We start from the raw sequence: 461,373 nt of genomic DNA, 5'->3' as shown, positions 1-461,373 counted from the left end.
CCGCGACCGCACATGCCAGGGAACAGTGCCGCTGGTTCGGTGGCATGGTCGGCAATCACGTCGCCGATATCGTGGCGAAATACGGTACCGACGGTGATATACCGGCCGCGCTCACCGACTACATCGCGGGCCGTCAGGGCTACGACTACAACGAGCACGGCCGCGCGGGCAATACGCACGCCGAATTCGTGCCGGATGCGATCGTGGACCGCTTCTGCCTGATCGGTACGCCCGACGAGCAGCTTGTCCGGCTGCACGAACTGGAGAAGCTCGGCGTCGACCAGTTCGCGGTCTACCTCCAGCACGACGCCAAGACGGCCACGCTGGAGGCATACGGGGAGTCGGTGCTGCCGCGGTTGGCGCATCCGGTCACGGCGACGGCGGGTGCCGAGTGATCGCCACGGTGGCGGCGGCGCTCGCGCTCGCGGCGGCCTGCTGTGAGCTGGTCGGGAGGCGTCTCGCGGAGTCCGAGGCGGAGCCGGTTCCGGTGTCGGCGGGTGATCGATGAGAGCGGGAGTGTTGCGGGCGCGGCAGGTCGGCTACGCGGCCGGTGTGTTGGTGCTGGTGGTCGCGGTGTGGGAGCTCGTCAAGTATTTCGTACCCGAGCACGGGGCCAGTATCGGTGACACCCGGATTTTGCCGCGCACGAGTGATGCGGCGCTGCCGCATGTTTGGTCGGTCATCACCGTGCTCGGTGACAAGGACGGCACAAGCACCGTCGGCGCGACACTGCTGCGCACAGCCGGATTTACTTTCGGACTTGCCCTGCTGGCATTGGCGATCGGCACCGTCGTCGGCGTGGCGCTCGCGGTGGTGATGCAGCGCTTCGCCTTCGTCGAGCGCGGATTGCTGCCCTATATCGTTGTCTCGCAGACGGTTCCGCTGATTGCCTTGGCGCCGCTCGTTGCCGGATGGGGCGGCAAGATCGTCATCGCCGGGCAGCCGTGGCAGCCGTGGATGAGTATCGCGGTCATCGCGTCGTATCTGGCCTTCTTCCCGGTCGCGGTCGGAATGTTGCGCGGCTTGCAGGCGCCGTCGAAGGCATCGGTGGAATTGCTGCACAGCTACTCGGCCAATTGGTGGGAGACATTGGTGCACTTGCGCTTTCCCGCCGCGGTGCCGCATTTTCTGCCTGCCTTGCGTCTGGCCGCGGCGGCATCGGTGATCGGTGCGGTGGTCGCGGAGATCTCGACCGGCACCGCGGGTGGTATCGGCCGCCAGATCATCGTCTTTTCCCAGCAGGCCACCGGCGATGCGGCCCGGCTCTACGCGGCCGTTCTCGCCGCGGCATTGCTCGGTGTCGCCGTGACCGCCGTCGTCGGCCTGGCCGAAGTGGCACTGCGTCGTTACAGCCGTCCCGCCGGGGCGCGCGGTTCGTCAGGAGGTACCCGTTGACCGGGAAAGTGGAATCGGCCACCACGGACACCGACGAGCGGATCGAGGCAACTGATCCGGCTCCCGTCGGGGACAAGCCCGAAGACGTCGCGGCGGTCGAACTCATGGAGGTCGGCAAGATCTTCGACGCGGGCTCGGTGACCGCACTGTCGGATGTGACTCTGAAAGTCCTTGCCGGGGAGTTCGTTTCGCTGATCGGCCCGTCGGGCTGCGGCAAATCCACCTTGTTGCGGATCATCGCCGATCTGGAACGGCCGAGCAGCGGCAGCGTGACCGTACACGGCAAGTCCGCCAGGCAGGCCAGAGTCGATCAGGACTATGGCATCGCCTTCCAACAGGCGGGACTCCTTGACTGGCGGTCTGTACAGGCAAACGTCGAATTACCGCTGGAGTTACACAAGGTTCCGAAGGCCGAAAGACGCGCTCGCAGTGCCGAACTGCTCGACATGGCCGGTCTCACCGATTTCGCGCGCCGCTATCCAGCGGAACTGTCCGGCGGCATGCAACAGCGCGTGGCGATCGCCAGAGCATTGGCACGCAAACCCTCGCTGCTGCTCATGGACGAACCGTTCGGCGCGCTGGACGAGATGACCCGCGAACGCATGCAGGGCGAGTTGTTGCGCATCGCCGCGGAGACCGGTGCCGCGGTGGTTTTCGTGACGCACTCCATTCCGGAGGCGGTGTTCCTGTCCGACCGCGTGGTGGTCATGTCGCCGCGGCCCGGCCGCATCACCGAGATCGTGCCGACCGGCGGCTGGGGTCGCGAGGCGGGGGTCAGCGGTGACGATATCCGTTCCAGCGAGGCCTTTTTCGAGGCCGTCGCCGCGGTCCGCACCGCGCTGCGCGGCGGACACGAGACCGCGGACATCATCGTGGCGGGACCGGAGCTGCGATGAAGACGTGGCTACCACCGGTGGTATTCGGCGTCGGCGGATTGGCGCTGTGGCAGGTGCTGACCGTCGCCGCGGGTGTGCCGTCTTTCCTGCTGCCCGCACCGACCGCGATCGCGAAACAGTTCACCGAGAACTTCGATCGCATTGTCGATGCCGCCACCGCGACCGGTACGAACGCCCTGATCGGCCTGCTGATCGGTGCTGTCCTCGGCATTGTGGCGGCCATGGTCGCGGTGCGGTTCCGACTGGTCGAGGGGCTGTTGACGCCGCTGGCCGCCGCGGCCGCCGCGGTGCCGATCGTCGCGCTCGCCCCGCTGCTGAATTCGATGTACTCGACCACCACCGACACCCCACGCCGGATGGTCGTTGCCATCGTGGTGTTCTTCCCGATGTTCGTCAGCACCGCCCGTGGCCTGCGTCAGGTGCCACAGGTGCACGCCGATCTGATGACCTCGTATGCGGCGGGCGGCTGGCAGGTCACCCGCACGGTGCGACTGCCCGCGGCACTGCCCTACCTGTTCACCGGTCTGCGCATCGCGGCGCCGGGCGCGGTGATCGCGGCCATTATCGCCGAGTATTTCGGCGGCCTGCAGAACGGCCTCGGCAGCCGAATCACCTCCGCAGCGGCGAATACGGCTTATCCGCGCGCGTGGGCCTATGTGGTCGGCGCAATGATCGTCGGCCTGCTCTTCCTCGCCGTCGTCCTGATTCTCGAACTACTGACCCGCCGACCCCGGACCATCCTGATCCGCGACATTTTTGGGAGATCGAAATGAGAACTGCTACAGGGCGTTTACGCGCTTGTCTCGCGCTGGCGGCGTTGGCGGCGGCCGCGCTGACCGGCTGCAGCACCACCGACAACGGCTCCGGAACCACCGCGGACGGCCTGACCAAGGTCCGCCTGCAGTTGCAGTGGTTCAAACAGGGGCAGTTCGCCGGTTATCTGGCCGCCGTGGACCAGGGCTTCTACAAGGAGCAGGGACTGTCCGTCGAAATCCTCGATGGCGGAACCGATATCGTGCCGCAGACGGTACTGGCCCAGGGGCAGGCCGACTACGCTATCGCCTGGGTTCCGAAGGCGCTGGCGTCCCGTGAGGCCGGGGCGGGTATCACCGATGTGGCGCAGGTGTTCCAGCGCTCGGGCACAAAGCAAGTCTCGTTCAAGTCCGACAACATCACCGGCCCGGCCGCACTGCGCGGTAAGACCGTCGGAAACTGGGGCTACGGCAATGAATTCGAGCTGTTCGCGGGCATGACCAAGGCCGGTATCGACCCGTCGCGGGATGTCAAGCTGGTCCAGCAGCAGTTCGATATGAACGCCTTCCTCGCCAAGGACATCACGGCCGCCCAGGCCATGTCCTACAACGAATACGCCCAGCTGCTGGAGACGAAGAATCCGGCCACCGGAAAGCTCTACACCGCAGACGATTTCGCCACCATCGACTGGAACGACGAGGGCGTGGCCATGCTGCAGGATGCGATCTGGGCGAATTCGGAGAAGCTGAAGGATGCGAAATATCAGGACCAGACCGTGAAATTCATCGCGGCCTCGCTGAAGGGTTGGGCGTTCTGCCGCGACAATGTCGACAAATGCCGCGATATCACCGTCGCCGCGGGCAGCACGCTCGGCGCCAGCCATCAGCAGTGGCAGATCAACGAGGTCAACAAGCTGATCTGGCCCTCGCCCAACGGTATCGGCATGATCGACAAGTCGGCATGGGACCGCACCGTGAAGATCGCCAAGGAGACCAAGAACCAGGAGGGGGTCACGGTGCTGAAGCAGGATCCCGATGCGGGCGCGTTCAGCAACGAATACGTCACGAAGGCGCTGGACCTACTGAAATCCGGTGGAACCGACGTCACCGGAACGGGATTCGCACCGCAGCAGGTGACACTGACCGAAGGCGGTAAATAGGTGGTCGATCACGTCTTCTATCCATGGAGCGCCCAGGCGACCCTGAATCCGGTGCCGATCGTCGGTGCGTCGGGCTCGTGGTTCTGGGAGGAGAGCGGCAAACGGTACCTCGACTTCTCCTCTCAACTGGTGAATGTCAATATCGGCCACCAGCATCCGGATATCGTCGCGGCCATTATCGATCAGGCACAGAAACTCGCGACCATCTCGCCGACTGTCGGCAACGAGGCGCGCAGCGAACTGGCCAGGTTGATCGTGGAACGCGCGCCGGGCGAGCTGAACCGGATTCTGTTCACCACCGGCGGTGCGGAGGCTGTCGAACATGCGGTGCGGCTGGCGCGCAGCTATACCGGCCGCACCAAGATGCTCGCCGCCTATCGCTCCTATCACGGCGGGACCGGCGTCGCGATCGGGCTCACCGGTGAGCCGCGCCGCTGGGGTGCCGAGCCGACCAATGTCGACGTCGTCCGCTTCTTCGGGCCGTATCCCTACCGATCACCCTGGGGCTCCGGCACTCCCGAGGAAGAGACGACAGCGGCGCTGCGACACCTGCGCCAGGTCATCGAATTGGAAGGACCGCAACACATTGCGGGCCTGATCCTGGAGACGGTGGTCGGCACCAATGGTGTGCTCGTGCCGCCGCCGGGCTATCTGGCCGGTGTCCGGGAACTGTGCGACGAATTCGGCATCGTCTACATTGCCGATGAGGTGATGGTCGGATTCGGTCGGGTCGGTGAGTGGTTCGCGGTCCAGGCCTTCGATGTCGCACCCGATATCATCACCTTCGCCAAGGGCGTGAACTCCGGCTATGTTCCGCTCGGCGGCGTACTGATGGCCGAGCGGATCGCACAACGCTACGACAACACGGTGTATCCCGGCGGACTCACCTATGCCGGACATCCCCTCGCCTGTGCCGCGGGCATCGCCTCGATCAATGTCTTCGAACGCGATGGCATTCTCGACCATGTGCGGACCGTCGGCGCGGACGTACTCGGAAAAGGTTTGGCGGAGTTGGCGTCTCGGCATCCGAGCGTCGGCGAGGCGCGCGGGCTCGGCTTCTTCTGGGCACTGGAGTTGGTGCGCGATCCACACACCCGCGAGCCACTGATCCCGTTCGCGGCCGCGGGTCCCGCCGCCGAACCGATGAACCGGGTCACCGCTGCCGCCAAGGAGCGCGGGCTGTGGCCGTTCAATGCGGGCAACCGCTTCCAGATCGCGCCGCCGCTGACCACCTCGGCCGACGAACTGCGCACAGGGCTGGAGATCGTCGACGAGGTGTTGGAGGTCGCCGACGAATACGTGGGGTGAATCGCCCGCTGGCTGGCGGGGCAGACGGCATTCGACCGATTTCGAGCACGTCGAACCAATTGCCAAGGTGGACAGTCGAATCGGGTATCCGGGCAACACCCGGAACGTCACCGTGTGGAAATGCACCGGCCTGCGTCACCCCTGGTCCCAGGTGTGGCCGGCCTGGATGCACCTGTAGGTACGCTGCGACCATGACATCTGGGCAGACCGAGATCTGGCACAACCCGCAGTGCAGCAAGAGCCGCACTGCCACCACGCACCTGGACGAGGCGGGCGTCGAGTACAAGATCCGGCGCTACCTCGACGATCCGCCGACCGCGGCGGAATTGCGAACGGTGCTGGAGCGGCTGGGCGCCGAGCCGTGGGATATCACCCGCACCGGTGAACAGATCGCCAAGGACCTGGGCATATCCAGCTGGGGACGCACCGCGGCCGACCGGGAGCGCTGGATCGAGGCTTTGGCGGCGAATCCGAAACTGATTCAGCGGCCGATCGTGCTCACTCCCGACGGCGGTGCGGTTGTCGCGCGCGATGCGAAGACCCTGGAATCGCTGGACCCTTCGTAGCCGAAATAGCCGGTAGGGTCGGCATTTATGAAGGTACAACTGCGTCATAGTCCGGCCTCCGCGGTCGCGCGGTGCTTGCTGGCCGGGGGCGAGCCGATGCGGGTCGAGAGCGGTGCCATGGTCGCGCATTCGGCGGGAGTTTCGTTGCAGGCCAAGGCCGAAGGCGGCATTCTCGCCGGGCTGAAGCGTTCGGTGCTGGCGGGCGAATCATTCTTCGTCTCGACCTTCACCGCACCACCGCAGGGCGGCTGGGTGGACGTTGCGCCGGCACTGCCCGGCGACATGCTGAACCTGCAGATCACCCCCGATCGGCCGTTCTTCATCAGCCGCGGCGGGTGGATCGCGAACTCGCACGGCGTGCAGGTGGAGGGCAAGTGGGGCGGTTTCGCGAATCTGTTCGGCGGCGAGGGCGGCTTCGGGTTGCGCGCACACGGCGAGGGGGAGGTGGTCGTCGGTGTATTCGGCGCGATCGATGTGATCGATCTGCAGCCGGGTGAGCCGATCACCATCGATACCGGCCATGTGGTGGCCTATGACCTGGCCATGAACTTCACCATCCGGCGCGCGGTATCCGGGCGGTCCATCCAATCGCTGAAGTCGGGCGAGGGCTTCGTCTTCGACTTCACCGGACCCGGCCGGGTGCTGCTACAGACCCGCAACCCGGGCGCCTTCGCGGCCTGGGCGGGCTCGGCCGCGTCCTCGGGCTAGTCACCCGTTTTCACGACCCTCTTACCTGCTGGACACCTAACCCGTGCAGAATGCAAATTTCATATCGGGTCCAGCAAGGGAATGTACATGGAGCTCCTCGAAGTCGTCGCGAACCTCTTCACCCAGGTCATGGGTGCTATGAGCGGTAGCGCCGCCTGACAGATCGCAGGCTGATCGGCCCATCAGGTCCTCGACCTGGTGGGCCGATGGCGTTTCAGACCAGCAGCTGGTCGGTGAGGATGCGGGTGTCCGGGACGAACGGCCAGGTCGGGTCGGCCAGATGTGCGCGCAGTTCGGCATCGGTCCACCACCAGCCGTCCACGATTTCCTCCGGCTGATGGCGGATGGGCCCGTCGTAGCGCAGCTCGTAGGCGAAAATATGACAGCGCATCGGTGCGCCCTGCCAGCTGCCGTCCCATGACGCGCTGGCCCGCAGGGGCAGCGGTGCCGCATCGGCGGGCAGGACGATGCCGAGTTCCTCGGCGAGTTCCCGGACCGCGGTCTGCGCCGGGGTCTCGCCGGGATCGACGACACCACCGGCCAGGCAGTCGTGCATACCGGCGAAGACCATCTTGGTATCGGTGCGGCGGTGCACATAGACGCGCTCACCGTCGCCGGAGCGGACGAGTACGCCCGCACTGGCATGCCAGATGCCGTCGCGATAGACGGTGGCGCGGTCGGCCGCACCGATTTCGCGGCCCGCGGCGTCATAGACCGCGATCATCTCCGACTGAGGGTGCACGGACACCGGTCGAGGGTAACCTGTTCTCCGCACGCCACCCTGAGAGAGGACCGCCCCAGATGGTGCTTCCGCGCACACTGGCGAAATTGAACCGGCACGTGACGAATCCGATCCTCGGCCGGTTGGCCGGGAAAGTGCCCCCGATGAGCATGGTCGTCCATAAAGGACGAAAATCCGGGCGGCCCTACAGAACTCCGGTGTGGGCATTCGAATCCGAAGGTGTGTACCGGATCGCGCTCACGTACGGTCGTGATGTGGACTGGGTCAAGAACATAACTGCCGCAGGCGGTTTCGAGCTCGAGACCAAGGGCACCGTGGTGCTGCTGGTCGATCCGGTGGTGGTGCACGATGCCTCGGCGGCATGGGCGCCGGTCGGTGTCCGGCAGGCGCTGAAGGTGATGTCGGCGACGGATTACCTGCAGGCGCGTGCGGCCTAGCAGTCCGCATTTTCAATGCTGAAACCCCTTGTCCGCGTGGACAAAGGGGTTCGGCTCATGCGCGTTCGCGTATCGTGTGCTCACTGTTACCGATCGGAATAGTTGAGGAGAACCGATATGGGACGAGTTGTCCCTCGTTCGTTGACTGCCGCGGTGTGTGTGGGATTGGGCGGTATCGGTGTGGCCGGTCTCGCGCCGACCGCCGCGGCCGCGCCCTCGATCTACGAACCGAGCATCACCCCGTGCAGTCACCTGTTCACGCCCCCGCTCGCGCCCGGCCGCCCGGGTGCGAGCACCTATTGGAGCCCGTTCGGCACCGCCGACATCGTCTGCTATGACGACGGTTTGTCGCCGGTGAGTTACTACCAGCGCGATCCAGCGGGGCAGTGGCACGCGATGAACCAACTGGTCCCGGGCAACTACTTCATCAACATTTTCGGCTACGGCCACTTGCCCGCATAACGGCGAACATCACGCGGCCCAGGATGACGGCATCTCGGTCGAGATGCCGTCTATGCCAACGGGATTGGGGAAACCGCGGGTCGATCCTACTTGCCATCGGGGTGGCCGACGTCGACCAGGGCCGTGGTCCAGTCGGCGGCTATGGCGTTCTGGGCGTCGGTCAAGGCGACCTTGCCGGAACATATCAGCGCATGCAACGTGTTCTCGACGGCGTCCTTCGGATTGTTCGGCCCCGCGCCCGGCTTGTGATCGGGCGAAGGTGGCTCCACCCACAGGTTGCGCGGATCGTTCGGGTCGCCGCCGAGCTCCAGCGACACCAGGTGGTCGTACTCGGCGTCACGCAATGGGCCGGTGTAGTCGTAGGACTTCGCGGCGGCGTCCTTTTCCCGGTTGGTGATATTGGCCGGCGGGCGGATCGAGGAGGTATATCCGCGCTTGCAGATGGTGTCGCCGAGGTTGTCCGCGGCCACCTTCGGATTGACCGCTCCCGGGGTGCACGCGGGATCGGGCAGGGGCTGGCCGTCGCCCGAGTTGCGATAGTGGCAGCTGCCCGGACCCGGTTGCGCCTGTACCGTGTACGTGCCGGAGGGGCCGGGACCGACCGGCACATGCAAGGTCTGTCTCGCGGCAGGGGATTGAATCACCGCCTGCGCAATGCTTTTCGAGCCCTCATGGGCGCAGCCGGCGAACGACAACGGTGCCAGTATCGAAACCAGCAGCGTTTTGCGAATATTCATGACTTACCTCTGCCCGAACCTTCATCCGTGTCCAATTGTGCGACACAGCAGGCATACCGCTGGCATGCGGCACGAAAACATCTGCGCCTCATCCGTTGCCGAAGATACGATCCGGGACGACGAGAACGACCGCGCGGCGCTCGGTAGCCATCACCCAGTCATATTCGTCCGACAACCGTCATCCGCGCCCGAACACGTAGATTGCGATGCAAAGGCCACCACCGCCGGCGATCAGCCGAGCGAGCCCGCGATATCAGTCACGGCCGAAGTCCTTGGCTCGAAGAGCGTCGACAACACCCCAGTCGGTGTTCGCCGCGTCGGGCCGTGACCATTGCCGGACGTGGCGAAGTCGGGATTGCGCGAGGACACTGAAGGCGTAACGCCGAATCCGACTCCAGGAGCAATGTGATGGCACCCGACAGGCCTTTCGGGTTCGATCCGGAAGAATTCGAACGTGCGTTGCGAGAGGCAGGGATCGAATTCCGTGATCTGCTCGGAAAGGCCAGCGCGTACATTGATCGCACAAGCGTGAACACGTTGGCGTCGATGCTGGGTCAGTTCGTTCAGCCGGAGCGCACGCGACCACCGAAATCGGAGGGCGAGACCACCGGCGAGACCGGCAGTGGTGTGTGGGTCGTCTACAGCATCGATGACGTCGGCGAGGCCAGGGTCGAGCAGGTTTTTCCGAGCGAGCTCGAGGCCTTACGTGCGCATCGCGACAATACCGACACCCGCCGTCGCGTACGGTTCCTGCCCTACGGTGTCCCCGCGACCGTGCTGGACGTCCAAGTGCAGAGCTCTGATTGAGGTCCGCGCAATAGGGGCGCAGTCGTGTCGGTGATGCCGCCAGCGGATATCGCTGATAAGCCCGGCAGGCTCGGACGTCGTCGGTGTGTCGGCACAGTGGTCAGCGCTTGTGCTCGAGGTTGCCCGAGAGGGTGCGCTGGAATGCGCGCAGGTCATCCTCGAGTTTTCGATGTAGCCAATAGTTGCCGACGAAGCCGAACACGCCCGCGATGGCGAGCCAGCGGATCGAATCGGTGACCAGGGCGACCTCTTCCGGCTCCAGGAACATCAGACCGTGGACGACGCCGATCAATGGAATCGATGCGGCGACCGCGAGATAGCGGGTGCTGCGGCGGCTGAGTGCGCGCAGGTTGTCGTGGTCCTCGGGTGTGGCGCCGTGTAGGAGAAGACGGGGGTAGATGGTGCGGACGACGAACAGGGTGACGAGAAAGAACGGGTAGGCGACAGCGACGGCGCCGCAGACGAGCAGTGAGGCGGACAAGTGCACCACCTGGCCGAGGGACAGGTCGGTGTCGTTGTGCAGTGCCAATGTGGTCACGATCGCGCTGACGCTCCATCCGGCGAATGCGACCCAGGCGACTCGGTCACCGACCGACAACGTATCCCTTCGCGCCAGCGCCAGCATCTCAGGGGTGAACGTCCTGCCCTTTCTCAGTCCGCGCCACACCACCAGGAAAACCCTGCGGCACAGATAGTTCGTCACGATGAGGACCAACAGGGGGACGATCAGCTCGAGTACCGGGTTGATGGCCCGCAAGGACTGTCGCCGGTCGTCCGGAATCCACGCCTCGATCAACGGTCTGTTGTGCACGTTGCCATACAGCACGCCGAGGAAGCCTCCGGTCGTGCTGGCCAGGGTGACGATCGCCGCCAGCGACCAGGGACCGACCTTCGAACGCAGACTGCTTCCTTGCGGGTCTACCAGATCGCGGGCGCGACGGTCCAGGCACAGCTCGAACTGCTGTGCCAGCTCGGCGCCGTTGGACCAACGGTTGTCCCGTTGTGGCGCAAGGCATTTCAACAACACTCGGCGCAGGGTCGGCGGGCAGTCCGGCGGCAGCTCGGACAGATACCGTTGTTCGATGTCTTGCTGCCGCAGCTCCAGCATGCGTGCCAGCGAGGTTTCGGATTCACCTGCCAGTGGTTCGTCGTCGAAGGGCCTGCGCCCGGTCAGCAGTTCCCACAGCATGACGCCGAGCGCATAGATATCGCTGCGTAGGTCGAGATCTTCGGCGGTGGTCGGCAACTCCGGATGGCAGGCGGCGAGTTGTTCGGGGGACATGTAGGCCAGCGACCCACCGAAATACGCCATCGGATTGGTCCCGGCCACGTGGTTGCTGAAGCTGACATTGAAATCGGCGAGCTTCGGAACGCCTTCCGCGGTCAGCAGCACATTGGCGGGCTTGATATCGCGATGCAACACCCCGCGGCGCGAGGCGTAGTCGAGCGCTTCGGCGAGCCGGCTGCCGAGCCAAGCCACCGTTTCCGGCCAGGAATATCCGGTGATAACGCCGCGGATACCGGTCTCAGTCGGGACGATGCCGCCCCGATCCTGAATGGCGCGATCGACGGCGTCGAGCAGCAGGGCACCGCTACGCTGATCCGGTGTTCGGGCGCGCACCAGCTTCAGCACCCCGAGCAGCGTGCCGCCCGGAAGGTACTGCATGTACATCAATTTGAGCTCGCCGTTCTCGATCAGCCGATGATCGAAGACCCGCACGATGTACTCGTGATCCAGCTGAGCCAGCGTCTCCGGCTCGGTGCCGCGGTTGTACGAGATCTTCACCGCGACCAGCCGTTGCATCGACCGTTGCCGCGCCAGGAATACCCGCGCGAAGGCGCCGCTGCCCAATGCGACGAGCAGGTCGAAATCGTCCACACTCGCACCGGCGCTGATGCCGTTGAGCGATTCCAGAGAGCGCGGCGGGGCGATCAGCGTGCTGCGGTAGTTGATCTCGGACCCGGTCGGCGCAGTGGTAGGCACTTCGGTCGGCTGGGTGCCGGGATCCTGGTCGCGGCCGGACCGGCGCCGCACATGGAATTCCTCGTAGGCCAGATCGGGTGGCGGCCCGGTGCGCAGTTCGGCGTATTCGGCGCAGTACTCGGCGAGCCGCTTCGGATGGTCGTAGCGCAGCCACCGGTACTCCAGATCGACCTTGATCAGCTCGATCAGGCACATCCGCCGCAATCCCGGCGCATCCGGCAGATACTCCGCGAGGTCTGGCGGCGCACCGGTCTGATCCCAGGTGTCGGCGAACCGCCTGACCGCCGATGCCAGCACGGTGCGAGTTCGGTGGACAGCATCCGACTCATCCGTCGTCGGTTCCAAGTCCGCTCCGGTCCTTCCCAGAAGGCATCCCAACAAGGTGCAGTCTGTCATGGCGGCAGGGCCGCGAACAGGGATTTCCCGCCGGGACATAGCAGGCGGCGGGTCTGGGAATTCATGTCGCGACCAGGGGCCGACCCCGTTCGGGGGTCGGCCGTTCCTTACTGGTTCACGACGCTCTTGGCGCCCACCATGCGCACCATGCTGAGGATCGGGAGCCCGATCACCAAATGTTCGATCGCGGTGGAGATACCGACCCAGAGGTGGCTCGACAGTGCCAGGGGAATGATCACCGCCGCGGCGGTGAGGATTCCGACGATCCAGTTGAAGAACAATTCCGGTGACGGAGTGCCAAGGCGCAGCAAATACCAGAGCACCCCGGCCAGCAGCGTGCAGATGAAGGCCACGGCCGCGAACCAGTACGCGTCCTGGGCCATCGGGTTCCACACCCCGAAATTGCCGCTCTCGGTCACCCGGGTGGCGATGATCTCGATAATCCAGGCGCACAGCCAGGCCGCGAGCGCGGTCACCACCGCCGCCGCGAACACACCACCGACGAACATGCCGATGTTGACGTCCGGCCCCTGCGGTGGTCGAGACTGCCGGTCCGGATAATCGGACTGCTGATATGTGCTGTATCCGTGGTCTTCGCTGTACCCGTGATCCTGGCTATAAGCGGGGTCACGGTAGTTCCCCGGCTGATAACCGGCTTCGTAACGCGCAGTGTGCTGGTCGCGCGGATCCCTGGGGTTCAACCGCCGATCACCTCCGTCGAGAGCATCCATGTGCGTCGAGTGTAGGGTGGCCGCGAACAGGCTGCTGCTCGCTTGTCGATTCCGGCACTCCGTTCGGGTCGATTCGACCCAATCGGAAGACACACGGGCCCTTGATGATTCATCATGTCGCAGCTTGTGCGTGCCGGCGGGTAGGCGACGGCTATCAGATCGGTCGAGCCTCGATCTCATCGGCGAGCGGTGCCAGGGCGACCAAAGGAATCGTTCGGGTCGTCATTTCTTGATAGTCGGCGTAGCCGGGGTGGGCTGCGATGACGTCGGGCCAGAGTTTGTCCCGCTCGGCCGGTGACAGGATGCGAGCCGTCATCGGCCGATTCGGGCCATGCTCGAGTGAAACCCGGACTTCGGGGTTCGCGCGCAGGTTGTGCAGCCATGCCGGGTTGGTGGGATCACCGCCGCGGGACGCGACGATGATGATCGTGTCGCCGTCGATGATCGGTGCGGTGAGGACGACGGTGTGGGGTCGGCCGGATTTGCGGCCGATGGTGGTCAGTATCAGCGTCGGCATGCCTTTGAAGGTTGTGCCGAGGATGCCGCCGCTGAGCGTTATTACCGTGCGGTGGATGGTGTTCAGGGTCTTGAGCTGTCGGTCGGTCGGCATGGTGGCGCTCCTTCTGCTGGCTGATGCGTGATCTGCTACCCAGCTTCCTGGCCCGACTAGTAGTCGACTTGTAAACCGATGCGGTTGTGCACGGTGGTGATCCACTCTCGGCATCCGCAGCGGCGGGCGAGGCGTGCCGCTGCGGCGTAGTGCTCGGCCGCCCGGTCGGGTTTGCCGAGCAGCGCCGCGAGGTCCCCGAGCACGGTGTCCACCGGTCCCACGGTGTGTGCGCCGGTGTCCGCGCCGGCGATCTGACCGGTATAGGTGCGCAGTTGCTGGTACACCTGCGCTGCTTCGGCGCGTTGTTCGAGAGCCGCGACGGCCATGCCGCGCACGGTGAGGAACAGCGAGCGAAAGAAGTCGTTGCGCAGCGGGCGGCGAGCCTGCGTTGCCGCTCGCGCGCCGCGCCGGTCACCGGTTGCCAGCAGTGCCAACGCAAGCGGGTCGACGACGAGGTCGTTGTCCGAAGTTCCGAGTTGGTCGAACATTTCGGTCAACAGCGGTGCGAATTCGCCGATCTGGCCTTGCGTGAGACGGAGGGCGAAGAGGGCGATCAGCAGGTTGCCGTCCGAATCGAATACTTTGTGGCGCGTGAAGAATTCGTGTGCCTGCTGATAATGCTGTTCCGCCGCTTCGAGATTCCCCGTCAGATGGGCCATCATCGCGCGGCCCATGGTGTTCGCGGCTTGGGCCTGACGCCACTGATAGCGGTCGGCCAGCAGCGTCGCGGCCGCGAGTTCCGCATTCGCGCGGTCTACGTCGCCGCGGGCCGCGGCAACTTGGAATGCGGCATTACGTCCGATCAGCGCGAAGGCGGGAAGATCGTTGTCCTCACCGAGACGGATCAACTCGGTGGCGAGCCGTTCACGATCGGCGAGCGGAATCGATGTGTCGTAAACAGAGGTCCGCGCCTGCAATGCCAACCCGAGCAGTCCAGGATCGCTCAGTCCACGTGCCAGCGCTTCGGCTTCCTCGGCCGCTTCGCGTGCTCGTTCGTGCAGCTCGCCGCCGATCTCGCGGACGAGCGCGACGAGCAGCCGACAGCGTGCCTGCGGCGTCAGCCCGGGTGTCCGCAGGGCCTCGTCGATGGCGGCAACCGCCCGCTGGTCGACGGACCCGTATGCGCGGTTCAGCCAGGGCGTCGGCGTGTCCCACGCGGTGAGCGCCTCGATCAGCAATTCAGGCGTGTCGGCCACCGACACCGCGCGGTCGCGTGCATCGCGAGCCGGCAGTCCGGCCCCGGCGGCGAGGTGACTTCTGCTCATCCGCGAGAGCGCGGTGACCAGCTCGGCCGTCGTGTCCGCGCCGGTGATCCGTTCCAGCGCGATGACGGCGCGACCGTAGCTTTCGGCCGCGACATCGTGGGCGAATCGGCGTTCGGCCTGTTCACCCGCCGCGCGAGCGTAGTCGGCGGCCCGGCGTGCCGTCGCCGCGGTGAGCGCTTCCCCGAAATGGTGCGCGAGCGCCGACAGGTCGCCCGGGCGGGCCCGCTCGATCGATTCGGCGATGCGCAGATGCCAGCGGCGTCGCCGTATGCGGGACAGGTCGCCGAGCAAGGTGTCGCGGACGAGCGCGTGCGTGAAGCGAGCGTGGTCGGGACCTGGTTCCTCGAGCAGCCCGGCGAGCACGCCCGCCTCCAGGGCGTCGAGGACCTCGTCCTCGTCGATTTCAGCCGCGCCGATCAGTACCTCGATGTCGAATGCACGCCCGATCACCGCGGCGAGGCGCAGCACCGACACGCTGACCTCGGGTAGCCGTGCGAAGCGCCGGCGCAGTACGTCGCGGACGCCTTCCGGTACCTCCGAAGTCGCCACGAGCGCGCCCTCACTGGCGAGGAGACGAGCACTTTCGGTGAGGTAGAAGGGATTTCCGTCGGTGCGTTCGGTCAGTGCCTCGATCGTCGCCCGATCGGGATCCTGTCCCGACACCGACCGGATGAGAACCGCCGCATCGTCGAAACCCAGGCCGCGCAGGCGTATCCGCGCTGCGGTCGCGGTGGCGAGCGAGGCGAGCGCGTCTTCGAGAGGCATCCCGATCTCGTCGGGACGGTAGGTGATCACGATCAGGATCGAGGCCGATTTCGCCACGCTGCCGAGCAGGGTAAGCGTCTCGGAGTCGCCGCGGTGCAGGTCGTCGAGAAATACCGCGAGCGGTTGCTGCCGTGCCGACTCGTCCAGGTACGCACCGACCGCGCGATGCAGCAGGAATCGCCCGACCGAGGCATCGGTGCCGAACTCGCGGTGCCGGTCGGCGAGCAATGGCTCCAGCGGTTCGGCGTATCGGCCGGGATCGGCCGTGCTCGCGAGCTCGCGCAGGGCTTCCACCCAGGCCCACGCCGGTGGTGCGCCGTCCTCCTCGGGACAGCGGCCCGTGACCACGCGCCAGCCGTCGGCCGCCAGCTCGGCCCGAAACCGTTGCAGCAAGAGCGATTTGCCACTGCCGGCCTCCCCGATCACGGCCGCGACACGTGGTGTGCCGTCCGCCCGTGCCGCCCGGCGCAGCTCATCGAGTTCCCTTGTCCGGCCGACGAATTCGCACCGCACCGCAGCGAGCTCGGCGGTGGGCGACGGAAACGTAACCGGTGCGGGTAGGGCGACGGGGATGCGTTGCGCCAGCAAATCGGCTTCGAGTCGGACCAGGGCAGGGCCTGGGTCGATGCCGAGTTGGTCCGCGAGTACGTCGCGGGCGGCGCGCAGCGCGGCGAGCGCGTCCGCTTGTCGCCCCGCATGGAAACGCGCCAGCGCCGAAATACGCCACGCCTCCTCGCGCAGCGGATGCGTACTCGTCAACGCATCCGCTTCCGCGGCGGCGGCGGTCGGGTCACCCAATTCGACCAGTGTCGCGGCCAGTCGCTCGCGCGCGGCCAGGCGTAGTTCCTCGAGTCGGTTCGCTTCGGGCTGTGCCCACGATTCGTCGCTGAACTCGGCGAATGCCGGGCCGTGCCATCGGCTGAGCGCCTGTTCGAGACTGCGTCGTCGTCCTGCGGGATCCGTTGGCGCGCTGCGTAGTTCGGCCTCGAACTGCCAGGCGTCCACCGCCTCCGGGGAAAGCCGCAACGCGTATCCCGGCGCCTGGCTCACCAGCACGGTGGCCGGCGAGCGGGGCAGCCGATCCGGCTCGAGGAGCTTGCGCAAGTGCGAAATGTAGGCCTGCAACGCGCCGAGTGCGCGCGGCGGTGGCTCCCCGCGCCAGAGATCGTCGATCAGGCGGTCGATCGGCACGACCGCGCCGCGGGCCACCACCAGAAGGGCGAGCACGCCGCGCTGGCGTGGACCGCCGAGATCGACGCTGCCGCGCTCGGTCCGCGCGGCCAGCGAGCCGAGCACCTGAATACGCACCATGACCGGCCAAGTCTATTGCAAGTGCGCTACAAGAGGATCGACACACAGTACGAACCATGAACACCGCCACCCGGACCACCGAATGCCCCGATACCACTGACATGGTGCTCGTCCACCGCGCCTTCCGCCGCCATTTCGACGCGCTGCCCAGCCTCGTCGGCGGTGTCGCCGATGGTGACACCGCCCGCGCGCGCCGCATCGTCGAGTTCCTCACCGAACTCGATACCGGCCTGCATCACCACCACTCCGCCGAGGACGAGCTGATGTGGCCACTGCTGCTCGAGCGGGCGAAGACCGATGGCGCACTGATTCTGCGGATGGAGGAACAGCATGAGCGGATCGCCGAACTGATCGCCCGCGCGGACCGGCAGGCCGAGAAATTCACTGCATCCGCGGATCCCGAGGCGCGCGGGCATCTCGTGGCCACGCTGACGTCGCTGGCCGCCGCTCTCGACGAGCATATGGCTGAGGAGGAGGCAATCATCCTGCCGCTCGTCGGACGCGTCATGACCGCCAGCGAATGGGCGGCGCTCGGCGAACGGGGGCGCGCCGCCGTGCCCAAGGACCGGCAGTTGGTCTTCCTCGGCTTCATCCTGCAAGGTGTACCGCACGCCGAACGCCGAAAGTTCCTCGCCGACATGCCGTTCGCCGCCAGGCTCGCCTGGCGCTTGCTCGGCCGCCGCGCCTTCGCCAAGGAGTACCGCTCGATCTACGGGACAGAGCCCGAATAGATTTTCGCGCAGACTGGGATTCTGCGGGGTCCAGATCAAAAATTCTCGCCATGATCTATCCGTAGTCGAATTGCCTCGAACGAATTACATCCTCGCGATTTCTCCGGCTTCGGGCAGCGGTCGCGCCGGTGTGCCTGTCGCGCGTTCACAGCGCGCCGTCCGGGCGGGCACTCGTCGAACTCATCGATTCGCGTCGAGTGCGAGACATCAAAGCCGGGGTTCAGTAGCATCAACTGGATACAGTGCAGCGGGGTATCCAAATGCCGCGGCCGCGATAGTAGCTATGCCGCGATAGTTCCTACGCGGCGCGGGTATTTTGTGAGCATGTTGTCTTTTCGATCGAACGAAGGGGCAGAACAATGTTCGAAGCCGCGGTCGACCGGGCCGACCTCGGGATGGCATCCCGAACTGAGGTGGAGCGCGGAGATCGACCATTTCGACAACGCGAATCACATTTGAATCCGGACATGACTTACATAGTTCGACAGGTCGGGCGGGTCCGCAGCGACCCCGTGCGAGCTGGGGTTTCCGGTCTGTAACTCGTGTGCGGCGGCACATTGTCGTGCCGCCGTCACAACGAGTTTGTTGCAGAGTTGTTCGGCAGGGTCGGGGGGACAGGGGGTCGAAATAACATTTAGCGGGCGACGATGCCCGAAGGCCGCTTCCATCGGGATCGGTCGGGTTTTCGTGCTGCCATTCTCGTCGTAGGTGAAGTGTATATGTAAGTACATCCGTAAGCCGCAATGCAGGTTAGGGAAATGCCGGGTGCGGGCGGAATTTTGTCGTGCGCTGCTCTCGTGTCCCGGAATTCGAGGAGAGGTTAGACGATGAGTCCGAATTCAGCCGCGCCCGTCGACCGAGATCCGGATCTGATTCCGCTTTCGAGGGCGCAGTACGGAATGTGGCTCGCGAACAACCTACCGGGCGGCCCGAACGTAAATATCGCGCACTACGTCGAGATCGAGGGACCGATAGACTATGCCGCGTTCACCAAGGCGGTCAACGATGCCGGTCACGAGACCGAGTCGCTCGTGGTCCGTGTGGTCGAATCCGGCGGTCATCCCTATCAATTCGTCGATCGCAGCATCGGCTACGAGGAACCGCTGCTGGATCTCAGCGCCGAAGACGATCCGTACGCGGCGGCGATGGAATGGATGCGTCGGGACTACAACACCAAGGCCGTCGATCTGGCCCGGGAGCGACTCGCCGCGACGCGGCTGATCCGGCTCGGTGAGGACCGGTATCTGTGGTACGCGCGCGCGCATCATCTGGTGATCGATGGTTATGGCGCGTTCAACGTCTTGAACCGGGTGGCCGAGCACTACAACGCGCTGCTCGAGGGCAGGCCGCCCGCCCGGCTGGTGGCGGCCCGGCTGGCCGACATCATCGCGGCGGAGCAGGAGTATCGCGCCGGGCCTCGATTCGGCAAGGACAAGGCGTACTGGCTCGACAAGGTCGCCGATCTGCCGCCGACGGCGAGTCTGGCCGGTCGCACCGCCAAATGGAGTGAGGACGACCGCTTCGCCGGCCGGCGGCTACCGTCGCGACTGACCGCCGGGCTCGACCGTTTCGCGGAGGATCTGGACGCCTCGCCCGCACAAGTGCTCGGGGCCGCCTTCGCCGCGTTCCTCGGCCGCATGACCGACACCGACGACGTCGTCTTGTCGCTTACGGTGACCGGACGGGTGACGATGCGCCTGCGCAACGCCGCCGCGATGTTGGCGAATATGGTGCCGATCCGATTCGCCGTGGACGCGACGACCACCGTGGAAGGGCTGATTCGCGCGTCAGTGTCCGAGCTCGTCCTGGCGATGCGGCATCAGCTCTACCGGTTCGAGGACCTGCGCCGCGATTCCGACGCGTTGGACCCGGCCGCGACCTCGTTCGGTCCGATCGTCAACATCCTGTTCTTCGATTCCGAGATCCGCCTCGGTTCGGCGGTGGGCCGCTACCGCGCTCTGACGTCCGGGGCCCTGGACGATCTGCAGCTGAACCTGTACCGCTCCGGGGCGGACGCGCCGCTGCTCATCGAATTGCACGGCAACGCCAATCTGTACAGCCAAGACGAACTCGACATGCATACCGGTCGATTCGTCGATTTCCTGCAGCGCATGATTGCCGCGCCCTTCGGCACCCGGGTGGTCGACATCCCGCTCGCCGACCCCGCAGAGCAGCAGCGCATCCTCGGTGAACTCGTCGGCCGCGACGGAGTGGCGACCGCCGCGACGCTCGTCGATATGCTGACCAGGCAGGCCGCGGCCACCCCGTCCGCCGTCGCCGTCACCGCGGGCCCGACCGCCCTCACCTACCACGAGCTGGACGAGCGTTCGAACCGGTTCGCCCGCAGGCTCATCGCTCGCGGCGCGGGGCCGGAATCGCTGGTGGCCATCGCGATGCCCCGCGATGCCGATCTGATCGTCGTGGCGCTGGCTGTGTTGAAGTCGGGCGCTGGATATCTGCCGCTGGATCTGGCACACCCCGTCGATCGTCTCGACTACGTACTGCACGACGCCGATCCGATCGCGGTCGTGACGAAACGAAGTCTGCGCGATCAGGTGCCCGGAGAGCCGGGCCGAGTGGTGCTGTTCGACGACGAACGGGAAGTCGAGACCGCGCATCCGGTCACCGATGCCGATCGCACGCGTCCGCTGCGCCCCGGCAATATCGCCTACGTTATCTACACCTCCGGATCGACGGGGCGGCCGAAAGGGGTGCCGATCACCCATCGCGCGGTGGCCACCTACCTGACGAACGCCTGCGCCGACATCGGAATCCGCGCCGACGACGTCTGGACGCTGTTCCATTCGTTCGCGTTCGACTATTCGGTGTGGGAGATTTTCGGCGCGCTGGTCACCGGTGGTCGGGTGGTCGTGGTGGACAGTGCAACCACGCGTTCGCCGGATGACGTGGTGCGGCTGCTGACACGCGAGCGGGTGAGCGTATTCAGCCAAACGCCCTCCGCCTTCGATCAATTCGTGACCGCTCGAGGCCGCTATGCGGACGCGGGCGAGCCCGACGGTGAGCTTGCGCTTCGGCTGGTCGTTCTCTCCGGCGAAGCGCTCGATCCGGCCGGTTTGGCGGCCTGGTACCGGCACAATCCGAACCTGCCCGTGCTGGCCAACAGCTACGGCATCACCGAAACCACCGTCTTCGTCACCTATCTGGAGCTGACCCCGGATATTGCCGTGCCGGGTGCGCCGAGCGCGATCGGGCAGCCGTTGCCGGGGTTGCGCGTCCACATCCTGGACGGGCACTTGCGGCCGGTGCCGCTGGGAGCCTGGGGTCAGATCTACGTCGCGGGCGGCCAACTGGCCCGCGGCTACCTCGACCGCCCTGGATTGACCGCGGGACGGTTCGTCGCCGATCCGTTCGGCGCGCCGGGCGCGCGGCTGTATCGCAGCGGCGATATCGCTCGCCGAAACACCGAGGGCGAGTTGGAATATCGCGGCCGCGCCGACCAACAGGTGCAGCTGCGCGGTTTCCGGATCGAGCTGGACGAGATCCGTAGCGCGCTGCTGAGCCACAGCTCGGTCGCGGCGGCGGTAGTCATCGTGTACCTGCCGGGGACGCAAGCGGCCCGACTGGTCGCCTATGTCGTGCCCGCCGACGACGCGGTCTGTGAACCCGAGGCGCTGCGCGCGCACGTCGGGTCGCTGCTGCCGGAGTACATGGTCCCGGCACATATCGTCGTTTTGACGGCGTTGCCGTTGACCGTCAACGGCAAAGTGGACTATCGGGCGCTGCCCGAGCCCGCCATCGATTCGGCGGCGGCGTATGTCGCGCCGAGCACCGTCATCGAGAAGACCATCGCCGACGTCTTCGCCGAGGTTCTCGGTCTCCCGCGGGTCGGTGTGCTGGACGACTTCTTCGAGCTGGGCGGCAATTCGCTCACCGCGACCAGCGCCGCGGTACGGATCGCCGAGCTGACGCGCTGCGAGGTGTCGGTGCGCGACCTGTTCGGCGAGCCGACCATCGCTCGGCTCGCCGCCCATATCGGCGACGGGCAGCGCTACAACCGCCCCGCCCTACGGCCACAGCCACGCGTCGAGCCCATCCCGCTGGCACCGGCGCAGAGCCGGATCTGGCTGATCAATCAGGTGGATCCGACCTCGGCGGCCTACAACATTCCGCTGGTGTTACAGCTGACCGGACACCTCGACATCACGGCGCTGCGTTCGGCGCTGACCGACCTGCTCCACCGACACGAATCCGTGCGCACCGTGTATCCGGCCGTGAATGGTCAAGGGACACAGGTGATTCTGCCCGCCGAGCAGGTCGCCGCCGATCTCGATCCGACCCCGCGACCCACCGATCCCGACGAGCTCGAGCACCGAATCCGGGAGTTGGCCTCGACCGGCATCGATGTGCGCCGACGTCCGCCGATCCGGGTCGCGCTGTTCGCATCCGCCGACCATAGACGACATACCTTGGTCGTCGTTCTGCATCACATCTGCTGCGACGGATCGTCGCTGCCACCGCTCGCGGCCGATTTCGCGGCCGCCTACCGAGCACGATCGCAGGGACATGCGCCGGACTGGCAACCGCTGAGCGTGCAGTACGCCGACTTCAGCATCTGGCATCGCAGCGTGCTCGGCGACGAAAGCGATCCGGACTCGCTCGCGGCACGCCAATTGCGGTACTGGACAACACAGTTGGCGGGGATGGCGCGGGTGCTCGACCTGCCCGCCGACCACCGGCGCCCGGCTCGCCGGTCCATGCTGGCCGACGTCGTCGACACCGTGATCCCCGCCGAGACACGCGCCGGGATCGACCGGGTGGCACGCGCGGCGAATGTCACCAGCTTCATGGTCGTGCACGCCGCGCTGGCCGTCCTGCTCGCCCGGCTGTCGGGCTCGGCGGACATCACTATCGGGACGCCGGTCGCAGGCCGCGGTGAGCGCGCGCTGGAACCGCTGGTCGGCATGTTCGTCAACACGGTGCCGCTGCGCACCCGGATGCGCGGCGAGGAATCGTTCGCCGAGTTTCTGATCCGGGTCAAAGACACCGATATCGATGCCTTCGCCAACAGCGACCTGCCGTACGAACGCGTCGTGGAGGTAGTCGATGCGATGCCGTCGGCGGCGCGCGACCCGCTGTGCCCGGTGTACCTCGCCTTCGAGAATATGGACCGCCCGAGCCAGGAGCTGTCCGAGCTCACCGTCGAGGTGCTGGATCCGGGACCGCAACCGGCGAAGGTCGATCTCATCGTCACCGTCGCCGAGAACGTCAGCGCCGCAGGCGATCTCGGCCTGCGGATCAACTACGCCACGGACCTGTTCGATCGGCCGACGGTCGAGGATTTCGCCGGGCGGTTGAATCGGATCCTCGCATCAGTCGTATCGAATCCGCGGCAGCGCATCGGTGTGGTCGATGTGCTGTCGGCGAGTGAGCGAGCCGCGCTGGTGCCCGCGTCGGGCGGCGCTGCCGAGCCGCCGCAGGTGCTGGCGGAATTGCTGACGGTCGAGAATCCGGACGCCGTGGCGATCGTGTCCGCGGAACGCACGGTCTCGTATGGGGACTTGGATATCTGGTCGAATCAGCTCGCCCGGTTGTTGATCGAGTGGGAAATAGGTCCGGACGACCAGGTCGCGCTCGTGCTGGGGCGGTCGGTGGAACTGGTGGTCGGGATGTGGGCGACGGCGAAGGCCGGTGCGGCATTCGTCCCGGTGGATCCGCGTAATCCCGCCGAACGGATCGCGCTCATGGTCGCGCCTGCCCAGGTGACGCTGACAATGGAAGCCAGCCAAGACTTGCTGCCGCCCGCGGCGCCGCGGTTGCTGCTCGACGATCCGGGCTCCGAGGTCTGCATTGCCTCGCGATCCCCGGCCGCGGTGACCGATAACGATCGGATCAGGCCCTGCCGGATCTCGAACTCGGCGTACGTGGTGTACACGTCGGGGTCGACGGGCGAGCCGAAGGGCGTCACTGTGACGCATGCGGGATTGGCGAATTTCGCCGCTGAACAACGAGAACGGTATCGGATCGACAGTTCCGCACGGGTGTTGCAGGTCGCGGCTCCTGGCTTCGACGCACTGGTCCTGGAGTTGCTGATGGCACATCCGAACGGTGCGGCGCTCGTGGTGTCGCCGCCGGATGTCTTCGCCGGGGAGCGGTTGGCGGAATTGATTCGTACCCAACGGGTTTCGCATGCATTCAGCACACCCAGCGTGCTGTCGACCATATCGCCCGACGGTGTGGACTCGCTACAGGATCTGGTGGCCGGCGGCGAGGCCGTGTCAGCGGACACAGCTGCGGTGTGGAGTCCGGGCCGGCGGTTGTTCAATGGGTACGGGCCGACCGAGACCACCATCATGGTCGCGATCAGCGACCCGCTGCGCGCCGATGCCCGCGTCACGATCGGCGGCCCGATTCGCGGTGTCGAGGCCCTGGTATTGGACGAGAACCTGCAGCCGGTGCCAGTCGGGGTGACGGGACAGTTGTACATCTGCGGCATTCACCTCGCTCGCGGATACTTCGATCGGCCCGCGGATACCGCGTCGGCATTCCTGGCCGATCCGTTCGGTACGCCGGGTGCCCGTATGTACCGCACCGGCGACCTTGCCCGCTGGACGCCCGAGCACACCCTGGAATACGTCGGACGCACCGACTTCCAGGTGAAGATCCGCGGGCAGCGGATCGAACTCGGTGAAATCGAAGCCGTTCTCACCGGGCACCCCACGGTGGCGGCCGCGGTGGCGGTCTGCGTGGCGACGGAGAGCGGACCGAGACTTGCCGCCTATGTCACGCCCGCGATCGATGCCGTCGACGTCGCGGAGCTGCGGGCCCACGCCGCGCAACGCCTGCCGCCGCATATGGTTCCGGACGCGGTGACGGTGCTCGACGCGCTGCCGCTGACCTCGGTGGGCAAGGCCGACCGCACGGCATTGCCCGCGCCGGTGTTCGCCGCCGAGACCGAATTCGTGGCGCCTCGCGACGCGGCAGAGCAGATCGTCGCCGACGTGTGCGGCGCTGTGCTCGGCATCGATCGCGTCGGCGTGCTCGACAACTTCTTCGACCTCGGCGGCAACTCGCTGTCGGCGACGCGGCTGGCGGCGCGGCTGAGCGCCGTATTCGGCGTCGACGTCCCGCTGCACACCGTCTTCGATGCGCCGACCCTCGCGGCATTCGCGCAGACTCTGAAGGCCATCGAGGCCCCCGGGCGGGAACCGCTGGTTCCGCAACAGCGGCCGACACGGATTCCGCTCTCGCCCGCTCAAGCCCGGATGTGGTTCCTCAATCAGTTCGACACGAGCTCGGCGCTGTACAACATCGCCTTGGTCGTGGGCTTGTCCGGACCACTCGACGTCGCCGCCCTGCGCGCGGCGATCGCCGACGTGCTCGAACGCCACGAAGCGCTGCGCACCGTCTATCCGGACAGCGACAGTGGACCACACCAGCTGATCATGCCGGTGCGGTCGGCACTGCCCACGCTGGAGCCGATCGAGGTGGCCGCCGACGACGTCGAGGCGCACGTCGCCGCGGCCGCCGCGGCCGGATTCGACGTCACCCGCGAAGTGCCGTTCCGAATCACGTTGCTGCGCAGCGCCTGTGAGCAGCACACCCTGGTCCTTATCGTCCATCACATCAGCTTCGACGGTTCCTCGCTCGCACCGCTGGCCGCGGACCTGGTGACCGCCTACAACGCCCGTGCGCGGCAGCAGGCGCCGCAGTTGCCGCCGTTACCGCTGCAGTACGTCGATTACGCGCTGTGGGAACGGAAATGGCTCGGTACCGAGGATGAGCCGAACTCACCGGCCGCCACCCAGATCGAGTATTGGCGGACGGCACTGGCCGATCTGCCCGAAGTGCTCGACCTGCCGACCGATCGCCAGCGGCCGGCCCGGCAATCATTCCGCGGTGCGACGGTATCGACGATGCTGCCCGCCGACCTCGGCCGCGAAATCGTCGCGCTGGCCCGCCGTCACGACGTGACGGTCTTCATGGTGCTGCACGCCGCGTATGCCGCACTGCTGGCCCGGCTTTCCGGAACCGGCGACATCGCGGTCGGGACACCGATCGCCGGTCGCGGCGAACCGGGACTCGAGCGTCTGATCGGCATGTTCGTCAACACTCTGGTGCTGCGCACCCACGTCGAGCCCGGCGCGTCCTTCCTACAGATCCTGGAGCAGGTGCGGGCGACCGATCTGGCCGCCTTCGACCACGCCGACATTCCATTCGAGCGAATTGTGGAGGTGCTGAATCCGCCTCGCACGACGGCGCATGCGCCGTTGACACAGGTCGGATTCTCGTTCCACAACATCGAAATTCCCACCGTGGAATTCGAGGGCCTGACGGTGTCGGCGCGGGCCGCGGATCCGAGCGTGGCCAAATACGATCTGCATCTCAATCTCGTCGACACCGCGGTGCGCGAGGGTGAATCGGGCGAGATGGCTGTCGAATTCGGTTACGCGACAGATCTTTTCGATGAGGCAACGATCACCTCCATGTTCGAACGATTCGTGCTGCTGCTGCGGGCGATGGTCGCCGATCCCGCCACGGCGGTCGGGGACGTCGAGCTGCTGACCGCGCAGGAAGCGCGCGAGCTGGCCGTGCGCGAGACCGGGGGGACGATTCCACTGCCGTCGACGACGGTCGTGGACCTGTTCGCCGCCCAGGCGGCGGCGACGCCGGACAGCACCGCGGTGCTCGACGCCGAAGACGGCGCCCGGCTCAGCTACCGCGAATTCGCGGCGCGGGTGAATATGTTGGCCCGCGCCTTGATCGGACGCGGTGTCGGCCCGGGAACCGTTGTGGCCGTGGCAATGCGGCGCTCGGTCGACCTGCTGACCACGCTGTATGCCATCCACGCGGCTGGCGCGGCTTATCTGCCCCTGGACCAGGACTATCCGCGCGACCGCATGCGCGCCGTGCTGACCGCCGCGCGGCCGAGGGCGGTGCTCACCCGTCCCGGCGAGGACGCGAATCTGCCCGGCGATGTTCCGGCATGGAGACTCGCGGATCTCGACGCCGAGCACGAGGATCCGTCGCCGGTGACCGACGCGGACCGGCTCGGGCCGTTGTATCCGGAGAATCTGGCCTATGTCATCTATACCTCTGGCTCGACCGGGGTACCGAAGGGGGTGGCGATATCGCATGCAGCGGTCGTCAATCAGCTGCTCTGGATGCGTGATCACTACCACCTCGGTGACGACGTCATGCTGTTGCGGACGCCGGTCACCTTCGACCTGTCGGTCTGGGAGTTGTTCTGCCCCTTGATATCCGGAGCGGCATTGGTTGTCGCGGGTCCCAACGGGAGCGGCGATCCGCACGCGGTGGCCCGGCTGATCGCCGAACATCACGTGACGACAGCGGATTTCGTGCCGTCGCTGCTGTCGGTGTTCCAGGAGACGGCCGTCGGCCACGAATTCCCGGATCTGCGATGGGTGCTGTGCATCGGCGAAACGCTGCCCGCCGAAACCGTCCGGCGATTCCGGGATGTCAGCAATGCGGGCATCGACAACCTGTACGGGCCGACCGAGGCCGCGGTCAGTGTCACCGCGTACCACGTCGACGGGGTCGACGGCCCCGCGGTGCCGATCGGCGTTCCCGAGCCGAATGTGATTGTGCACGTATTGGATTCGCGACTGCATCCGGTTCCGCCCGGGGTGACCGGTGAGCTGTATCTCGGCGGCGTCCAGCTGGCTCGCGGATACCATCACCGCCCGGGTCTGACGGCGGCGACGTTCGTCGCCGACCCACTCGGTGGCGCGCACGGAACCCGCCTCTACCGGACCGGCGACCTGGTTCACTGGGACAAGGGCGGCACCCTGCAATATGTCGGCCGCGCCGATGACCAGGTGAAGATTCGCGGACTGCGAATCGAACTGGGCGATATCGAGGCTGCCTTGCTGGCGCACGACCAGGTGACAGCAGCTGTCGCCCGGATGCACCCCGGCCGTGACGAGCAACGCCTGGTCGCCTACGTGGTAACCCAGGAAGCCCCGGACGCCAAGCAGATTCGACGTTTCTTGCTGGAGCGACTTCCGGCCTACATGGTGCCGTCGGCGATCGTCGGGATCGACGCCGTGCCACTGACGGCCAACGGCAAGGTCGACTACCGGGCCTTGCCCGAACCGGAGCCCAGCAACCACGAGGCCGACTACCGGGCACCGCGCGGGCTGGTGGAGCAGGCCGTGGCCGAGGTCTTCGCCGAACTGCTCGGCCGGCCCACGGTCGGCGCGAACGACGACTTCTTCGACCTGGGTGGGAATTCGCTGGTCGCCACGCGTGCGCTGAGCCGGATCGGCGCCGTCGTGGATGCGACCGTCCCGGTGCGGATGATCTTCGAGGCCCCCACCGTCGCCGAGTTGGCCGAACGCATCGCGCAGCTGCGCGGGGCGCCCGGTCTGCCCGCCCCGACACCGAAGCCGAGACCGCGCCGCCTGCCGTTGTCGGCGGCGCAGGCCCGGATGTGGTTTCTCAACCAGTTCGATACCGCGTCGCCCGGTTACGTTGTGCCGCTGGCGATTCGGCTCGAGGGTGTGCTCGATGTCGAGGCGCTCGCGGCGGCCGTCGGTGACGTCGTCGCCCGGCATGAGAGCTTGCGGACCATGTATCCGGCGGTCGACGGCACGCCCACGCAGGTGGTGTTGGACGCGACCGATGTCGTCGCGGACTGGGACCTCACCCCTCAGCGGATCGAGGAGCGCGAACTGGCCCACCGGCTCGCCACGGTCTCGAACACCCGCTTCGATGTGTCGAAGGGTGTGCCGGTACGGGTAGCGCTGTATCAGCTGTCGGATATGGTTTGGGTGGTCGCCGTGGCGGTGCACCACATCAGTTGTGACGGCTATTCGGTGGCACCGCTGGCTGCCGATATCGTGACCGCCTATCGGGCGCGGACCAGTGGAAACCTTCCGGATTGGGCGCCGCTCACCGTCCAATTCGCCGATTACGCCCTGTGGCAGCGCGAGGTGCTCGGCTCGCCCGACGCCCCCGACTCGCCCGTGTCCCGCGATATCGCCTACTGGCGGACCCGACTGGCGGGCATCCCCGAACTGCTCGAGCTGCCGACCGATCGGCCGCGCCCGGTCGAGCAGACCCACCGCGGCGCGGTGCTGGAGGTCGAGATTCCGGCCGAGCTGCAGTGCCGGGTGGAGGCATTGGCCAAGCGAGCCGGGGCCACGTCGTTCATGGTGGTGCACACCGCATTCGCGGTGCTGCTGTCACGGCTGTCCGGCAGCGACGACATCACGATCGGTGTGCCGCACGCGGGTCGTGGTCACCGAGCGCTCGACCACCTCGTCGGGATGTTCGTCAACACCTTGGTGCTGCGCACCCGCATCAGGCTCGAGCAGACCTTTACCGAACTGCTGGATGCGGTGCGGCACAACGACATCGAGGCCTTCGACCATGCCACCGTGCCATTCGAGCAGCTGGTGGAGGCGCTGAATCCGGCACGGTCGACGGCACACACGCCGTTGTTCCAGGTGATGCTCGCCTACCAGAACATGGAGCGGGCTCGCGTCGAACTTCCCGGTCTCACCGTCGAGACTGTGGATCCGGGCGACCATGCCGCGATCTACGACCTGCTGATCATGATGGCCGAGGAGCACGGGCCCGATAACGAGCCGACCGGCCTGACGCTGCGCCTGACCTACGCCACCGACCTATTCGATGCCGGCACTGTGGCGCAGTTCGCCCAGCGGTTCCATCGGATGCTCGACCTCATCGCCGACGCACCGGATCGGCCTGTCGGTGACATCCCGCTGGCGGACGCTGCCGAGGCCCTGCGGGAACTGCACGGCTGGAACGCCACGGCACACGAGATCGGTTCCGGCGCAACAATGGTCGATCTCTTCGAGGCGCAGGCGAAGGCCACCCCGGACACGGTCGCGCTCGTCGACCGAGAGGCCGAACAAACGCTGACCTACGGCGAGCTCGCTGCCCGGATACACCGGCTGGCGCGGCATCTGGTCTGTGTCGGGGTCGGCCCGGAAACCCTGGTGGCCTTGGGTTTGCGCCGCTCGCTGGACCTGGTGGTCGCCGCATACGCGGTGCAGGCGGCCGGTGGTGGTTATGTGCCGCTGGATCTGGACCAGCCTGCCGAGCGCGTCGGGCAGGTGCTGGAAACCGCGAATCCGGTATGTCTGCTGACTACTTCGCGCGACGTGACCGATGCCGCGACCGGCGACGGCGATACCGATGTCGTCCGGATCGACGAGCTGGATCTTTCGGCCTACTCGGATACTCAGCTCACCGACGCCGACCGGCGGGCGCCACTGCGGCCCTCGAATCCCGCCTACGTCGTCTTCACTTCGGGGTCGACCGGCCGTCCGAAGGGTGTGACGGTGTCGCATGCCTCGGTGGTCAACCAGATCCGCTGGATCACCACCGAATTCGACATCGGCCCGGACGACGTGGTGCTGTTCAAGACTCCGGCCACCTTCGACGTGTCGGTGTGGGAGTTGTTCGGCCCGCTGTCGGTCGGCGCCCGCCTGGTTGTCGCCGCTCCGGACGGGCACCGGGACCCGCAATACCTGGCGGATGTGATTGCCGCCGAACGAGTCACGATGACCTCGTTCGTGCCGTCGATGCTGATCGTGTTCGCGGAGCAGGTCGAGCCCGCCGCCGTCGCGTCGCTGCGGGCGCTGATTGTGAGCGGTGAAGCATTGACCTCCGACACCGTGGCGGCATTGCGCCGGGTCTGTGCTGCCGATCTGCACAACCTGTACGGCCCCACCGAGTTCACCGTGCATGCCACGTACGCGCCGGTCGCCGCGGACGTGGCCGGTGCGGTCCCGATCGGGCTGCCGGTCTGGAACGCCCAGGCGTACGTGCTGGACGCGCGGCTGCGGCCGGTTCCGCCGGGCGTCGCGGGTGAGTTGTATCTGGCCGGTGATCAGTTGGCGCGCGGCTACTGCGGCCGGTCCGACCTGACCGCCGACCGGTTCGTGGCCAATCCGTTCGGGGACAACGGTTCGCGCATGTACCGCACCGGCGACCGGGTGCGCCGCATGACGCGCTCCGCAGGTTCGGCACACCCAGCACTCATCGGGTACGGACATCTCGAATTTCTCGGCCGCACCGATTTCCAGGTGAAGCTGCGTGGTGTGCGCATCGAGCTGGGCGAGATCGAGGCCGCGCTCGCCGCGCACGACTCCGTTGCGCAGGCGGTGGTGGTGGTCCGGTCGGACGCCCGCACCGGCGATCAGCTCGTCGGCTATGTCGTCGGAGCGAGGGGCATCGGCTCGAGCGGCGACGGCTCGAGTGGAGCGGTCGATGTGGACGCGCTGCGGGCCCACCTGTCCGCGCACCTGCCGTCGTCCATGGTTCCGGCCGCGATCGTGGTGCTCGATGCCATGCCGGTCGGCCCGACCGGTAAGCTCGACCGCCGCGCATTGCCCGAACCGGTCTTCCAGGCGCAGGAATTCGTATCGCCTCGAACTGATCTCGAGATGGCACTTGCCAAGGTTGTCGCCCAGAGAACGGGGTCGAACCGGGTGAGCGTGACGGCGAATGTGTTCGAGATCGGTGTCAACTCACTCTCGGCCGCCCAGATCGCGGCGCGGGCCGAGGTTGCTCTCGGCATCGAGGTCGGCATCCGCGATATTTTCGACGCGCCGACGATTGCCGGATTGGCTGATCGGCTCGCGAAGCGGACTGGTTCTACTGTGATTCCGCTCGTCCCGCGGGCACGCCCGGCAGTGGTTCCATTGGCGGCGGCACAACGACGGATGTGGTTCCTCAACCAGTTCGACACCGACTCGGCGGCATACAACATCGGTTTCGCGGCCCGGCTTACCGGCCCGCTGGACGTCGATGCGTTGCGGGCGGCATTTCTCGACGTGATGGTCAGGCATGAGCCATTGCGGACGGTGTATCCCGCCGTCGACGGCGAACCGTGCCAGGTGCCGCGGGATGTCGCGGACGCGGCCGGTGACCTGGTGTTGGAGCCGGTGTCGGTCGTCGACGAGGCGGAACTGGCCGACCGGATCCAGCAGGCCGTCGGAACGGGATTCGACATCACCGAATCGGTGCCGGTGCGGGCGCGGCTGTATCGCACCGGCACCGACGAGCACGTTATCGTGCTCGTCGTCCATCACATTGCTGCCGACGGCTCGTCGATGGCGCCGTTGGCGGGCGACCTGTTCGCCGCGTACAGCGCGCGGGTGAACGGCCGAGCGCCGCAATGGAAACCGTTGCAAGTCCAGTACGCCGACTATGCGCTGTGGCAGCGGGAGATGCTCGGTGCCGAGGACGATCCGGCGTCGGTGATCGCGCGACAGGTCGCCTACTGGACCGAGGTTCTCGGTGATGCTCCGGAGCTGCTCGACCTGCCGACCGATCGGCCTCGGCCCGCTGTCATGTCGATGGCCGGCAGCAGCATTCGCTTCGGCATACCGCAGCGGCTGCACGATGATGTCGTGCGGCTGGCACGCCGAGAGGGCGTCACGGTATTCGTCGTACTGCATGCGGCACTGGCAATCGTGTTGGCACGTACCGCGCACACCGAAGACGTATCGGTCGGCACGCCGGTCGCGGGCCGGGGCACCCCGGCGCTGGACGATCTGGTCGGCATGTTCGTCAACACCGTGGTTTTGCGCACGCAGGTCCGCGACGACAGGTCGTTCCAGCAGCTGGTGGCCCAGGTGCGCGACGTCGACCTCGAGGCGCTCACGCACGCGGATCTGCCCTACGAACGGCTGGTCGATGTTCTCGACCGACCCCGCTCGACGGCGTATACGCCGCTGTATCAGGTGCTGTTGGGGTTGCAGAACACCACCGATGCCCGGTTCCAGCTGCCCGAGGTCGACGTCGAACTGCTCGATCCCGGTGTCGCCCAGGCCAAGACCGACCTCATGGTGTTGCTGACCGAATCCTTCGACGGTGCTCGACCGGCCGGGATCGAGGGTGAAATCGTCTATGCGACAGATCTTTTCGTCGAATCGTCGGTGGCAGCGCTGGCCGGGCGGTTCCGTCGCGTCCTCGAAGCTGTCGTCGCCGACCCGACCAAGCCGGTGGGTGACATCTCGCTGATCGGCGCCGAGGAGGCCGAACGGCTGCTCCCGGCGCGCGGCGGCGACGCCCCCGCGCCGCAGCTGCTGCCCGATCTGCTGGCTTCGGCGGTGGCAACGACTCCCGAGGCGATCGCCCTGATCGACGGCGCCAGTACGCTGAGCTACGGCGAGCTCGACCGTCGCGCCAATCGGCTTGCGGCGCAGCTGCTTTCCTCGGGCGCGCGGCCCGGGATCTGTGCCGCGCTCGTCGTGCCGCGCTCGGTCGACTATCACGTCGCCATGTGGGCGATCATCAAGACCGGGGCCACGTTCGTGCCGGTGGATCTGCGTTATCCACCGGAGCGGATCGCCTATCTGCTGCATGATTCGGGTGCCGAGGTCGGCGTCACGGTCGCGGCCGCGCGGCCGTCCCTGCCGGATGGCGTCCGCTGGGTGGTGCTCGACGATCCGGACACAACCGCCGAGATCGCCGCGCGTCCCTGCCATGCCGTGTCGGACGCGAATCGCCCCCGCGCCCTTCGGATTCAGGATGCGGCATATGTGATCTACACGTCGGGTTCGACCGGCATGCCGAAGGGGGTGGTGGTCACCCATGAGGGGCTGGCGGCCTTCGCGGCCGAACAGCGCGAGCGCTACCGAGTCGAGGCCACCTCGCGCGTGCTGCAAGCCGCGGCACCCGCCTTCGACGCGGTGCTGCTCGAAGCCTTGCTGGCGCATGCGGCCGGTGCGGCGTTGGTGGTGTCCCCACCGGAGGTGCTCGGCGGCGCGGCCATGGCCGAACTGATCCGGACACATCAGGTGACACATGCGTTCCTGACACCGAGTGTGCTGGCGACGATGTCGCCCGGCGAGCTGGATTCGGTGCGGGTACTGGCGGTTGGCGGGGAAAAGGTAGCGGAGGATCTGATCGCCGCCTGGGCGGCCAGGCGGCGGCTGCATCACATCTACGGCCCGACCGAGACGACGATCGTGATCACGATCAGCGACCCGGTGCGGCCGGGGGAGGTGCTCACCATCGGCGCACCGATCCGCGGTGCCGAGGCGGTGGTGCTGGATGCGCGGCTGCGGCCGGTGCCGGTCGGAGTGCCCGGGGAGCTGTACTTCTCCGGCGTCGCGCTGGCCCGCGGTTATCTGAATCGTCCTGGGACAACGGCACGTTCGTTCGTGGCGAACCCGTACGGTTCGCCGGGGTCGAGGTTGTATCGCACCGGCGACATCGTCCGCTGGACCGTGCAGGGGACGCTGCAGTACATCGGCCGCCTCGATTTCCAGATCAAGATTCGCGGCCAGCGCGTCGAACTGGGCGAGATCGACGCCGCACTGCTGACCCATCCGGCGGTCGCGACCGCGGTCACCGTGAGTCGCCAAGGCCCCGGCGGGAACCCGGTGCTCACCGCGTATGTCACGGCCGAATCCGCAACGGTCGTCGAACCGAGCGCGGTGCTCGATCACGTTGCTGCCGCCCTGCCCGCACACATGGTGCCCGCGACCATCACCGTGCTCGACCACCTGCCGCTCACCTCGTCCGGCAAGGTGGACCGAGAAGCATTGCCGGAGCCGGTTTTCGAGACCACCGAAGACGCCGCCGTCGCGGCATCGACCGACCTGGAACGCACCATCGCCGCCGCCTTCGCCGACGTACTCGGCCGCACCACAGTGGGCGCGACGACCTCCTTCTTCGCACTCGGCGGCGACTCCGTCATGTCGATTCAGCTGGCCGCGCGCCTGAAGTCGGCGGGCGTCGCGGTGACGGCCCGAGACATCTTCGAGCACAAGACTGTTCGCGGACTGGCCCAGGTCGCGCGGACCGCCGAACGGGAGATGCTTGCCGAGCTGCCCGGCGGTGGTGTGGGCGAGATTCCGTACACGCCGATCGTGTCCTGGTTCGTCGAGCGACTGGGGGCGCCCGCTCGGTTCGCGCAGTCGATGCTGGTGCGTTTGCCGCGTGATGCGCGCGTCGACGACGTGGTCTCGACGGTGCAAGCGATCGTCGAACACCACGACGTGCTGCGCTCGCGACTGGACGGGCAGCGCTGGGAGGTGTTGCCGCCGAGCGCCGTCGACACCACTGGTTCGGTCTCCGGGCGGACCTTCGGCGCCGACGAGACTCCGGGCAGCGCCGGTTTCACCGCCGTGGTGGAAGCGGCGTCCGCCGCGGCGTACGACCGGCTCGATCCGGCGGCGGGCAGGCTGGTGCATGTCGTGTGCCTGCTGCCCGAATCCGGTGTGGATGCCGAGGGCCGGGCACTGATCGTGATCCATCACTTGGCCGTCGATGCGGTGTCGTGGCGAATCCTGGTGCCGGACTTCGTGACTGCCTGGCAGCAGATCATCCGGGGCCGGGCGGTAGAGCTGGCCGCACCGGGTACCTCCATGCGTCGGTGGGCGCATGCGTTGATCGCCGCGGCGGCCGATCGCGCTGGGGAAGCCGAACTGTGGCAGCGGATCGGTTCGGCACCGGATCCGTTGCTCGGGCGTGCGGAGCTGGATCCGGTGCGGGACACCCAGGCCACTGTGCGTGCGCTGACCGTATCGCTCCCGGCCGAGGTGACCTCCGTGTTGCTCGACGAGGTACCCCAGGCCGTGCGCGGCAGTGTCGACGATGTGCTGCTGGCCGCGCTCACCGTGGCGCTGACTCGCTGGCGCATGCGCCGCGGCGCCGCGCCCGCGGGCATGAAGGTCCTGCTGGAAGGGCACGGCCGCGAGGAGCAGATCGCCGCGGGCGCCGACATTTCCCGGACCGTCGGCTGGTTCACCAACCGCTATCCGACAGTGCTCGATCTGAGCGGCATCGATCCAGCGGACCTGCGCGCGGTGGTGAAATCGGTCAAGGATCAGCTGCGCGCCATCCCGGACAAGGGCATCGGCTACGGCCTGCTGCGTTATCTGAACCCCGGCACTGCCGACCGGCTCGCCGCGCTGCCCGAGCCGCAGATCAGTGTCAACTACCTCGGTCGGGTGGGGGTCGATCTCGCGACACTGTCGGATCTGCCGTGGGTGCCCACCGGCGAACCATTCGACAGCCGGGCCGCCTTCGATCCGGAAATCCCGGCGGCTGGGGTTCTCACGATCGATGTGAACGTCCTCGACACCCCGGCTGGACCGCGGCTCTCGGCCTATGTCGGCTACGCCTCGCGGCTGCTCGACCACGACGACGTAGCCGAACTCGCCGATGAATGGGTCGATGCCCTGACCGCGATCGCGGCCCTCGCGACCGAGGACTGGGGGCTGTCCCGGGCCGATGTTCCGCTCGTCGACCTCACCCAGCGCGATCTGGACGAGTTCGCCGACCGGTACGGACCGCTGAGCGAGGTGTGGCCGTTGGCACCGCTGCAGGCGGGCCTGCTGTTCCACGCGGAGGTCGCCGCGGGCGGGCTCGACGTCTACCTCGCGCAATCGGCGCTCACCTTGACCGGCGTGGTCGACCAGAACCGGCTCGAACGCGCCGCGCGGGCACTGCTCGCCCGCCATCCCAACTTGCGGGCGGCCTTTACCCGAACCGCGGAAGGCGTTGCAGTGCAGGTGATTCCAACCGAAACCGCGGTGCCTTTGCGCAGCATCGAGCTGTCCGGCGACACATCGGACCTCGACGAGGTGATCGACGCGGAGCGGGCGACCGGATTCGATCCGGCCGATCCGCCACTGCTGCGGCTGCTCTTGATCGCGGTGGGACCGCAGGAGTTCCGGCTGCTGGTGACCGCGCATCACCTGCTGCTCGACGGCTGGTCGTTGCCGCTGCTGTGGCGTGAGCTCATCGGGTTGTACGCCGCGGACGCGCAGCCGCAGTCGCTGCCCGCTGCCGTGTCCTACCGCGACTACCTGGAATGGCTCGAGCGCCGTGACCGCACCGCCAGCGTCGAGGTGTGGCGAGACGCGCTGCGCGGTGTCACCGAGCCGACACTGATCGCCGGTGCGCACACCGAGACGACCGCGACCATCCCGATCGATTCGGCGATCGATCTCGACCGCGATACAACCGCGGAGTTGGTGGCCTTCGCGCGCGCACACGGGGTCACGATGTCGACGATCGTCCAGTTCGCCTGGGCGGTGGTCCTGAGCAACCTGCTCGGCACCGACTCCGTGGTGTTCGGCAGCACAGTGTCCGGTCGTCCCGCCGACGTGTCCGGGGTCGAGTCGATGATCGGCCTGTTCATCAACACGATTCCGGTCGCAGCCGACGTGCGCCGGGACCAGACCATCGCCGACACGCTGACGCGACTGCAGGCCGACAACACCCGGATGCTGGACCACCACTACCTCGAACTGCCGCAGATCCTGGCGGCAGTGGACGTCGTTGCCCTTTTCGACACGCTCGTCGTGTTCGAGTCCTACCCGGTGGACAGCAGCGGACTCGGCGAGGCCGACATCGACGGGATGCGCGTGATCGCGGCGGACGGTCGCGACGCCGCGCACTACCCGATCACGGTGCAGGCCCACCACACCGACGCGCTGCACGTCCGCCTGCGCTATCAGCCGGACCACATAGACGACGAGACGGCATCCGGCCTCGCCGCCCGGCTCGACATCGTGCTGCGCGCGATCGCGACCGATCCGTTCGCGCGGCTCGATTCGGTGGATCTGCTGACCGCGGCCGAACGGCGGGAGTTGGTGCCCGCAACGGGCGGCACTCCGGTGGCGCCGCAGCTGGTGGCCGAATTGCTGGCTGTCGGCGTGGACGTCGATCCCGGTGCGGCAGCGCTGCTTTCGGGTCAGCGCACGGTGTCCTATGCCGAGTTGGATGCCAGGTCGAACCAGCTGGCGCGGCAATTGATCGAGTGGGGTGTCGGCCCCGGCGATCAGGTCGCGCTGGCGATGGCGCGGTCGGTGGAGTTCGTTGTCGGTCTGTGGGCGGTGACCAAGGCGGGCGCGGCGTTCGTACCGGTCGATCCACGCAATCCGGCCGAGCGCGTGGCACACATGGTCGCGGATTCCGACGTGCGGGTCGCGGTCACCGTCGAGGCTGCACGGGATCTGCTTCCCGAAACGGTGCGTCCGCTGGTACTCGACGATCCGGACGTCGTATCCGGTATCGCGGCGAAGTCCGTGGCCGCCGTCACCGACGCCGTTCGCATACATACGCCACAGGTCCGGGATGTGGCATACGTGATCTACACCTCGGGGTCGACCGGGCTCCCGAAGGGCGTTGCGGTCACCCACGAGGGGCTGGCCAACTTCGCCGCGGTAGAGCGTGACCGCTTCGACGTGGACGCTGGGGCGCGAGTACTGCAGGCGGCAGGCCCCGGCTTCGATGCGATGGTTCTCGAAGTACTGCTGGCCCACACGAACGGCGCGCTGCTGGTGGTGCCGGAACCGGATGTGTTCGCTGGCGACGAGCTGGCGGATTTGATTCGGACGCAACGGGTGTCGCATGCGTTCCTCACGCCGAGTGTGCTGGCCACCATGTCGCCGACCGGTCTGGATTCGCTGCGGACGCTGGTCGTCGGCGGAGAGGCGGTGTCACCGGAAACGGTCTCGATGTGGGCGCCCGGCAGGCAGCTGTTGAACGGATACGGACCGACCGAAACCACGATTTTGACCGGGATAAGCGCTTCGCTGCGCCCCGGCGAGGTGGTGACGATCGGCGGACCGAACCGTGGCGTCGAGGCCGTCGTGCTGGATGGATCGCTGCGGCCGGTGCCAGTCGGGGTGGTGGGGGAGCTGTACCTCGCGGGCGTACAGCTGGCACGCGGGTATGCGAACCGGCCCACGGCCACAGCGGGTGCGTTCGTGGCGAACCCCTTCGGCGCGGCGGGCTCGCGAATGTATCGCACCGGTGATCTGGTCCGCTGGACATCGGAACACACCGTGGAGTACCTCGGACGCCGCGATTTTCAGGTCAAGATCCGCGGTCAACGCGTCGAACTCGGTGAGATCGAAAACGTGCTGGCCGAGCACCCTGGGATCGACCGCGCGGTTGTCGTGCTGCGGAAAGACGAGCGTGGCACCGACCGTCTCGTCGGCTACCTGGTCGGCGACGGGCGTACAGATCCGAGCGCCGTCCGGGCTGCCGCCCGGCACCGCCTGCCAGCGCACATGGTGCCCGACATGCTGATGCCGCTCGCCGAACTCCCGCTCACCACGACCGGCAAGCTCGATCGGGCGGCGCTACCCGCGCCGGAATTCACCGACGATCGGGAATGGGTCGCCCCGCGAACCGAGGCCGAACTGCGGGTGGCGGAGGTGTTCGGCGACGTCTTGGACGTCGGCAGCGTGGGCGCAACGGACAGCTTCTTCGACCTCGGTGGCAATTCGCTGTCGGCAACACGGGTGGTCGCGCGATTGCGCACCGCACTCGGAGTGAGCGTGGGTATCCAGGACCTGTTCGAAGCATCGACTGTCGCCGAACTGGCCGCGCGTTCGGCTACGGCCGACCGGACCGGCCGGGTGCCGCTGGCACCGCGAACCCGCCCGGCTCTCGTCCCGGTTTCACCGGCCCAACAGCGGATGTGGTTCCTGAACCAGTTCGACACTTCGGTCGGCGCCTACAACATTCCCCTGGTGATCCGGCTGCGAGGCGAACTCGACATCGTTGCGCTGCGCCGGGCGTGTGCGCTGGTCATCGACCGGCACGAGTCGTTGCGCACCACATTCCCGATGATCAACGCAATGCCCTGTCAGGTCATCCTGGACGCCGACGAGGTGGCACCGGCGCTGACCCCGATCCGGGTCGACGAACAGCAGGTGCTCGAGCGGGCGGCGGCGGTGGTCTTCGCGGGCTTCGACGTGACCCAGGCACCGCCGGTGCGAGCCGAATTGTTCGCCCTCGACGAGCGCGATCACGTGCTGGTGATCTGCGTGCACCACATCTGCGCCGATGGGCAGTCGATGATGCCGCTCGCACGGGATGTGGCGCTGGCGTACGAGGCGAGTCTGCAAGGGAGCCAACCGAACTGGCCACTGCTGCGGATCCAGTACGCCGACTACGCGCTGTGGCAGCGCGAGGTGCTCGGTGACGAGCACGATCCGGATTCGCTGGTCTCCCAGCAGCTGCGTTTCTGGACCGACACCCTCGCCGGGCTGCCCGAACTGCTCGAGGTGCCGACCGATCTGCCCCGGCCGCCGGTGGCGTCGATGCGCGGGCGCACGGTCGATTTCGAGCTGCCCGCCGAATTGCATGCCCGCATCGACGCACTCGCCCGCGCGGCCAACGCCACGGTTTTCATGGTCCTGCACACTGCGTTGAACGTACTGCTGGCACGGCTGGCCGGTGTGGATGATGTGGCGGTCGGCACCCCGATTGCCGGTCGTGGCGATCGTGAACTCGACGATTTGATCGGCATGTTTGTCAACACGCTGGTGTTGCGGTCGCGGGTGTCGTCCCGGCAGCCGTTCGATGCGTTGCTCGCCGCCACTCGCGAGACGGATCTGGCCGCGTTCGCGCACGCCGACGTGCCGTTCGAGCAGGTCGTGGAGGCATTGAATCCGCGCCGGTCGACCGCGCACATGCCGCTGTATCAGGTGACCCTAGACGTCCAGAATCTCAGCGCGGCCACGTTGGAGTTGGCGGGGCTCACCGTCGAGCCGATCGAAGCAGGCTTCGATCAGGCCCGCGCGGATCTGAATGTGAAGCTCGTCGAACAGTTCGGCGCCGGGGGCGCGCCGAGCGGCATGGTCGGCCGCTTGACCTTCGCGGCCGATCTGTTCGTCGAGCAGACGATGTCTCGCTTCGCGCGCGCGTTCACCCGAATCCTGGAACAGGTGACCACGAATCCGGCCGTCGCCGTAGGCGATATCGACATCATGGACCCCAGCCAGCGCCGCGAAGTGCTGGATGCCGCCGGAGTCGACGGTGCCACGGTCGCCGAGGTGACCCTGGACGACTTGTTCACCGCCCGGGTCTGTGCCCAGCCCGATGCGGTCGCGGTCGCCGACGGTGTTTCGCGGTTGAGCTATGCGGAGCTCGATCAGCGCGTGACCCAGCTCGCGGTTCGGCTCGCCGAGCACGGTGTGGGCACGGAAACCCTGGTCGCGGTGGCGTTGCCGCGTTCGGTCGACCTGGTCGTCGGACTGCTCGCGGTGGTGCGTGCGGGCGCGGGATATCTGCCGCTGGATATGGCGAACCCGCCGCGTCGGCTGCGCTTCATCCTCGACGACGCGCGTCCGGCCGCGGTGCTGACCTCGACCGGCATCGCAACGGACGTACCGGAATACGCGGCACCGACGGTCCTGATCGAAGAATCCAGGGACGTTCTGGCGGATTGTGCGATGCCCGCGGCCGCACGGCCGGACAACCTCGCCTACACGATCTACACCTCCGGGTCCACGGGCACCCCGAAGGGAGTTGCCGTCAGCCACCGCGAAGCCGTCACCTTGTTCACCCACGTCGCCGAGCGATTCGACCTGCGCTCCGACGACGTGTGGACGCTGTTCCATTCGTACGCCTTCGATTTCGCGGTATGGGAGATGTGGGGCGCGCTGCTGAGCGGCGCCCGGGTGGTCGTCGTCGATTACCCCACTTCCCGGTCACCGGAGGCGTTGGTGGAACTGGTGGCGCGCGAGCGGGTCACGGTGTTGAGCCAAACGCCGTCGGCGTTCTACGGATTCGTCGACGCCGAGCGCGAGTACCGCGAATCCGGGTGCCGCTGCGGCGATCTCGCGCTGCGGTATGTCGTCTTCGGCGGGGAGGCATTGGATGCGACGCGGCTGACCGGATGGTTCGCCGCGCACCAACCCGGATCGCCGCGATTGATCAACATGTACGGGATCACCGAGACGACCGTGCACGTGACCTTCGCCGAGGTCGACGGCGTGGGCGCCGCCGGCATCGGCGCACCGCTGCCGGGGCTGCGGGTGTATGTGCTCGACGACCGGCTGCAGCCAGTGCCGATCGGGGTACGCGGCGAAATCTATGTCGCTGGAAGGCAACTCGCGCGCGGCTACCTGCGGGCGCCCGCGTCGACCGCCAGCCGCTTCGTGGCGAACCCGTTCGATCCGTGCGGCGGCCGGTTGTATCGCACCGGCGATGTCGGATGCTGGCGCGAGACCGTCGATGGGCTCGAACTGATCTATCTCGGCCGGGCCGACGCGCAGGTGCAGTTGCGTGGGTACCGGATCGAGCTGGGCGAGGTGGAGTCGGCGTTGCTGCGGCATCCGGCGGTGTCGCGAGCCGCCGCGGCGGTGCACCGCCACGAGCGTGAGGTGGATCAGCTGATCGGCTACGTGGTGGGCGGCGACGGACAGCGGATCGATCCGGGCCAGGTCCGGGCGGCCGCCGCCGAAGTGCTGACCAGTTACATGGTGCCGTCGGTGGTCATGGTCCTGCCCGATCTGCCGCTGACGGTCAACGGCAAACTCGATCGGAAAGCGTTGCCCGCGCCCGATTTCGAAGGAGCTGTCCAGCGGTTCGTCGCGCCGCGCACGCACACCGAGAAGGTGCTCACCGACGTATATGCGCGGGTCCTTGGAGCTCCGCGGGTCGGGGCGACCGATGGGTTCTTCGATTTGGGCGGCAATTCGCTGCTGGCCACCATGGCGGTGACCGAGTTGCACGCTCGTGGTGTGCGGATCGAGTTGCCCTGGATGTTCGAGGACGCGACACCGAAAGCGTTGGCACGCCGGGCCGATGACGCGGAAGGCGACTCCGGGCTGAAGGTGCTGCTCGCGCTGCGCGCGAGCGGATCCGGACCGGCGGTCTTCGCCGTGCATCCGGCGGGCGGTCTGGCGTGGTTCTACGGCGGCCTCGTCGAACATCTGCATCCGGATCGCCCGGTGTTCGGTTTGCAGGACCCGCACGTCGTGTCCGGCGAACCGGATGCGCGGTCCATCGACGAACTGGCCGACCGCTATGTGACCGAGATTCGCCGCGTGCAACCGACGGGTCCGTACCACCTGCTCGGCTGGTCGTTGGGCGGGCAGATCGCGCACGCCATGGCGGTCCGGCTACAGCGCGACGGTGACCGGGTCGGCATGCTGGCCCTGCTCGACTGCGCCGCGGAGGCACCGCCCCAATCGGCTCGCGGCGACCAGCCCGCACCGGGACAGCTGATGGTCGATCTGCTCGGCGGCTGGCGGGAGCTGTTCGATCTCGGCGACGAGTTGCAGGCGAGCAGCCATGAACAAGCCTGGAACGTCATCCGCGACCAGGTGGTCGCGACCGGCCTGTTCTCCGCCGAACAAACCGATCGGGTGATGGACAGCTTCCGTACCGCGAGCGATATCTCCGCCGCGCACCGGCCACACGTTTTCGACGGCGACCTGGTGTTCTTCACCGCAGGGAAGGACCACGCGGACCCCGACACGCTTGCCCGCACATGGCGGTCCTACGTCAGCGGCGAAGTGCACAACGTCGTCATCGACGCCCGCCACCTCGAGTTGAGCCATCCGCATGCGCTGGCCATCGTCGGCCCTGTCCTGGAAAGGTTCATGGAACAATGCTGACCACTTTGCAGCAGTTGCGTCTGGACGACGCCAGAACGGTGACCTGCACAAGTCCGGCCGAGGCCCGCATGTTGTGGGGCGAGACGACCTCGACACGCGGGTTCTACCGGCGGGCCACCGAAGGTCTTCGGCCCGGCGACATCGTCCTCGATATCGGCGCGAACATCGGCCTGACCGCGATGATGTTCGCCGACACCAGCCCCGGGATACAGGTCATCGCCGCCGAGCCCGTGCCGATGACCTTTCGTTGCCTGGAGCGCAACATCGCGGCGTATGTCCCGGACGGGATCTGTCTGCAGATCGCGGTCGGCGCGACGCCGGGCACCATGCCGTTCACCTGGTACCCGCGCGCCACGGCGAACTCGGGTTTGTTCGCCGACCGTGAAGCGGACGACGAAGCCACTCGGATCTATCTGCGCAATTGCGGCCTGGACGACAAGGCCATCGCGCTCATCACCACCGGTCTGCACGACGGCGTGCCCTTGGAGGTCGATGTCACCACCGTCTCCGCGATACTCGACGAACACTGCCGCGACAGGGAGATCGGCTTGCTCAAAGTCGATGTCGAGCGGGCGGAGTTGGAGGTCTTGCACGGCATAGCCGACGCGGACTGGCCACGTATTCACGCCGTCGTCGCCGAAGTCCACGACCTCGATGGCCGTCTGCAAGAAGTCCGCGAACTGCTGGATCGGCACGGCATGTCGGCGCAAACCCAGCAGGATCCACGTTTGATCGGAACCGAGATTCACGAGGTGTTCGCGACCAGGCCCCGCGGCGACTGATGCCGGTCGCGTGAGGCCGGTGGGGTGTTCGAGCGGTGGCGGCCGGGCTCGAGCACTCGATCGCGTCGCCGTTACCCTGACAGCGGCCGTGCGGCCGGGTTAGTCTCCGTGAGGGATCCGATTCGGGATTCGCAGTCACCCGGGAGCATCCGATGATGAAGGCTCTGGTTACCGACGGGGCATCCACCTCGCCACGTTCCGTGCGCTATGTCTCCGGGTCGCCCGGTGAATTGCGTTGGGAGGGCACGGCATTGCTGCGCGCGGGCGTACTCGCCTTCGGCGGTAGCATCGGCCCGACCACATTGCACGCCCATCACGCCGTCCAAGTGGTCTCCGCGTCGACGCCGGTGGTTGTGGTGGATGCGAGCGGGATTCGGCATCGCGGGACGCATGTCATCGTGCCCGCCGACGCACCGCATCGCATTGCCACCGGCGCAGAGCGCGGCACTGCGATCTACCTCGATCCGGAATCCGTCGCGGGCGCGGCCGCCGACCGCAGAGCCCACACCTACGGGTGGGCCGACTGCGAACATTCCCTGCCCATCGATCCGAAGCGGGAACCACTCGCCGATCTGGTCGCCGAGGTCGTCGACGATCTCGAACGCGACAATTCACACAGCATCGAGGACGAGCGTCACGATGCGGTGACCGAGGTGCTGCGATTGCTGCCGTCCATCGTCGGCGACGGACCGATCCGCGGCGCGGATGTCGCGCGCCGGGTCGGCATTTCCGCGACCCGACTGACCCATCTGTTCACCGAACAGGTCGGAATTCCGTTGCGGCCCTATATTCTCTGGCTCCGACTACATGTGGCGATCACCCGCGTCCGCTCCGGCGACGATCTCACCGCCGCCGCCCACGCCGCCGGTTTCGCCGATAGTTCGCACCTGACCCGCACCTGCCGCCGCACCTTCGGACTGCCGCCCTCGGCGCTGAGTCGCCGCGTCGATTGGGATCTCGGCGACGCCTCCTAGCCTCCAGCGGACGAACGATGGCCAGCGGGTCGGGTCGGGGGCGACGCGGTCAGGGAGCGAAGGCGGCGGATTCGAGGCGGCGGGCGAGTCGGGCCGCGGACAGGGTCATGGCGTCGGCAGGGCGATGCGGGTCCAGGCCGGTGAGTTCGTGTACGCGGGACAGGCGATAGGTGACCGTATTGCGATGCACATTGAGTTGGCGTGCCGTCGCCAATTGGTTGAAACCGCTGTCTACGAATACCTCGAGGGTTTCCGCGAGCATCGGCTGCGTATCGAGGGGCGTGAGCACCGACGCCAGTCCGGGCCGTGCCGCATCGCTGACCGCCACCGTGTATTCGAACTGCAAATCCGTTCTGCGGCAGAGAATTTCGCGACGTGTCAGGCACCGGCCCAGTTCGGCAAGCACCCGTGCCTCGGCGAAGATCGCCGGGATTTCCGCTCGGCTCGTCGCCGCACCGACACCGATCCAGTAGGGCGGCGCCTGGTCGGGGCGATGTGCCGGTAGCCGCGCGGTGAGACCGGTGATCGCGGCCGCGCCATCGTCGCCGGGTTGCAGCGGGATCAATGCGGTCCACCCGCCCGCGTCCAGTCGCAGAAAGACCCCCGGAATAGCCTCGACCCGGTGCCGCAGCGCCGATGCGCCGCGCGTGCCGCACAGGCGAAATACCGCGACGAGGAAGGCGTCCGTGACCGGAATGACCGGATCATTGGCCCACTCCACCGGATCGCGCCCGGTGAGCAGCGCGTCGGCGATGCCGCGGCGGCGTTCCAGCAGTTCCCAGCGTGGATCGTGGGAGCGCTGGGTGGCCGCGCCCGCGATGCGGGTCATGACCAGCGTGATGTACTTCAGCAGCACCAGCGAGGCGTCCAGCAGCAGTTCCTGCTCGGCGGCGGTGGCCGATTCACGCAGCCGCTCCCAGATGAAGGCCGAGCCGAGCCGATATCGGTCCAGCACCTCGGGCAGTGGCGTGCCGTCGCGGATTCGGTCCATGGCCAACTCGACGAGTTCTCGGGTGTCCTCCTCGGATGGATCGGTGCCGCGACGGAGATATTCGAAGAACAGGTCGACATTGAGTTTCGTGCCGCGCGCGAAGTCGGTCTCCACCAGGGACTGCGGTATCCGCGGATACGGCGGCAGGCTCCGGTAGAAGCCGTCGACCAGCGATGCGGCTCTTCGGTGCAGATCTTCCACGACCCGGGTCCGCGTTGGCGTCATCGACTTCTCCGTCCCGGACTTACGCGTACAAGCTTTCGATCGTGTCGGCGTAGCGAATGGCGATCGGGGTGCGCTCGAGTTTGCCGGTCGCCGTCAGAACTTCGCTTCCGGGTTCCCACACCTCGGGTAGCACGATGTACTTCTTGATCTGCTCCACCCGGGAGAGTTTGCCATTGGCAGCGGCCACACCTTGCTCGATTGCGGCCAAGACCTCTGGATTCTTCGCGAATTCGGCGACTGTGGTCGCGGTGAGCCGGTTGCGCTGCGCGAAAGTCCGCACCAGGTCGGGATCGAGGCAGATCAGCGCGGTTGGTCATCATCAACGCCACCGTGTCGCCGGGTAGCAAACCTACGGCGGCCAGGCCGGTCGCGATCGCGCGCACCCGGTCTGTGTCGCCCGCGCAGACACGCCGGGTCGGTCCGTTTCTCGCCCGAATTCGGGTCCGCCATTGATGTCCAAGTCGTATCGTGAGACTCGGCGAGGGGGACCTGCCGTGACCCCATCGACGGGGTCCGGTCGTCAGGGGATGGTCGCCTCGCCAGCCGCGGATAGTCCCTGCGCCGCCAAAGCGAGGAGCAAGCCGTGTCGAACGAGCGCGCAGCCTTGACTGCCACCACCGACGGAATTCTGGAATACATCTGCGCCGAGGAAGTCGAATACGTCGATATTCGATTCTGCGACGTTCCCGGTGTGCAACAACACTTTTCGATACCGGCCGTCGCATTCGGCGCGGATCTGGTCGATAACGGCATCGCCTTCGACGGTTCGTCGGTGCGCGGATTCCAGTCGATCCACGAATCGGATATGTTGCTGCTCCCGGATCTGCGCACCGCGAAATTGGACCCCTTCCGTGCCGCGAAGACGTTGAATCTGAACTGCTTCGTGCACGATCCGCATACGCACGAGGCCTATAGCCGCGATCCGCGCAATGTCGCACGCAAGGCCGAGGAGTATCTGAAGAGCACTGGCATCGCCGATACCGCCTACTTCGGACCCGAAGCGGAGTTCTACATCTTCGACTCCGTGCGCTACGACACCAAGATGAACGGCGCCTTCTACGAGGTGGACTCGTCCTCCGCCGACTGGAACACCGGTGTCGAATACAATCCGGATGGCACGATGAACCGCGGGTACAAGGTGCGTGCGAAGGGCGGCTATTTCCCGGTGGCGCCGTACGACGCCGATGTCGATGTGCGCGACCGTATGTGCACGAACCTGCAGAACGCCGGGTTCGAACTGGAGAAGGGCCACCACGAGGTCGGTACGGCGGGCCAAGCCGAGATCAACTACAAATTCGATACCTTACTGGCCGCCGCCGATGATCTGCAGCTGTACAAGTACATCATCAAGAACACCGCGTGGGCCGAGGGCAAAACCGTCACTTTCATGCCCAAACCGCTGTTCGGGGATAACGGCTCCGGTATGCACGTGCACCAGTCCCTGTGGTTGAACGGCACACCGCTGTTCTACGACGAATCCGGATACGCGGGACTGTCCGATCTGGGCCGGCACTATATCGGCGGACTGCTACTGCACGCGTCCTCGTTGCTGGCATTCACCAATCCCACCGTGAACTCGTACAAGCGCCTGGTTCCCGGCTTCGAGGCCCCGGTCAACCTGGTCTACAGTCAGCGCAATCGCTCAGCGGCCGTGCGCATTCCGGTCACCGGTGCGAATCCGAAGGCCAAGCGTCTGGAATTCCGCTGCCCCGACTCCTCGGGCAATCCGTACCTGGCCTTCGCCGCCATGATGATGGCCGGTCTGGACGGCATTCGCCGCAAGATCGAACCGCCCGTCCCGATCGACAAGGACCTCTACGAGCTGACCCCGGAGGAGTCCGCCGAGGTCACCCAAACGCCACCCAGCCTGGAAAGCGTGATCGACCGACTGGAAGCCGATAACGGCTACCTGACCGAAGGCAATGTCTTCACCGACGATCTACTCGAAACCTGGATCCGGCTCAAGCGCGATACCGAGATCTCCGAAATCAACGTCCGCCCGCATCCTTACGAATTCGAGCTCTATTTCGACGTATAGGTCAATCGATGTGGAGTTCGCCATTGATGGTGAGGAACGCGGTGGGGGTGAGACCGAACATCGCCCGGAAGGTATCGCTGAAATGTGAAGGAGAGGCGAAGCCCGCGTCGACGGCGGCGCGGGTGAGGTCGTGGCCCGCGGCGTAGGCCTTACCGACGCGCAGCATCCGCGCCCATTGCACGTAACGGCGGAAACTGGTGCCGGTCTGTTCGGCGAAGGTGCGCAGGAAGTAGGAGGTCGATAGTCCTGCGGCACTTGCCTTTTCGGCGGCGCGCTGCTGCTGGGTCGGGTCGGCGCGGATGGCCGTCGCGACGGCGGCGATGCGCGGATCGCGGATGGTGGGGACCGGGATGCTGGCGAGCTCGAGGAGACGGTCGATATCCGGCGCCGGGTCGGCGCACATCGCGATCAACTCCTCCTCGTTGCGGTGCTCGGCGCTGTATCCGTTGACGGTGCGTCGCATACCGCCGAGGCAGCGGGCCATATTTTCCGAGGTCGGGTCGAAGAAGCAGAAGAGCTTGGGCACATCGGTGTCCAGGATGTGGTGCGTGACGCGCGCGCGGAACAGGAAGCTGCGGGCGGTGATATCCGGCGCATCGGCGACCCGAACCCGAAACGGGCCGTCGAGTCCGACCCCGAGACCGGCGATCGCGGTGGAGTGCGCGCCGAGGGCCATCCCGGGCCCGATATAGATCGCGTGTCCGAGGCGCAGCCAGAGCCGGGCGGAGGTGACCGCCGTTTCGGGAGCGCACGTTTCTGGAAGTGCCGACCGCGCCATATCCGCGACGATACAGAGAGTCGCAGGACAGACGGGAGATCAGGGATGAAGCTGGATGGGCAGGCGGAATCGACCTTCGAGCTGCGGGAGGTGACGGTCGACGGCGCACGGTTGCGCTATGCCGATGTCGGGCAGGGTGATCCGCTGGTGCTGCTGCACGGCTGGCCGGAGAGCCATGCCGCATGGCGGCACCAGATCGGGCCGCTCGCGTTATCGCGGCGGGTCATCGCACCGGACTGGCTCGGGTGGGGTGCTTCCGATCGGGATATGGCGCTGAGTTGTGACTACGACAGCGAGGTCGAACGGATCGGCCGGATGTTGGATGCGCTCGGCTTGGAGCGCGTGGATCTGGCGTGTCACGACTACGGCGGATTCCTCGGATTGGGGTTTGTGCAGCGTCATCCGGAGCGGGTGCGCCGCTTCGCGATCCTGAATTCGCGGGCCCAGGGCATTTTCACGCCGCCGTACTACGTGCTGTTCGGCTTGCTGACCGTGCTGGCACGGATCGCACCGCTGCGCCCGCTGATCACCGCGCGGGCCATCCACTGGGTGCATCGCGTCGGTCTCGCACCGTACGTGCGCAACGGATCCTTCGACAGCGAACAGCTGCGCCGATACCTCGCCGTACTGGACACCGCGTCGGGTCGCCGCTGGAACGCTCACTTCTGGTCCGGTTATCGCGTCCGAATTCGCCCGGAATTGGCTGCCGGACTGGGTTCGATCAGCTGCCCGACGACCGTCATCTGGGGCGACCGCGACCCCGCCATCCCGTTCCGCACCGCCCAGGAACTGGCCGCGGGAATCCCCTACACCACGCTGGTCCGTATCGACGGCGGCAATCATTTCATTATGGAAGAACGCCCCGATGAGGTCACCGAGGCGTTGCGCGCGTGGCTCCTGCGCCCGGCCGTTCAGTAGTCGAGGGACTAAAATTGTTGTCTAACTGCACCCGCCCGCCCACGACCTACTCGAATCGCAGACCCCGCGTCGACACCGCTGGTAGCCACGTCACGGCACAGTCCGAGGACGCTATCCGTCGCAGCAGATACAGGTGCATGAAACTGGCTGCACCCATACCGGATTCGGAGCCTGCTGACCCGAACATGGCTGGTGCCGTTCGCACTGATTCATAGCGGGCCAATGGCTTTCGCGACACGCTCATGGGTCGCGCAGTAGGTCGAGGAGCTTGCGGTGGGCGTGGGTGATCCCGGACGGGGTGTAATGGGCGACCACCACCCCCTGGTCCGCGGCGCGGCCGTCGAGGTGAGCACGCAGATAGTTGTATTCGTCGGGCAGGAAATGGGTCGGGGTGCCCAGGGTGTGGACCGCGTAGTTCAGGGCGGACTGATCCTCGATCGGAAGCGGTCGCGCGTTGTCGCGCCACAGCGTTGTCGCGAGATCGAAGACGGGGCGATGGGCGCGGCGATTCACGATGAACATGCCGGAGTTGAAGTACGTCGGGCGCGGGATGTCGGCGTCGTAGTCCGGGTAGAGCTCGATGAACTGGTCGCGGACACAGATGAACTCGGCTCGGTCCGATAGTGCGCCGGGCCGCCAGTCGCGCAACACGACCGCGTCGGCGTCCAGATAGCAGATGTGGTCGGCGGCCACCAGATCGAACAGCGACAGTTTGGCGTATCCGAGGAAGGCATCAGGCGGGAAGTTCCGCGGCAGTTGTTCGATGACAACGAATTCCAGCCCCGTCATGCGCTGTGCCCGGGCGGCGCTCAGCCGCGCGGTATCGCGATAGGAGCCGAGTCCGAGCATCACTCCGATCATGGGTCAAAGATAGTGCGCCGCAAGAGAGCACCGGTACCGTTGCACCATGAGCGAACTCTTGCGTTTCCGTACCGGCGACGGTGGCGTGATCGTGGTCGAGGGGGATCCGTCCGATTCCGGTGTGCAGCGGGTCGGTCGCGGTGGTGTGGTGGAGGTGAATCGCCGCTTCGAGGATGCGCTTGCTGACGTCCAGCGGGCCGCGGCGGCCGCGTTGGCGGTGTTCCGGGACGGCAGCCTGAAGCCGGACGCGGTCGATCTGGAGTTCGGTATCAAGCTCAACGCCGAGGCCGGCGCGGTGATTGCCAAGACGTCGGTCGAGGGCCATCTGACGGTGAAGCTGTCGTGGAAGCCGGGGGCATGAGGCTCACTCTTCGCGCAACGTGAGGATGTGTACGGCGCCCGCCGCCTCACCGCATGCCACTCCACCGTCGGGCAAGGGCGCGATCGCGGTGATACGGCCGTCGCCGCTGAAACAGGCCACCTCGCTTCCGGATTCGAGGTCGTAGACAGCCAGCAGGTCACCGGCGCCAACGGCTATGCGCCGCCCCCCGTGCAATGCTGCGATGGCGCGCACGGGTGCACCGAGTTCGGCGAGCACGCCGATCAGCGCTCCGTCGGTAAGTCGCCACAACCGGATCGCACCGTCGCCGCCACCGGTCACGACTCGGTTCCCGATGATCAGAATGCCGGTCAGCAGCGAATCATGCGCCTGCTGCTCCCAAACCAGTTCCGGGGATCCGAGTCGCCAGGCCGACAGCACCCCGGAGACGCAGCCCGACAGGACCTGGTCGGCCGTCGTCGCCAGGCTGATGATCGGGCCGCCCCGTCCCCGATAGGTCTGGATCTGGTGGCGGGTCGTGACGTCCCACACGCTGACTTGCCCCCGGATGCCGCCGGCCACGATGTGGCGCTTATCGGCTTCGACGACCAGCATTCGTGGTGGCTCCGCCAGCTCGGCGTCGATCGCTCCCAGGTCGAGGTCCCGGATCGAATCGGCGGGGCCGAAGAACCGCATCCCGGTGGTCGAGGCCACCACCAGGCATCCGTCCGGGGCGACGGCTCCCCGCACCGCGTCCAACGCGACTGCGCGGCGCACCACTTGCCCGGGAATGGGTTCGCCCGTCGCATCGAACTGGATCTCCGAGCCGATGTCGGCCTGATTCGAGATACCACCCAAGGCGTCACCGGGCAGCCTTATTGCGGCACCCAGCTGGTCCAACACCATCCACCCGAGATTCGCCACCTCGACGACGGCGACCGCGGTGGCCGTCATCGAAATAGCTGTCGATCGCCGTCCGGTTGCCATGTCCCAGAACGAGACCGATCCGTCATCCGCAGCGGCCGCAACCGTGTGGTCGTCTACCACGGTGATCGTCCCGATCCACGCGGCATGCATCGGAGCGCCCCGCTGAGTCGGCGAAACGGTCAGATCCCACACCCGCAAGCTGGATTCGTTCGCGGCAGATACCACGCGTGTTCCGTCGGAGCTGAACGCGGCCACTGCGATCCACCCCGTATGGCCACGCAGCGTCCGTGCCGATTCATCCCCGATACGGCGATCGCGCAACCGTAGGATGCCGTCGTCGGCGCCCGACAGCACCTGATATCCATCCGGAGCCACCGCCACCATCTCGACCCACCCGCTGTGCAGACCGACTTCGACTGCCGGGGAACTGGTTGCGAGGTCCAGTAACAGCACCTCCCCTGACGCACAGCCGACCACCGCATGTCCGCCGTCGGGTGTCGCCGCGACGGACCACACCTGACCACGGCCGGGATCCCGATCGATCCATACGGCCGATCCGTCACGGTGATCCCAGCAGTACACGGTGCCGTCGTCGCCTGCGAACAGCGCGTGCCGATCGGTCAACGCCATCGCGCGCGACTGGACACCGCGCTGACCTGTGTCGAAACACCATGTCTGCGTGCAAGTTCCGAGATCCCAGATCCGGAGCGTGCCGTCCTCGGACTTCGATGCGATCGTCCGTCCGCCACGCGTCGCGAGTACCGTGTACGCGATACCTGTATGTCCGTGTAGCACCCCGACTTCCCGGCCGAGGGACCAATCCCATACGCGCACTGTCGTATCGACCGATGCCGACACCAGCAATGTGCTGCCCGGAACGAGCGCGATCGACCACACTGCGGCCTGGTGACCGCGCAGTACATGCCGGGAACTCCCGTCGGCGAGATCCCACACGCGAATGGTGCCGTCGGCTGATCCGGACATCGCATAGCGGCCGTCGTCGGATACCGCAAGCTTCCACACACCCCCCGAATGCCCTTGCAGCACATAGCGTTCACGGCCGTCGTCCGCAAGGTCCCAGACGCGGACCGCGCCATCCCAGCCGCCGGACAGCGCATACCGATCATCGGGTGTGAGCACGACATCACGGATCGGACTGGTATGCCCGACCAGCGTGAACAGCAGGGGCCCGCCCGGGGCCGTCAAACTTGCGGCCCGCGGTCGAAGCCAGGGTTCGCCGCACCAGTCGTACGCTGCGGCAACGAGTTCACGAACTCGAGGCCACTCCGACTCACCGAGACGCCCGACCATCTGGGCGGGCAGCTGCGCCCTACCGCGAGCCAGCGCATGGCTGCTCAGCCGCAACGCGTCGCCGACGGTGGCGACCGGATCCGACTGCGGCAGTAGCCGATAGGCGGCGATCAGCTCCGTCGCGTCGGTGGCCCACAGCATCGTCTGCAACCACGCCAGATGCGACAGCAGCGCGCGCAGCTCTTCGCCCGCGCCGGCCGCGGCAAGGTGATGCGGCAGGTTGCGATAGAAGTAGCCGTCATCCGGGCCATGCTGCCAACCGCCCGGCGCTTGCTCTCGATATGCCTCGACCAGTCGCCGATGCAGATGCGACGGCTCTGAAACCTGGTGGCGCACGTAGTCCATTTGCAGATCATGGATCCCGAAGCGGCCGTCGCTCCCGAGATGGATCAGCGATCGGTCGGCGAGGCGGTCGAGCAGCTCCGGCACGTCCAGGTCGTCGAGTCCAGTCTGCTGCCAAAGCGTCTGTGCCGCACCGATGGTCGGATGTCTGCCGTCGAATACCGCGAGTTCGAGATAGCGGGCGCGATCGACAGGATCAAGGGCATCGACGCTGACGCTGATTGCGCGCAAAAGATCTGGGTATGGATAGTTGCTGAACGGTTGGGCGATCTTGGCAAGATCGGCCTGGCGTAATCGGCGCAGCACTCCAGGCCAGCGCTCCGGGCGGCCAGCGATCATGGCGCCCGCCATCGCCATCGCCAGTGCAAGATAGCCACATTCGGCCGCGATCTCCAGCGCTTCCCGCGGTAGTTCCTCAACCGCGAGCCGCGCCCACCGCGCCAATAACCTCAGCGATTCCCGGATGCTCAGACCGGTGACCTCGAAGCAGGTCGCGCCCACCCCTCGCGCGATGGCGGCATCCCGGGTGGTGAACAATAGCCGTCCAGGCGCCTCGACAACATCGAGATCGCCGAGATCCTGTGCCGCCCAGACATTGTCGACGACCAGCAGACAACGCCGCCCCGCCAGCAACTGCGTGAGAAGCGCCTTACCCTGCTGAGCGTCGGCGAAGACCACACCTTGCTGCCCGAAGGCCGCCGCCACCTGCGCTTGTCTGGTCGGCGTCACTGGATTCGGGCCCAGCTCCACCCAGACTATGCCGTCCGGAAAAGCGGTCCGTACCCGCTCGTCGCGGCAGACGGCCGCTGCGAGAACAGATTTCCCGACACCACCCATGCCTACCGCAGCGACCCGCGCGCCGTCCTCGGCCGACGCCAGGAGCGCGGCGCGGACCTCCGATGTCCCGGACCGCATGACGAACTGAGTGGGTATGGGCGGCACATTGGACAGCAGACCCATCGCCGATCCGGCCGACCCGAGCTCGACGCCGAACTGCGCCACTACGGGAGCGATGAGCGCCGCGGGCAGCATGAAGCCGATCTTGCGGGCCGCGGCACGGTCGCGAGCGACCACCATGCCGACCACACCATCGGCCAGGTCGTCGCACACCGCGCCACCGCTGAAGCCGCCTTCGATCGCCGAACCGGGCACCTTGACATCCTCGAGCTGATACCAGCCACCACCCACCCGATCCCGGATCACACCGGTCGCCCACAGCCCTTCGTCGTGGCCATCCGGGAATCCGTAGACGCGAAAGGAATGCCCCCACAACGTTGTCGAATCCGAGTCCAGGAGGCGGATCGGGGCGGCGGGCGGGGCGCTCGCAAGCCGCAACACCGCGATATCACCGGTGTGTACATCATCGACCGGCGACCAGGCCGCCACCGTTGCCTCGATCGGTTCACCGCCAGGCACCTGTGTGAACTCCACCAGCACCTGTTCGGTTGGCATCGCGTCGGCCGCAGCATCCGCTCCGGTGGCATCGCCGATGACGTGGGCGCAGGTCAGTACATGCCGCTCGGTAATGAGGAATCCGGCGCCGTAGGTCGCACCATCGGCGGACTGGATCGCGACCAATGCGCGCCGCCACTCAGGCGTTGGCATTCCACTGCTCCCCGTTCCACTGCTCCCCGTTCACCTCGCACCGACCGGTGCGCAATTCGCCCGCCGCCGTACGGACGAAAAGTTCCAGCCGATCCGATCGACTCGAACACACCGCGGGGCGGCCGACCGAGCCGATTCCATCGTCGAGCACGCGGTGGCGTACCGAGGAATCGCCCGTGTCGGTGGTGAGCCAGCCAACCGTTCCCGCGGACACCCCGAAGAACACATCGACGCGGCGGGGTCGGGCGGAGACCGCCACGGGATCCGAGGTCACCGCCGACACAGCCAGTACGCGATTACCGCGACCGGTCTGCCAGTCGGGCCCGGGTTCGAATTGGACAAGCCGATCCTCTTGCCGCGCAAAGGCAACCAGACGGTTCTCGACCGCACCGATGCCCCGGCACCACACCAGGGTCGGATCACCGGTACAGCGCAGCGATTCCCCCGTCGAGGGCGCGACATCGGGACCGACCTCGAAGGTGGTGCGGCCGGGCAGCATCGGTGTCGAGGTCCACTCGTGTGTTCGCTCCTCGGGGACGTGATACTGGCGGCGCAACACTCCGTCGAAGCTGTCGCGCGCGACGATTTCCAGCCCATACAAGCTCGTAACCACCACGGCGGGCTGTCCGACCACAGGACGAGCCAGGCTCTCCGGTCCCATCAGACCGATCGGCTGCTGATACCAATAGTGTTCGAGCACGCCGTCCGCGCCCGTGCTGAAGACATCGAAGCGGCCGCGGCTCCAACTGACGAAGCTCGCATCCGATACCGCCCCTGCGGATCTCGCCAGCCGAGGCGGCCCCCAGCGACCGTCGAATTCGTAATGCCACAACCGCGTCTCGACATCACGGACGAACACATCCAACCGATCGGGGCCCCAAGACCCGATGGTCGGGCGGCCAACGGACCGGGCGGGCAGTTCCATCCGCTCGACGTTCCTTGCCGTATCACCGGCTATGACGAGATGGCAGAGCCGGTTTCGGTCATCGATCGCGACAACATCCACGCACTCCGGTGTGCGTGCGACAGCCACGGGGTCGGTCACGATGCCGTCAGCGAGCACACGGAACCTCGGTACCCGCAGCACGGCGCATTCGTCCACAGCTCCTCATGATCCTATGGCGCGGGTGAATGCGCTGTGCCGTCGATGAATTCGAGCGCTCCAACCGGTTGCTCGACTGGACCATGGCGCAGGTCGCCGAGGCTGCCGGCGGTAATGTCGAGGTGTGGACTGCGGTTGGGCTACCGACGGCCAGTGCCGGTAGCCGTGTATACAGGCAGTACTGCATGACCACAGCCCGATAGAGCTTGATAGATCTCCGCCAGCCATCGGGCCAGTGTGACGCCGCGCCGGGTTCGGCAGCGCGAGGCACACCGTGTTGACGAGCCTTGGCTGGTATACGGATATTTCGGCCCGGTATGGCGGATGTTTCGATACATACAACGCCATAGCATCCGGTATGGAGGCCGAAGCTCGATACGCCACGGGCCGAAACCCCTGCACCCACACTGAATCCCGCCAGAGCTTTGGGGCCGCATGATCACAACTCCGCCCACTGGTCCGAAACCGTCCGGCCATACCGCGGGTGGCGGGCCGTTCGGTTTGGAAAGTCCGAAGGCGCGGCCCGGCGCGCGGGTGGTGAGATCCGGCAGGCCCGCGCGCACAAGGCGTGGGCCCTTCCGTGACGCCGTCTCGATAGTGATCCGGCCCGCTCCGACCGGAATTGCCCATCACCACGCTTCAGCCGTCGAATTCGATGAACGGTCGGCACCCTATCGGTGCGCCCGCGCGACGTCATCGGTTGGTTCGCGATAGTCTATCGAATTCGCGCTGGGGCCAGAAATAGGTATTTCGTATAAGTTTCAGAGTGCTGTCTCGGCAGCTGCGTGAATGGTCTTGCCGGTTATCTGTCAGGTTGCTGCGATAGCAAAACGGAATTGCGGATTTGGAATGATGGAAGATCGGTTCTGTCATCTTATGGTTACAATTCCAGAGTGGTGTGTTTTGTTCGTAAATATCACGTACATCGGTAGAAGCCGTTCGCTCCGCAGCATTACATTCGACTATCCAGGCGCTGGGTCTGGACGTTCATGCGCTCCGCGGAAACGGCTGGACGCAATGGGTAGCAAGAAGGACGTGATCTCGATTCGATGGATAATGCATAGTGGCAGGGACGCGTTGGGCGGATCGCTGACTTCTTCGTGACCGAGTGACGCTTGGGCGCACATTTGTAGAGCGACGATTGGCGGTGATACCGCATTTGCATCGACGGCGCTGATGTCCGGTATGGAACGCGATGCTGTTTCCAGCATGACTGCGACGAGTTTTCGGCCTGCCCAACGCCCGTCTGGACACCGTATATAGCCGATCGAAGAAGTGTCAGCAAAAGATCGCCCATCGGTTGCGGGGATCTGACCGTGTTGTCCGTGTGTAGAGCGGTATCTGGCATGTGTAGATCCCGTAATCTATTCCCAATGTTGGGAACGGCTGATACTCAGGTCGTATCGCGGTGCGTGGCCGATTTCTGCTGAATGAGGCTTCGAATTAACGGCCATTGATGGACCGGAGCGGCGATGTCAAAAGGGTATGAACGGTGGCAGTCGGCGACATTGTTGTGAGTCGGCTGGCGTCGGGAGTGTGAGAGGTGTGTCGATGAGGGACATAGCGATGGCGGCACTGTGTGCCGGAAAAAAGCAAACGTCCAGTTCGTGTCGATCGGCCTCGGCGAGCGTTCGCACGTCATGGAGCGTCCGGGAATCGGTGCCCGTTTGCTCGGACGGGGACCGGTACCGCAGGCGGTCCGCGGGCGGATCGGTCGCTTCGCCCCCGCCCAACGTTGCCGAGGGCAGTCACGACGGCTGGATTCAGCCGTAACGCCACCGGCCGTCTGCCGCCGATTCGCCGAATCACCGCTCCGCCACTCGAAGCTCGAGGACGGCGTCGGTATCCCCTGGCCGATAGCGCCGGAATTCTTCCGGCGTCTTCGGCAACCCCGATCTACCCCTGGATGTGAACGTGGACACGAACACTGGTGACTCGTCCGACCGGATGTTGGAGTACCTCAAAAAGGTCACCGTGGAGCTTATGTCGAGTCGCGACGAGCTCACCCGACTGCGGGAGCAGAGCGTCGAGCCCATCGCGATCGTGGGCATGAGTTGCCGGTATCCGGGCGGTGTGGAGTCACCGCAGCAACTATGGGATCTGGTCGCCTCCGGCTCGGACGCGATCGGGGAATTCCCGGCCGACCGGGGCTGGGATGTGGCGGGATTGTTCGATCCCGATCCGGACCGGTTCGGGAAGGTGTATACGCGCGAGGGCGGGTTCCTTTCCGGCGCCGGTGATTTCGATGCGGGGTTTTTCGGCATCGGCCCGCGTGAGGCGGCGGCGATGGATCCGCAGCAGCGTTTGTTTCTGGAGGCCTCGTGGGAAGCCCTGGAAGACGCCGGTATCGACCCGACCTCGCTGCGAGGCAGCGACACCGGCGTGATCGCCGGAGTGATGTACACCGACTACGAGCACACGGCCAAGGCCGCCGGCCCGGCAGCGGAGGGGCACGCGGGCACCGGATCGGTGAGCAGTGTGGTGTCGGGGCGAGTGGCCTACACGCTCGGGCTGGAAGGTGCGGCGCTGACGGTCGACACGGCGTGCTCGTCGTCGCTGGTGGCGATCCATCTGGCCGCCCAGGCACTGCGCCGCCGGGAGATGTCCCTGGTGCTGGCCGGCGGTGTGACCGTGATGTCGACACCGTCGCTGTTCGTGGAGTTTTCGCGGCAGCGGGGCTTGTCGCGTGATGGGCGATGCAAGTCGTTCTCGGCCGCCGCGGACGGGGTGGGCTGGTCCGAGGGCGTGGGCGTGCTGGTGCTGGAACGGTTGTCGGACGCGCGGCGATCCGGGCACGAAATTCTGGCCGTCATTCGCGGATCGGCGGTGAATCAGGATGGTGCGAGCAATGGTTTGACCGCGCCGAACGGTCCGTCGCAGGAGCGGGTGATCGCGTCCGCGCTGGCAGCTGCCGGACTCGAGCCGACGGATGTGGATGTGGTGGAGGCGCACGGGACGGGAACGCCGCTGGGTGATCCGATCGAGTCACAGGCGTTGATCTCCGCATACGGACAGCGTCGCGGCGCGCCATTGCGGCTCGGGTCGCTGAAGTCGAATATCGGGCATTCGCAAGCGGCCGCGGGCGTCGGCGGGGTGATCAAGGTCGTGCAGGCGTTGCGGCACGGAATGCTGCCCAGGACGCTGCACGTGGGTGAGCCGTCGCCGCATGTGGATTGGTCGGCGGGATCGGCGCGATTGCTGACCGAGGCGGAGCCCTGGCTCGCGGGTGAGCGGGTGCGGCGGGCCGGGGTGTCCTCGTTCGGGATCAGCGGCACCAACGCTCATTTGATCGTGGAGGAAGCGCCCGCTTCCGTCCCTTCGCCAGTCGAGGAGACCGCCGCGACCCCCGCTGCCGCGGCGGATGTGCTGCCGTTGCTGGTATCGGCCAAGTCCGATGCGGCGCTGCGCGCCCAGGCGGATCGGTTGCGGCAGTGGCTGCTCGACAATCCGGATGCGGACCTGTGGAGTGTGGCGTCGTCGCTGATCGAGAACAGGACGCAATGGGACCGGCGCGCCGTGGTGGTGGGTCGCGATCGCGACCAGCTGGCGTCGGAGTTGGCCGACCTGGCGTCGGGGTCCTCGGCGGCCGGTGCGTCCGTCGCGGGTGGGACGGCATTTCTGTTCACGGGGCAGGGAGCTCAGCGGGTGGGGATGGGGGCGGAGCTCTATGCGGCCTTCCCGGTTTTCGCGACGGCGTTGGACGAGGTCTGCGCCGAGTTCGATCCCCATCTCGGCGGGTCGTTGCGGGAGGTGATGTTCTCCGGCAGCGCTGCGGCACTGCCGCCGGGGGGCGGCGCGGCCGATGTCGCACTGGATCGGACGGAGTGGACGCAGCCCGCGTTGTTCGCGTTCGAGGTGGCGTTGTTCCGGTTGATGGCATCGTTCGGCGTGACCGCGGATATGCTGGCCGGACATTCGATCGGCGAGGTGACGGCCGCCTACGTCGCGGGGGTGTGGTCGCTGGCGGACGCGTGTGCGCTGGTGGCGGCGCGGGGCCGCTTGATGGGTGCGTTGCCGGTGGGCGGCGCGATGCTCGCGGCCGCCCTGACCGAAAAGGAAGCGCTCGAACTCGTTGCGGTACACGGTGATCGGTTATCGGTCGCGGCTGTGAACGGCCCTTCGTCGGTGGTGCTGTCCGGCGCTGCCGACCTCGTCGAAGCGGCGGAGCGCGAGCTGTCCGACGCGGGCGTGCGGACATCGCGATTGCGGGTCGGTCACGCGTTCCATTCGGCGTTGATGGAGCCGATGCTCGACGAATTCCGTTCCGTGGCAGCGGGTCTGACATATCGATCGCCGACCGTTCCGGTGCTGTCGAACATCTCCGGCGGTGTCGCCGGTGCCGAGGTGACCGATCCGGAGTACTGGGTGCAGCAGGTACGCGGCTGCGTGCGATTCGCGCCCGGCGTCGATGCCCTCGTCGCGGCCGGGGTGCGGCGATTCGTGGAGGTGGGCCCGGATGCGGTGCTGGCATCCATGACTCGCCAGTGCCTGGCCGAATATCCGGAGGTCGAGGCGGGGGCGATGGTTGCCGCCGGGGCGCGGCGTTCGGTCGACGAAGTGACGCAGTGCGTGACGATGCTGGGGCAGCTGCACGCCTGCGGCGCCGAGGTGGATTGGCAGCCGATCTTCGCGGGCCGTCCGCTGCACCGGGTGTCGTTGCCCACGTACGCATTTCAGCGCCAGCGGTTCTGGTTGGAGCCGCTCGCCGCCGATGCCTCCGCGGCGTCGTCGGATCATCCGATCCTGACCGGCGTCGTCTCCGTGGCGGGCAGGGACGAATGGCTGTTCACCGGACGGATGTCGTTGCGGACCCACCTGTGGCTCGCCGATCACGCGGTCTTCGGCTCGGTGTTGCTGCCCGGGACCGGATTCGTGGAACTGGCGTTGACCGCCGGCACTCGGCTCGGCGCCGAGGTCGTCGAGGAACTGGTGCTGGAAGCGCCGCTGCTGCTGCCGGACGACACCGCGGTCGATATTCAGCTCGGTGTCGAGCCCGCCGATGGCGCGGGCAGGCGTCGGTTCGCCGTGCACTCCAGGGTGTCCGGTGAGCATTCCGACGGCGCGGAGTGGGTCGCGCACGCGACAGGGGTGCTGGCGCCCGTGGCCGGCGCGGCGAACGCGGTGTGGGACGGACGGGTGTGGCCGCCCGCGGGCGCCGAACCGGTGGACTCGGCGCGGCTGTACGAGCGGTTGGCGGACATGGGTTTCGGGTACGGCCCGACATTCCGGGGTGTGCGCGCCGCCTGGATGCGCGGTGCCGAGGTGTTCGCTGAGCTGTCGTTGCCCGAGAACGCGGACGCGCGGCGGTTCCGGGTGCACCCGGCCTTGCTGGACGCCGCTTTCCACACCGCGATCGACCGTCTCGCCGATACCGGTGACGGCAAGGTGCCCTTGCCGTTCTCGTTCGCCGGAGTGCGCGTCTACCGGGAGGAAGCCACGGCCCTGCGGGTGCGTGTCGCCCGCACAGACGACACCATCCGAGTAGATGCCGCCGACACGCACGGTCTACCCGTAGCGGCCGTCGACACCCTCGTCGCGCGCCCGGTCGATGCCCGCACCCTGCGCCGTGATCGCGCAACCTCGCACCCGCTCTACACCCTCCGGTGGACTCCGGCATCCACCTCGGACTCCGTGAATCGTTGTGCTGTAGCGGTATTGGGCTCCACGACGATGCCGGGCGCCGAGGCACACACGGATCTGGACGCTCTGCTCGCAATGCCGTCCGTACCCGAGATCGTCGTCTGGCACTGTGACGACGTCCCCGCGACGGGTGAAGCCGCCCAGGTGGCCCGGCTGCGAGTCGATGCGGCGCTGACGATGGTCCGGGACTGGATCGCCGACGAACGATCCGAGAAATCCACGCTGGTCGTCGTGACCCGCAACGCCGCGGAAATACCGGGCGAATTATGTGATCCCGCGGCAGCGGCGGTATCCGGTCTGATCGCGAGTGCGCAGTCGGAACATCCCGGCCGGGTCGTCCAGATCGACCACGACGACGCCACCGCGGTGACATCCGACACGGTGGCGCGAGCCGCGGATCTCGGTGAGCCGCAGGTGGCAGCGCGTGACAACACGCTATTGGTACCGAGGCTGATACGGGCCGCCGCGCCGGATGCGGCACCGGTCTCATTCGGCGGCGGGACGGTTCTGATCACCGGTGGCACCGGAGGTCTGGGTGCGCTGACGGCGCGACATCTGGTTGCGGCACACGGCGTTCGGAGCCTGCTGCTGGTTTCCCGGCGGGGACCGGATGCCCCGGGCGCCGCGGATCTGGTCGGCGATCTCGAGGCTGCGGGTGCGCAGGTCCGGGTGGCCGCCTGCGACGTCGCCGACCGAGATGCGCTGCGAGATCTGCTGCGGACCATCCCGGAGCAGCACCCGCTGACCGCCGTGATCCACACCGCCGGCGTACTCGACGACGGCACCGTCGAGACGCTGACCACCGAGCAGATCGACCGCGTTATGCGGCCGAAAGTCGATGCGGCACTGCATCTGCACGAACTCACTCGGGATCACGACCTGTCGGCGTTCGTGCTGTTTTCCTCCGCCGCCCCGCTACTCGGTGGTCAGGGCCAGGGCAACTACGCGGCCGCGAACCGTTTCCTCGACGCACTCGCGCATCGTCGTCGTGAAACCGGCCTGCCCGCGCACTCGCTGGCGTGGGGGCTGTGGACGCTCGGTATGGCAGGCGTGCTCGATCGGGAAGATACCGAGGACATAGCTCGCCGTATTCGCACCCGGCTCGGGCTGCTACCCATCACCCCCGGGCCGGGATTGGCGATGTTCGACAAGGCGCTGGCCACCGGCCACTCGCTGCTGATGACCGCGTCGCTCGATAGGGACGCGCTCGCATCGCTCGCTCGCTCCGGCGTGCTGCCGCCGGTGCTGCGCGAGATCGTGCGCGCGCCCGTGGCAGCGCAGCCGGGCAGCGAACGCGGCTCGCTGGCACAGCGTTTGGAGATGCTGCCTGAGGACGATCACTACGAGGTCATCCTCCAGGAGATACGCTCGCTGGCCGCCGTCGTCCTCGGACACAAGTCGGCCGCCGCGGTGGCCGCGGATGTGCCGTTCGCCGAACTCGGATTCGACTCGTTGGGCGGCGTCGAGTTCCGGAACAGGCTCGTCGCCATCACGGGTCTGTCTCTGCCGTCGACGCTGGTATTCGAGCATCCGACCGCCGCCGCGGTCGCGCAGCTGCTCCGGTCGCGGATGGGGGCCGTCGAGGTTCGGCACGAGCCGCCGCCCGCCGCATCGGGAGTACGTGGCCGGTTGACGGAGCTGGTGATGGCGGCGCATCGGCGCGGGGACGCGACCGAGGCGATGCCGCTGTTGATCGAAAGTGCCAGACTGAGCGTCGCTTTCGATGAGCCGGCCGCCGCGCATGGCCCCCCGGCGCCCATGCTGCTGTCGCGCGCCGGCGCCGGACCCAACCTGATCTGCATCCCGTCGTTTCTGGTCGGCAACGGACCGCACCAGTTCGGCCGCTTGGCGCGCGAACTCGGCGCCGAATTCGGTGTGTCCGCGTTGCGACTGCCGGGGACCCGAGTCGGTGAACCGATGCCGCCGACCTGGGACGCGCTGCTCGACCACCTTGCCTTTGTCACCGAAAACGCCACGGGCGAGCATCCGTTCGTACTCGTCGGCTACTCGATCGGCGGAGCGGTCGCGCACGCGCTCGCCGAGCGGCTCGACGAGCGTGGTCGTGGCCCGGTCGGTGTCGCGATGCTCGACACCTATTCGCCGGATGGTGAAGACCTCATCGGCACGGTTTTCGCCGGCGCGCTCGGCCTGGTGCTCGATCGCGGTCACGAACTGATCGATATCGACGACCACGCACTGGTCGCCATGGGCAATTATGTGCGGATCTTCGGCGAGCGCGGCACGCGGTCCATTGCCGTGCCCACGCTGAATCTGCGAGCCACTGTCGGGCTACCGGGCCTCGATATTGCTGCGCCGGTGCCGGATTGGCAGCACCGCGGCGACACGATTCACATATCCGCCGACCACTTCTCCCTCATCGAAGACGCGGCACCGGCCGCGGCAGAGGGGATTCGGCGATGGCTCCACTCGATTACGAGCGACGTCGTGAGCAACCGATGAACCGCGTGATCGCGAAAAACACATGCTTGGAATCGAATAAGGCGAGATAGAGGAATCATGGTCGACGCGAATGAGATCGCCATTGTCGGAATGTCGTGCCGGATGCCCGGCGCTTCCGATCTCGAGAGCTTCTGGCGGTTGCTGCGCGATGGGCGCGAGGCTATCGGCTCCGCTCCCGCAGACCGCCCGCGAATCGAGGAGAAGGCCGGATTCCTGGCTTCGGCATCGGAATTCGACGCCGACTTCTTCGGGGTGGCGCCGAATGAGGCGCGTGCGATCGATCCGCAGCAGCTGCTCGGTCTCGAGCTGAGCTGGGAGGCCATCGAAGACGCGGGCTACCGCGATCGCGACGGTGCCCGCGCGGGAGTGTTCCTGGGCAGCACCGGAACCGATTTCGCCGAAATCGAGGCGTCGAGGGGTAAGCCCGGCGTCGGCAGGCATTCGTTGTCGGGCGTCGGCCGCGGCGTCGCCGCCAACCGGATTTCGAATTACTACGGGTTCACCGGTCCGAGCATCGTGGTGGACAGCGGGCAGTCCTCGTCGCTGGTCGCGGTGCACCTGGCGTGTGAATCGTTACGCGGCGGCGAGTGTGATGTGGCCTTGGCGGGCGGGCTGAATCTCATCCTGTCGCCGCTGGGTGGTGAGCGCTACGAGCAGTTCGGCGCGCACTCACCGTCGGGACGGTGCTACACCTTCGATGAACGTGCGGACGGCACGGTTCGCGGCGAAGGCGGCGGCATCGTCGTACTCAAGCCGCTGGCGCGCGCGGTCGCCGATGGTGACCGGATCTACGCGGTGATCCGCGGCAGTGCTATCAACAGCGGCAATGAGCGTCAAGTGCTGAGTGCGCCCAGTGTGTCCGCGCAGACCGCGGTGATCAGGGCCGCGCTGGCGGCCGCCGATGTGGAACCCGCGTCGGTGGATTATGTGGAGCTGCACGGAACCGGTACACCCGCGGGCGATCCGGTGGAAGCGCGGGCCCTCGGCGAGATCTATGGCGCCGGGCGGTCCGGGAGCGCACCGCTGGCCGTCGGTTCGGTCAAGACGAATATCGGGCATCTGGAGGGTGCCGCCGGGATCGCCGGCCTGATCAAGACCGTGCTGAGCCTGCGGCATCGGGAACTGACGCCCAGCTTGAACTTTCACACCGCCAATCCGCAGATTCCACTCGACGCGCTGCGATTGCGGGTGCAGACCGCGACGGAGCACTGGCCGGGCGCGGCACAGCGCCGGGCGGGCGTGTCGTCGTTCGGAATGGGTGGCACGAACGCACATGTGATTCTGGAGGAGGCGCCGGCGCCGGTCGCGGGTGATGCGAGTGTGGCCGCCGCCGACCGCCCGGTGACCTGGGTGTTGTCCGGGCAGAGCCCGGAAGCGTTGCGGCAGCAGGCTGTTCGATTGCAGGAGTGGCTGACCGGACATCCGGCCGGTGATGCCGCCGATGTGGCGTATTCGCTCATCCATTCGCGCACGGCGTTGGACTGGCGGGGCGCGGTGATCGGACACGACGCCGACGCGATGGGTGTCGCGCTGGCCGCGCTGGCGGATCCGGTGGCGCAGGCCTCGGAGGGGGCTGCTGTGGTGTCGGGTCGTGTGGTGCCGCGTCGGGTGGCGTTTGTTTTTCCGGGGCAGGGGAGTCAGTGGGTGGGGATGGGTGTGGGGTTGTTGGCTGGGGGTGGGGTGTTTGCGGAGTCGGTGGCGGAGTGTGAGGCGGCGTTGGCGCCGTTTGTGGGTTGGTCTTTGTCCGCGGTGTTGCGGGGTGAGGCTGGGGCTGGGTCGTTGGATCGGGTGGATGTTGTTCAGCCGGTGTTGTTTGCGGTGATGGTGTCGTTGGCGCGGGTGTGGCGTGCGGCGGGTGTGGAGCCGTCGGTGGTGGTGGGGCATTCGCAGGGTGAGATCGCGGCGGCTGTGGTCGCGGGTGGGTTGTCGCTGTCGGATGGCGCGCGCATCGTGGCGGTGCGGTCGCGTGCCGTCGCCGAGGTGCTGGCGGGTTCGGGTGGTATGGCGTCGATCGGTTCTACGGCGGAGGTGGTTGCCGAGCGGTTGTCGGGTTTCGGGGGCCGGTTGTCGGTCGCGGCGATCAATGGTCCCGGCCAGGTTGTGGTGTCGGGTGAGGCCGCGGCGTTGGACGAGTTTCTGGCGGGGTGTGCGGCCGATGGTGTGTGGGCCAAGCGGATTCCGGTGGATTACGCCTCGCATTCGGCGGCGGTGGAGGCCGTTCGGGACCGGGTGCTGGCGGAGCTGGAATCGGTTGTGCCGGTATCGGGTTCGGTGCCGTTCTTCTCGACTGTGACAGCGGATTTGATGGACACCGCCGAGCTGGACGCCGGGTACTGGTACCGGGGGCTGCGTGAGCAGGTGCGCTTCGCCGACGCGATCGAGACGTTACTGGACTCGGGGACGAATGCGTTCGTGGAGACGAGCCCGCATCCTGTGGTGTCGACGGCGATCGAGCTGACGGCGGATTCGATGGGGCTGGCGGACCGGGTCGCGGTCGTCGGCACGCTGCGGCGCGACCACGGCGGCCGACAGCAGTTCGCCGCGGCCTTGGCACATGCCTACTGCGTGGGTATCGATGTAGCACCGGAACTGCTGGCCCCACCGGCACAGCGGGTGGAACTGCCGACGTATGCGTTCCAGCGGCGGCAGTGCTGGACGCTGGATGGCGTGGAGCCGCTTCCGGTTTCGCAGCGCACCGCGTCCCCGGTTCGAAGCAGGCGTGCCGTGGTGGAGGGCCCGCTGGCGCCGCGGTTGTTCGCCGCGGCCGAGCGTGACCGCGACGCGCTCGTGCTCGAGGTCGTGGCCGAACAGGTCGCGGCGGTGCTCGGCCATGATTCGGCCGATGCCGTCGCACCCGATCTGCCGTTCACCGCCGCCGGGTTCGATTCGGTGAGCGGACAACAGCTTCGGAGCAACCTGGCATCGGCCACCGGTGTGCCGTTGCCTACGACCCTGATCTTCGACCACCCGACGCCGATGGCGGTGGCGCGGCTGGTGCGTGCACATCTGGAAGGGATCGATCCCGATGTGCCACGAGTGACTCACCGGGCCGTCTCCGATGAGCCGATCGCCATCGTCGGTATCGGCTGCCGTTTCCCGGGTGGTGTCGGATCGGCCGAGGATCTCTGGGAACTCGTCGCCGCGGGACGGGACGTGATCACACCGTTCCCATCGGATCGGGGCTGGGATCTGGAGCGGTTGTTCGATACGGACCCGGATAAGCCGGGGACCGTGTACACCCGGGAGGGCGGCTTCCTCGATGACGCCGGCGGTTTCGATGCGAGCTTCTTCGGCGTGGGTCCGCGCGAGGCGGCGGCGATGGATCCGCAGCAGCGGCTGATGCTGGAGGTCTCCTGGGAGGCGCTCGAGGACGCGGGTATCGACCCCGCGTCGCTGCGCGGCAGCGATACCGGCGTCTACGTCGGCGCCTGCTCGTCGGGGTACTCGCCCGGGGTCGTCGGTGAATACGAAGGTTTCCGGCTGACCGGGACATCAAACAGCGTGGTATCCGGCCGTGTCTCTTATGTTTTCGGTCTGGAAGGCCCGGCGGTCACGGTCGATACCGCGTGTTCGTCGTCGCTGGTCGCATTGCACCTGGCGTGCCAGGCGTTGCGTCAGGGGGAAGCATCGCTGGCGCTGGCGGGCGGTGTGAGTGTGTCGGCGAGTCCGAGTCTGTACGTGGATTTCGCGCGACAGCGGGGGCTGGCGCCGGATGGGCGATCCAAGGCGTTCGCCGCCGCGGCCGACGGCGTGACGTGGTCCGAGGGCGTCGGGGTGCTCGTGGTCGAGCGGCTGTCGGACGCACAGCGGCTGGGGCACGACATTCTCGGCGTGGTGCGCGGCAGCGCGATCAACCAGGACGGTGCGAGCAATGGCCTGACCGCGCCGAACGGTCCATCGCAGGAGCGTGTGATCGCGCAGGCGCTGGCCAATGCCGGGCTCCGGGCATCGGATGTGGACGCGGTCGAAGCCCATGGCACCGGAACGGCATTGGGTGATCCGATCGAGGCGCAGGCATTGATCGCCACCTACGGGCAGGACCGGTCGGAGCCCTTGCGGATCGGGTCGGTGAAGTCGAATATCGGTCACGCGGTCGCCGCGGCCGGTATCGGTGGTGTCATCAAGATGGTGGCCGCCCTGCGGCACGAAACTCTGCCGCGAACGCTGCATGTGGATGCGCCGACGCCGCACGTGCATTGGTCGGCAGGGTCGGTGCGATTGCTGACCGAGGCCGAGCCCTGGCCTGCCTCCGAACGGGTGCGGCGTGCGGGTGTGTCGTCGTTCGGGATCAGCGGCACCAACGCGCATGTGATTCTCGAGGAAGCGCCGCCGGTCGTACCGTCGCCGGACGAAGACGCCGCCGCGGTCGCGACCGATGTGGTTCCGGTGCTGGTGTCGGCCAAGTCCGACGAGGCGTTGCGCGCACAGGCGGATCGGCTGCGGCAGTGGATGATCGACCGGCCCGATGCCGGTGTCGCCGATATCGCGTATTCCTCGGTCGAGACACGCGGACACTTCGATCGGCGGGGCGCGGTCGTGGGCCGCGACCGGGAACAGGTGCTGGCCGGTCTCGCCGCTCTCGCCTCGGGCGAGGCGGCGTCGTCGGTCCTCGAGGGGCAGGTCATCCCGGGGAAGACGGCGTTCCTGTTCACCGGTCAGGGTGCGCAGCGAGCCGGGATGGGCGCGCAGTTGTACGGCGCGTTTCCGGTGTTCGCGTCGGCATTGGACCAGGTGTGCGCCCAGATCGATCCGCTGCTCGGCCGGTCGCTGAAAGACCTGATGTTCGATGAGGAGAACGCGGCACTGCTGGACCTCACGGAGTTCACCCAGCCCGCGCTGTTCGCCTTCGAGGTGGCGCTGTTCCGGTTGGTGGAGTCCTTCGGTATGGCGCCGGATGTGCTGATCGGGCATTCGATCGGCGAGTTGGTGGCCGCCTTTGTGACGGGGGTGTGGTCGCTGGCGGATGCGTGCGCCCTGGTAGTGGCACGCGGGCGGCTGATGGGCGCGCTGCCCGAGGGCGGGGCGATGCTCGCGGTGGCGGTACCCGAGGATCGGGCAGCCGGGATGCTGACCGAGTTCCAGGGCCGGGTATCGATGGGCGCGGTGAACGGTCCGTCGTCGGTGGTGCTGTCCGGTGACGCCGCGGCGATAGCCGAGATCGAGGACAACCTCGCCGGCGAGGGAGTCAAGACCACCCGGTTGCGGGTCAGTCATGCGTTCCACTCGGCGTTGATCGAGCCGATGCTCGATGAATTCCGCAGTGTGGCAATGGGATTGACCTATCACGAGCCGGCCGTTCCGATCGTGTCGAATGTGTCGGGTGTCCTGGCCGGCGCCGAGGTGACCGATCCGGGTTACTGGGTCGACCAGGTGCGTGGCTGTGTCCGGTTCGCACCGGGTATCGAGACCGCGGTAGCGGCCGGGGTGCGGCGCTTCGTCGAGATCGGCCCCGATGCCGTGTTGTCCGCGATGACTCGACAGTGCCTGGCCGAGATCCCGGATGTGGAGGCCACATCGACGGTGGTCGCCGTGGCCCGGCGTGCGGCCGACGAGCCGACGCAATTCGTGTCCGCGCTGGCACAGGCCCATGTGGCAGGTATGGGTGTGGACTTGCGCCCGCTGTCGGCCGGTCGCGGTGCACAGCGGGTTTCGTTGCCCAGCTACGCCTTCCAGCATCGGCGGTACTGGCTGCAGCCTGTCGAAGCGGCAGCAGGCGACTCTGGAGGTCATCCGATTCTGACGGGTGTGACCGAGCTCGCCGATACCGACGAATGGTTGTTCACCGGCCGGTTCTCGTTGCGCACGCATCCATGGATCGCCGACCACATGGCCTACGGCGTCGTGGTGGTGCCGGGCGTGCTGTTGCTCGAGTTCCTGCTCGCCGCCGGTCGCGGGATCGGCTGCGAGGTGGTCGAGGAAGTCATGGTGCAGGCGCCGATCCGGCCCGGCGCGGACACGGTCGATGTGCAGGTGCTGGTGCAGTCGGCCGATGAGTCCGGGCGGCGTTCGTTCGAATTCTTCTATCGGAATGCCTCCGATGAGGCGTGGGTGCGCAACGCCACGGGCGTGTTCGCGGCGGAGCCGGCCGACGATTCGGCGTTGGTGTCGCAGCTGCGGGACCAGGAGTGGCCACCGGCCGATGCCGAACGCGTGGACGTGGATCGGCTGACGCTTCCGGCGCAGATCACCGAGGACACCGGACTCGAGTACGGTCCGGCGTTCATCGGTGTGCCGGCGGTATGGCAACGTGGCGACACGGTCTTCTCGGAGGTCGTGCTGGACACCGACGCGGCACCGGAGTCCGGGCACGGTGTGCATCCGGCCTTGATGGAGCTGGTCGTGCATGCCGGGCTGTCCCGCTTGGTTTTCCGGGCCGCGGAGCCCGACCCCGATTCCGGGTGGTTGCTGTTCCAGTGGGGCGGTGCGCGTTTTCACGCGCCGGTGCCCACGGAGGTGACGGAGTTGCGGGTCATGGCGGTGAAAGCCGGAGTGAACACCATCGCCGTCGCGGCCGTCGATACGAACGGCAATCCGATCCTGTCGGTCGACGCGGTCATGATGCGTCGCAACGACGCCAAGGAATTCCGGCGCGGCTTGTCCGAGGACGCGGCCGCTCTGTACCAGGTGCACTGGGAGCCTGCCACGGCAGCGTCGGCCGGATCGCCGGCGCCGTCGATGGCCGTGCTCGCGGATTCGGCGGTACCGGGGATCGGCGTGTCATTCGCTTCCGTCGCCGAACTCGTTGCGGCGGAACAGCTTCCGGAAGTCGTGGTGTGGCGCGTCTCGGAACAGGCGGCGGATGGCCCGGCAGTGGTGCGGGCCGGGGTGCACAGCACGCTGGCCACGGTGAAATCCTGGCTTGCCGAGGAGCGACTGTCCGATGTCCGGATGGTGCTGCTCACCACCGGTGGGGCGGGGCTGCCCGGCGAGGTGCCGGATGTGGTGGCCGCCGCGGCGTGGGGGTTGGTCCGCAGTGCGCAGTCGGAGAATCCGGGGCGGTTCGTTCTCCTCGACGAGGATCCGGCCGAGCGGTCGGGCGCCGACCGGATCGCGGCGGTGCTGGCCTCGGGTGAGCCGCAGGCCGCGGTGCGGGGTGCGGGAGTTCTGGTTCCCAGGCTCACCCGGACATCGAAGGCCGACGCGGTGCGCGACACCGGCGCGGCGCCGGCTTTCGGCGACGGCGCGGTCTTGATCACCGGTGGTACTGGTGGTCTCGGTGCGTTGTTCGCCCGGCACCTGGTCGCCGAGCACGGCGTGCGCAGGTTGGTGCTGTCGTCGCGGCGGGGTCCCGAGGCGCCGGGGGCGTCCGAGCTCGTCGCCGAACTGGGCCGGGCGGGCGCCGATGCCCGGGTGGTCGCGTGTGATGTCGGCGACCGTGACGCGGTGCGAAACCTGTTGGACGCCATGGATTCCGACGGCGGTGTGACCGCTGTGGTGCATACGGCGGGTGTTATAGACGACGGCACCGTGGAGTCGCTGACCAGTGAACAGGTGGACCGGGTGCTGGCGCCGAAGGTGTACGGGGCGTGGTATCTGGACGAGCTGACTCGTGACCGCGATATGTCGGCGTTCGTGGTCTTCTCATCGATGGCGGGGGTGCTGGGTTCGGCCGGGCAGGGCAATTACGCCGCGGCCAACGCTTTCCTGGACGGTCTGGTGCAGCGCCGCCGCGCGGCGGGATCGGCCGCGGTGTCGCTGGCATGGGGGCCGTGGAACTCCGGCAGCGGCATGACCGGGGAACTGGACAGCACCGCACTCGCACGATGGGAGCGGCTGGGGCTGGGCCGGCTCGGTGATGCCGAGGGCCTGCGGTTGTTCGACGAAGCGGTCGCCGGCTCGCAGGAGCGTCCGGCCGCGATCCGGTTCGACCCGAGCGTCCTGCGGCGCGTGTCGGATCCCGATGCGGTTCCGGCCGTTTTGCGTGGTTTCGTACCGCGTTCGACGCGCCCGGCGAAGGCTGCGGGAAAGCCCGCGGCCGGTGCGCTGGCCGAGCGGTTGGCCCAGGTGCCCGAGGCTCGGCGTGCCGACATGGTGTCGGAGGTGGTGCTGGCGCAGGCGGCGGCGGTGCTGGGACATGATTCGGCGGCCGATATCCGGCCCGATCGGCGCTTCGACGAGATCGGTTTCGATTCGCTGGGTGGCGTGGAATTCCGGAACCGGCTGAACAAGGCCACCGGTATTCAGCTGCCGTCGACTCTGGTGTTCGATTATCCGACCCCCGCGGCGGTGGCGAAACTGGTGTTGTCGAAGGTGGAGCCGAAAGCCGCGAGCGAACCGGTCAAGAAGGTGGCCCGCCGGACCCGGACCGACGAGCCGATTGCCATCGTGGGGATGGGCTGCCGGTTCCCCGGCGGTGTGACGTCGCCGGATGAGTTGTGGGACCTTCTCGCCGGGGGAATCGACGCGACCAGTGAGTACCCGTCGGATCGCGGATGGGATCTGGAGCGGCTGTTCGACGAGGACCCGGACAAGCCGGGCACCGTGTACAGCCGTCGTGCCGGATTCCTCGACGGCGCCGGTGATTTCGATGCCGGCTTCTTCGGAATCAGTCCGCGCGAGGCGTCGGCGATGGACCCGCAGCAGCGTCATTTGCTCGAATCGTCCTGGGAGGCATTGGAAAACGCGGGAATCGACCCGGTCGCGTTGCGCGGCACCGATGCCGGCGTGTTCGTAGGGGCGTGCTACTCGGGCTATTTCAACCGGGTCACCCCAGAGTTCGAGGGCCATCGGCTCACCGGCACGCAGGGCAGTGTGACGTCGGGACGGCTGTCGTATGTCTTCGGCATCGAAGGACCTTCGGTCACCGTGGACACCGCGTGCTCCTCGTCGCTGGTCGCCTTGCATCTGGCCTGTCAGGCGCTGCGACAGGGAGAGACCTCGCTGGCCTTGACGGGCGGTGCGACCATCTACGCCGATCCCTATCTCTCCATCGATTTCGCAAGGCAGCGCGGCATATCGCGTGAGGGTCGTTGCAAGTCGTTCGCTGCCACGGCAGATGGCACGGCATTCTCCGAGGGCGTCGGCATGCTCGTGCTCGAGCGCCTGTCGGACGCGCAGCGCGCGGGTCACCCCGTGCTGGCGGTGGTCCGGGGCAGCGCGATCAACCAGGACGGGGCGAGTAACGGTTTGTCGGCGCCGAATGGTCCTTCGCAGGAGCGGGTGATCACCACGGCGTTGGCGAACGCGGGGCTGGAGCCGACCGATATCGACGCGGTGGAGGCACACGGGACGGGAACGCCGCTGGGTGATCCGATCGAGGCGCAGGCCCTGATCGGAACCTACGGGCAGGGGCGATCGAGTGGGCCGCTGTGGCTCGGGTCGTTGAAGTCGAATATCGGGCACACCACGGCCGCGGCGGGTGTGGGCGGTGTCATGAAGATGGTGCTGGCGTTGCGGCACGAGACGCTGCCGAAAACCCTGCACGTGGACGAGCCGAGCCCGAAGGTGGACTGGTCGGCCGGCGAGGTGGAGTTGCTGACCGAGTCGCGGCCGTGGCCGCGCAACGGGCGTGCTCGTCGCGCGGGCGTGTCGTCGTTCGGTGTCAGCGGCACCAACGCCCACGCCATCCTGGAGGAGGCGCCGCTCCCGACTCGCGCCGAATCTCCCATTGCCGCACAAGATTCGGGTCCAGCCGATTCGGATGCCATGTCGTGGATGTTGTCGGCGGTGAGTCCGGAGGCATTGCGGCAGCAGGCTGTTCGGCTCGAGCAGTGGTTGCGCACGCACCCGGATACCGACGCGGTGGATGTGGCGCACTCATTGCTGCGTCACCGGTCGCAGTTGGACTGGCGCGGTGCGGTTGTCGGTCGCGATCGCGACGGATTGATAGCGGGCCTGGCCGCGCTGGCCGATCCGGTGGCGCAGGCCTCGGAAGGGGCTGCTGTGGTGTCGGGTCGTGTGGTGCCGCGTCGGGTGGCGTTTGTTTTTCCGGGGCAGGGGAGTCAGTGGGTGGGGATGGGTGTGGGGTTGTTGGCTGGGGGTGGGGTGTTTGCGGAGTCGGTGGCGGAGTGTGAGGCGGCGTTGGCGCCGTTTGTGGGTTGGTCTTTGTCCGCGGTGTTGCGGGGTGAGGCTGGGGCTGGGTCGTTGGATCGGGTGGATGTTGTTCAGCCGGTGTTGTTTGCGGTGATGGTGTCGTTGGCGCGGGTGTGGCGTGCGGCGGGTGTGGAGCCGTCGGTGGTGGTGGGGCATTCGCAGGGTGAGATCGCGGCGGCTGTGGTCGCGGGTGGGTTGTCGCTGTCGGATGGCGCGCGCATCGTGGCGCTTCGTTCTCTCGTTGTGGCACAAGACCTTGCGGGTCACGGCGGTATGGCCTCGGTGAGCGCGGCCGCCGAGGTGGTTGCCGAGCGGTTGTCGGGTTTCGGGGGTCGGTTGTCGGTGGCAGCGGTCAACGGTCCGGGCCAGAGCGTGGTTTCCGGTGAAGTGGCGGCTCTCGAGGAATTCCTGGCGGGGTGTGCGGCCGATGGTGTGTGGGCCAAGCGGATTCCGGTGGATTACGCCTCGCATTCGGCGGCGGTGGAGGCCGTTCGCGACCGGGTGCTGGCGGAGCTGGAATCGGTTGAGCCGGTATCGGGTTCGGTGCCGTTCTTCTCGACGGTATCCGGCGATTACGTGGACACGGCGACCTTGGATGCCGGGTACTGGTACCGGGGGCTGCGTGAACAGGTCAGGTTCGCGGAGTCGGTGGCGGCGTTGCAGCGTGCGGGGACGAATGCCTTTATCGAGGTGAGCCCGCATCCGGTGCTGACGATGGGGATCGAGGCGACGGCGGGAGAGCTGGGTCTGGCCGATCGGGTGGCCGTGCTGAGCACGTTGAAGCGTGATCAGGGCGATCCGCTGCAGATCACCACCGCGTTGGCGCAGGCCTACTGTGCCGGCGTCGACGTGGCGGCCGACGCGTTGGCTCCGGTCGTGACACGGGCGCTCGGTATGCTCCGACCCGTCGCTCGGGTGGATCTGCCGACGTACGCCTTCCAGCACAAGCGGTACTGGTTGCAGCCGAGCGCCGCCCAGGATGTGTACCAGTCGGGGCTGGGTGAGGCGAAGCATCCGCTGCTGGGTGCGGCGGTCTGGATGCCGGACTCCGAAGCGGTGGTGTTGACCGGGCGCCTGTCGCTGGCGGATCACCCGTGGCTGGCCGATCACGCGATCAACGGAGCGGCCCTGCTGCCGGGGACGGCCTTCGTCGAATTGGCGTTGCATGCCGGGACGATGGTCGGCTGTCCCCGGCTGGCCGAGCTGGTCGTGGCCGCGCCGCTGGTCCTACCGACCGATGGCGCCGTTGAACTGCGGGTGATGGCGGCCGCACCCGATGATGCGGGAGCACGAGCCGTATCGGTGTATTCGCGCCCGCAGAGCGACGGCGAATCGGACCAGGACGGCCCGGGATCGTCTGGCGCACCGCGCTCGGAATGGGTACGCCATGCCACGGGAACCGTTGTCGCCTCGCCGCTTTCAGCTCCCGAACCGATCGGGGCCGATGCGGCGAGCTGGCCGCCCGTCGGAGCGCTGCCGGTACACATCGGCGACGCGTACGCCGAGTTGGCCGAGCGCGGCTACGACTACGGGGCGATGTTCCAGGGGCTGACCGCTTTGTGGCGCCGTGGCGACGAACTCTTCGCGGAGGTCGCGCTGCCGGAGCAGGCACAGTCGGCGGATCGGTTCGGGGTGCATCCGGCACTGCTGGACGCGGCACTGCACACGATCGGCCTCGGTGGGATGAGTGCGCCTGCCGCGCCCGGTGAGATCCTCGTACCCTATTCGTGGGAGAACGTGACCGTGGACGCGGTCGGTGCCGCGTCGGCCCGGGTTCGAGTGGCGCCGGCCGGCACCGACCCGCAGGACCAGCGAATCACCCTCACGCTCACCGACTCTCAGGGCGCACCGATCGCCGAGATCGCGGCGTTGACCCTGCGTCCGATCCAGATCGGCGCGGTGGGCGCGGCGGCGCCGGACGGCACCTACCGTCTGCGCTGGGTTCCGTTGCCCGCGCCGAATCCAGACGACGTGGCCGCGGCCACGCGGTGGGCGAGCGCGGACGACGGCGAGACGGTGACCGTGGACGGCCGGCCCGCGACCGTGATTCGACTCGATGGTCTCGTGAGCGGCGCCACCGCGGCAGCGGACACGGACGTGCCGGATGCGGTGCAGAGTCGGCTGGCCGAGGTCGTGGCGCGCGGCAAGGAGCTGCTGGCCCAGGATCAGCGCATCGTCGTGGTCACCCGAGGTGCGGTCGCGACGGCCGCGGGCGAGCCCGTGGATCTCGTCGGCGCGGCGGTCTGGGGCCTGCTGCGTAGCGGACAGAACGAGCATCCCGACCGGATCACCGTTGTGGACGTGGACCGCTGGGACGACTGTCGCGATGCCGTTGCCACGGCCTTGGCATCGGCGGACGAGCCCCAGGTCGCGGTGCGCGCCGGCGTTCCGTACGTGCCGCGGCTGACATCCGACCGCGGCGACGTGGTGGGAGGCGGTGACGCGCTGCGGGCCCCGGCGTGGGCCTTGCGTCAGCTCGGCAAGGGCTCCTTGACCGGTGACAACTTCGCCCTGGTCGAAACCCGCACTGCCGTGCAGGAGCTCGGGCCCGGTCAGGTTCGGGTGGGTCTGCGCGCCTCGGGCGTCAACTTCCGGGACGCACTGATCACCTTGGGTATGTATCCGAACCCGGACGCCACCATCGGCATGGAGGGTGCGGGCGTGGTGCTGGAGGTGGCGCCGGACGTCACCGAATTCGCCATCGGCGACCGGGTTTTCGGGATGATCGAAGGCATCGGTTCGGTCGTTGTGACCGACAGCAGGCGGCTGGCTCCGATACCGCGGGGATGGTCGTTCGCCCAGGCGGCCGCCGTGCCCGTGGTGTTCATTACCGCGTACTACAGCCTCGTCGATCTCGCCGACGCCCGGCCGGGGGAGACGTTGCTGTTGCATGTCGCCACCGGCGGTGTCGGCACGGCCGCTGTGCAACTGGCCCGTCATCTCGGTTTGCGGCTGCTGGTCACCGCCGACCGTTCCAAATGGGATGTGCTGCGCGGCATGGGATTCGACGATGCGGTCATCGGTGACTCGCGCACCCTCGACTTCGAGCGGAAGTTCCTCGAGGTCACCGGCGGCAGTGGTGCAGACATCGTGCTCGATTCGCTGGAAGGCGAATTCGTCGACGCCTCACTGAGATTGCTGCCGCGCGGTGGCCGCTTCCTCGAGATGGTGGCGACCGATCGGCGCGATCCCGGCGAGGTCGCCGAGCAGCACCCGGGCGTGCACTATCGCTACTTCCATCTCGACGAGATCGGGCTCGATCGATTGCGCGAGATCATGAGTGCCCTGGTCGAATTGATCGATACGGGGGTACTGGCACCGCCTCCGATCACCGGATGGGATCTGCGGCAGGCGCCGGAGGCGTTCCGGTTCGTGGGCGAGGGCAAGCATATCGGCCGCAACGTGCTCACCATTCCGACCCCGCTGCGCCCCGACGGCACCGTGCTGATCACCGGCGGTACCGGTGTTCTGGGTGCGATGGCGGCCCGCCATCTCGTCGTCGAGCACGGTGTGCGGCGGCTGGTGCTCGCGAGCAGGCGCGGCCCCGCCGCCGACGGTGCCGCCGGCCTGGCGGAGGAATTGACGGCGCTGGGCGCACAGGTGGACGTGGTCGCCTGCGATGTGGCCGACCGGGAGGCGCTCGACAAGCTGCTGGCGAGTATTGCACCGGAGCACCCGCTCACCGGCGTCGTCCACACGGCGGGTGCGCTGGCCGACGGTCTGCTCGCCGATATGACACCGCAGCAGCTCGCGACGACGCTGCGCCCGAAGGTCGACGCGGCATGGAATCTGCACGAGGCGACCGAGGATCTGGATCTGTCGCAGTTCGTGCTCTATTCCTCGGTCGCGGGCGTGATCGGCACTCGGGGACAAGCGAATTACGCCGCCGCCAACGTCTTCCTCGATGCGCTGGCACACCACCGGCACCTGAGCGGTCTGCCCGCGACATCGGTGGCATGGGGTCTGTGGCAACAGCGCAGCGGGCTGACCGATGCTCTCGGCGAGGCCGACCTGGCCCGGTTGCGGCGGGAGGGAATCGTCGCGCTGGGCGAACAGGACGGGCTGGCGCTGTTCGACGCGGCACTGGTGGATCAGGAGTCCGCGCTGGTTGCCGCGCGGTTCGACCGGACCGCGCTGCCCGAACCGGTCCCCGCGATATTGCGGGGTCTGGTGCGACATTCGGAGCGGAATACGGTGAGCGACAAGCGCTCGCGCGGCTTGGAGCTGGGCCTGATACCGGAAGCCGAACGGGAGCAGGCCGTCGTGGACTTCGTTCTCGAACAGGTGGCGGCCGTACTGGGCTACTCGTCGGCCGCAGATATCGAGCCAGACAAGGGATTCGACGAGATCGGGCTCGACTCGCTGTCGGGTGTGGAGCTTCGCAACCGGCTGTCGAAAGCCACCGGCCTCCATATTCCGGTGACGCTTGTCTTCGACTACCCGACCGCCCCCGAACTGGCCGGTTATCTGTACGAGCGATTGGCCCCGGCGGTGGCCGTCCCGCCGGCTGCGGCCGGCACCACATCCGACGACATCGCCCATCTGGCGGCGATGGTCGATCGGGTCCTGGCCGCGGCGGGAGACGACGACGCCACGGTCACCGCACTGCTCGGTATCGGCGACCGGCTTCGGTCCCACCTGGGCGGGAGGTGGCGCGGCGATGAGGACGAATACGCCGACCTCGCCACACATTCCCCCGACGAGCTGTTCGATCTGATTGATGAGGAGTTCGGTCGCTCATGAGCAACGAGGAAAAGCTCACCCGGTATCTGCGCAAAGTCACCGGGGACCTGCGAACCGCCAACAAGCGCATCCAGGAACTGGAAGAGGGTGCGCGCGAGCCGATCGCGATCGTCGGGATGAGCTGCCGCTTTCCCGGCGGCGTGGAATCCCCTGCGCAGTTGTGGGATCTGGTGGCCTCCGGTGCCGACGCGGTCGGCGGCTTTCCCGTCGACCGGGGGTGGGATCTGGACACACTCTTCGACCCCGATCCCGGTGTGCCCGGGACGATCTATACGCGTGAGGGCGGGTTCATCCATTCGGCGCCCGAATTCGATGCGGGCTTCTTCGGGATCGGCCCACGCGAGGCCGCCTCGATGGATCCACAACAGCGTCTGACGCTGGAGGCTTCCTGGGAAGCTCTCGAGGATGCGGGCATCGACCCGAAGTCGTTGCGAGGCAGCGACACCGGCGTCTTCGCCGGTGTCTTCCACCAGAACTACGGCCCTCGCATCGGCTCCCCGGCGCTGACAGCGGAGGCCGAAGGTCATGCCGTTCTGGGCGTGTCGAGCTGTGTGCTGTCCGGCCGGGTCTCCTACCTGTTCGGTTTCAAGGGCCCCACGTTGTCCGTGGACACCGCGTGCTCGTCGTCGCTGGTGGCATTGCATCTGGCGTGCCAGGCGCTGCGGCGGGGCGAGACGTCGCTGGCTCTGGTGAGCGGTGTGACCGTGATGTCGGACCCGTCCCATCTGATCGCCTTCGCGCGTCAGCGAGCGCTGTCGGCGGATGCGCGGTGCAAGGCGTTCGCGGCAGCCGCGGACGGGACCGGTCTCTCGGAGGGGCTCGGGATCCTGGTCGTCGAACGGCTCTCGGACGCACGGCGATTGGGCCACGACGTGCTCGCGCTGGTGCGCGGGACGGCGATCAACCAGGATGGTGCGAGCAAGGGGCTGACCGCGCCGAACGGTCCGGCGCAGGAACGGGTGATCGCGGCGGCGCTGGCGAATGCGGGCCTCGCACCGTCGGATGTGGACGTGGTGGAGGCGCACGGGACGGGCACCAAGCTGGGTGATCCGATCGAGGCGGGTGCGCTGATGTCGGTCTACGGTGCGCGGGGTGAGCGTGGGCCGCTGCGTTTGGGGTCGCTCAAGTCGAATATCGGTCATACCAATGCCGCCGCGGGTGTCGCCGGTGTGATCAAGATGGTCGAAGCGATGCGCCACGGTGTGCTGCCGAAGACGCTGCATGTGGATGCGCCCACGCCGCACGTGGATTGGTCCGCGGGCACGATGCGGTTGCTGACGGAGGCCGAGCCGTGGCCCGCGACCGGGCAGGTGCGGCGTGCGGGTGTGTCGTCGTTCGGAATCAGCGGCACCAACGCTCACGTGATCCTGGAGGAAGCCCCCGCCGATCCGGAGGCCGCCGAGTCGGCAGGCGAACCCGCGCAGGTCGTCACGGCCGAGCCCGTGGCATCGGATGTCGTCGCGCTGATGATCTCGGCCAAATCCGAGGCAGCGCTGCGAACCCAGGCGAACCGGCTGCGACAGTGGTTGCTCGACGACCCCGATGCGGATGCCTGGGATGTGGCGCATTCGCTGGCGACCTCCCGTGCGCTGCTGGACTGGCGCGGTGTGGCGGTGGGGCGTGACCGGGAGGAACTGCTCGCCGGTCTGGCCGATCTCGCGGCCGGTTCGCCCGGCGCGATCGAAGACCGCACGGGTGCGGGCACAACCGCTTTCCTGTTCACCGGCCAGGGCGCTCAGCGCGCGGGTATGGGCAAGAGCCTGTACACGGCCTTTCCGGTGTTCGCGGCGGCATTGGACGAGGTGTGCGCACAGTTCGACCTCGCGTCGGGACAGCGGCTGAAAGACCTGATGTTCGGCGACTCCGCCGAGGTGCTGGCGCGCACCGAAAACACCCAACCGGCGTTGTTCGCCTTCGAGGTGGCGATGTTCCGGCTGCTCGAATCCTTCGGTATCGCCCCGGATGTGCTGCTCGGGCATTCGATCGGTGAACTGGTCGCCGCGTATGTGGCCGGGGTGTGGTCGTTGCAGGACGCCTGCGCTCTGGTCGCCGCGCGCGGCAGGTTGATGGGCGCGCTGCCCGAAGGCGGAGCGATGCTGGCCGTCGCCGTCGGGGAGGAGCGGGCCGCCGAACTGATCGCCGAGCACGCCGGAAGAGTCTCGATCGCGGCCGTGAACGCCCCCTCCTCGACAGTGTTGTCCGGAGACCTGGAGGCCATCGAGGCGATCGAGTCCGCGTTGTCGGGTACCGGCGTCAAGACCAACCGGCTCGACGTTTCCCACGCTTTCCACTCCGCCCTCATGGAGCCGATGCTGGCCGAATTCCGTTCGGTGGCACGAAGTATCGCGTATCGATCGCCACGCCTCGCGATCGTGTCGAACGAAACCGGGGAGCTCGCCGGGGACGCGGTGACCGATCCGGAGTATTGGGTTCGGCAGGTGCGGGGGTGTGTGCGGTTCGCTCCGGGAGTGGACACCCTCGTCTCGGCGGGTGCGCGGCGATTCGTGGAGGTGGGCCCGGATGCGGTGCTGGCGGCGATGACGCGTGCGACCGTGGCCGAGAATGCCGAGGTCGAATCGGTGTCGCGGATCGTGGCGGCGGCGCGCCGATCCGTCGACGAGGTGTCGCAGTTCGTCACCGCACTGGCGCAGATCCACGTCGCGGGTGCGCGGGTGGAATGGGCGTCGCTGTTCGCGGGGCGAGCGGTGCGCCGGGTCGCTTTGCCGACCTACGGATTTCAGCGTCGCCGGTTCTGGTTGCAGCCCAGTGCCGATGCGGCGGCGTCGGCGGATCATCCGATCCTGACCGGTGTGGTCGGCGTGGCCGGGACCGACGAGTGGCTGTTCACCGGCCGATTCTCCGTGCGTACGCATCCGTGGATCGCCGATCATATGGCCCATGGTGTCGTGGTGGTTCCGGGCGTGTTGCTGCTCGAATTTCTGCTCGCCGCCGGCGGGCGGATCGATTGCGAGGTGGTCGAGGAGATCATCGTGCAGGCGCCGATCCGTCCCGGTGACGACGAGATCGAAGTGCAGGTCCTGGTCGCGGCTGCGGACGAGTCCGGGCGGCGTTCGTTCGAGTTCTTCTACCGCAGGCCGTCCGGCGACGAATGGGTGCGCAATGCGACCGGTTTCCTCGCGCCACGGTGGAATGGCGACTCGGACTTGGTATCCCGGCTCGGTGAGCAGGTGTGGCCGCCGGCCGATGCCGAACTCGTCGATGTCGACCGGGTGGCACTTGCCGAGCAGATAGCGAAAGATACCGGGCTCCACTACGGTCCGGCGTTCATCGGCGTGAATGCGGTGTGGCAGCGTGGCGACACGGTCTTTTCCGAGGCGACGCTGAATACCGACGCGGTATCGGAATCCGGTCGCCACGACCTGCATCCGGCGCTGTTGGAGCTGGTGATGCATGCAGGACTCTCGCAATCCATATTCCGTTTCGCGGAGTCCGATCCGAATACCGGTTGGCTGCTGTTCCGGTGGGGCGGTGCGCGTCTCCACCGGCCGATGCCCGCGGAAGTGACAGCCCTGCGGATCATCTCGGAGAAGACCGCCGCGGCTACGGTGTCGGTCGCGGCAGTCGATCCGGAGGGCAGGCCGATCGTATCGGTTGATTCGGTGCTGCTGCGTCCGTACGACGTCGAGGAGTTCCGGCGCGGTCTGTCCGATGATCAGGACGCCGGTCTATATCGGGTGGGCTGGAAGACCACGGCCCCGCCTCCGGTCCCAGGCTCTATGCCGGCGTCGGCCGTCCTCGCGGACACGGTGGTGCCGGGAATCGCGGCATCACACAGGTCCATTGCCGATATCGTCGCCGCGGAACATGTTCCGGAGATCGTCGTCTGGCGTCCGGCGATCGCCGGAGAGGTTGTCGACGATCCGGGTGTGGTGCGGGCACGGGTGCACAGCACACTGGCCGTGCTCGGGACATGGCTCGCCGAAGAACGCCTGTCGGATGCCTCGCTGGTAGTGGTGACCACGGGTGGTGTCGGTCTTCCCGGCGAGGACGCTGCCGTGGATGTGGCAGCCGCAGCGGTGTGGGGGTTGGTCCGCAGCGCACAGACGGAGAATCCGGGGCGGTTCATACTCCTCGACGAAGACCCGGCCGAAGCGGTGGACGCCGATCGGATCGCGGTCGTGCTGGCCTCGGGTGAGCCGCAGGTCGCGGTGCGCGACACCAGGATTCTGGTTCCCCGGCTGACCCGCACCGGCACCGAGGTTCGGAAAGACAATCCCCTGTCGCCGTGGTCGGGTGCGGGGACGGTGCTGATCACCGGTGGTACAGGTGGTCTGGGCGCGGAGTTCGCCAGGCACCTGGTCACCGAGCACGGTGTGCGCAGGCTGGTGCTGACCTCCCGGCGCGGCCCGCAGGCGCCGGGCGCGGACGAGCTGGTCGCCGAATTGGCGCGGGCCGACGCCGACGCGCGCGTCGTGGCCTGCGACGTCACCGATCGTGACGCGGTGCGGAACCTGTTGGACGCCATGGACTCCGATGGTGGGGTGACCGCCGTGGTGCATATGGCCGGGGTTGTCGACGATGGCACCCTCCAATCGCTGACCGCCGAGCAGGTGGATCGGGTGCTGGCGCCGAAGGTCGACGGAGCGTGGTACCTGGACGAGTGGACACGCGGCCGAGATCTGTCGGCATTCGTGGTGTTCTCCTCGATCGCGGGAGTGCTGGGTTCGGCCGGACAGGGCAATTACGCCGCGGCGAACGGATTCCTGGATGGCCTGGTCCGCCTGCGTCGAGCCGCGGGGTTGCCCGCCATATCGCTGGCGTGGGGACCGTGGCACTCCGGCAGCGGGATGGCCGGCGAGGTGGACGGTGCGGCGTTGGCGCGGTTGGGCCGGTGGGGGCTCGGGCAACTCGAGAATGCCAACGGTGTGCGCCTTTTCGATGCCGCTGTCGCGGTCGCGAGCGACGATGGGCGGCTGGCTCCACTGCGGTTCGACCCGAGTGTGCTGCGGCGCGTCTCGGATCCGGTGGGGATCCCCGCGGTGCTGAGCGGGTTCGTGCGGCGTCCGCTGCCGGCCGCGAGCCGGGCGGAGGCGAGTTTCGCGGCGGGTTCGGTGGGTGAGCGGTTGGCGCGGGTGCCGCACGCGCAGCGCGGCGACGTGGTGCTGGAGATGGTGTTGGGGCAGGCCGCGGCCGTGCTGGGACACGATTCGGCGGCCGATATCCGGCCCGATCAACCTTTCGACGAGATCGGTTTCGATTCGCTGGGTGCGGTGGAGTTCCGCAACCGATTGGCCAAGGTCACGGGGTTGCGGTTGGCGTCGACCCTGGTGTTCGATTATCCGACTCCCGCCGCGGTGGCGAAACACGTGCTGTCGAGGCACGAGCCGAAGACGACGGGCGGACCGGGCAAGAAGGTCGCGCGCCGAACACCGGCGGATGAGCCGATCGCGATCGTGGGCATGGGATGCCGGTTCCCGGGTGGGGTGAAATCGCCGGACGAACTGTGGGATCTGGTGGCCTCGGGGATCGATGCGACCAGTGCGTACCCATCGGACCGCGGCTGGGATCTGGACCGTTTGTTCGACGAGGATCCGGACAAACCCGGGACCGTATACGCCCGCCGCGCCGGATTCCTCGACGACGCAGCGGATTTCGACGCCGGATTCTTCGGGATCGGCCCGCGGGAAGCGACGGCGATGGACCCGCAGCAGCGGCAGTTGCTCGAGGCATCGTGGGAGGCCCTGGAGCATGCCGGGATCGATCCGGTTTCGCTGCGTGGCACCGATGCGGGGGTATTCGTGGGTGCCTGCTTCTCGGGTTATTTCAACCGGGTGACTCCCGAGTTCGAGGGCTACCGGCTCACCGGAGCCCAGGGCAGCGTGATCTCGGGCCGGCTGTCGTATGTGTTCGGCCTGGAAGGGCCGTCGGTCACCGTGGATACGGCGTGTTCGTCGTCGTTGGTGTCGCTGCATCTGGCCTGTCAGGCGCTGCGGCAGGGTGAGGCATCGCTGGCGTTGTCGGGCGGCGCGACGATCTACGCCGATCCCTATCTCTCCGTCGATTTCGCTCGGCAGCGTGGTCTATCCCCGGACGGGCGGTGCAAATCGTTTTCCGCCGCGGCCGATGGTGTCGCGTTCTCCGAGGGTGTCGGAATGCTGGTGCTGGAACGGCTGTCGGATGCCCGCCGCCTGGGGCACAACGTTCTTGCCGTGGTGCGGGGGACGGCGATCAATCAGGACGGCGCGTCGAACGGTCTGTCCGCGCCGAATGGACCGTCGCAGGAGCGGGTGATCGCGGCGGCCCTGGCCAACGCCGGGTTGCGGCCCGCCGACATCGATGCGGTGGAGGCGCACGGCACCGGGACGACACTGGGTGATCCGATGGAGGCGCAGGCATTGATCGCCGCCTACGGTCAGGATCGGCCGGGAGCGCCGCTGCGGATCGGCTCGCTGAAGTCGAATATCGGGCACACCTCGGCCGCCGCAGGCGTGGCGGGAGTGATCAAGATGGTGCAGGCGTTGCGGAACGAGACTCTGCCGATGACGTTGCACGTGGATGTGCCCAGCCCGCATGTGGATTGGTCGGCCGGCGGTGTGGAGTTGCTGACCGAGCCGCAGCTGTGGCCGCGCAACGGGCGTGTTCGCCGCGCGGGCGTGTCGTCGTTCGGTGTCAGCGGCACCAATGCGCATGCGATCCTGGAGGAAGCGCCGCCGCAACGAATCCCGGTGGCACCCAACGGAACTCCGGCAGACCTGCCGTTGCCGCTGCTGGTATCGGCCAAATCCGAGGCAGGGTTGCGGGCGCAGGCGGATCGGCTCCTGCAGTGGTTGGTGGCCGGACCCGAGCGAGAGATTGCCGATGTCGCGTACTCGCTGAGCGCCTTCCGCTCCCATATGGAATTCCGGGGCGCGGTCGTCGGGACGGGGCGCGACGAGATCCTTTCCGGTCTGGCGGATCTGGCGGCGGGCAAGGTGCCTTCCGGTGCCGTCGAGGGCGTCGCGGCGATGGGGAAGACCGCGTGGCTGTTCACGGGACAGGGTGCGCAGCGTGCGGGGATGGGTAAGGACCTCTATGCGGCGTTCCCGGTGTTCGCTCAGGTTCTGGACGAGGTGTGTGCCCAGTTCGATGCTCTCCTGACGCGTGATCCGGGAGCGGATTCCGCGCCCGGGCTGCTCGCGGTGATGTTCGATGACACCGAGGGACTGCTGCACCGCACCGAATTCACCCAGCCCGCATTGTTCGCGTTCGAGGTGGCGCTGTCGCGGTTGCTGGAGTCGTTCGGTATCGCCGCGGACATGCTCATCGGGCACTCGATCGGTGAGCTGGCCGCCGCGTATGTGGCGGGGGTGTGGTCGCTGCCCGATGCCTGCCGGCTGGTGGCTGCCCGCGGTCGGTTGATGGGAGCTCTGCCCGAGGGCGGAGCGATGCTGGCAGTGGCCATCACGGAGACCGACGCGACGGATATCGTCGCCGAATACGGCAGCAGGGTCTCGATCGCGGCGGTCAACGGCCCGTCGTCGGTGGTGCTGTCCGGAGACGCGGACGCCATCGACGCGATCGAGCGTGTACTCACCGGACGCAAGACCAACCGGTTGCGGGTGAGCCACGCATTCCATTCGGCGCGAATGGATCCCGTGCTCGCCGAGTTCCGGCTGGTGGCCGACAGTGTGACCTACCACCCGCCGAGGATCCCGATCGTGTCGAACATCAGCGGCGCCGTGGCCGGTGCCGAGGTGACCGATCCGGGTTACTGGGTCGAGCAGGTGCGCGGTTGTGTGCGGTTCGCGCCCGGGATCGCCACCGTGGCCGAGGCCGGGGTGCGGCGGTTCGTGGAGATCGGGCCGGATGCCGTGTTGTCCGCGATGGCCCGGCAGTGTCTCGCCGAGACTCCGGACGTGGAGGCCGCATCGACGGTGGTCGCGGTTGCCCGGCGTTCGGTCGGCGAGCCGTTGCAATTCGTGTCCGCATTGGCACAAGCGCATGTGGCGGGTGCCGGTGTGGATTGGACGCCGCTGTATGCGGATCGTCCGGTATCGCGGGTGCCGTTGCCCACCTATGCATTCCAGCATCGGCGGTACTGGCTGCAACCGGTTGCCGGTGCGGCGTCGCCGGGAATATCGGGTCACCCGGTGCTGACCGGTGTGGTGCAGGTCGCGGGCAAGGACGAATGGATGCTCACCGGGCGGCTCTCGCGCCGGACCCATCCGTGGCTCGCGGATCACGTGAGCTACGGCGTGATGGTCGTGTCGAGTACGACGCTGGTGGAGATGTTGTGTGCGGCGGGACCGCGGTTCGGCTGCGCCGGGGTGGACGAGCTCACGCTGGAGGCCCCGATCTTCCCGCCCGAGGACGGCGCCGACATCGATCTGCAGGTGCTTGTCGAGCAGGCCGACGAGACGGGCCGCAGGCACTGCACGGTGCACTACCGCGTCGGTGAGGGAGAGTGGGTACGCAACGCCAGCGGCGTTATGACCGGTGACCGGCCGGCGGCGGAGCCGCTGCTGGAACGTCTTCGGGCGCAGCCGTGGCCGCCGTCGGATGCGGACCCGATCGACCCGGAATGGGTGCCCGCGCATATCGAAGCCGTGTCGGGACTCGAATACGGTCCCTCCTTCCGCGGCATCGAACGCGCGTGGCAGCGTGGCGACGCCGTGTTCAGCGAGGTTGCGCTGGATCCGGCCGTCGAATCGGACGGTTTCCTGCTGCATCCGGGCCTGATCGACGTCATCGCGCATGCGGGGATGGCCCGTCTGGTGTGGCCGGAGCCCAGCTCCGACCCGAGCCGCGGCATGCTGCTGTTCCGGTGGGGCGGCGCCCGATTCCACGATGTCCGCAGGCCGGGTCCGTTGCGGGTGATCGCCGTGGCGAAAGGTGAGGACGTGCTCGCCGTGGCGGCGGTGGACGGCGACGGCAACCCGGTGGTCTCCTTCGACGAGATCGTGATGCGGCCCTATGACGTCACCCAGTTCCGCCGCCCGCTCGCCGGTGACGCCGGGGTGTACGAAATGGAATGGGCGGAGGTTCACCCCGCACCCGACGTGCCGGCGCCCGACGAGGTCATCGCACTGGGGTCGGCGTCGATTGCCGGTGTGCGGGAACGCTATCCGGACCTCGACAGTCTGACATCGGATCGTGCGATGCCCGCTGTGCTGGTGTGGTCGGACGCGGCAGCGCGAAACGACGATGTCACCGTCGCCGCACATGAGCGGGCCCGGTCGGCACTACACCTGATGCAGGGGTGGCTGGACAAGGATCCGTCGGAGCGGTCGCGGTTGGTCGTCGTCACCCACAACGGCCTCGGGCTGCCCGGCGAGGCACCGGATCTCGCGGCGGCCACGGTGGCGGGCCTGGTTCGCAGTGCGCAGTCCGAGTATCCCGGCCGGATCGTCTTGCTCGACCGGCAGTCCACGTCCGTTCCGCTGTCGGTCGACACCGTGTTGTCGGCACTGGCGGCCGATGAGCCGCAGGTGGCCGTTCGCGCGGACAGGATGCTGGTGCCGCGGCTGCGGCACTCGGAGGTGATCGCCGGCGCGAGACCGGCATTCGGCTCCGGCACCGTGCTGATCACCGGGGGTACCGGTGGTCTGGGCGCGATGGTGGCCCGTCACCTGGTTGCCGAGCACGGTGTCCGGCACCTGCTCCTGGTGTCCCGCAGTGGCGAGCGAGCCACAGGCGCAACGGAATTGGCTGCGCACCTGTGCGAGCTCGGAGCGAACGCGCGCATCGCGGCCTGCGATGTCGCGGACCGGTCCGCGTTGCGGGCACTGCTCGAATCGATACCGGCCGAACAGCCGTTGACGGCCGTGGTTCATACCGCGGGTGTGCTCGACGATGCGACGATCGCGACGCTCACCGTCGAACAGCTGGACCGCGTGCTCGCGCCGAAGGTCGACGCGGCATGGAATCTGCACGAGTCGACGCGGAACGCTGATCTCTCGGCCTTCGTGCTGTTCTCGTCGATGGCCGCTGTCATCGGCGCTGCGGGACAGGCCAATTATGTTGCCGCCAACAGCTTCCTGGACGCGTTGGCCGCGCGGCGCAGCGCCGAAGGGCTGCCCGCTGTGGCGCTGGCCTGGGGTCTGTGGGAGCCCACCGCGGCCGGATCGGGCGGTATGGGCGGCACCCTGGATCACGTGGGTGCCGCACGCATGGCCCGCCTCGGCGTGCATCCGCTGGCGACGGCGGACGGCCTTCGGCTGTTCGATACCGCCGTGGGGATCGGATCGACCCCGGCGGGCGTATCCGCGCTCATGCCGTTCCGTCTCGACGTCAATGCCCTTCGGCGGGAAGCACATATGGCAACGGTTCCCCCGGTCCTGCGAAAAATCGCCCTGCCTTCTCGGTCCGCCGCCGCGGAGGAAAGGCCATCGCAGGGTCTGGCACTGGATCGGCTACCGGAGGCCAAGCGGGGTCGCGCGGTTCTGGACCTGGTCCTCGAGCAGGCGGCCGCGGTACTGGGGCATTCCTCGGCGGGGGATATTCGGGCCGACAAGGGATTCGACGAGCTCGGCTTCGATTCGCTGGCCGGTGTGGATATGCGCAACCGGTTGTCGAAGAGCACCGGTCTGCGGTTGTCCTCGACGGTGGTGTTCGACTACCCGACCCCGGTCGAACTGTCCCGATATCTGCACGAACAGCTGATCTCGGCGTCACCTGCGGCCCCACCGGCCGCCGTTTCCGCACCCGTCGATATCGCCCGGCTGGAGGCGATGGTCGAACAGGCTCTCGCTGCGGCCGGTGACGACCCCGCTGCCGCTACCGCACTGCTCGGTATCGGCGACCGCCTCCGGTCGCACTTCGGCGATCGATGGCAGGACGAGGAATTCGACGATGACCTTGCCGAGCATTCCGGCAGCGAACTATTGGATCTGCTTGACGAGGAGTTCGGTCGATCATGAGCAATGAGGAACGGCTCACCCAGTCCCTGCGGCGATTCGCCAGGGACCTGCGCGCCGCCAACAAGCGCATCCAGGACCTCGAGGAGCGTGCGCGGGAACCGATCGCGATCGTCGGGATGAGCTGCCGCTATCCCGGCGGCGTCGAATCGCCCGCGCAACTGTGGGACCTGGTGGCCTCCGGCGTCGACGCCATCGGCGAGTTCCCGACCGACCGGGGCTGGGATCTGGAGAAACTCTACAATCCGGATCCGGACGTTCCCGGCACGACCAATACCCGTGAAGGCGGATTCCTGTACTCGGCAGGCGATTTCGACGCGGGATTCTTCGGGATCGGCCCGCGGGAAGCCGCGATGATGGATCCCCAGCAGCGCTTGGCGCTGGAGGCATCCTGGGAAGCGCTGGAGTACGCGGGCCTCGACCCGATGTCGCTGCGCGGCAGCGATACCGGTGTCTTCACCGGCGTTTTCCACCAGTACTACGGACCTCGGGTCGGCTCCCCGACACTGACCGCCGAGGCGGAAGGCCACGCCTATCTCGGTGCGGGAAATTCCGTCGTATCCGGCCGGGTCGCTTACACATTCGGCTTCAAGGGGCCCACGATGTCGATCGACACCGTGTGCTCGTCGTCGCTGGTGGCCCTGCATCTCGCGTGCCAGGCGCTGCGCAACGGCGAAACATCGCTGGCCCTGGCGGGCGGTGTCACGGTGATGTCGGATCCGTCCCATCTGATCGCATTCGCCCGCCAGCACGGGCTCGCCACCGATGCCCGGTGCAAGGCATTCGCGGCCGCCGCGGACGGGACCGGATTTTCCGAAGGTATCGGCATGCTGGTCGTCGAACGCCTGTCGGATGCGCAACGCCTGGGGCACAACGTCTTGGCGGTCATTCGCGGCAGCGCGCTCAATCAGGACGGCGCGAGTAAGGGGCTGACCGCACCGAACGGCCCGTCGCAGGAGCGTGTCATCGCACAGGCATTGGCCAATGCCGGACTGGAACCCGGCGACATCGACGCGGTGGAGGCGCACGGGACCGGCACGATGCTCGGGGATCCGATCGAAGCGCGCGCGCTGATCGGCGTCTACGGCGCGCGGCGTGAACACGAGCCGTTATATGTGGGTTCGCTCAAGTCGAATATCGGTCACACGTCCGCCGCGGCGGGGGTGGGCGGTGTGATCAAGATGGTTCAGGCGATGCGGCACGAGATGTTGCCGATGACATTGCATGTGGATGCGCCTACGCCACACGTGGATTGGTCGGCGGGCACTGTGCGCCTGCTGACCGAGGCGCAGCCGTGGCCCGCGGGTGAGCGGGTGCGCCGTGCGGGTGTCTCGTCCTTCGGGGCCAGCGGCACCAACGCGCACGTGATCATCGAGGAGGCTCCCGCCGAACCGGTCGCCGGGGCTGCTCCGGAACAGGTAGCGGCCGAAACGACTACGCCGAATACGAACTCCGATGTCGTCGCGTGGCTCCTGTCGGCGACATCCGAACCCGGCCTGCGCGCGCAGGCGGATCGGCTGTGGCAGTGGTTAATCGGTGAACCCGATGCGGATGTATGGGATGTGGCCCATTCGCTGATCACGTCGCGGGCGCTGTTGGACCGGCGCGGAGCGATCGTGGGCCGTGACCGGGAGGCACTGCTGGCGGGACTTGCGGCCCTTGCCGACGGTGCCTCGTCGGAGGGCGTGGTCGATGGCGTCGTGGGCGCGGGACGCACGGCGTTCCTGTTCACCGGCCAGGGCGCGCAGCAACCCGGAATGGGCCGGGAACTGTATGCGGCGTTCCCCGTGTTCGCGGCCGCGCTGGACGAGGTATGCGCCGAACTCGACCCGTTGCTGGGACGAGCGCTGAAGGACGTGATGTTCGCCGCCGACGGTGATGCCGGTGCGGCCCTGCTGAATCGGACGGAATTCACTCAGCCCGCGTTGTTCGCGTACGAGGTGGCGGCCTACCGGCTGGTCGAATCGTTCGGTGTGACACCGGATGTGCTGCTGGGGCACTCCATCGGCGAGCTGGTGGCGGCGTATGTGGCGGGGGTGTGGTCGCTGGCGGACGCGTGCGCGCTGGTGGCGGCGCGGGGGCGACTGATGGGCGCCCTGCCCGGCGGCGGTGCGATGCTGGCGGCGGCTGTCACCGAAGATGAGGCGATCGAGCTGGTGGCCGGATACGCCGATCGGCTGTCGGTCGCCGCGGTGAATGGACCGGCGGCCGTGGTGCTGTCCGGCGACGCGGAGGCGGTCGACGACGTCCAACGGCTGCTCGCCGAGCGGGGTCGCCAGACCAGCAGGCTGCGGGTCAGCCACGCCTTCCATTCCGCCCGGATGGATCCGATGCTCGACGAATTCCGCTCGGTGGCAGCTGGATTGACCTATCATCAGCCGACCGTTCCGGTGGTGGCGAACGTGACCGGCGCTGTGGTGGAGCGGGAGCTGACCGATCCGGAGTATTGGGTGCGCCAGGTCCGTGCGGCCGTGCGGTTCGAGCCCGGCGTGCACGCGCTGGCCGCGACCGGGGCCCGTCGGTTCCTGGAGGTCGGCCCGGACGCCGTCCTGGCCGCGATGACACGGCAATGCCTTGCCGAGGAACCCGGGACCGAGGGACGGACCGTGGTGGCCGCTGCCGCCCGGCGTGGTTGTGCGGAAGTCGCGCAGTTCACCACATTCCTGGCCGCCGCGCACGCCGCGGGACTGGACGTGGACTGGAGCCCCTTGTTCGCGGGCCGGCGATCGCGTCGAATTCCCTTGCCGACCTATGCATTCCAGCATCAGCGCCATTGGATCGCACCCACCGCCGTGCGGGGCGATGTCGGCCGCGCCGGTGTGACGGTGGTCGACCACCCCATGCTCGGCGGGTCGATCGTGGTGGCGGGCAGGGACGAATGGCTGTTCACCGGTCGGCTGTCGGTGCCGTCGCATCCGTGGATCGCCGATCACACCGTCTTCGGCGAGATTCTGCTCCCGGGAACAGGTTTCGTGGAGCTGGCCTTGGCGGTCGGCGCTCGGCTGGGTGTCGAGGTCGTCGACGAGCTGGTGCTGGAGGCGCCGCTGCGTTTCGGCGAGCGGACCGAGGTCGACGTGCAGATCGCGGTCGAAGAACCCGATAACGAGGGGCGCAGGCGATTCGTCGTGGCGTCCCGGATCGTCGGCGAACAATCGGCGGGCGCGAGTGGAACAACCCATGCGCGTGGCATTCTCGCCCCCGGCGGGGAAATACAGGGTCCGGCCTACGAGGTCGACGACAACCCGGAGGACGACGCGATCCCCGGCGACGTCCTCTACGACGGGCTGGCCGCGCGCGGATTCGATTATGGCTCCGCATTCCAGGGGGCGCGCCGCGTCTGGCGCGATGGCGGCGGTGCCATGGTGGCCGATGTGCGGTTGCCCGCCGAAGTCGGCGTGGACGGTGGCCGATTCGGGATCCATCCCGCGCTGCTCGACGCCGCGTTGCATGCCGGGGTGCAGGATCTGGCCGCGGATCTGCCGCCCGGACAGGTGCCGCTGCCGTTCTCGTTCGGCGGCGTCCGGTTGTATCGCCCGGGGGCGACCGCCGCACAGGTACGCATCCGTCGCGTCGGCGACAGTATGCGGCTGGAACTGGGTGACGACACGGGCGCTCCGGTACTGACCGTCGAATCGCTGCGGGCGCGCCCGGTGAACAGCCAGGCGCTGCGCGGTGATCGATCGATTGCCGACCGCGGGCTCTACGACGTGCAATGGAGTCGAGTCGGCACCGGCGATGCGTCCCATGAAGTGGACGGCCTGTTGATCGCCGGGGTGGCCCTGCCCGGATTCGCACGGACCTACCCGGACCTGGCTGCCGAGACCGGCGACACCGGCGACGCTCCGGATGTGCTGGTGTGGTTCGCCGATGGTCCCGACCGCCGCGCTGCGGACAGCGAGGTCGGTTCCCGGTCGGCGGCGGCCATCGTGCGAGATCGCGTGCATGCGGTGCTGGCCTCGGTGCGCTCCTGGCTGCGCCTGCCCACTGCCGACGCCCGACTCGTTGTGGTGACGCGCAATGGTGCGGGGTTGCCCGGCGAAGACCCTGATTTGGCCGCCGCCGCCGTCTGGGGTCTGCTCCGGAGCGCGCAGTCGGAGAATCCCGGCCGGATCGTGCTGCTGGACATCGACGATGACAGCGCGGTGACCCCGGAACTGATCTCGGCGGCCATGGCCACCGACGAGAAGCAGCTGGCGCTGCGCGCGGGTGCGCTGCTGGCGCCGCGGCTGACCCGCCGCGATCAGGCCGCCGCGCGGACCATCGATCTCGGCCCGGGTGCGGTGCTGATCACCGGTGGCACCGGCGGGCTGGGCGCGCTGGTGGCGCGGCATCTGGCCGGCAGGCACGGGGTGCGCGAACTGGTGCTGGTGTCGCGGCGCGGCGAGCGGGCCGAGGGTGTCGCCGAACTGGTAGCCGAACTGGCCGAACTCGGGGCCCGGACCCGGGTGGCGGCCTGTGATGTGAGCGATCGCGCCGCCGTGGCAGCGCTGCTCGACGACATCTCCGACGGCCCCGCGCCGACCGCGATCATCCACGCCGCCGGCGTGCTGGCCGACGGCACCGTCGACACCCTCACCGCCGAGCAGGTCGACCGCGTGCTCGCACCGAAAGTCGATGCGGCACTGCATCTGCACGAGCTCACCTCCGGTCTGTCGGCGTTCGTCCTGTTCTCCTCCGTTGCCGCGGTGGTCGGATCGTCGGGACAAGGCAACTATGCGGCGGCCAATTCGGTACTGGACGCATTGGCGCTCCGCCGCGTCAATGCGGGCCTGCCGGCGGTGTCGGTGGCCTGGGGGCCATGGGGCGGGCGCAGCGGAATGGCGGCCGAGCTGACCGATGCGGACCGGGATCGGTTGTCGCGCATGGGTTCTCGCCCGCTGTCGGAATCCGACGGTCTCGAATTGTTCGATCTGGCCGGTGGCGCCGGCGCTCCGTTCGTCGCCGCGGTCGACCTGGACACGGCGGCATTGGCCGTCGCTGCCGGGTCGGGCATGCTGCCATCGATGTTGCGGTCGCTGGTACCGTCCGCGCGCCGCGCGGCCGGAGGTGGCGACCTGGCGCGGCGGCTGGCGTCGCTGGCACCGGATGCTCGCGACGCGGCGGTACTCGAATTCGTCCGTGGCCAGGTCGCCGCAGTGCTGGGATACGCCGCGGGTGATCTGGTCGATATCGAGAAGCCTTTCAGCGCAATGGGTATCGATTCGCTGGGCGCGGTCGAGTTCCGCAACCGGCTCACCACGACCACCGGCCTGCGGTTGCCGTCCACCCTCGTCTTCGATCACCCCACCACCCGGGCGGTGGCCGCCTTCATCGGGTCCCGGATGGGGGACTCGTCCACGCCGAAGCAGCGCAAGACCACGCGCCGGGTGCGAGCCGACGAGCCGATCGCGATCGTCGGAATGGCGTGCCGCTATCCCGGCGGCGTCGAATCCGCGGACGACCTGTGGGATCTGGTGTTCTCCGGCGCGGACGCCATCAGCGAGTTTCCGCCGGATCGCGGTTGGGACACGGCCCAGTTGTTCCATCCGGACCCCGACCATCCCGGCACGTCCTACGCCCGTGAGGGCGGCTTCCTGATGAACGCGGCCGAATTCGACGCGGGCTTCTTCGGAATCGGCCCGCGTGAGGCGATCGCGATGGATCCCCAGCAGCGGTTGCTGCTCGAGGTGTCGTGGGAGGCATTGGAACATGCGGGGATCGCCCCGACCTCGTTGCGGGGCAGCGACACCGGTGTCTACACCGGCGTGATGTACCAGGACTACGACGCCCTGACCCGCCTGGGTGGGCCTGAGGTGGAAGGCTATGTCGCCACCGGCGCCGCGAGCAGTGTGGTGTCCGGCCGGGTCGCCTATTCGCTGGGGCTGGAAGGTCCGGCGATGACGGTGGATACGGCGTGCTCGTCATCGCTGGTGGCACTGCATCTGGCGTGCCGGGCTCTGCGCGAGGGGGAAAGCTCCCTCGCGCTGGTGGGCGGTGCCACGGTGATGGCCACTCCGACGGTGTTCGTGGAGTTCTCCCGGCAGCGCGGTCTGGCTCCCGATGGCCGGTCCAAAGCGTTCTCGGCAGCCGCCGATGGTGTGGCCTGGTCGGAGGGCGCGGGCGTGCTGGTGCTGGAACGACTGTCGGATGCGCGGCGGCTGGGGCACAACATCCTCGCGGTGGTCCGTGGCAGCGCTGTCAATCAGGACGGCGCGAGCAATGGCCTGACAGCGCCGAGCGGTCCGTCGCAGGAGCGCGTGATCGCGGCGGCGCTGGCCGATGCCGGTGTGCGTGCGCAGGACGTGGACGTGGTGGAGGCGCACGGGACGGGGACGGCATTGGGCGACCCCATCGAGGCACAGGCATTGATCGCCGCCTACGGACAGGAGCGGTCGGACCGGCCGTTGCGTATCGGCGCACTCAAGTCGAATATCGGCCATACACAGGCGGCCGCGGGTGTGGGCGGTGTGATCAAGGTGGTGCAGGCGCTGCGGCATCAGGTGTTGCCGAAGACACTGCATGTGGACGCCTTGTCGCCGCATGTGGATTGGTCGGCTGGGTCGGTGCGGGTGTTGACCGAGCCCGAGCCGTGGCTGACCGGCGACCGGGTGCGGCGCGCGGGCGTCTCGTCGTTCGGGATCAGCGGAACCAACGCACATGTCATTGTCGAGGAAGCGCCGGATGCGCCGTCACCGGCCGGCCTATCGGAGCACGGCGGTGATCCCGATGTGCGGCAAAGCCCTTCGGTCGCCGATGTTTCCGTGGTGCCGCTGATGCTGTCGGCGAAGTCGGAGCAGGGACTGCGGGGACAGGCGGACCGGTTGCGGACATGGTTGGCCGACCGCCCGGATATCGATCTGTGGTCGGTAGCACGCTCGTTGGTGGACACGCGCGCACGGCTCGAGCGGCGTGGCGCCGTTGTCGGGCGCGATCGGGAGGAGTTGCTCGCGGGCCTGGCCGCGCTGGCATCGGGTTCGCCGCTGCCGGGGGTGGTCGACGGCATGGCGGGTTCGGGGAGAACCGCATTCCTGTTCACCGGTCAGGGAGCGCAGCGGACAGGGATGGGTTCGGGCCTGTATCAGGCGTTTCCGATGTTCGCGGCCGCGCTGGACGAGGTGTGCGCCGAGTTCGACAGCCGGCTCGGTGGGTCGCTGAAGGACGTCATGTTCGCCGATCCGGGGCAGATGCTGGATCGGACGGAGTTCACCCAACCGGCGTTGTTCGCGTTCGAGGTGGCCATGTTCCGGCTGCTGGAATCGTTCGACCTGTCGCCGGATGTCGTTGCGGGACATTCGATCGGTGAACTGGCGGCGGCGTTCGTGGCGGGCGTGTGGTCGCTCGAGGACGCATGCGCGCTGGTGGCGGCGCGGGGCCGGTTGATGGGTGCGTTGCCGGCCGACGGGGCGATGCTGGCGGTGGCCGTGCCGGAGGACGAGGCGATGCGCGTGCTCGGCGAATTCGGCGACCACGTGTCGCTGGCGGCCGTGAATGGTCCGGAATCGGTGGTGCTGTCAGGGGACGCGGATGTGATCGAGGAGATCGCGCGGCGGCTGTCGGAAGAGGGGAGAAAGACCACTCGGTTGCGGGTCTCGCATGCGTTCCATTCGGCGTCGATGGAGCCCATGCTGGACGAATTCCGTGCTGTGGCACAGGGTTTGACGTATCGGGAGCCGTTGTTGCCGATCGTGTCGAATGTGTCGGGCACGCAGGTGAGTGCGCAGGTGTGCGATCCGGAGTACTGGGTCGCGCAGGTTCGTGGTTGCGTGCGATTCGCTCCCGGTGTGGACACCCTGGTCGGTGCCGGTGTGCGCAGGTTCGTGGAGGTCGGCCCGGACGCGGTGCTCGTTGCGATGACCGCCGAGTGTTTGGCCGAGCATCCGCGAGCGGAGACGAAGTCGATGCTGGTGGCGGCGTCGTCGCGTCGGACGATCGACGAGACGGTCGGGTTCGTCACTCTCCTCGCGCAAGCGCACGCGGCGGGGCTGGAGCCGGATATGCCGCTGGTGTTCGCCGGGCGTGGCATGGATCGGGTGGCATTGCCGACCTACGCGTTCCAGCATCGGCGCTATTGGGTGCAGCCACAGGCAGGAGTCATGACCGGAACATTCGGGCATCCGCTGTTGGCGAATGCGGTGCCGGTAGCGGGCAGGGACGAGTGGTTGTACACCGGGCGGTTGTCGCTGCGGACGCATCCGTGGATCGCCGACCACACGGTATTCGGTTCGGTGTTGTTGCCTGGGACGGCGTTCGCGGAATTGGCGTTGAGCGCGGGCGTACGACTACGGGTGGACGTCATCGAGGAACTGCTACTCGAATCCCCACTGGTACTGGCCGACGGTATCGAGGTCGATCTGCAGTTGAGTGTCGCCGCACCCGATGAGGAGGGACGGCGCGCCTTCGCGATCTACTCCCGCCCCGCCGCCGAGGGGGACTCGGCCGCGGAGCATCCGTGGGTGCTGCACGCGAGGGGTGTGCTGACCGCTGCCGCCGGCGTCGCCCCGGTGTGGGACGAGCGGAGCTGGCCCCCGGCCGGTGCGGTGCCGTCGAGCGATGCGTCCTTCTACGATCGATTGGCGCAGCGCGGTTTCGAGTACGGCCCGGTATTCCAGGGTGTGACCGCGGTGTGGGCTCGCGGCGAGCAGACCTTCGCCGAAGTCTCACTCGACGACTCGGTGAGCGGTTCGGCCTCGGCGTTCGCCGTGCATCCGGCATTGCTCGACGCCTGTCTGCACGTGGCGATCGACGGCCTGTCCGACGACCTGGCCGCCGGGCAGGTGCCGTTGCCGTTCTCGTTCGCGGGAGTGCGGCTGTGGCGTTCCGGTGCCGGGGCGGTGCGTGTGCGGGTGGTCCGCGACGGCAGCGGGCAGATCGGAATGGTCGTCGTCGACGACACCGGTTCGGTCGTGCTGACAATCGATGCCGTGACCGCGCGCCCGGTCGATGTCCGGGCCTTGACCGCGAGCTCGGCTCGTCGTGCGGCGCCGCTGCACCTGCGATGGGTTCGCGCGGATCGGGCTGCCGCCACCACCGCCGCCGTCATGGCTACAGTCGGGTCGGGGAGGGTGTCCGGGATCGACCGGCATTATCGTGACATCGCGGAATTGGCTGCGGCCGAGGAGATTCCGGATCTGGCCGTCTACTCGCTCGCCGACGGGGTCGCTACCGCGTCCTCCGGCGCACGTGCCGCCGAGGTGCGGGCTTCGGTTCACACGGTCTGGACGATGCTGCGGTCGTGGTTATCGAACGAGCGGCTGGCCGACGCTCGTCTGGTGGTGGTGACCCGCGGTGCGACGGCCGTGGCGGACGAGCCGGTCGATGTGGCCGCCGCCGCGGTGGCAGGCATGGTCCGCACCGCACAGTCCGAACATCCCGGCCGGATCGCGCTACTCGATCACGACGGCATGGTGGACGCCGATGTCGTGCGCACTGCCGTCGAATCGGGTCGGGGGCAGACAACGGTCCGCGACTCGCAGATGTTCGTACCGCGACTGTCCGGCGGTGCGGTCACCGACGAACCGCAGTCGCTCGACCGGGGTGCGATGTTCGGGCACGGCACGGTATTGATCACCGGCGGCACCAGTGGTCTGGGTGCGGTCCTGGCCAGGCATCTGGTGGTGACGCACGGTGTCGAGCACCTGCTGCTGGTGTCGCGCCGGGGTGAAGCGGCCCCGGGCGTCGCGGACCTGGTGGCCGAATTGACCGCCCTGGGAGCCGAAACGCGTGTTGCCGCATGCGATGTCGGTGATCGCGCCGATGTCGCTGCGGTGCTCGATTCGATCGCGCCCGAACATCGATTGACGGCGGTGATTCATTCCGCGGGTGTGGTCGACGACGCCACGCTCGAGAAACTGACCGCCGGGCAGATCGACCGTGTACTCGCGCCCAAGGTCGACGGTGCCCTGCACCTGGACGAGCTGACCCGGGGACACGACCTGTCGGCCTTCATCATGTTCTCCTCCGTCGCATCGACATTCGGTGCACCCGGACAGGGCAACTACGCGGCGGCGAACTCGTTCCTCGACGGACTCGCACTCGCCCGCCGCGCCCAGATGCTGCCCGCGCTCTCGCTGGCGTGGGGACCGTGGAACCAAGACGTCGGTATGACCGGCGCGATGGACCGAGCCGCGCTGACGCGGTGGGAACGACTGGGCATCAAGGTGCTCGGTATCGACGACGGGACCGCACTGTTCGACGCCGCGATCGCCTCGAACGAACCGGTGGCCGCCTGTGTCGAATTCGACAGGGCGGCACTGGCGGCGCATGCCCGGACCGGGCTGTTGCCCGAGGTGCTCGAGAGCCTGGTACCCGCTCGAGCGCGTCGAGTACCGGGCGGCAGCACCGGCGGGTTCGCCGCACGGGTGGCCGCCACGCCGGAGGATCAGCGAGATGAGCTGATACTCGAATTCGTGCGGGAACTCGCCGCGGCGGTTCTCGGACATCCGTCGGCCGCGGCCGTCGATCCCGAAATCCCGTTCAACGAACTGGGATTCGATTCGCTCGGGGGTGTCGAGCTGCGGAACCGGCTCGCCGAGGAGACAGCGATGAAACTACCGTCGACCCTGGTGTTCGATTACCCGACCGCCGCCGCGGTAGCGAAGCTGCTGTGGTCGCGGTGGGCGGCCACATCGACCACATCGGCGGTCGACGACCAGATCGACTCGCTGCAATCGCTGTTCGCGACCATGACGTCGGATCGGGACAAGGCACGTCTGGCCGAGCGGATCCGCTCGCTGCTGGCCGAAGCACTCCACGACGGCGAATCCTCGGCCGGAAGCGATCGCGCCGCCGTCGAGGCGGCCAGTGCCGACGAACTCTTCGCACTCATCGACCAGCAGATTTCGACTCAGTGAGGAATGCCGTGACACGTAATGAGGTGATTGCAACCGCCGATCACGACGCAACGTCCCGTGGTCGGTGGTGGATCCTGGCCGTGGTGTGCATCGGCCCGATGATGGCCTTCGTCAACGTCTCCTCCACGCTCGGAGGGCTCGCCACCATCCAGGCCGATCTGCACCCCTCGTCGTCGATGGCCGTCTGGGTCGCCAGTGCCTACAGCCTGGTCGTGGCCAGTCTGGTGCTCGGCTGCGGGACCGTCGGGGATCTCATCGGCCGGCGGCTGATCTTCGCCACCGGCGCGGCCGTCTTCGCCGCGGGCAGTGCTGTGGCATCCGCCGCGCACAACACGGTCGTATTGATTGCCGCCCAGGCCATCATGGGAATCGGCGGCGCGATGGTGTTGCCCACCAGCCTGGCCATCATCAGCCACACCTTCACCGATATTCGCGAACGCACCGAGGCCGTTAGTATCTGGGCCGGGAGTTCCGGAATCGGCCTGGCGATCGGTCCGCTGGGAGCGGGGGTGCTGGTGGGTGCGTTCTCCTGGCATGCGATCTACCTGATCAATGTCGTACTCGGTGTGGTTGCCCTTCTCGGCGCGGTGACACTGATTCGTGAGAGCAGACTCCCCACCCGGGCACTCGATCCCGTCGGGATGGTGCTGGGCACCCTCGCCATCGCGGCACTGACCTATGCGGTGATCGAAGGCGGCTCACTGGGATACACCGAGGTCCGCATCCTGTGTGCCTACGCTGTGCTGGCCGTGTCACTGGTGGCGTTCATCCGGTACGAAGCCCGCCATCCCGATCCCATGCTGGACGTGAAGCTCTTCCGGTCCGGATCCTTCAGCGCCGTGATGGGTACGGCCGCTGTCACCCTGCTGGGATTCACCGGCACCGCGCTGGTCACCGTGCTCTACCTGCAGCACGTGCAGGGAACCACGGTCCTCGCCGCTGCCGTGCGGCTCCTGGTGATGTTCGGCCCCTTCGTCCTCATCAGCGCCGTCGCCGCCCGTATCGTGCATCGCATCGGGTTCACGACGATGCTCACACTCGGCCTCGTCGTCATGGCCGCCGGCATCTTCGCGCTCCTCGCCAGTCCACCCGGTACCGGGTTCGGCCGGATCTGGCCCGGACTACTGCTCGCCGGTATCGGCAGCGGCATGCTCATCGCACCCGCTACCGCGGCGGCGGTCAACAGCGTCGCACCACACCAGGCAGGTATGGCCAGCGCCACGGTCAACTTGTTCCGCCAGGTCGGCAATGTACTGGGTGCCAGCGTTCTGGGCACCATCCTGACGACGCGGTTCGCCGACAACCTCCGCGACGAACTCCGTGCTGCCGACCTGCCTCGGCCGCTCACCGACGCCGTCGTGTCCGCCGCCGCAGGGGGTGAGCACAGCTCTGCCCTCCCGCCCGCCGTCGCCGGACCGGTCCGCAACGCCATCCAGCACGCGTTCACCGACGCCACCCATCTCGCCCTCACCGTCGCCGGCGTCGCGCTGCTGATCACCGCGGTCCCGGTCGCGATATTCGTCCGCCGGCAACCCGGCACATTCGAGACCGCCACGGCCCCAACGACTTCGGAACTCGACACCGCATAGGACGGACGTGCCGGTCGATCGGGCGTCACTCGTCGGATGTGCTCACCGGAAGCGGGTCGGTCCAATACACCGCGTGGCGTCGAATTATTGGGAGATCCGACCTAGCGGCGCACCTTGAAACACAGGTGTAGCACCCGGTCTCCTTGGATGACCACGTGCGGATCCTCCAGCAGACACTGCCCATCGATGCTGCCGAAGTAGCGTTTGCCCGACCCGAAAACCACCGGCACCACATCCATCGCCACCTCGTCCACGAGTCCGGCCGCGAGAATCTGGCTGCCGACTTCGCCAGCGTTCACACTGACGATTCGTTCTCCGGCCAGCTCCTGGGCTTTGTCGATAGCCGCCTTCACATCGTCGACGAAATGGTATGAGGCCTCTGGATGCCAGCCCTCGGGCTTGGGCCGGTGCGACACCACGACCACATGCTCGCCTGCGGGCGGCCGACCCTCCCAACCGTTCACCAGATCGAACAGGCGGCGGCCCATGACGATCGCACCGATCGACGCCCACATCGGCCGGACGTACGCCGCCGATGCCCGCGAGACCCGGAAGCCGCGTCCGACTCCGGAATGATCGAACAGCTGATCATCACCTTCGGTGATCGGGGTGTCCCCGCTGAAGTACCACTCATGAAGTGGTCCGACATCGTCGTCCTCGTCGGCGATGAAACCGTCCACCGACACCACGTTGTGCATGAGCACCGTGCCCACAGATCCTCCTCGACTCTTCTTGCGGATTCGCCCCGATCTTTCCAATCCGTGCGGGACCGGTCTTGTAAAAAATCACTCGGCGGGCATCGGACCGTTGTCCGGCGGAAATCCCTGCTCGGCGGGGAGCCGGCGCCGCAGGGCCAGGTACTCCGTCGGGGTGTGGCCGGTGAAATCCTTGAACTCCCTGCCGAAGTGGGCCTGGTCGAAATAGCCTGCGGTGTGGGCGAATTCCGACCAGTCGACCGGGCGTAGCGTGTCCACCGACAGGATCACCCGCGCGAAGCGGTAGATACGGGCCACCCGCTTCGGGGTGACCCCGACATGCGATTTGAACTGGGTGGCCAGATGGTTGACGCTCACCCCGGCCGCATCGATCAGCGCACCGACCGGGACCGAACCGTGCGAGGTCGCCAAATGCCCGCCGGTGTGCTGAACCAGTTCGAGCCCGCGTGACGTTGCCCGGGTAAGTCGCGATCGCAGCTCCTCCTCCACGGCCCGCAGTGCCTCGCTGGCTGACGCCATGTCGCCGACCTGATTGCGAATCCGGTCCGAGAACCCTTGCCACACGGCATCAGCCGACACCCATCGGTCTCGCAGCTCGATCGCCGGGATGTCGACGAAGGGTGAAAGCCCCCAGGGCTTGAAGTGCACCCCGACCATCCGCACCCACGTGGGGTACTCGACGAGGAAACGCCTGGTCCATACACCCATGAACCAGCTATCGGTCAACAGCGCCGACGGCACCGAAGGAACGGAATCCCAAACGCGGACAGGTCCGGCCAGGTTGACGAACAGATGTGCCGACGGCATCGGCGGGACGTTCATCCGGCGGTGCCGTGGTGCCCCGGTCAGGCAGTAGATGTCGTCGATGAACTGGTCGAGTGGCGGAGCGGGCACCTGGGCGACGTAGCGCATGGACCAAGTGTCGCCGACGAGGGTTCGTCATCGAAGCCGCTCGGCAAGTCAGGGCGAAAGGGGCGCCGGCTCGGCGCTTATCCACGGTGCGGCTTTCGGTGGACGGTAACGCGGCCACCCTGCTACCGGGCGAGGCGATAATCTGCATCCCATGATCACGTAACCAGAGTGCGGAGCCAGCCAAGACGGAGACCATGAATGCCCGAGACCATCAGCCCGTTTCGTATCGACATCCCCCAAAGTCAACTCGACGACCTGCGCCTGCGCTTGACACGAACTCGGTGGCCGGAGCGGCAACCGGTTCCGGACTGGTCCCAGGGCATTCCGCTGGACGCTATGACCGACCTGTGCCGACATTGGCAGGAAGAATACGACTGGCGTACCACCGAACGGCGACTCAACAATATCCCCCAATTCCGTACCACCATCGACGGCCTGCCGATCCACTTCTTACACGTACGCTCTTCCCGTTCCGAAGCCACGCCGGTGGTGCTCACCCACGGCTGGCCCGGTTCCTTCCTGGAATTCGAGAAAGTCATTCCGCTGCTCACCGAACCACCCAACGGCGGTTCGGCGTTCCACGTCGTCATCCCGTCGTTGCCCGGATACGCTTTCAGCGGTAAGCCCACAGCCTCCGGCTGGGGCATCGAGCGCATTGCCCGAGCCTGGTGCGAATTGATGGCTCGTTTGGGCTATCCGCGCTTCCTCGCCGCCGGCAGCGATTGGGGCACCAGCATTTCCACTACGATCGCACTTCAGCAACCAAACCGGTTGATCGGCCTGCACCTCGTACCGCCGCTCGCTCCACCCGATCACAACGCGACCCCCACCGACGCCGAACGAGTGTCACTCGCAGATCTGGAAGAACGCACCAGCACCGGGTCTGGTTACTCGGCCATGCACAGCACCCGACCACAAACAGTGGGGTACGGGCTGACCGACTCACCGGCCGGCCTCGCCGCATGGATCGCCGAAAAGCTATGCACATGGACCGACGATCCCGGCCTGACCCGCGACCAGATACTCGACAATGTCACTCTCTACTGGCTCACCGGCACCAGTACATCCTCGATTCGGTTGTACTGGGAGAGTATCGCCGAAGTCAGCCGGTGGTTCACCGAATCTGTCGGCGACACGATCGGCGTGCCAACCGGCTGCAGCGTCTACCCCAAAGAGGTGCCTCGCCCTTCACGCCGCTGGGCGGCCCGTCGATTCACCAACATTGTGCATTGGAGCGAACCCGCCCACGCCGGCCACTTCGCCGCATGGGAACGACCCGAACTTTTCGTCAGGGACCTACGCGCAACCGGCGACGCCATCCGCGCCGCCGAGGGACGCCACACGATGAGCATCTGACCCAAAGGGAGCTACCCGGTCACAGAAACGCGGCCACAAAGACCGCCGCAAACGGCCCAAGATCAGAACGCCGGCGGCATGATGAATCATCAAGCAGCAGTTGGTAATCCAGAGCGCCGCAGCATCTTTCGAATGGAGATCCGACCTAGCGACGCACCTTCGCGTTCGCTGTGCGCGTCGACAATACCGATGTTTGTGCTCTACCTATTCGATGAAGATCAGGTTGTCGGTCTAACCATTGGTCGATGAAGTCGGGGCTGGAGACTTCAGCGCAATGCCGCTCGGGGATTTCACTGCGATTCCGAACGCTGAAAATGCCTGCTGTGCCAGCCGCTACTTCCATCATGTGCCCTGAATCGAAAGGACAAAACGTCATATGGTCGGACGCAGAACAGTTCGAGGGTTTGTCGTCGCATCATCGGCCGCAGCGGCCATCATCGCCGTCCCCGCGCTGGCCGAGGCCACCATCATTCCGCCCAGCAGCGCAACCCTGACGATCGCGGGCGACACGGTAACCGCGACATTGCGCCAGATCAGTACCGATCTCGCCGACGGCACGGTGCAGTGCACTCTGATGATCGACGGTGACCCACAGCAGAATTCGCTGTCGACGCGCGAGCCCGCCCCAGCGGACTTCAGGCTCAACCGAGCTGTCACCGCGGGCGACCATCTCGCCATCACCTATTGCGCCGACTTCCCTGCAGGCTCCGATACGCCCAGCTCGTACCCAACGCTGGCCTGCGCCAAAGTCACCGTCCCCGCCGGAACAGTCGAATCCCTGCCGAACGACCGCTGCTTCCTGCCCAACTGACGACCACCGCGCATCGACCCGAAACCCTTTCCGGACGAAGGGGTTTCGGGCCGTCGAAGAACCGACTCTGGGCGTCACCGTGAGATATCGCCCGCCGGGCGGTCATCGTCTCCGATCTGTGTCGGCCCACCGACCGGCCCGCTGCGGATCTGCTTGCCGAGCTGGCTCCTCGATGCGCTCGACTATTACGCCGACCTCTATCGGTCGCAGAGTGAAGCTCTGGCACAACGACTTTCCGACCTCGAGGCAATTCTGTCCGATTGCCGGATCGTCGAGGTGACCCGGCGATTCGTGCGCTTCCACCAAACCCTTTACTCGCACAGATACGACGATCTGGCCGGTGGCTATGCGATCTGAAACGATTGAGCGCCGGGCCGACGTCCCGACCGCGCCCGGCCGGGTGCCCGTGCTCGGACACTTACCCGCTGTGTCGCGGCGGCCGCTGGTCTTCGTCCGGGAATGCGGCGCGCTCGCACCGATGACGCGGGTGTACCTGGGTCCCCTGGCTGCATATCTGGTGAGCAACCGGATCTCGTTCGCGCGGTGACGGTTTCGGAAACCTCGGCCTTCGTCAAGGGCGTGCACTACGTGAAACTCGCCGGACTCCTCGGGGATTCGCTATCCACGCTCAGCGGTCCGATACACCGGGAGCGCAGACGCCCCGTGCAGGCGGCATTTCAGCACCGGCTGGTCGACCGGCAGGGCGCCATGATGCAGCAAGCGACGCAGCGGCTGATCGCCGACTGGCGCCCGGGGGATCTGATCGATGCACCCGTGGAGCGACTGAACTCATCACTCGTCGACAGTAAGTGAGATCGACTTCTCAGAGGAAGCTTCCGCCGCCGTTCACCGCTACCGTCTGACCGGTGAGGAAACCGTTGCCGATCATCATCAGGACCGCCTGACCGATCTCGTCGGGTGTGCCGATGCGGCCGACCGGCAGCCGGTCGGCGACACCCGATTCCTTCAGTGGCACAGCCATTTCCGTGTCGATGAGCCCAGGTTCGATGGCATTGACCGTGATCCCGTCGGCGGCAAGGCGCGCCGCGTAGCCGCGTGTCAGCCCTTCCAGACCCGCTTTGGACGCGTTGTAATGCACACCGATGCCGCCCGCACCCCGAGCCGCTATGGACGAGACGTTCACAATCCGTCCCCAGCCTCGTTTCCGCATCCCGGGGAGTACGGCTTGGGTGCACAGGAACGCTGACTTCAAATTGACCGCCAGCGTCTGGTCGAAGTCCTCTTCGGTGATGTCGTCCACGCCGCGGATAGTGGCGATACCGGCATTGTTCACCAGTACGTCGACAGGACCGAGCTCGGACTCCACCCGCTCGGTCATCGCCTCCACCTCGGCCCGCACGGCAACATCGGCCCGCACCGCGATCGCTGCGCCTCCAGCCCGTTCGATTTCGGCGACCGTTGCGGCTGCCTCGTCCTGTCGATTGCGATAGTTGACGGCAACCGCCGCTCCAGCACCGGCCAGTGCCTGCGCGACGGCCCGACCGATGCCGCGGGATCCGCCGGTGACCAGAGCTACACGGTTGACGAGTACGTTGCGTTCGTCCATGACAGCGAACATAAGCCTTGGAGTGCGCTCTAGGTCAAGGGTTCGGAACCTGTTCGCTCTGACGGCGCGTGACGGTGGCGTTCGCCGGTCCCGGGGGTCGGTCAGCCTGTGCGGTCGTAGACCAAGGCGATCTCGCCGAGGTCCCCTGTATCCTGTTGTGCGAGATGCCATTTCGAGGCGGGGAGACCGTCGTCGAAGAGGCGTTGTCCGCCTCCGGTGATTTCGGGGCAGATGATGAGATAGAGCCGGTCCAGCAGGTCCGCCGCAAGGAGCGGTTTGGAGCCATTTCGCGTAGCCACGGTCATGTGGATCGGCATTCTCGTCCTGAGCGACCGTCGGCCAGAATCCAAGGAGTCCTTGGGCATTCAGTCGGCCGAGCAAGGCCGTGGTCGCGTTCTCCCAGATCCGGCTCACGTGGTTTCGTGCCACGTCGCCGCTCATGGCCTCGGCGGATGGGTGATCGGAGGTCGGCCCAACTAACGTCCGGCGAGTTCGGCGACGACCGGTGCGAACCTTTCGGCGAAGTCGGCGCCGAAGACGAAGTAGGAGAAGCCGATCTCCTCGCGTCGCCGCTGGATTTCCTCCGCGGCTGCTGCTGGGTCGTCCGGGAGGACGGTCACCGCATCCGCAGCGCGCAGTGCGGCGGGGTCGGTGTCGGGAGGTGCCATGTGCGGTGCGACGGAGTCGCCGATTACCGGTACGGCGAGTGCGAGTTCGACATCCCCGCGGGCGCGGACGTCCTCGGCAAGCCGTGTGACCTCAGCCCGGGGCTGGGCTCCCAGCGCGAAGGTGACCGTGTCCGCGACTTCGGCCGCCAGTGCCCGCGCCTTCGGTCCCTGTACGGCAATCGCGACGGGCGTATGACGATCGGGGCCGTCGAAGCCGCGCAGCTTCTCGACGGTCTCGCGCACCTGGGCCAGGCGCTCCTTCGGTGGCACGACGGGCATGCCCTTGTCGCGCAGCTCATCTTCGATTCCCGGCCTGCCGGTACCGATGCCCATCTCGAAACGGCCGTCGGTCAGTAGCGAAAGCGAATGCGACTCCCACGCCGTCAACCAGGCCGGACGCAACGGAGAAGCGTACACCCAGGTGCCCACGCGCAGGTCGGTCATGGTCGCGACGGCGGCCAGCATGGGAGCGGGCGCCGGTTGCGTGAGCGGGAAGTCGGGCACCAGAAATGTCGAGTACCCGCTGTCGGCGATGCGGTGCACGCGATCTCGCCACGTCGGCAGGTCGGTTCTGAGCGGGGCAACGACCCCGAATCGAAAAGGTCTCGTCATGGCTGAGCTCCTGTCTGTCGGCCTATCCAGACGAATCGACGACGGATCTCCCCGAAATTCATCGGTGCAACCGAAATCGTGGATGTGCTGAGTACGGTCTGGAGATCATTTCGTCATAGGTAGTTGCGGCGCATCGGTGTTTCCTGTGCGCCTTCCGGCTGGCGCAGTCGATGGCGTCCAGGCATCGCAGAGACCTACGGGCTACCGATGCCATCGACCTACTTACACGATGATGCTTGTGCTGATCGGCTGGAGGTCGAGCATCGGCGCTCGTCCGGGAACTGTCCGAAGTACCACCGCGACGAGCAGCGCGGACCGGGCTGGCCCCCCGAAAGGCTTGCCCGAGCCCCGCTGCCGAACTCGCACGCATGCTCAGTAGCCAGAAATGAAGCCAGCAGTTTTGACATCCAGGGAGAGGGATGGTGACGGGTCCTATTCCACACCACCAATCGCCGGTCGATCCCGACGATCGACGGGTTGCGTTGTTCAGTCCGGAATTCGCCGCGGATCCACACGAATTCTACCGGCAGATGCGCCGGCGCTATGGTGCGCTGGTACCTGTCTATCTGGCTCCCGGGGTGCCCGCCACCCTGGTGATCGGGTATCGCACCGCGATACGAATCCTGCACGACCCGGAGCGCTTTCCGGCCGATCCCCGAGCTTGGCAGAAAACGATCCCAGCCGAGTGTCCGGTGCTTCCGGTCCTGGAATGGCGGCCGAACGCGTTGCGCAGCAGCGGAATGGAGCATGCGCGTTACCGACAGGCCAATACGGCGAGCATCGACGAACTCGATCTACACGCACTGCACGCCACGGTTGAGCGCCTCGCCGCCCCGCTTATCGACAGTTTCCCCGATACAGGCACGGTCGAATTGGTCGACGAGTACGCCTTTCCGCTCGCCTTCGCGGTCGTCAACGCAATGATCGGCTGCCCGCCCGAGATCGGGCACGAGGTGGCGGCCGGTATCGCGGCGCTGTTCGACGGTATCGACGCCGAACAGGGCAATGTGATACTTGCCGAGGCCCTTTCGCGGTTGATCGAACTCAAGCGAGCCGAACCGGGTGACGACATCGCCACTCGATTACTCCACCATCCCAGCAAGCTCGACGATGTGGAGTTGATCCACCAGCTCGTGGTTCTCTATGGCGCGGGGATCGAGCCGCAGCAGAATCTGATCGTCAATACGTTGCTCCTGATGCTCACCGACGACCGATTCGGCGGCGATATACTGAGCGGCAGCCTGTCCACCCGCGATGCGCTCGACGAAGTCTTGTTCACCGATCCGCCGATGGCGAACTTCTGCGTCACCTACCCGCGCCAGCCGATTCTGATCGATGACGTCTGGCTTCCCGCCCATCAACCGGTCGTGATCAGCATGGCCGGTTGCAATAATGATCCCGCGATCAGCGCCGGTGAACACACCGGCAACCGTTCACATTTGGCGTGGAGCGCCGGACCACACTCCTGCCCCGCCCGCACCGCGGCCTACCTGATCGCCCAAGACGCTATCGACCAACTCCTCGACGCCCTGCCCGGAATGCGGCTGGCTGTTCCGGCCGAAAAGCTGACCTGGCGACCGGGTCCCTTCCATCGAGCGTTGTCGGCTCTACCGGTCGTTTTTCCTAGGTAGGTGTGGCACCGGACGCACCTCGATGGCGCTGCGGCTACCGAGTTCGACGGTGATTCGAGCATGTCCGCTCGCGTCGGCGGTCACCTCCGACTCCATCGCACCGTGGGTCAGATAGCGGCCACGGGGCGTGAGCTGATCAAGCAGCAGTGTGAAGCGGCCCGATCCATGACCGGGGTGCAGGACCGCGTCCAGCCCATATCCGTCCGAAACTGCCTTTGCCACAAGGACATTCGGATGTGGTAGGTCGAAGATGCGGGGACCGGCGGACCATTGTGGTGGTCGTGGGCGCGACATCATATCGGTCAATGCGTACGCACGGCCGAGTCCGCCGAGACCCAACATGCCATTGGCGTGCAGGGAGGCGGCGTCGAAGCTCCACACGCCTGCCTGGTTCTCGTCTTCGACGAATCTCAGCTGCTCGGTGGCCGCGCTCCAGAGTTCGGCGCACCAATCGGATTCGCCGCATTCCTGTGCGAGCAGCATTGCCGCGGCGAATGATTCGGCATTGGTCGGTGCCTGCGAGCCCCAGTCCGCGACGATCGGAGATTCGGCTCCGCCGGATCCGAGCTGACGGAAACGGTCGGTGGTCAGCCACTCGCGCAGCAGTATTTCCCATGCGCGCCATGCGAGATCGGGCAGCAGCGGTGCGACGAATGCCGCGACCGACGCGGTGGTCGCGGGTCCTCGGAATGCGCGTGCGGTGAAGCCGAGTCCGGAGGCGATGAATGCGACGATATCGCCGTCCGCGGCGGTGAATTCGGCATCGAGACCGTGTTGGAAGCGGCGGGCGATATCGGCGGCATGGCCGGTTCCGGCCAGCGCGTCGACTATGGCGACGCCCGCCGTGCTCACCGCGTTGCAGTACGGGAATATCAGTCCATGCTTACGGCCGCGACCCACCGGAAGCGGTTCGCACGGCCATAGGCACAGCTCACCGCCGAAGTTTCGAATCACGATGTCGTTGACGGTTCGGTGGTCGTAGGCGAATTGTTCGGTGGGTGACCAGGAAAAGTTCAGTGAGTCAGGCGTGTCGAAGCGAGGGTCACCGGTCGCCTGCCGGAACATGGCCAGCTGCAGATTGAGGTAGCCGGTGAACATGATGTTCTGCGGCACGTCGATCGGATTCGCGCGTCGCGCGCGAAAATCCCAGTTGCCCAACAGATTCTGGTGAAACCAGTATCCCCAGACAGCCTTGTCCTGCATTCGTGTGAGCACGTCGAGTTGCGCGCGGTGCAGCGGTCCACGCAATGCGGGCGCGTGTGCGTAACCGTACATCGCCAGCGCCCAGCCGAGGGCGTTGAGCTGATAGCGGTACTGCTGCAATGGGCCCGCACCCTCGGCGTCGAAACTGTCCCAGCTGTCGAGCGGTTGCGTGGCGATGCTCATCAGATAGCGCAGCAATCGCAGCTGATCGGCGTCGGCCTCGGTCACCTCAGGAGTGCCCGTCCGGTGGTCGAGTGGCATCGGATTCGTCCGTGCCGGACGCCTCCGCTCGGCCAGGTAGTTTTCCCGTTCGATCCCGAGTCGACGGGCGGCGCGGTGGCGGATGCGCTCGCGAATCAATACGAACGCCGAAAGTCCCACGGCGACAACGGGAGCACCCCACCACACCCAGGTCATCGGTCCCGGCATGTCATCGTGGACCTGCGCCAGTGCCGCGGAAGCCGCAGCGGCGCCGAGCACGATCGCGGGTAGGGTCACATGGTCCGACCGCGCCACCGAGCGGAAGGCGAACGCCCAGCCCGCTGCTGCCAGGACGCCGATGAACGCGGCTATATGACCAGCCGCCACCACGACCGTCGGCACGGCGACGACCGCGATGGCCAACAACGGCGCGACTACCCCTGCGATCAGCAGGCCGCGGCCGCGCCGTACCGCCGAACCCGCGAGTGCGATCTCGGCCCAGATCACCACGGCATGGCCGACGACGACCGTGGTGGCGAAGGAGTGGTCCAGCGGCGGCATCGCATACAGCAAACCGGCGCCCGGGATGATGAGTCCGGCGCCGAAGGCCCGCCACGCATCGGATAGTCCGAGGGTCTGGGGAATAGCCGCCGCGGCACCCCAGATGAGCGCGGTGACTGCGAGCGTGCACCGCAACCATCGGGTGGTCGCGGGCCCGCGTAGGCGGATATTCGATGCGGACTCCCGAACCGGTGCGGCTGTGCTCATGACAACTCCTGTGTTGTGTGCGCCGCCGATGACCGGGTGGGCACGAAAGGGACTGTCGTATCCGATGACTCGACAAGATGACCGGAAACGGCAACTTCGAGGGGGTGACGATTCGGCCGTCGGACTCGACGACGGGCCCGAAGGGAGTGATAGATACGCACACCGCGCGGCCCGAACACCACGAGCCCGGCGAGTAGGACACAGCACACCATGGCTCGTCGACCTCCAATCCGCGGAACTCCAGAATCGGCGAATAAGTAGGCTGGCGGCATCGGTGATCAGGTGGATACCGGCGTTTTTGTTTCCTAGTGACGAAATGGAAGTTATCTAGGTAGCGTTTGCTAATAGGTAGTCGCGAGCATCGACCACCTATGCAGTGATATCCGCAATGCGGAATTCTATGGTTTCCGTCGGGGTGTGGATTGTGGCGAATACGGGGGCCGGTTCGATACGGCATTCTCGCGCGACCGGCACAGCTGAGCGCCTAGCCTGATCGCGGCGGAGCCGATCAGGCTACCGCTGTCTTCGCTGCTGAGGTCGGCGGGCCGCCGCCTGCGCGACCTGTTCCCGGGTATCGGTGGGAACGAGGGTGATGATATCGGCTCGGGAGTTTATCATCAGTTTGCCGAAGATCGAAGCGATTTGGGCGTCGACGGTTTTGAACGAGCTGCCGCGGCTGGCCGCGATCGCGGTGTTGGTCCAGCCCGCCGCGGCGAGTACGGCGACTTCGCGTTCGGCGGTTGACAACTCGCTCCATTTGGACGGGCGGTGTTGTCGCACCGGGTGGTCGACTGCCAGCTTGTTCAATGACAAGGCGCCCAGAGCCAGTCGAGCCACCTCATCGAATTCGGGGCGAAGCATCGAGCCTTCTTGCTCCGCGGCGGCGAAAGCCTTGTGTCCGAGCACATCTCGTGCGGTCGCGATCGCATTGTCGGTTTCGGTCGCGAATGGTCCGAGGTTGGCGATGTTCACGCCGAGGCGCTGGCGAAACGTGCGGACACCACCGATGAGGTTGGCTATCTCGGTCGCCGAGCTGAGTACCGAATCGGGTTGGGTGGCGTGCTCGACGCGCGCGTCGGCGATCAATCGTGCCAGCGTCCACGTCCGGATATGTACCGACCAGATCGCTCCCCACTGGTCCCGCATCGACAGTTGGCTGGTCAGCGCGGTGCGTCCGACGGCCAATGCCTCGTGGGGATCACCGTGTTTGGTCAGCGCGATCGCCCAGGCGAGTTCGGCCCAGGACTGTGCCCATCGGGCGCCCGATCGGGTGGCAAGGTCGAGATAGGCCTGTGCGATCTGCAATGCCTGTGCGGCCGTGCCGAGCAGTCCGGCCGCCAGGGCCTGGAACAACTCACTCATGGCAGCGGCGCCGCGATCGCCGAAGTCGAGGAATCGTTCGCGTGCGCGTGCCAGCACCGCCACCGAGCGTGGATCGCTGGCGAAGAGCAGTTCGGTGCCCCGAGCGAAGTCGACAGGTGCCGGTAGTCCGAGATCGGTCGTCGGATCATTTCGCCAATTCGCGCCGACTTCCGCGTCCGGGATGCAGGCGGCGACGCATTCGTCGAGTATCCGTGCGGCATCGTCGTGTACGCCCTGGCACATGGTGACCCATGCGGTCAGCGCCATCGAGGAGGTTTGCAGTTCGATCGGTTGCGGATCGAGACTTCGGGTGGCGTCCAGGGTGCGCATGGCCCAGCGACGGGACTCGCGCAGGGAACCCATGAAGAACGGAAGCCGCAGGGCGATCAACCCGGTCGCGATCTCCAGTCCGATCGCGGACTCCCCGGGTGTGGTGAGGCTGCTGTCCATCGCGGTGAGCAGGTTGTCCCATGCCGCGCGCGCCCAGTCCAGCAGTTCTTGCTCGGCCGGACCGAACCAATCCGCCCCGGCGTGAACGGCCTTGTCCCGGTAGTAGCGACGGTGCCTGGCCGACAACCGTTCCCACTCCGCACCCGCCGACCGCTCGCGTAGCCGCCGCTGCGCGAAGACCCGCAGGCTCTCCAATAGTGAATACCGGACGGTGTTCGGCGTCAGGTGCATCGTGACCAGCGATTGGTCCACCAGGCGTTCCAACAGGCCCTCGATCTCCTCGCGAGCGATGCCCGCGCCGTCATCGTCGGCGCACACTGCCTCGATCGCTTCGAGTTCGGCGCCCACATCGCGCGCGGATGGGCCGTGGACGTCGTCGGGATTGGTGTCATAGCCGGCGGCGAAGACCGACATCCGCTCGAAAAGCAGCCGTTCGTCGTCCTGGCAGAGGTTGTACGACCAGGCGATGACATCGTGGATGCGCCAATGCCTTTGGTCGGCGCCGACCCTTGGACCATGCGACCAGCGCAGCCGCCGGTCCCCGTCCTGGCCGCTGAGATCGCGCAGGATCATCGGCAATGGTTGGCGCATCAGCCGGGCCGCGGCGAGCCTGATGTAGAGAGGATGGTTGTGCACGTGCCAGCAGATCGAACCGGCGATCGCGGCATCGTCATCGCCCGCGATGGGGTGGCCGGTCAGCTCCGCTCGTGCGCGGAACAAGGCGAGCGCCTGTTCGTGTGACAGCGCTGGGACGGGCACCAATTGCTCGTCGACCCAGCCGATCGCCTCGCGGCTGGTGGCAAGCACGGTCAACCCGGGTACCGCGTCCAGCAAGGCGGCGATCACCTGACCGACGCCGTCCAGGACGTGCTCGCAATTGTCCATCACCAGAATCGTCTGCAGGTTACGGCTGGCGCCGTCGGTTCTGGTGAACGTATCGATGAGGGCATCCCAGGTCGATCGGTTCGAGAAGTCGACGTCGATGATCGAGTGCGCGAGTTCGTCCTCGACCGCCGTCGCGTCCGAACCCGCCGGGAGTCGGGCCAGCCGCACGCAGTGGATCGGCACCCGACGAGCCTTGTGATAGCGGTGGACGGCCTCGGTCGCCAACCGCGTCTTACCGATTCCGCCCGTCCCGATCAAGGTGATCAACCGCGTCGATGACAGGAACAGCGACGCGATCCTTTCCAGCTCGCGTTCTCGTCCTACGAAATCACTGGTCGTCGCTGGAAGGGAACCGATGCTGGGAGGACGTGGTGCTGACACATCGAGCAGGGTAGTCGGCCAATCGGTGATGTGGCGATTGAATTGCCTACCTACCGAGAGTCTGCCGATGCGCGAAATCTACCTATTCGTCGATGATTGCCATACCCGGAGATGAATCGCCCTCGGATGGATTCGGCGTGCGCCGAGCACATATTTCGGAATGACGGATGTCCATGAGAATTGATGTCGCAATTTCGCAATATCTGTCTTCAACCTGCCGCGGATGGCGACCATCGCCTCCGCGAGACTCGGCCAACCATGCACTCCGATACGGTAATCCGATTCTGGACGACCAGGCGAAGTGTGTGCGAACGTTCCCGATGATTCGGACCCAAGTCCGAGAGATGGTTCGCGACTTCGAGGAAGGTGGAGATCAGACAGTGGCGAGCGGATAGGGCGGGGTGCCGATACCGACGATGCGGAGGTTGCCCCAAGGGTCGCGCTCCTGGAGCCGACCCGCGGTCGGCTCGCCGCCGGGCAGTGTGAGGAGCACTTCGGCACGTCCGGGATCAGGTAACTCGTGGCCATCGCTCGCGGCGACGCGTCCGTACCAGTGGTAGTGGCCGTCGATCGGATCCGGATGCCCGCTGAGGGTGACCTCGACCGGGACCTCCACACCTGGAGCATCGAGCAGCGCGGGACCCGAATACTCATGTGCCGGTTCACGATCCGCTGACGTGGTCAGATCGTAGTGGCCGGGATCGGGTCGGCGCATGGTGCGCCAGTAGGAGACGCTCGAACCCGGCCATGCAGCCCGATTCACCCCGTGCTCGTCCAGGTACCAGCTCTGGCAACCACCCGAATTCCAGACGGTGCCAGCGAGTTTCGACTGCAACCGCCGGTTGAATTCGTGTTGGGTGGCGGCGCGGACCTCGATCCGGCTGTTGCAGGTTTTGCGGAGCAGCTCGAGGCATTGGCGGATATAGCGAGCCTGCGCCTCGATCATGAAGACGATGGACTGATTTCCGCCGCCGGAATTCGGTCCCATGATGAGGAACAGGTTCGGGAAACCGTGCACGGCGACGCCGAGGAAGCCCGCCATCCCAGTGCGCCAAGCCTTTTGGAGAGTGAGCCCATTCGCTCCGACGATGTGCTGATCGGCGAACCGATCGGAGATCTTGAACCCGGTCCCGTACACGATGGCGTCGAATTTCTGCTCGATGCCATCGGCGGTGACGATCCCTGACGCGGTGATCGAGGCGATCGGCGAGGTCACGAGCGCGACATTCTCCCGCTGCAGGGCCGGATAGTAGTTGTTGGACACCAGGATTCGCTTGCATCCGAGCCGGTAGTCCGGCGTGAGGTTGCGACGTAACTCGGGGTCGGCCACCTGACGACGCAGGTGGGCCCGCGCCACCGCCTCCGCGCGCCGCATCAGGTCAGGATTCATGAACGCCGGTGTCAACGACTCGTAACCCCAATAGATCGCCCAGCGATAGAGCCGTTGCGCCCCTGGGAGATACCGGAACATCCGATGCTCCACCGGCGACAGCGGCCGATCCGGCTTCGGCACGATCCAGTGCGGTGTCCGCTGGAACACCGTCACCTGCTCGGCCTGCTTCGCGATCTGCGGCACGAATTGCACAGCACTGGCACCCGTTCCGATGACAGCGATCCGCTTGCCGGTCATGTCGAAATCGTGATCCCACTGCGCCGAATGAAAACTGTGTCCCCGGAACGCATCCCGGCCGGGAAAGTCCGGCACGCTCGGTTCGTGCAGCGGCCCCGGTGCCATCACCACCGCGCGGGGCTGGAAGTGCTGCCCATCCGACGTGCGCACGTGCCAGCGGTCCGTCTCGTCATCGAAGTCGAGTGCGACGACTTGCTTGCGGATATCGAATTTGTCCACGGTGCGGCGCAGATACTCCAGTATCTCCGGCTGCCTGGCGAACATGCGGGTCCACCGCTGATTCGGCTCGAACGAGTAGGAATACATCAGCGACATGACATCGCAGCCGCAACCGGGGTAGGTGTTCGCCTGCCAGGTGCCGCCGATCTCGTCGGCCTTCTCCAGTACGACGAAGTCGTGGAACCCGGCCCTGCGCAACTCGATGGCCATACCGACACCACCGAACCCGGCCCCGACAATGACGATTTCGGGTTCGGTCATGCGTAAAGCCCTCGCCAGCGCCAGATTCGCTTACCCATCGGACCGATCAAGCCCTGCTTGTCCAGGAACGCACCGAGATTGGCGGCACCGGTACCGAGCGCCTTCTTGGCATACGGGTTCTTCGTCGCGACCCGTCGAGCCGCGCGACCGTCCAGCCCCGCCCGGTCGTACATGTGCCGATTGGTCATCAGGTAGACGAACAGGGGTGCGGCCACCGCGACACATAAACGGGTGTAGGCCAATTCGGCCTGCGACATGGTCGGCACCCGCCGTGCCAGTGCGTCGCGGGCGAATCCGATATGACGTGCCTCCTCGGTGACATGGATCCGCATCGCCCGAGAAACCAAGGGCTGCAACTCCGGATCGTCGAGGGTACGTCGCTGGATGGCGTCGAAGATCTCCTCGCCGACGAGTGCGCCCACCCAGGTCATCGATCCGCGGAGGAACAGCGGGAGAACTCCGATGGCGAGTCGGCCGGGCAGCCGCGGCCAATACGGACGGGCTTCGATCCGGTCGATGAGCTTGCCGAACATCATCATGTGCCGACATTCGTCGCCCATTTCGGTGAGGGTGTAGTGCGAATGCCGGGTGGTCGGATCATCGCGCATCAGTTCCCGCAGCAGCAGGCGGTTGAGCAGATTCTCGAACCAGATGCCGACGGAGAGTACGTTGGCCAGTTCCTGGCGCGACAGTTCCCTGCGCTGCTGCGGGGTCATCGACTCCCATAGTGCGGTGCCGTAGAGCGAAACCACCTCCGGCGGCAAGAACAGTTTGTCCGGGTCCAGCGGTGCGTCCCAGTCCATATCGACGGCAGGTTCGTACGACTTCTTCACCGAACCGGTCAGCAAACGCTGTGCGAAGGATTCCTGTGGGATGACTGCGGCCTCGTTGCCCATGTCGGCTCCAACTCTCGAATACCTGATACAGTCTGTAACACTCAGATTAGTGAGACATACTGTCACGGTCAATAGCATTCCGGGTATCGTGAGTTGGTGAGCGGTACCAGCGGAAAGCGCGACTCCGCCGGGTCGGATGGTCGCAGCACCCGATGGCACGGCCACAAGGCCCGCCGTCGCGCGGATGTCATCGATGCGGCGATCACGGTGATCGAAGAGCAGGGTGTCGAGGTGTCCGTGCAGGCGATCGCGGACCGGCTGCATCTGCCGCGTCCGGTGGTGTACCGGCATTTCGACGGGCGCGCCGATCTCGATGAGCAGATTCGTCGGGAGATCCTGAATTCGCTACTGACCGCGCTGATGCCGACCCTGCAGCCGGACGGAACCCTGCGCGATGCCGTGCGGGGGGCGATCGGTACCTATGTCGGCTGGGTCGAGCGTCATCCGAATCTGCACCGATTTCTGGGTGATGCCGCGCCGCAAGGGGATTCGTCACAGGCGCTGACCGGTGCGCGCGATCGCATCGGTGGTCGGCTCGCCGATATGTTCGCAATATCGTTGGCGCGCTTCGGAATCGATCCGAAACGCGCCCGCCCGATGGCCTTCGGCATCATCGGCTTCGTCGACGGTTTCGTGAACAACTGGCGCGCCGATGCCGCGACAACACTGACCTCCGATCAGGTCGAGGGCATCCTGACCGAATCGGTGCTGGCGCTGTTCGAGGGCAATGCGCGCAGTCTCGGAGTTCCGCTGGAACGCGACACTATCGTCAAAGACCTGCTGAGCCGCGCGGAACCCGTACGGTCCCAATAGAACCTGTCACCGCATCAGCCACCCCGCACATCGGCGGGTGAGCAATGGCATGACGACCCAAACCATGGCCGCGACGGCGATCGGCACGATAGCCGCAAGCCGCAGCGGCGGTGCCAGCGGTTCGAGTAGTGGCCCTGAGATCGTCACCAGGACCGTGAGCAGTGGATAGATGCCGATGACCGTCAACAGCCACAGCTTCCACTTGACCGGACCAGCGGGTTGCGCGGCAGGTCTGCGGCTTTCGGCTGGCTGTTGCTGAATCACCGTGTGGCCGCCTGGATTTCACCGACCAACCGAACGGCCTCGGGCAGATCGATGTGATCGTCGGGGAAATTGCCCAGATGGCTTCCGGTCGCAGTGAGCACGGCGGTTGCCTCCAGGCCGCGCACCAGCAGACCGACGTGTTCGACCGGATCGGGCACGTTGACCGGATCGTCGGCGGCCGCCAACACCCGGAACTCGCGCGCCGCGCCACGAATTCGTGCCCAGTCGAACGGTTCGGCGAAGAATTCCGCCAAGAGGTCATAGCCCACCTCATGTGCTGCGGTGGACACCAGAAGCGCTCCGGCGAATTGCCCGGCCGCGGCGACGTTGTGCTGCTCGAGCATGCGCAGCACATTGACCCCGCCGATGCTGTGGCCGACAAGCACGGTATCGCCGGCCGGTCCGGCCGCGGCCACCGCTGCCGCGAAGGTCTTGCGCCACGGATCCAGCCGCGGTGCGTCCGGATCGGGCAGGTTCGGGATCGTCACGGTATGGCCGAGCGCGGTCAGCTCCGCCGTGAAATAGGGAAACCAGACGCTGTCTGCGCGGGCTCCGAGCCCGTGGTTCACGACGATTGCACTCACTATCACTCATCTCCTAAATCGAAACGCTGCGTAGCGTTTCGCAAAACGATATCAGACGAATACACTGACCGCCATGGCTACGGGAAGTGCCGCGGCACCACGCTCCGGCGGTCGGATCCGCAGCGAATCCGCACGCGACGCGGTACTGCGTGCGACGGCCGAACTGCTGGAGGAGCAGGGCTTCGGCAAGGTGACGATCGAAGGCGTCGCGGCACGCTCGCGCGTCGCCAAGAGCACTATCTACCGCTGGTGGAGATCGAAGGCGGTCCTCGTCATGGACGCCCAAGGCGTGCTGGTCACCCAGCGCATGCCGGATCCGGATACCGGATCGGCCGAACAGGACCTGACCATCTTCCTGGAGGCGCTCTACGGTGTGGTCGAATATCCGTTGCGGGTCAAGGCATTACGCGGGTTGATGGCCGAGGCCCAGCTGGACCCGGACTTCGCCGGACCGTTCCGGGACTGGGTGCAAACTCGGCGAGACGTGGTGGCGCGCATAGTGACCCGCGGTGTGGCGCGCGGTGAACTCGCCGCCGACCTGGATATCGAGTACGCGACCGATCTGATCTTCGGACCGTTCTGGTATCGCTTGCTTGTCGAACACGCACCGCTGCGACCGGAGCAGGCGCCGGTCGATATCGCGCGACTGCTCATCGGATTCCGTACGCCCCTCGGCTGATCAGCCCTGGTGGAATTCGATTGCGAAGGTGAGTAATTCGGGCATGTAATCGCCATCGGTACGCGACAGGCGCGTTGCGCGCTCGGGTGCGAAGGCGCGGACCTCGAGAATATTCTCCGCATCCTCGGGATTGGTCGGCGCGGATTCGAGCACCACATCCGCCGTGCACCACAGCCACGCCCTGTGCGGGTGTGGCTGCCAAGGATAGTGCGGCGCAGGGCGATCGGTCGTCGCGTGGTGCGCGCCGAACGGCCGCACCGCCCCGACCGGGCGGGCACCGGCCTCCTCCATGAGTTCGCGGCGTACGCAGGCGTCGATCGTTTCGCCCGCTTCCCGGGTGCCGCCGGGCACGAGCCAGATATCGCGATCGTCGCGGCACAGCACGATATCGGCGCCCACGAAGCAGATGACGTGGATATTGGTGACGAGTTCGTCGGGTGGCAGCTCGGTGGAGAACTGGACGTCCAGACCGCCCCATTCCCAGCGGGTCGGCTTGTGCAGCAAGGGATATCGATCGGCAAGCGTCACACCGACGACGCTAGTGCACCTACTCGGTCCCGGACTTGCCGATCTGGAAGTGGATATGATCGATATGGGCCGCGCGGCCGGTGGTGGCGGGTAGCGGGTGGTCGTCCGGATGGTCGGGATGCAGGATGAAACTCGGATCGCCGATACCGGAGATGGCAGTGGCGGGATCGGGACTGTCCGAGCAGTCCTGCCATTCACCCGCCGCGAAATCGTAGACGCTGCGGAAGAAGTCGGCGACGAACAGATCGCCGTCCGGATCGCCGAGCGGGCTCGCATCGGGTTCGTCGAGCCGGTAGCACACCCGAGATCCGGTGCCGCGCGGCCACGTTCCGCCGGGTGTGACCGCGGTCTCGACCGTGCCCCAATGCGCTGCCACGGTGATCCTGCGCGATACATCGCCCACCGGCATGGTGACCCCGGCGAAATCCAGGGCGCGGCCTTGGCCGTGGCAGTCCTCGGAATGCGTTCCGCGGCCGTCGATTCCGAGCGTGTGCAGCTCGGTTACGCCGAAATTCGCGGCTAGGAATCGGCAGAATCGCACCAGTGCCAACGCATTTCGCGGATCGAGGTGTCGCGGCGCCACCGGTGTGGCGCCATGACGGATGACCACCCCGGCCAGATTGCCCGGTAGCGGCCGGCCGGACTGTGGGTCGAAACCTGCGAATCCGACCAGGGCCGGTGACGCGGGCTCGTCGAAGCGGATCAGGTCATCGTCCGCGAGCCGTTCGAGTTCGGCGAACGCGTGCTCCTTACTCATTGCTCGGGCCGGTTCCGACACTACGCACCTCCTGTGCATCTGAAATCGATACGTCGACGCAGTTCGGTGACGTCGCGTCAGCATCCGGCACCGGCACGAAAAGAACACGAGTAGTGCCCTACTCGTGTTCTCCTCGTCATCGTTGGGCCGATCCTTGTCGCGTTCGCCCCTGTTTCGGGTGTTGAACTGCGGCGATGCACGCCAGCGCTGCGGTGACTCAGCGTTCGCGGGCCAGTGCCCGGTAGCTGAGATTCCACAACCACTCGACCGGGCCACGCTCGAACCAGCGCAACCACAGGTGCGCGACGGTCACGATGATCAGCGCGACCAACAGGTAGATGCCAACCGTGAACGGCACCCGAGCGTCCGGGGCGACGCGCGCGGCAAGCCCGAAACCCCACCCGTAGCACAGCGCCGAGGCGACCAGATTCTGCAGGATGTAGCAGCTCAGCGCCATCCGCCCGACCTCGGTGAGCCGCCTGCCGACGAATCCGACCCGCGGACGACGCAAGTAGAACTCCGCGACCAGCGCGAGCAGGCCGAAGGCTACGAACGGGGCGGTGCCGTACCTGGTCAGCAAGACCAGATCGCCGCCGAGCACACCGACCGCCAGGTCGATCGGTGCGGCAACAGCGAATCCGATGATCATGAGCCGTCGACGTATCCGCGCACCCTCCGGTCGGAACACTCCGGCCCGGAACAACTGCGCACCCGCTAGGAACAGCGCGATCGACATCGGGAAGACGAAGATCGGCTCGAACCGGAACATGCCCGCGTTCTCCAGTCGGAACAGCACCAGATCCCAGAACGAACCGTCCGCATAGGGATTCGGATCCAGCGGCTCGCGCGGCGTCGAATCCTGTTGGTTCGCAAAGGCCATCGCGGCGCCGATGACTGTCAGCATGGCGATATGGAATCCGGCCGCGATGGTCAGCCAACGACGTTGCGCGCGTCCACTTGTCGCGAGAATGAAGGCGACGACCAATCCGGTGACGGCATAACCCATCAGCACATCGAATTCCGCGACGAACACGAAGTTCAGCACACCGTCGAGGAGTAGCAGCCCGGCCCGCCACGGATAGCTGCCCGGCCACCGTCGACCGGCCCGCACCGCCGAACCCTGCTGGATGGCCAGGCCGATGCCGAACATGATGGTCAGCAGCCCCAGGAACTTGCCCTGTGCGAGCTGCTGCAGCACTCGCTCCGACCACATCCAGCCGGTCGCCGGGCTGCCCAATTCGTCGATGTACCCGACGATGCCCTCGGGGTGGGTGAGTATCCAGATATTGGTGCCGAGCGTGCCGAGGATGGCTATGCCGCGCAATACGTCCAGGGCGACCAACCGCGCGGGGGTCTTCGGCGGGGTGACGGTGCTCGGCTCATCCGACTTGCGCTGGCGCCCGGTGATTTCGGCGATCGACTCGGTCATGTTCCGAATATCCCGGCCGCCGCGGCCTGCCCGTATCCTCCGGAAGTACCACCGTCGGTATGACATCGCGGTCACCCGAGATCGCCGATGCCGCCGGTCGCGATCGACGGCAGCCACGCGTCGCCTAGGCTCGACGGTATGCAGCGCATCATCGGTATCGAGGTCGAATACGGCATCTCCACCCCCACCGAGCCGTCGGCCAACCCGATTCTGACCTCCACCCAAGCGGTTCTCGCCTATGCCGCAGCGGAGGGGGTGCCGCGCGCGAAGCGCACGCGCTGGGACTACGAGGTGGAATCGCCGCTGCGCGACGCCCGCGGATTCGACCTGAGCCGGATGAACGGCCCGGCCCCGGTAATCGACGCCGACGAGGTCGGCGCGGCGAACATGATCCTCACCAACGGCGCCCGGCTCTACGTCGACCACGCCCATCCGGAGTACTCCGCGCCCGAGGTCACCGACCCGTTGGACGCGGTCATCTGGGACAAGGCGGGCGAACGGGTGATGGAGGCGGCCGCACGGCACGCGTCGAGCGTTCCGGGTGCCCCGCGACTGCAGCTGTACAAGAACAATGTCGACGGCAAGGGCGCCTCCTACGGCACCCATGAGAACTACCTGATGAGCCGGGACACCCCGTTCAACCAGATCATCGTCGGGCTCACCCCGTTCTTCGTCTCACGCCAGGTGATCTGCGGTTCCGGCCGGGTCGGCATCGGCCAGTCCGGTGATCACGCCGGATTCCAGCTGTCTCAGCGTGCCGACTACATCGAGGTCGAGGTCGGCCTGGAGACCACGCTCAAGCGCGGCATCATCAACACTCGCGACGAACCGCACGCCGATGCGGACAAATACCGCCGCCTGCACGTCATCATCGGCGATGCCAACCTCGCCGAAATGTCGACCTACCTCAAGGTCGGCACCACCGCGCTGGTGCTGGACCTGATCGAGGCGGGCGAGGACCTGTCGGATCTGCAGCTGGCTCGCCCGGTCACCGCTGTCCACCAGATCAGCCATGACCCGACCCTGCGCGCCACGGTGGCGCTCACCGACGGCCGCGAACTCACCGGCCTCGCGCTGCAGCGCATCTACCTGGACCGGGTGGAGAAGTTCGTGGCCCGCAGCGGCAACGACGACGCGCGCGTCAAGGACATCCTGGAGAACTGGGCCAACGTGCTGGATCTGCTGGAGCGCGATCCGATGGAATGCGCCAACATACTGGACTGGCCCGCCAAGCTGCGCCTGCTCGAGGGGATGCGCAAGCGTGAGGGCCTGAGCTGGGCCGCGCCCAAACTGCACCTGATGGACCTGCAGTACTCCGACGTCCGCCTGGACAAGGGCCTCTACAACCGCCTGGTCGCACGCGGCTCGATGAAACGCCTGGTCAACGAGCAGCAGGTGCTCGATGCGATGACCAAGCCGCCGACCGACACCCGTGCCTACTTCCGCGGCGAATGTCTGCGTCGATTCGGTGCCGATATCGCGGCGGCCAGCTGGGATTCTGTGATCTTCGACCTGGGCGGCGACTCGCTCGTTCGCATCCCGACCCTGGAACCGCGCCGCGGCACCAGGGCGCATGTCGGCAAGCTGCTCGACGGCGTGAATACCGCCGCCGAGTTGGTCGAACAGCTGACCACCTAGCAAGTCGCGCGAATAAGCCCAGGTAGCAACGATTATCGCGATCGTAACCACGACGGAGCGAGTCTTACGAGCGACCCGTTCGCGGCCAGTCTCGCGTCCGAGCCGTCGAAGCGCATGCGACGCAGTCGCGAGTCTCGACGGCTCGGACGCGAGACATCAGGGGGCCGCGAACACGCCGCGGCCACGCGGCCGATAACACAGCACGTTGTCAGGGTGGCTGGGTAGTGTTGATGTACGGGCACGGACATTGCTCATGATCAGGGTCGTGCTCAGAATGGAGCCCTGGTCATGATGAGGACAGAGGAGGTCGGCTGCCATGGCACAAGAGCAGACCAAGCGCGCCGGGGGCGGCGACGAGGACGAGGGTCCGGAGGGCGTTGACGCCGCCGGTCAGGAGCGCCGCGAAAAACTGGCGGAGGACACCGACGACCTGCTCGACGAGATCGATGATGTGCTCGAGGAGAACGCGGAAGACTTCGTTCGCGCGTATGTGCAGAAGGGCGGCCAGTGACAGCAGGTGACCCCTTGCGTCTCCACCCGGGGCACGCCCTCTCGTCATTCACCGAGCACCTGCGCATGCACGCACCGGAGCTGTTGCCTGGCAACAGATTTGGCGTGATCGAGGGTGCCACCGGAATCTCCGGTGGCACCGCCGCGAAGGAGCTGGCTCCGCACGGAACCACCATCGTGGCGGTCTCGTACCGCGGTGGTGTGCTGATCGCCGGTGACCGGCGGGCCACCCAGGGAAACCTGTTGGCCAGCAGGGATATCGAGAAGGTGTACATCACCGACACCTATTCGGCGGCCGGTATCGCGGGCACCGCGGGCATGGCCATCGAGATGGTGCGATTGTTCGCCGTCGAGCTGGAGTACTACGAGAAGATCGAGGGTGTCTCGCTGACCTTCGACGGCAAGGCGAACAAGCTGTCGAAGATGGTGCGCGACAACCTTCCTGCCGCCCTGCAGGGGCTGGCGGTGGTTCCGGTGCTGGTCGGCTACGACCAGCACGCCACCGATCCGGACAAGGCCGGTCGCATCGTGTCCTACGACGTGGTCGGCGGGCGCAGTGAGGAGCGGTTCGGTTACACCGCGGTCGGTTCGGGTTCGATGTTCGCGAAGTCGTCGTTGAAAAAGCTGTACGCCAAGGGAATCGATGAGGACCGCGCATTGCGGATCGCCGTCGAATCGCTCTTCGACGCGGCCGACGACGACACCGCCACCGGCGGACCGGATCTGGTGCGCGGCATCTACCCGACGGCGATCGTCATCAACGACGAGGGCGCCGACGAGGTGACCGAATCGCGGTTGGAGCAGATCACGCGGGCGATCGTCGCCGATCGCGAGGCCGCGGAAGAGGGGAGTGCCTCAGCATGACACTGCCGTATTACGCGTCGGCCGAACAGATCATGCGCGACAAGACCGAGCTCGCGCGCAAGGGCATCGCTCGCGGTCGCAGTGTGATCGTGCTGACCTACGACAAGGGTGTGCTGTTCGTCGCGGAGAATCCCTCCGCGACATTGCACAAGGTGAGCGAGCTGTACGACCGCGTCGGGTTCGCGGCCGTCGGCAAATACAACGAATTCGAGGCACTGCGCCGCGGTGGCATCCTGCAGGCCGACCTGAAGGGCTACCAGTACGACCGGCGCGATGTCAGCGGTCGTGGTCTGGCCAATGCCTACGCGCAGACCCTTGGCACGATCTTCACCGATCAGCTCAAGCCCTATGAGGTGGAGATCTGCGTGGCCGAGGTCGGCTACCCGGAACAGTCACCGGAATCGGTGCTGTACCGGATCACCTTCGACGGTTCGATAGTGGACGAGCGCGAATACGTGGTGATGGGCGGCACGACCGAGCCGATCCTGACCGCCTTGAAGAGCTCCTACCAGCCCGGACTCGACCTGGCCGGTGCGGTCGGGGTAGCCGTCAAGGCCCTGAAGGCCGGGGTGCCCGAGGGTGCCGCGGACAAGGACAAGCGGGTGCTCGGGGTGGGTTCGCTCGAGGTCGCCACCCTCGAACAGGCGCGACCGCGGCGGGCGTTCCGCCGGGTCGCGGGCGCGGCCCTCGACCAGTTGCTGAACGGCGGTACGTCGGCGAGCAAGGCCGAGGCGGCGCCCGCCGAGGAGAAGTCCGAGGATGCTCCCGAGTCGGAGTAGTCCACCACGATAGTTCGACTGCGAAGGCCCTCCCGATTTTTCGGGAGGGCCTTCGTTTTGGCCGGTAGTTTTCCGCCGAACATTTCGCTCACGTGCGAAATCGTTGTGAAGACGTATGCACCGGGGTTGTCCGCAGCCCCACGCGAGCACATGACATGGCTGTAATGTCGATAGTGTGCAGCGACGAATCATGGGGATCGAGACCGAATTCGGTGTGACGTGCACCTTCCACGGACACCGTCGGCTCAGCCCTGACGAGGTGGCCCGGTATCTTTTCCGCCGGGTAGTTTCCTGGGGCCGTAGCTCTAACGTGTTCCTCCGCAACGGTGCTCGGCTCTACCTCGATGTCGGGTCGCATCCGGAGTACGCCACCGCAGAGTGCGACAACTTGGCGCAGCTGGTCACGCATGACCGGGCTGGTGAGCGCGTGCTGGAGGAGTTGCTGATCGACGCCGAACAGCGCCTCGCGGAGGAAGGCATCGGCGGCGATATCTACCTGTTCAAGAACAACACCGATTCCGCGGGCAACTCCTACGGCTGTCACGAGAACTTCCTCGTGGTGCGGGCCGGTGAGTTCTCCCGGATCTCGGATGTGCTGCTGCCATTCCTGGTCACCCGTCAGCTGATCTGCGGTGCGGGCAAGGTGCTGCAGACGCCGAAGGCGGCCACGTTCTGCCTGTCCCAGCGTGCCGAGCACATCTGGGAGGGCGTTTCCTCGGCGACCACTCGCTCGCGCCCGATCATCAACACCCGCGACGAGCCGCACGCCGATGCGGAGAAGTACCGGCGCCTGCATGTGATCGTCGGCGACTCGAATATGTCCGAGACCACCACCATGCTCAAGGTCGGCACGGCGGCACTGGTGCTGGAGATGATCGAGGCGGGCGTCTCGTTCCGCGATTTCGCCCTGGACAATCCGATCCGCGCCATCCGCGAGGTCAGCCACGACCTGACGGGCCGTCGTCCGGTCCGGCTCGCCGGTGGACGCCAGGCCAGTGCGCTCGACATCCAGCGCGAGTACTACGCCCGCGCCGTCGAGCACCTGCGCAACCGCGACCGCGACCCCAATATCGACCAAGTCGTCGATCTGTGGGGTCGCACCCTGGACGCGGTCGAGGCGCAGGATTTCGCCAAGGTGGACACCGAGGTCGACTGGGTGATCAAGCGCAAGCTCTTCCAGCGCTACCAGGACCGCTACGGCATGGAGCTGTCCGATCCCAAGATCGCCCAACTCGATCTGGCCTACCACGACATCAAGCGCGGCCGCGGCGTCTTCGACCTGCTGCAGCGCAAAGGTCTGGCCAAGCGCGTCACCGAGGACGAGGCCGTCGACGCGGCCGTGGACACCCCGCCGCAGACCACCCGCGCCAAACTGCGCGGCGATTTCATCACCGCCGCCCAGGAAGCGGGTCGCGACTTCACTGTCGACTGGGTCCACCTCAAGCTCAACGACCAAGCCCAGCGCACGGTCTTGTGCAAGGACCCGTTCCGCTCCGTCGACGAGCGCGTGGATCGGCTGATCGCCTCGATGTAAGCGCTTCGCCCGTCCGAGGGGGCAGCAATCGAAGTGAGCGCGCCTCCGTCGCCTGTGTCCTCGGAGACTTAGTGAGCGCGTCGCCGCGGATGTGACTTGTGCGAGGGTGGCCGAAGGTCTGTGACGCCGAAGGTAGGCGTGCCTCGGGCTCAGTGCTCGGGCGCGGTAGTCGAGGGCAGGCCTGTGCTTGTGTCCACGCAGATCTTGTGAGCGCCTCGCAGGGGTTGTGACTTCTGTGGGGGAGGCCGAAGGTCTGTGAGGGCGAACGTGAGCGTGGCTGACCGTCAGTTCTCGGCGAGATAGCGCTCGACGGTCTCGACCTTCGAGGTCATGGCATCGGTGACGCCTGGGCGGATATCGGCCTTCAGGACCAGGCTGCAGCGGGGTGCGGCCGCGAGTACGGCATCCGTGGCTTCCTTGACCACGGCCATGACCTCGTCCCATTCGCCCTCGATCGTGGTGAACATGGCGTCGGTGCGATTGGGCAGGCCGCTGGCTCGCACGATTCGGACGGCTTCGGCGACGGCTCGGCCGACGTCGACGCCCTCGCCCAGCGGTGTCACGGAGAACGCGATGATCATGGTTCCATAATGGCTGCGCGCGAACCGGTATGCGGTGAATCGCGCGCCGACGCGCGGGTGCGCCGGGCGGCCGATTACCCTGTGTCGAGTGGCGATATCCAAGGTCGAGCGGCTGATGAATCTGGTCATCGCGCTGCTGTCGACCCGGCAATTCCTGACCGCGGAGCGGATTAGGGACAGCGTCGCGGGGTACGAGGATTCGGCCAGCGACGAGGCGTTCAGTCGAATGTTCGAGCGCGATAAGAACGAGCTGCGTGACCTGGGAATTCCCTTGGAGGTCGGGCAGGTCAGCCGGTTTTCGACGGTGGAGGGCTATCGGATCAACCGCGACGCCTACGAACTACCCGATATCGATCTGACCAGTGAGGAAGCGGCGGCGGTCGCGGTCGCGGTGCAGATGTGGGAGTCGCCGGAGCTGGCGGCCGCGGCCGAGGGCGCGCTGTTGAAGTTGCGCGCGGCCGGAATCCATGTCGAGACCGATTCCGCGGTAGCCTCGGTGCCCGCCGTTCCGGCGCGCACCCGCGGCTCGGATGCGGTGCTCGGCAAGCTGCTCGCCGCGATCGATGCGGGTCAGGCGGTGCGGTTCGAACATCGGGGCGCGATCAACGAGCCGTATGTCATGCGCGATGTGGAGCCCTGGGGTGTGGTCACGCACAACGGCCGCTGGTATCTGGTCGGGCATGACCGGAACCGAGCAGCGGTTCGTAGCTTCCGGCTATCGCGCATCGGCGACGATGTGACCGCCTACGGCCCACCCAATTCGGTCGGTAAACCCGACGGCGTGGATCTGCGTGAGATCGTCGGCACCGTCACCGGCAGCGCTCCGGTGACCGGTACCGCGACGGTGTGGGTGGCCGAAGGTCACGGCCGCGAGATCCGCCGACTCGGGCCCGTGCTGGAAGAGCGCACGATCGGCGAACGCCGTGGCGTGGTCGTCGAATTGCCGATCCGATCCCGAGATTGGTTGGCGCGCTTGATCACCGGACTCGGCCCCGATGCCGTGGTGCTCGCACCGGAGGAACTGCGCGCGGATGTGGTGGCGCGATTGCGTTCGGTCTTCGATCATACGGAGGTCACGGCATGAGCGAGCGAACGTTAGGCGCAGCTGAGCACCGCTCGGTCATGACGGAGCCGAGCGCCAGCGAGGCACGGTCATGAGTGAGCGCAGTCGGCTTTCGGTTCGGCTCTCGCGGCTGCTCAACATGATTCCGTACTTCATCGCGAATCCGGGGATCAGCGCCGCCGAGGCCGCCGCCGATCTCGGTGTGACGACCAAGCAGTTGATGAGTGATCTGAACCAGCTGTGGATGTGCGGCCTGCCCGGTTACGGGCCGGGCGATCTGATCGACCTGTCGTTCTCCGAGGAGAGCATCGAGGTCACCTTCTCGGCGGGCATCGATCGGCCGCTGCGGCTGACCTCCACCGAGGCGACCGCATTGCTGGTGGCGCTGCGTTCGATCGTGGATATGCCGGGCATGGTCGATCCGACCGCGGCGCATGCGGCGATCGCCAAACTGGAATCGGCCATCGTCGGCGGCAAGGCCGTCGACAACGCCCGCGAGCAATTGCCGACCGAGGCGCCGGGGGTCTCGACGGTACGTTCCGCGCTGGCCCGCCAGCGCGCGCTCCGACTGGTCTACTACTCGGCGAGTCGCGATGTGGTATCAGAACGTGTCGTCGATCCGATCCGTATTGTCTTGGTGGACAACAACAGTTATCTGCAGGCCTGGTGCCGCGAGGCCGAAGGGGTGCGGCTGTTCCGCTTCGATCGGATCGAGGCCGCCACCGAACTCGACGAGCCCGCGCGGCCGCCGAGCCACGCGACCGAGGAGGCCGCCGCGCTCGACCTGTTCCAGGACGATCCCGCGGTTCCGTTGGCGCGCTTGCGCATTCGCGGCGATTACGGTTGGGTGCTCGATCAATACCCGATGCACCGGATGGCCGTGCACCCGGACGGCAGCATCGAGGCGACCATGCGCTTCGCCACCATGGACTGGATGGCGCGGCTGCTGCTCGGCTTCGGTTCCGGCGTCACGGTGCTCGGTCCACCCGAATTGATCACCGCGGTGCGGGAACGTTCGAATGCCGCACTGGCCGCCTACGAGGCGGCCGGTTTCCTGGAGACCAGATGAATCGCACGGAGGCTGGAACGGCGTGAGTGAGGTGATGGCACCCGCTCGGGTGCTGGTCCTGGGCGCCGGGAGCATCGGTTCCTTCGTCGGTGGAAAGCTGGCGGCGGCCGGAGCCGATGTCACATTCGTCGGTCGGCAGCGGGTATTGGACGAGATCAGCGCGTCCGGGCTGCGGCTGACCGACCTCGACGGCGGTGACGTATCGGTGGCGGGGGATGCGGTGCGGGTGTCGACCACGCCGGAGGATGTCGGGTCCGCCGATCTGGTGCTGGTCACGGTGAAGTCGGCGGCGACCGCGGCGGCTGTACGCGATCTCGACGGCAAGATCCGTGCCGGCACCGTGGTGCTGAGCCTGCAGAACGGGATCGGCAACGACAAGGTGATCCGCGAAGTCCTGCCCACCTGCGTGGTGCTGGCGGGGATGGTGATGTTCAACGTCGTGCACCATCCCGACGGCCGGTTCCATCGCGGCACCGAGGGTGGGCTCGCGGTGCAGGACGATCCGGTGCTCGCACAGTTCACCGCGTTGTTCGCGCGGGCGGGTCTGGCCCTGCGGCGGTATCCGGACCTGCTGCCGGTGCAGTGGGCGAAGCTGCTGCTGAACCTCAACAACCCGATCAACGCGCTGTCCGGTCGGCCGTTGCGCGAGGAACTGTCCGACCGTGACTTCCGGCGCTGCCTGGCCCTCACCCAGCGCGAGGCGCTCGCGGCAATGAACCGAGCGCGCATTCGCCCCGCCCGGCTGACGCCGCTGCCGCCGGAATGGATGGCCCGGCTGCTGACCGTCCCGGACGGGATCTTCCGCCGGGTCGCCGCGGCGGTACTTGCCGTCGATCCGGAGGCACGCTCGTCCATGGCCGACGACCTCGAACTCGGTCGCAAAACCGAAATCTCCTGGTTATGCGGGGAGATCGTGAGCCTCGGCGCGATGGTGGGGCTGCCGACACCGGTCAATCAGCGACTCATCGAACTGATCGTGGCCGCCGAGCACGGCGACCGCCGCAACTGGACCGGGCCGGAGCTATTGGAGCAACTGCGAACGGCGGCTGACACATAGGACGACTGATTTCGTGAGTACATGGGTAACTCCATGTGCTCACATCGAACTTGGGTGCGGTCCCGCTGTTGCTGGTGGATCTGTTGTTCCTGGCAGCCAACCTGACCAAGCTCGCGCACGGCGCATGGCTGCCGCTGCTGATCGGTGTCACCGCCTACACCGTCATGACCACCTGGCAGCGCGGCCGCAAGATCGTCACCACCGAACGGGAACGCCGGGAAGGATCACTACGCGAGTTCATCGACGACATCCAAAGCGGGAAACCAGGATTGCTGACGGTGCCCGGCACAGCCATCTTCCTGAACCGTGGCAAGCAGACCACACCGTTGGCCATGCGCGCCAACGTCGAGCACAACCACGTCCGGCACGAACACGTAGTCATCGCGGCGATCCAGACCGAACCGGTACCCCGCATAGCGGCCGCGGAATGCGTCACCGTCGATCACCTCGGCTACGCCGACGACGGCATCATTCACGTCACCGCCCGATTCGGGTACATGCAGACACCCGACGTGCCACGAGCGCTGGCCGGAATCGACCCCGCTGAGACCGAGGGACGGTTGGACCTGGACCAGGCGTCGTACTTTTTGTCGAAGATCGAACTGCGACGCGGCACCGCGCCCACCATGGCGACGTGGCGGAAACGATTGTTCATCGCGACCTCCTACATCACCGCCGACGCCGCTGAATACTTCGGCCTGCCCCGCGACCGCACCGTCATCATGGGCTCCCACATCGAGGTATAGCACCGCAGAGCGTTGGACACCTATCCGTCCTGGCGGCAGTGGCCAGGAGGTCGAGAGGTGCGCAGGTCTGATGGTCCTGTCGGTGAATTCGTTTGTGGCGGTATCGGTTTCAGCGAGGATCGCAGGTACCGGTACTCGGCAGGGCAAGCAAGACATGGGCAACTGAAAAACGCCTGGTCATCGCGGGTACGTATCCCGTCTGAGGGATCGTGCGGCCCTGCGGAATCGGGCCCAACTTTATGGCGCCTGGGCGGGGCATGTCGAACATGAGAACGGGGACGGCCTGTGGTTTTCGGGTGGGCGGCTGGTTATCGAAGCGGATTACCGTGCGCGCGGGCGAGGTCGGCCGTTTGCTGCAGGGAGTCAGTGCGGGCGCGATCACCTTCCTCACCGTTCCCACCGCCAAGGGCAGCGGCGCATGTGCCGCGGCCGATCCAGCGGTGAGGGCGAGGGTGGCCGCGGTGACGGCGAGCAGAACGCGCATACGCAGCAGCCAGCCGGTACGCACTGCCGCAGACGGGTCGGCCGGTGAGCGTCAAAGACATTCTGGTTTCGGTGCTCCCGGACTTCGACCCGGCGCGGAAAGCGGCGATGGATTTTCTCGGTTTTCGTGGTGTAGTAGTGGGACAGGGACCAGGCAAGTCCGCGCGCATCAGGTGTATCGGCCTTTCATGAAGCCGAGATGAAGACGGGAGCGGGCCGCCATGCGTGTGCTGGTTGTCGAGGACGAACCGAAAATGGCCGAATTGCTGCGGCGCGGTTTGGTCGAAGAGGGGTATGCCGTCGATGTCGCCGTGGACGGTCCGGATGGATATGGGGTAGTCGCGCGTATGACGCGATTGTGCTGGATGTGATGCTGCCCGGCTGTAGCGGGTTCGAGGTGTGCGAGCGGTTGCGGGGTGAGGGGGTCTGGGTTCCGGTGTTGATGTTGACCGCGCGGGGCGCGGTGGGGGATCGGGTCGCCGGGCTGGACGGTGGTGCGGATGACTATCTGACCAAGCCGTTTCATCTCGATGAGTTGTTCGCCCGGCTGCGGGCGCTGATCCGGCGTGGTCCGGTTCCGCGTCCGACTCTGCTGGTGGTGGGGGATCTGCGGATGGATACCGCCGCGCGTCGCTGCTGGCGTGGTGATGACGAAATCGTCTTGACCGCAAAGGAATACGCTCTGCTGGAGATGTTCCTCACGCAGCCGGGAACGGTGCTCACCCGCGAGGTGTTGACCGAGCACTGCTGGGACTTCGCCTACGAAGCGAGGTCCAATGTGGTCGATGTTCATGTGCGTGGGTTGCGGGACAAGATCGACCGGCCGTTCGCAGTGAGTTCGCTGGAAACAGTGCGTGGCGCGGGCTACCGGCTGCGCAGAGACGGCGGACGGATCGAAGGCCGGTCGCGATGATCGGCCGTTGGCCTATTCGGATACGGCTCACCGTCGCCTTCACGGTGATGATGGCGGTGGTCCTGGCGGTGGTCGGCTACGCCACCGTCGCGCACATGCGTTCGTTCCTGGATGAGTCGGTCACCGAGTCACTGACCTATCAGCTCACCGAGCTGCGTCCGATCGCGGCCGCCATCGAACCCACGTTGCCGGGCCCCAATCAGGACACCGCGGTGCAGGTTCTCACCGCCGATGGACAGGTTGTCGCGTCGACCGCGGAATTGGCTGGACCGTCGGTCCTTTCGAGCACTGAATTGGCTGCCGCCCGGTACGGCACGGTGATTGCCGATCATCCGGCCGCGGGGGACCTGCCCAAGCCGGTCAGGCTCGCCGCGACCAGCGCACCGGAGAACCGAATTGTGGTCGTCGTCGTCAGCCTGGCCGATCGTGACGCCGCCGTCGCCGACCTTTCTCGTGAGCTGGCGACCGCGTTTCCCCTGGTTCTCCTGATCGCGGCTCTGGGCGCCTACGCGCTGGCCATTGCCGCGTTGCGCCCGGTGGAACGCATGCGGGCCCGCGCTGCGGGTATCACCGACACCGATCCGGCTGCACGTCTGCCGATTCCGGCTGCCGATGATGAGATATCGAGGCTGGGAACCACTTTCAACGACCTCCTGACGCGATTGCACGAGGCCCTCGACCGGGAACGACAATTCGTCGCCGACGCCGGCCACGAACTACGCACCCCACTGGGGCTGCTCACCACCGAGCTCGAGCTGGCCCTGCGTCGACCGCGCAGCAATGCCGAGCTCATCGATGCGTTGCGTTCGGCGCTCGACGAAACCGAGCGTCTGTCCAGGTTGGCCCGAAACATGCTCTCGGCCACCGCGGTCAAGTCCCGCGATCCCGAGACTGCGCTGCCGACAATCGAACTGCGGCCGCTGCTCGAGGCGGTGATCGAACGCCACGGTGGCGCAGCGCGCGACATTGCTATCGATTGCCCGTCCGAGCTGCAAGTGAATGCCGACCCCGACGACCTGGATCGCATCCTCACCAATCTGCTCGACAACGCCCTAGATCATGGCCGCCCGCCTGTCGACATCCGCGCCGCCAGCACGGGAGACACGGCGGTGATGATCACCGTCCGCGACCATGGGCCCGGCATCGATCCGGAGTTCCTACCGCATGCTTTCGAGCGGTTCACCCGCGCCGATACCGCGCGCACCTCCGGCGGGAGCGGACTCGGCCTGGCCATCGTGAGGACGCTCGCGCTCCACAACCACGCGAGCGTGACCGCTGGAAATCATCCAGACGGTGGACTGGTCATTACCCTGTCGCTGGGTGCGTCCGACGCGTGATTGCCCAGCGAGTTGGCAGTCGGGACCGGGCTCCAAAGAAGTAACCAAGGCCGCGGTGCGCGGTTCGACGCCAGTGCGGATGGTTTGGCGCAGGTGCACGGTCGCGTCGTATTTGGCCTGTATCCGGCTACCTGAATCGGCAGGCGGTCCGCTTACGCAGGTGATTCGCCCTGATTCAGCAGCATGCCCAGGGTCATTGCGGCAATGCCTTCTTCGAGGTGCCGTCGATCGGGCATGACCGCGGTCCGAAATGGGTGCGCGGACATGAATGACAGCACCATCCAGGCGGCGGCGTCGGGGTCGAGATCGGCGCGCAGTTCCCCGTCGCGTTGTCCGCGTGCGATGACTTCGGTGAGCACGTCGGCCAGTTCGCGGACATGCTGGCGGACGGCTGTTTCGATCGCGGGTTCGGCGGTCAGGGTCATGGCGTCGGCGAAGATGACGCCGAGGGAGCCGGGTGCGTGCAGTTCGTCGATGTGGTCGGGGCTCAGCAATTGCCTCAGCAGACCGGCGAGCGAGTCGCTGTGTTCGGCGAGTTCGCGCATCATGGTGGCCATGTGGCCGGTGGCGTGTGCCACGACGGCGGCGTAGAGGCCGGTTTTCGAGCCGAAATTCTGGAACAGCACGGGTTCGGTGACACCAAGGCGGGTGGCGATCTGGGCCATGGTGGCGCGCTGGTAGCCCGACTCCGCGAACACCTGAGTGGCCGCGTCGATGATCGATGCGCGCCGGTCGGCGGCGCTGAGGCGCGTGCGGGGCCGATCGGGAGGAGTCGAGGAACGGGTGCGGGCCATGTCGTCATGGTATCTACCCTTGCACAAATAACTTAGTCGCGACTAAGTTATCGTATATTAGTCGTCACTAAGTTAAGGAGTGGGCTATGGGCCTCGGACATCTCTTGCACAACAATCCCGATCCCGGCACCGACGGGCTCACCATCGATCACGGCGCCGGTTACGACGTCTTCGGTGTGGTGTTCTTCGGCGGACGACGTGGCCGCGTGTACCGGCGATTGGCCGAACTCAGCGGTGCGCGCGAGGGCGATCGTGTCCTCGATATCGGTTGCGGCACCGGATATTTGACGCGTCGACTGGCCGCTGTCGTCGGCGCCGGGTCGGTGGCGGGGCTGGATCCTTCGGCGAAGGTGCTGGAGCGGGCCCGCGCGATCACCAAGGAAGTCAACTGCACCTACACCGTCGGGGTCGCCGAATCACTGGCCGCCGCCGATGAATCCTTCGATGTCGTGGCGAATTGCCTCATGCTGCACCATCTTCCGGAAGACATGCGTGCTCGTGCGGTGCGCGAGATGTGGCGGGTGCTGCGCCCGGGTGGGCGGCTGCTGATCGGCGAGTTCCGGCCACCGGCAAACCATCTCGGCAATCACCTCATCGAGGCATTGACCGGTCCGGCCATGGCCAACAATCCGCTGCACCTGCTCGAGCCGATGGTCGCCGACGCCGGATTCGAGCGAATCAGCTCTGGCGACCTGCATCCATGGATTCGCTACGTCACCGCCACCAAGCCCGGGGCGGGCAGGTGAGCCACGGTAATCCGTTGCGGGGTCGCTCTGGTGTAGTGCGGTGGGCGGCACTGCTGCTGATCGGGATCGGTGTCGGTCTGCATCTGCTGCTGGGCGCGATGATCTGGCTCGCGGTCGCGGGTGCGGGCCTGGCCATAGCTGTCGCGGGAATCGCCGTCCATGTGCTGTTCGCCGGATTCGGTATTCGATGGGCTCGACGGCGGGCCAGTGAAAGCTCGTCAGCTGAATCCCCGCCAAGCCATCGTTATTGAGCTCCTGTGGCCGGACCCGCGTTCGGCCGCCGGGGTGTCATTTCGCGGGTGCGAGGTTGGTCGCGTCGAGTGCTGGGCGCAGCGCTTTGGCTAGGGTGACGGCGTCGTTGACGGCCCAGTAGTGCAGGTAGAACAGGTGTGGGTCGTCGGTGAGCATGTGGTTGTGCAGTTCGACCACGTTGATGCCGCCGGTGCGCAGTGCCTCGATGACCTTGTTGACTTCGGTGCCGGTCATGACGAAGTCGCCGTTGATGGCGGCTTTTCCGTCACCGACGGGCTGGAAGTTGATCACCGTGGTGACGCCGTAGGTTGGCGGCAGTACATGCCCGTTGTCGCTGATGGTGTCGGCGCGCGCGAGGTTGTACTTGTACAGGCCGCCGTCAGCGGTTCCCTTGCGGCCCAACGCCGCATCCACACCGGCGGTGTCGATATCGACCGGCGGCTGCTGAGCCGGAGGAGCCGCAGCAGGGGCAATAGAGGTGGCATCCAGGACGGCTTTGAGGGCCTTGCCGAGCTTCGCCGGGTCACCCATGCCCGCGATGTGGGTCCACCAGATCTGCGGGGACTGTTCGAGCAGGTGCTTGTGCAGAGCGGTCTGCTGTAAACCGTTGGCGTGCAAGGCGTCGGTGACCTTCGGCAGTTCCTCTTCGGTGATGACCAGGTCGCCCATCACCATGGCGGTGTCGTCGTATTTGCCGAACGCGGCGTAGCCGCCGAGGGACAGGCCGGGTTTGATCGCGACGCCTTGGGATTGCACTTGCAGGTCCGAGCGGACCAGGGGGATGCGGTAGACGGTGTTGTTGTCGCCGAATTTGCCGGTGCGGCCGAGGGCGTCGGTGACCGGTTTCCAGTCGGCGTCGCTGGTGGTGACCGGTTTGTGGGTGCCGCCCATCGGCATGTTCATCGTTGAGGTGTTGGAGGTTGTGCTGCTGCTGTTGTTGGAGCAGCCCGCCGCCACCGTGATGGCCAGCGATGCCGTCAGGACCGCCACGCATCGGACGGATCGACGAGCAGATCTGCGCATGAGAGTTCCTGTCGTCGGAGGAGGCAGTCTGCTCGGGGGGAGACGGGCTGCACGGCTAGGTCTATCGGCAGTTCATGAAGCCGAGATGAAGTGGTGTCTCGGCTATGTGGTGGGTTCGAATTCCCATAGCGCGGGAGCGCCGTCGGCGGTGCCCTTGGGGATCGGGAAGTAGCTGTGGTGGGTGGCCGGGTCGACGGCGAGGGTGTGTGCGCCGTCGGCGAGGTGTTTGGCCCCGGCGGCCGTCGTGTGGCCGTCGCGGCGGTCGAATACGGAGACCCAGCCGCTTTCGGCGGCTACGTAGAGCCGTTGCACGGCTGCGTCATAGACGAGCACATCGGGTGTCTGCCCGACCCTGTTGTGATCCAGGACCGAGCGTTCGGCCAAGTCGATGGTCACCATGGTGGCGTTGCCCTCGCAGCCGACGAACATCCGCTGCCCGGCCGGGTCGAGGGCCTGTCCGTGTGGGGCATCGCAGCCGGGGATGGGGATCCGATCGGTGATGGTGTAGGTGTCGGGTGCGACGACGGCGAGATCGCCGCGGCCTTGTACGGCCACGACCATCGTGTCGGTGGTGGGGTTGTAGACGACGTTGCCGACCTCGCCGCCCATTGGCACTGTGGCTCGGACGTTTCCGGTATCGGCATCGATGACGGTCTCGGTGCCCGCGTGTTCGTTGGTGGTCCACACCGCGTTGCGGACCGGGTCGTAGGCCAGCCCGTCGGGATAGGTGCCGGTCGGGGCGGTGAACAGCACTGCGCCGGTGTCTTCATCGAAGGCAGCCAGCTGGTTGCGGCCGGTCGCCGTGGCATACACGCGGTGTTTGTCGGGGACCACGAGCACACCGTGCACGTCCGGAGTATCGGGGATTGTGCGCACCACGGTGTGTGAGCCGATATCGACCTCGATCACCTGCCCGGCTCCCATATGCGCGAGGAACAGCAGCCCGCGTCCGGCATCGAGGCTGGTGTAGTCGAACCGGACCGGGCCGCCGGTCAACGCGGTCTCGCCGACTTTGCGCAGCGGGAGATCGCCCCCGGTCTGTGATGGGGCCTGCGACGAAGAGCATCCGGCCACGACCGCGATACCGATCAGCATCGGCAGTATTCGCATCGATCGCACTCTGGCCCACCTCTCCCCGAGAAATGTAACCGCGGTTGCCAGACTACGATATGACTTCACCGCTTCTGTGGCGACACCCCGGGAGGTTTGATGCTCGACAGACGGCCCGCCGTGCCGGGTGAGTGGGTGCTGCTGTCCTACCGCGTTCCCCGTGAACCCTCGACCCGGCGGATCGCGATCTGGCGCAAACTCAAGGCGCTCGGGGTCGGGCAGATCTCCGATGGGCTGGTCGCGCTGCCCGCCGACGCGCGCACCCGTGAGCAGTTGGAGTGGATCGCCGAGGAAGTCCTCGAGGCGGGCGGGTCGGCCTCGATGTGGATCGCCCGGCCCACGACCCTTGCCGCCGAGCGCGAGCTTGCCGCCGGGATGGCCCAAGCGCGAGCCGCCGAATACGCCGCGATCACCGCCGAGGCCGCCACCACACCGGCCTCGGCGGCGGCACGGCAGTCGCTGGCGCGACGTCTGCGGACCGAGCTGCGGCGCATCCAACGTCGCGACTACTTCCCGCCCGCTGAACGAGAGAGGGCCGTGGCCGCTGTCGAAGCTCTTGCCGCACTGGAGGTTTCCCGCACGAAGCGAGTGTCGTCGTGAAGTGGGCGACCCGCGCGGGCATCCACATCGACCGGGCCGCCTGCGCCTGGCTGATCCGCCGCCACGTCGACCCCGACGCCGAGTTCGTGTTCATCGGCGATCCCAGCGAGTTGCCCGCCGACGCGACCGGCTTCGATATGCGCGGAGTGGACCTATCCCATCACGGCGGCGACTGCAGCTTCGAAACCATCCTGCGCCGCTACGACCTCGACGACCCGGTGCTGTGGAAGCTGGCCGCCATCGTCCACGAAGCCGACCTCGACGACGAACGCTACGACGCCCCCGAGGCTCCCGGCCTGGACACCGTGCTGCGTGGTCTGTCGATGATCTGCAGCGACGAACGCATCCTCGAACTCAGCGGCCCCATGTTCGACGGACTCTACGAATTCCATCGCCGCGCGACCCTATTGGGTCGCGAACCAGACTGACCGCACCCGCCGACACCGCCACCTCGCAGCTATGACGGCTCTCTTCATCATGACTTCATCTGCTACTCGTACCGTGAACTTGGAAACCACGGTTACGTCCTGAAAGGGAGGCCCGATGAACGTCAAGCAGAAGATCAGCATTGGCGTCGCCACCGCTGCCGTGCTGGCCGCAGTGGGCACCGGCGTCGGATTCGCCCTCGGCGGAGACGATGACAACGATATCGTGACCGGCCCGGACGCCGACCAGGCTCGCGCCGCAGCACTGACGGTCGTCCCCGGCACCGCCGGGGAGGTCGAAAAGGAAACCAACGAAGGAAACGCTGTTTACGGCGTTGACGTCACCAAATCCGACGGCACCAAGCTGGAGGTCCATCTGGACAAGGACTTCCATTACCTAGGCACCGAACCCCCGGACAGCGACGACGACTGAACGCCATTGCTCCCACCGAGCCGATGAAGACCCGTCATACACAGGGCCGTCAGCGTGAGCGGGCGGCCCCTGTCTTTCTGCCCGAGGTGAAGGATCTCATATCGAATAATCGATGCAACCATGGTTACATTTCATGAATGAGTGAAGCTGGATCGCCCGCCGAGCCCGAGGGAATCATCGAGCCCGCGACGGCAGACGAGGTCGGATTCGGCCGTGTACTGGCCTATTTCGTGAAACTGGGAGCCCTCGGGTTCGGTGGCCCCATCGCCGTGGTCGGCTATATGCAGCGGGATCTGGTCGAGAAACGCGGCTGGGTGGATCGTCAGGATTTCCTGGACGGCGTCGCGCTCGGGCAGACCATGCCTGGCCCGCTCGCTGCCCAAGTCGCCATGTGGGTCGGCTTCATGCGCCGCGGCGCGCTCGGTGCTGCGGCGGTCGCTGGCGCTTTCGTAGCACCGTCGTTCGCGCTGGTTGTCGCCGTCGGCGCGATCTATGCCCGCTACTCCGGGCTGTCGGTGGTGCAATCGCTGTTCTACGGCATCGCACCTGCGGTCATGGCCATCATCACTCTCGCCGCGATCAACCTCGTCAAACTCACCGACCGCAAGGACTGGCGGCTATGGGCAATCAGCGCATTGATTTTCGCACTTACCGCGATCACCGGAACTGAACCGATTCTCGTGATCATCGGCGCGGGCCTGCTGATGATCGCGCTCGACGCCCGCCCCGACATCAAGGCAATACGTCGCCGTCGCAACACTCCCACCATCGAGGGCGATCCCGAATCCGCCATCGAGGACCAGCCCGAGCACAGGCAATCCCGCCCCATGCCGATGTGGATCGGCCTCGGTGCACTGGCTAGTGGCGGCACGCTGACCGCTTTGGGCCTGTTCTTTTTCAAGACCGGAGCGGTGGTCTTCGGATCGGGCCTGGCGATCGTGCCGTTCCTGCGCGACGGCGTTGTCCACCAGCATCATTGGCTCACCGACGGCCAATTCCTCGACGCCGTCGCCATGGGCCTGATCACCCCCGGCCCGGTCGTCATCACCGCCGGATTCATCGGCTACCTCGTTGCCGGTCTCCCCGGTGCCATCGTTTCCACCGTCGCCATCTTCATCCCGATCTACCTCGGTGTCGTCGTTCCCGGCCGCTGGTTCGTCCGGCACCGCGACAACCCGCAGATCCGCGCATTCGTCACCGGTGCTACAGCGGCTGCGGCGGGCGCACTGTCGGGAGCCGTCGTCGTGCTCACCCGTCAAGCCGTCACCGACTGGATCACTGCCACCATCGCACTCGCAACCCTGGCTCTGCTCTGGCGATTCAAGATCAAGGAGCCCTATGTGGTCGTCGCCGCTGGCGCCTTGGGCCTGCTGCTGCACTAATGGGCGAGCAAATGGCGAGGCCTGTCGAACAGGGCTCTGACCCGATTTCTGATGAAGCTCCGAATTGGTGGCGCAGATTCTGCGGCTGCAGTTCGCATCAAGTATTCGAGCACCTTGGCCGCTAGCTGTATGAGGTCCTGACGTTCGTGACGCTGGTGGGCAGACGACTGGCTGGCGGCCGGTTCCCGGTGGCCGAATGGGGTCGATGATAGTTGTAGTGGATGTTCCAAATCCCGAGGGCTTGGGTGCGGTGGGTTTCGCTTGTCCATTCGGGGGCGTAGAGGAATTCCTCGGCCAGGATCCGGTTATAGCGTTCGACTTTGCCGTTGTGGCGCGGGGTGTAGGGAGTGATCCGCTGGTGGCGTGCACCGAGTAGCACTTTCGCGAAATCTTTTGCCCGGTAAAAAGATCCGTTGTCCGTGACGATTCGTTCGATTCGATCGATGCCGTGTGCGGCGAAGAACGCCCGCGCTCGGAAGACGAAACCGATGGCTGTGGTGGCTTTTTCGTCGGGCAGCGCTTCGGTGTAGGCGAGGCGTGAGTAGCCGTCGACCGCGGTGTGCAGGAACACGTATCCGGTGCGGGTGCCGCGGGTTTTGGCGCGGGCGACGGCCTTGGCGTGGTCGGATCCTCTGCCGTGGGTTCGCCAGGCGCCGCCGTCGGGGATGCGGCCGACTTTCTTGATGTCCACGTGAACCATGTGCCCGGGTCGGCGAGCGATGATGCGGCGTGGGGCTCGGTTGGTTTCACCGCCGGGGTCGAGGAACCGGCGCCGGTTCAGCCCGAGCCGGGCCAAATGCCGACTCACGGTGCGCACCGACACAGACTGGCCTTCGACGGCCAGTTCGGAGGCGATACGCCGCGCCGACCATTTGCGTTCCCGCCGCAACTGCTCGATCCGCACGAGGACTTCCGCGGCGGTCGCGGTGGGCTGGCGACGCGGCACCGAGGACCGATCCAGTAAACCGAGTTCCCCATACCGGTGAAATCGGTTGACCCACTTGCTTGCACACTGGCGCGAGATCCCCATCTCGGCGGCGACGTGAGCGATCGGGCGGCCCTGGCACCGCTGGACCAGTCGTCGCCGACCTTCCACCGACAACGGAGCGTTAGCGTGCATCGGCGCGCACCTGCTCGACCGTGCTCATCACGCGCCGACGCCGGCCCATCACAGCGGCACCCACCGCCGCGGTGGTGAAGGCGGCGCTGCACCACAGCGCCGTGGTCGGGTGATCGCTGTAGTCGACGAGCAGACCAGCGGTGACAGGGCCGAGAGCGGCACCGATGTTGAAGGCGGTGGTCGCCAACGCGCCCGCGATCCGCGGTGCAACCGGTGTGGTGGTCTGCACGATCGTCGCGATCAGCGTCGAACCGACACCGAACGCGACCGCACCCGCCACCACCGACATGACCAACACCCCGATCAACGCCTGCGCGGTCACCGCGGCCAGCAGCCAAACTCCGGCGAGTACGACCGTTCCGACGACGATGATCCGCCGCTGATGACGGTCGCTGTAACGACCGGTGACGATCACGCCGAGAAACGAGCCGACACCGAACAGGGCCAGCACCATCGGAACCCACCGATCACCCGCGGCGATGCCGGTCGTGATGGTGCCGAGATAGGTGAACCCGGCGAAGGTCGCCGCGTTGACCAGGACCCCGGCCACGACGGCGATCAGAACCGGTCGCTGCCGCAGCACCAGCCATTCGCGCCGCATCGACCGTGCCTGCCCGTCCGGCGTATCGCCGTCGCGCACGTCACGACCGAGCATCACCCACACCGGCACGAGTGCTGCCGCACTGAGGACGGCGACGGCCCAGAACGCCGAACGCCAACCCCAGACCTGCCCCAGCAGCGTGCCCGCGGGAACACCGGCAACGCAGGCCACCGTCACACCGGACACCACCACCGAGGTTGCGCGCCCGAGCACCGCCGCACCCACCAACCTCGGCAACGCGGACAGCACGATCGCCAAGAACCCGGCATCCGCGAGCGCCGCGACAACACGAGTCACCAGCAGCACCGCGAACCCGGGCGTCGCGGCACCGACGACATGCGCGACACAGAACAACCCCAAAAACGCTGTCACCGAATACCTGACGGGCAACCGGCCCGCCGCCATCGCCATCACCGGCGCCCCCAACACCATGCCAGCCGCGAATAACGAGGTCAGCAAGCCAGCAGCACCGAGCGAGACCCCGACATCGGCCGCGATCTGCCCCAGCAGTCCCGACACCATGAACTCGGACGTGCCCTGCGCGAAAACCGCAACAGCCAGCACAAATACCACAACGGGCATAAGAGAGAACTCCCCGGATACAGAGCGCCGCAGTCATATCCACGGCACCCGAGATGAGTTGCAGAATCGGGCGAACCAGCCACCCGACAGCAAGAAACCGACATCATCCGGCGCTGCGAGATACCCGAACCGCACCAGTCGCTCAGCGACCAGTGGGAACCACGCTCACAACGCCGCCCAGCCCACAGGCCGCGCGGCTACCTTCTGGATGCCTCCGGAGAACTCACCCCGACACCCTAACAACCCGCCCGCATCAAATCGAAGCAACGACTACAACGTCATGACCCGCAACAGCTAGCTGCTATCGGTGTCATCGGATTCGTGGGCAAACCAGCTCGTCGCGGACAGTGACGAGGGGTGATCCGCATCCAGCGGGCGGGCGCTCGGCGACGGGCCTCAGCGTTGTGGCTCCAGCTTTCAATGTCTGTACATGTTCGCAACTGCGCACCTATTGGCGTATGGTGTGGTGGTTCTTTGGAGGCGAGTCGGGCCGGAGGTTCGTGTGATCGAGGTGTTGGGGCATCCCCAGTTCCGTCGACTGTTCACCGCCCAGGTGGTGGCGCTGGTCGGCACCGGACTATTGACGGTGGCGTTGGGCCTGCTCGCCTACGACATCGCGGGCAGCGACGCGGGCGCGGTCCTGGGTACCGCGCTGGCGATCAAGATGGTCGCGTATGTCGCTGTGGCACCGGTGATCTCGGCTCTCACCGACCGGGTGCCGCGCCGCGCACTGCTGGTGTCGGCCGATGTCATCCGCATGGTGATCGCGTTCACGCTGCCGTTCGTCACGCACGTCTGGCAGATCTACGTGCTGATCTTCATCCTGCAATCGGCGTCGGCGACGTTCACCCCAGCCTTCCAGGCGGTGATCCCGTCCGTGCTGGTCGATGAGCAGGACTACACCCGCGGCCTGTCGCTGTCGAGGCTGGCCTACGATCTCGAATCATTGCTGAGCCCGGTGCTGGCCGCCGCGCTCCTCACGGTCATGAGCTACAACTTGCTGTTCCTCGGTACCGCGGCCGGATTCGTCGTCTCGGCGATCATGGTCCTCGGCACCCGGCTCCCGCGTCTGGTGGCTGCCGACCGCGCCATCCCACTGGTGCAACGCATTACGCGTGGGGCCCGGATCATGCTGTCGCGTCCAGTGCTGCGCGGTCTGCTGGCCATGAACCTCGCGGTGGCCGCCGCCACGGCGCTGGTCGTGGTGAATACCGTTGTGTACGTGCGGGATCTGCTCGACGGTCCGGCTGCTGCGGTCGCGCTGGCGCTGGGCTGCTATGGCGGAGGTTCGATGGTCGTGGCCGTGGCGGTCCCGCGTCTACTCGCCACCGTGCCCGACCGCCGATTGATGCTCACCGGCTCCGCGATGCTGCCGCTCGGCCTGCTGCCAGCCGCGCTCATCGCCGGACTCACACCATCGCCGGGACCGGGCTGGGCGCTGCTGGCGATCGCCTGGATCACCCTCGGTGCGGGGACCTCGCTGATCAACACCCCGTCGGCGCGTCTGCTGCGCGCACAATCCGACACCGACACGCGCACAGCGGTATTCACTGCTCAGTTCTCCCTCTCACACGCGTGTTTCCTGCTCACCTACCCGATCGCGGGTTGGGTAGGCGCGGGTGTCGGACAGCTCGCCGCCGCGTTATCGCTGGCCATCGTCGCTACACTTGCCGCAGCGACGGCCGCACGGGTGTGGCCGATCGGTACCCCCTCGGGAGCCGAGAAGGTGATGGCAGGAAGTCGGTGACCCATGAGCAGGACGGACAGGTCCACAGCGACCGAACCCGCCCCGAGCCTCGAACACCCGGTCGTTGCCGACCCGGCCCACCTCGAGGCCGCGACGGCGACCTTCCGCATGCTGTCCGACCCCACCCGCCTGCACATCCTGTGGCTGCTGGCCGACGGTGAAGCCGATGTCACAGCCCTCATCGAAGCATGCGGCGCCTCCCGCACCGCCGTCAGCCAGCACCTGGCCAAACTCCGCTTCACCGGCATGGTCGAAACCCGCCGCGAGGGCCGCCACGTCATCTATCGCATCCGCGACGGCCACCTCGCCCGCCTAGTCCGCGAGGGCCTCAACCACGCCGACCACATCGTCACCGGCGAACCACCACACGCCTGATCGGACGCAGACCGCCCTGTCCGCCCTTAGTCTCGACCAAGGAGTCGAACGGGCGACGTTCTGCACGAGGCCACCTGCTGATCAGCAGCCTGCCAGTGTGTCCTGACGGCAGCGGGCAGGAAGTCGACAAGAGGCGAGAGTGTCCCGGCCTGGTCAATGAATTCCGTTGTCTTGGTGCAGGTTTCAGTTGAGTCGCATGTACCGCTGCTCGACAGGGCTGTTATCCGATGGTGGGGCTTCGGTGTTCGATGAGCAGGACGTCGCTCCAGCGGTCGTGGTGGCGGCCGATGCGTTCGCGGGTGCCGATGGTCCGGAATCCGGCTTTGGTGTGTAGGGCGATGCTGGCGGTGTTTTCGGGGAAGATGCCGGATTGAACGGTCCAAATGCCTGCCGTGGTGGTGGATTCGAGGAGGGCGTTCAGCAAGGTGAGGCCGACGCCTCGGCTGCGCGCGGTGGGGTGGACGTAGACGGAGTGTTCGACCACTCCGGCGTAGGCGCAGCGGTCGGAGACCGGTACGACAGCGATCCAGCCGAGCACTCGGTCGTCCGGGTCGAGGGCGACGAAGCGATGGTCGGGCAGTTTGGAGTTGTCGAACTTGGCCCATGTGGGGGCGGTGGTTTCGAAGGTGGCGTCACCGTCGTCGATGCCGAGCTGGTAGATGGCGAGTGCCTGGTCGGCTTGCTCGGGTCGCATCGGCTCGATACGGAGATCCGGGGTGGTGTTCATGATCGTGCGGGGATACCGAGGTCATCGAGTAGGCCGCGGACGCGTTGTTCGATCTCGTCGCGGATGGGGCGGACGGCGTCGATGCCTTGACCGGCGGGGTCGTCGAGTTTCCAGTCGAGGTATTGCTTGCCGGGGAAGTAGGGGCAGGCGTCGCCGCATCCCATGGTGATGACCACGTCGCAGGCGTGCACGGCGTCGGCGGTGAGCACTTTGGGGCTCTCGGCGGAGATGTCGATCCCGACCTCAGCCATAGCTTGCACCGCGACCGGGTTGACCTGGTCAGCGGGTGCGGACCCGGCGGAGCGCACTTCGACGCGGTCTGGGGCGAGGTGGGTCAGGAATGCGGCGGCCATTTGGGAGCGTCCGGCGTTGTGGACGCAGACGAACAGCACGCTGGGGTTGGATGTCATTGGCGGGCAGAGTCTTTCAGAGAGTGGGAATGTCGAGTTCGGTCAGCAGGGTGTGGACGCGGGTTTCGATCTGGTCGCGGATGCAGCGCACAATGTCGATGGGTTGGCCGTCGGGGTCGGGCAGCTCCTAGTTCTCGTAGCGGCGGCCTGGATAGATGGGGCAGGCGTCCCCGCAGCCCATGGTGATGATGACGTCGGCGGCGCGCAGGATTTCCTCGGTCCAGGGTTTGGGGTATTCGCGCGCGATGTCGATGCCGATCTCGGCCATGGCCTCGATCGCGACCGGGCTGATCGTCTCGCCGGGTTCGGAGCCACCGGACCAGGCCACCGCCGCGTCCCCGGCGAGGTGGGCGAAGTGGCCGAGGGCCATTTGGGAACGGCCCGCGTTGTGGGTGCACAGGAACGGCACGGTGGGCTTGCCGGACACGGCTTTGCCTTCAACCTTTGCCAGCGCTTGGAGGCGTTGGCGGGCGAACCGTTCGGCCAGCAGCGGCAGGAAGTTGAGAACGGTGGCGCGGGAGGCGAATTGGTCGTAGGAGGAGTACAGGAACTTCTCGATAGTCTCGGTGCCGAAGGTGTCGGCGAACTCGGTGTGTAGCCGGGTGGCGGCGGTTTTGAGGGCGAGCTGCTGATCGATGGTCAGAGCGTCAACGGCGAGGCCGGTGAGGGTATGTGGGTGCTCGGTCATGGGGTGCTCCGGGGCTCGGTGCGCGGGCGTTCTGGATGGGGTGTGACGACGTTCTCGGCCGGTGCCGGGTCGGGGTAGACCATCCCGATGAGAGCGAACCCGGCCGGCACCAACGATTTGGGTGGCGATGAAGGCGGGCACCGACGCTGGGGCGATCCCGGCGAAGGTGTCGGAGAAGACGCGCCCGATGGTGACGGCGGGGTTGGCGAAGCTGGTGGAGCTGGTGAACCAGTAGGCGGCACCGATATAGGCGGCCACGGCTGCGGCTGAGAGGGCAGCACGACCGGTACGGGCGAGGGCGAAGATGACCGCGATCAGCCCGGCGGTAGCGACGAGTTCACCAACCAGGTGCCCGGTGGTGACGCGGTGGTGGGTGGAGATCTGGGCGGCGTGTTGGTCGAACATGATGTTGGCCAGCACTGCCCCGGCGATACCGCCGGGGACCTGGGCGCCGATATAGGCGGCTAGCTCGCTGAGGGTGAGGCCGGTGCGGTCACGTCGGTCAGCGGAAGCTCTTGATTCGACACGCATCGATATTGATGGTCATCGAATCCGACGGCAAGCGAACATCGGGTGAACGAGACCTCCGCGGGCGGGTTTCAGCCGCAGCTGGACGCGCCGGAGGCCACCGCGTCCTTCTTCGCGGTGCTGCCACAGCAGGCGCCTTCGGCGGCGGCTTCCTCGGCGGTTCCGCAGCATACCGACATCGCCTGCTCGTCGCTGGCGGTCTCGCCGGAGGCGAGTTGTGGTGCGGTGCCGAAGGTTTCGCTGTCGGCGAGCACGGTGTAGACCTCCCAGCGTTCGGTATCGGGTGCGGTGACCCACACCTTGTCCTGGGTGGCGAAGCAACAGGTGGTTGCCATCTGCTCCTCGGTGAACATCCCCGCCGTCGACAGCCGCGCGATCTCGGTGTGAACCTGGTCGCTGGATTCGACTTCGACGCCGAGGTGGTTGAGGCTGCCGCCGTGGCCGGGGTTCTCGATCAGCACGAGCTTGAGCGGTGGTTCGGTGATGGCGAAGTTGGCGTAGCCGGGCTTGCGCTTGGCGGGCTCGACCTTGAACAGGGTCGAGTAGAACTGCACCGCTTGGTCGATGTCGTCGACGTTGAGGGCGAGCTGGATACGGGACATGAGACGATACCTCCACTTGTGAGACATATATCGAAAGCCTGACGAAGCCAAGTCTGCTCCATCTTTTCGACATATGCCAAGAAGGTAGGTAGAGTTGATCGCATGCCCAAAGCACTACCCGTGATCGACATGTCCGCCCCGGTCTGTTGCGCGCCCGTGGCCGCGGGACCGGTCGACGACGCCGCCGCTCTGGAGATCGCGTTGCGGCTCAAGGCCATCGCCGACCCGGTGCGCGTGAAACTGCTGTCGCTGCTGCTGACCAGCCCTGCCGGCGAGGAGAACACCGGAGACCTCGCCGGGATCGTGGAGCTGGCCGAGTCCACTGTGAGCCATCATCTCGGTCAATTGAAGAAGGCGGGCCTGATCGAGTCCGAACGACGTGGCATGAACATCTACCATCGCGCCCTGCGTGATGCGCTGGCTGCACTGTGTCTCGTACTCGACCCGAACTGCTGCCGCTGAACTTCCTGCGCCGCAGTTCGCCGATGACGTCGGAATTCATTGGCTAGCTATAAAACTCTGACAACAACTGACAACTGACGCGGCAAACATGCACGTCAGAATCGTTGGGGCCAGATAACGCGCGGCCACCGGCTCGGGCCGTGGCGGGTGCTGGTCGGCTGGCAATCGTGCCAAACCATCGGCGGGCACCGCACACACCCTCTGTGTCAAGTAGGCGGAATTGCATCTGCTGCAACAGTTCTGCGCGATAGTCCCGGGCGGCTGATCAGTATAACTGCCTAGGTTTGGGCCGATCCTTTTTCGGTCTGATACCAGCAACCTGTACGGAAATCCGACGCAACGATGATGCATCTGTTTCAACATTGGGGTGGCCGATCTCGAAGCGGGTCCGGCAAGTGCGGCTGCGGCATTGTCGCTGGCCCCCAACGTGGTTCATCTCGACCCGGAATCGGCGGTGTTCGAATCGATGATCGCGGGCTGGGAGGATCAGCAGCGTGCCCGTTTCCTGCGGCGGCAGACGATCGAGGCGCGCGTCTTGATGGTTCGTCGGTTCGCAGTGTTCAGTGGGCAGTACCCGTGGCAGTGGACTCCTGCCGAGGTCGATGCGTTTTCGCGGCTATGGGCTCTGGGGTGCAGCCGAAGATGTTCTCGACGGTTCGCGGCTACCAGCTGGGGCTGCGCATGTTCTGCGACTATCTCATCGACGACCGCTACGGGTGGGTATCGTTGTGCGCCAATCGGTTCGGTGCGATCCCGACGCAGGTTCTGCATGAGTGGAACTCGGTCAGCCATGTCTCGGAATTCGAGGGTCGCCCGGGGCGGCGGGCGTTGACCTACGACGAGGTGGCCGAGTGTTTCTACGGTCCCAGCGAAAGCCTGGGGTTCCTCGACGATCTGCACGCGGACGGGATGACCCGCCAGTACGCGCACGAGCAGTGGGCCGGTGACCGAGGACCCCGGTCGAAGGTAACCATCACACCGGCCTACGCTGTAGAGCGCCAAATATAAGGCTCCGGACGCCGAGTGAAACAACTCCGGGGAATTCGGCGTGACCGGGATTCCGTCGATCAGTGCGCGATGAGAATCACTGATCAGCGGGCTCCGGCAATCGGCCGGACTTCTTCACCACTCGGTCGCCGTCGTGCAGTGATCGCCATACTTTCCTGCTCACGCGAACGTCGTGTGATGTGCCGTCCGCGAGCCGAACGGTGATGCGGTGGTACATGTTCGATCCATCGAACACGCCGCGTGACCTGGAGGTGACGATGCCCTCCCAAGAACTCGGATCGGCACGCGCTCGCCGTGCGAAGAACACAGTTTCTCCTCTCGGAATTGATTCCGTGGGACATATGCGTACACCGCAGGATTATTTCGTTCTGCGGTCGACGAACATAAAACTATCCGCTAGTTGCCAACTTGGCAAGTAGTTTTCGATGTGGCACACGACCGATTTTGTTGCTAGCCTCGCAGACGTGGATGACGGTGCTACGGCCGACGCGGCCCGACTCGACTTGGCCCGGGTAGCGGCCATCGGCGAAGGCGTGCGTACGGGGGCGCTGTGGCTTCCTGGATACTTCGCGGCTCTCGGCATCGGCTCACTGATCGCGGTTCCCGTACTGGGAACCCTCGACACGGGGATCGGTTCGATCGTGGCGAATTCGGTGTGGACCGCGTTCGTCGGCGGTTGTGCCGCATACGGATTCCGCCGCCGCGCGTTCCCGTACGGAGCGCGGCGCCGCTACGTGAGGACGACCCTGATCTGGGCGGCGCTGTGGCTCTCGGCCGTCGTGCTCGGCGGGGCGTGGTCGTTGCCGGGGCTGATAATGGCCGGAGTGCTGGTGAGTCTGCCGATGCTCACGGCCGCCCATATGGAGGCGGCGCGTTGAGCACGGCAGGCGAACGTACGAAGGACCATCCCCGGCATCGCCTCGACACGATCATTCATTCACCTGTTCGGCTCTCGGTGATGGCATGCCTGGCCGCGTGCGACAAAGCCGAATTCAAATACGTTCGAGACCTGGTGGAGGTCACCGACGCGCACCTGTCCAAAGAAGTCGCGACGCTCTACGAATGCGGATATGTGGAGGTCACGAAGGGGTATGTCGGAAAGCGGCCCCGCACCTGGCTGGCGCTTTCGCAACCGGGCAGACGCGCGCTCGCCGAACATCTCGAAGCGCTGGCCGCCATCGCGCACACACCCGGGATAGCGGCGCAGATCTGAGTTGACCTTTCCGCGCAGCCGCCGACTCCGGGGCGGGGTCTGTCACCACAGCCGCGCGGGATGGCCCGCGCTAGCCACGGAATCGGCCCATTCGCCGACGGCCCGGTACGCCGCGCGAACTGCTGCGCTTCGAGCGCGGTGGTGAACCGTTGCAGCAGTTGGGATTCGGTATCCGTCCTCGAATCCGTAAGCGGCGCTCTCACGTTGGCGTGAACCAGTCCGGAATCGAGGCCGCAGCCTGGCCAGATATTCGATGAGTTCTGTGTTCGCGACCTCGACATGACGGGCCGGGTCGTCGAGTGTCCGATCGACGAGGGTGAGCAGCGTGCCCCGGTAGCCGGTGGTGAGGGTGTGCGGGTACAGCCCCGAGATGTAGGTGACGGGTCACCCGCATTTCCAGCAATCCCGCACGAATCCAACAATGCGGCGGAGTGAGACCGTCGTGCAGCACGGCGGCACAGCATTGAGGCGAGCCAGGGCCGAGGGATTGTTGTGATCATCGAGGTCTGTTGTCGTCGGGCGGCGGTGGATCATTGGCCCGCGCGGGATCGGTCAGGTATTCCAGATCACGCAGCCGCAGGACCACGGCCCAGCCGACATCGCCTGGCATATACCGGAGTCCGGGAGTCTGCAGCACCTCGAGTACCTTCTCAACCTGCTCTCGCGACGGCGGATGGACAATCTCGGCGCACACGGTGCGATACACCTCGTCGGCGGTGAGGTCGGCTCGCGGCGGAATCGCGTCGACGACCACGGTGATCAGTTTTTCGGTGGCGGCATCCACTGCACCGTTCCTCTCGCGCAAGTGCATTCGGCGTCGCGGTCGGGCGTGTAAACCACAGCACCGCAGACTGGCGGCCAGCCATATTCGGACCCTGCGGTATTCCGGGGCAGGGATGTCCCTCATGCCGATGTGGGGATATCCATGAGCCGCTGCCTTTGCGGCGGAGGCGGCGACAGTTCGTGATTGCTCGGTTGTATCCGACGGCTCAGCAGTTGTGCTGCCAGGGAAATGGTGTCAGGTCGGGTTCGACCCATCCGGTCCTGGCCACGGGGTCGGCCAGCGTGGTGGTGCGATAGAACCTAGTGAGCAGCCTCTTGTCCAGCAATCCCGGGTAGTGGTCGATGAAGGTGTCGAAATCGGCTGCGTCGGTGTCGATCACGTGGTGGCCGACCAGTTCGACCCAGGCTCGGCTGACGGTGGCATGGTATTTCTGCGGCGCGCCCTGGTAGCGCGCGGTGCGCTGGATGCCGTCGCTGACCAGTTCGATCGCTCGGGAGGTGCCGTAGCGGCGTACGGCCAGGTAGGTGAGGTGTAGGTGTTGGCGGTGACCGAACCGGCCGGTATCTGCCGTCACCTCCGTGAGCAGGTCGGCATAGGGCCCGGATTCCTTGGACGGATCCTGGCCTGGGTGCGGTGCACTGTTGTGCGTAGTCATCGGTTTTTCTCGATCAGGGCATCCAGGACGGTGTAGAAGCCGACGACGGCTTCAGGCGGCAGGTCGCCGAGTGTGCGGGATTCGAGGTCGGCGAAGGTCCGGCGGATGGCGGCGGCGGTGGCGCGGCCGGAGTCGGTCAATTCGATCAGGACCGAGCGCCGGTCGCCCGCGCGGGCGACCCGGGTGATCAGTCCGCGCTTGTCTAATCGGTCGAGCACGCTGGTCATGGTGGTGGGGCGTGCTCCTATCAGGGCGGCGACCTGGGAGACGGTCCGACTCTGCCCGTCGGCGAGGTTGCCCAGGGCGTTGATCTCGGAGGCGGTCATGTCGAGGTCGACCAGCTCGGTGGCAATCCTGTGGAGCGTGGCGTGCGTGGCGCGCTGCAGGCTCAGCAGTGCCGATCGCTCTGAAGAGACGAAATCGTATTTCACGATTTAGGATAGTACCAAATCGCATTTATTTTGCGTCCTGGTTCGGCGTTCGACGGGTCCGCGCCGAGTGGATTCGTCGCGGTGCCGACCATCCGGAAATGCCGCTGGTCGCGCTGACCGAACCGGCCAGCACGGGCGGGACGAAGGTCAACGGGCCGAGCTGATCCGGCGTCGGCCGAACGCACCATATTGCCGATTCCAAATCGTTGGGTCAGAGCTGTAGTTCGGTGAGCAGGGCGCGGACCTGGCGTTCGATTTCGTCGCGGATGGGGTGGACGCAGACGAACAACACGCTCGGGCGGACCGATGTCATTGCGGGACGCTGCCTTTCAGCGAGTGGTGCCGGAGTGGGGGACGACGATGTCGTCGGGCACCGCCGACACCGTCGAGTCCTCGACCATCGTGATCACCATGGGCTGCGAAGATAGCTGCCCCTACTTCCCCGGCGTCTCCTACCGCGACTGGAAACTCGACGACCCCGCTGGCCAAAAGCAATGCCGGAGCCGACGACGACCGCGACCAGGGCGGCGCTGCCGGTGGCTTCGGCGGCCAGCCGCCGTGTCAGCGGCGCCATGGTGTCGTTCATGCCGGTGTCGAAACGGTCAGCCCAGCTGGAGCGAGGATGTCGGAAAGTCGTTGCAGCGCTTGCGGAACAACGCGGTAGTAGACCCAGGTCGCGCGGCGTTGCGAGGTCAGCAACCCGGCCTCGCGCAGAACTTTCAGGTGGTGGGAGATCGTGGGCTGGGAGAGGTCGAAGACGGGGGTGAGCTCGCAAACACAGACCTCTTCCCCGCCCGCGGCCGCGATCAACGACAACAGCCGCAGCCGGACCGGATCCCCCAGGGTCTTGAAGGTGGCCGCTAGGTCGACGGCGGTCTCCGCGTCCAGTGGAGTGGTGAGGGTGGTGGTGCAGCAGCCGGTCGAGGCGATCACCGGCAAATCTTGTTTCGACACTCGTCAATATTGACAGATGTCGATTCAGCGCGCCAGACTTGTATCGACAGTCATCAATATAGCCCGGTCAGTGGAGTAGAAGCCTCCGGTTTCGGGTGTTTCGAGAGGGAGTGATTCCCATGTCAGAACAGGCCAACGAACTGCGTGAGACCGTGCGTGAGCGCTATGCCGCCGCGGCGGTCGCCGTCGCCAGTGGCGGGACGGCCGAGGATTGCTGCGGGGGCAGCGACTGCTACGCGACCGGGGTGATCGAGGTCGATGAGAACTTCGGGGCCAGCCTTTACGGCGCCGGCGACCGCGACGCGCTGCCGATCCAGGCCGTCGCGGCGTCGCTGGGCTGCGGCAACCCGACCGCCGTTGCCGACCTGCGCGAAGGCGAAACCGTCCTGGACCTCGGTTCCGGGGGAGGCATCGACGTGCTGCTCTCGGCGCGGCGGGTCGGGGCGACCGGGAAGGCGTTCGGGGTCGACATGACCGACGAGATGCTGGCCCTGGCCCGGGAGAACGCGGCCAAGGCCGGAGTCGCCAACGTCGAATTCGTGAAGGGGACGATCGAGGAAATTCCGTTGCCCGACAACGCGATTGATGTGGTGATCTCCAACTGCGTGATCAACCTCTCGACCGACAAGCCCGCGGTGTTCGCCGAGATCGCGCGCGTGCTCGTGCCGGGCGGACGAATCGGGATCGCCGACGTCGTCGCCGACGACGCGCTCTCGGTCACGCAGCGGGGCGAGCGTGGGGACTATGTCGGGTGCATCGCGGGCGCGTTGTCGTTCAGCGAGTATCGGAACCTGTTGGAAGCGGCCGGGTTCGAGCAGATCGAGATCGAATCGACTCACGAGGTGGCCGACGGAATGGTCTCCGCGATCGTGAAAGCGGTCAAACCCGCTGCGGTGGAGAAGACCTGCTGCGGAACCGACTGCTGCTCCTAACCCACTCTGCCCATATCTCCCCTTGCCCCGAGCGCGGACCGAACCGGCCAGCGCGAGGCAAGGGGAGATTGACCGCCGTGGTGATCCGAGTTTCGGAATATCCGCTATTGCCGCTGACCGCGCTGACCGAGCCGGTCAGCGCGGTCAGCGGAAGACCAACTGGCCGTACCGATCCGACGTCGGCCGAAAGCCCGCACCGCATATCGCGCGCGATGGGTCAGTCGTTGGTCTTGGCCGCGGGCACGCGGCCGAGATCGCGGTCTTTGAGCCGATAGCTGTCGCCCTTGAGGGAGATGACTTCGGCGTAATCGACCCGCGCAGGACATGGACGCAAGCTGTCACCGCTCGCTCAAACGTCAGCTGAGTCGACGCACTTACCCCAGCAGGGATCTCCGACTGCGACCGTGGCGACGGCACCCACTGGCCAGAGAACCCCGAGTGACCCTGCAGGAAAAGTGTTATAGCTCTGCGCGGGCTTGCGACCACTGGCGCTCGAATTGCTCTTGGGATATATCTTCTGCGTCGAATTCGGGTTGCTCTGTTATCTCTTCGATTGGCGCGATTGGTATCTCCGCGACCCCGGCGGTAGCGGTTTCGTGGGTTTCGTCGGCCCATTCCAGATGTCCGTCGCGGTAAACCTGAATTCTGCGTGTTTCCCAGTTGTCGTCGCCGACTTCGTGGAAGTATTCGACGGGCTCGTCCTCGAAATCATGGTGCCAGGTGACTTTCACGTATCGCATGTTCAGTTCCTTCCTGACCGAATGATTCGTCCTGCAAGGTCTAGGGGTCCAGTATTCGGTATCACGAATACTCCAGGTCGTCCCTGCGCAACTGTGAGGCCAGTGACGTCGATCTCGGTGAAATGGGTGAACTTCTGGCCCGCACAGGGGACACGCAGGAAAGCCGCTGACAGCTGGCCCAGTGTTCGGGTTCCGGGCTCGATATCGGTCAAGTACTGGCCGTCGCCGTCGCGAGCATCTTTGGGGTTCTGCTCGCGTAGGGAAGGGTGCAGTACGACGTCACCGACGGCAACCCCAACGGAGACCCCGACGCAGCGGGGACACCACGCACCGACCCCGAAACTATGCAGGGCCTGGTCACCGACGTGGCCATCAAACGTAAGATCCGGAACATGGTGACTCTGTTCGGAGAAGCCAAGCCCGGCAACGACATCTATGTCGAAGCTGGCATATCGCTCAACTCCCAGCACGAACGCGCCTACGAGGCACTGGGCCTGCCCGACGGCAAGGACTCCGAGGGATCGCGCAACGATGGATGTGCCAGACCTTCTTCGACGTCCGCATGTTCGGCGCGGTCATGTCCACCGGGAAAAAGCCCGCCGGACGAGTGCAAGGCCCTGTGCAACTCACCTTCTCGCGCAGCATCGACCCCGTCCTCCCGCACGAACACGGCATCACCCGCGCCACCCGCACCAGAGAAGACGACACGAAAAAGACCGAAATGGGCACCAAACACACTGTGCCGTACGGCCTCTACCGAGGTATCGGACATTTCAGCGCCCCCTGGCCAAGCGCACCGGTGTCACCTCCGAGGACCTGGCGATGTTGTGGCGGAGCATGGAATGGATGTTCGAGCACGACCATTCCTCCTCGCGTGCGGAGATGGCACTGCGCGGCCTGTATGTGTTCACCCACTCCGATGCCTTCGGCACCGCACCGGCTCACGTGCTCACCGATACGGTCAAGATCGAGCGCACGATCGAGTCCGACAATATGATTGCGCCACCGATCATCACCGCGAAGTCCGCCGGGCGCAAGGTCTTCGGCCTCACCACCGCAGACGTCCGTCTCGCTTGACCTCTTGCGCGTCAGTCCGGCAGCCAGTGCAGCTCGTGCGCCAGGGTTTTGGCGACGGCACGGATGCGGCAGTGTACTGGCGACTGCTCGCGCGGGAGGACCAGGTGGAGCGTCAGGCTGGGCGCGCCCCGCAGCGGTCGCCAGGTGAGGCCGACCGGTTGTGTCGTGACCGCGGCTTCTCCGGCCGGAGCGAGGGTGAGCCCGTCGCGTAGGTCGCGCTGAGACATGTCGAAAGAGACTGCGGGCGTGTGGAATCGGGGGGATGGTCGGGTGTCGCGGAACAGTGCGGACAGCTGATCGTGGATCACCGGGTTGGCCGCACGGTCCGGGAGCCGCAGCGGATACGCGGCCGCGTCGGCGATCTCGATCTCCGGGTGTTCGGCCAGCGGATGATGCTGCGCCAGCTGGACCCCGACGCGCTGACGCCGCAGCAGGAACCGGCGCACGCCACGGCCCGGCTGTTCACCGCGGGTGATCCCCGCATCGATGCGGCCGTCGGCGACCGCGGGGGAGATCTCCGGTGTCGCCATCGGGACCGCGCCGACCTCGAGTCCCGGGCTGCTGCGAATGAGCCTGTCCACCAGGGCCGGTACCGTCTCGGCCCCGGTGCTGAGGCTGTATCCGATGCGCAGCGTGCCCAGTTCACCGGCCCCGGCATTCCGGGCGGTGTCCCATGCTCGGTCCAGGGCCGCCAGCGCGGGTGGCGCGGACTCCGCCAAAGCCGCACCGGCCGTGGTCAATACGACGCTACGCGTGTTGCGAACCAGCAGGGCCGTACCGAGTTCCGCCTCCAATCGGCGCATCCGGGCACTGAGTGCGGGCTGCGCGATCCCGATCCGTGCGGCCGCCCGGGTGAAGTTCAACTCCTGCGCCAGCACCAGGAAATACCGCAGGCTCACCGTATCCGGCGTCACGCACCCTCCCTGCCGATTGATAACGATCCGTTCTGAGTCTATCGCGCACCGGTCTTTCCCTCGACCACACATCAAGCCCTAACCTGCGCATATGACGATTCAACCGACGCAATACCCGTCGGCGGGATCGATCGATCCGAGTGTCAATTCGAAGTCGGACGTGTCCGGCCGAACACAGGAGGTTTCCATGGCCAAGGGCTACTGGGTCAGTGTCTACCCCGTAATTTCCGACCCTGAGAGCCTGACTGCCTACAACAAGCTGGCCCGTCGGGCTGTCCAGGCTGGGGGCGGGCGCGTCCTGTCCCGTGGCGGTCGAGTCGTCGCCCACGAGGCCGGAATCACGCAACGCGTCGTTCTGATCGAGTTCGACAGCTTTGAACAGGCCGTCGCGGCATACGAGAGCGAGGCATACCAGAAGGCGCTGGTGGCCTTTCCCGACGGCGTCGAGCGCGACTTCCGCATCGTCGAAGGCATCGACTGACCGGCGGGACCAGCCATCGCTGAGCATCCGTCACCTGATACGCAGACGGATAAACGCGCCGAGATCATCTCGGTCACGGCATCGCACTGCACTGCACTGCCGATGACCGGATGCCAGCTCCGTCTTCCGGCCAGATCGCTGACGGCCGGTTGCTAAAGGCCGAGCTTCAGCAGCAGTTCGCTGAGTTCGGCTGGCATGGTGATCATGCAGTCGTGGCCGGTCGGCAACTCCCATACCTGCGCAGCGGAACCGTTGGGCTGTATCGCGGGAATGGCTCGCCGGGTGATGCCCGCCGGAGTGGCACCGACGCAGTGGATGTGCGTGCGAGGGATCGCGTTCACGGCCGGATTGTCCAAGCGGACCGGTTGCTGCAGGCAACGCACCGGCTGATCCGAGAGGATCGTGCGCAGCCAGGCGATGTCCGCCGGGTCGGTGACCCCGAACAGGCCGAAAGGCGCCGGCTGCTCGGGCAGCGGGGGAATGCGCCAGTCGCTGCCCGAGCTTACGGCGAGGTCGATCAGGTGCTGGCTCATCGGTTGGACATCGACCGCGGTCTCGCCGTCCTCGGGGACCATCGCGTCGAGGTACACCAGGTGCGCGATGCGGTCCGGAATCTCGTTGGCCGCCGAGGAGATGACCAATCCCGCGTAGCTGTGCCCCACGAGGACCACGTTCGTGAGGTCCTTGTCTTTGATCAGCTCGATGACATCGGCGACGTGGGTGTCGAGCCCCACGTCGGGGCCGAGAAGATGCGCCTTGTCGCCGTAGCCGGTCAGCGATGGCGCGTGCACCTGATGCCCGGCCGATTCCAGCAGCGGTACCACTCGCTGCCAGCAGCGGCCACTGTGCCAGGCGCCGTGGACCAGCAGAAAAATTGACATGATCGTCCTTTTCGACGTGCGGTAGGTGCACCGACGCTGACTGGTTACTTTTCATACCTCGGTACACTTTGGGAACCACGATCAGTGTGGTGCGCTCGACATGGATCGGGCAATAAGGCACATTTCGGTGCCCCGGTTCCCTGGAGATAACCATGACCGCAACAGAGGGCGAGCCGCCGCAGAGCCAGGGCGACGCGTGCCGGACACGAGAAGTGCTCGATATCGTCGGGGACAAGTGGTCGCTGCTGGTCGTGCGACACCTCAGCCAGGGGCCACGCCGGTTCAGCGAACTCAAGCGCGGCATCGATGGCATAAGCCAGCGCATGCTCACCGTCACCCTGCGCGCCCTGGAACGCGACGGCATCCTGACCCGGACCGTGCGCAACGTCATGCCACCCCACGTCAGCTACGAACTCACCCCGATGGGCACGAGTCTGCGCGCAGCGGCCCTACCCCTGCTGGAGTGGAGCATTACGCACCTGGAGCACATCGACGCCGCCCGCGCGGAATACGACACACGCGCCGACGCCACGTCCACCTAGTGCGGAATCCGCCCCGAGTGTTCCGATGCCTGTGCTGACGGACAATATGTCCACGTCACCGCAGGCCGAACATCCGCTATTGCCGCTGGGCGCGTGATCGGTGGCGGTCGAGAGCGCAGGTGAGTAGAACCCCGTCGCGGCTCAATGTTGTTGTTTTGTAACAAGTTCGGTGAATCGGGGCATCCTTGATCGAAAGGGGCGGGGTGTGACGCGCTCATGTCGGTCAGCTCTGTGGCTCGACAGGTTCGGTTGCGCCGCGCGGTATGCGGGCGAGTATCTCTATCAGCTGGTTTGCGAGGAAGGACACGCTCGGACACTCGGTAATGCCGAATCGAGTCTGTTCAAGCGGCGTCCGGGCTCTGATCTCGTTCGCGGGGTTTCGCCGCTGAGGTTCATCGTCGGCTGTTCGAGTTCGGCGCCCTCACTTGGTTCGATTGGCTTCGGACCGACTGGCAGGATTGTCGGAGATGCCATCAGCCAGCGCGGCAGTCGTCAGGGTGAGGTGCCGAGTCAGCGTGGCGGTGTCGGGGTCACGGGCCAGCGCTGCCTGCTCCAGCCGACGGTGTTCGTCGATGCCGTCCCGCCCGGGATCGCGGTGCGCTGACCAGCGGCGGGCCAATTCGCTTGCGACCCACATCCTGTCGAACGTTTCCAGCAACACAGGATTGTCGCACCCCTGCAGCAGCGTGCGATGGAATACGCGATGGGCCCCCGCCCATTCCTCGTAGTACTCGCCGCCCTCCGGCGTGAACACTGGTGTGCGAGCAAGGCGGTGGTGGGTGGCTCGAACGTCGCCCTCCCAGGCGATATCGCCACGTTCGATCGACATCCGCAGCACGATCGGCTCGATGGTCCGGCGGGCCTCACCGATCTGCTGCCAGCGGTGATCGGAGAAGGCCGGGACCGCGAAGCCGCGATTGGTCAGCCGTTCGGCCAAACCCTCACCGACCAGCCGCACCAACGCCTCCCGCACGACAGCCAAGCTCACACCGTAGTGCCTGGACAGATTGTGTTCTTTGTCGAACGCACTACATTGCCGCTGCGCGGGCGTTGGTCGGCCGTCTGGATTCGTTGGCTGGCACGGCTTTCCAACGCATGCGAATTCTATGCCGGTGAGCGTGTGTCGTCAGCGCCCGGCATCAACGGGTACGGATGGGTTGCTGCCGGTTTGGAGCCGTGTTCCGGTCTCGGCGGATCTGCGTATAGCGTCGAGCAGACGGTGCATGTGCAGGCCGGTCTCGAAACTCGGGACTGTCCGCTCGCCGGTACGCAGATCCACCGACAGCCGCGAGTAGAGCGCTGCGACGTTGCGGGATTCCGTGGGCAGGTCGATCGCGAATTTCGCGTGCGGTTCGGTGAGGTCCTGCCAAGTACCCCCTGGACCACGTGAGCCGAGCAACCGCAGATCGCTGATCTGAATCCCACCCGGACCGGATGGTCTCTCGGAGACGAGGGCGAGATCGCCTTCGGTACCAGAGATTTCGATGCGCGTGCGGCCGTCGGTCAGTTTCGCGTCGTGCACGTGCACCGAGATCACCGCACCGCCCTGCGCTACACCGCTGAGCAGTAGGTGATCAGGGCTGGTGACCCGAACCCGCTCCCGTGTTTCCGCGATGATGTTGTGCGGGTTGCGGATTGCGAGGTCGGCGGAGAACTCGGCGATATCGCCCAGCAGGTACTCGAGCGGGTCGAGTGTGTGCCCGCCGGCAACCTCCAACAGGCCCGCGCCATTGTCGATATCGAGGGTGTAGGCCGCCCACTCCGGAATCCGTCCACCCGCTCCCTTGCCCCGCGCAGAGTACACCGTGGCCGAAATTACCTCCCCCACATAGCCTTCCGCGAGGAGCGTGCGCGCCTGCTCGACGGCAGGTGAGAACCGCGCCTGCAGCCCGACAACGTGATGCCGGTCCGAATTCACCGACAACTCCACCAACTCCTCGGCCTCCGTGGTCGTCCGGGTCAGTGGCCACTCCGAGTAGACATGCTTGCCCGCCGCGTTCGCCATCCTGATCAACTCCGCGTGCGCCGGGACCTTCACGGTGATCACCACCAGATCGACCTCCGGATGCTCGGCCAACTGCCGCGCATCGCTGAACGCATGGGCGGCTCCGAATGCCCGCGCGGCTTGCTCCGCGCTCTCGCGCCGACTGGTTCCCACGGCAGTGAGCTCGAAGTCCGGCAATGCCCGCAACGCCGGGATATGCGCCCGTGAGGCCCATCCCCGCTCCGGGCTCGCACCTATGACGCCTACACGAATCCGGTCCGACATCTTCATCACCCTTTCATTAAACGGACCCGCTGGGTCCGGTTATGAAGCATAGATAAGCGGACCGCCCGGGTCCACTTTGCTAAGGTTCCCTACATGAGCGCTGTCGACCGCCTGTTGTCCGAGGCATCCGGCACCCCGCGAGCCGACGCCCGCCGCAACCTCGAACGCCTCATCACAGCCGCCCGCGCCGCGATCGCCGACACCGGTGTCACTGTCACCGCTCGAGAGATCGCGCGACGCGCCGGTGTCGGCAAGGGAACCTTCTACCGCCGCGTCCCCTCCCTCGACGCGCTGCTCGAGGCCGTACTCGAGGAGGTCCTCGACGAGGCGAGGGCTGCCGCCGACCACGCCCTCGCCGATCCGGACCCGTGGCACGGGTTCACCGAGTTCGCCACCGTCTACGTCCGGCTGCGTGCGGAAAGCTGCGGCGTCAACGACGCTCTGGGCGGTGCGGGATCCTGCGATCTCGGCGACACCATCACCGAACTCGGCGACAGTCTGTGCCGCCTCGTCGACCGCGCACAGCAAGCGGGAGCCATGCGCGACGACATCACCTGGTGCGACGTCGCTTTCGCGCTCGCGGGAGTCGCGACGCAGCCACGCACCATCGGCCTGCAAGCCGCGCCGGACCAGTGGACCCGAAACCTGCGCATCGTGCTCGACGGACTCGAGTCCCGACGCTGAGCCGTCGCCTATCGGGCGACGGGAGCGGTGCTGGCGGATCAGCTGGCGGTTGTTTCGATCTGCTGCGCCCGGGCCATGTGAGCTTGTGCGCAGGCGGCATCGAAGTCATCCGAGGCGGTAGGTTCGGCCTTCGACACCCACTCGCCGAATTCCGGGACGGCACCGCGATCCATGGCGCGGGTCGCCATACCCATGGCCTCGGGCGCGATCGTCAGTGCTGTGGGATCTGGTGGATCGAACGTTTCGACAAGGCACCTTCAACTGTGTGCGGGTCGGCCCTGCTCGGCGACCCAGGCGGCGATTTGGGCACGCGAGGTGAATCCGAGTTTCCTCAGGATGTGTTCGACGTGTCCCTGAGCGGTGCGCAGGGAGATCACCAGGCGGGCGGCGACGGCCCTGTTGGTCAGGCCTTCGGCGACGAGGTCGGCCACCTCCCGCTCGCGTCTGGTCAGCACCGCCGGACCGGGAGCCGCGGCGCTTGGTTGCTCTCCCAGGGCGTAGGCGGTCGCGGCCTCGAGATCCAGTGCGGCGCCTTCGTGGTAGGCGGTGTCGAAGGATCGCCTGCCGAGCGTGTGACGGGCGGCTCGCTCGCAGTCCTCATGGTGGACCGCTAGGTCCGGGAACAGTACGGCGGAGCCGCCGATCGCCTGAGTCAGTGCGTGCGCGGCGCCCATCAAGATGGTGGCGCGCCGCGCGCTGCCCTGGGCTCCCACAATCCAGGCCAGTGTTTCCAGGGCTACTGCGGCCATGAGCGGGTCTTTTTGTCGCTTGGCCAGCTGCAGCTCCTGCTGCAGCAGCGCTAGCGCACGGTCGCGATCACCTTGGCGCCACGCGGCAACCGCAGCCCCCCACAAGGCATATGACCGATGGACGGATTCGCCATGGGGTTCGATGATCGCGAGGGCCTTTTCGAAGTACGGGAGAGCTGCTGAGCTGTCCTCCCGCAATGCGTGCACCCATCCGAGCCCGATCTGGGCCAAGACCTGCCCGTAGACGTCGCCCTGCGCAACGAAGGTCTCGAGGGCGGCCTCCATGGGGGCACGGGCACGCGGACAGTCGCCGCTGCGGATCGCGTGCAGACCTTGGGTGAGATCAGCGAACGCGTGGACGATCGGATTCTCGGTCTGTTCGGCCAGCGCCTGCGCCTGCATGACCGGCGTGGATGCCGCGGGGAGATAATCCTGGGATTTGGTCACCATGCTGGCGCGCCACAACGCCTTGGCGCGTGCTGGCGTGGCAGTAGCGGGCCCGCTGGCGATGGCGCGGTCGAGCCAGTGCCGAGCCTCACCGAGCTGGCCTCGGGAGAACCAGAACAATTGCATCGCTGCCGCGAGGGACAACGCGGCGTCGGATCCCGCTCGGGTGTCGGTCAGGCAGAATTCCAATGCCTCGCGCAGGTTCGGTTGTTCGCGGTCGAGGCGTGCGATCCAGCCGAGTTGGCGGGGGCTGATCCAGTCGGCCTCGGCGTCCTCGGCCAGCTGCCGATACCAATTCGAATGTCGGCGCCGCAGTTCCGTGTATTCGCCGGCTTGGTCGAGTTTGTCGCGGCCGTAGTCACGCACCGTCTCGAGCAGCCGGAACCGCACCACCGAGTCCGACTCCTCGCGGATCAGGATGGACTTGTCGACCAGGGCGGTGAGCACATCGAGCAGATCCTCCGGTCCGAGGTCGTCTCGGCACACCTGCTCAGCGGCGTCGATTTCGAAACCGCCGGCGAACACCGACAACTGTGCCCACACCTGCTGTTCGGCCGAGGTGCACAGCGAGTAACTCCAGTCGATGCACAACCGCAAGGTTCGCTGACGGCTCGGCGCGCCGCGGCTGCCGCGGGTCAGCAGTGCGTATCGGTCGGTGAGCCGCGCCAGGATCTGCTCCGGTGACAGCGCCCGCAGCCGAGCTGCGGCCAACTCGATCGCCAACGGCAGTCCGTCGAGGTGGCGGCAGATCTCGGCCACCGGGGCGAGGTTGCCCTCGGTGAGCACAAAGCCGGGCACGGCAGCGGCGGCCCGTTCGACGAACAGCGTGACCGCGTCGTAGCGAGGCGCAACCCGCAGCGACAGTTCCCGATGCGGAACGGCCAGCGGCCGCACCCGCAGTACCGATTCCCCGCCGATGCCCAGCGGCTCGCGGCTGGTGGCGAGGATCCGCAGTTCCGGGCACGCCCGCAGCAAATTCTCGACAACCTTCGCTGCCGCATCCACGATTTGTTCGCAATTGTCGAGCACGAGCAGCAACCGCCGTGACGCCAAGTATTCGATCAGCACATCGAGCACCGCCTGTCCGCGTGGGCGCAATCCCACAGCGGCGGCGATCACCCCCGGCAGCAGTGCGCCGTCGTGCAGTTCGCCGAGCTCGACCAACCACACCCCGTCAGCGAAGTCGCGTTGCGCATCGGTCGCGACCCGCAACGCCAGTCGGGTCTTGCCTACCCCACCGATCCCGGTCAACGTCGCCAGCCGCGAGCTCGCCAGCAGACTCTTGGCCTCGGTCAATTCCGTGCGGCGGCCGACGAAGCTTGTCAGCTCCAGGGGAAGAGACGCCGGTGCGCTGGCCGAAGAACCGGACGGCACGGGCCCCCGTACCGGTGTGGGGCCGGTGGTCAATGGAACTGGGGCGCTCTCTTGCTGCTCGGCACCCGCGGCGGCCCGCACCGCCATCTCGTCGACCGGCCACCCGTGCCCGACCTGCAGCTGCTGCAGCTGTTCGCCTAAGTCCGCCATGGCCGGCCGCTGCTCGGGCGTGCTGGCCATGGCATGTTCGATCACCTGCGAGAGGTCCTCGTCGATGTCGTGCTCGCCCAGATTCGGCGTCGGCTGGGTGGTGATCCGCAGAAACTGGGCCACCACCTGTTCGCCGCTGCGTTGCTCGTACGCCGCATGCCCGGTCGACGCGGCGAACAAGGTAGCGCCCAGACCATAGACGTCGGCCGCCGCAGTCGGCTCCGCACCCGCCAGCACCTCCGGTGCGGTGAATGCCGGCGAACCGGTAATCGTGCCAGTGGCGGTGCGAAATCCGTCGGCGATACGGGCGATACCGAAATCGGTCAGCGCTGGCTCACCGTAATCGGTGATCAGGATGTTGCTGGGTTTGACGTCCCGGTGCAGGATGCCGAGCCGTTGCGCCGCCTCCAGCGCCCCGGCAACCTTCACACCCACTCGCAGCGTCTCCTCCACCGATAGCGGACCATGCCGACGGATTCGGGCGTGGAGGGAATCTTGCGGATAGAACGGCATCACCAGATAGGGCAGACCGGATGCGGTGGTGCCCACCTGCAGCACTGCCACGATGTTCGGATGCCCGGTCAGCCGCCCCATCGCCCGCTGTTCCCGAATAAACCGTTCCCGGTTGCCCTCCGCGAGGTCGGCGGTCAGAACCTTTACCGCCACAGTCCGATCCAAGGCCGTCTGCGTGCACCGATACACCACGCCGAATCCACCGCGACCGATCTCCTCGGCATCGGCGAATCCAGCTTCGGCAAGCTCCGCCGTGACCGTGGCGACCACGTCGCGCTGAGTTTTGAACGAGTCGATTTCGCCCATACGCAGGTCCGGCTTGGTGGTGTACCTCAGAATACAGCCCGGACCAGTGCCGTGGCCTGGTCCTTTGGCGCGTATCCGCGGTCACGTGATCCGCGTCGGAAAACGCGGACGGCGGCGTGCGAGCAGTGACCTGCCGCACCCAGTTCAGGGGCTCACCAGTTCGGCCAGGTGACGAAGCATCCGGCTCGCGTCCGGTGTCAGACCGGTGAACAGGCGCATCGCCTCCGCGGCTTGGTGGACGACCATGCGGCCGCCGCTGAGGTGCCGCGCGCCGACGGCGCGGGCGTTGCGGAGGAGTTCGGTTTCCATCGGCATGTAGACGATCTCGGCGACCCACAGGTCCGGGCGGAGCAGGCGCGCGTCGAGTGGCAGTCCGGGGTGTGCCGCCATGCCGGTCGGGGTCGCGTGTACCAGGCCGTCCGCCGAACGGAGGCGTTCGGCGACGTCACGCGAGTGGCCCGCCACGGCTCGTCCGTTCCCGAAGCGCGCAATGAGCGCGGCGGCGAGATCATCCGCCTTGCCCGGATCGACGTCGAGCACGTCGAGGCGGGATGTGCCGAGCGAAAGGAGGGCATGCGCGGCAGCCGCACCCGCACCACCGGCGCCGAGAAGCACGACGTGCTCGCAGGCGACCTCCGGGAGGCCCTCGAGGAAACCCGCGCGGAAGCCTTGCCAGTCGGTGTTGTGTCCGGTCATCCCAGTGTCGTCGAGGACGACGGTGTTCACCGCGCCGATGGCCTGGGCGTCGGGCGAGAGCCGGTCGAGGTGCGGGATCACGAGCTGTTTGCACGGGTGAGTGATGTTGAGCCCGCGATACCCCTCGTCGCGGGCACGCTGGAGCAGCTTCGCGATGTCTTCGGGAGCAATGCCGAGGACATCGAGGTCCCAGAGCCGGTACCGATAGGAGATGCCGAGGGCGGCGGCCTCGCGTTCGTGGAGTGCGGGGGAAAAGGACGGTCCGATGCCGGCGCCGATCAGGCCGACTTGCAGCGGGTCGTTCACACCGCGCTCCTTCGTTCGTGGAGCTGGAGCGCCCGGTCGAGGCATTCGATCCCATACACATAGCCCCGGATTCCCGCCCCGACGATCACGGCTTCGGCGATGTCGGAGACATAGGAACGGTGCCGGAACTCCTCGCGCTTGTGCACGTTGCTGATGTGCACCTCGACGACCGGCAGTTCAGCGGCGAGTAGCGCGTCCCGCAGCGCCACCGAGGTGTGTGTGAACGCTGCGGGGTTGAGGACGACGCCGTCGGTGCTGCCACGCGCCTCGTGCAGCCGGTCGATCAGTGCGCCCTCCGAGTTGCTCTGGAAGAAGTCGGCCTTGTACCCGAGTTCCTCGGCCCTGCCACCGGCGATCCGCTCGACGTCGGCGAGGGTGTCGGTGCCGTAGAGCTCGGGCTGCCGGGTACCGAGCAGGTTGAGGTTCGGACCGTTCATGATCAGGAGGCGACCGTGCCGCATGTTGGTTCCTTTCAAAGGGATTCAGAAGGCGCTGGGCGCGGCCTCGGCCCGCTCGGGCATGGTCGGGCCGTCGGCCCGGGAAGGATGCCCGAGCTCGCGCAGCGGAACGTGCGCTGTCTCCCGGCCGGCGAACGCGGCCGCGGCGGCGATCAGGCAGAGCGTGGAGAGCAGCACCGCGATCGACAGCCAGCCGAAGCTTCCGGTGCCGATCAGGATCGCGGCGATCGTCGGCAGGAAACCGAGGGCGAGGTTGGCGAACTGGGTCGAGACGGCCAGGCCGGTGTAGCGAACCCTGGCGTCGAACATCTCCGCGTACATGGCAGGCCAGACGGCGTTCGGCGCCGCGTAGCAGATCGAGATGAGCAGCACCGACGCCACGGCGACCAGCATCCAGTTCGCCGTGGTGATCGCAATGAAGTAGGCGAAGACCGACACCGCGCAGCCCACCGCTCCGACCGCGAACACCGGGCGGCGCCCGACCCGGTCGGACAGCTTCGCCCACATCGGGATCGTCGCGACCTGGACGAGGTTGGCGATCACGATCGTCCACAGCATCGACGAACGCGCGATGTGCCACTCGTTCACCGCGTAGGCGAGCCCGAACACGGTCACGGCGGTGGAGATGGTGCCGTAGAGGTGGCAGAGCACGATCCGCAGGAACGACCGCCAGTAGGACCGGATGAAGACTCCCAGCGGAAATCTGACGATCTCCTGCTCCTGCTTGAGCTGCTCGAAAGCCGGTGGTTCGTCGAGGGTCCGGCGTACGAGCATCGCGGCGAACACCGCGATCGCGCTGGCCCAGAACGGAATTCGCCAGCCCCAGCTGTAGAGGGCGGACTCGGGCAGCGCGGCGACCGGGATGAACACGAGTGTGGCGACGACCAGACCGGCCTGTGTGCCGGAGAGGGTGAAGCTGGTGAAGAACGCCCTCCTGCCTTCGGGCGAGTGCTCCAGCGTCATCGAGCTCGCGCCGCTCTGCTCGCCGGCGGCGGACAGCCCCTGTGCGATCCGCAGAACCACGAGCAGGATCGGCGCGGCCACGCCGATGGTGTCGTAACCGGGCACGCAGCCGATGGCGAAGGTCGAGCCACCCATCAGCGCGAGGGTGAAGATCAGGACTCGTTTGCGGCCGATCCGGTCGCCGAAGTGACCGAGGAAGAACGATCCGATCGGGCGGGCGACGTAGGCCACGGCGAAGGTCGCGAGTGCGGCCAGCGTACCTGCCGCGGTGCTGGCGCGGGGGAAGAAGACGTGGCCGAACACCAGCGCAGAGGCCGACCCGTAGATGAAGAAGTCATAGTACTCGACAAGGCTGCCGAGGAAGGACGCCAGCGCGGCCTTACCCGGTGTCTGTCTTGGTGTTCCGGTCTTCTGGGTATGCGACACGAGACACTCCTTTGTGTTCGAGGTGACGGGGTTGGGGACGCCGCTCAGCGGTCGTTGAGGATTGCGATCGAGGTGTCGTAGGCCGCGCGCGCGGCCTCCTCGACGGGCAGCTCCCGGAATCCGGGATAGTTGACCTCCACCGAGTACGGGCCCGAGTAGCCCGCCGTGTGGAGGGCGCCGACCAGCTCTCGCACCGGAAGCTCGCCCGCGCCGGGCAGCCACCGGGTGGTGCGGGCCCGGTGCAGTATTTCGGGATCATCCGGGCGCGTCCGGGGACCGTCGTTGAGCTGGACGCCGGCGATTTCGTGCGGGTCGACATCGCGGAGCAGCGCGACCTGCGCGCCGGTGGCGAACCAGTGCCAGACATCGATCATGAGCCCGGCATTGGCGGCACCGCTGCGCCGCACGATCTCCAGCGCCGTCGGATAGTCGGGGATCGCGCCCCAGGCGAAGGCCTCGACGGCAAGGGTGATGCCGTGCGGCGCAAGCCTGTTCGCGAGCGCCGCGAGAGCGTCCGCCGCGCGGCCCGGATCGGCGGGCCCGGCCGCGAATTCCCCGGACGTGACCCGCAACGGCCCCGCGACCCGGGCGACCTCGATCAGTAGCTCCTCCGACGGCGACGGCACACCCGGGTCCTCGGCGAAAACCCAGCCGCCGAGGAACTCGGCCTCGGTGACGGCCACGGCCGGATCACCGATCACGGCGGCGCCACCGGTGGCTGCGAGATCCGCGAGCTGCACGCCGATCCCGGTGAACCCGGCTTTCGCGGCCGCGGCCGCACGATCGGCGAACGAGGTGCGGGCGGGATCGGTGAACCCGCCCCCGTGCAGGGTGACGTAACTTGCCGTCAGCCCGGTCACGCCGGCACCTCGGCACCGGCCGTCACGTACGGGGGTGTGGCGTGGTGGTGGAAGGACTCGGGCACCGGCATTCCCCACGCGGTCCCCCGGCCCTGTGACTCCGTCTCCCAGGTGACGGTCTCGAAATCCGGCGAGAAGATGTGGATGCCTCCGGTGAAGACCTCGACGCGGTTGCCGCCCGGCTCGTAGACGTAGAGGAAGAAGCCCTGGGTGCGCGAGTGCTTGGCGGGGCCGAACTCGATGAAGACGTCGTTCTCGAGGAAAACGTCCGCCGCGCGGATCACGTCCGAGGTCTCCGGGACCGCGTAGGCGAGGTGGTGCAGGCGGCCCTGCGTGGGCGCGGGCTCCTTGGTCAGGGCCAGGTCGTGGGCCTTGGTCATGACCGACAGCCAGGCGCCGACCTCGTCCCGGCCCGCCGGGGTGAGCCGCTCGCGCAGTTTGAACCCGAGTGTCTCCTGCTGGAAGCGAGACGCCGCGGCGACGTCGGGTACCAGCAGGTTGATGTGGTCGATGTGAGCGGCCGCGGCACCGCGCGGGTCGAACTTCTGCGGCTGGTTGGGCAGCGCCGGCGTGGTTTCCGGGGTCGGCACGTACTTCTCGGTGTCGAAGTAGACCTCCTGGACATGCCCACCGACGCCCACGAACCGGTACGCCGCACCGTGCCCGAAGTCGCCGTCGTGCCACCAGCCCCGCACACCGTGTTCCTCCAGCGCCGCGACCCGTCGGCGCAGCGCATGCGGGCTTGTCGCCCGCCAGCCGAGGTGGCCCAGACCGGGTTCGTCGTGGGCGGTGAGGGTCAGCGAGGACAGCACGTCGTCGTTCCAGGCCCGCAGATGCGCGGCCCCGGATGTCTCGCCGACGAGAGTGAGCCCGTAGATCTCGGTGAAGAACGCGACCGATGCCTCGAGGTCGGGGGTGCGGATCTCGGCATGCCCGAGCTGCGCGATGTCGTAGACCGGTTCCGGGTGGTCGATCACCGGATCGCCCCCTCCTCGGCCGCCGCCTTGGTCTCCAGCTCCGCGACGCCGTCGAGGATCGCCGGTGCGTGGTTCGCGATCGACACGCCACCGAACAGGTAGGCGAGGTCGATCGCCGCTTGCAGCTCCTCCCAGCTCGCACCGGCCCGCCGCGCGGCGTGGCCGTGGATCTTCGCCGCGTCCCGCAACTGGACCGAGAGCACAGCGAACAGGATGAGCTGCACCGTTTTCTGGTCCAGCGCGTCGGTGTAGGTGACCAGGTTCCGGACCTTCTCCTGCGCTAGCAGGAGTTCCGGGTTCGTCCGGGCCAGCCGATCGAACCGGGCCTGGATCCGGGGCGGGACAAACCCCGCCATCTCGCGGTAGGTCCCCAGGTAACGGTCGATCTCCGCCTGCTGTTCCGCCGAGGCCCCAGGGGTGACAGTGCTTGTCATCGCTGACCTTTCCCATCGTTGGTGTGGCTACTGTCACAGCCGACACCGTTCCGGGAAAAGGCCGCGTTCCCGTTGAACGGGAACGCGGCTCATCTTCACCCGTGCCGGCCGACCTGCCGGTCACGCAGAGCCCGCGAGATGGAGATGGCCGCGGTCCGGACCGCGAGTGCCAGCCGGTCGGGGCGCCCGCCCGCGGTGTGCAGCACGACATCCAGTGCGGCCACGACCTCACCCGAGGCGTCGCGGATGGGTGCGGCTACCGACAGCGAACCGACCGTGAGCTCCTCATAGGCGAACGCGATACCGGTGTTCCGGACTTCGTCGAGCATGCGGGCGACGCGGCCGGGCTCGACGATGGTGTGCCGGGTGTACCGGGGCAATTCCCCGGCCAGCACCCGGGCGCGCAGCTCTTCCGGTGCGTAGGCGAGCAGCACCTTGCCGACACCGGTGGCGTGCAAGGGAAGCCGGCCGCCGCGCCGGGACTTGACCGGGAGTGCGGCGGGGCCGTGAATCTTGTCGAGGTAGAGCGCCTGGGTGTCCTGCCGCACCGCGAGATGCACGTTCTCCTTGGTGCCCTCGTAGAGGTCCTGCATCACAGGAAGCGCGACATCACGCAGTGACTCGCCGCGCGGAGCGAGCGAGCCGATCTCCCACATCCGCAGCCCGATCCGGTATCCGGCCCCCTCGCACCGTTCGAGCCCGCCCCACTCCACCAGTTCGGTGACCAACCGGTGCGCGGTCGACAGCGGCATCCCCGTCCGCGCGCTGAGCTCGTTGAGGGTCAGCCGCGGCGAGGCCGGGCCGAACGCGTCGAAGATAGCGACCACCTTGCTGGTCACCGAACGTGCGTGTGCCCGCCCTTCCACCATCGCGCTCCTCCGGTCGGGTCAGGTCGCAAACATCAAACCACCGTGTTGCGCGCCCAGGCCAGAGAGTGCTGCCCTGGCCAGGACCACCACGGCAGCGGGAACGACAGGCCGGGTCCCGTGATCGAGGCCCTCTCAGGCGGCGGTGACGAAAACCGAGCCGAGGCTGGTGAACTCCGCGCCGATCTGGTCGCCGGCGTGGACGAACACCGCGTCGGTCAGGCCGCCGGTCAGCACGAGCTGCCCGGCTTCGATCACCTCGCCGCGTGCGGCCAGCGCGTTGGCCGCCAGTGCGAGCGCCTCCGCTGGGTGGCCCTGCACGGCCGCGCCCGTGGCGCTGTCGACGACGGTGCCGTTGACGGTGAGCACGCAGGCCTCGAGCGCGAGGTCGAGGTTCTTGGGGGACAGCGCCTTCCCACCGACCAGGAAGCGCGCCGAGGACGCGTTGTCCGCCACGACATCGGGCAGGGTGAACTTGAAGTCGATGTACCGGGAATCGATGATCTCGAGTCCGGCATGGACACTCTCGACGGCGTCGAGCGCGGTGGCCGCCGTGATGCCAGGCCCTTCGAGGCGCTTGCCCATGACGAACACGATCTCCGGCTCCACCCGCGGGTGGATGAGTTCGTCGAGCGGGATGGGGACATCGGCTGCAAGGACGTAGCCGTCTGTGAGCACCGCGGTCAGCGGCGAGGTGATGCCCATCCGCTCCTGCTTGGCGCGGGAGGTGAGACCCAGCTTGACGCCGACGACCTTCTCGCCCGCCTCGATCTTCTTCTCGATCAGCCGCTTCTGCACGCGGTAAGCGGTGTCGAGGTCGAGCTCCGGCCACTCGGCGGTTAGGGGGCCGCGGTCCCGCCGTTGCCGCTCCGCCTCGAGCAGTACGGCCGCGGCGGTGTCGATGTCCCAGGTCATGCCTTCTCCTTGATGCCGAGCTCGTCCCGCAGCCCGATCGCCACGTCGATGATCATGTCCTCCTGCCCGCCGACGTAACCACGCTCGCCGACCCGCCTGAGGATCTGGTACGCGGGCACACCGTACCGCTCGGCCGCATTCTCGGCATGCAGCAGGAACGAGTTGTAGACGCCGTAGCGGCCCTGCACGATGGCGGCACGATCGGCGACGGGCATCCGCGGGACGATCGGCGCGAGCACCTCTTCCGCGGCGGCGAGGATCAGCTCACTGTCCACACCGGTGTGCACGCCGAGCGCGTCGAACGCGGGAACCAGGATTTCGGTGGGCGAGTTGCCCGCGCCGGCGCCGAGCGCGCGCAGCGTCCCGTCGATCCGGCGGGCGCCGGCCTGGTACGCGGCGATCGAATTCGCCACCCCCAGGGACAGGTTCTGGTGGCCGTGGAAGCCGACCTGCGCGTCGTCGCCGAGTTCCCGCACCAGTGCGGTGACGCGGTCGGTGACACCGTCGGGGAGCAGGGCGCCGGCGGAGTCGACCACGTAGACGCACTGGCAGCCCGCGTCGGCCATGATCCGGGCCTGCCCGGCGAGGCCCTCCGGTGAGTTCCGGTGCGACAGCATCAGGAACCCGACGGTCTCCAGGCCCAGTTCCCGGGCCGCGCCGAAGTGTTGGACGCTGACGTCGGCCTCGGTGCAGTGCGTCGCGATGCGGGCGACCTTCGCACCGGCGTCGACGGCCGCGCGCAGGTGCGCCACCGTCCCGACCCCGGGCAGCAGCAGGACGGCGATCTTCGCGCGGGTGACCTCGGCGGCCGCGGCGGCGACCAGTTCGATGTCGGGCACTTTGGAGAACCCGTAGTTGAACGAGGACCCGGCGAGCCCGTCTCCGTGGGTCACCTCGATGGTCTCGATCCCGGCCCGGTCGAGCGCCCCGGCGATCGCGCGGACCTGGGGAATCGTGAACTGATGGCGGACGGCGTGACTGCCGTCGCGCAGGGTGGTGTCGGTGAGGCTCACGGCGGTCATCGAGGCATCGCTTCCTTCGGCTGGGCCGCGCCGGTGGCGAGCAGCTCGCCCGCCCTGGCCGCGGCGGCGGTCATGATGTCGAGGTTGCCTGCCCACGGCGGGAGGTAGTCGCCGTTTCCCTCGACCTCGAGGAGCACCGCGACCCGGGCCCGGCCGTGCCACAGCTCCCGGGCGTCGTCGAACTGCGGGTCGGACTTGAGGCGGTAGCCGGGCACGTAGGACTGAACCTCGGCGACCATCCGGTGGATGGACTCGGTGATCGCGTTCCGGTCCGCGTCCGGCGAGATCGCGCAGAACACCGTGTCCCGCATGACGAGTGGTGGCTCGACCGGGTTCAGGATGATGATCGCCTTGCCCTCGGCCGCTCCGCCGACGGACTCGATGGCGTGCGAGGTGGTCTCGGTGAATTCGTCGATGTTCGCGCGGGTGCCCGGCCCGGCCGAGCGGGAGGAGATCGACGCGACGATCTCGGCGTAAGGCACCTCGGTGACCCGGGCGACCGCGTGCACGATGGGAATCGTGGCCTGGCCGCCGCAGGTGATCATGTTGATGTTCGGCGCGTCGGCATGCGCGCCGAGATTGACCGCGGGGCACACGAACGGCCCCACGGCCGCCGGGGTCAGATCGATCGCTCGGATGCCCGCCTCGGCGTAGCGCGGGGCGTTGGCCAGATGCGGTTTCGCGGCTGTCGCCTCGAAGACCACGTCGGGCAGCTCCGGGCGGGCGAGTAGCCAGTCGACGCCGTCGGCGCTGGCCTCGACGCCGAGTTTGCGGGCGCGGGCCAAGCCGTCGGAGGCGGGGTCGACGCCGACCATGTACCGGACGTCGAACACCCCGCTGCGCTGGAGCTTGATCAGCAGGTCGGTGCCGATATTGCCGGGCCCGACGATCGCTGCGGTGGGTCGGGACATTCAGTCCTCCTCGGACGGTGCGGCGAACGTCGCGGTGACGCTGCCGAGCTGGGCGAAGGTGGCGGTGACGGTGTCGCCGGGCGCGACATCGACGGCGGCTGTCAGCGCGCCGGGCAGCACGACCGAACCGGCTTCGAGCCGCACGCCGAGCGCGCCGACGGTGTTGGCCAGCCAGACCAGGGCGTTGATCGGCGAGCCGAGCACCGCGCCGCCCGCGCCGGTCTGCACGATGCGGCCGTTGCGCCGCAGCACGACCCCGGTGGTACGCAGGTCGAGCCCGGCGAGCGGGACCGGCGTCGTACCGAGAACGACCCCTCCGGACGACGCGTTGTCGGCGATGGTGTCGGGCAGGGTGATCTTCCAGTCCGCGATCCGCGAGTCGATGATCTCCAGGGATGCGACCGCGTACGCGATTGCGCCGAGCGCGTCGGCGACGGTCACGCCCGGACCGGTCAGCGGCTTGCCCAGCACGAAGCCGATCTCGGGCTCGATGCGCGGGCTGAGGAAAGTGCCCGCGGTGATCGGCTGCGAATCCAGGTGGAACATGTCGGCGAACAGGTGGCCGTAATCGGGTGAGTCGACGCCGAGTTGTCGTTGGATCGCCGCGGACGTCAGCCCGACCTTGTGGCCGGCGATCGTCCGACCCGCCGCGGTCCACTCCGTGACCTGGCGAAGCTGCACGTCGTAGGCGTCCTCGACGGTCAGGCCGGGATAGGTGGCGGTCAGTGGATCGATCGGCACACCGGATTCGTAGGCCTTCAGCAGTAGGCGGGCGGCTTCGGCGCGCTCGCCGGGGCCGAGCTGTGCGCTCACGTGAGATCTCCCTGGGGACGGCTGGTGATGGGTTGACATCCTGCGGTCCTGACCTCCAGAGTTTCTAGCGTGTGTGCCAGTGAGCGGAACACCCCGCCGTCCATGATCGGGCGGGTGTCGCTGATCTTCGAGGCGTTCGGGCCGGACGACGACGCGCTCGGCGTCCGTGAACTCGCCCGCCGGACCGGGTTGGCCGCGTCGACCGTCTCGCGCATCGTCCGGGAGCTCGTCGAGTACAAGTTCCTCGAGCCCGCCGGGCAGGACGTCCGGATCGGATTGCGATTCTTCGAACTGGGCGAGCGGGCCGCCCGACCGCAGCAACTGCGCAGGCTGACCCTGGCCAGCATGTCCGACCTGCGCAGCGCGACCCGGCAGACCGTGCACCTCGCCGTGCTCGACGGGATCGACGTGGTCTACGTGACCAAGCTGCGCAGCCGCACCGCCCCGCCGCTGGGTTCGCGGGTCGGTGGCCGGCTGCCGGCGTACGCCACAGCTGTCGGCAAGGCGCTGCTGGCCTTCGCCGGCAACGAGGCCATCGACCGGGTTGTCGCGGCCGGGCTGCGGCCGCTGGGGCCGCGCACGATCACCGATGCGGGGCGGCTACGCGAGGAACTGGATGCCGTCCGCGAAACCGGAATCGCTTACGAGGCCGAGGAATCCGGGCCGGGCGTCGCCTGCGCGGCCGCGCCGGTCGCGTACCGTACCGGCAAGCCGATCGCCGGGTTATCGATCAGCACGAGGCTGGGCGAGGTGGACGTCTCCTCGCTCGGCTCGGCCGTGCGGACCGCGGCGATCGCGCTGGGCCGCCAGGCCGCCCGGATGCCGAGCCTGCCCGGGAGCGCCTGGGCGGCACTGGGGTAGGCGTTGGGCTACGAAACCATCGACGCACCCACGAACGGCAAAAGGCTCGGAGAGGCGGGGGAGCGCACCGACGGGCGAGTTCTCGCATGTCATAGTCCGGTAGCATCGGAGCTACCACATTCTTTGGAGGTTTAATCATGGGCAGTCTGAGCATCTGGCACTGGCTGATCATCGCCGCGGTCTTCGTGATGTTCTTCGGCGCGAAGCGTATGCCCGATGCCGCCCGCAGCCTGGGCCGCTCGCTGCGCATCTTCAAGAGCGAAGTCAGCCAGATGCAGAACGAGAGCAGCGCGCAGGCAAGTGCAGCACCGGCCCAGCAACCGGCCGCCGAACTGCCGCAGGCCTCGGCCGTCCAGCCGACGGTCGCGCAGCCGCAGGCCGAGCCCCAGGCACAGCCGAAGTCGCTCTGAGTCCAGCCTTTGCCGCCGGGGTGAGTAGCGAACTCGCTCCGGACGCAGTGCTGTTGCCCGCCGACCGCTGCGGGCACCGTCGACCCCAGGGGCCAACACACCACCATGCGAATCCCGTTCGATCCCCGGCGCAGTAAGCGCAGGACGAATCCCGACGGCACCATGTCGTTGGTCGAGCATCTTCAGGAACTGCGCCGTCGGCTGCTGGTCTCGATCGCCGCGGTCGTCGTCACCACGCTGTTCGGCTTCTTCTGGTACGCGCACACGATCTTCGGTGTGGAAAGCCTCGGCTCGCTGCTGACCGGACCCTACTGTTCCCTGCCCGCCTCGTCGCGAGCCGTGCTCACCACCGATGGCGCCTGCCGGCTGCTGGCGACCGCCCCCTTCGAACAGTTCATGCTGCGGTTGAAGGTCGGTATGACGGCGGGTGTGGTGCTGGCCGCCCCGGTGTGGCTTTATCAGATCTGGGCCTTCATCACGCCCGGTCTGTATGTGAAGGAACGCAAGTACGCGGTCGGATTCGTCACCTCCGGTAGCGCGCTGTTCGTGACCGGCGCCGTACTCGCGTATTGGGTTGTCGCGCACGCGTTGAGCTTCCTGCTGAACATCGGCAACAACGCGCAGATCACCGCGCTGAGCGGTTCGCAGTACTTCAGCTTCATCATCCAGCTGTTGGTCATCTTCGGTGTCAGCTTCGAAATCCCGCTGCTGGTAGTCGGATTGAATCTGGTCGGGGTGCTGCACTACGACAAGCTCGCCAAGTGGCGGCGCGGAATCGTCTTCGGGCTCTTCGTTTTCGCCGCGATCGTGACCCCACAGGATCCGTTCTCCATGCTGGCATTGGCGCTGGCACTGACGGTGCTGTTCGAAGTCGCCATCCAGATCTCCCGGATCAATGACAAGCGGCGCGCACGTCGGGAGGCCGAAGCATTGGCGGCGCTGTCGGATGAGGAAGCCTCCACGATCTCCGGACCCGAGCCGATCAACCCTGCCGATTCGATCATGGACTCCTCAGAGAAATCGGCGCGACCCGTGTCGGACTACTCCGATACCCTCTGACCGTGACGTATCACCAGTCGCAGGCGGGCGAACTGGCAAAGTTCTCCGCCGAGCTGACTTTCGGGTTGGACCCCTTCCAACGCAATGCCTGCAAAGCCCTCGAGGGCGGGCACAGCGTGCTGGTCTGTGCCCCGACCGGTGCGGGTAAGACGGTCGTCGGCGAATTCGCGGTGCACCTCGCGTTGGCAGCGGGCGGAAAGTGTTTCTACACCACGCCGATCAAGGCGCTGTCGAACCAGAAGTTCGCCGATCTGACCGAGCGATACGGGCGCGACCAGGTCGGACTGCTCACCGGCGACCAGTCGATCAATCCGGACGCGCCGGTGGTCGTGATGACCACCGAGGTGCTGCGCAATATGCTCTACGCCTCCTCGGACGCGCTGCGCGGACTGTCGTATGTGGTGATGGACGAGGTGCACTACCTCGCCGACCGCTTCCGCGGCGCGGTCTGGGAGGAGGTCATCCTGCATCTGTCGCCGGATGTGCGGCTGGTCAGCCTGTCCGCGACGGTCAGCAACGCCGAGGAATTCGGCGCCTGGATGGAGACCGTGCGCGGCGATACCGCGGTGGTCGTCGACGAGACCCGCCCGGTGCCGCTGTGGCAGCACGTCATGGTCGGGCGGCGGATGTTCGATCTGTTCGATACCGACTCCAGCGAACAGAAGGTGCTCGTCGACGAGGATCTGGTGCGCTATATCCGCCACCGCGAGGCGGCGGACCGGATGAACGGTTGGGGCGGACCGCGCGGTCGCGGTGGGAACCGCAACTTCCGGCCGTTGCCACGACCGGAGGTACTGGCCAAGCTCGATGAGGAAGGGCTGCTGCCCGCGATCACCTTCATCTTCAGCCGCGCCGGATGCGACGGGGCACTTGCCCAATGCCTGCGTTCGCGACTCGATCTCAGCCGTGACGACGAGACCGAAGAGATCGACGCGATCATCTCGAAGCACACCGGGGATCTGCCCAAGGGCGACCTCGAGGTGCTCGGCTACTGGGAGTGGCGCGAGGCGCTGCATCGCGGCCTGGCCGCGCATCACGCGGGCATGCTGCCCGCCTTCCGGCATACCGTCGAGGAATTGTTCGTGCGCGGTCTGGTGCGGGCCGTATTCGCAACGGAGACACTGGCTTTGGGCATCAATATGCCCGCGCGGACGGTGGTGCTCGAGCGGCTGGTCAAATACAACGGTGAATCGCACGCCGAGCTGACGCCGGGGGAGTACACGCAGCTCACGGGTCGGGCCGGGCGGCGCGGGATCGATGTCGAGGGCCATGCGGTGGTGTTGTGGCAGCCCGAGGTCGACACCAGTGCGGTTGCCGGTCTTGCCTCCACCCGGACCTATCCGCTGCGCAGTTCGTTCCGGCCGGGCTACAACATGTCGATCAATCTGATCGATCGGATGGGCGCGGACGAGTCGCGGGCACTGCTCGAGCGGTCTTTCGCGCAGTTCCAGGCCGACCGGTCGGTGGTGGGGCTGGTGCGCGGGATCGAGCGCAATGAGGGGCAGTTGCGCAAATTGCGCGATCAGCTCGGCGGCGAGGACGGCGGCTTCCTGGAATACATTTCTCTGCGCGAGCGCATCAAGCAGCGTGAACGTCAGATCGCGCAGCAGGGTCGGGCCGATCGGCGCGGGGCAGCGGTCGACGCGCTGGTGTCCCTGCGGCGCGGCGATGTGGTGGCCATTCCGTCCGGGCGGCGGGCCGGGCTCGCGGTGATTCTGGAGCCGGATACCACGCCGGGGGATCCGCGTCCGCTGGTGCTGACCGAGGACAAGTGGGCAGGGCGGGTATCGGTCGCCGATTTCCCGGTGCCCGCGAAGACGCTGGGTCATATGCGGCTGCCACGCAAGATCGATCACCGCACGGCACGGACTCGGCGCGATCTGGCGTCGGCGTTGCGCAGCACCGGGATCTCGGCGCCGGGCCGGTCGCGGCGCGGTGACCGTTCGCAGGCGGGCGAGGACCGCGAGCTGTCGACATTGCGGCGCAGTCTGCGTTCGCATCCGGCGCACGCCCGGCCCGATCGCGAGCAGATGAGCCGGGTCGGCGAGCGCTACAACCGGCTGCTGCGGGAGACCGAGACGATGCGCCAGAAGGTTGCCGCGACCACCAATTCGCTGGCGCGCACCTTCGACCGGATCCTCGGCCTGCTCGAGGAGCGCGGGTTCGTAGACGCGGGCGAGGTGACCTCCGACGGACGTCGCCTGGCCAGGATCTACGCCGAAAGCGATCTGCTGGTCGCCGAATGTCTGCGGCAGGGGCTGTGGCGCGGGCTGGGTCCGGCCGAATTGGCGGCGGTGGTTTCCATTCTGGTGTACGAATCCCGCCAGGAAGGGGGCTATCTCGGCGCAACCGGGCCGACCGAACCGGTTCGCCGTGCCGTCGGCGCGACCGTCGGCGTGTGGAGCGAGTTGCGCTCCGATGAGGCACGGCACAAGCTGCCGCCCACCCGCGAACCGGATCTCGGTTTCGTGACTGGTGTTTACAAATGGGCGCGCGGCGATGGGTTGGCCGAGTCGTTGCTGGCCAGCGGTGATCAGAACGCGCCACTGTCCGCGGGCGATTTCGTGCGGTGGTGCCGACAGGTGATCGATCTGCTCGATCAGATCCACGGAACCGCCGACGATGTGGAGGTCGCGGGGACCGCGGCCAAGGCCGTCCGCGCGATCCGACGGGGTGTCGTAGCCGTGGACGCCGCGTAGCCGATTCGATTGTGATTTGATTTCTTTCGCGTACCGACCGTGGCGGAGGAGTCGGACAGGATCGCACCTCATACCGGATTGGTCCTGTTGTGCGACGAGTCTCACGCGGGGGGCTACCGTGTGTATAACGATGCGAGTGGAGGCAAGCAGATGAGCGGCCCGTACGGACCGAACGACGCCCCTGGTCCCGGGGAGGGACGCAACGATCCCACCCAGCAGTGGGGCGGACAGCAGGCACCCGGTGCAGCCGGGCCGACCCAGCCGTGGAGTGGTACCCCGCAGGCGCAGCCGACCCAGCAGTGGGGCGATCCGAACGCGCAGCAGCCGCAGTGGGGCCAGCCGAATCCGCAGAGTCAGCCGAGTCAGCCGCAGTGGGGCCAGCCGAACCCGCAGAGCCAGCCGAGCCAGCCGCAGTGGGGTCAACCGCAGCCGAGTCAGCCGAGTCAGCCGCAGTGGGGCCAGCAGCCGACCCAGCAGGACTGGTCGGCGCAGCAGGGGCAACAGCCCTGGCAGCAGGGCCAGCAGCAGCCGTGGCAGCAGCAGACCCCGCAGCCGAGTAGCGGCGGCAAGAACAAGGGCCTGTTCATCGGCCTCGGTGTGCTCGCGGTCGCCGTCATCGGCGCCATCGTGGTGCTGGTGCTCGTGCTGACCAGCAAGGACGAGCTCGACCAGGCCGCCGTTCAAGACGGCGTCAAGAAGGTGCTGTCGGATTCCTACGGGATCCAGGATGTCGCCGATGTCTCCTGCCCCTCCGGTCAGAAGGTCGAGGTCGACGCGACCTTCACCTGTGACCTGAAGGTCAGCGGCGAGCAGAAGAAGGTCACCGTCAAGATCACCAAGGACGACGGAACCTACGAGGTCGGCCGCCCGAACTGACGGGTGTTCGATCGGCAGGTCGGCGAGCGGGTGTCGGTGGGGCGGCCCCGCTGCGCGTAGGCAGCCGAGCACATCGGCGCGGACGCGGCGACCAAGTTCTGCTCGGGGTGGGCATAGTTGCTGAGTCGAGCACGGCGATGCCGGGTGCCTAGTCCCGGCTCTTGCCGACTGCGCAGGTGGTTGGGGCTCGAAAAGGGCGTGCAGTGAGCGTCGCCTGTTTAACCGAGAACGCCACCTACACCAGCCTTTTGCCGAACGTCGCAGCGCGGTCTCGGTGGGCAGATGTGGCGTCAGTTCGGGTGGTTCGCCCGCGGCCTGCCACTGGCCCGCGAAATCGGCGACCACCTGGCCGATACGGCCTGAGCAGCCATCGCGCGATCCCCACCGTTTTCCGGTGGTGCCGCGCCGAGCTGGGTATTCATCGTCGGCTCACTCGATGTCGGCACCTACTAATAGGGTCGCAGAGGTAGTGAGGGCCTCGCATAAGCTGCAACCTATTCGAGGCCGTTACTGGGTATGCGGGGCCCGTACTTGTGCGGGATAACCGCTGCGGTCAACCTGAGTGCGCTGCGGTCAATGCCGTGATCAGGCGAGTGATGGGGCTTTCCGCGTTGTATGTAATGGCCAGTTCGCGGAGTCGGTCCGGGTCGGCGGGAGTCGTGGGGAGCGGGTCGGGGCGGGACAGTTCGACGTCGGCGTCGCAGACAACGCGGGTGACCGGGGCGGCGGCCTTCAAATAGGTCTCGGCGGCGCGGAGTTTGGCGCGAATGCCCTGGGCCAGATCGGCGGCGGGGTCGTCGACGGCCGCGGTCAGCGCGTCGAGCGAGCCGAAGCGGGAGATGAGCATCGCGGCGGATTTCTCGCCGATACCGGCGACGCCGGGCAGGCCGTCGGAGGAGTCGCCGCGCAGGGTCGCCATATCCGCATAGGCCGGACCCGCATTCCGCAGTGGCACACCGTATTTCGCGGACACCTCGGCGGGGCCGAACAATTCGGCCTTGGCAAGGCCGCGACCGGCGTAGAGCACGCGCACCGGCGGTGCCGGAGTGTCGCGGACGAGTTGGAGCAGGTCGCGGTCGCCGCTGACGACCACCACCGGATCGGTGCGCTCGCGGGTGGCGAGGGTGCCGAGCACGTCGTCGGCCTCGAGTCCGGCCGCGCCGCCGGTGGCGATGCCCGCCGCGGCGAGCACGTCGAGGATCATCTCGACCTGCGGGGTCAGGGTGTCCGGCACGTCCTCGGCGCCGGGTGCCGCATCGGCGGCGGTGTCGAGGCGGTGGGTCTTGTAGGTCGGCACCAGCGCCACCCGGAATGCGGGGCGCCATTCCAGGTCCAGGCAGACGACCAACCGGCTCGGCTTGTGCTTGGTGATCAGCGAGGCGACCATATCGGTGAAGCCGCGCAGCGCGTTCACCGATCGGCCGTCGGGTGCGGTGATCTTCTCCGGAATCGCGTGGAACGCGCGGAACCACAGGCTCGCGCCATCGAGCAAGAGCAGGGGCTCACCGGAAGTCGCAGTGTTCACGCCGCTGAGGCTACCTGTCCGCAACGACAACCTCGGGTGATCGGTATTCGCATTCGGGTTGATGTCGGTGGCGGGTAACGTCGGGCGGTATGAGCTCGCACACGGAGTCCCGATTCGCGGCGGATGTCTACGGTGATCGACTCGATCGGGCGGTGCAGTTGATGCGCGCCGCTCATCTGGACGCACTATTGATCACGCCGGGGCCGGATCTGCGCTATCTCATCGGCTCGGCGGCGGAATCCTTCGAGCGACTGACCTGTCTGGTGATCACGGCCGATGGCGCCACCCCCTCGGTGGTGATTCCGAAGCTCGAACTGGCCTCGCTGGAGAGTTCGGCCGCCGGTGAACTCGGTCTGCAGGTGCTGGATTGGGTCGATGGCGTCGATCCGTACCAGCTCGTGAAGTCGTCGCTGCACGTCGGCTCCCGGGTCGCGGTCACCGATGTGATGCCGGCATTGCATCTGCTGCCGCTGGCCGAATCCGTCAGCGGCCTGCCCACTTCCGCGACGCCGGTACTGCGGGAACTGCGAATGATCAAGGACCGGGCCGAAATCGAGGCACTGCGCCGCGCGGGCGCGGCCATCGACAGGGTGCATGCCCGGATGGCGGAATTCCTGCAGGTCGGGCGGACCGAGGCCGAGGTCGGCGCGGGTATCGAGGCGGCCATCGTCGAGGAGGGGCATACCGAGGCGGCGTTCGTCATCGTCGGCAGTGGACCACACGGTGCCGACCCGCACCACGGCGTCTCCGACCGTCGCATCGAAGCCGGAGATGTGGTGGTGATCGATATCGGCGGTCCGGTCGATCCCGGCTACTACTCGGACTCGACCCGCACCTACGTCCTCGGTGAACCCAAGCCCGCCGTTGCCGCGCAATTCGGGGAACTCGAGCGCGCCCAAGCCGCCGCCGTCGCCGCCGTCCGTCCCGGTGTCACCGCCGAATCCGTCGACGCCGCAGCCCGAAACCTGTTGACCGAAGCCGGTTTAGGCCCCGCCTTTGTCCACCGCACCGGCCACGGCATCGGCCTCTCGGTCCACGAGGAGCCCTATATCGTCGAAGGCAACAGCCTGGTCCTGGAACCCGGCATGGCCTTCAGTATCGAACCCGGTATCTACTTCCGCGGCGATTGGGGCGCACGCATCGAGGACATCGTCGTGGTCACCGAGAACGGCTGCGAGTCGATGAATCAGCGGCCGCATGGGTTGACAGTTCTCTGAGCTGAGATTCTTGGGCGCGCCGCGGGCGTTGAGAAGTGGCCTGGCTCGATGAATCTGGTCCCTGGGTGGGCCATATCCACTGAGTCGGGTGCAGAGGCTTGGGCTCAGTGGATCTGTCATCGCCAGGTCGGTGTTCCGGGCCCAGATCCGTTGAGCCGGGACGAATCTACGCTCGCTCGCAGGCGCTGCCGCGAGCCGGGAGTGGCGAAATACCGTGGGGTGGAATGTCTTTCCAGGTGGGATCGGCGGTGGCTTCAGGCTGGGGTATGGGCGAGGGTGCTGCTCGATAGGACACGCTGGACCTGGATGGCGATGACGACGCGGGTCGGGTTCTCGCGGGGGACTCGATAGCGGCCCGCATATCGGTCGACCGCTGCTGCGACGTTCTCCGGATCGTCGAGCACTGTGGCCGGGCCTTCCAAGGTGATCCAACGGATCCCGTCCACCTGGCTCACCGCCGCGTAGCCGGAGCGCCGCACATTGCGCACCTTGACCGAGCCGTCGTTGGTGATCACCCGTGCGATCCCGGCCTCCGGATCCCAGGTGAAACCCACCGCGACCACATGCGGTGTGCCATCGGCGCGCAGGGTGGTCAGCGTCGCGAGGTGTCGCTCGGCGACGAATTCGAGTGCGGCGGTGGACAGCTGTGCGGTGCTGGTCGGCATCCATTGACCGTAGCGGTATGTGGGCCGCCCGGCACCGGCACATACCGAGTTCCGGCACGGACTGGTCAGTTCGGTGTTTGGTGCGTGCTCGGATATTCTGAGCGCCGAGATCGACAATCGAGGGGTTCAGGCATGCAGAGCACGGATGTCCAGTTGGCCGCTCGATGGTGGCAGTGGGCCATGTCGATTCCGATCGCCAAGAATCCGGTCTGCGACGAGTCCGGAGCCTGCGCGGCCGAAGGTCAGCCCGACGATGTCTGGTTCCTCGCCGGAACGTTCGGCGGCAAGGTCAGCCGAAGCTGCACCGTGCCCCACGGTCGCCCGATCTTCTTTCCCACCTTCAATATCTTCCAGAAGGTCGAAAGGTCGTTTTTCCCATTCGGCAAGAGGCCGCCGGTGGTACCGACGGCGAGCGGTCACGCCGAGCTGAACGGCGTCGCGTTGCCGCTGCTGGAAGTGACCAACCGCGCGGCATTCCCCATCAACGCGGCAGCGGGCGGCCCGTTCCAGGTGACCGGCCGTTTCAAGGCGACGGCTTGGGGACTCTGGTGCAGGCTGGACGACCTGCCCCGCGGCGCCTACATCCTCACCTTCGGCGGTGAGTACGAGCCGGGCGGCTTCTGGGTCGAGGCTTCCTACCAGCTCGAGATCGTCTGACCTGGCGGATCGGCACAGCGGGGCGGGGTGAAAGACTGGCGGTATGGGATCGCGTGGAATTGCCGAGGGCCCGGTGCTGGTACTCGGGGGCCGCAGTGAGATCGGGCTCGAGGTGGCGCGGCGGCTGGCGCCGGGGCGTGTGGTGATACTCGCAGCGCGGCGCAGCGCGGAGCTGACGCAGGAGAGTGCGGCGGTTGCGGCAGCCGGAGCGACGGCAGTGCATACCATCGAATTCGATGCGGACGATACGGCGAGTCATCCCGCGTTGCTCGAGAAGGTCGCGGCCGAGTACGGGGGGATCGGGGTCGCGGTGGTCGCATTCGGAGTGCTGGGGGATCAGGCGCGAGCCGAACGTGATCCGGCGCATGCGATCGCGGTCGTGCACACCGATTACGTCGCGCAGATCAGCGTGCTCACCATCCTCGCGAATATGCTTCGGTCGCAGGGCAGCGGCCATCTCGTCGTCTTCAGCTCGTTCGCCGGCGCGCGGGTGCGGCGAGCCAATTACGTCTACGGTTCGGCGAAGGCGGGTCTCGACGGATTCGCCAGCGGTCTCGCGGATGCGTTGCACGGCAGCGGTATTCACCTGCTGTTGCTGCGTTGCGGGTTCGTCATCGGCCGGATGACCGAGGGGATGGACCCGGCCCCGATGTCCAGCACCCCGGATCAGGTGGCGGATGCGGTCGTGCGCGGTCTGCGTCGCCGTGCCGGTCGGGTCTGGGTTCCCGGCATTCTGCGTCCGGTCATCTTCGCGATCCGCATACTGCCCCAAACGATCTGGCGTCGGATGCCGCGGTGACGGCGGATTGGAGTGGGCCGCCGATCGCGGTGGTCGGTATCGGCGCCGACGGGTGGGACGGTCTCGGCGCGGCTGCGCGCGAAGCGGTCTCGCGGGCCGAACTGGTATTCGGGTCGGCGCGGCAACTCGAGCTGATTCCGCGGGACGTTACGGTGGCGCGGCGGGAGTGGCCCTCACCGTTGGTGCCCGCACTGCCAAGATTGTTCGCCGACAACACCGGTCGGCAGATATGCGTGCTGGCCAGCGGAGACCCGATGTTCTACGGCATCGGCGTGACCTTGGCGCGGCTGTTCGGGCCGGAGCACCTGCGCGTACTTCCGCAAGCATCGTCGGCCTCGTTGGCATGTGCTCGGCTCGGGTGGGCCATGGCGGAGACTCCGGTGGTGAGCGCGGTAGGGCGGCCGGTCGAGACGGTATTGCCCGAGTTGGCGGATCGGCGGCGGGTGCTGGTGCTCAGCGCGAACGAGCGCACACCGGGACAGCTCGCGGAACTGTTGCGGGACAATGGTTTCGGAGAGTCGACGCTGACCGTGCTCGAGCAGTTGGGCGGTCCGCGCGAACGGGTCGTGCGCGATCGCGCGGCCGAGTGGGAGCTTGCGGCCGGTGATCCGCTCAATATCGTCGCGATCGACTGCGTCGCCGATCCGAAACACCGGCGGGCGACGCGCGTGCCCGGATTACCGGATGAACTCTTCGGCGGTGACGGTCAACTCACCAAGTCCGAGGTCAGGGCATTGACACTGGCCGCGCTGGCGCCAGCGCCCGGGGAACTGCTGTGGGATGTCGGCGGAGGGTCGGGCAGTATCGCGATCGAATGGTGCCGCACGCATCCGAGCTGCCGGGCGGTCAGCTTCGAACGGCTCGAACACCGGCGGCGGCAGATCGCCGACAACGCCGCCGCCCTTGGTGTTCCATACATCGATGTGTTCGGAGAGATACGCACCGACATCGGAAAATCTACCGAATCAGCGCCTCCGGACGCAATATTTATCGGTGGCGGGCTCACTCAGGATGGCGTCCTCGAGACATGCTGGTCGCATCTACGCCAGGGCGGCCGCTTGGTGGCGAATGCCGTGACGGCGGAATCCGAAGCACTGCTACTGAAATGGGCCGCCGCGCAGGGCGGTGAACTGCGGAAGTTTCAGATTTACCGCGCCGAAGCCCTCGGGAACTTCACCACCTGGCGGCCGCAATTGCCCGTCACTCAGTTGGCAGTTGTGAAAGGCGGCTTGGTCTGAAAATCCCGCTCCGCCGGTGAAACCGACGGTAGGGTCGGTGCCCGAGATCCGGATGTTACCGCCGGATCCCTGTCATGTTGGGGAGATTTATGAAGTATAAGAAGTTCGCCGCAACCGCGATGATGGCCGTCGCCGCCACCGGTATTGCGGCGGGTACGTCCGGTGCCGCCCCCGCGGCACCCGCTCCGGCCGTGCAGAACCAGACCGCGCCCGCCGTGCAGGGTGAGGACCACGGTGTGAACTACGCGGTGCAGCTGGTCGACAAGTCGATTGTCGCGGCGGTCACCGGTGGCGCGTTCAGTCTGGACGCCGATCAGAAGTACGTCTCGGTGAAGAACGCCGAAGGCGCGGTGGTGACCTCGATTCCGCTGAAGGCGCAGATCGGCGACCAGTTGATCCCGATCGCGGCCACTATCGACGCCGCGGGGCAGAAGCTGACGCTGACACCGGAGGTAAAGCCGACCGCCGCGCTCAGCGCCGAGGCCATCTCCTCGCAGGAGTGGTTCTTCAGCGAATTGCAGCGCGCCTCGCTCGGTGCGTTGATCGGCGCCATCATCGGATTCTTCTTCTTCGGCATCGGTCTGCCGGTGGGTGCGCTGATCGGCCTGCTCATCGCTGGCGGTCCGAACCTGATCAATGCGGGCATTGCCTACTTCAGCGGGCAGCCCTGAGAACTCTGATTCTGGGCGGCACCGGGGAAGCCAGGGAAATCGCCCACATCGCTTCCGGCGAGCGAGGATTCGATATCGTCTCCTCGCTCGCCGGCCGTGTTCGGGACCCGCTGCTGCCGGAGGGGCCGGTTCGGATCGGCGGCTTCGGTGGTGTCGAAGGTCTGCGGAAGTGGTTGGCGGATAACGAGATCGCGGTCGTCATCGATGCCACACATCCGTTCGCGGGCACGATCAGTGCGAATGCGGCCGATGCCGCAACGGATCTCGGTCTACCGCTATTGCATGTGCGGCGGCCGGGCTGGTCCGAACAGCCGGGCGATCGGTGGATTCGGGTGCGCGATCTCGACGCGGCCGCGCGGGAGGTTTCGGAGCTGGGAGAGCGCGTCTTCCTGACGATCGGGCGCCAAGGTGTTGCCGCCTTCGCGGGCCTGACGCAGCAGTGGTTTCTGATCCGTGCCATCGATCCGCCTACCGGTGCGCTGCCGCCGCACCACGAATTGCTCCTCGCGCGTGGGCCTTTCTCGCCCGCGGATGAGCAGCGTCTACTGACGCGACATCGGATCGACGTGCTGGTCACCAAAAACAGCGGCGGCGATCAGACCGCCGCCAAACTCGACGCCGCTCGCTCGGCGGGCCTTCCCGTGATCGTTGTCGACCGCCCCGAGCTGCCGCCCGGCGCGAGGGTGGTGGAATCCGTCGACGCGGCGTGGAAGTGGTTGCGGGATATCGCATCCCGCTGATTCAGCGGCCGAGCAGTTCCGGCAGGCGGTCGAACCAGGCCAGTACGGTGCGCTCGTAGCCGATGCCGAATTCGAGCGTGGCGCGTTGATACGGGGACATGTCGCTGTGGTCGTCGGTGAGGTAGTGATCGAGGCGCTGCTGGTGAATTTCCTTGTTGGCGGCAATGATTCGATCGAGATGATCGGGATCGACATACTTGCCGAAGGATAGGGTCAACAGCAGCGGCACCCGAATGGTCTCCGCGCCTGGATCGCGGGCGACCCATTCGAGGAAGGCTTCGCGACCGGCATCGGTGATCCGATACGGTGTGCGCTCGCGCGCCCCGGTCTCACCTTTTTCGACAAGTCCGGCCGCGTCCATGGCGGCCAGTTCCCGGTAGACCTGGCTTTGGGTGATGGTCCAGAAGTCGCCGATCCGATCCTGGGCCTGGGTCACCAGATCCCAGCCCGACATCGGGCCGTCGTGCAGAAATCCGAGCAGCGAGGCCGCCGTGGAATTGAGCGATTTGCGTTGTGTCGAGATGTTCGCCAACGGACTGCTCCTTTCGCTGTCAATGTTCCATAGTGGAATGTTATACGACTCTCAGCGGTGGCCTCTGCAGGTGCCAGAGGTGCGTCGCTAAGATTCAACTTGTGTCTAAGACGTATTCATCTGCCGAACTCGCCTATCGCGAGGTCAAGGAACGCATCCTGACCGGCGCGTTGCCTGGTGGTGAGCTGATCAGCGAGGGTGAAATCGCCACCGACCTCGGCATGTCGCGGACGCCGGTGCGGGAGGCGTTCCTGCGACTCGAGGTGGAAGGGTGGATGCGGCTGTATCCCAAGCGGGGCGCGCTGGTGGTCCCGATTCCGCCCGCCGAGGCCGAACACGTCGTACACGCTCGCTATGTCGTGGAGACCGGTGCGGTACGTGCGGTGGTCGCCCAGGACCGATCGGCGCTGATCGCCGAATTGCACGCCTCGCTGGACCGGCAGCGCGAGCTGGCCATTGCCGCGGACTTCGAGCGATTCGCGCTGGCGGACACCGACTTTCACCGCACCTATGTGGTCGCAGCTGGCAATCCGTTGCTCACCGGATTCTACGACTCGCTGCGGGAGCGGCAGCGTCGCATGAACAGCGCTGCGCTGCATCGGGGTTCGACCGATACCGCCCGCATTATCGAACAGCACGCACTTCTGGCGGACCTGATCGAAACGGGCGACGCCGCCGGATTCGCCACCGCGCTCATCGACCACATGTCCGGCGTGCACCAGCTGGAAATGAGAGGCTTGTGATGGCAACGCTGCTCGCTGTCGACACCCGGCCGTCGGGACTACCGCAGAGCTCGCGTCGATGGTGGGGTGTCGCGGCCGCGATGTTCGCGATCGCCTGGGGCGGAAACGAATTCACGCCGCTGCTGGTGATGTACAAGGGCAACGGACTGCCGGCCACCACGGTCGATCTGCTGCTGTTCGACTACGTGCTCGGCATTGTGCCCGCCTTGCTGATCGGCGGACCGCTCTCGGACCGCTTCGGCCGTCGCCCGCTGCTTCGCCCGGCGCCATTGGTCGGCGCGGTCGGCTCGCTGCTGCTGGCCGTCGGATCGACGTCGGTGCCGTTGTTATCGGCCGGACGGGTGCTGTGCGGAGTGGCGCTCGGGTTGGCGATGGCGGTGGGAAGCAGCTGGCTGAAGGAACTTTCGCAGCCGCCGCGCGGACCGGAGCTACCCGCGGGGACCGGGGCGCGACGTTCGGCGATGAGCCTGACCGGTGGATTCGCCGTCGGTGCCGGTGTGGCGGGAGTGCTCGCGCAATGGGCTCCGCTGCCGAATTCGTCCGCGTATCTGGTCAATGTGATGCTGTGTCTGATCGCGGCCGTGTGGGTGGCTCGGGTGCCGGAAACGTCACCGTCGCAGCGGAATTCGGGGCGGTTGATCGATGATCTGAAGGTTGCGGCGGTCGCGCATCGCAGGTTCCGGTGTATTGCGCTGCCGGTCGCGCTGTGGCTGTTCACCTCTGCCGCAACGGCTTATGCGGTGCTGCCCACTCTGATGGCGCTGAAGGCGCACGGTGCACCGATCGCGTTCTCGGCATTGATCACGGTGATCACGCTGGGCTGTGGTTTCGCGATCCAATCACTGGCGCGACGGATCGATCGACCGAACACCGCCCGCGCCGCTGTTGTCGCGCTGGTGTCGGTTGTGTGCGGAATGGTTTCGGCAGCATGGGCTTCCGGCACATCAGCCGTTGTGCTCACGATCGTCACCGCTGTCGTACTGGGTGCCGGATATGGGATCGGGCTGGTCGCCGGACTGCAGGAGATCGAACGCATCGCCCGTCCCGACGATCTCGCCGGACTGACCGCGGTGTTCTACTCGGTCAGCTACCTCGGCTTCGGCGTTCCCGTGCTGCTGGCATTCCTGCACGAGTCTTTCGGCCTGGGGTACCCGCAGATGTTCGCGGCCGCCGCCGTGGGTGCGGCCGCATGCTCGGCGCTTGTCGTGCGGAATTACCGCGCCTGAGAACCATCGGGGATGCCGATCCGCATCCCCGCCGAAGCCGCGGTCAGGCGCTCTTCGGTCGATACTGCAGCTCGGTCACTTGTCGATGGCCACCTGCGGCTCGTGTTCGGGCTTGGCGGCCCAGTGCGGAATGAAGCCCTCGGCGAGTTCGGCGGTTGCCTTTCCGGATTCAACGCTGGTAGCGGCGCGAAGTGTAGACCCTGGTGCCCTGCTCGGACTCGATTACGGCGGTGGTGGAGGCGCCGATGATCAGCAGCGTGCGCATATCGACCTCGGCCGGATCCAATTCGGCGAGGGTGACCACACGGACGGATTCGGTGGGTCCGCCGACATCGCGACCGAGTACCACGGGGGTGTCGGGCTTGCGATGTTCGAGTAGCACGTCACGCATCGCCGCGACCTGCCAGGTGCGCTGACTGGAGCCTGGATTGTAGATCGCGATCGCCATATCGGCCGAGGCGACCGCCGAAAGTCGTTGCGCGACAATCTCCCACGGCTTGAGCCGGTCCGAGAGCGAAATCATCGCGTAGTCGTGGCCGAGCGGTGCGCCGACGCGGCTGGCGACCGCATTGGCCGCGGTGAGTCCGGGCAGTACCCGCACCGGCACCCCTTGCCACTGCGGATCGGCGGATTCCTCGAGCACCGCGGCCGCCATCGCGAAGACCCCGGGGTCACCGGAGGAGACGACAACCACCTTGGCGCCGTGCTTCGCGAGATCCAATGCCATGGCGGCACGTTCGGATTCCACACGGTTGTCGCTGGCATGCCTGCGCTGCCCCGGACGCGACGGCACCCGGTTGATGTAGGTCGTATAGCCGACCAGATCGGTGGCCTGGACGAGTGCGCGTTCTACCTCGGGTGTCGTCCAGTCGGGCGAGCCGGGGCCGAGACCGACGACCACGACTTCGCCGGTGCCGACGGCGTCTCTGTTGCCGACGTCGGCTGCCTCGGCGCGCGCCTGTTGTGTGTAGTGGTGCGGATCCGGTATGGGAATGCCGAGGTGCACGTCTGCGGATTCGCCGCTGGTTCCGACTGATCCGGTGTTGGTGATCGAGTTGGTCGTCGCGCGGACGGAGGAATGCCGAGTTGGTGCCGAATTCGCAAGGGGCAGTGCGGTCGTCGGCTCCGTGCGGGAGACGAGGGTGCGGTCCACCGCGGATTCTGCGCTGGCGTTCGACCCGGCGTTCGGGATCGGGGTGGTCGTCGGGTCGAGGAGGGACTGCTGATTTTTCGTCGAGTTCGCAAGGGGCAGTGTGGTTGTCGGTTGGGGGCCGGGGACGAGGGTGATCGAGAAGTACGGCACGTCCGCGTCATCGACGTCGTCGGCGGCGAGCACACGCTGACGGGTGCTGCTCGCGCGTTCGATGTAGTAGGCGTCGGCGAGGCGCCCGGAATCCGAGAGGGCTTGGCGCACATCGGGATAGGTGCGACCGAGCTTCATGATGGCGGCCGCGTCGGTGTCGCGGAGGCGGCGGGTGAGTTCGTCGGTGGGCATAGTGCCCGGCAGGACGGTGAGCACCTGCTCGCCCTCGACGAGTGGTGTACCGAGGGCGGCCGAGGCCGCGCTCACCGAGGTGATGCCGGGGATGATCTCGGCATCGAACCGGTCGGCCAGCCGACGGTGCATATGCATGTACGAGCTGTAGAACAGCGGGTCGCCCGCGGCGAGCAGCGCGACGGAACGGCCCGCCGCCAGATGGGTTGCCAGGCGTTCGGCGGCGTGCTCATAGAACTCGTCGATGGCCCCCTGATAGCCGCCGGGATGGTCGGTCGTCTCGGTGGTCACCGGGTAGATCAGGTGTTCTTCGAGTTGGCCCGCGCGCATATACGGCGCGGCGATGCCGCGTGAGATGCTGCGGCCGTGGCGTGCGCTGTGGAAGGCGATGACATCGGCATCGGCGATCACCCGCGCCGCCTTCACCGTCACCAGCTCCGGATCACCGGGGCCGAGTCCGACGCCCCACAACTTGCCGTTGCTCATTCCAGTTCGCTCGCAATCGCATTCAGTGCCGACGCGGTGATGGCGCTGCCTCCGCGCCGCCCACGCACCGTCAGATATTCGACCCCGCCGAATTCGATCAGCGCGTCCTTGGATTCGGCGGCCCCGACGAAGCCGACCGGAATGCCGAGGATGGCGGCAGGTCGCGGCGCACCGGCCTCGATCATCTCGAGGAGATGAAACAGCGCCGTCGGTGCGTTCCCGATGGCGACCACCGCGCCCGCGAGCCGATCGCGCCACAACTCCAGCGCCGCGGCCGACCGCGTATTGCCCATTGCGGCAGCCAGTTCCGGCACCCGCGGATCGCCGAGCGTGCAGATCACATCATTGTCGGCAGGCAACCGCTTGCGCGTCACCCCGGACGCGACCATCTGCGCATCACAGAGAATTGGAGCCCCCGCCCGCAGCGCGTCCCGTGCCGCCACCACCACCCCCGGCGAAAACGCCACATCCCCCGCCAGATCCACCTGCCCACACCCATGGATCATCCGCACCACGACCTGCGCCACATCCAGCGGAAACCGACCCAGATCCGCCTCCGCCCGAATCATCGCAAACGACCGCCGATAAATCTCGACCCCATCAGTGACATAACCGGACATGCCCCCAACCATATGAGCCCTCCCACCCCACCCCCGCCGCGGGTCGAGAATGCGAGGGTGGCGGGAAACGTCGAGAGGGCGCCTGCGTGAATGCATTCTCGGCGGATCAGGTTCTGGGGCGTTCGAGGATTCGGGACATGACTATGGAGCTGCGGGTGCGGCCTACTCGAGTGTTTTCGCGGATGCGTTCTACGGTGGATTCGATTTCGGCCATGTCGGTGGCCATGACGTGGACCAGGGCGTCGGCTTCGCCTGCGATGGTCCAGACGCCGACTACCTGGGGGATGGGTTCGAGGCTGCGACGCAGTTCGGCGGGGGTGATGTTGTCGCGGTAGTAGACCTCGACGTAGGCCTCGGTGGTCCAACCGAGTGCGGCCGGGTTGACCAGTGCGGTGAAGCCGGTGATCTGGCGGCTGGCGACCATCTTGTCGACGCGGCGCTTCACCGCGGGCGCGGACAATCCGACCTTCGCGCCGATCTCCTGGAACGAGGTCCGCGCGGATTTGAGCAGATGCGCCAGGATCTGCCGGTCGATGTCATCCACGTCACACCCGCTTTCGATCGACGCAATGATTCGCTGAATTCTCTCGATCATGCGCAATGAATCGTTGTTTCTGACGCAATACTAGGCGAATTACCTTCGTGTCAGTGGAATGATCCGCGCCTACCTCCGGGAGACACGTTGACCTCTGTAGCCACCCTCCGTTTCGAACCCGTGCGGCGGCCGTCGGCACGTCGGTTCGTGATGTGCCGTCCGGATCACTTCGATGTCTGCTACTCGATCAATCCGTGGATGAATCCCCAGGAACCGGTCGATCGCGCGCTGGCCCTGTCGCAATGGGAGACGCTGCGCGCGACCTTCGAGCACTACGGTCATCGCATCGATGTGGTGCCGGGCGAGCCCGGCCTTCCCGATATGGTTTTCGCCGCGAATAGTGGCCTGATCGTGGGCGATCGGGCGATGTCGGCGCGGTTCACCCATGCCGAGCGGGCCGACGAAGGTCCGGCGTATCACCGCTGGTTCGCACAGCAGGGGCTGGTGGAGTTGGTCGGGGCGCAGGAAATCAACGAGGGCGAAGGCGATTTCCTGCTCGTCGGTGAGCGCATGCTGGCCGCGACCGGATTCCGGAGTTCGATTGCCGCGCACCGTGAGGTGCAGCGGTACTTCGATCTGCCGGTGGTTTCGCTCGAACTGGTGGATCCGCGCTTCTATCATCTGGATACGGCGCTGATGGTCCTCGATGACACGAATGTCGCGTATTTCGCGCCCGCCTTCAGCGCCGCGAGTCAGCAGATATTGGCCGAGCTCTATCCGGACGCCATTCTCGCCACCGATGCCGATGCCGTGGTTCTCGGGCTGAACGGTGTTTCCGATGGGCTGAATGTTTTCATCAGCAGTCGGGCCGAGAATCTGGCTTCGGAGTTGCGTGCGCAGGAGTACAACCCCGTCGGCGTCGATCTGTCGGAGTTGTTGAAGGCAGGTGGCGGGGTGAAGTGCTGCACCTTGGAGATCCACGATGATCCGCGGAGTGCGCCGACCGCGGTTGCTTCGTAAGCGCGCGAGATACACGATCCACGGATGGACCCGCACCGGGCGGCGCCGGATCGTCGGTCCGCGGACGGCGCAATATGATGCGTCGGGATTCGCTGTGAGCGCTCGCTGGGCGGATGTCAACCGATGCGGTAACCGTTTTCGGTGGCGACGATGTCGGTGACCGAGCTGCGGGGGCGGCCGCAGCGGCGTTCGCAGCCGGACCAGTGTTGACGGCCTGCGACCGTGACATCGTCGGCGCTGTGGACTTCGATGGTCGCGCCGAGATCTGCTACCCCGCTGGTATCGCTCGCTGCGACGGGCTGGTTGGCAGCGGGCAGTACGCGACCGGATTCGACGGCGGCCGTCGCGTCCGCGCGCACATCGGTGAGGGCCTTCGCGCAGCCGGGTCGGCCCGCGCAGGCGCTGACCTGGAGCCAGGGGGAGTTGGCGTCGAAGATCAGGCCCATGGGGGCTAGTACGCGGACGATCTGTTCGGCGGGCCATTCCTCTAGATCGGTGATCACCACGCTGCGCCACGGGGTGACGAAGATGGGGCGTTCGATGGCGGCGATGAATTCGGCGATGCGTGCGGGCAGGGAGCCGAGGCGAACGGCCGCGCCGAGGCTGACCAGACCGTTGTCCTGGTCGAGCCAGCCGATCGGAATGTCACGGGAAGCACCGAATTCCAGGCGTTCCGGGCCGGGGGACAGGCCGAGGAGATCGATCACTCGCCGCGCACCGTCGTCGACTTCGTGCAGTCGCCATTGATCCGAACCGAGATCGAGGAAGGCATGCGCGGCCGCGAGCATGACTTGGACCGCGTCGGCCGCGGATACCCGGATGCCGGAATCACCACCGGCCAGCACGAGCGCGAATTCGTCTGCGTCCGTGGCGTGTACGCCGATATCGCCACCGAGCCCACTGATGTCGCCGCGACCGTCATCGAGAGTGAACAGCACGCGGCCGGGCAGTTCGGCCAACCGCGCTGCGGCGCGCAAACCCGCGTCGAGCGCCGGAACGAGCGCGTGTACATCCGCCCAGCCGCCGATCCGACCCGACAGCGGCGAGGCGACGATATTGCGCACCCGCTCATGCGTATCGCTCGGCAGAAGCCCGGCCCCCGCTAACCGCTCACTCAGCGCGGCCGCATTACGCACCTGCCGTAACTGCACATTGCCCCGCGAGGTCAGCTCGATATTGCCATCGCCGAGCTCGTCGGCCGCCTCGGCCAAAACCTGCAACTGCTCCGGCTCCAACCGCCCACCGGGCAGCCGAATGCGAGCCAACGGCCCATCGGCCGCCTGATGCAGCCGCAACACACCAGGGCAAGAGTCGGGATTCGTACGCGTCATGACCTGTCCAGCCTACGACCCCTCGGCCACCCAACCGGGGACCGGCTGCGACGCTTGGCCGCGGAGAGTGCCCCGGCCGCAGATCCGGTGATGGCGGTCTCGCGTGGCCGCCGATAGCGCACAGCCGGACAACCAGCGATGGCGGTGACGTGTGACCGCGGACAGCGCCCAATGAATCCGAATGTGCACAATCGGTGCCATGCCCGCTCGGCTGTGAATCTTCCTGGGCACCAGGGATGCATCAGCGCCCGGTCTCGGCTCGATCAGCGGCGCGCCGCATGTAGGGCCGAGATTCGGTGACAGCGGTCAGCCCCGGACGCGCGGCGGCCCGGGCGATAGCGACCGACCAGTCGGCGTCGAACCCGGCCCGCCACTAAGGTTGGCGGAATGAGTGAAATCTCCTCCGTTGCCGACCGACTCGCCATCATCGATGTCGTCACCAGGATGTTCGTCTACACCGACCAGAAGCGCTGGGATGACCTGCTCGCGGAGGTATTCACGCCGAAGGTCGACTTCGATGGTGGCTTCGGTGGCGAGGTGGCGGTGCGGCCCGCGGCCGATATCGTCGGCGATTGGCGCACGGGTCTCGCCGACCTCGACGGCGTCCATCATCAGTCCGGCAACTATCTGGTCGATCTGCAGGGCGACCACGCCGAAATCCACGCCGACGCCATCGCGGTGCACGTGAAGAACGATGCGTCCCAAGGCAAGACGCGCACCTTCGTCGGCAGTTACAGCATCGGCGCCGAACGCACCGCCGCAGGCTGGCGTGTCGACAAATTCCACTACCACCTGAAGGTGATCGACGGAAACGCCGACCTGACCTGAGCTCCGGGCACTCACCTGTCGACAAGCGGCGCGGGGTGGCGGGCTAGCATCTGGTTGCTCGGCGGGCGATGAGGAAACCGGTGGAACTCCGGTGCGGTCGCGCCACTGTCGAAAGCCAGACCCTCTCCGGCGAGCACCGTAACCGATGGGCGCGTCACCCCGAGGAAGGCTGCCACCTGTGTTTTTGCTGCTATCGACGTCCGACACCGATCTGTTGAGCGCGCGTGCGAGCGGTGCGGAATATCGGTGGGGAAATCCGGCTAGGCTGTTGGTCGACGACCTGCCCGCGCTGCTCGATGGCATCGACCTGGTGATCGTGCGGATCCTCGGTGGCAAGCGCGCCTGGGAGGACGGGCTCGCCGCGGTGCGCGCCAGCGGTGTTCCGATGGTTGCGCTCGGCGGTGAGATCGCACCCGACGCCGAGCTGATGGAATGCTCGACGGTGCCCGGTGGCGTGGCCGCCGACGCGCACAACTACCTTGCCGCCGGTGGTGCGGAAAACCTTCGGCAACTGCACAATTTCCTCTCGGATACGGTGCTGCTCACCGGCCATGGCTTCGAACCGCCCGTGCAACTGCCGAGTTGGGGCGAGTTGGAGCGCGTGCCGAGGGCAACGGCCGAGCACCTGCCGACAGTGGCGGTAATCTATTACCGCGCACAGCATCTCGCCGGAAACACCGCATATATCGATGCCCTGTGCACGGCAATCGAAAATGCGGACGCGAAAGCTCTGCCGCTGTACTGCGCGTCCCTGCGCACTGCCGAACCGGAACTCCTCGACACCTTGCGCACCGCGGACGCACTGGTGGTAACCGTGCTCGCGGCGGGCGGCACCAAGCCCGCCAACGCATCGGCCGGTGGCGACGACGAGGCCTGGGATGTCGCCGCGCTCGCCGAACTCGATGTGCCGATCCTGCAGGGCCTTTGCCTCACCAGCGGCCGCGCCCAATGGGAGGCCGACGACGACGGACTCTCCCCACTGGATGTCGCTACCCAGGTCGCCGTCCCGGAATTCGACGGCCGCATCATCACGGTTCCGTTCTCCTTCAAGGAATTCGACGCCGACGGACTGTCCAGCTACGTGCCCGATCCCGAGCGCGCGGCCCGGGTCGCAGGTATCGCGGTCCGGCACGCGCGGCTGCGCCACATCCCGGCCGAACGGCGCCGCATCGCGATCATGATGTCGGCCTACCCGACAAAGCATGCGCGCATCGGCAACGCCGTCGGCTTGGACACACCCGCAAGCGCTATCCGGCTGCTGACCGAGATGCGCTCGGCCGGTTACGATCTCGGCGATGAAGGCGAGGTCCCCGGCCTCGCGGAGCGCGACGGAGACGCGCTGATCCACGCGTTGATCGCCGCGGGCGGTCAGGATCCCGACTGGCTCACCGCCGAACAGCTCGAAGGCAACCCGATCCGCATCAGCGCCGGCCAGTACACCAGCTGGTTCGACACCCTGCCCGAGGATCTGCGCGGAGCAGTGATCGAGGCATGGGGACCGCCGCCCGGCGAACTGTACGTCGACCGTTCCGCCGACCCCGAGGGCGAAATCGTCATCGCCGCATTGCGGTTCGGCAATATCGTGCTGATGGTGCAGCCGCCGCGCGGCTTCGGCGAGAACCCGGTCGCCATCTACCACGACCCGGATCTACCGCCCAGTCATCACTACCTCGCCGCCTATCGCTGGATCGCCGCGCCGGACGGATTCGCCGCCGACGCCATGGTGCACCTCGGCAAGCACGGCAATCTGGAATGGCTGCCCGGCAAAACCCTCGGCATGTCCGCCTCCTGCGGCACCGACGCCGCCCTCGGTGAGCTCCCGCTGATCTATCCGTTCCTGGTCAACGACCCCGGCGAGGGCACCCAGGCCAAGCGCCGTGCGCACGCCACCCTCGTCGACCACCTCATCCCGCCCATGGCTCGTGCCGAAAGCTACGGTGATATCTCGCGTTTGGAGCAGTTGCTCGACGAACACGCCAATATCTCCACTCTCGACCCGGCCAAACTGCCCGCCATCCGCCAGCAGATCTGGACACTCATGCGTGCGGCGAAGATGGACCACGACCTGGGCCTGGCCGAACGCCCCGACGAGGATGTCTTCGACGATATGCTGCTGCATGTCGACGGCTGGCTGTGTGAGATCAAGGATGTGCAGATCCGCGACGGTCTGCACGTCCTCGGGCAGGCACCTGTGGGGGAGACCGAACTCGACTTGGTCCTCGCCATGCTGCGCGCGCGTCAGCTGTGGGGTGGCGAGCGGAATGTGCCGGGTCTGCGGGAAGCCTTGGGGCTGAACGAATCGGGCACCGAGGTGCGCGAACGGGTCGACGCGGTGGAGGCCCGAGCGCGTGCGTTGCTCGCCGCACTGCAAGCAGCCGACTGGTCCGTCGACGCTGTCGACGGCATTGTCGACGCACTGCACGCATCCGAGGCCGAACCTACGTTCGCCGCCGTGCGAACCGTGCTGCGCTTCGCGGCGACCGAAGTCGTGCCCCGCCTGCGCCAGACCGGCATCGAGATCGACCGGATCCTGCACGCGCTCAACGGCGGTTTCATCCCGGCGGGACCGAGCGGATCCCCATTGCGCGGCCTGATCAATGTGCTGCCGACCGGTCGGAATTTCTACTCGGTCGACCCGAAAGCGGTTCCGTCCCGTCTGGCCTGGGAGACCGGGCAGGCCATGGCGGATTCGCTGCTCGATCGGTACAAGGCCGATCACGGCGAGTATCCGCGCTCGGTGGGGTTGTCGGTGTGGGGCACCTCCGCCATGCGCACCTCCGGCGACGACATCGCGGAAGTTCTTGCGCTGCTGGGTGTCCGCCCGGTCTGGGATGAGGCGAGCCGCCGCGTCACCACCCTGGAGGTGATATCGCTTGCGGAACTGGGCCGCCCGCGCATCGACGTCACGGTCCGCATCAGCGGCTTCTTCCGTGACGCCTTCCCGCATGTGCTCGCACTGCTCGATGACGCGGTCCGCCTGGTCGCCGACCTCGACGAGCCCGCCGAGTCGAACTACGTCCGCGCCCATGCCAAGAACGACCTCGCCGAACACGGCGACAAACGTCGCGCCACCACCCGCATCTTCGGCTCCAAACCCGGCACCTACGGCGCGGGCCTGCTGCAATTGATCGACTCCAAGAGTTGGCGCACCGACGACGACCTCGCGCAGGTATACACCGCGTGGGGCGGCTTCGCCTACGGTCGCGACCTCGACGGCGCACCCGCCGCCGACGATATGCGCACCGCGTACCGGCGGATCACGGTGGCCGCCAAGAACACCGACACCCGCGAACACGATATCGCCGATTCCGACGACTACTTCCAGTACCACGGCGGCATGGTCGCCACCGTACGCGCGCTGACCGGCAAGAATCCGGAGGCCTACATCGGCGACAGCACTCGCCCCGACGCCGTGCGCACCCGCACGCTCTCGGAGGAGACCTCGCGCGTCTTCCGTGCCCGAGTGGTGAATCCGCGCTGGCTCGAGGCGATGCGCCGCCACGGCTACAAGGGCGCCTTCGAAATGGCTGCCACTGTCGACTACCTGTTCGGTTACGACGCCACCACCAATGTGGTGGCCGACTGGATGTACGAAAAGCTCGCGGAGAGTTACGTTTTCGATGACGTGAACCGCAAGTTCATGGAACAGTCGAACCCGTGGGCGCTGCACGGCATTGCCGAGCGGCTGCTGGAGGCGGCGCAACGGGAGTTGTGGGAACATCCGGAGCAGGCAACACTGGACCGATTGCGGCAGATCTACCTGGAGACCGAGGGCGAACTGGAATAGTCGGAAAATCAATACCCCAGTTCCTTGGGGTATTTCCAATTATTTGATCTTGCAACGTAATTCGATTTTCTGATTCCGGCGACGCCGAGTGTGCCGAGGGCGCATGATGATTGATGTCCGATGTCCGTTTCTCGGGAACATCGATCGAATCGGCTGGATGATTGGAAATCATAATGAAGATCAAAAAGTTGGTAGCGACAACGGTTTTGACCGTCGCCGCGACAGGCATCACCGCGGCCACCGCCTACGGCTCGCCCGAAGTATCGTCGGAAACGGTTCTCAACGGCGTTGATCACGGCATCCAATACACCGCGGCGGTGGCGACGGACCGCTCCGATGCCACCATCACGCTGGCTTCGGGCAAGTTCGTCCTGACGCCCGATGCGGGCATCACGGTGCTCGCACCCGACGGTTCCGTGGTCGCCACCGTGCCGACCACACTGCAGACGGTGGCGGGTCAGCAGGTGCAGGTCACGCCCGAAGTCGATGCCGCGGCAACGACATTGACGTTGACACCGGTCAACGCTGCGGCACCGCAATCGGCCCCGCTACAGTTCATCGGTGACGCGGGCACCACCGTCGCGGGTGTGTTGATCGGATGCGCTGTCGGCGCGCTGATCGGACTGCTGTTCTTTATCGTCGGATTCCTGCCCGGATGTGTCATCGGCGGAATCATCGGCGGTATCGCGGGCGCCAATCAGTAATGCGGCCAATAGCGCTGTTTGGCTAAGCCTCGAACGGGTACTCCCGGCCGGGCTTTTCGAAGGATTCGCCCGACCGGGGTTGCCGCTCATCGAATTTCAGGGCATATCTCATTTCAATTCTCGCCCGCCGCTTTCCGAAACCGTTCGGCAGTCGCGCGAAGGTGCGCGGCGAGCTCGGGTGCGTCCAAGACTTCGAAATCGACATCGAGCAGTCCGAGATACAACGTCAACATATGTGGTGTGTCCGAACCCACTTGGATCACACAGTGATCCGGACCATCGGATTCGATCATGACGGCGGCGGGTAGCCGCGTACGCACAGCGGTAGCCGGGGCCGCGACCCGCACCCTGGCCCGGTAGCGCCACGTCGCCGCACCGACACCGCGCTGTATCCGTTCGGCCACTTCGGTTTCAGGAACGCTGCGCGGAGTGAACCGCGCACCGTTCGGTGTGCGCGGCGTCATCCGGTCGACTCGGAAGGTGCGCCAGTCCGCGCGCCCCACATCCCACGCCACCAGATACCAGCGGCCGTTCCAATGTGCGAGCCGATGCGGTTCCACCTCGCGCCGCTGCGGCGGTCGTTGCTCGATCGCGTCCGAGTGGGTTTCATAATCGAACCGCAGCCGCTCGCTGGCCCGAATCGCCCCGGCGACGGCGGTGAGCACTGCCGCGTCCACATTCGACTGACCCGGATGCGGCACGTGCACGGTGGCGGCGGTCAGTGCCCGCACCCGGTGCCGCAGCCGCGACGGAAGCACCTGCTCCAGTTTGGCCAGCGCCCGGACCGATGTCTCCTCGATCCCGGTCACCGCCCCATTGGCCGCGGTCGTCAACCCCACCGCCACCGCGACGGCTTCTTCGTCATCCAAAAGCAATGGCGGCAGCGAAGATCCGGCCCCCAACCGATACCCACCAGCCACCCCCGGCGTCGCGTCCACCGGATACCCGAGCCTGCGCAACCGCTCGATATCCGTACGAATAGTGCGCGTCGAAACCCCGAGCCGTTCAGCCAACGCAGGCCCGGTCCAATCCCTGTGCATCTGCAGCAACGACAACAACCGCAACAACCGCGCCGAAGTCTCCAACATTGCTCGATGATGCCAGCAATCGCGGAACAAAACCTTCCGCGTTCGGGAAACAGGTATCGGGTCCGTCGACGACCGTCGACGGACCCGATACGGTGACGTACGCGCTCAGCCGGAAGGTTCTACCCGGGAACGGCTCGGCCGGGTACGGCTCCCGCTCCGGCTGCTGGCAACCGGACGGCGGCGACGGCCGTTGCCGACTCGGATATCGCTCAGGTCCACATGCGACTTGTCCGCTATGCGTTCCAGCGCCTCCCAGATCTCCTCATCGTTGACAGGCACGGGCTGGGCCATTCTCTCCGCTTCTTCGACGCGCGGCTGCGCCGCGGCCGCGTTGACACCCCAGGCCTCCAGCCATACCGACAGTGGCACCTTCGACCAGTTGATGTCGCTCGGTCCGAACGGCGAGGTGTCCTCGCGGTCGGAGTACTGATGACCGAACCAGCTGACACCGGACGGGGTCGCGGGCGGGCGGTCCGTGCCGTAATAGCGCGGCACGATGAGTTTGACCGAGCGCAACTCGATGTCGGTAATACCGACGAGCAGGTCGGGATTGGCGGTGAAGTTGGTGTAGATCGAGGCGGCGTGCTTGTTGCCGAAGTACTCTTGGCCCTTCTTGATGAAGTCCTTCACCCCCACGGTTTGATCGCCGCGAATATTCCACTTCGCCCCGCCGTCCTCGACATCGAGCATGAACGCCAGCTCCGGGAATACCCCGCCGGAAGCTTCCAGCTGGTCTTTGAAGGTGCCCCAGTTGTCGTGGCCGGGCACCCAGAAGTGATAGGCGATGATCTTCTCCAGCTTGCCGCGGGCCACCATCTCCTTGGCGATACGCATGTTCTTCAAGAATTTCTCATCGACCTGATCGGCGATGGAGGCGCGGAAGGCGATCACCTTGTACGGGTAGGAGTCGTCGACATATTCGGCCTGGTAGTGGCTGTAGTCGCCCCATTTGGTGATCGGTGCCTCATGGTCGTGGATCTTGTCCGGGTCCCAGTCCTGCGGCAGACGCCAACCGTCCTTGATCACCGCATTCCACTCACCTTCATAGATCCCGCCGTAGCCGAACAGCGGATTGGGTGGCCAGCCCTTGTCCAGCTGCAATGTGGTGGCTGCCTTGGGGGTGAGCCCATCGTTCCATTTCTTGGTGACCGGTAGGTCGAGCGCCTCCTGCCAGCGACCGAGCCCGTCCTTGGCCCACTGTGAGTCGCCCTCGTACTCTCCGGAGATCGATTCCATCGGGCCCTCCAGTGGCCCGTAGTAATACCCCGCGGGCAGTGGGAAGGCCATCGGGTCAGGCGGACCGAAGATATTCAGATACCCCGCGCGCAGCCGGTCGGCGAACTCGGCGATCTTCGGGCTCGTCGGTGGCAGTCCGATCTGGCTGTGCATCTCATCGACCCGGTTCCAGTGCCCGCCCCAGAAGACAGTGCCTTCGAACAACGCCAGTCCACGTTCCACCGCGTCGCGCTGGTGCTGCGGCATTGTGCGGCGCTGCCAGGGCAGGGCCGTGGCATCGAGGTCGATGGCGGTGCCGGACAGGTGGTTGGAGTCCCAGACGTCGTTGTCCTCGCTCCAGCCCCAGTAATCGCGCGGTTTGAAGATATCTATCGGGCGAACATTGCGGTGCCACCAGGCGGCCCAGGCGGTAAGGATCGTGGCGGCGTCACCACCGCGGATTTCGATGCGTACATCTCGAGTGCCCGGGACGAGAAGCGTCTCACAGTCCCTGCGCTCACACTCGCGCCAACCATTTTCGGTTATGCGGTTACCAGGCATGACGATGACTTCCCCTTTCACCGGTCGAACGCGGCTCTCGGCGAAGCTATCTTTTGCGGATTCACGTACCCATCGGCTGGACGCCGGGCCGCGTACTGAGACGCGGTCTCCTCGCGCCATCACCACTCTGCGACCGCGGAAACAGACCCCTGGTGGTGATGACCAGCAGCAAACTCCGTTGTCGAGTATGGAGCACCAGCTGTCGGGCCGTGCGAGTTTCGGGTTTCTCGAGGTGCGTCACTGGGCACGTATCGCCCGTCGTGGCGAGTTGGTCGCAGCGCGCTGCGGCTGCTGGCGGCGCGAGACGATGATTATCGTGTGCCGCCGTTATCCACATGTGCCACAGGATGATTGACCATGTCCTATGCTCTGCCCATGCCTTCAGCAGGGCAAGCGGCCAAGTTGCCAGGGCGCCTTGGCAATTGGGGTCTTCGCGATAGGAGTGCCATGCAGCGCAAAGCCAAGACGATGATGCAGGTGCTGGTCTTGGCCAGCCTCGTGGTGTCGGCCGGTTGTTCGCAGGATTACAACGACGAGCGCGGCAGGGGCGACGCCCCTGTGCTGGACGGTCACGGCGACAACACTCCTGCCGAGGTGTTCAACATGCCGGACGGATTCGGCAATGTCGCAACGAAGTGCGTTGGTCACGGGTACCGGGCATACGTCACCACCAATGCCACCGGTCCGTCGAACATCCAGTTGGTCGCCGACGACACCTGCAAGACGAACCGATGAAAAAGATCGCGACCGCCGCCTGCCTGCTGCTCGTGCTGACGGCCGGCTGCTCTCGCCAGCACTACGAGGAACGGGGTAAAGCGGACGCCCCCGTCAGCGGTAGGCAGGGCGAGAACTCCGCCGCCGAGGTCTACGACTTCCCCGACAGGTTCGGAAACCTCGCCACCAAGTGCGTCGGGAAGGGCAAGCGTGCCTATGTGACCACCCGCTCGGTCCAGGGCGACGACAAGGAAGTCTGGATCATCCCGGCCAATGCGGTCATCGTCGACGACGCTGAATGCTCGCGCTGACATCGTCGAGTTCCAGTCGTTCTCGAGCCGCTTCGGCCCGCATCAGATCCACTTCGAGATGATTCGGAAATGCGGAAGCAAGTCTTCCGCAATGGGGTCGAGAGTGGTTCTCATGACGAACACAGCGACCATCCGCCCCTTCCGGATCGACATTCCACAGGCCGAGCTCGATGAATTGCGAGCGCGGCTCGCGAGCGCACGGTTGCCGCATTCGGTGCCCGGCACCGAATCCGATTGGGGGCGTGGGATTGCGCCGGACTATCTGCGGGAGTTGGCCGAGTATTGGCGGGATGGGTTCGATTGGCGGGCCCAGGAGGCAAGGCTCAATGCGTATGACCAGTTCACGACCGAGATCGATGGGCAGACCATACATTTCTTCCATGTGCGTTCACCCGAGCCGGATGCGGTGCCGCTGCTGATCACGCATGGGTATCCGAGTTCGGTTGTCGAGTTCCTCGAGCTGATCGGGCCGTTGACCGATCCGCGGGCGCACGGCGGGGATTCGGCGGATGCGTTCCATGTGGTGATTCCGTCGCTGCCGGGTTTCGGTTTCTCGACGCCGCTCGCCTCGACCGGATGGGAGTTGGCGCGCACCACCGAGGCGTTCGCCGAACTCATGGCTCGGCTCGGTTACGAGAAGTTCGTCGCTCAGGGCGGTGATATCGGTGCAGGGGTGACCGGGCGTCTGGCCGCGACTCATCCGGAGCGGATCATCGCGACGCATGTGAACAGTGACCGGGGCTCGCTGGGGCTGGTGGGCGAGCAGCTGCCGATGCCCGAGGATTTGGCCGCGGACGAACTCACTGCCATCCAGGCCGCGCAGGCGAGGTGGAATCAGCAGAAGGGCTACCTGGTCCTGCAGAGCTCCCAGCCCAATGCCATTGCCGCCGCGCTGACCGATTCGCCGATCGCCCAACTGGCGTGGATCGCGGAGAAATTCCAGGTCTGGACCGATCCGGCCCGCGCAACCGGCGAAGCGGTCGACCGCGACCTGCTGCTGACCAATATCAGCATTTACTGGTTCACCCGCAGCGGCGCCTCGGCCGCGCAATTCCTCTGGGAGACAGCGCATTCGGGTATGGACTGGGTGGCGTCGTCGGGTGTGCCGCAGGGGTGGGCGGTGTTCAATACCGATCCGCTGATGCGTCGGGTGATGAATCCGGAAGGGCATATCGAGCACTTCAGCGAATACGCCGAGGGCGGTCATTTCGCCGCGCTGGAGCAGCCGCAACTCCTCGTCGAGGATATCCGGACGTTCTTCCGGGCCTATCGCGGCTGAGCGGGTGAATGGGGCGGGCGTTGGCTCGCCCCATTACGTCATCAGGCGTACGAGCGGGTCTGTCCGCATACGGATGTCGGTGCGATCGCACCGGCCTACCGTTTTCGGTATGACATGGAACGAAGTGAGCACGAGCAGTTTCGTCCTGCTGACCACCTACAAGAAGGACGGCACGCCGGTCGGCGCCCCAGTCTGGGTGGCTCCGGACGGTGACCGGATCGTGGTGTGGACCAATTCGAAGACGTGGAAGGTCAAGCGGATTCGACGCAATCCGGCGGTGACCCTGCAGATATCCGACAGTCGCGGCCGTCCGAAGAGCGAGGAGAAGCTCGCGGGCAAGGCCGAGCTGCTGGATGCGGCGGGGACCCAACGGGTGCGCGATCTGGTCTCGCGCAAATACGGGATCATCGGCACCGTGCTGATCCGGCTGCACAAGCTGTTCAAGGGCGCGGACGGATCCGTCGGGATCGCGATTACCCCCGCGTAGGTCAGGCCGATTCCGCGAGGCCCGCCGAGCGCCAGGTATCGGCGAGTTCTTGCAGCGGAATCTCCAGGGCGGCCGCGAGCGACACGATCGTGCCGAATGCGGGCGTCGGCAGCCGTCCGGTCTCGATTTTGCGCAGCGTCTCCGGTGAAATTCCGGCGGCTTGGGCGATCCGAGCCGGGTCGCGATCGGCGCGTGCGGCCCGCAGCCGGGCTCCGAGACGGCGACCGGCCTCGACCTGTGCGGGAGTCAGCGGAAGTCGGACCATGCGACCAGACTATGGACGGTATTTAAATACCGCAAGCTCAACCGTTGTACTTCACCCGGAACGGTCCGCCGACACTGTTGAACAGTAGATCCCCATTCGGGAAGAACTCGACAAGCGCGTAGGCGCCGTTACCGAGATTGCTCTGCCCGAAGATGGTGCGGTGCACCGTCTTTCCGGTTTTCCAGTCCAAGCCGGTCACCTCCCAGCCGTCGGCCTTGGTGTAACCGTTGACGAAAACCACCCCGGATTTGCTGCTCTCGGTGGGCACCATGCTCGTCGACACCACATCGGCACGCGACCACACCGATGACCAACTGTGGTTGGCCGGATCCCATTGGAACCGCTCGATACCCGACGGCGGCGCGAATACCGGCCCACCCGCGAGCACATCGACGAGCCGGTCCGGTGCGCCTTGCGGCCGGGCATTGTTGACCACGAATGCGCCATAGCCGTCCACCACGACCGACTGTTCGCTCTGGATGAATTCGGGCTGCGGATTCAGGCCGGCCGTCACCTGGATCTGGTCGGCGATCCGATTGGATTTGGTGCCCGGCTTGGGTTGGAACCCTTCGGGAATGGCGTCTCGCCAGAATGCGACCAGTTTCATCCGATCGGCGCCGTCGGTGAGTACCACCAGACGGTCGTCCTTGCCGTAGCCCATGAGTGTGGGTGTCGAGCCGGTACCGATGCCGAACTTCACCGCCGGCGGCTGCCGTCCGAAATCGTAGGGTGCGGCCCATGCGCCGTCGGTGGCGTCGGTCGAGAGTTTGGATCCGGTCCAGACGACCTTGCGCATGATCTTGTCGGAGGCGGCGTAGATCCCACCCTTGTCATCCACGGCCATCGCGTTGGAGACCACCTCGTCGGCGCCGAAATGGACCTGCTGCGGTTCGCCCTGCAGGCTGCGATCGATGATCGATAGCCCGCGGGTGCTGAGTACGGCCAACTTGCCGTCATAGGTCATATTCAGACCGACGATGGACTCGGGTTGCCCGCCGAGACCGGGACCGGTGCCGAGCCAGGGTTTGAAGTCGAGGGTGCGCAGAACCCTTACGCCCGCTTCGGGATTATTGGCATTCACCAGGCCGAACACGACGATCTGCGCGTCCTGCGTGACGTAGTAGACCCGATTGTCCTTGTCCACCAGGCTGTAGACGCCATTGACGATGCGCGTCCAATCGACGCCCCAGTCGTTGTGCACGGCGGCGTCTACCTGTCCCGCGTCGGTGAAGTTCTGGTCGAGCACCTGGTCCAACGTTTGCTGCGCCAGGGGTTTCACACCGGGTGCGTCCGTCCGGGCGATCTCGTGGAACATGCCATTGCCGACCTGGACGTAGACCACGCCCTGGGTGGAGGAGATCCACATATGGTCCGGATCGGTGGCGGCGAGCGTCATGATGTTGACCGGTCCCGAGGTGATGCGCTGCTGCTGCTTCGGGTCGATGTGGAATTCGCCCTGCGGCGTTTGGTACGGGAAGGTGTCGGACTGGCCCGGATCGATGTGGGTGAGTCCGTAGGTCGCGGCGGCGAGGTAGGGGTTGCGTGCGGGGCCTGCGATGGTGCCCGACTGGTTCTGGTTCCGCACCGAATCGCTACCGCAGGCGGGGGTGGCCACGGCCACGGCCAGCGCGACCGCGACGACGAGTGCCTTGCGGCGCGGGCTCATCGCTTGCTCCTCTACGTTCGCTGTCTGGGGTCGATCGGGCGGAACGCATGCCGCTCGGGGCGGCGAACAACGAAACAAACCAGTGCTCTTTCGCGTTCGCGAACATAACACATCGCCTGGTCACGCGGGCTGATTGGTATTTTTATACCATCCACCGCTATGCTTGGTATTAAAATACCGAGGTGGAGGTTGGGCATGGTGGAGTTGAAGTCGCCGGGGGAGATCGAATGTATGCGGGTGGCCGGCCGCTTCGTTGCCGAGATCCTGGCGGAAGTGCGTGCGACGGCGCGGGTCGGGGTGAATCTGCTCGAGCTGGAAGAGCATGTGCGGCAGCGGATTCGGGAGCGTGGCGCGGTCTCGTGCTATTGGGACTACGCGCCCTCGTTCGGCCGCGGTCCGTTCCGCAATACGATCTGCCTCTCGGTGAATGATGCTGTGCTGCACGGGCTTCCGTTCGACTATGCGCTGAGCGACGGCGATGTGCTGAGCATGGACCTGGCGCTGAGTGTCGATGGGTGGGTCGCCGACTCGGCCACCAGCATGGTCGTCGGCACCGCCGATGTAGAGGACCTGCGGCTTGTCAAGGCCACCGAGGACGCGCTGGCGGCCGCGATCGCGGTTGCGCTGCCTGGCAATCGGATCGGCGATATCTCCGCGGCCATCGCGGCAGTCGCGCGGGCGAACGGCTATCCGGTGAATACCGAATTCGGCGGACACGGGCTCGGCCGGACGATGCACGAGGATCCGCATGTGCCGAATGCGGGACGCGCCGGTCGCGGGTATCCACTGCGGCCCGGTTTGACCATTGCGATCGAGCCGTGGTTCGCGCGCACGACCGACCGGATCTATACAGATCCGGATGGTTGGACGATCCGCTCGGCGGATGGTTCACGGACCGCGCACTCCGAACATACGGTCGCGATCACCGCGGACGGGCCGCAGGTGTTGACCGCCGCCGCATAACCTGTCAGTCCGTTTCGGAGAGCCAATCCGCGAGATCGGTGGCGGCGCGCAACTCGGCCGCGACGCTCGCGCGTTCGGCTTTCGAAAGTGGTATGCCCCCGAGTTCGGCGCGCAACTTCTCGGCCCGCTCGGAATCGCCGGTGGCGACGGCCAATTCGGTCAGTGTCGCAAGTGCCCGAGCCTTATCGACGGCCGACGCTTCCGCACCGTAGCGCCGGAGACCGACCTCGAGCACCCGGATCGCGGTCGCATCGTCGTTCTTGAAATCGCGCAGGATGCGGGCGTTGTCCAAAACCCTTGCCAGGCCGTCGAGTTCGCGGGAACCGCCGTAATCGACCTCCTCGGGCTCGTCGCGCTGGATGTAGATGATGGTATTGCCCACCGGGTCGACCACGCTGAATCTGCTTTGGCCGGGCCGGAATCGGGTGATGCGTGGGCAACCCTTCGCGGGGACCTTCCCGTAGCGCTTGCGCAGCGCCGCGGTGAATGCGCCGTGCCGCTCGGCGACGTCGTCGAGCAGGATCAGGCAGCCGACCTGTTCGGTGGGGAGTTCGGCACCCGGCGGTGCGGAGGCGAAGTGGACCGCGCAGCCATTGGCTTCGATCGCGCCGTAGGCGTATGGCTTGGTCTGTTCGTGGGTCACCGTGTAGCCGAGGGTTCGATAGAAGTCGAGGGTGTCCTTCAGGTCACCGCTCCACAACACCGGAACCGCTGTATCGCTTGTCATCGCCCTGCCTTATAGCGGTAATCAATTTTGACTACCCGAGGTTAGGGGCGTGAATTGTCGGAAGTCAAATTTGAGTAGTATGGCCCTTTCGAGAGAAGGGAAGTCCGGATGTCGGCGGTGCGCCTGTTGGTCCTCGGCGTGATGCGGTTGCGTCAGCCCACCTACGGCTACGCAGTGCGTCGCGAACTGCTGTCCTGGCGTGCCGAAACCTGGACGAATGTGAAGCCCGGGTCGATCTATCACGCGCTGAAACAGCTGACGCAGGAAGGGAAATTGAGTGCGTTCGGCACCCAGGGCAGCACCGAAGGGCCGGGGCGGACCCTGTTCGAACTGACCGAGGCGGGGGAGACCGAGTTCCGCAAGCTCATGGACGAGGCGCTGGTCAGTGTCGATATGGAAGAACTCGGTGCGGGTATCGCGTTCATGGATGCGCTGCCACGCGCGCATGTCATCGAGAAGTTGCGCGAGCAGCGCCGTAATGCCGAGGCGGTTCGCGACGATCTGCTCGCCATGATTCCGACCTTCCCTGGCCGGTATGAACCGCCGCACGCGACCGATCTGCTCGAGCTGTGGAGCGGCGTTTTCGACAACCTGTCGAACTGGACCGCTGGCGTACTCGAGCGCCTGGAGACGGGTGAATACCGGATGTCGGACTGATGGCAGGCCGCGCCCGCCGGTCCGATGGCGGATAGGCTGCCCGCATGACGAACACGCTGGGTGCGGTCGGCAAGGCCGACTACGTGCTGCTGACCACCTTCCGCAAGGACGGCACACCGGTCGGCACCGCCGTCTGGGCCGCCGAGGACGACGGCAAGCTGTATGTGTGGACCGAAACCAATAGCTGGAAGGTCAAGCGGCTGCGCAACAATCCCGCCGTCACCCTCCAGCCGTGCAACCCGTCGGGCAAGCCGCGCGGTGAAGTCATCGAAGGCACCGGCCGGGTACTCGACGCCGCCGACACCGAACGGGTGCGCAAGCTGATCAAGAAGAAGTACTGGCTGCTCGGCCCGATTTTGGTGACCGCGAGCAGTATTCGCCGCGGCAAGTCCGGCACCATCGGCCTCGAGATCACCCCGACCGCGTAATCAGGTCGCCTGGCTCACCGAGGACATGTGGAAGTCCGGGATTCGCAAGGGCGGCATGGCGGTTCGGGTGAACCAGTCCTTCCATTCGCGGGGCAGCGTGGTCTCGGTGGCACCGGCTTCGGTGGTGCGGCGCAGTAGGTCGATGGGGCTTTCGTTGAAGCGGAAGTTATTGACCGCGGCGGTGACTTCGCCGTTCTCGACCAGATAGACGCCGTCGCGGGTGAGACCGGTGAGCAGCAGGGTGGCGGGATCGACCTCGCGGATGTACCAGAGCGTGGTGAGCAGCAGACCGCGCTCGGTCTTGGCGATCATCGCGTCGAGGCTCGCGCCGGAGCCACCGGTCAGCAGCAGGTTCTCACCGGGCACCGTGGTGGGAGCGTCGAATTCGGCGGCGGTGGCACGCGGGTAGACCAGCGATTCGATGACGCCGTCGCGCAGCCAGTCCACGCGCCGGGCCGGCAGACCGTTGTCGAAGACCGACAGCGATTCCGAGGACGACGAAGTCGCGACGAACGGACGATATTCGAGTCCGCCCGCGCTCGGATCGGAAAAGAGCGTCAAGGGAATATCGCTGAGCCGCTCACCGATTCGGGTGCCACCCGCCTTGGCGAAGGCGCTGTGCCCCTCGTGCGCGCCACGTCCCTCCATGGACCAGGCCAGGTAGATCATCAGGTCCGCGACCGCCGAGGGGGGCAGCAGGGTTTCGTAGCGACCCGCGGGCAGCTCGACCCGGCGCTTGGACCAATCCAATCGCCGCGACAATTCGGTGAGCAACGCGGGCACATCGACATCGGTGAAGTCGGCGGTGCCGACACCGACCCACGCACTCGCGAGATCCGCCCCCTCGCCACGCTTTCCATTGATCTCCACCGAACCGGTCGGCTGCACGAAGCGGCGGCGAATCCCGGTGGAGGTGCCCAACCAGGTCGTATGCATCTGGTGATAGGCGAAGCCGTAGAGCCGATCAGTTCCGTCGAAGCCGCCCGCCAGCTCGCGTGCGAGGTCGGTGAAGACCTCGATTCCGGTGCTGCCCGGCGGGGCCGCCCAGTCGCTCCCGGCGTCCGGCAGACCATCCGAATCCGGCGTCAGCAGCGGCATCGCATCCTTCGCCGGTTCCGCCGTGCGGGCCGCCGTCTCGCTGGCGCGGACCACCGCTTCGATCTCGGCCGGGTCGACGCTGGTGGAGCTGACGCTGCCGACGCGCGCGGAGTTCGGGCCGTCGCGGAAGATCGAAATGACCGCCCAGTCCCGAGAAATCGAGGAGCCATTGGTAGTCATCGAGTTGCCCGCCCAGCGCAGCGACGCCTCGTGCGCATCGGTCACGATGACCATCGCCTCGTCCGCATGTGAGAGCGCCAGCGCCTGCTCGACGACCGCACCTGCGGGCGACATCACCTCGATCACTGACCTGCCTCCGTCCGGGTGTTGAGAATGTTGATGCCACGCACCAGGATCGACGGGCAGCCGTGGCTTACCGCGGCGACCTGACCGGGTTGCGCCTTACCGCAGTTGAACGCGCCGCCGAGGCGCCAGGTGGACGGTCCGCCCACCGCTTCCATGGCGCCCCAGAAGTCGGTGGTGGTGGCCTGATAGGCGACATCACGCAGCTGGCCGTCGAGCTTGCCGTCGCGGATGCGGAAGAACCGCTGGCCGGTGAACTGGAAGTTGTAGCGCTGCATATCGATCGACCACGACTTGTCGCCGACGATATAGATGCCGTTCTCGACCCGGGAGATGAGTTCGGCGGTGCTGGTGTCGTTTTCGGGATCCGGTTGCAGCGAGACATTTGCCATGCGCTGGATCGGCACATGGTGTGGTGAATCCGCGTAGGAGCAGCCGTTGGAGCGTTCCAGGCCCAGGCGCGGGGCGAAGACGCGGTCGAGTTGGTAGCCGACCAGGATGCCGTCGCGTACCAGATCCCAGCGCTGTCCGGCGACGCCCTCGTCGTCGTAACCGACCGAGGCCAGCCCGTGCACCTCGGTGCGGTCCCCGGTGACGTGCATGATCGGCGTTCCGTACTTCAGTGTGCCGAGCTTGTCAGGGGTCGCGAACGAGGTACCCGCGTAGGCGGATTCATAGCCGATGGCGCGGTCGTATTCGGTGGCGTGGCCGATGGATTCGTGGATGGTCAGCCACAGGTTGGTCGGGTCGATCACCAGGTCGGTGCGGCCCGCCTCGACGCTCGGTGCCTTCACCTTCTCGGTCAGCCACCCGGGGATCTGCGCGAGTTCCGTACTCCAGTCCCAGATTCCGTCCGCACCGGTGACGTACTCCCACCCGCGTCCGGCCGGTGCGGCGAGGGTGCGCATGGTCTCGAAGACACCCGCCGCCGCGTCCACGGTGATCGCCTCGAGCTGTGGGTGCAGGCGCACGCGCTGCTGGGTGATCGCCGAGCCGGCCGTGTCGGCGTAGAAGGTCTGCTCCTTGACCTGCAGAACCGAGGCGGTGACGTGATCGACCCCGTCGGCGGCGGACAGGCGGCCCGAATAGTCCTGCAGCACAGCGACCTTATCGGCGGTCGGCACTGTGAACGGGTCGACATCGTAGGCCGAGACCCAGTGCACATTGTCGTACCGCGGCTCGTCGGCGAGTTCGACGCGCTCGCGATTGAGGGCGCGCAGGGTCGTCGCCACCGTGACGGCTCGCCGCGCCACCTCGGCCGCGGTCTCCGGGGTGATCGCGGCATGTGAGGCGAAACCCCAGGTGCCGTTGACGATCACGCGTACGGCGAAGCCGAGGTCGGTGGCATTACTGATCGCCTCGACTCGGCCGTCGCGCAGCCGGATCGACTGGGTGACCAGCCGATGCACCCGCAGATCGGCGTGCTGCGCGCCGGCCGCCCGCGCCGCGGACAGAGCGGCGTCGGCGAGCGCGTGCAGTGGTAACGCAAGGAACTCGGCGTCCACATCTTTGGAAGTCGCGATGCTCACCCGACAAACCTAGCCGGTCGCGCCGGCGAGCGCCGCTTCCGCTGCGCTGCCGCAGACCTTGCGGACATGCATAGACCGCAATGCCGCACGAAATGCCCAGCGGCGCAGTTCTAGACCATGGCCGCCGGGGTCGCGGCGACCAGGCCGCCATCGATGAGCAGGTCCTGGCCATTGATGTAGGACGCCTCGTCGGAGGCGAGAAAGGCGACCGCGGCGGCGACATCTTCCGAGGTTCCGATGCGCCCGGCAGCGACTGTAGAGATGGCGGCTGCCTGTACCGCCGGCGACGCTTCGGCATAGAACGCGGGAGTCCCGGTGTAGCCCGGACTCACCGAGTTGACCCGGATTCGCCTGGGAGCCAGTTCGGCAGCCAGTGTCCGGGCCAGGTTGTGCACCGCCGCTTTGGTCGCTGAGTAGAGCGCCGCGCCGGGCCCGCCCCGATGCAGTGCGAATGACGCGTTGATCACGATCGCGCCGCCATCGGACAACAGCGGAAGGGTCTGCTGGATGGTGAAGAACGCGGCCTTGAAATTGATATCGACGACCCGGTAGAACTCGGCCACGGTGACATCGGCGACCGCCTGGAACGCGCCGACGCCCGCATTGGCGAAAACCACGTCCAAGCGTCCGTGACGGTCCCGGATCGCGGTCGTCAATGTCTCCAGATCGGCGAGATTCGCTGCGTCGCCGGGTATTCCGAGGATGCGATCGCCGCCGTTCAGCTCGTCGATCGCGGCATCGAGACGGGACTTGTCCCGCCCGGTGATCACAACCCGCCCGCCCTCGTCGAGCAACCTGCGCGCGGTGGCCAACCCCATACCGCTGGTTCCGCCGGTGATCAACGCGATCTTGTCGTCGAATCGGGAATTGCTCGGCATGGCACGACCTCTCATACAGTTGGATAGTTCAAGAACATATGAACAGTTCGACTGTATGTCAACAATCGAGTAATCTGGTCCGCGTGATGACGCCACATCCCGACCGGGATCGGATCGAACTGGCGAATGTGTTCGCAGCACTGGGAAATCCATTGCGGCTACAGATCGTTCGCGTGCTGGCGGATGGCGCGGAGCACACCTGCGGCTCGATCGTGGATGGTGTGCCGAAATCGAATCTGACACACCACTATCGGGTGCTGCGCGATGCGGGGATCATCTGGCAGCGGCCGTCCGGACGGGAAACCTTGCAGTCGTTGCGCCGCGACGACCTCGACGCCCGGTTTCCGGGTTTGCTGGATTCGGTGATCGACGCGGCCCGCGGGGATCAATCGGACACGACTCGAATTTGATCACGGTTTGGCAGCATGGCGCGCGCGAAAGTCGTGGTTACCGTACCCAAGTCGGGTTATGCCGTACTGTGCCCGCGTGCCGCCATCCGCCCTCCGCGATCGCAAGCGAGAACGTACCCGCCGTGCCCTGCTCGAGGCCGCCGTCGAACTTTTCGAGAACAGAGGCTATGAGGAAACCACGGTGGCCGATATCGCCGCTGCGGCCGAGGTCGGCACCCGGACCTTCTTCAACTACTTTGCCAGCAAGGAAGAATTGCTCTTTCCGGAACAGGACGAACGGGTGCGTGCCGCGGTGGCGGCCATCGCGAGTCGTCGGCCCGGCGAGCGGCCGGTGGAGGTGCTGCTGCGCGCGTTGCGGGCGGCTGGCGACAATCCGGGTGAACATCTCGTCGATGATCTGAGTGCGCGCGTTGCCGCGCTGCGCGCACAGGTTTCGCGTACCGTGCCCGCGGTGAGCGGGCGCGCCGCGCATGCGCAGCTGGTCGCGCAGCGCGAGATCGCGCGGCAGTTGCATATGGCATTTCCCGCCGAATTGGACGAGGTCGGGGCCGCTGCCCTGGTCGGTGCCGTGGTCGGCGCGGTCTCCGGTGCACTGACGGTGCTGTTTCAAAGTCCGGTAGCCGGAGTGGACGGCGAGCGGCTGCACCGCCAGATCCACGAAACGACCTCACGGGTGCTGCAGCCCTGGCTTGCCTCGAATACCAAGATGCATGTCGGGCCCATGCACTGATCGGCTCAGCCGAATTGCTGCCAGCCCAAACGGATCACCATGCCGATGACGACCACCAGCAGTACCACGCGCACGAACTCCGCGCCCTTGCGCAATGCCATGTGCGAGCCGATGATCGCGCCCGCCACATTGCCGACCGCCATCGCCGCGCCCAGCGCGAACATGATGTGGCCGGTGACGCCGAAGAAGATCAGCGCACCGAAATTGGACCCGCAGTTGATCACCTTCGCCATCGCGGCCGCGCGCACGAATTCGGTGCCGAGCAGGGTGGCGAAGGTAATGATCAGGAAGGTGCCGGTGCCGGGGCCGAGCAGCCCGTCGTAGAACCCGATCAGCCCGGCGGCCAAGGCGATCACGAGGACGAACTTGCGCCGGGTCGGTGGGTGCGTGGCCAGGGTGATGCCGATCGACGGGCGCAGCGTGACGAAGACGGCGACGCCGACCAGCACCACCATCACGATCGGGATGAACAGGTCGCGATCGATGAGGGATACCGCCGCCGCGCCGGTCGCCGCGGTGACCGCCGCGATCGCCGCCGCTGGTAGCAGCGTGCGCCACTGGATGGGAACTTTGCGCGCGAATGTCATGACCGAGGCGCCGGTGCCCGTGACCGCGGCGAGCTTATTGGTGCCGAGTGCCGTCTGTGGGGCGATGCCCGGTGCGACCAGGAACAGTGTCGGGAGAATGATCAATCCGCCGCCGCCGACCACGGCATCGACCCAGCCCGCGGCGGTCGCGGCCGTTAGTAAGGCCGCCCAGTCTGCAAAATCCACCCGACCAGCCAACCAGATGGTTGGATCGTGCCGGTCCGCACCTAGGCTGATGTTCGTGCGTCGGTTCAGTCTGTGGCTTCGCGGCAAGCCCCTCATCTCGGATTCGATACTGGCCGCCGCACTGATGCTGCTCGAGATTCTCGGGGTGAGCAATTCCGATAGCAAGCTGGCATATCTGGGAATCGGCGTGCTGCTGCCGGTTCCGGTGGCGTTTCGGCGGCGGTACCCGCGGGCGATGGCGGCCGCGATGCTCGGACTCTCGATCGCCTCGACTGTGGTGAGCTACGCGTCCGACGACAACGCCGACCACATCGCGTTGTTCGGGCTCGGCATCATGCTGTACACACTGGTCGCGTATGTCGGTCGCAAGGAAGCGCTTTGGTACGCCCTCGGCCTGATCGCCGACTGCACCAGCTCATTTCTCCTGATACACAAGCCAGCCGGTTCGGATCTGATCTTCACCGCGATGTTCTACGCGCTGTGCTGGACACTGGCCGAGTTCATCGGTGCCAGGCACGCTTACGACCAAGAGGTGGAGGCGCGGCTCGCGGTCGCCGACTACGACCGGGAACGCCGCGCGCACGATGCCGTCGCCGCCGAACGCACCCGCATCGCCCGCGAACTGCACGATGTTGTCGCCCATGCGGTGAGTGTGATCATCGTGCAGGCCGACGGGGCGAAGTACGCACTGCGCCGCGATCCGGATGCAGCCGAGCGGGCGTTGACCACGATCGCGAGCACCGGTCGCGAGGCCCTGCGGGAATTGCGGCGAACCGTCGCGCTGCTGCGCATCGAACACGCCCCGGACCAGTTGCCGCAGCACGGAACCGCGGGTCTGGCGAAGGTGGTCGAGATGATGCGCGATACCGGACTCGCGGTGGAACTCGAAATGACCGGGGAGCTCGACGATATCGCCCCCGAGGTGAGTCTCGGCATGCATCGCATCGTGACGGAATCGCTGACCAACACGCTTCGGCACGCGGGCTCGCATCCGAAGGCCTGGGTGCAAGTGCAGCGCCGCGAAACCGATGTGGTCATCGAAGTCAGCGATACCGGCGGGGTTCCGGTGCATGAGCAGGCCGCGAGCCCGATCGTCGGCGGTGGTATGGGATTGGTCGGCATGCGCGAACGCATCGCCGTACTCGGTGGCACGCTGGAAGCGGGTCGCACATCCGACGGCGCGTGGCGGGTGCACGCGACCATCCCGCTGGTGCGCGGCAACGAAAGCGGTTAGCGGCAGGCCTGTTTCGGGGTCCCGCGCACAGTGCGCGAAACACGCTGGACGAGGCCGATAGATTAGGGACGTGCCGATTACCGTTCTCGTTGTCGATGATCAGGAACTCATGCGCATGGGGTTGAAGATGGTGCTCGGTGCGCATCCCGACATCGAGGTGATCGGGGAGGCCGAGAACGGGGCCGCCGCGATATCGCGGGCCAAGGAGTTGCGGCCGGATGTGGTGCTGATGGATGTGCGGATGCCGGTCGTCGACGGGGTATCGGCCACGCAGCGCATCGTCGAGGCCGGTGACGGCTGCAAGGTGCTGGTCATGACGACCTTCGATCTCGACGAACATGCCTTGGGTGCGTTGCGGGCGGGCGCGAGCGGATTCCTGTTGAAGGACACACCGCCGGAGGATTTGGTCTCGGCGATTCGGAGTGTCGCGGGCGGTGATGCGGTGGTGTCGCCGAAGGTGACCAAGCGGCTGCTGGACCGGCTCATCGCCGACGACCCGGGCGGTATGCGGGATCCGACGGTACTCGAGGTGCTGACCGCGCGGGAACGCGAGGTGCTGGAGCAGATCGCGGCGGGGCGGTCCAACGCCGAGATCGCCCAGCAGTTATACCTTTCCGAGGCCACCGTCAAGACGCACGTCGGCCGGGTGCTGACGAAACTCGGTCTGCGCGACCGGGTTCAAGCTGTCGTGCTGGCCTACGAGACCGGATTGGTGCGACCGGGCGGGTGAGATCTCAGCCAGCTATCAGGCTGGATCGGGAGAAAAATCGGGCCGCGCGACGTTGAACCGGGTAGATCGTCCGAAAGGATCGCCATGCCCGCCGTACTGTTCGTGCTCTACGTCATCGTCGAGATCGCCGCGCTGATCGGCGTCGGTCACCTCATCGGTGTGATGCCGACCATCCTGCTGCTCATCGCCGGTTCGGCCGCGGGCATGCTGCTCATCGGCTCACAAGGTCGTCGCGTCTTCGAACAGTTCCGACGCGCCGGACGCGGGGAGATCAATCCGGGCACCGCGGTCGCGGACGGCGCGCTCGTCGCCGCGGGCGGGTTCCTGATGTTCATCCCGGGCCTGGTCACCTCGTTCTTCGGGCTGCTCCTGCTGCTCCCGCCGACCCGCTTCCTGGTCCGTCCGCTGGTGGCCGCGTTCGCCGCGCGCCGGTTCAGCCGCTTGGCTGCGGCGATGCCATATCGCGGGGTGATCATCGACGGTGATGATGTGGTCGACGGGGTGGTAGTCACCGAGTGGTACGACGACCCTCGCCCCTCGACTCGCCCCGCTCTCCCGTAGGGACTGCGTGCAGGTCCGCGGCTGATCGGATTCTCGCTTCCATAAACCATGCCGACTATCACCCTCGTGCCCATTTCGTGAGACGGATCAAAGGACTAGGGTGGCCGGATGGCGACCGAAGAGCTCACCGTCACGGTGAGTGAGGAGCTGGCAGCGGCGGTGCGACAGGCCGCGGCGGCTGCGGGACAGTCGATTTCCGGATTCACGGCTGCGGCATTGCGGCTGGAACTGATCGCGGTGGAGGCCGGTATGCGGGCCGCGCCCGGCGCCGCGCTGCCAAGATATGCGGAGGTCATGGCGGTGCTCGCACAACCCGCGGACGTTTCGCCGCCGACCATTTCGAGTGACCTGCACGCAGGCGCCACGGAGCGGAGACTGTCCGACTCGACAGACTGAAACGCCCATACGGCAGACTGGTGTCTCGTGAGTACCCAGTTGCTGATCGGCGGTCGTTTCTACAGCTCGAGTTCACCCGACGCGACGGCGATGGCCGTGACCGACGGCACTGTGGTGTGGCTCGGCGCCGAGCAACCGGGGCGCGCACTGCATCCGAATGCGGAGATCATCGACCTCGACGGTGCTTTCGTGGCACCGGCGTTCGTCGATCCGCACGTGCACGTGACGGCGTTGGGCCTGAAGCTGACCGGACTCGATCTGTCGACGGCGCGTTCACTCGAACACTGCCTGGAACTGTTGCGCGCGTTCGCGGCGTCACATCCCGACGGCGTGATTCTCGGCGACGGCTGGGACGAGACCGGATGGCCGGAGGGACGGCCGCCGACGGTGGAGGAAATCGATGCGGCGGTGCGGCCGGGCCGACAGGTGTATCTGTCACGGGTGGACGCGCATTCGGCGGTGGTGTCGTCGGCGTTGTTGACTGCGGCAGTCACCGCCGCGGCGGGATTCACCCGCGGTGCGCCCCTGCGCGCCGACGCGCACCATCTGGTGCGCACCGCGGTTCTCTCGGATTTGGATCGCGCACAACGGGATCGGGCGCGCAAGGCGGCGCTGGACACGGCGGCCGCGCACGGCGTCGTGGCCGTGCACGAATGCGGGGGACCGGAGATCGCCGGGCGCACCGACATTCGTGAACTACTCGAACTCGAGCACGGTGTGCAGGTTCGGGCCTACTGGGGTGAGGCGGTGCGCAGCGCGGATGAGGCGCGGGCGCTGGTCGCCGAACTCGGGGTGCACGCGCTCGGCGGCGATCTGTTCGTGGACGGTTCGATCGGCTCGCGCAGCGCCCGGCTGCGCGCGCCTTATGCCGATGACGCCGGAACCGGTCTCGGCTACCTCGACGCCGACACGATCGCCGCGCATGTGCGCGCCTGCACCGAGGCGGGCATCCAAGCCGGCTTCCACGTCATCGGCGATGCCGCGATGGATGCTGTCGTCGCCGGATTCGGACAGGTGGTCGACGAACTCGGCGGCCCGGCCGTCGCATCCCGCGCGCACCGCGTCGAGCATGCCGAGATGCTCGATGCCGATCAGATCGCGAAACTGGCCTCCTGGGGCGTAATCGCCAGTGTCCAACCAGGTTTCGACGCGACCTGGGGCGGTCCGGACGGCATGTACGCCACCCGCCTCGGCGCCGAACGCGCCGCCACGCTGAATCCCTTCGCGGCCATGGCCGCGGCTGGCATCGCCCTCGCCATCGGCTCGGACGCACCGGTTACCGCACTGGATCCCTGGTCGGCGGTCCGCGCGGCAGTCAACCACCGCACCCCCGGCCACGGCCTTTCACCCCGTGCCGCGTTCGCCGCCGCGACCCGCGGTGCCTGGCGCGCGGGCGGCGTCCGCGACGGCGTGGCAGGCACCTTGGTCCCGGGAGCTCCTGCCTCCTACGCGATCTGGGACGCCGCCGACCTGGTCGTGGCCGCAGCCGCTGACACTGTGCAACGCTGGTCCACCGATCCGCGCTCCCGAGTCCCCGGCCTGCCCCCGCTCGACCCCGACGCAGCCCTGCCCACCTGCCTGCGTACCGTCCACCGCGGAGTCACCATCCATGAGGCCTGAAACACCCCGAATTTCCGGCCCACAGTCGCATTTCTGGCGCCACACCGCCGAATTCGCGACGAAAATGGTCGTGCAGCCTCGATCCCGCGGTGGGTTGAGGGCGGTGCCGCACCCGAATGACGCGCCGGGCGAACCGTCGGTAGCGCGTGTGCCGACCGGCCACGCATGCCTGTACCTGCGTGGACGGGGCGGGTCCGTGCTGATGCGTAGACACAAGCGGTCTGGTCTGTGTGGCGCACCGAGGTCGTCGATGGTCGGTGTTCGCGTGCTCGATGTGGTCGGAGCGGATCCGAATTCGTCGACCGGGTGTGCGCCCAAAGGGGAAAGCCGATGAGTGTCGGCGCGGGCCTGCAGCGGGTGACGGCCGCGCTCGGGCGCTATCCGGTAGCGAGCCGGTCGGTGGCGGCGGTGCTCGCGGGCCTGCTGATTTTCGGGAGCTTTCCGCCGCGGCCGTTCTGGTTCCTCGCGCCGATCGGGATCGTGGTGCTGACGCTGACCGTGCGCGGCGCCGCGCGGTTGCGTGCGGGGTTCGGGTACGGGTTCCTGGCGGGGCTCGGGTTTTTCGTGCCGCTGTTGCCGTGGACCGGCATATACGTGGGGCCGGTGCCGTGGCTGGCCCTGTCGACGGTGTGTTCCCTATATATAGGACTATTCGGGCTTCTGGCGCGGTTGTTGTTTTCGCTGCCGGGGTGGCCGGTGTGGGTGGCGTTGACATGGACGGCCACCGAGTGGCTGCGGTCGAGCTTTCCGTTCAGCGGATTCCCTTGGGGGCGTTTGGCGTTCGGGCAGGCCGACGGCTGGTATCTGTCGCTGGCGACGGTCGGGGGAGCGCCGCTCATCGGATTCGCGGTGGCGCTCACCGCAACCGCGGCGGCGGCACTGCTCGTGTGCTTGTGGACTCACGTGGCGGTCACGCCGACGGATGATCCGTCGGCCGCCGAGCCGGGCCGTACTACCACGACGACCCGCGTTGGCTTTATCGCCGCGGCGGCGGCGCTCGTTATCATCCCGACTACCGGAGCGCTCCTCCGGACCGCCCTGCCCGGCCCCGAGGAGGGCGACCGGACGATTACTGTGGCCGCCATCCAGGGCAGCGTGCCGCGGCTCGGGCTGGACTTCAATGCCCAGCGACGCGCCGTACTGGACAACCATGTCCGGCGCACCGAGGAATTGGCTCGAGCGGTCGCGCAGGGAACGGCGCGCAAACCGGACGTCGTGATCTGGCCGGAGAACTCATCAGATATCGACCCGCTGCGCAATGCCGACGCGGCCGCGGTGATCACCGAGGCGTCCGAGCAGATCGGCGCGCCGATCCTGGTCGGTGCGGTGTTGCTGAACGGTGATCGCACGACGACGAACTCGGTCATCGTCTGGAACGGTGCGGCCGGGCCGGGGGAGCGGCACGACAAGAAGATCATCCAGCCATTCGGCGAATACCTGCCCATGCGCGGCTTCTTCCGCTTGTTCTCCGAATACGCCGACCGTGCCGGATACTTCGTCCCGGGCCACGGCGACGGCACCGTCCGCGCCGATCCTTTCGAGCGACCGGCAAGCAGTCGCTCCGAAGGCGGCATAGATATCGGCGTCGCGACCTGCTATGAGGTCGCCTTCGACCGCGCCTTCCGCGATTCCATGCACGCGGGCGCGCAATTGCTGACCGTGCCCACCAATAACGCCACCTTCGGCGACAGCGAGATGACCTACCAGCAGCTGGCCATGTCCCGGGTCCGCGCGGTCGAACACGGCCGCGCCCTCGTGGTCGCCGCGACGTCCGGTGTCAGCGCCATCATCACCGCGGACGGTGCAGTCCAGCAGCAGACACCCGAGTTCGTCCCCGCCGCGCTGGTCACCGAACTGCCGCTGCGCAGCGACACAACACTCGCGACCCGATTCGGCGCCATTCCGGAGCTTGTCTCGGTTATCCTTTCCGCTGCTGCCGTCGTGGTGGCAGTTATCCGGCGGCGAAATGCCCGCGGCAAGTTAGCGAACGACCAGGCCACCATGGACCAGCCGGTCGGCTGAGCTCGCGAGATCGGTTGAGCGCGATGAATAGGGCTTTTCCCTAACCAAACAGTCGGTATGTTTCGGGGCCTCGAAACCGTCTTTCGGTCCGCTCCGAGCGTTAGCGTGCAGTTCGCCAGCTTGCATCTTAAGCTGGCGTAAGTCGTCGTTTTCCGGTGTTTATGCCGCTCAAACCGCAAATGTGGAGAGTTTGCGGGAATGTAGCTCGTGAAAGTGCCTTGCTGCCAACATCGTTCGAAGTGAAACAAATCCGCAACGCTGGCCATCCGCTGCATTCGATGCTCCGAATCTATGGGCGTGGATCACGTCCTACGGCTGGCGCGTGCGCGCCTGCGGTGGCGGTGCTCGGGGAGTTGTGCATCAACAGCGGCAGAAGGAGTGATTGATGAAGTCATTGGCCACGGATCGCGTCGACCAATGCTCTTCCGGTGAATTCTCGGCACAACCATTCGCACTGTCGCCAGCGCAAACAGCCCTCTGGTACGCCCAACGTATCCGCCCGGATGTCCCGCTGACCATTGCGCAGTATGTCGAGATCCACGGAGACCTGGACGTCGGACGCTTGCTGTACTCCATCGAACGGTTCGGTGTCGAAACGCAGGTCGGACATGTGCGGCTGATCGAGATCGACGGTATTCCACATCAGGTGATCGACCACTCCCGCCGCCCCGGCTGGGGCAGGATCGATATGCGCGGCGAGCCCGATCCGCACGCTGCCGCACTGCGCTGGATGAACGAGCACGCCAGCTCACCGATCGATTTCGAGCGCGATCCGCTGACCACGAACATAGTGCTGCGGACCGGTGAATCCGACTACATCTGGTATGCGCGCGGCCATCACATCGTGATCGACGGCTACGGCGCGATGAACGCGCTGACCCGCACCGCGGAGATCTATACGGCGGTGGAGAACCGCACCGAACCCGAGCCGTCCCGTGCCACACCCCTGGCCAAAATCTATGCGGACGAATCCACATACCGCGACTCCAGCCGGTTCCGCAACGACCGTGACTATTGGCTCGAGCAATTAGCGGGTGCGGGTGGACCGATGACTCTGTCCAACGTGAACGGCCTCACCGCCGCCCCCGACGCGGGGCGGCGGCGTGCTTGCGCGGTCCTCGACCCGCGCGCCGAGTCCGCCATGACCGCGGCCACCGCCGAACTCGAGACGCACAGCTCGACCATGTTCGTCGCCGCACTGGCCGCCTATGTCCGGTCGGTGACCGGCAATCCCGACGTGGTGCTGAGTCTGCCGGTCTCGGCGCGGACCACGGTCGCGCTGCGCCGCTCCGCCGGCGTGGTCTCGAATGTGGTGCCGATCCGGGTGCGTTTCGATGCCGATACCACCGTGCGCGATGTGGTTCGCACCGCCGAATTGCAGATCACCGGCGCGCTGCGGCACCAGCGCTACCGGCACGACGACATCCGTCGCGATTGCGGCTACTCCCGCGATGCGCGCGGGTTCTTCGGTCCGATGGTCAACATCATGTTGTTCCACGACGAGCTGAAGTTCGGCAGTCTGCTCGGCTCGCTGCATGTGCTGGCCACCGGCCCGGTCGAGGACCTGTCCATCAATCTGTACAACGGCGAGGGCGGTCGCATCCATGTCGACTTCGAGGCCAATCCGCGGCTCTACGCGGAGTCCGAGGTCACCGCGCACCACACCCGGTTCCTGGACTTCCTGACCCGATTTCTCGCCGCCGAACCCGATACGCGCGCCGAGAGTCTCGTCGCCATCACCGATGACGAGCGCGAGCGCGTCCTGCGCACCTGGAACGCCACCGAGACCGCGCCGCAGCAGGGCACCCTGTCCGGCCTGTTCACCGATCGCGCGATGATCTGCCCCGATGCGGTCGCGCTCGAATTCGGTGACGAGACAATGACTTACCGCGAACTCGAGGAGCGTGCCAATCGGTTGGCTCGACTGCTCATCGCGCGCGGCGCGGGCCCGGAAAAGGTGGTGGGCCTGTACCTGCGGCGCAGCCTCGAGCTGATCGTCGGCATGTACGCGATCATCAAGTCGGGCGCGGCGTACCTGCCACTGGATTCGGATCACCCCGTGGAGCGGATCGAACAGATCCTCGCACAGGCCGATCCGGTCTGCGTATTGACCGCGGCCCGAGACGAACTCGCGCTGCCGGCGGGTGCGGACGCGGTGGCGATCGATACCGTCGACCTCGCGGGTTTCGATACCCGCCCGATCACTGACACCGACCGGCGCACCCCGCTGCGTGCCGATCACCTCGCGTACGTGATCTTCACCTCCGGTTCGACCGGGAAACCCAAGGGCGTCGGCGTAACCCACGCCGCGATCGTCAACCGGCTGCGCTGGATGCAGCACGAATATCCGCTCGATGCCACCGACGCGGTGCTGCAGAAGACCCCGGCCACCTTCGACGTCTCGGTCTGGGAATTCTTCTGGCCCTTGCAGATCGGCGCGCGACTGGTCGTCGCGACGCCCGACGGTCATCGCGATCCCGGCTACCTGGCCCGGACAATCGCCGAAAAGTCCATTACCGTCGCACATTTCGTGCCGTCCATGCTTTCGGTGTTCGTCACCGACACCGACGTGCGCGGCTGCACCACGCTGCGCCGGGTGTTCTGCAGCGGTGAAGCGTTGCCGGCGGCGACGGTTCGTGATTTCCACGCCGCCCTGCACGGTCCGGAGCTGCACAATCTGTACGGGCCGACCGAGGCCGCCGTCGATGTCACCTACTGGCCGTGCCCGGCCGATCCGGAAACCGTGCCGATCGGCTCGCCGGTGTGGAACACCCAGACCTACGTCCTGGACGCACAGCTGCGGCCGGTGCCGCCGGGGGTGGTCGGCGAGTTGTATCTCGCGGGCGTCCAGCTGGCGCGCGGCTACCTCGGCCAATCCCGGTTGACCGCTGATCGTTTCGTGGCCAACCCGTTCACGCCCGGTGCCCGGATGTACCGCACCGGCGATCTGGCGCGCTGGCAGGGCGATCCGGATCTCGGCGACCACCAGGGGGATTCGGGTCGGGGTGTCCTCGAATACCTGGGCCGCAGTGACTTTCAGGTCAAGATCCGCGGACTGCGCATCGAACTCGGCGAAATCGAGGCGGCACTGCTGGCCGACGAACGGGTCGCCCGCGCGGTCTGCGTCGCGCACCACGGCCGCACCGGCGACGAACTCGTCGCCTATGTCGTCGCTGTCCCCGCCTTTTCAGATGCTTTGGACAGTGCCGCGCTGCTGAACGCATTGCGTCGGACGCTGCCTGGCTACATGGTGCCCTCGGTGCTGATGTTGCTCGACGAACTACCGTTGAGCGCGAACGGGAAGATCGACCGCAAGGCACTGCCCGAACCCATTGCCGCCCGCCCGACCGGCCACCTCACCGCCGAACCCCGCACCGAGGTGGAACGGGTACTCGCCGGTATCTTCGCCGACGTTCTCGGCATCGATGGAATCGGTGTGGAGGACGGCTTTTTCGATCTCGGCGGCAATTCGCTGATCGCCGCTCGCGCCGTCGCGCGGATCAATGCCGCCCTGGGCACCGGACTGACCATCCGCGACCTGTTCGAGGCCTCGACCATCGCCGCGTTGATCGAGCGCTTCGCCACCCACAACCCGGATGCGTCCTCGCCGAAGCTGGTACCGGCGCAACGGCCGCAGCGGATTCCGTTGTCACTGGCTCAGCAACGGCTGTGGATCCTGAACCGCTTCGCCGAACATGCCGCCGCCTACAACATGCCGCTAGCTGTCGAGCTCGACGGACCCCTCGATCTGGTGGCGCTGCGTGCCGGGCTCGTCGATGTGCTCGAACGGCACGAATCCCTGCGCACCACCTTCCCGGATACGCCCGAAGGTCCGTACCAGCGGGTGCATCCGGCCACCGATATCCCGCTCACCCTGGATCCGATCGACGCGACCGGCGCCGATGTGCGCGCACTCGCCGAGGAGTTCGCCGGATACGGCTTCGATCTGCGCAGTCAGGCCCCGATCCGGGTAGCGCTGTGGAGCACCGGACCCGATCGGCACGTATTCCTCATCGTGCTGCACCACATCTGCGGTGACGGTTGGTCGATCGCACCACTGGCCAAGGATCTGATGTCCGCGGTAGCCGCGCGGGCGAACGGTATGGCACCGCAGTGGAACCCGCTGCCGGTGCAGTACGCCGATTTCGCCTTGTGGCAGCGCGAACTGCTCGGCGACGAAACCGATCCGGCGAGTGCGCTCAGCCGCCAGCTCGCCTACTGGCGCTCGGCCCTCACCGGCCTGCCGGACCAGCTCGATCTGCCGCTGGATCGTCCGCGCCCACTGCGCCGCTCGACCGACGGCGGCCGGGTCGAGTTCACCATCCCGCCCGAGATCCGCCGCGCCGCGGGCGAACTCGCCGCCAGCCGGGGTGTCAGCATGTTCATGGTGCTGCACGCCGCACTGGCTGCCCTGCTCGCGCGGCTGTGCGCGAGCACCGATGTCGCCATCGGTACCCCGATCGCGGGCCGCTCGGATCCCGCACTCGACGATCTCGTCGGCATGTTCGTCAACACGCTGGTGTTGCGGACCGAGGTCGATCCGGCCGCCGGATTCGACCAGATGCTGGATGTGGTTCGCGAAACCGATCTCAATGCCTTCGCCAATGCGGATGTGCCGTTCGAGCGGCTGGTCGAACTCGTCAACCCGGAGCGCTCCGCCGCCAGGCATCCGCTGTTCCAGGTGATGCTGTCCTACGACCGCGCACCGGATCTGCGCATCGACCTGCCGCGTGTGCGGGCGCAGGTGCTGCCGATCGCCGCCGATATCGCCAAGTTCGATCTGCAGCTGGAACTGCATGACGGCATCGCCGATGGTCCGCTGCACGCCGAATTCGGCTATGCCACCGATGTTTTCGACAAGCGCACGGTCGAATCGTTCGCCCGGCGCTTCATCGCCGTGCTCAGTGCCGTCGTCGTCGAACCGAATCGCCCGGTGGGCGATCTGGAGATTCTGGACCTGCGCGAGAACGCGAAACTCGTGCCGATCGCCGGTGCGCCGGGCGAGCCCTCGATGACCTTGGCGCAGCTGTTCACCGACATCGCCGAGCGGTTGCCGGATGCGACCGCCGTGCGCTACGAGGGCGTCGACACCAGCTATCGCGAACTCGACGAGATGTCGAACCGCCTGGCGCGCACGCTGATCGAGCACGGTGCCGGACCCGAGGTGGTGGTGGCGATCGCCTTGCCACGCAGCCTCGATTCCATCGCGGCCATCTGGGCGGTGGCGAAAACCGGTGCGGCATATGTGCCGATCGATCCGAGCTACCCGGCCGAGCGGATCGGACATATGATCGCCGATTCCGGTGCCATGCTCGGGCTCACCGTTCCGGAATCCCTGGCCGCCATGCCAGCTTGGCCCGGCGGGGGCGGTAAGCACCGCAAGCACTATGTCGATTGGCTGGTGCTCGGCTCCGAGGAACTGGCCGCCGAATCCGGCCGCTACTCGACCGATCCCATCACCGATGCGGACCGCCACTACCCGCTGCGGACCGGAAATCCGGCGTACCTGATCTACACCTCGGGTTCTACCGGAAAGCCCAAGGCCGTCATCGTCACCCACGCCGGTATCGCCTCGCTGGCACAGGAGCAAATGCACCTGTTCGGTGTCACGGATTCGGCACGTACGCTGCACTTCTCCTCGCCCAGCTTCGACGCGTCGGTGCTGGAGATACTGCTCGGGTTCGCGGCGGGCGCCACCATCGTCATCGCACCCGCGGGCATGTACGGCGGTACCGAACTCGCCGATCTGCTGCGCACGGAGCGGGTCACCCATGCCTTCATCACACCGGCCGCGCTGGCCACCGTGCCGGAGGAGGGGCTCGACGAGCTCGAGGCCGTCATCGTCGGCGGTGAGGCGTGCTCGGAGGAACTGGTCGAACGGTGGTCGGCCGAGCACCGCATCCACAATATGTACGGGCCTTCCGAGGCTACCGTCGCCGCCACCGCCAGCGGTCCGATGCAGGCGGGCCGGCCGGTGCCGCTCGGCATGCCGGTGCGCGGTATGCGGCTGTTCGTACTGGACGCCCGACTGCATCCCGTGCCACCGGGCACCCCGGGTGAGCTCTACCTGTCCGGCCCCGGGTTGGCCCGCGGCTATCTGGGCCGATACGGCCTTACCGCACAGAGCTTCCCGGCCAACCCGCACGGTAGGCGCGGTGAAAGGATGTACCGCACCGGCGATCTCGTGGTCTCGGATCCGACCGGACAGCTGCGCTTCCTCGGTCGCGCCGACGACCAGATCAAGATTCGCGGTTTCCGCATCGAACTGCGCGAAATCGACCACGTGTTGCGCGCCCATCCGGGTGTGAACGCTGTGCTCACCGTCGTGCACACCGACGAACACGGCCAGGCCCGCCTGGTCGCCTATGTGACCGCGGACGAACCGATCGATGCCGCCGATATCACCGAGACCGCGCGTCAGCGGCTGCCCGGTTACATGGTGCCCGCGTCGATTGCCGTACTCGACGAGATGCCCGTCACCCCGGCCGGGAAACTGGATCGAAAGGCCCTGCCCGCACCGGTTTTCGCGGCCGCGGGTTCCTCGCGCGCGCCGAGTACGCTGCTGGAGCAGCGCGTCGCGGCGGTGTTCGGCGAAACTCTCGGCCATCCGATGACGGGCGCGGAGGACAGCTTCTTCGACGTCGGCGGCAACTCGCTGCTGGCCACCCGCCTCGCCGCCGCACTGTACGCGGAATTCGGCGTCGACCTGCCGGTGCGGCTGATCTTCGAGGCGCCGACGGTGGCCGGTATCGCGGAACGGATAACGGAAGCGCCCCGGACGCAACGGGTGGCGCTGGCTGTGCATACCCCGCGTCCGGGACGCATTCCATTGTCGCTGCCCCAGCAGCGACTGTGGTTCCTCAATCGATTCTCACCCGAATCGAGCGCGTACAACATCGCATTCGTCATTCGGATCGACGGCGATCTGGATGCGGCGGCATTGCGCGCCGCGCTCACCGATCTGGTCGAGCGGCACGAGGTGCTGCGCACCGTCTTCCCGGAGGACAATCTCGGCGCCCAGCAATTGGTGCTGCCGACCGCCAAGGCCATGCCCGTGGTCGAACCGGTGTCGACCGATGAGGGCGCGGCAGAGCAGGCACTGCGGGCCATGGCCCGCACCGGATTCGATCTCACCAAGGACATCCCGCTGCGGATCAGCTTGCTGCGCACCGACTCTCGGCATCACCTGCTCGGTATCGTGATACATCACATCGCCGCCGACGGCTGGTCGCTCGGCCCGCTGACCCGGGATCTGGCCGCCGCCTATATGGCACGGCGCGAGGGTGTCGCACCCAGTTGGACGCCACTTCCGGTGCAGTACGCCGATTTCGGGCTGTGGCAGCGCGCCTACCTCGGTGATGAGGCCGATCCGGACAGCCTCGCTGGCGAGCAACTCGCCTACTGGCGCACCGCGCTGGCGGATCTGCCCGACGAACTGCCGCTGCCCTACGATCGGCTGCGGCCGGCCGAGCCGACGCAGGAGGCGGGTTCGGTGCGCTTCACCGTGCCCGAGCCGATGCGGCGGGCGCTCGCCGACCTCGCCCGTGAACAGGGCGTGAGCATGTTCATGGTGCTGCGCTCGGCGCTTGCGGTCATGCTGCGGTTCATTACCGGCGGTCGGGATATCGTGATCGGCACGCCGGTCGCGGGGCGCACCGATACGAAGCTCGACGAGCTGGTCGGCATGTTCGTCAACACGCTGGTGCTGCGCTCGGACGTCGACCCGGATATTCCATTCGCAAAGCTACTGCGCGCGGATCGGGACAACGAGCTGGCTGCCATGTCGCATGCGGATATTCCGTTCGAGCGCATCGTCAAAGAGTTGGGACGCGATGCGCGCGGCAGCGGTCGCCAGCCACTGTTCCAGGTGGCGCTGACGGTGCAGGAGGGGCCGGTGCCGTCGCTCGAACTGCCCGACCTCGCGCTGCGTGCCGAGGAATTGGATATCGCGCTTGCCAAATTCGATCTGGAGCTGCGCGTCGGTACCGGCGCCGGCGAGGCCGGACCGGACACGTCGGCGCGTGACTTCGAATTCGTGTATGCCGCAGAGCTTTTCGATGGGTCGACGGTCAAGACGTTGGCCGATCGGTTCCTTGCGGTGTTGGCGGCCGTCACCGCCGCGCCGCAAGTGCTGGTCCGGGATATCGACGTGCGCACCGCATTCGAGCGAGGACAGCTCACCCCGGCCACCGGCGGCGCGACCACTCCGCAGTGCACCCTGGCCGCTTACTTCACCGCCACCGCGCATATGCATCCGCAACGCACCGCGATCCGCGCGAGCGGCACCTCGCTGACCTACACCGAGGTCGACGCGCGCTCGAATCGGTTGGCACGGGCGCTGATCGAGCGCGGACTCGGCCCGGGTGACCGAGTGGCGCTCGGGCTGACCCGCTCGGTCGACTCGGTCATCACAATGCTCGCGGTCGCCAAGTCCGGTGCCGCATTCGTGCCGGTCGATCCGAACTATCCGGCCGACCGGGTGCGGCATATGCTGGTCGACTCCGGGTGCAAGGTGGGTGTCACGCTTTCCGAGCACGCCGATCGGCTGCCCGCGACCGCAGGCACCGACTGGCTGCTGCTGGACGCTCCCGAATTCATCGAGGAACTGGACGAATTCGACGACTGCCTGGTCGACGACTACGAACGCCTGCGCCCCGTCGAGATCGCCGATCTGGCCTACGTGATCTACACCTCCGGCTCGACCGGCAAACCGAAGGGCGTGGCCGTCACGCACAGCGGACTGTCGAATTTCGGCGACGAGGTCCGCGAGCGGATGCGGATCGATAAGGATTCGCGCACGCTGCACTTCTCCTCCCCGAGCTTCGACGCGGCCATTTTCGATCTGCTGCTGGCGATCGGATCCGGCGCGACCATGGTGATCGTCCCACCGGATATCTACGGCGGCGACGAACTGGCCGCGCTGATCGAGCGCGAAGGTGTGACCCACACGTTCATCACCCCGGCCGCGCTGGCCACCATTGATCGGGAACGGTGGTCATTGCCGAGCCTGCGCGCGGTCATGGTGGGCGGCGAGGCCTTCGGTCCGGATCTGGTGGCCCGCTGGGCCCCGGGACGGGAGATGTTCAACGGATACGGGCCGACCGAGACCACCGTCGTCATCACCATCTCCGATCCGATGGCGGTCGGCGAACCGATCACTATCGGCACCCCGGTGCGCGGTGCGCGGGCGCTGGTACTCGACGAGCGGCTGCGCCCGGTGCCGGTCGGCGTACCCGGCGACCTGTACCTCGGCGGATTCGGCATCACCCGTGGGTATCTCGACCGGTTCGAACTCACCGCGACCCGATTCGTCGCCGACCCATTCGGACCACCGGGGTCGCGTATGTACCGCAGTGGCGACGTGGTGCGCTGGAATGCCGCGGGCGAGATCGTCTACCTCGGACGCAGTGACCATCAGGTCAAGGTGCGCGGCTTCCGCATCGAACTCGGCGAGATCACCAATGCGCTCGCCGCACATGAGCAGGTGCGTTTCGCGCATACCGAGGTGCGCCATATCGCGGGCGCGGATCGGATCGTCTCGTTCATCCACCCCGCCGACAACACCACACCGGATATCGACGCGGTGCGCGCTTACGTCGCCGGACAGCTTCCCGCACATATGGTTCCGGCGAGTATCACGGTGCTGGACGCGATTCCGCTGACCCCGACCGGCAAGCTCGATGTCGCCGCACTGCCGGAACCGCAGCTGACGGCGCGCACGGCGCAGCGCGCACCCTCGACGGACTCCGAGCGGTTGGTCGCCGAGGTGATGGGCGAGCTGGTCGGTGTCGAGGGCGTGAGCGCCGATGACAGCTTCTTCGATATCGGCGGAAATTCGCTGCTGGCAACCCAACTCGTGGCCCGGCTGGCCGCGGCGACCAATATCCGACTGGAGGTCCGCACGGTCTTCACCACACCGACGGTCGCCGAACTCGCGACGCTGCTCGATTCCGGAACCGGTGCGGACACCCGTGCGGAGCTGGTGCGCCGCGATCGGCCGGAGCGGATTCCGTTGTCGGCGGCACAGTATCGACTGTGGTTCCTGAACCGGTTCAACCAGAACGGGGACGGCGCGGGTCATGCCGCAGGGGCCTACAACATCCCGGTGGTGCTGCGGTTGCGGGGCGAACTGGATGTCGATGCGCTGGAACGGGCATTGCATGCCGTCCAGCAGCGGCACGAGACGCTGCGGACGGTCTTCCCGGAGTTCGATGGGATGCCGACGCAGCAGATTCTCGATCCGGCCGATGCGGCCGTCAGGCTGCTCGTCGCAAGTATGCCATCGTCCGAAATACCCAGCGCGGTACAGAATTTCGCGACGCCGGGATTCGATCTCGCCTCGACCGTGCCGCTGCGGGCCGCGCTGATAACGGTCGACCAGGACGGGTCCACCGACGCGAAACCGGGGGCATCGACCGAGCATGTCCTGGTGCTGGTCGTCCACCACATCGCGATGGACGGCTGGTCGCTGGCACCGCTGGCCGCCGATGTGGCCGCCGCCTATGCGGCCGCATGCGAGGACACCACACCGGACTGGCCGGACTCGGAGATCCAGTACGCGGATTACACACTCTGGCAACAGGACACGCTCGGCAGCGAGGACGATCCCGATTCGGTGATCCACCGCCAGCTCGACTACTGGCGGGACACCCTGAACGGAATTCCGGAGCTGCTGAACCTGCCCGCGGACCGGCCGCGCCCGCCCACGCCGACCTATCGCGGCGGCATCGTCGAGTGCCCGATCGACGCGCTGACCCATCGGGAACTGCGCACGATCGCCACCAGCAATAACGTCAGCATGTTCATGTTGCTGCACGCCGCGCTCGCGGTACTGCTGCACCGGATGACCGCGACCGACGACATCACCGTCGGCACGCCGATCGCCGGGCGCGGCGGCCACCCCGAGCTGGATCGAATGGTCGGCATGTTCGTCAACACGTTGGTGCTGCGTACCCGGATCGATCCGGACGCCAGGTTCACCGACCTGCTGCACGCCGTGCGCGATACCGATCTGGATGCGTTCGCGCATGCCGACCTGCCGTTCGAGCGGCTCGTCGAGGTGCTGAATCCGGTGCGCTCGCAGGCCCATCACCCGATGTTCCAGGTAATGCTCTCGGTGCAGAGCCATCCGGTGCGGGTGCTCGAGCTGCCCGGCCTGCGCATCGAGTCCGAGGATGTCGACACCGGGATCGCGAAGTTCGATCTGCAGTTCACGCTGACCGAATCCGACACCGGCGCAAGGGAACCCGGCGGCATCAAGCTGTCGGTCAACTACGCCAGCGATCTGTTCGACGAGGAGACCGCACAGCGGCTCGGTAAGCGATTGGTCCGGCTGCTCGCCGGGGTCGCCGCGAATCCGACCACCGCCGTGGGTGATCTGGAGCTGCTCGATCCCGCCGAATGGTCCGGGCTGGCCCCGGTACGCGGGGCCGAGGCGGACCGGCCGGTCACCTTCCCCGAGGTGTTCGAGACCGCGGCGAATCTCGACCGCAAGGCGATCGCGCTGCGCTCTGGCGACACCCAGGTGAGCTACGACGCGCTCGACCGGTGGACCAACCGGCTGGCGCGGGTGCTCATCGTACGCGGGGTCGGCCCGGAAACGCTGGTGGCACTCGGGATACCGCGCTCGGTCGAATCGGTGGCGACAATGCTCGCGGTGGCCAAGGCGGGTGCGGCATTCGTGCCGGTCGATCCGATGTATCCGGCGCAGCGGATCTCCCATATGCTCACCGATTCCGGTGCGGCACTGGGGATCACACTGGCCGCACACCGCGATCAGATGCCAGGCGATGCCGAGTGGATCGTGCTCGACGATGCCGAATTCCGTGGGCGAGTACTGGATACCTCCGATGCGCCGATCGGGCCGGACGAGCGGACCAGTGCGCTGCGGGTGGACAATCCGGCCTACGTCATCTACACCTCCGGCTCGACCGGCACACCCAAGGGCGTCGTGGTCACCCATGGTGGCCTGTCGAACTTCGCCGCGGAGACCGCGGAGCGCTTCGAGGTGCACCCGGGGTGCCGGGTCCTGCATTTCGCGACGCCGAGCTTCGACGCCGCCATGCTCGACCTGCTGCTCGCGCTCGGTGGTGCGGCGACGCTGGTGATCACGCCACCGGGTGTGGTCGGCGGTGCCGAACTGGGCAGGGTGTTCATCGACGAGGGGATCACGCACGCGTTCATCACCACCTCGGCACTCGGCACGGTCGATCCGACCGGCGTCACCGAACTGGCGCATGTGCTGGTGGGCGGCGAGGCGCTGCCGCCGGAGCTGGTTACGCGCTGGGCGCCCGGTCGCAATCTGTACAACGTGTACGGGCCGACCGAGACCACCATTGTCACGGTGATCTCCCAGCCCATGACACCGGGCGCGCCGATCACGATCGGCGAGCCGATCCGCGGCGTCAACGCCACCATCCTCGATGGGCGGCTGCATCCCGCGCCGGTCGGGGTGACCGGTGAACTGCATCTGGCGGGTAGTGCGCTGGCACGCGGTTATCTGAACCGGCCGGGGCTGACCGCGCAGCGGTTCATCGCGAATCCCTACGGCAAGCCGGGCGAAAGGATGTATCGCACCGGCGATCTCGTGCGCTGGTTCGGGCACAGCTCCGACTCGGCTCGCGAAATCGAATACCTCGGCCGCACCGACCATCAGGTGAAGATCCGCGGCTTCCGCATCGAACTCGGCGAGATCGATGCCGCGCTCGCGCGGCACGAGGAGGTCGAGTTCTCGACGACCATCGGTTATCGGACCCCCGCCGGTGCGACGGCCCTGGTGTCGTATGTGAAGCCTTGCGATGGCATAACGGTGAGCACGGCCGAGCTCATCGACCATCTCGCCGAGCGGGTGCCGAATTACATGGTGCCGCAATCGATCATGCTGATCGACGAGGTTCCGCTCAGCCCGGTCGGCAAGCTCGACCGAAACGCGTTGCCGGAACCGGTCTTCCGCGCGAGCGAAGGCTATCGGGCGCCGACCACTCCGACCGAGGCGCAGCTGTGCGCGGCCTTCGCGACGGTGCTCGGCGTCGAAACGGTGGGTGTCGACGACGGATTCTTCGAACTCGGCGGCAACTCCCTGCTGGCCACCAAGGTCGTGGCAGAGCTGCGCGCCAACGGGATCGATATCCCGGTGCAGCTGATGTTCGGCGAGTCCACCCCGGCCGCCATCGGGGCCCGGCTGGACGGAGCCGCGCACCCCGGCGCGGCCATCGCCGCGACGCTGGAACCGGTGCTGCCGATCCGGGCCCGCACCGCCGCGAGCCGGGCTCCGCTGTTCTGCATCCATCCCGCGATCGGACTGTCCTGGTGCTATTCGGGCCTGCTCGCGCATCTGCCCGCGCAGCGTCCGGTGTACGGATTGCAGGCACCGCATGTCGCGGGCGAGGACGGATTCGATTCGATCGGCGAGGCCGCGCAAAACTATGTGGCGCATATCAAGTCGATCCAGCCCGAAGGGCCCTACCATCTGCTCGGCTGGTCGCTGGGCGGTCTGATCGCGCACGAGGTGGCGGTCCAACTGCAGGAGGCGGGCGAGCAGGTCGCGCTGCTGTCGATGATGGACAGCTACCAGCTCACCGACGAATGGCTCGAGCATGCGATCCCCACGGTGGCCGAGATCATCGGCGAATTCGGCAGTGCCGCCGATGACGTCGACCTCGACCCGCGCATGAACCTGCGCGACGCCGCCGAACTGCTGCGCTCGCGTCCCGGACCGTTCGCGGCCCTGACCGTCGAACACCTGGAGCGCCTGTACGCGGGCTACACCAATGGCACCGTTCTGGCCCACGGCTTCCGGCCGCGGACCTTCGACGGTGACGTGCTCTTCTTCACCGCGGCCGATGACGAGATCAACCGCACCGACCCGACCCGCTGCGCCGCGGCATGGGCACCGTTCGTCACCGGCACCATTCACAACCACGACCTGCCCTGCAAACACTCGGCGATGACGACACCGGAAGCACTCGCCGTCATCGGTCCCGTGCTCAACGAACATCTGGAAGGCGCACCGGGGCAGGAGGCACGGTCGTGAGAGAGCGTTTCGAACAGTCCATCCACACAGCACCCGTACGCATCGACGAAACCTGGTGTCAGCGAGGCGGATTCACGCGAGATATCGCGGATGACCGCGCGGGCCGGGACGTCGGTGCCGAGGGGCGGAGTAGGAGCGAATCGTGAGCGAGTGTCAGCGAGGTGCAGCCGTGAGCGAATGCGGTGAAATGAAAGACCGTGCGCAATCGGGAGCAGGTGCGGCGAGAGTGCGGGCGCCGGGGGCGAGGGCTCGGCAGGTTGTGTCGTGAGTCTCGCGGTCGAGGTGCACGGCCTGGTCAAGACTTACGGCCGGACGCGGGTGCTGGACGAGGTCGACCTACAGATCCCGGCGGGCACGGTGATGGCGCTACTCGGGCCCAATGGCGCGGGCAAAACGACGACCGTGCGCATCGTGACCACCCTGCTGCGGCCGTGTGCCGGATCGGTGCGGGTGGCGGGCATCGACGTCTTGCGCGACCCGGCGGCCGCGCGACGGCGTATCGGGCTGTCCGGTCAGTACGCGGCAGTCGATGCCAACCTGACCGGATACGAGAATCTGCGCATGGTGGCGCGGCTGTACGGAATGTCGCAGCGGCAGGCCACATCTCGCGCGGCGGAGTTGCTGAGCTCCTTCGGCCTGGACCATGCCGCACATCGGCGCGCGGGTACCTATTCCGGCGGTATGGCGCGGCGACTCGACCTGGCCGGTGCATTGGTGGCGCGGCCCGCGGTGGTGGTGCTCGACGAGCCCACCACCGGGCTCGATCCGCGTGGCCGTCTCGATATGTGGCGCGTCATCGGTGATCTCGTCGACGACGGCACCACGGTGCTGCTCACCACCCAGTATCTGGAAGAGGCCGACCAGCTCGCCGATCGCATCACGGTCATCGATCGCGGGCGGGTCATCGCCAAGGGCTCGGCCGACGAGTTGAAGACCTCCATCGGCGGCGACCGGCTCACCGTCACACTGGCCCCCGGCCAGGACGTGCTGCCCGCGCTGACGGTCCTCGCGCAGGTCGGCATCGGTGAGCCGACCCACGATCTGGGCGCCGACGAAGTCTCCATCGTGGTCGCCGACGGCTCCCGCACCATGGTCGAGGCGCTGCGCAGGCTCGACGACGCCGGAGTGTGCGTGGTCGACGCCGGCGTGCACCGGCCAACTCTCGACGATGTATTCCTGTCCCTCACCGGCACCACGGCGGGCGAACTCGAGCCGGAAATCGACGATGTACAAGAGGAGATCTTGTCTTGATGAGCACCGCAGTCGCGCGCGCCGAAGCCGAACCGACCGCGACAACCGAATCGCCGCAGGAGATTCGGCAGCCGCACGTGCGGATCATCCGCGACAGCGCCATCGTGGCGTACCGGAATCTGCTGACCATCCTGCGGGTCCCGACCCTGCTGGTGACCGCGACGATCCAGCCGCTGATGTTCGTGTTCCTGTTCGCCTACATCTTCGGCGCCTCACTCGGCGGCGGCCAATATCGCGAATTCCTGCTCGCCGGAATCTTCACCCAGACAGTCGCTTTCAACGCCGCCTTCACCACCGTCGGCCTGGCCGGCGATCTGGAGAAGGGCATCATCGATCGCATGCGAACGCTGCCGATGTCGCGGCTGGCGGTGCTGATGGGGCGCACGCTCTCGGATCTGGTGGTGAATATCCTGAGCTTGGCCGTCATGGTCGGCTGCGGCTATGTCGTCGGCTGGCGCATCAACGGCGGGATCGCCGATGCCGTACTGGCTTTCGCGATAATTCTGCTGTTCGCTTTCGCGATGTCCTGGGTCGGGGCGTTCACCGGTCTGGTCTCACCCACCGTCGAAGTCGCCCAGAGCGCGGGCCTGATCTGGCTGTTCCCGCTGACCTTCATTTCCTCGGCGTTCATCTCCGCGGAATCGCTGCCCGGCCCGCTGCGCACCGTCGCCGAATGGAATCCCATCACTGCGGTTTCCGCCGCCGGTCGGAAGCTTTTCGACAATGGCGCGCCACCCGCCTTCGGCACCCCGACCGGATGGCCCGCCGACCACTGCATCGTCTACGCGGTGGCGTGTTCCTTCGCCATCCTGGTTGTGGTCGTGCCGTTGGCGCTGCTGCGCTACCGGAAGGTGGCCAGTAAGTAGTACTCGCGTAGCGATTCACCGTCATGGCGGCTCGCCCGCTGCCGTTATTCGGCCTCGGGCGCGTCGGTCGGTGGCCTAGTCAACAGCCCCTTGTGGCAGCTGCCCGGGTGGCGCAGCTGCCACAAAGGGGCTGTTCGCTTGATACGGCATCGCGGACGCGTCGCTGGTTGGTCGGGTGGAAATTGTCGCCGCCGATGTCAACGCAGATCCAGGACTGCCTTTGCCATCGAGACAGCGGGGGCGGGCACGTCGGTCGCGTTCCAGTCGCAACGCCGGGAGTTATCCGGGTTCGGGTACGAGAAAGGCCGCCCGCACCAGTTGGTGCAAGCGGCCTCTGACGGAACCTAAACCCGACGCCGCGTCTTCAGCAGGTCCAGCCGCTCCTTGAGCAGCTCCTCCAGCTCTTCCTTACTGCGACGCTCCAGCAGCATGTCCCAGTGCGTGCGCGGCGGCTTGACCTTCTTGGTCTCCTGGGTGGTGCCCTCCATGAGGGTGCCCTCCTGGCCATTGCGGCAGAGCCAGGTCGGGGGGATCTCGGCGTCGTCGGCGAACGGGACGTCGAACTCCTCGCCGTTATCGGTCCGGTACCGAGCAATCCGACGCGGGGCCAGGTCGTGGTCGCGATCGGTTTCGTAGCTCACCGCTCCGAGCCGACTGCCCCGGAGTACGCGATCTGCCATGGTGTGCCTCTCCCTGTGTGCTCGAGTCTTGTTGCGCTGCGACCGCGTCCCTCATCGGTCACTGCCGGATGAACGCGTGACGCTCGCTGGACCTTAGGTATAACGATCGTGCCTGCGCCAATAGTTCCCCATCGGCGTACCGGCGAACCGTTCCATTGTAGTCGGTGTCCCGCCCACACTCCGCCACGCCCGCGCCGCGCCGATAAACCCGAGCCGCGAGTCCCATTCAGTCGCCACAACCATTAGGGTTCTGCGTCATGTCGCGCCGCTTGCTGTCCTGCTGCCTGTGGTGTGGGCGGGAGATCGTCGAATCGGAGGCCGGACGTCGTCGCCGGTACTGCCGTCAGTCCTGTCGCCAACGCGCCTACGAGCACCGCAACAGTTTGAAGGGAACCGGAATTCCGGCGGATTCGGTGGTACTGAGCGCGCAGGAGGCGGCCGATCTGGCCGACCGCTGGTTCGCCGCCCGCTGCGCCGCCGAGGACGTGGCCACCGCCATCGGTGAGGGCGCCGACACCGAAGAGCTGAAGGCCCTCAGCGCCACCCTATTGACCCTCACGCGCGAGGCGGAACGGCTGCGGTGAGGACCGACCGCTAGCCGAGTCGGCGCTCTTCGACCGATGTGCTCAGGTTCGCTCCGTTGAGATCCAGGTACAGCAGTCGCTCGGTTATCGATACCGTGACCGTGTTGCGGCGTTCGATCGCGGCGACGGCGGTATCGATGAATTCGCGATCGAAGCTGTACAGCGGAATCGCTTCGGCGCGGTGGATCCGCTTGCCGGTGAGCTGTGCGAGCACTTTGGCCGGGTCGCGATGGGTGTAGACGGCAACGCGTTCAGCCGATTTGCTGCCGCGGTGTACCCGATCGGCATCGGGCGCGCCGACCTCGATCCAGGCGGTGAGCCGTCCGGTGAGATCGCGCACCAGCACCGCGGGCTCGTCGGTGGACGAAACCCCGCCGTCGCTGAAGGTGATGCCCTCCTCGTACTCGAGGCAATAGGCCAGCAGCCGGGTCAGCATGAACTCGGCGGTTTCGGACGGGTGGCGCGCAACCCGCAACTCCAACTCCTGATAGACGCCACGGTCGACGTCGGCGAGTTGGACGGCGAAGTTGTGCAGTGTCGCGCTGAGGGCCATAACAGCAGGAGCTTAGCGGTGTGGTCTACGGCACGGGCTGGACGCGATCCACGAACCGCTCCGGCATCGGCTGTGGCATGCTCCGAGCTATGCCGCCAGCTGTGGATGTCGTCGGATGTGCAGTGCCGCTGTCCGTCGCGGTGACGAATATCGTCGGTAAGTATCTGTAATGTTCGCGGCGCTGGATCGGCTGCGGCTGTTCAACATTCGTGAATTATTCGTGCACCTCAGCCGAACGACCATGTCGGTCGCGGTGTTCGCGGTCTCGGCCGCGTTGCTCGTGGCGGTGTTCGGGATCTCGGGGTCTATCACGGAGTCGGTGAACCGTCTCGGCGCCGATCTCGCCGGAAATGCGGCGCTCGAGGTGTCCGGCGTGACCGACGCCGGGTTCGGCCAGGCGCTGCAATCGGAGATCGCGCGGGTGCCAGGGGTGGCCGCCGCCGTGCCGATGATCCGCGCCGACGTCGGGTCCGCGGACACCCGTACCCTGCTCATCGGGATTGATCCGGTATCGGCCGCGTCCCTGCACAGCGATCTGCAACGGGCCGTCTCCGCGCAGACCGGTGGCGGCACGAAGCTGCTCACGGTGCCCAACGGCGTGCTCGTCGGGCCCGGCACCGGTCGGTCCGAGGGCGAAACATTCGAGGTGGACGAAACCGCCGTCACCGTCGCGGCGGTTATCGACGGACCTGCGGCGGCGGGGCTCAACGACGGCCACTTCATCATGGCGACGCTCGGTCTGGCACAGCGCATCACCGGCCGCACCGGAACGATCGACTCGATATTGCTGGTCGCCGCGCCCGGTTCCGACATCGGTGTGGTGCGGTCCGCGGTCGACAATGTGGTCGCCGGGCGGGCGGTGGTGGCCGACCCGAACTTCCGTGCCGCGCAGGCCGGCGGTGTCATCGCGGTGCTGCGGTCGACGACCCTGATGGCCGCCGCACTCGGCCTCGTCGTCGCGGGATTCCTTATCTACAACGCGATGAGTATGGCGATCAATCAGCGCCGCAACGTCATCTCGACGCTGCGCGCCATCGGCGGCCGCAAGCAGGTCATCGTGCGCGACCTGCTCGCCGAAGCCGCGGTGCTCGGCGCCATCGGCGGCGTACTCGGCAGCGGCATCGGAATCCTCATGAGCCGCTGGACGATCGGTCTGCTACCCGCTGCCCTCGTCCAGTCCTTGCAGGTCCGGATCGGGTACGTCCTGCCCGGCTTCACCGTGCCGCTGGTGCTCACCGCCTGCGTGGTCTCGTGCGTCGGTGCGGCGGCCGTCGCGGCGCGGCAGGTGTACAAGGTGGCGCCGATCGAAGCGCTCGCGCCGGTCGGCGTCTCGTCGGCGGACCGGATCCACCTGCCGGTGCGGATCGTCGCCGCCGTCGCAGGCGTGGGGTCTATCGCTGTGTCGATTGCCGCCGCCACAATTGATCTCGGTCTCTGGTCGATCGGCGCGGTGGCGCTGTTTCTCGACGGCGCCGTTTTCGTCTGCTTCGCATGCTTCGATCAGCTGGTCGCGGCGACCGTCGCGGTCGCCAGGTTTTTCGGCGCTCCGGGCGCACTCGCGGCGGCCACCATCGAGCGTGCGCCGCGGCGGGTCTGGGTCACCGTGATATCGGTGCTGATCGCGGTGGCGATGACGGTGTCGATCACCGGATCGAACAAGAACGGGATCGATTCGGCCGTCGACGCCTTCCGCCCGGCGGCGGCGGTGGACGTGTGGGTCCAGCCGACGTCGAACGAGGTGTTTCCGACCGGACCGCTGCTGCCCAACGGAATCGAGCAGACCATCGCCGCGTTGCCCGGTGTCGCCGGTGTCGTGCCGGGACAGATGGCCTACGCGTCGATCAAAGGGTCGAAGGTGATCGTGCAGGGTCTTGCGGTGGGAACGCGGCATCCGCTCTTCGAGTCCCTGAGTGCTTCGGCGCGCGCGGGGGTGTTGGCCGGTGCGGGTGTGGTGGTGTCGCGCGATATCGCGCGGACGCTCGGCGTACGCGCCGGCGACGATCTGACGATCCCGACGCCGCACGGTTTTCAGCACGTCGAGGTGCTCGAGGTGTTTCCCTATTTCTCCGCATTGACCGGATTCGTCGGCATGAGCCTGCCGCAGCTGCGGCAGTGGTTCGACCGGCCCGGCTCGACGTTGCTCGAGGTGACCGTGCGACCGGGCGCGGACCGGGCGGCGGTGCAGCGTGCGATCGGCGCGGCCGTGCCGACATCGGTGCATGTGTACTCCGGGCAGCAGGAGCTCGCCGGGACGACCGCGAGCCTGCAGCAGGCAACCGTGCTGATCAGTGCCATCACCTGGATCGTCGTATTCGTCGCCGCGGTCGCCCTTGTCAATACGTTGATGCTGTCGGTGCTGGAACGCCGCCGCGAACTCGGCGTCCTCCGAGCGATCGGATCGTCACGGCGCTTCATGATGCGCATGGTGCTCGCGGAGGCGGCGGCGATCGGCGTGGTCGGCGGTATCTGTGGGCTGGTGATCGGCGTGGCGAACCAATATGTGAATACACTTGCGTTCACACATGTTCTCGGGCTGGACATCGCCTTCGGGCTCACTCCGGCGACTGTGGTCTTCGGGCTCGGGGCTTTGTTGTTGTGCCTGGCCGGGGCGGTTCCGCCCGCCCTGCACGCGGCGCGGCTCAACATCATTGACGCGGTCGACGTCGAATGATGCCTGACATGTATAACTTCGGGAAAGTTCGATCGAAAGCGGTATCGCCGCAATCGAGTTCGTAGTCGACCGGTGCCGCTGTGTTCCCAGCGCTGGTTTGCCGATGTGTTCCTGGCGTCTGGGTTACGATGCGGGCGCGGTGTCTCTGGCAACGTCGATTCAACCGGTGCCGCCCGGGCCAATGGAGGTCGATCATTCTGCGTCATCTCGGATCGCTGACCGTCCTCCGCCGCCTCCGATGACTGGCCGACGGCATCATGTCGAACGAAGAAAAGCTCAGGGAGTATCTGAAGCGCACGCTTGCGGAAGCGCGCGAAACACGCAGCGAGTTGAGCCGCCTGCGGGCGGAGCGCTCCGAGCCGATCGCGGTCATCGGAATGGCCTGCCGCTTTCCTGGCGGGGTCAGCACATCTGCTGAGCTGTGGGATCTCGTCGCCACCGAGCATGATGCGATCGGCCCGTTCCCGCGCGACCGCGGCTGGGAGCTGGCCGACCTGTTCGACGCCGATCCGGATGCGCCGGGACGGAGTTACGCGCGCGAGGCCGGTTTCCTCGACGGCGCGGCCGAATTCGACGCGGCATTCTTCGGCATCTCACCGCGCGAGGCGCTGGCGATGGACCCGCAGCAGCGGGTGTTGCTGGAAACCTCATGGGAGGCGATCGAGCACGCCGGCATCGATCCGAGGGCGCTGCGTGGTAGCCGAACCGGTGTTTTCGCCGGGGCGAGCGCGAACGACTATGCGGCGCGCCTGCTCGATACCGACGCATGGCCGCAGATCGAGGGCCACTGGCTGACCGGGAACACGATCAGTGTCGTATCCGGCCGTATCGCCTACCACCTCGGTTTGCGCGGCCCGGCGCTGTCCATCGACACCGCGTGCTCGTCATCGTTGGTGGCACTGCACGAGGCGTGCCAATCGCTGCGGTCGCGAGAGTGTGAGACCGCGCTCGCCGGTGGTGTGACTGTGATGGCGACACCCGGGATGTTCCAGTACTTCTCGCGCCAGCGCGGGCTCGCCGCCGACGGGCGGAGCAAGTCGTTCGCGGCCGCCGCCGATGGGGTCGCGTGGTCCGAGGGCGCCGGCGTGCTGCTGCTGCAACGGCTCTCGGACGCCCAGCGCGACGGGCGCACCGTGCACGCGGTAATTCGCGGCAGTGCGATCAACCACGACGGCGCGAGCAACGGGCTGACCGCGCCGAACGGTCTCTCCCAGCAGCAGGTCATCCGGGCGGCACTGGACGCGGCAGGTATTGCGGCGCGCGATGTCGATGTCGTCGAGGCACACGGGACCGGGACACCGCTCGGTGATCCGATCGAGGCGCACGCGGTGCTGGCCACCTACGGTCAGGATCGCGGATCCAGCCCCGCGCTGATCCTCGGGTCGCTCAAATCGAATATCGGGCACACCCAGGCGGCGGCCGGTGTCGCGGGCGTGATCAAGATGATCCAGGCGATGCGCCATCGTGTGGTGCCGAAATCGCTGCACATCGACGCGCCGAGTCCGCAGATCGACTGGTCAACCGGCGCGGTGGAATTGGCCGTCGAAGCCAGGCCGTGGCCGGCTGGTGACCGGCCGCGGCGTGCGGCGGTTTCGTCGTTCGGCATCAGCGGCACGAACGCGCATCTCATCCTCGAGGAGGCGGCGCCATCGGCGGCGCGGGACACCGATAGTGCCGCATTGCCGGTGTTGCCGTGGGTAGTCGCGGCGCGGGATTCGGCCGGGCTCGCGCGGCAGGCCGCGCGGCTGCGGGATTGGGTGCGGGCGCGGCAGGACATGTCTGTCCTCGACATCGCGTGGTCGCTCGCGAACCGATCGAGCCACGAGCGTACGGCTGTCGTGGTGGGAGCCGACCGCGCCGAGCTGCTCGAGGGACTCGACGCGATCGCCGAACAACGGTCGCCGGCGGGCGCGGTCGCGGGTAAGACGGCATTCGTCTTCCCGGGCCAAGGCGCCCAGTACCTCGGCATGGGACGCGAACTGTACGCGACGTTTCCCGCGTTCGCGGCGGCATTCGACGCGGTGGAGGCCGCGCTGGCGCAGCCGATCCGCGATGTGCTGTGGGGCGAGGATCCGAACCTGTTGAACCGCACCGATTTCGCGCAGTCGGCGCTGTTCGCGGTCGGTGTGGCGGCATATCGGCTGGTCGAATCCTGGGGCGTGCGTGCGGATTTCGTCGCCGGTCATTCGATCGGGGAGATCGCGGCCGCCCACGTCGCCGGTGTGTTCGACCTCGCCGATGCCGCTCGGCTGGTGTCGGCGCGCGGGCGGTTGATGGCGGCGCTGCCGGACGGCGGTGCGATGGTCGCGGTGCAGGCGACCGTGGCCGAGGTCGGGTCGGCGCTGGTTCCCGGCGTCGAGATCGCGGCGATCAATGGGCCGAGGTCGATCGTGGTGTCCGGGGCGGCGACGTCGGTCGACGACGTGGTCCTGGAACTGGAACGGCGCGGGCACAAGGTGAATCGGCTGCGGGTGTCGCACGCATTCCATTCGGCGCTCGTCGAACCGATGCTCGACGAGTTCGCGGTGATCGCCCGCGGCATCGGGTACGCGGCACCGTCGATCCCGGTCGTCACCACCATGTCCGCCGCGACGCCGGATCGGGATTGGGCGACGGCGGACTACTGGGTTCGGCAGGTGCGTGAGCCGGTGGCATTCGCCGACGCGGTGCGCGCGCTCGAGGACGCCGGAGCTGTTCGATTCCTGATACCGGGACCCGACGGCGGATTGGCCGCCTTGATGGCGGATTCGGTGCGCTCGGGCGATGTGGTGTCGGTGCCGATGCTGCGCAAGGATCGCGGCGATGTCGCCACAACGGTCGTGGCCGTGGCGGCGTTGGCGGGCAGCGGTGCCGGGGTGCACTGGACTGCGGTGCTCGACGGCCGGGGTGCGCGTGTTGTGCCGCTGCCGCCGTATGCCTTTGCGCGCGAACGCTATTGGGCGGTGCCAGGCCCGTCCGACGAGACACCGGCCGGACTGCGCGCCACCGGTCATCCGTTGGTGAATGCGCTGGTGGCGAACCCGGATTCGGGCGGCGTGATAATGACCGGGCAGCTGTCGATTGCGACGCAGCCGTGGTTGGTCGACCATCGGATCGGCGATCATGTCATGCTCGCCGGAACCGTGTTCGTCGAACTGGCCGTCCGGGCCGGTGACGAGGTGGGTTGCCCGACCATCCGCGAGCTGTCGCTCATCGCACCACTGCACCTGCCCGACGATGGTGGCGTGATCGTCCACGTGATCGTCGGTGGCACAAGTGAATCCGGTGATCGGCCCGTGTCGGTCTACGCGCGGGCCGACAAGTCGGTCGACGACTGGACCCTGCATGCACAGGGTGCGCTCGTACCCGGCGACCGCACCGCAGCGGTGGAACCGTTCGCATGGCCACCCACAGACGCGGATCAGGTTGATCTGACCGGCGCGTACGATCGGCTCGACGCCGACGGGTACCGCTACGGCAACGCTTTTCGCGGCTTGACCGCACTGTGGCAGCGCGGCGATGAACTGTTCGCCGAGGCGGCACTGCCGGATGCGGCGGATGCGGGTCGATACGGATTACACCCGGCTCTGCTCGACGCGGTTCTGCACGCGCATTTGGTGACACGTCCGGCCGATGGTGCCGTGCTGTTGCCGTTCGGGTGGGAACGCGTGACGCTGCATGCGTCCGGTGCGGCCGCGGTGCGCGCGCGCATCGCGCCGACGGCGAATGGCGCTATGGGAGTGCAGATCGCGGATCCGCAGGGTAATGCGGTGCTGTCGATCGGCGAGTTCACGGCCTTGCCCGCACCGACAGAACGCATCGCGCCACCTCGGGCGGCACTGCTCGGCGTCGAATGGCAGCCGAGGCAGGTATCCGCGACGCCGGTGTCGTTCGCCGAGTGGGAGCGGCTCGGCGACGGCGTGCTACCGGCCCTGGTCGTCGCGGATCTTCGAACGGCCGACGCCGACACTGTCGCGGCCGTTCACGCGACAACGCGCACGATATTGGCTGTCCTGCAACACTTCCTTGGCAACCAGCGCTTCGGCGAGAGCCACCTGGTTGTGCTGACCCATGGTGCCGTGTCCGTCGCCGACACCGAGACGGTCGACCTCGCCGCGGCCGCGGTCTGGGGGTTCGTGCGGTCGGTGCAGGCGGAAGAGCCTGGCCGAGTCACACTCGTCGACACCGCCGCCGCGGACCTCGCCGAGATCGTCGCTGTGGCCGCGGCTTCGAAAGAACCACAGCTCGTACTACGCGGCGCGACAGTGTACGTCCCGCGGCTCGCCCGCACCGCCGCACCGACCGCGCGGTTGTCGCCGGACCTGACGACGGGGACCGTGCTCATCACCGGCGGCACCGGCGGTCTGGGTGCGGTCCTCGCGCGACACCTGGTGCGGGAGTACGGCGTCCGACACCTGCTGCTGGTGAGTCGCGGCGGTGCGGCGACGCCGGGTGCGGGAGCACTACAGGCCGAACTGACCGAGGCCGGGGCCGACACGCGGATCGTCGCATGTGATGTCGCCGACCGCGCCGCCGCCGCTGAGGTCTTGGCATCGATACCCGCCGACGTGCCGTTGATCGGTGTCGTGCACGCCGCCGGTGTGCTCGCCGATGGTGTGCTCGATTCACTCGGACCGGACCAGCTGGATCGTGTGCTGCGGCCGAAGGTCGATGGAGCCTGGCACCTGCACACGCTCACCGGCGACTTACGCCTGTTCGTGCTGTTCTCCTCGGCGGCGGGTGTTGTCGGTTCACCCGGACAAGCGAATTACGCTGCGGCGAACGGGTTTCTCGATGCCCTCGCCCGGCATCGCCACACGGCCGGTTCGGTGGCGACTTCGATCGCCTGGGGACCGTGGACCGCCGATCAGGGCATGACGGCCACGCTCGGCGCGAGTGACACCGCGCGCATCCAGCGTCTCGGATTCATGCCGATGTCGCAGCGCGACGGACTGGCACTGTTCGATGCCGCGATCGGCTCAGGCCGCCCCGAGGTAGTTGCCGCCGTGCTCGATACGCGGACCAGCCAGGATCGACTACCGATCTGGCAGGCCATCGCGCCCGCCCGACGGCCCGCAGCGCAATCCTACCGTCACCCGATGCATACGAAGGGTGCTGCGGGAGAGCAGCTTTCGTCGATACTCGAGCTCGTCCGCGCCGAGGCCGCGACGGTGCTCGGACACCGAGGTCCGGACAGCGTCGATCCCGACCGGAACTTCCGCGACCTCGGGTTCGACTCGCTGACAGCGCTCGAGGTCCGCAACCGTCTGAAGGAGACGATCGGGCTGACGCTGCCCGCGGCGGTAATCTTCGACTACCCGACCCCCACCGCCCTTGCCGAGCACCTGCTCGAACGGCTCGGCGGCGCCGCCGAGCCGGTCCACACCGATGCGGTGCGCTCCGTCCAGCTGGCGGAGCCGGTCGCCATCGTCGGTGTGGGATGTCGCTATCCCGGCGGCGTCGGATCTCGGGAAGACCTGTGGCAGGTGGTCGCCGACGGACGCGACGTGATCGGTGAGTTCCCCACCGATCGCGGTTGGGCTGAGAACTTGTACGATCCCGATCCGGACGCTCAGGGCAAGTCCTATACCCGCGCCGGTGGATTCCTATACGACGCTGGTGATTTCGATGCCGCATTCTTCGGAATCAGCCCGCGCGAGGCACTGGCGACGGACCCGCAGCAGCGCATACTGCTCGAGGTGGCGTGGGAGGCGCTCGAGGACGCGGGGATTGATCCGCTGTCGTTGCGGGGCAGCGATACCGGCGTGTTCGCGGGCGTGATGTACCACGACTACGGAGCGCCCACGCCGGCCGGATCGCTGGTGACCGGTAGAGTCGCGTACTCGCTGGGGCTGCTCGGTCCGGCGGTTTCGGTGGACACGGCATGTTCGTCCTCGCTCGTCGCCATGCACCAGGCGTGTGCGGCGTTGCGTATGGGGGAATGCGGTCTGGCCCTGGTCGGTGGGGTGACGGTGATGGGCACACCGGCTGTGTTCGTGGAGTTTTCGCGTCAGCGTGGTTTGGCGCGGGATGGTCGGTGTAAGTCGTTCGCGGATTCGGCCGATGGCGTGTCCTGGGGTGAGGGGGCGGGTGTTGTTGTGTTGGAGCGTCTTTCGGATGCTCGGGCTAATGGTCATCGGGTTTTGGGGGTGGTTCGTGGGAGTGCGGTGAATCAGGATGGTGCGTCGAATGGTTTGACGGCGCCGAATGGTCCGTCGCAGGAGCGGGTGATTCGGGCGGCGTTGGCGAGTGCTGGGCTGACGGCTGCTGATGTAGACGTGGTGGAGGGGCACGGGACCGGTACGCGGTTGGGTGATCCGATCGAGGCGCAGGCGTTGCTGGCGACCTACGGTCAGGGTCGAGACGAGCCGGTGTGGTTGGGGTCGATCAAGTCGAACATGGGCCACACTCAGGCGGCTGCGGGTGTGGCCGGGGTGGTCAAGGTGGTGGAGGCGATGCGGCGTGGGGTGATGCCTGCGACGTTGCATGTGGATGTGCCGAGTTCGCATGTGGATTGGGCTTCGGGTCGAATTGAACTATTGACTGAGGCTCGGTCGTGGGTGTCGGTGGGGCGGCCGCGGCGGGCAGGGGTGTCGTCGTTCGGGATCAGTGGGACGAACGCGCATGTGATCGTGGAGGAAGCTCCCGCGGAGTGGCCGTTGCCGGAAGCGGCGGTCGGGACGGTGTCGCAAGCGGGGACCGCGTGGGGGCCGCCGCAAGCGGCTACCGGATTGTCGCTGCGGGCTGGTGCGGGGTTGGCGGCGGTGCCGTGGTTGATCTCTGGGCGTTCTGCTGAAGCTGTTGTGGCACAGGCGGATCGACTATCGGCGTTGGGGGAGATTTCAGCGTTGGATGTGGGGTTTTCGTTGGCTACGACGCGTGCGCATTTGCCGTGGCGGGCGGCGGTGCTGGATCGATCCGAACTGGATGCTGTGACACCACGACGGGTGGTCGGGGGTAAGACGGTTTTCGTGTTCCCCGGACAGGGGGCGCAGTACGCGGGGATGGGACGCGAGTTGTTCGACGCGTTCCCGGTGTTCGCGGAGACGGTGCGTGAGATCTGTGATCCGGCATGGCTTTTCGCGCCCGACACTGATGTGGATCGCACTGACAACACACAGTTGGGCATCTTCGCCATCGAGGTCGCACTGACGCGACTGCTCGAATCGTGGGGTGTGGTACCGGATGTGGTGATCGGGCATTCGATCGGTGAGATCACCGCCGCGCATGTGGCCGGGGTGTTGTCGCTCGAGGATGCGGTGCGTTTGGTGGGTGCTCGTGGCCGGTTGATGGCGGAGCTCCCTGTGAGTGGGGCGATGCTGGCGGTCGAGATCGATGCGGTCGAGAAATACGACGAAATCGACGCGGCCGGCAACTCAGGCGAGGTCGGTGACTTGCCGGATGGGGTTTCGGTCGCGGCGATCAACGGACCAGGGTCGGTGGTGGTGTCGGGTCCGGAGGCGGGCATCGCCGAACTCGAAAAACGCTGGGCCGATCGGCGCACCCGTCGTCTGACGGTGAGTCACGCATTCCATTCGGTGTTGATGGAGCCGATGCTCGGTGAATTCGCCTCGGTGTGTGCGGAACTGGCGTGGCGTTCACCGGAGATTCTGATCGCCGCGAATGTGACCGGCCGACTCGAGTCGGACTTGTTGGCGGATCCGGGGTATTGGGTGCGGCAGGTGCGTGAACCGGTCCGGTTCGCCGACGGTGTCGCCGCGCTGCGGCAGGCGGGTGGTACTCGGTTCGTCGAGGTGGGTCCGGATGCGGTGCTGGCGGGGTTGATCGATGCCGAGGCGGTGGTCGCGACTCAGCGTCGCGGGCGCGGCCAGGTCGAAACTCTCATCCGTGCGGTCGCCGAAGCGCATTGCGCCGGTGTCGAAGTCGACTGGGCTGAGTTCTATGCCGGGACCGGTGCGCGTCGGGTGGATTTACCGACGTATCCGTTTCAACGGCAGCACTATTGGCTCACCTCGTCCGAGGCATTCGGTGACGTCGGCAGCCTGGGACTCACCGAGGTGGACCACCCGATCCTGCGCACCATGGCCGGTGTTCCGGGCGGCGATCGGGTCTTCGCCGGTCGACTGTCGGTGGCGGCGCAACCATGGCTGGCCGATCACGTGATCGGCGACTCGATCATCTTGCCCGGTGCGGCTCTGGTGGAGTTGGTGATTCGCGCGGGCGACGAAGCCGGGTACGGGCAGCTCGCGGAGTTGACACTGCAGGCACCTGTGGTGCTGTCGCATGGCGCTGGGGTCGCGGTACAGGTGGTGCTGCGCGAGCGGTCCGTCTCGGTGTACTCGCGACCGGACCGCTCCGATGCCGAATGGGTTCTGCACGCCGAGGGGGCGATGGCTGCCCGCCCGCCGGTCGTGGCCGGTTTCGAGTCGGGTGCCTGGCCACCGCCGGGGTCGACCGAGGTGGATGTTCGCGCGGGCTACGCGCGGCTTGCTGCGGCCGGATATCGGTACGGCGCCGCATTCGCTGGTGTGCACCGCCTTTGGCGGCACGACGACGCACTGTACGCCGATATCGCGCTGCCTGATTCGGTCGATGTCGCCGGATTCGGCATCCATCCGGCAATGCTCGACGCGGTCGTGCACGCGCGGGTGCTCGGCTCGGACGAGACACCGTCCGACGGCGAAGTACAGTTGCCGTTCGCGTGGGAGGACGTGGCGCTGCTCGCCACGGGCGCCAGGCAGTTGCGGGCCCGGATCGCTGTGACCGGCAGTGACGCAGGAAGATTCGAGGCATTCGATGCGTCGGGCCGTGCGGTGCTCTCGGTGCGCCGCTTGGTCGCGCGGCCCGTCCCGCTCGCGCAGCTGACGCACAACGTGGTGCGTCAGCCATCGGGCCTGCAGGCGCTCCGTTGGATAGCGGTGCCGGATCGCGACGAGAGCACTGTGCCCGTCCTGAGTCTGGCGGACGCGCTTGCGCTCGTCGCGGACACAGCGGACCTTCCTGCCGTTCTTGCTGTCGAATGCGTTGCCACGGTGGGCGTTGCCGATGTCGTGGCCGAGGTGCACGCCTTGCTCGACGACGTATTGCGGCTCGTGCAGCGGGTCGTCGCCGACGAACGGTTCGGCCACTCGCAACTGGTCCTGCTCACGCGCGGTCTGCCCGGAAGCGCGGTGCGAGGCCTGCTGCGGTCCGCGCAAGCGGAGGAGCCGGGCCGGATCACGGTGGTGGACCTGGACGGTGCTGCGCAAGGTGTCGATTTCGCGCACCTGTCGGTGCTGGGCGAGCCGGAACTGTCTGTTCGCGATGGTGCGGTCTTCGTTCCGCGGCTGGCCGCCGCCGAAACCGAGGCACTGGTGCTGCCGGAGGGGGACTGGCAGCTGGCGGTCACGAATAGCGGTGTACTGGATGGCGTTGGAGTAGTGGGGCTTTCGGAGCCCGGCCCAGTACTCGACACCGGGATGGTGCGGGTTGCGGTTCGGGCGATGGGGGTGAATTTCCGGGATGTGTTGGTATGTCTGGGGGTGGTCGCTGATGGGGCGGGGTTGGTGTCGGATGTGGCCGGTGTCGTGGTCGAGGTCGGTGTGGGGGTGTCGGATCTTCGGGTCGGCGATGCCGTGATGGGGCTTGCGCCCGCGGGTGGGTCGGTGGTGGTCACGGATCGTCGGCTGCTGACGCGTATCCCGTCGGGCTGGTCGTTCAGCGAGGCTGCTGGTGTGCCGACGGTGTATTTGACGGTGTGGTTGGCGTTGGTGGAGGTGGCCCAGGTTCGGGCGGGGCAGCGGTTGTTGGTTCATGCTGCTGCTGGTGGGGTGGGTATGGCGGCGGTGGCTTTGGCGCGGCATTTGGGGCTCGAGGTGTACGCGACGGCGAGTCGTGGCAAGTGGGCGACAGTTCAGGGCCTGGGTGTCGATGCTGATCGGATCGCCGATTCGCGGACAACCGATTTCGAGCAGCGTTTTTTGACTGCGACCGGCGGTGTCGGGATGGATGTTGTGTTGGATTCGCTGGCAGGCGAATTCGTTGATGCAGGACTGCGGTTGCTGCCGCGTGGTGGCTGGTTTGTGGAGATGGGTAAGACCGATATCCGCGACCCGCACACGATAAATAACATTTTCCCTGGTGTGCGTTATGAGGCGATCGATCTGACTCGAGTTGACGCCGATCAAATTGCGCGGATGCTCGGGGAGCTAGCCGAGCTCTTCGACAAGGGTGGCCTGGTCCCATTGCCGGTTTCGGCGTGGGATGTGCGACTGGCGCGTGAGGCGTTCCGTTATTTCGGGCAGGCGCGTCATGTGGGAAAGATCGTGCTGAGGGTGCCGCGGCGTCCGGATCCGGATGGGACGGTGCTGATCACCGGTGGTACGGGTGGTTTGGGTGCGCTGTTGGCACGGCATCTGGTGACCGAACACGGAGTGCGCCATCTGGTGCTGGCCAGCCGCCGCGGCCGGGCGGCACCAGGCGCGCAACTGGTACAGGCCGAATTGACCGAGCTAGGCGCGCAAGTGCGCATTGTGGAATGCGATGTCGCCGACCGCGATTCGTGCCAGCAGTTGTTGGCGCAGGTACCGCGTGAGCACCCGCTGACCGCACTGGTTCACACGGCAGGCGTGCTCGACGACGGTGTACTCGGTGCACTGAATCCGAAGCGATTCCGAAATGTGTTGGCGCCGAAGGTCGATGCCGCGTGGCATCTGCACGAGTTGACGCGTGACCTGGATTTGGCGTGGTTCGTGCTGTTCTCCTCGGTCGCCGGTGTGCTCGGTTCGCCCGGACAGGCGAATTACGCGGCGGCGAATGCTTTTCTGGACGAGCTGGCGGCGTTGCGGCAGCGCTCGGGGCTGGCGGCGGTGTCGATCGATTGGGGCCTGTGGGCCGCCGAGGCTGGTATGGGTGGCACCCTCGACACCGCCGATACCGCCCGCATCGGACGCGACGGTGTGCGGCCATTGTCCACCGAGGCGGGGCTGGCTTTGTTCGATGCCGCTGTGGCACAGGCCGATCCTGTCGTGGTCGCGGCCGACTTCGATCGGGCCGCACTCCGCGACGCCGCGCGCGTGGCGCCGATTCTCGGTGACATCGTCGGCGGCCGCCCAGTCGCGGCGCACGAATCCCTCGCGCCCGCTCCATTGGACCTTGCCGGGCTCACCGCCGACGCACAGGCCAAGCGATTGTTGGAGACCGTCCGGACACAGATCGCAATCGTGCTCGGGCATGGACGGTCCGACCGAATCGATTCGGTCGCGAAATTCCGCGACCTCGGATTCGATTCGCTGACATCGGTCGAACTTCGCAACCGCGTCAAATCCGTGACCGGGCTGCAACTTCCGGCAACCGCGGTCTACGACCATCCGACGCCCACCGCGCTCGCGCAGTACCTACACCGGCAGGTAGTCGGTGCGCGGTCGGAAGGGGTGATGCGCGAGCTGACGCGTTTGGAGGCGTCGCTGGCACAGCTCGAGCCCGACGACGATGTCCTGAGCGAGGTGTCGGCTCGGTTGGAGGCGCTGGTCGGGGAAATCGCTGCGCGCGGGCGGCCGAAACCCCCGGACGACGACGATCTGCGGTCGGCGAGTGCGGACGAACTGGTCGACATGATCCGACGCGAGTTCGGCAAGTCATGACCGGCGCGCACGCAGTGGGAAAGGGAAGTGCACCGTAGTGGTCACCGAGAACGAACTCCTCGAGAATCTGCGGTGGGTCACGGCCGAACTGCGCAAGGTTCGCCAGCGCGAGCGTGAGCTGCTCGACGCCGCGCGGGAGCCGGTTGCGATCGTCGGTATCGGCTGCCGGTTCCCGGGTGCGGTGTCGTCGCGGCACGGTCTGTGGGATCTGGTTGCCGATGGCCGCGACGTCGTCGGCGAGTTCCCGGCCGACCGCGGCTGGGCCGATGACCTGTACGATCCCGATCCCCGAGCACGCGGTAAGTCCTACACCCGGACCGGTGGATTCCTTTATGACGCTGCCGAATTCGATGCCGAGTTCTTCGGCATCAACCCGCGTGAGGCGGCGGCGATGGACCCGCAACAACGGTTGCTGCTCGAAACCTCCTGGGAGGCACTAGAAGACGCGGGTATCGATCCGCACTCGTTGCGTGGTAGCGACACTGGCGTATTCGCCGGGGTCATGCAGCACGACTACGGATTCGCGGCCTTGCGCAGTGAGCGCCGCGACGAAGTAGAGGGTTATATAACGGTCGGCGCGACGGCAAGCGTCGTATCGGGGCGAGTGGCCTACACACTCGGCTTGATCGGCCCGGCCGTGACGGTCGACACCGCGTGTTCGTCCTCGCTGGTGGCACTGCATCAGGCATGTCAGGCGCTGCGCTCCGGTGACTGCGATATGGCGCTGGCCGGTGGCGTCACCGTGATGGCCACGGCCGAGCCGATGTTCGTCGAATTCAGCAGACAGGGCGCGCTGGCGCCCGACGGACGATGTAAATCGTTCGCGGAGTCCGCCGACGGCGTGGCGTGGGGTGAGGGCGCGGGGATCGTCGTGCTGGAGCGGCTGTCGCGCGCCGAAGCCGAGGGACACCGGGTACTGGGCGTGATCCGCGGCAGTGCGGTCAACCAGGACGGTGCGAGCAACGGGTTGACCGCGCCGAACGGTCCGTCGCAAGAACGAGTCATCCGGACGGCATTGGCGAATGCGGGTTTGGCGCCCGACGACATCGATCTCGTCGAAGCACACGGGACCGGGACGCGGTTGGGCGATCCGATCGAGGCGCAGGCGTTGCTGGCGACCTACGGAAGCAATCGGGATCAGCCCGTGTGGCTCGGTTCGGTGAAGTCGAATATGGGCCACACGCAGGGTGCGGCTGGTATCGCCGGAGTGATCAAGATGGTGGAGGCGATGCGCCATCGGGTGATGCCGCGCACGCTGCACGTGGACGCGCCGACCTCGCACGTGGATTGGGTCGCTGGCAATGTGGAACTACTCACCGAGTCGCGGCCGTGGGAGTCGCCGGAGCGGCCGCGGCGGGCGGCCGTGTCGTCGTTCGGGATCAGTGGCACGAACGCGCATGTGATCCTCGAGCAGGCACCGGCACCCGCTGCCGAAACGGAACCGACGGCGGTGCTACCTGTGGTGCCGTGGGTACTGTCCGGTCGGTCCCCGCAGGCGGTTGCCGCCCAGGTCGATCGGCTGCGGAACTGGCTGTCCGCCAATCCCACAGCGACGGCGCTCGATATCGGAGTCTCGCTCGCCGGACGAGCTCAGCTCGGACATCGCGCGGTGCTCGTGGGCGACGACCGCGCGGAACTGGTCGCCGGGTTGGCCGATATCGCCGCGGCGCGCGGCATTTCCGGTGAAACCGTCTTCGTCTTTCCCGGTCAGGGTGCGCAGTGGGTGGGTATGGGCCGCGCGCTCGCCGAGGTGTTCCCGGTATTCGCGGAGGGCTTCGACGCCGCGCTGGCCGCGGTCGAACCGTTCGTCGGCGGAGTTTCCGTGCGAAATACGCTGTGGGGCAACGACGAACAACGGGTTGCGTCGACGATCGTCGCGCAGTGCGGGCTGTTCGCGATGGGCGTGGGGCTCTCGCGACTGCTGGCCGCATGGGGTGTCCGGCCCGCGCTCGCGATCGGGCATTCGGTGGGGGAGATCACCGCCGCCCACATCGCCGAGGTGTTGTCGCTCGCGGATGCGGCACGCGTGGTCGGCGTGCGTGCGCGGTTGATGGCCGGGCTGCCGAGCGGCGGTGCCATGGCTTCGATCGCGGTGGCGGCCGACGAGATCGGTGAGCTGCCCGCGGGTGTGTCGATTGCGGCGGCGAATACGGTCGGGTCGGTGGTGGTTTCGGGTCCGGAGGCCGGGATCGCCGAACTCGAGCGGCGTTGGGCGGAACGCGGTCCCAAGCGGCTTCGGGTGAGCCACGCATTCCATTCCGAGCTGATGGAGCCGATGCTCGACGAGTTCGCGGCGGCGATCGCCGAGATCAGGCCGCAGCGGGCGCGAATCCCGGTGGTGTCGAACGTGACCGGACGGTTGGCCGACGCCGAGTACGGCACGGCCGAATACTGGGTGCGGCATGTGCGTGAGCCGGTGCGGTTCGCCGACGGCGTGACAGCGGCGGTGGCCGCCGGCGGTACCCGATTCGTGGAGTTGGGACCCGGCAGTTCGGCATCGGCGATGGTCGCCGAAACGGTGGACTCCGCCGCGGCGACGACGATCCCACTGCTGCGGCACGGACAGCCGGAAGTGCGCTCGGTGATATCCGGCGTGAGTCGGCTGTGCACCGCGGGCGGTGCGGTCGACTGGGTCGCTTGCTTCGCGGGAACAGGTGCGCGGCGGGTGGATCTGCCGACGTACGCGTTCCAGCGGCAGCACTACTGGCTGACCGCGTCGCGCGGTGATGTTTCGGGTTCGGGGCTCATCGAGTGGCGGCATCCGGTGTTGGCTGCCGGGTTGGCGGAACCGGATTCGGGTGGGCTGCGCTTGACCGGCCGCCTTTCGGTGGCGGGCCAGCCGTGGTTGGCCGATCATCGGATGCTGGGGTATGTGCTGTTTCCGGCGACGGGTTTCGTGGAGCTGGCATTGCAGGCCGGTTCGGCGTGCGCGTGCCCGGTCGTTCGCGAGCTGACATTGCAAGCGCCACTGATCATTCCGGATCAGGGCTCGGTAGCTGTGCAAGTGGTGGTCGGAGGTGACACCGGCGCGGGCGAGCGTTCGTTGTCGGTGTATTCGCGGGTCGAAGGCGGCGACGGCGGGTGGGTGCGCCACGCCGAAGGGCTGCTGGCCACCGAACGGACGGTATCGGTGCCGATGGCCCCGGCATGGCCGCCCGCCGATGCGGTGGAGGTGGACGCGCAGGCCGGGTATGAGCGGCTGGCGGCAGCTGGGTACGGGTACGGCCCGTCTTTCCGCGCGGTGCAGCGTATCTGGCGTAACCAGGAGGCGCTGTTCGCGGAGGTGGCCCTGCCCGATTCGGTGGAGGTCGCCGGGTTCGGTATCCATCCGGCGTTGCTCGACGCCGCGGTGCATGCGGCCGCGCTGGGGTCGGTGGATTCGGGCGCGGAGTTGCGGCTGCCGTTCGTGTGGGAGGGAACCGCACTGTCGGCCGGTGACGCGCGTCGGCTCCGAGTCCAGATTGCCTTGTCGGGCAACGGTATCGGGGCGCTGGATGGCTTCGACGGTGCGGGGCGTCCGGTGGTGACGGTGCGGCGGTTGGTGACGCGGCCGGTCACCGTGGACCAGCTGGCTTTTGTTGCCGACCGGGAATCGATTGCGCTGCGACAGGTGCAGTGGCTCGCGGTGACCGGTCGGCACAGCGGCGCCGCCAGCGACGTGGTTCGGGCCGTGGACCTGGCCGACTGGCGGTCGGGCGTCGACGGTGTGGCGGCGTCGGACATGCTCGTGGTGAATTGTTGTGGCGGGGGCAGTGTTTCGGACACTGTCGTCGACGCGTTGGAGCTCGTGCAGTGGTTCGTTGCCGATGAACAGCCGACCCATTCGCGGCTGGTCGTCGTGACCGGCGGACTCGCGGGCGGTGCGGTGCGCGGTCTGGTGCGCTGCGCCCAAGCGGAGGAGCCGGGGCGAATCCTGTTGGTGCACCTGCGCGGCGATGCGGGTGAGCTGGATTTCGCGGGACTGTGGGCGTTGGGGGAGCCGGAAGTCGCGATCCGCGACGGTGAGATGTTCGTGCCCAGGTTGGCGCCGGCGGGTACCGGTGCGCTGGTGCTGCCGGAGGGGGACTGGCGGCTGGCGGTGGCGAACAGTGGTGTGTTGGATGGCGTTGGGGTGGTGAGTGATTCATCTCTGAGCGGCGAGCTGGGCGCTGGGATGGTGCGGGTTGCGGTTCGGGCGATGGGGGTCAATTTCCGGGACGTGTTGGTATGTCTGGGAGTGGTCGCTGACGGGGCGGGGTTGGTGTCGGATGTGGCCGGTGTCGTGGTCGAGGTCGGAGCGGAGATCTCGGATCTTCGGGTCGGCGATGCCGTGATGGGGCTTGCGCCCGCGGGTGGGTCGGTGGTGGTCACGGATCGTCGGCTGCTGACGCGTATCCCGTCTGGCTGGTCGTTCAGCGAGGCTGCTGGTGTGCCGACGGTGTATTTGACGGTGTGGTTGGCGTTGGTGGAGGTGGCCCAGGTTCGGGCGGGGCAGCGGTTGTTGGTTCATGCTGCTGCTGGTGGGGTGGGTATGGCGGCGGTGGCTTTGGCGCGGCATTTGGGGCTCGAGGTGTACGCGACGGCGAGTCGTGGCAAGTGGGCGACGGTGCGCGACTTGGGTGTCGATGCTGATCGGATCGCCGATTCTCGGACAACAGATTTCGAGCAGCGTTTTTTGACTGCGACCGGCGGTGTCGGGATGGATGTTGTGTTGGATTCGCTGGCGGGTGAGTTCGTCGATGCGGGGCTCCGGTTGCTGCCGCGTGGTGGCTGGTTTGTGGAGATGGGTAAGACCGATATCCGCGACCCGCACACGATAAATAACATTTTCCCTGGTGTGCGTTATGAGGCGATCGATCTGACTCGAGTTGACGCCGATCAAATTGCGCGGATGCTCGGGGAGCTAGCCGAGCTCTTCGACAAGGGTGGCCTGGTCCCATTGCCGGTTTCGGCGTGGGATGTGCGACTGGCGCGTGAGGCGTTCCGTTATTTCGGGCAGGCGCGTCATGTGGGAAAGATCGTGCTGAGGGTGCCGCGGCGTCCGGATCCGGATGGGACGGTGCTGATCACCGGTGGTACGGGTGGTTTGGGTGCGCTGTTGGCACGGCATCTGGTGACCGAACACGGAGTGCGCCATCTGGTGCTGGCCAGCCGCCGAGGACCGGAAGCGACCGGAGCGACGGAACTGCAGGCGGAACTTTCCGCGTCGGGCGCGGCCGTGCAGGTGGTGGCATGCGATGTAGCAGATCGTGACGCATGCGAGCGCCTGCTGGCCGCAATTCCGGACACCCATCCGTTGACGGGCGTGGTGCATGCCGCAGGCGTGCTCGACGACGGCATGGTTGCGGCGCTGACACCCGAGCGACTGCGGAAAGTGCTGGCGCCCAAGGTCGACGGTGGCCTGCACCTGCACGAACTGACCCGCGACCGGGATTTGGCATGGTTCGTACTGTTCTCCTCGGTCGCCGGTGTGCTCGGTTCGCCCGGACAGGCGAATTACGCCGCGGCGAATGCCTTTCTGGACGAGCTGGCGGCTTTCCGGCAGCGGTCGGGGCTGGCGGCGGTATCGATCGATTGGGGTCTGTGGACGGCCGAATCCGGGATGGGCGCCACATTGGACACCGCGGATGCCGCGCGGATCGGCCGCGAAGGTCTGGCGCCGCTGAGTGTCGAAGCCGGGCTGGCGATGTTCGATGCGGCGGTGCGACAGCCCGTCCCGTCGGTCGTGGCGGCCGAGTTCGATCCGGCCGGATCGGTGGATGTGGCCGCGCTGCATCCGATGTTGCGCAGGTTGCTGGGCGGTCGGCCGACCGCCGACACCGGCACGGTCGCGGATCAGGGGCTCCAGCTCGCTGGGTTGACGCCCGAGCAGCAGGCCAAACGGTTGCTGGAACTGGTCCGATCACACGTCGCGGCCGTACTCGGGCACCGCAGTCCCGAGCAGGTGGATATCGACACGAACTTCCGTGAACTCGGGTTCGATTCGCTGACATCGGTCGAACTCCGCAACCGCCTCGCGTCCGCGACCGGGCTCCAGCTTCCGGCGACCACTGTCTTCGATCAACCGACGCCGACCGCCATCACCGAGTATCTGATGGCGCGGCTCGGACACACCACCTCCGACGATGACAGCGCGATCGTGTCGACGCTGGATCGCACCCTGGCGCTGCTGCGTGACCGATCGCTCGACGACGACACCCGAAAGGTGGTCTCGGCCAGGCTCGTCCGCGCGCTGAACGAACTCGACGGCGCGGTGCAGCGCGATGCGATCTCCGCGGATGCGATCGAGGAGGCGGGCTTCGACGAGATGTTCGAACTCATCGACAAGGAGCTGAAGTGACCGAGCGGAGCGAGGGAACCATCAGCACAGCACCGACGGTCGCAGCGGAGCCGAGCGCTAGCGAGGCGCGGCTGTGACCGAGCGCGACGAGAAGACACTCGCTTACCTCAAACGGCTGACCCTCGAATTGCAGAGCACGAAAAGGCGGCTCGAGTGGTTCGAACAGTTGCACGGCCCGATCGCGATCGCGATCGTGGGCGTCGGCTGTCGGTTCCCGGGTGGCGTCGGATCGCGGGCGGCGCTGTGGCAGTTGGTTGCCGACGAACGCGACGCCGTCGGCGATTTCCCGACCGACCGCGGCTGGGGCGACCTGTATGACCCGGACCCGGACGCGCACGGCAAAACGTATACGCGGGCCGGTGCGTTTCTCTATGACGCCGCGGAATTCGACGCCGAGTTCTTCCGGATCAGCCCGCGTGAGGCGCTGGCGATGGATCCGCAACAGCGGGTGCTGCTCGAGGTCGTCTGGGAGGCGCTCGAGGACGCGGGTATCGACGCGATGTCGTTGCGGGGCAGCGATACCGGCGTCTTCGCCGGTGTCAGCGGCTGCGTGTACGGACTGGGTAATGACGACGACGGGCTCGACGGTTACCGGATCAGCGGAAATCTGCCGAGCATCGTGTCGGGTCGAGTGGCCTACACCTTGGGCTTGGTCGGGCCCGCGGTATCCGTCGACACCGCATGCTCGTCGTCGCTGGTCGCGATCCATCAGGCGTGCGCCGCACTGCGGGCGGCCGAATGTGGCCTGGCACTGGTGGGTGGGGTGACCGTATTGACGATGTCGACGATGTTCACCGACTTCGGCCGACAGCGGGGGCTCGCACCGGACGGCCGCTGTAAGTCGTTCGCCGATTCCGCCGACGGCGTGTCGTGGGGCGAAGGTGCCGGAGTGCTTGTCCTGGAACGACTCTCGGACGCCGAAGCCAACGGGCATCGGGTGCTCGGCGTTATCCGTGGCAGTGCGGTCAACCAGGATGGTGGTAGCAACGGACTGACCGCGCCCAATGGCCCGTCGCAGGAACGTGTGATCCGAGCCGCGCTGGCGAATGCCGGACTGTCGCCCTCGGATGTCGACATTGTCGAGGGGCACGGCACCGGAACGACGCTCGGCGATCCGATCGAGGCGCAGGCGCTGCTGGCCACCTACGGCCGCGGCCGGGACCAGCCGATGTGGTTGGGCTCGGTGAAATCGAATATCGCGCATTCGCAGGCCGCGGCCGGTATGGCGGGCGTGATCAAGATGGTCGAGGCGATGCGGCATCGAGTGCTGCCACGCACACTGCATGTGGATGCTCCGTCGTCGCAGGTGGATTGGCGCCAAGGCAATATCAGGCTGCTGACCGAAGCGCGACCGTGGGAGTCGGTGGACGGTCGGCCGCGGCGTGCGGGGGTGTCGTCGTTCGGGATCAGCGGTACCAACGCGCATGTGATCGTGGAGGAAGCACCGACGCCGGTGCTCGAACCCGAATCGACCCGGTCGCTACCGGTCGTGCCGTGGGTGCTGTCCGGTCGGACCGCGGGAGCTGTTGCCGCGCAAGCCGATCGGCTGCTCGAGTGGCTGGACGACAATCCCGAGGCGTCGGCACTCGACGTCGGCGCGGCCTTGGCCCAGCGGGCACGGCTCGAGCACCGAGCGGTCGTGGTCGGCGCCGATCGGACGGAACTGGCCGCGAGGCTGTCTGAAATCGTTTCGGCGCGTGGACTTTCGGGTGAAACAGTATTCGTCTTTCCCGGGCAGGGTGCGCAGCGGGTCGGGATGGCCGCGGAGCTGTTCGAAACCTTTCCGGTGTTCGCGGACGCGATTCGCGCGATCTGCGACCCCGCATGGCTGTTCGACCCCGACACCGACCTCGACCGGACGGACCATACCCAGCTCGCATTGTTCGCGGTCGAAACCGCCTTGTTCCGGCTGCTCGAGTCCTGGGGCATCATGCCGGATCTGCTGATCGGGCATTCGATCGGCGAGATCACCGCGGCGCATGTCGCCGGGGTCTTGTCGCTCGAGGATGCCGTGGAATTGGTCACCGCGCGCGGTCGGCTCATGGCGGCGCTACCTGCGGACGGCGCGATGCTGGCTGTGGCAGCCGACGAGGTCGGCGCGTTGCCGAGCGGGATTTCGTTGGCGGCGGTGAATGCGCCCGGGTCGATAGTCGTGTCCGGTCCGGCGGCCGCGATCGACGAACTCGAGTCGCGGTGGGCCGACCGGCGCACCCGGCGACTGCGCGTGTCGCATGCGTTCCATTCCGAGTCGATGGCGCCGATGCTGGCCGAATTCGGCACTGTGCTGCGGAAGTTGACGTTTCGGCCGCCGCGGATACCGATCGCGTCCAACGTCACTGGAAGGTTCGAGTCCGAGCTGTTCACCGACCCGGACTATTGGGTGCGCCAGGTTCGGGAGCCGGTTCGATTCGGCGATGGCGTCGCGGCCGCGGTGGCCGCCGGTGGCATTCGGTTCGTCGAGGTCGGGCCGGGCAGTTCGGCCTCGGCGATGGTCGCCGAGACAGTTGATAGCGAAGCCGCGGTGACGGTCGCGGTGCTGCGGCGCGAGCAGCCCGAGGTGCGGTCGGTTATGGCCGGGGTCGCTCGGTTGTTCACCGCGGGCGTCGCGGTGGATTGGCCAGCCGTCTTCGCGGGCACCGGTGCGCGTCGAGTGGACCTGCCGCTGTATGCCTTCGATCGGCAACGCTATTGGCTGACACCATCGTCGCACGGTCGCTCGGACGCCGGGCTGTCGCATCCGATCCTGACGGCGGTGCTCGAGGAACCCGACACCGGCGGGATGCGCCTCACCGGACAGCTGTCCTCGCTGACTCAGTCGTGGCTGGCCGATCATCGCGTTCTCGGCCACCTGCTTTATCCCGCAACGGGTTTCGTGGAGCTGGCACTGCGGGCGGGCGCGGCGTGCGGGTGCCCCGTGCTGCGTGATCTGACGCTGCTGACACCGCTGGCGGTTCCGGCGACGGGTTCGGTCACGGTGCAGGTGTCGGTGCGCGCCGATGACGGGACCGGCGAGCGGGCGTTCGCGGTCTACGCGAACTCCGCCGGCTCCTGGACGTGCCACGCGGAAGGTGTACTCGCGCAGCAACAAGCCGCCGATGCGGGCTTCGCGGGATTCGGCGACTGGCCACCTGCCGGGGCGGTCGAGGTCGACGCGGCCGCGATCTATGACCGGCTCACCGACGCGGGCCTCGACTACGGCCCCGCATTCCGCGGGCTGCGTCGGGTATGGCGGCATGGCGACGTGTGGTTCGCCGAGGCAGCGGCGGATGAAATCAGCTCCGGTGCCGAGCAATTCGCGATGCATCCGGTTTTGCTCGATGCGGTACTGCATACGCAGGCGCTGGCGCGCGGTGCGGACGAACTCGCACCGATGGTGCCGTTCAGCTGGGAAGGTGTCGTGGCGCATTCGGTCGCCCGTGGTGCCGTGCGTGCCCGGCTCACCCCGGTGGGGCCGGGCGGCGTGGCGATCGATATCACCGACGATGCGGATGTCCCAGTGCTGTCGGTGCGGTCGTTGACGATGCGTCGAGCGTCGGTCGACCGGCTCGATCGGACACTGCATATGGTCGACTGGCGTCCGGTCGATGCGCACTCGGCCGCTCCGGTGACCTGGGCCGCGTGGGGCGGCGACACGGTACCCGATGTCGTTGTCGCGGACTTCCGGCGTACCGCGCCAGCGCTCCCGTCCGATGTGCGGTCTGCGACGCGGACCGCCCTGAAGATGTTGCAGGACTGCACGAGTGACGATCGGTACGCGCGTGCTCGGCTACTTGTGGTCACCTCCGGTGCGGTCGACGTTCCCGGCGAGGGCGTCGTCGATCTCGCCGGTGCCGCTGTGTGGGGCCTGGTGCGGTCGGCACAGGCGGAGCATCCGGATCGGTTCGTGCTCGCCGATATCGACGTCGAACTCGATGACGAATCTGTCGCGCGAGTGGTCGGTACGGCGGAACCGCAGATCATATTGCGCGGCGATGTGATCCGGGTAGCGCGTCTGGTACGGATGGCACCGACCGAGCCGATGTCACCTGAGCCGCCGCTGACCGATGGGGCCGTGCTGATCAGCGGTGGCACAGGAGATCTCGGTATCGCGGTCGCACGGCATCTCGTCGCGAAGCACGGTGTGCGCGACATCGTGCTGGCGAGCCGTCGCGGTGCGGCCACGACCGTTGCCGACGAACTCCGCGCGGCGGGCGCGCTCGTACAGGTCGAGCGTTGCGACGTCACGGACCGGAATGCGGTGGAACGGTTGGTGTCCGCGATCGTCGCCGAACGGCCGCTCATCGGTGTGGTCCACGCCGCGGGTGTCCTGGACGACGGCGTCATCACATCGCTGACCCCCGAGCGACTCGACGCGGTCCTGGCGCCGAAGGTGTCGGGCGCATGGAATCTGCACGAGGCGACCGCGCGGTCGAACCTGTCGATATTCGTGCTCATTTCTTCGGCCGCGGGTGTGTTCGGCGCTCCGGGACAGGGGAACTACGCCGCCGCGAACGCATATCTCGACGCGCTCGCGGCATACCGCCGGGCAGACGGTGCGGTCGGTGTCGCGATGGCATTCGGACCGTGGGAGAGCGGCATGAGTGGGCGACTGGAGGATGCGGCGCGCAAACGCCTCGCCCGCACCGGCATTCGTGATCTGGCCCCCGCAGCCGCGCTGGCCGCCTTCGACCAGGCGCTGCGGGTGCGGCAGCCGGTCGTCGTGCCCGTCGGCCTGGATCTCGCGGCCGCGGACCCCGGCTCCGAGCTGCCGCCGATCTTCGCGGCGCTGGCGCCGACGCAACGTTCCATCGCACGCGCAGCAGCCATGTTCGCCGGGCTCTCACCCGCGAAACGTCGTGCGGAGATCCTCCAACTCGTCCGCACGCACACCGCGGCGGTCCTCGGGCATCCGGGCCCGGCGGCGATCGCGCCGGATCGGCCCTTTCAGGAGATGGGGTTCGACTCGCTCGCGGCAGTGCAGCTCCGCAACCGGATGAGAGCGGCGACCGGCGTCGATCTCGCCGCCACGGTCGTTTTCGACTATCCGACCCCCGCGGCGATCGGCGAATATCTCGCCGCCGAACTCGCCGGGCGTGCTGATGATCCGGCCGTCGACACGGAGGAACGGATCCGTGCGGCGCTCGGCGCGATTCCGCTCGACCGGCTCCGCACGGCCGGGTTGCTCGACCAGTTGCTCGACCTGGCCGGTGCCGCGACCGCACCGGACGAGTTGGTCGGCAGCAGGGCCGAGCAGATCCGAGATATGGATGAGGAGAGCCTGATCCGCATGGTCCTCGGTGATCCGGACAGTCCGGCATGAGCGGCTCGGATACCAGGTTGGTCGAGGCGCTACGGCGCTCGGTCCTGGAAAACGACGAACTGCGGGCAACGAATCAGCGGTTGACCGCCGCACTCGCCGAACCCATCGCGATCGTCGGAGCCGCCTGCCGCCTGCCCGGCGGCGTGACGTCGCGAGATCAGCTGTGGGACCTGGTCGCCGACGGCCGCGACGCGATCGGTGCCTTCCCGGTCGACCGCGGCTGGGACCCCGACCTCTACGATCCCGACCCGGACGCGGTAGGCCGGTGCTACGTGCGGGAGGGCGGGTTCCTCTACAACGCGGGCGATTTCGATGCCGGATTCTTCGGCATCAGCCCGCGCGAAGCCCTCGCCGCCGACCCACAGCAGCGGTTGCTGCTCGAGGTTTCGTGGGAGGCGCTCGAGGACGCGCGGCTCGATTCGAACTCGTTGCGGGGCAGCGACACCGGTGTTTTCGCGGGTGTGATGTACCACGACTACGGGCAGATGAACCAGCTGGGCTCGATCGTCTCCGGCCGAGTCGCCTACTCGCTCGGCCTCACCGGTCCGGCGGTCACCGTCGACACCGCCTGCTCCTCGTCGCTGGTGGCACTGCATCAGGCGGTGGCGGCGTTGCGGGCGGGTGAGTGCGGTCTTGCTCTGGTCGGTGGCGTGTCGGTCATGGCGACGCCAGGTGTCTTCGTCGAAATGTCGCGGCAGCGTGGGCTTTCGCCGGACGGCCGCTGCAAGTCCTACGCGGCCGCGGCCGACGGGGTCGGCTGGTCCGAAGGCGCGGCAATGGTTGTGCTCGAACGGCTTTCGAGCGCCCGGCGCAACGGCAGGCGCATCCTGGCGGTGGTGCGCGGGTCGGCAGTGAATCAGGACGGCACCAGCAACGGGCTGACCGCACCGAACGGACCAGCGCAGGAACGGGTGATCCGCGCCGCGCTGGCCAATGCCGGGCTCGGCACCGACGATATCGACGTCGTCGAGGGCCACGGCACCGGAACGACGCTCGGTGACCCGATCGAAGCGCGCGCGCTGGTCGCCACATACGGCAGCAAGCGGGATCGGCCGATCTGGCTGGGCTCGATCAAGTCGAACGTCGGTCACACGCAAGCCGCCGCGGGTGTCACCGGCGTGATCAAGATGGCGATGGCCATGCGGCACAATACGATGCCTTCGACACTGCACGTCGATGCGCCGAGCCCGCACGTCGACTGGTCCGCCGGAGCCGTGCGGCTGCTCACCGAATCGCAGCCGTGGCCGCAGGGGGAGCGGCCGCGCCGTGCCGCCGTGTCGTCGTTCGGCATCAGCGGCACCAACGCTCATGTGATTCTGGAAGAGCCACCGGCCGAGCCGGTCCCGGTCCGCGAGGTGCCGTCACCGCCGGTCGTGCCGTGGGTGATCTCCGGGAGGACCGCGGCAGCGCTTACCTCGCAGGCGGACCGTATTCGAGACCGGGTGGTGGCCACACCGGAGCTCAGTCCGGCCGATGTCGGTGTGTCCCTCGCGGACCGCGCTCGGCTCGAGCGCCGGGCCGTCGCGGTGGGCACCAGCCGCGCGCAATTGCTTGCGGCGCTTGCGGATCCGATCGTGGGGCACGTGATAACCGGGAAGACGGCGTTCGCTTTCCCCGGCCAGGGCGCACAGCGACTGGGAATGGGACGCGGGCTGCACGCGGCGTTCCCGGTATTCCGCACCGTGTTCGACGATGCGCTGGCTGCCGTCGAGCAGCACCTGTCCGCCGAGTTGCGGCCCGTGCTCTGGGGTGTGGACGAACCGGCGCTGACGCAGACGATGTTCGCGCAGAGCGGCTTGTTCGCCGTCGAGGTCGCGCTGGCCGCGCTGCTCGAATCGTGGGGCGTCGTGCCGGATCTCGTCCTCGGTCATTCGGTCGGCGAGATTGCCGCCGCGTACGTTGCCGGAGTTCTGTCGCTGGAAGATGCCGCGCGGGTCGTCGCAGCGCGCGGCAGACTGATGCGGGCACTGCCCACCGGCGGCGCGATGCTCGCCGTCGCGGCGAGCGCGAGCGAAGTGCTGTCGCTGCTGCCGGACGGTGTCGAGATCGCCGCGGTGAACGGACCAGCCGCCGTTGTGCTCTCGGGCGACGCCGACCGATTGGCGACGACCGCGGCGGAATTCGCCCGTCGCGACTGGAAGACCACCAGACTCGCGGTCTCCCATGCCTTCCACTCGGCAGCCATGGATCCGATTCTCGACGAATTCGCCGCCGTCATCGCGGACATCACCGTCGGTCCGCAACGGCTGCCGGTCGTATCGACCATGACCGGCGATTTCGCGCCCGAGGATTTCGGTACTCCGCGGTACTGGCGACGGCAGCTGCGACAACCAGTCCTGTTCGCGGACAGTGTCGCCGCCGCGGCCGCAGACGGCGCGGTACGGTTCGTGGCGGTGGGGCCGGGGGCCGCATTGGCCGCGATGATCGCCGCCGCCGTCGATATCGAGGCCGTATCGGTGCCGCTACTGCGCGGCGACGGCGACGAGATCGAGTCGCTGGTCACGGGGCTCGGCCGCTTCGACGTCACCGGCGGTGCGGTGGACTGGACCCGCTATTTCGCGGGTTCCGGCGCGCGCCGCGTCGACCTGCCGTTGTATCCGTTCCAACGGCAACGCTTCTGGGCGGTGCCCACGGGTCGCGACGTGACGGGCGCCGGTCTCGGATCCTCCGGACACCCGTTGGTCGGCGCGGTCGTGGAATCGCCCACCTCCGGTGGCGTCGTACTGACCGGACGGCTCTCGCTGCAATCGCAGCCGTGGCTGGCCGAACACCGCATCTTGGGCCGTGCATTGCTGCCCGGTGCCGGGTTCGTCGAACTGATGGTGCGTGCCGGTGACGAAGTCGATTGTTCCGTCGTGCAGGACATGACGATTCGGGCACCGCTGCCGATTCCGGAGGCGGGCGGCGTCGCGGTGCAGGTCGTCGTCGACGGCGCGGACACCGACGGGCATCGCGCGATCGCGGTGTACTCGCGACGCGACCGAGTGCGGGACTGGACGCTGCATGCCGAAGGAACGCTGGTGAATTCGACGGCGGAACCGGTGCCGCACCCGTCGGTCTGGCCGCCGGAGGGGGCGACGGCTCTCGATGTCACCGCCGGTTACGAACATCTGGCCGAGCGCGGGTACGGCTACGGTCCTGCCTTCCGCGGGGTGCGACGGCTGTGGCGATCCGGCGACGAGATCTGTGCCGATGTCGTCCTCCCCTCCGCTGCCGGTGATCCCGAAGGGTTCGGGATCCATCCCGCACTGCTGGACGCGGTACTGCACGCGGGCTTGCTCGCGGTCCGCGGTGAAGTAACCGCACTGCCGTTCGCCTGGCAAGATGTTGCCCTGCACGCGGCCAGGCCGAGCGCTGTCCGGGTCCGCATCAATCCGACCGGCGGCGAGGGAGTCTCGGTCGTCGTCACCGACGAAGCCGCGCGTCCGGTCTTGTCCGCAGGCCGGATCGTCGCCCGTCCCGTATCGGTTGACCAACTGAACAGCGAAGCGGCAGAGCATGATTCGCTGTTCAGAATCGAATGGCTTCCGGTCGATGCGGGTATCGACGATGGCACCGTGTGGCAGCCGTGGGAAGAGGCCGCGACATCCGACCGTGTCGCGGCGGTGGTCGTCGCTCATTGCGCAGGCGGATCAGACGCGGTGCCGGTGCAGGTCCGCGCGACGGTCGGGCGGATGCTCACTATCCTGCAGGCGTTTCTGAGCGAGGAAAGATTCGCCGACAGCCGCCTTTTGGTGCTGACCGACGGCGCGGTGGCGTTGCCCGGCGAGGACGTCGCGGATCTCGCGGCTGCGGCTGCTTGGGGCTTGGTCCGCTCGGCGCAGGCCGAGCAACCGGGCCGGATCGTGCTCGCCGACGTCGATAGCGACGTGCCCGTCGGTGCGCTGGTCGCCACCGGCGAATCCGAAATCGCTGTCCGCGCACGGCGATACCTCGTGCCTCGGCTCGTCCCGGTCGGTGGCCGGAAAACAACGGGTCCGGACCTTGCGGCTGGCAGCGTGCTGGTCACGGGTGGCACCGGCGCACTCGGCGCACAGGTCGCCGAGCACCTGGTGCGCGCGCACGGTGCGCGACACCTGCTGCTCGTCGGCCGTCGCGGTGCCGCGGCGCCCGGGGCCGACGACCTGCTGGCCCGTTTGCGCGCCCTCGGCGCCGAAGTGGATATCGTCGCATGCGATATCGCGAATCGAGATGCGGTGAGCGCGTTGCTTTCCGGCATTCCCGCGACACGGCCGCTGGTCGGTGTGGTGCATACGGCGGGCGTGCTCGACGACGGAATCGTCGGCTCGCTCACCGACGAGCGTCTCGACGCCGTATTCGCGGGGAAGGTCGACGGCGCCTGGCACCTGCACGAGCTGACCAAGGACGCGAACCTCGAACTATTCGTGCTGTTCTCGTCGGTCGGCGGGCTGATCCTGCCGATCGGCCAGGGCGGCTACGCGGCGGCCAACGTATTCCTCGACGCGCTCGCCGCGCATCGGCGGGCCGCCGGACTGCCCGCGACTTCGATGGCGTGGGGTCCATGGGAGGGCGCGCGAATGGGGTTGGCGCTCAACGCCCTACAGTTGCAGCGCATCCGCCGCAGCGGCGTCCTGCCGCTCGCGCCCGAGACCGCGATGCGGCTGTTCGACGCGGCGATCAGCGGATCCGACCCGATGGTGCTGCCCGCGCACATCGACCGGTCGGCGCTGCGCCGCGGCGCCCGGGAACTGCCTGCGCTGCTGCGTGCGCTGGTGCCCACCGCCGCCCGGCGGCAGGCACAATCCGACGACGCGCCCGCGGACGTGCGGGCGAAACTCGCCGCGCTGCCGAGCAGTGCGCGCCGCGACTACCTGAGCGAGCTGATGCGCCGAATGGTCGCCGACGTACTCGGGCACGGCGCACCGTCGGACATCGATCCCGAAACGGCGTTCAACGACCTGGGTTTCGACTCGCTGGCCGCCATCGAACTCAGGAACAGGCTCAGAGCCGCCACCGGCCTCAATGCGGGCGTCGCGGTGGTATTCGACTACCCGACGGTCACCAAACTGTCCGGATGGCTGGCGCAGAGCCTGGGATTCGGCGACGAGCCGCGCGAAGACCGCTCGACCGACGCCGATATCCGCCGCAGGCTCGCCACGATTCCCATCGCCACGCTGCGCAGCAGCGGCATCCTGGACGCATTGCTGCGGCTGGCGACGCCGAGCGAACCGGCCGAACCCGAGACCGGCGACGAGCCCTCGATCGACGATATGGATTCCGACGAGCTGATCCGTCATATCCTCACCTCGCAGCAACGACCGGACCGGGAGCAATCATGACCTCGACCGACGAATTGCTGAACGCGCTGCGCGTCGCCGCCAAGGAGAACGCGCACCTGCAGAAGGAGATCGCGGCGCTGCGCCGCCGTGACGCCGAACCGATCGCCATCGTCGGCTTGGGCTGTCGCTATCCAGGCGATGTGGATTCCCGCGCGGCGCTCTGGGAGCTGGTCGCGACGAAACGCGACGTCGTCGACGATTTCCCGGGAGACCGTGGCTGGCGTCCGGATCTGCACGACCCGAACGGTGGTGCGGGTCGGTCGTTCACTCGATCGGGCGGATTCCTTTACAACGCAGGTGATTTCGATGCCGGTTTCTTCGGGATCGGGCCGCGCGAGGCCGAGGCGATGGACCCGCAACAGCGAATCGTGCTCGAGGTGGCCTGGGCGGCGCTCGAGGACGCGGGGATCGACCCGGTGTCGTTGCGGGGCAGCGACACCGGGGTGTTCACCGGCGTCATGCATCATGACTACGCCGGTGTCGGTGGCGCCGGTTCGCTCGTATCGGGCCGCCTCGCCTATGTTCTCGGCCTCGAGGGACCGGCGGTATCGGTGGACACGGCGTGCTCGTCGTCATTGGTCGCGATCCATCAGGCGTGTGTGGCGCTGCGTCAGGGTGAGTGCGCTGTCGCGCTGGCCGGGGGTGTGACGGTCATGGCGACGCCGTGGCTCTTCATCGAATTCACCAGGCAGCGAGCGCTTTCCGCGGATGGTCGGTGTAGGTCGTTTGCGGAGTCGGCTGATGGGGTGGGGTGGGGTGAGGGGGCGGGGATGCTTGTGTTGGAGCGTCTTTCGGATGCCCTTGCCAAGGGGCATCGGATTCTCGGTGTGGTTCGTGGTAGCGCGGTGAATCAGGATGGTGCGTCGAATGGTTTGACGGCGCCGAATGGTCCGTCGCAGGAGCGGGTGATTCGCGCGGCGTTGGCGAATGCGGGGCTGACGGCCGCTGATGTGGACATGGTTGAGGGGCACGGGACCGGTACGGCGTTGGGTGATCCGATCGAGGCCAAGGCGTTGTTGGCGACTTATGGGCAGGGTCGAAGCGAGCCGGTGTGGTTGGGGTCGATCAAGTCGAATATGGGGCACACTCAGGCGGCCGCAGGGGTCGCGGGTGTGATCAAGGTGGTGGAGGCGATGCGGCGTGGGGTGATGCCTGCGACGTTGCATGTGGATGCGCCGTCGTCGCATGTGGATTGGGATTCCGGTGCCGTGGCATTGCTGACGGAGGCTCGGTCGTGGGTGTCGGTGGGGCGGCCGCGGCGGGCTGCGGTGTCGTCGTTCGGTATCAGTGGGACGAATGCGCATGTGATTGTGGAGGAAGCTCCGGTCGAGTCGTCGCCGCAGGCGGGAACTCGGCAGACGACACAGGCGGCGACCGAATCGTCGCAGCTGGAACCGGGGACGGAGTCGCCGCTGCTGCAAGCGGGGCCGCCGCCGCAAGTGGATACTGGATCGCCGCTGCGGGCTTGGGCCGGGTCGGCGATGGTGCCGTGGGTGATCTCTGGGCGTTCGGCCGAGGCTGTTGTGGCGCAAGCACACCGACTATCCGCGCTGGGGGAGGGGCCGTCGTCGGAGGCAGTATCGGTGTTGGATGTGGGGTTCTCGTTGGCGACGACGCGGGCGCATTTGCCGTGGCGGGCTGCGGTGTTGGATCGATCGGAGCTGGGTGCTGTTGTGCCGCGCCGGGTGGTCGGCGGGAAGACGGTGTTCGTGTTCTCGGGGCAGGGTGCGCAGTACGCGGGGATGGGGCGTGAACTCTTCGAGGCATTCCCGGTGTTCGCGGAATCAATTCGTCAGGTGTGCGATCCGGCTTGGTTATTCGATCCCGACACCGACCTGGATCGTACCGACAACACGCAGTTGGGTGTGTTCGCCATCGAGGTTGCGCTGACGAGGCTGCTCGAATCGTGGGGTGTGACACCGGATTTGGTGATCGGGCATTCGGTCGGTGAGATCACCGCCGCGCATGTGGCCGGGGTGTTGTCGCTCGAGGATGCGGTGCGTTTGGTGACTGCTCGTGGCCGGTTGATGGCGGGGCTCCCTGCGGGTGGGGCGATGCTGGCAGTCGAGATCGATGCGGTCGAGAAGTTCGACAAACTCGACCCGGTCGGCGAGATCGTCGAGAGTGGCGTGCTCGGTGACCTGCCGGATGGGGTTTCGGTCGCGGCGATCAATGCGCCAGGGTCGGTCGTGGTGTCAGGTCCGGAGGCGGGCATCGCCGAACTCGAGGCACGCTGGAAGGGGCGCCGCACCCGCCGGCTGACGGTCAGCCACGCATTCCATTCGGTGTTGATGGAACCGATGCTCGACGAATTCCGCCGAGTAGTAGCGGCCTTGACATTTCAGCGGCCGCGGATCCCGGTCGCGTCGAATGTGACCGGCCAGCTCGAGTCGGATCTGATTGCGGATCCGGCATATTGGGTGCGCCAAGTGCGTGAGCCGGTCCGCTTCGCCGACGGCATCAGCACACTTCGGCAGGCGGGCGGTACCCGATTCCTCGAAATCGGACCGGATGCCGTACTCGCCGGGCTGATCGATGCCGAGGCGGTGGTGGCGACGCAACGTCGCCGGCGCGATCAGGTCGAAACCCTCGTCCACGCCGTCGCCGAAGCGCATTGCGCCGGTGTCGATGTCGATTGGGCTGCGTTCTATTCCGGGACGGATGCGCGGCGAGTGGATTTGCCGACGTATGCGTTTCAGCGGCAACGCTATTGGCTGTCACCGGCGGCGCCTGTGGCTGATGCCGTCGGGTTCGGGCAGGAATGTGTCGATCATCCATTGCTGTCGACGGTGGTGTCGTTGGTCGGGTCCGGTGGGTGTGTGGTGACCGGTCGGTTGTCGGTGGCGTCGCAGCCTTGGTTGGCTGATCATGTCGTGTTCGGTTCGGTACTGCTGCCCGGTACGGGTCTGGTCGAGTTGGTGTCGGCGGCGGGCGGTTTGGTGGATTGTCCCCGCATCGAGGAGTTGGTGCTCGAATCGCCGCTGGTCTTCGCTGCCGGGGTGGTGGTGGCCATCCAGCTCGAGATCGCCGCACCGGACGATCGCGGTCACCGCGCGGTGGTCGTCTATTCCAGGCCCGAAACCGACCGTGAACCGTCATCCTGGAACCGTCACGCCACCGGTTCGGTTGGACCTGCCGGTGCCGTGCGCCTTCCGTTGCCGCAAACCCAGTGGGCTCCGGCCGATGCGGAGCCGGTGCCGGTGGCGGATCTCTACGCCGCACTGGCCGACCTCGGGTATGAGTACGGCCCCGCTTTTCAGAGCGTCCAAGCCGCGTGGCAGCGCGGCGACGAGATCTACGTCGAGGTCGAGGCGCCATCGGCGCAGCTCGAAACAGCTGGCTGGGTTCATCCGGCGCTGCTCGATGCCGCATTCCACGTGGCGACAGCCGCCGCGGGCGATCTCCTCGAACCGGGAAAAGTGCTGCTGCCGTTCGCCTTCCAGGGCGTATCGGTTGCCCGGACCGGCGGGTCACGACTGCGGGTGCGGCTGCGGCGCGACGGTGATCGCCTGGCGGCGACAGTGACCGACAGTCTCGGGCAGCCGCTGGCGACGATCGAATCGGTGCGTGTGGCCGCGGTATCGCGAAAACAGTTGGCGGCATTCGGGAATCAAGACGCGCTGTTCGCTGTGCAGTGGCATCCGGTGCCCGCCGCGGCCACGCTGTCGGGACCGGTGTGGGGTATCGGCGATCCGTCCCAGGATCTCGGAGTGGCGGTGCGGTGGTTCGCCGACGTCGCGAGCGTGGCCGCCGCGGTGCCGGATACATCTCGTCCGCTCGCCGTCCTACTGCCGTGCCGCAAGGGCGTCGGCGCGGTCGCGGCACGGGACATTGCGGTGGCGACGGTGCAGGTGTTGCAGGAATGGGTGCAGCACGCCGGGCTGGCGTCGATCCCGTTGGTGCTCGTCACCGAGGGCGCGGTCGCGACCGGTGCCGCCGACACGCTGCCGGGTATGAGTCAGGCCGCGGTGTGGGGCTTAGTGCGAAGCGCGCAGCTCGAGTATCCGGGTCGGTTCGTCATTGTCGACGTCGACGGTTCCGGAGCCGAAAACGTCTGGCCGATCGCGATGTCGGGCATGGAATCGCAACTGGCGGTACGGAACGGACGAGTCCTGTCGCCACGCCTGATGCCCGCCGATGTCGAGCCTGATTCGAGCGTGCAGTGGGACACCGAGGGAACAGTGTTGATCACCGGCGGTGGCGGCGCACTCGGCATCGCGGTGGCACGTCACCTGGTGCTCCAGCACGGCATGCGGCACCTGGTGCTGGCGAGCAGGCGCGGCAGTGCGACCGACAGCGCCGGACAGGTGACGGCCGAACTGGCCGAATATGGAGCACACGTCCGATGGGAGGCGTGCGACGTGACGGACCGGTCGTCGATCGCACAGACCATCGCGGATATCGATGCGGCACATCCATTGACCGCTGTCGTGCACGCGGCAGGCGTCCTCGACGATGGCGTGCTCGCGACGCTGACGCCGGACCGAATCGAGCAGGTGCTGGCACCGAAGGTCGAGGGCGCCTGGCATCTGCACGAATTGACGCGTGATCTCGAGCTGACCGGGTTTGTGCTGTTCTCGTCGGTGGCGGGCACGATCGGGGCGCCGGGACAGGCGAATTACGCCGCGGCGAACGCGTTTTTGGATGCGCTCGCCGAATACCGACGGGCGCGCGGTCTCCCGGGATGTTCGCTCGCTTGGGGACTGTGGGACCTGACCGAGGGGATGGCGGGCACCCTCGACAAGATCGGTCGGCAACGGCTGCGCCGCGGCGGGCTGGCCGCGATGACGCCATCGGAGGCACTGTCGCTCTGGGATGCGACGATGACGGGCGGCCGCGCGGCGATCGTGGCGGCACGATTCGATCGGCCCGGCATGCAAGCCCAGGCAGCAGCGCTGGGGGCGGTACCGCCGATATTGCGCGGGCTCGTTCGTGTGCCCGCACCACCGAGTCTCGACGGTGCCCCGAGCGCGCAGGCCGCGGCACGGTTCGCCGAACGGCTCTCCGTGCTGTCCGGCGATGAGCGCCGGCGACTGCTGTCGGATCTGGTGTGCACGCATGTGGCGGCGGTGCTCGGCCATTCGGGGCGCGACGCGATCGACCCCGAATTGTCTTTCCAGGACCTCGGATTCGACTCACTGGCCGCCGTCGAGTTGCGCAACCGACTCGCCCATGCATCCGGCCTCGAGCTGCCCGCGACCGCCGCGTTCGATTACCCGACCCCGACGACCCTCGCGGCGCACCTCGCAGCGGAGCTGTCGACCGACCACACCCAACCTTCCTTCGAGCAAGCGCTCGAAGCCCTTGCCACCCAGTTCGACACCATGCCGATAACCACCGAAGACCGGCGGCGGTCCGCGAAACGCCTGCGCCGGTTGCTCGCCGACCTCGAGGACGGAGGATCCGAACCGACCGGTGATCGTGACGACGACATCCGAAGCGCGACCGAGGACGAGCTTTTCGAACTGCTCGACGGTGAACTCGGCTAGCGCCGCCCCGAAAAGGAAGCCATGGACAACGACAAGTACCTCGACTACCTGAGGCGCTCCGGGCTGGAGTTGCGCACTCTGCGGCGTCGGCTCCAAGAGGTCGAGCAGCAGAGCCGCGAGCCGGTGGCGATCGTCGGTGTGGGCTGCCGTTTTCCAGGCGGCGTCGAGTCGCGTGAAGCCTTGTGGGAGCTGGTGGCCGAAGGTCGCGACGTTATCGGCGAGTTCCCGCTCGATCGAGGCTGGGATGTCGACGGACTGTTCGACCCGGATCCCGAGGTGCGGGGCAAGTCCTACACACGCGCCGGTGGATTCCTCTACGACGCCGGTGATTTCGATGCCGGATTCTTCGGGATCGGGCCGCGTGAGGCGCTGGCGATGGATCCGCAACAACGATTGCTGCTGGAGGTCGCCTGGGCGGCACTCGAGGACGCCCGCATCGATCCGATGTCGTTGCGGGGCAGCGATACCGGGGTATTCGCCGGGGTTATGTACCACGACTACGTATTCGCCGCCGCGACCAGCGACCGCAGCGCGGAGCTGGAGGGTTACCTGAGCGCGGGCGGCGGCGGCAGCGTGGTGTCCGGGCGTATCGCCTACTCCCTCGGCTTGGTCGGACCGGCGATCTCGGTGGACACGGCATGTTCGTCGTCACTGGTGACCCTGCATCAGGCATGCACAGCCCTGCGCATGGGGGAATGCGGACTGGCATTGGCCGGTGGCGTGACCGTGCTGGCGACACCCGCGATGTTCCTGGAGTTTTCGCGTCAGCGTGGTCTGGCGCCGGACGGCCGGTGTAAGTCGTTCGCGGAAGCGGCCGATGGCGTGTCCTGGGGTGAAGGCGTCGGCATGTTGGTCCTGGAGCGGTTGTCGGATGCTCGGGCCAACGGTCATCGGATTCTCGGTGTGGTCCGTGGGAGTGCGGTGAATCAGGATGGTGCGTCGAATGGTTTGACGGCGCCGAATGGTCCGTCGCAGGAGCGGGTGATTCGGGCGGCGCTGGAGAACGCAGGGCTGACGGCTGGCGATGTGGATGTCGTCGAGGGGCATGGCACTGGCACGACGCTGGGTGATCCGATCGAGGCGCGGGCTTTGTTGGCGACTTATGGGCAGGGTCGAAGCGAGCCGGTGTGGTTGGGGTCGATCAAGTCGAATATGGGTCATACGCAGGCGGCCGCAGGTGTGGCGGGTGTGATCAAGATGATCGAGGCGATGCGGCACGAGACGATGCCTGCGACGTTGCATGTGGATGCGCCGAGCTCGCGGGTGGATTGGGATTCCGGTGGTGTGCGGTTGTTGACCGAGGCCCGGTCGTGGGTGTCGGTGGGGCGGCCGAGGCGAGCTGCGGTGTCGTCGTTCGGTATCAGTGGGACGAATGCGCATGTGATTGTTGAGGAGGCCCCTGCGGAGTGGGCGTCGCCGGAACCTGGGGACGGAGCAGCGTCGAGGGAAGCTGCGGACGGGCCGGTGTCGCGGGAAGTTGGGGCCGGGGCGGTGTCGCGGGAAGTTGGAGGAGGGGCGACGTCGCGGGAGGCAGGTGTCGCGGTGGTGCCGTGGTTGATTTCCGGGCGTTCTGCTGAAGCTGTTGTGGCACAGGCGGGTCGACTGTCGATGTTGGGTGTGGGGTCGGCGTCAGGGGAGGTGTCGGGGGCGGATGTCGGGTTTTCGTTGGCGACGACGCGGGCGCATTTGCCGTGGCGGGCGGCGGTGCTGGATCGATCCGAACTGGGTGCTGTTGTGCCGCGCCGGGTGGTCGGGGGGAAGACGGTGTTCGTGTTCCCGGGGCAGGGTGCGCAGTACGTGGGGATGGGGCGTGAACTGTTCGAGGCGTTCCCGGTGTTCGCTGAGACGCTGCGTGAGATTTGTGATCCGGCATGGCTTTTCGCGTCCGACACTGACCTGGATCGCACGGACAACACACAGTTGGGTGTGTTCGCGATCGAGGTTGCGCTGACGAGGTTGCTCGAATCCTGGGGTGTGGTGCCGGATTTGGTGATCGGGCATTCGGTCGGTGAGATCACTGCCGCGCATGTGGCGGGTGTGTTGTCACTGGAAGACGCGGTGCGTTTGGTGACTGCTCGTGGCCGGTTGATGGCGGCGTTACCGGCGGGTGGAGCGATGTTGGCAGTCGAGACCGATGCGGTCGAAAAGATCGTCGAGATCGTCGAGAGCGGCATCGTCGGTGACTTGCCGGACGGGGTTTCGGTCGCGGCGATCAACGCACCAGGGTCGGTCGTGGTATCAGGTCCGGAGGCGGGCATCGCCGAACTCGAGGCTCGCTGGGCAGACCGCCGCACCCGCAGACTGACGGTCAGTCATGCGTTCCACTCGGCCTTGATGGAACCGATGCTCGATGAATTCGCCGCGGTGTGTGCCCTGGTCGCCTGGCATTCACCGAAGATCCCGATCGCCTCGAATGTGACCGGCCAGCTCGAGTCGGACCTGATGGCGGATCCGGGATATTGGGTGCGCCACGTGCGCGAACCGGTCCGGTTCGCCGACGGTATCGCCGCGCTCCGGCAGGCCGGTGGCAGCCGGTTCCTCGAGGTAGGGCCGGATGCGGTTTTCTCAGCCGCTGTCGACGGACTGGCCGCCCAGCGGCGTGGCCGCGCGCAGGTAGCGACACTTGTGCGTTTTGTGGCGGATGCGCACTGCCACGGCGTCGATGTCGACTGGACGCAGTTCTATGCCGGAACCGGTGCCAGGCAGGTCGACTTGCCGACGTATGCGTTTCAGCGCCAACGCTACTGGCTGTCACCGTCGTCAACCATCGGCGACGTCGGGGGGCTCGGGCTGGAACGTGTCGATCACCCGCTGTTGTCGGCAGCGGTGTCGCTGGCCGGGTCCGGCGAACGTGTGGTGACCGGTCGGTTGTCGGTGGCGTCGCAGCCTTGGTTGGCTGATCATGTCGTGTTCGGTTCGGTACTGCTGCCCGGTACCGGTCTGGTCGAACTGGTGTCGGCGGCGGGCGGACTGGTGGATTGTCCCCGCATCGAGGAGTTGGTGCTCGAATCGCCGCTGGTCTTCGACGCCGGGGTGGCGGTAGCGGTCCAGCTCGAGATCACCGCACCGGACGAGCGCGGCCACTGTGCGGTCGTGGTCCATTCGAGGCCCGATATCGACGGTCAACCGACCTCTTGGACCCGGCATGCGGTCGGCTCCGTCGCGCCGGCCGAGCCCGTGGGAATGCCACTGCCGGAAGCACAGTGGCCTCCGGCTGATGCGAAACCGGTGCCGATCGCGAATCTCTACGCCGAGCTGGCCGACCTCGGATACGAATACGGTCCCGCCTTCCAGGGCGTCCGAGCCGCATGGCACCGGGACGACGAGATCATGCTCGACGTCGCGCTGCCGTCAGGGGTCGATGCGTCGGGGTATGCCATCCATCCCGCGCTGTTCGACGCGGCATTCCATGTCGTGATCGCAAGCGCCGGTGATCGGATTCAGCCGGGAAAGGTGTTGCTGCCGTTCGCATTCCGCAATGTCCAAGCCCACCGTGCCGGTCTGTCGGCGGTTCGCGTGTCTCTGCGCGTCGGCGCGGAAGGCATGCGTGATCTGACCGCCACCGACGAGCACGGCCGCCTCGTGTGGACGATGGGCGCGCTCGACTCTCGCCCGGCGGACGCCGGTGCGCTGCGCTCCGCCGGTGCCGCCGACATTCTGTTGACGCCCACCTGGGAGCCGATATCGCTTCCGGCGGAAACCGATCGGCCGACACCGGTGGTCGCGCTCCTCGGTGACGTCGTTGTCGACGGCACCGTCGAGGTGCAGGGCAAGTACGCCGATCTCGCCGAGCTTGTGGCCGCGGTCGACGGCGGCGCGGTATGGCCCCCAGTGGTGGTGTGCGCCGCGCCGCGCGGTGGTACCGGCGCTGATCCCGATGCGGTGCGCGCGGGCGTCGCGTCGATGCTGCGACTGCTACAGACCTGGCTGACCGAACCCCGCACGGCGAGTGCGCGATTGGTGGTGACAACCCGCGTCGCGGCAGTCGTCGACGCCGCGGAACCGGCCGATCTCGTCGGCGCGGCGGTATCGGGTCTGCTGCGCAGCGCGCAGGCCGAGCATCCGGGCAGGTTCCTGAGCGTCGACCTGTCCGGCTCCGATCGTGTCGATTGGCCCGCGCTGCTCGCGACCGTCGAGCCACGGCTCGCGGTGCGCGGCGATGCGGTTTATGCCCAGCGCCTGACCAAGACCGCGACCCGTGACGTTCCGGCATCGTTCGGCGAAGGCGCGGTCCTGATCACCGGCGGTACCGGCGGGTTGGGTGCGGTCCTGGCCCGGCATCTCGTCGCCGAGCACGGCGTCCGGAGCTTGGTGCTGGTATCGCGTCGGGGACCGGCTGCCGACGGGGTTGCCGACTTGCGGACCGAACTCGAAAACCGCGGTGCCACTGTCGATATCGTCGCGGCCGACGTTGCCGACCGAGCGGCTGTCCAGGCGTTGATCGGATCGATACCTCGGCTGACGGCGGTCGTGCATGCCGCGGGTGTGCTGGCCGACGCGACGATCGAATCGCTCACCGCCGATCAGCTCGACCGGGTCATGCGGCCCAAAGTGGATGCGGCGCTGCACCTGCACGAGGCGACCAGGGAATACGGGTTGTCGGCCTTCATCCTGTTCTCGTCCGCGGCACCGCTGCTCGGCGGCGCGGGGCAGGGTAATTACGCGGCGGCGAACGCGGTGCTCGACGAGCTGGCGCACACCCGCCGCGGACAAGGGCTGCCGGGCATTTCGCTCGCTTGGGGGCTGTGGGACCGAACCGCGGGCATGGCCGGTGCGGCCGACGCGGCGACATTCACGCGAGTCGCCAGGGTGATCCGGGATCGGCTCGGACTGCACGCCATGACCGTTCCCGAGGGGCTGGCATTGTTCGACGCCGCGATCGCGACCGGCGAACCGGTGGTCGCGCCGGTGAAGCTCGATTTTCCCGGGCTGCGCGCGAGCGCGCGTGCGGGTCGGTTGCATTCCATGCTGCACCGGCTGATCAATGTGTCCTCGACTGCGGGCGATCCTGTGACAAAGTCTTCGCTCACAAAGGATTTGGTGCGGCTCACCGCCGAGCAGCGGCACGCGTATGTCCTCGACCTGGTGCGATCGCGGACCGCAACGGCTCTCGGCCATCCCGGTCCCGAGGCGATCGATCCCGAATTGTCGTTCCAGGACCTCGGGTTCGACTCGCTGGCAGGCATAGAACTCCGCAACAGCCTCGCCCATGCCACCGGGATCACATTGTCCGCCACGGTCGTCTTCGACTACCCGACGCCGGGTGCGATCGCAACCTATCTGCTGGATCAGCTGGTCGTGGAACCGAAGAGGGGCGATGCCACCGTGAGCGACGACGAGCTCCGGCGGGCGCTGCGGACGGTTCCGCTCGATCGGATTCGCAAGGCCGGGCTCGCCGACCTCATCGCCGAACTCGCCGCCGACACCGCGGCGTCGGCCGACACCGCCGATGACGAGCCCCAGGCCGATGCCGCCGCGATCGCCGATATGGACGCCGCTCAATTGATCGAACTCGCCTCCCGATACGGAAGCTGACCGTGATGAACGCACAGGATCCGCTTGTCGAAGCGCTCAGGAAGTCGATCACCGAAGCCGAACGGCTCCGCACCGAGAATCGGGAACTCGCCGCCGAGTTGACCGAACCGATCGCGATCATCGGTGTCGGGTGTCGCTATCCGGGTGGCATCGAATCGCGGGACGCCTTGTGGGAATTGGTGGCCGAAGGCCGCGACGTCGTCGGCGAGTTCCCGATCGATCGCGGCTGGGACGCGCAGTTGTTCGATCCGGACCCGGAAGCGCGCGGCAGGTCCTACACCCGCTTCGGCGCATTCCTCGACGAGCCCGGAAACTTCGACGCCGGATTCTTCGGCATCGGGCCCCGTGAGGCATTGGCGATGGACCCGCAGCAACGCGTGCTGCTCGAGGTGGCGTGGGCGGCGCTCGAGGACGCGCGAATCGACCCGATGTCGGTGCGGGGCAGCGATACCGGCGTCTTCGCGGGCGTCATGTACCACGACTACGGGTTCGCCGCCGCGACCAGCGACCACCGCGACGAGTTGGAGGGTTACCTGAGTTCGGGCGGGATGGCGAGCGTCGTCTCGGGGCGGGTCGCGTATTCGCTGGGGTTGGTGGGCCCGGCGATATCGGTGGACACCGCATGCTCCTCCTCACTGGTCGCGATCCATCAGGCATGTCAGTCGTTGCGGGCACGCGACTGCGGCATGGCTCTCGCGGGCGGCGTGACCGTATTGGCGACACCGGCTGTGTTCGTGGAGTTTTCGCGTCAGCGTGGTTTGTCGCCGGATGGTCGGTGCAGGTCGTTTGCTGCGGCGGCGGATGGTGTTGGGTGGGGTGAGGGTGCGGGTGTTGTTGTGTTGCAGCGTCTTTCGGATGCTCAGCGGGAAGGTCGCCGGATTCTCGGTGTGGTTCGTGGGAGTGCGGTGAATCAGGATGGTGCGTCGAATGGTTTGACGGCGCCGAATGGTCCGTCGCAGGAGCGGGTTATTCGGGCGGCGTTGGCGAATGCTGGGCTGACGGCCGCTGATGTGGATGTGGTGGAGGGGCATGGGACCGGAACGACACTGGGTGATCCGATCGAGGCCCAGGCTTTGTTGGCGACTTACGGTCAGGGTCGAAGCGAGCCGGTGTGGTTGGGGTCGATCAAGTCGAATATGGGGCACACTCAGGCGGCCGCAGGGGTCGCAGGTGTCATCAAGATGGTGGAGGCGATGCGGCACGAATTGATGCCGCGCAGTCTTCACGTGAATGCGCCATCGCCGCATGTGGATTGGGATTCCGGTGCCGTGGGATTGTTGACGGAGGCTCGGTCGTGGGTGTCGGTGGGGCGGCCGAGGCGGGCTGCGGTGTCGTCGTTCGGTATCAGTGGGACGAATGCGCATGTGATTGTGGAGGAGGCCCCTGCGGAGTGGGCGTCACCGGAACCTGGGGACGGGACGGCGTCGCGGGCGGGGAGTCGGCGGGTATCGCAGGCAGGGGCCGAGTCGCCGGAGCTGGATCCGGGGACCGAGTCGCTGTTGCTGGAGGCGGGGACCGCGTGGGGGCCGCCGCAAGCGGCTACCGGATCGTCGCTGCGGGCTGGTGTGGTTGTGCCGTGGCTGATTTCCGGGCGTTCCGCTGAAGCTGTTGTGGCACAGGCGGATCGACTATCGGTGTTGGGCGAGATCTCGGCGTTGGATGTCGGGTTTTCGTTGGCGACGACGCGGGCGCATTTGCCGTGGCGGGCGGCGGTGCTGGGGCGATCCGAACTGGGCGCTGTGAAACCGCGACGGATAGTCGGCGGTAAGACAGTTTTCGCATTCCCTGGGCAAGGCGCGCAGTACGCGGATATGGGCCGTGAACTGTTCGAGGCATTCCCGGTGTTCGCGGATGCGGTGCGTGAGGTCTGTGATCCGGCGTGGCTTTTCGCGTCCGACACTGATGTGGATCGCACTGACAACACACAGTTGGGCATCTTCGCCATCGAGGTCGCACTGGCGCGACTGCTCGAATCGTGGGGTGTGGTACCGGATGTGGTGATCGGGCATTCGATTGGTGAGATCACTGCCGCGCATGTGGCGGGTGTGTTGTCGCTCGAGGATGCGGTGCGTTTGGTGGGTGCTCGTGGGCGTTTGATGGCGGGGCTCCCGGCGGGGGGAGCGATGCTGGCAGTCGAGATCGATGCGGTCGAGAAATACGACGAAATCCACGCGATTGGCACCTCATGCGAGGTCGGCGACTTGCCGGACGGGGTTTCGGTCGCGGCGATCAACGGACCAGGGTCGGTCGTGGTATCAGGTCCGGAGGCGGGCATCGCTGAACTCGAAAAGCGTTGGGCGGATCGGCGCACCCGTCGTCTGACGGTGAGTCACGCATTCCATTCGGTGTTGATGGAACCGATGCTCGACGAATTCCGCCGAGTAGTAGCGGCCTTGGCATTTCAGCGGCCGCGAATCCCGGTCGCGTCGAATGTGACCGGCCATTTCGAGTCGGACCTGTTGGCGGATCCGGGGTATTGGGTGCGGCAGGTGCGTGAGCCGGTGCGGTTCGCCGACGGTATCGCCGCGTCTCGGGCGGCTGGTGGGTCGCGGTTCCTCGAGGTCGGTCCGGATGCGGTGCTGGCCGGGTTGATCGATGCCGAGGCGGTGGTCGCGATTCAGCGTCGTGGGCGCGATCAGGTCGAAACTCTTGTCCGTGCGGTGGCCGAAGCGCATTGCGCCGGTGTCGATGTCGACTGGTCGCGTTTCTATGCCGGAACCGGCGCCCGCGCGGTGGACCTACCAACGTATCCGTTTCAACGGCAACGCTATTGGCTCTCACCCGCCGCCACCATCGCGGACGCACGCAGCTTCGGCCTCGACCGGATCCCTCATCCGATCCTCCGGGCCACGGTCGAGATGCCCAGCGGCGAAACTGTTTTCACCGGGCACCTATCCGCTGCCGAGCAACCGTGGCTGCGTGATCACGCGGTATTCGGGTCGGTACTGCTGCCCGGTGCCGGTCTGGTCGAACTGGTGTCGGCGGCGGCGCGGTCGGCGGTCGGCGGTCGGATACAGGAAATCGTGCTCGAAGAGCCGTTGCTGGTCGAGCAGGGCGTGGCGGTGCGGGTGGTTGTCGGTCCCGAATCGGGGCAACGGTCGGTCGCGGTGTACTCGCGCCCGGACGATGGCGAGCTCGCGGGATGGGTGCGACACGCGACGGGCGTGCTGACGACCGCACCCGCCCCGAGGCCGGGGGAGCCGGATGTGTGGCCGCCGGTCGGCGCCGAACCTACGGATGTGACCGGTGGATACGAGCGGCTGGCCGTGCTCGGCTACGGATACGGTCCGGCTTTCCGTGGCGTGCAACGAGTTTGGCGCACCGGTGCGGACGAGCTGTGCGCGGAGGTAGAGGTCCCGCCCGGTGCGGGTGTCGAGCTGTCCGGGTTCGGAGTGCATCCGGCGTTGCTCGATGCGGCACTGCACGCGTGGGCGGTCGCCGAAGCGGCGAAGGCGTCGGACATGTCCGACGCCGACCTGGTCTGGCTGCCCTTCGCGTTCGAAGGCGTATCGGTGTGGGGCGAAGCCACGTCGTCCCGACTCCGGGTGCTGCTGCGGCGAGTGGACGATCGGCTGGCGGTGGCTGTCGCCGACGATGCGGGCAGGCCGATCCTCACAATCGACGCCGTCACGGTCGTCGGAGTGACCCGGCAGCAGCTCGCGTCCACTGTCGGCGGCCGCGAGTCGATATACGGCGTCGACTGGGTACCCGTGGTCGGTGGCGTCGGGGTGTCCGGCACGGTATGGGGAATCGGCGGTCCGGTCGAGCTCGGCGTCGGCGTGCGGTGGTTCGACGATGTGCAGGCGGTGGTGACCGCGTTGGCCGAGGGCGCTCGGGCACCGTCGGGGGTGGTGGTTTCGTGCGCTGAGCTGGCCGAGGCCGGAACGATTGCCGATCGGGCACGTGCGCTGGCGGCGACCGTGCTGCTCCTGCTTCAAGATTGGGTCGCGGCTGGGCCGAAGGTGCCGTTGGTGGTCGTGACCCAGGGGGCGATCGCCACGGGTGCCGATGAGACGGTGCCGGGTATCGCCGAGGCCCCGGTGTGGGGCATGGTGCGCAGCGCGCAGCTCGAGTTTCCCGGCCGGTTCGTGCTGGTGGACGTCGACGGCAACAACGACATCGGCCGAGGGTGGCCGGTCGCGGTCGCAGGTGCGGAGTCGCAGCTCGCGGTCCGGGACGGACGCGTGCTGGCGCCACGGCTGATACCCATCGAGCCGAGCGAGAAAGCAGCTGCCTGGGATCGCATGGGCTCGGTACTGATCACCGGCGGTGGCGGCGCACTCGGTGCGGCGGTAGCGCGCTACCTGGTTGTGGATCGCGGCATGCGTTGCGTAGTAATGGTCGGGCGCCGTGGTGCCGCCGTCGACGGCGCGGCCGAATTGACCGCAGAATTGACCGCGGCGGGTGCGCGCGTGGAGTGGGTGGCATGCGATGTGACGGACCGGCCTTCGGTCGCGAGCGCGCTCGCTGCCGTGCCCGCGCAGCATCCGCTGACGGCGGTCGTACACGCGGCGGGTGTGCTCGACGACGGCGTCCTCACCTCGCTGACACCGGAACGCCTGGACGCGGTGCTGGCACCCAAGGCGGCAGGCGCTTGGCATCTGCACGAGCTGACCCAGGACATGAGCCTGGCCGGGTTCGTGATGTTCTCGTCGGTCGCGGGCCTCATCGGCGCGCCAGGACAGGCGAATTACGCGGCGGGCAACGTATTCCTGGACGCGCTCGCCGATCATCGGCGGGCGCAGGGACTGCCCGCGACATCGGTGGCGTGGGGACTCTGGGATCTGGCCGGTGGGATGGCCGGCGCCCTGGAGACAAGCGACCGTGCGCGGCTGCGCCGGGGCGGGCTGGTCGCGATGACGTCGGCGCAGGCGCTCGCCCGATGGGACGCGGCACTGGCCGCGGACCGCGCGGCCGTCGCGGTCGCTCGACTCGACCGGCCTGGCATGCAGGCGCAGGCAGCGGCAATGGGTTTCGTACCGCCGATCCTGCGAGCGCTGGTGCGCGCGCCCGCATCGGGTGCGGTGGACGGCGCGGCGGCAGCCGAAGCGGCGAGCGCATTGGCGGCGCGGTTGGCGGGCCTGTCCGACGAGGAGCGGTTGCGGGTCCTCTCGGAACTGGTGCGCACACACGTCGCCGCGGTGCTCGGCCATCCCGGCCCCGAGGCGGTCGATCCGGACCTCAGCTTCCAGGAGCTCGGCTTCGATTCCCTTGCCGCCGTGGAACTTCGCAACCGCTTGGCCCAGGCGACCGGTATCACCCTCCCGGCGACCGTCGCCTTCGACCATCCGACACCGATCTCGGTGGCGCGGCATTTCCGAATGTCGCTGCCGATTTCGGAAACCGCGAAGTTCGATTTCGCGGCGCGGATCGACGAAATCGAAAGCGCGCTCACCGAATTCGCCAGCGACAGCCGCGAGCATATCGAGGCGATCCGGCGAATACGACAGTTGACCGCGCGATTCGACAGCGCGCGAGCGGCGACCGTGCCGTCCAGCGACGACGAATTGTTCGCATTCATCGATAGCGATCTCGGACTCGGCGACGAAGGGCGGGACGCCATGGGCTGAAATCGGCTGAAATAGTAAGGCTGCTCGGCTTTTCGTAGTCGTCACCGGTGGCGGCATTCGGCCTGGACGTGCAGGTCGAGCTCGTGCAGTATGACAAAAGTGGTGAATCGAATTGCATGATTCACCGTCGATCGACCGCTCCGAGAGGAAATCATGACTGCGAGCGAGGACAGGCTGCGGCACTACCTCAGGAAAGTCACCTTGGACTTGCAGGAGTCTCGTCGCCGTCTCGCCGAAGTCGAAGAACGATCGCGTGAGCCGATCGCCGTTATCGCAATGGGGTGCCGGTATCCGGGCGGGGTGCAGACACCGGATGATATGTGGGAACTGGTCTCGTCCGGGGTCGACGCGATCGGGCCGTATCCGAGTGATCGTGGCTGGGAGTCGATGCACGAGGTGATCTCGACCAAGTCGAGCGATCTGGAGCAGGGCTACGCGCAGTCGGGCGGGTTCATCGCCGATATCGCCGGATTCGATTCGAACTTCTTCGGCATCTCCCCCAGGGAGGCGCTGCTGATGGATCCGCAGCAGCGCATGCTGCTCGAGGTCACCTGGGAGGCGTTCGAACGCGCGGGCATCCGCGCGAGCGATATCCGCGGCTCGAGGACCGGTGTCTTCATGGGCGCCACCGGCCTCGACTACCTGGCCTCGATCGTGCAGACCGACAACGACATCCTGACCGGCCCGGACGGCGAGCACGGGGCCGCCGACGATCTCGGCCACATCCACGGCGACGACCAGGCGGCGATCCGGTACATCCCCGACGACAGCGACGCGACGCACATGATGACCGGCAGCATGTCGAGCGTGCTGTCCGGCCGGCTGGCCTACGCGTTCGGTATGGAGGGCCCCGCGATCACCGTCGATACGGCGTGCTCCTCCTCGCTGGTGGCGATTCATCAAGCGTGCCAATCGCTTCGGAGCGGGGAATCGAATCTCGCCGTCGCGGGCGGGACCCTGGTGATGTCCACGCCGATGCTACTGGGCATGACCAGGCTCGCCGCGGCGCCCGACGGCCGATGTAAGGCATTCGCCGACGCCGCGGACGGCACCGGCTGGGGTGAGGGTATCGGTATCGTGCTGCTCGAGCGCTTGTCCGATGCCCGACGCAACGGCCATCCGGTCGCCGCCGTGATTCGCGGCAGCGCGATCAATCAAGACGGTGCCTCGAACGGTATGGCAGCGCCGAACGGTGTTGCCCAACAACAGGTTATCCGCGCCGCGCTGGCCAACGCCCAGCTGTCGCCCGCCGCGGTCGACGTCGTCGAGGCGCACGGCACCGGCACGGCCCTCGGTGATCCGATCGAAGCGGGGGCACTGCTGGCCGCCTACGGTACGGCCCGCGAACCGAACCGGCCACTATTCCTCGGTTCCATCAAGTCGAATATCGGCCACGCCGGTCCCGCCGCGGGCATCGCGGGTCTGATCAAACTCGTGATGGCGATCCGCCACGGCGTGCTGCCGCCGACCCTGCACGCGCAGGAGCCGTCGTCGCAGATCGACTGGTCCTCGGGCGCGATGCGGCTACTGACGGAACCGATTGCGTGGCAGGAGGATCGGCCGCGGATCGGTGCGGTGTCGTCCTTCGGTGTGAGCGGCACGAACGCCCACGTCATCGTCTCCTCACCGCCGCCAGCGGAAATGCCGGAGCCCACCCGCGACACGGTCGCTGTCGTCCCGTGGGTGGTCTCGGCCAGGACCGCGACCGCACTCGAGACGCAGGCGGTCCGGCTACAGGACTGGCTGTCGACGACGAAGGCCGACCCGGTCGACGTCGGATACTCGCTGGCGTCGCGGGCGTCGTTCAAGAACCGCGCGGTAATCATCGGCAGCGCCACGGAGGATCTGTCGGCAGGGCTCGACGCGATCCGGACCAGGGCACCGGATCCCCGGGTGGCGCTGGGAGTTTCCCGGAATCGGGGTCCGGCCGTATTCATCTATCCCGGGCACGGTGGTCAGTGGGTCGGCATGGGTCGTGAATTGCTGGCGAGCTCTGAGGTATTCGCCCGGTCGATCGCGGCATGCGAAGCGGCACTGCAACCGTGGACGGGCTGGTCCGTGAGCGCCGTGCTGCGCGGGGATCCGGGCGCACCGGCGCTGGAAACGGTCGATGTCGTCCAGCCCGCGCTGTTCGCGATCATGGTGTCGCTCACCGAGCTGTGGAAGTCGTTCGGCGTTGTGCCCGCGGCGGTCGTCGGACATTCACAGGGCGAAGTCGCGGCCGCGTACGTCGCCGGGGCGTTATCGCTCGAGGACGCAGCGAAGATCGTGGCGATCCGCAGCAAGTTGCTCGCCACGTTGACCAACGGCACGATGATGGCGGTTGTCGGCCTGACCGGTGCCGAACTCGAGGAACGGATCGGCCGCTTCGGCGACGATGTCGCTGTCGCCGTCGTGAATTCGCCCGAGGCCGTGACGCTTTCGGGTGTGCCTTCGGCACTCGCGGAACTTGCCGAGGAACTCACCGAACTCGGGGCCCGGGTCCGCTATGTGCGTGGTGCCACGGGTGCCGGGCATTCGGCCGCCGTGGACAAGTTCCGCGACGAGGTGCTGGAGCAGTTCGCCGGGATGATCCCGCGCTCGGCCGAAGTGCCGTTCTATTCGACGGTCGTCGGCGACGAACTGGACACCTCGGCCCTCGACGCGCAGTACTGGTTCCGCAATATGCGCAGCACCGTTCGGTTCGATTCGGCGATGCGTTCGGCGATCCGGGCCGGGTGGCGCACATTCGTCGAACCGGGTCCGCATCCGGTACTGCTGCCCGCCGTCGATCAGGTTGCCAGCGATATGTCGGTCCAGGTGCTGACCGGCGGGACGCTGCAGCGCGGGCAGGACGGCCTGACCCGGTTCTACACCTCGGCCGCCGAGCTGTATGTGGAAGGCGTCGCCGTCGAGTGGCGCGCCGCGTTCGCCTCCGGCGGCGCGCACTACCGCCCGGATCTGCCCACCTACCCGTTCCAACGCCAGCGGTACTGGCTGCCCGACGAATTCGGCGCCGAGCGGCGGCGCACCGAGTCGACCGACAGCACGTTCTGGAACCTCGTCGAGCGCGGCGACACGAACGAGTTGGCGGCGTTGCTCGGCGGCGCCGACACCGACGCGCTCGCGACGGTGCTGCCGCAACTGGCCTCCTGGTGGCAGCGCGCGAATCGCGGCTCCAGAGCCGACAACTGTTGCTACCGAATCACATTCGAGCGACTCACCCGGCGCCCACTGGTACCGAAGCGCGGCACCTGGTACGTGGCCGTGCCAGCTGGCGCGGACAACGAGCGGGTGGCCGCTGTCGTCGCGGCAGTGCGTGACCACCTCGGTGACGTCCGCCCGATCGAGCTGCCTGTCGATGCAACTGGACCGGATGTCGCTGCGTCCCTGCGTGATTCGCTGACAGCCGAACGGCCTGCGGGAATGCTGTCGCTGCTCGGCCGCGTACCCGCGACGGTCCGGCTGCTGCGGGGGCTCGACGAGGTCGGGTTCGATCGACCGCTCTGGTGTGTGAGCACCGCAGCCGTCGCGGCCGGCCCCGACGATGCGGCGACCGATCCGGAGCAGGCCCGGCTGTGGGGTATCGGCCGGGTCGCCGCCATCGAATTCGCCCAGCGCTGGGGCGGATCGGTCGACCTGCCGGAGTCGCTCGATGCCGATGTACTGGCGTCGCTGTGCACCATCATCAGTCACGGTGACGACGACCAGGTCGCGGTGCGATCCGACGGTGTGTTCGCACGGCGGGTGCAACGCATCCGGACCTCCGGTGCCGAACCGCCGCGCCGCTGGCGTCCGGCCGGAACCGTCCTTGTGTCCGGCGCGGCCGGTGAACTCGCCGACCGCGTCGCGCGTTGGCTGACCGACGTGGGCGCGCAGCGTGTCGTGCCCGCGTCCGGAGCCGACCTCCGCGGGCTGATCGAAGATATCGGCGCCGAGCTCACCGCCGTAGTCCACATCGGGCAGCCGAATTCGGTTGCCGCACTCGACGATGTCGAGTCCGGGGATACGTCCGCGATCGCGAACCTGGACGAACTACTCGGCGATTGCGACCTCGATGCCTTCGTACTGCTCGGGCCCGCCGCCGGTGCGTGGGGGGTATCGGGTGGCGCCGGTGCCGCGGTCACCAGTGCCTACGGGGCCGCGGTGGCGCAGCGGCGCCGGTCCCGCGGGCTCGCCGCGACGGCGATCGGCTGGGACGCGTGGCCGGGCACCGAGATCGGCACCAAACCGATGGATCCCGACACCGCGGTCACCGCCATCCAGCACGCCGTCGAATCCGGTGCGGCCGAGGCGTTGGTCGCCGAGATCGACTGGGAGCAGCCCGAATCCGTATTCGCACGGACCCGGTCCGGCACGATCTTCGCGGACCTGCCGGAATTCCGCCGTCTGCGCTCGCACCGCGAACAGACAGTGCCGGACCACAGCTCGATGCTCTCGGAACTGTCCGAGCTGTCGAGGGCGGAGCAGGAGCGGCTGCTCGTCGAGCTGATCCGCAACGAGATCGCGACGGTGCTGCGCTACGAATCCGTCGACGAGATCGAGTCGACCACACCGTTCCTCGAACTCGGTATGGACTCGATCTCGGGGCTGCAGATTCGCAAGCGAATCGTCGCGGCGACGGGGCTGGAAATGCCGATCCGGATGATCCTGGAGCACCCGACGCCGGTAGAGCTGGCCGGTCATCTCGCGGCGCAGATCGCCGAGCAGACCACCTGACGTGGATCAGCTTGTCCGCCAACCGAATGGAGTGTGAGTGAAGGATCTGTACGAGATAGGTGAAGTTCCTCCGGCTGGAGAGGTGCCGAAGTACATGTACGCGTCGGTGATCCGGCGGGAACGGTACGGCGAGCCCGAGCAGGCCTTCGCCACCGAGGTCGTCGAGACACCCGGTGTCGGCCCCGGCCAGGTCCTGATCTGGGTGATGGCCGCGGGCATCAACTACAACAACGTGTGGGCCTCGCTCGGCTATCCGGTCGACGTCATCTCGATGCGGCAGAAGCTCGGACACACCGAGGACTACCACGTCGGCGGATCCGAGGGCTCGGGCATCGTCTGGGCGGTCGGTGCTGGCGTCACGAACGTGTCGGTGGGTGACCACGTCGTGCTGGCCGGCGGGCAGTGGGACGAACTTGCCGAGGACGTGCGTACCGGCACCGACCACCCGGTGTCGAAGAGCATGCGCGCGTGGGGATATGAGACGAACCACGGGTCGTTCGCCCAGTTCTGCCTCGTCTCGGATTTCCAGTGTCACCCCAAACCGAAACGGCTCAGCTGGGCCGAAGCCGCGTGTTTCATGGTCACCGGGCCGACGGCCTACCGGCAGTTGTTCGGATGGCCGGGCAATGTCGTCCGTCCCGGCGACGTCGTCTTGATCTGGGGCGGCGCGGGCGGACTCGGCTCGATGGCCATCCAGATGTCTCGGATCGTCGGCGCCATCCCGATCGCCGTCGCATCGTCGGACGAACGCGCGAAGTTCTGCCTCGAGCTCGGTGCGGCAGGCGTCATCGACCGGACGGAATACGACCACTGGGGCCGACTCCCGGATACCACCGATGCCGCCGCGATGGACCACTTCCTGCGCGGCGCAAGGAAATTCGGCAAGGCGATCTGGGACACTCTCGGGACGAAACAGCTGCCGAGCGTCGTGCTCGAACACAGCGGACAGGACACGCTGCCGACCTCGATGTACGTGTGTGACAACGGCGGCATGGTTGTCATCTGCGGCGGATCGACCGGATACAACGGAGACGTGGACCTGCGCCACCTGTGGATGCGGTCGAAACGGCTCCAGGGATCGCATGCGGCGAACTTCCGCGAGTACCGCGAGGTCATCAACTTGATCGACGCCGGGCTGCTGCAGCCGTGCCTGTCGGCGTGCGGCGACATCGAGGATGTCGGACGCTTCCATCAGCTGCTGCACGAAAATGCCCATCCGAGCGGGAATATGGCCGTCCGCATCAACGCCACCGAATCCGGCGTGAACGAAGTTGTCTGAGGCAGCGGTCCGGCAAGCGCTCGACCTCGGTTAGAGATGGAACGGAGGTCGAACTCGATGGTCGAGTCCCGCACCGGCATTGCCGTCGTCGGCATTGCCTGTCGGTTTCCCGGCGCGTACGGCCCGGACGAGTTGTGGTCGGTATTGCGCGACGGCCTCGAGACGATCGGCGAGGTCCCCGCGGACCGGCCCGCGGGCCTGCCCCGCGGCGGCTTCGTCGACGGCGCGGACCAGTTCGATCACGCGTTCTTCGGGATCTCACCGAAGGAAGCGGCCGCGATCGACCCGCAGCAGCGCCTGGCCCTCGAATTGGGTTGGGAGGCACTGGAAGATGCCCGGATCGCACCGGACACCGCACCCGCTCGCACCGCCGTCTTCCTCGGCGTGATGGGCGGCGACTACGCCGACCTCGTCGCTCGACGCGGACCCGAGGCCGTCACCAGGCATACGTTCGCCGGGCTGGGCCGTTCGATCATCGCGAACCGGATCTCCCGGACCCTCGGCTTCAGCGCGCCCAGTCTCGCCGTCGACACCGGGCAGTCCTCGTCGCTCACCGCTGTGCATCTCGCCTGCGAAAGCCTGGGCAGTGGTGAATCGCAGCTCGCACTCGCGGGCGGCGTCAATCTCATACTCTCGCCGTTCGGCAATGCGATGGCGGCCGAATTCGGAGCACTATCGCCCGATGGCCGCTGCTACGCCTTCGACGCCCGCGCCAACGGCCACGTGCGTGGCGAGGGCGGCGCGATTGTCGTGCTCGAGCGTCTGGCCGACGCACTCGCCAACGGGAGGCGGATCTACGCGGTCATCGAGGGCAGTGCGATCAACACCGGCAGCGGAGAACAGGGTCTGACCGCACCGAGCAGCGACGCCCAAGCCGGGGTCATCCGCCGGGCGCTCACACGGTCCGCACTCGATCCCGCCGACATCGACTACGTCGAACTGCACGGGACCGGCACACCGGTCGGCGATCCGATCGAGGCCGCCGCCCTCGGCGCCGTGTACGGCAAGCACCGTGCCGATGCCTTGCGGGTGGGGTCGATCAAAACCAATATCGGTCATCTCGAGGGTGCCGCGGGCATCGCGGGCCTGGTGAAAGCCGCGCTGTGTCTCGATCGTGGCACGCTCGCACCGAGTCTCAACTACGCTACGCCGAACCCGCGGATTCCATTGGCGGAGCTCGGCATTCGCGTTGTCGATGCGGCCGAACCGTGGCAGCGCGGCCCGCGCATGCGTCGCGCGGGTGTGTCGTCGTTCGGCATGGGTGGTTCCAACGTCCACCTGATCCTGGCAGAGGCGCCACCCTCGGCCGTCCAGCCGAGCGGCGAAGCCTCCGGTGGCACAATTCCGTTCCTGCTGTCCGCGGTCGGAACCGCAGGTTTGGGCGGACAAGCGCGCCGACTGCGGGCCTGGCTGGAGGCGAATCCCGCGCTGGGTCTCGCCGATATCGGATACTCCCTGGCGACCACGCGGGCCGCGCTACCCGACCGGGCTGCCGTACTCGCGGCCGATCGCGCCGCGCTGCTGAGTGGACTGGATGCGGTCGCCGCCGGTGTGTCCGGCCCGGTCTACGGGCGGGTCGTGACGGGACCGACGGTCTTCATATTCCCGGGGCAGGGTGGCCAATGGGTCGGGATGGGGCTCGAATTATGGGATACGGTCGGCGAATTCGGTGCGGCGATGGACGAATGCGCCGCAGCGCTGGCGGCCGTGGAAGGCGTGGACTGGTCGTTGCGCGCGGCACTGGGCGACGAGGCGCTGCTGGCCCGCGTCGACTTGGTGCAGCCCGCGCTGTGGGCGGTCATGGTTTCGCTGGCCGCCACTTGGCGTGCGTTCGGGGTCACGCCGGATATCGTTGTCGGGCATTCACAGGGTGAGATCGCCGCGGCAACGGTTGCCGGTGGACTGACCCTCGCCGACGCGGCGCGCGTGATCGTGCTCCGGTCCCGAGCCGTCGCGCAGGTATTGGCGGGCCGGGGTGCGATGGCCGCGATCGCACTGGGCGAGCACGAGATCCGGCGACTACTGCCGGATGGCGTCGTTGTCGCGGCGGTGAACGCGCCGGATTCGGTCGTCGTATCGGGTGAGCCGGAACGGGTCCAGGCTCTCGTCGACGAATGTGAGCGCGATGGCATCTGGGCCCGCCGTATCCCGGTGGACTACGCGTCGCATTCACCACAGGTGGCGGCGCTGCGCGAGCGAATCCACACGGACCTCGCGGACATCGCGCCGCAGTCTGGTCGGGTGGCGATGGTATCGACGATCACCGGCGCGTCGATCGACACCGCGATGCTGGACGGCGACTACTGGTTTCGCGGCCTGCGCGAGCCGGTTCGGTTCGCGGAAGCCGTTGCCGCCGTGCTGAATTCGGGTGCCGGAACGCTTGTCGAGGTATCCCCGAATCCGGGCCTCGTCATGGCGATGCGGCAGATCGCCGCGGACACGCCCGCGACGATCCTCGACACGCTGCGGCGCGGAGACGGTGGCACCGACCGGCTGACCGCCGCCCTCGCCGCCGCGTATACCAACGGCCTGCCGGTCGATTGGCAGACTTGGTGGCGTCCACATCGCGCGCACAGCACCGATCTCCCGACCTACGCATTCCAGCGCCGCCGCCACTGGCTCGACACTCCGACCGGTGACACGGCCTACACGGACCCCGCGACTCCCGTACCGGACACACCGATCGTGGAGCGCACCGAGCACGCTCTCGACGTCGGTGCCATCGTCGCCGAACAGACCGCCGCCGTCCTCGGCTACCCCTCGGGCGGCGACGTCGATACCCGCCGCTCGTTCAAGGATCTCGGGCTCGACTCGGCGGGCGCGATCGAACTCCACAGCAGACTTGTCCGGGCAACTCGGGTGGCACTCCCGGCCACATTGATCTACGACTACCCGACGCCGACCGCGGTCATCGGATTCGTGCGGGACCGCATCACCGGCACCGCGCCGCGCCCGCCCGACACACCGGCCGTCACCCGCTCCGACGAGCCCGTCGCGATCGTCGGTGTCGGCTGTCGATTCCCGGGCGGAGTGTCGTCGCGGGATGCGTTGTGGAACATGGTCGCCGACGGCGTCGACGCGGTGTCGGGATGGCCGACCGATCGCGGGTGGGATCTCGATCGATTATTGGACCCCGATACGGACAAGCCCGGAACGGTGTACTCCGCCGGTGGCGGATTCCTGGACGATGCCGCCGGATTCGATGCGGGTTTCTTCGGGATCGGTCCGGGTGAGGCGGCGGCGATGGATCCGCAGCAGCGGGTGCTGCTCGAAGTCGCCTGGGATGCGATGCAGGACGCCGGACTCGACCCGAATGCATTGCGTGGCACCGCGGTCGGCATGTTCGTCGGTGCAAGCGACTCGGACTACCAGGGGAACTCGGCGGCCACGGAAGGGCTCCGACTCACCGGCCGCCATCAGAGTGTGATCTCCGGTCGCCCCGCCTACGTCTTCGGATTCGAAGGTCCCGCGGTCACGGTGGATACGGCGTGCTCGTCGTCACTGGTGGCATTGCATCTGGCGTGCGCTGCCGTTCGCGCGGGGGAATGCTCGATCGCCTTGGCGGGCGGAGTGTCGGTTATGGCATCGCCGTTCCTGTTCGTCGAGTTCGCGCGGCAGCGCGGTCTGGCCCCGGACGGGCGGTGCAAATCGTTCAGTGCGGCTGCCGACGGTGTGGGTTGGTCGGAAGGCGCGAGCCTTCTTGTGTTGGAGCGTCTTTCGGATGCTCGGGCTAATGGTCATCGGGTTTTGGGGGTGGTTCGTGGGAGTGCGGTGAATCAGGATGGTGCGTCGAATGGTTTGACGGCGCCGAATGGTCCGTCGCAGGAGCGGGTGATTCGGGCGGCGTTGGCGAATGCGGGTTTGACCGCTGCTGATGTGGATGTGGTGGAGGGGCACGGGACCGGTACGCGGTTGGGTGATCCGATTGAGGCGCAGGCGTTGTTGGCGACTTATGGTCAGGGTCGGGACGAGCCGGTGTGGTTGGGTTCGATCAAGTCGAATTTGGGTCATACGCAGGCGGCCGCAGGTGTGGCCGGGGTGGTCAAGATGGTGGAGGCGATGCGGCGTGGGGTGATGCCTGCGACGTTGCATGTGGATGCGCCTTCGCCGCATGTGGATTGGTCGGTGGGGGATGTGCGGTTGTTGACCGAGGCTCGGTCGTGGGTGTCGGTGGGGCGGCCGCGGCGGGCTGCGGTGTCGTCGTTCGGGATCAGTGGGACGAACGCGCATCTGATCGTCGAGGAAGCCCCGATGGAGTCGCATACGCCTGACGTGGTGGCGAATCCGTTGCCGGTGGTGCCGTGGGTGGTGTCGGGCAAATCCGAGGCCGCGGTGCGGACGTTGCTCCAGCGCGTAAGCACAGTGGCGGAGTCGGCCGTCGATGTGGGGTTCGAGCTGGCGACTGCGCGGGCTCATTTGGATTGGCGCGCAGCGATATCGAGTTCCGACTCCGATGTCGATGACATTGTCGCGCGGCAGGTGGTTGCGGGTAAGACCGTGTTCGTGTTCCCCGGACAAGGCGCGCAGTACGCGGGTATGGGCCGCGAACTGTTCGAGGCATTCCCGGTGTTTGCGGATGTGGTGCGTGAGATTTGTGATCCGGTGTGGCTTTTCGCGTCCGAGACTGATTTGGATCGTACGGATAACACGCAGTTGGGTGTGTTCGCGGTCGAGGTTGCGTTGGTGAGGTTGCTCGAATCGTGGGGTGTGGTACCGGATTTGGTGATCGGGCATTCGGTCGGTGAGATCACTGCCGCGCATGTGGCCGGGGTGTTGTCGCTGGAGGATGCGGTGCGTTTGGTGACTGCTCGTGGCCGATTGATGGCGGGGCTCCCGGCGGGTGGGGCGATGTTGGCGGTCCAGATCGGCCAGGTAGACGTGGTCGGAGAGGTTGACCCGATCGGTGAGGTCGACGCGATCGGTGAGGTCGGTAGGGTCGGTGAGGTCGACTCGATCGGTGGGAGCGTTGAGGCCAGAAGGGTCGGTGAGGTCGACCCGATCCGTGGGGCCGGTGAGGTCGGTCGGGTCGGTGAGATAGGGGGGACCGGTGCGATCGGCTTGGTCGGTGACTTGCCGGATGGGGTTTCGGTGGCGGCGATCAATGCCCCGGATTCGGTGGTGGTGTCGGGTCCGGAGGCGGGGATTGCCGAACTCGAAATACGCTGGGCCGATCGGCGCATTCGACGGTTGACGGTCAGTCACGCTTTCCATTCGGTGTTGATGGAGCCGATGCTCGATGAATTCGCCTCAGTGTGTGCGGAACTCGCGTGGCGGTCACCCGAGATCCCGATCGCCTCGAATGTGACCGGCCAGCTCGAGTCGGACTTGTTGGTGGATCCGGGGTATTGGGTGCGGCAGGTGCGTGAGCCGGTGCGGTTCGCCGGTGGCGTCGCCGCGTTGCGGCGGGCCGGTGGTGCGCGGTTTGTCGAGGTGGGTCCGGATGCGGTGCTGGCGGGGTTGATCGATGCTGAGGCGGTGATCGCGACTCAGCGTCGCGGGCGCGGCCAGGTCGAGACTCTTGTCCGTGCGGTCGCCGAAGCGCATTGCGCTGGTGTCGATGTCGACTGGTCACGGTTCTTCGCCGGTCAGGGAGGGAAACGGACCGATCTGCCCGGTTATCCGTTCGAGCACCAACGCTACTGGCTGGCCCCACAACCCGCCGACAGCGCGTTCGACCACCCGATCCTCACGGCCGCCGTTTCGCTTTCCCGAGCAGACGAATGGCTGTTCACCGGCCGTTTCGCACTGTCGACGCACCGATGGGTCGGCGACCACATCTCCGTGGGCACCCCGGTGCTGCCAGGGACCGCGACGGTCGAACTCCTCACCCGCGCCGCGACCGAGATCGGCTGCGGCGCAATCGAAGAGCTGACTCACGAGGCGCCCATCCTGCCGCCCGACATCGGCGCTGTCGAACTGCAACTGCTGGTCGACGCACCCGACGAGACCGGTCGGCGCTCGTTCACCGTCGCGTTCCGGCTCACCGACCACGACGAATGGATACGCTCGGCCAGCGGAACCTACTCCGGAGCCGCGCCTGGGCCGGATACCGATCGCCTACTCCAACGCCTTATCGGCGAACCCCACTGGCCGCCCGCCGGCTCCGAGACGGTCGCGCCGGAATGGATCGTCCAACGGATCAGCGACGCCTCGGGCCTCGATTACGGACCGGCGTTCCTCGGCATCGAGACGGCCTGGCGCCGTGACGGTGAGATCTTCTCGGAAGTGGCGCTCGCCGACGAATTCCACGGCGACGCCAGTGGTTACGGTGTCCATCCGGCTCTTTTCGACCTCGCGCTGCACGCGGGATTCGCACAGTACGCACTCGCCGAGGACCTGCCGCCGGGCAAGGGCCGTCTGCTGTTCAGCTGGTCAGGCGTCCGCTACTACGCCACCGGGGCGACCCGGCTGCGCGTCCGCTCGACGCCGACGGGCTCGGCAGGCTTCTCGATCGCCGCGGTGGATGATTCGGGTCGGCCGGTGCTGTCGATCGACGAAATCGTGTTCCGAACCTTCGATGTCGACTCCCGCGCACGTACTCCGCTGTTCGAGTTGGGTTGGGTCGGTATGGAATTGCCGAGTCGGTCCAGCGCGGCCGTGGTGCGACGGTTGGATGGTAGTGCGGGTGTTGGTGCGGTGTTGGATGCGGTGCGGGAATTTGTTGCGGAGGAGTCGGATTCGCGTTTAGTGGTGTGGACTCGAAACCGAATCGGGGGTGTGTGGGGTTTGGTGCGGTCGGTGCAGGCGGAGTTCCCGGGCCGGGTCGTGTTGGTCGATACCGACGATCCCGAGAGTACGGATTGGGATTCGATTGTCGCGTCCGGCTATTCACAGGTGCAGTGGCGTAATGGTGGTGCGTCGGTGCCGCAGCTGGTACGGGTGCCGGTTCCCTCCCGACAGATGCCGGATTGGGGTGGGGGCACGGTGTTGATCAGCGGTGGTACCGGTGGTGTGGGTGCGGTGTTGGCGCGGCATCTGGTTCGGGCACATGGGGTGCGGCATTTGGTGTTGTTGAGTCGTCGTGGTGGTGGTGCTGATGTCGATGGTGTCGGTCGTGTGGTGGCGTGTGATGTGACTGATCGGGATGCGGTGGCGACTGTTTTGGCGGGTGTCGAGCCGCCGGTGACTGCGGTGATTCACGCTGCTGGTGTGCTCGATGATGCGACTGTCCGGTCGTTGACGGTTGAGCAGTTCGAGCGGGTGTGGGCGCCGAAGGTTGATGGTGCGAGGATTCTGGATGAGCTGACTCGTGGGTTGAGTCTGTCGGCGTTTGTGTTGTTTTCCTCGATCGCGGGAACTTTCGGCACGCCGGGGCAGGCCAATTATGCGGCGGCGAATGCGGAGTTGGATGGGTTGGCGCGGGAGCGGTATGCGGCGGGATTGCCCGCGGTGTCGCTGGCGTGGGGGCCGTGGGCTCAGGCGGGTATGGGTGCTCGCCTGTCTCCGGCGGATCTGGCCCGGTGGCAGCGTTTCGGCATCACCCCATTGGACACCGACGCTGCCCTCGCACTGTTCGACACCGCACTGACGACGGAAAGACCAGCGCTGATCGCCGCGCAAATCAATTCGCACCGTGTACAGCACGAGGTGTTCAGCGGCTTGGTGCCGCGCACCGAGCGTGGCTCCGGTTCGCGTGCGCTGCTGACCGGGCTCGACGAGGCCGAACGCGAAGCCGCGATGGTCGATCTCGTCTGTGCGCACGTCGGCGTGGTCACCAACAAGCGCACCAGGATCGACCCCGCGAGCAGCTTCGCCGACCTCGGGCTGGACTCCCTCGGCGCGGTCGAACTGCGCAACCGGCTCACCGAGGAAACCGGCGTACGGCTGCCGTCGACCCTCGTCTTCGACTACCCGACGCCGACGGCGCTGGCCCGGTACGTACTCGGGAACGCGCCTAAGAGCGCGGCCCGCACCGCGCCCGTCGAACGAGCGCAAAAGATCCGCGCCGACGAGCCGCTCGCAATTGTCGGCATCGGATGCCGCTTCCCGGGCGGCGTCGGATCGCGGAACGACCTGTGGGACATCGTATTCCGTGGCGTCGACGCGGTGTCGGGATTTCCGACCGACCGCGGCTGGGACCTCGAGCGGCTCTACGACCCGGACCCGGACGTGCCGGGCACCGTCTACATTCGGGAGAGCGCGTTCCTCGACGATGCTGCCGGATTCGATGCGGGTTTCTTCGGGATCGGTCCGGGTGAGGCGGCGGCGATGGATCCGCAGCAGCGGGTGCTGCTCGAAGTCGCCTGGGATGCGATGCAGGACGCCGGACTCGACCCGAAGGCTCTGCGCGGCACCGACATCGGCGTTTTCGCCGGATCGAGTATCTCCGACTATCACGCGCGCGTATCCGGCGACCTCGAGGGCTTCCGGCTCACCGGTACCACCCAGAGCGTCCTGTCCGGACGGCTCGCCTACGTCTTCGGGTTCGAGGGTCCCGCGGTGACGGTGGATACGGCGTGCTCGTCGTCGCTTGTCGCGCTGCACCTCGCCTGCCAAGCCCTGCGCGCAGGCGACTGCTCCATGGCACTGGCCGGTGGCGTGTCGGTATGGGGATCGCCGTATCTTTTCGTGGACTTCGCCCGGCAGCGGGCATTGTCACCGGATGGCCGAAGCAAGTCGTTCAGCGCGGCGGCCGACGGCGTGGGGTTTGCCGAGGGGGCGGGTTTGGTTGTGCTGGAGCGACTTTCGGATGCCCTTGCCAAGGGGCATCGGATTCTCGGAGTGGTTCGTGGTAGTGCGGTGAATCAGGATGGTGCGTCGAATGGTTTGACGGCGCCGAATGGTCCGTCGCAGGAGCGGGTGATTCGGGCTGCGTTGGCGAATGCGGGTTTGACCGCTGCTGATGTGGATGTGGTGGAGGGGCACGGCACTGGTACGCGGTTGGGTGATCCGATTGAGGCGCAGGCGTTGTTGGCGACTTATGGTCAGGGTCGAAATGAGCCGGTCTGGTTGGGATCGATCAAATCCAATATCGGGCATACGGTAGGCGCCGCGGGTATCGCGGGTGTGATCAAAATGGTCGAGGCGCTGCGGCACGAGACGATGCCTGCGACGCTGCATGTGGACGCGCCGAGCCCACATTTGGATTGGGCTTCGGGCCGAGTCGAACTATTGACGCGATCGCGCCCGTGGGAGCGGAGGGGGCGACGGCGCGCCGCGGTCTCGTCGTTCGGGATCAGTGGGACGAATGCGCATCTGATCGTGGAGGAGGCGCCGGATTCACCTGATGCCGCGGGCAATCCGTTGCCGGTGGTGCCGTGGGTGGTGTCGGGCAAATCCGAGGCCGCGGTGCGGACATTGCTCGAGCGTGTACACACAGTGCCGGAGTCGGCCGTCGATGTGGGGTTCGAACTGGCGACCGGGCGGGCTCATTTGGATTGGCGCGCAGCGGTCTTGGTTTCCGACTCCGATACCGGTGTCGACAGCGTTATCGCCCGGAGGGTGGTGGACGGGAAGACGGTGTTCGTGTTCCCGGGGCAGGGTGCGCAGTACGTGGGCATGGGGCGCGAACTGTTCGACACATTCCCGGTGTTCGCTGAGACGCTGCGTGAGATTTGTGATCCGGCATGGCTTTTCGCATCCGACACTGACCTGGATCGCACGGACAACACACAGTTGGGTGTGTTCGCGGTCGAGGTTGCGCTGACGAGGTTGCTCGAATCCTGGGGTGTGGTGCCGGATTTGGTGATCGGGCATTCGGTCGGTGAGATCACCGCCGCGCATGTGGCCGGGGTGTTGTCACTGGAGGATGCGGTGCGTTTGGTGACTGCTCGTGGCCGTTTGATGGCGGCGTTACCGGCGGGTGGGGCGATGTTGGCAGTCCAGATCGGCCAGGTAGACGCGATCGGTGGTGCCGGTGAGTCTGGAAGGGTCGGTGAGGTAGACGCGATCGGTGGTGCCGGTGAGTCCGGAAGGGTCGGTGAGGTAGACGCGATCGGTGGTGCCGGTGAGTCCGGAAGGGTCAGTGAGGTCGACTCGATCGGTGGTGCCGGTGAGTCCAGAAGGGTCGGTGAGGTCGACCCGATCCGTGGGGCCGGTGAGGTCGGTAGGGTCGGTGAGATAGCGGGGATCGGTGCGATCGGCACGGTCGGTGACTTGCCGGACGGGGTTTCGATTGCGGCGATCAATGCCCCAGGCTCAGTGGTGGTGTCGGGTCCGGAGGCGGGCATCGCCGAACTCGAGGCGCGCTGGGCGGATCGCCGCATCCGCCGTCTGAGGGTCGGTCACGCTTTCCATTCGGTGTTGATGGAGCCGATGCTCGACGAATTCGCCTCAGTGTGTGCGGAACTCACGTGGCGGCGGCCCCGCATCCCGATCGCGTCGAATGTGACCGGGCAGCTCGAGTCGGACTTGTTGGCGGATCCGGGGTATTGGGTGCGGCAGGTGCGTGAGCCGGTTCGGTTCGCTGATGGTGTCGTCGCGTTGCGGGAGGCCGGTGGTGCGCGTTTTGTCGAGGTTGGTCCGGATGCGGTGTTGGCGGGGTTGATCGATGCTGAGGCGGTGGTCGCGATTCAGCGTCGTGGGCGTGGCCAGGTCGAGACTCTTGTCCGTGCGGTCGCCGAAGCCCATTGCGCCGGTGTCGATGTCGACTGGTCGCGGTTCTTCACTGGTCAGGGTGCGCGGCGGGTCGATCTGCCCGGTTATCCGTTCGAACACCAACGCTACTGGCTCGACCCACAACCCGTCGCGGTCACCAATCCGCTCGACCACCCGATCCTCACCAGCGCGCTGGCGGTGGCGGGAGCCGACGAGCACATATTCGGCGGTCGGATGTCCGTGCGAACCCATCCGTGGATCGCCGATCATGTGCTGCTGGACGTGGTCGTCGTGCCCGGAACAGCGTTCGTGGAAATGGTATTGCGCGCCGGTGAACAGCTCGATTGCGAATACCTCGACGAGCTCACCCTCGGGGTGCCGCTGACTTTCGAATCCGATGAGGCAGTGCAGATCCAGGTGACCGTGGGTGCCGCTGAGGAATCCGGTGCACGGCCGGTTGCGGTGTACTCACGGCCCGACACCGACGATGCCGACTGGACTCGCCACGCCACGGGTTCGATCGCTCCTGCCCGCGATTGCGACCTCACCGCTTTCGACGCCCTCACCGCCTGGCCGCCGCATGGTGCGGAACCGATCGGCGTAGCCGAGATCTACGCTCGATTGGCCGAAGTCGGATTCGACTACGGCCCCACCTTCCGCTGTGCGCAAGCGGCATGGCTCCGGGACGGCGACCTGTACGTCGAGGTCGCCCTGGATCCGGAGGTCTACCGCGACGCCACCGACTACGGACTGCATCCGGGCCTTTTCGACGCCGTGCTGCACGGCGGTGCGATGGTCTCGATCGACGGCACCGGCAGTGGCCGAATGTTGTTCAGCTGGAACGGTGTCCGCCGCTATCGGAGCGCAGTGACGGCGCTGCGGGTACGGGCCACCGTCGGCGGCGAGTCGGCGTGGACCATCACAGCGGTCGACGAGTTCGGTGCCCCGGTGCTGTCGATCGACAAACTCGTCTATCGCTCCGTCGATGCGTCACAGCTGACCGGCCGCCGCATTACCCGCAACGACGCGCTGTTCGAGTTGGGTTGGGTCGGTGTGGATTTGCCGGCCGATGTGGTGTCGTCGCCGGTGCGGCGGTTGGCTGGCGATACAGGTGTTATCGCAGTTTTGGGTGAGGTGCGGGAGTTTGTGGCGGGGGAGTCGGATTCGTCTTTGGTGGTGTGGACGCGCGACCGTGTCGGGGGTGTGTGGGGTTTGGTGCGGTCGGTGCAGGCGGAGTTCCCGGGGCGGGTCGTGTTGGTCGATACCGATGATCCGGAGGGTACGGATTGGGATGCGATTGTGGCGTCGGGGTATTCGCAGGTGTTGTGGCGTGATGGTGCGGCATCGGTGCCACGGTTGCGGCGTGTGCCCGCAGCGACACAAGAGATGCCGGATTGGGGTGGGGGCACGGTGTTGATCAGCGGTGGTACCGGTGGTGTGGGTGCGGTGTTGGCGCGGCATCTGGTTCGGGCACATGGGGTGCGGCATTTGGTGTTGTTGAGTCGTGGTGGTGGTGGTGCTGATGTCGGTGGTGTCGGTCGTGTGGTGGCGTGTGATGTGACTGATCGGGATGCGGTGGCGACTGTTTTGGCGGGTGTCGAGCCGCCGGTGACTGCGGTGATTCATGCTGCTGGTGTGCTCGATGATGCGACTGTCCGGTCGTTGACGGTTGAGCAGTTCGAGCGGGTGTGGGCGCCGAAGGTTGATGGTGCGAGGATTCTGGATGAGCTGACTCGTGGGTTGAGTCTGTCGGCGTTTGTGTTGTTTTCCTCGATCGCGGGAACTTTCGGCACGCCGGGGCAGGCCAATTATGCGGCGGCGAATGCGGAGTTGGATGGGTTGGCGCGGGAGCGGTATGCGGCGGGATTGCCCGCGGTGTCGCTGGCGTGGGGGCCGTGGGCTCAGGCGGGTATGGGTGCTCGCCTGTCTCCGGCGGATCTGGCCCGGTGGCAGCGTTTCGGTATCACCCCATTGGACACCGACGTTGCCCTCGCATTGTTCGACACCGCACTGACGGCGCAGCAACCAGCACTGGTGGCAGCACGTATCAATCCGGCCGCCCTGCGGACCGGATCCGGCCACGAGATGCTCCGAAACCTGACGCCGCAAGCGCCGCAAGTCGGTTCGGGACTCGCAGCGCGTGTGGCGGGTCTGGACGACGATGCGCGTGCGGCCGCCGTGCTGGCGGTGGTCGGTGAACATGTTGCGATCGTCGCCGATACCGACCGGGTGGATCCGGCAACAACATTCACTGGACTCGGACTGGACTCCCTTGCCGCCGTCGAACTCCGCAACCGGCTCGCGCAGGCCACCGGGCTACGCCTGCCGTCCACACTCGTCTTCGACTACCCGACGCCGAACGCTGTGGCGCAGTACATTTCGGCCAACCTGGTGACCCGTTCGGCGCCGTCGCCGATGACCCAGATCAGCGGCGCACTCCAGCAGATCGAAGCACTGCTCGGGTCCCTGTCGGACGAGGCGGAACGAGAGTCGGTCCGCCGCATGCTGACTCGCCTCGAAAGCGGGATGCGCGCGCGTCAGACGAAGGATGAATCGCGGTCCGAATTGGACTCCGTCACCGACGACGAACTATTCGACCTGGTCGATGAAGAGTTCGGGACGCGATGACGCGGTGGGCTCGGGGATGCGCCAGCCATCGAGTCGGCCGCCCCCGGCCCGCCGCACCGCCGCGAACACCCGCCGCGACAGCAACGTCTTGGCGGACGCGGTGCGCTGGATGACAGGCCAGAACCGCTCGGCCACATAGGGATCCGCGGCCGCGGTCGCCAGCAGCTTTCGCACCGGCGGTGGTGGCGCCGCCTGGCGGCTATTGCGGTTGAACACCAGTTGCTGCGGCCACAACTGCCGCCGGTGCCTGCGCTGGTACCGCCGCAATGCCGCATCCAGACGGTACGGATCGCCGGTGGCCAATGCGTCGGCGGTGGCTTCGGCCAACCACTCGGCGCTCTCGATCGCCCAGCCGCAGCCGACCCCGCGCAGCGGGTCCGCGGCGAGTGCGGCATCGCCGACGAGCGCCAAGCCGGGGCGAACGATCCGCAGCCGCGTCACATTCGGCCGGTCTTTCGTTCCGATGATGTCGGAAACCCGTTCTGCCCGAGACAGATCCGGCGGATCGGGGAGTTCGGCGAAGCGGCGCCGAAAGTAGTCCTCCCTACCCGCGAGCAGGTCGGGCACGCGCTGCTTGTCCACCAGCATGGACACGAGCGTGAGCCCGTCATCGGAGTTGATCAGGCCGAGCGCATCCGGCGGCATCAACCAGACCCGGAAATTGCCTTCCGGGATCGGCACGTTCCGGAAGTACGCGAAATAACTCGCCCGCCGGTTCGGTGACAAGCGCGCGGGCAATGCCGCGGCCTCGGCGATTCGGGAATTCACGCCGTCGGCACCGACTATCAGGCGTCCCCGCACCGTCCGCTCAGCACCATCGATGTGTGCCACCACGCCGTCGACCCGGCCGCCAGTCCGATGTAATTCCCGCACCTTGGCGCCGAGCACGAGATCCACACCCGGTGTCGCGGCAGCCATTTCACGGATGAGCGGATCGAGCACGGATCGACGAAGAATGTAACCGTGCCGATCGAGGTCGGCGACGCTGCGCTCGTGTGCCCAGCCGACCGGGGTCCAGAACGATGTGTGCATCCGAACGCCGCCCGCCGCCTCGATGGGGGTATCGAGCCCCAGGCGCTGAACCGCAGGCAGCGAGGTCGGCTGGATGAGGTGCGTGCACAGTCGTTTGTAGAAGGCGGGGTCACGATGCGCCTCGAATACGGCGACGCGAAAGCCCCTGCGTCCGAAGTTGATTGCGGCCGCGCACCCGGCGAGGCTGCCGCCGACGACCACAACGTCGTACTCGTCGATCACGAACGGCTCCTCTCGACGCCACTTTCTCGACTCTATGCCGACCGCGCAGTCCGTGCCGAATTATTGCGGGCCCGCGTACTATCCGAGGCGAATCTGCGAATCGGTGCAGGAAGGGTACGTTCCGATGACGGTTACGGTCAGTATTCCAGCGGTGCTGCGTCGGCACACCGGCGGCGAGAAGCGAGTCGAGGCGTCGGGGGAGACGGTCGGGGCGATCATCGCCGACCTGGAATCCAGGTACGACAGCCTGCAGGGCCGCATCGTCACCGACGGCAAGTTGCACCGGTTCGTGAATGTCTACGTCGATGACAACGATGTGCGGACCGAGCAGGGGCTGGACACGGCGGTGCGGGCGGGCTCGTCGGTGACCATTCTGTCCGCGATGGCGGGCGGCGCCTGACCCTACGCGGTCGCCGCGATCACGTCGATGGCGAGTATCAAGCCGAGTGCCACCGTCATCACCAGCGACGTGATCAGAAACGTCCGCCGCACGCCCGGCATCTCCGCGGGGAGCGCGAAGATCCGCTTCGGCCACACCCACCACGACTGGTACGCGAACGCACCGCACGCGATAACGAACAGCACCAGCTTGATACACATCAAGACGATCCACTCGGTGCTCGGTCCGGGGGTGTCGGTGGCGCGGCTGATGGCGAGGCCGGTTCCGGAGATCGCGATCAATACGGCCAGCCGGAGAATCCTGCGCCGCGAGCCGCTGGCCATCAGTTGGCCGACGTCCTCGAACTCATCCGGATCGGCCGCGCGCAGCTGGAACTGCTGTACCACGACGATCGAATAGACCATGGCGCCGAACCATGCGGCCAGCACGACGGTCTGGATGACGGCGAAGGTATTCGTCAGGGCCATTGAACAACCTTTCTCGGCTCTTCCGAACGAGTGTTCCGATCTCGCTCAGCGCGCTCGACCACCGTACTGGAGATTTCACTCCGTCTCTTCGCAGTATCCGAAGATCGCTACTTCGCTCGGCTCCTTCCAGCGGCTGTCGATGTTGTTCCTGTTTCGGGAGCGCTCGGTTGTCGGCCGATGGTCGGCGAACCAGCGGATGGCAGCCTGGGTTTCGTTGTTCGGCAATACCTTTCGGATGACAGGTCGAGGTGTTGGATATGCCGTTCCACCCCGGCGCGGGTTCCGCAGGCAGCGAACGCTGCTGCTATCCGCGGGTGTGCGTTCCGGCAGCGAACAGTCGCACGGCGCCAGGGGCGTTGCGGCGGTGATCTGCCGCGGCGCGGGCCCGCCAGTAGACGCTGAGGGTCAGCAGAGCAACCATCCACATCAATACACCGGCGGCGAACAGCGTCCGACCGTCCGGATGCACCAGCGACTGGGCTCGCATCGCCTGCCAGAACACGATCGCGAGCAGACCGGTATAGCCCGATGCGAGCACACCGACCAGCGCCGCGCGCGTCCGTTCGGCCCGCAGCCACGGGTAGCGTGGCGCCAGCCTGGCCAATGCGACAACGGCGAGCAGCAAGACCTGAATGGCGTGTAGCCCGAGGAAATGCGGGATCCGCAGGTCGCCGCCGATGGTGCTCCAGTGCGTGATCGGCATACCGCCGACACCATCACGCGCGTCCAGCGATGGATTGTCCAGCACGGTATGTCCAGCCACCAGCTCGACCACATTGCCGTCGGCGTCGCGCACCAGTTGTTTCCCGGTGAATCCCATCAGGTACCCGAGCGCCATCCCGACGACGGCCAGGCCGAGTCCGGCGTGAATGGCCCGCGCGGTCGGCCGGTCCACCAGGCGCTGCCACGAAAGGATCAGCACGATAACGAGATTCGCGAAGAACAAGCCGGGCACACCGGATGCGAACACCATCTGGCCGATCGAATTCACGGCATCGGTCTCGTCGTTGAAATGACTGTAGGTGCCGCGTGCGGCCTGCACCACGATGAACCCGACGTCCACGAATCCGGTGATCGCGAACACCGTACCCAGCCACCAGGTGACCCGACTGCCCTTGTGCGGCAAGGACAGCAGCCACGCCAGGGTGATCCCATAGAGCACGAATGCGAACCCGAACTTGAACGGCTTGAGCCATACGGATTCGTCGAGCAGCATCCGGTCGTCGAACACCATGCCACCGGCCGAGAACAGGACCATCGCGGCCATCGCGGTGACCATCCACAGCAGCGGACGATGCAGGCGGGCGCCGCGCGGCAGGTCCGGGACGACGGCGGGGCGACGACGGCGCGCGGAATCGCCAGGGGCGGAAAGGGTATCGATCGTCGGCATGATCCGACGGTAGGAACCCACGACGCACGACCACGTCCCGCCGCAGCGCCATTCGCGGGTGATACCGAGGTACTAGATATCGACCACCGGATGCATTCGCTATTCCCTCATCGAATCGCGAATGCGCCGGTGGCCGAATCGGATACGGAGCGCTTACTCCGGGGCGAAGCCGACGGCGATACCGCGCGCGCCGAGCCAGGGCATCGGATCGATCGGAGCGCCATCGCCCGAATGGACTTCGTAGTGCAGGTGCGGGCCGGTGGAGAAGCCGCGGTTGCCGACGGTGGCGATGACATCGCCCGCGCGCACCTGCTGACCGACGGTGGCGAGAATGTCGTTCACGTGGCCGTAGACGCCGATGGTGCCGTCGTCCTGCTGTACCCGCACCCACATGCCGAAGCCGGAAGCCGGACCCGCCTCGATGACGGTGCCGTCGGTGACAGCGGCGATCGGGGTCCCGATGGCGTCGGCGAAATCGAGGCCCGCGTGCAGCGCGCCCCAGCGCATGCCGAAGTTGGAGGTCAGCACACCCCCGATGGGACGAACGGTGCGCGGCCGGGCCGCCTCGGCGGCCATCCGGTTCTGATCCCAGCTCACGGCCTCGGGAACGGTCTGCGGAATTTGAGCCTCGGGCGGGGTGAATGCGGTGAAGGCGACGGCGTCACTGGCCTCGTCGGTCCTTCCGGCGATTCCGGGCAATGCGTCGGGGTCCGCGGCGGCCAGTACGCCGATCGCGGCACTGACGACCGCGGCAGTGGCAACCACCCGGGTGGCGGCGCGCTTGCGGCGGGAACCGGTCGCGCCGAGACGATAAGGTAACGGTACGGTCACGGGCATTGCTAGAACGTACGGGAGCGCCGTGGACGTTCCCCAATCCTGTGGCGACCGTCATAGACCAACGAAAGCCCAGCTGGGTGATTACAACTGAGTAACGACACGGCGTGGTCGCGTGGGAGACCTGGCGAAATGTCGTAGTGCGCGGAATTGACCGGCTGGGTGCCGGACGCTCACACTGTTTCAGTGGCGACTAATGGAGTTCGGGCCATCGAGGCGCTCGCCGATCCGACCCGCCGGACCATTTTCGAGGCATTGCCGACCGCGCCGATGTCGGTCGGCGATCTCGCGAAACTCGTCGGCGTAACCAGCTCGGCAGCCTCCCAGCATCTGCGCGTACTGCGCGAGGCCCGGCTGGTGATGATGCGCCCGGACGGCAATCGGCGGCTGTACTTCCTGGATCCGCGCGGCCTGGGCGAGGCGCGCGACTATCTAGAGCAGTTCTGGCCCAGCGCGCTGGCGGCCTATGCCGCCGCCTTGAGCAGCGCCCGCGCCGAGGGCAACGCCTGAGTTGTGCTCAGCCCACGCGGCGATACGCCGTCCGCCCGCGATTGTTTCCGTTACCCGGCCACGCTCGCTTGGCGATTTGCTTGTCGACGGCGCTGATCACCTCGGTGACGCCGATCCGCAGCAATCCGGGATCGGGTGTATCGGCCATCGGATCGCCGAGCTGACCGGCCCACAGCACTGCATGCCTGCCGAGCAGATGCGGTGGTGGTCCGCCCCAGCGCGGCGGTGTCGGACCGAACAGCAATACGGTGCGGGTCCCGAACGCGGTGGCCAGGTGCGCGACGCCGGTATCACCGCAGATGACGAGCGCGGCCTCGGCGACCGTGGCGGCGAGTTCGATGAGGTTCTGTTCACCCGCGAGCACCCGACCGACGGGTAGGCCCGCGCGCGCGGCGATATTCAGCGCGGTATCGCGCTCGGACGGGTCACCGGTGAGGACCACTTCGCGACCGAGCACAAGCAGATGCCGCACGACCGCGGCGAACCGGTCCGGCGGCCAGCGGCGAGCCGGTGCGCCCGCGCCGACGTGCACGACGACGCAATCGCGACGACTTGTGGTCGCGACGGGCGGAACGAGGCCGAGATTGCGGCGATCGGCGACGATGCCGTCGGATTCGAGCAGATGACACCAGCGCTCGACATGATGCATATCCGTCTGCCATTCCGGGCCCGCCAACTCCGGAAAGGCCGGATTGCGGTAGGAGAGGATGCGTCCGGGATCGGTCTTGGTGAGCGCGACGATGCTCTCGGCGCTCGGTCCGTGCAGGTTCACCGCCAGCGTGGGTTCGGGGGCATCCCAGCGCAGGTCACCGAGGTCGGCGGTCGGGATCATGGAGTCGACCGAGGCGATGAGGTCGACGATCGGCTTCAAGCGGTGCGGGGCGGCGAGGACGATCTGATCGTGCGGTTTCGCCCGTCGCAGCGCGCGCAACGCGGGAACCGCGGTGAGCAGATCACCGAGGCCACGTGCCTGCAGCACGAGAACAACCGCCACCCTCTTCTCCTAGCCACCCGAGACTCGCGAACCCGACCCAACCCGCTTCACCCCATGGGTGCACACGACGAGAGCCACTTAGGGATGACTACCCGAGCCCTCTCGGCGATAAACGTGAGCGAGTACCCCGTTATCGAGCCCACTGTCCGAGTCGGAGGACTAGCCTCGGCGATGGCGGCCACTACCACCAAGGAGCGTTCCTATGACCTCCCGACTCAACCCGTACATCAGTTTTTCCGACTCGGCGCGCACCGCGTTGGAGTTCTATCGAGATGTGTTCGACGGCACGCTGACCATGCAGACTTTCGGCGATATGGGGGATAAGGACGCACCCGGCGCGCATTTGATCATGCACGGCATGCTGGAGACGCCGAGCGGATTCACGCTGATGGCATCGGATACCCCGCCCGGTATGGAATATAAACCGGGAAGCAGTATTTCGATCAGTCTCAGTGGTAATGACGCCGACGAACTGCGCGGCTACTGGGACAAGCTGTGCGCCGGTGGCACGGTCACGGTGCCGTTGGAGAAGCAGATGTGGGGCGACGAATTCGGCATGTGCCTGGACCGCTTCGGCATCGCGTGGATGGTCAATATCTCAACGCCCGCTTAGGGTCGGACCACCGCTCAGCGCGTGTGTCCAGCAAATGTTCAGAAAACTCTCGTTGTGGGGCCTAACATCACGTCATGACGACAAACAGCGTGCTAGAGGGTCCTGTGCAGTCGCTTGCGCGCGTTGCGTGGCAATCGGTTCTGGTCACCGGGATCCTCTCGGTGGTCCTCGGTGTGATGATCCTGGCCTGGCCCGATGCGACACTGGCGGCTGTCGGGATCATCTTCGGTATCTATCTGGTGGTGAGCGGCTTCCTGCAGCTGCTGGCCGCATTCGGCACGCACACCAGCACCGGAATACGGGTGCTGGCGTTCATCAGTGGTGTGTTGTCGATCATCATCGGTGTCTTCTGCTTTCGTGACGAGTTCGAGACGCTTCTGTTGCTCGGCCTCTGGATCGGCATCGGCTGGCTGTTCCGTGGTATCGCGCTGCTGATGGCGGCGATCTCGGAACCCGCCCTGCCGGGCCGGGGCTTGGAGGCTTTCTTCGGGATCATCACCGCGATCGGTGGAGTGGTGCTGATCGTGTGGCCGGTCGCATCGGTGGCGACGCTGGTATTGGTCGCCGGGTGGTGGCTGATCATCCTGGGCATCATGGAGATCGTCACCGCGTTCGGTGTCCGCAAGGATGCGAAGAAGTTCGCTCAGGTCTGAATCAGACGATGACCTGACCGAGCCCGAGCAGGTTTCCCTCGCTGTCGCGGAACCATGCGCCGCGCTCGGCGCGCCCCTTGCTCGGATAATTGCCCTCGATGTCCATGATCCCGTTCACGGTGCCGTCGTATTCCTCGAACACCACGCCGCGGGCCCGTAGACCCGCGACTGTTGCCTCGATGTCGTCGACGTAGAAACCCATCTGGGTGAACGAGCCATCGGACGCACCGGCGGAGGCGAACAGACAGAAGACGCCCGACGCGCCTTCGTAACGCAGGCCGCCCTCGCGTTCCTCGACCGGTTCGAGGCCGAGTTTCTCGGCGTACCAGCGGCGGGCTCGAGCGAGGTCCTTGGTGGGTATGCGGGCTTCGATGTGTGCGTTGCTCAGCATCCTCGTCATGGTAGCCAGCCCGCCTGGTCATCGGCGAGCACCGGCGCCACACATGAGCATGCTTGCTGGAAGACTCGTGTGTCAGAACGGTTGCCGCATTCGCGGAGATCGGCCGTGCCGATGCCGAGCGGGGGGAAGCCGGTGCCGTGGATGACGCATGCATCGGGTGGTTTGGCGATCGTCAACGTATTCGTCGCGGTGCTGTGGACCTGATCGGCTTGCCCTTCGACATCTCGTCACCCGCGCCGTACCTTCGTTACAGGACCGAAGTAATGGAGGAATCGGATGCGGGTCGACATCGAATTCACCAGTGGCGCAGTGACATTACGGGGCTGGCTCTTCCGGCCGGAAGCGGCGTCGGGTCCCGTTCCATTGGTGGTGATGACACACGGCTTCGCGGGCGTGAAGGAATGGGTGGCGCCATTCGCCGAAGTCTTCAGCAAGGCAGGCCTGGCGTGTCTGGTGTACGACCACCCTGGGTTCGGCACCTCCGATGGTGAACCCCGCTACGAAGTCGACCCTGTCGCCCAGATCGAGGGATACCGCGATGCGATCACCTTCGCCCAAACGCTGGAGGGCATCGATCCGGAACGCATCGGCATCTGGGGAACCAGTTTCGCCGGTGGCCACGTGCTGGTCGTCGCGGCAACCGATCGGCGCGTGCGCGCGGTCGTGTCGCAGGTGCCACTGACCAACGGCTGGGCCAACTTTCGCAGTTTGGTCCCCTCCATCATGCTGCCCGCGGTCCATGCGGCCATCGCCGCGGACCGGCAGGCCCGTGCCGCGGGCAAACCGCATCAGATGATCAAGGCGGCCTCCGACGATCCCACCGAACTCGTCGCCATGCCGGGCATCGAGGTCTACAACTGGTTGATGGCCAACGGCCCGCAGATCCCCACCTGGCGCAACGAGGTCACCCTCTCCAGCGTCGACAAATTCCAGTCCTACGCACCGGAAGCCTTCCTGCGCCGTGTCTCTCCGACGCCTCTGCTGATGGTGATCGCCGATCAGGACACTTTGACGCCGAGCGATATCGCGCTGCAGAGCTATGCCGAAGCGCTGGAGCCCAAACAGCTGGCGCTTATTCCCGGCCCCCATTTCGCCGTCTACGAGGAGCAGTTCGAACGAGCATCCAGCGTGGCCCGCGACTTCTTACTTGCCGAACTGAACGGATAACGCCTGCCGATACGCGCGCAGGTGTGGTGGCGGCAACGGATTCGAGTCGATGACGCCGTATTCGCTCGAGTGTCGGCGCATTTCGCCATCGAGTGCACGAACAGACGGGCCGGAACGGGAGCCGTGATCTCACAGCGGCCGGAAACCGGCGCCGACGCCACCCGACCGATCAATCTCACCCAGGATTACGCCGATCTCGATCGCCACGGCCGGATCGTGCACCACTGCCGTGCCGCAGGCAGCGTCGACGACGGTCACGCCGAGCACCACGACGCCGATATGCCCGACATTCATCCCGACCAGGCGGTCGCCGAGCGTGACCGGCCCGCCCGAATCGCCCGGCCTGGAGCAGAGCTGGCTCTGGAACCACCACCCGGGCGCATCCCACACCACGCCGCAGTCGAAGCCGGAGGTGCGGCCGTTCTTGCAGACGATATCGCCCGGTCGCGGCGGTACGCCGATGCCATTGATCAACGTTTGCGCCACTTGGCGAACCGGCGTGACCTTGGTGCGGTCGAATTCGATGACGGCGAAGTCGTTGTCGTGGTCGACCACGGCGACGGTGCCGATGACGCCCGCCTGCTGTGTATCGGACTGGACAGGCATACCGAGTTCGGCGCAGTGTCCGGCGGTGAGCCCGACCATCCGGTCGGCGTGGTCGTAGCCGACCGTGGTGAGGGTGCATACAGCGCGGCCGTCGAGCACAATGCCCGAGCCGCCGCCCATTATCGCCATCTGGGCGGCCGTCGCGTTCCCAGGGAGCCCAGAGGGGGCGAAGACCGCGATGGCCGCGGCCACGAGCACGCGTATCCCGAGCTTTCCCATGGCAACCATGTCGCTAACTGTCCGCCGTGGCCGCCGCTTCTCGGTATTCGCTTCGTTGCAGGTGGGACACGGTTTGATGTCGTCGACTCCGCCGCCGAACTGCTGGCACCCCACACGGAATCTCCACAATTGGTGCGGGTTCTCTCCACAGCAGGTGGCTAGGGTTTCGGTTCATGGAACAGCACCCGGAGGGCAATGGGCAGGCGGCGCGACGGATTCTGGTGGTCGACGATGAGGTGACCATCGCGGAATCGGTGGCGGCGCGGCTGCGGTCCGAGGGGTTCACCGTCGATCTGGCGCATGACGGTCCCGGGGCGGTCGCGGCGGCCGAGGCGGTCGTGCCCGATCTGGTGGTGCTGGATGTGATGCTGCCCGGCTTCGACGGTATCGAGGTGTGCCGCCGCATACAGGCCGCGCGCCCGATTCCGGTCCTCATGCTCACCGCGCGCACCGACGAAACCGATCAGCTCATCGGCCTCGGCGTCGGCGCGGACGACTACTTGACCAAGCCGTTCTCGCTTCGTGTCCTGGCCGCCCGAGTTCACGCCCTGCTGCGCCGCATGGATCGCGCCACCGAACGCGACGGCGCCACCATCATCGTCGGCGACTTACGCATCGATGTGGACCAACGCCGCGTCTGGCGCGCCGATATAGAAGCCCAACTCACCCCGCTCGAATTCGATCTGCTGGCTCGGTTGGCACGCCGACCTCGCGCGGTGCTGGCCCGGGAACGGTTGCTCGAAGAGGTGTGGGACTGGGCCGATGCCGCGGGTACCCGGGCGGTTGACAGCCATGTCAAGGCATTGCGTCGCAAGCTCGGCGCCGACGTGATCCGAACCGTGCACGGTGTCGGCTATGCGTTGGACGCGCGATGAGCGATGACATGCGAGAGTCGGGCATCGATCGCGCTACCGAGGAGGTCGTGCGCGCTGGTGCGTCGGGATTGCCGTGGCGCGCGGTTGTTTCGGGGCACCTGCGCGGCATATCGGACGTCGTCGCGGATATCTTGCCGCGGCCGCTGGATCCGGTGACATCGATCAAGCTGAAGTTCGCGATTCTGATGCTCGGGTCGGCCGGGGTGGCATTCGGGTTCTTTCGGCTGCGGATCGGCTGGCTGCCGCCGAAGACGACGATCGCGGCAACGGTGATCGCGCTGATCACCTCGCAGATCCTGGCGCACGGCACCACTCGGCCGCTACGCGAGATGACGGCGGCGGCCAAGCGGATGGCGCAGGGCGATTACACCCGCCGGGTACGGGCCAGCTCGCGTGACGAGGTCGGGCAGCTGGCGGCGGCCTTCAATCAGATGGCCGCCGACCTGGCCGCCGCCGACCAGCAGCGCCGCGACCTGATCGCCAATGTCTCCCACGAACTGCGCACCCCGATCACCGCGCTGAATGCGGTGCTGGAGAACATGGTCGACGGCATATCCGAACCCGACGACAAAACCCTGCGCGCCGCACTCGCCCAAACCGAACGGCTCGGCCGACTCGTCTCCGAACTGCTCGACCTGTCCACCATCGAATCCGGCGCTCGCGCGCTCGACCGCGAAGAACTCAGCATCACACCGCTTTTGGCCGAGGTCGTCGCCGAGGCCGAGGTTGCCGCTGTGGCGCTCGGGCGCGGCGTGCGCTTCCGCACCGACGTGCAACCTAGCAGCGCAAGCGTTTTCGCAGACCGTGCACGTTTGCATCAGGTGCTGCTCAACCTGCTCGACAACGCCGCACGCCACGGACCCGCCGGTGGGGAAGTCCGCATCGAGGCCCACGCCGACCGCGGCGGTCTGGTCATAGATGTCCAAGACCAAGGCCCGGGCATTCCGATCGCCGAGCGCGCCACCATCTTCGATCGCTTCACCCGCGGCGGGCGCACCGACGGCGGCGGCACCGGCCTGGGGCTCGCCATCTCGCGCTGGATCGTCGACCTCCACGGCGGCACCATCGCTGTCGCCGATCCGGGCTCGCGGATCCGCGTGACTCTCCCGGCCCCCTGACTCACTCCACTATCTCGCGCCCGGACGAATGAGGTCCCGGGACGATCCCACACACCCATAGGAGGGGACACCAATGCCAGACCAACCCGAATCATCGACGCCACCCGCAGCGATATCGGAGCCGAGCACACGAGCCGATGCGGTAGCGGAGGCGCCGAACGTCGCCGTGTCCGGTGCGCCGACCTCGGTCGAGTCCCAGGGGGATGCGGTTCCGGATGCGCACACAGATACCGAAGGGTCTGCTGGGTGGTCGGCCGAACCGGCGTCGGACGCATCGGATTCGACGAGCGAGGGCGTGACACAGACGGATTCGGGCGCACCCGTGAGTACATCGACGACCGATCGGGGAGTGTCGTCGAGTGGTGCGGCGGATGTGTCGACGGGGATATCGTCCGACGCGCCGACGAACTCGCCGAGTGTATGGTCGAGCCCGCTGCCGGTGAGCCCGCCATCGACTGCGCTGCCACCCACTACGCCGCCGACCTCCGGGTTGCCCGCGCCGAGACCTTGGCCTACACAAGTGCCGAGGTGGCGGCGCGTCGTCTGCCCGCAAGGCGTATTGCCCGCAGCGGGTATCGCAGGTCTCGCGGGCGCGGTGTTCATCCCACTGGACCGGCCTGGGATCGGTTGGGTACTTGCCGGTTCGGTGGCAGCGGCCGCGGTGTTCACGGTGGACCGCCGCGCACGGTGTACGGCAGGAGCGGCTAGCGCGACGACGGATTCGGCCGCCTTCAAGGCGACGGAGCGGGGCCCGGAATGTCCGGCTCTCGAGGAACCCGGCCGCCCGACGGTGGTCAAAGGTGCTGGCGCGCAGTCGGCGCATTCTCCTGAAGTGAAGCGTGCTGCGGGAAGCTCGGATCCGGTCGGTTCCGGCGGTCGGGCGACGCTGGAAGACGGTGGTGGGGGAGCTGATCCAGCTGGATCTGGATTCGGTGTCCGCGCCGTGAATTGGGGGCGGGTGTGGTGGACGACCCTGGCGTTGGCGCTGCTGGCGGTTGGGGCGGTGCGGGCCGCCGGCTGGCTGTTCGCGCTGTGTGTGGTCGGGGCCGCGGTGGCCGGGTCGTTGGCTGTCGTCGGGCGGCGGTCGGTATATGGCGCCTGGTACGACGTGATCGCGGTGCCGATCGAGTCGATTGCGGGCATTCCCTGGGTGTATTCGGCGTTCGAGCGGATCGGCGACGGTAGGGCGCGACGGTCGTGGCGGGCCGGGACGTCGGTTGCGGTGACGCTCGCGCTGTTGGCGATTTTCGTGCCGTTGTTGGGCGGGGCCGATGCGACATTCGCGAAACTGCTCGACGCGGTGACGCCGAAGCTCGACGCGGCATCTGTGGTGCAGTGGATCGTGTTGTTCGCGCTACTCGGTCTCGGCAGCGTCGGGGCCATGTATCTGCTGGCGGGCCCGCGCGCCGCCGCGACCGGCGCACCATCCGGCCGAGGCCTGCGACGGTTGGAGTGGGCACTGCCGGTGGGCGCGCTGACCATCCTGTTCGCGGTCTTCGTCGCCGCCCAGTTCGTCGCATTGTTCGGCGGTGACGACTACGTCCAGCGCACCGCGAATCTGACATACGCCGAATACGCGCGCAGCGGATTCTGGCAGCTTTCGATCGTCACCATCCTCACCCTCGCCGTGATCGCCGTCGTATTGCGTTGGGCCGCACAGGAATCCGCCGCCGACCGCGCCTGGTTGCGCATCCTGCTGTGCGCGATCGCGGTGTTGACGCTGATCATCGTCGCCTCCGCGCTCGGCCGCATGTGGACCTATCAGCAGGCCTATGGGTTCACTGTCATGCGCGTGCTGGTCGAGGTATGCGAACTCTGGCTGGGCCTGGTGTATCTGCTGATGATCGTGGCGGTGCTGCGCCTCGACGGCACCTGGCTGCCGCGCGCCGCCATCGGCACCGCCATGTCGACGCTGTTCGCCTTGGCCGTGCTCAACCCGGAAGGCCTTGTCGCGGAACGAAATATCGATCGCTGGGAACACGGCAAGAATCTGGACACCCACTACCTCAGCGGACTCTCGCCCGATATCCTCCCCGCCGTCGACCGACTCCCGCAGCCCCAGCGTGCTGAGATACTCGGTCCGATCCGCCGGAGTCTCGACGAGGACACGTGGCAGAGCTGGAACCTGTCGCGCGCCGATGCCCGCTAGGGATACCGAGGTCGCTGTTGAGCCGGACGCGCCCATCCGAGCCCGCCTCCGCTAGCGGGGCGCGAGCAATCCGGGTGCGTCCATGGTGTCGACAAGCCAGCGTCCATCGGGCTGCATCGCCAGATTGATCACGATGGACAGCTGGGAGATCTGGGGTTCTGGGGTGGCGATATTGCGCACCGCGCGACCGACCGACGCCACCACGGAAGCTCGACCGGAAGCGAATGTCTCCAGTCCACAACGCGTACCCGTCGAGGAGCTGTGCACTTGTGCCTGGGTCATAGCCTCGCGCATCGCGGCTTCGATATCGGTGATCTGCCGCAGCCAGTCACCGGTCGAGCCGTTGCGCGCGGCGGTGAAGAATGCATCGAGATCGCTGAAGTCATACGTGGTGAACGCCGTGATGTAGTCACATGCCGACTTTCGCGCCCGCTCGCGCTCGACATCCGCCGCCCGCATTTCGCCGACTGCGCGATCACGCTCGGCGAGGGTGCGGCGCTGCGCATCGGCCGCCTCGCGTTCCTGGGCGTACTCGACGAAGAACCCCACCCAGACCGCGATCCCGACCACCGCGACCACCGCCGCCAGCGCCGAGATCACCCGCCCCCACAGCCCGTTCGACGCAGCCCATTGTGATCTACCCGGAACTGACACGGCGTCTCCTGTCCCCGACGCGAAGCACTCTTCCGCCAGGGTAACCACACCGCCCCGCGCCCCTGCGAAACTGACCGAGTGCTCGTCGGTCTCGCTCGCCAGCAGGACATCCCGGCCTTTCTGTCACTGGCAGCCCAGGTCGAGCCCTGGTTCGGCCCCATGGCGGATGCCCCGGACTTCCGCGCGGCCCTGCAAAACAACATCCGGCGCGGCACGGCCCTCACCGCATCGTCAGGACCAGATATCCTCGGCGGCTTGCTATTCGGTATCCGCCGCGCCCCGATCTACCACATCCGCTGGCTCGTCGTCGCCGAACACACACGCGGCCACGGCGTCGGCCGCGCACTGATAACGGATGCACTGCACAGATTCGTTCAAGCACCCGCCACGATCGAGGTAGTCACCTTCGGCCTCGGCCACCCCGCTGCGACCCGCGCTCGCGCGTTCTACGAAAGCCTCGGTTTCATCCCGGCCGAAATGGTCGCCCCAGGACCGGAAGGCGGCCCACGCCAGACCTTTCGGCGAACTATTCCTCTTGATACGTAGGACGTGCGCTTCTAGCGCGTCAACTGGGCGGGCTTACCCGTTCGTCGCCGGGTCCCACTGTCGTCAGCGCGAGAGTCGATCGCGTCCGCGCATGCTGGCGTTGGAACGCAGGATCGGTCGGTGATTCACGCGGGCGACGGTTTCGGAGCTCAGGTGAGTGCGCGGTGGACGGCGTCGGCGGGGTCGGTGGCGAGTTTTGCTGCGGGGATGGGATTTCCGGCGGCATCGTGTACTTGCCAGCCACCGAGGGAGATGACGGGAATGGTGCCGCGGTGGTGAGCGAAAGCGAGTTCGGAAAGGGTGCCCCACGAGCCGCCGATCACAATCACGGCGTCGGCGGATTGAACGAGGATCGCGTTCCGGGCCTCGCCCATATTGGTGTACAGCACGGCGGACAGACCTCGGCACACGGCGGAACGGTCGGTATCAGGACGGACTCCGATGACGAGCCCGCCCGCCCGCGTGGCCCCCTCCGCGACTGCGGCCATAACGCCGGTACCGCCCCCGCACAGAACGGTGGCACCAGCAGTCGCGAGCAGTCGTCCTACCTCCGCCGCCCATTCGCCTTCGGTGGTGGTGCAATCACCCGGTCCGCAAACCGCGACCTGCGGAGGTATGTCGCGAGCCATGGAGTCGACGATAGTTGCAGGAATCTCGCTCAGCCGCATACTCCGTGCAGGTCGGCCCCGCACCGACCGGCACGCCCCGCAGCCCGGCCTACTCGGCTTTCGCGCGATCGGCCGGGGCCGGTCTTGCGGGCAGCCTCCCAGCACCGCCGTGCGTCGTGCGGCCAGGCAGTTCGGCCGAGTCCCGTACACCCCGCAGGTGTGTCCAGTACTGCCCAGCAGACCGAAGATTTCTACGGACTCGGCACACCTCCAGCGGCCGGTGCGTTCGCCGGGGGAGATCAATTCGGCCGGGCTGACGTAGGTCCAGAGCCGGTTCGAGGTGCGCAGGACATCGAGCGCGCGCGACCGGCAATATCGGCCAGCGGGTACTCACCGAGGCCGTCACCCTCGGCCACCACGTCACGGCGTTCACCAGGGACGCCAGCCAGATCACCATGTGATCGGCGACCGAGCGTCGGCTGAGCGGCTCCATACGTCACATGGCGAGGCGGTTCGGACACCCCGGACGCGGCGGGTCGAGTCCGAGAGGTGCCTACGCGCGCTTGGTGAGCAACGTATCGAGCTGAGTGGTGAATTCCTCGGCGGCGCTTCGGTATCCGACGTGATCGCCCGGGAATTCCACGAGGTCGAGTCCGAGGCGTTCGCCGAGTACCGCATTGGGCAGCGCCGGGAACGTTTCCTTCGAGTCGTGTCCGACGGCGAGGACGAGCTTGTCGGCGCCAGCTCGCAGTGCGTCGAAATCCGGTGTGTAGCGCACATATTGGCGCATTTCGTATTCCATCCAGAACTGCATGTTCTGCTGGATGCGCGCACCGGCCGCGGCGGCTTCGGGTGTGGGTTCTCCGTCGGGCTGCTGCCGGCGCAGCCCGACGCCTTCGGCGAATCGGGATATGGCGGCGACGAAGCCCTCGGACTTGCTGGTCTGGTGGACGTCGTCCAAGAAGGTGAGCCACCTGTCGGCATCGGGCAGTACGGTCGCCAGCGGCGGTTCGTGCGCGATGAGCGTGTGCACGAGTTCCGGTCGTGTGGTGAGCAATTCGAGCGCGACGATGGCGCCGGAGCTGCTACCGAGTACGGCGGCGGGCTGCTCGCCGAGGTGGGTGAGCAGCGCGGCGGCATCGGCGCCGTCCAGTTGGACGTTGTGGTCCTGTCCTGGGCTGCGGGAGAAGCCGCGCCGATCGTAGGAAACCACCGTGTAGCGATCGGCCAGGCGCTCGGCGATCTGGTCGAAGCTGCCGGCGTCGCCATTACCGCCCGGGATGAGCAGCAGCAGCGGTCCGGTGCCTCGGATTTCGTAGTACAGCGTCGCACCGGGCACGGCGAGGGTGTGGTCGGTGGGGATGTCCATAGGGAAGGCTCCTGGTAGATAGGACAGTTGCCGCAACGCTTCCCGGATGACGGGCAGTGCTGCGGTGGGCGGGTCCGCATCGACCCAGCGGTCGATGGCGACCTGCAGCGCCGTCGCGATCGCGCCCGCCATGATCCGCGGGAACATATCGGCGCGCGGGTCGCGGCCGGTGCGTGCGGCGATGGCCGTCGCGATGGCCTTCTGGATGACGGCCTGCGCCTTGAGGTATTCACCCTGCAGCGCGGGCTCGCTGGTGATCAGCCGAATACCGCGAGTCCATGCCGGATCGGGCAATTCGTCGTCACGGAATTCGGCGAGTACCGCGTGGATTACCGCGGGCCACAGCGCCTCGGCCGCCGGACGATCGTGCAGTCCGTCCGCGATGCGCCGGGCCCGATCGACCGCCACCGAGCACACGGCCTCGTACTTGCTGGCGAAGTAATTGTTGAACGTACGTGGTGAAACACCCGCCGCGGCCGCGATGTCCTCCACCAGCACACTGTCCAGCCCATGCTCGACCGCCAGCCGCAGTGCCGCGAATCCGAGCGCCTCCCGAGTCGCGAGCTTCTTGCGTTCCCGCAACCCGAGTACGAATGCCACGCCCTTCACCATACGCAATCTTGCGCGACACGCAATATTGCGTGATCGGAAAGTTTTGCACCACATAGGGTTCCGAAAGCGCCGCAACAACCGTCGTCCGAGATCAGCAGGACCACACCCGGTCTCGGCGAATTGCCCGCGAAACACTCACCAGTGGCACACCGCGTGTGCCGCCGCGCGCCGTTGCTGGTGGCGTGTGCCGTGCGCCGCTACGGCGCGCTCGCCGGTGGGGCACTCGGTGTGCGCCGCTGCGGCAGCAGCACCACGACACGCGCTGGGCAACTTGGCGGACTCGTGCACGCCGTCGGCCGAGTCGTCCGGCGCCTCCGACGGGAAACCGCCACATTACGAACCACTCGGTCCCTACCGATTCGGCCACTCAGATCACGGCGTTCAGCAAAGCTCTCGCAGATCCAGTGCGGACCTCGCATAAGCCACAGCCTGTGCGAGGTGCTCAATGGATGTGCGACAGCGCATTAGGCCGATACGCGACAGCGCGTGTGTGCCGGGCCCGGCGCGGGGTGGGACGATCAGGGAACCGGCAGGGCGCGCGTTGGGTGCGATGACCGCAATTCCAGTGCGGTGGTCAGGAGACTATGCGGACTTACGCAACATCGATAGACGCCCCATACCCCACGCGACCACCACCGCGGACAGGAACGACAGCAGTGACGCGCTCATCCACGCCTGCTTGGTGAAGTGCAGCTTCTGCTGCACGTCCACCCAGAAGTCGGTCCACACTCCGGCGTCGCCCGGGTTGATCAGCTGGTAGACCGAAAGACCGACGAGCCAGGCGAAAACCATGCCCCACCGCGATGGCGCGTGCGCCGAGGTATCCCACTGCTCGCGCGCCCGCAGGAAGAAGTCGGCGACGAGCACGCCGAGCAGCGGCACGAAGACTGACCCGATCAGCCCGAGGAAGCCGAAGTAGTTCGCCATGTTCAGCCGCAGCGCGAGCAGGGTGATCAGCACACCGAGACCGATCGAGAGCACCCGGCGGTCGATCCGGGGCGCGAGGTTCTGGATCGATACGGCCGTCGAGTACACATTCGCGAACGACTGGTCGGCCTCACGGAAGACGAAGATGAAGAAGAACACCGCTCCGAGGGTCACCTTCAGGAACGGCGAGTACACCCCGCCGTCGCCGGCGGCGAGCGCCAGCGCGAACAGCCCGAGCACATACGCGATGATCTGGGTGAACGCGTAGGCCCCACTGGCCGCGCCGAATGCCGCACCGGTGCCGCGGGAGTGCCGGGTGTAGTCGGCGGCCACCGGCACCCACGAAATCGAAACCGCGAGCGCCGCATCGGTCGCGACCCAGAACAGATTCCAGTCCACGCCGAATGGGCCGCCGCCCTCGGTGCCCGGGTTGGCGGTGAGATCCGGCAGACCCGCGCGGACGAACTGAATGTAGAACCAGATCAACGCGATCACCACGCCGACGGTCACGAACCGCCGCAGCATCCGTACCGAACCGAGTGGCCATATCGTCAACACCGTCGTCAGCACACCCGCGGCGATCACATAAATCCAGTGCGGCCCACCATCGAACAATTCCTCGGCCGCATCGCCGATGACGATCAATTCGAAGGTGCCCCAACCGATCAACTGCGCGATATTGAGCACCGTGGGCAAGTAGCTGAGCTTCGCGCCGAATAGTCCGCGCAGCAACATCATCGCGGGCTTACCGGTCTTGGCTCCGGGCACCGCGGCCAGTCCGAGCATGAGTCCACCGACCACGGTTCCGATGATCATGGCGAGAATGCCCGCGGCGATGGAGATCTGCGCCGCGCCCTCGGAAGTCGGCGCCAGTACGGTGTAGGCACCGGAGAATGCGAACAGGCTGACCCCGAGGTTCGCCCAGAACGCGCTCTGGTCCCAGAACGAGAGCACCTGCGGCGCTGGCTGGTCCAGGGTCAGTGGTGCTTCGCGCCGCTCGGATCGATCAAGGGTGGGTGCAGACATCCCGGTACCGCTCTCCCTACGCCGGCATTACCCGGACAGGTTCATGCGGTCGGCGAAACGTGGGGTCCGCCCTCTCAGCCCGGCCGTGCCCGAGCTCCCGCGCTGGGGTTTTCGGCGAAATGCTACACCCGTGCACCGCCGGGTCGGGCGGCGCTTCGGACATTCCAGACAGGTTCGGCGGAGATCGCCCGAAAATCGCGACCACCGCCCATACTGTCCGGTACCGACCTGGTTATCGCTCGGTTATCTGCCGCTCATCGCTCACCTCGACCGGAATGAGTATGCGCCCATGATGCTGATCACCTTGCACGAGACCGTCCTTGCTCAAATCGGAAATCCGACGCCAGAGGCCCCGCCCAACTCGGAGAAGATCCTGCAGATGGTCCGCTACCTGACCTGGTTCGTTCTCCTGTCGGGTGTCTGCGGCATCACCTACGCGGGCGGCCGGTTCGCCTGGGAGAAGTGGAGCGGCGGCACTCTGGATTCGCCGAAGATGCTCGCCGGCGCGATGATCGGCGGTGTCATCGCGACCAGTGCGGGCACCATCATGAACGCTATCGTCGGCTGAAAACCGTTGCGGGTGTACGGCTGACGGTGGCTCCGGCCGCGGCGGCGGCGCGCGCGAAGACGACCGCGTCGCGCACCGCCGCGCCGCCGGGATCATTGTTGAAGTAGACGAATACCTCTTCGCGATCGGACCAGGTCTCGGCCAGCCGTCGCGCCCAACTGGACAGTGCCGTGCGTCCGTAGCGCGGTGTGGGTGTCGCACGTCCGGAATGCAGTCGCAGATAACCCCAGTCCGTCGTGCGCCACAGTGGCGCGACGGGTCGGGAGCGGACATCGGCCCAACACAGTGCCGCACCGTATTCGGTCAGCACGGCACGGACTTCGGGAATCCACCAGGAATCGTGCCTGGGTTCGACCGCGATCCGGACCGTGCGCGGAAAACAGCGTAGGCACGCGTCGAGCAGTGCTGGATCGACTCGCAGCGTCGGCGGAAGTTGCAACAGCACCGGCCCCAGCTTGTCGCCCAGTGCACAGGCGTGCTCCATCAACCGCCCGACCGGCTCCTCGGGTTCGCGCAGCCGTTTGATGTGGGTGAGGAAGCGGCTCGCCTTGACCGCGAAACAGAAATCCGGCGGTGTCCGATCCCGCCATGCCGCGAACGTCTCGCCGCTGGGCAGTCGATAGAAGGCATTGTTGCTTTCGACCGTCGCGAAGCCCGCGGCGTAGGTTTCCAGCCACGCACGCTGCGGAACGTTCGTCGGATACAGCACCTCGCGCCAGTCCCGGTACTGCCAACCCGATGTGCCGACGAGTAGGGGCATATCTCCATCGAAGCACTTTCCGATGGTCAACGTATCAACTACGCTGTGTAGTAGATCGGTACAGGGAGGGTGTATGAGCGAACAATCGGTGGTCGAACGGCGAATCGGCTTGGCGCGCTGGAGTTTTCTGCAATGGGCCGTGTTCGTGATCGGCGCGGTCCATATCGTGTGGGCGATCGCGGGCTGGATCACCGAGCCCAGTTTCGAACTCGGCGAACACGCCCCGGCGACACCGGTGCTCGGCATGGACTACAACGGCTGGCACGCGGTGGCCGGGCTACTGCTGTTCGCTCCCGCGCTGATCGTCGCGACGCGCAAGTCGTGGTCGGCCTGGTACTGCGTGCTCGCCGGAGTGGGCGGGGGATTCGCGGTCGGGGTATGGGCGCTGTTCTCCCAGCACGTGCTGATCTTCAGCTTCCCGAGCCATATCACCGACGCGATCGAGCATCTGGTCACCGGCGTGGCGTTGTTGGCGATCGTCGCGGTGCAGGTCCTCCGAGATGGTGGCGTGCGCCCGGTATTCGGCCTGTCCGGTCAGTAGCAGCCTTCGAGGGTGGCGGCGGCGACCACATCGATGACGTCGGTGACATCGTTGTGTGCTCGCATGGCGGTGCGTTGTCGCCGGGCGCCATTGCCCCGCGCCAGAACCGCTTTGACGGTATCGGCGACGAACTGCTGGTCGCCGGACTGTTCGAGGGCCGGGGTGAGGTGGTCCACCAGCGCGGCGAGCAGGGTGGCGGCCGGAAGGGCACGCCCGCTGATCGTGTCGAGTCCGTCTCCGTCCAGGCCCGACCGGGCGGCCTTCCAATACGCGGCCCGCAAAACCTCCGCGGGCACCGGCGGCGGTGGTAGCCCATCCTGAATCGCCGTCTGCGCCATGACGACCGCCGCGCGAATCAGCGTGGCCAGCAATGCCGTTTCCTCGACCGTCGCCGGTACATCACTGACGCGCACCTCGACGGTCGGGTACGAGGCCGAGGGCCGCACATCCCAATACACCATCGCCGTGTCGAGAATGCTGCCGCTGGCGAGCATCATCCGCACCATATCGTCGTAATCCGCGGCGGAATCGAAGAAGGGCGGGGGACCGGCACTCGGCCAGCGCCGCCACATAATGCTGCGCCAGCTGGCATATCCGGTATCGGTGGCGCGGTAGACAGCGGAATTGGCCGTCAACGACAGCAACACCGGTAGCCACGGCCGCAAATAATTCCCGACCCGGATCGCGATATCCCGGGACGACACCCCGACATGCACATGACATCCGCACAAACCCTGCTCATGCGCGAGCATCCCGAAGTTTTGTTCGATGCGTTGATAGCGGGGGGTATCGGTGACCGGATACGCATCCGGTATCGCGGGCGGAACAGCCACCGCGAGCAACCGGGCACCGTTCTTCTCCGCGCAATCCGCCACACTGCGGCGTAGTCGACACAGATCATCGAGCAAAGCGGGGGTACAGGTATGCACCCCGGTATTGATCTCGACCTGACAGCGTGTCAATTCCAATTGCAGATCGATGCCGACGTCGGCCGCCGCCGCCGCGACTTCGACATTCCGCGGACTCGGCGCACCCGTGATCGGATCCGCCAGCAGGAACTCCTCTTCCACGCCGACAGTGGGCAGTGCCACGGCCATTACTGGATCTTACTGCGCAAATCGCCGATCCGGACGGATGCCGGAATCGTTTGAGCGCCCCACACCGGGGTAGGCCGACCTTAGTGAAGGATCGGCGAGAAAGGGGTCCGGTATGTCCGAGGAATTGCGTGGTGTGCGCGCATTGGTCATTACCGCGAATACCGGCGTCGAACACGACGAGCTGTTGGTGCCACTGGACTGGTTGCGCGAACACGGCGCCGTGGCCGTGCACGCGACCCCCGAACGAAGCGAGGTCCAGACTTTTCGCCACGATGTCGACAAGGATGAGGTCGTGCAGCCGGATGCGGCGCTCAACGATCTCGAGGCCGACGATTTCGACCTGCTCGTCGTGCCGGGCGGAACGGTGAACGTCGATAAACTGCGCGTCTGCGAGCGTGCCGTTGAAGTGGCACAGCAGTTCGTGCGTGCGGGCAAACCCATCGCGGCGATCTGCCACGGTCCATGGCTGCTCGTGGAGGCCGACGTAGTCGCGGGCAAGACCTTGACCTCCTATCACTCGTTGCGCACCGATGTCGTCAATGCCGAGGGGCGCTGGATCGATCGTGCGGTGGTGCGTTCGGATGAGAACGGCTGGCCGCTGATCACCTCGCGCAGTCCGGGCGACCTGAACGAATTCACCGAGGCGATCGGAGCCGAGCTCACCGCGGCCCCGTCGGCCCAGGCCTTCGCTGGCGACGAAATCTTCTGACAGCGGTGAATTCCCTGGATACGGATCGTCCTACTGATATGGACACAATCAACCTCGCCGACCGCTACGAGCTGCCGCCGATCGACTGGGACAGCATCCGCAGACGACTCGACGCGGGTATCGAGCAAGCGCCCGGCACCGGCGGTCTCGACCGGCACACCTGCTGGCTGACCACCATCAATCCCGACGGCAGCCCGCATGTCACCGCCGTCGGCGCGCTCTGGGTAGACGGCGCCTTCTGGTTCACGACCGGCGCCCGCAGCCGCAAGGGCCGCAATCTGGCGCGCGATCCGCGCTGCTCGATGAGTGTGGCCACCCACGAATTCGATCTGGTCGTCGAGGGCACCGCGACCAGGATCGCCGATCCCGCCGCCGTCGCCGATATGGCGCGACGTTGGGCCGACGGCGGCTGGCCGTGTCGCGTGGACGACACCGGGGAGGCGCTCACCGCCGAATACAGCGCCCCCTCCGCGGGCCCGCCGCCTTGGCACGTCTACCGCCTGACCGCGCTCACCGCCACGGCCTTGTCCACCGTGGAACCCGGTGGCGCTACCCGCTGGCGGTTCTGAGTCGCCGCACCTCGATTACCCGTCAGGTAATCGTGCCGGGGCCGGTGGCTTCGTAGGATCGACAGGATGAGTACGCAGACAGCCGGTGACCTGCTGCGCCACTGGCGGCTCGAGCGCAGGCTCAGCCAGCTGGAATTGGCCGGGCGCGCCGAAACCTCCGCGCGGCACCTGAGTTTCATCGAAACGGGTCGCGCGAATCCGAGCCGCCCCATGCTGGTGCACCTGTGCGAGCAGTTGGAAATCCCGTTGCGGGAACGCAATCGGCTGCTGCTGGCGGCCGGATTCGCACCCGCCTACGCCGAACCATCCCTCGATACACCCGCCATGGACGCGGTGCGCGGTGCGATGCGCCAGATCCTCGCGGGCCATGACCCCTATCCCGCACTGGCCATCGACCAGAGCTGGCAGATGATCGACGCCAATTCCGGTGTGGCACTGCTGTTGACGGGTATCGACCCGAAACTGCTCACCGTGCCGGTGAATGCCCTGCGACTGAGCCTGCACCCGGATGGCATGGCCAGCCGCATCGTCAATCTGGCCGAATGGCGCGGCCATATCTTCGAGCGGCTCGCGCGCCAGATCGAAGTCACCGGGTCGCCCGAACTGATCGAGTTGCGCGACGAACTGCGCGAATATCCCGGCGGCACAGTCGATCTCACCCTCCCCGAACCGGACCAGGCCGTGGTTCCGCTGCGCCTGCGCCACGATGACCACGAACTGTCGTTCATCAGCGTCACCACCGTCTTCGGCACCCCGATGAACGTGACCGTCGCCGAACTGGCCATCGAATCGTTCTTCCCCGCCGATGAGGAGACGAAGAAGCGCCTCAACGCCGCGTCGTCATGAACTGCCCTCGGGTGTGATCGAGCGCTTGCTACCGCAGGGTTCGGTGGGGTGGTGGATGTAGAAAATGGTCCCACTGGTCCGTAGGGTGGATCGGGTTCGAGTGGAGCCATGGCGAGGAGGGTGCGGTGGATGCGGTGGAGCGCTCGGTGACGGGCGATACCGGGGTGCGGGCGGTGACGCGGGTGATCGACCTGCTGGAGTTGTTCGACACCGCGCATCCGGCGCGTTCGATCAAGGAGTTGGTGGAGGGCACCGGACTGCCGAAGACCACGGTGCTGCGGTTGTGCGCGACGCTGTGCGCGCGCAATGTGCTCACCGCGCGGACGGATGGCACCTTCGGGCTGGGGCCGGGGATGCTGCGGTGGGTGCGGTTGGCGGGCCGGATGTGGACGCCCTCCGATGAGGTGGCCGAGGTGATGCGGGAGTTGAGTAGGGATACCGGTGAAACGGTGAATCTTTATGTCCGCGAGGGACTTTCGCGAATCGTGGTGGCACAGTGCGAGAGCAGTGCCACGGTGCGCAGCGTGATTCCGGTCGGGGTGCCGTACCCGTTGTGGGCGGGAGCCGCGGGGAAGGTGCTGCTGCAGGCGGCGCCGGAGCTGCTGCCCGCCGTGGCCGCGGAGTCCCCGCGCGGTCCGGAGTACGAGAAGGAGTTGGGGGCGGCGGTCGACGCGGCACGCGAACGCGGATATGCGTTGGTGCACGGGGAGCGTGAGATGGGAGCATCTGGGCTGGCGTTTCCGGTCACCGATGCGCATGCCCGGGTGGTGGCCGCGCTGACGGTGGGCGGTCCGACCGGGCGTTTCACCGAAGACCGGGTGGCCCGCTATGTCGAGGCCACCCGCTCGGCCGCGGCGAAGATCGCCGCGCTGGGACTGCCCGGTATCGACTGACCGCGTCGATCGGGTGCCGGGCAAGGCGCGACGCGGATGCCGGTGGGGCGGACCGTCTTCGGGGTTATTTGATCGCGGTGGCGTTGGCGGGTGAGCCGACGCCACCGGTGAGGTTGAGCGGTTTGACGGTGAGCAGGCAGTCGTAGCGGCCATCGGTGGCACAGTCCGCGCCGAGCTCGTCGAGTTTCCACAGTTCGCCGATCGGCAGCCCGAGTAGCGCGATCAACTCCTGATGCATCATGCCGTGGTCGGTATCGGCGCCGAACGGCGATCCCGGCACGGCGGGCAGGCGTTCGAGTGCGAAGGTGTCCGAAGCGGCCAGCGCGACGCGGTGCTCGGCGAACCACTCGATGGCCTGCGGCGACTGGGCCAGACCGGTGCAGGTCTTGGTCGCACGGATGCACTCTTGTTCGTCCGCAGTGGCCTCGTTCAGATACCAGTGTGCCCAACCGGTTCGGAGCAACAGCAGGTCTCCGGTCTGCAGTCGGGTGCCCTGGGCGGCGAGTGCGTCGTCGAGCAGCCCGATGTCGAGTGGCTCGCCGCCGCGGTGGTCGATCGGGTGTTCGAGCCCCTGGCGATAGCGGCCGAGGTCGATCAACACGCCGCGTCCGACGATCGGTTGCTCGGCCCAGCGGTTGACGCCGAGGTCCGCGGTGTGCGGGGTGATCCGCTCTTCCGAGATCCCTTGGTAGAACCCGCATTCGGCGTGGCGGCGGTGGCGTAGTCCGTCGATGTGGGTGCTGCCCTGTAGCCAGAATCCGTCGAGCCGGTCATCGCGATGGTCGCGGTGGCGAGCCGTGATCGCGTGCTGGGGCGCGGTGCGGGAGCCCGCGATCGGCGGCTGGAAGGCATCGAGGGGGTAGTCGAGGCCGAATACCGTTCCGCGGCGGACGAGTTCGGCGGCAGCGCGCACCTCGGCGGCTCCAGCGTAGTTGGCCGTGCCGCGTTCGGGATCGACAGAGAAACGGTCCCAGGTGCAGTAGGATGGCAGGCCGCTGCGGTTATGCGCTGGCATGGTGAGGCGGGACGGATCGTGGCGGCTCGCCGGTATAGGCGGGCAGCAGCGTGCGGGGGATCGGGCCCTTGTTGCGTCCGCCCTGTCGCGTCTGTTCCCAACCGTGGGCGAGGATGCCGACCGAGCGGGACAGCACGAACAGGCCGCGTCCGAGTGGGGCAGGAAAGCCGAGTTCGGCGAAGACGACAGCGGTGGCGCCGTCGATGTTCATCGGCACCGGTTTGTCGCGTCCCGCGGCGAGGGCCGCTTCGAGTGCCAGTGCCGCGGCGAGATGGTCTCCGGCGACGGCGTTCTCGTCGCGCGCCTGTGCTACCAGCGACAGCAGCGGGTCACGCCGGGGGTCGCGGGGGTGGAAGCGGTGCCCGAAGCCGGGGAGGTATTTCCGCTCGGCCCGGTATCGGGCGACGATGCCGTCGGCGATCGGCCGCAGCTCAGTGGGATCGCTTGCCTGGGAGGTGATTTCGCTCAGCATCTGCATGCACTGCTCGCCCGCGCCGCCGTGCACGTCACCGAGCATGCCGACGCCGGTGGCCATGACATTGTTGAGTCCGATGCCGCAGGTGGCGGCCATGCGCGCGGCCGCGATCGAGGGCGCCTGCGGGCCGTGGTCGACGGCGGCGACCAGCGCGGCGTCCAGCAGTCGGGCCTGCCATGGCGTGGGCAGCTCGCCGCGGATCATCAGCCACACCATCGCCGCGTAGGAGGTGGTGGGGATCAGCTCCTCGATCGGATAGCCGTGGTAGCGAATGACGCCCGGAGCGATATCGCTGATATCGGTTCGCCACCACTGGGTGACCTCGGCGATGGTGGTGTCGTGGACGAGGGTCATACCGCACCTTCCTCGTGCAGTTCGGCGATGCGATCGGAGCTGAAACCGAGCTTGGTGAGCAGGTCGTCGGTGTCCGCGCCCAGTGCGGGCGGGGGAGCGGCCGGTGCCAGTGGCGCGCCGTCGACGTGGAAGCCCGCGCCCAGCACGCGCGCCGTGCGGTCGGGCAGCGCGACCTCGTGGACTAGGCGGCGCTGGGCGATCTGCTCCAGTTCGAGGGTGGCGGTGACATCGAGCACCAGCCCGGCGGGGACCCCGGCCTGGTTGAGCAGCGGCTCCCACTGCGCGGCGGATTTCGCGGCAAGCGCGGTCTCGAGCTCGGTGCGTAGCTCGGCACGGCGAGCCTTGCGGTCGTCGCGATGGGCGAAGCGGGGGTCGTCGATGAGGTCTTCGCGCCCGATGAGCTTGCACAGGATCTCGAACTGCTCCTGCTTGTTGGCGGCGATATTGAGCTTCCCGGAACCGGTCGCGAAGGTGGCCGACGGTGCGCCGGTGGGATTCTCGTTGCCGTTCGGAGTTGGACGGCGGTCGGCGATGAGGTAGTCCGAGACCACCCAACCCATGGCGGTGAGGGCGGTGTCGAGCATGGACACGTCGAGATACGCGCCTGCTCCGGTGCGGGTGCGCGCGGCGAGGGCGGCGTTGATCGCCATGGCCGCGGCCATGCCACCGAGGGTGTCGCAGACCGGAAAACCGACTCGCAGCGGCGCGGTCTCGGGGGTACCGGTCACCGTGCTCATGCCGGACAGGCCCTGGATGATCTGGTCGTAGGCGGGACGGTCGCGCATCGGTCCGGTCTGGCCGAATCCGGAGATGGCGCAATAGACCAGCCGGGGGTTGCGCGCGCGCAGCGTCTCCCACGGATAGCCCAACCGCGCGAGCACGCCGGGCCGGAAGTTCTCGATGAGAACATCCGCCGTGGCGAGCAGTCGGTCGAAGACCTCGCGACCGGCTTCCTGCTTGAGATCGATGGTGATCGAGCGCTTTCCGGCGTTCTGCGCGACGAAGGAGGCGCCCAGCCGCCGCGCCGACAACTGGGTGTCCGCGCCGAGCTGGCGGGCCAGATCCCCGGCGGCGGGTACTTCGACCTTGATGACGTCGGCGCCCAGCAGGGCCAGCTGGTAGCTCGCGTAGGGCCCGGCGAGGACGTTGGTCAGATCCAGGACGCGGATCCCCTCCAGAAGTTTCATCCGAAGCGCCTTTCTGGGGTCGGCATGCGGTCCCCGAGGTGTCGCTGTGTGAGTGACCTCAACCTAGCATCCAATCCACAGGATGGTCCACACGATCCGTCTAGTGGACCAAAGCGGGTTCTGCGTGCTAGCGTCGCGGCACCCCTGAACATGACCGGGATCACACGTCGAACGGTGGGGCGCGAAGGCCCGCCGCGACATCAGCAGTGTTGGAGGACTTGCCATGCAGCCGACCGTCGACTCGATGCCGCCATCGTCATCGCAGACGGCTACCGCGCCCGTCGTGGTGCGGATGGAGGGAGTGAACAAGCATTACGGCAGCCACCACGTGCTGCGCGATATCGAGCTGGACATCCACCTCGGTGAGGTCATCGCGATCATCGGGCCGTCGGGGTCGGGCAAGTCGACGCTGTGTCGCACCATCAACCGGCTCGAACCCATCAGCTCGGGCCGCATTCTGCTCGACGGCGTCGAACTGCCCAGTGAGGGAAGACAATTGGCCAGGCTGCGCGCCGAGGTCGGCATGGTGTTCCAGTCTTTCAACCTGTTCTCACACATGACCGTGCTGCAGAACGTCATGCTGGGGCCGGTCAAGGTGCTGAGCGTCGCCGAACAGGACGCCGAGGCGACCGCGCGGCGGCTGCTGGACAGGGTGGGCGTGGGCGACCAGGGCCAGAAACTGCCCGCACAGCTGTCCGGCGGTCAGCAGCAGCGCGCGGCGATCGCCCGGGCGCTGGCCATGCGGCCGAAGGTGATGCTGTTCGACGAGCCGACCTCGGCACTGGATCCGGAAATGGTGACCGAAGTGCTCGAGGTGATGAAGGAGCTCGCCGACTCGCAGATGACCATGGTGGTGGTCACGCACGAGATGGCCTTCGCGCGCTCGGCCGCTGATCGGGTCATCTTCATGGACGGCGGCCGCATCGTCGAACAGGCCCCGCCCGAGCAGTTCTTCGCCGCGCCCGAATCCGACCGCGCCCGGGACTTCCTGTCCAAGGTGCTGCACTGAGAGCGAGTGAGTCGACGATGAAATTCCCTCGGAGCGTGTTGATTCCGCTCGCCACCATCGCGGCGATCGGCGCTGTCGCGGTATTCGGCACCCAATCGTCGGTGGCCACCGGGATTTCGCCCCAGGTCGCGCAGTCGCCGCAGTTTCCCGCGGGCTCCACCATGGAGCGGATCGCCCGGTCGGGAGTGCTGCGGGTGAGCACCCGATTCGACCACCCGGGACTGTCGGCCCGCAATCTGCGCGGCGATCAGGAAGGGTTCGAAGTCGACCTGGTCCGCTATATCGCCGGACGCCTCGGGCTATCACGCGACCGCATCGACTGGATCGAGGGCAACTCCGCCAGCCGCGAAGAACTGCTGCAGCAGAACAAGGTCGACATCGTCGTCTCGACATTCTCGATCACCGCGAAGCGGCAGAAGGTCGTCGGGTTCGGCGGCACCTATCTCGATGTCACCAATGACCTGGTGGTCCCGAGCGGCAACCCCGAGCACGTCAGCGATCCGCACACGCCCTCGGGCATCCGAGTGTGCTCGACCCTGGGCGGTGCTGTCTCGGCATCGCTGCGGAAGGAATTTCCCGACGTGAACCTCGTAGAGTTCGACGTCTCCTCCAAATGCATCGACGCGCTGAAGAACGGCTCGGTGGACGCCCTGGCCACCCAGGGGCCGATCGGCGCCGGTTACGTCAGCAAGAACTCCACCGACCTCGAAATGCTGAACAAGCCGTTCACCAACGAGGTGTGGGGCGTCGGAATCACCAAGGGCGACAGCGAATTCTGCGCGTTCCTCAACACCGTGGTGACCGAGTTCTATACCGACGGGTCGGCCGACAAAGCCTGGGCCGACAGTCTCGGCCGCTACACCACTCAACGGCTCACCCTGCCGAAACAGCAATCGTGCAGCTGATCGCTGCCACCCGCTTTCGAGGACCATTCCATGCATGTCGTCATTGACAATTTCGGCGCACTGTCGCGGGGTTTCGCGATCACGCTGAGCCTGATCGGGCTTTCGACCGTGCTCGCGCTGATCGGCGGAACCGTACTGGCCATCTTCCGCGTCTCACCTATACCGTTACTGCAGAAGATCGGCGCCGGTTACGTCGAGACCTTCCGCAACGTGCCGACCACTGTGATCTTCTTCTTCACGCTGTTCGGCTTCCCGCAGCTGGGCATCCGCATTCCCTTCACCGCCGCGGCCATCGCCGCGCTGAGCATCTACTACACCGGATTCTTCTGCGAGGCGATTCGTTCGGGCATCAACGCCATCCCGCGCGGGCAGTTCGAAGCCGCCCGCGCGATCGGGCTCACCTTCGGGGCGTCGATGCGCTTCATCGTGCTGCCGCAGGCCTTCCGCGGCGTGATACCGCCGCTGATCAACGCCTTCATCGCCTTGACCAAGAGCTCCGCCATCGCCAGCGCCTTCGGAGTCGCCGAGCTGCTCACCCGCGCGCAGGGAGTCATCGGTGAGAACAGCGATGCGGTGTTGTGGGTGCTCGCGGCGACCAGCCTGCTCTATCTGGCGATCACCGTGCCCGCGGGAATGATCGCCAACTTCGTCGAACGGAAGGTGGCGATAGCGCGATGACCACGACAGCCATGTACGACGTCCTTGGCCCACGCAGTGAACGTCGCGTCCGCCTCGTCGGCCGGATCGGGCTCGCGGCGGCCGCGATCGTCGGCGCGGCCTTGATCTACCAGCTCGCCTCCCACCACCAACTGGACCCGCGGCTGTGGAAGGTCCTGCTCGATCGGGATCTCATGCGCACCGTGCTCGCCGGACTGGTCGCGACCGTCCAGTGCGCGCTATTCGCGGTCGTGCTGTCGATCCTGGGCGGCATTCTCCTTGCGGCCCTGCGTCTTTCCGAGAACGCGGTATTGCGTGCGATCGTGCGGGTGTGGGTGGAGATCTTCCGCGGCCTGCCGCTGCTGCTGTTGATCTTCTTCATCTTCCTCGGCGCGCCGCGCCTTGGCATCGTGGTGCCGAGCTTCTGGGCGCTGACTCTGGGAATCTCGCTGTACAACAGTGCGGTCATGAGCGAGATCTTCCGCGCGGGCATCGTGTCGCTGCCGAAGGGCCAAGCCGAAGCGGCCGCCGCGATCGGCCTGCGCAAGGCGCAGACCTTCCGCATCGTCCTCATTCCGCAGGCCGTGCGAATCATGCTGCCCGCCTTGATCAGTCAGCTGGTGACCGTGCTGAAGGAGACCTCCCTCGGATTCATCATCGGCTACACCGAGCTGCTGCGCAGCGGCCGCATCGCGGTCGAATACCTCGGCGGGCAGTACGCCATACCGATCTACACCCTCGTCGCCGTGGTCTACCTGCTGGTCGATACCACCCTGTCCCGACTGGCTCGGCGCATCGAGAGCTGACCGCGAGCCGCGGCGGCCGGACCGGCCGAAGTGGGCGCCGGGCGGGGTAGGTTCGGGGGCGTGGGCAGGGGATCGAAGTGACGGGCGCGGCGGATCTGGCGGCACTGGTTGGTGTGGCAGTGGATTCGATGACCGATCTCGGATCACATCATTCGTGGACGTTGTATCGGGCAGTACTCGGCGACGGGCGCGAGGTCTTCGTGAAGGCCGCGCTCGACCAGGCGTCGGTATTCGCGGCGGAGGCGGCCGGGCTGCGTTGGCTCGCCGCGGGCGCGCCGAAGCTGGTGCCCGAGGTGCTGGCAGTAGATGACGCGATGCTGGTACTGCCCTGGGTGCCCGCGGCCGCGCCGACCGCATCCGCAGCGGAGCGTTTCGGGCGCGAACTTGCTGCGCTGCACCGGGATTCACCAGGCTGGTTCGGCGCACCGTGGCCGGGTTGGATCGCTGATCTGCCCCTGGACAACACCCAGACCGATGGCTCGTGGGCGCGCTGGTACGCGGATTACCGCCTCGCCCCATATCTGCCGAGAGCCGCCGCAGATCTCGGTCGCGACGGAATTCGCTTGCTGGAACGCGTGATCGAGAATATCGAAACCCTCGCGGGCCCACCCGAACCACCCAGCCGCATCCATGGCGATCTGTGGTCCGGCAACATCCTGTGGACCGCCGACCGCGCGCTCCTCATCGACCCGGCCGCCCACGGCGGTCACCGCGAAACCGACCTCGCCATGCTCGCCCTCTTCGGCGCTCCACACCTGGACCGAATCCGCGCCGCCTACCACGAAACCCACCCCCTCGCCGACGGCTGGCAGGCCCGCATCCCCCTGCATCAATTGCACCCACTCCTCGTGCACGTCGCCCTCTTCGGCAGCTCCTACCGATCCCGAACCCTCGCCACCGCCACGGCCGCCCTCGCCCCATCGCACCGATAACACCGCAATTCGTATCCGAGGCGCACGGACTCAGCGGCGCAATGCGGTTTCCCCCTGCATATGCGACAACTTCTCGGGATTGCGGACGGCGTAGAGACCGGTGATGAACCCGTCGTCGATGCGCACCGCCATGACCGTATCGAGTTCGCCATCGAGCCGGATAACCAGCGCCGGGAAACCATTGACCTCGGCCGGTTCCAGCGACCAGGCAGTGACTCTGTCCGACAGCGCGCCCAGGAGGCGGGCCACCTTGTCGACTCCCGTGACCGGCCGCGGCAGGGCCTGTTTGATTCCGCCACCGTCACCCAGGAGCACGACATCGGGCGCGAGCATATCGAACAGACCCTGTATATCGCCGGTTTCGAGCGCCCGCTGGAACGCCGTGAGCACATCTCGGCTCTGCGCCGCCGAAACTGGCCCGCGAGGTCGACGCGCGGCCACATGTGCGCGGGCACGATGGGCGATCTGGCGGACCGCGGCCGGTGTTTTGTCGACGGCAGCGGCGATTTCGTCATAGGGCAGGTCGAACACTTCGCGCAGCACGAATACCGCGCGCTCGATCGGGGCAAGCGTCTCCAGCACCAGCAGCATCGCCATCGAGACGTTCTCGGCGAGTTCCACATCCTCGGCGACGTCCGGCGTGGTGAGCAGCGGTTCCGGCAGCCAGGGGCCGATATAGGACTCTTTGCGGCGTCCGAGCGCGCGCAGTCGATCGAGGGACTGGCGGGTGGTGATTCGGACCAGGTAGGCGCGCTGGTCCTGCACGGTGTCCAGGTCGACGCGCGCCCACCGGAGCCAGGTTTCCTGGAGCACGTCCTCGGCGTCGGCGGCCGAGCCGAGCATTTCGTACGCGACGGTGAAGAGCAGGTTTCGGTGGGTGACAAAGACTTCGGTGGCGGCATCCGCACTCACGACTGCGCCCCCGGCGTCCGGAACTGTGTGGCCACGGGAGGCTCCTGTCTGTTGGATCTCGACGGCGTCGCTCACCAGACGCCCGACCACCACATTCTGTGACAGCAGGGGCACGTGACGGGCATCACGTCCCCGAGTTGGGCGACATGTCTGATGCACGCCCCGATCGCGATACCCGGAGTCGCCGACGACAAGGAGAAATCCCGGCTCCGGGGGATGAGTTCAGCTCGTCTTCGCGATGACCTTCTCCGCGAACCGGGACAGGTGCGCGATCTTGGTGTCCAGCGATTCGGTATCGGGTTCGGTGGTGTAGGGATAACGGAAACCGACGATCACATCGGTGACACCCTTGTCCTCCAACCGCTTCACACCGTCGACGGTGAAGCCGTCCAGCGAGATGACATGGATCTCGAAATCCTTGCGCGTGCCGTATTCGGCACGCAGGACATCGAGTTTCGCGAGCAGCCGGTCCAATTCGGCCGGATCCCCACCGGCATGCATCCAGCCGTCGCCGCGCTGAGCCGCGCGGCGCAATGCCGGGCCGCTGTGTCCACCGATGAGGATCGGAATCGGCTCGGTCGGCACCGGGCTGATCTTGATGGGCGGCAGATCGTAGAACTCCCCGTGATATTCGAAATAGCCGCCCGCGGTGAGCCCGCGCACGATATCGATGCATTCGTCCATGCGTGCACCGCGACGTTCGAACGGCACACCCATGATTTCGAAATCATCCGGCCACGGACTGATGCCGACGCCGAAGCCGAACCGGTTCCCGCTCAATGCCGCGATCGAGGCGGCCTGCTTGGCGACCAGCACCGGTGGACGGATGGGCAGCTTCACCACGAAGGGCGTCAGCCGCAGTGTCGTCGTGGCCGCCGCGATGGCCGCCGACAGCACGAAGGCCTCGATGAACGGCTTGTCCTCCAAGAACTCCCGATTGCCGTCCGGGGTGTAGGGGTAGGTGGCGTCGGACTCCTTCGGATAGGCCACACTGTCGGCGATCGTCATCGAGGTATACCCGGCAGCTTCCGCGGCCTGTGCCAGCGGCACATAGAAGGTCGGGTCCGTCATCGTCTCGGCATAGGTGAATCGCATCTCAATCGCCTTCCATACGTTCGGCGCTGCGCGCCCTGTTCGATGCGGCACCGGATAGGCCCGCGCGCTGAGGGAGTTCGGCACCTAGGCCCATGGATTCGAAAACCCTTCCGGAATCAGAGAATCGAACATCGCCTTCATATCCGCCGACAACCGCATGAGCTCGACAGCCGAACCCAGCGCGCCTCCATCGAGATAAGCGAACTCCATCCCGACGCCCTCGAACGCCCCGCGCGCCAGCACCTCGGCCCCGCACGCCTCCGCATCGGCCAGCGCCGCGTCGTAGTCCTCGGGCACCCACGCGACGTGATGCAGTCCGGGCCCGACGCTGTCCAGATGTTCGGAATACAAACTGGTCCCGGACTTTGGCTCGATCAACTCCAACTGCTGTGCGCCCGCATACCCCAGTGCCACCGTGATCGTGTAATCGGCGGGCGCGCCACGCAATTCGCACGACTGCGGTCCGAAGTGCACGTCCGGGATGGTGAACCACTTCGCGACGCCGAATCGGTCGGTGAACTCCCGCTGCGCCGCCTCGATATCGCGCACCACCCAGCACAGCTGGAAGATCGGGCCGCGCGCGATGGTCATCGGATCACCTCGAGTCTGCTGGACGAAGACCGCCGCGTCTTCGTTCCGTACGGCCCCAATTAAGCACTTCCGCTTAACCTCGTCAATACTCGGGTTCAGTACAGTGCTGACATGGATCCGCGCGCCGCACTGCTCGACGCGGGCGAACGACTCATCGCCGAACGCGGCGTCGACGTCCCGCTGCGCGATATCGCCGCGGCCGCGGGCCAACGCAACAATTCCGCGGTGCACTACTACTTCGACTCCCGCGGCGGCCTGCTCGAGGCCATCGTCGACCGCAGAATGAATTGGCTCGAAGACCGCCGAATGGGCCTGCTCGCCCGATACGAAACCGAAGGCACCGCACACCAGATCCGCACCCTGGTCGCGATGCTCGCCGCCCCCATCCTCGAACTCATCTGCACCGCACAGGTCACCCACTACGGCCGCTTCCTCGAGGTGGTGCGCGCCCACCCCGTGATCGCCGACGCCCGCCGCCTCGCCGGCGCCGACCGCGCCGCCGTCCGCATCATCGCCACTCGCCTGGACGCGGCCCTGCCGCAACTGCCACCCCGCCGACGCCGCCAGCGCCTGGAAACCATGACGACCGTCATGTTCGCCCTGATCGCCGACTACGAACGCGCGCTCGAAGCGGGCGTGCGCACCGCGGACCCCGGCGGCGACACCGCCGAGATCATCGACATGATCGTCGCAATGCTCACCGTGCCGGTGCTCCACGCGACTTCAGGCGGTGCGTGAGGTCAGCAGGTGGCCGGCAGGTCGAGGCTGGCCAGCAGGTCGATTACCCGCTGGCGGATATCGTCGCGGATCGGCCGCACCTCGGCCAACGGCAGCCCGGCCGGATCGTCCACCCCCCACTCCTCGTACCGGATGCCGGGCACCAGCGGACACACGTCGCCGCACCCCATGGTGATGATGACGTCGGCGGCCAAGATGATCTCATCGGTCCAGGACTTGGGAAACTCATGGGAGATATCGATGCCCACCTCGGCCATGGCCGCGACCGCCGCCGCGTTCAGCGCCCCACTCGGCTCCGACCCACCGGACCAGGCCAATATCCGACCCTGCGCGTAATGCTCGAAGAACCCCAGCGCCATCTGCGAACGCCCGGCGTTGAATGTGCACAGGAACAGCACCACCGGGACCTCGTGCTCCATCCGACCCTCCACCTTGGCCCGAGCGTGCAACTGCTGCCTGGCGAAGCGCTCGGCCAGCAGCGGCAGATACAGCTTCACCGGCGCCCGCGCCCCGAACTGCGCATAGGAGTCGTGCAGGAATCGGTGAATCGTATTGGCGTCGAACAAGATCGTGAACTCGCGGTGCAGGCGCCGCTCGGCACGGGCGAGCGCCGTGCCGTGCACAATATCGAGGAGTCGGTACGCCGGAGTGATCTCGGCGTAACCGGCCCGGTTCGTCCGCTCGGGCATAGCCACAATAGTGAGGGTGACACCAGCGGCCCTGTGCGGCAACCAAACTGGCGATGAACCCCAACGAACCCGCAGACCACAACGCGGCGTACCGCCGACGAACCCCCCGACACAGTGCGCCGCGAAACCGTGAGCGCAGAGAACCCTTTGCCGATCGATCACCGCGGGACTGCGCCATCACCCCTCACGCGAACGCCTCGTCAATTCAACTGTCGCCGAGCGCAATTCGTCGGCGGAATCGAGCGGGGACGCATAGCCGACTCGCGTTCGCGCCAGCCCGCGTGGCGTCACGACCCGCAAGTCCAGCCCATACCGGTCGGCGCGTTCGCAACTCGCCTCCGTCGCGTCCGGATATCCACCCAAGACCTGCGCCATCGACAACAGCGCGTCCGCGTGATCGTCATTCAGGTGCGTGATCGCCCGCCCCGCCACCGGAACAACCGGATCCGGCGCGGCGGCCAGATACTGCTCCGCGGTCGCGGAATCCATCCGTCCGTACCCACCGACCCATCGAACTCGCCGCACCCGCAACACCCACAGCGAAAAATCGCTGTAGTCCACGTAGTACTTCGCCGCCGGCACCGCCGCCAGATGCGCCGCACGCGCCGCCGCAGCCTCATCGCCGACCGGACGCTCCACCACACCGGCCAGCGTGATCCGAGTGCCGGCCAGCGGATCCGCGGGAACATCAGGCGACACCACCGACAAGCTGGCCCGCGGATCCGCCGCGAGATTGCGCCCGTGCTCGGCCATCCGCGATACGCACAGCACCGGCTGACCCTCCAACAACCCATAGGTGACAAACGACGCCCACGGACCGCCGTCCTCACTCAAACTCGCCAGCGTCGCGATATTCGTCGCCGCCGCAACGGTTCTGGCCTCCTCGGCCGCCGACGGCCGGACCGAATTCACCACCGGCGCGGTCGGCTGCGGAATCGAAGGCGCGTCGCCGGGATCACCGTGATCGAGAGTCATACCCTCCATCCTCGCAGGGACCACGGCAGCGCCGACATCGCACACTGAAACGGCGAAGACCGCATCTCGAACGGGGCGATCGCGCGCGCAACGGCCGCGGATCGGCAAGACTGGCGTGCGTGACCAGATACGCATTCGACGCCGACCGCAACGCCCTCGTCGCCATCTGGGCGACCGGACGCGGCGATCTCACGAGCACGGTAGCCGAGCTGCCACCGATAAACCATGACCAGGCAACGAGTTTGGCGTCGAATCTGACCACCCTGTCCCGGTTCCAGTGGCGCACCTACACGCATCCGGCGAGCGCCGCGGGCGACCCCGACGTCCCCAATAGCGAGGCCTGGCGGCGCGCGGAGGAGCGCCGCAACTTCAAGGAGGTCGAGGCCGGAATCCGCACTCCGAACCTGCCGACCGACCACGGCCTCGTCGTGTCCTACAGCGGCGTGGTCGAATCCGCGCACCGCGTCGGGCGCACCCTGCACGCCATCGACGACTCCGGCCTGCGCGACACCATCGCCGCCGAGGTCCGCACCGAACAGGCCGCCATCGAATCCGCCGAACTCGGCGATCTGTCCGGTCGCGCACGCCAAGCCGTCGAACTCTCCCGCCCGGATGTCTCACCGGCCCAGGTACAGGCCGCCGACGACCTGCTGCGCGCCGACCCGCTCGGCACGGTGGAACTGTTCACCGAACTCGACCCCGCCTCCGCATCCGTCGCGGCCGCACACTGGCTCTACGCCGCCGCCGAGGTCGCGGGTGAACTCTCCGGCGTCCCGACCGCCGATGTGGTCGTCGAAGCCGACGATATCGAGGCACTGCAGGTCGAAACCCCGACCCTGGTGCTGGAGCGCCTGACCGGCGGCGAAACCCCGACCGACATCGTCGTCGACCTCATCGCCGAGGCCATGGCCGTATCCGAGGGGCACGTGCCCGCCCCATGGGCAGTAGTGGGCCGCGTCGCCGAAATCGAAGAGCAGGCCCGCAAATTCGATCTCGACGGCGCGTCCCGCGCCGCCCTCCTCGACGAATTCCGGATCAGTCGCCTCGACCCCACCCGCCCGGCCCTGGACCTGCTGGAAGATCTCCTCGACGGTATCCGCGGCTGCCTACTGCTCTACTCGGCCCACACCGCGGGCGCCGACGCGCAAGTCGAAGCCCAGTTCGCCGCCGACGTCAGAGCGGAAGCCGACACCCACCCCGACCAACTGTTCTGACCGTGCGCCGCCGATCATCCGCAGCGCACCGACTCCTGGCGCACATCGGCGGCCAGCCAGCGCAGCAGCGCCTGGTAAACCGCGTCGTGGTTGAGCAGGGTGAAGTGATTGGCCCCGGGGAGATGCAGACCATTGGCATCGTCGAAACCGATGCGCCGGGCCCGATTTCGGCCGGAGCCACTGGCCGGTAGCACCAGGCCGTCGCCGATGATGTGACCGAGCGGATGGCGCGGGCTGCGGGTGATCGAGGCGGTGACGAAGTAGTGATCGGCGCAGTCGAGCAGCGGCACCTCGCGAACGACCCTGCGGCGCAAGGCATCCGCGTCCAGGCCGTGCCAATCCTCATCGACGAGCGAGCCGTGGCGCAAGTCGCGAATGCCCGCGCTGCGGCGGCGCAGCAGCCGTCCGAAGGGCCGGGTCTCCGGAATTTTCACCAATGCGGCGGAGGCATAGTGGACCAGCTGCTCCAACGGCGCGCCCAAATGCGGTGATCCGAGACAGACGATATGCCGCACCCGACGCACCCACGGCAGGTCGGCCTGATCGGCGTCATAACATGCGCCTCGCGCGATCAGGCCGCCCATGGAATGTCCGACAAAGGCGATCTGCTCGACCTGCACCGGCCAGTTCTCGACCAGCCGCTGCAGCATCCCGTTCAGCAGACGGGCGTTCTCCGAGATGTGCAGCCCGCTGTTGTATCGAACCATCAGCGCCGTGCAATCGAGATCGGCTTCGAGCCGCTCGGCATAGCTGGGCCGCCCGCCGAGCCGCCACGCGTGCTCGGTCTCCACCAGACCGTGCAGGAAGACCACGATGCGCGGGCGTGGATTCGACACCACATCGCCGACCCACCCCGGCGCGACCGGCTCACCATTGATCCGAAAGGTCATCGGCCCGGCCAGAATCGGCCGTTCGTCCTGGAGACTGTCTCCGATCAACCCCTGCAATGCCGCGAGGAATCCGGAGCCGTACACGGTGCGGGAGGGCACCGGAGCGCCGGGCATATCCATGGCGCGCTCGGCAAGCGCTCCCACGGTTACCGCGGTGCCGCCGACCAGCCGATACACCCCATCGGTCAGCGCATCGTGCACCACCTTGACCGGCTGCGCCGCAGGACCGACACCTAGTCGCACCACCGCGAACACGCGGTCCGAGACGGCTCGATGCACGGCGGCGATCCCCTCGATCGCACCACCCAACTCATCGCCCGCCAACCGGGCGAGCGCCTGAATCTCGGCCTGTCGTTGCCGCTCGGGCTCACTCATTCACTCAGTGTACAACTGTTCACTGAGATTTTCGTGTCGCAGCGCGGCCTAGGAAGGTATGTGGCTGACTCCGACCGCGGTTTCGGTGAGACTACCGAGATAGAGGGTGCCCTCATGCTCGACGACGCCGGTGACCATCGCGAAGTCGGTGCCCTCGGTCTGCAGGTCGTGCACGACCTTTCCGTCGAAGTCGACGGCCATCACCCAGGCCGTGCGCGGCGGTTTGGGCTGGACCCATTGCGGTAGCGCCCACACGATCCGGCGCAGCATGCCGGGCAGCGGAAGTAGGCGGTCCAGCAATGGATTTCGCGGTGACGGCAGAGTGATCCACACCAGGCCATCGCTACCGAGAGCCATATTGTCCGGGAACCCGGGCAGGTTCTCGATCAGACGGTCGCAGGTGCCCGCCTTCGGTCCGGTCAGCCAGTATCGGGTCACGCGGTAGGCGCCGGTTTCCGCGACGAGCACGCAGGACCCGTCGGGAGAGAGGACCGCGCCATTGGCGAATTGCAGTCCGTCGATGAGGGTTTCGAGCTTGCCGGACGGATCGAGGCGGAACAGCCGACCGGTGCCGGAATGCTCCAGCAGATCACCCATCCACTCATCGAGCGGATAACGGCGCGACGACGAGGAGAAGTAGATCGTGCCATCCTCGGCGCGAACCACATTGCTGACGAAGGGGAGTGGTTCGCCGTCGACCTCGTCCACGAGCACCACGATCTCGCCCGCGCTGTCCAGTCGCAGCAGGCCGCGATCGAAATCGCAGATCAGCAGCGAGCCATCGGCCTCGGCATGCATACCGAGCGGCCGGCCGCCGGTGTTCGCCAGCAGCCTCACGGCACCGTCCGCTGGATCGATGCAGTAGATCGAACCGTCATCGACTCCCGCGATGATCCGCCCGTCGGCGGTGCGCACCACATCCTCGGGTGCCGTACCGGGCAGCTCGAATCGCGCGACCTGGGGAAGTGGTGTGGCGCTCCGCTTTTCGCGAGCCCGGGGTGGGGCAGGCGGTGGTGTCCAGCGCCGCGGCTGCATTGTCGATCCGACGACCATGGCTCACCCTATCTCGGCATCGACAACCCACAGCCGTAGAACGGGACTCAAATGACATGCCCATACGTAGATATGCGCATCTAGACATGTATTCACCTTTCAGGGGATGGCAAACGACATGCGTCCGGCTTCGCCGAACGCGGCATCGAAGAGAGGAGGGCGCCCATCGCTTGGTGCAACATAGGAGCAAAAGGTAAGTGGCAGTATCGGATATCGCGTCGTGGGCACAGATGGGGGAGAAGGGGAGGGCCGTCCTTCACGTCGTGGTTTCCGGGGCGGGGCTGCCCAGCGCGTCAGCGATACAGGGCGGTCTCCTGCTGCAAACGCGACAGCTTCTCGGGATTGCGCACCGAGTAGATCCCGGTGATGAGGCCGTCATCGATGCGCACAGCTACGACGGCGTCGATGTCGCCATCGAGTCGCAGGATCAGTGCCGGGTAGCCGTTGACGAAAACAGGTTGCGCGGACCTCGCCGTCAGGTTTCCGAGCGCGGCGGCGAGGAAACCCGCGACCGCGTCGGCACCGACAATGGGCATCAGCGCGGCCTGTGCGATTCCGCCGCCGTCGCCGAGGAAGACGACTTCCGGTGCGAGAATGTCCAGCAGGCTCTGCAGTTCGCCGGTTTCGATGGCGCGCTGGAACGCCGCCAGCGCGTCTCGGCTCTCGTCCGCGGAGACCACTCCGCGTGGGCGGCGTGCGGCGACGTGTGCTCGTGCCCGGTACGCGAGCTGACGGACCGCGGCCGCGCTCTTGTCGACCGCCTCGGCGATCTCGTCGTACTCGAGATCGAATACCTCGCGCAGCACGAACACCGCTCGCTCGATAGGCGTGAGGGTTTCCAATACCAAAAGCATCGCCATCGACACGCTGTCGGCCAGCTCGATGTCCTCGGCGACATCGGGCGCGGTCAGCAAAGGCTCGGGCAGCCATGGGCCCACGTAGGACTCCTTGCGGCGCCCGAGCGCACGCAACCGGTCGAGCGATTGGCGGGTGGCGATGCGGACCAGGTACGCCCGCTGGTCCTGCACCGTATCGAGATCGACGCCCGACCAGCGCAGCCAGGTCTCCTGCATCACGTCTTCGGCGTCAGCGGCCGAGCCGAGCATCTCGTATGCGACGGTGAAGAGCAGGTTGCGGTGCGCGACAAACGTTTCCGTCGCGGAGTCCGGACGGTCGTCGCGGCTGCTGCCCGCGCGGCGGTTTGCGGCCGTGGACTGCGACATGCCGGGCATGGGCTGCTCCTGTTCACTCTCGGTTCCGTCGCCCATCAGACGTCCGATCCTGTCGTTTCGTAACAGCGAAACAGGGGTGGTGTGCGTCACATTCGTGTGCTGTTACGCGAAACGGTACGCCGCCGTCTCATTGTCGTTCAATTCAGCACAACAAGTGAGGACCGAAGTGATGGAACCTCGTTTCAACCTGAACGGCAACGAGCTCGGCGCCAAGATCGGCAAGCGGTTCGCCAGCACCAGCCTGGCGATCATGGAGTCGTCGCTGCCGAAGTCCACGGTGGAGCTGGTGGAGTTGCGTGCCAGCCAGATCAACGGCTGCGGTTACTGCGTCGACGCCCACGCCAAAGAGTTGGCGGCAGCTGGCGAACCAGCGGTTCGGATCAATCTGGTCGCCGCCTGGCGTGAGTCCACCGTGTTCAGCGAGGCTGAGCGGGCGGCACTGGCGTTCGGGGAGGAGGGCACTCGCCTCGCCGACGCGAATCTCGGTGTGTCCGATGAGACCTGGGCTCAGGTGCGCAAGCACTACGACGACGACCAGATTGCCGCGCTCGTCTACTTGGTGGCCATGATCAACGCCGCCAACCGGCTCTTGGTGATCACACAGACCAAGGGCGGCTCGTACGTGCCCGGCACGTTCGAGAGCGTAGCGAGCTGACCCATACGCGGACCCCGGTCCGGCCCAGGACAATTCGGGCCGGGTCCGCGGATGGGGGAGCGCTTTCGACGCGCAGGAGCGGGCCGGACGGGCGCGGCCGTGAGCGAAAGCAGTTCAGGGGACATATCCGGTGGACCTGCGAGACGCAGAGTCGAAAATACATCCGCCTATTTAGATATGCGTATTGAACTATATAAATGTCATACCCATAACTCACCCAGTCCTGAACACTCCAAAACCGCAAGGACCAGCAGGGACCCCCGCGGCGGCCAGTGACGGCCGCAGCGGCGGGGGACCGCGGATTGCGGGGGACTAGGGATTGACGGAGAAGACGTGCCAGAGCACGGCAAGTGTGGCCAGCGTGAACAACGGTGAGAGAATCCAGGTTTCGACCTTGTTCCCGGTCCGTTCGATCACGGGCACGCAGGTACGCAGCGGGAACGGCCAGAACAGTCGGCACCCCTTATCGGTGAGGCAATCACCGGCGAGGTGGGCCAGCGCCCCGAGCCCGACAGCGAACGGCAACCACGCCGGTTTATCGGTGATCCAGTGATCCATCGCGAATGTCCCTGCCGTGGCGAGGATAATCACCGTGCCCCAGGCCTCGATGCCCTCGCCGGAAGGGCACAGATGCAGTGCCCGCACCGCGAGCGCGAGCAGGAAGAACACCAATGCCAATGTGAAATATCGTCCGAGCCAATGCTCACCTGCCCAGGTTCCGTAGGCGACACCGATGACGAAGGCGAAGGAGTGCGTGGCGTGCCGATGCCCACCGGAGATCCAGGAGATCAAGCGGCACAGGTGATAGGAGATCGGACCGAGTACATGCGCGATGGTGCCGTTGGGATGGTCCGCATCGGGCAGCAGCGCGGCCCCTGCTGTCAGAAAGGTACCGAGCAATACCTCGACGGCACCGAGATGCGCGTCGCCAGTGGGCAATACCGGATATACCAACGCCGAGATGGGCAGCGTGGCCGCTGCCACCGACCAGGCGAAAGCGCCACTGGTCGCATGTGAATGTCCTAGCACCGCATGAAGGTTAGTTGACCACAACCTGTTTCAAACAAACGCGACTAACCGGTGGGTGAAAATGTATCGGGGGGAGGAGATTTCACCGAGAGCGGCCAGAGGCGGTCGGTGTGCCCATTGTGCATGGAACAACCCGCGAACGGTCCGTCGGGGTCGAACAGCATGTCCATATGGCTGTCGGCATGGTCCAGAAACCATAGTGACAGGCCCAATGTGTCGTTGAGCCGATAGAGTTCCCAGGAGCGCCAGAGCGCCTCGAGGCGTGCCACGGCCTCGGTGTGCCGCCACCATTCCGGGCACCAGGCCAGGCCGTTATCGGCCACTTTGCGTCGATAGACCTGGGCCAGGTAGTTCTCGACGAACTCCACTACCGATCCGTAGACGTGTGTCCGCTGCTCTTTCATGGCGCCCCCGAGGCCAGTGGCATTCCAAACAGCTTCGAGAGTAGTCACGAAATCTACTGAGGTCCTTTGGGAAACCTTTGAAAAAGCTAACCGTTGCGTCGCGCACGCGGATTCACGATGCGATCGAGGGCGTGCAGATCCGATTCCAATGCGTAGTGCACGCGCAGCGCGCCGACGAATGCGAAAAGACTGACCACGCACAGGATGACGATGGCACCGATCACCATCTGCTGCTGTGCCGCGTCGAGATAGACCAGACCGCCTGCCACCCCGATCAGCGGGACCGACGCGGCGATGCCGAGATAGATGCGGCTGCGCCGGGCGAGCCGTCGCAATCGGACGGTGTCGTCGGGGGAGGTCTGCCCGGCACCGAGCAAACTGGGGTAGTACCAGCGCAGTACGAAGAAGGTGATCGGGAAGTAGGAGTACACCACCGCGACCGCGGCCGCGACCAGATGGGATGCGATGAGGTTGACGGTGAATCCGGTGGACAGGTCCGCGGTGTAATGAAGTTGGGTCAGGAAGATCACCAGGGATAACACCCACCCGGCGAACCCGACCACCGCGATGCGGTCGCCGCATGCGAGCGTATCGGCGCGCGCTCGCGTGAGGGTCTGCTCGTCGAAGTGCTTGCCGCGCCGCAATCCGTCGGGAACCAGGAACACCAGACGGCACCAATACAGGAGGGCGAGAATGCCGGCCGGGTAGCCGATGGCGCCGAGCAGCGTTGCGAGACGTTGGAGTTGGGCGCTCGCATCGGCGGTGAGTTGTGCGTCGAGCAAGCGCGTGTTGTGCGCGGAAAGATAGAGCGCGCCGAGGAATTGTCCGAGCATGCTGCACAGCGTCACCACCGGCATCGGCCGCATCCGCAGTTTGGCGCGGATACTGCGCGTTGGCGGGTCGACGAGGTCGCGGGCGGTGCGGTCCAGGGTGAGGTCGAGTTGACTGGCGAGTTCGGCGCCGGTGGCGAAGCGGTCGGCGGGATCGGGGGACAGGCAGGTGAGCAGGGCATGCTGCAGTACCGGTGGGCAGTCCGGTGGGATATCGGCGGCGTAGCGGTCGGGGACCGGCCGGCGGCGCAGTTCGATCATCCGTTCCAGTGAGGTATCCGATTCGCCCGCACTGCGTTCGTCGTCGAAGGGGAGTCGGCCGGTGAGCAGTTCCCACAGCACGACCGCGAGTGCGTACAGATCGCTGCGGGTGTCGAGGTCCGCCGCGGTGGTCGCCATGGTCGGATGGCAGGCCTCGAGCTGTTCGGGGGACATATAGGCCAGTGAGCCGCCGAAGTAGGCGGCGGGGCTGGCGCCCGGAATGTGACGGCTGAAGCTGATATTGAAGTCGGCGAGCTTGGGTTGCCCGTCGACGGTGAGCAGTACGTTCGCGGGTTTGATATCGCGGTGCAGCACACCCGCGTGGTTGGCGTAGTCGAGTGCGGAGGCGAGTCGACTGCCCAGCCACGCAACGGTTTCCGGCCAGCTCAACCGCGCGAGTTCGGTGCGGGTGGGGGATGGTTGGGGTTCCAGCACCCCGCCGCTGGCGGCCGCTTCGTCGACGGCATCGAGGAGTAGTCGACCGGTCTTGCCCTCGACGCCGGTGCGGCGCAGCAGCCGCAGCACGCCGAGCAGGGTGCCGCCCGGAACGTACTGCATGTACATCAATTTCAGGTGTTGATCGGCGATTTGGCGTTGATCGAAGACCCGGACGATGTTCTCGTGATCGAGCTGGGCCAGTGTCTGTCCCTCGCTGCCGCGGTCATGGGAGATCTTGACCGCGACGAGGCGCTGCATCGAGCGCTGCCGCGCCAGGAAGACTCGGCCGAACGCGCCCTGGCCGAGCAGGATCAACATATCGAAATCGTCAACGGTCGCACCGGGATTGATGGAGTCGAGCGTCGCGAGTGCGGCCGGGTCGGTCAGGACGGTGCTACGGAAGTGGTCGCCATCGAGGCGGTCGGCGATCCGCGCCATCTGTTGGTAATACCGTTGCTCGTATTCGGTGAGATCCAGATCCTGATCGAATTGTCGACGCGCGGTGATCTCCTCGTAGATCAGATCCGGTGGCAGTGGGGCGCTGTCGAGTTCGGGAAATTCGGCCAGGTATTCGTCGAGGCGTTTTTCGCCCTTCTTGCGGATCGACCGGTGATGCAGATCCACCTTGATCAACTCGATGAGTGCCGAACGTCGCAGCGCGGTCTCGGTGGGTAGATGCGGTGTCAGTTCGGGTGGTTCGCCCGCGGCCTGCCACTCGCCCGCGAAATCGGCGACCGCCCTGGCCAATACGGCCTGAGCAGCCATCGCGCGGTCCCCACCGTGTTCCGGTGGTACCGCGCCGAGCTGGGTATTCATCGTCGGCTCACTCGATCGAGGTTGGTGTCCCGGGACAGAATCGAGAATATTCGATTATCGTCGTCGGTTGCTGATCTTCGCCACCGGAGGTCCGGCCGCGCGTGCTCTGCACATGACGGCGCCCCCGCGAACCATGGGAGTTCGCGGGGGCGCCGCATGAGGAGGACCGGCCGGGGCGGTCGGTCATTCCTCCTTCATCACACCAGGTCGAACCGGTCCAGGTTCGACACCTTGACCCACGCGGCGATGAAGTCGTTGACGAACTTCTCCTTCGAGTCGTCGGTCGCGTAGACCTCAGCGAGGGCGCGCAGCTGCGAGTTGGACCCGAAGACCAGGTCGACGCGGCTGCCGGTCCACTTGACCGCGCCAGTGGCGCGATCGGTGCCCTCGTAGGTTCCGTCATCGGCGGCCGACGGCTCCCACTTCGTGCCCATATCGAGCAGGTTCACGAAGAAGTCGTTGGTCAACGATCCCGGGTTGGCGGTGAGTACGCCGAGCGGTGACTGCTTGTGGTTCGCACCGAGGACGCGCAGACCACCGATGAGGACGGTCAGCTCGGGAGCGCTGAGGGTCAGCAGGTTCGCCCGGTCGATCAGCAGGTACTCGGCGGGGAGCCGGTTCCCCTTGCCGAGGTAGTTGCGGAAACCGTCCGCACTCGGCTCGAGCGCGGAGAAGGACTCCACATCGGTCTGCTCCTGGGTGGCGTCCGTGCGACCCGGGGTGAACGGCACCTCGACGTCATAGCCGGCGTTCTTGGCGGCCTGCTCGACGGCCGCGGCGCCGCCGAGCACGACGAGGTCGGCGAAGGATACCCGGGTGTTCCCGGTCTGGGCGGAGTTGAAGGACTCCTGGATGCCCTCGAGGACGCGTACCACCTGGGCGAGCTCGTCGGGCTCGTTGACCTCCCAGCCGGCCTGCGGCTGCAGGCGGATGCGTCCGCCGTTGGCGCCGCCGCGCTTGTCACTGCCGCGGAACGAGGCCGCGGCCGCCCACGTGGTCGAAACGAGCTGTGCGACAGTCAGACCCGAGGCCAGGATCTGGCTCTTGAGTGCGGCGATATCGGCGGCCCCGATGAGGTCGTAGTCCGCGGCCGGGACCGGGTCCTGCCACAGCAGCGTCTCCTCCGGCACCTCCGACCCGAGGTAGAGGACCTTCGGTCCCATATCGCGGTGGGTCAGCTTGTACCAGGCCTTGCCGAACTCCGCGGTGAGCTCTTCGGGGTGCTCGAGCCAGCGACGGGTGATCTGTTCGTAGATCGGGTCGATCCGCAGCGCGAGGTCCGTGGTCAGCATGACGGGGGTGTGGGACTTGGACGGGTCGTGGGCATCGACCACGGTGCCCGCGCCCGCGCCGTCCTTAGGGATCCACTGGTTGGCACCGGCGGGGCTCTTGGTGAGTTCCCACTCGTAGCCGTAGAGGGTTTCCAGGAAGCTGTTGTCCCACTTGGTCGGGGTGGGCGTCCAGGTGCCCTCGAGACCGCTGGTGATCGCGTCCTTGCCGACACCGGTGCCGAAGGCACTCGTCCAGCCGAGACCTTGCTCTTCGAGCGGGGCGGCTTCGGGTTCGGGACCGACGAGTCCGGCATCGCCTGCGCCGTGGGTTTTGCCGAAGGTGTGACCGCCGACGATCAGCGCCGCCGTCTCGATATCGTTCATGGCCATGCGGCGGAACGTCTCACGGATGTCGACGGCCGCGGCGAGCGGATCCGGATTGCCGTTGGGGCCTTCCGGATTCACGTAGATCAGACCCATTTGGACTGCGGCCAACGGGTTTTCGAGGTCGCGGGTGCCGGTGTAGCGCTCGTCGCCGAGCCAGGTCTGCTCGGGACCCCAGTACACGTCCTCCTCGGGTTCCCACTGGTCGACGCGGCCGCCGCCGAAACCGAAGGTCGGAAAGCCCATGTCTTCGAGCGCGACGTTGCCCGCGTACACCATGAGGTCGGCCCAGGAGAGCTTCTTGCCGTACTTCTTCTTGACCGGCCACAGCAGGCGTCGGGCCTTGTCGAGGTTTCCGTTGTCGGGCCAACTGTTGAGTGGGGCGAAGCGCTGCATACCGGCACCGGCTCCGCCGCGTCCGTCGCTGATCCGGTAGGTGCCCGCGGCATGCCAGGCCATCCGGATGAAGAAGGGTCCGTAGTGACCGAAGTCGGCGGGCCACCAGTCCTGGGAGGTGGTCATGACCTCGATGATGTCGGCCTTCACGGCGGCCAGATCGAGGGTTTTGAATTCCGCGGCGTAGTCGAAGTCCGCGTCCATGGGGTTGGCTACGGCCGGATTCTTCTGCAGGATCTTGAGATTGAGCTGATTCGGCCACCAGTCACGGTTGCTTCCGCCTTCGGCTGGGGACTTGAGGCGACCGGACGTAACGGGGCAGCCGCCGGCGGCGGGTTCCGTATTGGCCTCTCCGATGGGCGGATGTTCCTCAGGCACGGCATTTCCTTTCGGGGGAGTGAGTGAATCGGGCTGTGATCACGGGTGTGATCCGGACATTTGCGCTGTCGAGCAGTCGGGGCACAGGCCCCAATAGATGACCTCGGCCTCGTCGAGTACGAATCCGTTGTCATGTGATGCGGTCAGGCAGGGTGCCTCGCCGACGGCGCAGTCGACATCGGCGATGACGCCGCACGAGCGGCACACGACATGGTGGTGGTTATCGCCGACGCGTGTTTCGTAGCGCGCGACGGATCCCATCGGTTGGATGCGCCGCAGCAGACCGGCGGCGGTCAGTGCGCGCAACACGTCGTATACCGCCTGATGGGATACCGCACCGAGCGTTTGGCGCACATGACCGAGAATCGAGTCCGTATCGGAGTGCGGATGCTCGTGCACGGCAGTCAGCACGGCAATCCGGGGCGCCGTTACGCGCAGCGACACCCCGCGCAACATGCGCTCGAATTCCGAATTGCTGGACACGTTCAAGAGTATGACTGATTCAAGTCTCCACGGGAGGGTTTTGGGAAATCTCGAGACAATCCCACAAACCACCCTGCTCTCCGGTCATGACCGCGTCTGATGAACCCACAAGATCCGCAGTCAGGTGAGTCGCGAGATAGACGATCGCAGCGCGCAGACGATCGGGCTCATCGCCGAATGCGCCGAGTCCGGCATTGCAGGGCGGGCACAACAGTCCGCGCACCGCACCGGTCTTGTGATCATGATCGACAGCGAGGGGGACCTTGAAGAGGGGCTGGCCATCCTTACGAGGTCGGCCGCCGACCTTGGACAGATCGATATCGACTTCATGGAGACCGCAGATGCCGCAGCGGAATTCCTGCTCAGCTCGCAAGCGGTCGTACTGCTCCGGTGTGATCCGGTATTTCGCCCACAGATTGGCGCGTCGTATCTCAGCCGGACCTTGACGTTGTCGTCGAGCGCGTTGATAGCACGCCATGCAAAGCGGGTTAGTCGGATCTAGCCGAGCGATTTGTTTTTCGGGTTTGAGCTGACCGCACCCATTGAGGGGAGAGCAGCGGATCAACTCCGAATCAGGAGTTGGGATCACATCGCGGATTCTGTCAGCAGCCACCGACAGCGGCTTTACTTGACATAGTGTCGATTATCGGCATTAAAACGGAGGTGCTGGAAGTGGGCGGGGCTGGCTGTATGACGTTGGTAGGTATGGGATTTCGCGAGTTCGCGTGCTGAGCGGCTGGCTGACTATCGGCGTTGCGTCTTCGGGAAATGTGTGGCGCGGATGCGTGGTGTCTCCTTGGTGCCCGATTCGGTTGATGTAAATATTCCGGCGAATCCGAGGTTTCGTCGGAGAAACGTTGGAGCGGCTCGGCGGCGACGATCAGGGTCGTTGGGTGCGACTCCCCTTTTGCTGCCCGATGACCCTCAAAACGTCACAGTGACGATTTGAAGGTGTCTACGTGTTCGGTGTGGGTTGGATTGGTTTCGGGTTGTGGGGCCAGTGATTGGTGATTGGCTCTGTTTCGGGGGTCCAGTTGGCGGCAGGCTGGGGTGATGTTGGTTCGGCGGCTGATCGCGCTTTATGTCGGGTTGTGGTTGTACGGGTTTTCGATGGCGGTGATGATTCGGGCCGGGCTCGGATTGGATCCGTGGGATGTGTTTCATCAAGGGGTGGCCGCGCATGTGCCGATCAGTTTCGGGGCGGTGACGGCGCTGACCGGAGTCGCGGTGCTATTGGCGTGGATTCCGTTGCGGCAGTGGCCAGGTCTCGGCACCGTAAGCAATGTCGTGGTGATCGGTGTCTCGGTCGATGTCGGGCTGTGGATGTTGCCGGACTGGGATGTGCTGGCGGTGCGGATCGGTGCGATGGGTGCCGCGGTGGTTTTGAATGCCGTCGCTACGGTGCTGTATATCGGCGCGGGTATGGGTCCCGGGCCGCGGGATGGACTGATGACTGGACTGGTCCGCCGGACCGGATGGTCGGTGCGATTGGTGCGAACCGGGATCGAAGTGACGGTACTGACGACCGGCTGGCTACTCGGCGGCAGCGTCGGCGTGGGCACCGTGGTGTACGCCTTCGGAATCGGTCCGTTGATTCAGCTGATGATTCCGTTCGCCAACCGGTATCTGCCGGGATTCCACGCGGATCGCAAGGCCGAGCCCGATGTTGTTCCGGTAGCGCCTTGACTGTGGCCGGTCGAACCGGCGAGACGCGCCGAAGTCCGGTGTGGACGTACGAATTGCCTTGGGGTGCAGGAAGTACCGTTGACCCCTCCGCTTCGCGCCGCCCCGCTGCTTCGCCGTAAATCGTCACAGTGACGGATGGCCGTATGGCGCGCGCCCACCCTGTCGTAGCTACACACGCAGTACGGAGAGTGTGCGAGCTCGGCTACCGCGGATGTGGTCGGCACACGCGGTGGCCGAAAATGTTGATTTCCTGGCCGCAGTGCTCTCTCGGCAACCACCCCGCCGTTCATACAGTTATCGACATGACTAGCACTCCGTCCGTGCTCATCGTCGGTGCCGGATTCGGCGGCCTCGCGGCCGCGCTGGAGCTGAAGCGCCGCGGCTACGACGCGTTCACCATTATCGATAAGGCCGACGGGCTCGGCGGGGTCTGGCGGGACAATACCTATCCGGGCGCCGCCTGTGACGCGCCGTCGGATCTGTACTCGTTCTCCTTCGCCCCGAATGCGCACTGGCCGAAGCGCTTCGCCGAGCAGCCCGACATCCTCGCCTACATGCATGATGTCGCGCGCCGCTATGACCTCGACAGGCATATGCGTTTCGGTGTGGAGGTCGACTCGGCGGACTTCGATGCCGACCGCGGGGTCTGGCGGGTGCGCACGACCGCCGGTGAGCTGCTCGAGGCGGATATCTTCGTGCCCGCGGTGGGTCAACTGTCGCGTCCGGTGTGGCCGAATATCGCGGGCATGGATTCGTTCACCGGGGATGCGTTCCATTCGGCGCGGTGGGATCACGATGTCGAGCTCTCCGGTAAGCGGGTCGCGATCATCGGCACGGGTGCGAGCGCGATTCAGATCATTCCGGCGATTCAACCGAAGGTCGGGCAGTTGACGGTCTTCCAGCGGTCGGCGCCGTGGATCATTCCGAAGATCGAAAGCTATTACGCGCCACCGAAACTCAATGCGCTGGACAAGCTGTCGATCGTGACGAAGTTTCCGCTGATCCAGCGCGCGGAGCGGTTCGGCTGGTACGCGTTCTACGAGCTGGTGACCTCGGGGCTGGAAGGCAATGGCCGCATCGCCGAGGTGATCTCCGGGTGGGCGGACCGGCATCGGGCCTCGCAGATATCCGATTCCGAACTGCTGGCGAAGATGACGCCGGATTACGAGGCGGGCTGTAAGCGCGGGCTGATGGCGAGCAACTACTACCCGGCGGTGTCGCAGCCCAATGTGCATGTGGAGACTTCGCATATCGCAGAGATCACGCCGGCCGGTGTGCGCACCGAGGACGGCACGCTGTACGAGGTCGATGTGATCGTGTACTGCACCGGCTTCAAGGCCACGGAGTTCTTGGCTCCCATGACGATTCGCGGGATCGGCGGTAAGGAGCTGAGCGAGGTGTGGTCGGGTGGTGCGCGGGCCTACAAGGGCCTCACCGTGCCGCATTTTCCGAATATGTTCATCATGTACGGGCCGAACACGAACCTCGGTGCGGGTTCGATCATCTATATGCACGAGCGGCAGGCGCGCTATCTGCGCCAAGCGGTCGAGCATCTGCGCGGGGCCGGGGGTTATCTGTCGGTGAAGCCGGAGGTGGAGGCGCGGTTCGACGAGGAAATCCAGGGGCGGCTCGAACATACGGTGTGGACCAAGTGCACCAGCTGGTATCGGGAGGCCAGCGGTCGGGTGACGGCGAATTGGCCGGGTCGGATGAGTGAATACGACAAGCGGACGCATTTCGATGTCCGTGACTACGAGCTTGTTCGCACCGGAAGGTAATGCCATGACGCACTATGACGTGCTGGTGATCGGTTCCGGTTTCGGTGGCAGTGTGAGCGCGCTGCGGTTGACCGAGAAGGGCTATCGGGTCGGTGTCCTGGAGACCGGGCGGCGCTTCGCCGATCACGAATTCGCCGAGAACTCCTGGCATCTGCGCGAATACCTGTGGGCGCCGAAATTGGGCTGCTTCGGTATTCAGCGGATGACCCTGTTGAACGACACCTTCATCATGAGCGGCTCCGGTGTCGGTGGTGGTTCGCTGGTGTACGCGAACACGCTGTACGAGGCGCCGGACACCTTCTACGGCGATAAGCAGTGGGCGCATATCACCGATTGGAAGTCCGAGCTGGCGCCGCATTACGACCAGGCCAAGCGCATGCTGGGGGTGACGACCAATCCGGCGACCACGCCATCGGATCGGGTGCTGCGGGAGGTCGCCGAGGATATGGGTATCGGTGATACCTACCGTCGAACGCCGGTCGGGGTGTTGTTCGCGGATAAGGACACTCGGCCGGGAGCCGCGGTCGCGGATCCGTTCTTCGGTGGTGTGGGGCCGGAGCGGCGTTCGTGTACGCATTGTGGTGAGTGCATGACCGGGTGTCGGCACGGTGCGAAGAACACGCTGGTGAAGAACTATCTGTATCTGGCGGAGCAGGCTGGTGCGACCGTGCATCCGTTGACGACGGCGGTGTCGGTGCGGCCGCTGTCCGGCGGTGGGTACGCGGTCGATGCCGTGCGCACTGGGCGTTGGGTTCGCAAGGCGAAGCAGACCTTCACAGCCGATCAGGTGGTGTTCTCCGCGGCCGCGCTTGGCACTCAGCAACTGCTGCACGATCTGCGGGATCGCGGTGTGCTGCCGAATATTTCGCCGCGCCTGGGTCATCTGGCGCGCACGAATTCCGAGGCGGTGTTGGCGGCGCGTTCGCGTGATAGGGATTCGGATTTCACCAAGGGGGTGGCTATCACCTCGTCGATCCATCCGAACTCCCACACCCATGTCGAGCCGGTGCGTTACGGCAAGGGCAGCAATTTCATGGGTCTTTTGACGACGGTTCTGGTCGATGGGCAGGAGGGTAAGCGGCGTTGGGTGCTGGGTCTGCGGGAGCTGGCGCGGTATCGGCGGGATCTGCTGCGCATGCACAATCCGGCGCACTGGTCCGAGCGGATGATCGGGCTGCTGGTCATGCAGAACGTGGACAATTCGATCATCACCTATAACAAACGCGGTCTGTTCGGTAGGCGGATGACCACCAAACCCGGTGCGGGACAAGCACCTCCGACGTGGATTCCGGAGGGCAACGAGGTCACCCGGCGGGTCGCGGAGAAGATCAACGGTATTCCGCAGGGCTCGTGGACGGAGATGGCGAATATCCCGATCACCGGTCATTTCATCGGTGGTTGTGCGATCGGCGACTCCCCCGATACCGGGGTGGTCGACCCGTATCAGCGGCTCTACGGCTACGAGGGTCTGCATATTGTGGACGGTTCGACGATCTCGGCGAATCTCGGCGTGAATCCGTCACTGACCATTACCGCGCAGGCCGAGCGTGCGATGGCGTTGTGGCCGAACAAAGGGGAATCCGATCAGCGGCCGCCGCTGGGTGCGCCGTATCGGCGGATCGACACGGTCGCGCCGAAGAATCCGGTGGTGCCGGAGTCGGCGCCGGGAGCGCTTCGGTTGCCGATCACTCCGGTCTGACGCGGCTCGCATTGGTCCGCGACCTTCCTGCCACCGTCGGGTCGGAACTGCTGCGCTTCATCACCACCCCGCGATGCACCCAGGCATGATCCGCGGGTCCGGCGTCGGCGTCACCCGGTTCGGTCCGAAAGCGCATGTGACGCTGTGGAGTTGAACGCGACGCCGCAATGGAGCATCGGGGGCCAGGGGGCGCCGATCACCTAATCTGTCCTGAAAGTTCACTGGGATGCCGTGGATCCGAGCGGGCGCAGCGACCAGGGCACCGCCTCGATCAGGATTGTCGCAGCAGAGCTGTCCATCCGGCTGGTCTTGGATCCGGTCGTGAATTCGGGATCGGTCCCCATGATGACGCGGCCTTCGCTGTTGACCAGCACTACCCGCTGCCCGGATGCTTGGAATCGTGGAAGCAGGACCTTCTCGATCGAGGCAACTGGCACATCGGCGCCGGCGATTCCGAGGAATGTTCCCGATGTGGTCGTGACCGGTATCGCGAATGTGCAGACATACTCATCGGAGCACGCGTAATCGAGGTGTGGTCCCTGTACCCATCGCCGATCCTGCTCGCGTGGAACCGTGAACCAGTCCATTTTGGTGTAGTCGTAGAAGTATTCACTGTCGGGATTCAATTCCAGTACCAGGCGTCGCGCGGTGGGAAGCCACCATTCGAGGTGTCGGGGGCGATCCGCCAGAACGCTGTCGGCCATCACTACGCCTGCGCCGTTGAACAATTTTCCGCGCGACTCGAGCTCGCCGAGGATGGTCTCGCGCAGCGGTGCCAGATCAGTCGCCCGGGGAGCGGTCCGCAGCTTCTCGGTGAGCTCATCCCATAGGGTTGTCAGCGCGGTCCCGATGGTTGCCAGCGACTGGTAAACCTCATCAGCCAGTTTTGTGACGGAATCAGCGAGCGACTCGATGGTCGCGGGGGCTGGAAAGTTATCGGTGTTCCTCACTGAGCTCCAAGCGCAAAGCAACAAGGCGGCGGATGCGTGATTCCGTATGCGATTCTGCCAGTTCTCTGGCCCGGGCATCGTCTTCTTGTTCGATCGCGTCCACCAGTTCACGGTGGGCGGTCGCCTCGACCGCCGGGTCCAGCTTCAGGCCCGGTAGCCAGAGCAGGGCGGACAGCTCTGCCTGCAGAGCGACCTCGGCGCGGGTCAGCCGGGTGGACTGCGCGCACACCGCCATCTCGATGTGAAAGCGGCTGTCGGCTTGGCGGGCCGAGACAAGGTCGGAGCTGTCTTTCAGCCGGTCGGCCAAGGCGCGGAGTCCGGCTATATCGGCCCGCAAGCTGCGGCGCGCGGCGAACACAGCAACCGCCCCGGTGACGGCGAAGTGCTCATCCCCTAGATCGCGCAGCTCCTGCACGCTCATCTGCTGCAACCGCGCCAGTGAGGGGGTCTCGAAGACCTCGGCCGAAGCGCTGATGAAGCTGCCGCCCCCGCGGCCACGCTTGGTGTGCACGATGCCCTGCTGCCGAAGTACGACCAGCGCCTCTCGCAGGGTCATCGTCGATACCCCCAGCTGGTTGGCGAGATCGGTCTCGCTCGGCAACTGTTGGCCGTCGGCCATCACACCGAGGCTGATCGCAGCAGACAGTCGCTGCACTACGGCCTCGGTTTTCGGTCCACCGCCCTCGAGCGGTGACAGCACTGCGCCGAGCGCGGACAATCCGGCCCTTTTCTGGGACAACGCGACTCCTGGGGTGACGGGGTCTGACACGATTCTACCCATCTAACAATTGAACTATGAACTATAAAGTTATATCTCAACCCCTTGAACTATGAAATCTAATGTCTTATGTTAAGAGCTACATGAACCGCCCACCCGGACACCTCGACGCCTGACGTCATGATCGAAACAGGAATTTCCCCATGTCCGAGAACCCGACCTGCCATACGGAAGTCGACGGACTGCGTGTGACGTGGCGCTTGGTTCAGCATCATGTGATCGCAATTGTCGCCGTGCACAACGCATCCGACGCTTCGCCAGTGGCATCCTTCTGCCCCAGCGGCTACCCGGATCTCGCGCGAGCGCGAGAACTCCTTCCGGAACTGACGAAGCTGTGGGATGCGGTCCGCCGCGAATTCTGGACGCAACTGATCCCGCCGCGGCTGGTGTCCGGAGGGCGGGCGTTGACATAACGTCCGCAGCCAGCGCGGCGTCGCCGCGCTACGGTCGCGATCGCACCGATGCTGCCGGCTGCTCAGTTGAGCGGCCGGGCGGCGTTGGTCAGTTGGCGGTCGCCGGTTCGCGGGTCGCGGCGACGAATTCGCCGATCGATGCGTCGACCGCTGCGCGCACGCGAGTCGTCTGGGGCACTAGCCCGTTCGCGGCGAGCAAGTCCGCGGCGTGCTGCTGTTCGTCGAGGAATTCCTCGGTCACCGGGCCGATGCCGAACGGCCGACCGCGCAGCGCCGCCTCCCACGCGTCCAGATCGGCGCTGCCACCCCGGGCGACGATGTCGTCGACGAAGTACTCGGCGGCCGCGCGCGGGTTCTGCACGATCCACGCATCGGATTCCTGCAGCGCGGCAATGATCGCCTCGAGGGCTTCGCGATTGTTCTCGGCGAAGTCGCGGCGGGTGAACCACAGCGAAGGATGGCTGAACAGCGACTCGGTGTCGATCAGCGTCCGCAGTTCGGTGACGGCCTCGACGGTGGTCAACCCCGGGTAGGCACCGACCCAGGCATCGAGGTCGCCGGCGATGAGCGCGGCGCCACCGTCGTGCACGTCGGTGTCGACCGGTTCGATGTCGGCCCAGCCCAGTCCGGCCTTCTCCAGCGCGAACAGCGCCAGGGTGGTCTGCCAGGAGCCGTGGGCGATGCCGACGCGCTTGCCCTGCAAATCGGCGACCGATTCGATGCCACTATCGGCCTTGGTGACCAGGCGCCCGTTCTCGATGCGCGGACCGGAGATGCCGACGTAGACGATGTCGCGGCCGTGGGCCAAGGCGGTGACCGGCGGGGTGAAACCGGTGCCGATGAAGTCGTAGCCGGGATCGGTGAACAAGAAGTCCGAGTGCAGCGACGGCAGTGCGGTTTGCACATCTACGCGCTCCGGCTGCGGCAGGGCGCGTAGGTCTACCCATTCGACCTCGGGCAGGGTGCGCTCGAGGATGCCGCGGTGGCGCAGGACGAACAGGGAGTTGTTGTGCGGGAAGTAGCCGACACGAACGGTCATGGTAAAGGCTCCTGGGGATGCTGGGACGTGGTGGTCAGATCAGGCCGCGGCGGCGGGCTTCGTCGGCGAGGCCGGTGCGGCCCCATTGGACAGCCAAATTGGATTTGTCGAAATCGACTGAGCCGCCGAGTGTTTCGGCGATGGCCTGATACTGGGCGCCTTCCTCGAGCAGCACCACCAGCTTGGCCAGCTCGAGCAGTCCGGCGCGGCCGATGACGTTGGCGCCCCCGTTGGCTTCAAAGATGGCGATCAGGTCGGGGTCGCGGGTGAGCTGGGCGAGGATGAAATCCCCTGCGCCGATGCTGCGGTCGATATGCGGCGGGATCTGCCGTGACAGGGTCAGCCGCTGCACCGCGGCGTAGCGGATGGGAAATACGCGGTGGGTCTGGGCCCAGCCGCCCAGCCACGGGCTGTGCACGTGCACCACGGAGGTGATCTCCGGGTGCGCGCGGAACACCTTGGCGTAGCCGGTGACGAACCCGGCGGATCCGGTGCCCGAGAGCACGTCTCCGTCGAAGCCGGCCACGACCGGCACGACAGTGCGGTCCTCGGCCCACGGGCCCGGTTCGTTGAGGGCGACGGCGATCTCGGTGCCCGGTACGCGTTCGACGAAATTGACGGTGCCGTTGCCGGTGACGGTGCCGGTCGCACGCAGCACTCGGAAGGCCTTCTCCGCGTCGCGGGTCGCGGCGTCGACGAAGGCCTGCACGGTCTCATCGAGCCGAATCTCGGTGGTGGTCATGGCTTCTCCTGGTCAGGCGTGGGTGAGCACGGGAGTGGTCGGTGTAGTCAGGCGGGTGCGACCCAGCAGCGGCAGAACTTCCTCACCGATCCGGTAGGCCTCTTCCAGATGCGGGTTACCGGCCAGAATGAAGGCGTCGACACCCAGATCGATCAACTCGTCGAGGCGTTGGGCGACCTGTTCGTAGCTGCCGACCAGACCGAAGGCGGGGCCGCCGCGAATCAGGCTGAACCCGCACCAGACGTTGGGCTGCACTTCCAGATCGCGATAGCCGGTGATGGTTTCGGGCACCCAGCCTTTGATGCGGGCCGCACCGACCGAATCACCTCGAGCGGCGCGGTTGGCGGCGTCGCGATCGACGAAGGCCCAGCCTTTGCCGATCTCGGCCCAGGCCGCTTCCTCGGTGTGACGGGCCACGATGTCGATGCGGACCGCGAATTTCGGGGTGCGCCCGATCGTTTCGGCGTGTGCGCGCACCCCGTCGAACTTGGCGCGCAGATCGGCGTAGGGCTCGAGCCAGGACAGATAGTAGTCGGCGTGACGGCCCGCGGCCCGCACAGCCGCACCCGAGGACCCGGAGAAGTAGACCTGCGGGAACCGTTGTCCGGCCAGCCCAGGCGGCAGGGTGGCGGCGTCGGTGCCGAAGAACCGGCCCTCGTGGGTGAAGGGCGATCCGTCCCACACTCCGCGCAGCACGTCGAGGAATTCGCTGGTGCGTGCGTAGCGGTCATCGTGGGAAACCTTGTCGCCCCACCACAATTGGGCAGGACCACCACCTCCGCTGATGATGTTGTAGACCAGCCGTCCGCCGGTGGCGCGTTGCAGGCTGGCCGACATGCGCGCGGCCTGCACCGGATGCAGGAACCCGGGCTGGAAGGCGACCATGAACCGATAGGTGGTGGTCTCGCGGGCCAATGCAGCGGCAAAGGCCCACGGGTCCTCGGTCACCGGGAACGAGGGCAACAGACCGCCCAGGAACCCAGCCGATTCACTGGCTTTGGCGACGGCGGCGACGTGGTCGATGTAGCTGTAGCCATCGAGTGCGCCGCCGCGCACGGCCGGGGCGATATTGCCAGGGCCGTAGCCGTTGGCGTGACCGCGGTTGTAGCGGCGCGGGGTACGCAGGGAGGCGTGGTCGCCTTCCATGCCGATGCGCCAATAGATGTCGATGCTCATGCCGTGGTCTCCTGCAGGGTGCGGCCGACCGGATCGGCCAGGAACAGCAAATGCTCACCGGCGCGGTGCACTTCCTCGATGTTCGGGTGCCCGGACAACACGATGCTGTCGAAACCGGCGGCTTCGTAGACCTGCAATTGCTGGGCGACATGTTCGTAGCTGCCGACCAAGCCGACCGGCTCCGGGTAGCCGAGCTCGGCGAACCCGGCCCAGCGGGCACCGTCGAGACCCAGCGACCGCGCGCCGGGACCGTCGGGATGTACTTCGCGCCATTGGCGTTCCGCGCGCGCCCACGCCTCGTCCTCGGTTTCACGGGCGATCACCGGCAGCTCCAGGCCCGCGCGCACCCGGCGACCGGTCTCGGCGGTGCGCTCTCGCAGCCGCGCCAGCGCCGCGGCCGGACCGTCGGTGGATTCGGTGAACAGGTGCACATCGCCGTGGCGGGCCGAAAGATCCAGTGCGGGTTGAGAAGTGCCCGACAGGTACACCGTCGGGAACGGCAACCCGGACAGGATGCCGCGGAAGCCGCCGTCGATCACGTCGTAGTATTCGCCCGCGAAATCGAATCCGGTGCCTTCGAATCCGGCGCCGGGCACCGGGTCGGCATTCCACACCCCGCGCGCCACGGTCAGGAACTCCGCTGCCCGCGCGTACCGGTCGTCCCCGCTGACCCGGTCGCCGCGGGTACGTGCTTCCTCGGTGTCGGTGTCGACTGCCAGCCGCCAGCCCAGCCGTCCCGCGGACAGCCGTTGCAGGGTGGCCGAGATCTTCGCCGCATACACCGGGGTACCGAAAGCAGGCTGGAATTCGACGATCACGCGTGCGTGGCGGGTCGCGCGCAACGCGCCACCGGCCACGATCCACGATTCCTCGCCCAGCGGGTCGTACGGCGCGAGCACACCGTCGAGTCCCGCCAGCTCGGCGGCGTCGATCACCTGGTGCAGATCGTCGAAAGGCCCGAAGTGCCCGGGGCGTACATCGGTCGGCTCCCGGTCATCCGGGCGCGCACCGAAGCGTCCGCCGGCCGGTGTCGGGACCAGGTCACCGAATCCACCGCGGTGACGCAACTGCGGGCGAGCCCGGCGGCCGTCACCATGGCTGGGCAGCCGCCACAGATACTCGGTCATGCGGTGTCCTTTCTTGCATGCCCGAGGGGCCCTCCGTGGTTACGCCAGCTGCCTCCTCCGGGCCCTGACTCGGTCATGCCGCAACCTGCCCGGCGGCGACCAGCTCCCGCGCCCGCGCCAAAGGCTCGTGGGCGACCCACGAGTCGAGGTCGAAATCGGCGGAAAGGAAACCGTGGGTATAGAGGAACTGCTTCTGCACCCCGAGCAGCTCCAGGCGTTCGGGATCCAGCGAGGGATGCAGGCCGCGATGGAACTCGGTGCCGTAGGCGGCCACGACTCCCTCAGGCCCGGAAAGGGTTTCGCGTTGCAGCACCTCCCGCACACCGTCGAGATTGTCGGTCGCCCAGTCCGCGGCCCGCAGGCTCTGAGCCAGGAACCCGATCACCGCGTCGGGGTTGGTGTCGAGCAGATCCTGATGCACCGTAATCGGGCGCGGGGTGCCGTTGTTGACGCGCAAACGTTTGGTGTCGGTGGCGTCCAGGTCCACCGCGACCCGCAGCCCGTGCTGCGCGGCGACTTCCTGAGCGCGGGCACCTTTGACGTAGATGGCGTCCACTTCACCGCGCAGCAACTCGTCGGCACCCCAGGTGATGGACCGGGAACGCTGCTGAACTTCGGTGCGTACCTGCGGATCTCGCTCCACCCCCAGTTCCACGACCTGCACATCGGCGAGGGTGAGCCCACCCAGGCGCAGGGCGCTGGTGAACCCGTGCAGGGCCATCGCTCGCGGGAAGCTGCGCGCCTGATCCTGGGCCCAGGCCGGGATGCCGATCCGTAGCCCCGCCAGTTCGGCCGGTGAACTCACCGGCGACTGCGGGCCGACCAGAATGACCTGAGCTTCGTCGATCCAGGTCAGCCCGATCAGCCGGGTCGGTGAGCCGTGAGCGCGCGCGGCCAGCGCGGGCACGTTGCCGCCTTCCCGCACCAAACCCGCGAGGGTGTGGTCGAAGTGGCGGGCGGCCAGCTCCGGGCCGGCGTCCTGCAGGACCCCGAAGTCCAGGCCGTGGGTACGGGCGGTCTCGCCCAGCCAGCCCAGACTGTGCGCCAGGCCGCTGGCGGTCGGCACCGGGCAGCGGGTGTACCAGAGGGTGCCGGCGGGATCGGGCTGTGCTGTGGTGGTCATCTATGCTCCTGAGTTCTGCGAGGGCGCGGCGCCGACGCCGAGTTCGGTGAGGAAGGCCGCGCGATAGCGCAGCGCGGCAGGGTCGTTGCCGTCGCGCGGATGGGCCAGGTCGATCTCGGTGTCCACCGCGAAGCGGCCGCGATCGAGAATGAGCACCCGGTCGGCCAGGCGCACTGCCTCGTCCACGTCATGGGTCACCATGAGCACCGCCGGGTGATGGCGGGTCACCAACTCCCCCACCAGGTCCTGCATCTGCAACCGGGTCAGCGCATCCAGCGCGGCGAACGGCTCGTCCAGCAACAGCAGTTCGGGTTCGCGCACCAGCGCCCGCGCCAGCGCCGCCCGCTGGGCTTCACCACCGGACAGGGTCGCCGGCCACTGCCGGGCCTTGCCGCCCAGATGCACCTCGGCCAGCGCGCGCAGCCCCGCCTCCCTGGTCTGCTTCGAACGGCGTTGCCCGACCGTCACATTGGCCAGTACCCGCTTGGACGGGATCAGCCGCGGCTCCTGATAGACGGTGGTGCGCACCGCCGGCACCAGCACTCGCCCGGCATCGGGGGTTTCCAGGCCGGTGAGCAGGCGCAGCAGGGTGGTCTTACCGGTGCCGCTGGGGCCGAGCAGGACCACGAACTCGCCACGGCGAATGGTCAGATCCACCCCGTCGAGGACGATCTTGTCACCGAAGGCCTTGCGCAGTCCGGTGATCCGCACGGCGACCGGCGCGGTGGCAGGCGGCGACTGTTCGACGGCGGTCATCGGATTGCCACCTGCCGCCGCCAGGGCATCGTATAGCGTTCGGCCAGCCGCACCACGGCGTCGAAGATCAAGCCGAGCACCGCGTACAGCACCACGCACAGCACCATGTAATCGGTGCGGTTGTATTCCTGCGCCAACGTGACCAGATAGCCCACACCCTCGGCGGTACCGACCTGCTCGGCGGCGATGAGGCCGGTGATGCTGATGGACAAGCACACCCGCAGCGCCATGAGGATCCCCGGCAGCGCCGAGGGCAGGATCACCTCGAGCACCAGCCGTGCCCCGCGCAAACCGAATCCGCGCGCGGCCTCGACCACTTTGCGGTCCACATTGCGCACTCCCAGATAGGTGTACGCGTACATGGGCGCGACGGTGGCCACCGCGATGAGTGCCACCTTGTACAGCTCGTCGATGCCGAACCAGGCGATGAACAGGGGCACCAACGCCAGGAACGGCACCGCGCGCACGATCTGCATGGTGGAGTCCACCAATTCCTCACCGAGGCTGGACAGTCCGGCGATCAGGCCGAGCAGCAACCCGACACCGACGCCCAGCCCGACACCGAACGCGGCGCGGGTGAAGGAGGCCACCGCGAAGTCGAGCAGCTGGCCACTGCCCAGCAGCTCGGTGAACGCCGACCAGACCTTGGGCGGTCCGGCCAGCACCTGCGGCGAGAGCGCACCGGTGGCCGAGCCGATCCACCAGGCGGCGACGATCAACGCGGGCAGCAGGAAACGCAGCGGTACCGACAGCCATGCGGGCCTGGACTTCTCGACCCGGGTCCGCGGCGCAGCGAGCGTGCCGAGATCTTCCTCGGCGGCGTGGACAGTGCGGACAGCCATGTCAGCGGCCCGTCTTCAGCGCGGCCAGTTGCTCAGTAGTGAGCTTGGCCTTCAGGTCGTAGAAGATGTCGGAGGCAGTGATCTTGCGGGTGATCACACCGTTGTCGGCGAACAGCTTCACCACTTCGGCCAGATCGGCGGCATCGGAATCGACCGGCAGCCGCGGCACGGTCGCCTCCGCCCCGACCCGCAAAGCGTCGGACAGGCGCGCACCACTGAGCGCGCGCGGACCGGTCTGCTCGAAGACGTTCTCGAACCCGGCGGGATTGTCGTGCTGCTGAGCGGTCAGGCCCTGCAGGACTTCGAGGTACTTGGCCGCGACTTCGGGCCGCTTGTCGAGGATCTCGGTGCGGAACACCACCACCGAGTTGTCCTTGGAGCCGATGCTTTGTTCGGTCGCGATCTCCACGCCACCGTTGGCCTTGGCCTCCTGGTACGGCACCAGGAACGACGCCCACGCATCGACCTTGCCGGTCGCGAACGCCGAGGCCGCGTCCTTCTGCTGCAACGGCACTCGCGTCACCTTGTCGGCCGGGATACCGGCCTGCGCCAGCGCCTCGAGCAGGATGTATTCGCCCTTGCCGGCCGGATTGACCGCGACTCGCTTGCCGACCAGATCCGCGACGGAGTGGATGCCGGAATCCTTGCCGGCGATGATGCCGCTCTGATCCTTGCCCGCCGGGTCCTGCACCGCGACGATGCGCACGGCCACGTCCTTGGACAGCGCGCCGACCACCGGGCTGAACGCGGCACCGGAGACGTCGAGTTCCTTGGTGTTGAACAGTTTCAGCATGGAGCTGAATCCCGGTGTGGTGGTGATCCATTCGACCTTCGCGCCCAGCGGCGCGAGCGCCTTGTCGAAGGTGCCGTCGCGCTTGGCCACCGCCAGCGGACCGGAATTGCCGGGGTCGGCCACCTTCAGCACCAGCTCCGCCCGCGGGCCCGCCTCGGTGGCGGTGCCCGAGCCACACGCCGCCACCAGAGCAACGACGGGGGCGAGCGCGAGCGCCAGACGCCAACGGTTCGGCCTGCGCGTGCGGAACATCGTGGAACACCTCTTCCGAATCGGGGATCGAAGCCGATCCATGAGCAGCGACAGTAGGGGCGCGGCCGCGGCATCACGAGGTAATGCTTTCCGGGGATCGGAAGGATTGACACGCACACAGTGGAAGCGTTATTGGAAACCTATTTGGGGCCGACCGGGTGAAAGCTCAACTGACATGCCGCTTTTCGCTCACCGTGAGCGGAATCCCGATCACGCCAGGATTTCCATATAGCGGAAAGCGCTGTCGCCCAGCGGCACCGCCGCGCCGTGTTACCGTCCCCGGTGTGGAAGCTTCCGGAGTGCAGACCGTCGCCCGTGCCCTGTCTGTGCTGGACTGCTTCCGCGGCGGCGAGGAACGCGGCGTATCCGAGATCGCCCGCCAGCAGGGCTTGGCGGTCAGCACCACCCACCGGCTATTGAGCGCCCTCGTGCAGGCCGGATTCCTCGACAAGAACGAAACCTCGAGCCGCTACCGCATGGGCGGCGCCTTGGCCGAATACGGCCAGATCGCCTACCGCCAGCACCGCATCTACCTCGCCGAACCCAGCCTCGAACAGCTCGCCGCCACCACCGGTGCCAGCGCCTCGGTCGCTATCCGCCACAGCATCCACGCCGTACTGCTCGGCACCAGCCGCTGGCGCGACAGCGACGGCCACCGCCTCATGGGCGTTCGACTTCCCCTGCACGCCAGCGCCCTGGGCAAAGCCTTGCTCGCCTGGTCCGACACCCCCGACGACTTCCTGGCCACCCTGCCCTACGACGAAGGCACCGCCCGCTCGGTCTCCACCCCCACCGAACTGCGAGAAGAACTCACCCGCACCCGATCCCGCGGCTACGCCTACAACGACGAAGAGCTCGATCCAGGCTTCCGCACCATCGGCCTGCCCATCCTCACCCCCACCGGCGAGGCCCGCTTCGCCCTCGGCCTGCGCGGCCCCACCACCCTCATGATCGCCGAGCGCCTCCCGTTCCTCGTCGAGCTGGCCAAGGTGACCGCCGCCGAGATCGCCGCCCGCTTCGCCGCCGATCAGACCGGCGAATGACACCCGGAACGCCGCCGCCTCGGCCCCTCGCCGAAAGTCGGTGAACACCACACGGGATCGGCAGTAGCTCATGCAATTTCGCACTGCGGCGACCGGGAGCCGTTCCGGCGCAGCGCGCAAGTGAGGAACGTGGGCACAGCGCGGAGTTCGGATCAGCCCGAGCGGGACCGATCACCGACGCCGTCGAGCTTGTTAGCGTGGGGCGAGTGGATCTGAATCTGGATGGAAAACGCGCGATCGTGACCGGCGGCAGCCGCGGTATCGGGCTTGCGATCGCGCACGGCCTCGCAGCCGAAGGCGTCGATGTCGTGATCGCTGCCCGCTCGGCCGAACCGCTCGAGATCGCCGCACGGAAACTGGCCGACGAGACGGGCCGACGAGTGATCGCGGTACCGACCGATACGGGCGACGACGACCAGGTGCAAGCGCTCGTTCAGCGCACCGTCACCGAATTGGGCGGGGTAGACATCCTGGTGAACTCCGCCGCAACGCCATGGAGCGCCGGTTCGCCCACTGATCTGACCGCAACCACCGACGAGGTCGTTCGTCGTGAGATCGAGATCAAAGTGCTCGGGTATCTGCGGACCGCGCGCGCGGTCGCCCCACACTTGGTCGAGCAAGGATGGGGCCGGATCATCAATATCAGTGGACTGGGTGCCCGGCAGGCCAATTCCATCGCACAGACTATTCGCAATGTCAGCGTGTCCGCATTGACCAAGAACCTGGCCGACGAACTCGGCCCGCAGGGTGTCAATGTGACGGTCGTGCACCCGGGTCTGACCAGAACCGAACGTCTCACGGCCCGATTGTCGACGCAAGCCGAGGAGTCCGGCACTACGGTCGCCGAGCTCGAAGCCGGCCTCACGCGAAACTCCGTGCGCCGAGTCATCGACGCTCGTGAAGTCGCCGACGTGGTGACCTTTCTCGCCTCACCACGCAGCATCGCCATTACCGGCGAAGCCATCGCGGTCGGGGGCGGCATTCCTGGCCCGGTGTATTACTGACGGCGATCGTGGTCGGCGCACGCCGTGGCCGACGCGAATGTCGGTGCCGGACTTGGTCACCGGGAAAAGTGGAAGACCCGGGGGTCCCCCGCGATTCGGCGGCCGCCCCCGGAACGCGTGCCGAGTGATATCGACGGCGGAGCCGGCGCACCACCCCCGCCCCGAACGGAGACCCGAATATGCCGCGCAGACTGTTCCGCACCGTCGGCGTGACCAGGACCGGCTACCTCGGCAACTCGTGGCTCGCCTCGGACGCGGACCACGTGGTCTTCCCCGACAACCCGAAAGCTTCGACCTACTGCGACAACACAACCGAGGGATATCACCGATGACCAATAGAGCCGTCGATCTGACCTACGCCGCAGCGGAGGACCGCTACGAGACGGTCCCGTACCGCCGCACCGGGAACTCCGGCCTGGATCTCCCCGCCTTCTCCTTCGGCCTGTGGCAGAAATTCGGCACCGACTACGCGTTCGCGACGCAGCGGGAGATCATCCTGCACGCGTTCGACCTCGGCATCACGCACTTCGACAATGCCGACCGCTACGGGCCACCGCACCGCGCCGCGCAGCAGAACTTCGGCGCGGTGCTCGCCAAGGATCTCGCTCCCTATCGTGACGAACTCATCCTTTCGACCAAGGCGGGCAACCCGATCGGTCCGAGTCCTTACCTCAGGGGCGGATCACGTAAGTCGATCCTCAACTCGCTCGACCACAGTCTGCGCGACCTCGGCACGGACTATGTCGACATCTTCTACCATCACAGCCCCGACCTCAGCACACCATTGGAGGAGTCGGTCGGCGCATTGGTCACCGCGGTGCAGCAGGGCAAGGCGCTCTACATCGGCATCTCCAATTACCTGCCCGATCGGACTTACGAGGCCGTCGAGCTGCTCCGGCAGGCGGGCGTCCCGCTGCTCATCCACCAAGCCCGATACTCGATCTACGACCGGCGCCCCGAACAGAACGGCCTGCTGGATACCGCCCGCCAGCACGGGTTCGGCCTGATCGTCTATTCACCCCTCGCACAGGGCCTGCTGACCGACAAGTACCTCGAGACGATTCCCGAGGGCGCACGCGCACAGAACAGCGCCTTCCTGTCGCCGGATGTGATCGATGAGACCTACCGGCTGCGCACTTCCGCGCTCAACAAGATCGCTGAGGCCCGGGGCCAGTCACTGGCCCAATTGGCCCTGCAATGGGTACTGCGGCGACCAGAGGTCACCTCGGCGCTGATCGGTGCGAGTTCTACCGAGCAACTCGACCACAACATCGCGGCGCTGGACTTCCCGGCACTCACCGACGAAGAACTCGCACTCATCGAGGAGCACGGCGTGCACGGGACCGGACTGCGACGCTGAGTCGCCGCGCTCATTCCCTCAGCAACGGCAGCAGTTGGTTTCCCTGACGCTCGATCTCCGGCAGGTACGGGGTGTCGGAGAGGACGAAGTGGGTGATGCCGAGGTCGCGGTACTTGCGCAACGATTTCGCGACGTCCTCAGGGGAGCCGACGAGCCACGTTGTGCCCGCACCACCGCCACCGAACTTCCCCGGTGCGGTGTAGAGGTTGTCGTCGAGCACCTCGCCGCGGACGGCCAGATCGAGCAGTCGCTGCTGTCCAACGGCGGTCTGGCGGAACGGGTTCTGCGCATCCGCACCCTGGTCCTTCGCCATCTCCGCCACCTTGGCCTCGGCCTCCGCCCAGGCCTGCTCGGTGGTGTCCCGGACGAACGTCGTGACTCGCAGACCGAACTCCAGTGGTGCGTGCTCGCGGCCGAGTTCGTCGCTCAACGCGCGCAGGCGCTCGATCCGCTCCCGCACACCCTCGAGCGGCTCACCCCAGAACAGCTGTACGTCGGCCTCGGTCGCCGCCACCCGCTCGGCGGCTTCGGACGCGCCGCCGAAGTACAGCGTCGGATGCCTCCGGTCGCCACGTGGTGTAATCCGCGGCACCACAGTCGATTCGGAGACCTGGTAGTGCTCGCCTCGGTAGGTGACATTTTCCTCGGTCCACAGCTTGCGGACGACCTGGATGAACTCCTTGGTGCGGGCGTAACGGTGCGCCTGGTCGCTTTCGGTTTCGCCGTACGCTCCGAGGTCGTCCTTCCCGGACACGATGTTGACGCGGACCCGGCCGCCGGAAAGATGGTCGAGAGTTGCTGCGGCGGAAGCGAAGTGGGCGGGCCGCCAGTAGCCGGGCCGGATCGCGATCAGTGGTTCGAAGGTCGTCGTCCTGGCGGCCAGCGCGGTGGCGACGGTGATCGTGTCCGGGCGACCCCAACCGGTGCCGAGCAACGCTCCCTTCCAGCCGTGTTCCTCGAGGGCCTTGGCCTGGGCGGACAACGTGTCCAAGCTGTTGTGGTCAGCTGTGACAGGTTCGCCACGGTGTCCCGGCGTGACCTGATTAGGGATGTACCAGAGGAACTCGAGACTCATAGGGTGATTCCTGTTCAGTGGTCGTGATCAGCGGCGAGCTGGACGAGCTGCGCCCGGCGAACATCAGTGGTCTGTCCTTGGATCAGGACGAAGAGGGCGGAGCGCGATACCCGCGGCGACCGCCGGGCCGCGTGTTCGTGTCACGCCGACGCAGCCAACCCGTCGGCGGCGGGCGCGGTGGTCGGCGGATCCGTCGAGCCGGGCTGCCAGCCCAGTGCGGGCGCGATCAGCTGCACGGTGTCGTACAGGATCTGCTCGTAGTCGCCGCGGTCGAACTCATACGGCAGTTCCAGTCGCAGCTCCGAGGTTTGGGTAAGCACGGGATCGTTGCGCAGTCGGTCGAGTATCTGCTCGGCGGTGCCGACCACATCCGGGGCGAAAAGGATGCGCCGCTCCCCCTGCGGAGCCAGGGTCCGCTCATGCCGGCCGGCCGCGTACTGCCGGTACCGCTCGCGGGTCACCCGGTCCGCGCTGTCGAACGGGACGATCACCCGGCCCACCGCGGCCCGGGCCGGTCGGGCCGGATCGACCAGTCGGCGATACTCACCGATCAAGCTCAGCTGGGTGGTGGTGAAATCGTCGCTGTGCTCACCGGAAACGATGTTGCCGGTAAGCAGGTTCAGCCCGTTCTCCCCGGCCCAGCGCACCGATCGGGTGCTGCCACCGCCATACCAGAGCCGGTCGATCAAGCCGGGGTTGTGCGGCTGCAGCCTGGGCCGCTGAGTGTTGCCCGGAGAGTGGATCACCGTGTCCGCGTCACCCAGGTAGTCGCCGCGGAGGTTCTCGACCAGCCGGGCAATCCGGCCGTAGGACAGGTCGTAGCTGCGCCAGTCGCCATCGAAGACCAGGTGCCCGATCAGCTCGGCGTGTGGCGGGGTACCGGCACTGAAGCCGGCTTGCAGCCGGCCCCGCGACAGTACGTCGGCCATCGACAGATCCTCGGCCAGCCGGAACGGGCTCTCGTAGCCGATAGGAATCACGGCCGTCCCCAACTCGATGCGACGGGTGCGTTGGCCGGCAGCGGCCAGGAACACCGCCGCCGACCCCACACCGTGCTCTAGGTGACGTTGCCGGATCCACGCGCCGTCGAAACCGAGGCTCTCGCCATACTCGAACAGCTGCAGCGTGTCCTCGAGCCCGGTGAAGGGATCGTCGTCGGGATAGTTGCCGGGGGTCAGGAACGACAAGGTTCTGATCAGTGGTGTGGTCCTCATCAGCGCTCACTGACCACAGTGCGGAATCTCGGACCCGGCGATCAGTGCAGGCATCGAGTGACTCCTCCCATGACGACGACGCGAGACACTTGACGACAACACGATGACATTGCCGCATTCAACCGTATGCACTTGCGGCCGAACAGAATTGCGATCAGTCCGAACACAAGTACGGCCACGTCGACCAGCTGATCAACGGTCATCAGGCGCGGTTCCGCGACGCGGGCCATCAAATCCATTTCAGCGGGCCAGATGAGCCGACAGCAGCGACCGAGTCGGACACCCGGGTGTGTTATTGGCGTTCGGCCGATAAGCTCGGCACAAGGCTGGAGCCGAACTCCGGCAGTGTTGGACCGATGCGGAGTGAAGACTCATGAGCGCGACCACGATTGCCCGCCAGTGCACCCTGTGTGAAGCCCATTGCGGAATCCTGGTAACCGTCGAGGACGAACGGGTAACCCGGATCGAAGGCAACCCCGACGATGTACTCTCCGCCGGGTACATCTGCCCGAAGGCGACGGCAATGGGTGGGCTGCACCATGATCCGGACCGGTTGCGCACGCCGGTGCGCCGGGTCGGTGACCGGTTCGAGCCGATCGGATGGGACGAGGCGTTCAGCGAGATCGGGCGTCGGCTACGGCAGGTGCGCCACGCGCACGGGGACAGCGCGATCGGAATGTACCTGGGAAATCCGGCCGCACACAGCTCGTCGGTAATCTACGGCGCGCTGTTGCGCACGGTGCTGATGACGCGCAATTTCTTTTCGGCGTCCTCGATCGACCAGTTTCCGCAGGAGTTCGTGGCATGGCGGATGTTCGGATCGAATGTGTTGATGCCGGTGGCCGATATCGATCGCACCGATCGGCTCGTGATCATGGGCGCCAATCCGGCGGTATCGAACGGCTCGGTGACCACCATGCCCAATGCGAAGCAGCGCATCCGAGACGTGCGCAAGCGCGGCAAGGTAGTGGTGATCGATCCGCGGCGCACCGAGACCGCGCGGCTGGCCGATGAGCATGTGGCCATCGCGCCCGGCGGCGATGTGTATCTGCTGCTGGCGATGCTGCAGGTGCTGGTCAGCGAAAACCTGTGTGAGGAAAGCAGGATTCGCGCGCAGTGCACCGGCTGGGACGAAGTGCGGGCACTGGTCGCCGAGATGACACCGGAGTTTGCCGCGCCGCTCACAGGCGTCGATGCCGAGACGATTCGGCGGCTGGCGCGCGAGCATGCGGCAGCGGATTCGGCGTTGCTGTATGCCCGGATCGGGATATGCCACCAAGTAACCGGCACGCTGACACATTGGCTGGTCAACACCATCAACGCGGTCACCGGGAATCTGGATCGGCCCGGCGGGCAGATGTTCGCGACACCGCCGATCGATGCGCCGCGGCTCGGAAAATATCTGCCGGTGGGCCACGGAGCGTGGACGGACCGCTCCGGCACCTACAAATCGTTCCGCTCGGAGCTACCCGTCGCGGTGCTGGCCGATGAGATCCTCACCGAGGGCGCCGGGCAGATCCGCGCGATGATCACCTACGCCGGTAATCCGGTGCTGTCGACACCGCAGCGCGGCAAACTCGACGCCGCACTGGACTCGCTGGATTTCTATGTCGCCGTGGATATGTACGTCACCGAGACGACCCGGCACGCGGACATCATCCTGCCGCCGATCTCCCCGCTGGAACGTGAGGATGTGAACATTCTGTTCCCGGTGTTCAGTGTGCGGAACAATCTGCGCTATGACGCCCGCGTTTTCGAACCTCCGGCCGACGGACTCGAGGATTGGCAGATCATGGCGCGGTTGGTCACCGAGCTGGTGCCGCTGCCCGCACGCCGGTTCACCACGCGGGCGGTCAATGCGGTTCTGGAGCAGTTCAGTCCGATGCGGTTGACGACCGTCGGGGTGGCCGCAGGTCCGTACGGGGTGCTGCGGCGCGGTCGCAAGGGATTGTCCGTGGCGAAGGTACGCGCCGCGGCCGGGGGCATCGATCTCGGTCCGCTGCAGCCGCGATTGCGCGCGTTGATCGGGACCAAGGATCGCAAAGTGCACCTCGCGCCCGACGATTTCGTCACGGCCGCACAGGAATTGCTCGACGACGCGCGCCGCGGCAATGCGCTGACCGCACCCTCCGACGGCTACGACCTCAAACTCATCGGCCGCCGCCACCTGCGCAGCAACAACTCCTGGCTGCACAATGTCCCGTCCATGGTGAAGGGCCGCGACCGCTGCACCGCCCTCATGCACCCCGCCGACGCCGCCGAACGCGCCCTCACCGACGGCACGCCCGTCGCGGTCACCTCCCGCACCGGCTCGATCGTGGTCACCCTCGAGGTCAGCGACGATATCCGCCGCGGCACTATCGCCATCCCGCACGGCTGGGGGCACCGTGAACCCGGCGTCGGCTGGCAAGTAGCCGCGTCCCTCCCGGGCGCGAATGTCAACCTGCTGCACGACCCGTCGCTCACCGACACGTTCTCCGGCAACGCGGCGGTCAACAACACGTGGGTGACAGTGTCTCCGGCGAGCCCCGCGCCGACGGCAGCGGATGTCGATCGCGAGCCCGCGACGACTTCGTAGGAGTGCACTACCCGCGCAGAATGCACGCCGGTGCTGCCGTTGCCCGGCTTTCCCGGCCAGGAAGTCTGCCGCCCCGGGGTCACTCCACCGCGCGGGCTGACCAACCGGACGCGGTCGCACCTCGGTGCACACCGCCGAGACCGATCACGGCGTTTGAACAGTGACGCGGTAGCCGAGGCGGAGTTCTCTGGCGGGGTGGGCGGCGGCGGTGAGGTGCAGCCAACGGTGCAGGCCGGCGCGCGGGTCGGGGACGTAGGCGGCCTGGGTGTGGGTGATGCCGAAGGGGAAGTTCCCGGATGCCGCCGCGGCGGTGGCGGTCATCAGATGCATCTCCGCCCACAGGTGCGGTTCAGGCGCGTCTTCGGGCAGCGGACGGGTATTCGGGAGGAAGAAGCCGAACGGTTCGGCGGGGGCTCCGGAGGTATGGATGAGCGTTCCGGTGACGAATAGTCGCACCGTCCCGGTATGCACCACACAATTGGGCGTCAGGTGCAGGGGTTGGGCAGGTTGCAGCTCGAGCCGGAAAACCATGGGCCGACTGTACGGTGTCGCCATGTGCGCGAAAAGCACTGGAGCGTCGCGAAGTTCGGTTGCTCACACACCCAGCGTTCCGCAGGTCGATATCAGTGCCGACGGGTGAGTCGCAATTGTCCGATCTGGGCGAATCCGTTCGATCGCGCGGAAATGATGCGATCACCCCCGTGACTCGTCCAGCCACGCCGACGGGATATCGAGCCGAATCGGCGGCTCGTCGAGCACGCCAGGGGCCGCGCATCGGGGAACTCACGCTGCGCGACCGGCACCACGGACCACAAGCGGAACCGTCAGCGCCGAATCGGCGGCTCGCCGAGCACGCCAGGTGGGTCGCGCATCGGGGAACTCGCGCTGTGCGACGGCACCACGGACCACGAGCGGAATCCGTCAGCGACGAGATCCGGACCGACCCCGCTCGACGTCGCCCACGAAAAGCTACATCTCGCGCAGTGGTTCGATGCGCGCCGGAACATGCTTGTGCCATGGCGTTCCGGCAATCGCATCGCGCCAACCGGCATCGGTGAGTTCATTCGCGGCCACACCGGTGCGGGTGCCATCGGGCAAGTCGAGGCCCAACCCGTTGGGCAGCGAGGCATGTCCGGGCCGCATGCGGTCGTTGATTTCGACCGCGGCCACAGCGCTGCCACGCCGGGTGGTGATCCGGGCGCGCGCCCCGGTGGTGAGGCCGAGCGCGCTGGCATCGTCAGGGCTGAGGCGCAATGCTCCCTCCGGATCGCGGCGGCGCCAGCTGTTGTCGCGGAAGATGGTGTTGGCGGTGAAGGAACGCCGCTCCCCGGCCGAGAGGACGAAGGGGAATTCGGGGCTGGTGTGGGTGGCGGGCGTGTTCGGGAGTTCACCCAGCGCGCGCAGCAATTCCGGGATCGCCATCGGGATGCGCGGGTGCGGTACATAGTCCCAGGCATCCGGATAGTCGTCGACGGTGAAGGTGACACCGGAGCGCCCCGCGAGGATGGCGTCGAACAGCGCGTCGGCGGTCGGATGACCCGCGCGACGCATTGCGGCCGGATGCAGCTTCGCGACGCGCTGTGCCAGCGCCCACAGCACGGCGGCCGAGCGCGCACCATCGGGCAGCGTCGGGCCCAGGGTTTCATACAGCAGGTACGGGGCGAGGCCGCCGATCTTCTTCTGCACAGCCAACAGTGCGGCAAAGGCCAACGCGTAGGGTCGGCGGCCGAGTTTCGCGGCCGTCCGCAGCACCGCCAACTCGGTACGACCGACGACACCGAGTGCACGGATCAGGCGCGCGTAGATCTCGGGTTCGGGCAGCGTGCCCGGTAGCGGTTCGAGGACCGGTGCGCGCAGATGAAAGGTGTTGTGCGGGAACTCCAGATTGAAGAAGGTGGCCTCCCATTTCTCGAACTGGCTGGCCGCGGGCAGCACATAGTCGGCCTGGCGTGCGGTTTCGGTGAGCGCGACATCGATGACCACCACCAGATCGAGTGCGTCCAGTGCGGCACGGAAGGCGGCCGAATCGGCGAGTGAGTGTGCCGGATTCGCGGATTCGATGATCATCGCCCGGAACCGGTCGGGGTGATCGGTGAGGATCTCCTCGGCGATCGCATTGCATGGCACCATGCCGCCGAGGATCGGTGCGGCGGTCACCGGGCTGCGTTTGATGTCACGACTGTAGCCCGCCAGCGGGGCCATCCACGAATGTGGTTGCATGGCACCGGGTTTGGCGAAATTGCCGGTGAGCAGCCAGATCAGCTTGTTCAGGTAGGAGATCAGGGTGCTGTTGGGGCTCTGCTGGACACCCAGGTCCTCGTAGGTGGCGACACTGCTGGCGGTGCCGATCCGATGGGCGGCGGTGACCAGCGATTCCACTGGCACACCGCAGATTTCGGCATAGGCGGCGATATCGATATCGCGCAGCACCGCGGTGACGGCGTCGACCTGGTCGAGGTGTTCGGTGCGGAATGCGTGATCGATCAGATCGTCGCGCACCAGCACCGCGAGTATCGCGGCCAGACACCACGCGTCGGTGCCGGGACGGACCTGTAGGTGGATATCGGCGAGATCGGCGGTTTCGGTGCGCACCGGGTCGAGCACGATCATGGTGCGGGCGGGATCCTTGGCGATCTGCTGCAGGACGGTGCGGGCGCGCGGCACACCGTGGGATTGCCAGGGATTCTTGCCGAGGAATACCGAAACCTCGGCGTGTTCGAAGTCGCCGGTGGTGTGCCCCCCGGTCAGATGCGCGTCGACCCAGCCCTCGCCGGTTTTCTCCTGGGCCAGCGCGGTGGAGCGGTAGCGACTGCCCAGCGCGCGCCGCAGTGCACCGCTGTAGGCGCCGCCGAGGTGGTTGCCCTGTCCCCCGCCGCCGTAGAAGAAGATCTTGTCGCCGCCGTATGTTTCCTTGACGTCGGTGAGTCGTGCGGCGACCTCGGAAATCGCGGTGTCCCAGTCGATTTCGGTGAAGCTTCCGTCGGCTTCGCGGCGCAGCGGGGTGGTCAGGCGGGTGCCGCCGTTCTGGTAGTGGTCCAGGCGCAGTGCCTTGTTGCAGGTGTATCCGGCCGAGGCGACGTGGTCCTTGTCGCCGCGGATCTTGGCGAAGCTGCGGCCGTCGAGTTGGATCAGCAGTCCGCAGTTGTTCTCACACAGGATGCAGGCGGTCTTGTGCCATTCCTGTTGCGGCGCGGCATCATTGCGTCTGGGTCGCTCGACCCGGCTGTCTTCCGGTGCGGCGGTACTCATCGATGCTCCTCTGAGTTGTCGTCGATCGAAAGCGGAACTGAAACCGGCACGCTGATTATGGTCCTCACCATAATCGGGATGTCAAGGCCACGCCCCGCCGAAACGTTCCGTCGGGCAGCCAGAAAACGGCTCTGACCGTGCATTCTCCGCACGAACAAAACCCACTTTGTGGATCGCTGTCGGGCGCGCTACTCCTTGGCTGCGCCGATGACGGTGGTGAGATGGGCTTGCAATTCGCGGACGGTGTCCTCGAGCGGTGTGGTGGCACGCTCGACGCGACACAACGCGATCGCCCCCTCGACAGCAGCGACGGTGAGCGTGGCCAGGCGGCGCGATCGCCCCGCGTCGAGACCGTGCCGGATGAGCAGATCGGTGAGCGCGCTATTCCAACGAGCGAAGATCGCCGCGGCGGATGCGGCGAATTCCGGTGCGTCGTCATTGGTTTCCACGGCCACGGCGAAGATCGGGCAGCCCGCGCGATACTCGCTGTCGACGAGGGTGCGTCGCCACAGCGCGACGAACATATCCAGCGCGGTCGTCGGATCGTTCTCGCGGGTGATCGTTTCGATGAATTCCGACATCGAATTACCGGCCGCGGTCAAGGCGTCGGCGATCAACTGGGTGCGACCGCCGGGAAAGTGGTGGTAGACCGACCCGCGGGGCGCGCCGGTATCGGCCAGCACCCGGTCCACGCTGGTGGCGCTCGCGCCGTGGATACGCAGGGATTCGATCGTGCCCTCGATCATTCGCCGCCGCGCGTCACGCAGCCGCGGGCGCGCGGGAGCCTCCTTATTCGATCGGCGTGTCGCTGCCATGTAGCCATGGTATGGGACACCCCATAACGCGGGGGTGTCCGTCTACCGCACGCGGCTGGTGTGGAAATCCAGTACCGCGGCCAAGGTCTCCCTGGGGGCTTCGAGCTGGGGGTAGTGCCCGACCTTCGGCAACTCGACCACATCCGGATCCGGAATCAGCTCGCGATAGCGGCGCACCATATGCGCACCCGATACCGGGTCGAGCAGACCGTCGATCAGCCGCACCGGAACCGTCGCCTCGACCAGCGCGCCCACCCAGCGCGCCCGGTTCGCTCTGCGCTCACCCATATAGCGAATCAGCTTGTGCCCGTTGCTCTTGCCGTGCTTACTGCACCACAGGATCCAGTACTGATCGAGCTCATGGACACTGGGGCGGGTGTCGGGACCGAAGACCCCGGCCAAGGTGCGGCGGAAGACGCGCTCGGTACCCAGCACCCCGAGCAGCGGTCCCAGCGGACTCGCCAGCAGCTTCTGTGCCGGGCGCGCCCGGTGGGTCTCCGGGAACAGACCGCCGTTGAGCAGGCATACCGATTCGATCACCAGCGACTCGTCGCCGTCGGCGCGGCGCTGTGCGTCGCGTGCCAACAATTCCTGGGCGACGGTGTCGCCGTAATCGTGGGCCAGGATGTGTGTTCGGGAAATCCCCTGCTCACGCAGCAGGTTCTCGTGGATATCGGCCTGATCGGCGATCCGGTATTCGTAGTTGCGGGGTTTGGCCGACCAGCCGAAGCCGATCATATCCGGGGCGATGAGCCGCGCGAACCGCTCGCGCAGACCCGGCCATACCGCATGCCAGTCCCAGGACGCGGTCGGGAAACCGTGGATACAGAGCAGATTTCCCGCACCGGCACCGGTGCTGTCCTGCCAGAAGATCTGATGGCCGCGGTGGGTGTGGCGGCGACCGCTCGCCCGCCAGGACGCAAACTCTTCCATGTCTACCTCCTTCGTGCCGACAACTATCGCGCGCGAACGCTACCTCCACTGGCATTCCGGGGAACCGAACCACACTGTCCGTGTCACGTACCGCATGGTCTTTTCGAGCCGGGTGTTTGCTCTGCGAGAATGCCACCGTGCATGTCGCGATCGGCCTCGTTGTTCTAGTCGCCTCGGCGGCGTCGCTCGCGGCGCTCGCGCGACGGTTCGGGATATCCGAACCGCTGGTGTTGACCCTGGCCGGGGTGGTCGCGTCGTATTTGCCGCATGTTCCCCAGGTGCACCCGGATCCCGAGGTCATCCTGCTGGGGTTCCTGCCGCCGCTGCTCTACACCTCGGCGATTCGCACCTCACTGGTCGATTTCCGGGCCAATGCGCGCACCATCGCGCTGCTGTCGGTCGGTCTGGTGCTGTTCAGCACGTTCGCGGTCGCGGCGGTGGTGTGGTGGCTGCTGCCGGTGTCCTTCGCGATGGCGGTGGCGCTCGGCGCGGTGGTCGCGCCGACGGACGCGGTGGCCGCCACCGGGATCGCGCGACGCATCGGCATGCCGCGCCGGATCGTCACCATCCTCGAAGACGAGTCGATGTTCAACGACGCCACCGCGCTGGTGACCGTGCGCACCGCGATCGCGGCGGCCGCGGGCACGGTGTCGGTGTGGAAGGCCGGTGGTGACTTCCTGCTCGCCGCCGGCGGTGGCGCGGCGGTGGGCATCGTGGTCGCCTATCTGCTGGCGATGCTGCGCCGGCGCATCACCGATCCGGTGCTGGACACCACGCTGTCGTTCCTGGCGCCGTTCGTCGCCTATCTGCCCGCCGAAGGAATCCAAGCCTCCGGTGTGATCGCGGTGGTGACCTGCGGCATGGTCCTGGGCCACGGTGCGCCGGTGTGGCAGAGCGCGGCCTCCCGGATCGCCGAACGCACCAACTGGCGCACCATCCAATTCATCCTGGAAAGCGTCGTCTTCCTGATAATCGGGCTGCAGATGCGCGCGATCATCGAGGGCGCGTGGGACAGCGGCCTCGACCACACCACCCTGATCGTGGCTGCGGTGGCGGTCATGCTGGCGGCGATGCTGTCGCGGCCGCTGTGGGTGTTCCCGGTCGCGCTGCTCTCGCGCAAGCTCGGATTGTCGAATGCCGATGTGCCGGTGAGTCATCCGGTGGTGGTGTCGTGGGCGGGCATGCGCGGTGTGGTCACCCTGGCCGCGGTGCTGCTGCTGCCCGACTCCGAGCAGCTGCCGGTGCTCAAACTGCTCGCGCTCGTCGTGGTCGCGGGAACACTACTGCTGCAAGGGACTTCGCTGCCGTGGGTGGTGCGGCGGCTGGGTGTGCGCGGTCCCAGTCGCGCGGAAAACGCGTTGCAGAAGGCGAACCTTTTGCAGCAGGCGACCACCGCCGGAATGGACGAGCTGGAAAAGCACATCACCCCGGATACACCGCCCGGTGTCGTGGAGACACTGCGCGATCGGGTCACCTGGAAGACCAACGCGGCCTGGGAGCGGCTGGGCCGCTCGGAATCGGAACTGGCGACACCGACCGCGGAATATCGGCGGCTGCGGCTGGAAATGCTGCGCGCGGAGCGGGAAACCGTCCTGCGCGTGCGGGATTCCGGTGGCGCGGACTACGAGATCCTGCAGTACGTGCTGTCGCGGCTCGATCTCGAGGAATCGATGATCGACCGCTACGACGAAACCGAAGAGGAGCGCGTCGAACCGCTCGCCGGCCCCGCGGCGGCGGAAGGCTGCGCGCACCTACAGTCCGCGCCACTGGTGCGCGAACCCACCGAACCCGACGAATGCAAGGAATGCATCGCCGAGGGATACACCTGGGTGCATCTGCGAATGTGCCTGTCCTGCGGGCACGTTGCCTGCTGTGACTCCTCGGTGGGCAATCACGCCACCAAACACTTTGCCAGCACCGGTCATCCGGTGATGCGCAGCGTGGAGCCGGGCGAGGCGTGGCGGTGGTGCTATGTGGACGAACTACTCGGCTGAGCGGCGGGCATGGGAGTAGATCAACCGCGCGTACTGGGCCAACAGCTGATCCAGTGAAATGTCCTCCCCGCCCGCGGCGATCTGCTGGTAGCCGATCAGCATCGACATACCGAGCGCGGTGACCACCGCGGTGGTTTCCTCATCGCCCACAACACCTTTGATCGCCTTGTGCACGGTGCGGCGGCGCGATTCGTCGACGCGCTTGAGCGCCAGATTCACCGATTCGTCATTGGCGGCCCAGGCGCGGATCGCGGCCTCGGCGGCGTGGTGCAGGCCCGAGGCGAGGTCGGACATGGCGCGGATGTCGTCGTCGGGATTGCCCTGGTTGAACTTCAGCGTGCGCAGGATGATGACCTGACGGTTCTCCCAATGCTCGAGCAGCGCGTCCACGAAGCCCTGCCAGCTGCCGAAATGGTGGTAGAACGAACCGCTGGTCACCCCGAGTCGGCGGCACAGCACGCCGATATTGAGGCCTTTGAAGCCGAGTTCGGCCAAGACCTCCAGAGCGGTGTCGAAGTACTGCTCCTTGGTGACCACTCGTGACATACGCAGGCGCCGTTTCTGTTCGTGCGGGCAAGGCGGAGGACCAGACAGTACCGCATCGTATTGCCGTCGCGCTGCAACGTTACGAAGTCCACGCCCAGGCGTTACCGCACCGCGAAAGTACCCGTGACCGGGCGAAACATGCAGCGGGATAGTCGAAGCGTGTTTGCCGATGGGATGCCGATTTATAACAGAGCAATTGCTCTGTTATAGTCATGGCATGCCCCGCCCGCGGACCCATGACCCCGACACCGTGCTCGATGCCGCGGAGTCGCTGGCGGTGCGTTCGGGACCCGCGGCGGTCACCATCAGGGCCGTCGCGGCGGCAACCGGCGTATCCAACGGCGCGATCTATCACACCTTCGGTTCGCGTGCGGAACTGCTCGGGCGCAGCTGGCTACGGGCGGCGGGACGGTTTCTGCGAATGCAGACCGAGTCGGTCGAGGCGCATCTGTCCGCGAACGAGGACAGCTCAGGCGCGCTCGAGGCGGTGGTGGCCGCGGCCGAGACACCGGTGGAGTTCGCGCGGCGATACCCGGACTCCTCGAAACTGCTGTTGACCGTCTCGCGTGACGAACTGCTCGGCGGCGAACTGCCCGAACAGGTCGAAGCCGAACTCGCCGGAACCGATGACGCGCTGGTACGACTGCTCATCCGGCTCTCGCGCGCCCTGTGGGGCCGCGCGGATGCCGCAGCGGTCGACGTGATCACCACCTGCGTCGTCGATCTGCCGACCGGCATCCTGCTGCGCCGCGACCGAATCACCAAACCCATTGCCCGCGAACACCTTCGCGCAGCCGTGCACGCGGTGCTCGCGGTCGGCCCACCCGAATCACACCCGGAGCAAGGAAGAGCATGAGCACACTGAGCTACCACGAAAAGATCGCCGTCCTCGACCTCGGCGACGACGAAAACCGTTTCACTCCGGACTTTCTCGACGCGGTCAACGCCCACCTCGACACCGCGCTCGCCGAGGACGCACACGCTCTGGTGACCACCGCGAGTGGCAAGTTCTACTCCAACGGCCTGGACCTGGACTGGCTGCTGGCCAACGGTGAGCGCACCCAGTGGTACATCGGCCAGGTGCAGGCCCTGTTCGCCCGCGTGCTCACCCTGCCCATCCCCACCGCCGCCGCGCTGCCCGGACACGCCTTCGGCGCCGGTGCCATGCTCGCCCTCGCCCACGATTATCGGGTGATGCGCGCCGACCGGGGCTTCTTCTGCCTGCCCGAGGTCGATATCCGCATCGTGTTCACCCCGGGCATGGCCGCGCTGATCCAGTCCAAGCTGACACCCAAGGCCGCCGTGGCCGCGATGACCACCGGCCGCCGCTTCGGCGGCATCGATGCCTCGGACCTGGACATCGTCGACGCCACCGCGGGTGAAGGCGCAGTCGCCACCGCCGCCCTCGCGATGCTCGCCCCGCTCGGCGGCAAGGATCCCGCCACACTGGGCGCGATCAAGAAGACCATGTTCGGTCCGGTCCTCGCCAAGCTGGCCGAATCCGGCTCGTGAAACGGTAGGTTCGCCACAAATCAACAGAGGAGCCCGACATGACCGAGGCCGCCACCCTGCGACGCCAGGGCCATATCGCGATCATCACACTGAACCGGCCCGAGGCGATGAACGCGGTGAACTCCGCGCTCTCGATCGCCGTCGGCGCGGCACTCGAGGAGTTGGCGACCGATCCGGAACTGCGGGCCGGGGTGATCACCGGGGCCGGTCGCGCGTTCTGCGCGGGCGCCGACCTGAAAGAACTGGCTCGCGGCAACGGCATCCACGACCCGCGGCATCCGGAGTACGGATTCGCCGGGCTGGTGCAGCATTTCATCGACAAACCGCTCATCGCCGCGGTCAACGGATTCGCCCTCGGCGGCGGCACCGAGATCGTCTTGGCCTGCGATCTCGCGGTGATGAGCGCCGAGGCCGAACTCGGACTGCCCGAGGTCACCCGAGGATTGTTCGCCGCCGCGGGTGGCGTGCTGCGTCTGCCGCGCCAGATCCCACCCAAGATCGCCCACGAGATGGTGCTGACCGGAGCGCCGATCGACGCCGCGGCGGCCGCGCAGTGGGGGCTGGTCAACCGGGTCGTCCCGGCCGATCAGGTGCTGCCCACCGCGATAGCGCTCGCCGAGACCATCGCCGCCAACGCACCGCTATCGGTGCGCGCGTCCAAGCGAATCATGCACCGCGCCAACGAATTCGGCTCCGACTGGGAGAATCCGATGTGGGAGATGAGCATGCAGGAGGCCGGACCGATCTTCGCCAGCAAGGACGCGCTGGAAGGGCCGCGCGCGTTCGCGGAGAAGCGTGCGCCGCGGTGGCGCGGGGAATGATGGCGCCGGAGGCCACCTCCGGCGCGTGCGGGGATTCGTGGCCGGACCCGCCGAATCATGCTTGGGCCGCGGGATGTTCGCCACGCCAGCGGACGCGCTACCCGGACCCGTTGTCCGGCGCGCCCGTCAGGTGCTTGTCGAAGAAAGCGAAGATGCGGTGCCAGGCGTCGCGGGTGGCCTCGGCGTCGTAACCGAGACCGGCGACCCGCAGGACCGGGTCGATGTCGAAGACATTCGCGAAGCCGTGCATGGTGCCCGGATAGGTCTTGATGTCGTGCTCGACGCCGAGATCGGTCAGCGCACGATCGAGTTTACCTCCCGCGCCGACAAGTAACGGGTCGCGCTGGGCGTAGCTGGCCACCACCGGGCATGCGCCATCGAGTTGGGCGCGGTAGTCGCCGTAGAGGCCAGGATAGAACGGTGCCGCCGCGTCGAAACCCATTGGCGCGGTGAGCAATGCGAAGCCGCCACCCAGGCAGAAGCCGACGACGGCGGTCTTGCCGGTGCAGTCGGGGTCGGCGACGAGCCGGTCGCGGGCGGCGAGGATCTCCCGGATCGTCGGACTGGCGCCGGTGAAGATCAACGACCGCATCACCGCGCGGATACAGCGCACCCTGCCATTGGCGAACAGGTTCGGGGCAATCGTGAGATAGCCGTAGTCGGCCAGCATTTCGACATTGCCGCGGATATCCGCGCCGAAACCGACACCGTCGTGCAGGACCACGACACCGGGCCACGGGCCGTCCCCGGTCGGGCGGGCCAGAATCGCCTCGAGAGCGCCGTCCGGTGCGTCGAGCTCGATGGTGTTCATGCCAGCAATGTAGGCCACTGTCCCAGACGTGTACAGCGATCGCGTGGCCAGCCATGTCGCGGAAGGTGGATTTCGGAGTCGATCGTGAAATCCGCAGTGCCGCGGCGGCGGTTGGTTTAACCTCTGCCGACGCGGTGTCCCCGGGTCAGCGCGTTGTTCGAGCGAAAGAGTGAGATGTTCATGTTTCGGCTGCCGCGGCGCGCGCTCTGTGTCGCGACCACCCTGGCGCTCACCATGTTCGCCGCCTCGACACTCGCGGCGGCCGACAGCGGTGACTACGCCGAATACGATCCCGACCCGACCGGCGACGCCTACCTCGATCAGCATTTCGACACCGGCGGTCTGCCCGACGGCGCGATCCTGTCCTCGCGATCGGTGCAGATCCTGCCGCCGCTGGCCGCCACCAACGACTTCGCCGCCTGGCAGGTGTGGTTCAAATCCACTGCCGCCGACGGCACCTCGATCGCCGCGCTCACCACGATCATGAAACCGAAGACCTGGAACGGCCGCGTCGTCAGCAACAACTACGCGATCGACAGCGTTGGGCTGCAATGCAATCCGTCCTACCAGCTGACCCATTCGGTCTCCATCGAGGCGCCCGATATCACCCGCCAACTGCTCGGCCACGGTTACGCGGTCGTGATGACCGACTACCAGGGCCCGAAGATGGCCTACGCGCACGGGCCCACCCAGGCACGCGAAGTGCTCGACGGAATCCGTGCCGCACTGCAGTTTCCGGCCGCCGGACTGACGGGCAGCCCCGCCACGATGATCGGCTACAGCGGCGGCGCCATCGCCACCGTATGGGCCGCACAGCTACAGCCCAGCTATGCCCCCGAACTGCGCATCCTCGGCGCCGCGGCCGGTGGCACACCCGCCGACCTGAGCCTGCTGCGCAAGACCATGGACGGCAAACCGCCCGCCGCGGCGCTGTATCTGATGGCGGCGCTCGGGGTCGCCCGAGCCACGCCCGCGGCCTTCGACCTGCTCAACGACACCGGAGTACGGACCGCGCAGGAAAGCAAAAACCTCTGCTCCAGCGCCGCCCTCCTCGGTGCCGCGCCGGTCGCACTGCGCACGCTGACCAAGGTAGACCCATACCCCACCGAAGTCGTCCAACGGATCTACCGCGAAACCAAAGCCGGGGGCCTGACCCCGACAATGCCGATCTACCTGTGGCACGGCCTGTTCGACGAATGGATACCAGCCGCTGGCGCACAAGCACTACAGCAGCGATGGAAGAACGCCGGGGTGGACGTATCTCTGACCCTGCTCCCATGCGACCACGTCACCTGCGCCTTCACCCCCGGCGCGATCGACCGGATCGACACGTGGATGGGCGTCGCCTGACGATCGGCCGTCGTCGACCTCGACCAGCAGCGTCTTGTCGCTCTGAACGACCGAGCCAGCCGGTACCGGTCGACGTTGTCGGGAAGAAGGCAATTCGGCGCATGCGTGCTGAAGTCCAGCGTGGCGGCGGTTCCCTGCGGAGATGCGACTGCCTCGGGTTCACAGCACTGATACCGATCGGGGCTTGCGCCGGCGCGATACCTCCCGTTCGGACCCGGCGTGTGGTGGCGGCGGCTCATGTGCGAGTCTTGAGGTGTCGACTCAGGGAAAGGGCTGCTCATGACGCTCGGTATGGTCCTCGGCGACTTCGGTGCTCGCGCTTCGACGCGGAACCGCTAGTCCGTCCTCACAGCCTCGGCTGACCCAGGCCGTTCTTCCGCTCCTCGTCGAAGTGCTCGCCGTGCCATCGCACGTCCGATCACGAGGAGCACCCCATGTCGACCATTCACTGGACCGAAGCAGACACCGACCACAGCGCACAGTGGCATTCCGAAAGCGCGACGGCGGTGCCCACGCACGTCACCATCGCCGATGACCGTATGCGCGCGGATACCGCCTACCGCCTGGCCTGCCAGGGGACGGCGCTGCTGTGGCGCGGCGATTTCCACAACGCGCGTCAGCTATTGCGGGCATTGAGCCACCGCATCGACCGCAAACCCGTTCCGGCGGGCTCGGGCCCGGCCGAATCCTTCCACCTGTATCGGCGGGCACGTGGGCAGCGGGCTCGGGTGTTGGGCAGACTGGTCGTGCAGTTGGAGCCGGACCATACGCTGGCATTGCGGCGCGCACCCGATGTACGGCAGGCATGTACCGAGGCTTATGGGTCGGCGCGCGAGCCGATGGTGATCGCATTGACCGAACTACTCGGGGCGATCGGGGCGCATGAGTGGCGCGAAAATGGTATTTTGATACCGGCTCTCGGCGCGCGGATCCATCCGCACTACGGGGTGTTCTCCCCCGTGCGCGGCGAATACGTCGATCTGGTCGCCCAAGCGCCGTTGCCGGTGGAGCACCGCACCGCATTCGATCTCGGAACCGGAACCGGTGTGCTCGCGGCAGTGCTGGCCCGCCGCGGTGTCGACCACATCGTCGCCACCGATATCAATCCGCGCGCACTCGACTGCGCCCGCGACAATATCGACCGCCTCGATCTCACGAACCGCATCGATGTGCGTGGCCCTGCCCTGTACCCCGACGGCCGAGCGCACCTGATCGTCTGCAACCCGCCGTGGCTTCCGCTGCGTCCGACCTCGACCGTCGAACAAGGTGTCTACGACCCGAACAGCACCATGCTGCGCGCCTTCTTGACCGACTTGCCCGCTCACCTCGAACCCGGCGGCGAGGCCTGGCTGGTCCTGTCCGATCTGGCCGAACGCCTCGGCCTGCGCACCCGCTCAGAACTGCTCACCGCCATCGACTCGGCAGGTCTGCAGGTCATCGACCGGATCGACACCCGACCCCAGCACTCCCGACCCCGCGACACCACAGATCCGCTCCACGCCGCACGAGCCGCGGAGGTGACCTCCCTGTGGCGTCTGGCCGCCCGGATACCGTGCCGGCACCAATGACTCATCAAGTGACCCCTCGCAAGCCGTGGCGACCAGCCTGGAAAGCGGGTCGGGGCGGGCGAATTCGGGGGAAACGGCACGCGGGGATCGGGTGGCAACTTACGGTCGGGAAGAGAATGTGGCTGTAGTGATTGTGGTGTGTGATGACCGAATCGAATACCTCCTGTGCCGCCTTCCAGCGGGTGGCGGCGATCGATCCCGATGCGATCGCGGTGCGCTCCATCGGTGGCGGGCACGCGTTGACCTGGCGGGAGTACGCCGAGCAGGTTCGGCATATCGCGGCGGGATTGCATGCGCTGGGGATCGGACGCGGGGATACCGTCGCCTTGATGATGGCCAATCGGGTCGAGTTCTACCCGATCGAGGTGGGCGCGCAGCACACCGGAGCGACCTCGTTCTCGGTATACAACACCCTCGCACCAGAGCAGCTGAACTATGTGTTCGGCAATGCGGGCAATCGGGTGGTGATCTGCGAGGAACAGTACGTCGAGCGGGTGCGCACCTGCGGCGCCCAGATCGAGACGATCGTGTGCATGGATGCCGAGCATGCCGGAACGATCAGTCTCGCGGAGCTGAAGGCCAAGGGCCGCAACGATTTCGACTTCGAGGCGACATGGCGTTCGGTGCGGCCCGACGATATCGCGACGCTGGTCTACACCTCCGGCACCACCGGAAATCCGAAGGGCGTCGAGATCACCCACGCCAACCTGACGGCCGAGGCGCACGCCTTCAACGCCGTACTCCCCGTGGAATTCGGCGACCGCCAGATCTCCTACCTGCCGACCGCACATATGGCCGACCGGTTCACCGCGCTGTATCTGCAGGAGTACTACGGCATCCAGATCACCGTCGTGCCGGACCGCAACCAACTGCCGGCGGCGCTTTTGGATGCGCGCCCGACGATTTGGGGTGCGGTGCCGCGGGTGTGGGAGAAGTTCAAGGCCGCTGTCGAATTCTCGGTCGCCAATGAGCCCGACGAAACCACAAGGGCCGCACTGCAATGGGCCCTCGGCGTGGCCGCGCGCAAGGCTGCGGTGCTGCTCGAGGGCGGAACCGTCGATGCGCAGTTGTCCGCCGAATGGGCGAGGGCCGACGAGTTGGTGCTGTCGAAGCTGCGCGCCAAACTCGGGCTGGACCAGGTGAAGTGGGCGATGTCGGGTGCCGCGCCGATCCCTCCGGAGACTCTCGGCTTCTTCTGTGGTCTGGGCATTCCCATCTCCGAGATCTGGGGTATGTCCGAACTGACCTGTGTCGCCAGCGCCAGCCCACCGGCCGAGGCGCGCCTGGGCACCGTCGGACGGATGCTGCCCGGCTCGGAAGCCAAGATCGCCGACGACGGCGAATTCCTGGTCCGCGGACCGCTCGTGATGAAGCGCTACCGCAAGGAACCGGGCAAGACCGCCGATGCGATCGACGCCGACGGTTGGCTGCACACCGGCGACATCCTGACCCGCGAAACGGACGGCTATCTACGGGTGGTCGATCGCAAGAAGGAGCTCATCATCAACGCGGCCGGAAAGAATATGTCCCCGGCCAATATCGAGAACACCATCAAGGCCGCCACCCCACTGGTCGGCTCGATAGTCACCATCGGCGACGCCCGCCCCTACAACACCGCCCTGATCGTGCTCGACGCCGAATCCGCGATACCCTATGCGACCCAACGCGGTCTGCCCGACGCCTCCGCCACCGCACTGGCCGCCGACCCGGGTGTCATCGCCGAAATCGCCCAGGGCATCGCCGCGGGCAACGCGAAACTGTCCCGAGTGGAACAGATCAAACGCTTCACCATCCTGCCCACCTTCTGGGAACCCGGCGGCGACGAGATCACCCTCACCATGAAACTGCGCCGCAAGCCCATCGCGACCAAATACGCCACCGAAATCGAAACCCTCTACGCCCCAGCCCTATCCACCACCACCCATGAACCAGCCCCTCGAATCCCCGCCGAGGACCCCACGCCTGAACAAGCGATCACCATGTAACGGTGCGGGAAACGTCGAGAGCGAGCCGCCAGCGCATTCTCACGCCTCGGCGCGCAGGGCTTCGACGGGGCAGGTGTCGATGGCGAGTTGGGCGTCGGGGTGGTCGGGGGTGGGGATGGGGTCGGTCAGGATGCGGACTTTGCCGGTGTTGTCGACCTGGAAGATGTGCGGCAGTAGGGCTTCGCACATGGCGTGGCCTTGGCAGCGGGTTCGATCGGCGGTGATTCTCATGCGGGCCGCCGGGTTTCGACGCGGGCGGCTTGCAGCTTGATCGGGAGGCCGTCCAGTGGGATGGGGCCGGTCGCCCAGCCCATCGGCGGGACATATCCGGCGGGTACCGACCACTGGTAATGCAACAGCATGCGATGCATGATCGCCTTGACGGTCATACCGCCGAAGTACAGGCCGATGCATTTGTGGGCTCCGCCGCCGAAGGGCGCCCAGACGTAACGGTGGGTTTTGTCCTCTTGGCGTTCGGCGGTGAAGCGTTCCGGATCGAAGACATCCGGGTCGTGCCACCAGCGGTCGATCCGCATCGCCGAATGCGAGCCGATGATCACGATGGTGCCCGCGGGCAGGAAGTGGCCCTGAATCGCGGTGTCGCGCACCGTCTCCCGGATCTGCTGACCGACCGGGGAGTACATTCGCAGGATCTCCTTGAACACCAGATCCAGGGTGGGCAGCCGATCCAGATCGTCGTAATCGAGCCAATCCTTGCCCAGCGCTTGCGATTCGGCGCGCAGCCGATCCTGCCACTGCGGATGCAGACCGAGTTGATAGCCCATCATCGCCAATGCGATGGTGCTGGTATCGTGCGCGGCCATCAGCACGAAGATCAGATGGTCGACGATGTCCTGATCGGTGAAGGTATGGCCCTCGTCGCTCGCGGTATGGCACAGCACGCTGAACAGGTCGTCGCCGGTGCCCGCGCGTCGGGCGGGCATTTCCCGGCGGCAGTACTCCTCGAGCACTTTGCGCCCGCGTAGGCCCTTGGCCCACACGCCGCCGGGCAGATTGGTGCGCACGAATGCCTGCCCGCCGCGCACCGCGTCGATGAACGCGCGCTCGAGCCGCATCGCCTCGGAGCCGAGTCGTGCGCCCATGAACACCTCCGATGCCATCCGCAGCAGCAGATGTTTGGTCGCAGGGAAAAGCTGAAAGTCGTTGGCGGGCAACCAATCGTCCATGCCGCGCGCGATCGCCGGTGTGGTGATGTCGAGGTAGCCGACCAGCCGCGGCCGGGTGAAGGCCTGCTGCAGGATACGCCGGTGATAGCGGTGCTCGTCGAAATCGCGCAGCAGGATGCCGCCACGGAAGAACGGTCCGATGAAGAAGTCGTAGCCGCTCTTGGCGGAGTACACCTTGTCCCGGTCGGCGAGCACCTCCTCGATCGCCTCCGGGCTCACCACCATCACGACCTGCCGTCCGAGCAGTCCGGACCACTGCACGGGACCGTATTTCTCGAAACGCCGCCGGGCGAAATCGAGATTGTCCGTCATGGCTGGGAGGGCGTGCCCGATCACCGGTAGCCCGTAATCGCCTAGTATCGGCCGCAATTCACTACCAGCGGGTGGTTCGGCGAGGGCTCGGGTCCGCGACGGATAGCGCTCGGCCAGCGCGGATGCGGCGTATTTTGCCCGTCGGCCCATCGTCGACATCATGGTCGTCCTCTCGCATCCTTGCGAAGATCGTGTGATTCACACCATACCGGAATCAATGGTTTCCGTAAACGGTTGTTTCCTGATTTTCCTGCGGCATACTGAGCCTGTGACACGGGCAGTGACCGGGATCTACCGCGGCGCCTCGGCCGAGCAGCGGCGCGAGGAACGCCGCCGTCGCCTGATGGATGCTGCCCTCGACATCATCGGCACCCAGGGCTGGGCGACCACCACGGTGCGCGGAGTCTGCGAACAGGCCAAGGTCGGACCGCGTTTCTTCTACGAGAGCTTCCCGGACCTCGACGCGCTGGCCGCCGCCGTGCACGACGAGATCATCGACACCGCCATCCGCAGCTCCCTCGACGCACTCGCCGCGGCGCCGGAGGGGATTCCGGCCAAAACACGCGCGGCGGTCACCGCCATCCTCACCTCCGTCATCGACGACCCGCGCCGCGCCCGCATCGCCTTCGCCGAAGCCCACGGCAGCGAAACCCTGATGCGCCGCCGCGCCGCCGCCATGCGCACCATCGCCGACGTCGTCGCCGATCAGGAACGTGCCCTACTCGCCCCACCACCGGGCAGCGACACCCTGGTGCGCGCGGTCTCGCTGATGATCACCGGCGGCGCCGCCGAACTGATCCTGGCCTGGCTCGACGGTGGCATCGACGTCACCCGCGACGAACTCATCGACCTCTGCGTCGAATTCGTGCTCACCTTCGCCGACAACCTCGCCACCATGGCCGCCCGCCTCCCACCCGCACCGAACCGCTGAACCCGACCTGCACACGGCGAGGCGGAAGTCCTCGGAGAGGTGTTGTGGCAGTGGGGGTTACAGCGGGAAGGTCAGGCGGTGGGGGTTGACGTAGTCGACCGGGTCGTGGAGGGAGCGCAGCTTCGGTCGGTGGTCGGTGGGGATGCGGGCCAGTTCGCCGCGCAGTGGGGTGTCGTAGGCGGCGGCCGAGGCGGTCAGGCCGGGTAGCCAGTTGTCGTGGTGGGTGGGAACGAACAGTTCGGGGCGGATGGCCTCGATGTAGCGGCGGGGATCGCGCAGACCGTTTCTGATCTGGTTGAAGCCCTGTACCGCGCCGACCTGGAGGTCGGTGGATGGGAGGTCGGCCAAGACGTCGAAGACCTGCGGGGCTTTCTCCGTGAGCGGACCGGAGGAATCGTGCCAGACCAGCGCGAATCCGGGAACACGGAATTGGTAGAGCAAGGTGCCGCCCTCCGGATCGCGCAGGCGTGACGCACTCTGCAGGACACCGGCCAGCGTGGGTGGATGCCGCACCAGAGCGCGTAGATCCGGTAGCGGAAAGAACGGCGCGGATCCGCCGGGCCGCTCGGGAGCCGTGGGCGCGGAGTGCACATGACGGACCGCGGTGACCTGCACCGGTCCCACGGTGAACTCGTGGAGCTCCCCCGGCAGCGATGCCGCGTCCCCGAGCGCGACCGTCCGGAAAGTCGGATCCGCCACTTGCGCACGGATATTCACGCCGTGATCGGCGGTCCCGTACACGACTGCCCCCGACGCCTCGGCGATCCGACCCGCATCCGCGGCATGATCGAAATGCCCGTGCCCGATGAAGATCGCCTCCGGCGCCAGATCCGCCAGATCCTGCGCCGTCGCGGGCACATAACCGGTGCTGGTCAGCCGCGGCACCCACGCATCCAGCAGAAACACCGACCCTGCCATGGCGAACGCATAGGTCGTGCACCCCACCCACGACAAAACCACCCGATCCGCGCGCACCGCACCCGTATCCGGATCGACGACGTCGGCCCCGAAGAACCGGACCCGCGCCGCCACCGTCCGCGGATCCGTCTGCGCTGCCGAGGCTTGTAACCGCCCCGCTGCCCCCGCGCCGATCACATCACCGAGCGCGGACCACCGTCCCACCAAGCCCCGTGAATGAACACCGCACACCCGTGTACAACACCACGGATCAACTCCCCGAACAACCCGCCCCGCGAACCCGACACCACCATCGAGTCGACATCCCCACCACACAAGCCCTTCGCCACATACCCACCGGATCGCAGATGTGCGGTAATGGAGCGCAGTGCGGACGAGCCGGAGCCGAGCCGGTTCTCGGGTCGCGATCAGTCCACATCCCGACCGGTGGATTACAGCCGTACGCCCAGCAGGCCGTCCACCGCGGTTGCGATCAACGCAGGGGCGTCGTGGTCCTGGCCTCCGTAGTTCAGGGCCTGATTGGCCCAGTTATCTATGGCGGCAAGGGCTTTCGGGGTGTCGAGGTCGTCGGCGAGATGTTGGCGCAGGCGGGCGACGGTGTCTTCGGCCGCGGGGCCGGAGGTGAGCGCGGTGGCTCGGCGCCACAGGTCCAGACGGGCGGCGGCGTCGGTGAGGACGGCGTCGGTCCACATGCGGTCCTGACGGTAGTGACCGGCGAGCAGACCGAGGCGGATGGCGGCGGGGTCGACGCCCGCCGCGCGCAGCTTGGAGACGAGCACCAAGTTGCCGCGCGATTTGGACATTTTCTCCCCGTCCAACCCGATGAGACCGGCGTGCACATAGTGCCGGGCGAAGCGGCGGCCCGCGATCAACGCCTCGGCGTGCGCGGCGGAGTATTCGTGGTGCGGGTAGATCAGGTCGCTGCCGCCGCCCTGGATATCGAATTCGGGACCGACACGGTTGAGCGCGATCGCCGCACACTCGATATGCCAGCCGGGTCGCCCAGCACCGAACGGCGCCGCCCACGACGGCTCGTCGGGACGCGCGGCGCGCCACAGCAGCGCGTCGATGGTGTCGCGCTTACCGCGCCGGGCCGGGTCGCCGCCACGCTCGGCGAACAGGCGCTCCATGGTTGCGCGGTCGTAGCCGGATTCGTAACCGAACTGTTCGGTGGCATCGGCGCGGAAGTAGATGTCGGGATATTCGGCATCGTCGACGGTGTATGCCGCGCCGGAGGCCAGCAGCTTCTGCACGAACTCGACGACCTCGTCGACCGATTCCACCGCGCCGATATAGTCGCGCGGCGGCACGATGCGCAGGGCCGACATGTCCTCGCGGAACAGGTTGATCTCGCGGGTGCCGAGATCGCGCCAGTCCATGCCGTCGCGCGCGGCGCGCTCGAACAGCGGGTCGTCGACGTCGGTGACGTTCTGCACGTAGTGCACGGTGTGGCCCGCGTCGCGCCACAACCGATTGACCAGGTCGAAGGTCAGGTAGGTGGCGGCATGCCCGAGATGAGTGGCGTCATAGGGGGTGATCCCGCAGACGTACATGGTGGCCGTAGGGCCCGGGGTCACCGGGCGAACCTGCCGGTCGGCGGTGTCGTACAACCGCAACGGTGGCCCTGCTCCGGGAATTGTCGGTAGGGCGGTATCGGACCAGGACTGCATGATTCGAGGGTAGAGGTGTGGTTGCGGCCATTGCGTCGCACCCTGCTCCCAACGATAGGTCGGATGGTGACCACCCCGGAGCTGACCTGCCCCGATGTCGTAAAAGTTGGATGTCAATGTTTGCCGTCCGGCGGATCGAATTGCCGCGAGTGGCGCAGGTCACTGCCGCCGGGTTTGCTGTGAGCACCGTGCGCGGCGAATCCGGCCGCGGCCGAGCGCGATCGCGCTAGGTTGGACCGGTGACTGTTCTCGGTGCGGTGTCGATGCCCCAGGTTTCCCCGGAACGCTTGCTCGCGGTGGCGGCCGCGGCAGAGGATAGCGGTCTCGAAGAACTGTGGTTGTGGGAGGACTGCTTCTGGGCCGGTGGGATCGCCACCGCCGCAACGGTGTTGGCGCGGACCGAGCGGCTGCGGGTCGGGATCGGGGTGATGCCGGTGCCGCTGCGGAATGTGGCGCTCACGGCGATGGAGGTGGCGGCGTTGTTGCGGCTGCATCCGGGGCGGGTGACTCCGGGTTTCGGGCACGGTGTGCAGGACTGGATGGGACAGATCGGTGCACGGGTCGAATCGCCGATGACGCTGCTGCGTGAACAGTTGACTGCGCTGCGCGCACTGCTGAACGGTGAGAAGGTCAGTGCCGCAGGACGATACGTGCGTCTGGACAATGTCGCCCTGGACTGGCCGCCCAGCACGCCCCCGCCGATCACCGCAGCCGCGACCGGCCCGCAGACACTGCGGCTGTCCGGCGAACTCGCCGACGCCACCATCCTCACCTCGCGAACCACCCCGGACGGCGTCCGTGCGGCCCGTGCCCGCATCGAGGAAGGCCGCGCGAAAGCCGCACGCACCGAACCACATCGGATCATCGTCAACCTGCTCACCGCCACCGGCCCGGACGCGGCCGAACGTCTGACGGCGGCCCAGCAGCGCAACTCCGGCGAGCACCCGCCCGAGGCAGGCGTCGCGGGCGACGCACCCGCCATCGCGGCAGCCGTCCGCCGCTACACCGAGGCAGGCGCCGACACCGTCGTCCTCGAACCCACCGACGACGATCCCGACCTGATCGAATTCGTCCGCTTCGCCGGGACCGAGGTCCGCCCGCTACTGAGCTGAGCGCGGTATGAGCGGGGGCCGGTAGTCGACCGGGACAGTGCACGCACCGCGGCATTCGATGCAACTCGGCAACGTCCGCTATCGCGGCAACGACCGACTCAGAACGCGGGCCACGGAATCGGCCGCGAGGTCCGCGGCAGCGGCATCACCGGATTGTCCAGCAACTCCTGCGTGCGGTCGCCGAGCGCCTCGATCTCGATATCGGTGAGATGCGGTGCGAGATCATCGGCGATCGCGCCGGGCAGCTCCTTGGCGAAGGCGGCGATATCGGCCATCAACCCGTCGCAAATGGGTTTACCCGCCCATCCCCACAGCACGGTGCGCAACTTGTGCTCACTGTGCAAGCAGATGCCGTGGTCGACGCCGTAGACCTGCCCGTCGACACCCTCCAATGCGTGCCCGCCTTTGCGGTCGGCATTGTTGAGCAGCACATCGAGCACCGCCATCCGCTGCAGCCGCGGATCGTCGGCATGGATCAGCGACACCTCGTTCCCCGCCGGATCCTGGGCGCGCAACACCTCGCAGAACCCGTCGGGCACCGCACCCAACGGCACCAGATCCACCAGATCCAGCCGGTTGCCCTGATCGGTGTGGTTGTCCACCGACTCCACCCATCGCTGCACCATGCCCGGCCCATAGGGGCCATCGCGCAGAATCGTCTCCGGAATCACGCCCCAGCCGAGCGCATCCGACACCCGATACGAGGCCACCTCACGCCCGGCCAGGGTGCCGTCCGGGAAATCCCACAGCGGCCGCTCCCCGCGCACCGGTTTGTAGACCACGCGAATGCCGTCGGAGCCGTCCACATCGCAGACGAGGGTCACATTGCTCGCGGTCGTCACCCGCCCGATCACCGTCAATTCCGCGGTGTGCCACCGAGGCTCGGCCACGGACTACTCCTCCAGCTCGGCCGCGCCGAAAATATCCCCGCGCTTGTATCCGTTGGTTCGCACACACATGTGCCCGCGTGAGGAGAGCGGTTCCCCGCACAGCGGACACGGCGGCCGACCCGCCGCGATCACCCGAGTGGAGCGCAACGCGAACTCCCGCGCCTGGATCGGGGTCAGGAACACCCGCACCGCATCGGGACCCTCCTCGGTGTCATCGAGCACCACCGACTCGTCGACCTCGGTTTCGGTGATCGCCAGCAGCTCCACCACCACCGCACCGGCGTCGGCGTCCCAGCCCAGGCCCATGGTGCCGACCCGGAACTCGGCGTCGATCGGGGTCACCAGCGGGTCGCTGTCGGAGATGTCCTCGGCCTGCGGCGGCACCTCGGCGCCGAAGCGGCGCGCGACCTCGTCCAGCAGCAGACCCATCCGGTCGGCGAGCACCTTCACCTGCTGCTTCTCCAGTAACACGCTGACCACCCGTGGTTCCTGCACCGCCTGCAGGTAGAACGAGCGATCGCCCGGCTCACCGACGGTCCCGGCGACAAAACGATCGGGGGTGCGAAATACGTGGATTGCGCGAGACATCTGCACCTCCTGATACGTGACCCTGATCGACTACCCACGGCGCTGGACTCCGCAACACGCCACCTACTCGTTTACAAGGAATCTCAAAGCTCCGCATTCCCATTATCCGCACTCGGGGTACCACCGAGCTCGCCACCGGGAACCGGACCGGCGTCGGGTTCGGCGGGAGTCCCGGAATCGGAGGCGGGCCGTTGCGGTTTGCTTGCCAGGCCGGACAGATCCGACCCCGTGTCATTGAGCCGGACCACATACGGCGCGGTAGGGGTGTAGCGCACGATGCTGATCGAGGCGGGTTCCACCACGATGCGCTGGAAACCGTCGAGGTGCAGCCCGAGCGCGTCGGCGAGCACGGATTTGATCACGTCACCGTGCGTGCACGCCACCCACAACACGTCGTGACCGGCCTTTTCGGCGAATCGTCTGTCGTGCTCGCGCACCGCGGCCACCGCGCGGATCTGCACCTGTGCCAGACCTTCGCCGCTGGGGAACACCGCGCCCGATGCGTGCCGCTGCACCACTTTCCACAGCGGTTCGGCCAGCAGATCCGCGATCGCCTTGCCCGTCCAGTCGCCGTAGTCGACCTCGATCAACCGATCGTCGTATTCCGGTTCCAGACCGAGCTTTTCCGCAAGCGGGGCGACCGTTCGCTGACAGCGCAGCAGCGGTGAATGCACGATGTGCTCGATCGGTAGCTCGGCGAGCCGTTCGGCGACAGTGCGGGCCTGGGTGTCGCCGTACTCGGTCAGATCGACCCCCGCACTGCGCCCGGCGAGGGTGCGGGCGGTGTTGGAGGTCGAAACACCGTGCCGCAGCAGGATCACCGTCATGGCACCAGCCTAACGATCATGTCGCCGAAACCACTCCGCTCGCGAGCAGGCCCATGACCGTCAGCCCGAGCACGATTCGGTAGCCGACGAACCAGTCCAGTGAATGTTTACCGACGAACTTCAACAGCCACGCCACCGAGGCATACCCGACCACGAACGCCAGAATCGTCGCGACCAGCAATTGCGGACCGCTGGCATTGAGACCCTCGCCCGCCGGTTCGAACGCATCCGGCAGGCTGAACAGGCCCGACGCGGTCACCGCGGGAATGGCGAGCAGGAACGAGAACCGCACGGCAGCTTCGCGCTCGAGCCCGAGGAACAGCCCCGCCGTCGCGGTCGCGCCGGAACGCGACACACCCGGGACCAAGGCCAGACATTGCGCGAAGCCCATGATCAAACCGTCGCGGGTGCTCAGCTGCTCGATCGGGCGGATCTTGCGCCCGTAGTACTCACCGGCCGCGATGACCAGCGCGAACGCGATCAGCATGAAAGACACCAGCCACAGATTGCGGGCACCGGTGCGGATCTGATCCTTGAACAGGAATCCGAGCACACCGATCGGGATGGTCGCGATGATCACATACCAGCCGATGCGGTAGTCGAGGTCACGCTGGGCCCGCTCGTCCAGCACGCGCTTGGTATCGGCGGTGATGACCGGAAGTCGCGTGGTGGGCTGGTCGTGCAGCGGCAGCTGCGGCTGGCCACGTTCGGTCAGCCGATCACGCAGGCCAGCGAACCACGCGACGATGATGCGCCCGATGTCCTTGGCGAAGAACACCAGCACCGCCGCCTCGGTGCCCAGCTGGGTGACCGCGGTGAACGAGGCGCCCGCGTCATCGCCGAAGAACACCGAGGACACGATGCGAAGATGCGCCGAAGAGGAGATCGGCAGAAACTCCGTGAGACCCTGCACCAGACCAAGTACCAAGGCCTGTACCCAGGTCATCGACTCGCCGACCACGAACCAGCCTCCACTTCCGCCCGAAATATCCGTTCCTACTGGGCAATTGGTCCGGTGATCGATCCCATCACTGTGACCACCGCCGCAATCACGCAGCGACAGTACAGTGTCGAGACGGCGGCGGCATGCCCGGCTCGACCGTGCGACCCACGGTGCTGGTGGGCGTCGAGTTGCGTATCCACACTCTAGGCTTGGCGCCGTGACGATTGCGCGGGCACGGTGATGGAACAGCGGACGGTCGGCCGCAGCGGCCTACGGGTGTCCCGGATAGGACTTGCGACCCATACCTGGGGTGCGCATACCGATACCGACGATGCGGCGGTGCAGCTGGTGGCCTTCGCCGAGGCGGGCGGCACACTGGTCGACACCTCCCCGGCCTACTCCGGCGGTGCGGCACAACGAATCCTGGCCGAACTGCTCGGCGATCTGGTCTCCCGCGACGATCTGGTGCTCAGCGGCTGCGCGGGTGTCGCACCGCGGATCGCGCCGGCACCCGTCGGACCGAATGTGCCCGAGCCGGAGCCGGTGCGTCCGGCCGTGGACACGTCCCGTCGCGCGCTGCTGCGCCAGCTCGATCGGACGCTGCTCGAACTGGGCACCGACTTTCTCGATATCTGGCATGTCGCGGCCTGGGATCCGGCGACCCCGCTCGACGAGGTTGCCGCCACCCTCGAATTCGCCGTGCGCTCCGGGCGGGTCCGCTATGCGGGTGCGCGCGGGTTCAATGCCTGGCAGGTCGCCAGCCTCGCCGCGGTCGCGCCCGTCACCGTCGCGCAGACCCCGTACTCGCTGCTGACCCGCGACACCGAAACCGATTTCATTCCGGCCGCCCAACATCACGGTGTCGGCTTGATCGCCACCGCGCCGCTGGCCGGGGGGATTCTCACCGGCAAGTATCGCGATGGGGTGCCCGCCGATTCGCGCGGTGCGGACGAGGCGACCGCCGCCGAGATCCGGCACCGGCTCGACGACCACGCGACCCGGGTGGTCGAGGCGTTGGTAACCGCCGCCGACGGATTGGCCACCTCACCGTTGGCCGTCGCCCTGGCCTGGATCCGGGACCGTCCCGGCATCGCGAGCATGATCGTGGGCGCACGCGATATCGGGCAGCTCACCGGGGTGCTGGCCGCCGAGACATTGGAACTGCCGCGCGCCATCGCGGCCGCGCTCGACGATGTCAGCGCACGCGCGGCGGGGTGAGTCTGTGAGGGAGGCTAGCCTTACCTGCATGAGGTTTCTCGACCGTGTCCGATCCGGCGGGGTGCGTTCCCTCCTGGCCCTGCTGGTACTGATCCTGCTGGTCGGTTCGGCCTGCGGCACCGGCAGCGATGCCACGAGCGGCGGCGGGCGCGGGCCGGTCACCGCGAAACTGGAAAACCTCGATCCGGTGCCGATCGGGCCCGAACCCACACCCACGCTGCCCGTGACCGTCCGATCCTTCGACGGCGCCGAAGTCACCATCACCGATGCCAGCCGCATCATCGCCGCCGACCGCTTCGGCACCCTCGCGCAGACGGTCTGGGCGTTGGGTATGGGCGCACAACTGGTCGGACGCAGCACCGCGGCCGGGTTTCCCGCGGTGGCGAATCTGCCGATCGTGACCGGTGGCAGCGGTTCGTTGAACGTGGAATCCGTTCTGGCGCTGCGTCCTTCGGTATTCCTCACCGACAGCACCAGCGCCGCACCGCAGGTGCGTGAGCAGTTGCGCGCGGCCGGGGTGACGGTCGTCTACTTCGATCCGCAGCGCACCATGGACGGAGTGGTACCGCAGATCGAGGCGGTCGCCGCCGCGCTCGGCGTGCCCGAGCGCGGCCGGGCCCTGGCCCAGCGCACCCGCGACGAAATCGCCGCCGCCAGCGCCGCGGTGCCCAAACAGGACAAAGCCCTCACCATCGCCTTCCTCTACCTGCGCAGCACCGCCATCACCATGCTCGCCGGACCCGGCTCCGGCGCCGACGCCCTCATCGCCGCACTCGGCGCGCGCGACGCGGGCAGCGCGGCCGGATTGACCGAGCCGTTCGTCGCGATCACCAGTGAGGCGATGATCGCGGCCGCACCAGATGTGCTGCTCGTGATGTCGGACGGGCTGAAGTCGGTCGGCGGCGTCGACGGGCTGGAAAAGGTGCCCGGCATCGCACAGACACCCGCCGGGCGCAACAAGCGCGTGGTCGACATGGCCGACTCGGTGGTGTTGAGCTTCGGCCCGAACACCGGCCGGGTGATCGCCGCGCTCAGCGCGGCCGTGTATGGCACCGAGCCCGAATGAGCGGCGGATCACGGTGCCCGGCGAATCGCGGCGATCGGGCAGTGCTCGGGAAGGTCGGCGTGCAGGAGGTACTTCGCGGATGTGCAGCCGGGCATCGGAGCGCTTCCGTAAGCGAGCGAACCACGAGTGCATTTCGTGAACAGCGCAGCCGAGCGTCGGGGACTGCGAGCGTGCACGAAATGACCACGGGGACAACCGACTCGGCGACGCAGAACACTCCGCATCCGATTACGCCGAAGTCGCGGGTGCGCCCGGCCATCGCGATCGTCTTGGCTGTGGCGGGGGCGGCGATCGGGCAGGTGTCGGCGTGAACGAAAGGGCTACCGGGACGACCCCGACCGAGTCGGCGACACCGGAAAGTCGGCATTCGGTCGCGCAGAACTCGCGCGCGTGGGTGGCGGACCGCGATCGTGCTCGGGGTCGCGGTGGCGGCGCTGGTGATGGCAGCGATCGCGCAGGTGTCGCTTTGAGCGAATGGGCAACTGGGACGACCCCGACCGATTCGGCGATGTCGCACAGTCCGCATCCCGTTGCGCTGAAGTCGCGCGGGCGGTTGCGGACCACGATCGTATTCGCCGTGGCGGCGACGATCGGGCGGGTGCGGGCGTGAGCAAAAACGCTACTGGTACGACCGCAACGGACTCGGCGATGCCGCACAATCCGCATCCGGCCGTGCTGAAGTCGCGGAAGCGGTCGCGGACCACGATCGTGTTCGGCGTGGCGGTGGCGGCGCTGGTGGTGTTGGCGTTGGCGTCGGCGGCGATCGGGCAGGTACCGACGACGCCTGCCGAAGTGGCGGGCAGTGTGTTGCATCGGATCGGGTTGGACTGGGGCCCGATGCCCGCACACCCGGCGGGTGAGGTGACGTTGTGGGAGGTGCGGTTCCCTCGGGTGGTGCTCGCGATCCTGGTCGGCGCGGCATTGGCGACAGCCGGTGCGTTGTTGCAGGGAGTGTTCGCGAATCCGCTCGCCGAACCCGGTGTGATCGGAGTGTCGGCGGGGGCGGCGGTCGGTGCGGGCACGGTGATCGTGGTGGGTGGTGCGTTCGTAGCGGCGTGGTCGGTGGCGGCGGCCGCATTCGTGGCGGGACTGCTGACGACATTGCTGGTGTATCTGCTGTCGCGATCGAATGGGCGCACCGAGGTGGTCACGCTGGTGCTCACCGGGGTCGCGATCAATGCCTTCGCGGGTGGGTTGATCGCGTTCCTGCTGTTCATCGCGACCCCCGCCGCGCGCGATCAGATCGTGTTCTGGCAGTTGGGCAGTCTCAACGGAGCCACCTGGGATGCGGTGCACGTCGTCGCTCCGCTGGCCGCTGTCGGCATTTTCGCCGCCGTGCTCATCGCGCCCCGGCTGGACCTGCTCGCCCTCGGTGAATCCGCCGCGCGACATCTGGGTGTCGACGTGGAGCGCTTGCGCCGCAACGTCATCGTGGTGGTCGCCGTCCTCGCCACCGCGGGTGTGGCCTTTACCGGCATCGTGCTGTTCGTCGGGTTGATCGTGCCGCATGTGGTCCGCATGCTCGTCGGCCCCGCCCACCGCGTCCTGATCCCGTTGAGCGCCATCGTCGGCGCGGTCGTGCTCCTCGCCGCCGACGTGGCCGCCCGCTCCCTGGTCCACAATGCCGACCTGCCTCTCGGCATGCTCACCTCCCTCATCGGCGGCCCCTTCTTCTTCTGGCTCCTGCGCCGCACGCGTGCTCGCGCGGGAGGTTGGGGATGAGTCACGAAATCGCCTGGTACGCAGCCGATCCACGCACATTCCGCAGGCGGCGTAGTTGGTCCCGGAACACTCTTCGGGATCCGCGCTCGTTATGCGCACCAACAACAGATGCGAACCCGCAGAAGGTGCTCGCCACTTTTGGCGGCGTAGGCGCCAAACGGTGCCACCGAGCCGACGGAAGTCCTCATGTGCGGATGCCGAACCCAGCGGCGCTGCGAGGCAGCATCCTCGGCGAAGGGGCGTGCGGGATCGTTGGCGATGGCTGGGCATACATGCCGGAGCCAGTTGGCGGGGCGGAGGTGTGAGCGGGTGCTGGAGGGATTGAGTTCGGTGTTCGCGCGGACGCACGAGTTGCCGGTGCCGCCGAAGCGGGGTGCGGTGACGCTTCGAGCCAGCGGAGTGAGCATCGACCGGCGTGGCGCTTCGGGGGCACATACGCGCCGGGTTCTCGAAGCCGTCGACTTCGACGTGGTCGCCGGCGAGATCGTGGCGTTGGTGGGGCCGAACGGGGCCGGCAAGTCGACATTGCTTGCGGCGCTCGCTGGTGAGTTGGAGCCGAGCGAGGGCACCATCGAACTCGATGGTCGGACGCTGGGGCACTGGTCGCATTTGGATATGGCGCGGCGCCGGGCGGTATTGCCGCAGAGCCACATGGTCGGATTCCCGTTCACCGCTCGCGAGGTGGTCGCCATGGGGCGCGCCCCATGGGTGCGCACGGAGCGGCGGGACCTCGATGACGAGCGGATCGCCGCCGCCATGACCGCCGCCGACGTGGAACACCTTGCCGCCCGGCCATTTCCGACGCTCTCCGGCGGTGAACGCGCCCGTGTCGCACTGGCTCGTGTGCTCGCCCAGGACACCGGAACCCTGCTGCTGGACGAACCCACCGCCGCCCTTGATCTCGGCCACCAAGAAGCGGTGCTGCGCCTGGCCACCGCTCGCGCCGCCGCGGGCGCCGCCGTTGTCGTCGTCCTGCACGACCTCGGTATCGCCGCCGCCTACGCCGACCGGGTCGCCGTCCTGGAATCCGGCCGCATCGCCGCCGACGGCCCACCCCGCGAAGTCCTCACCACCGAACTGCTCACCCGCGTCTACCAACACCCTGTCGAAGTCCTCGATCACCCGATAACCGGCGCCCAACTGGTCCTGCCCGTTCGTCGCTGACCTATCGCCGCACGAGATTCGGAACAGGCGCCGCCGTACCCGCACGACTGACAGTGCACCGCGTCCCTGCCACCGGATCGAAGTCCGCGACCATCGGTAAACCCGGCACCGCCGAGGGGTTCTTCGGTGTGAGGAACGGCATCGAGCCCTCCATCGCGCGTGCCGAGGCCTACGCCGACCTCTTCTGGATGGAGACGGCGTGCCGGACCTCGAGGTCGCCCGCAGGTTCCAAGCCGTCCGCGGCGAGTTCCGGACATGGGACCCGACATCTCAGCCCTGATGCCACAGCAACCGCAGCGCGCCGTTGATCGCCCACAGCGCGAAGAACACGATCCCGGCCACTGCCGTGCAGGCAAGTCCGATCAGCACCGCAGCGCCGCCGAACCAGGTGATTTCCAACAGAGCCCGCCAGGGTCCGGTGAGTGGGTATCGCGCGTTCTTGCCGCCGCCCGCGGCGAACAGTGCCCACACCACGATGAATACCGCGGGTGCGCCGATTCCGGCGATGACGCGCACGATGAGATTCTGAGCACAGTCATCGTCGATCCTCTCACCGGCTCCCAGCGCGGCCCACTCAACGCCAGATCAGCTTCAACACCGCGGGCGTCAACAGCATGCGGACTACGGACGCGTCCAAGACCAGCGCCGCGATCATGCCGTAGGCGATGTACTTCATCAACACCAGATCGGAGAACCCGAACGCGCCGGTCACCACGATGAGAATGGCTGCGGCAGAAGTGATTACGCCGCCGGTGTGGGCGATGCCGTATCGGATGGCTTCCGGCGGCGCCGCGCCGTCGGCGCGCGCTTCGGCCATCCGCGACAGCAGGAACACCTCGTAGTCGGTGGACAGCCCGAATACCACCGTCACGATGAGCGCCAGCACCGCGAACATCAGCGGTCCCGGCGTGAAGTCGAAGATCCCGGCCCCGTGCCCCTCGACGAACACCCAGGTGAGCACACCCAGTGTGGAGGCCAGACTCAGCGCGCTCATCAAAACAGCCTTGAGCGCCAACACGATCGAACGGAATGCCAGATACAGCATCACCAACGCCGCGGCCGCCAGGAGTCCGACCAGCAACGGCAGTCGCACGAGCAACCCGTTGATGCTGTCGCGCTCGAGCGCGGGCACCCCGGTCACCATGATGTCCACCCCGGCAGGTTCCGGAATCGCCCGCAACGCATCGATCACCGCGTCCGCATTGCCCTTATCGATGAGACCGGCATTGAGCACATTGATCCCGTCCTTCGTCGGCGCACCGGGTTCGAAACGCCCGGTCAGACCGGGAATCCGGCTTGCCTCATAGCGAATATCGCTGAGCTGCTGCGGATTCGCGCCCACTACGACGAGTTTGATCGGCTCGGTGCGAAAACTCGGGAACAACGTGTCGAACCGCTCCTGCGCGACCCGCGCCGGATTGTCCTCGGACAGATACCGCTCACTGATCCCGCCGAACTCGATATTGCGGATCGGGATGATCAACGCGAGCAGTCCGAGCACGATCGGCACCACCACCGCCCACGGTCGCCGCATCGCCCGCCTCGCCAGCCGCGAGAAGAATCCGGCGTCGATCTGCGCCTCGGTTTTGGTGTGCGAGAACCGATGCCAACCCCACAGGTCGATTCGCCGCCCGACAATGCTGAGCACCGCGGGCAGCGCCGTCACCGACAGCAACGCGGCGAGCAGCACCGAACTGATGCCGCCATAGGGCACCGACCGCAGCACCCCGTTCGGGAAGATGAACAACGCCGCCAGACTGATCGCGATGATCGCGGCCGAGAACAACACGGTGCGCCCGGCCGTGGCGACGGTGCGCGCCGTCGCGTCCTCCACACTGTGCCCGGCGGCCAACTCCTCGCGGAACCGGGTCACGGTGAACAGTCCGTAGTCGATCGCCAACCCCAGACTCACCAACGTGACCACCGCACTGGCGAAGACGTTCACATCGATGTGATCGGTGAGCATCCGGATGGTGCCCTGGGTGCCGAGCACCGTCATCCCGCCGATCAGCACCGGCAGCAACGCCCCGACCACCCCGCCGAAAACGAAATACAGCAGGATCGCCACGATCGGCAGCGCGATGATCTCGGCCCGGCGAATATCGTCCTGCATGCCCTGATTGATGCCCTCGACAATCGGCTGCAGCCCGGCCAACTGCACCGTGGTGCCGCCGGGCCCGGCGCCCGCGCGCCCGGCGCCCAGCTCCCCCTTGATCGCGGTGTAGTTCTCGACCGTCGCGGTGCCCTCCCCGCGCAATCCGACGCTGGCGAAGGCATGGGTGTGCGAGACATCGGTGGCCTGCGCGGCGAAGGGGCTGTCCCAGTAGCTGTCGATCTTCAGGACCCGGTCGGGGTGCCGGGCCAGCAGTTGCTTCAGCGAATTCGTCACTGCCGCACGCACGGTCGGATCGTCGACGGTCATCCCATCGGGGGCGGTGTAGAGCAGGATGATGTCGCTGTCGGTGTCGCGGCCGAAGGTGGCATCGGCGATCTCGGCGGCGGCCACCGATTCACTGCTCTCGTCGAACCAGCCCTCCTGAGTCAACCGGCCCGCCAGATCCCGGCCGTACCAGCCCGAGAGCAGCACCGCGACAATGGCGATGCCCAGCACCAGATAGCGGTGGCGGTGGATGAGACGACCCCACCGCAGCGAACCGGATTCGATCATCTAGCCGCAGGCCGCGGTGCGGTAATCGGCCGAGCGCAGAATGCCGCACAGGTCGGTGCGCGAGATCTTCCACTTGCCGTCGAGCAACACGAAATGCACGACTGTGGTGCGGATCGCGGTGCCGGTGCCGTCCTTGTCCAGCCGCATGGTCGCGGTCAGCGTGCCGTCGCGGTTGTCGAAGACCGGATCGGTGACGCCGTAGATGGCGCGTGGATTGTCCTGCAGCGCCTTGTACATATCCGGGATGGCGTCGCGGAAGGCTTCACCGTCCTCGATGAGGTCGGTGCGTTCGGAGTCGGGCAGCGCCGGGTCCAGGGCGCGTTTGATCTGCGCGTCCAATTCGGCGGCGGTCGGCAGTGGTCGGTGCGCGGCGCTCGAGGAGGTAGCGATCGAGGACGACAGCGAGGCATTGGCGGAGGAGCGCGCGGCATCGACCGAGGCCTCGTCCGGTCCCGTGCTGCACGCCGCGGCCACCGCGACGAGAGTGGCCCCGGTCAGCGCGGAACGGATGAATCGTGTGGTTGGCATCGCCATCTACATACCATCAATGACTGAACTGATGCGGCCGAGCAGTGCCCGCACGGTTGTCATGTCACGATCCGGGGCCCTCTCGACCGGTATCGCATCCGGGATCATGTCGCGCACCAGCGCCACGACGCTGCGTTCGTCGTCGAGGTCGATATCGGTGGCGCGGGCCTGTGCGACGGCGACCACGTCCTCCGGTCCCGGCACATCGTTGTCGAGGTCGGCGCGGTAGATCTCCAGCTCCACCGTGGAGCGCACCGTGCGGAAGGCGTAGGGCCTGCCATCGGCCGTGGTGCCGAATCCGTGAGCAAACGGACCAACGGTTATGTCATCGATGGCAAATCCCGATGGATGGTCGGCTTTCAACCGGATCTCCCTGAATTGGTCATTGTTTCAAGACCACGGTAACCCCGATCACCGACATTCTCCGCCAGCGACTACCCCGGTACGCCGGTGAGGTGCGCCATCATGGTCAGATGGTGCGGTAGCCGATGATTTGTCGTAGTAAGGAGTTCGGTGGATGCGCCCAAATGGTTCGCTGCCCGCGGCGCTCGCGGGTGTGGCGGTGCTGGCGCTGCTGGCCGGATGCTCCTCCGACTCCGATAGCGACAAGCTGCAGACTCGCCCCGCCGCCACCGCCGCGGTCGCACCCGAGCGGAGCGTGCAACCCACCGGGGACGTGTGGCGACTCGACAACCCGGTCGGCGGACTGTTCGCCGAGGCGGGCACCGGACAGCTGGTCGCGCTCGAATCGAGCCGCGACACGAGCACGATGTTGTTCGTCATCGACCCCGCGACGTTCACCCGCGTCGGTCCCAACGGCGTGCCGGACCCGCAGATGCGCACCCTGCTGCTGCCCGCCCACGGTGTCGGCTTGGCGCAGGGCAAGCCGGGGGAACTGCTGATTCCCGGTGACCACCGGATCATGCGCGTCGACATCACCTCCGACGTCGTCACCGAGGTGCCCGTCGACGGCGATGCCAGATCTGTGCGCTTGCGAGACGACGGCACCTTGTTCGTCGGCACCGCGGACGGCAAGGTGCGCGAACTCTCCCCCGACGGCACGGTCGCCGAAACCATCTCCGGGCTCGCCTCCGCCGACGCACTCGCCCTCACCGGCGACCATGTCTCGGTCCTGGACCGCCGCCAGACCTCGCTCACCCAGCTGGACCTCGGCAAAGACCGTCTCGGCCTGGCACTGCGCGCGGGTGACGGCGCGACCAACCTGATCACCGACCCGTTCGGCCGAATCACCGTGACCGACACCGCAGGTGACGAACTGCTGGTCTACACTGCCGGACCGCTCGTGCTGCGGCAGCGATTCCCGGTAGGATCGTCGCCTTACGCGCTTGCCTACGATCAGCGGTCCGACACCGTGTGGGTGACGTGTACGCAGAGTAACGAAGTCGTCGGATTCGACCTGTCGACGGGTATACCGAAAGAGGTGGGCCGTTATCCGACGGTTCGCCAGCCGAACTCGGTGACCATCGACGAGCACACCGGTGACCTGTTCGTCGGTTCCGCGACCGGAGACGGTCTGCAACGGATCCGCGCGGACCAGCGGAAGAAAGGGCAGTGATGGCGCCACAATCACGCGCAGCGCTACCGGCGAGCTGGGAAACCACCAGTGACGATTATGAATACGTGCCGCTGCGGCTCCCACCGGAGGTGACCCGGGTGACGGCGTCGATGCGGCTGGCCATCCAAGCCGAATTCGGCGGCTGGGAACTGTCGCGGGTACGCGCCTACACCGACGGCAGCAGGCGGGTGCTGCTGCGGCGCCGAAAAACCGCACTACTACCCCAGCCCGAACCGGGAATGTGAGGCCATGTATTCACTGCTGCTGCGCCTGATGTTCCTGCTGCCGCCCGAGCGCATCCACCATCTGGCGTTCACGGCCATGCGGCTGGCCGCCCGGTTCGCGCCGTCGCGCTGGGCGATGACCAAGGTGCTGACCACCGACGATCCGATCCTGCACAACCACGCCTTCGGCATCGACTTCCCCGCGCCGCTCGGGCTGGCCGCCGGATTCGACAAGAACGCCGACGGTGTAAACGCCTGGGCGCCACTGGGATTCGGATTCGCCGAGATCGGCACCGTCACCGCGCAGGCTCAGCCGGGCAATCCCGCGCCGCGGCTGTTCCGGCTACCCGCCGACCGCGGCCTGATCAACCGGATGGGCTTCAACAACAACGGCGCCGCCGCGGCGGCCGAGCATCTGCGCAATCGCCGCGGCGGGGTTCCGATCGGCGCGAATATCGGTAAAACGAAAATCGTCGAACCCGTCGACGCCGCGGCCGACTACGCGGTGAGCGCATCCCTGCTCGGCCCACTGGCCGACTTCGTCGTCGTCAATGTCAGCTCCCCCAACACCCCTGGTCTGCGGGATCTGCAGGCCGTCGAATCCCTGCGCCCGGTCCTGCAGGCTGTCCTGAACAGCGTCGAGGTCCCGGTGCTGGTGAAAATCGCCCCCGATCTGTCCGACGACGACGTCGACGCGGTCGCCGATCTCGCGGTCGAACTCGGCCTGGCCGGGATCGTCGCCACCAACACCACCATCCGCCGCGACAGCCTGCGCACCGATGCCGCCGAGGTCGCGGCCATGGGCGCGGGCGGGCTGTCCGGGCCGCCCGTCGCCGAGCGCTCCCTGGAAGTGCTGCGTCGCCTCTACCGCCGCGTCGGCGACCGCCTGGTGCTGATCTCGGTCGGCGGCATCGAAACCGCCGACCAGGCCTGGGAGCGCATCCTGGCCGGGGCCACCCTGCTGCAGGGCTACACCGGTTTCATCTACGGCGGCCCGTTCTGGATGCGCCAGATCCACCGCGGGATCGCCCAGCGGCTGCGCGAGGCCGGTTACCACTCGATCGCCGAGGCGGTCGGCGCGGAGCACGTGGCACGTACCTGATCCCGACCGGTCGTTTCGTGCGGCCGATGCATTGTTGCGGGACATGCCATTTCGTGGGTGCGCGGCCTAAGCTGGTGTGCGGCAAGACATATCGAATGCAGCACCCAGAGGGGGCGGCGCATGGTCCCGCACGACCCGGGAACGGATGCCGAACCGGCCAACTCGCGTGTCCGTGGCGTCGTCACCGTCGTCGGGGGCGCGGTCAGCGATCACATCTACCGTGTCGATCAGGTTCCGTCCGCAGGGCCGGAGGCACACGGACGCTTCGAAGCCCATCCCGGTGGCAAGGGGCTGAACCGCGCCGTCGCCGCGGCGCGACTCGGCCTGCGCTCGCGACTGGTTTCAGCGGTGGGCGACGATGAGGCGGGCCGGCGGATTCTGGCCTATCTGCGTGCCGAGCGGGTGGATACCGAACACGTGCGCGTCGTGCCCGGCGTGCCGAGCGCGATAACCATGGTGGTGGTCAATCCGACGGGTGTGAGCACCACGATCGGTTGTCGGGAGGATGGCATCGTGCCCGATGTCGAGCACATCGGTGACGGGCTCGCCGCCGCGGATGTGGTGTTGCTGACGTTCGAACAGCCGAGCTGGGTGATCGATCGGGTACTGGCCGCCGTCGGGAGCCTGCGGCCCGCACCTGTGCTGATCGTGCACGCCGCACCGCCGATCGAGGCACCCCACGACCTGCACCGCAACCTCGACACGATCGATTATTTGATCGGGGCACCCTGGGAGCTCGGTGACCTGGCAGGCATGCGTGATGCGGATTTCGACACCTCGGTCGCGCCGTGGTTGCGCGAGCGCGGTGTGCGCAGTGTCTGCGCGGTCGAGCACCTCGCCTGCCGCGTCCGATCCGAAACGGCTAACCTCGACCTGTCCGCGAATCCAGCAGCGCGACAAGGAGATTCACCTGGTGGTGGTGCCGCGTTCGGCGCCGCGCTGGCGTATCGGCTGTTGGCGACCAAGCGCCGCGCGACTGGCCCGGACTACTACTGGGCAACCGCCGCGATGGCATCCACCTCGGTGGACGGGCCGGTACCGGACGGTATGCCGACCGCCGCCGCGATCGATGCGATCGTGGCTCGGCATCCCGCGCCGCGATGACATCGGCCGCCTCCCCTCCCGGCGGCCGATGCCGCGCGGTGCCGCACGCGCTATCGGAACACCCATGGTGTCCGGTCGGCGTGCGGCGACATCCGGGAGCGTCCGGCGGATTCACAATCCACCGGATCATCCTGAATCCCGTTGGGACGCTGGCGTAATCGAGCCAGTATCCGCTTCGACAGCAGGATCACCGCCTGCTCCCAGACGATCCCGACACGTCCGGCCAGGATGGCCGCGTCGGCGTGCGCATGCCGATCGTGCACGATATCCGGATCGCTGAGGATCTCGTCGAGTTCCATGCCCGCGAGCGCCTGTTCGCGGGTCAGCAGCCGATCCGGCAGCCAGCTCAGTCGCCAGACCGCGGCCCCCGACCCGATCTGGCGGTATGCCGACTCGGGGGTGATATCGCTGATCATGGTCCAGTCGGTGGTGTCGACGGTCACGGGTGCCTCCGGTGTAGCAATTCGAGCTGGTCATCGACCAGTGCGTTACGTAGATGGTCACGAATGCCTCCGGTCGAGCATTCGTTGGTGCAGTGTGTGCAGTGCCTGCTGCACGGTGATGCCGAGTTGATCGGCCAATGCCCGCGCGTGCGCGTCGTGCTCCGATGCCGGGTCCGGGTGGCTCAGAATCTCCTGCAATCGCATTCCGGCCCAGGCCTGTTCGCGGGTCAGCTGGTCGGGTAGCCAGCTCAATCGCCAAGCCGGTTCCTCGCGGCCTGCCCGCCACGCCCATTCGTCGGGGGTGACGCTGCTGGTCATCGACCGGCTGCATTCATAGATCGTCACGGCTGTCTCCAAGGGGGCCCGAGCTGTCGCCGACCGCATTTCGGGTGCACTGAGCCCCGGTCGACCACTGCGTGGCGGTCAGCCGGGGCTCGTCGCTGTCGGACGGCGCCGGCGACGAAGTCGGCTCGAGGGTGAAATGTCGTACCGGCGAACTGGATTCGTTCGCCTAGGCCGTGGCGAGTTCCGCAACGAGTTCGGTTTCGGTACCGGCCCTCGGCTCCCCGCGCCGCCGTGCGTGCCGTATCAGCAGAATCACTCTCATCACCAGGGCCCTCCCGAGTCATCTGGCGGACGACACTTGGTCGCCGTAACTCAGTGTGGCATTTGCCATTCACTACGGTCAATTGCCGTTGTAAGTTGGTAATTGCCGGTTCACTCGACGGCTAAACCCCGGGCGATTGGCATATCGTGAGAGTGGTACAGGGAACGATCGCAGCGTCATGGAGGACAGGCCCGCCTATGGTCCAGCAGGACTCGCGCACGGTTGCCATCCGTAACATCCTCACCAGGCTCAGCAAACGCTCGGGTCTGAGTGCGGATCGGTTGCGCACCACGGAAATCGACGTCGCTCCCCTGCTGGATCTGTCCGTTGTCAAGGAGCGAGCGGGCCGCGAGGGCATCTCGGTGGAGCAGGCGGTCCTGCTGGTAATTCGTGACCTCGCCCGGCAATTGGCGCCGACGCACCAGCTGATCGCCGACGCCGAGTTGTCGCTGGGGCTGCTGCGCGAAAAGCCGCCGCACGGAATCGATCTGGCACGTCTCTACGCGGCGGATCTCGGTGAGCGGCGTGAATATCTCACCGCCGCGTGGGAATTGTTGCATCGCACGGTCGGAGCAGACGACATCACCTCCCCGCCGAGCGTGCGCTCCCTGCGGGCGACGCCCGAGCGCCGGGCGTTCACCGCGTTGGCCGGACAGCTCGTGGCCGCGTCGACCTACGCGGGAAGATCCGGATACCGGTTCACCCCCGAGCCGAAAGTGCTTGTGACGCTGCCGGGTTCACAGCCGCAACGCGGCATCGTCACCGTCGTCGGCGACTCGGTGATCGATCACATATACCGCATCGGGCAGATTCCGGTGGCGGGCAAATCGACGCCGGGCGGATTCGAGATGCACGCGGGTGGCAAGGGGCTCAATCGTGCGGTGGCAGCGGCACGGTTGGGACTTCAGGTGCGATTGATCTCCGCGGTCGGCGCCGACGATGCGGGCAGATACATCCGCAACTATCTGGAAACCGAGAACGTCGACACCCGTCTGGTCAAGGAGGTCCCCGGCGCGCAGACCCAAGTGACGGCGGTGATGATCACCAGTACCGGGACCTCGAGCTACATCAGCTGTAAGGATGAGCGGATCCGGCTGGGTACCCATGACCCCCGGGATCCGGAGGTGCGCGCCGCCCTCGCCGCCTCGGACGCGGTACTGCTGACCTTCGAGCAGCCGATCGATGTCGTCGAGCAGACCATCGCCGCCATCCGCGCCATGAACCCGCGTCCGCTGCTGCTGGTGAATGCCACTCCGGCCATCGAAAGCCCTCAGTACCTGTACGGCTACCTCGACACCGTGGACTATCTGGTCGGCACGACGGGGGAACTCGCCAAAATGCTGCCCGGGGAAGATATCGGCTCGGCCGAGAACATCGCACAACGGCTGCGCATGCTGGGGGTTCGGGCGGTATGTGTGATCGACGGCTTCCACTGCACGGTGCGATCCGATGCCGTCAACACCCGCATCGCCGACTTCCCCGTCGCGCTTGCCGACTCACCGGGTGCGGCGGCCGCATTCTCGGCCGCCCTGGCACGCAAACTCGTCGGCACGGTCGGACCCGTCGACCAACGGGTATTCCGTTGGGCCACTGCGGCAATGGTCGCCACTCAGTCGTTCGGCGATGTGCCGGACGCGATGCCGCGCGAGCGCGATATCGATCGGATCGTCCACATCGCCGCCGACGAGCCGACCACGGGCTGAGCGCCTAGGATGCGTCGAGGCCCCGCTGACGCGGCCCCTCGGTTGGTGTGTAGATTGGCTCGCACCCGTCACGGGCGGACGTTACGGCGATCTGCGAGGCCACATCACCTGCAAGTTCATCCCATGTATCGGAGGGCCAGCGTGACCGAAGCGGCGTCTAGCCTCGATGAGACCGGGCACCGCTTGACCCGCCGGGGTCGCGAACTACAGGTCGGCATCGTGCCGATACCGCACGGAGTCGATGGCGGGCATGCCCTCGTCTTCGGACAGGCGACACACGGGTCCCCCGTCATCAGCGATGGCTGTCTGGTTCGGATCCACTCCCGATGCCTCTATGGTGACGCACTGCGGTCCGACGACTGCGACTGCGGCCCCGAGCTCGACATGGCCATGGACATGATCCAGAACGAGGGCGCGGGCGTGCTGATCTATCTGGAACAGGAGGGCCGCGGCGCCGGGCTGATCAACAAGGCTCGCGGGCTACAGACCAGCGAACGCTTCGACCTCGACACCTTCGCCAGTTATGCGCGACTGGAGCTGAGCGCGGATTCGCGGTCCTACGAGTCGGCCGCCCAATGCTTGCGTGAGCTCGGACTCACATCGGTACGACTGCTGACGAACAACCCCGACAAGGTGGAACCGCTGGAGCGGGCCGGACTCACGGTGACCAGGGTGCCGCTGCACACCTGGCCGCGCAGTGAGCGAGCGCGAAAATATCTGCAGGCCAAACGACGTCATCGCGGACACCACATCCCGCGACTGCTGGCTGTTTCGCCGGTCGGGCAAGTCCACCGGGAGCGACGCGCCCGTATTCACCTGGCATCCGTGGCGATTCCGGTGATGGCGCTGCCCTCCGCTCTGCTCGGATACATAGGCGTCGCCACGATTTCGGCGGCCACGGGCTTGGTGGTGCTGGGTCTTTGCATGTGGCCCGACAGGCGTGGGGGGTACCGACCCGCTCGACGAGTCCGCCCCCCGGCGCGTCGGTCGATGGTCGATGTCGAGCAGCCGTCCTACCTGTATCCGAACCTGGGCGAGGTATCGGATGACATCTGCGCACCAGCAGAACCTCGCCCTCCGACACCTCGTCGGATCGGCCGCCGACGTGCTCGCGCGATGGCGCACGCCGGTGCGGACCACCTCGGTACGTAACTGCGAAAACGATACGGCTCCAAGGCTGCTCGCCCGAGCTCTCGGCAGCGGTGCGCATCGGCTCTCACACCGCGGACGATAGGCCGCCGCACGCCCAGGTCCAGCCTTCCCCGCAATCGGACAGCAATGCTGGTCGGATGATGCACGGACCGAAGTGCGTGGCTGGCTTTTCGCACAGCAGGGTTCGCCCATTCGGCTAGGCGCTCAGTCACATTCGCAAATTCTTCGCAGCTGTGATTCAGACCACGCGGCATGGATCTGGTGCGGCGCAGTATTATCCAGATCAGCTGGTCGATGATCTTTCCGCGGCACAACCGATATCGAATTTCCCATCGCGACCGGCCAGTGATTCCGTCTGCGAGTCAAGACATGTCGGACGTCCGGACGGGACGGACATCGGTAGCGCGAGCGCGCCGATGTCGCTCGATCGACCCCGCGCGGCGAAATCGGCGTGCGGAAGCTCCCGCGCAGATGGCGCCGCGATCGAGCAGGCACACCAGGCTACATATCCCGGTCGCGAAATCGGAGGTCACCGTGGCGGACAACTCGAGCGCTCTCGACGACACCGCCCATCGGTTCACCCGCAACGGGCGGGACCTGCAACTTCGTGTGACGGAGGTGTCCGGCGGTGCCGAGTACGGGTATGCGCTGCTGTATGGCGAGGTGAGCGACGGATGTCTGGTCCGAATTCACTCGCGGTGTCTGTACGGCGAATCGCTCGGCTCGCAGGATTGCGACTGTGGGCCCGAACTCGACCAGGCCTTGGACCGGATATGGGACGAGGGCGGCGGCGTACTCATCTATCTGGAGCAGGAAGGCCGGGGTAGCGGATTGATCGCGAAGGCGCTCGGCTATCGGCAGAGTGAACGCCGCGGAATCGATACCTTCGCAAGCTATGAGAGTCTCGGTCTGCCCGCGGACAGCCGCACCTACCTCGCTGCGGCCGAAAGCTTGCGGGATCTCGGCCTCACCACAGTGCGACTGCTCACCAACAATCCCGCGAAGGTCGACCAATTGCGTTCGACCGGCTTGGCGGTGACCCGGGTGCCGCTGCACACCGAACCGCTGAGCCGACGAGCCGCTGAATATCTGGAGGCGAAACGGCGCCGTCGCGGCCACATGATCCCGCCGTACGGCATGCGGTGCGAGCCGAGCGTCGCGCCCGTGCCTCAGCGACAGGGGCCCCTTCCGCGTATCTGGTCGCGGCTCGGACCCACACTGCGCACGCATCACGCGGTCCGGCGGGTGCGCGTCAAAGTGCGGCCGGACACGCTTCGCCGGATCTGGCTGCGGGGCGCGGATCTGCCGTGGAGGCCCGATAAGGGGTCCGATTCGTCCATATCGAAGTAACGCACACGATTACCCCGCGCTGGCTACCATGAGTGAGCCGCGCCACATGGTGTCATCCCACCGTGTGACACGATGAGATAGAGTCGCTTGCAATTTATCAAGAGCAGCGGGGTCTCGAACCGTGTGGAAACCATGCGGTCGCGCCGGGCGCGGTTCACGCCAGAGATATCGGGAAACGGGAAGATGACGACAACAGAAATCGGTTTCGCGCACGAGTCCGGCAAGACGGTGTACACGGTGCCGGAGGCATTCCAGGAGACCGTGAAGCTACGACCGGAGCAGGTCGCGTTGCGGACCGTCGGCGGCACCACGGAAATCAGCTGGCGCGAATACGGAGAGCGGGTGCGCACGCTGGCGGCCGGACTCGCCGGACTCGGCGTCGGCCACGGCGACACCGTCGGCATCATGCTCACGAACCGACCCGAGTTCAATCTGATCGATACGGCCGCATTGCATCTGGGCGCCACCCCGTTCTCGATCTACAACACCAGCTCACCCGAGCAGATCACGCATCTGTTCACCAATGCGGAGAACAAGGTGGTGATCACCGAGAGCGCCTTCCTCGACGTGATCAAGAGCGCGGGCGTCGAACTCGAGCACATCGTGCTGGTGGACGGTCCGGCCGCCGATACGGTCAGCCTGGCCGATCTCGAGGCGAATCCGGCGGCCGACTTCGATTTCGACGCCGCCTGGCAGGCGGTCACCCCCGACGACCTCGCCACGCTGATCTACACCTCCGGCACCACCGGCCCGTCCAAGGGCGTGGAGATCACCCACCGCAATGTGCTCGCCCAGATCATCGCGCTGGTCAACGGCCCGCTACGGGTCGGCTTCGACGACCGCGCCATCTCCTATCTGCCCGCGGCGCACGTGGCGGACCGCATCTCCGGACATGCCATCAGCCTGCTCACCGGCATCCTGATCACCTGTGTGCCGGATCCGCGCGAGATCGCCGCCGCACTGCCGGACGCGCGCCCCACCATCTTCTTCGGTGTTCCTCGAGTGTGGCAGAAGATCAAGGCCGGTATCGACGGCAAGCTCGCCACCGAAGCGAGCCCGGTGAAGAAGGCGCTGGCCAACTGGGCCATCAATACCGGCGTCGCGGCCGCCCGCGCCGATCTGGGGGGCAAGGGCCGCAGCCCGATACTCGCCGCACAGTACAAGGTCGCCGACGCGCTGGTGCTGTCGAAGCTGCGGGCCGCGCTCGGCTTGGACAACCTGAAGGTCGCCGCATCCGGTGCCGCCGCGATCCCGGCCGAAACCCTGGAATACTTCCTCGGACTCGGGTTCACCGTCAGCGAAGTATGGGGTATGTCGGAGACCACCGGTGTGGCCACCTACACCGAACTGGCCAAGCCGCGCCCGGGTTCGGTCGGCCGGGCCGTCGAAGGCCTCGAGCTACGGCTCGGCGAGGACGGCGAACTGCTGGTGCGCGGCGCGATCGTCACCTCCGGCTACCGCAAGCAGCCCGATAAGACCAAGGAGGCGCTCGACGCCGACGGTTGGCTGGCCACCGGCGACGTAGCAACCATCGATGCCGACGGCTATGTGCGCATCGTGGATCGCAAGAAGGAACTGATCATCAACGAGTCGGGTAAGAACATCTCCCCGACCAATATCGAGAACGCGGTCAAGGCGGCTTCCTCGCTGGTCGGTCAGGTGGTGGCGATCGGTGAGGGCAAACCGTTCATCTCGGCGCTGATCGTGCTCGATCCGGACACCGCAGCCATCCGGGCCAAGGAAATCGACGCCCCCGCCGACGATCTGGCCGCACTGGCCACCCGCAAGGAGATCCTCGACGAGGTGCTGGCCGCGGTCGTCGCGGGCAACCGCAAGCTCTCGCGGGTCGAGCAGATCAAGCGGTTCACCGTGCTGGGCCAGCCGTGGGAGCCCGGCGGTGACGAGCTGACCCCGACCATGAAGCTCAAGCGCAACCCGATCGCGGCGAAATACGCCGAGGAGATCGCCTCCCTCTACACCACTCCGCTGCCCGAATCGGTGGTGAACGTCTCGTGACGACCGGTGGCCCTGAGCAAAAGCTCAGGGCCACAGTCGTTTTCGGTAGGTGCTAGGCGACCTCGTACTTGGCGACGATGGTGGCGCGCGCCAGGGTGTGGGAGAACAGGTTGAAACCGAGGAAGGCGGGGGTGGCGTTCTCGTCGATCTCCAACCGCTCCACATCCACCGCGTGCACCACGATGAAGTAGCGGTGGTACCCGTGTCCGGCCGGTGGCGCCGCACCGACGAATCCCGGGAACCCGCCGTCATTGCGCAAGGTGACCGCACCCTCGGGCAGCACGCCGCCCTCGCTGCCCGCCCCGCGCGGCAGCGAGGTGGTGCTCAGCGGAATGTCGGCCACCGCCCAGTGCCAGAAACCGGCGGCGGTCGGTGCGTCCGGATCGTAGACGGTGACCGCGAAACTCTTTGTCTCCGAGGGGAATCCGGACCAGGACAGCTGCGGCGACACATCCTTGCCGCCCGCGCCGAAGACGCCGCTGACCTGATCGTTGCCGAAGCTCTCGCCATCGGCGACATCCTCCGAGGTCACCGTGAAGCTGGGCACCTCCGGCAGCGCGTCGTACGGATTGTAGGAGTAGTCGGGCACGGTGATCCTTTCGATCGTCAGCTGTTCAACAGGAAGTGTTCCAGCACCCGGGTACCGAATTCGAGTGCCCGCACCGGAACCCGCTCATCGACGCCGTGGAACAGTGCGGTGAAATCCAATTCCGGCGGCAGCTGGAGCGGTGCGAAACCGAAGCAGCGAATACCCAAGCGGGCGAAGGCCTTTGCGTCGGTACCGCCGGAGAGCATATAGGGCACGGTGCGGCCCTGCGGGTCGTGGGCGAGAATGGCGTCGTTCATCGCATCGACAAGATGTCCGTCGAAGGTCGTTTCGTAGGAATCGAGTTTGGTGATCCACTCGCGCTCGACATCCGGACCGATCAGCTCGTCCACCTCACGCTCGAACGCGGCCTGTCGTCCCGGCACCACGCGACAGTCCACGACGGCCTCGGCGGTCTGCGGGATCACATTCGCCTTGTAACCCGCCTGCAGCATGGTCGGATTCGCGGTATCGCGCAGCGTCGCGCCGATGATGCGGGAGATCGTGCCCAACTTCGCCAGCTGACCCTCGATATCGGGACTGGACGGATCGAACTCCAGACCGGTCTCCTCGGCGACCGCGGCCAGGAATTCGGCGACCGAATCCGAAAGCACCAGGGGGAAGGTGTGTTTGCCCAGCCGCGCCACCGCCGCGGCCAGAATCGTGACGGCATTGTCCTCGTGCAGGAACGAGCCGTGACCGGCACGGGCCTTGGCGCGCAACCGCATCCAGCCCAGGCCCTTCTCGGCGGTCTCCACCAGATACAACCTGCGGTCGGTGCCGTCCGGGCGCGGCACGGTCAGCGAGAAACCGCCGACCTCTCCCACCGCCTCGGTGATCCCCTCGAACAGGTCGGGCCGATTCTGCACCAGCCACTGCGAACCCCACTTGCCGCCGTTCTCCTCATCGGCGAGGAAGGCGAAGACGATATCGCGCGGCGGCACCGTGCCCTCGATCTTGAACTGGCGCGCGATGGCCAGCATCATGCCGACCATATCTTTCATATCGATCGCGCCACGCCCCCACACATAGCCGTCGCGCACCGCCCCCGAGAACGGATGCACACTCCAGTCGGCGGCCTCGGCGGGCACCACATCCAGATGCCCGTGGATCAGCAGCGCGCCGCGGCTCGGATCGGCTCCCTTCAACCGCGCGAACACATTCCCGCGACCCGGTGCGCCCGACTCCACGTACTCGGTCGTATATCCCGCCTGATGCAGCTGATCGGCCACCCACTGCGCACATTCGCGCTCGCCCTTGGTGGTGGCCAGATCCCCGGTGTTGGAAGTGTCGAACCGGATCAGCGTACTGACCAATTCGACGACCTCGGACACGGCACGAGATGTGGTGTTCGGACCGGATACTTCGCCAGTTGCAGACACGTACCCTTTCCTACCACCTGACACCGCCCGCATGCCGCCGTAGCCGTGCGGGCACGGCCACTGCCGCCGTCACGAGGTGCGCGATCGTGCGCGGGTCCGGGTCGATTCACGCTGATCGCAATCGCGGGCGCCGGTGTGGTCGCGACATCGCGGGGTATGTCTCGGTCGACGCATCGACCGGAAAGCCGAGCCCATGAAGTTGCCGAACCTGCCATTGCCGCCCATCGATAGCGCGACCGACTGGGTCGCTCAACAGGTGCGAGCAAAGGTTCCCAAGGCGGATATGGACGATCGGGATCCCGGATTCATCGCCCGCACCGTCGGACCGTCCTGGCAGCTGGCCCGCACGTACTTCCGCGCCGAGGTGCGCGGGATGGAGCAGATACCCGAGGACGGGCCGATACTGTTGGTCGGCAACCACTCCGGCGGCAATGTCTCCCCCGAGGCGCTCGTGACCACCCTCGCGTTCGCGCACTATTTCGGACCCGAACGCCCCTTCTATCAACTCGCCCACAATCTGGTGATGGCCGTGCCGCTGCTCGGCACATTCCTGTCCCGCTTCGGCACAGTGGCAGCCGATCCAGACAGCGCCAGGGCGGCGCTTCGCAGTGGCGCGGCAGTGCTGGTGTACCCCGGCGGCGACTGGGAGGTGCACCGCCCGACCTGGGAGGAAGACCGGCTCGATTTCGCCGGACGCACCGGATTCCTGCGACTGGCCTGGGAGGAACACGTACCGATCGTGCCGTTCGTGAACTACGGCGCCCAGCAGAATTCCCTGATGCTCACCCGCGGAGACCGGATTGCCCGACTACTGCGACTCGATCGGACATTGCGATTGAAGGTGTTCCCGATTTCGCTGGCCCTGCCGTGGGGGCTGAACATCAGCGACCTCGCCGGGCATATTCCGTTGCCCACCAAAGTGACCGTCGAATTCCTGCCGCCGATCGACCTGCACGAGGTGTTGGGGCCGGAACTGGATCTGGATCGCGGCTACGAGTACGTCACCGGGATCATGCAGGAGACATTGTCGAAACTGGCCGAGGAACGCACATTGCCGATCCTGGGATGAGCGCCCTCACCTGGACAGGTGAACGCGCTCGGCGCCGATCCGGTCGATGCGATCGCGACCCCACGCCCCCAGCGGTTCCAGCGCCGCATTCAGGGCGCTACCCGATTCGGTCAGCCGGTACTCGACCTTCGGCGGCACCTCGCGGTAGATCTCGCGATCCACGATGCCGTCCTCCTCGAGCTCCCGCAGTTGCTGGATCAGCATCTTCTCCGATACACCTGGCAGGCCGCGGCGCAGTTCGCCGAAGCGACGCACACCATGATTCGCCAAATCCCACAAGATCAACGCCTTCCACTTCCCGCCCACCACATCCATCGCCGCGTCGATGCCGCAGACGTACGGTCCGGATCTCTTGGCGCCCATCGCTACCCGTTCCACATGCGTATCGGTAAGTACTGTCTCGAATAGTAGGTACTCGTCGCCCGCTCCGGCAAGACAGCAGCGCGACACGGAGAATTACCAGCTAAACCCGCGATTTGGTCAAAGCCGCCACATCCGATAGCCTTGCTGAGCACACCGGTCCGGGTGGCGGAATGGCAGACGCGCTAGCTTGAGGTGCTAGTGCCCTTTATCGGGCGTGGGGGTTCAAGTCCCCCTCCGGACACGTACCATAACCCCAACTGTGCGGGTCGAGAGATGTCTCGACCCGCACGAGTCGTTTTGCGGGGTGGTAGGTCATCTGCAGGTTGAGGTGCCGGTAGACCTCGGCTTTGTCCACCGGATCCGCCCCGGACAGCACGTGCCGGATATCTCCGAGTTCCTTGATGAGACCGCGGATCTCCTCGCTGGTCATTCGCCGTTGCCGTGTGATCGGCCGTGCACGGGCGAGGGCTTCGGCACGGCGGGCTTGCACCTCGGCCATCCACTGCGCCACCAGATGCGGGTCGGCTCCGGCTTCCAAGGCTGCCCGGTGTCGCGCCAGGATCCGGTCACAATCCTCGATCGCCTGTGCGATGGCCGCCACCGACGGGTCGGGGTCATGGTCGGGTTGGGCCCGGTAGAGGGCATCTATGGTCTCGGCAACTCGGTGTGGGGCGAAGCATGTGCCCAGCCAGTCATCGAGTGGGCCGAGTAGATCCCGTTCGGCCAGATACACGTTGCGGGGATGGGCGACTTTGTTGGCCAGGGCGTACTCGTTGGGGTACCGGCATCGGTAGAGCAGCATTTCCCGGCTTCGCTGGCCTTGCATCCTCCGCTGGCACAGCCCACACCGCAGCCGACCGCGAAACATGTAGGTGTGGTGGGTGCGGTGCCGTTCCCGCGTGCCGCGGCCCGCTCCCTTCGCGGCCAGGACCTGCTGGGCGCGTTCGAATGTGTCGGTGTCGATGATCGGGTCGTGCACCAGGTGATCGGAGAAGACCCACTGGTCACGGTCGTTCCATCGCATCCGGGTCTCATGTCCCAAAGCGATGTCCTCGACATCGATGAGGATTTCGTCTTTGCGTTGTTTGTTCCACACCTGCCGCCCGGTGTAGCGAGGGTTGGACAGGATCACCCGAATCGCGCCCTTGGACCAGGCTTCCCCGGGGCGGTGTCGGTTTCGTGCGGGGTCGTAGGCCGACGGCGAGGGGACATCGTCGCGGGTAAGCGCCTCCGCGATCGCGTAAATCCCGCGGCCACCGAGATATTCGGCAAAGATCCGTTGCACGACCGGTGCGGTCACCGGATCGGATTCCAACCGATGCAACCGTTTCCCGTCGGCGGCCTTGGCCGGATTCGGATGCGGCCCCGCGTCGGCCAACCGGTATCCATAGGGAGGTCGCCCGCCCAGGAAGCGGCCCTCGACACTGGCTTGGGCGGCCATCGCCGCACGAACCCGTATCTTGATCCGGTTGCGCTCGCCCTTGCTCATACCCCCGAACACCGACATCACCAAGTCGTGGGCCTCGGAGTCCGGATCGACGGCACCGCCGACCTCAGGCACCCATAACTGCAGTCCGTAGTGGGTGAGGACCGGGAAGGTCAGGCCGTACTGGTTGCCGTAGAAGGCTCGCTGCGGCTCGCCGATCACCACCGCGTCGAAACCACGATCCGGGTCCCGCATCGCCTCCAGCAGCCGCGCCGCCTGCGGTCGACGTTTCCAGGGAATCGACCGAGACTGACCGACATCGAAGAACTCGGCCACAATCTCGCCGTGCCGATCGGTCAACGCCCGCGCCCGCGCCCTCTGCCAATTCCGGGACGCCTCCGGGTCCTGCTGATCCTCGGTCGACACTCGCCCGTAGAACGCGAACCTCACCACTACGCCGCCCTCCGCTCACTGCGGAACTCGCCCTGTCGCCGGGCTGGTTCCTGAGCCTTGTCCCGCGCCTGCCGCTGCGCGGCGTTGTACAGCAGACGCAGCACCGCATCAGCTGCTGCTGGTCCCAACATCGGTGGATCCAATGGTGTTTGCACAACCAGCTCCTCGACACAATCTGAGTCATCGCCACGTAGTCGCCGGCTCATGACGTAATTCCCCTCCTGATCACCAACGCGGTCGCCGATGTTGATCGCCTAGCAGCTTGGAGGGTGTCGCCATCCTGTAATGCAGCACTCATCAACTACTCCTTCGAAGCCGGTGAGGGGTGGGACCGTCGACGCATGCACCGAACACGCGGTCACATCCACGCTCGGTAAACGCCTGGTCGTCAACCCCTATCGGGAACGGTGGGCCGATTTCCACGGCAGCGTTCTCCTGCCCATTCTCTGAATTGTTCTGACCCAATTGCCATTTGGTGACCTTCCATAGAATCCGGGGCTTGTTGATCGGCGAGCCTCTCACCGTCCGCACCCTCGGCGATCCGAATCTCGATGTCCGCCTCCGAAATTTCGGCACCCATGCCGCGACGCGGTCGTATTCCGACACGACGACAGCGACTTCCGCGAAGGCTGCGAGAAGTCGAGTTCTTTTGGTGTGTAGGTCATTTCATCCCGTTTCCCGTATCGATGTCGTATCGGCCGTGCCCGAATGCGGGTCCATGAACGCTCCCTACACCGGCCGTCGTCAAGCGAACCCCGGGATTGCCCGCACCACAGTGCGTGGGTGCCTGCGGGATTTTCGGCGCGACTCGTTTCGGGCCGTGGTGCTGCTGATTCCGGGTCGGGTACGTGGGAATCCGACTGCCGTCACAGAAATGGTGGCAGCCGCGCATTCGTGTGGTGCGACACCTGATCCGGTCCCGGCGTCGGGTATGCGTGTAGTCCTGCATGGGCTGCGTGGAATCCGGTCCCCGTGATCGGCGACGGCGCCGCGCGTGGGCATCCGGAAGAAGATGCTTGTGTAACAGCGCAACCCAGCCACCGCAGCACCAGAGCGCCCGCCTCGGCCGCTCCCCTTTGCTGTGGTGTCCTCGGGCACCGAGTTGCCGCCGGGGTGGGTCGGGGGCGGTGCTCGGTGGCGCGAGTGTGGCGAATCCGGGCTCATACCGACCGACCGTCGAGGAGTACCTCTTCCCCGCTGTCGGTGTCGTCGGCACCGTGATCTGAGGTAGCGGTCCCGGCATGGCCGGGGTCGGTCAGTGCAGGCAGCGATGGCAGCGCGTTGAGGTCGATATCGCTGTCGCCGTCATCGCCCGTGGTGACGAGTTCGCTGGGATCGGTAGTGATCAAAGCGTTTTCGGTGGGTGAGGCCAGGGATGCGAAGACGGCGCGGTCGGTGCCGCCGACTGCGAGCAGGCCGCTGCCGCGTGCCGCGCAGAGCAGGAATTGTTGTTCGCCCTCGGAGAGCCGGAACGCGGCGGCGACCTCGTCGATGGCTTGCGGGGCCTGACGCAACAGGATCTGGGTCGCGGCATTGGACACGATCGCGCGCCCCAACTCGGTGGAGAGCACATCGGCGCTGTCCTGGGTGGCGACGGTGAGCCCGGCCCAGTGTTTGCGGAAACTCTTCGCCGCCCGGAACAGGAACTCAGCTGCGGCGGGTTGGCGCATGAGCAGCCACGCCTCGTCCACCGTGATCATCCGAGGCCGCCGCTCGGCCGGGCTCGACACTCGCCGCCAGGTCGCGTCCAACACCAGCAGGGTCCCGATCGTCTTGCATTCCTCGGGCAACTCGCGCAGCGAGAACACCACCAGCGCGCCCTCGGGGTCGGTGGTGGTCGCCCCGTCCAACAACCCGGCATAGGCCCCGCCACCGACGAACGGGTGCAGCGCGGCGGCCAACTCTTCGGCGGCGGGCGTGGCGAGCCTGCCCAGGTGGTCACGCAATCGGCTCAGTGTCGGGGCGGGTCGGGTCCAGGTGGCAGGGTCCTCGGTGATCCCGACAGCGGCATAGGTAGCTGTCAGGGCGGTGTCCAGTGCTGCACGTTGCGCCGAGGTCTGGTCACCGAGCAGGACGTGGATCAGGGTGTGCAGGAACAGCTTCCGGCGTGTGAGGGCGTCGGCGGGGGCACTGCGACGGCCGTCGGGGCGGGTGTGGATTTCCAGGTCGAACGGGTTGAGTCGGCCCCCGGTGGTGCCGAGTCGGATATGGGTGCCGCCGACCGCTTCGGCCAGGCGCCGGTATTCGTCCTCGGGGTCGATGACGACCTGCTCGATACCGCGATAGAGCGAGCGCAGGATCTCGGTCTTGACCAGATACGACTTCCCCGCCCCGCTACGGCCCAGGATCACCATGTTGTGGTTGTGGGCCTCGGGGGCGAACCGGTCCACGAACAACAACCCCGAGGCGGCGTCGCGGCCGTAGAGCACCCCTTCGGGGCGTGCGGCGTGGACGGGGTCGGCGGCGGGCAGTTGTGGGGAGTCGAACGGGAACGCCGCCGCGAGGGCGGCGGTGTCGAAGGTGCGCCGCACCCGGATCAAATCGAGGCCCAGGGGCAGGGTGGTGGCCCAGGCTTGGGCGGCGCGGTAGGCGAGGGTGCAGGTGTCGATGAGCAGGCTCGCTGCCAACGCCCGCACTGCGGCGACCTCATCAGCCAGTTCCGTTTCGGTGTCGGCGTGCACGGTGAGATACACCCCGGCCCGGAACAGCCGCGCCTCGGCGCGAGCTACACGCGCCGACAACTCGGCGGCGTCCTCGACGGCGACATCGATCTGCGGGTCGCTTAGTCGCCCTCGGCTCGCGTCGTGCATTCGGGAGGATTCCAGGCGCGCGAGTTGGTGGCGTAGCCGGGTGGCGGCGGTGACCGGGTCGACGGGATCGATGTGCACGGCGACCTCGACCCGCCCGGGATGGGTCAACAGCGGCGCGAGCCATCCGGCGGTGACTTCGCGCGGATATCCGGTGACCGCGAGGGTCGCCGCCCAATCGGACCCGACCTGTAGGTGGCGGGTGCCGATCGTCAGCGACTCGGGCGCGAACCCGGTGTCGAGCGCGAACGGGTCGGCGCGGCGAGAGTCGGTGTCGGTGCATCCGGCGGCGGTGATGATGGCCTCGCGGGCTGCAGCATCGGCGGCGGCCGATACGAGTCCCTCGGGGTTAGCGCAGGCGCTCAGGACGGCGGTGGCTTGGAGGTCATCGAGGGCGGTGATCGTGACCCCCAGCGGGGCGAGGGTGTCGGCGGCCTCGGTCATGCGGCGCAGTAGCCGTGACTCGGCTGCCCGGCGCGCGCCGGCCGACAATCCGCGGCGAGCCCGGCCCCGCCCGAGCAGCCACCTTCCGGGTGAGGTCGCGGCGGCCGGATTGTCGAGGGATTCTCTCCAGATCAACAGGACCTGGCGGCGGGTGAGGTGCTCCCCGGCCGCCAACTCGCTCAGGTGTGCGGCGTGGTCGTGGGCGGCGGCAGCCAGGTCCGGGGACATCTCCAGTGCGGCGGTGTGTAGGCCCGCGAGGTGTGTGGACAGGTCCAGGCGGGCCGAGCGGATGAGGATCTGCACGGGTTGGCGCAGGGTATGCAGCCAGCCCGCGAGTTGCCCGACGAGGCTGTCCTGCTCGGCCGGGGTGCGCAGGGCGAGGTTGAGGGTGCCCGCGACCGCGACCACCGCGAGCCCATCGGCCCCGAGGTCGATCACCCCGACACCGCCACTACTGCTGCTGGTGACCGACTGCGGTAACCGCAACTCCTCGGGTGACAACGCTGTCGGAACCGGCGGGCGAGGCCGGGCTCGGGTGGCGCGGTCGGTGATCCATCTTGGTGCCGCGAGCACGGCACCCTCGGATTCGGTCACTAGGTGACGCGAACGCAGGCGGTGTCGGATCGCGGCCACGAGCAGCAGGTCGGCGGGGAGCCCGTCGCGGCGGGTGAGGATCGCGACGGTGACCACGGCCGCGATCGGAGCGGCGGGGGCCAGGAACACCAGCGGCGCGATCACCGCGCGGGTGGCGATCCACGCCGAGTACAACAGGAGCGCGGCGGTGGCGAGGATGGCGAGTTGGCGAGCGGTGAACGGCCCGAGCAACCGGTCACTGCGCTCGACATCAGCGGGAATACGCACAGGAGTCGTCATCGAAGCCCTCCTCGGGGAGCGCGGGACCTGCGGCGGCGGACGGGAAGATCCGGGAGCGGCAGATGCAGCTGCCGTCCCGGCGACGGCGTCGACGCGGGTGGCGGTTGAGGAGGTGTGGGCGGTGGTGGCGCGGGCCGGATTCGATTCACCGGGAACGGCAGCGGATACTGGCCGCTACGCAACGGCCGGATGCGGTCATAGGGATCCGACGGTGCGGGCGTCTCGAAATCGAATGAGAGCTGTTCGGGTCGGCGGCCTCGCGGAACTGTCGCGCGTGGAGGTACAGGCGGTCGCGTGGGCTTCACTCTCCTCACCGGGATCGGTAACGGGTACTGACCGTCCCGCCCGGGTCGAGTCCCCCGGTAGGGGTCGGCCGGGGTGAAGTCGAACGCGAGTTGTCTCCCGCGCGGCGCGCGACCCGTGGTTTTCGGCGCAGCGGTGGGCTGCGCAGAGGCCGGGGAAGGTTGCCGCCGGACTCGGTGCACGCCCTCCAGGGGCAGCATCAGCTGTCCGTCGCGGGTGGCGCGCACCCGCGCGTACGGATCCGGCGACCCGGATGCGACGGTGCGCCGCCCGCGCTGTCGGAGCTGGGCGGGCGTGGCCGGTCCGCCGCGCCCGCGCCCCGTGCTGGTGCCTTTCAGTAGGCCGAAGGTTTTGTAGACGACGTAGCTGCGCACGATCGAGCCGACGAGGGTGCGGCCGTGGCCGATCCGCAGCACCGATAGCAGCCAGAACGGGGTCTTGATCAGCACACCCATCAAGGCGAGCGCGACGATCAGATCGACAATCCCGTTGGCGGTGGGGCCGAAGAAGTTCCATCCGTCCGGGGTCAGGAACACCCGCAAGATGGTGACCAGAGTCAGCGACTGCACCACCTGGATCGCCAGGCACGCGGCGAACGAGCGCCACCACCAGCGCGCCACCATCTCGAGGCCGGGGAGGGCGTGGCACATCAACGCCAGCGGCGCGGAGACGATCAGGATGACGGTGACCGTGACGCGCACCACGTAGGAGACCAGCAGCACGACCAGCATCACCACCAGCGCGAGCAGCAGCAGAATCGTGAAGGTCCCCGGCGCGGTGCCGCCGGTCGATGCCAGCTGGGTCAACGCGGCGGCGGCGGAGTCGGAGTCGACACCGTTACCCGAGAGCGCTTGCGCTAGCGCGTTGGCGAATCCGATCGCTGCGGTCGCGATGACCATGCTCATCGCTGCGGTGATGAACCCGACCACCAGCCGTGGCACCAGCTCTCGCCACGACCATCGCGTCTGCAGGGTTTCGCGCACCATCAGCAGCACCCCGGCCGCGGTCACCACCAGCCCGTACAGCGCGAGCACCAGCTGCCACGACTGATTCCACAACGCACCGACCTGCGGCAGATCGCCCGGTTCGGGGGTGGTGAGCAGGGTCTGCGACACCAATTCGAGAAGCGGGTTGAGCGCGGAGTCGACCAGACGCTGGAAGAACCCGTCGATCGCTTTCGCCACGCAGCCGGAGATGTTGCTCACCCCGCACTCACCAGCCCCCGGCCCCGACCCCGGCGGGCTCGCCGGGGTCGGGACTGCCGAGTCGGGAACACCGGGGGTGGGCGAGGCCGGGCTGGTGGTGGGTGGCGGCGTGATCCAGCGCGACGGAGGCACCGCCGAGGTCGGAGCCGGTGTCGTGGTGGTGGGTGCGGGTGTCGCCGGAGCCGACGGCAGCGGCACGGGCATCGGTGGTGGTTGCGCGGCGGCGCTCACCACACCGGCGAGGGTGATCAGCACCGCCGCGAGCGCCACCGCGACCGTGGCCGCAGCGGGGCGGCCGGTACGCGATGCCCGCAGCCCGACCACAGGCGCGAGGCGGGCTAGTAGTGGGGCGCTCACGTCAGGCCCCGACGATCGACTTGAGGACGGTGACGATGACCGGGGCCAGCATCGCCAGCGCGTACCCCAGGCAGGCCGCGCGGAAGGCGCTCTTGGCCTTCTCCATCTCGGCTGGGTCACCCGCCCCGATGAGATAGCGGGCACCGGCGACGGTGAGGCAGACCGTGGCCAGGGCGGCGAGGATGCCGATCAGCCAGTTGCGCAGGTTGTCGAGCACCTGATCCAGCGAGGACGCGATCGCCTGCACCGGCGGCTGCGGCGGTGGTGTGGCCGACGCGGAACCGGCCGCCGCCACCGTGACGACCACCGCTACGGTGCAGGCGGTCGCGAGGATCATGGCCCATCGCCGGACGGGCACGCGAAGTGTGAGTGCTGTGGCGGTGTCGGGGAGTCGAGTCACGCGCATGTGCGCACCTCCCCGTCTCCGGTGGCCGACCGACTCGGTGGCAGGGGTGGTTTCCTTCGCTGACGGGCTCGCTCCGGTGATCCCCCGGTGGCCTCGACCGGTGCGAGGGTGTTCACCGCGTGGGCTTCGACGATGCTGGTGCGGCCGAGGTCGTGGGTGCGTTCGGTCAGCCAGGCCACGAGTCGGGCTTCGGCGCGTCGGCGTTGTTTGCGCAGCTTCCACAGCGACTGCCCGCGTTCGGCGGCGAGCGAGGTCAGCGTGCGACGCTCCCACCTCGATATCGCGATCAACTCCGCTGCCTCGGCGCTGATCACCCCGGCGGCGACGGCCTCGGCTAGCACCGTCTCGGGGTGTCTCGGCCCGGGCACCATCAGCAGCCGGTGCTTAGCCATCGGGCCGAGATCACGCTCGAGGTCGGCGACCGACACCCCCACCGACTGCTGCTGGTTCGCCGCTCTGATCGCGGCACGGTAGGCCGCCCACCGCAGCCGGTGCCATACGCCCGGCCGATCCAGCTCGACGCATCCGAGATGGGTGAGGAACCCTGTCAACACCTCGGACTCGAGGTCGTCGCGATTGCGGCTGCCCGGCGCGGCGAACAACCCTGCCATGCCCGCGAGCATCGGCTCGGCCAGACTCGCGCACACCAGGGTCGCGTCCCCACCGTGGGCTCGGGACCGCTCGATCAGCCAGACCCAGATCGCGTCGACCGCAGCGATCGGCAGACCGGGATCCCGCAGCAACTCACGCAACCCACCCCACAACTCGACCCGCTTTCCCGACGGTCCTGGTGCCGGTCGCGGGTCGGCGGGCAAGGTCTGCCCGGCGATCCGGTCGAACGTCGCCGACACCACCCCCAACGGCGTGCGCGCTTTACCATGCGACCTCGAGGAATTCACGAATTCCAAATTCGTCACCATCAACTCCCTGTTCGGTGGAATCACGAAAGATTCCGACCTCACAAGGGAACCGAACACCCATATCCAAAACACACCCAAACCTCATCCGAACTACACCCGAACCATATCCAAAACATATCCACGCCGATCGAGCAATCATTCGGCACCCGCCGCACCGAACCTGCTAGGTGCGATGTGAATGTGCTAACTAGCAGGTTGGATATGCGCGCAAATATGAACAGGATATGTTTCGGATATGACCCCCGCGGCCATCGGCAAACCATTTAAAAGGTTCAAAAGATCTTCTAACCCCGTGGTTCGATACCGGCGCTCCCGTGTTCGCTCCCGTGTCGGATAGGCGGTCCCAGCACAGCTGGATTCTCGTGTGCAAAAAATTGTTCGAAAAAGTTTTGTCGGCGGTGTCCCGAAAAGGTGTTTTCGGCGGAAGTAGACGAGTACACACCGTTCTCTCCGACCGTCAGGAGCGCCCCCGTATGACCGCGAAATCCCGTCAGCGTCTGTCCCGGTCGACCACCGGCGACCCCCGTGCCTCGGCCTCGGTGGTGGTCCCGGCGACCGTGTGGGCCGCCGGAAGCGACCCGCTCGATCCGGGCGAGCGATGGCCGCAACCGATCGTGTCTCGCGCGGTGCGCGAGTTCTGCGCCCCGGGCGGGCGGGTGCTGTTGCTCGGCTGGCCCGCCCCCGCCACGCGTGGTGGCCTGCACGCGGTCGCGGCGGACACGGCGACCGCGTGCGCCAGCGTCGAGACCCTCGGCCGCACCGCCCACCACGAACCCCACACCGGCACGGATGAGGCGGTGGATCTGGTTCTGGTCAGCCTGCTGGCCGATCACCTCGACCCGGTGGCCGCCGCCGAGCAGGTCGCCACGCTGGCGGTGCAGCGGTTGGCGATGGGCGGGCTGCTGGTTGTGCTCGGGCGCTGCCGCCACAGCCGCTCCGGGGTGCTTATCGACCCGGCCGGTGCGGTCGTGGCCGCCGCCCAAGCCGCCGATCTGCTCTACCTCCAGCACATCATCGCCGTCCCCGTCACCGGCACCACCATCACCGCCCCACCGCCCGCCACCGCACCCGACTCGGGCGCCGATCGGGGTCTGGTCGCGCACACCGTCGCGCACACCGACGTGTTCGCGTTCCTACTGCCCCGCTGCCAGGAGTCCCTCCCGCAGTGACACCTCCCGCCATGAATCCTCCCGCCATCCCCGTGCCCCCACCACCGGCCTCGCGGGCACGCCGAGGCGCCACAGACCGACCGATCTCGCGAAGGACCCCGATGACTCTCGACTCCACCACCCCCGACACCACGAACACCGGGACCCTCGACTCCGGCACTGTCGACTCGGGCACCGCGACCGGGACCGGTCCCGCCGTGATGCCGGTGTCGGTGTGGGCGACGGCCCAGAACGCGCCCACGGTGCAGCGGCGGGGCCGCTATCACCCCGACAGCGTGGCCCACCCGGCGAAGATGTTCCCCGCGATCGTCCAACACGCCGTCGCGACCTACACCCGTCCCGGTGACCTCGTGCTGGACCCGATGTGCGGGATCGGCACCACCCTCGTCGAAGCCCTGCACCTCGGCCGCCGCGCGGTCGGTGTCGAATACGAGACACGGTGGGCCGAGCTGGCGCGCACCAACATCGGGCTCGCCCACGAGGCCGGGATCGATCTCGACGCCGCCGTCTACACCGGTGACGCCCGCAAACTCCCCACCCTGTTGCCGCAGGAGCTGCGGGGCCGGGTGGATCTGGTGATCACCTCCCCGCCCTACGGCGACTCCGTCCACGGCCATGTCCGGGTGCGCGCCGGGCAGGGCGTGCGCAAATCCAACCACCGCTACGGGGCAGTCCTGGATCGCGGCAACCTCGCCAACGTCGGGCTCGGCCGACTGCTGTCGGGGTTCACCCGCATCCTGACCGGGGCCGCCGAATACCTCGCCCCGGGCGGCCACGTCGTCATCACCGCCCGGCCCTGGCGTCAGCACGCGGAGTTGGTGAATTTGCCCGCGCACCTGATCACCTGCGGCACCCTCGCCGGGCTCGTCCCGGTCGAACGCTGCGTCGCACTACTGGGGCGACTGTCCGAGGGAGACCTCGTCGCGCGCAGCAGCTTCTTCCAACGCGACTTCATCGTCAAACAGCGCGCCGCCGGGCTACCCATGCACCTGATCGCGCACGAGGACGTCGTCATCCTCCGCAAGCCCGCGAGGTGCCGAAGTTCGTTGGAACTCAAGGGTTTTCAGGATGAACCCAAGTGTGGATCGCCACTATTATCGGGGGTCGACCCTTGGGTTGGCAAGGACTCCGGGGGTAAGGCGGCGTGAGGGTCGTCGAGGAGTTTTCGGGCGTTGGTGGCGTAGCGGATCGCGGTCGAGGGGTCGATTCCGAACACGGCGGCCAGGTGCAGTGGGTCGCCGCCGCAGGCGAGGGCTTCTTCGAGTTGGCGGTCGATGCGCAGCCGCTCCAGGTTCGCGGGCAGCCCGCGCAGGTTCTGCAGGAAGGCGGCGCTGACCGGTCCGGTCCGCAGGGCGCTTTCCTTGCTGATCAGCAGGTGCGGGTTCGCGGTGTGCGGCCAGCGCTGACGGCGGTGGTCGAGCCAGTCGATGAGCAGTTGGTGGGTGAGCGGGTCGAGCGGGTGAGCTCCCCCGCTGATGGTGATGCGCCGGTTGCCGAGGTCGACATCGTCGAGATGCAGAGCCCGGATCTGGCCGGGCCGTGCGGCGTGGATGGCCGCCAGCGCGACAAACAGTCTGGCGGGAGGAGTGTCTGCCGCTTTGACAGCTGCGGCAATCTCGTTGTCGGACAACGATTGCCAGATCCGTGGCGGCGCCTTGGAGAGCCGGATTCGCGCGCAGGGGTTGCGGAAGATCAGGGCTTCTCGTTTGGCCCAGCCGAACAGCGACCGCAACCCGGCCATGGCGTTGCTCCGGGCCTCGCCGCGCAGCGTGTCGAGGTGGGCGAGCACGTCGGCGCGAGTGACTTCGCGCAGATGGCTGTATCGGCTCGACCAGTTCAGCAGCGCGGGCCGGATGAAATTGATGTAGCCGGTTGCGGTGGAGGGGTGACGTGGAAGTCGGCGTGGCCCGCCCTCGCGCAGCATGTGGGCCCAGCGCGCGACACTGTCGGCAATGGCGGGGGCGAGGTCGTCGGTTTTGGCTTCCAGCCAGGTATCGAACACTTTCGGTCGGTCGTCGACAAGCACGCCCATGGCCGAGAGCACGTCGATCACGTGGATCAGCGAGTTGCCGCGGCGGCAGATCAGCCGGTGGAAATCCGAGACGCGCACGGTGTCGACGTCGGCGTGGGTGGCCAGCAGCATGATCAGGTTCCGGTTGAGCGCTCGGCGCAGCCCGGGGGCGAAGCCGTGGGTTTCGGCCATAGTCCATGCCAGGTGCAGCGCCCAGGCGAGCCATGGATTATCCGGTGCAGCAACGGATCTGAGATCGATGCTGCTGGGCCGGTAGGTCCGGGCAAGATCGTCGAACAACACCAACTGCACCCCATCGAGGAGGGGGCGGCCCGCGATGGGCGGGGCCTGCTTGGGCGGGCGCCCTTTCGTCCCGTAGCGCCGCTCGACTATGCGGGGCTGCGCTTGTGGCCGGTAGGTATCGGCGAGGAACAGTTGGTGATAGCTGACCTTCGAAAGATGCGGTGCAAGAACAACTTTCGCTCGCGGGCCGTCGGCGGTGACCGCGCGATCGGCTCGGGCTTGGCACCAGCACAACCGGCAGTAACCGTTCCTCAGCCGGACTCGACGCCGACAGGCCCGGCAGTCACCCACCACTTGCCGGAAGCGGGCGGCCGCGAAGTTGTAGCAGGCCAGACAGACGCCTTGGGCGTAGGTGAGCCCCCAGGCCAGGCATTCATTGCAGCTGGTCACCGACCGGGCAATCTTTGCGCCGGTGCCGTCTCGGGTGACCACCGATCACCGGGGCGGGATCGAGCGCCCGTCCCGGCGGCGCGGGACGATGCGCGGTGGCGCGTTCACCGCCGCCGCGTCGGTGTCGGTGTCGGTCAGTGGTGCTGCGACGGCATCGGGCTCGGGCAGCAGCAGCTCACCCACCTCGCACCCCAGAACAGCGCAGATGACATCGAGATCGGCGAGTTTGATCGAGGCCGGCTGCCCGGACCACAGGTGCGACATCTTGCCGCCGGAGATCACCAGGCCGCGTTCGGCGAGCAGCCGTTGCAGCTGCGAGGCCTGCCAGATTCCTCGGTTGGCTGCCGCCAGGCGCAGGTTCCATTGCATTCAGATCAACCCTTCCAGCCGTGTCGCAGCGCGTCGCTGGCCCGCGATCCAGGCCTCCTCGATCCGGGACCGGTGGACATGGACGTACTTCATCGTGGTGGCGACCCAGGCATGGCCATACATTTCCTGGATCGAGATCAAATCCATGCCGTTCAAATACAGCTGCGACGCGCAAAAGTGCCGCAGCACATGGGGAGTCAGCCTCCCGGCCCACGACGGCAGGTGCGTCGCGGTCGCCGCGGCAAGCCCTGCTCGCAGCACGTCGTAGCCGACCCGGGACCGGCTCCCGTCGGCGGCGGCGCGTTCGGAGAGAAACAACGCTGCACCGTGGCGGTCGGGCTCGTCGCCGAACTGGCCCCACACGTCCTGCACATACCAGCGCAAGGCGCGGTCGGCGCCGTTGATCAACGGCACCATCCGTTCCCGCGGCCCCGACCCTCGTGCACCTTTGCCGATCCGGACATGGAGTTTGCCGAATCTTCCCAACTCCCAACGGATATCGGCCAGATCCAGCTGCCGGGCCTCGTTGACCCGGATACCGACATCGGCCATCAGCCGCGCCGCCGCGTAGTTGCGTGCGGTCGGGGTGAACTTCCGGCACGTCGAAAGCTCCCGCGCCCATCCGGTGAACAGCGTGTCGATCTCGGTGGCAGAGGGTGGGATCCGCAACTTGGCGTCCTTGCGTCCCCGCGGCCGGTTCATTTCGTCGATCGGGCACTCGACCACCCGCCCGGTCATCGCATGCAACTCGACTTTGTGCCGCAACTCCAGAAACTCGAAATACAACGAAAGAGCTTGCGCCCGAGCATGTCTGGTGCCTTGAGCGGCCTTGCGGAGCTCCCGCCCGAAATAGGCGTCCGCGTCCGGCGGCTCCATCTCCCACAGTGGGCGGCCGAACCAGTCCCGGATCTGTTCCAAGTTGCTCAAGTCACCGCGAATCGTGGCGTCGGTCAACCCCGACGCCGACCGCGCAAGCACCAACCCGGCCAGCACATCGGTCTCGAACGCCTCGAGTTCCTCCGGCGACGCCACAGGTCGAAGCGACCGCAGATCCCGAACCGCAGCAACAGCCAACCCAGGCACCCTGCCTTCAGCGCAACCGAAAGATGTTCAGGCCCAATGAAATCACTTCAGAAATCTCGAAGCAACCTCAACTTCGACAGGAGGCCAACGGAATACATCAACCACCTGGTCAGCAGCACACGGGCCCAGGGAACTCGATCGAACTCAAGTGATGTCGAACTCTCGGCGACCACCGAACACCGGGGCACACACGGAGGGCTCCAATACGGGGCCGCTCCGTTCCGGGGCACGAGCGGACAACCCAGCCAGGCAGGGGCGGTGGCCGCGTGAAAACCACCATCGCGAGTCCCGAACAGGGATGGCTGGGCCGGATGCTGCTCGCACCCGGCACGACCCTGGGTGATCTCGCCGCGACGATCGAGCACGCCGTCTTGTCTCAGGCCGCGATCGTGGTCGTGTCGGGAGTGGCCGGTGTGCTCGCCGCGGTGCGGGCGGTGGCGAGGCTGCGGCGAGGCCGGCTGAGTGCGCGTGCTCGACAGGTCACTGTGCTCACTCCGCCCGAGGTCGACGCGAAGGGCGCGCTCGCGTTCTGGTCGCATCTGATCGGGCAACTACGCCCGCCGTGGGCGCGGCTGCTGTTGGGGCAGCCGCATCTGGGGTTCGAGTACACCGTGACTCCCGAGGACGGGGCCGCGATCCGGCTATGGATCCCCGGGAGTATTCCGCCCGGGTTGATCGAACGCGCGGTCGCCTCCGCGTGGCCCGGCGCGCACACCGACACCAGCAAGACCACCCGACCACCGCTGACGAACTCTACGGACGGCACCCGGCGGATCCTGGCGGGCGGTGAGTTGCGGTTTGGCCGCCGCGAAGGGTTGCCGTTGCGTACCGATTACAGCGGTGAGCTGGTGCGGGACCTGATCACCGCCGCTGACGACCTCGCACCCGGGCAGGCCGCGTGCGTGCAGATCCTGGCTCGCCCGGTCACCGGCCGTCGCGTCGCCCGCGCCACCCGCACCGCCGGGGTCACGAGGACACCGGCCGGGTTCGTGGCCGCGCTGCTACGCGACGTGTTGAACCTGCTCACCCCAGGCCCTCTCACCCGCTCCCCGCGCACCGGTGGCGCGGCGGCCGACGGGCGGGCGAGTGACCGGCAAACGGCGATGGAGTACACCGCCGCCGCGCGAGCGGCGGCAGGGAAAGCGCGAGGCCCGCACTGGGAAACCGTCGTGCGCTACGCGGTCTCGATCCCGGTGTCCGACGACCCCGACCGGGCCGCCGCCGTCTCCGAGGCGCGGGCGGTGGCACGCGGACGGGCGGATGCTCTGGCGACGGTGTTCGGGGCCTGCACGGACCACAACTACTACCGGCGGCGTCGCCGCATCCGACTCGGCCAGCTGCTGGGTGAGCGGCGGCTCGGGCGGGGGGACGTGTTGTCGGTGCCCGAGTTGGCCGCGATCGCCCATTTGCCCGCCGACGATGGGCTGCCCGGACTGCAACGTGCCGGAGCCCGTGCCCTGTCCCCCGCACCCCAGATCCCCACCGCCGGACCACATACGAAACCTCTCGGTGTTGCCGATACCGGTGGGCGTCGCCCGGTCGCGGTCAAGGTCTCCGACGCCCGCCATCACCTGCACATCCTCGGCCCCACCGGCGTCGGGAAATCGACACTGCTGGCGCGGATGATCCTCGACGACGCCGACGCCGGGCGCGGGACGATCGTCATCGACCCGAAAGGCGACCTCGTCACCGACGTCCTGTCCCGACTACCGTCGCGTTTCGGGGACCGGGTGGTGCTCTTCGATGCCGACTCCCCGGCCCCGCCACCGTGTGTGAACCCCCTCGATATCGGTCGGACCGGGCGGGCCGGTCTGGATCTGGCGGTGGACAACCTCGTCACCGTGTTCCACCGCATCTTCAGCCAGTGGTGGGGTCCGCGCACCGACGACATCATGCGCGCGAGCCTGCTCACCCTGTGCGCCCAACCCGGCACCCCCACCCTCGCCGACCTCCCCCGCCTGCTCACCGAACCCGCCTTCCGCCACCGCGTCACCCGCACCACACCCGACCCGGTCCTGCGCGGATTCTGGGACAGCTACGAACAACTCACCGATACCGGTCGCGCCCAACTCATCGGGCCGCTACTCAACAAACTGCGGGCGTTCCTGCTGCGGCCGTTCGTGCGCTCGGCCATCGCGGGCGGACCCTCCACCGTCGAATTCGCCGACATCCTCGACCACGGCGGAATCTGCCTCGCCCGCTTACCGAAAGGCTCACTCGGCGAAGAGACCAGCCGCCTGGTCGGCTCCCTGCTCGTCGCGCGTACCTGGCAGGCCGTCACCGCCCGCGCCCGCATCCCCGCCGCCGACCGCCCCGACGCAAGTCTGGTGCTGGACGAGGCACAGAACTTCCTGAACCTGTCCACCCCGGTCGAGGACATGCTCGCCGAAGCCCGCGGACTACGCCTATCACTATCCCTCGCCCACCAGAACCTCGGACAGCTCACCCGCGAACTGCGCGACGGCATCTCCGCCAACGCCCGCAACAAAATCATCTTCGCCGTGTCCCCCGACGACGCGCGTGATCTGGCCCGCCACACCGACCCATGGCTGTCCGAGCACGACCTGACCCACCTCGACGCCTTCCATGCCGCTGCGCGGCTGCTGGTCGACGGGCAGAACGCGCGCCCGTTCACCCTCACCACCCGGCCCTTGCCCCCGCCCACCCCAGGGCGTGCTCGCGAGATCGCCGCCGCCGCCCGCGCCCGCCTCACCACACCCGAACCCGCGTCCGGCGGCAAACCCGCCGTCCCGAGCGGCGCGACACCAGCCCCGCGCGACCCCCGGCTCCCGCAGACCACCGCCGGGTCGAGGTCGTCGGAGAAAGGTTCCCCGCAGTGATGATCGCCCACCCCGATCGGCAATCCGATCTCCGCGCGCCGCGCCCGGCCCGGCCCCGCTCGAGCGACACCGTCGCGCTCGTGGCGCGGCTGACCGAGCGTGACCGCTGGATCCTGCGGATGCTGCACGAGCACCGCGTACTCACCACCAACCACCTCGCCGAATTAGCCTTCCCCACCCCCAAACTCGCCCTGCGGCGCCTGGCGATCCTGCACGACTACCGCGTCATCGACCGGTTCCGGCCCCTGCGTACCCGAGGCAGCGCCCCCTCCCACTGGGTCCTGGCCCCCGCCGGAGCCGCCGTGCTCGCCGCCGAAGCCGGAACCAGCGTGCGCGAACTCGGCTACAACCACCAAACCGCCCTCGCCATCGCCCACAGCCTGCACCTGACCCACACCCTCGGGATCAGCGACTGGTTCACCGCCCTCACCAGCCACTACCGCCACCACATCAGCGACGATGACGGCGCGCGAGTCAGCACCTGGTGGTCACAGACCCGCTGCCAGCGATTATGGGGAGACCTCGCGCGCCCCGATGCCTTCGGCCGCTACACCCACCCCCGCTCGGGCACGGTGCTGGACTTCTTCCTCGAATACGACCTCGCCACCACATCCTTGCCGCGCGTGGCCGCCAAACTCGGCGGCTACAGCGAACTGGCCCGCACCACCGGCCTCATCACCCCCGTCCTGTTCTGGGTGCCGACCACCACACGAGAGATCAACGCGCGCGAGCGTGTACGCCAGACGTGGGAGCGACTGCCCGACCCCGAGGCGGTGCCGGTCGCCACCGCCGCCGCCGAACTCCTTGCCCCTCTTCCCGATCCGAGCCCCGCCGACCGGGTGTGGCTACCCCTCGACACCACCAGCGCGACCCGCCTACGCCTGTGGGAGCTGGCCACCGTGTGGCCTCGCCGCACCACCCCCGACCCCGATATCGACACCGAGCACAGCACGGCCACCCTCGGCGGTCAGGTCATGCTCGCGCCACCACCGCCGCTTCGCCCGCCCACACTCGAATACCGGTGAGACCCGATGCTGGTCAAAGCCCTCGGCGCGGGCTGCGTTTCGGTCGTGTTCTGTGTCGTCGTGATCGCCGCCGTGGTCACCACCGTCATCGTCTACCAGCAGCCGCTACCCGCTCTCGGCTCCGGTTCGTCTGCGGGCGCGGGCAGCACACCGAGTCCCCAAGCACGAGAAGACATCCCGCCGGAACTGCTGGTGCTCTACCAGGACGCTGCCAGGGACTGTCCCGGTCTGGACTGGTCGGTGCTCGCCGCGATCGGCAAGATCGAGACCGACCACAGCCGCTCACCCCTGCCGGGCGTGCGGTCCGGGGAGAACTCGGCCGGGGCCGGGGGCCTCATGCAATTTCTCGAACCAACCTTCGAGGGCGTGGTGGCCCGGCACCGGTTGCCTGCGGGTGGGGCGAGCCCGCCCTCGCGCTACAACCCCAGCGACGCCATCCACGCCGCCGCCCACTACCTGTGCGACTCCGGCGCACCCGCTGATCTGCGTGCGGCGATCTTCGCCTACAACCACGCCGACTGGTATGTGGACCAAGTCCTCGACCAAGCCGCCCGCTACCGCGCCACCACCGGCTCCGGCGGCGGCGACTGCCGCAGCATCGCTGCCAAGAGTCCCGCTGTCGCACAAGCGATCTCCTTCGCGTGCGGCCAGCTCGGCCAGCCCTACGTGTGGGGCGGCAACGGCCCCGAGGTCAACGGGGGCTGGGACTGTTCCGGGCTCACCCAAGCCGCCTACCGGGCCTCCGGAATCACCCTGCCCCGTACCACCTACGACCAAATCCACACCGGGCCACGCATCCCCGAAAACCAGCTCGCCCCTGGAGATCTCGTGTTCTACGGCACCACCGACAACAATGTCCATCACGTCGGCCTGTTCCTGGGAGGAGGGCGGATGGTCCACGCACCGGATGTGGGACAGCCCGTCCAAGTCAGTGACTACCGCTGGCGCGGCGACGACTACTACGCCGCTACTCGCCCCGCCGCCATTCCCCCTGCGGCACAGAGCGATTTCCGCGCCTCACCGTAGCCCGGCGCCGAGGCTCGCTGTTCCACGACTACCGAACCCTACCCCGGCTTTCTGCGAAAACGTCTCGGCGACCGCGAATCCCGGGCACCGAGGCACGAACCTGACAGGGGGACCCACCACCATGCACACCCACCACCGGCTCGCCCACACCCGCCGCTCCGTTCGTGCGCTGCTGTGTGCCACCGTCACCGCCGCGACCGTCGTCGGGGCCGGTGTCGCCGCCGCAGACCCGACACCGGCCCCTGCCGCCGCGCCCTGCCCACGCTGGACCGCGCTGCTGGTACCGGGCACATCCGAGACCACCCCGGCCGCCGACCCGGCGCGGCCGGTGGGGATGCTGGCCCCCATCGCCGAAGGACTCACCGCCCGCTACGGCAGCGACATCGACGTGCGCACTCTCGCCTACACCGCCGCTGCCGCCCCCTATGCCACCTCGCAAACCCAAGGCGCACAAGCACTCACCGCCACCCTCGCCCGATTGTGCTCAGGCACGCGAGTGGTGCTCGCCGGCTACTCCCAAGGCGCCGATATCGTCGGTGACCTCGCCACCATGATCGGGAACAACCAAGGTCCGATACCCGCCTCCCGAGTCGTCGCGGTCGGACTCGTCTCCGACCCGCGCCGCGACCCCACCACCGCCCAACTCGGGGATCCCGTGTCCGGCCAGGGGATCGCCGGCCCCCGCTCCCAGGACTTCGGTGATCTCACCGACCGTGTCCGCAGCTTGTGTGCCGAGGGTGACCTCTACTGCTCGACCTCACCCCAGGCATCACCGGCCCTCGCCGCGGTAGGCCGCGCCGTGACCTCCACCCAGGTCCCGGACTCGATGTCGGCAACGGCGCCCAGCACGGGCACGACGGCACCGGCCACGAGCCCGGACTCGACCGTGGGACTGGATCCCTCGCAGGTGCTCGCGCAGGTGGTCACCGTGCTGGGTGGGCTTTCCGGGTTCGCCGCGAACGTGCCCGCCATCATCAATGACCTCTCACAGCTACCCGCACTGATCGCCACCGGCGACATCCCCGGCCTGCACCGAGTCGCAGGGGACCTGAACAACCAGTTCAACCCCCTGGTCGGCATGGTCGCCGGAATCGACCTGCATCTCGTGGCCCGCGCGTTGACGTTGGCCGCGCCGCTGGACACCTCGGGCTGGGTCGGGGTGGCCGCGCAGATCGTCGGGGTCCTCGCAGGTCTCGACATCGCACGGATCGCCGCCGACATCGGCAGAGCCCAGGAGATCGCCTGGACCGCCGTCGAGACACTCGCCGCTGGTGACCCCCTCGCCGCGCTGCTCACGCTGTCCGGAGTCGTCCCTGTCGCCGCCGACCTCCTCACGGCTACCGCCTCCGCGTTCACCGGAACCCGGTTCGGCTCGCTCGCCCAGACCTACACCGCCACCACCAGTCCCGCTACCAGCACCGCGCTGGGCGATCTGGCCCGCCAGGGAAGCGACGCGGCCCGATTCGCTGCCACCGGCGTTCACGCCAACGGCTACGCCCCCGCCACCACCGAGCTGCTGGACTGGCTCGAACACGCCGTCGACCACACGAAGTAGATGGTGTGGTCGGACGGCTCGGGTCTGACGCGAAAACCTGTCGCCCACTGCTGGAATGATCCAGCGATATGCATACCGCCGTCACGATGGGTGAGCTGCTTTTCGATGCAGACGTATCGCCGATACCGCTCCACGATCCCGCTCGACTGGACCTCGTAACGTGCACGACGCCGCTGATTCCAGGACCGTTGCCCCAGGCGATGATCGACGAGATACGAGCGGAAATGCGAGCTCTCGGACCGGTGATTCCTGTTCCCTATCATCCACTTTCGGATCGCCTGCGTCTGGCAACCCGAGTAATTCGCGATGGGCTTGAGCGTTACGTCGAGACCGATGCGGTGCGCGCTGACAGGCTGTATGTCTTGGATTTCCAGGGGCCCGGCGAGTGGCAGTACATCATGTTCGGACACACCACCCGCGGGATGGAGCGGATTAATGAACATATTCGGGCTGCGGAGCCACACGGCTGGGTTCTGCTCGATGGCTGGATCTCCCCGGGAACGGAGAGAGCGCAGGAATTGGAGCAGGTCGCTCTGACCGCCGCAGAGGGCTTCCATGGCTGCATGCTCGGTCGGTCAGAGCGGTTCTATGGCATGGACTTTCAGCTGGGCCTCAAGATCGCACGGACCGTCTTCGAGTTGAACTCGAACTTGCCTCCGTGCGCGCACTAAGTGGTTCGTAATCGCCTGTCCTGCATAGCCTGCCGAACCAATGACGGACCCCGTCTGGCCGACTTGCCCACACACCTTCGCGACTCGAAAGCATCCGTCTCGGGACGACGGCCTCACTGGACACCTCTCCCTGCGGGCCGACGACACCTGTGTCCGAGTCGAGGCTGCTACGCGGGATTCGGGGGACTAGCGCACGAACGGAATGCCGCCTCCCGCCGGTCACATAGACCGACACCAGCCATTTCACAAACTAAGCGGCCGGTGGGGCCGAGCAGATCTTCTGCTTGGCCCCACCGGCCGTTCAGCGTGCGGGCAGGCTAGTCGTTCATCGGGGGCACGGCCGGGGGCACGGCGGGCTGTGCGTGCGGGGCCGGGGCGTCATCGACATCCAGCCGCCACGTCGGTACCAGAGTCATCAGCTCGACCATGTCGTCACCGTCACCGTCACCGTCGGCCTCGACTTCGGGGGCAGGGGCAGGGTTGGAATAGGTCGTGACGATAGCTCGGCACGCGCTGTCGGGGTCGATGTAGGTGACGCCGGTCAGCGGTCCCGTGGTGACCCGCACAGCGGCGGTGACGGGGTGGTATTCGGCCCCGATGCGCTCTCGGCGGTAGTAGGCGAACACCGGAAGCCACTGCGACGCGACGGGTTCGCCGGGAGTCGTGAGTTGGTGGGTGGCCTCGGCGGTGACCGCCAGCCACATTTCGAGGCTGTCGGGCGCGTGCGGGGAGGAGGCGAATACACGATGCAGAGCTGCCGCGACGACGGCAGGGACGGAGATGTCGTTCATGATTGGTAGGGCCTTTCAGAAATTTGCGATCGAGTCGGACGAGAAACGGGTGCGGTGCCCTGGTCCCCAGGGCTGCCGCTGGGGCCCGGCCCGCACAGGCGGCGGGTCACCCCTCGGCGAGGGCGAACTTCTTGGGCCCCTCGCCGGTCTGGCTGGCCGTGCCGAGGGTGGTGAGCTTGACCAGGGCGTTGTGCACAGCCCCGCTCGACCGGTCGAGGGCTTTACCGATCTGGTGCGGGGTGTACTCCTCGCCCGGGTGATCACGCAGGAAGTCCTCCACCTGTCCCCGCAACGCCCCCGGAGCCAACCGCTCCGCCGACTCGGGCTGCGCCGCTACCGCATCCGGGACCAGGGCCGGGGAATCGGGGGCCGGGACGGATTCGTCGCCCGTAGCGGCGGCTACGGGCGTTTCCGGCTGCCCCGTGTCCGGCTCGGGTTCGGCTGGCACGCTGTCTGGCTGCGCGATCGCGTCGGATTGCGAAGACACAGAGTCGGTCTCGGGTTCGGTCGGCTCAACAGTGACCGGGTCCGCCCCGTCAGCGGCGGCGGGTGCGGTCGGCTCGGCGGCATCCGGTTCGGTCGTGCCGGTGTCGGCGGCGGGAGCGGCAGTGGCGTGTTCGGCGGTGGTCCAGGTTTTCGCCGCGCGAGGGGATTCAGGGTCACGGTGGGAGCGGGCGTTCCCGGTGGTTTCCCAGGCCGACAGGATGCGCCGGGTGGTGGAACCGGCGATCCCGGCCGCACCCGCCAGCTCGTCGGCGGTGAATCCGGGATAGTTGCCCAACGCCGCCCACAGCGCTTTCTCGGTGTCGGTGCGCAGCACGGGCACACCCGCGACCGATTCGCCGCCCTGTTCGCCGCCGGGGGCGGCGGCGGACCGGGTGTCGGCCGGGGTAGGGACCGGGTCGGTGGTGCCCGGTGCCGGGCGCTTCGTGGTGGCGGTCTTCTTACGTGTGGACATGACAGGTCCCTCCATGAATTACGGGGTTTCGGTGGGTGTTTCGGTCATGTCCCGGCCGGGACGGAAAACCACGCTGGATCCGGGAAAATCCCCGGGGGTTCGGCGTCGTTCCCGTTCCTATGGACGCTCGATACCCGTGCCGATGTCAAGCGGGTCGTGCAAAAAACTTCCGCGCCCCGAATTCCTCTCGTCCATTCCCGAAAATTCAACAGCGCGAGAGGAATTCGACAATTCCGCATTATCGCAGTGAGTCGATGTGCGCGAAAGAACCGACCGAAGACGAGGCCACCACCACGCGGCGCGGTGGTGGCGATGGAGGTGAACCGGGGCGAGTCGCTGGGTGGTGCGGTGCGAGCGAATCGCTCCGGTGTGGCGGTGGTTATCGCGGCTCGCCGATGGTTGTTCATGTCTGTAGGCCGCCGGTGGCGCGGTGGTCATCCAGTGACGTAATGAGGGTGGCCTGGGCATCGAGCCGTTCGTAATTGGCTCGGCGGTCCGTGGAGGTTTCGGAGTACATCCGCGTTGCCGAAGGCGTTGCTCGCAGGACGTTCGTCCTCGCCGATCGGGCGGATTCGGTTGAGCAGCTCGTCGGGGTTTCGCGTTTGCGGGATTCGCGGCGACGGTGCGGTTGTCGGTGACGACTTTTCGTCTCCCTGGTCGTTCGTGCCAGGGGCAGGCGGTGTGTGCCCACCCGCCCCGGCGCAGTGTCATGCTGTGCGTACGGCTGCCACGGCGGCGCGGGCGATGGCGGCGGCGGTGTTGGCGGGGTTGGTGAGTTCGTGCACGGTCGCGCCGGTCAGCGGGGTGGACCATGCCTCGTCCGGGGTCAGCCACAGCACCGCGCAGCCGCTGGCGCGCAACCGATCCAACCGCTTCTGCGCGGCGGCGCGTGGCTCGTCACGGAAGCAGCCGTCGGAGATGATGACCAGCAGCCGGGTGTTCTCGCGCCGGGACAGTCCGAGCGCGCCGTCGAGGGCGTCGATGGCGGTGTCGATGGCCTCGTACAGGTCCTGCGCGGCGAAGTCGGTCACCTTCGCCGGGGCGGTGCCCGGGTAGGTGATCGGGTGCACTTTCTCGCCGAAGGTGAGTGTGGCTGTTTCGGCTGGCATCACAGTGAGTTTCGCGGCGGTGGCAATGATCCAGGCGGCCGAGGCCACATCGGCGGTGTAGTCCTCCATCGAGGCTGACACGTCGCAGGCGATCCCGATCCGCAGGGGTGGCACGGGAACGGGTTTGGCGGTGGTGCGGGTGAACGGTTGCGCGGTCGGGACCGCCCCAGCGGCGCGCTGGGCTTCCCGCGCCAGCACCCCACGCATCCGCAACCGGCCCGGGGGCAACGCGGAGGTGGTCTTGGTGACCGCCCGCTCGCGCTGGCTGGCGGTGTTCAGGGCTCGCGCCAGCACCCGCGCCGCCCCGCGTTCATCGTCGCGGGGTGCGCGTACTACGCGGCCGGTGCCGGGCCGGGTGCCGAACACGGTCTTCGCTGTCATGGCGGCGCGGTCGGTGTGGTGAGCCTCCTCCCGCGCGGCCCGGTCGGCGACGTCGGCGGGATCGGGCGGGAGTGGGTGTGCGGCAACGTTTTTCGCGACGTTCCCGAGGGCGCCGGTGACGGCTTCGCCCAGCGGGGAGCCTGGTTGCGGGGTGGTGTGGGGTTCGGGGCCGACGATCTGGGCCCAGCGCCGCCCGAGCTCGAGCATGCCGGTGGTGTTGGTGTCCGAGAGCCGGTGCGCGATGCGCCACAGCGTGCGCAATTGCCGCAGGGTGTCGCGGCCGAGCACCGTCTCGATCGCGGTGGTGGCGGGTGCGCATTCGTCGGTGTCGAGTACGCCCGCGTCGATGCGGGCCAGCATGAGCGCGGCGGCGTGGGCGGCGGCGTAGCGGGTGGGCGCGAGCCGGGCGGTGGCCAGCTCGCCGCCGGTGTCGGCGAAGACCAGCTCGCAGGTACTCGCGCGCAGCCAGTGCCGGTCGGTGGGGCGGCGGCGCAGGTGGGCGGCCTCGATGCGGGATTCCTCCAAAAGTATTGCCGCCCCCGCGATCTGCGGGTGCGCGGTCGGTGGTGGACTCCAGCGGGTGTGGGTGGCGTGGGCGCATTCGTGGGTGAGCGCGCCCCAGGTGGGGGCGTAGCGGTTGCGGTCGGCGGGCCGCCACGGGCGGGCGGTGGCAGGGTCGATCCCCAGGTTCGCGCCCTCGATCGCGATGGCGGCACGGTCGGGCACGAACATCGCGAGGTTCCCGTCGGCCGCGCCGGGGGCGATGACCACGGTGAGGTCGTCGCGGTCGGCGATTGCCGGGGTTTCGGCGGTCATCGCATCGGAGAGGGTTTCCCACCCGGTGCGGGCGGGCGGTGCGGCGGTCGGGGCGGTGGGAGTGGTGATCACGTGCGGGGCGGCGGTCATGGCCAGGGGTGTCCTATCTCCGATAGTGGTGCGGGGGTGTGGGTTTCAGAGGCGGGTGCCCAGGGACAAGGGCTCGAGGCTGGCACCGAACACGGTTTTGACGACCTCGGCGACGATGGTGCGGTCCTCCTCGGGCGCAGTACCGATGAGGTTGGCGGCGGCAGTGAGTTCGCTGGTCGCGGTGGCGATCTTCTGAAACGCCAACAGTTCCCGCAGTTGCGGTGCCCACCCGATCTCGCCCTTGGTCTGGCGGGTGGCCAGATTGCGCGCCACCCGCACCGCCAACGGATTCACCCCGAGGCTGGTGGCGAGGTCGTAATCGCTCGAGACCTGCACCTGAAACGCGAACCGCGACGCCAGCGCGTCCGACAGGATCGCCCCGTGCACACCGGGGTTGTGGCCCGCGCAGATGTAGAACCCGGGCTCGGCTTTGACGACCTCGCCACCGTTGGCTTTGATCACGATCTCGCGGCGTCCGTCCATCGCCGGGTACACGCACGAGAGCACGGTCGGGGCGATGAGGGTGGCGTCGTCGACGAACAGCACCCGGCCCTCGCGCATCGCCCTCACCAATGGCCCGTGCACGAACACGAAAGTGCCGTCGGGGGCTTGGGTGTATTCGCCCACGAAATCGGCGACGGTGGTGTCGCCATCGCCCTGCACGGTCAGCAGGTCCCCGAAGGCAGCCTCGATCAGCGAGGTCTTCCCGGTTCCGGGTGGCCCGTACAGCAGCACGGGTACCTCACCCGCGCGCATGGTGCGCAGCACATCCACATCGGTGCTGCCCGCGAGTTTGCGCGGGTGATACATCTGCCCGTTCGGACGCGCCACCGGCCCGCTCGTCGGTTTGGCAGCCCGGGGCCGCCTAGCCGGGGCGGTCCCGGCAGGGGCGGCGGGGGACGGGGCAGCGGGGGCAGCGGGCGTGGCGGGGGCAGTTGGGGCAGGCGTGACGTGGGCGGTCGCGGCTCCGGCAGTGTGGGAGTTGGCGCGGTAGCGGCGTGGCGAGGTGGCGGTGCGGTCGGCGTGACCGGCGGCGGTCAGTGCCTCGAGCGCATTGCCGACGGCACCGGAGGAGCGCGACAGGTTTTTCGCGATCTCACGGGGGGAATGTTCGCGACCCGGATTATCTGCCAGCACACCGGCGACCATGCGCCGCAATTCACCGTTACCCAAACGAGGTGAAGTCATTTTCGTCTCCTTAAAGTCGAACCCAATTCACGTACCGCTGCGCGGATCGTGGCATACGTGTGGCGGAGGCCACCAATGGGATTTCGTGAATTCCCCAGCGAATTCCGGGGCACGGCTCGACGCTAGCTCGGCTCACAGCCAGTCCACAACCCGAAAGCCAACAATTCCCGAAAATTCCCCCGCGAGACCCCATAATCGACAACGCAAGAATGGAATGAAACGCACGCAACCCGCCCAGCCACGACGACAAACCCGCAACAAAAGCAATAAAAGAAAAAGAAAAGAAGGAGGGAGCAGGAGGAGGCGCGCGGAGATAAATAACAAGGGCGAGAACGGCGCAATGCAGACGAGAGGAGACCGCCGACGGATGACGGCGACGCATGTCTATATAGCTTTGTATATAGACAATCCCGGGTAAGCCCCCGCCGGATATACGCCGCCTCACCAGCGGATATGGTGCGATAGAGTGGCGCGATTTGACCACACCACCGAAGACCACACGGAATACCACAACCGAACGCCCCCCGGATCGACCTCTTCAAGATCACGAGAAAATCCGCGCGTTATCCGATAGCCGACAAAGCCACTGGAATAAGAAATGAGCAGACACTCTAGGCGATACAAACAATTCTCTTAGGCATTCATTTCGAGGCCGCAACATATCGCCACATTTCATCATACAGGCAATTTACGATAATGCCGGTCGGTGAATTCAGATAACGGCGACAGACAATAACGTCCCGGAGAGTTGGTTGTGTTCTTCTCGCACCTAGGACGGCCGTCTCGTATTGATGGTGGACTCTATTTGGTGGTGCGGTGTAGGTGTTCGAGGAGTTGGCGTGTTCGGGGGCTCGGGGTCTGGTCGATTTCGGCGAGTTTGTGGGTGAGCAGTGAATAGGTGCGGGTGAGGGCGGCGTGTTCGCAGAGGCGGGCGTGCAGGCGCAGAATGTCTTGCCAGACGGTTTCGTTGTAGGGGTCGATCTCGATGATT

General features: G+C 66.8%; 322 protein-coding genes, 1 tRNA gene, 13 pseudogenes and 1 riboswitch (2 of these 337 cut by a window edge). Of the genes and pseudogenes, 177 read left to right on the top strand and 159 right to left on the bottom strand.

Going from position 1 to position 461,373, the window contains the following annotated elements:
• The 8 genes from ACQP1T_RS22395 to ACQP1T_RS22360 all read left to right on the top strand — a co-directional run.
• Positions 1 to 395: the end of a TIGR03842 family LLM class F420-dependent oxidoreductase gene (locus tag ACQP1T_RS22395; RefSeq protein WP_433621384.1), read on the top strand. It extends 643 nt beyond the left edge of the window; 395 of the gene's 1,038 nt are visible here — the last part of the coding sequence; its start codon lies beyond the left edge, outside the window; the stop codon is at positions 393 to 395.
• A 109-nt stretch (positions 396 to 504) separates the two neighbouring features.
• Positions 505 to 1,395, top strand: a complete 891-nt coding sequence (locus ACQP1T_RS22390) for an ABC transporter permease (RefSeq protein WP_433754992.1) — start codon at positions 505 to 507, stop codon at positions 1,393 to 1,395.
• Positions 1,392 to 2,291 (top strand): ABC transporter ATP-binding protein, encoded by a 900-nt coding sequence (locus ACQP1T_RS22385; RefSeq protein WP_433754991.1) that lies wholly within the window; start codon positions 1,392 to 1,394, stop codon positions 2,289 to 2,291. Before ACQP1T_RS22390 ends, ACQP1T_RS22385 begins: the two co-directional genes overlap by 4 nt.
• A complete protein-coding gene (locus ACQP1T_RS22380; RefSeq protein WP_433754990.1) occupies positions 2,288 to 3,064 on the top strand; it encodes an ABC transporter permease in 777 nt (258 codons plus the stop codon). Before ACQP1T_RS22385 ends, ACQP1T_RS22380 begins: the two co-directional genes overlap by 4 nt.
• Positions 3,061 to 4,203 (top strand): ABC transporter substrate-binding protein, encoded by a 1,143-nt coding sequence (locus ACQP1T_RS22375; RefSeq protein ID WP_433754989.1) that lies wholly within the window; start codon positions 3,061 to 3,063, stop codon positions 4,201 to 4,203. Before ACQP1T_RS22380 ends, ACQP1T_RS22375 begins: the two co-directional genes overlap by 4 nt.
• Positions 4,204 to 5,511, top strand: a complete 1,308-nt coding sequence (locus ACQP1T_RS22370) for an aspartate aminotransferase family protein (RefSeq protein ID WP_433754988.1) — start codon at positions 4,204 to 4,206, stop codon at positions 5,509 to 5,511.
• 191 nt (positions 5,512 to 5,702) lie between these two features.
• The gene (locus ACQP1T_RS22365; protein WP_433754987.1) at positions 5,703 to 6,077 is read left to right on the top strand and encodes an arsenate reductase family protein; all 375 of its coding nucleotides are present in this window, start codon (positions 5,703 to 5,705) and stop codon (positions 6,075 to 6,077) included.
• A gap of 27 nt (positions 6,078 to 6,104) precedes the next feature.
• The gene (locus ACQP1T_RS22360) at positions 6,105 to 6,785 is read left to right on the top strand and encodes a TIGR00266 family protein (protein ID WP_433754986.1); all 681 of its coding nucleotides are present in this window, start codon (positions 6,105 to 6,107) and stop codon (positions 6,783 to 6,785) included.
• A gap of 214 nt (positions 6,786 to 6,999) precedes the next feature.
• Here the strand turns inward: ACQP1T_RS22360 and ACQP1T_RS22355 are convergent, their stop codons facing one another.
• Positions 7,000 to 7,509: an NUDIX hydrolase gene (locus ACQP1T_RS22355; RefSeq protein WP_433762311.1), complete on the bottom strand. Its 510-nt coding sequence runs from the start codon at positions 7,507 to 7,509 to the stop codon at positions 7,000 to 7,002.
• 77 nt (positions 7,510 to 7,586) lie between these two features.
• Here ACQP1T_RS22355 and ACQP1T_RS22350 point away from each other — a divergent pair, with 77 nt between their 5' ends.
• Together ACQP1T_RS22350 and ACQP1T_RS22345 are read left to right on the top strand one after the other, a co-directional pair.
• A complete protein-coding gene (locus ACQP1T_RS22350; RefSeq protein ID WP_433754985.1) occupies positions 7,587 to 7,964 on the top strand; it encodes a nitroreductase family deazaflavin-dependent oxidoreductase in 378 nt (125 codons plus the stop codon).
• A 117-nt stretch (positions 7,965 to 8,081) separates the two neighbouring features.
• The gene (locus ACQP1T_RS22345) at positions 8,082 to 8,426 is read left to right on the top strand and encodes a hypothetical protein (RefSeq protein WP_433754984.1); all 345 of its coding nucleotides are present in this window, start codon (positions 8,082 to 8,084) and stop codon (positions 8,424 to 8,426) included.
• Between the two features lie 86 nt (positions 8,427 to 8,512).
• On the opposite strand, the gene ACQP1T_RS22340 is transcribed toward ACQP1T_RS22345, so the two are convergent.
• The gene (locus ACQP1T_RS22340; RefSeq protein ID WP_433754983.1) at positions 8,513 to 9,121 is read right to left on the bottom strand and encodes a hypothetical protein; all 609 of its coding nucleotides are present in this window, start codon (positions 9,119 to 9,121) and stop codon (positions 8,513 to 8,515) included.
• Positions 9,122 to 9,571: 450 nt separating this feature from the next.
• On the opposite strand from ACQP1T_RS22340, the gene ACQP1T_RS22335 reads away from it, so the two are divergent.
• Positions 9,572 to 9,970: a hypothetical protein gene (locus ACQP1T_RS22335; protein ID WP_433754982.1), complete on the top strand. Its 399-nt coding sequence runs from the start codon at positions 9,572 to 9,574 to the stop codon at positions 9,968 to 9,970.
• A gap of 100 nt (positions 9,971 to 10,070) precedes the next feature.
• Here ACQP1T_RS22335 and ACQP1T_RS22330 read toward each other — a convergent pair whose 3' ends face one another.
• From ACQP1T_RS22330 to ACQP1T_RS22315, 4 genes are all read right to left on the bottom strand, one after another.
• Positions 10,071 to 12,299, bottom strand: a complete 2,229-nt coding sequence (locus ACQP1T_RS22330) for a serine/threonine-protein kinase (RefSeq protein ID WP_433754981.1) — start codon at positions 12,297 to 12,299, stop codon at positions 10,071 to 10,073.
• Positions 12,300 to 12,457: 158 nt separating this feature from the next.
• Positions 12,458 to 13,081 carry a hypothetical protein gene (locus tag ACQP1T_RS22325; RefSeq protein WP_433754980.1) on the bottom strand — a complete coding sequence of 208 codons (624 nt, stop codon included), beginning with the start codon at positions 13,079 to 13,081 and terminating at the stop codon, positions 12,458 to 12,460.
• Positions 13,082 to 13,235: 154 nt separating this feature from the next.
• A complete protein-coding gene (locus tag ACQP1T_RS22320) occupies positions 13,236 to 13,691 on the bottom strand; it encodes a nitroreductase/quinone reductase family protein (RefSeq protein ID WP_433754979.1) in 456 nt (151 codons plus the stop codon).
• A 56-nt stretch (positions 13,692 to 13,747) separates the two neighbouring features.
• On the bottom strand, positions 13,748 to 17,032 hold the full coding sequence (locus ACQP1T_RS22315) for a BTAD domain-containing putative transcriptional regulator (RefSeq protein WP_433754977.1): 3,285 nt from the start codon (positions 17,030 to 17,032) through the stop codon (positions 13,748 to 13,750).
• Positions 17,033 to 17,088: 56 nt separating this feature from the next.
• Here ACQP1T_RS22315 and ACQP1T_RS22310 point away from each other — a divergent pair, with 56 nt between their 5' ends.
• From ACQP1T_RS22310 to ACQP1T_RS22295, 4 genes are all read left to right on the top strand, one after another.
• On the top strand, positions 17,089 to 17,763 hold the full coding sequence (locus ACQP1T_RS22310; RefSeq protein WP_433754976.1) for a hemerythrin domain-containing protein: 675 nt from the start codon (positions 17,089 to 17,091) through the stop codon (positions 17,761 to 17,763).
• Between the two features lie 827 nt (positions 17,764 to 18,590).
• Positions 18,591 to 43,100, top strand: coding sequence for a non-ribosomal peptide synthase/polyketide synthase (locus tag ACQP1T_RS22305; protein WP_433754975.1), 24,510 nt, complete (start codon positions 18,591 to 18,593; stop codon positions 43,098 to 43,100).
• Positions 43,094 to 43,882: an FkbM family methyltransferase gene (locus ACQP1T_RS22300; protein WP_433754974.1), complete on the top strand. Its 789-nt coding sequence runs from the start codon at positions 43,094 to 43,096 to the stop codon at positions 43,880 to 43,882. Before ACQP1T_RS22305 ends, ACQP1T_RS22300 begins: the two co-directional genes overlap by 7 nt.
• A 152-nt stretch (positions 43,883 to 44,034) precedes the next feature.
• Positions 44,035 to 44,856: a helix-turn-helix domain-containing protein gene (locus tag ACQP1T_RS22295; protein WP_433754973.1), complete on the top strand. Its 822-nt coding sequence runs from the start codon at positions 44,035 to 44,037 to the stop codon at positions 44,854 to 44,856.
• A gap of 49 nt (positions 44,857 to 44,905) precedes the next feature.
• Here ACQP1T_RS22295 and ACQP1T_RS22290 read toward each other — a convergent pair whose 3' ends face one another.
• Positions 44,906 to 46,072 (bottom strand): PucR family transcriptional regulator, encoded by a 1,167-nt coding sequence (locus ACQP1T_RS22290; protein WP_433754972.1) that lies wholly within the window; start codon positions 46,070 to 46,072, stop codon positions 44,906 to 44,908.
• A gap of 19 nt (positions 46,073 to 46,091) precedes the next feature.
• On the bottom strand, positions 46,092 to 46,352 hold the full coding sequence (locus tag ACQP1T_RS22285; protein WP_433754971.1) for a fatty-acid--CoA ligase: 261 nt from the start codon (positions 46,350 to 46,352) through the stop codon (positions 46,092 to 46,094).
• Between the two features lie 324 nt (positions 46,353 to 46,676).
• Between ACQP1T_RS22285 and glnA the strand changes: the two genes are divergently transcribed.
• Entirely contained in the window at positions 46,677 to 48,110 is a 1,434-nt protein-coding gene (glnA, locus tag ACQP1T_RS22280) for a type I glutamate--ammonia ligase (RefSeq protein ID WP_433762310.1), read from the top strand.
• Position 48,111: 1 nt separating this feature from the next.
• Here the strand turns inward: glnA and ACQP1T_RS22275 are convergent, their stop codons facing one another.
• Entirely contained in the window at positions 48,112 to 48,888 is a 777-nt protein-coding gene (locus tag ACQP1T_RS22275) for a helix-turn-helix domain-containing protein (RefSeq protein ID WP_433754970.1), read from the bottom strand.
• Positions 48,889 to 48,933: 45 nt separating this feature from the next.
• Here ACQP1T_RS22275 and ACQP1T_RS22270 point away from each other — a divergent pair, with 45 nt between their 5' ends.
• Positions 48,934 to 49,806, top strand: coding sequence for an alpha/beta fold hydrolase (locus tag ACQP1T_RS22270; protein WP_433754969.1), 873 nt, complete (start codon positions 48,934 to 48,936; stop codon positions 49,804 to 49,806).
• 240 nt (positions 49,807 to 50,046) lie between these two features.
• Here the strand turns inward: ACQP1T_RS22270 and ACQP1T_RS22265 are convergent, their stop codons facing one another.
• The gene (locus ACQP1T_RS22265; RefSeq protein ID WP_433754968.1) at positions 50,047 to 50,667 is read right to left on the bottom strand and encodes a glycosyltransferase; all 621 of its coding nucleotides are present in this window, start codon (positions 50,665 to 50,667) and stop codon (positions 50,047 to 50,049) included.
• Between the two features lie 46 nt (positions 50,668 to 50,713).
• On the opposite strand from ACQP1T_RS22265, the gene ACQP1T_RS22260 reads away from it, so the two are divergent.
• A complete protein-coding gene (locus ACQP1T_RS22260; protein WP_433709230.1) occupies positions 50,714 to 51,028 on the top strand; it encodes a CU044_2847 family protein in 315 nt (104 codons plus the stop codon).
• A gap of 3 nt (positions 51,029 to 51,031) precedes the next feature.
• Here ACQP1T_RS22260 and ACQP1T_RS22255 read toward each other — a convergent pair whose 3' ends face one another.
• Together ACQP1T_RS22255 and ACQP1T_RS22250 are read right to left on the bottom strand one after the other, a co-directional pair.
• On the bottom strand, positions 51,032 to 55,171 hold the full coding sequence (locus ACQP1T_RS22255) for an NB-ARC domain-containing protein (protein ID WP_433754967.1): 4,140 nt from the start codon (positions 55,169 to 55,171) through the stop codon (positions 51,032 to 51,034).
• Positions 55,158 to 56,273: a hypothetical protein gene (locus tag ACQP1T_RS22250; RefSeq protein ID WP_433754966.1), complete on the bottom strand. Its 1,116-nt coding sequence runs from the start codon at positions 56,271 to 56,273 to the stop codon at positions 55,158 to 55,160. The genes ACQP1T_RS22255 and ACQP1T_RS22250 overlap by 14 nt, the downstream gene beginning before the upstream one ends.
• A 1,914-nt stretch (positions 56,274 to 58,187) precedes the next feature.
• On the opposite strand from ACQP1T_RS22250, the pseudogene ACQP1T_RS22245 reads away from it, so the two are divergent.
• The 5 genes and pseudogenes from ACQP1T_RS22245 to ACQP1T_RS22225 form a co-directional block, all read left to right on the top strand.
• Positions 58,188 to 64,289: pseudogene (locus ACQP1T_RS22245) on the top strand (type I polyketide synthase); the annotation flags it as partial.
• Between the two features lie 141 nt (positions 64,290 to 64,430).
• Complete coding sequence (locus tag ACQP1T_RS22240) at positions 64,431 to 79,148, top strand: SDR family NAD(P)-dependent oxidoreductase (protein WP_433754965.1); 14,718 nt, start codon at positions 64,431 to 64,433, stop codon at positions 79,146 to 79,148.
• Positions 79,145 to 90,007, top strand: coding sequence for a type I polyketide synthase (locus tag ACQP1T_RS22235; protein WP_433754964.1), 10,863 nt, complete (start codon positions 79,145 to 79,147; stop codon positions 90,005 to 90,007). Before ACQP1T_RS22240 ends, ACQP1T_RS22235 begins: the two co-directional genes overlap by 4 nt.
• On the top strand, positions 90,004 to 100,833 hold the full coding sequence (locus ACQP1T_RS22230) for a type I polyketide synthase (RefSeq protein WP_433754963.1): 10,830 nt from the start codon (positions 90,004 to 90,006) through the stop codon (positions 100,831 to 100,833). The genes ACQP1T_RS22235 and ACQP1T_RS22230 overlap by 4 nt, the downstream gene beginning before the upstream one ends.
• Positions 100,834 to 100,841: 8 nt before the next feature.
• Complete coding sequence (locus tag ACQP1T_RS22225; protein ID WP_433754962.1) at positions 100,842 to 102,422, top strand: MFS transporter; 1,581 nt, start codon at positions 100,842 to 100,844, stop codon at positions 102,420 to 102,422.
• Between the two features lie 101 nt (positions 102,423 to 102,523).
• Here ACQP1T_RS22225 and ACQP1T_RS22220 read toward each other — a convergent pair whose 3' ends face one another.
• Both ACQP1T_RS22220 and ACQP1T_RS22215 read right to left on the bottom strand, forming a co-directional pair.
• Positions 102,524 to 103,135, bottom strand: coding sequence for a dihydrofolate reductase family protein (locus ACQP1T_RS22220; RefSeq protein ID WP_433754961.1), 612 nt, complete (start codon positions 103,133 to 103,135; stop codon positions 102,524 to 102,526).
• 72 nt (positions 103,136 to 103,207) lie between these two features.
• Complete coding sequence (locus tag ACQP1T_RS22215) at positions 103,208 to 104,050, bottom strand: helix-turn-helix domain-containing protein (protein WP_433754960.1); 843 nt, start codon at positions 104,048 to 104,050, stop codon at positions 103,208 to 103,210.
• A 210-nt stretch (positions 104,051 to 104,260) separates the two neighbouring features.
• Here ACQP1T_RS22215 and ACQP1T_RS22210 point away from each other — a divergent pair, with 210 nt between their 5' ends.
• The 5 genes from ACQP1T_RS22210 to ACQP1T_RS22190 all read left to right on the top strand — a co-directional run bounded on the left by ACQP1T_RS22210 (position 104,261) and on the right by ACQP1T_RS22190 (position 107,030).
• On the top strand, positions 104,261 to 105,406 hold the full coding sequence (locus tag ACQP1T_RS22210) for an epoxide hydrolase family protein (protein WP_433762309.1): 1,146 nt from the start codon (positions 104,261 to 104,263) through the stop codon (positions 105,404 to 105,406).
• A 376-nt stretch (positions 105,407 to 105,782) separates the two neighbouring features.
• Positions 105,783 to 106,217, top strand: coding sequence for a hypothetical protein (locus tag ACQP1T_RS22205; protein ID WP_433754959.1), 435 nt, complete (start codon positions 105,783 to 105,785; stop codon positions 106,215 to 106,217).
• Between the two features lie 153 nt (positions 106,218 to 106,370).
• Complete coding sequence (locus tag ACQP1T_RS22200) at positions 106,371 to 106,574, top strand: hypothetical protein (RefSeq protein ID WP_433754958.1); 204 nt, start codon at positions 106,371 to 106,373, stop codon at positions 106,572 to 106,574.
• Complete coding sequence (locus ACQP1T_RS22195) at positions 106,558 to 106,764, top strand: hypothetical protein (RefSeq protein ID WP_433754957.1); 207 nt, start codon at positions 106,558 to 106,560, stop codon at positions 106,762 to 106,764. Before ACQP1T_RS22200 ends, ACQP1T_RS22195 begins: the two co-directional genes overlap by 17 nt.
• Positions 106,761 to 107,030, top strand: a complete 270-nt coding sequence (locus ACQP1T_RS22190) for a hypothetical protein (protein WP_433754956.1) — start codon at positions 106,761 to 106,763, stop codon at positions 107,028 to 107,030. Before ACQP1T_RS22195 ends, ACQP1T_RS22190 begins: the two co-directional genes overlap by 4 nt.
• A gap of 10 nt (positions 107,031 to 107,040) precedes the next feature.
• Here ACQP1T_RS22190 and ACQP1T_RS22185 read toward each other — a convergent pair whose 3' ends face one another.
• The 3 genes from ACQP1T_RS22185 to ACQP1T_RS22175 all read right to left on the bottom strand — a co-directional run bounded on the left by ACQP1T_RS22185 (position 107,041) and on the right by ACQP1T_RS22175 (position 109,064).
• On the bottom strand, positions 107,041 to 107,784 hold the full coding sequence (locus tag ACQP1T_RS22185) for an SDR family NAD(P)-dependent oxidoreductase (RefSeq protein WP_433754955.1): 744 nt from the start codon (positions 107,782 to 107,784) through the stop codon (positions 107,041 to 107,043).
• Positions 107,785 to 107,885: 101 nt separating this feature from the next.
• Positions 107,886 to 108,089: a hypothetical protein gene (locus tag ACQP1T_RS22180; protein ID WP_433754954.1), complete on the bottom strand. Its 204-nt coding sequence runs from the start codon at positions 108,087 to 108,089 to the stop codon at positions 107,886 to 107,888.
• A gap of 171 nt (positions 108,090 to 108,260) precedes the next feature.
• Positions 108,261 to 109,064: an LLM class flavin-dependent oxidoreductase gene (locus tag ACQP1T_RS22175; RefSeq protein ID WP_433754953.1), complete on the bottom strand. Its 804-nt coding sequence runs from the start codon at positions 109,062 to 109,064 to the stop codon at positions 108,261 to 108,263.
• Positions 109,065 to 109,483: 419 nt separating this feature from the next.
• Between ACQP1T_RS22175 and ACQP1T_RS22170 the strand changes: the two genes are divergently transcribed.
• Complete coding sequence (locus ACQP1T_RS22170) at positions 109,484 to 110,695, top strand: cytochrome P450 (protein ID WP_433754952.1); 1,212 nt, start codon at positions 109,484 to 109,486, stop codon at positions 110,693 to 110,695.
• On the opposite strand, the gene ACQP1T_RS22165 is transcribed toward ACQP1T_RS22170, so the two are convergent.
• From ACQP1T_RS22165 to ACQP1T_RS22150, 4 genes are all read right to left on the bottom strand, one after another.
• Positions 110,672 to 112,867: a hypothetical protein gene (locus ACQP1T_RS22165; protein ID WP_433754951.1), complete on the bottom strand. Its 2,196-nt coding sequence runs from the start codon at positions 112,865 to 112,867 to the stop codon at positions 110,672 to 110,674. The genes ACQP1T_RS22170 and ACQP1T_RS22165 overlap by 24 nt on opposite strands.
• A 513-nt stretch (positions 112,868 to 113,380) precedes the next feature.
• Positions 113,381 to 115,945 carry a helix-turn-helix transcriptional regulator gene (locus tag ACQP1T_RS22160; RefSeq protein ID WP_433754950.1) on the bottom strand — a complete coding sequence of 855 codons (2,565 nt, stop codon included), beginning with the start codon at positions 115,943 to 115,945 and terminating at the stop codon, positions 113,381 to 113,383.
• 373 nt (positions 115,946 to 116,318) lie between these two features.
• Positions 116,319 to 118,055, bottom strand: coding sequence for a DUF4873 domain-containing protein (locus tag ACQP1T_RS22155; RefSeq protein WP_433754949.1), 1,737 nt, complete (start codon positions 118,053 to 118,055; stop codon positions 116,319 to 116,321).
• Positions 118,052 to 118,951 (bottom strand): AurF N-oxygenase family protein, encoded by a 900-nt coding sequence (locus ACQP1T_RS22150; protein WP_433754948.1) that lies wholly within the window; start codon positions 118,949 to 118,951, stop codon positions 118,052 to 118,054. The genes ACQP1T_RS22155 and ACQP1T_RS22150 overlap by 4 nt, the downstream gene beginning before the upstream one ends.
• 96 nt (positions 118,952 to 119,047) lie before the next feature.
• On the opposite strand from ACQP1T_RS22150, the gene ACQP1T_RS22145 reads away from it, so the two are divergent.
• Positions 119,048 to 119,764, top strand: a complete 717-nt coding sequence (locus ACQP1T_RS22145; RefSeq protein ID WP_433754946.1) for a TetR/AcrR family transcriptional regulator — start codon at positions 119,048 to 119,050, stop codon at positions 119,762 to 119,764.
• 6 nt (positions 119,765 to 119,770) lie between these two features.
• Here ACQP1T_RS22145 and ACQP1T_RS22140 read toward each other — a convergent pair whose 3' ends face one another.
• Both ACQP1T_RS22140 and ACQP1T_RS22135 read right to left on the bottom strand, forming a co-directional pair.
• Positions 119,771 to 120,028 (bottom strand): hypothetical protein, encoded by a 258-nt coding sequence (locus ACQP1T_RS22140; RefSeq protein ID WP_433754945.1) that lies wholly within the window; start codon positions 120,026 to 120,028, stop codon positions 119,771 to 119,773.
• Complete coding sequence (locus ACQP1T_RS22135; protein ID WP_433754944.1) at positions 120,025 to 120,612, bottom strand: alpha/beta fold hydrolase; 588 nt, start codon at positions 120,610 to 120,612, stop codon at positions 120,025 to 120,027. Before ACQP1T_RS22135 ends, ACQP1T_RS22140 begins: the two co-directional genes overlap by 4 nt.
• Before the next feature lie 73 nt (positions 120,613 to 120,685).
• Here ACQP1T_RS22135 and ACQP1T_RS22130 point away from each other — a divergent pair, with 73 nt between their 5' ends.
• Entirely contained in the window at positions 120,686 to 121,291 is a 606-nt protein-coding gene (locus tag ACQP1T_RS22130; RefSeq protein ID WP_433754943.1) for a TetR/AcrR family transcriptional regulator, read from the top strand.
• On the opposite strand, the gene ACQP1T_RS22125 is transcribed toward ACQP1T_RS22130, so the two are convergent.
• From ACQP1T_RS22125 to ACQP1T_RS22115, 3 genes are all read right to left on the bottom strand, one after another.
• Positions 121,292 to 121,819, bottom strand: a complete 528-nt coding sequence (locus tag ACQP1T_RS22125) for an NUDIX domain-containing protein (protein WP_433754941.1) — start codon at positions 121,817 to 121,819, stop codon at positions 121,292 to 121,294. It abuts the gene before it with no gap.
• A gap of 19 nt (positions 121,820 to 121,838) precedes the next feature.
• Positions 121,839 to 122,597: a hypothetical protein gene (locus ACQP1T_RS22120; RefSeq protein WP_433754940.1), complete on the bottom strand. Its 759-nt coding sequence runs from the start codon at positions 122,595 to 122,597 to the stop codon at positions 121,839 to 121,841.
• A gap of 196 nt (positions 122,598 to 122,793) precedes the next feature.
• Complete coding sequence (locus ACQP1T_RS22115; protein ID WP_433754939.1) at positions 122,794 to 124,005, bottom strand: DUF418 domain-containing protein; 1,212 nt, start codon at positions 124,003 to 124,005, stop codon at positions 122,794 to 122,796.
• A 138-nt stretch (positions 124,006 to 124,143) separates the two neighbouring features.
• Between ACQP1T_RS22115 and dop the strand changes: the two genes are divergently transcribed.
• From dop to pafA, 5 genes are all read left to right on the top strand, one after another.
• Positions 124,144 to 125,643 (top strand): depupylase/deamidase Dop, encoded by a 1,500-nt coding sequence (gene dop / locus ACQP1T_RS22110; RefSeq protein WP_433754938.1) that lies wholly within the window; start codon positions 124,144 to 124,146, stop codon positions 125,641 to 125,643.
• A gap of 316 nt (positions 125,644 to 125,959) precedes the next feature.
• Complete coding sequence (locus tag ACQP1T_RS22105) at positions 125,960 to 126,154, top strand: ubiquitin-like protein Pup (RefSeq protein WP_014351559.1); 195 nt, start codon at positions 125,960 to 125,962, stop codon at positions 126,152 to 126,154.
• Positions 126,151 to 127,017 carry a proteasome subunit beta gene (prcB, locus tag ACQP1T_RS22100; RefSeq protein WP_433754937.1) on the top strand — a complete coding sequence of 289 codons (867 nt, stop codon included), beginning with the start codon at positions 126,151 to 126,153 and terminating at the stop codon, positions 127,015 to 127,017. The genes ACQP1T_RS22105 and prcB overlap by 4 nt, the downstream gene beginning before the upstream one ends.
• Positions 127,014 to 127,796 (top strand): proteasome subunit alpha, encoded by a 783-nt coding sequence (gene prcA / locus ACQP1T_RS22095; protein WP_433754936.1) that lies wholly within the window; start codon positions 127,014 to 127,016, stop codon positions 127,794 to 127,796. Before prcB ends, prcA begins: the two co-directional genes overlap by 4 nt.
• Before the next feature lie 175 nt (positions 127,797 to 127,971).
• Positions 127,972 to 129,330, top strand: coding sequence for a Pup--protein ligase (gene pafA / locus ACQP1T_RS22090; RefSeq protein ID WP_218007602.1), 1,359 nt, complete (start codon positions 127,972 to 127,974; stop codon positions 129,328 to 129,330).
• A gap of 284 nt (positions 129,331 to 129,614) precedes the next feature.
• Here the strand turns inward: pafA and ACQP1T_RS22085 are convergent, their stop codons facing one another.
• On the bottom strand, positions 129,615 to 129,911 hold the full coding sequence (locus ACQP1T_RS22085) for an MTH1187 family thiamine-binding protein (RefSeq protein WP_433754935.1): 297 nt from the start codon (positions 129,909 to 129,911) through the stop codon (positions 129,615 to 129,617).
• Between the two features lie 88 nt (positions 129,912 to 129,999).
• Here ACQP1T_RS22085 and ACQP1T_RS22080 point away from each other — a divergent pair, with 88 nt between their 5' ends.
• The 7 genes and pseudogenes from ACQP1T_RS22080 (at position 130,000) to ACQP1T_RS22050 (ending at position 136,579) form a co-directional block, all read left to right on the top strand.
• Entirely contained in the window at positions 130,000 to 130,995 is a 996-nt protein-coding gene (locus ACQP1T_RS22080; RefSeq protein WP_433754934.1) for a helix-turn-helix transcriptional regulator, read from the top strand.
• Positions 130,996 to 131,065: 70 nt separating this feature from the next.
• Entirely contained in the window at positions 131,066 to 132,043 is a 978-nt protein-coding gene (locus ACQP1T_RS22075; protein ID WP_433754933.1) for a helix-turn-helix transcriptional regulator, read from the top strand.
• A 34-nt stretch (positions 132,044 to 132,077) separates the two neighbouring features.
• Positions 132,078 to 133,100: a 2-dehydropantoate 2-reductase gene (locus ACQP1T_RS22070; protein WP_433762308.1), complete on the top strand. Its 1,023-nt coding sequence runs from the start codon at positions 132,078 to 132,080 to the stop codon at positions 133,098 to 133,100.
• Positions 133,101 to 133,150: 50 nt separating this feature from the next.
• Positions 133,151 to 133,846 (top strand): annotated as a pseudogene (locus ACQP1T_RS22065) (KUP/HAK/KT family potassium transporter); the annotation flags it as partial.
• Between the two features lie 704 nt (positions 133,847 to 134,550).
• Complete coding sequence (locus ACQP1T_RS22060) at positions 134,551 to 134,700, top strand: hypothetical protein (protein WP_433754932.1); 150 nt, start codon at positions 134,551 to 134,553, stop codon at positions 134,698 to 134,700.
• On the top strand, positions 134,688 to 135,242 hold the full coding sequence (locus ACQP1T_RS22055) for a response regulator transcription factor (protein WP_433754931.1): 555 nt from the start codon (positions 134,688 to 134,690) through the stop codon (positions 135,240 to 135,242). Before ACQP1T_RS22060 ends, ACQP1T_RS22055 begins: the two co-directional genes overlap by 13 nt.
• The gene (locus ACQP1T_RS22050) at positions 135,239 to 136,579 is read left to right on the top strand and encodes a sensor histidine kinase (RefSeq protein WP_433754930.1); all 1,341 of its coding nucleotides are present in this window, start codon (positions 135,239 to 135,241) and stop codon (positions 136,577 to 136,579) included. The genes ACQP1T_RS22055 and ACQP1T_RS22050 overlap by 4 nt, the downstream gene beginning before the upstream one ends.
• 152 nt (positions 136,580 to 136,731) lie before the next feature.
• Here the strand turns inward: ACQP1T_RS22050 and ACQP1T_RS22045 are convergent, their stop codons facing one another.
• On the bottom strand, positions 136,732 to 137,373 hold the full coding sequence (locus ACQP1T_RS22045; protein ID WP_433754929.1) for a TetR/AcrR family transcriptional regulator: 642 nt from the start codon (positions 137,371 to 137,373) through the stop codon (positions 136,732 to 136,734).
• Between the two features lie 86 nt (positions 137,374 to 137,459).
• On the opposite strand from ACQP1T_RS22045, the gene ACQP1T_RS22040 reads away from it, so the two are divergent.
• Together ACQP1T_RS22040 and ACQP1T_RS22035 are read left to right on the top strand one after the other, a co-directional pair.
• A complete protein-coding gene (locus ACQP1T_RS22040; protein WP_433754928.1) occupies positions 137,460 to 138,119 on the top strand; it encodes a class I SAM-dependent methyltransferase in 660 nt (219 codons plus the stop codon).
• Positions 138,116 to 138,370 carry a hypothetical protein gene (locus ACQP1T_RS22035; protein WP_433754927.1) on the top strand — a complete coding sequence of 85 codons (255 nt, stop codon included), beginning with the start codon at positions 138,116 to 138,118 and terminating at the stop codon, positions 138,368 to 138,370. Before ACQP1T_RS22040 ends, ACQP1T_RS22035 begins: the two co-directional genes overlap by 4 nt.
• A 37-nt stretch (positions 138,371 to 138,407) precedes the next feature.
• On the opposite strand, the gene ACQP1T_RS22030 is transcribed toward ACQP1T_RS22035, so the two are convergent.
• Complete coding sequence (locus tag ACQP1T_RS22030; protein ID WP_433754926.1) at positions 138,408 to 139,394, bottom strand: DUF1259 domain-containing protein; 987 nt, start codon at positions 139,392 to 139,394, stop codon at positions 138,408 to 138,410.
• Between the two features lie 102 nt (positions 139,395 to 139,496).
• A complete protein-coding gene (locus ACQP1T_RS22025; RefSeq protein ID WP_433754925.1) occupies positions 139,497 to 140,504 on the bottom strand; it encodes a YncE family protein in 1,008 nt (335 codons plus the stop codon).
• A 99-nt stretch (positions 140,505 to 140,603) separates the two neighbouring features.
• Here ACQP1T_RS22025 and ACQP1T_RS22020 point away from each other — a divergent pair, with 99 nt between their 5' ends.
• From ACQP1T_RS22020 to chrA, 4 genes are all read left to right on the top strand, one after another.
• Complete coding sequence (locus tag ACQP1T_RS22020) at positions 140,604 to 141,104, top strand: Chromate resistance protein ChrB (protein ID WP_433754924.1); 501 nt, start codon at positions 140,604 to 140,606, stop codon at positions 141,102 to 141,104.
• The gene (locus ACQP1T_RS22015; RefSeq protein ID WP_433754923.1) at positions 141,101 to 141,532 is read left to right on the top strand and encodes a chromate resistance protein ChrB domain-containing protein; all 432 of its coding nucleotides are present in this window, start codon (positions 141,101 to 141,103) and stop codon (positions 141,530 to 141,532) included. The genes ACQP1T_RS22020 and ACQP1T_RS22015 overlap by 4 nt, the downstream gene beginning before the upstream one ends.
• A 115-nt stretch (positions 141,533 to 141,647) precedes the next feature.
• Positions 141,648 to 141,962 (top strand): PepSY domain-containing protein, encoded by a 315-nt coding sequence (locus tag ACQP1T_RS22010; protein WP_433754922.1) that lies wholly within the window; start codon positions 141,648 to 141,650, stop codon positions 141,960 to 141,962.
• A gap of 137 nt (positions 141,963 to 142,099) precedes the next feature.
• The gene (chrA, locus tag ACQP1T_RS22005; protein ID WP_433754921.1) at positions 142,100 to 143,344 is read left to right on the top strand and encodes a chromate efflux transporter; all 1,245 of its coding nucleotides are present in this window, start codon (positions 142,100 to 142,102) and stop codon (positions 143,342 to 143,344) included.
• A 121-nt stretch (positions 143,345 to 143,465) separates the two neighbouring features.
• Here the strand turns inward: chrA and ACQP1T_RS22000 are convergent, their stop codons facing one another.
• Together ACQP1T_RS22000 and ACQP1T_RS21995 are read right to left on the bottom strand one after the other, a co-directional pair.
• Positions 143,466 to 144,464: an IS481 family transposase gene (locus tag ACQP1T_RS22000; protein WP_433754920.1), complete on the bottom strand. Its 999-nt coding sequence runs from the start codon at positions 144,462 to 144,464 to the stop codon at positions 143,466 to 143,468.
• A complete protein-coding gene (locus tag ACQP1T_RS21995) occupies positions 144,454 to 145,647 on the bottom strand; it encodes a Cmx/CmrA family chloramphenicol efflux MFS transporter (RefSeq protein WP_433754919.1) in 1,194 nt (397 codons plus the stop codon). Before ACQP1T_RS21995 ends, ACQP1T_RS22000 begins: the two co-directional genes overlap by 11 nt.
• A 502-nt stretch (positions 145,648 to 146,149) precedes the next feature.
• Here ACQP1T_RS21995 and ACQP1T_RS21990 point away from each other — a divergent pair.
• Complete coding sequence (locus tag ACQP1T_RS21990; protein WP_433754918.1) at positions 146,150 to 147,394, top strand: MFS transporter; 1,245 nt, start codon at positions 146,150 to 146,152, stop codon at positions 147,392 to 147,394.
• A gap of 3 nt (positions 147,395 to 147,397) precedes the next feature.
• Positions 147,398 to 147,769 carry an ArsR/SmtB family transcription factor gene (locus ACQP1T_RS21985; protein ID WP_433754917.1) on the top strand — a complete coding sequence of 124 codons (372 nt, stop codon included), beginning with the start codon at positions 147,398 to 147,400 and terminating at the stop codon, positions 147,767 to 147,769.
• 220 nt (positions 147,770 to 147,989) lie between these two features.
• Here ACQP1T_RS21985 and ACQP1T_RS21980 read toward each other — a convergent pair whose 3' ends face one another.
• The 4 genes and pseudogenes from ACQP1T_RS21980 to ACQP1T_RS21965 all read right to left on the bottom strand — a co-directional run bounded on the left by ACQP1T_RS21980 (position 147,990) and on the right by ACQP1T_RS21965 (position 150,724).
• Entirely contained in the window at positions 147,990 to 148,496 is a 507-nt protein-coding gene (locus tag ACQP1T_RS21980; protein WP_433754916.1) for an N-acetyltransferase family protein, read from the bottom strand.
• A complete protein-coding gene (locus ACQP1T_RS21975) occupies positions 148,493 to 148,906 on the bottom strand; it encodes an arsenate reductase ArsC (protein ID WP_433754915.1) in 414 nt (137 codons plus the stop codon). The genes ACQP1T_RS21980 and ACQP1T_RS21975 overlap by 4 nt, the downstream gene beginning before the upstream one ends.
• A gap of 16 nt (positions 148,907 to 148,922) precedes the next feature.
• Positions 148,923 to 149,594 (bottom strand): annotated as a pseudogene (locus ACQP1T_RS21970) (arsenate reductase ArsC).
• 599 nt (positions 149,595 to 150,193) lie between these two features.
• Positions 150,194 to 150,724, bottom strand: coding sequence for an ArsI/CadI family heavy metal resistance metalloenzyme (locus ACQP1T_RS21965; RefSeq protein ID WP_433754914.1), 531 nt, complete (start codon positions 150,722 to 150,724; stop codon positions 150,194 to 150,196).
• A 102-nt stretch (positions 150,725 to 150,826) separates the two neighbouring features.
• On the opposite strand from ACQP1T_RS21965, the gene ACQP1T_RS21960 reads away from it, so the two are divergent.
• Positions 150,827 to 151,186: an Rv2640c family ArsR-like transcriptional regulator gene (locus ACQP1T_RS21960; RefSeq protein ID WP_433754913.1), complete on the top strand. Its 360-nt coding sequence runs from the start codon at positions 150,827 to 150,829 to the stop codon at positions 151,184 to 151,186.
• Positions 151,187 to 151,804: 618 nt separating this feature from the next.
• The gene (locus ACQP1T_RS21955) at positions 151,805 to 152,194 is read left to right on the top strand and encodes a hypothetical protein (protein WP_433754912.1); all 390 of its coding nucleotides are present in this window, start codon (positions 151,805 to 151,807) and stop codon (positions 152,192 to 152,194) included.
• A gap of 76 nt (positions 152,195 to 152,270) precedes the next feature.
• On the opposite strand, the gene ACQP1T_RS21950 is transcribed toward ACQP1T_RS21955, so the two are convergent.
• Positions 152,271 to 152,501: a DUF7489 domain-containing protein gene (locus ACQP1T_RS21950; protein WP_433754911.1), complete on the bottom strand. Its 231-nt coding sequence runs from the start codon at positions 152,499 to 152,501 to the stop codon at positions 152,271 to 152,273.
• A 157-nt stretch (positions 152,502 to 152,658) separates the two neighbouring features.
• Here ACQP1T_RS21950 and ACQP1T_RS21945 point away from each other — a divergent pair, with 157 nt between their 5' ends.
• The gene (locus tag ACQP1T_RS21945; RefSeq protein WP_433754910.1) at positions 152,659 to 153,072 is read left to right on the top strand and encodes a hypothetical protein; all 414 of its coding nucleotides are present in this window, start codon (positions 152,659 to 152,661) and stop codon (positions 153,070 to 153,072) included.
• On the top strand, positions 153,069 to 153,407 hold the full coding sequence (locus ACQP1T_RS21940; protein ID WP_433754909.1) for a winged helix-turn-helix domain-containing protein: 339 nt from the start codon (positions 153,069 to 153,071) through the stop codon (positions 153,405 to 153,407). The genes ACQP1T_RS21945 and ACQP1T_RS21940 overlap by 4 nt, the downstream gene beginning before the upstream one ends.
• A gap of 496 nt (positions 153,408 to 153,903) precedes the next feature.
• Here the strand turns inward: ACQP1T_RS21940 and ACQP1T_RS21935 are convergent, their stop codons facing one another.
• From ACQP1T_RS21935 to ACQP1T_RS21925, 3 genes are all read right to left on the bottom strand, one after another.
• Positions 153,904 to 154,191 (bottom strand): hypothetical protein, encoded by a 288-nt coding sequence (locus tag ACQP1T_RS21935; protein ID WP_433754908.1) that lies wholly within the window; start codon positions 154,189 to 154,191, stop codon positions 153,904 to 153,906.
• Between the two features lie 205 nt (positions 154,192 to 154,396).
• A complete protein-coding gene (locus ACQP1T_RS21930; protein WP_433754907.1) occupies positions 154,397 to 154,846 on the bottom strand; it encodes a hypothetical protein in 450 nt (149 codons plus the stop codon).
• Positions 154,843 to 155,277, bottom strand: a complete 435-nt coding sequence (locus ACQP1T_RS21925) for a MarR family winged helix-turn-helix transcriptional regulator (protein WP_433754906.1) — start codon at positions 155,275 to 155,277, stop codon at positions 154,843 to 154,845. The genes ACQP1T_RS21930 and ACQP1T_RS21925 overlap by 4 nt, the downstream gene beginning before the upstream one ends.
• A 372-nt stretch (positions 155,278 to 155,649) precedes the next feature.
• Between ACQP1T_RS21925 and ACQP1T_RS21920 the strand changes: the two are divergent.
• Positions 155,650 to 155,766: pseudogene (locus ACQP1T_RS21920) on the top strand (heat-shock protein HtpX); the annotation flags it as partial.
• Positions 155,767 to 155,859: 93 nt separating this feature from the next.
• Here the strand turns inward: ACQP1T_RS21920 and ACQP1T_RS21915 are convergent.
• Complete coding sequence (locus ACQP1T_RS21915) at positions 155,860 to 156,231, bottom strand: ArsR/SmtB family transcription factor (RefSeq protein ID WP_433754905.1); 372 nt, start codon at positions 156,229 to 156,231, stop codon at positions 155,860 to 155,862.
• A 119-nt stretch (positions 156,232 to 156,350) separates the two neighbouring features.
• Between ACQP1T_RS21915 and arsM the strand changes: the two genes are divergently transcribed.
• Positions 156,351 to 157,163 (top strand): arsenite methyltransferase, encoded by an 813-nt coding sequence (arsM, locus tag ACQP1T_RS21910; protein ID WP_433754904.1) that lies wholly within the window; start codon positions 156,351 to 156,353, stop codon positions 157,161 to 157,163.
• Between the two features lie 217 nt (positions 157,164 to 157,380).
• On the opposite strand, the pseudogene ACQP1T_RS21905 reads toward arsM, so the two are convergent.
• The 3 genes and pseudogenes from ACQP1T_RS21905 to ACQP1T_RS21895 all read right to left on the bottom strand — a co-directional run.
• Positions 157,381 to 157,476 (bottom strand): annotated as a pseudogene (locus ACQP1T_RS21905) (IS21-like element ISAau2 family helper ATPase IstB); the annotation flags it as partial.
• A 145-nt stretch (positions 157,477 to 157,621) separates the two neighbouring features.
• Entirely contained in the window at positions 157,622 to 157,903 is a 282-nt protein-coding gene (locus ACQP1T_RS21900) for a DUF6881 domain-containing protein (RefSeq protein WP_433754903.1), read from the bottom strand.
• A gap of 2 nt (positions 157,904 to 157,905) precedes the next feature.
• A complete protein-coding gene (locus ACQP1T_RS21895) occupies positions 157,906 to 158,175 on the bottom strand; it encodes an HYD1 signature containing ADP-ribosyltransferase family protein (RefSeq protein ID WP_433762306.1) in 270 nt (89 codons plus the stop codon).
• Between ACQP1T_RS21895 and ACQP1T_RS21890 the strand changes: the two are divergent.
• Both ACQP1T_RS21890 and ACQP1T_RS21885 read left to right on the top strand, forming a co-directional pair.
• Positions 158,170 to 158,394, top strand: a pseudogene (locus tag ACQP1T_RS21890) (type I CRISPR-associated protein Cas7); the annotation flags it as partial. The gene ACQP1T_RS21895 and the pseudogene ACQP1T_RS21890 overlap by 6 nt on opposite strands.
• A 44-nt stretch (positions 158,395 to 158,438) precedes the next feature.
• Positions 158,439 to 158,980 (top strand): annotated as a pseudogene (locus ACQP1T_RS21885) (type I CRISPR-associated protein Cas7).
• Between the two features lie 11 nt (positions 158,981 to 158,991).
• Here the strand turns inward: ACQP1T_RS21885 and ACQP1T_RS21880 are convergent.
• The gene (locus tag ACQP1T_RS21880; RefSeq protein ID WP_433754902.1) at positions 158,992 to 159,894 is read right to left on the bottom strand and encodes a LysR substrate-binding domain-containing protein; all 903 of its coding nucleotides are present in this window, start codon (positions 159,892 to 159,894) and stop codon (positions 158,992 to 158,994) included.
• A gap of 91 nt (positions 159,895 to 159,985) precedes the next feature.
• On the opposite strand from ACQP1T_RS21880, the gene ACQP1T_RS21875 reads away from it, so the two are divergent.
• The gene (locus ACQP1T_RS21875) at positions 159,986 to 160,375 is read left to right on the top strand and encodes a DUF1330 domain-containing protein (RefSeq protein ID WP_433754901.1); all 390 of its coding nucleotides are present in this window, start codon (positions 159,986 to 159,988) and stop codon (positions 160,373 to 160,375) included.
• A gap of 152 nt (positions 160,376 to 160,527) precedes the next feature.
• On the opposite strand, the gene ACQP1T_RS21870 is transcribed toward ACQP1T_RS21875, so the two are convergent.
• Positions 160,528 to 161,256: an alpha/beta fold hydrolase gene (locus ACQP1T_RS21870; protein ID WP_433754900.1), complete on the bottom strand. Its 729-nt coding sequence runs from the start codon at positions 161,254 to 161,256 to the stop codon at positions 160,528 to 160,530.
• A 152-nt stretch (positions 161,257 to 161,408) separates the two neighbouring features.
• Between ACQP1T_RS21870 and ACQP1T_RS21865 the strand changes: the two genes are divergently transcribed.
• On the top strand, positions 161,409 to 161,798 hold the full coding sequence (locus ACQP1T_RS21865) for a winged helix-turn-helix transcriptional regulator (RefSeq protein ID WP_433754899.1): 390 nt from the start codon (positions 161,409 to 161,411) through the stop codon (positions 161,796 to 161,798).
• A 421-nt stretch (positions 161,799 to 162,219) separates the two neighbouring features.
• Here ACQP1T_RS21865 and ACQP1T_RS21860 read toward each other — a convergent pair whose 3' ends face one another.
• Positions 162,220 to 162,804: a GntR family transcriptional regulator gene (locus ACQP1T_RS21860; protein ID WP_433762304.1), complete on the bottom strand. Its 585-nt coding sequence runs from the start codon at positions 162,802 to 162,804 to the stop codon at positions 162,220 to 162,222.
• A 120-nt stretch (positions 162,805 to 162,924) separates the two neighbouring features.
• Positions 162,925 to 164,073, bottom strand: coding sequence for a Gfo/Idh/MocA family protein (locus ACQP1T_RS21855; protein WP_433754898.1), 1,149 nt, complete (start codon positions 164,071 to 164,073; stop codon positions 162,925 to 162,927).
• A gap of 87 nt (positions 164,074 to 164,160) precedes the next feature.
• Between ACQP1T_RS21855 and ACQP1T_RS21850 the strand changes: the two genes are divergently transcribed.
• Positions 164,161 to 164,751 (top strand): TetR/AcrR family transcriptional regulator, encoded by a 591-nt coding sequence (locus tag ACQP1T_RS21850; protein WP_433754897.1) that lies wholly within the window; start codon positions 164,161 to 164,163, stop codon positions 164,749 to 164,751.
• 38 nt (positions 164,752 to 164,789) lie between these two features.
• On the opposite strand, the gene ACQP1T_RS21845 is transcribed toward ACQP1T_RS21850, so the two are convergent.
• The 13 genes from ACQP1T_RS21845 to ACQP1T_RS21785 all read right to left on the bottom strand — a co-directional run bounded on the left by ACQP1T_RS21845 (position 164,790) and on the right by ACQP1T_RS21785 (position 177,937).
• Complete coding sequence (locus ACQP1T_RS21845) at positions 164,790 to 164,945, bottom strand: hypothetical protein (protein WP_433754896.1); 156 nt, start codon at positions 164,943 to 164,945, stop codon at positions 164,790 to 164,792.
• 63 nt (positions 164,946 to 165,008) lie between these two features.
• Positions 165,009 to 168,290, bottom strand: a complete 3,282-nt coding sequence (locus tag ACQP1T_RS21840) for a protein kinase domain-containing protein (RefSeq protein WP_433754895.1) — start codon at positions 168,288 to 168,290, stop codon at positions 165,009 to 165,011.
• A gap of 144 nt (positions 168,291 to 168,434) precedes the next feature.
• Positions 168,435 to 169,292 carry a shikimate dehydrogenase gene (locus ACQP1T_RS21835; RefSeq protein WP_433754894.1) on the bottom strand — a complete coding sequence of 286 codons (858 nt, stop codon included), beginning with the start codon at positions 169,290 to 169,292 and terminating at the stop codon, positions 168,435 to 168,437.
• On the bottom strand, positions 169,289 to 169,753 hold the full coding sequence (aroQ, locus tag ACQP1T_RS21830) for a type II 3-dehydroquinate dehydratase (protein ID WP_433754893.1): 465 nt from the start codon (positions 169,751 to 169,753) through the stop codon (positions 169,289 to 169,291). Before aroQ ends, ACQP1T_RS21835 begins: the two co-directional genes overlap by 4 nt.
• Before the next feature lie 21 nt (positions 169,754 to 169,774).
• The gene (locus ACQP1T_RS21825) at positions 169,775 to 171,139 is read right to left on the bottom strand and encodes an MFS transporter (RefSeq protein ID WP_433754892.1); all 1,365 of its coding nucleotides are present in this window, start codon (positions 171,137 to 171,139) and stop codon (positions 169,775 to 169,777) included.
• A 44-nt stretch (positions 171,140 to 171,183) separates the two neighbouring features.
• Complete coding sequence (locus ACQP1T_RS21820; RefSeq protein WP_433754891.1) at positions 171,184 to 171,999, bottom strand: sugar phosphate isomerase/epimerase family protein; 816 nt, start codon at positions 171,997 to 171,999, stop codon at positions 171,184 to 171,186.
• Positions 171,996 to 172,976, bottom strand: a complete 981-nt coding sequence (locus ACQP1T_RS21815; protein WP_433754890.1) for a VOC family protein — start codon at positions 172,974 to 172,976, stop codon at positions 171,996 to 171,998. The genes ACQP1T_RS21820 and ACQP1T_RS21815 overlap by 4 nt, the downstream gene beginning before the upstream one ends.
• Positions 172,973 to 173,410, bottom strand: a complete 438-nt coding sequence (locus ACQP1T_RS21810) for a carboxymuconolactone decarboxylase family protein (protein WP_433754889.1) — start codon at positions 173,408 to 173,410, stop codon at positions 172,973 to 172,975. Before ACQP1T_RS21810 ends, ACQP1T_RS21815 begins: the two co-directional genes overlap by 4 nt.
• Positions 173,411 to 173,505: 95 nt before the next feature.
• Positions 173,506 to 174,279, bottom strand: coding sequence for an IclR family transcriptional regulator (locus tag ACQP1T_RS21805; RefSeq protein WP_433754888.1), 774 nt, complete (start codon positions 174,277 to 174,279; stop codon positions 173,506 to 173,508).
• Positions 174,280 to 174,411: 132 nt separating this feature from the next.
• Positions 174,412 to 175,191: a 2-keto-4-pentenoate hydratase gene (locus ACQP1T_RS21800; RefSeq protein ID WP_433754887.1), complete on the bottom strand. Its 780-nt coding sequence runs from the start codon at positions 175,189 to 175,191 to the stop codon at positions 174,412 to 174,414.
• Positions 175,188 to 176,213, bottom strand: coding sequence for a 4-hydroxy-2-oxovalerate aldolase (dmpG, locus tag ACQP1T_RS21795; protein WP_433754886.1), 1,026 nt, complete (start codon positions 176,211 to 176,213; stop codon positions 175,188 to 175,190). Before dmpG ends, ACQP1T_RS21800 begins: the two co-directional genes overlap by 4 nt.
• Positions 176,210 to 177,124 (bottom strand): acetaldehyde dehydrogenase (acetylating), encoded by a 915-nt coding sequence (locus ACQP1T_RS21790; RefSeq protein ID WP_433754885.1) that lies wholly within the window; start codon positions 177,122 to 177,124, stop codon positions 176,210 to 176,212. Before ACQP1T_RS21790 ends, dmpG begins: the two co-directional genes overlap by 4 nt.
• The gene (locus tag ACQP1T_RS21785) at positions 177,125 to 177,937 is read right to left on the bottom strand and encodes a 2-keto-4-pentenoate hydratase (RefSeq protein WP_433754884.1); all 813 of its coding nucleotides are present in this window, start codon (positions 177,935 to 177,937) and stop codon (positions 177,125 to 177,127) included. It abuts the gene before it with no gap.
• 114 nt (positions 177,938 to 178,051) lie between these two features.
• On the opposite strand from ACQP1T_RS21785, the gene ACQP1T_RS21780 reads away from it, so the two are divergent.
• From ACQP1T_RS21780 to ACQP1T_RS21760, 5 genes are all read left to right on the top strand, one after another.
• On the top strand, positions 178,052 to 178,798 hold the full coding sequence (locus ACQP1T_RS21780; protein ID WP_433754883.1) for an IclR family transcriptional regulator: 747 nt from the start codon (positions 178,052 to 178,054) through the stop codon (positions 178,796 to 178,798).
• Between the two features lie 137 nt (positions 178,799 to 178,935).
• Positions 178,936 to 179,208 (top strand): Sec-independent protein translocase subunit TatA, encoded by a 273-nt coding sequence (gene tatA, locus ACQP1T_RS21775; protein WP_364380880.1) that lies wholly within the window; start codon positions 178,936 to 178,938, stop codon positions 179,206 to 179,208.
• 105 nt (positions 179,209 to 179,313) lie between these two features.
• Positions 179,314 to 180,267, top strand: a complete 954-nt coding sequence (gene tatC, locus ACQP1T_RS21770; protein ID WP_433754882.1) for a twin-arginine translocase subunit TatC — start codon at positions 179,314 to 179,316, stop codon at positions 180,265 to 180,267.
• Complete coding sequence (locus ACQP1T_RS21765) at positions 180,264 to 182,966, top strand: DEAD/DEAH box helicase (RefSeq protein WP_433762303.1); 2,703 nt, start codon at positions 180,264 to 180,266, stop codon at positions 182,964 to 182,966. Before tatC ends, ACQP1T_RS21765 begins: the two co-directional genes overlap by 4 nt.
• A 150-nt stretch (positions 182,967 to 183,116) precedes the next feature.
• A complete protein-coding gene (locus tag ACQP1T_RS21760; RefSeq protein ID WP_433754881.1) occupies positions 183,117 to 183,842 on the top strand; it encodes a DUF4333 domain-containing protein in 726 nt (241 codons plus the stop codon).
• Between the two features lie 553 nt (positions 183,843 to 184,395).
• On the opposite strand, the gene ACQP1T_RS21755 is transcribed toward ACQP1T_RS21760, so the two are convergent.
• Positions 184,396 to 185,367, bottom strand: a complete 972-nt coding sequence (locus ACQP1T_RS21755) for a 5'-3' exonuclease (protein ID WP_433754880.1) — start codon at positions 185,365 to 185,367, stop codon at positions 184,396 to 184,398.
• 89 nt (positions 185,368 to 185,456) lie between these two features.
• Between ACQP1T_RS21755 and ACQP1T_RS21750 the strand changes: the two genes are divergently transcribed.
• Positions 185,457 to 186,584, top strand: coding sequence for a M24 family metallopeptidase (locus ACQP1T_RS21750; RefSeq protein ID WP_433754879.1), 1,128 nt, complete (start codon positions 185,457 to 185,459; stop codon positions 186,582 to 186,584).
• A 254-nt stretch (positions 186,585 to 186,838) separates the two neighbouring features.
• Here ACQP1T_RS21750 and ACQP1T_RS21745 read toward each other — a convergent pair whose 3' ends face one another.
• Entirely contained in the window at positions 186,839 to 187,249 is a 411-nt protein-coding gene (locus tag ACQP1T_RS21745; protein WP_433754878.1) for a PPOX class F420-dependent oxidoreductase, read from the bottom strand.
• Between the two features lie 132 nt (positions 187,250 to 187,381).
• Here ACQP1T_RS21745 and ACQP1T_RS21740 point away from each other — a divergent pair, with 132 nt between their 5' ends.
• The 5 genes from ACQP1T_RS21740 (at position 187,382) to ACQP1T_RS21720 (ending at position 191,354) form a co-directional block, all read left to right on the top strand.
• Positions 187,382 to 187,906 carry a hypothetical protein gene (locus ACQP1T_RS21740; protein ID WP_433754877.1) on the top strand — a complete coding sequence of 175 codons (525 nt, stop codon included), beginning with the start codon at positions 187,382 to 187,384 and terminating at the stop codon, positions 187,904 to 187,906.
• A 43-nt stretch (positions 187,907 to 187,949) separates the two neighbouring features.
• On the top strand, positions 187,950 to 188,705 hold the full coding sequence (locus ACQP1T_RS21735; RefSeq protein ID WP_433754876.1) for an SDR family NAD(P)-dependent oxidoreductase: 756 nt from the start codon (positions 187,950 to 187,952) through the stop codon (positions 188,703 to 188,705).
• Positions 188,702 to 189,943, top strand: coding sequence for a precorrin-6y C5,15-methyltransferase (decarboxylating) subunit CbiE (gene cbiE, locus ACQP1T_RS21730; protein WP_433754875.1), 1,242 nt, complete (start codon positions 188,702 to 188,704; stop codon positions 189,941 to 189,943). Before ACQP1T_RS21735 ends, cbiE begins: the two co-directional genes overlap by 4 nt.
• Before the next feature lie 89 nt (positions 189,944 to 190,032).
• Positions 190,033 to 190,614, top strand: coding sequence for a hypothetical protein (locus ACQP1T_RS21725; protein ID WP_433754874.1), 582 nt, complete (start codon positions 190,033 to 190,035; stop codon positions 190,612 to 190,614).
• Positions 190,611 to 191,354: a cobalt-precorrin-6A reductase gene (locus ACQP1T_RS21720; protein ID WP_433762302.1), complete on the top strand. Its 744-nt coding sequence runs from the start codon at positions 190,611 to 190,613 to the stop codon at positions 191,352 to 191,354. The genes ACQP1T_RS21725 and ACQP1T_RS21720 overlap by 4 nt, the downstream gene beginning before the upstream one ends.
• A 1-nt stretch (position 191,355) precedes the next feature.
• Here the strand turns inward: ACQP1T_RS21720 and ACQP1T_RS21715 are convergent, their stop codons facing one another.
• A complete protein-coding gene (locus ACQP1T_RS21715) occupies positions 191,356 to 191,808 on the bottom strand; it encodes a PadR family transcriptional regulator (protein ID WP_433762301.1) in 453 nt (150 codons plus the stop codon).
• Positions 191,809 to 191,987: 179 nt separating this feature from the next.
• Between ACQP1T_RS21715 and ACQP1T_RS21710 the strand changes: the two genes are divergently transcribed.
• Positions 191,988 to 192,629, top strand: coding sequence for a GntR family transcriptional regulator (locus ACQP1T_RS21710; RefSeq protein WP_433754873.1), 642 nt, complete (start codon positions 191,988 to 191,990; stop codon positions 192,627 to 192,629).
• Positions 192,629 to 193,855, top strand: a complete 1,227-nt coding sequence (locus ACQP1T_RS21705) for an MFS transporter (protein WP_433754872.1) — start codon at positions 192,629 to 192,631, stop codon at positions 193,853 to 193,855. Before ACQP1T_RS21710 ends, ACQP1T_RS21705 begins: the two co-directional genes overlap by 1 nt.
• Before the next feature lie 169 nt (positions 193,856 to 194,024).
• On the opposite strand, the gene cobJ is transcribed toward ACQP1T_RS21705, so the two are convergent.
• The 3 genes from cobJ to ACQP1T_RS21690 all read right to left on the bottom strand — a co-directional run bounded on the left by cobJ (position 194,025) and on the right by ACQP1T_RS21690 (position 197,000).
• Positions 194,025 to 195,836: a precorrin-3B C(17)-methyltransferase gene (gene cobJ / locus ACQP1T_RS21700; RefSeq protein ID WP_433754871.1), complete on the bottom strand. Its 1,812-nt coding sequence runs from the start codon at positions 195,834 to 195,836 to the stop codon at positions 194,025 to 194,027.
• Positions 195,833 to 196,456 (bottom strand): precorrin-8X methylmutase, encoded by a 624-nt coding sequence (locus tag ACQP1T_RS21695; protein WP_433754870.1) that lies wholly within the window; start codon positions 196,454 to 196,456, stop codon positions 195,833 to 195,835. The genes cobJ and ACQP1T_RS21695 overlap by 4 nt, the downstream gene beginning before the upstream one ends.
• A gap of 106 nt (positions 196,457 to 196,562) precedes the next feature.
• A complete protein-coding gene (locus tag ACQP1T_RS21690; protein WP_433754869.1) occupies positions 196,563 to 197,000 on the bottom strand; it encodes an Lrp/AsnC family transcriptional regulator in 438 nt (145 codons plus the stop codon).
• Positions 197,001 to 197,138: 138 nt separating this feature from the next.
• Between ACQP1T_RS21690 and ddaH the strand changes: the two genes are divergently transcribed.
• The gene (gene ddaH, locus ACQP1T_RS21685; protein WP_433754868.1) at positions 197,139 to 198,011 is read left to right on the top strand and encodes a dimethylargininase; all 873 of its coding nucleotides are present in this window, start codon (positions 197,139 to 197,141) and stop codon (positions 198,009 to 198,011) included.
• 116 nt (positions 198,012 to 198,127) lie between these two features.
• On the opposite strand, the gene cobG is transcribed toward ddaH, so the two are convergent.
• Positions 198,128 to 199,342: a precorrin-3B synthase gene (gene cobG / locus ACQP1T_RS21680; protein WP_433754867.1), complete on the bottom strand. Its 1,215-nt coding sequence runs from the start codon at positions 199,340 to 199,342 to the stop codon at positions 198,128 to 198,130.
• A 387-nt stretch (positions 199,343 to 199,729) separates the two neighbouring features.
• Here cobG and ACQP1T_RS21675 point away from each other — a divergent pair, with 387 nt between their 5' ends.
• From ACQP1T_RS21675 to ACQP1T_RS21665, 3 genes are all read left to right on the top strand, one after another.
• Positions 199,730 to 200,170 carry a nuclear transport factor 2 family protein gene (locus ACQP1T_RS21675; protein ID WP_433754866.1) on the top strand — a complete coding sequence of 147 codons (441 nt, stop codon included), beginning with the start codon at positions 199,730 to 199,732 and terminating at the stop codon, positions 200,168 to 200,170.
• A gap of 178 nt (positions 200,171 to 200,348) precedes the next feature.
• On the top strand, positions 200,349 to 203,957 hold the full coding sequence (gene cobN, locus ACQP1T_RS21670; protein WP_433754865.1) for a cobaltochelatase subunit CobN: 3,609 nt from the start codon (positions 200,349 to 200,351) through the stop codon (positions 203,955 to 203,957).
• A gap of 173 nt (positions 203,958 to 204,130) precedes the next feature.
• On the top strand, positions 204,131 to 204,661 hold the full coding sequence (locus tag ACQP1T_RS21665) for a hypothetical protein (protein WP_433754864.1): 531 nt from the start codon (positions 204,131 to 204,133) through the stop codon (positions 204,659 to 204,661).
• Positions 204,662 to 204,774: 113 nt separating this feature from the next.
• Here the strand turns inward: ACQP1T_RS21665 and ACQP1T_RS21660 are convergent, their stop codons facing one another.
• Positions 204,775 to 205,749, bottom strand: coding sequence for a helix-turn-helix transcriptional regulator (locus ACQP1T_RS21660; protein ID WP_433754863.1), 975 nt, complete (start codon positions 205,747 to 205,749; stop codon positions 204,775 to 204,777).
• A 105-nt stretch (positions 205,750 to 205,854) separates the two neighbouring features.
• The gene (locus ACQP1T_RS21655; RefSeq protein WP_433754862.1) at positions 205,855 to 207,525 is read right to left on the bottom strand and encodes a M15 family metallopeptidase; all 1,671 of its coding nucleotides are present in this window, start codon (positions 207,523 to 207,525) and stop codon (positions 205,855 to 205,857) included.
• A 447-nt stretch (positions 207,526 to 207,972) separates the two neighbouring features.
• Here ACQP1T_RS21655 and ACQP1T_RS21650 point away from each other — a divergent pair, with 447 nt between their 5' ends.
• From ACQP1T_RS21650 to ACQP1T_RS21635, 4 genes are all read left to right on the top strand, one after another.
• Positions 207,973 to 208,260, top strand: coding sequence for a hypothetical protein (locus ACQP1T_RS21650; RefSeq protein ID WP_433754861.1), 288 nt, complete (start codon positions 207,973 to 207,975; stop codon positions 208,258 to 208,260).
• Entirely contained in the window at positions 208,257 to 208,550 is a 294-nt protein-coding gene (locus ACQP1T_RS21645) for a hypothetical protein (RefSeq protein ID WP_433754860.1), read from the top strand. The genes ACQP1T_RS21650 and ACQP1T_RS21645 overlap by 4 nt, the downstream gene beginning before the upstream one ends.
• 112 nt (positions 208,551 to 208,662) lie before the next feature.
• Entirely contained in the window at positions 208,663 to 209,829 is a 1,167-nt protein-coding gene (locus ACQP1T_RS21640) for an epoxide hydrolase family protein (RefSeq protein WP_433754859.1), read from the top strand.
• A 109-nt stretch (positions 209,830 to 209,938) separates the two neighbouring features.
• Complete coding sequence (locus tag ACQP1T_RS21635) at positions 209,939 to 210,316, top strand: PPOX class F420-dependent oxidoreductase (RefSeq protein WP_433754858.1); 378 nt, start codon at positions 209,939 to 209,941, stop codon at positions 210,314 to 210,316.
• A gap of 1 nt (position 210,317) precedes the next feature.
• Here ACQP1T_RS21635 and ACQP1T_RS21630 read toward each other — a convergent pair whose 3' ends face one another.
• Together ACQP1T_RS21630 and ACQP1T_RS21625 are read right to left on the bottom strand one after the other, a co-directional pair.
• The gene (locus ACQP1T_RS21630) at positions 210,318 to 210,581 is read right to left on the bottom strand and encodes a helix-turn-helix domain-containing protein (protein WP_063042338.1); all 264 of its coding nucleotides are present in this window, start codon (positions 210,579 to 210,581) and stop codon (positions 210,318 to 210,320) included.
• A 37-nt stretch (positions 210,582 to 210,618) separates the two neighbouring features.
• Positions 210,619 to 212,247 (bottom strand): hypothetical protein, encoded by a 1,629-nt coding sequence (locus ACQP1T_RS21625; protein ID WP_433754857.1) that lies wholly within the window; start codon positions 212,245 to 212,247, stop codon positions 210,619 to 210,621.
• Between the two features lie 195 nt (positions 212,248 to 212,442).
• Here ACQP1T_RS21625 and map point away from each other — a divergent pair, with 195 nt between their 5' ends.
• A complete protein-coding gene (map, locus tag ACQP1T_RS21620; RefSeq protein ID WP_433754856.1) occupies positions 212,443 to 213,210 on the top strand; it encodes a type I methionyl aminopeptidase in 768 nt (255 codons plus the stop codon).
• A gap of 4 nt (positions 213,211 to 213,214) precedes the next feature.
• Here the strand turns inward: map and ACQP1T_RS21615 are convergent, their stop codons facing one another.
• The gene (locus ACQP1T_RS21615) at positions 213,215 to 213,937 is read right to left on the bottom strand and encodes a glyoxalase (protein ID WP_433754855.1); all 723 of its coding nucleotides are present in this window, start codon (positions 213,935 to 213,937) and stop codon (positions 213,215 to 213,217) included.
• 108 nt (positions 213,938 to 214,045) lie between these two features.
• On the opposite strand from ACQP1T_RS21615, the gene ACQP1T_RS21610 reads away from it, so the two are divergent.
• Together ACQP1T_RS21610 and ACQP1T_RS21605 are read left to right on the top strand one after the other, a co-directional pair.
• Positions 214,046 to 214,594: a PadR family transcriptional regulator gene (locus ACQP1T_RS21610; RefSeq protein WP_433754854.1), complete on the top strand. Its 549-nt coding sequence runs from the start codon at positions 214,046 to 214,048 to the stop codon at positions 214,592 to 214,594.
• 44 nt (positions 214,595 to 214,638) lie between these two features.
• Positions 214,639 to 215,022: a PPOX class F420-dependent oxidoreductase gene (locus tag ACQP1T_RS21605; RefSeq protein WP_433754853.1), complete on the top strand. Its 384-nt coding sequence runs from the start codon at positions 214,639 to 214,641 to the stop codon at positions 215,020 to 215,022.
• Here the strand turns inward: ACQP1T_RS21605 and ACQP1T_RS21600 are convergent, their stop codons facing one another.
• The 3 genes from ACQP1T_RS21600 to ACQP1T_RS21590 form a co-directional block, all read right to left on the bottom strand.
• A complete protein-coding gene (locus tag ACQP1T_RS21600) occupies positions 215,023 to 216,414 on the bottom strand; it encodes a metallopeptidase TldD-related protein (RefSeq protein ID WP_433762300.1) in 1,392 nt (463 codons plus the stop codon).
• Between the two features lie 8 nt (positions 216,415 to 216,422).
• Positions 216,423 to 217,952 carry a TldD/PmbA family protein gene (locus ACQP1T_RS21595; protein ID WP_433754852.1) on the bottom strand — a complete coding sequence of 510 codons (1,530 nt, stop codon included), beginning with the start codon at positions 217,950 to 217,952 and terminating at the stop codon, positions 216,423 to 216,425.
• Positions 217,953 to 218,062: 110 nt separating this feature from the next.
• Positions 218,063 to 218,830, bottom strand: coding sequence for a glucose 1-dehydrogenase (locus ACQP1T_RS21590; RefSeq protein ID WP_433754851.1), 768 nt, complete (start codon positions 218,828 to 218,830; stop codon positions 218,063 to 218,065).
• Between the two features lie 86 nt (positions 218,831 to 218,916).
• Here ACQP1T_RS21590 and ACQP1T_RS21585 point away from each other — a divergent pair, with 86 nt between their 5' ends.
• Together ACQP1T_RS21585 and ACQP1T_RS21580 are read left to right on the top strand one after the other, a co-directional pair.
• Positions 218,917 to 219,240 carry an ArsR/SmtB family transcription factor gene (locus ACQP1T_RS21585; protein ID WP_433762299.1) on the top strand — a complete coding sequence of 108 codons (324 nt, stop codon included), beginning with the start codon at positions 218,917 to 218,919 and terminating at the stop codon, positions 219,238 to 219,240.
• 76 nt (positions 219,241 to 219,316) lie between these two features.
• Positions 219,317 to 219,970: a TetR/AcrR family transcriptional regulator gene (locus ACQP1T_RS21580; protein ID WP_433754850.1), complete on the top strand. Its 654-nt coding sequence runs from the start codon at positions 219,317 to 219,319 to the stop codon at positions 219,968 to 219,970.
• Positions 219,971 to 219,975: 5 nt separating this feature from the next.
• Here the strand turns inward: ACQP1T_RS21580 and ACQP1T_RS21575 are convergent, their stop codons facing one another.
• A complete protein-coding gene (locus ACQP1T_RS21575) occupies positions 219,976 to 220,743 on the bottom strand; it encodes a TSUP family transporter (protein WP_433754849.1) in 768 nt (255 codons plus the stop codon).
• Positions 220,744 to 220,798: 55 nt separating this feature from the next.
• On the opposite strand from ACQP1T_RS21575, the gene ACQP1T_RS21570 reads away from it, so the two are divergent.
• From ACQP1T_RS21570 to ACQP1T_RS21530, 9 genes are all read left to right on the top strand, one after another.
• Complete coding sequence (locus tag ACQP1T_RS21570) at positions 220,799 to 221,977, top strand: sensor histidine kinase (RefSeq protein ID WP_433754848.1); 1,179 nt, start codon at positions 220,799 to 220,801, stop codon at positions 221,975 to 221,977.
• A gap of 70 nt (positions 221,978 to 222,047) precedes the next feature.
• Positions 222,048 to 222,707: a response regulator gene (locus ACQP1T_RS21565; protein ID WP_433754847.1), complete on the top strand. Its 660-nt coding sequence runs from the start codon at positions 222,048 to 222,050 to the stop codon at positions 222,705 to 222,707.
• Positions 222,708 to 222,791: 84 nt separating this feature from the next.
• Positions 222,792 to 223,268: an FxsA family protein gene (locus ACQP1T_RS21560; RefSeq protein ID WP_433754846.1), complete on the top strand. Its 477-nt coding sequence runs from the start codon at positions 222,792 to 222,794 to the stop codon at positions 223,266 to 223,268.
• 108 nt (positions 223,269 to 223,376) lie between these two features.
• On the top strand, positions 223,377 to 223,664 hold the full coding sequence (locus ACQP1T_RS21555) for a hypothetical protein (RefSeq protein ID WP_433754845.1): 288 nt from the start codon (positions 223,377 to 223,379) through the stop codon (positions 223,662 to 223,664).
• A gap of 27 nt (positions 223,665 to 223,691) precedes the next feature.
• The gene (locus ACQP1T_RS21550; RefSeq protein WP_433754844.1) at positions 223,692 to 225,284 is read left to right on the top strand and encodes an amidohydrolase; all 1,593 of its coding nucleotides are present in this window, start codon (positions 223,692 to 223,694) and stop codon (positions 225,282 to 225,284) included.
• Between the two features lie 330 nt (positions 225,285 to 225,614).
• Positions 225,615 to 227,306, top strand: coding sequence for an apolipoprotein N-acyltransferase (gene lnt, locus ACQP1T_RS21545; protein ID WP_433754843.1), 1,692 nt, complete (start codon positions 225,615 to 225,617; stop codon positions 227,304 to 227,306).
• A 385-nt stretch (positions 227,307 to 227,691) separates the two neighbouring features.
• On the top strand, positions 227,692 to 241,338 hold the full coding sequence (locus ACQP1T_RS21540; RefSeq protein ID WP_433754842.1) for an amino acid adenylation domain-containing protein: 13,647 nt from the start codon (positions 227,692 to 227,694) through the stop codon (positions 241,336 to 241,338).
• A 264-nt stretch (positions 241,339 to 241,602) separates the two neighbouring features.
• Positions 241,603 to 242,589, top strand: a complete 987-nt coding sequence (locus ACQP1T_RS21535; protein WP_433754841.1) for an ATP-binding cassette domain-containing protein — start codon at positions 241,603 to 241,605, stop codon at positions 242,587 to 242,589.
• Positions 242,590 to 242,672: 83 nt separating this feature from the next.
• On the top strand, positions 242,673 to 243,455 hold the full coding sequence (locus tag ACQP1T_RS21530) for an ABC transporter permease (RefSeq protein WP_433762297.1): 783 nt from the start codon (positions 242,673 to 242,675) through the stop codon (positions 243,453 to 243,455).
• Between the two features lie 344 nt (positions 243,456 to 243,799).
• Here ACQP1T_RS21530 and ACQP1T_RS21525 read toward each other — a convergent pair whose 3' ends face one another.
• Positions 243,800 to 244,135, bottom strand: coding sequence for an RNA polymerase-binding protein RbpA (locus tag ACQP1T_RS21525; RefSeq protein WP_040691372.1), 336 nt, complete (start codon positions 244,133 to 244,135; stop codon positions 243,800 to 243,802).
• 257 nt (positions 244,136 to 244,392) lie between these two features.
• Between ACQP1T_RS21525 and ACQP1T_RS21520 the strand changes: the two genes are divergently transcribed.
• Positions 244,393 to 244,719, top strand: a complete 327-nt coding sequence (locus tag ACQP1T_RS21520) for a hypothetical protein (protein WP_062990969.1) — start codon at positions 244,393 to 244,395, stop codon at positions 244,717 to 244,719.
• A 10-nt stretch (positions 244,720 to 244,729) separates the two neighbouring features.
• On the opposite strand, the gene ACQP1T_RS21515 is transcribed toward ACQP1T_RS21520, so the two are convergent.
• A complete protein-coding gene (locus ACQP1T_RS21515) occupies positions 244,730 to 245,272 on the bottom strand; it encodes a YaeQ family protein (protein ID WP_433754840.1) in 543 nt (180 codons plus the stop codon).
• Positions 245,273 to 245,441: 169 nt separating this feature from the next.
• Between ACQP1T_RS21515 and ACQP1T_RS21510 the strand changes: the two genes are divergently transcribed.
• The 13 genes and pseudogenes from ACQP1T_RS21510 (at position 245,442) to ACQP1T_RS21450 (ending at position 312,157) form a co-directional block, all read left to right on the top strand.
• Positions 245,442 to 247,943 carry an FtsX-like permease family protein gene (locus ACQP1T_RS21510; protein ID WP_433754839.1) on the top strand — a complete coding sequence of 834 codons (2,502 nt, stop codon included), beginning with the start codon at positions 245,442 to 245,444 and terminating at the stop codon, positions 247,941 to 247,943.
• Between the two features lie 257 nt (positions 247,944 to 248,200).
• On the top strand, positions 248,201 to 259,504 hold the full coding sequence (locus ACQP1T_RS21505; RefSeq protein ID WP_433754838.1) for an SDR family NAD(P)-dependent oxidoreductase: 11,304 nt from the start codon (positions 248,201 to 248,203) through the stop codon (positions 259,502 to 259,504).
• A 37-nt stretch (positions 259,505 to 259,541) separates the two neighbouring features.
• Positions 259,542 to 265,823, top strand: a complete 6,282-nt coding sequence (locus ACQP1T_RS21500; RefSeq protein ID WP_433754837.1) for an SDR family NAD(P)-dependent oxidoreductase — start codon at positions 259,542 to 259,544, stop codon at positions 265,821 to 265,823.
• 73 nt (positions 265,824 to 265,896) lie between these two features.
• Entirely contained in the window at positions 265,897 to 271,122 is a 5,226-nt protein-coding gene (locus tag ACQP1T_RS21495) for a type I polyketide synthase (RefSeq protein ID WP_433754836.1), read from the top strand.
• Positions 271,119 to 271,199: pseudogene (locus ACQP1T_RS21490) on the top strand (polyketide synthase docking domain-containing protein); the annotation flags it as partial. The gene ACQP1T_RS21495 and the pseudogene ACQP1T_RS21490, both read left to right, overlap by 4 nt.
• A 21-nt stretch (positions 271,200 to 271,220) precedes the next feature.
• A pseudogene (locus tag ACQP1T_RS21485) lies at positions 271,221 to 274,583 on the top strand (type I polyketide synthase); the annotation flags it as partial.
• Between the two features lie 96 nt (positions 274,584 to 274,679).
• The gene (locus ACQP1T_RS21480) at positions 274,680 to 276,422 is read left to right on the top strand and encodes a type I polyketide synthase (protein ID WP_433762295.1); all 1,743 of its coding nucleotides are present in this window, start codon (positions 274,680 to 274,682) and stop codon (positions 276,420 to 276,422) included.
• A 95-nt stretch (positions 276,423 to 276,517) separates the two neighbouring features.
• Positions 276,518 to 281,911 (top strand): annotated as a pseudogene (locus ACQP1T_RS21475) (type I polyketide synthase); the annotation flags it as partial.
• Between the two features lie 30 nt (positions 281,912 to 281,941).
• Positions 281,942 to 287,446 (top strand): annotated as a pseudogene (locus ACQP1T_RS21470) (type I polyketide synthase); the annotation flags it as partial.
• A gap of 5 nt (positions 287,447 to 287,451) precedes the next feature.
• Positions 287,452 to 293,016, top strand: coding sequence for a type I polyketide synthase (locus ACQP1T_RS21465; protein WP_433754835.1), 5,565 nt, complete (start codon positions 287,452 to 287,454; stop codon positions 293,014 to 293,016).
• Between the two features lie 153 nt (positions 293,017 to 293,169).
• Positions 293,170 to 297,714, top strand: coding sequence for a type I polyketide synthase (locus ACQP1T_RS21460; protein ID WP_433754834.1), 4,545 nt, complete (start codon positions 293,170 to 293,172; stop codon positions 297,712 to 297,714).
• A gap of 37 nt (positions 297,715 to 297,751) precedes the next feature.
• On the top strand, positions 297,752 to 298,993 hold the full coding sequence (ccrA, locus tag ACQP1T_RS21455; RefSeq protein WP_433754833.1) for a crotonyl-CoA carboxylase/reductase: 1,242 nt from the start codon (positions 297,752 to 297,754) through the stop codon (positions 298,991 to 298,993).
• A gap of 57 nt (positions 298,994 to 299,050) precedes the next feature.
• Complete coding sequence (locus tag ACQP1T_RS21450; RefSeq protein WP_433754832.1) at positions 299,051 to 312,157, top strand: SDR family NAD(P)-dependent oxidoreductase; 13,107 nt, start codon at positions 299,051 to 299,053, stop codon at positions 312,155 to 312,157.
• Here the strand turns inward: ACQP1T_RS21450 and ACQP1T_RS21445 are convergent.
• Positions 312,119 to 313,411 (bottom strand): NAD(P)/FAD-dependent oxidoreductase, encoded by a 1,293-nt coding sequence (locus ACQP1T_RS21445; protein WP_433754831.1) that lies wholly within the window; start codon positions 313,409 to 313,411, stop codon positions 312,119 to 312,121. The two genes, ACQP1T_RS21450 and ACQP1T_RS21445, sit on opposite strands and share 39 nt — an antisense overlap.
• Positions 313,412 to 313,535: 124 nt before the next feature.
• On the opposite strand from ACQP1T_RS21445, the gene ACQP1T_RS21440 reads away from it, so the two are divergent.
• Complete coding sequence (locus tag ACQP1T_RS21440; RefSeq protein WP_433754830.1) at positions 313,536 to 313,811, top strand: MoaD/ThiS family protein; 276 nt, start codon at positions 313,536 to 313,538, stop codon at positions 313,809 to 313,811.
• A gap of 2 nt (positions 313,812 to 313,813) precedes the next feature.
• On the opposite strand, the gene ACQP1T_RS21435 is transcribed toward ACQP1T_RS21440, so the two are convergent.
• The 3 genes from ACQP1T_RS21435 to ACQP1T_RS21425 all read right to left on the bottom strand — a co-directional run bounded on the left by ACQP1T_RS21435 (position 313,814) and on the right by ACQP1T_RS21425 (position 316,505).
• Complete coding sequence (locus tag ACQP1T_RS21435) at positions 313,814 to 314,278, bottom strand: hypothetical protein (RefSeq protein WP_433754829.1); 465 nt, start codon at positions 314,276 to 314,278, stop codon at positions 313,814 to 313,816.
• Positions 314,279 to 314,582: 304 nt separating this feature from the next.
• Entirely contained in the window at positions 314,583 to 315,668 is a 1,086-nt protein-coding gene (locus ACQP1T_RS21430) for a hypothetical protein (RefSeq protein ID WP_433754828.1), read from the bottom strand.
• Between the two features lie 153 nt (positions 315,669 to 315,821).
• Positions 315,822 to 316,505 (bottom strand): M23 family metallopeptidase, encoded by a 684-nt coding sequence (locus ACQP1T_RS21425; RefSeq protein ID WP_433754827.1) that lies wholly within the window; start codon positions 316,503 to 316,505, stop codon positions 315,822 to 315,824.
• A 183-nt stretch (positions 316,506 to 316,688) separates the two neighbouring features.
• Here ACQP1T_RS21425 and ACQP1T_RS21420 point away from each other — a divergent pair, with 183 nt between their 5' ends.
• A complete protein-coding gene (locus ACQP1T_RS21420; protein WP_433754826.1) occupies positions 316,689 to 317,012 on the top strand; it encodes an ArsR/SmtB family transcription factor in 324 nt (107 codons plus the stop codon).
• Positions 317,013 to 317,019: 7 nt separating this feature from the next.
• On the opposite strand, the gene ACQP1T_RS21415 is transcribed toward ACQP1T_RS21420, so the two are convergent.
• Entirely contained in the window at positions 317,020 to 318,006 is a 987-nt protein-coding gene (locus tag ACQP1T_RS21415) for a glycosyltransferase family 9 protein (RefSeq protein WP_433754825.1), read from the bottom strand.
• A 202-nt stretch (positions 318,007 to 318,208) separates the two neighbouring features.
• On the opposite strand from ACQP1T_RS21415, the gene ACQP1T_RS21410 reads away from it, so the two are divergent.
• Together ACQP1T_RS21410 and ACQP1T_RS21405 are read left to right on the top strand one after the other, a co-directional pair.
• Positions 318,209 to 318,619 carry a VOC family protein gene (locus ACQP1T_RS21410; RefSeq protein ID WP_433754824.1) on the top strand — a complete coding sequence of 137 codons (411 nt, stop codon included), beginning with the start codon at positions 318,209 to 318,211 and terminating at the stop codon, positions 318,617 to 318,619.
• A 74-nt stretch (positions 318,620 to 318,693) separates the two neighbouring features.
• On the top strand, positions 318,694 to 319,272 hold the full coding sequence (locus ACQP1T_RS21405; RefSeq protein ID WP_433754823.1) for an HdeD family acid-resistance protein: 579 nt from the start codon (positions 318,694 to 318,696) through the stop codon (positions 319,270 to 319,272).
• A gap of 1 nt (position 319,273) precedes the next feature.
• Here ACQP1T_RS21405 and ACQP1T_RS21400 read toward each other — a convergent pair whose 3' ends face one another.
• A complete protein-coding gene (locus ACQP1T_RS21400) occupies positions 319,274 to 319,663 on the bottom strand; it encodes a VOC family protein (RefSeq protein WP_433754822.1) in 390 nt (129 codons plus the stop codon).
• Positions 319,664 to 319,948: 285 nt separating this feature from the next.
• Here ACQP1T_RS21400 and ACQP1T_RS21395 point away from each other — a divergent pair, with 285 nt between their 5' ends.
• On the top strand, positions 319,949 to 320,839 hold the full coding sequence (locus ACQP1T_RS21395) for an alpha/beta hydrolase (RefSeq protein WP_433754821.1): 891 nt from the start codon (positions 319,949 to 319,951) through the stop codon (positions 320,837 to 320,839).
• A gap of 129 nt (positions 320,840 to 320,968) precedes the next feature.
• On the opposite strand, the gene ACQP1T_RS21390 is transcribed toward ACQP1T_RS21395, so the two are convergent.
• Positions 320,969 to 321,673 carry a S1 family peptidase gene (locus ACQP1T_RS21390; protein WP_433754820.1) on the bottom strand — a complete coding sequence of 235 codons (705 nt, stop codon included), beginning with the start codon at positions 321,671 to 321,673 and terminating at the stop codon, positions 320,969 to 320,971.
• A 164-nt stretch (positions 321,674 to 321,837) separates the two neighbouring features.
• Between ACQP1T_RS21390 and ACQP1T_RS21385 the strand changes: the two genes are divergently transcribed.
• Both ACQP1T_RS21385 and ACQP1T_RS21380 read left to right on the top strand, forming a co-directional pair.
• A complete protein-coding gene (locus ACQP1T_RS21385; RefSeq protein WP_433754819.1) occupies positions 321,838 to 322,539 on the top strand; it encodes a response regulator in 702 nt (233 codons plus the stop codon).
• 185 nt (positions 322,540 to 322,724) lie between these two features.
• The gene (locus ACQP1T_RS21380; protein WP_433762293.1) at positions 322,725 to 323,657 is read left to right on the top strand and encodes a HAMP domain-containing sensor histidine kinase; all 933 of its coding nucleotides are present in this window, start codon (positions 322,725 to 322,727) and stop codon (positions 323,655 to 323,657) included.
• 9 nt (positions 323,658 to 323,666) lie between these two features.
• On the opposite strand, the gene ACQP1T_RS21375 is transcribed toward ACQP1T_RS21380, so the two are convergent.
• Positions 323,667 to 324,128 carry a hypothetical protein gene (locus tag ACQP1T_RS21375; RefSeq protein ID WP_433754818.1) on the bottom strand — a complete coding sequence of 154 codons (462 nt, stop codon included), beginning with the start codon at positions 324,126 to 324,128 and terminating at the stop codon, positions 323,667 to 323,669.
• 49 nt (positions 324,129 to 324,177) lie between these two features.
• Here ACQP1T_RS21375 and ACQP1T_RS21370 point away from each other — a divergent pair, with 49 nt between their 5' ends.
• Positions 324,178 to 325,806: a DUF4153 domain-containing protein gene (locus ACQP1T_RS21370; protein WP_433754817.1), complete on the top strand. Its 1,629-nt coding sequence runs from the start codon at positions 324,178 to 324,180 to the stop codon at positions 325,804 to 325,806.
• A 51-nt stretch (positions 325,807 to 325,857) separates the two neighbouring features.
• Here ACQP1T_RS21370 and ACQP1T_RS21365 read toward each other — a convergent pair whose 3' ends face one another.
• Complete coding sequence (locus ACQP1T_RS21365; RefSeq protein WP_433754816.1) at positions 325,858 to 326,460, bottom strand: hypothetical protein; 603 nt, start codon at positions 326,458 to 326,460, stop codon at positions 325,858 to 325,860.
• 78 nt (positions 326,461 to 326,538) lie between these two features.
• Here ACQP1T_RS21365 and ACQP1T_RS21360 point away from each other — a divergent pair, with 78 nt between their 5' ends.
• On the top strand, positions 326,539 to 327,006 hold the full coding sequence (locus ACQP1T_RS21360; protein ID WP_433754815.1) for a GNAT family N-acetyltransferase: 468 nt from the start codon (positions 326,539 to 326,541) through the stop codon (positions 327,004 to 327,006).
• A 149-nt stretch (positions 327,007 to 327,155) separates the two neighbouring features.
• On the opposite strand, the gene ACQP1T_RS21355 is transcribed toward ACQP1T_RS21360, so the two are convergent.
• The 3 genes from ACQP1T_RS21355 to ACQP1T_RS21345 form a co-directional block, all read right to left on the bottom strand.
• Positions 327,156 to 327,635, bottom strand: coding sequence for an LOG family protein (locus ACQP1T_RS21355; RefSeq protein ID WP_433754814.1), 480 nt, complete (start codon positions 327,633 to 327,635; stop codon positions 327,156 to 327,158).
• A 532-nt stretch (positions 327,636 to 328,167) separates the two neighbouring features.
• Positions 328,168 to 329,583 (bottom strand): alpha/beta fold hydrolase, encoded by a 1,416-nt coding sequence (locus ACQP1T_RS21350; RefSeq protein WP_433754813.1) that lies wholly within the window; start codon positions 329,581 to 329,583, stop codon positions 328,168 to 328,170.
• 594 nt (positions 329,584 to 330,177) lie between these two features.
• The gene (locus tag ACQP1T_RS21345) at positions 330,178 to 331,548 is read right to left on the bottom strand and encodes a purine-cytosine permease family protein (protein ID WP_433754812.1); all 1,371 of its coding nucleotides are present in this window, start codon (positions 331,546 to 331,548) and stop codon (positions 330,178 to 330,180) included.
• A riboswitch (TPP riboswitch) is annotated at positions 331,545 to 331,659 on the bottom strand. (Overlaps the previous gene by 4 nt.)
• A 178-nt stretch (positions 331,660 to 331,837) precedes the next feature.
• Here ACQP1T_RS21345 and ACQP1T_RS21340 point away from each other — a divergent pair.
• On the top strand, positions 331,838 to 332,116 hold the full coding sequence (locus ACQP1T_RS21340) for a hypothetical protein (RefSeq protein WP_062990643.1): 279 nt from the start codon (positions 331,838 to 331,840) through the stop codon (positions 332,114 to 332,116).
• Here ACQP1T_RS21340 and ACQP1T_RS21335 read toward each other — a convergent pair.
• Positions 332,103 to 332,876, bottom strand: a complete 774-nt coding sequence (locus ACQP1T_RS21335) for a DUF72 domain-containing protein (protein WP_433754811.1) — start codon at positions 332,874 to 332,876, stop codon at positions 332,103 to 332,105. The two genes, ACQP1T_RS21340 and ACQP1T_RS21335, sit on opposite strands and share 14 nt — an antisense overlap.
• Before the next feature lie 73 nt (positions 332,877 to 332,949).
• Here ACQP1T_RS21335 and ACQP1T_RS21330 point away from each other — a divergent pair, with 73 nt between their 5' ends.
• Complete coding sequence (locus ACQP1T_RS21330; protein ID WP_433754810.1) at positions 332,950 to 333,417, top strand: DUF4383 domain-containing protein; 468 nt, start codon at positions 332,950 to 332,952, stop codon at positions 333,415 to 333,417.
• Here ACQP1T_RS21330 and ACQP1T_RS21325 read toward each other — a convergent pair.
• Complete coding sequence (locus tag ACQP1T_RS21325; RefSeq protein WP_433754809.1) at positions 333,411 to 334,514, bottom strand: glutamate--cysteine ligase 2; 1,104 nt, start codon at positions 334,512 to 334,514, stop codon at positions 333,411 to 333,413. The genes ACQP1T_RS21330 and ACQP1T_RS21325 overlap by 7 nt on opposite strands.
• A 112-nt stretch (positions 334,515 to 334,626) precedes the next feature.
• Here ACQP1T_RS21325 and ACQP1T_RS21320 point away from each other — a divergent pair, with 112 nt between their 5' ends.
• The 4 genes from ACQP1T_RS21320 to ACQP1T_RS21305 all read left to right on the top strand — a co-directional run bounded on the left by ACQP1T_RS21320 (position 334,627) and on the right by ACQP1T_RS21305 (position 337,531).
• A complete protein-coding gene (locus tag ACQP1T_RS21320) occupies positions 334,627 to 335,223 on the top strand; it encodes a type 1 glutamine amidotransferase domain-containing protein (protein ID WP_433754808.1) in 597 nt (198 codons plus the stop codon).
• A gap of 38 nt (positions 335,224 to 335,261) precedes the next feature.
• Entirely contained in the window at positions 335,262 to 335,792 is a 531-nt protein-coding gene (locus ACQP1T_RS21315; RefSeq protein ID WP_433754807.1) for a pyridoxamine 5'-phosphate oxidase family protein, read from the top strand.
• A 66-nt stretch (positions 335,793 to 335,858) separates the two neighbouring features.
• Entirely contained in the window at positions 335,859 to 336,638 is a 780-nt protein-coding gene (locus ACQP1T_RS21310) for a helix-turn-helix domain-containing protein (protein WP_433754806.1), read from the top strand.
• A gap of 125 nt (positions 336,639 to 336,763) precedes the next feature.
• Positions 336,764 to 337,531 (top strand): IclR family transcriptional regulator, encoded by a 768-nt coding sequence (locus ACQP1T_RS21305; RefSeq protein ID WP_433754805.1) that lies wholly within the window; start codon positions 336,764 to 336,766, stop codon positions 337,529 to 337,531.
• A gap of 64 nt (positions 337,532 to 337,595) precedes the next feature.
• On the opposite strand, the gene ACQP1T_RS21300 is transcribed toward ACQP1T_RS21305, so the two are convergent.
• From ACQP1T_RS21300 to ACQP1T_RS21290, 3 genes are read right to left on the bottom strand one after another with little or no spacing between them, the layout of a single operon-like run.
• On the bottom strand, positions 337,596 to 338,546 hold the full coding sequence (locus ACQP1T_RS21300) for a cyclase family protein (protein WP_433754804.1): 951 nt from the start codon (positions 338,544 to 338,546) through the stop codon (positions 337,596 to 337,598).
• Positions 338,533 to 339,375 (bottom strand): citryl-CoA lyase, encoded by an 843-nt coding sequence (locus ACQP1T_RS21295; RefSeq protein WP_433754803.1) that lies wholly within the window; start codon positions 339,373 to 339,375, stop codon positions 338,533 to 338,535. Before ACQP1T_RS21295 ends, ACQP1T_RS21300 begins: the two co-directional genes overlap by 14 nt.
• On the bottom strand, positions 339,372 to 340,562 hold the full coding sequence (locus tag ACQP1T_RS21290; protein ID WP_433754802.1) for a CaiB/BaiF CoA transferase family protein: 1,191 nt from the start codon (positions 340,560 to 340,562) through the stop codon (positions 339,372 to 339,374). The genes ACQP1T_RS21295 and ACQP1T_RS21290 overlap by 4 nt, the downstream gene beginning before the upstream one ends.
• A 244-nt stretch (positions 340,563 to 340,806) precedes the next feature.
• Here ACQP1T_RS21290 and ACQP1T_RS21285 point away from each other — a divergent pair, with 244 nt between their 5' ends.
• From ACQP1T_RS21285 to ACQP1T_RS21265, 5 genes are all read left to right on the top strand, one after another.
• Positions 340,807 to 341,571 (top strand): amino acid ABC transporter ATP-binding protein, encoded by a 765-nt coding sequence (locus ACQP1T_RS21285; protein ID WP_433762291.1) that lies wholly within the window; start codon positions 340,807 to 340,809, stop codon positions 341,569 to 341,571.
• Between the two features lie 17 nt (positions 341,572 to 341,588).
• Positions 341,589 to 342,476 carry a glutamate ABC transporter substrate-binding protein gene (locus tag ACQP1T_RS21280; RefSeq protein ID WP_433754801.1) on the top strand — a complete coding sequence of 296 codons (888 nt, stop codon included), beginning with the start codon at positions 341,589 to 341,591 and terminating at the stop codon, positions 342,474 to 342,476.
• Between the two features lie 30 nt (positions 342,477 to 342,506).
• Positions 342,507 to 343,154: an amino acid ABC transporter permease gene (locus ACQP1T_RS21275; protein ID WP_433754800.1), complete on the top strand. Its 648-nt coding sequence runs from the start codon at positions 342,507 to 342,509 to the stop codon at positions 343,152 to 343,154.
• Entirely contained in the window at positions 343,151 to 343,939 is a 789-nt protein-coding gene (locus ACQP1T_RS21270) for an amino acid ABC transporter permease (RefSeq protein WP_433754799.1), read from the top strand. Before ACQP1T_RS21275 ends, ACQP1T_RS21270 begins: the two co-directional genes overlap by 4 nt.
• 77 nt (positions 343,940 to 344,016) lie before the next feature.
• Positions 344,017 to 344,871 carry a fructosamine kinase family protein gene (locus ACQP1T_RS21265; RefSeq protein WP_433754798.1) on the top strand — a complete coding sequence of 285 codons (855 nt, stop codon included), beginning with the start codon at positions 344,017 to 344,019 and terminating at the stop codon, positions 344,869 to 344,871.
• A gap of 30 nt (positions 344,872 to 344,901) precedes the next feature.
• On the opposite strand, the gene ACQP1T_RS21260 is transcribed toward ACQP1T_RS21265, so the two are convergent.
• The 3 genes from ACQP1T_RS21260 to ACQP1T_RS21250 all read right to left on the bottom strand — a co-directional run bounded on the left by ACQP1T_RS21260 (position 344,902) and on the right by ACQP1T_RS21250 (position 347,469).
• Positions 344,902 to 345,783 (bottom strand): RNA polymerase sigma-70 factor, encoded by an 882-nt coding sequence (locus ACQP1T_RS21260; RefSeq protein ID WP_433754797.1) that lies wholly within the window; start codon positions 345,781 to 345,783, stop codon positions 344,902 to 344,904.
• Between the two features lie 222 nt (positions 345,784 to 346,005).
• The gene (locus ACQP1T_RS21255) at positions 346,006 to 346,878 is read right to left on the bottom strand and encodes a TIGR03619 family F420-dependent LLM class oxidoreductase (RefSeq protein ID WP_040691299.1); all 873 of its coding nucleotides are present in this window, start codon (positions 346,876 to 346,878) and stop codon (positions 346,006 to 346,008) included.
• Between the two features lie 84 nt (positions 346,879 to 346,962).
• The gene (locus tag ACQP1T_RS21250; RefSeq protein ID WP_433754796.1) at positions 346,963 to 347,469 is read right to left on the bottom strand and encodes a VOC family protein; all 507 of its coding nucleotides are present in this window, start codon (positions 347,467 to 347,469) and stop codon (positions 346,963 to 346,965) included.
• Positions 347,470 to 347,580: 111 nt separating this feature from the next.
• Here ACQP1T_RS21250 and ACQP1T_RS21245 point away from each other — a divergent pair, with 111 nt between their 5' ends.
• Positions 347,581 to 348,207: a TetR family transcriptional regulator gene (locus ACQP1T_RS21245; protein WP_433754795.1), complete on the top strand. Its 627-nt coding sequence runs from the start codon at positions 347,581 to 347,583 to the stop codon at positions 348,205 to 348,207.
• Between the two features lie 2 nt (positions 348,208 to 348,209).
• Here ACQP1T_RS21245 and ACQP1T_RS21240 read toward each other — a convergent pair whose 3' ends face one another.
• Both ACQP1T_RS21240 and ACQP1T_RS21235 read right to left on the bottom strand, forming a co-directional pair.
• Positions 348,210 to 348,896 (bottom strand): arsenate reductase ArsC, encoded by a 687-nt coding sequence (locus tag ACQP1T_RS21240; RefSeq protein WP_433754794.1) that lies wholly within the window; start codon positions 348,894 to 348,896, stop codon positions 348,210 to 348,212.
• Positions 348,897 to 349,073: 177 nt separating this feature from the next.
• Positions 349,074 to 349,871: a HugZ family protein gene (locus ACQP1T_RS21235; RefSeq protein ID WP_433754793.1), complete on the bottom strand. Its 798-nt coding sequence runs from the start codon at positions 349,869 to 349,871 to the stop codon at positions 349,074 to 349,076.
• Between the two features lie 119 nt (positions 349,872 to 349,990).
• Here ACQP1T_RS21235 and ACQP1T_RS21230 point away from each other — a divergent pair, with 119 nt between their 5' ends.
• On the top strand, positions 349,991 to 351,085 hold the full coding sequence (locus tag ACQP1T_RS21230) for a hypothetical protein (protein ID WP_433754792.1): 1,095 nt from the start codon (positions 349,991 to 349,993) through the stop codon (positions 351,083 to 351,085).
• Between the two features lie 14 nt (positions 351,086 to 351,099).
• On the opposite strand, the gene ACQP1T_RS21225 is transcribed toward ACQP1T_RS21230, so the two are convergent.
• From ACQP1T_RS21225 to ACQP1T_RS21215, 3 genes are all read right to left on the bottom strand, one after another.
• The gene (locus tag ACQP1T_RS21225) at positions 351,100 to 352,350 is read right to left on the bottom strand and encodes a lipase family alpha/beta hydrolase (protein WP_433754791.1); all 1,251 of its coding nucleotides are present in this window, start codon (positions 352,348 to 352,350) and stop codon (positions 351,100 to 351,102) included.
• A gap of 48 nt (positions 352,351 to 352,398) precedes the next feature.
• Positions 352,399 to 353,403 carry an SMP-30/gluconolactonase/LRE family protein gene (locus ACQP1T_RS21220; RefSeq protein WP_433754790.1) on the bottom strand — a complete coding sequence of 335 codons (1,005 nt, stop codon included), beginning with the start codon at positions 353,401 to 353,403 and terminating at the stop codon, positions 352,399 to 352,401.
• Positions 353,404 to 353,696: 293 nt separating this feature from the next.
• Positions 353,697 to 354,635, bottom strand: coding sequence for an RNA polymerase sigma-70 factor (locus ACQP1T_RS21215; protein WP_433762290.1), 939 nt, complete (start codon positions 354,633 to 354,635; stop codon positions 353,697 to 353,699).
• A 169-nt stretch (positions 354,636 to 354,804) separates the two neighbouring features.
• Here ACQP1T_RS21215 and ACQP1T_RS21210 point away from each other — a divergent pair, with 169 nt between their 5' ends.
• Positions 354,805 to 355,290: a carboxymuconolactone decarboxylase family protein gene (locus ACQP1T_RS21210; RefSeq protein WP_433754789.1), complete on the top strand. Its 486-nt coding sequence runs from the start codon at positions 354,805 to 354,807 to the stop codon at positions 355,288 to 355,290.
• Between the two features lie 312 nt (positions 355,291 to 355,602).
• Here the strand turns inward: ACQP1T_RS21210 and ACQP1T_RS21205 are convergent, their stop codons facing one another.
• The 6 genes from ACQP1T_RS21205 to ACQP1T_RS21180 all read right to left on the bottom strand — a co-directional run bounded on the left by ACQP1T_RS21205 (position 355,603) and on the right by ACQP1T_RS21180 (position 362,593).
• Entirely contained in the window at positions 355,603 to 356,319 is a 717-nt protein-coding gene (locus ACQP1T_RS21205; protein ID WP_433754788.1) for a metal-dependent hydrolase, read from the bottom strand.
• A gap of 44 nt (positions 356,320 to 356,363) precedes the next feature.
• Entirely contained in the window at positions 356,364 to 356,687 is a 324-nt protein-coding gene (locus ACQP1T_RS21200; protein WP_433754787.1) for a DUF4913 domain-containing protein, read from the bottom strand.
• Positions 356,688 to 356,809: 122 nt separating this feature from the next.
• Positions 356,810 to 359,068 (bottom strand): serine/threonine-protein kinase, encoded by a 2,259-nt coding sequence (locus ACQP1T_RS21195; protein ID WP_433754786.1) that lies wholly within the window; start codon positions 359,066 to 359,068, stop codon positions 356,810 to 356,812.
• Positions 359,069 to 359,265: 197 nt separating this feature from the next.
• Positions 359,266 to 361,497 carry a catalase/peroxidase HPI gene (gene katG, locus ACQP1T_RS21190; RefSeq protein WP_433754785.1) on the bottom strand — a complete coding sequence of 744 codons (2,232 nt, stop codon included), beginning with the start codon at positions 361,495 to 361,497 and terminating at the stop codon, positions 359,266 to 359,268.
• Positions 361,498 to 361,536: 39 nt separating this feature from the next.
• On the bottom strand, positions 361,537 to 361,953 hold the full coding sequence (locus tag ACQP1T_RS21185; RefSeq protein WP_433762289.1) for a Fur family transcriptional regulator: 417 nt from the start codon (positions 361,951 to 361,953) through the stop codon (positions 361,537 to 361,539).
• Positions 361,954 to 361,999: 46 nt separating this feature from the next.
• Positions 362,000 to 362,593: an endonuclease VII domain-containing protein gene (locus ACQP1T_RS21180; protein ID WP_433754784.1), complete on the bottom strand. Its 594-nt coding sequence runs from the start codon at positions 362,591 to 362,593 to the stop codon at positions 362,000 to 362,002.
• Positions 362,594 to 363,033: 440 nt separating this feature from the next.
• Between ACQP1T_RS21180 and ACQP1T_RS21175 the strand changes: the two genes are divergently transcribed.
• The 4 genes and pseudogenes from ACQP1T_RS21175 to ACQP1T_RS21160 form a co-directional block, all read left to right on the top strand.
• Entirely contained in the window at positions 363,034 to 363,666 is a 633-nt protein-coding gene (locus ACQP1T_RS21175; protein ID WP_433754783.1) for a YczE/YyaS/YitT family protein, read from the top strand.
• A gap of 302 nt (positions 363,667 to 363,968) precedes the next feature.
• On the top strand, positions 363,969 to 365,444 hold the full coding sequence (locus ACQP1T_RS21170) for a flavin-containing monooxygenase (protein WP_433754782.1): 1,476 nt from the start codon (positions 363,969 to 363,971) through the stop codon (positions 365,442 to 365,444).
• Positions 365,445 to 365,448: 4 nt separating this feature from the next.
• Positions 365,449 to 367,143: an FAD-dependent oxidoreductase gene (locus tag ACQP1T_RS21165; protein ID WP_433754781.1), complete on the top strand. Its 1,695-nt coding sequence runs from the start codon at positions 365,449 to 365,451 to the stop codon at positions 367,141 to 367,143.
• 41 nt (positions 367,144 to 367,184) lie between these two features.
• Positions 367,185 to 367,297 (top strand): annotated as a pseudogene (locus ACQP1T_RS21160) (LysR family transcriptional regulator); the annotation flags it as partial.
• 64 nt (positions 367,298 to 367,361) lie between these two features.
• On the opposite strand, the gene ACQP1T_RS21155 reads toward ACQP1T_RS21160, so the two are convergent.
• Together ACQP1T_RS21155 and ACQP1T_RS21150 are read right to left on the bottom strand one after the other, a co-directional pair.
• Positions 367,362 to 368,093, bottom strand: coding sequence for a cache domain-containing protein (locus ACQP1T_RS21155; protein WP_433754780.1), 732 nt, complete (start codon positions 368,091 to 368,093; stop codon positions 367,362 to 367,364).
• On the bottom strand, positions 368,077 to 368,832 hold the full coding sequence (locus ACQP1T_RS21150; protein WP_433754779.1) for a FadR/GntR family transcriptional regulator: 756 nt from the start codon (positions 368,830 to 368,832) through the stop codon (positions 368,077 to 368,079). The genes ACQP1T_RS21155 and ACQP1T_RS21150 overlap by 17 nt, the downstream gene beginning before the upstream one ends.
• Positions 368,833 to 369,014: 182 nt before the next feature.
• On the opposite strand from ACQP1T_RS21150, the gene ACQP1T_RS21145 reads away from it, so the two are divergent.
• On the top strand, positions 369,015 to 369,284 hold the full coding sequence (locus ACQP1T_RS21145; RefSeq protein WP_433754778.1) for a hypothetical protein: 270 nt from the start codon (positions 369,015 to 369,017) through the stop codon (positions 369,282 to 369,284).
• Positions 369,285 to 369,372: 88 nt separating this feature from the next.
• Here the strand turns inward: ACQP1T_RS21145 and ACQP1T_RS21140 are convergent, their stop codons facing one another.
• The 8 genes from ACQP1T_RS21140 to ACQP1T_RS21105 all read right to left on the bottom strand — a co-directional run bounded on the left by ACQP1T_RS21140 (position 369,373) and on the right by ACQP1T_RS21105 (position 377,134).
• Positions 369,373 to 370,323: an ABC transporter substrate-binding protein gene (locus tag ACQP1T_RS21140; RefSeq protein ID WP_433754777.1), complete on the bottom strand. Its 951-nt coding sequence runs from the start codon at positions 370,321 to 370,323 to the stop codon at positions 369,373 to 369,375.
• Positions 370,324 to 370,357: 34 nt separating this feature from the next.
• Positions 370,358 to 371,065, bottom strand: coding sequence for a class II aldolase/adducin family protein (locus ACQP1T_RS21135; protein ID WP_433754776.1), 708 nt, complete (start codon positions 371,063 to 371,065; stop codon positions 370,358 to 370,360).
• 12 nt (positions 371,066 to 371,077) lie between these two features.
• On the bottom strand, positions 371,078 to 372,241 hold the full coding sequence (locus tag ACQP1T_RS21130) for an LLM class flavin-dependent oxidoreductase (RefSeq protein WP_433754775.1): 1,164 nt from the start codon (positions 372,239 to 372,241) through the stop codon (positions 371,078 to 371,080).
• On the bottom strand, positions 372,238 to 373,368 hold the full coding sequence (locus tag ACQP1T_RS21125; RefSeq protein WP_433754774.1) for an LLM class flavin-dependent oxidoreductase: 1,131 nt from the start codon (positions 373,366 to 373,368) through the stop codon (positions 372,238 to 372,240). Before ACQP1T_RS21125 ends, ACQP1T_RS21130 begins: the two co-directional genes overlap by 4 nt.
• Positions 373,369 to 373,441: 73 nt before the next feature.
• Complete coding sequence (locus tag ACQP1T_RS21120; RefSeq protein WP_433754773.1) at positions 373,442 to 374,491, bottom strand: ABC transporter substrate-binding protein; 1,050 nt, start codon at positions 374,489 to 374,491, stop codon at positions 373,442 to 373,444.
• Positions 374,492 to 375,247 carry an ABC transporter ATP-binding protein gene (locus tag ACQP1T_RS21115; RefSeq protein ID WP_433754772.1) on the bottom strand — a complete coding sequence of 252 codons (756 nt, stop codon included), beginning with the start codon at positions 375,245 to 375,247 and terminating at the stop codon, positions 374,492 to 374,494.
• A complete protein-coding gene (locus ACQP1T_RS21110; RefSeq protein ID WP_433754771.1) occupies positions 375,244 to 376,089 on the bottom strand; it encodes an ABC transporter permease in 846 nt (281 codons plus the stop codon). Before ACQP1T_RS21110 ends, ACQP1T_RS21115 begins: the two co-directional genes overlap by 4 nt.
• 1 nt (position 376,090) lies before the next feature.
• Positions 376,091 to 377,134 carry an NrtA/SsuA/CpmA family ABC transporter substrate-binding protein gene (locus ACQP1T_RS21105; RefSeq protein WP_433754770.1) on the bottom strand — a complete coding sequence of 348 codons (1,044 nt, stop codon included), beginning with the start codon at positions 377,132 to 377,134 and terminating at the stop codon, positions 376,091 to 376,093.
• 284 nt (positions 377,135 to 377,418) lie between these two features.
• Here ACQP1T_RS21105 and ACQP1T_RS21100 point away from each other — a divergent pair, with 284 nt between their 5' ends.
• The 4 genes from ACQP1T_RS21100 to ACQP1T_RS21085 all read left to right on the top strand — a co-directional run bounded on the left by ACQP1T_RS21100 (position 377,419) and on the right by ACQP1T_RS21085 (position 380,541).
• Positions 377,419 to 378,177 (top strand): IclR family transcriptional regulator, encoded by a 759-nt coding sequence (locus ACQP1T_RS21100; RefSeq protein WP_433754769.1) that lies wholly within the window; start codon positions 377,419 to 377,421, stop codon positions 378,175 to 378,177.
• Positions 378,178 to 378,383: 206 nt separating this feature from the next.
• Entirely contained in the window at positions 378,384 to 379,181 is a 798-nt protein-coding gene (locus ACQP1T_RS21095; protein WP_433754768.1) for an SDR family NAD(P)-dependent oxidoreductase, read from the top strand.
• Between the two features lie 179 nt (positions 379,182 to 379,360).
• Complete coding sequence (locus ACQP1T_RS21090) at positions 379,361 to 379,513, top strand: hypothetical protein (RefSeq protein WP_433754767.1); 153 nt, start codon at positions 379,361 to 379,363, stop codon at positions 379,511 to 379,513.
• Positions 379,510 to 380,541: an aldo/keto reductase gene (locus tag ACQP1T_RS21085; RefSeq protein ID WP_433754766.1), complete on the top strand. Its 1,032-nt coding sequence runs from the start codon at positions 379,510 to 379,512 to the stop codon at positions 380,539 to 380,541. Before ACQP1T_RS21090 ends, ACQP1T_RS21085 begins: the two co-directional genes overlap by 4 nt.
• Positions 380,542 to 380,551: 10 nt before the next feature.
• Here ACQP1T_RS21085 and ACQP1T_RS21080 read toward each other — a convergent pair whose 3' ends face one another.
• Positions 380,552 to 381,616 (bottom strand): LLM class flavin-dependent oxidoreductase, encoded by a 1,065-nt coding sequence (locus ACQP1T_RS21080; protein WP_433754765.1) that lies wholly within the window; start codon positions 381,614 to 381,616, stop codon positions 380,552 to 380,554.
• Between the two features lie 140 nt (positions 381,617 to 381,756).
• On the bottom strand, positions 381,757 to 382,830 hold the full coding sequence (locus ACQP1T_RS21075) for an LLM class flavin-dependent oxidoreductase (RefSeq protein ID WP_433754764.1): 1,074 nt from the start codon (positions 382,828 to 382,830) through the stop codon (positions 381,757 to 381,759).
• A gap of 373 nt (positions 382,831 to 383,203) precedes the next feature.
• Here ACQP1T_RS21075 and ACQP1T_RS21070 point away from each other — a divergent pair, with 373 nt between their 5' ends.
• Entirely contained in the window at positions 383,204 to 385,408 is a 2,205-nt protein-coding gene (locus ACQP1T_RS21070) for a molybdopterin oxidoreductase family protein (RefSeq protein ID WP_433754763.1), read from the top strand.
• Positions 385,409 to 385,552: 144 nt separating this feature from the next.
• Here the strand turns inward: ACQP1T_RS21070 and ACQP1T_RS21065 are convergent, their stop codons facing one another.
• The 4 genes from ACQP1T_RS21065 to ACQP1T_RS21050 form a co-directional block, all read right to left on the bottom strand.
• Positions 385,553 to 385,939 (bottom strand): hypothetical protein, encoded by a 387-nt coding sequence (locus ACQP1T_RS21065; RefSeq protein WP_433754762.1) that lies wholly within the window; start codon positions 385,937 to 385,939, stop codon positions 385,553 to 385,555.
• Positions 385,940 to 386,377: 438 nt separating this feature from the next.
• Positions 386,378 to 388,657, bottom strand: coding sequence for a molybdopterin-dependent oxidoreductase (locus tag ACQP1T_RS21060; RefSeq protein WP_433754761.1), 2,280 nt, complete (start codon positions 388,655 to 388,657; stop codon positions 386,378 to 386,380).
• A 188-nt stretch (positions 388,658 to 388,845) separates the two neighbouring features.
• Positions 388,846 to 389,472, bottom strand: a complete 627-nt coding sequence (locus tag ACQP1T_RS21055) for a TetR/AcrR family transcriptional regulator (RefSeq protein ID WP_433754760.1) — start codon at positions 389,470 to 389,472, stop codon at positions 388,846 to 388,848.
• A gap of 42 nt (positions 389,473 to 389,514) precedes the next feature.
• On the bottom strand, positions 389,515 to 390,405 hold the full coding sequence (locus ACQP1T_RS21050; RefSeq protein ID WP_433754759.1) for an alpha/beta fold hydrolase: 891 nt from the start codon (positions 390,403 to 390,405) through the stop codon (positions 389,515 to 389,517).
• Between the two features lie 137 nt (positions 390,406 to 390,542).
• On the opposite strand from ACQP1T_RS21050, the gene ACQP1T_RS21045 reads away from it, so the two are divergent.
• The gene (locus ACQP1T_RS21045; RefSeq protein WP_433754758.1) at positions 390,543 to 392,399 is read left to right on the top strand and encodes a Na+/H+ antiporter; all 1,857 of its coding nucleotides are present in this window, start codon (positions 390,543 to 390,545) and stop codon (positions 392,397 to 392,399) included.
• Here ACQP1T_RS21045 and ACQP1T_RS21040 read toward each other — a convergent pair.
• Entirely contained in the window at positions 392,388 to 392,945 is a 558-nt protein-coding gene (locus ACQP1T_RS21040) for a TetR/AcrR family transcriptional regulator (RefSeq protein ID WP_433754757.1), read from the bottom strand. The genes ACQP1T_RS21045 and ACQP1T_RS21040 overlap by 12 nt on opposite strands.
• A gap of 217 nt (positions 392,946 to 393,162) precedes the next feature.
• Between ACQP1T_RS21040 and ACQP1T_RS21035 the strand changes: the two genes are divergently transcribed.
• From ACQP1T_RS21035 to ACQP1T_RS21025, 3 genes are read left to right on the top strand one after another with little or no spacing between them, the layout of a single operon-like run.
• Positions 393,163 to 393,801, top strand: coding sequence for a TetR/AcrR family transcriptional regulator (locus tag ACQP1T_RS21035; protein ID WP_433754756.1), 639 nt, complete (start codon positions 393,163 to 393,165; stop codon positions 393,799 to 393,801).
• Positions 393,798 to 394,457 carry an enoyl-CoA hydratase-related protein gene (locus tag ACQP1T_RS21030; RefSeq protein WP_433754755.1) on the top strand — a complete coding sequence of 220 codons (660 nt, stop codon included), beginning with the start codon at positions 393,798 to 393,800 and terminating at the stop codon, positions 394,455 to 394,457. Before ACQP1T_RS21035 ends, ACQP1T_RS21030 begins: the two co-directional genes overlap by 4 nt.
• Before the next feature lie 38 nt (positions 394,458 to 394,495).
• Positions 394,496 to 395,278: a crotonase/enoyl-CoA hydratase family protein gene (locus ACQP1T_RS21025; RefSeq protein ID WP_433754754.1), complete on the top strand. Its 783-nt coding sequence runs from the start codon at positions 394,496 to 394,498 to the stop codon at positions 395,276 to 395,278.
• Positions 395,279 to 395,375: 97 nt separating this feature from the next.
• Here ACQP1T_RS21025 and ACQP1T_RS21020 read toward each other — a convergent pair whose 3' ends face one another.
• Positions 395,376 to 396,089 carry a dienelactone hydrolase family protein gene (locus tag ACQP1T_RS21020; protein WP_433754753.1) on the bottom strand — a complete coding sequence of 238 codons (714 nt, stop codon included), beginning with the start codon at positions 396,087 to 396,089 and terminating at the stop codon, positions 395,376 to 395,378.
• Between the two features lie 174 nt (positions 396,090 to 396,263).
• Between ACQP1T_RS21020 and ACQP1T_RS21015 the strand changes: the two genes are divergently transcribed.
• From ACQP1T_RS21015 to fadD11, 3 genes are all read left to right on the top strand, one after another.
• Positions 396,264 to 397,439: a lipase family protein gene (locus ACQP1T_RS21015; protein ID WP_433754752.1), complete on the top strand. Its 1,176-nt coding sequence runs from the start codon at positions 396,264 to 396,266 to the stop codon at positions 397,437 to 397,439.
• A gap of 434 nt (positions 397,440 to 397,873) precedes the next feature.
• On the top strand, positions 397,874 to 399,007 hold the full coding sequence (locus ACQP1T_RS21010) for a methyltransferase (protein WP_433754751.1): 1,134 nt from the start codon (positions 397,874 to 397,876) through the stop codon (positions 399,005 to 399,007).
• A 143-nt stretch (positions 399,008 to 399,150) separates the two neighbouring features.
• Positions 399,151 to 400,992: a fatty acid--CoA ligase FadD11 gene (gene fadD11, locus ACQP1T_RS21005; RefSeq protein WP_433754750.1), complete on the top strand. Its 1,842-nt coding sequence runs from the start codon at positions 399,151 to 399,153 to the stop codon at positions 400,990 to 400,992.
• A gap of 39 nt (positions 400,993 to 401,031) precedes the next feature.
• Here fadD11 and ACQP1T_RS21000 read toward each other — a convergent pair whose 3' ends face one another.
• A complete protein-coding gene (locus ACQP1T_RS21000; RefSeq protein WP_433754749.1) occupies positions 401,032 to 401,223 on the bottom strand; it encodes a ferredoxin in 192 nt (63 codons plus the stop codon).
• A complete protein-coding gene (locus tag ACQP1T_RS20995) occupies positions 401,220 to 402,641 on the bottom strand; it encodes a cytochrome P450 (protein WP_433754748.1) in 1,422 nt (473 codons plus the stop codon). The genes ACQP1T_RS21000 and ACQP1T_RS20995 overlap by 4 nt, the downstream gene beginning before the upstream one ends.
• A gap of 118 nt (positions 402,642 to 402,759) precedes the next feature.
• Between ACQP1T_RS20995 and ACQP1T_RS20990 the strand changes: the two genes are divergently transcribed.
• Positions 402,760 to 403,422 carry a TetR/AcrR family transcriptional regulator gene (locus ACQP1T_RS20990; RefSeq protein ID WP_433754747.1) on the top strand — a complete coding sequence of 221 codons (663 nt, stop codon included), beginning with the start codon at positions 402,760 to 402,762 and terminating at the stop codon, positions 403,420 to 403,422.
• 57 nt (positions 403,423 to 403,479) lie between these two features.
• Here the strand turns inward: ACQP1T_RS20990 and ACQP1T_RS20985 are convergent, their stop codons facing one another.
• On the bottom strand, positions 403,480 to 404,544 hold the full coding sequence (locus ACQP1T_RS20985) for an MBL fold metallo-hydrolase (RefSeq protein ID WP_433754746.1): 1,065 nt from the start codon (positions 404,542 to 404,544) through the stop codon (positions 403,480 to 403,482).
• 227 nt (positions 404,545 to 404,771) lie between these two features.
• On the bottom strand, positions 404,772 to 406,010 hold the full coding sequence (gene mshC, locus ACQP1T_RS20980) for a cysteine--1-D-myo-inosityl 2-amino-2-deoxy-alpha-D-glucopyranoside ligase (protein WP_433754745.1): 1,239 nt from the start codon (positions 406,008 to 406,010) through the stop codon (positions 404,772 to 404,774).
• A gap of 239 nt (positions 406,011 to 406,249) precedes the next feature.
• Between mshC and ACQP1T_RS20975 the strand changes: the two genes are divergently transcribed.
• The gene (locus tag ACQP1T_RS20975) at positions 406,250 to 407,122 is read left to right on the top strand and encodes an LLM class flavin-dependent oxidoreductase (RefSeq protein ID WP_433754744.1); all 873 of its coding nucleotides are present in this window, start codon (positions 406,250 to 406,252) and stop codon (positions 407,120 to 407,122) included.
• A gap of 98 nt (positions 407,123 to 407,220) precedes the next feature.
• On the opposite strand, the gene ACQP1T_RS20970 is transcribed toward ACQP1T_RS20975, so the two are convergent.
• From ACQP1T_RS20970 to ACQP1T_RS20955, 4 genes are all read right to left on the bottom strand, one after another.
• The gene (locus ACQP1T_RS20970; protein ID WP_433754743.1) at positions 407,221 to 408,012 is read right to left on the bottom strand and encodes an SCO1664 family protein; all 792 of its coding nucleotides are present in this window, start codon (positions 408,010 to 408,012) and stop codon (positions 407,221 to 407,223) included.
• Positions 408,013 to 408,015: 3 nt separating this feature from the next.
• On the bottom strand, positions 408,016 to 408,600 hold the full coding sequence (locus ACQP1T_RS20965) for a DUF3090 domain-containing protein (protein WP_420773553.1): 585 nt from the start codon (positions 408,598 to 408,600) through the stop codon (positions 408,016 to 408,018).
• A gap of 83 nt (positions 408,601 to 408,683) precedes the next feature.
• Positions 408,684 to 409,427: a histidine phosphatase family protein gene (locus tag ACQP1T_RS20960; protein ID WP_433754742.1), complete on the bottom strand. Its 744-nt coding sequence runs from the start codon at positions 409,425 to 409,427 to the stop codon at positions 408,684 to 408,686.
• 16 nt (positions 409,428 to 409,443) lie between these two features.
• Positions 409,444 to 410,373, bottom strand: coding sequence for an undecaprenyl-diphosphate phosphatase (locus tag ACQP1T_RS20955; protein WP_433762287.1), 930 nt, complete (start codon positions 410,371 to 410,373; stop codon positions 409,444 to 409,446).
• 237 nt (positions 410,374 to 410,610) lie between these two features.
• On the opposite strand from ACQP1T_RS20955, the gene ACQP1T_RS20950 reads away from it, so the two are divergent.
• From ACQP1T_RS20950 to ACQP1T_RS20920, 7 genes and pseudogenes are all read left to right on the top strand, one after another.
• Positions 410,611 to 411,588 carry an aldo/keto reductase gene (locus ACQP1T_RS20950; RefSeq protein ID WP_433754741.1) on the top strand — a complete coding sequence of 326 codons (978 nt, stop codon included), beginning with the start codon at positions 410,611 to 410,613 and terminating at the stop codon, positions 411,586 to 411,588.
• Between the two features lie 28 nt (positions 411,589 to 411,616).
• Positions 411,617 to 412,654, top strand: coding sequence for a heme/hemin ABC transporter substrate-binding protein (locus ACQP1T_RS20945; RefSeq protein ID WP_433754740.1), 1,038 nt, complete (start codon positions 411,617 to 411,619; stop codon positions 412,652 to 412,654).
• A gap of 179 nt (positions 412,655 to 412,833) precedes the next feature.
• Complete coding sequence (locus tag ACQP1T_RS20940) at positions 412,834 to 412,965, top strand: hypothetical protein (RefSeq protein WP_433754739.1); 132 nt, start codon at positions 412,834 to 412,836, stop codon at positions 412,963 to 412,965.
• Positions 412,962 to 413,264 (top strand): hypothetical protein, encoded by a 303-nt coding sequence (locus ACQP1T_RS20935; protein ID WP_433754738.1) that lies wholly within the window; start codon positions 412,962 to 412,964, stop codon positions 413,262 to 413,264. Before ACQP1T_RS20940 ends, ACQP1T_RS20935 begins: the two co-directional genes overlap by 4 nt.
• A 38-nt stretch (positions 413,265 to 413,302) precedes the next feature.
• On the top strand, positions 413,303 to 414,376 hold the full coding sequence (locus ACQP1T_RS20930; protein WP_433762285.1) for a FecCD family ABC transporter permease: 1,074 nt from the start codon (positions 413,303 to 413,305) through the stop codon (positions 414,374 to 414,376).
• A gap of 309 nt (positions 414,377 to 414,685) precedes the next feature.
• Positions 414,686 to 415,540, top strand: coding sequence for a heme ABC transporter ATP-binding protein (locus ACQP1T_RS20925; RefSeq protein ID WP_433754737.1), 855 nt, complete (start codon positions 414,686 to 414,688; stop codon positions 415,538 to 415,540).
• Positions 415,541 to 415,647: 107 nt separating this feature from the next.
• Positions 415,648 to 415,790, top strand: a pseudogene (locus ACQP1T_RS20920) (isocitrate lyase); the annotation flags it as partial.
• A 20-nt stretch (positions 415,791 to 415,810) separates the two neighbouring features.
• Here the strand turns inward: ACQP1T_RS20920 and ACQP1T_RS20915 are convergent.
• The 4 genes from ACQP1T_RS20915 to ACQP1T_RS20900 are packed head-to-tail and all read right to left on the bottom strand — an operon-like array spanning position 415,811 to position 419,099.
• Complete coding sequence (locus tag ACQP1T_RS20915) at positions 415,811 to 416,059, bottom strand: DUF2568 domain-containing protein (RefSeq protein ID WP_433762283.1); 249 nt, start codon at positions 416,057 to 416,059, stop codon at positions 415,811 to 415,813.
• Positions 416,060 to 416,114: 55 nt separating this feature from the next.
• Positions 416,115 to 418,208 carry an MMPL family transporter gene (locus tag ACQP1T_RS20910; RefSeq protein ID WP_433754736.1) on the bottom strand — a complete coding sequence of 698 codons (2,094 nt, stop codon included), beginning with the start codon at positions 418,206 to 418,208 and terminating at the stop codon, positions 416,115 to 416,117.
• On the bottom strand, positions 418,209 to 418,742 hold the full coding sequence (locus ACQP1T_RS20905; RefSeq protein WP_433754735.1) for a hypothetical protein: 534 nt from the start codon (positions 418,740 to 418,742) through the stop codon (positions 418,209 to 418,211). It abuts the gene before it with no gap.
• Positions 418,743 to 419,099, bottom strand: a complete 357-nt coding sequence (locus tag ACQP1T_RS20900) for a hypothetical protein (RefSeq protein ID WP_433754734.1) — start codon at positions 419,097 to 419,099, stop codon at positions 418,743 to 418,745.
• A gap of 154 nt (positions 419,100 to 419,253) precedes the next feature.
• Between ACQP1T_RS20900 and ACQP1T_RS20895 the strand changes: the two genes are divergently transcribed.
• The 4 genes from ACQP1T_RS20895 to ACQP1T_RS20880 all read left to right on the top strand — a co-directional run bounded on the left by ACQP1T_RS20895 (position 419,254) and on the right by ACQP1T_RS20880 (position 422,742).
• On the top strand, positions 419,254 to 420,312 hold the full coding sequence (locus ACQP1T_RS20895) for a hypothetical protein (RefSeq protein WP_433754733.1): 1,059 nt from the start codon (positions 419,254 to 419,256) through the stop codon (positions 420,310 to 420,312).
• Positions 420,312 to 420,557 carry a DUF5703 family protein gene (locus ACQP1T_RS20890; protein WP_040691094.1) on the top strand — a complete coding sequence of 82 codons (246 nt, stop codon included), beginning with the start codon at positions 420,312 to 420,314 and terminating at the stop codon, positions 420,555 to 420,557. The genes ACQP1T_RS20895 and ACQP1T_RS20890 overlap by 1 nt, the downstream gene beginning before the upstream one ends.
• Before the next feature lie 4 nt (positions 420,558 to 420,561).
• Positions 420,562 to 421,638, top strand: coding sequence for a quinone-dependent dihydroorotate dehydrogenase (locus ACQP1T_RS20885; RefSeq protein WP_433754732.1), 1,077 nt, complete (start codon positions 420,562 to 420,564; stop codon positions 421,636 to 421,638).
• A gap of 120 nt (positions 421,639 to 421,758) precedes the next feature.
• Positions 421,759 to 422,742 carry a PfkB family carbohydrate kinase gene (locus ACQP1T_RS20880; RefSeq protein ID WP_433754731.1) on the top strand — a complete coding sequence of 328 codons (984 nt, stop codon included), beginning with the start codon at positions 421,759 to 421,761 and terminating at the stop codon, positions 422,740 to 422,742.
• A gap of 50 nt (positions 422,743 to 422,792) precedes the next feature.
• Here the strand turns inward: ACQP1T_RS20880 and ACQP1T_RS20875 are convergent, their stop codons facing one another.
• Together ACQP1T_RS20875 and ACQP1T_RS20870 are read right to left on the bottom strand one after the other, a co-directional pair.
• Entirely contained in the window at positions 422,793 to 423,185 is a 393-nt protein-coding gene (locus ACQP1T_RS20875; RefSeq protein WP_433754730.1) for a hypothetical protein, read from the bottom strand.
• A 57-nt stretch (positions 423,186 to 423,242) separates the two neighbouring features.
• Entirely contained in the window at positions 423,243 to 423,530 is a 288-nt protein-coding gene (locus ACQP1T_RS20870; RefSeq protein WP_433754729.1) for a hypothetical protein, read from the bottom strand.
• Between the two features lie 459 nt (positions 423,531 to 423,989).
• Here ACQP1T_RS20870 and ACQP1T_RS20865 point away from each other — a divergent pair, with 459 nt between their 5' ends.
• The 4 genes from ACQP1T_RS20865 to ACQP1T_RS20850 all read left to right on the top strand — a co-directional run bounded on the left by ACQP1T_RS20865 (position 423,990) and on the right by ACQP1T_RS20850 (position 430,013).
• Positions 423,990 to 425,495: a PfkB family carbohydrate kinase gene (locus ACQP1T_RS20865; protein ID WP_433754728.1), complete on the top strand. Its 1,506-nt coding sequence runs from the start codon at positions 423,990 to 423,992 to the stop codon at positions 425,493 to 425,495.
• A 141-nt stretch (positions 425,496 to 425,636) separates the two neighbouring features.
• Positions 425,637 to 426,647: a GTP cyclohydrolase II gene (locus ACQP1T_RS20860; RefSeq protein WP_433754727.1), complete on the top strand. Its 1,011-nt coding sequence runs from the start codon at positions 425,637 to 425,639 to the stop codon at positions 426,645 to 426,647.
• Between the two features lie 534 nt (positions 426,648 to 427,181).
• A complete protein-coding gene (locus ACQP1T_RS20855) occupies positions 427,182 to 427,997 on the top strand; it encodes a GTP cyclohydrolase II (RefSeq protein WP_433754726.1) in 816 nt (271 codons plus the stop codon).
• A 183-nt stretch (positions 427,998 to 428,180) separates the two neighbouring features.
• Complete coding sequence (locus ACQP1T_RS20850; RefSeq protein ID WP_433754725.1) at positions 428,181 to 430,013, top strand: AMP-dependent synthetase/ligase; 1,833 nt, start codon at positions 428,181 to 428,183, stop codon at positions 430,011 to 430,013.
• A 52-nt stretch (positions 430,014 to 430,065) separates the two neighbouring features.
• On the opposite strand, the gene ACQP1T_RS20845 is transcribed toward ACQP1T_RS20850, so the two are convergent.
• Both ACQP1T_RS20845 and ACQP1T_RS20840 read right to left on the bottom strand, forming a co-directional pair.
• Entirely contained in the window at positions 430,066 to 430,602 is a 537-nt protein-coding gene (locus ACQP1T_RS20845; RefSeq protein ID WP_433754724.1) for a YbhB/YbcL family Raf kinase inhibitor-like protein, read from the bottom strand.
• Positions 430,603 to 430,619: 17 nt separating this feature from the next.
• The gene (locus tag ACQP1T_RS20840) at positions 430,620 to 432,014 is read right to left on the bottom strand and encodes a M20/M25/M40 family metallo-hydrolase (RefSeq protein WP_433754723.1); all 1,395 of its coding nucleotides are present in this window, start codon (positions 432,012 to 432,014) and stop codon (positions 430,620 to 430,622) included.
• A 160-nt stretch (positions 432,015 to 432,174) separates the two neighbouring features.
• Here ACQP1T_RS20840 and ACQP1T_RS20835 point away from each other — a divergent pair, with 160 nt between their 5' ends.
• On the top strand, positions 432,175 to 433,050 hold the full coding sequence (locus ACQP1T_RS20835; protein ID WP_433754722.1) for a lysophospholipid acyltransferase family protein: 876 nt from the start codon (positions 432,175 to 432,177) through the stop codon (positions 433,048 to 433,050).
• Positions 433,051 to 433,056: 6 nt separating this feature from the next.
• Here the strand turns inward: ACQP1T_RS20835 and ACQP1T_RS20830 are convergent, their stop codons facing one another.
• Entirely contained in the window at positions 433,057 to 433,413 is a 357-nt protein-coding gene (locus ACQP1T_RS20830; RefSeq protein WP_433762281.1) for a winged helix-turn-helix transcriptional regulator, read from the bottom strand.
• 156 nt (positions 433,414 to 433,569) lie between these two features.
• Here ACQP1T_RS20830 and ACQP1T_RS20825 point away from each other — a divergent pair.
• Positions 433,570 to 433,654 (top strand) — tRNA-Leu (locus ACQP1T_RS20825).
• Here the strand turns inward: ACQP1T_RS20825 and ACQP1T_RS20820 are convergent.
• From ACQP1T_RS20820 to ACQP1T_RS20795, 6 genes are all read right to left on the bottom strand, one after another.
• Entirely contained in the window at positions 433,619 to 435,292 is a 1,674-nt protein-coding gene (locus ACQP1T_RS20820; RefSeq protein WP_433754721.1) for a recombinase family protein, read from the bottom strand. The genes ACQP1T_RS20825 and ACQP1T_RS20820 overlap by 36 nt on opposite strands.
• Positions 435,292 to 435,447, bottom strand: coding sequence for a hypothetical protein (locus tag ACQP1T_RS20815; RefSeq protein WP_433754720.1), 156 nt, complete (start codon positions 435,445 to 435,447; stop codon positions 435,292 to 435,294). The genes ACQP1T_RS20820 and ACQP1T_RS20815 overlap by 1 nt, the downstream gene beginning before the upstream one ends.
• Before the next feature lie 1,005 nt (positions 435,448 to 436,452).
• Entirely contained in the window at positions 436,453 to 439,416 is a 2,964-nt protein-coding gene (locus ACQP1T_RS20810) for a PrgI family mobile element protein (RefSeq protein ID WP_433754719.1), read from the bottom strand.
• Positions 439,413 to 441,281 carry a hypothetical protein gene (locus ACQP1T_RS20805; RefSeq protein ID WP_433754718.1) on the bottom strand — a complete coding sequence of 623 codons (1,869 nt, stop codon included), beginning with the start codon at positions 441,279 to 441,281 and terminating at the stop codon, positions 439,413 to 439,415. The genes ACQP1T_RS20810 and ACQP1T_RS20805 overlap by 4 nt, the downstream gene beginning before the upstream one ends.
• A 1-nt stretch (position 441,282) precedes the next feature.
• Positions 441,283 to 441,687, bottom strand: coding sequence for a pilin (locus ACQP1T_RS20800; protein ID WP_433754717.1), 405 nt, complete (start codon positions 441,685 to 441,687; stop codon positions 441,283 to 441,285).
• Positions 441,678 to 442,607 (bottom strand): hypothetical protein, encoded by a 930-nt coding sequence (locus tag ACQP1T_RS20795; RefSeq protein ID WP_433754716.1) that lies wholly within the window; start codon positions 442,605 to 442,607, stop codon positions 441,678 to 441,680. The genes ACQP1T_RS20800 and ACQP1T_RS20795 overlap by 10 nt, the downstream gene beginning before the upstream one ends.
• 473 nt (positions 442,608 to 443,080) lie before the next feature.
• Between ACQP1T_RS20795 and ACQP1T_RS20790 the strand changes: the two genes are divergently transcribed.
• Both ACQP1T_RS20790 and ACQP1T_RS20785 read left to right on the top strand, forming a co-directional pair.
• Positions 443,081 to 443,776, top strand: coding sequence for a hypothetical protein (locus tag ACQP1T_RS20790; RefSeq protein ID WP_433754715.1), 696 nt, complete (start codon positions 443,081 to 443,083; stop codon positions 443,774 to 443,776).
• 101 nt (positions 443,777 to 443,877) lie between these two features.
• On the top strand, positions 443,878 to 444,924 hold the full coding sequence (locus ACQP1T_RS20785; RefSeq protein ID WP_433754714.1) for a TRM11 family SAM-dependent methyltransferase: 1,047 nt from the start codon (positions 443,878 to 443,880) through the stop codon (positions 444,922 to 444,924).
• Here the strand turns inward: ACQP1T_RS20785 and ACQP1T_RS20780 are convergent.
• The 3 genes from ACQP1T_RS20780 to ACQP1T_RS20770 are packed head-to-tail and all read right to left on the bottom strand — an operon-like array spanning position 444,840 to position 447,923.
• Positions 444,840 to 446,480, bottom strand: a complete 1,641-nt coding sequence (locus ACQP1T_RS20780) for a tyrosine-type recombinase/integrase (protein ID WP_433754713.1) — start codon at positions 446,478 to 446,480, stop codon at positions 444,840 to 444,842. The genes ACQP1T_RS20785 and ACQP1T_RS20780 overlap by 85 nt on opposite strands.
• 45 nt (positions 446,481 to 446,525) lie before the next feature.
• Complete coding sequence (locus ACQP1T_RS20775; protein ID WP_433754712.1) at positions 446,526 to 446,849, bottom strand: helix-turn-helix domain-containing protein; 324 nt, start codon at positions 446,847 to 446,849, stop codon at positions 446,526 to 446,528.
• A complete protein-coding gene (locus ACQP1T_RS20770; RefSeq protein WP_433754711.1) occupies positions 446,850 to 447,923 on the bottom strand; it encodes a tyrosine-type recombinase/integrase in 1,074 nt (357 codons plus the stop codon).
• A gap of 275 nt (positions 447,924 to 448,198) precedes the next feature.
• Here ACQP1T_RS20770 and ACQP1T_RS20765 point away from each other — a divergent pair, with 275 nt between their 5' ends.
• The 5 genes from ACQP1T_RS20765 to ACQP1T_RS20745 all read left to right on the top strand — a co-directional run bounded on the left by ACQP1T_RS20765 (position 448,199) and on the right by ACQP1T_RS20745 (position 455,049).
• The gene (locus ACQP1T_RS20765) at positions 448,199 to 450,772 is read left to right on the top strand and encodes a type IV secretory system conjugative DNA transfer family protein (protein ID WP_433754710.1); all 2,574 of its coding nucleotides are present in this window, start codon (positions 448,199 to 448,201) and stop codon (positions 450,770 to 450,772) included.
• The gene (locus ACQP1T_RS20760) at positions 450,772 to 451,797 is read left to right on the top strand and encodes a replication-relaxation family protein (RefSeq protein ID WP_433762279.1); all 1,026 of its coding nucleotides are present in this window, start codon (positions 450,772 to 450,774) and stop codon (positions 451,795 to 451,797) included. Before ACQP1T_RS20765 ends, ACQP1T_RS20760 begins: the two co-directional genes overlap by 1 nt.
• 6 nt (positions 451,798 to 451,803) lie before the next feature.
• Complete coding sequence (locus ACQP1T_RS20755) at positions 451,804 to 452,823, top strand: NlpC/P60 family protein (protein ID WP_433754709.1); 1,020 nt, start codon at positions 451,804 to 451,806, stop codon at positions 452,821 to 452,823.
• 121 nt (positions 452,824 to 452,944) lie between these two features.
• Positions 452,945 to 454,378, top strand: a complete 1,434-nt coding sequence (locus ACQP1T_RS20750; protein ID WP_433754708.1) for a cutinase family protein — start codon at positions 452,945 to 452,947, stop codon at positions 454,376 to 454,378.
• 68 nt (positions 454,379 to 454,446) lie between these two features.
• Positions 454,447 to 455,049, top strand: coding sequence for a hypothetical protein (locus ACQP1T_RS20745; protein WP_433754707.1), 603 nt, complete (start codon positions 454,447 to 454,449; stop codon positions 455,047 to 455,049).
• A 317-nt stretch (positions 455,050 to 455,366) separates the two neighbouring features.
• On the opposite strand, the gene ACQP1T_RS20740 is transcribed toward ACQP1T_RS20745, so the two are convergent.
• From ACQP1T_RS20740 to ACQP1T_RS20720, 5 genes are all read right to left on the bottom strand, one after another.
• On the bottom strand, positions 455,367 to 455,840 hold the full coding sequence (locus tag ACQP1T_RS20740; RefSeq protein ID WP_433754706.1) for a hypothetical protein: 474 nt from the start codon (positions 455,838 to 455,840) through the stop codon (positions 455,367 to 455,369).
• Positions 455,841 to 455,946: 106 nt separating this feature from the next.
• The gene (locus ACQP1T_RS20735; RefSeq protein ID WP_433754705.1) at positions 455,947 to 456,798 is read right to left on the bottom strand and encodes a hypothetical protein; all 852 of its coding nucleotides are present in this window, start codon (positions 456,796 to 456,798) and stop codon (positions 455,947 to 455,949) included.
• 707 nt (positions 456,799 to 457,505) lie between these two features.
• Entirely contained in the window at positions 457,506 to 459,194 is a 1,689-nt protein-coding gene (locus ACQP1T_RS20730) for a VWA domain-containing protein (RefSeq protein WP_433754704.1), read from the bottom strand.
• Positions 459,195 to 459,239: 45 nt separating this feature from the next.
• Positions 459,240 to 460,382, bottom strand: coding sequence for an AAA family ATPase (locus tag ACQP1T_RS20725; RefSeq protein ID WP_433754703.1), 1,143 nt, complete (start codon positions 460,380 to 460,382; stop codon positions 459,240 to 459,242).
• A gap of 801 nt (positions 460,383 to 461,183) precedes the next feature.
• Positions 461,184 to 461,373, bottom strand: the 3' portion of a protein-coding gene (locus tag ACQP1T_RS20720) for a BTAD domain-containing putative transcriptional regulator (RefSeq protein WP_433754702.1). 1,652 nt of this gene lie beyond the right edge of the window; the window shows 190 of its 1,842 coding nt (coding positions 1,653–1,842); its start codon lies off the right edge, out of view; the stop codon is at positions 461,184 to 461,186.

The sequence above is a fragment of the Nocardia sp. CA-135398 genome (assembly GCF_050955845.1).
Classification (GTDB): domain Bacteria; phylum Actinomycetota; class Actinomycetes; order Mycobacteriales; family Mycobacteriaceae; genus Nocardia.
Note: the sequence above shows the minus strand (reverse complement) of the source record. Positions and strands in the feature narration are given on the sequence as shown.

Excerpts from the sequence above, each read along its gene's own strand:
- dmpG (WP_433754886.1), bottom strand. The coding sequence starts at position 176,213 with ATGACCGCCGTGAGCCTCACCGACACCACCCTGCGCGACGGCAGTCAC.
- ACQP1T_RS20775 (WP_433754712.1), bottom strand. The coding sequence starts at position 446,849 with ATGCAATGGAACCTGCGCCTGGCGGCAGCCAACCGAGGAATCTGGCAG.
- ACQP1T_RS20945 (WP_433754740.1), top strand. The coding sequence starts at position 411,617 with ATGAGGTTTCTCGACCGTGTCCGATCCGGCGGGGTGCGTTCCCTCCTG.
- ACQP1T_RS21245 (WP_433754795.1), top strand. The coding sequence starts at position 347,581 with ATGGATCCGCGCGCCGCACTGCTCGACGCGGGCGAACGACTCATCGCC.
- ACQP1T_RS20960 (WP_433754742.1), bottom strand. The coding sequence starts at position 409,427 with ATGACGGTGATCCTGCTGCGGCACGGTGTTTCGACCTCCAACACCGCC.
- ACQP1T_RS21425 (WP_433754827.1), bottom strand. The coding sequence starts at position 316,505 with ATGCCCGTGACCGTACCGTTACCTTATCGTCTCGGCGCGACCGGTTCC.
- ACQP1T_RS21290 (WP_433754802.1), bottom strand. The coding sequence starts at position 340,562 with ATGAAACTTCTGGAGGGGATCCGCGTCCTGGATCTGACCAACGTCCTC.
- cobG (WP_433754867.1), bottom strand. The coding sequence starts at position 199,342 with ATGACGCGTACGAATCCCGACTCTTGCCCTGGTGTGTTGCGGCTGCAT.
- ACQP1T_RS20830 (WP_433762281.1), bottom strand. The coding sequence starts at position 433,413 with ATGGGCGCCAAGAGATCCGGACCGTACGTCTGCGGCATCGACGCGGCG.
- ACQP1T_RS22380 (WP_433754990.1), top strand. The coding sequence starts at position 2,288 with ATGAAGACGTGGCTACCACCGGTGGTATTCGGCGTCGGCGGATTGGCG.
- ACQP1T_RS21140 (WP_433754777.1), bottom strand. The coding sequence starts at position 370,323 with ATGACCGTTCGTGTCGGCTACTTCCCGCACAACAACTCCCTGTTCGTC.
- ACQP1T_RS21175 (WP_433754783.1), top strand. The coding sequence starts at position 363,034 with ATGTTGGTTCGGCGGCTGATCGCGCTTTATGTCGGGTTGTGGTTGTAC.
- ACQP1T_RS21390 (WP_433754820.1), bottom strand. The coding sequence starts at position 321,673 with ATGGTTGCCATGGGAAAGCTCGGGATACGCGTGCTCGTGGCCGCGGCC.
- ACQP1T_RS21465 (WP_433754835.1), top strand. The coding sequence starts at position 287,452 with ATGAACGCACAGGATCCGCTTGTCGAAGCGCTCAGGAAGTCGATCACC.
- ACQP1T_RS21850 (WP_433754897.1), top strand. The coding sequence starts at position 164,161 with ATGAGCGCTGTCGACCGCCTGTTGTCCGAGGCATCCGGCACCCCGCGA.
- ACQP1T_RS21715 (WP_433762301.1), bottom strand. The coding sequence starts at position 191,808 with ATGTCGGGCTGGGATCTGGTGACCCAGGCCCAGGATCGGATCGGCGAC.
- ACQP1T_RS22375 (WP_433754989.1), top strand. The coding sequence starts at position 3,061 with ATGAGAACTGCTACAGGGCGTTTACGCGCTTGTCTCGCGCTGGCGGCG.
- ACQP1T_RS21135 (WP_433754776.1), bottom strand. The coding sequence starts at position 371,065 with ATGACCACCACCGAGATTCGGCTCGATGAGACCGTGCAGGCCTTCGTC.
- ACQP1T_RS21955 (WP_433754912.1), top strand. The coding sequence starts at position 151,805 with ATGGGCTCTGGGGTGCAGCCGAAGATGTTCTCGACGGTTCGCGGCTAC.
- ACQP1T_RS21590 (WP_433754851.1), bottom strand. The coding sequence starts at position 218,830 with ATGCCGAGCAATTCCCGATTCGACGACAAGATCGCGTTGATCACCGGC.
- ACQP1T_RS21355 (WP_433754814.1), bottom strand. The coding sequence starts at position 327,635 with ATGGCTCGCGACATACCTCCGCAGGTCGCGGTTTGCGGACCGGGTGAT.
- ACQP1T_RS20810 (WP_433754719.1), bottom strand. The coding sequence starts at position 439,416 with ATGACGACTCCTGTGCGTATTCCCGCTGATGTCGAGCGCAGTGACCGG.
- ACQP1T_RS20850 (WP_433754725.1), top strand. The coding sequence starts at position 428,181 with ATGACGACAACAGAAATCGGTTTCGCGCACGAGTCCGGCAAGACGGTG.
- ACQP1T_RS22075 (WP_433754933.1), top strand. The coding sequence starts at position 131,066 with ATGAGTGAGCGCAGTCGGCTTTCGGTTCGGCTCTCGCGGCTGCTCAAC.
- ACQP1T_RS20995 (WP_433754748.1), bottom strand. The coding sequence starts at position 402,641 with ATGGGCCGACGGGCAAAATACGCCGCATCCGCGCTGGCCGAGCGCTAT.
- ACQP1T_RS20750 (WP_433754708.1), top strand. The coding sequence starts at position 452,945 with ATGCACACCCACCACCGGCTCGCCCACACCCGCCGCTCCGTTCGTGCG.
- ACQP1T_RS21660 (WP_433754863.1), bottom strand. The coding sequence starts at position 205,749 with ATGTTGGAGACTTCGGCGCGGTTGTTGCGGTTGTTGTCGTTGCTGCAG.
- ACQP1T_RS21625 (WP_433754857.1), bottom strand. The coding sequence starts at position 212,247 with ATGAGCCCGCGCCGCAAGGCACTCGTCGTCGCGGTCGCGCTGGCCGTG.
- ACQP1T_RS21225 (WP_433754791.1), bottom strand. The coding sequence starts at position 352,350 with ATGAGTGAGCCCGAGCGGCAACGACAGGCCGAGATTCAGGCGCTCGCC.
- ACQP1T_RS21800 (WP_433754887.1), bottom strand. The coding sequence starts at position 175,191 with ATGACCTGGGACATCGACACCGCCGCGGCCGTACTGCTCGAGGCGGAG.
- ACQP1T_RS21105 (WP_433754770.1), bottom strand. The coding sequence starts at position 377,134 with ATGTTCCGCACGCGCAGGCCGAACCGTTGGCGTCTGGCGCTCGCGCTC.
- ACQP1T_RS21655 (WP_433754862.1), bottom strand. The coding sequence starts at position 207,525 with ATGCCTGGTAACCGCATAACCGAAAATGGTTGGCGCGAGTGTGAGCGC.
- ACQP1T_RS20840 (WP_433754723.1), bottom strand. The coding sequence starts at position 432,014 with ATGCGGGCGGTGTCAGGTGGTAGGAAAGGGTACGTGTCTGCAACTGGC.
- ACQP1T_RS22165 (WP_433754951.1), bottom strand. The coding sequence starts at position 112,867 with ATGAGCACAGCCGCACCGGTTCGGGAGTCCGCATCGAATATCCGCCTA.
- ACQP1T_RS20745 (WP_433754707.1), top strand. The coding sequence starts at position 454,447 with ATGCATACCGCCGTCACGATGGGTGAGCTGCTTTTCGATGCAGACGTA.
- ACQP1T_RS20760 (WP_433762279.1), top strand. The coding sequence starts at position 450,772 with ATGATCGCCCACCCCGATCGGCAATCCGATCTCCGCGCGCCGCGCCCG.
- ACQP1T_RS20955 (WP_433762287.1), bottom strand. The coding sequence starts at position 410,373 with ATGACCTGGGTACAGGCCTTGGTACTTGGTCTGGTGCAGGGTCTCACG.
- ACQP1T_RS21985 (WP_433754917.1), top strand. The coding sequence starts at position 147,398 with ATGAGCAGGACGGACAGGTCCACAGCGACCGAACCCGCCCCGAGCCTC.
- ACQP1T_RS21405 (WP_433754823.1), top strand. The coding sequence starts at position 318,694 with ATGACGACAAACAGCGTGCTAGAGGGTCCTGTGCAGTCGCTTGCGCGC.
- ACQP1T_RS20800 (WP_433754717.1), bottom strand. The coding sequence starts at position 441,687 with ATGCGCGTGACTCGACTCCCCGACACCGCCACAGCACTCACACTTCGC.
- ACQP1T_RS22050 (WP_433754930.1), top strand. The coding sequence starts at position 135,239 with ATGATCGGCCGTTGGCCTATTCGGATACGGCTCACCGTCGCCTTCACG.
- ACQP1T_RS21705 (WP_433754872.1), top strand. The coding sequence starts at position 192,629 with ATGGCAACGCTGCTCGCTGTCGACACCCGGCCGTCGGGACTACCGCAG.
- ACQP1T_RS22230 (WP_433754963.1), top strand. The coding sequence starts at position 90,004 with ATGAGCAATGAGGAACGGCTCACCCAGTCCCTGCGGCGATTCGCCAGG.
- aroQ (WP_433754893.1), bottom strand. The coding sequence starts at position 169,753 with ATGCGGCACGGTCGCCTCCTGATCATGAACGGTCCGAACCTCAACCTG.
- dop (WP_433754938.1), top strand. The coding sequence starts at position 124,144 with ATGCAGCGCATCATCGGTATCGAGGTCGAATACGGCATCTCCACCCCC.
- ACQP1T_RS21325 (WP_433754809.1), bottom strand. The coding sequence starts at position 334,514 with ATGGCCGTGGCACTGCCCACTGTCGGCGTGGAAGAGGAGTTCCTGCTG.
- ACQP1T_RS21980 (WP_433754916.1), bottom strand. The coding sequence starts at position 148,496 with ATGAACACCACCCCGGATCTCCGTATCGAGCCGATGCGACCCGAGCAA.
- ACQP1T_RS21215 (WP_433762290.1), bottom strand. The coding sequence starts at position 354,635 with ATGCCCGGCATGTCGCAGTCCACGGCCGCAAACCGCCGCGCGGGCAGC.
- ACQP1T_RS21030 (WP_433754755.1), top strand. The coding sequence starts at position 393,798 with ATGAGCACACTGAGCTACCACGAAAAGATCGCCGTCCTCGACCTCGGC.
- ACQP1T_RS21790 (WP_433754885.1), bottom strand. The coding sequence starts at position 177,124 with ATGTCCCGACCCACCGCAGCGATCGTCGGGCCCGGCAATATCGGCACC.
- ACQP1T_RS21345 (WP_433754812.1), bottom strand. The coding sequence starts at position 331,548 with ATGTCTGCACCCACCCTTGATCGATCCGAGCGGCGCGAAGCACCACTG.
- ACQP1T_RS21185 (WP_433762289.1), bottom strand. The coding sequence starts at position 361,953 with ATGTTGCGCGGGGTGTCGCTGCGCGTAACGGCGCCCCGGATTGCCGTG.
- ACQP1T_RS21450 (WP_433754832.1), top strand. The coding sequence starts at position 299,051 with ATGGTCGAGTCCCGCACCGGCATTGCCGTCGTCGGCATTGCCTGTCGG.
- ACQP1T_RS21310 (WP_433754806.1), top strand. The coding sequence starts at position 335,859 with ATGAGTACGCAGACAGCCGGTGACCTGCTGCGCCACTGGCGGCTCGAG.
- ACQP1T_RS21585 (WP_433762299.1), top strand. The coding sequence starts at position 218,917 with ATGACGCCACATCCCGACCGGGATCGGATCGAACTGGCGAATGTGTTC.
- ACQP1T_RS21055 (WP_433754760.1), bottom strand. The coding sequence starts at position 389,472 with ATGGCAGCGACACGCCGATCGAATAAGGAGGCTCCCGCGCGCCCGCGG.
- ACQP1T_RS22255 (WP_433754967.1), bottom strand. The coding sequence starts at position 55,171 with ATGCCAACGCCTGAGTGGCGGCGCGCATTGGTCGCGATCCAGTCCGCC.
- ACQP1T_RS21960 (WP_433754913.1), top strand. The coding sequence starts at position 150,827 with ATGCCCAAAGCACTACCCGTGATCGACATGTCCGCCCCGGTCTGTTGC.
- ACQP1T_RS22365 (WP_433754987.1), top strand. The coding sequence starts at position 5,703 with ATGACATCTGGGCAGACCGAGATCTGGCACAACCCGCAGTGCAGCAAG.
- ACQP1T_RS22115 (WP_433754939.1), bottom strand. The coding sequence starts at position 124,005 with ATGACCGAGTCGATCGCCGAAATCACCGGGCGCCAGCGCAAGTCGGAT.
- ACQP1T_RS21900 (WP_433754903.1), bottom strand. The coding sequence starts at position 157,903 with ATGCGATACGTGAAAGTCACCTGGCACCATGATTTCGAGGACGAGCCC.
- ACQP1T_RS21070 (WP_433754763.1), top strand. The coding sequence starts at position 383,204 with ATGAGCGCGACCACGATTGCCCGCCAGTGCACCCTGTGTGAAGCCCAT.
- ACQP1T_RS22265 (WP_433754968.1), bottom strand. The coding sequence starts at position 50,667 with ATGATCGGAGTGATGCTCGGACTCGGCTCCTATCGCGATACCGCGCGG.
- tatA (WP_364380880.1), top strand. The coding sequence starts at position 178,936 with ATGGGCAGTCTGAGCATCTGGCACTGGCTGATCATCGCCGCGGTCTTC.
- ACQP1T_RS20895 (WP_433754733.1), top strand. The coding sequence starts at position 419,254 with ATGCGCCCAAATGGTTCGCTGCCCGCGGCGCTCGCGGGTGTGGCGGTG.
- ACQP1T_RS21805 (WP_433754888.1), bottom strand. The coding sequence starts at position 174,279 with ATGGTGGAAGGGCGGGCACACGCACGTTCGGTGACCAGCAAGGTGGTC.
- ACQP1T_RS21165 (WP_433754781.1), top strand. The coding sequence starts at position 365,449 with ATGACGCACTATGACGTGCTGGTGATCGGTTCCGGTTTCGGTGGCAGT.
- ACQP1T_RS22235 (WP_433754964.1), top strand. The coding sequence starts at position 79,145 with ATGAGCAACGAGGAAAAGCTCACCCGGTATCTGCGCAAAGTCACCGGG.
- ACQP1T_RS22335 (WP_433754982.1), top strand. The coding sequence starts at position 9,572 with ATGGCACCCGACAGGCCTTTCGGGTTCGATCCGGAAGAATTCGAACGT.
- ACQP1T_RS21555 (WP_433754845.1), top strand. The coding sequence starts at position 223,377 with ATGGCGACCGAAGAGCTCACCGTCACGGTGAGTGAGGAGCTGGCAGCG.
- ACQP1T_RS21435 (WP_433754829.1), bottom strand. The coding sequence starts at position 314,278 with ATGGCCCTGACGAATACCTTCGCCGTCATCCAGACCGTCGTGCTGGCC.
- ACQP1T_RS21505 (WP_433754838.1), top strand. The coding sequence starts at position 248,201 with ATGTCGAACGAAGAAAAGCTCAGGGAGTATCTGAAGCGCACGCTTGCG.
- ACQP1T_RS21665 (WP_433754864.1), top strand. The coding sequence starts at position 204,131 with ATGAAGATCAAAAAGTTGGTAGCGACAACGGTTTTGACCGTCGCCGCG.
- ACQP1T_RS21540 (WP_433754842.1), top strand. The coding sequence starts at position 227,692 with ATGAAGTCATTGGCCACGGATCGCGTCGACCAATGCTCTTCCGGTGAA.
- ACQP1T_RS21025 (WP_433754754.1), top strand. The coding sequence starts at position 394,496 with ATGACCGAGGCCGCCACCCTGCGACGCCAGGGCCATATCGCGATCATC.
- ACQP1T_RS20725 (WP_433754703.1), bottom strand. The coding sequence starts at position 460,382 with ATGACTTCACCTCGTTTGGGTAACGGTGAATTGCGGCGCATGGTCGCC.
- ACQP1T_RS21635 (WP_433754858.1), top strand. The coding sequence starts at position 209,939 with ATGACATGGAACGAAGTGAGCACGAGCAGTTTCGTCCTGCTGACCACC.
- ACQP1T_RS21270 (WP_433754799.1), top strand. The coding sequence starts at position 343,151 with ATGACCACGACAGCCATGTACGACGTCCTTGGCCCACGCAGTGAACGT.
- ACQP1T_RS22305 (WP_433754975.1), top strand. The coding sequence starts at position 18,591 with ATGAGTCCGAATTCAGCCGCGCCCGTCGACCGAGATCCGGATCTGATT.
- ACQP1T_RS21335 (WP_433754811.1), bottom strand. The coding sequence starts at position 332,876 with ATGCCCCTACTCGTCGGCACATCGGGTTGGCAGTACCGGGACTGGCGC.
- ACQP1T_RS21280 (WP_433754801.1), top strand. The coding sequence starts at position 341,589 with ATGAAATTCCCTCGGAGCGTGTTGATTCCGCTCGCCACCATCGCGGCG.
- ACQP1T_RS21235 (WP_433754793.1), bottom strand. The coding sequence starts at position 349,871 with ATGACTCTCGATCACGGTGATCCCGGCGACGCGCCTTCGATTCCGCAG.
- ACQP1T_RS21870 (WP_433754900.1), bottom strand. The coding sequence starts at position 161,256 with ATGTCAATTTTTCTGCTGGTCCACGGCGCCTGGCACAGTGGCCGCTGC.
- ACQP1T_RS21875 (WP_433754901.1), top strand. The coding sequence starts at position 159,986 with ATGACGATTCAACCGACGCAATACCCGTCGGCGGGATCGATCGATCCG.
- ACQP1T_RS22325 (WP_433754980.1), bottom strand. The coding sequence starts at position 13,081 with ATGGATGCTCTCGACGGAGGTGATCGGCGGTTGAACCCCAGGGATCCG.
- ACQP1T_RS22345 (WP_433754984.1), top strand. The coding sequence starts at position 8,082 with ATGGGACGAGTTGTCCCTCGTTCGTTGACTGCCGCGGTGTGTGTGGGA.
- ACQP1T_RS22130 (WP_433754943.1), top strand. The coding sequence starts at position 120,686 with ATGGCTACGGGAAGTGCCGCGGCACCACGCTCCGGCGGTCGGATCCGC.
- ACQP1T_RS21995 (WP_433754919.1), bottom strand. The coding sequence starts at position 145,647 with ATGCCCGTTGTGGTATTTGTGCTGGCTGTTGCGGTTTTCGCGCAGGGC.
- ACQP1T_RS21395 (WP_433754821.1), top strand. The coding sequence starts at position 319,949 with ATGCGGGTCGACATCGAATTCACCAGTGGCGCAGTGACATTACGGGGC.
- ACQP1T_RS21340 (WP_062990643.1), top strand. The coding sequence starts at position 331,838 with ATGATGCTGATCACCTTGCACGAGACCGTCCTTGCTCAAATCGGAAAT.
- ACQP1T_RS20885 (WP_433754732.1), top strand. The coding sequence starts at position 420,562 with ATGTATTCACTGCTGCTGCGCCTGATGTTCCTGCTGCCGCCCGAGCGC.
- ACQP1T_RS21240 (WP_433754794.1), bottom strand. The coding sequence starts at position 348,896 with ATGCCCGAGCGGACGAACCGGGCCGGTTACGCCGAGATCACTCCGGCG.
- ACQP1T_RS21220 (WP_433754790.1), bottom strand. The coding sequence starts at position 353,403 with ATGGTCGTCGGATCGACAATGCAGCCGCGGCGCTGGACACCACCGCCT.
- ACQP1T_RS21050 (WP_433754759.1), bottom strand. The coding sequence starts at position 390,405 with ATGGAAGAGTTTGCGTCCTGGCGGGCGAGCGGTCGCCGCCACACCCAC.
- ACQP1T_RS21125 (WP_433754774.1), bottom strand. The coding sequence starts at position 373,368 with ATGACCGAGTATCTGTGGCGGCTGCCCAGCCATGGTGACGGCCGCCGG.
- ACQP1T_RS22070 (WP_433762308.1), top strand. The coding sequence starts at position 132,078 with ATGGCACCCGCTCGGGTGCTGGTCCTGGGCGCCGGGAGCATCGGTTCC.
- ACQP1T_RS21385 (WP_433754819.1), top strand. The coding sequence starts at position 321,838 with ATGGAACAGCACCCGGAGGGCAATGGGCAGGCGGCGCGACGGATTCTG.
- ACQP1T_RS21320 (WP_433754808.1), top strand. The coding sequence starts at position 334,627 with ATGTCCGAGGAATTGCGTGGTGTGCGCGCATTGGTCATTACCGCGAAT.
- ACQP1T_RS20785 (WP_433754714.1), top strand. The coding sequence starts at position 443,878 with ATGACTCTCGACTCCACCACCCCCGACACCACGAACACCGGGACCCTC.
- ACQP1T_RS22025 (WP_433754925.1), bottom strand. The coding sequence starts at position 140,504 with ATGCGAATACTGCCGATGCTGATCGGTATCGCGGTCGTGGCCGGATGC.
- ACQP1T_RS21010 (WP_433754751.1), top strand. The coding sequence starts at position 397,874 with ATGTCGACCATTCACTGGACCGAAGCAGACACCGACCACAGCGCACAG.
- ACQP1T_RS21195 (WP_433754786.1), bottom strand. The coding sequence starts at position 359,068 with ATGAATACCCAGCTCGGCGCGGTACCACCGGAACACGGTGGGGACCGC.
- ACQP1T_RS21640 (WP_433754859.1), top strand. The coding sequence starts at position 208,663 with ATGACGAACACAGCGACCATCCGCCCCTTCCGGATCGACATTCCACAG.
- ACQP1T_RS21645 (WP_433754860.1), top strand. The coding sequence starts at position 208,257 with ATGAAAAAGATCGCGACCGCCGCCTGCCTGCTGCTCGTGCTGACGGCC.
- ACQP1T_RS21075 (WP_433754764.1), bottom strand. The coding sequence starts at position 382,830 with ATGAGGACCACACCACTGATCAGAACCTTGTCGTTCCTGACCCCCGGC.
- ACQP1T_RS20795 (WP_433754716.1), bottom strand. The coding sequence starts at position 442,607 with ATGGTGACGAATTTGGAATTCGTGAATTCCTCGAGGTCGCATGGTAAA.
- ACQP1T_RS22040 (WP_433754928.1), top strand. The coding sequence starts at position 137,460 with ATGGGCCTCGGACATCTCTTGCACAACAATCCCGATCCCGGCACCGAC.
- ACQP1T_RS21855 (WP_433754898.1), bottom strand. The coding sequence starts at position 164,073 with ATGAAGATGTCGGACCGGATTCGTGTAGGCGTCATAGGTGCGAGCCCG.
- ACQP1T_RS21210 (WP_433754789.1), top strand. The coding sequence starts at position 354,805 with ATGGAACCTCGTTTCAACCTGAACGGCAACGAGCTCGGCGCCAAGATC.
- ACQP1T_RS22360 (WP_433754986.1), top strand. The coding sequence starts at position 6,105 with ATGAAGGTACAACTGCGTCATAGTCCGGCCTCCGCGGTCGCGCGGTGC.
- ACQP1T_RS21840 (WP_433754895.1), bottom strand. The coding sequence starts at position 168,290 with ATGGGCGAAATCGACTCGTTCAAAACTCAGCGCGACGTGGTCGCCACG.
- ACQP1T_RS21965 (WP_433754914.1), bottom strand. The coding sequence starts at position 150,724 with ATGTCCCGTATCCAGCTCGCCCTCAACGTCGACGACATCGACCAAGCG.
- ACQP1T_RS21760 (WP_433754881.1), top strand. The coding sequence starts at position 183,117 with ATGAGCGGCCCGTACGGACCGAACGACGCCCCTGGTCCCGGGGAGGGA.
- ACQP1T_RS21515 (WP_433754840.1), bottom strand. The coding sequence starts at position 245,272 with ATGGCCCTCAGCGCGACACTGCACAACTTCGCCGTCCAACTCGCCGAC.
- ACQP1T_RS20965 (WP_420773553.1), bottom strand. The coding sequence starts at position 408,600 with ATGTCTCGCGCAATCCACGTATTTCGCACCCCCGATCGTTTTGTCGCC.
- ACQP1T_RS22175 (WP_433754953.1), bottom strand. The coding sequence starts at position 109,064 with ATGACGAGACCTTTTCGATTCGGGGTCGTTGCCCCGCTCAGAACCGAC.
- ACQP1T_RS22185 (WP_433754955.1), bottom strand. The coding sequence starts at position 107,784 with ATGGACGAACGCAACGTACTCGTCAACCGTGTAGCTCTGGTCACCGGC.
- ACQP1T_RS21430 (WP_433754828.1), bottom strand. The coding sequence starts at position 315,668 with ATGCCGACGATCGATACCCTTTCCGCCCCTGGCGATTCCGCGCGCCGT.
- ACQP1T_RS21615 (WP_433754855.1), bottom strand. The coding sequence starts at position 213,937 with ATGACAAGCGATACAGCGGTTCCGGTGTTGTGGAGCGGTGACCTGAAG.
- prcA (WP_433754936.1), top strand. The coding sequence starts at position 127,014 with ATGACACTGCCGTATTACGCGTCGGCCGAACAGATCATGCGCGACAAG.
- ACQP1T_RS21315 (WP_433754807.1), top strand. The coding sequence starts at position 335,262 with ATGGACACAATCAACCTCGCCGACCGCTACGAGCTGCCGCCGATCGAC.
- ACQP1T_RS20790 (WP_433754715.1), top strand. The coding sequence starts at position 443,081 with ATGACCGCGAAATCCCGTCAGCGTCTGTCCCGGTCGACCACCGGCGAC.
- ACQP1T_RS21015 (WP_433754752.1), top strand. The coding sequence starts at position 396,264 with ATGTTCATGTTTCGGCTGCCGCGGCGCGCGCTCTGTGTCGCGACCACC.
- ACQP1T_RS22205 (WP_433754959.1), top strand. The coding sequence starts at position 105,783 with ATGGTCGGACGCAGAACAGTTCGAGGGTTTGTCGTCGCATCATCGGCC.
- ACQP1T_RS20730 (WP_433754704.1), bottom strand. The coding sequence starts at position 459,194 with ATGACCGCCGCCCCGCACGTGATCACCACTCCCACCGCCCCGACCGCC.
- ACQP1T_RS20755 (WP_433754709.1), top strand. The coding sequence starts at position 451,804 with ATGCTGGTCAAAGCCCTCGGCGCGGGCTGCGTTTCGGTCGTGTTCTGT.
- ACQP1T_RS21520 (WP_062990969.1), top strand. The coding sequence starts at position 244,393 with ATGTCGCGCCGCTTGCTGTCCTGCTGCCTGTGGTGTGGGCGGGAGATC.
- ACQP1T_RS22295 (WP_433754973.1), top strand. The coding sequence starts at position 44,035 with ATGATGAAGGCTCTGGTTACCGACGGGGCATCCACCTCGCCACGTTCC.
- ACQP1T_RS21035 (WP_433754756.1), top strand. The coding sequence starts at position 393,163 with ATGCCCCGCCCGCGGACCCATGACCCCGACACCGTGCTCGATGCCGCG.
- ACQP1T_RS22105 (WP_014351559.1), top strand. The coding sequence starts at position 125,960 with ATGGCACAAGAGCAGACCAAGCGCGCCGGGGGCGGCGACGAGGACGAG.
- ACQP1T_RS21170 (WP_433754782.1), top strand. The coding sequence starts at position 363,969 with ATGACTAGCACTCCGTCCGTGCTCATCGTCGGTGCCGGATTCGGCGGC.
- ACQP1T_RS21080 (WP_433754765.1), bottom strand. The coding sequence starts at position 381,616 with ATGAGTCTCGAGTTCCTCTGGTACATCCCTAATCAGGTCACGCCGGGA.
- ACQP1T_RS22020 (WP_433754924.1), top strand. The coding sequence starts at position 140,604 with ATGCTCGACAGACGGCCCGCCGTGCCGGGTGAGTGGGTGCTGCTGTCC.
- ACQP1T_RS21410 (WP_433754824.1), top strand. The coding sequence starts at position 318,209 with ATGACCTCCCGACTCAACCCGTACATCAGTTTTTCCGACTCGGCGCGC.
- ACQP1T_RS21040 (WP_433754757.1), bottom strand. The coding sequence starts at position 392,945 with ATGTCACGAGTGGTCACCAAGGAGCAGTACTTCGACACCGCTCTGGAG.
- ACQP1T_RS22170 (WP_433754952.1), top strand. The coding sequence starts at position 109,484 with ATGGTGACGGGTCCTATTCCACACCACCAATCGCCGGTCGATCCCGAC.
- ACQP1T_RS22215 (WP_433754960.1), bottom strand. The coding sequence starts at position 104,050 with ATGCGCTACGTCGCCCAGGTGCCCGCTCCGCCACTCGACCAGTTCATC.
- ACQP1T_RS21510 (WP_433754839.1), top strand. The coding sequence starts at position 245,442 with ATGTTCGCGGCGCTGGATCGGCTGCGGCTGTTCAACATTCGTGAATTA.
- ACQP1T_RS21610 (WP_433754854.1), top strand. The coding sequence starts at position 214,046 with ATGTCGGCGGTGCGCCTGTTGGTCCTCGGCGTGATGCGGTTGCGTCAG.
- ACQP1T_RS22045 (WP_433754929.1), bottom strand. The coding sequence starts at position 137,373 with ATGGCCCGCACCCGTTCCTCGACTCCTCCCGATCGGCCCCGCACGCGC.
- ACQP1T_RS21605 (WP_433754853.1), top strand. The coding sequence starts at position 214,639 with ATGACGAACACGCTGGGTGCGGTCGGCAAGGCCGACTACGTGCTGCTG.
- map (WP_433754856.1), top strand. The coding sequence starts at position 212,443 with ATGGTGGAGTTGAAGTCGCCGGGGGAGATCGAATGTATGCGGGTGGCC.
- ACQP1T_RS21810 (WP_433754889.1), bottom strand. The coding sequence starts at position 173,410 with ATGACAAGCACTGTCACCCCTGGGGCCTCGGCGGAACAGCAGGCGGAG.
- ACQP1T_RS21130 (WP_433754775.1), bottom strand. The coding sequence starts at position 372,241 with ATGAGCATCGACATCTATTGGCGCATCGGCATGGAAGGCGACCACGCC.
- cobJ (WP_433754871.1), bottom strand. The coding sequence starts at position 195,836 with ATGAGCAACGGCAAGTTGTGGGGCGTCGGACTCGGCCCCGGTGATCCG.
- ACQP1T_RS22310 (WP_433754976.1), top strand. The coding sequence starts at position 17,089 with ATGAACACCGCCACCCGGACCACCGAATGCCCCGATACCACTGACATG.
- ACQP1T_RS21695 (WP_433754870.1), bottom strand. The coding sequence starts at position 196,456 with ATGTCCGGTTATGTCACTGATGGGGTCGAGATTTATCGGCGGTCGTTT.
- ACQP1T_RS22180 (WP_433754954.1), bottom strand. The coding sequence starts at position 108,089 with ATGACCGTGGCTACGCGAAATGGCTCCAAACCGCTCCTTGCGGCGGAC.
- ACQP1T_RS22290 (WP_433754972.1), bottom strand. The coding sequence starts at position 46,072 with ATGACGCCAACGCGGACCCGGGTCGTGGAAGATCTGCACCGAAGAGCC.
- ACQP1T_RS21120 (WP_433754773.1), bottom strand. The coding sequence starts at position 374,491 with ATGACCACCACAGCACAGCCCGATCCCGCCGGCACCCTCTGGTACACC.
- ACQP1T_RS20740 (WP_433754706.1), bottom strand. The coding sequence starts at position 455,840 with ATGAACGACATCTCCGTCCCTGCCGTCGTCGCGGCAGCTCTGCATCGT.
- ACQP1T_RS21630 (WP_063042338.1), bottom strand. The coding sequence starts at position 210,581 with ATGGTCCGACTTCCGCTGACTCCCGCACAGGTCGAGGCCGGTCGCCGT.
- ACQP1T_RS21000 (WP_433754749.1), bottom strand. The coding sequence starts at position 401,223 with ATGAGAATCACCGCCGATCGAACCCGCTGCCAAGGCCACGCCATGTGC.
- fadD11 (WP_433754750.1), top strand. The coding sequence starts at position 399,151 with ATGACCGAATCGAATACCTCCTGTGCCGCCTTCCAGCGGGTGGCGGCG.
- ACQP1T_RS21560 (WP_433754846.1), top strand. The coding sequence starts at position 222,792 with ATGCCCGCCGTACTGTTCGTGCTCTACGTCATCGTCGAGATCGCCGCG.
- ACQP1T_RS21060 (WP_433754761.1), bottom strand. The coding sequence starts at position 388,657 with ATGAGTACCGCCGCACCGGAAGACAGCCGGGTCGAGCGACCCAGACGC.
- ACQP1T_RS21380 (WP_433762293.1), top strand. The coding sequence starts at position 322,725 with ATGCTCGGGTCGGCCGGGGTGGCATTCGGGTTCTTTCGGCTGCGGATC.
- ACQP1T_RS20890 (WP_040691094.1), top strand. The coding sequence starts at position 420,312 with ATGGCGCCACAATCACGCGCAGCGCTACCGGCGAGCTGGGAAACCACC.
- ACQP1T_RS21085 (WP_433754766.1), top strand. The coding sequence starts at position 379,510 with ATGACCAATAGAGCCGTCGATCTGACCTACGCCGCAGCGGAGGACCGC.
- ACQP1T_RS21110 (WP_433754771.1), bottom strand. The coding sequence starts at position 376,089 with ATGGCTGTCCGCACTGTCCACGCCGCCGAGGAAGATCTCGGCACGCTC.
- ACQP1T_RS22300 (WP_433754974.1), top strand. The coding sequence starts at position 43,094 with ATGCTGACCACTTTGCAGCAGTTGCGTCTGGACGACGCCAGAACGGTG.
- ACQP1T_RS21740 (WP_433754877.1), top strand. The coding sequence starts at position 187,382 with ATGCAGAGCACGGATGTCCAGTTGGCCGCTCGATGGTGGCAGTGGGCC.
- ACQP1T_RS21115 (WP_433754772.1), bottom strand. The coding sequence starts at position 375,247 with ATGACCGCCGTCGAACAGTCGCCGCCTGCCACCGCGCCGGTCGCCGTG.
- ACQP1T_RS21975 (WP_433754915.1), bottom strand. The coding sequence starts at position 148,906 with ATGACATCCAACCCCAGCGTGCTGTTCGTCTGCGTCCACAACGCCGGA.
- ACQP1T_RS21460 (WP_433754834.1), top strand. The coding sequence starts at position 293,170 with ATGACTGCGAGCGAGGACAGGCTGCGGCACTACCTCAGGAAAGTCACC.
- ACQP1T_RS22260 (WP_433709230.1), top strand. The coding sequence starts at position 50,714 with ATGAGCGAACTCTTGCGTTTCCGTACCGGCGACGGTGGCGTGATCGTG.
- ACQP1T_RS22150 (WP_433754948.1), bottom strand. The coding sequence starts at position 118,951 with ATGGGCAACGAGGCCGCAGTCATCCCACAGGAATCCTTCGCACAGCGT.
- ACQP1T_RS21600 (WP_433762300.1), bottom strand. The coding sequence starts at position 216,414 with ATGTCGCCCGCAGGTGCGGTCGTCGAGCAGGCGCTGGCGCTCTCACAT.
- ACQP1T_RS20930 (WP_433762285.1), top strand. The coding sequence starts at position 413,303 with ATGCCGCACAATCCGCATCCGGCCGTGCTGAAGTCGCGGAAGCGGTCG.
- ACQP1T_RS21065 (WP_433754762.1), bottom strand. The coding sequence starts at position 385,939 with ATGGTTTTCCGGCTCGAGCTGCAACCTGCCCAACCCCTGCACCTGACG.
- ACQP1T_RS22010 (WP_433754922.1), top strand. The coding sequence starts at position 141,648 with ATGAACGTCAAGCAGAAGATCAGCATTGGCGTCGCCACCGCTGCCGTG.
- ACQP1T_RS21400 (WP_433754822.1), bottom strand. The coding sequence starts at position 319,663 with ATGCTGAGCAACGCACACATCGAAGCCCGCATACCCACCAAGGACCTC.
- ACQP1T_RS22270 (WP_433754969.1), top strand. The coding sequence starts at position 48,934 with ATGAAGCTGGATGGGCAGGCGGAATCGACCTTCGAGCTGCGGGAGGTG.
- lnt (WP_433754843.1), top strand. The coding sequence starts at position 225,615 with ATGAGTGTCGGCGCGGGCCTGCAGCGGGTGACGGCCGCGCTCGGGCGC.
- ACQP1T_RS22085 (WP_433754935.1), bottom strand. The coding sequence starts at position 129,911 with ATGATCATCGCGTTCTCCGTGACACCGCTGGGCGAGGGCGTCGACGTC.
- ACQP1T_RS22060 (WP_433754932.1), top strand. The coding sequence starts at position 134,551 with ATGCGTGTGCTGGTTGTCGAGGACGAACCGAAAATGGCCGAATTGCTG.
- ACQP1T_RS21865 (WP_433754899.1), top strand. The coding sequence starts at position 161,409 with ATGACCGCAACAGAGGGCGAGCCGCCGCAGAGCCAGGGCGACGCGTGC.
- ACQP1T_RS21285 (WP_433762291.1), top strand. The coding sequence starts at position 340,807 with ATGCCGCCATCGTCATCGCAGACGGCTACCGCGCCCGTCGTGGTGCGG.
- ACQP1T_RS22320 (WP_433754979.1), bottom strand. The coding sequence starts at position 13,691 with ATGCCGACCGACCGACAGCTCAAGACCCTGAACACCATCCACCGCACG.
- ACQP1T_RS21745 (WP_433754878.1), bottom strand. The coding sequence starts at position 187,249 with ATGCCGACCAGCACCGCACAGCTGTCCACCGCCGCACTCGAATTCGTC.
- ACQP1T_RS21650 (WP_433754861.1), top strand. The coding sequence starts at position 207,973 with ATGCAGCGCAAAGCCAAGACGATGATGCAGGTGCTGGTCTTGGCCAGC.
- ACQP1T_RS21145 (WP_433754778.1), top strand. The coding sequence starts at position 369,015 with ATGTCCGAGAACCCGACCTGCCATACGGAAGTCGACGGACTGCGTGTG.
- ACQP1T_RS21675 (WP_433754866.1), top strand. The coding sequence starts at position 199,730 with ATGAGTGAAATCTCCTCCGTTGCCGACCGACTCGCCATCATCGATGTC.
- mshC (WP_433754745.1), bottom strand. The coding sequence starts at position 406,010 with ATGCAGTCCTGGTCCGATACCGCCCTACCGACAATTCCCGGAGCAGGG.
- ACQP1T_RS20865 (WP_433754728.1), top strand. The coding sequence starts at position 423,990 with ATGGTCCAGCAGGACTCGCGCACGGTTGCCATCCGTAACATCCTCACC.
- ACQP1T_RS20950 (WP_433754741.1), top strand. The coding sequence starts at position 410,611 with ATGGAACAGCGGACGGTCGGCCGCAGCGGCCTACGGGTGTCCCGGATA.
- chrA (WP_433754921.1), top strand. The coding sequence starts at position 142,100 with ATGAGTGAAGCTGGATCGCCCGCCGAGCCCGAGGGAATCATCGAGCCC.
- ACQP1T_RS22000 (WP_433754920.1), bottom strand. The coding sequence starts at position 144,464 with ATGCACGCTAACGCTCCGTTGTCGGTGGAAGGTCGGCGACGACTGGTC.
- ACQP1T_RS21090 (WP_433754767.1), top strand. The coding sequence starts at position 379,361 with ATGCCGCGCAGACTGTTCCGCACCGTCGGCGTGACCAGGACCGGCTAC.
- arsM (WP_433754904.1), top strand. The coding sequence starts at position 156,351 with ATGTCAGAACAGGCCAACGAACTGCGTGAGACCGTGCGTGAGCGCTAT.
- ACQP1T_RS22030 (WP_433754926.1), bottom strand. The coding sequence starts at position 139,394 with ATGCGCAGATCTGCTCGTCGATCCGTCCGATGCGTGGCGGTCCTGACG.
- ACQP1T_RS21330 (WP_433754810.1), top strand. The coding sequence starts at position 332,950 with ATGAGCGAACAATCGGTGGTCGAACGGCGAATCGGCTTGGCGCGCTGG.
- ACQP1T_RS22315 (WP_433754977.1), bottom strand. The coding sequence starts at position 17,032 with ATGGTGCGTATTCAGGTGCTCGGCTCGCTGGCCGCGCGGACCGAGCGC.
- ACQP1T_RS22240 (WP_433754965.1), top strand. The coding sequence starts at position 64,431 with ATGGTCGACGCGAATGAGATCGCCATTGTCGGAATGTCGTGCCGGATG.
- ACQP1T_RS21845 (WP_433754896.1), bottom strand. The coding sequence starts at position 164,945 with ATGGGTATGGCGACCCGCGCCATGGATCGCGGTGCCGTCCCGGAATTC.
- ACQP1T_RS20880 (WP_433754731.1), top strand. The coding sequence starts at position 421,759 with ATGGTCCCGCACGACCCGGGAACGGATGCCGAACCGGCCAACTCGCGT.
- ACQP1T_RS21020 (WP_433754753.1), bottom strand. The coding sequence starts at position 396,089 with ATGAACACCATCGAGCTCGACGCACCGGACGGCGCTCTCGAGGCGATT.
- ACQP1T_RS20835 (WP_433754722.1), top strand. The coding sequence starts at position 432,175 with ATGAAGTTGCCGAACCTGCCATTGCCGCCCATCGATAGCGCGACCGAC.
- ACQP1T_RS21930 (WP_433754907.1), bottom strand. The coding sequence starts at position 154,846 with ATGACTACGCACAACAGTGCACCGCACCCAGGCCAGGATCCGTCCAAG.
- ACQP1T_RS20735 (WP_433754705.1), bottom strand. The coding sequence starts at position 456,798 with ATGTCCACACGTAAGAAGACCGCCACCACGAAGCGCCCGGCACCGGGC.
- ACQP1T_RS21300 (WP_433754804.1), bottom strand. The coding sequence starts at position 338,546 with ATGCCAGCGCATAACCGCAGCGGCCTGCCATCCTACTGCACCTGGGAC.
- ACQP1T_RS22350 (WP_433754985.1), top strand. The coding sequence starts at position 7,587 with ATGGTGCTTCCGCGCACACTGGCGAAATTGAACCGGCACGTGACGAAT.
- ACQP1T_RS22275 (WP_433754970.1), bottom strand. The coding sequence starts at position 48,888 with ATGGCGCGGTCGGCACTTCCAGAAACGTGCGCTCCCGAAACGGCGGTC.
- ACQP1T_RS20905 (WP_433754735.1), bottom strand. The coding sequence starts at position 418,742 with ATGGCGATGCCAACCACACGATTCATCCGTTCCGCGCTGACCGGGGCC.
- ACQP1T_RS20940 (WP_433754739.1), top strand. The coding sequence starts at position 412,834 with ATGACCACGGGGACAACCGACTCGGCGACGCAGAACACTCCGCATCCG.
- ACQP1T_RS21725 (WP_433754874.1), top strand. The coding sequence starts at position 190,033 with ATGAAGTATAAGAAGTTCGCCGCAACCGCGATGATGGCCGTCGCCGCC.
- tatC (WP_433754882.1), top strand. The coding sequence starts at position 179,314 with ATGCGAATCCCGTTCGATCCCCGGCGCAGTAAGCGCAGGACGAATCCC.
- ACQP1T_RS20910 (WP_433754736.1), bottom strand. The coding sequence starts at position 418,208 with ATGATCGAATCCGGTTCGCTGCGGTGGGGTCGTCTCATCCACCGCCAC.
- ACQP1T_RS21735 (WP_433754876.1), top strand. The coding sequence starts at position 187,950 with ATGGGATCGCGTGGAATTGCCGAGGGCCCGGTGCTGGTACTCGGGGGC.
- ACQP1T_RS21255 (WP_040691299.1), bottom strand. The coding sequence starts at position 346,878 with ATGCGATTCACCTATGCCGAGACGATGACGGACCCGACCTTCTATGTG.
- ACQP1T_RS22355 (WP_433762311.1), bottom strand. The coding sequence starts at position 7,509 with ATGATCGCGGTCTATGACGCCGCGGGCCGCGAAATCGGTGCGGCCGAC.
- ACQP1T_RS21750 (WP_433754879.1), top strand. The coding sequence starts at position 185,457 with ATGAGCTCGCACACGGAGTCCCGATTCGCGGCGGATGTCTACGGTGAT.
- ACQP1T_RS22155 (WP_433754949.1), bottom strand. The coding sequence starts at position 118,055 with ATGACCGAACCCGAAATCGTCATTGTCGGGGCCGGGTTCGGTGGTGTC.
- ACQP1T_RS21295 (WP_433754803.1), bottom strand. The coding sequence starts at position 339,375 with ATGACCCTCGTCCACGACACCACCATCGCCGAGGTCACCCAGTGGTGG.
- ACQP1T_RS21275 (WP_433754800.1), top strand. The coding sequence starts at position 342,507 with ATGCATGTCGTCATTGACAATTTCGGCGCACTGTCGCGGGGTTTCGCG.
- ACQP1T_RS21440 (WP_433754830.1), top strand. The coding sequence starts at position 313,536 with ATGACGGTTACGGTCAGTATTCCAGCGGTGCTGCGTCGGCACACCGGC.
- ACQP1T_RS22390 (WP_433754992.1), top strand. The coding sequence starts at position 505 with ATGAGAGCGGGAGTGTTGCGGGCGCGGCAGGTCGGCTACGCGGCCGGT.
- ACQP1T_RS21525 (WP_040691372.1), bottom strand. The coding sequence starts at position 244,135 with ATGGCAGATCGCGTACTCCGGGGCAGTCGGCTCGGAGCGGTGAGCTAC.
- ACQP1T_RS21250 (WP_433754796.1), bottom strand. The coding sequence starts at position 347,469 with ATGACCATCGCGCGCGGCCCGATCTTCCAGCTGTGCTGGGTGGTGCGC.